Consider the following 461,373-nt stretch of genomic DNA (forward strand, 5'->3'; position numbering starts at 1 on the left):
TCGTTGGAGTCCCGATGGCAAACAATTGGCCTCCATCGCCTATCATGCGTTAAAAGTCTGGAATACTTCCGGAGAAAACATTCTCGGATTCCCGTTGAAAGGATCGGTCAGCCGCGACTTGGCTTGGACGGCCGACGGGCAACATTTGGCCGCGGTCACGAGCAGCGGCGGACAGGTCTTTCTCTTCGATGAAGAGGAGGAAATCCAAAACTTCACGCTGCACAACGCCCAAATCCATGGCGTGAGTTTCAGTCCGGACGCCACGCAATTGGTCACCGTCGGCGGCGATAGTTACCTCCGCTTGCACGAACTCAAAGACAACGCGAAGGGACGTTCTCCTGGAGCGGTACTCAAAGTTCCCGATGGCGATGTCGATGCGGTACAATTCAGCCCCGACGGCAAATGGATCGCCTCAGGACACGCCACCACGGCACGATTGTGGCACCCCGATGGAACAGCCGGACCGGTCATCCCCGGGTTTACCGCCGCGGTGTTGCGACTCGATTGGCGCCCCGATGGCCGGGCCTTTGCCACCGCCAGTTGGGATACGAGCGTCAAAATCTGGAAAACCGACGGCAGCCTGCTTCACGAATTGCCACCACATTCCGCCCCCTGCTGGGGTATCTCTTTCAGCCCCGACGGCAAAAAAGTGGTCACCTGCGGTTGGGACGGAATTCTGCGCGTGATCGATATCGAATCGGGTGCCGTGCTCGCCGTCGCGGTCTATGTCGCCGACACGAAAACGATGGAAGCCCCCCACGATGAACGCCGCCAATCACCACTCAGTTTTAACCGCGCCGGCCAATTGCTTTCCGGTGATCGAAGCATTCTAGAATCCCGCATGGTCTACCTCGTCCAGCAACCCTCCGGGGCGATGAAGATTCTTAAGCCTTCGGAATTCTTCAGTCAGGCCCCGGGAGCAGATTTGACATCAGCCACAGCGAATCCATAAACGAATTCACGCAACGGAATGAGTTGCCAAGAAGACAACGTTATGACTTCACAAAGGAAAATCGCATGAAATCGCTAAGTCGCTCGTGGTTCTTCGCCATCACCGTACTCACGTTGCTATCCCCGTTGGGAAGTCGCATCGCTTCCGCTGCAGATGCGGCCGACTGGCAACCCGGTGATCCAGCCAAGGGACTTCCCGGTTTAATTCCCGCTCCTGCTGAAATCCCTGGGCTGGGACGTTGGCAGATGATGCCGTTGCCGCTGCGGGGATATATCGAGATGGTCGCCTTCAGCCCCGACGGAAAATCGATCGCATTCGCCGACGGCGGGTACGTGCGGATTCATAACACCTTCTCCATGAAATTAACCGGGGCTCTGCTCGGGCATAACGGCAATGTACGAGATATTGACTGGAGCCCTGACGGCAAATGGATTGCCACAGCTGGTGAAGATTCCACAGTACGCATCTGGAAATCAACCGGCGAGCCGGGACCGATTCTCAAGGGGCACACCGCGGCCGTGCGAGCTGTTGCCTGGAATTCCGACAGTCAATCACTCGCTTCCGCGGGGCTGGATGGAACCATTCGCTTTTGGCAGACCGACGGCACGCCGGGCATCGTGATTGATGGTCACAACGCGCCAGTGCATACGTTGGACTTCAGCCCCGATGGCAAAACCTTAGCGGCCGGTGATGAGAACCATCTGGTCCGACTGTGGAACGTCGATGGTACAGCCGGACCTGTTTTAAAAGGACACTTGGGAGCGATTACCGAAGTGGAATGGAGCCGCGACGGTGCTTGGTTGGCCACCTGCGATACAGGGCGCGTTCCCGTGTTGCTGGGGCAAGCGCAAGAACCGACCATCCGGCTGTGGACACCCGATGGTAAACCCGGTCCCGTGTTAAGCGGACATTCACGTTCCATCAATGCCATCACTTGGAATCCTGATAGCAAAAAACTGGTCACAGCTGGCGAGGACCGCCAGGTGATTGTCTGGGATACCGATGGCAATCAACTCGAAGTCGTGGACCAGGGACGCAAGGATCGAAACGATGTCTTCGCGCTCGACTGGCATCCTGACAAACCGTTCTTTGCCGCTGGCGGAAGATTCTCCGTTCGATATTTTTCGCCAAACGGCCCATTCGGCCCGACCAAGTTAATCCGCTTGCCGGGGACCAAGCTGGAATGCATCGACTGGAGCCCGCAAGACGAGACGTTGGCCGTTGCCAGCCGCGATGGCACGGTCCGCATCTGGTCCAACGGCCTGCGGTCAGAAACAATCATTGTAGCGCATAATCGGCCGACGAATTACGTTCGTTTTCATCCCGACGGAAAACGACTGGCAACTGTCAGCTTCGATGAATCCTTACGTGAGTGGGACACAGCCGGCAACCTGCTTCAAACGCATGCGGTGAAAGGCTTTATTGGACGATGTATCTCCTGGTCCCAGGACGGTGATTTATTGGCCGCCTGTTACCGTTTCAACAAAGGGAATTGCGCCGTTTTTCGCGACGGAAAAGATCAGGAAAGCTTCGTCATGCACAATGGCCAGCCGCTTTCGCTTGATTTCAATCCCCAGGGCACACAAATTGTCAGCGGAGGCGGCGATGGAAAAATCCTGCTCACGCGACTGACCACTGACGATACGCAACGGCAGACGCTTGCAGAGCTAACCGCCGACGACGGCGATGTCGACTCGGTTGCCTGGAGCCCCGATGGAAAATGGATCGCTTCGGGACACGATTCGTCCGTGCGGCTATGGCATCCCGACGGACAGGCTGGACCGGTCATGAGTGGCTTCGAAGCTGCCGTCATGCGGTTGGATTGGAGCCCGGACAGCAAAATGCTCGCCACAGGCAGTTGGGACACGACCGTTCAACTTTGGAATGTGAACGGCGAAATGATCCGCAAACTCCCCGGACATGCGGCCCCCTGTTGGGGCGTGTCGTTCAGCCCCGATGCCTCCCAATTGGCGACATGCGGTTGGGACGGCGTGATGCGTCTCTTGGATACCAAAACCGGAGAGATTCAAGCACTGGCCATCTTTGTGGCGGATACGGAAGTGATTGAAAACGACATCAACGAACGCCGCCAAGCCGCCGTCAGCTTCAATCGCGCCGGGCAAGTCCTGTCAGGGGACCCCCAGATTCTCGACGCCCGATTCGTCTACCTCGTCGAACAACCCTCCGGCGCAATGAAAATTCTTAAGCCCTCGGAATTCTTCAGTCAGGCCCCGGGAGCAGATTTGAAAACGACCGGAAACGATGAGTAAAACCTTGCCTGTTAGTCAGGGAAATGTAAATCAATGCGACGCCTCACACCTGCAATTCTGATGATTGCTCTCGCTGGATGCGGTATTGAGGATTCTAATCCGGAGGACAGCAGTTACACCGGCGAAGAAGCGAAATCGCACTTGTCACTTTGCGATCCGGAACATCTCCCCGAATCAATGACTGACCTCTGGGTCTACGATGGTGGTAGTTTCGGTGGCATGATTTATTACGTGTCGTTTCAATGCGAAACGCTCGAGGATTGCTGGGCGGCTGTCCGTGAATTCCGTGCACCAGAGGCAACCGAATTCGCCAATCGCATTCAAACCAAATTCGCGGTGAATCAGCATGGTCCAAGTTTCTACTTCAAGAACCTACAACATCCACACTGGGATGTCTCGCAAATAAAAAATGGCGTCTCCTATGAAACGGATCGGAGTGATGAGCATATGGATTTCTGGGCCATTGATCTGGACCGGCTGCGCGTATACTTTCATCATGAGTCCGGAGGCTTCCCCGATGACCCGCCATCAGTCCGCCACGGCAGGTGAGCTACGATGAGAGATCAGCACACGGTGCTTTGAAGCCATAGGTTTGGATTTTCAGCGTATTTCACCGCAATGTTTCTCAACCGAAAAAATTCCGATAGAACTGCGTCTAACTTGTTGTAACTAGATATCTCCCTGCCGTTGAATTCCGAACCGTTGGAAACACCCCGACATGTCCGATTCCCATCTCTGCACCATCGCCCAGCATGGCGTCGCCTGGCTCACCATGAACCGCCCCGAGAAGCGGAATGCCCTCACACGGACATTACTGGCGGAGTTGTTGGTCGATGTCCGCAAATTAGCGGCGAATTCTGATGTGCGGGTGATCGTCTTGAACTCAACCGGCCCGGTGTTTTGCGCCGGGATGGATTTGGCCGAAATGCAGGAGGTCGCTCAAAGTCCCGACGCGGAAGATTTTTGGCAGCAAGACGCACAACTTTTTTGCGACCTGCTCACTGCCCTGTTCACCGCCCCCAAGCCGGTGATCGCCATGCTGCAAGGTCCAGTCCTTGCCGGCGGCGTTGGATTAGTTCTCGCCTGCGATCTGGTGCTGGCCGCCGACACCGCCTTTTTCTCGCTCCCCGAACCGCGGCGCGGCATTGTCGCCTCGATCGTCACCCCGCTCTTGGCCTATCGCGCTACCGCCGGTGGCGCCTCGTCGTTACTCCTTTCCGGGGAACGCATCGCTGCCACCCGCGCCCGAGAATGCGGCCTCTGCCACGATGTCGTCTCAGCCGAAGAGCTGAGCGGACGCCTGGAAGAACTGATCGCCGCACTGCTGACCAATTCACCGCAAGCCCTGGCCGAAACCAAACGCCAGTTGATGGTCACCGCCGGCGCCAACGTCGTTCAACAACTCGAAGCGGCCGTCGATGCCTCCGCAGCAGCACGAAAAACAACCGATGCGCGCGAGGGACTCGCTGCTTTCCTAGAAAAACGATCGCCCCATTGGCAGCCGGAAGATTAACCTACCGCGTACGGCGCGACTATTTCTCCAACCCCTCAAACAAGCGGCTGCCAATACGCACCATCGTCGCCCCTTCCTCGATGGCGATTTCCAAATCGCCCGACATCCCCATCGAAAGTTCCGGCAACGCAAGTCCCTCGTGCGCAGCAATCAGTTCGTCACGCAGATTCCGCAAACCGGCAAACGTCGCGCGGGCTTCACCAGGATCACGCGATTCGGGCGCCATCGTCATCAGTCCGCTCACCTCGACATGCCGACACTCCGCAACGGCATCCCAAGACGCGCGCAACTCCTCAGGAGCAAACCCCCCCTTGGTCGCCTCGCCGCTGACATTCACCTGCAACAGCACCCGGGACGTCAGATTCAATTCTTCCGCCACACGATCGACCGCCCGCAATAGCTTCAGCGAATCAATCGAATGGATCAATCCGGCGACCGGCAATGTTTTACGAATTTTATTACGTTGCAAATGCCCGATGAAATGCCAACAAACCTCGTCGCCCAGCAACGGACTCCGCTGGATCAATTGTTGAGGCCGTGATTCCCCCAACTCGGTCACCCCCATCGCAACCAACGCCTGCACCCATTCCCATTGGGCATATTTGACCACCGCAATCAACGTCACCGATGACGATTCGCGTCCCACGCGTGCGCAGGCATCGGCAATTTGTTGCTGTACCGATTCGTAATTCCGATGAATCGTCTCAGATGTCGTTGTCATCAATGTCGTTCACTCGTTGCTGTCACTAGCATAAGTCGCGGGCGCAAGTCATCTGCTTTGGTGCCTACCGAGAAACACAGCCTCCTATGCTGCACCTCCCATCCCAGACCATACGTCGCCCGCGCCTCTGAATCAATCGAATCGGCTGTCACGTCGGTCAAGCATTTGCCAAAGACCGACGATTTTGTTAATGGTCTAAACCCGGCTACCGTTTATGCAATGTACTTCATGATGCACCACTTTACTCTGTTTGATTTCAACGAGGATTCGATGAGTTCCACAACTTGGTTGACACGATGCAGCCTCTTCGCTGCATCTCTGGTGATTTTCTCGCAGTCCGTGACCGCGGCAGAACCGAAACCCGAATTGTTGTGGCCTGATGGTGCTCCCGGTGCGGTGGGCGACGAACCGCTCGACAAACCGACGATCACTATCTTTCCTGCCCCAGCGGACATCGCCAACGGCGCTGCCGTGGTGGTTTGTCCCGGTGGAGGATATGGGGGATTGGCGGCTGGCTACGAAGGGGACGACGTTGCACGTTGGCTCAATACGCTGGGTGTGACCGGCGTCGTCTTACGTTATCGACTCGGGCCACGCTATCACCACCCTGCCCCGCTGCAGGACGCCCAACGCGCAATTCGCACCATCCGTGCGCGGGCCAAGTCCCTAGGCATCGACCCCGAGCGGATTGGGATTCTCGGCTTTTCCGCCGGTGGCCATCTGACCTCCACAGCCGCCACGCATTTTGACAACGGCGAAGGCAAATCGGCTGACCCAATTCAACGCGAGAGCAGCCGGCCCGATTTTGCCATCCTTTGCTATCCGGTGATTTCCATGACCGATGAAGCAATGACACACAAGGGTTCGCGGAGAAATCTTTTAGGCGACAAACCCTCAGCAGAGTTGATGAATTCGGTCTCCAGTGAGAAGCAAGTCACGGAAAATACTCCCCCCTGCTTTTTGTGGCACACAACCGGCGACAAAGGCGTGCCCTCTGAAAATAGCATTGCGTTTTATTTGGCATGCAAAGAAAAAGGGGTGCCGGTGGAGATACACATCTTCGAAAAAGGACGTCACGGCTTGGGGTTGGGCAAACCGGACGAGGCCGTTTCAGCTTGGCCTCCCTTGTGTGCGACATGGTTGAAGGAACGCGGCCTTTTGAACAAAAAGTAAAGCGGCCTTGGTAATGATGGCGGTAGATTGCGACAGTTGCGTGAAGCAGGTCACAGTGATTTCAAGTCTGCGTGACTATGATGCATGCAGACGACAGTCGGGACTGCGCAAAGGTCACGTTCAATGGTAGTGCGAAGGGAGTCTGGGAAATGCAAAAGTCTGACCGACTTGTGTTGGTCTTAATGGTGGGTGGCGTGCTGGTCATGTTGTTGTGGATGATACGCGCCGCGAATCTGTTCCCCTCCTCAGACTCGCCCCAACCCGGGTTTGGCCTCGCTCCGGGAGCCCCGGCCCCGGCCATCAAGGCCGTCGGTTGGATCAACGGTGAAGCCCCGACTGCGGAATCACTCGAAGGTAAAGTGGTTGTTGTGGATGCTTGGGCGTATTGGTGCGGCTACTGCATGCAGGACGCACCGGAATTGATCGCACTCTACAAAACCTATGAGGGGCAAGAAGACGTCGTTTTTATCGGGCTGACCGCAGAAGGTGAAGCAAACTTAAGCGACTCGCGGGAGTTTGTAAAACAGGCGGGGTATCCGTGGCCCAACGGTTACGGCGCCTACGAAACCATGCTGCAATACGGCAACAGCTACTTGCCTGCTGCGTGGGTGATCGGCCGTGATGGCAAGGTCACTTGGAACTTGGGGATGGAGCACATCGAAAGCATGAAAGAAGCGATCGACCGCGCTTTGGCGACTCCGCCCCCCAACGCTGCTCCAACCGAAGAAGAAGCTGCAGCCACCGCCGATGGCCCTAAAAACGCCGCTGACAGCGCTGATTCCAATGAATCCCCAGCCGAGTAACACTCCTATCGGTAGACAACATCCACAGGGATGGTGATAATCCTTGTTCGCTGAAAATCGGCCACCGACGCGTGTTTTTGTGGTTGTTTTGGCGAGATCAATGCCGGGCGTTTTCTTTTCAGCGGTCCGCCAATACCAAGCCATTGCCCTCGCATTCGGCGACGCAAACACGATTTGCTGCCTATCTTTTCTAAGAATCCAACAATCGAATGGCCGACTCTCTTTCTCCATCCCGCATTCAAGAATTGCGGGACCGACATTACAACGCCACCGTGGTGGACCTGCGGCTCATCCATGACGAATTGATGGTCATCCGCATCCGCCCCGACGAGCCCTTCCCGCAATTTCGCGGCGGACAATATACGGTCATCGGTCTGGGCAACTGGGAACCGCGCACTTCCGGTTCGCAAGCGGAGCAACTCAGTGAAAAAGACCTGAAAAAGGTCGTCAAGCGCGCCTACTCCATATCCTGCCCGGTCCTTGTGGATGGCAAATTGGTAGCCGCTCACGATATGGATTATCTCGAATTTTATATCGCCCTGGTCCGTGTCGCCGATCGCAAGCCACCGGCGCTGACACCGCGACTGTTCGCGCTCAACAGCGGCGATCGGTTATTTCTCGGCGGCAAAATTACCGGACATTACACGCTGGAGCAGGTCGCCGATGACGATGATGTAATCCTGCTGGCCACCGGAACCGGCGAAGCGCCGCACAACGCCATGCTCGCTGAACTGCTACAGCGCGGGCATCGCGGTAGGATCGTTAGCGCTGTCTGCGTGCGGTACCGTAGCGATTTGGCCTACATCGACACCCACAAACAGGTCGTCGCCGATCATCCCACGTATGCCTATTGTCCAATGACCACCCGGGAGCCGGAAAACCTCGACGAAGCTCACCCCAATTATGTCGGCAAGCAATACCTGCAAAAGTTCATCACGTCCGGCGAACTGGAAGACGCACTCGGCCATCCGCTGAACCCTGCCAAAACGCACGTCTTTTTGTGCGGCAATCCGGCGATGATCGGCATCCCTGAAATCAACGACGGTCAACGCGTTTATCCGCAGCCGACCGGTGTGATCGAAATTCTTGAACAGCGCGGCTTCCAAGCCGACGAAACCGGCGCGCCGGGCAATATACATTTTGAGAAATACTGGTAATGGGTTATACGGATTTCGATTTTCTAGTTTAGGATTTCCCACGCAACCCCCTTCCCCGACGAAAGGTCCCCTCCCCTCATGGGTGAAGTCTTTACCCCACTCGATCTGGTGATTTTCTTTGTGGCCTTGATCGTGGTGATGGGGGTCGGCCTCTATGCCGGACGCAAGGAAGAGACCTCAGGCGATTACTATCTCGCCGGTCGTAGCGTCCGCTGGTGGGGTGTCGCCGGGTCGATCTTCGGCAGCAACGTGAGCGCCAACCACATGGTCGGCATGATGGGGGTCGGCTTTACGATCGGCTTCGCTCAAAGCCACTTCGAGCTAGGCGCCATCGCCGGTTTGATGCTGCTCTGTTACGGGTTTTTGCCAGTCTATCGCAAGTTAAACCTCTACACGCTCTCCGAATATTTGGAAAAGCGCTACGACGCGCGGAGCCGTATCAGCTACGCCGTGATCATGGTGCTGATCATGGTCGTCGTCCAAATGGGACCGGGCCTCTACATTGGTGCCCGTTCGATCTGCCTCGTTCTGGGGGGCGACGCGGTGCATGAAGTCGAAGCGGAAGGCGCCGACGAGGGGCTGACGAGTATTCAGGTCAATACAAACTACTATTACGGATTCGTCATCGCGCTGTCAGTCGTCGCAGCCGCGTATACGATTCAAGGCGGACTCAAAGCGGTCATCATGACCGACGTGCTGCAATCGGTGCTGCTGTTGGCTGCGGGGCTGGTCGTCGCTTGGTTGACCTTCCACCGTTTGGGAGGCTGGGGCGCAATGATGTCGCTCGATGCCGCTCAAGATGGTGCGCAAAAAATGCACCTGTACCTCCCTTCGAACCACGCACAACTCCCCTGGACCGGTGTGCTCACCGGCCTGATGGCGATGCACTTTTTCTACTGGGGGACGAATCAGTTCATCGTACAACGCGCCCTGGGCGCGCAGTCCGATGCCGAGGCGCGATTAGGAATCGTCACCGCTGGGTTTTTGAAGCTATTGATCCCGTTTTTCAGCATCTGCGGAGGCGTGGCCGCGTTTTATCTTTTCCGTCGCGAATTGCCCGAAGAGAAGATCGACTCCGATGCGGTTTTCACCCGATTGGTGCTGTTGATCATCCCAGCCGGTTACGGCATCGTCGGACTGATCTCTGCCGGCGTGATCGGCGCGATCTTGTCCTCGGTCGATTCGATGATGAACTCTGCCGCCACCATCGTGGCGGTCGACCTCTATCAGCGTTACATCAATCCCCAGGCGACCGACCGGCAGATGATCTGGATCGGCCGCGTGGCGATTGTGGTCTTTGTCATCATTGCGGCGCTCGTTGCAATATTTATCCTCGACCCCAACTCAACGGACAATTTCTTTTTACAAATCGCCAACTATCAAAATTACTTTACTCCCGGGCTGTTGATCGCGTTTGCCATGGGCATGTTTTGGCGGCGCGGCACCGCCACGGCCGGTTTCGCGACGATTGTCGCCGGCGTGGTGTTCTCCTGGGGTGTCGAAGCGGGTTACAACCACTACGTCGGCGGCGGACTGAGCCGCGAGGCATACGAATTGGTGCTCAACCCCGACCAACTCGAGAATATGACCGAAGAAAAAGTGTTCCCCGAGGAACTAAAAGGCATGACCCACGAGCAGCGCACGGAATTCCTTGCTACCCAAGAATCACAGATGTCGACCACCGTGCGATATTTTGGACCGCAATTGAACTTCTTTCACCGCGTCGTGTTTGTTTTGGGACTCAGCGCCATCGTCTATGTCCTGGTCAGTTTTGTAACGCACCGTGATCCCGAAAAGGAACGCTACACTTGGACCGATCTGGGGGGCCATGCGCCCGAAGATTTACGCCACATTTTCCTGGCCATCCTCGCCTCCATCCTGGTCTTCGCCCTTTTAGGTACGCTGTTGTACCACGACATCCTCACCCCATTGCTCTCAGCCAGTATGGCGTTCCTTTGGACCCTTGTATTATTCGCGCGAGCGGCGGGAACTTCGATTGCCAAACGACTCGCCTCCGGTAACAAAGATGCCGGAAGGTCAGCCATAGTCCTGTGGATCACCGAAGACCGCCTCTGGGCCGGACTGCTCTGCGGCTGGGCGGTGTTTATGATGTATTACTTCAAGTGATCCCATCACCGACGGTCCGCTCAGATCAACTCAGCAATCGGCGCACCATTCGGCAGAATAGGCGTGGGGCGGCCGCCGTGGTCAGGGAAATGCGTCGTCAACGGTACGCCGAGGTGTTTGTACCATGTGGCCAACAGATCGTTGGGCCTCACCAACCGGCTGAGGACTTCGTCCCCCTTGGAATTCGTCGCCCCCACCGCTTGGCCCATCGGCATGCCGCCGCCGGAGAGAAACACTGACATCGTGCGGCCCCAATGTTCGCGACCCGGCTGGCCTTTAAAATTGCTCAACCGTGGCGTATGCGACATTTCTCCCATCACGACCAACAACACATCATCTTGCAGACCGCGGGAGTGGATATCCTCCACCAGTGCTGAGACGACTTGGTCGAGCACCGGCAGGCGGATTTTCATTTGCTCAAAAATATTCCACACCGACGCATGGTCATCCCAACTGAACGCCTTTTGTCCGGGAACCGTTGCAAAGTCAATGGAAACAATCCGCGCTCCCGCTTCGACTAATCGTCTCGCCAGCAGACAACGCTGCCCCACCGCATGCCGTCCGTAACGGTCACGCGTGCGCGGATCTTCGCGGCCGATATCAAAGGCCTCCCGAGCAGCATCGCCGGTCAGCATGGCGACCGCTTTGTGGTTGAATTCATCCACCGAATCCATCATCCCCGACGCATCGACGTCGCGGCGGTATTGGTCGAATTCTTTGAGCAAGTCGAGTCGCTGCGCGAATTGCGGTTTGGTCATCCCGGCCAACGAGGTATTCGGTACGCTGAATTTGTCGGAGTTGGGATCCGCTTTGACAACAAACGGATTGTGCGCCGTTCCAAGATACGCGCCGCCTTGATAGCGCGTAAAAGGCATGGCAACCAACGGCGGCATCCCATCGACGCGGCTCCCCAGGAGTTTGCCCGTGACGGCAAACAAGTCAGGATGATCCGGGGCATATGGAGGCTGTTCCAAGGCGTTGCCTGGATAGCCCGATAACATCGTATGCGTGCTATTCACATGCCCCGGGCTGTCGTGACTGATCGAGCGGACGAGAGCGAACTTGTCGCCCAGCCCGGCCAATTTCGGCAGGTGCTCGCTGATTTCTAAACCAGGAACGTTCGTCGCAATCGGATCGAACTCTCCCCGAAATTCCGCTGGCGCTTGCGGTTTGAGGTCGAACGTCTCCATGTGACTCGGACCGCCCCACAGCCACAGCAAAATGATCGACTTGCCGCCCGTTGCGGATTGCCCAGCTGAAGCGGCCAAACTTTCGGCGCGTAACAAATCCGCCAACCCTAAAGCGGACCATCCCACCAATCCGGAGCGCAAAAATGTCCTGCGACGCATTGTGCCGATACAAGAAGTAGGTGGCTGTGGGGAGTGCGTCATCTCAAAAGGGCCAGTGAGGTTATTTGTAAGCCGGTATTAGGAAACAGGTGGTCGATACCTTATTGAACATCTGCGAAAAATAGTCTTCGGCATAAACAACAACCGCCGGACTGTCATATCAGCAGATGTCGATCTATCTTACTTAAAACCACCCGCTTTGCCAGTCCGATTGAGCGACTTCGCCGACCAGGAGCGGTTTAATAGTTATTGCCAACATGCCAGGCGAGCCTCGATGCCTGCCCACCCCGAGTTTCCAGTCCCACCCTGGGCTTCTCACCACCTGTCAGATCATGTAAAAGCAAAAACGCAATAGGCCGATTGGGCTGGGTTTTTGAGCGAAAACAGAAAGTGAAGCCGATGTTCCGGATGACCGTGCGCTGCTTGTTGTTAGTCGTGATTTGCGGAGTGTTTACCACGCCGTCGAACGCTGCCGATGCGTATTCGCTTGTCGAAGACTATACGAATCCCCGCGAATTCGCTGTGACGGTCGAAATGAAAGTCACCGGCAAGATGCAAGCTTCCGCCGGTGATAAAAAAACGGCGATCAACATGAAGCTGAACGCCAATGCGGAACTCGATTACGATGAGCGGCGCTTACCCCCTGCCGGACGGGATTCCCGGGCACTGCGCTGCGTGCGGTATTATCGATCCGCGCATGCCAACATCCAAGTCGACGGTCAAACCACCTTGCCCAGGCTGCGACAAAAAAACAAATTGATCGTCGCCGAAGGACAACCCAACGGAGTGCGGTACCACAGCCCGGAGCGTCCCCTGTACTTCACCGAATTGCAATTACTGGGTGCTCCCGGAGACAGCCTGGCCGTTCTGGCCCTGTTGCCTAGCCGCGATGTGGAAATCGGGGAATCATGGAAGCTCGAGGATTGGACGGCTCAATTCTTTACGTCGCTGGAAGCTGTCGAAAAGGGGGGGATCGAGTGTACGGCCAAATCGTTGGAGAACGATTTGTTGCAGGTCCATTTCGCCGGCGAGTTGACCGGCGCCATCTATGGCGCCTTTACGACTGTCACGGTCGACGGTGATTTCTGGTTTGATGTGAAGAATCACTATGTGACAAAAATGGAACTCAAACAATCCGAAAAACGGACCATCGGCGTGGTCTCGCAAGGTTTGGATGTCGAAGCTCAAGTCACCATGAACCGCACCCTCAAATCGGGTGAAAAATCGTTGTCGGACGAATCGCTGGCCGGCGTTCCCTTGGAACCGAATCCGGCGAATTTGCTGATCGCCTTCGATTCCAATGCCTGGAACGTCCGCTTTTTCCACGATCGTTTGTGGCACCTCTACAAACACGAACGGGACGCCGCTGCTTTTCGACTGGTCGATCACGGCAGTTTCCTCGCCCAATGCAAGATCGCCCCGCTCAAATCAGCAAAGCCGGGCAAACACCTTTCCGAAGATCGATTTCTCAAAGACATTCAAACGACCTTGGGAGACCAGTTCCACGGCGTCACGTCGGTCGAGCAGGTCAAAGGCAAAGCGGTCGATGGTGAAGAGGGACGTTACATCTATCGCGTCGAGACCTTCGGAAAAATCGGCGACCATGAAGTGACCTGGATCCACTACCTGATTGCAGCGCCGGATGGACGTCAAATCGCGTTGATTTTCACGGTGGGCAAAGACGTTCAAGAAAAATTCGAAGGCCGCGATCTCCAACTCGCCACCAGCGTCGAATTCCTGCCCGTTGCCAATTCGGCTCAACAAGCGGCTGAACCGACACAAGCTGATCGGACCAAATGACCGCTGGACGTTAAAACCGTCACAATCGGTGATTTTGTGACCCGATCTGTTGTGAAAAGACAACACTGACCGTCCCCGCAAGCCGCCTGCGGGCTACGTTTTTGGTGTAACGGGCCACCTTGCTACACCTACTGAGATGCGGTCGTGGGTGCGCCTTCACCACAGCGATTTTCATAACGGTCAAATGCAATGAATGCTTCAATTTCAAGCGAACTGGGAAACATCAGTTCCTCGTTTTGGATCATGGTGTTGTTGGCTGTTGCAATTGCCGCAGGAACGGGATTCGCAGCCGGAATCTTCTATGCGCGTTGGAGCGACAAACGCTCATTCTCAAAAGCGCGGGCCGGTGTGGCTCAACTCTTTCAAACCGTGATCTCCACCATCGATACCGCGCAAGAGGTTTGTCGCCTGTTGGAAAAATGTCCCGGGACGTTTCTAAAGCCCAATCAAACCGAGCAATTGGTCCAGAAACGCAACGGCTTATTAGAGGCGATTTCCGGTTTGGTGCGACGTCACGATCCCAGCTACGATGCGACCCCCTCACCGGTTGTGGCCCCTTCCCCTGAGCCGACGCCGTTTAACGTCGAGTGGACGATTGAACCGACTGACCCGGCAACCGGATTACCGGGACGGCAGGCATTCGACGAGAACCTCGCACTGTTGATGAACGCCGGGCAAGAGAGTGAACGGACAAGCGGTCTGCTATTGATTAAGATCGACAAGTTCGAAAATCTCCGGAGCCGCCTCGGTGTGGGAGACAGCGACAAGCTTGTCAAAAAAATGATGGCCGTCGTCTGCCGATCCGTCCGCGATGAGGATTTGGTCTGCCGCTATTCCGCTGACATGCTGGCCATCTTGATGCCTGACACCGATCCTGAAACCGGACGGTCAGTCGCCGGAGCCGCCCGAGATTCCATTCGCGCGTATCATTTTCGCGTTGAGGAGCATGGTCCGGAGATCTTTGTAACAGCCAGTTTTGGCTACACCGCTTGCCGCCCGCTGGATAATCCCGATCTCGCCGTCAATCGCGGTGCGGATGCATTGTCTAAGTCACAGCAGCGCGGACGCAATCAACTGCATGCGCATGATGGTCAATCGATCAAACATTGCCTCGCCGGCTGAGCCTTCCCGCTCCGATCGAATACACCAGAGAAACGCTCTTCTCTGGTGAAAAAGTCATTCCTGGGCCAGATTTTCCTTCCGCCACCGCTGCCATTTGTCGCGTGGTGATTGTCGACCGTTGAGTCGAATTCATGAAATCCGACCCAACAGCGGCACGACGTTGACCGTAAGCTATTTGAGCCGACTATATTAGGCTTTTTCCGCAACGGGCGGATGGTCAACTGCATCTTGCCTCGTTTTAGGATATCGCATAGGATCGATAAGTTCCCTAAGCCAAAAGCCTAAGGATCACTCGCGCGGGACGGTTTGACCGGCCCGAGAAACCCCGATTGGGCCAAATTCCGGGGTGGACCGTGGGACCAGTCGCCGAAATCAGACCTATTCATTCATCGCCACGGACAAATTGTGTGATGCCCATGAACTTAAAATCGCCATATCGCGTTGTAATCAAATTCTCGCTGGCTGTCGCCTTACTGGTCGCCACGGCTTATGGGGCGTCTCGCCTCAAAGAAGCACCCCAAGGGCAGACGCGGGTCGCGATGCTGGTGGCGAAAATGGTCGAACGCTTTCACATCAGCCATCAGTCGATCGACGATGACGTCTCTGAGAAATTCTTGGAACGCTATCTAAAAGATCTCGATCCGCGGAAATTGTATTTCACCAAGGCCGATGTCGAACTGTTGCGCCAAAAATCCAAATCCTTGGATGACGAGATCAAAGCCGGCGATGTCAGCTTTGCATTCACAACCTACAAACTTTTCACGCATCGGCTATTGGAGCGGATTAAAAAAGCTCAAGTGCTGATCGACAGTGAGCACGATTTCAATGCCGACGAAGAAATGGTGGTCGATGCCAAAGAAACGGACTGGGCCACCGAAGCAGAACTCGACGAACGTTGGCGCAAGCAAATCAAGTATGACTTGCTGGTCCTGAAATTGGGCGACGACGCCGATGCCGACAAAGTGGCCGAGGATGCCGGCGCAGTGAAACGGGACGACGAAGATGCCCCCGCCAAAACTTTGGCAGAGGCCAAAAAACGTCTCCACAAACGTTACGCCAATATCGTCACGATGACCAAGCAGACCGAGCCGGAACAGATCTTGGAAATGTTCCTGACCGCTCTGACGACCACCTTTGATCCGCACTCAAGCTACATGTCCGCCTCGACGCTGGAAGAGTTCCAGATCGCGATGCGACTGAAGTTGCAAGGAATCGGTGCCGCACTGCGGGTGACCGACGGATACACGGTTGTTGCGGAGGTTGTCCCCGGTGGCGCTGCGGACGCGGACGGTCGCTTGAAAGAGGGAGACAAAATCATTGGTGTCGGGCAAGGTGAGGATGGCGAAATCACCGACGTCGTGGAAATGAAACTCTCCAAAGTCGTCAAAATGATTCGCGGCCCCAAAGGGACCGTGGTCCGGCTGCAAGTCAAACCGGCTGACGGCAGCGAAACGAAAATCTACGACCTGACCCGCCAAGTCATCGAACTGAAATCTTCACGCGTGACGGGTGAAATTATCGATACTGGAAAACGTATCGAAGGTCGCCGTGAAAAAATCGGCGTGATCAATATCCCCTCATTCTATCGAGACTTCGACGCTGCCCAAAATGGCGTTGCTGATGCGTCAAGTACCGCCACCGATGTCAAAAAGGTGCTGCGATCGTTCGCTTCACAAGGCGGCGTCGATGGCATCATTATTGACTTGCGAAATAACGGCGGCGGTGCATTGATCGAAGCGATCGACGTTTCCGGATTGTTCATCGATGATGGTCCCGTTGTGCAGGTCAAATCGTCAACAGGACGCGTCGAAGCACTGGACGATGAAACATCAGGTGTCGCTTACAGCGGACCATTGATGGTGATCACCAATCGTTTGTCCGCCTCCGCCTCCGAGATTTTTGCCGGTGTGATCAAAGATTACAAACGGGGAATCCTCGTCGGTGATACCACAACGCACGGTAAAGGTACGGTCCAAAGCGTACGGCCTGTTGATACGGAATTCCGGCTCAACAAATCAGAACCGACCGGCGGTGCTTTGAAAATTACGATTCAACAATTCTATCGCGTGAACGGCGATAGCACGCAAAACCGCGGCGTCACAACCGATGTGTCGCTCCCGTCGCTGATCGACCACTTCGACATCGGCGAATCATTTTTGGACAATGCCCTGGAGTTCGACCAAGTCAGTCCAGCAGACTATGCCGCGACTGCAGCGGTCAATCCTGAAATTATCTCCGCACTGAAAAAGGATAGCCAAAAACGCGTCCTAGCGGACAAGGGATTCCAACGCGATGAACGCGTCATCAGTCGCTACCTGAAACGTAAAAACCGTAAGACGGTTAGCCTCAACGAAGAAGAGATGCGGCGTGAACGCGAGGAAAGCAAAGCGGACAAGGACGAAGAAAAAGACGATACCGAGAAAAAACCGGGTGAAAATAAACCCAAGGAAATTTTCCCCGACAAACATTACAACAACGAAGTGCTGGCCATTATGCTGGACTACATCGATTTGCTGCACAAAGGCACAACCGCCAAAGCACGCTAATCTGTCCAGCAGAACTTGCTGACGCTCACCCTAAAAAAGGAGGTGGTTTCGAATTGAACCGCCTCCTTTTTCTACGCGCCGACAGGCTGCAGATTCTTTCAAAATATCTCGCGCCACTCGACGTTGTCCTCTCGACTTTCTAAGATACCGGCATGATTGCCATCGAAGCTGACAACCTGACAAAAATCTATCGCGTTTACCGTAAGCGCGAGGGCCTTTTTGCATCGGTCAAAGGGCTGTTTCACCGCGAATTCAAAGAAGTCCATGCCGTCGAAAACGTCAGTTTTCGCATCGACCAGGGTGAAATGGTCGCCTTCTTGGGCCCCAACGGCGCAGGAAAAACGACCACGCTGAAACTGCTGTCCGGGCTGATTTTTCCCACTGCTGGAACGGCTACGGTACTGGGCTATGTCCCTTGGCAACGAGATAATGCCTACCGCCGACGTTTTTCGCTGGTGATGGGCCAAAAGAACCAACTCTGGTGGGATCTGCCAGCGCAAGAGTCGTTTCAGCTGCACAAAGAAATCTATCGCATCGAACCGGACGTGTTTAAAAATCGTCTGGACGAATTGACCGATCTGTTGCAAGTCCGCGACCTCGTCGGCCAACCGGTCCGCGAACTCTCCTTGGGCGAACGGATGCGGTTAGAACTCATCGCCGCTCTACTGCACGGCCCCGACGTGCTTCTATTAGACGAACCAACCATCGGCCTCGACGTGATATCGCAGCGGAAGGTGCAAGAGTTCCTCAAATTCTATCAGGACGAGCGCAAGTTGACTGTCCTGCTTACAAGCCACTACATGAAGGATGTGGAGGCCCTGTGCAAACGAGCAGTGATCATCAACGAAGGAGTGATCAAGCACGACGGCCCGCTCGAGGAAATCGTCGATCGCTTCAGCACGCATAAGGTGATCGAACTACAATTCTCCGGCACAACCATTCCTTCCGATTTGGCCGAATTCGGCGAAGTCTTCGACGAAAAGCCGCCACGGGTCAAAATCAAAGTCCTCCGCGCAAAAATTCCCGTCGTCCTCACCACCTTGCTGTCACGGTACTCGATCGAAGACGTCAGCGTCAGCGATCGCCCCTTGGAAGAGGTGATCGCTGAAATGTTCACCGCCACGACGGATGAAAAAGAACCAGCCGCTATGCCAACCGGCTCCGCATAGCCGATTACATCGACTGTAGTTCGGGTGCCACTGGCGGCTCGTCCGCCAGTGCGATACCAAGAGCAGCTCACCAAACGAAGTACGCATCCAACCAACCGTAGGGCAGGCTCCCGCCTGCCGTGGGTTCCATGTGACGTGACTTCCATGGACGTAACGCGATCCGAGCGGCAGGCGGGAGCCTGCCCTACACTGAGCGTTTGCTAATTACACCAGTCCATTCGGCTTCGCCCAGTGTATCCGCGCGACATAAACACTCCCGTCGCTGCCATGTTTCTCCACCCCCTTGGGCTGCATCCATTCGCTGACGGTCACCCAGGTCTCGTCCGGGCTGATGTCCGTAACACCAAAATTCCCCAGCCGTGCGCCCCGCTCGGGAACCAAGACCCGCTCTGTCTCGCGAATCACCCGTAACCGCTCCGGGTCGACTTGTGCCATGAACAACGGGGCACGGTGCCGAAAGACATGGTCGTTATTCGCTCCGCGACGGGTATACACCAAAAACAATCCGTCGCTGTGCGTCACCCAATGTTGCTGCGTGTTGTAATTACCTAACGGCTGACCATCGTCGAACCGCCATTCCTGGATCGGCTCAAACTGCTGTCCGTCGTCGCTTCGCGTGATGAAGCCGCGTTTGTCGTTGCGGATCGTCAAAAAGTATTTGCCGTCAAATCGCGTCAAGGAGGGTTCGTGCAAGCCCCGCGTTTTGTCGTCGATATACAATTCCGTACCGTTCTCCAGGTACGTAAGGGTCGTGCCGTCAAAACCACACCGTGCGATGGTGACATGCGAGTTCTTGCCGGCGGGCACAAAATACAACGGCAAGAGAATTGTCCCGTCCGCCAGATCAAACCGCTGCGTACAACCGGCTCCAGCGTCGTTGAATTTTTCATCATGCGATAGGTCCATCTTCCGCCAAGTCTTCCACTGACTCTGCTTAGGGTCATACACCGCATAGGCCGTATGCCGTGGACGAGGCCGTGTGACTTTCCATTCGGGTGTGTAGACGACTGTGTGTCCGGTCCCCAGTAAGGTTTTAGTTTTAGCATGCAACTTCGGCCAAAAATCACTGAGCGCCACCGGCCGCTCCTGCCCATTGATGTCCTCGATTCGCGGGGCGAGCGTCTCCATTTCCGCAGCCGCGGTCCACGACTTGCCCAAGTCGTCGGTCTGCATTCCAAACACCCCTTTGAACACGTCGCTGCCAGACAAGTCCAACGTGTTCATCGTCATCACGACGCGCGGATCCCCTCCCCGCCCTGCTCCCCGCACAATCCCCGCACGGGGGTGACTCCAGCACCGTTTGCCATCAAACAACTTCGTCGGCACATCTCGCGTCAAACGATAATCAGGCGCCGCATCCACGGCTGCCTCGTCCGCACCGGCAACACCGCCGTAGGTCAGATAAGAAATTCCGGCACACAAAGATGTCTGCAAAAAACGTCGCCGCTCAAACATCAATCGATTCCTTGTAAACAAAGTGATCATTTTCCCGTTTAACAACGTACCAGCCCCATCCCCCCATCACAATCCCCGCATTCGCGCCTGCGTAAAAAAAATACCTCGCGCATAGACGCGAAGGCGCAAAGAAATGTGATGCAGGTCAAAACGAATGCCACCACATTTTCTGAAGTCAAAATCACATCACTTGACGCTCCACATGAATCGACATCATGAACGCCCCTTTCATTTATTACTTCTCTTTTTCTCTGCGCCTCAGCGTCTCTGCGCGAGTCTTATTTTTCCTAAAATCAAGCCTACACAACACCCCAGCATGAACAAGTTTCTCTCCAGAGTGTTGACACTCCGCGCACCGGCCTGTATTGAAAATGCAGGGCACAACTCGATTCCACTTCTGGAGAATACCCCATGCAACGTTGGCTGTTCGTTCTCATCGCCGTCTTGTCCTTTGTTTCAACGACCTGCGCTGCTGACGCCGTCGTTACCATCGACTCCCCGATGCCGCCCCCCAACTGGGCTTTGCTGGAACGCCAACTGCTACGCGCCCAAGCGGATGCGTGCGCAGAGTTTTTTGAGAAGTATTTCGACGAACGCGGGTACCTGCTCTGCGTCGAGCGCTGGGGCGGTGACGATGGGCCGGATGACGCTATTGAAAACTGCAACGGCTGGCCAATCCTGCACGCTATGGGTGCATCGGACAACGTGCTGCGGATGTACAAAAAAGCTTGGGAGGGACACCTGCGGCAATACACTGCCGCCAAAACCACCGAGGTCCCCTTCGCCCGCGACGGGATGTACTACAAGGAATTTCCCGTGATGTTCGACTGGCAACATAACGGAGAAGGCATTTCGGTTTTTAATCTGCAGGGACTTTCCGATCCCGAAGATATCGACTTCGGCCAGCGCGTGCGGCGGTTTGCCGGGTTTTATATGAACGAAGATCCCGGTGCGCCGAATTACGATCCGAAGCACAAAGTCATTCGCAGCATGATCAACGGCAGTCGTGGACCGTTGATGCGTAAAGCGACCGGATTGGATTGGGCGGGCGATCCGATCGAAGTCGAAAACCGTTTCGGATTGGGGCATGGCGAACGCAATTACGAGGAAATGGTGGCCCACTTCAAAAATTACAACGACGTCGTCGGCGACCATCCGCTCAATTTGATATCCACCACGTTGGCCCTGAATGCTTATATGCTCACCGGCGAAGAAAAATACCGCACCTGGCTGTTGGACTATGTCGATGCCTGGCTGCAACGGATGGATCAAAATGGCGGCGTGATTCCCAGCAACATCGGCCTCGACGGCACCATCGGCGGAGCCGCCGACGGCAAATGGTACGGTGGAACCTACGGCTGGGGCTTTACAGTGGTGGTCCCGCAAACCGGAAAACTAGCGGACCGCAATCGGCAGTATTGGGGCTTCGTAGGTTTTATGAACGCGTATCTGCTCACCGGCGACGACCGTTATCTACAAGCTTGGCGCAAACAGGCGGACGTGATCAATGCGCAGAAAAAAATCATCAACGGACAAGCCATGTACCCCCGCATGTACGGTGACGAGGGTTGGTACAGCTATGTGCCGCAGCCGTACGAGTACAACGCGCGGGAAATCTATTTTCTCTCCATGGATCCCGAAGATCGTCGCCGCGCTCCCCAAACCGGTTGGTTTGATTTTCTCGACGGCAAAGATCCCGACTATCCCGAAAACGCATTACGCGCCGATTTCGAAATACTGCGCCGCAAAATCGAAGGCATGCGCGACGACACAACCACTCCCGATACACGATTGGCCGACGACCCCATGCAGTTCAACCCAGCCCGCGTTCGCACCTTACTGCAACTGACACAAGGGGGATGGCTCGTCGAGCGACGCGGTGCGGCATTATTCGCGCGGCTGCGCTATTTCGATCCCATCGCCCGCCGTGCGGGACTTCCCGAAGACGTTGCGGCATTGGTCACGAAAATGACCGATGACATGACGGTCGTCACACTCGTGAATATCAACCAACAAGATTCGCGCACCGTCACCGTGCAAGCAGGCGGATACGGTGAACACCAATTCTCCTCCGTAGAACGCGCGGACGAAACCACAAACGTCGACGCCCCCACGTTCACCGTCAAACTTGCCCCCGGTGCCGGCGAGACTTTAACGCTGCACATGCAACGGCACGTCAACCGACCAACCATGTCCTTTCCTTGGAACCGCTGATATTCGACGCAGGTTTTTTACTCGTTCCCAAGCTCTACTTGGGAACGCAATTTCACGAAGCTCCGCTTCGCTGAGTGAGACGCTCGCGAACAATCCATGTCTATGTCATGAATTGGAATTAGGAACCCGAAGTAATCATCCGCTCCTAATGCAAATATAACCTCAGGGGACAGCGAACTTATGATCTTCGACATCCATAGCCACGCCTGGGCCTATCCCGATCATTTTGGCGACGATTTTCGCGAACAAGCGCAACGCCGCGCCAAACCGGGCGAGACGCTCGATTTGACGGTTCGGTACGAAGATTACCGCGCGACGGCTCCCGCAGAGGTCCGCACCGTCGTCTTCGGCGGCAAAGCCCAACTCAGTGGACTCTGGGTCGATGACCGTTACGTTGCCAATTACGCCGAACGGCACGGCGATAATGTCGTGGGGTTTGCATCGATCGACCCTACGCAACCCTCCTGGAAAACCGAAATGCACAACGGTATCGAGCAGTTGGGATTGAAGGGAATCAAACTGCTGCCGATGTACGCCGGGTTTTTCCCCGATGACAAAATACTCGATCCGCTTTGGGAGTATGCCGGCGAAAGAAAACTGCCGGTGTTGTTGCATACCGGAACGACTTTTATTGCCCAGGCCCCCTTGGAATGCACCTTGCCGCGGCATGTGGACAACGTCGCCGCTCGTTTTCCCAACGTCCCCATCGTAATGGCGCATCTCGGGCATCCTTATGAGGGGGAATGCGTTGCCGTGATTCGCAAGCATCCCAATGTCTATGCCGACATCAGCGCCCTGCACTACCGCCCTTTTCAGTTGTACCACAGTTTGATGCTGGTGCAGGAATACGGAGTGTGGGACAAAGTCCTCTTCGGAACCGACTATCCCTTCACAACGGTCAATGCCACTGTGGAGGGGCTGCGCAAATTGAACGATATGCTCGTCGGCACCGCACTGCCACGATTGGAGACTGAACAGATCGAGCAGATGATTTATCGCGATAGTTTTAGTTTGTTGGGAATCACGTGAATCCGGATTGCGGAAAATGTGGAGCGGCTTCACAATGGTCGCAGACACATTCGCCGACTTCTCATCCACGACGATCCTCAATCCACCATCCAATGACCAACTCCCACAACTATGACGATTGGCCGAGCGGCCCACTGCCGCCCGAACCGCCGATCCCCTTCCCTGACGTACATTGTCATTGGGATGCTCTACACGCCGCCCCTCGCATCGACGAAACCGCCTGGGTTGCGCCGGGCGCGGTCGTCATGGGACGCGTCCGCATGAAAGCCCGTAGTTCTGTTTGGTACAACTGCGTGCTTCGCGGCGACAATGAATACATCGAACTCGGCGAAGACACCAACGTTCAAGATGGTTCGGTGCTGCACATCGACCCCGATTACCCCTGCATCCTGGGCGATCGCGTCACCGTGGGCCATATGGCGATCGTGCACGCCTCGGTCGTGGGTGACGGCGCATTGATTGCCATCGGCGCCAAGGTCCTCAGCCGTTGCGTGATCGGCGAAGGCGCCTTGATAGCCGCCGGCGCCGTTGTGATGGAAGGCACACAAGTCCCCCCGCACACCCTGTGGGCGGGTTGTCCGGCGCGTCAAATCAAAGAACTGGACGAAAACCAACGCGCCCGCCTCGCTCGCACCTATCAACATTACGTCAACAACACCGCCATCCACCTCGCCCGCTTCGGCCGTGCGCATATCGAGGCGATCACCAAAGACGCAGGCATTTGAACTCAAGACTCAGACGTACGCACTCACTCGGGATCCAACCATGACAAAATGCAGCATCTGCGAACACGCCAATCCGCCGCTGGCCAGGGAATGCGAAAGCTGTGGGATGCAGCTTACCCTCGATAGCGACGCGGCCGCCGCCGATGGTCGAATCCAAGACCGGGTGCACCAGTTGGTGGCTGAAGGAAATAAAATCGAGGCGATCAAACTGTATCGCGAACAGACCGGCTGCGGCCTCGTCGAAGCCAAGAACGCTGTCGAAGCCCTGCTCCGCGGCGAAACCCCGCCCCCGGTCGCTCCCCGCCCGCAAATATCCTCCTCGATTGATCAAGACATCGTCGCCCTGCTGCACGAAGGTCGCAAAATCGAGGCCATCAAGCTGTATATCGATCAAGTCGGCGGCGGCCTCCGCGATGCCAAATTGGCCGTCGATACCCTGGCCCGCGAACACGGCATCGAAGCCGCCGGCAAGAGTGGCGGTTGCTTAAGCCTGCTCATCCTCGGCCTAACGCTCACCGCCACAGCCGGCTATCTGCTGACCTAACCCACTCGCCCCCTCCCGAAAAAGGGTGCCACTGGCGGCTTGCCCGCCAGTGCAAACCGCGTGACAGGCAAAAACACCGCTGAATAATGATCGACCTCAACGCCGAGAACGTCGTTTCCTACCTCAAGTCAGCCGGACACCTGGCCCCCCAGGAATCTGCGACGGCCACCGAGTTATCTGGCGGGGTCTCGAATATTGTGATGCGCATCAATCGCCCCTCTGGCGACGATTGGGTGATCAAACAATCCCGCCCACAATTGCGGACCGACGTTCCTTGGTTCAGTCGCATGGACCGGATTCACCGCGAAACTGACGTGATGCGAATCTTGGACCGCTTCTTGCCCACCGGCATCGTCCCGCAAATCGTAATCGAAGACCGCGACAATTTCTGGTTTGCCATGCAAGCCGTCGACGCCAACCACGCCGTCTGGAAACAGCAGTTGCTCGACGGACAAGTCGACCTCTCAGTCGCTGCGAAACTCGGCACCTATTTGGCTGCAATCCACCGCGAAACCTCTCAGCGTGCAGAGCTGACGGAGATGCTGCGCGATCAAACGGTGTTTAACGAGTTACGAGTCGATCCGTTTTATCGACATTTGGCAAACCAATTCGCCGACGTCCGTCCCGCGATCGAATCCATGATCGAAGAAATGGCCGCCACGCCGATCTGTCTGGTACTAGGCGATTTCAGCCCCAAGAACATTTTGATCACACCGACTGGCATTGCCCTCGTCGACTTCGAAACCGGGCATCGCGGCGATCCCGCTTTTGACCTGGGTTTCTTCCTCAGCCATTTACTGCTCAAGACCGTATTACACGCGGATCGTTTCGATGATTATGCCGACCTGACCCACGAATTTTGGAAAACATATCTCGCCGGAATCCAACCGCTGAAGGCAACCGCATTCGCACCGCACGAACTCCGCCGCCGCACATTCGCCCACCTCGCCAGTTGCATGTGGTCCAGAATCGACGCCACCAGCCCGGTCAACTACCTGCCCAACGAACGAGAAAAAAACATCGTCCGCAATTTCAGCCGCCAATTACTGCTCAGTCCCCCTGAAACCTGGGAGCAAGCGATCCAAGACCTACGCACACAAACCCATCAACCTTGAAGCCCCCCACCCTCACCGTTACGGTAAACCCCAACGTAGGATGCGTCGCGACGCAACTTTCGATGTAGGACGAACGGTCACTCCCGATGAAACAAATCGCTGCACACGCATAGACGAAAGAATTATTGCCGCGGAGTTCACAGCGCGATCATGCCGCAACCAAGTTTTAGAAAACAAAAAGCCACAGAGGCCACAGAGGCCACAGAGGCCACAGAGAACACCGAGAACACCGAGAACACCGAGAAAAGCTATAGTGAGCAGTTATCGAGGTTGAATAGATCTCTCTGTGAACTCTGTGGCCTCTGTGGCTAGTACTTGCCTCTGTGGCTAGTACTTGCCTGCGATTCTTACCGTTGGATGCCTCATCGCAACGATTCACGTAGTACAAACCAACACAGCAAAAAACCTCAAGCCTGTCTCCTCAAGCCTCAAACCCCACCCATGCCCAAAATCGAACAGATCCACGCCCGCGAAGTCTTCGACAGCCGCGGGAAACCGACCATTGAAGTGGAAATCCGTTGTGCCGACAGTCGTGCGGGGCGGGCGATCGTTCCCAGCGGCGCCAGTACGGGCCGCTTCGAAGCCTGTGAACTGCGCGATGGCGACACGAATCGCTTCGGCGGCAACGGCGTGTTGCAAGCGGTCAGCCATGTGAACCACGAAATCGCCGCCGCTTTGACCGGCATGGATGCCGCGGATCAACAATCGATCGATCGCGCGCTGTGCGACCTCGACGGAACGGAAAACAAATCGCGTCTCGGCGCCAACGCCATCTTGGGCGTTTCACTTGCCGCCGCCCATGCCGCTGCCGAGGCTCAGCAACTTCCTCTCTGGAAACATTTCGCCCAACTGTGGCAGTCCGCCGCCGATCTCGGTCAGTTCCCGCCACCGACAGCCGCTCTAGGGCAGCAGCCATTGATGCCGTTGCCCATGGTGAACATGATCTCCGGCGGACTACACGCGGGGCGTAATTTGGATTTCCAGGACTACTTGATTCTCCCCGTCGGTGCCACATCTTACCGTGAAGCACTGGAATGGATCATCACCATCTACCATCGGTTAGGCCGACTGCTCACCGAAAAGGGATACGAAGGTGTCCTGGTTGGCGACGAAGGGGGATACGGTCCCAAGTTAACATCCAACGTCCAAGCGGTCGAACTCGTGATCGAAGCCATCGAAGCCTGCGGACTCAAACCTGGCACCGACGTCGCCATCGGTCTCGACGTCGCCTCCTCGCACTTTTACGACGGCACGCACTATCGTCTCGCTGCCACCGGCGATGAGCGTCTCAACTCCGGGGACGTGATCGACTTGTTAGAAAAATGGGTCAGTGCCTATCCGATTGTCAGCATCGAAGATGGATTGGCAGAAGATGATTGGGAGGGCTGGCAGGAATTGACGCGGCGATTGGGAGATCGCGCACAACTGATTGGCGACGACCTGTTTGTCACCAACCGCCGACGATTGGAAAAAGGCTTAGAGCTTGCCGCCGGAAACAGCGTGTTGATTAAGGTCAATCAAATCGGCACCGTGTGGGAAACTTTTGAGACGCTCCGACTCGCACTGCAAAATGGCTTCTGGCCGGTCGTCTCGGCCCGCAGCGGCGAAACCGAAGATCACACCATCGCCGACCTAGCCGTCGCAACAGCCGCGGGACAAATTAAGATCGGTTCTATCGCCCGCAGTGAACGGTTGGTGAAGTACAACCAACTCTTGCGGCTGGAAGAACAAGTCGGCCACGATGCCTACCAGGGAGGCCGAATTTTCTCGGCGCTGAAATCATAAAACACGAATCAAGATAAAACTCGCCATATAATCGTGCCCAACAGGCGTTTGAAATGAAATTTTCCCGCTGCGGCATGCGTCTTAAATGGATGCATTGAGCAGTTTTGTCGATAAATTTACTAGTAGCAAACCGACCGCTTCGGCGGGTTTTACGATGGATCGATATGTAGTAACGCGGTTTGCCTAAACCTTGATGAACAGCTTTCTTATTTTTTACAAGATGCGGCGACGGTGTTTCGCTCGTCGCATAAGTCGCTTATGAAATTGCAACGGACTGCAATCCAACCTGTTCTGCAGAGCACTCTCTGCCTGATGGTCTGTCTCATCGTCTGCGGTTGCCGCTTGCCGGGACGCCACGTCGACAACAGCATGACCTCGTACGAGCACGCCACCATCTCCTATGATGTCGCTGGCTGCTGCCGCAATTTGCTAACGGGGGAAAGCGAAATCACCCCTGTGGCATACAGCACCGACCAATCAACGGATGTGGAAGACTCGGTTTGGAAATCGGCACAACTCTCGATTCAATACCCGCACCCCGATGAAGTGCCCGAGATGGCCCAAGTCAAATTGCGGCTGTCGAGTCTCGCCCCAGACGATGAAATGCCCCGCGTCTCGGGGGCCAGTCCGCTTGCCGGTGGGATTTGCAACGACGAACTGTGGGTGATGGACATTCCCAAGGTTGAGTTGGACCAATTGTTGATTCAACTCTCTAACCGCGGACAAACCGCAACCGAGCCACTCCCCGCCGCCGATGCACACCTGAACGTGATGGTCAACCAACAGGCCACCGCCAACACCTCAAGTCGCGAACCGCAATTGGACGAATTCGTCAAACGGGTCTATCAACAAGGTCGCCTGCGAGGATTTATTCCTTGTCAACAGGCGCAACAATCCGCCCCACAGGCCACGCCCCGCTTTCCGTCGCTGACGCAAACGTCGTCATTTCAACTCGACCAAAAACTGTAACAGGTCCGCCGCCTGTTCGGCCGTCATCTCTCGCAGCAGCATCTCGGGCATCAGCGACTTGTCCTGCGGCTGCAGAATCTCGATGTCCGCGCGGGAAATGCGAATCAACTCGTGTTGATTGTCCTTGAGCACCACTTCGTTCTCGGTTTTTTCCACCAACAATCCGGCATGCACCTGCCCCCGTTTGGTTTCGACGATATAGCTCACGTAATCCTTGTGGATCTCCTTCGACGGGTTGAGGATCGTATCCAAGATTTTCATCTTGTCTTTGTCCTTCGCCACATGCGTCAACTCCGGCCCCAATTCACGGCCTTCGTCGCCGATTTTGTGACAGTCGCGACACTGCACACCGGCCGCCTTGAAAAACAACTCCCGCCCTCGCTCCGCATCGCCTGTCAGAGCCAGAATTTGCTCCGGACGAACCAACGGCCCCAGACGACGCACACGCTGTTCCTCAGGGACAAACCGTTCAAACAAATCCCGCACTAATGGATTCGTGTGTGCGGCGCCGGCGGCGATGATCTCCCCGCGTAGCGGCGAAGCGGGTGGCTCCTGATCGACCAGACCCACCGCCACCATCGCTCCACTGACATTTTCGAGCAACTTCTTAATCGCCGCGGTCCGTTTGGCGACCACATCGCTGTTCAAATCCTCAGGCTGGGCACTCTGGGCAGCGGTCGTCGTATCCCCTTCGGCAGGCAATTCGGCCACCCATTGCCGAAACAATTTCAGTGCCTCTTCATCCACGACCGCCGACCCCAAAACCGGCATCCGCCCCTGCCCCAGTTTCGATAAGCGATACAAAATCACCGACCGCTCAGGCGCCCCTTTGGCGATCAACTGGCCGTCATCAATGCTGAAGTTTCCATGGTTCGGCGGGATGTTAAAAATGTTCGCCTTTTTCTCATCGCTCGTGAATTCCAATTCCATCTTCGCATTGCCGCCGCCGTCCGAAACATGGCAGTGTGAACAGTTGGCGTGCAAATAGGACCGTGCACGGGCATTCAATTCGGCCGATTCGTCATATGGGTTTGAAAGCTTAGGCAACTCCTCAATCGACTTTTTCGGCGATTCCTTAAACATGCCGATATGGTCCCAAGCACGGATTTGATTATCCGTGACTCCGCCAAAGTCGTAGTCCCGATTCATCTGCAACGTGTTCAGCCCCAGGACCCATTTGGCGGCGCGGGAATGGCAACCCATACACTCCGTGCGGGCGGCATACCGCCACGTCTGTTGCCGCACTCCCTTCGGCTCCGCCGCATCGCGAATTTGAAATTTGCGATCCATGCCGTCGCGCCCCACCAAATCGGCGTCGTCCCCAGCATCGTTCCACATATAGGTATACGCCATCCATTCCCCCTCTTGCCGCGTCAGCAACCGCGTTTCGATCGGACGCCGGCTCGCTGGATTTCCCGCTTCCATCTCCAACGACAATGTCTGCGCCGCCACCGTGTTGTTGGGAAACTCCCAACCGCGATGCCCGCCGTACGTAATCTGTTCCTCTCCCGGGACTCCTACGAATCGCTGGACGTGCGCCCCATCCACCCATGCCGGCGCATTGACCGAATAGGGCAACACCCCCGCCGCTGGGATCTGCTCAGGGACCGATGTAAACAGACCGGTCTCACTCAGTTTCCGCGGAAACTCCTCCGCTGCATGCGCCGGCGCGCCGCTCGGCACCAAGGAAAAGATTTCACCGCTCAACGCAACCAGATACAGTTCGCGATCATGATCATGTCCAAACGTCGCGACTTTATACGTCGAGTCGGACAGCCGCTGGTGGTCTTTGACCTGTTCGTCCTCATAACGAAATCCCCAGACGATGCCCGTTTCGTAATCGCAATAAATATACATGCCGTAAAACTCCGGCCGTTTCTTCGCGCGATAAACGTATCCGCCGGTGATCGAACGGCTTTCCGAGTGCGGATGCTCGACGATCGGCTTGTACAATTTGCCCGGCCCCATTTCGCGTTCCAGCATGAACGGGTGCGAACCTTCGTAGATGCTCCAGCCATAATTTCCACCGCGACGAATCAGATGGATCATTTCCCACAGATCCTGGCCCACCTCCCCGACCCACAAGTTGCCCGTCTCACGATCAAAACCCATCCGCCACACCTGACGGTGCCCGTTGGTCCACGCCTCGGGAATCGCCCCTTCAATGTCCAGAAACGGATTGTCCGGCGGGATGCTGTATTCTTTTCCCTCAGACGGATGATCCACGTCAATCCGCAGAATGCTTCCCGTGAAATCGCTCAGGTCTTGTCCGGTATTGTCGACGTCGGACCCGCTCGTCCCATCCCCTGACCCGATATACAGGTAGCCGTCGGGACCGAACGCCAAGTCGCCCCCCCCATGACCGGCCGTCGCCCATTTTACGATCAACGTCTCCGACCCGCGAACAAACTGCGGCGGGTTGGTCTTCGTCAGTTGAATCCGGTAGATGTAATTGTGTTCTGACTCCTGACCGTCCCGCTTGGTGACGTTCAAGAAAAGATAGGCGTAGCCGTTCTCCGCAAAGTTTGGATGCAGCGTCAGCCCCCAGCCACTACCACCGATCGATTTGTCGATCCACTTCATGTCAAAGATCGCAACGCTATCGGAGACATCTGGGTCATCTTCAAAGGTCAATAATTTTCCGCCAACCTCGAAGATAAAAATCCGATTGCTGTCCGGCTCAGGCACCATCGCGATCGGTTGATCGAATTTGAGGTGCGGATACTCGCGCTGCAGCTTGTAAGGCGGTGGAGGTTCGGGAGAACCTTTGACGCGTGAGGTCGTCCAGGGCACCCGCTCTGTTAGCCCAAACGGCTTTTCCGGCTCAGCAGGTTTCGATTCTGCAGATGGGGATTTTTCCGCAGCATCGTCGGCGACCGACAACGCAATCCAGCCTCCCCCAGCAACCAGAGACATCATCAAGCAGGTAACGCGCGCGAGTAGCCGCATAGATACTCCTCTCAGGAAGCCGCTTTAGTCATTCCCACGAACGTGGTTACATCAACGTTCGTGCATCCGATCTTAAGCAACCCCCTACACAAGTTCAACGCGAATCATCGCCGCTGTTTTCACGATTGCTGGTGATCAAGGGGGCAAAACGTTAATATCGTCAATGTCACCTATTCATCCCCTGCCCTGTTTCCTGATTGGCGCCCCGTCGCTATGTCCGCCGCACTGCTGTTTGACTTAACTCCCGATCAACTCACCGATTGGTGCACTGAGCACGGACACAAACCGTACCGTGCCCGTCAGATCTTTCACGGCGCGTTTGGGCGGCGGGTGATGGCATTCTCCGATATGAGCGATTTGCCCGCGAAACTACGCGAGCAATTGGCAGACAGTTTTCAGTTTTTCTCCTCCACAATAACCGCACACAACGTCGCCAGTGACGGGACCGAAAAACTGCTGCTCGCGATGCAAGATGGCAGTACGGTCGAGTGCGTTTTGATGCGCGAAGGCAAACGCCGCACCATTTGTATCAGTACGCAGGTCGGCTGCGCGATGGGCTGTGTGTTTTGTGCCAGCGGCATGCTGGGGCTCACACGCAATCTCTCCGCCGGAGAAATCACGGAGCAGATCGTCCGCTTGGATCAGCTCTTGCCAGCCGAGGAACGCATCACCAATATCGTGGTGATGGGCATTGGCGAGCCACTTGCCAATCTCGACAACCTGCTCCAAGCGCTCGATCACGTTACGGCCGATGGCGGCATGGGCATTGGTGCTCGAAGGATCACGATTTCAACAGTCGGGCTGCCCGAGAAAATCCGTCGTCTCGCCGAGTGCGGCAAAGCCTACAACCTTGCCGTCTCGTTGCATGCCCCGAACGAGGAACTTCGCAGCCAGATCATACCCGTCAACGAAGGGATCGGTTTAGCAGCGGTCCTGCGGGCCGCCGATGACTATTTCGAAAAAGTCGGCCGCCGCGTTTCGTATGAATACATCTTGCTCGGAAAACTGAATGATGCTCCGGAGCACGCGCAGCAGTTGGCGAATCTCTTGAAATCGCGATTCGCGCACGTCAACTTGATTCCCATGAATCCGGTCGCTGAGTCTTCCTTCCGCAGGCCCAGCGAACGCCGCATTCAGCGTTTCCTGGAAATCCTGCAAGAAGCCGGCGTACCGGTCACCGTTCGCAAACGCAAAGGGGCCGACATCGATGCCGCCTGCGGACAACTACGCCTCCGCAAGCACAACGACAACGCATTGGTCGACCTGAAATCATAAAGCCGCGACTCAGGCGACCAGCTTACAAGGTCGTGCTGCCAAATTCGTCTAGCTCAAAATCCTGGGCATCAAAACCGACCAACCGATTGTCGCGAAACACCAAGTAGTATGTTTGGCTCTTGCTGTCCGGCCCGTACGCGTACATTTTATCGCTGGTGTGATAGGCATTGTTATTGGTCTTGAGCAAACGGTCGTTCGGCTCAAAGCGGCCTGGCTGTCCAATCACTCCATCGACTTCGGCGCGCGTCATCCCGTTATCGATACAATTGGCTAACAACCACTGCAGCGCTTCCGGATCACGAGAATGCTGAAAACGTTCGCGATGAGCGGTTTCTTCTTCATGCGTGATCTCAGGTGTTGTTGCAAACATCTGTTGGATCGGAGTGGTATCAAACGATTCGCAGCCACAGATCGCGGCTACCGTGATAAATACCAAGAACATCTGTACGGAACGCTTCAAGCATGGAAACAATGTTGCCATGTGACTTTACCTCCGAGTCAGGCGACGCGCAGCCTGATCTCATTTTGAGAGATGTGTTGACTTTGGGGGATGTGAGAGAGGCGGGAGTCTACGCGAATTCCCCGCAGGGGAAAAGAGCGCTCTTCTGAAATCTGCGCTCTTGTTTAGACCACAAACAATTCCATGAATTGATCCGCCGGCAAGGCATCCAACTGCGCCGGCTCAGCGAACGCCGCCATCACTGACGCGCAACGTGTGCTGTCGAATTGCGTTGCCATGTTATCTTGGAACTTTTGCTCCAACAGCGGCATCCCTTGCTCACGGCGGCGGCGATGCCCGATGGGGTACTCCACCTCCACACGCTCAGTCGACGTCCCATCGGTGAAAAATACCTGCACCGCATTGGCGATCGACCGTTTCTCGGAATCAAGATAATCCCGCGTATACGCCGGGACCTCGACGACTTCCATCCGCTCGCGCAACTGATCAATCCGTGGATCCGCTGCGGCGGCGTCCTCGTAATCGTCGGCGGTCAGCGTTCCACGAATCAGCGGCACCGCGGTCATGTACTGCAAACAGTGGTCACGATCCGCCGGATTATTCAACGGGCCGGTCTTGTCGATAATCCGCACCGCCGATTCGTGTGTCTCGATGCGGATCTGCTGAATCTCATCCAAGCGATCTTTGACTTGCGGATGCAATGTGACGGCCGCCTCGACCGCCGTTTGCGCGTGAAACTCCGCCGGAAATGAGATTTTGAACAACACGTTCTCCATCACGTAACTTCCCAGCGGCTGCGAAAGTTCAATCGGTGCGCCCTTGAACAACACATCTTGAAATCCCCATGTCGGAGCCGAGAGCGCTGTGGCATACCCCATTTCACCGGTCAAGGAAATCAACGCCAACCGCACCGCCCGACTGGTCGCATCGCCAGCGGCCCAACTTTTGCGCGAGCCGGTATTCGGGGCATGCCGATACGTCCGCAGCGCGCCTCCGTCGATCCAGGCGTGCGACACAGCATTGACGATCTGTTGTTTGGTTGCCCCCAACATCTTCGCCGCGACAGCCGTACTGGCGACACGAACCAACAGCACGTGATCCAATCCCACGCGGTTGAACGAATTGGTTAGCGCCAAGACTCCTTGAATCTCATGCGCCTTGATCATCGCCGTCAAGATATCGCGCACCGTCAGTTTTTGCTTCCCCGCGCGATTCAGATAATCCGCGCAGGCCAAGATCGCCCCCAAGTTGTCCGAAGGATGCCCCCACTCCGCCGCTAGCCAAGTGTCATTAAAATCCAACCAGCGAATCAAACACCCGTTATTAAACGCAGCAGCCACCGGATCCAATTCGTAAGCCGTCCCCAAGACCCGCGCCCCGCCGGGCATCTCCGCACCCGGCACCACCGGCCCCAGCATCTTTTCGCAAGCTGGATAATTCAGCGCCAACAGTCCGCACCCGATACTGTCCATCAAACACCACCGCGCGGTGTCATAGGCCAGATCGCTCGCAATCGCCGCTTCCGCCGCATACTCCGCAATCTCAACCAGTAGCTGGTCGGGCACCTGTTCCGTCACCTGAATTCTGTCGCTCATGTTTTCCTACTGAAATCTATCCAGGATTCTCAAGCCACTGCCTGGGAGCGCGAGGCTCCAGCCGAGCCGCGCGTAACCACAATACTTCAATTTCGTCCAAACAATCTGCAATCCATGTCCAACGTACCGATGCGGCTCAGCAGGAGCTTCGCCCTCCCGGTCGCGTCATCAGGAGATGCAGCGACTGCTGGGAGGGGACTCTACCAACCGGGCGGAAGCTTGGCTCAATTTGGACGTTCCATGTGCACCAGCCAATCCTCATTCAGCTCGACATGTTTGATACCATATCGCCGGAACGTATACGTCACATGAATCTTCCCATCGGCTGTTTGCAACAGTGACGGATAGGAATACTCGCCCGGGTTCGCCTCCAATTTCAACGGCGCTTCCCAAGTCCGCCCTTCATCGGTCGAACGGGCGATGCTGAGCGGAGTCCGGCTGTTTTCTGAATCGTTGTACACAATCACCCAATGCCCGTTGGCGAGCGGAATCATCGAAATCCCCGAATCGGGATTATTTAGCGTGGTCGGCTTTGCCTCGCTCCAGGTCTCTCCTTGGTCCTGCGAGATAATTTCCGTGATCTGCGGGTATTTGCGCATCAACGCTACCAGCGAACCATCTTTACGCTCCGCCAACGCCGGTTGGCTTCCGCCAGCGGTAAATCCGCCAATCTTCCAGGAATCCCCGTTGTCGCGGCTGATCAAAAAGGTCGATCCATCCTGACCATCCACGACCGCCTCCACCGGCAATACAATCGTCCCGTCCCGCAGTACGAGTGGGCGATTGCGGGGTACGGCCCACAGATCTTCGTCAAACATCTCGCGATCCTTCGACCAAGTCCGCCCATTATCCTCCGAAGTGCGGAGCATCAAACGGCAGCGGTCCCACCCCCCACCACGGCGAATCGGTCGCGTCGGTTCCATCCGGCACCAGACCATTTGCAGCCGTTTGCGACCATCGACAAAAATAATCGCATTGCCCGGCGGCAGCAGTGCATCTTCGATCAACACTTCCGGCTCGCTCCAAGTCCGCGAACCTTTCTCGCGGCGAGCGAGAAAAATCATCTGGTCGTCCCCGGATTCATAATTGCCGCCATACCAGACGCACAACAAATCCCCATTGGGCGCCTGTTCGATCACCGAACAATGGTGCACCGCCGCTTGCGGAATTTTTTCGAACACCAATTCCGAGGAGAACGACAATTGCCCGTACGGGTTGTCCCGTTTAATCGGCGACAATTTCGCACCGATCGCAGAACCTGTTGCTTTCTCTGATTTCGGTGTGATCTCCTTTTTCGCCAACACGTCGCGAATTCTACTCTCCAGCGCATCGCGTCCGGCAGCCTCTGCCAATCCGCCGTGATAAATCAGATTCGACTCTCTATCCAGCATAAACACCTCGGGGGTCACGCTGGCTCCGAATTGTTTCACGATCTTTCCTTGCGGATCGCGATACAGCGGAAAAATCACTCCTCGCTTTTGGATAAAATCCGCCAGTTCAGCGTTCGTCACCTCCGCATCGGGAACAATACCCACAAACAGCACGTTCTTACGACGGTATTCCTGATAGAGCGCCGCAATGTCGTTGATCGCTTTTTCCGTCACGGGGCACCGCGGCGACAAAAACAGCACCGCTGTCGCCGGCCGTTCGTCGTAGTTACGCATCGTCATTTTTCGGCCATCGTGGGTCAGCAAATCCACAGGCCCCATCGGCTCGCCCAATTTGGGTTCCGCTGCAAATGCGGCGGAATCGAGTGCGGCAACGCACATCACAGTGACGGCAAACAATCGCAAGATCATGTTGGCATTCCAAGTCGTTGAATTCGGGGAATCTTAATGTCAGGCATCAAGCGCAGTACACGGCAAACTAAACCGTCCAGAGCGTGAGGCTCTATTATGCCCCAAACCGACTCCCCGACTCAATGAGGGGAGCCCGGAATTGTCCCGGTGATGCCCACTTCGTTTTTAATTGGCCTTGACGTTTTTCTGGCTTTCTCCGATACCTCCAGCTCTGTTCAGCTACCGGTTCCACCGGGCTATCTCAAAAGCAAGGTTCGACCACCTATTATCTATGCGTTTGTTACAACGTTACGTGCTGTTTGAGCTGTTGCGCGTTTTCGCGATCGCTCTCACTGGTTTGACGCTCATGTTGACATTCGTCGGCGTGATCGGCGAAGCCACGCGCAATGGGCTGGGACCGAAATTGATTCTGCAGATCCTGCCATTCATTGTTCCCAGTCTGATGCCGTTTACCATTCCAGCAACATTGTTGCTGACAGTGACCGTGGTTTACGGCCGCATGTCGGGGGACCAAGAGATCACCGCCATCAAGGCGGCCGGCATCAACGTGATGTCGATTATCATGCCCTCGATCATCATCGGCCTCGCCCTCAGTCTGGGAACGTTCATCCTGACAGATCAGTTCATTCCCTGGGCCAAAGGCCGCACGAAGCAAATTGTCGCCACTGGAATGGAAGACATCTTCCTCGACATCCTCCGCGCAAAACACAAATTTGTCGAAGACAAAATGGGCATCGCCATCAACGTGCTGGATGTCGACGGACGGACTCTCATCGGACCACGAATTCACTTCAAGCGTGGCTCAGGAGAAGCGATCCATATTGAAGCGGAATCTGCCAAGTTGGGTTTTGATACAGAAAAAAACGAAATCCGGCTGCGGCTGTGGAATGGAACCGTCAATACGCCCGGCAATGCGGGGCTCCGGTTTGTCCAAGAGGATAAATCCTTTCCGCTGCCCCGCGATATCTCCGAAATGCACCCCCGCGACATCTCCATTTCGCGCATTTATAGCGAAATTGATGTCACGACGATGAAACGAGATGCGGAGGAACATCGCCGGATTATTCAAACCGCTTTCTCACTCACGCATGGAAATTTTGAAGCGCTGGATACGCAACCTTTCATCCCCGGCCAATGGGAAAACGTCTATGCCCAACGCCGCGCAAAAAAACTACATACCGAAATCCACTCCCGCTACGCTTTGGCCGCCAGTTGCTTTTTCTTTGTGTTGCTGGGAAGTTCGTTTTCCATCTATCACGGTCGCAGCCAGTTCTTGACGAACTTTTTCGTCTGTTTCATGCCGGTGCTGCTCTTCTATTACCCGGTCGTGATGCTGATGATCAACCTCTCCAAAACCGGTAGTGTCAATCCGTTGTGGGGTATGTGGGTTGGAAATGCTGGTCTCTTCGTCGCCGGCATCTTCATGCTCCGCAAGGTGCTGCAACACTAAAGCGACTGATTTTGCCCCGTTTACCCTGCTTGGTGAGGGCTGAGAACGTCGGCATTCCATCCACCGCGCGGTGTGCAGTCGCTTCCCTAATTGTGACAGCGACCTTAGAATGTTGGTCGACATTCCCCGAATGCGCTTGCCGTATTCGCCATTTAGACCTACCGGAGCCCCCCATGAGATCCCGCCCCTACCGTTCCCTCTTCGCCCTGTTGGCAGTCGTGTTTCTGGCAACTCAGTCGCCAATTTTTGCCGAAGACGATCAAGCTGTCGATCTAAAATCGTGGGAGAAACTCACGCAACGCAAAAAAGACATCGTGGCCCGCTCGCAAGTCTTGATCAAAGAATTCCAGAAGGCGGACCTAGCGCGAAAAGAAGAGATCAAGCAGGAATACGAAAAACTGGGCGAAGAAGACCGCGCCCTCTCCAAAAAACTGGTAGCCCTCGCGCCGGAAGTGATCAAAAAAGATCCCGGAAACATGGATGCGGTCAACTTATTGTTGATCGAGTATTTCCAAACAAACCGTTATCAACAAGCGGCTGATGTCGCCGATGCGGCTCTCAAAGCCGAGCAGTCCGATGCACTGATTCTGAATATCGGTGGCGTTTCGCACTTCGCGATCAACAACTACAAGCGCGCCAAAGAATTGCTGACCAAAGCTCAAGAAGAGAATCAACTCATCCGAGACCTAGGCGGACGTTATTTAGCGGAGTGCGATGAGTACCAGAAACTGTGGGAAGCCGAACAAAAAATTCGTGCCGCTGAGAAAAAAGCCGATGATCTCCCCCGCGTTGAATTCGACACGGACAAAGGCCGCATCGTCATCGAGTTATTCGAAAACGAAGCTCCCAACGCTGTTGCCAACTTCATCAGCTTAATCGAAAAAGGGTATTACGACGGAATCGCCTTTCACCGTATTATTCCAAATTTCATGACTCAAGGCGGCGACCCGAATACCTTGGATGACAACCCCGGCAACGACGGACAAGGCGGTCCCGGTTACACGATCGACTGCGAGTGCTACGTTCCCGAAGCTCGTCAGCATTTCCAAGGCAGCCTGAGCATGGCACACGCCGGACGCAATACCGGCGGATCACAGTTCTTCCTCACCCACTTGCCGACCGCCCATCTCAATGGAAAGCACACGGTCTTCGGTCGCATCATCGAAGGCATCGATGTCAATGCCGGCATGGAACAAGGGGACAAGATCAAATCCGCCAAAGTCCTGCGGAAACGCGAACACCCCTACAAACCCAAAACGAATCCCGATAAATAGCAACATCCGTTGCATTTCAATGCGACTGACCACGCAGAACGAGCATTCTTCTTTGCTGAATGTCGTTGAAGTATTTAAGATGCCGCCGCAAAATTGTTTTTGCGGCGGCATTTTTGCGTATTCCCCGGTAGGCGAATACCTCTCGCACATCCCAAAATGACTTCCTGAAAAAAATCAGTCTCTCCCCTCCAACCAGTCGCCGGTTCGTCTCGACAGATCAAAAAAATCTCTCTATAGTCCCGCCCCTGTCTCTCAACATTTCCCCCAAAAGCACGATCCCAGCCGCCCCGAATCAAGCATTTCCGTCGGTCCGTCTCGTGGTCCAACCGCGCGACAGGCCCGAGAACGGTTTCCTTGGTTTCCTGGTGCGAGTCGGTGAAATCGATACGTACATTTCGAACTTTCGTGTCGTCACTCATTCCGCGGCGACCGGCATTCGTTCCACACACATCGTCGATATTTGCAGGAATTTTGATCCATGCGCAATCGGTTTTCTTGCCTCCTTGCCAGCCTTTCCATCTCGCTCATCATTTCCAGCGGCTGCACACCCTGGGGCAACCTGCAGTTTGATCGTGCTGCTGCGCAACGTCCCGGCGACGAAGCTCAATCCGAGGCAAGCCATACTCCGGTTGAGGAGTCACAAAACGAGGACTTTGCCGCCGACAACAGAATCGGAACCCAGAACCAACCGCTCGAAGGGCAGGAATTTGAACACAGCCAACGCAACGAGGCCTCCCAAAACGACTTCCTGCTGGGACGCCGAGCGGAAGACGCGGGTGAACTGGAATCCGCACGGCGGTTCTATCAAAACGTGTTGCGCAAACATCCCACACATGCACATGCCCACCACCGCTTGGGTGTCGTCGCTGACAAAATGCAGAACTTTGCCGAGGCAGAACGGCATTACGAGTCGGCGCTAAACTATATGTCGCCCGACAATCGCCAAGAGATCAGCATCATCTTTAGTGATCTGGGATACTCTTACCTGTTGCGGGGCGATTTTCCTCAAAGCGAACGCGCCTTGAACAACGCCCTCGACTATCATGCGGACAGCCGGATCGCTATTCGCAATCTCGCATTGTTGCACGGTTATCGCGGCGATTTTGAAATGGCCTATCAAAAATTTGCCAGCGTCGGCGGCGAAGCCGAAGCCCGCGCGGAATTGGACCGGCTGTTTCCACATTGGCAAGACAAATCCCCTGCCGGCCAAATGGCGCAGACTACAGAGATTTCCTCCCCTGCTCTCGCCGCAAAGGACAACGCGCCACAACCTACGGCAAGCTCCTCGGCATTTCCCACAAGCCGAGTTCCGGATAGTCGCGGATTCCCACAGCAATCGTCACGCACTGCACCGGCAGTCGCCTCGACACAAACATCGCAGCACCTGACATTCGACACCGCGCCGCCAATCGATCCCGCAAGCATGAACCGCGCCCAGCCGCAATCGCCTACTCCGCAACGGCTCACCATGGCTGCCACGCCCCCCAAACAACCGCTCCAAGCCCCGCCGCCACATGAATATCTCGCGGACAACATCCCTGGACAATATACGGCTCCCCCTGCCCAACCGGCTGCGACCGAGCAGCAGACTCACCCCACGTCGCAGATTACGCAGGTCGGGTACACAGCCGCCCCACAACCGCAACACCGCCAGCCACCAGCTACTGCTCCTGCGATCCAAAATCCGGGCCGAGCGACCCCACAGATTGCCATTCAGGTCGACAGTTTTCAGGCCCAGCCGTCCAAACAAGCTGCCAGCCGCACCGCGCTGGCCATTGGTGGGGCCATTGGCCTGGGGGGAATGTTTCCCACGTCGCGCATCGAGCCTTCGCAAACCATCCAGCAAGTCTCGGCCAAAGCCCCTCATTCCCTGCAATTAGACCGCAATCCTCCCATTCAAATGCCGCCCGCCACTCCTCCAGGAAACGCTCCCAGCGGATTGATTCGCTCACCAAACCCCGCCAGCGACCGGATTGCACCGATCCCATCGCCGAATGCTACGAATTACAGAGTGTCCCCGATTGGCAACAGCAATCAACAAGCAAATGCACCTGCCAATTCGGTTCCTAACACCTTGGCTACTCCTCAGTCACTACCTGCCTACAACGCCGTGCGGTAGGCGCAATGTATTGCGATGTAATGCTTTGCGGCTCAGTTTTCGTCGGGACAAATGCGCTGACTCGGGAACATACCGTACCTAGTCCACACTGGCTCGGCTCCAGTCCCAATCGCTAAGTTTCCCTGGCCCGACCGGTGGGAATTCTTCCGCCAATTGGGTACAATGCAGACCTAAGAAACGGGGATGATTTACAACCGTCTGACTGCGGGCCAAACAGTCTTTCTCATCATTGCTGCGTCTCAGCGGCAAAGCGGCCCATGGTCTTCCATCCGGGAGTCATCACTCCTCGTTGCCTAACACTGTCGCCACTTCTGAAAACCCGTCCGCAATTCAATTCCACCTGTATTGGAGGATTTGAATTCGCTTTGATTCGAAGCTGCGGGGGACTCAGATGGCGCTTGCCGAAATCAACGGACGTTCGGTATTTCGCAATGGATAGGAGACAAGGGTGATGACAAGGCGGTACCTGCTGTCGATCGTGGCGAACAAACGCATCGGCGTGCTTCCGGCGATTACCGGAGCCATTCATGAACTTGGTGGCGACATGCAAGAGGCGAGTCAGACCTCGATGCATGGCGTGTTGTCCATGGTGCTCGTTGCCGACTTCCCGGAACGCTTTGAATCGCAGGTGATCATTGATCACATCAGCGGAGTGGCCCGCCCTTTCGAAGCTGTGGTGACAGTGCGACTGCCCAACCCGGGCGACGCATTGGATTTGAGTCCGCCCCCCCCGAGCGAGCGGTTTTTTCTGACTGTCCACGGCGATGACACGCCGGGGTTGATTCGTCAGATCACCTCACGGCTTGCAGCTGAAAGTATTGAAATCGCCGATCTGTACGCCTCGCGCGAAGACGTGGGGGGACCGGTGATGATGATCTTCGAATTGGCGGTCCCTGAACAAGCCGACTTGGCGCCGCTGCGCGGTGAGCTGGAGTCGATGGGAAATCACGACGGACTGACGGTGGAGTTGCAACACGAGAGCCTGTTCACCATCAAGGATGTCCCTCATCCGGTGCGGCTTGCGAATGTCATGAGAACGGCACCTCTAGAGTCTTCCAAGCATTAGGCCGCGCCAATAACGTGTGTTGGCAACAGGAACATTGCAAGTCGTTGCGCTCGGAAACCGTCATCGCAAGCAGGCTATTCGTCAAACCACTCGGCCAACGCAGCTTTTAACTTTTGGGTGCGGGCACTCAGTGCTGAACTGTCGGCTGTTAGTTGAGTTCGAGCATCGGCCACCTGTTGCCGCTCGCTCTCTAATCGCGAGGATTCCTGTTCGAGCTGAATCGTCGATTTTTCCAGTTCAGCACGTTGTTGCTCGCACAACTGTTTCTCGACGCGCAACTTCTCGGCGTCCGCTTGCAATGTCGTTAACTCGGCCTCGAAAGTGGTGCGCCGCATGTCGAGTTCAGCACGCTCCTCAGCCAGAACAGCCCGTTCTGCATCAAGTTCTGCGCGGGCCGCTACCAATTCGGCTGACTGCGCGGCGAGGTCGACATCGGCTTGTTGCAGTTCATTTTGCCCCGCGGCAAGGTTCGCCAATTTTGCTGACAACTCCGCACGGCTCTTTTCAAACGCCGCTAGATCCTGCCCTTGTTGTTCTCTCTGCGATTCTAGTTGGTTTCTTAGCTGTTCTAACTCATCCTGTTGCTTGCGCAGTCTGTTTTCCGCTTCTTGCAACTTCTGTTGTTGCTGCGACAATTCCCGTTGCGACTGCTCAAGACCTTCTCGATCCCGCGCCATTTCCTGCGTTACCGACTCGTGGTCATTGACCAATTGCTCAAAGGCTGCGCGGCGCTCCGTCAATTCCGCCTGCTGGAAGTCCAGCAGCCCCTGACGCTCCTCATTGGCCGTCCGCGCGGACTCCAGTTCGGCAGTGGATTGCTGCAACTCCTCTTGCCCCACCTTAAGGGACTCCAGTTCCTCAGCAATTTTAGCGCGTTCGTCCGACAACGCCTTTTGTTGCGTCTCTAACTGTTTCTCGGTTTTCGCCGTCTGCTGGAGTCGTTGTTCCAGTTCGGTCGTTTTGGAGACCCAAGCTTGCTCCCGTTCGTCCAACTCGGCTTGCGTCTGCTCAAATGCTGCCTGGCGTAAACGCAGTTCTTCTTTCTCGCGATCCACTTCCGCACGCCATTCATCGCGCTGGCGTTCGATGTCCTGCCGTTGTGTGTCGATCGCCTGCTGCCATTCTTCCCGTTCCTGCTCGAAGTGACGAAGTCGTTCCGCGTGCTCAGCGAGTCTGGCTTGTTCGGCGGTCTCCGCAGCAGAGGTGTCCACATCATCCTCGGCCAGTGCCGCGGTTTGCCAGTTGCGCAAGGCGGCAATCAACTCTTGCGGAGTTTGAATGCGTTGCTCAACATCTTTGGCGAGCATTTGATCAAGAATCTTCGCCAATTCCGGATCCAAACCTTCAATCGGCGGGATCGGAGTTTGGGCATGTTGTTTGAGAATCTGGTGCTGATTCTCCCCTTCAAACGGCGGCGAGCCGGTCAGCATCTCGAAGAACGTGCACCCCAGGCTGTAGATGTCGCTGCGCACATCGACATCGTCACTTTCGCGGGCCTGCTCAGGCGACATGTACTGCACCGTGCCCACGGCGAATCCCATCCGCGTGGGAATCAGATCGGCATCGTGACCGGCGACTCCTTTTTTCAGCGCCTCGTCATCCAAATGGGCCAAGCCAAAATCAAACAGTTTGGCGGTCCCGTCACGCGAAATCAAAATGTTCGAGGGTTTGATGTCACGATGTACCACCCCTTCGCTTTGGGCATGGCCGACCGCTTCGGCGACTTGAATTAAAAATTCAACCGCCATCATCGTATCGGGAGGCCCTTGGCGGTCCATCAAATCGCGGAGATCATCGCCGTCAACCAATTCCAAAACAACAAACTGATTTCCCCGGCCAATATTCAAGGCGCGCACGATATGCGCGTGCACCAGATTGGCGCTAATCAATGTTTCACGTCGAAACCGTTTAAACAAACGCTCGTTTTTTAACAACGAGTGGTGCGGAATCTTGATCGCTACCTTGCTCTGCAGCGCCTCGTCGAACGCCAGAAAAACGTTCCCCATGCTGCCGTAGCCCAGTCGATCGATCAGTTGGTAACGATTCTCCAAGATCATGGGACCGTGGTTTTCGGTCGCAAGTTGATCCGCTTGCCATTGGGAAATCGCTTGCAATTCGACCAGTCGATCCGACAACTCGTCAAAGGAGGGAATTCGGTCTTCAAATTCCGCCAGGACGACGTCGATCTTTTCGCGGGTCATTAACCGATTGACGACCAGCTCATCAACCAGTCGCCCGCACGGGTTGGCGACCTCGTCCTGTGAGGTGGACAATTCCAATGAGGGATGGGGAATGGTCTCTGCCTCACGAGGTGTTTTCGGCAGTTCCTCGTCGGTCGAAGAACTTGTCTCGACCGATGTTTCCGGTGGCAAGATGGTCCCGGAGAACGGCTTTTCCCCGGCCCCTTCATAATGCACCCGCATTTGAAATTGGCCGATCTTCAGCAAATCACCGTCATTCAGCCGATCACTGCGTATCAATGATCCATTGACCTTGGTGCCCCCTTTGCCCAACAGGTCGATGACCCACAGTCCACTGGGTGTGAGCATTAAGCTGCAATGCACGCGAGAAATCCGGTCCCCCTCGAACCGCAATTTACATCCCCGGGCGCTGCCCGCGAACGTCAGCATCCGCCGTAATGGCAAATCGACATCGTCGGCCGCATTGAGAAACTCCAAACGCACATCAGGCATCTCGCCCAATTCACCGTCATAGATCGCCAGTGGATCGAAATCGGGAGGTATCGCAATGCGATCACCACCATCGACCACCGGGTTTTCGAGCAACCGCACCTGATACGGCCCGATCGAGACATCTTCGTCGGCTGACAACCAACCGGCGCGCTGCGACACCTCGCCCCAACTCGTCCCGGACCGGCTTCCCAAGTCGGCGCAAAACAGGCGGCCCCCGATCATCTGCAAATACGCATGACGAAAGCTGACTTGCGAGTCCTTCAGCCGTATATCGCAATTCGGCGACCGTCCGATGATGCCGTACGGATTCAGCAAGACATGCGGCTCAGAATCAGTCGCGTCCGCTCGGGAGACTGCGATCCGTACGGGAGCGTCCGCACCGACTTCTTGTTGAAACACCCGCGTCAATGTCTCGTTCACAACGCTACTTTCGGACCTAGGGGAACTTGTGGTTGGGAATGCGATCCCGTGCACAAGGTTTTTTAGCACCAGTCATGCACGCACCGATTGGCGGCCCGAACCAACGGCAATTACTTCTGCACTCCCCTACAAGAATGATCGATCGCATAGGCAAACACAATTGGGAAATCCACCCGAACTAGGCTGCCTTTTGCGTAGTTTGGATGCCTTAGTGAACGTTGGTGCACGGTTTCCCCAAGAAACCTCAATTCTGAGGTGGGGTTACTACCTAATTGCCAAATGTCGTTCGATAGACTCGCGGGCGACTGCCGGAGCAGTGGTCATCCCTTTCCCACCGATTCCGGTGACCAAATGGATGCGACTGTCAATCGTGGTATCCAAAATCTCCCGATCCTCCAACAGCGTATACACCCCCTGCCAACGGCTGTCGATCCTCCAGTCCACCCCGTCGACCATCTGCTGAGCATACCGCAGAATCGACGACTCGGTTTCCGCATCCAACATGTCGTCCATGTCGTCACAGGAATAAATGTGCGAGTCCCCCACGACTAAGCGGCCTTCAAAATCTTGGACCAACAACACATGGATCCCCCGCTCGTCGTACCCTGGTTCCACCGCTTGCTGCGATAACTTTTCCCAGGAAGGGCAATCCTGAAACGACGGGTAGCGTCGAATCGATAATCCGGACGCCAAATTGGTCGGAAGTTGCCATCCCCGCTGTGGGACCGTGCGAAACATTTGGAGTTGGCAACGACGCAAACCGGCCGCTGCCAAGACCTCGGGGAACAGCGTACGCACATCCGCGCCGCTGCAGACAAAGACATGATTCGCCGTAAAAACCATCCCGTCGCTCGACATCACGCGGCACTGCCCTTCCCTGACCTTGGCCTGGCAGGCGACCGTCCGTGGCCGATATTCACAATCGAATTCCCGACCCAACCAGGACAGCAGATCTCCCAAAATCGTTCGCGGCTCGATACGGATCTCGTCCGGGAAATACAAGCTGGCCCGACCATAGTCCGGACGGACAAACGGATTCATTTCCCGTGTCTGCCGGGCGTCTAAAAATTCCCGGTGCAGGCCGTGATGGGAGTTCGATTCCGCAAACTCGCGGATCACCGCCTCTTCAAGTTCCGTTGAAGCGACATACAACGTGCCGTTTTGAGAGAACGGAAATCCCACCGCAGCGGCCAATTCGTGATAAACCTCTAAACTAGCAATTCCCCGTTCCGCCCACTCTCCCGGCGCCATCGCACTGGGAATACACCAACCGAAATTCCGTACCGAGGCGCCGCGCGGCGCGTCGTCGCGTTCGAGCAATAAGACCCGCTGCCCACTCTTGGCCGCAAAATAGGCATGAAACACCCCCAAAATGCCCGCGCCCACCACAATGACGTCAAATTCCCGATTCGGCCGTCCATTCATAATCCACACACTTGTTTTGAGAGAGAGGTTTCAGCCCGACGGGGGGCAAAATCGACTGAAATATCGCTTCAATGGGCACAATTTCAGTGTCGAGTAATCCCGGTTGATTCACTTCCCCACTCTAAGATATGATAGGAGACGAAGACCCATTCCGGCAGGCCAGGGATTGGATGGCCTCCGTATGCCGAAATTATCGGCCAGTTCCCCATTCCCGCGTTTCAGGGAGAAATCAACATGGATGTCACCGGTCCCAGCACGGTCAACGGCGCAGTGCCGATTAATCGCCCAGCGGTTATGAAACCTGTCACCCCAGCAGCGCAAACGGCTCCTATCTCGCCGCAAGACGAAGTCGAAATCTCAGCAGCAGGTCGCGCGTTAGGCGATCTGGGCAAGTCGCCCGAATTGCGACAGGAGCGTATTGCACAAATTAAAGCCGCCATCGACGATGGCACTTACGAAACCCACGAAAAATTTGATATCGCCATGAGCCGGCTTCTGGACCGAATCGATAGCGGCGGAGTTTAGTCAGCGACCAGCCTGTCCCATTCGATATTTCGGAGCCAGAATTCCACTCGAAACCGTGTGGGATGCCGACTTTTCGTGCGAGCGTATTTATTTTTACGGTCACACTGAGAGCGATTTCGCGATAAGTAAGCGGCATCTTGACGCGGCAAAACGGGGCTGCTTTACTGGAGAGATGTCGCCGCACGCTGGAATTGCCAGTAGTGCGGCATTAGTCTTTATTGGAATGATGCAAAAGCCCCTGTCTGTTGTTGAAGTGCTGAGGTAGTCCTGATGAGTGATCTCACTGCGGTCGATGTGGCTGTCAGCCCTGAAGCCAAATTTCGCGAATATCTGATGACGCAAGGCATGCGTCTGACCACCGAACGCGAAACCATTGTCCGCGAAGTCTTTGCGTCACATGAGCATTTCGACGCGGACCAGTTGGTCTCTCGGTTGAACCAGCGGACCGATGGCAAACGGGTGAGCCGCTCCACGGTCTATCGCGCGCTGGCACAATTGAAGGACTCAGGTCTGCTCAGGGCGGTGGCACGGCCCAATGATCGTGAAGTCTACGAACACGACTACGGCTACCCGCAGCACGACCACCTGATCTGCAAAGAGTGCGGTGATTTGATCGAATTCGTCGATGATTCGCTCAACGAGATGCTATCGCGCGTCGCAGCGCAAAACGGTTTTCGCATTTCAGCACATCGTCTGGAAGTCTACGGCAAATGCGCGAATTGCTGCCGCCCCAAACGGCGTCAACGCAAGACCGACATGATTTGAGCCACCGACATGACTTGAGCTTCAGTGGAGCGGGCGATTTCCACAGTCGTAAAATGCTCACTGCAAATCGTCCAGCAGCGGCTCTTCGTCTTCCTGTGCATCTTCGTCGCCGCGTGGTTCCTCGTCTACGAGCGGCTCCGCTGCATCGAGTGATTCCTCGTTGTCCAGCGGTTCCTGGTCGAGTTGCGATTCACTCTCCTGCGGCGGTTCCCCGTGGGTGCGTTCAACGGGGATCAACCTGTACAGTCGCGAAAGCCCTAACAGGACGATCATCGCCACGAGTGCCGTAGCGGCCAGAATCCCCAGCGTGATGGCATCGCCAAAGATGTACCGCGACGGCGTCCATAGCCATTTCCAGCTGTACAGCACAATCACGGCCGAAATGCTCAGATACGGCCCGTAGGGGACATAGGTCCGCCCTGTGAGTATCCGTACGGTCAGGCCGACGACAAGTCCGCACAACGGCCCCAATGCGAACACGAACACGATCGCCTGCCACCCCATGAAGCTGCCGATCATGCCCATCAATGTCACGTCGCCAAAGCCCAACGCCTCCTGTCCCAGCAACCAAGACGCGACCGCCCGCACGATCCAGGTGATTCCAGCGCCGGCGACCAGTCCGGTCAAACTCCAAGCCAACCCATGCAAGTGCGAATAGGTTTGAATCCACACAGGAATGTACGGCCCCGCCAACCCTGGGACCGCTAGATTCCAATCGACCCACAGCGGAATCAACTGCACATTCCCCACCGCCGTCGCCATGCCAATGCCCACAATCGCGCCCGTGGCGGTAATGGCATCGGGAATCAAGTACTGCTCCAAATCAACAACCGTCGCCGCCATCAAAAAGGTGATCAGCGCAAACTGAAACAGCAGCCGCCAATGAATATAAAACGCCGAACCCTCTTCGGGCGTCTCTTGGCAGTGTAAAATAATGACAAAATAGACCAAGCCGGCGAACAAGGCCCCCATCGCCAACTCCACCGCCAAAGTCGCCCGCGCGCGAACCCCGTTCAGCGGCTCCGACAGGCCTGCCGAAGTCCAAATCCCTTCCGGCAACCGCATCCGCAACAGCCAAAACACCACCCCCCGCCCGACAACCACGCCAAAGGCAAACGTCACCACCAACCGTATCCACAGCGGCGTATACGTGAAGAACGTCAACAACCAGGGGTCGCGCAACGAATCGTTAGCTGCAAAAAATTCGGTCATAAGTGCTTGAAAAAAACTCAGTCCCGGCAATGGATGGCCATCATCCTGAAAAGTCGTTCACAGTCGATCCTGCCATGGTAGATCAGCCCGCCTTCGGACGCCACCACGCGGGCCTGGTGCAGGGCAAAGGTTTTGCAATTACATGTTGGTTTTTTAAGGCCTGCGACCAGCACGCGTATTAATCGGGAACCGCAATATCCTCACCACCGGCCGGAGTTGCGAGAGCTTTTAACACTTCTCCGTCGGTCTCCTCGCTGAGCAACTTCACGCTGCCATCGGCCATCAAGAACAAGGCACCTTTTTGTGATAGCGCCCCGCCGAATCCGGTCGGGCCTCGGTTGATGCCTTCGGCAGGATCACGCCAATTGCCCGGCTGCCCCCACGGCATAAACCCTTCGTTGACCTGCCCGACCAACAACGTCATTCCGGTTCCATCCTCAATTTGTTCCACGGTCCAGCTGCGTTTGTCATTGATCAAGTGACTGTTCGCTGAATAATGTGACAAGGCAAAACCGCGCTCATCGTGAAACGACTCGACAATCAATTCTAAGTTGAGAAATGCCGGCATGATTCTTCGATACATCGTGGCGTTGGGCAGTTCATCCCAGGGACGTGTTTCGTCAAGCTCGAAGTCGTCCTGCGGACCGATCGGCCGTTCCCAGGACAGCAATGCCACTTGAGTCTGCCAGCTCAGGACTGGGTTGGGATCTCCCTGCTTTGGAACTTCATTCAAATACGTGTCTGTCCAGGAGGTCTCCGTTAGTACATCTCGTGCGAACGATTCGACAAAATATCTCGACGAAGTCCGGCGTGGGTATTCCACGGTCTGCCAGGTCAGCGGCTGTTCGGTCTCCAGCATCCAACGCGATTTCGACACCAACCCGACAAATGACGTGCCAGAAACAAACAGGACAACCACCAGGACCGCTGAGGCAATACTCCAAGTCCAACGCCAATGTCGCCCCGACGTTCGCAGAGAGCCAGCACAGATCCCATGAATCGCGACCACCATGATCGCGAATAGCGCCAAGCCAAATAACAACGACACCAAATCGACATGCATCGCGGACGTGACTCTTGCCAAATAGGTCACCCAGCCGGTCGTTAAGGTCCATACAAATTCCCTGACCGGGTGGCCACCCCAGATCATCACGGCAACCGAAACGGCGACAAAGCATACGACCATGCCAATCACGTATTTGATCACGGCTGGTCCCTCAGTTCATAGGTCGCGCCGCTACGTTGCCAAGCACCGGGGGTCATCAGTTCCCGGGCACCGGCGATGAGGTTGAGTACGAACAGAAACAACAATCCCCACAATACAACGACGCCCAGAGCCCGCAGAAACGACATCCGCGGCAGTTGCGCAAAATCCCGACCGATCCAATTCCAAAGTCCCTGGATGATCGCGGCACACAACAGCAGCCCAACCAAGAAAAATGAAATCTCTTGTAAGCGGATCTCTGCCGGTTCCGTGAGCCGCAATACACGGATCACCTCTTGGGAAGGAACATAGGGCATGCCGGCAAGTACCGAGCCCAGTGCCGAACACAAGTTTCCGTTGACAGGAAAAAACATGGGACAGCTTTGACCTTGTGGTATTAGTAATCACTTACATCTTCGCCGCCGGACGGTGTCGCATCGGCCTGTAAAACTTCCACCGCGATGTTATCGTTCACAATTCTGACGCTTCCATCGGCATACAGGAATTGCGCTACGCCGGAAGACGGGCTGCCGAAACCGTGGGGTGATTTGTTGATCCCAAGCTTAAGATCGCGAACATTGGTCGGATCTCCCCACGGGCGGAATTTGGCTTTCACCTCACCGGCAATGATTGTGTTCGACGTTCCGTCGGTGATCTCTTGGATTGCCAACGGACGATTAGGCCTTAGGAACAGCACATTCCCAGCATAGTGTGCCAAAGCTCGTTGTTCTGCATCGAAATGAATTGGCTCATCGTATACGTGCTCTTTCATTTCGATGGCAGGATTCAGCAACCAGCTCAACTGCTGCTCAAAGGCCGCTGCATTACGCGGGTCATTCCAAGGGACATCGGTTGCGATTTGCCCGTAAATCTTGGCGGCTTTCTTGTCTTCCAGATAAGGCAACAGTTGGGTCGCCCAGCTATGCATCGAACGCCCCGCATCATCAAACATTCCCCCCGCCGGAAATGTACCGTACTCGTCATGGTAATTGTGGGTGGCCAATCCTATTTGCTGGAGATGATCGCGAGAGTCCCTCCTCGCATAGACTTCATCGAAGGTGTTATACAAAAATGGCGTCTTCATCGTGCACAGCCAAACCAGTTGATGGGTCACGCCGATCATGGCAATCCCCGCAGTGAACATCAGCACGATGCTCCACACCATCGCACTGGACCATGCGAATTTCCAGGTCCGCCCCCTCGACGAGGAGTCGTCGCGTGGTGCATAAAACCAACGGCAAAACCGATGCAGTCCCACGGCAAACACCCCCAATGCCACGATAGCCGTGAGCACGGAAGTCCAATCAACGGTCACTGCCGGCAACGTCTTCCAAAGAAATACCCCCCAGCCGGCCAGTAGGTTTAGCTCAAGATCGATCGGAAACATGCATCCGATGAATGAGATACCGAAGAAAATAACTGTCACCACGACACTGTACGTAATGCTCTTACTCCTCATGGCGACACCTCCCGGCCGAGAGCAGTCTGAATCGCGTCACCTGTCATTTGCCGGACGTCACCGTTGTCCAGCAGTACGAATTGTTCGTCATCATAGATGTCCAACTCGATGACAAGGATCTTCTTGCCGTCGCCGATCATCAGGCCCGGCTTGTAGAGGTAGCGGGCGCCGGAACGTTGTGGAAGTTGCCAAACCGACTCGTCAATTTCGCTGGTTTCTTCCTCAGTCGGATAACGTCCGTCATGCTTGGCGGCGAATCTTAGCAGTTCCACGCTCAATTTCTGGAGCGTGGCCTCGCGCTTTCCGAGTAGAGCCTGTTCAACAGCGGCCGGTTGTTCGGTCGATTCTTTGAGTCGATACGTCGCCCCCTGTTTCTCCCACGCCCCGGGGGTCATTAATTCCCGCGCACCTGAAATCATCGTCAGCACGATCACGAACAATAATCCCCACAAACAAACCGCAGCGAGCGCCTTACTGTAGGACAATCGGGGCAGTTTGGGGAAATCTTGTGACAGCTTATTCCAGAGCTTTTGGATGCCCCAAGTCGAGAGCAGCAACACCAGCAGAAAAAATGAGATCGTCTGGATTCGCATACGGGCCACGTCATGCAGCAAGATTGCCGGCATGCCCGCATACGCACTCCTCGGCAGCAGCAAAGAGAGCCAAGTAACGGCAATGAGAACCCACGGGCGCATGAATCCGGCTCCAGGAACAGGAGTATAAGAGGTGCAGCTCCATTATTGGCAGACCACTACGGATTAGCAACTATGTTTGTACTTCACCGTAGCCGCGCCACCCTTACCAATTCGTAAACGAACCATCCGCGCGCCGTAGTCGCGGGCAACTGCCGCCGTCGATTGGTGGGTATTTGGAGAGCGCATCCAAATCGATTTCCACGCCGAGGCCCGGTTCCGTTGGGGGGAGGAGGTGCCCGGCTTCATAGGGGACTTGGACTGGGAACAAATCGGACAAGACGTTGCCCGGCAGTCGCGGTAATTCCTGGACGCCGAAATAACTGGTTGCCAAATCCAAATGCAAACAGGCGGCCGTCGAGACGGGGCCGAGTGGGTTGTGGGGGGCGAGTTTGATGTAGTGTGTTTCGCACCAGCCGGCCACTTTGAGGGCTTCGGTGATTCCACCCACGATGCAAACGTCAATCCGCGCGTAGTCGATCAGTTCCTCTTCGATTTGTTGGCGAAACTCCCATTTCGTCGCATACTGTTCGCCAGCAGCCAACGGAACATGCACGTGCCGCGCCAGTTTGCGGAAACTGTCGAAGTTCTCCATTCGTAGCGGGTCCTCGACAAAATAGGGGCGATACGGCTCAAGCTCGCGGCATAGCCGGATTGCCTCGGGGGGATCGAGACGGGTGTGCACGTCGACAGTGATCTCGATATCGTCGCCGACCGCCTCCCGCACCGCCGCGAAATCCTCTACACAAGCACGCACTGCCGCTGAGGGCTCCAACACGCCCTTCCCCGGCGCGACCGGAAGCTCGAGGCGAATAAACTTCCAACCCTCCTCAGCCGCTTGGCGGGCGGCATCGGGGAGATCAATCGTCTCAGTCGCTTTCACGTGGGGATAACAGACAACCCGGTCACGCACACGGCCCCCCAGGAGTTGATACAGCGGCACACCCAACGCCTTGGCTTTGATATCCCACAGAGCAATATCGATGGCGCTGATGGCGGAGGCTCCGAGTCGATTGGCGGGGAAAAATCCGCTGCGGAACATCACTTGCCACAGATGTTCGGTGCGAAACGGGTCTTCACCTACCAATAGCGGAGCTAAGGAATTGACGGCGGCCCCCATGGCTGGTTCTTGCCAAGTGATCCCTCCTTCGCCGATACCGTGGATCCCCTCGTCGGTTTCGATCACCACAAAAAAGAAATTGCGATCTTCACCAACGGCGTATGGGGTCACAGCTGTGATTTTCATGGATGGCCTCATTGGGGTTTGAGCGGTTTTCTTTTCCATTCTCCGCACTAATTCGGCGGTCGCAAGGGACCGGAGCACGTTGCAGTTATTGTGATTCACGAGCGGTCCATTCCTCGCACGTTAGGACAGTGTCCAGACGTGCGAATCGCCGATCTGAATAACTTTTCGGAGTAATGGATCGCAATTTGCTCACACTAATTTCCGGTTGTATCTAATGTCGCCGTTTGCGTTGCAATTGGGCCGCCGAGTTAATTGGCGGAACAGGCGACCGAAGCCATGTGATGCGGGGCTAGAGCGACCTCTCGAATCAATGACCTCGCCGACCGGGATATTCCGCAGTGTCGAAAGAGCTCAACGTCTTAATTCATTATTCTAGCGGCAGTTAAGGAGAGAAAGCATGCTGTGGATGGGAAGAATTGCTGGTCTGTCGGTCCTGTTATTCGCGGTTGTTGCCAGTACCGCATTTGCGGAGGATGGGGCATCCGAAACGGCTCCGACTTCAATAACTCAGGCGGGTTGGGAAAGTGAAATCAATGGAGCAGACGTTGCCTGGATGCTCACATCTTCGGCATTGGTGCTCATGATGACAGCACCCGGTTTGGCGTTGTTTTATGGCGGATTGGTCCGCAAAAAAAATATTCTGAGCGTAATGATGCAGTGTTTCTTCCTCATGGGCATCATGTCGATCGTTTGGGCTCTGTGGGGGTACAGTTTAGCATTTGGTCAAAATATCGGCACAGGCTTCTTCGGAGGGTTCGTTGGGGGAACAGATTATCTGTTTCTAGATGGCGTGATTCCCTTCATGAATGGCGATACGGCGGACGTGCCGATGGCAGGCAGTATTCCTCGGTCTGTGCATATGGTGTTTCAGATGATGTTTTTCATTATCACCCCTGCGTTGATTGCTGGAGCCTATGCGGAGCGGATGAAATTCAGCACGATGGTCGTGTTCTCCGTCCTTTGGGGAACATTTGTTTATTGTCCCATTGCGCACTGGGTTTGGGCCGACGACGGTTGGCTGTTCAACGCTCCTTATGAAGCTTTCGATTTCGCTGGAGGTACCGTGGTGCATATCAGCTCCGGATTTTCAGCATTGTTAATTTCGATCATGTTGGGCAAACGGATCGGGTTTGGAACAACGCCGATGCCGCCTCACAACTTGACGTACACGTGCATCGGGGCCGCTCTCCTTTGGGTTGGTTGGTTCGGCTTCAATGCAGGCAGCGCGGGCGGAGCCAACGCGGCCGCCGCTAATGCCTTTGTGGCCACGCACATGGCAGCGGCTGCGGGCGTGATCGCCTGGGCGGGAGCCGAATGGATCTTCCGCGGCAAGCCGTCAGTGCTCGGAGCCTGTTCGGGAGCCGTTGCGGGGCTCGTGTGCATTACGCCCGCCTGCGGCGTGGTCAATCCCCTGCATGGGATCATTCTTGGCCTCTGCGCCGGTCTGGTCTGCTATTTCGCTTGTGCGACCGTGAAATCCAAGTTCGGCTATGACGACTCTTTGGACGCATTCGGAGTCCATGGAGTTGGTGGAACCCTTGGCGCGATGCTTACCGGCGTCTTCGCCACACCCACCATCGCCAAGGGAGCGAAAGGGCTTTTCACCGACAATCCTAGTCAACTCATCAATCAGGCGATCAGTATTGTTGCCGCCGGTGCACTGGCATTGATTGGCACATTCATCCTCATCAAAATTCTTGACGCCACAATGGGATTACGTGTGACCGAAGAGGAAGAAATACGCGGTCTGGATGTTACGCAACACGACGAAGAAGGTTATATCTTCTTGTAAGAAACTGACCCAGGAGTTTGTTCCTGCGGCCCCCCGGCGAAGCCGGGGGCTCACGGGCAATGTTGCCCAACTCAAATTATTTCAAAACCCATTACGCCTCGGCATCGCCCAAAACTATGCCTATGCTGGCAACGACAAGGAACGTATAATTGTCGCGGCATCGGTGAAGCTCGGTGAGAGCATAGCTATATTCCGCCGGAACAGAGAAGGACTCATCATGAAGAAGCTTGAGGCGATCATTCGCCATTACAAATTGGAAGACGTCAAGAACGCACTCAATGAAGTTGGCATTCAGGGCATGACGGTCTCGGAAGTCCGTGGATTCGGACGGCAACGGGGCCACAAGGAGATGTATCGTGGTGCCGAATATACCGTCGATTTCTTGCCCAAGGCAAAGGTCGAAATCGTTGTGCCCGATGAGTCGTGCCAAATGGCAATCGATACGATCATGAACGTGGCCCGCACCGGCCAAATTGGCGACGGTAAAATCTTCGTCACCGACCTCGCCGAAACGATTCGAATCCGCACCGGAGAAAGCGGCGAAGAGGCGATTTGAACCGAATACGGTTCACTTGTCGGCTGTCCGGTTCTTTGACAGACCGACAGCCGCGTCGCTGCGGAACGAGGCTAAAGTTGTCACCCGTCACCGCGGTGACGTAGCTATTTTTTTAATGTCACCTTGCCGTTTGCACCTCCGCATCCAAAATTGCGGGAGTTGCACCCGCCGAGTTGGAATCGATGCCAGATTTCCCGCTCGGCGACAGAAACTGATGGGGCGGAATCCGAAGAATTATGGAACGTGGTTCAAGTCTCCAAGCAGCGGCTCGCCTCAGTGATTCAAAAGCTAAAGTTGCCGCCATTCGCGAGCGCGCCCGGCAAGCCCATACTGCGAAGACTCCCGCCTGGGAGGTTGCCACGCAGTTAGCCGACGAAACCGAAACCGTGATCGTCGAATTCTTTCGCGACATGCTGGACGGGCTAAACCCGGCCGACCGCCGACTTGTGGAACAAAACACGGCAGTTGTGAAGATGGGAGGATTCGGCCGCGGTGAAATGGCCCCCTACTCCGATGTCGACCTGTTGTTTCTGTATCGCGGCACGATCGACACGATGTTGACCGACGCACTGGGAAGTGTCGTGCGGAATTGCTGGGATGCCGGAATCAAACTGGGGCATTCGGTGCAAAATCTACGTGATGCCGTGCGGCTGGCGCGGACCGACATCACCTTCGCCACCTCCGCCATCGAGGCCCGTTTGTTGTGCGGTGACGCGCAGCTGCTCAACGATTTCCGACAACTGTTTCGTCGCAAAGTCGTCGATCGCAATCTGCAGGCATTCACGGAATCGTGCATCGAGACACGCAACATTGAGCGCAAAAAGTTCGGCGGAACCGTCAGCCAGGTTCAACCCAACATCAAACGCTCGCCGGGGGGACTGCGTGATTTGCACCTGATGCGCTGGATTGGATTCGCCCGCTACCAGGTCTCCCAAGTCGACGATCTAGACAAGGTGTGGGCCTTGGCCGAGGATGACGTTCGCTTGTTGGTCGAAGCTCGCGATTTCTTGACCCGCATTCGCTGCGAATTGCATTTTCAAGCCGGGGGCCCGCAGGATGTGCTTACGCGCGAAGAACAGTTGCGGCTGGCCGACGTGCTGGGCTATGAAGGACGGCCTGGACTGAAGCCGGTCGAATGTTTCATGCGTGACTACTTTCGCTATGCTTCGGCGATCGACGATCTGGCCGAGCGATTGGCGTCGATGGATCGACCGCGCGCGATCAGCGCCCGCATTGCCGAACGTTTCTTGCCCAATCGCACCGAGGACATCTTCATTCTCAGCGGCGACCAGATCGATGTGCAAGCCGACCACCACGCGCGCCTGTGCAGCGATTTGAGTTTGCAGGTCAGTCTGTTTGCATTGTCGGCCCGCACGGGGATCGATCCCTCCCCAACATTGTTGCGCGATATCGCCGAAAGCCATCCCGAAGATCCGGACGAAATCTCGCCCGAAACGGCCGAGGAATTCCTCTCCATTATGACTTGCACCGGAGCGATCGAATCGACGCTACGGAAAATGTATAAGGCGGGCGTGTTGGAAGCCATCATTCCCGAGATGTCACGAGCACGCGGGCTATTGGAATTCAACGAATATCACAAATACACGGTCGACGAACACTCGCTCATCGCCGTGGGGGCCATCGAATCGTTTCACGAAGAGCCGAGTTTGTTGGGGCAGGTTTACGGCGAGGTCAAACGCAAGCATCTGCTGCATTTGGCCATGCTGTTGCACGATATGGGCAAGGGCTTCGAGGAAGACCATTGCTTGGTTGGCGGACAAATCGCCGCAGCTGTGGCCGAACGACTGCACCTCAAAGAGTCACACGGCGACCGGTTGGTGTTCTTGGTCGAAAAACATCTGGTGATGTCGCATCTGGCCTTCCGCAGAAACATCAATGACATCAACGAGATTTTGCCTTTCACCCGCGACGTAGGCAGCTTGGATATGCTGCGGATGTTGTACGTACTCACCGCTGCGGATATTACGGCGGTCGGGCCGGGCACATGGAACGAATGGAAGGGAGGCTTGCTGGCCGAATTGTACGAACGGTCCATGCTTCTGTTGAGTGGCATCCGGCACGATGTTGAATTCAACGAACGGCTCAGTCAATTACGGCAGCGCGTGCGACAGTATGTGAGCGGTTCGGCTGTCTTGTCCGCCACCCTTCCCGGCGACCAATGGGTCAGCACCACCATGGACACTCTGCCGGACCACTTCCTCAGTTCCAATAACGTCGAGCAAGTGGTCGACGACCTCAAGCAAATCGCCGCCTTACAGCCAAAAGATTCCCTGATCGATTGGTCGGCCGATCCGATCAACGGAACGGTGTTGTATCGCATCGTGACACACGATTCCCTGGCGCAAGGCTGCTTTTCAAAGATGGCGGGGGTGATGGCGGCCATGGGACTGGAAATTGTCTCGGCCGAAATCTGCACCACGAGCGATGGCATTGTTGTCGACAAATTCCGCGTCGTCGATCCGGAGCACCCCCAAGGGACTCCCCAAGTACGATTGGGAGAAATCAAACGTGTCATCCGTCAGGTTCTAGCCGGAGAGCGGACGGTCAAGTCGCTCTTTCAAACACGACGCTCCAAATCTGACAGCAGTTTGGTCGGGCCCGCGCCGTCGCCGCGGATCGTGTTCGACAACAACTCTTCAGAGACCTGCACAATTATCGACGTTTTTGCCCGCAACCGATTGGGCCTGCTGTACGCCATTACCGGCGCGCTCTTTGATCTGGGGCTTTCTGTGCAGTTAGCCAAAATTTCAACCTACGGCGAGAAGGCTGTCGACGTATTCTACGTCACCTGTGAAAATGGAAAACAATTGACCGATGCCGATCAATTACGTCATGTCGCTGAGGAATTGCGACAACGCATCGAGGATATTTGACTCTACCGGACAACAGTAAACAGCGTTCAACAATTAGCAGATCCCAGAATTAAAAAATCGTGTCGGTATCCGATGTCCACGGCAACGTTTTTGAAAAAAATGCCACCACGTCGAATCGCGACCTGGAATTCGCGTTATAGAGTTGAAGCCATCGGGGCACGGTGGGCAAACGCAAATGCAGGGGAAAAGAGCGTCTTTTTCAACCTGCTTTTTTTTGACTGATCTAGAGTGTGCGCTCGCGATCACATCGGTTTGCGAACGTCACCTCCAATTGCTATAGTTCCGTGATAGTGAGAATGACACTGTTGCGATACAAGGAGGATCGCGGTGCAAGAGGTATCCCTGGAGTTGTCGATTGGCGATGCTGTCCAAATCGGCGAACGAATTTTGTTCGTTGTCGACATTAACGACGACGCAATCTGCTTGGATGTAAACGGAGTCGATCCGAACGAAATCAACGATGGCCAGTCCACTGGCACCGCTGGATTCAACGATCGAGGCAAGTTGCCCCCGCGGTAAGATGGGCGTGCAAAATGCAGCCCTGGGGACTTCTGGCTTGAATCGTCGTTGTTGCTGAAATCCTCTGCGTAGACGAACGCTCTCTTTTTAAGAGCAGGACGTTTGCTCGACGCGCAGCGAGTCCCGTGGAACCACGAGTCCCGTAGAACCACATTGTGCACGAGGGCATCTGGCCGCCTGCGGGGGGTGTCTACAAGTCGTTTCAAAACCTTCTGGCGCGTCTCACTGACATTGATCTGAACGTTTCGAGAACAATCGCAACCTAGTTTTGAAACTGGTTCTATGCAATGTGGGTAAAAGAGCTGGACCCACGCTCTCATGTGGGCAAGCGAACTTGCCAATCAGCTAGACGGTCGCGAGCGCCTTTTCGGCCTCTTCATGCGTCTTGTAGATCTTCCACAGGCTGTCGAGTTGCGTGACCTGTAAGACTTCGGCGCAGTTATCACTCAGACCACTGAGCGCAAAAGCGTTTCCTTCGCGTTCGGAAAGTTCTTTCCACATTTTCAGCAGAATTTCCAAAAACGCGGAGCCGAAAAACACCGTGTGTGACAAATCAATCACGACTTTCGGCGGATCGGCTTTCCGACCACACTCGAGTAACACGACTTGCAACGCGTCAAGCAGGTGGTCGCTCAGATTGTCGTAATCCGGACCCAGTTGAATCACAGTCACGCCGTTGCGAACTTCGATTTCAGGACTTTTGGGATCTGCCATGTCGATGCCTGCGGGTTGGTGCCTTGCTGGCGAGGTTTTACTGTTAGACGGTCATCTCGCGCGTGGAAAACGTTGGTGTGGAGACGTTCATCGTATCCGTCACGATCAATAAGTCAACGGCTTTGCGATTCGGCGACGCCGTTCCGGCGCGAGACCGGTGAATCGACCGAGACAGTTGTGCTTTGCGAGTTGCCACATTACGGAATGGCTTGTAGTTCGATTTCTTGGTTGATCTCTTTCCCGTCACGCCACAGAGTGAGTTCGACGACATCTCCCACTTTTCGTTTGGAAAGTTCATCAATCAAGTCCAAGGACCCCCGTAAGGGTTCGCCATCCATGGCAACAATCAGATCCCCCACAACCAGCTGATTCGCTTGAGCGTCCCAATAGGTGGGGCGAATCCCGGAACGCGTTTTCAAGCTGTCATCTTCATCCGATTTGATCAGAATTCCTTCTAAGCCTAAGCGATGCGTCAATTGATCCGAGACGGGGCGGATTCCCAATCCCGGTCGCTCAATCTTCCCATGCTGGATCAACTCGGGAACCACACGATTGACCATATCTACCGGAACCGAAAACCCAAGTCCAGCAGACACCCCCGATGGACTGTAAATCGCGGTGGTGACACCGATCAACCGACCCGCGCTATCCAACAACGGCCCGCCGGAACTTCCGCGATTGATAGCGGCATCGGTTTGAATCACGTCGGTAATCAAACGTCTGGTTTTGGTCCGGATCGAGCGGCCTAAGCCACTAATCGTACCGGTCGATAACGAATGGTCGAATCCAAACGGATTGCCTATGGCAAACACTTTTTGACCGACCATCAGGTTGCTCGATTCACCAATCGGAATCGGAACCAATTGGCTGGCCGGTGCATCGACTTTGAGCACGGCCAGATCCTGGTCAGGCGCCTTCCCCACCAGTTTCGCCTTCAGGACCGTTCCATCTCCCAGCGTGACGACAACACCTTCGGCTTGGCTGATCACATGATAGTTTGTGACGATATAACCATCATCGCTCCAGACCAGTCCTGAACCCATGCCGCTGGGGACCTCCACCGGATCAGCCACGAGCGGATTTGTGACTTGATCGACCGCTGTAATGTGGACAACCGATGGGGCGACTTTTTGAAAGATCTCAATGGTTGTCTTTTCATCGGCGGCCAAATCCCCCCGCGGAGTCACAGCACGCGCCGAAGCATTGGGATTCAAAATGGACGATGGTCCACTGCCGGAAAATCGCCAAATGGCGAACAGTGTGAGAACGACAAGTATCAAGAACGGCCAGCTCACGCCATCGGCCTGGATCGGCGCGCGCCGTGGAGGTCGTTCATCCTTCGAGAACATCAAACTTCTCCAAGTTGGAGGGAAATCAACCGGCCCGCTTGTGAGGTTGTCAGCAAGGGGCTCGCAAAACGTATTTCCTCACCGACGAGATATCCTGCCGGAACATGGAAACGTTAATGATATTATGGGCGGTTCAAGCCAACTTGACCAGTCGAGTTAGCCCCTCATGCAGCCCATGCGGCACAGCCGCTTTGTGCGAGCTGCCGCTCGAAGGGGGGAAGGCCGCTTCCGTTGGGCGCTGCGCTTTATGGGAGGGCGTTTCTAAAAAATGCAACGTTTTTATCCTCCCTCTCCCTCTGGGAGAGGCCGGGGTGAGGGTTTTTGCTTCACCGAAGGCACCCCCTCTCACCTCATTCCCACCCAACACGATTCCGACCATGCAACACAACAGTTTTCTGCCCCGAATCGCCTTTAGAGCAATTCTGCCACTTTGGAATTCAATTCTTCGACCGCTTTGATGAATTGGCTTTGGGTTTGTTCGGGGAGCTTTCGGAACTCCTGCACAAATTGCGGAGTGATTGCCGTTTCGAATCGTTGCAGAGCTTTTGTTGTTCGTTTGACGAGTTGCGCAACCGGAGGACCGACTGCGGTGCCGACGGCGTCGCCTCCTTGGTCACTCGTCGCTGGAGGCGTTGTCGCCCCCTGTCGAAACGGCGAGTACTCCCCGCTGGTGTCCTCTTTTTGCCGAGCAGCAGCGGTAGCGGTGGCGGTCTCTGGCTTGCGGTCCCGTGTGGAATTCCCACCTTCACTGGCAGTGGAGCCCTCGCCGCCGAATTCGTCGGGATCGACAACGGCAGTGGTTTCGCTCGGCACGTAGGCGACCGCTGATTCGTCCTCTTCGGCTTCGGCTGTCAAATCTTCGCCGTGAATCGCTCGTCGCCAGGCCTTCATTTCGGCCACGGTGGCCTCTGTTTCCTCAGCCCATTGCAGGCACTCAGCGGCATCATCCCAGTTGATCGCCGAATAAAAATGCGACCACTTCAACTTCGGATAGGACTCATGAACATCCGCAAATGATTCCCAAACGCGACGGCGTTGAAACACCTGATCGCCGCTCAAGTTGATCAAAGCGGCAAAATCCGCATCGGTGCGGCCCTTGGCATATTTCTTCGTCCACTTGGCCGCACATTCACCGACCACCCAACGACACTGGTTAACAGCTTGTTGGGCCGTATCGATCAAAAGCTCTTCAGTTTCCGGGACGTCCGTTTTTAGTGGAGCAATCGGGTCGTTCATGCTGGTCCTTTAGTGCTGTAGTCTCTGGTTTCAAAACCCCGCAAGGCGTATTCGCATCACGCGTCGGTTCGCGTGGGAAGCTCACTTCCAGGGAGTGTGTGGTGAGGGAGATCGTCTGCCGTTTCTGCCGACCACACAAACCGAGGGATTCCGGAGCTGATCCATCGCATTCTCAGGGGTGAATCTTGGAGTGGTGTGCCACTGGCTTTGCCAGTGCAAATTCAAATGTTTGGATTCGCCACAAAGCACTGGCGGAGCCAGTGGTACCCTAAATCTCGGGTTTGACATTGCTCGCGATAGGTCGCAATGTCGTGTCGTTGGGCGAATCAGCGATCCTACCGACGACAGTTGGTGATTGCCAGCGTCGGTAATGATCATTTCCACGGCCGTTGCAGATCGAAACATTAAGTCGTTATGACCGCGCCAGTTTCGGTGGTCGATCGGTTGAGTGACTTAGCGGACGCGCCCTTGATCGGCGGCTTTAATGTCGCTGCAGCGCCATATTCAGTAGGGAAACGCAATTCGCGGATCCCATTGGCGAAAAGGCATTCCTTGCTGCGCCGGAATTCTCAGCGGGGTTTCAGCCGGTCGTTCTGGACCCGATTCGGCAAATCGCTTCCGTTTGCCTGCCAGTCATAACGGGCACATTTTTCCTATTCTTTGTATTGGGCTGAAAGTTCCCATAATTCCGTTGAATACGAAAAGCGAGATCGGTAGACTCGGAATTAGTGCATTTCCCCTAATTTAAACCCTGTCATCAACTCTTAGCCGTTGCGGCCACTGAACGAGTGGGGCATCCCCTGTTTGCCGACTCGGTCGTTTCACGCTGCAGCATTGAATCCCTGTTGTTGACTTCAGTGATAAGGAATTTTTGAAAACATCTATGGATGGAGTGAACTCTCACCACAATTTAGCGAGGTTAAACACCTAAAATGAGAAGTGCGGGCCAAACGCGACGATCATTTTCACCATCAACCATTCTCTATTCGCGATACCTAAAACCCAGGTGTGCGACAATTTGCCGGCCGGTTATTAGATCGGTCTTACTTTTCTCATCTTCGATCGGCTGTCTATGCATCGCGCACTCTGAGGCAAGTGCGGAATCTGCTCTGATGCGGGTGGCTGCCGGCGCCAGTTATCAGGAATTTGGGCTGACGAGTAGAGGCGACGTTTTTACGATTGCCAATTTGTCGCAAGGTGATGCGCATCTCCAGAAGGCAATCATCGACACCAAATCCTCGTCTGCGGACGCTTATTTCCATCTCTCGGGAATGAGCTCTTTTCCCTTCATGGCTGAACAAGAATCCGCAGCGGAAACGGGATTCACAGGGTTTGGCGGAGTGACGAATGACTCCCGACGAATGGTTTTGGAATTCACCGACTTCGCTCCGGGGGAGACGTTTTCGTTTCAAATCGATGTCGATAACCGCCACAGTTGGTTCACATCCGGTAGCGATTTCGCTGGGACGACCTTGAGCACGGTATTTACCAGTAGTGACAATACGACGGAGTTGATCGGCGCATTCAATGCGACAGAGGATTCCTGGGTTTCGGCGCTTGCTGAGCTCTACTCGCCGACCCCGCGGCCGGATTTCACCAATCCCGAGCCATCGTCATTGCTGCTGGCGCTCATTGGCGGCGCGACATTGGGAGCATTCGTATTGAATACCAAGCGGATTTCGTCGCCGACTGATTGAGGGAGCAGCTGTGAAGCTCCTTCGAGGCTAAGTTTGCCAGCGGAGACTGCGCTCAGTCACCGTTGGTGTCGGCCGGGAGAGTTTGCTCGCGGGGGGGGATACCCCATTTGGCGGCATGGGCGCGCGAGCGGCGGTGCGATTGGAGGCCGGACATCAAGAAGTCGATGACCTTGCCGTAAGAGCGTAGTGCCGGTGAAAACTGTTGCCGTTCTAAACTCGATTTGGCGTCGCGATAGGCCGTTCCGTACGATTTCCAGTCGACGGTCCACCCTTCTTCGATGGCCGACTGTTGCAAGTCGTGCTCGATGGTGGCGAGCTGTCCGGCCAGTTTTCGTGTCATGTTGGCTTCTGCATAACGATAGGGGCCACCCTTGGGGGCCGAGACGGGGGGAGCCTTTGCGCGCTCGCGGCGTTGGTTCCACCAGATCCAAACCATGAGGATGATCTGTATACCAGCCAGTCCCAACAAGGTGAGACCGGGGGCAAGCAGGTAGTTTAAAGCTGTCCGCAACCCCATCAACGTCAGCGGTACGCCAATCGCAAGGACGATGGACAATAAGGAGAGCGCCAACCCCCAACCCCAGGAGAGCCCCCCGCTATCGTCGTAGCGAGGCCTTGGCGGTGGCGTGGCGATATCGCCAACCGGTGCATTCACGCGGACAATCACCACGGTGATGTTGTCCGGTCCGCCGCGCAGGTTGGCCAGATGCACCAACAACTGACAGGCTTCGGCTGGAGGCAATTCGCGGGCGATCGTGCCGATTTCGTTGTCGTCTAACAGTCCGGTCAATCCGTCACTGCATAGCAAGAAAATATCGCCGGAGAGGATTTCATGGGCGCCTTCGATGTCGACCTCAACGTGGGCCTCTGGTCCCAGGCAGCGGGTAATGACGTTCCGCGGCTCGTAAAGAAAAATCTCTTCGGCCGACATTTGCCCCTGTTTGAGTAGCTCCCATTGCAGACTGTGATCGAACGTCAACTGTTCGATATGGGCATCGCGAATGCGATACAGACGGCTGTCGCCAACATGACCGGCGATGGCCCCCGTTGGGGAAAGCACCAAGGCGGTTAAGGTGGTGCCCATGCGCAGGAAATCGTGATTCTGCCGCCCACGAGTATTGATGCCCGTATTGGCTTCGATGATGGCTTGTTCGAGCGCTTCGTCGATGGGAAGATTCTGCAGCTTTTGGTAGGAGTGCGGAATGGAGTCGGCCGCCATTTTACTGGCCAACTCGCCCACCGCATGTCCGCCCATCCCATCGGCGACGAGAAACAAATGGCCCCGTTGATGGAAGGCCTCTGCGTCCGGCGCCAGATGGATGCCGTAGGAATCTTGATTGTTTTGACGGCGGAATCCGATGTCGCTTTTTGCGGCAAATTCCACCTTCTGCTCCCACAGCATCGCGGTTCCTCAAGTCCGAAGTGTATTCATTTGGCGGCACGTGTTCGGTAAGAATTCGATGGCAGGCTTCCCGATGACCAGAGCAGACGCCGTAAAACCATCTCTAATCATGGTATCCGGTCAACTGATGCGACGCAAAGCCAACCTATTCAACCACTGAATTCTAATGGATTTCAGCAGACTGCCCTGTTCACGGTTTCCGCTGCCTCAGTGGTCATCATCTCCCAGTTGTCACCTACCCCTCGATATGTCGGTCGACGGTTTGCAGCGCTTCTGATTCGCGACGGAACCAATGATGTCCGCCGATGACAACCGCGAAGAACAGAGCGCACATGTAAAAATTGTGATTGTTATGAAACATTGCCGCCGTTTCATCAAATGCCCCAACCGACGCCTCACCGGACATCCAATTCATCGCGACGGCGAAGCGGAGGACTTCGTACATCAACGATTCCAACCCAATATCGACAATCACCAGCAGATGCAGGCACAAATCAACGCGATTGACGAAATACTTTCGCCGCGCTGCAAAAACCAGCAGCAACGACATGATGCTTACCGAAACAACTCCCCCCACGATGAATCCGATTCGTGAGGGATACCACTTCCAAAACAGAAACGTTCCCACGTAAATCAGCAACTGCAAGATGCTGAAATACCAACGATTTATCGTCATATTGAGTGAACCGTATCATCGGCGTGTCGAACGCCCTGCATGTACCGAAAACGCCCCAAGGATTTCCCGTGCGGCCGCTACTTCGACCGCCGCCGTTTGATCCATTGCGTGAAATTGCAAGAAGTTGATGATACTTGGTTTTTCCCTCTCTTTCTATAAACGAGAAACTACCGCTCCCATTCACGGTTTCCAGCATTACTCCTGCTTCCCTATCCGTCCACATTTCTGTCGTCTCAAGCTTTTAACCATTGTCCCGCCCTAAGAAACGCTGAATCCCGTCTGTTTTGTTCTGAGATGACAGGCTCCTCTTGCCTTAAAAGTCGGTTTTCCCTTAAAACCCCGACCTGTTCGCAACAGCGATCGTCGTGTGACGTATTGCGCAGCGTAATGCTTTGTCGGGCCGCAGGAATATCAACGCAAATCTGGAAATCATATTTTTCCCACGGAACGGACTCTCGGGAGCAGTCATGATGGAGACAATTCAACGGATCAAGTGGGCGACCGTTCTCGGTCTGTTGGCGATGATCGCCGGATGCAGTGACGGCCATGATCCACACATTGCCGGCGACGACCCCAGCAAAGCGGAGGCGAATTCAGAAGAAGTGCCGAAACTTCGCCAACAACCCGATGAAGTCGTCACTGCCGAGGAATATGAACGCCAACAATCGGAGAATGACTCGGGCATCGTGCTTGCGAGCGGAACTGATGACGGGACGGGGATTCGCACCGTAGCTGCCGGTGAAGAAGATGCGACGGCAGCCACGATCGACGGCATCGTCATCTTCGACGAAGATGAGACCGAAGCCGAAGCAGATGCTCCTGAGGAAAAATTTGTCGCCCCCAAAGAGGGAACGGCGGAATACTACATCCATGAAATCACCAAACTCCGTATCGCGCGGCCGCCACAAACTAAAGATCTGGAAGCGTTGCGGGCTTGGCATCGCGAACGCAGTCTGAAGATCATCGCCAATGCTGAAAAGGCTTTGGCCCTGACACATCGCGATCCTAAGCAGGAACGGATCTTTGACGTCGCCGTGCGGAAATTGCTGGAAACCCGTCTACAACTGGCTGTCGATGGAGATACAGAGAGCGTGGACGCGCTCTATGAGCATGCGGCATCGCTTTATAAGCGGGATCCGAAGTCCACAGCGGCTGCGGAAGGGGCGTTTACGCTGACGCAACTGGCCTACTCCAACTCCACCGCGGCGATCATGACCGGAACGGCCTTGAAGGACCCTCGTTGGTTGCAGGAATTCGCTCGACAATCGGAAGACTATGCTGTGAAGTTCCCTCAGGATTCCCAGCGGTCAATCCCCCTGCTCTTTGCAGCAGCCGAGCGGTGTGAGATCAATGGGCTGGATGAAGAAGCGGTCCGGGCTTATTCAGTGATTGCCCAAAAATTCCCCAAACACGATGCCGCAGCCGTTGCTTTGACGATTGTGCGGCGGATGAAAATGAACGGCCGCCGCATCAAACTCTCCGGAGCGACGCTTCAAGGCCAAGCGGTTTCTTTGGAGCAACATTTGGGGAAACCGGTCGTCGTATTTTTCTGGAACACTTCTGCAGCTCCCTCCGTGAAGCAGATTCCTGAAATTACCGAAGTTGCCAAAAAATATGGCAGCAACAGACTCGGAGTCATTGGCGTTTGTTTGGATGAATCGACCGAGACTTTGAAAGCCTTCTTGACCAAAGAGAAGCTTCCTTTCCCCAATATTATTCATTCCGATGAAAAGAAACGTGGTTGGAACAATCCGATCGTCAAGTTTTACGGAGTCCGCCGCGTCCCCTCAATGTGGGTGATCGATGCGGGGGGCCGTGTCGTGACGACCAAAGTCGAAAGTGGGAAACTGGACGCGACGCTCGCCGCAGTCTTCAATTCCCGAACCGCCACGAGACCGGGCAAAAGCGTGCGATAGCTGCTTGTATTGCCAAGTTTGATTCAAAAACAGTCTCTAATGAGCCGCGAACTCCCATTCGCGGCTCTCTTTTTGCGCTGCTTCTGGTAGAATTTTCCAATGCGATAGGGGAGTCAAAAACCGATTTAATCTGAACAAATGCCAACTGCACGCCTTGACAGATGGACGCACGTATATTAGCGTGGATTGGTAGCAGAATTTGCACTACTGAATTGTTCGATTGATGAGGGTGGAGACCGATGGCCAAAAAGAATGGACTGACGAAGCGACAACAGGACATTTACGAGTTCTTGAAGGACAAAATCGTGACCCGGGGTTACGGTCCGACGGTGCGAGAAATTGGGGCCGCCTTCGAAATTCGTTCACCCAACGGTGTCATGTGCCATCTCAAGGCCTTGGAGAAAAAAGGGCTGATTACGCGTGAATCGCACATGTCGCGTGCCATTCAACTGACGGAATCGACCCAGTTCTCCGCCTCGTTGCCCCTTGCCGGTAACGTGGCTGCGGGTACCCCGGTGCTGGCTGAAGAACTGTGCGAACAGCAGGATTTTAGCAGCCTGTTTAATTCCGAAGACCATTTCTGCTTGAAGGTCTCCGGCGACTCGATGATCGAAGCCCAAATTGCCGACGGAGACTTTGCTATAATTCGTAAGCAAAACACCTGCAACAACGGCGAAATCGCTGTGGCTCTCGTCGATGGGGAAGATGCCACGTTGAAGTACTTCTATCGCGAAGCGGGCCACATCCGTTTGGAGCCGGCCAACTCGACAATGCAATCCATCATTGTCAGCGATGCCCAGGTGCTAGGCGTGCTCGTAGGCGTCATTCGGCGGTATTAGGTCCGGTTCGGTCACCATCAGTCGTGGTTGTTGTGTGAATCATTATCACAGCCGCAGGCGGCCACGTCCGACTTGTCCCAGCAGTGCGTGGGGCATTTGTCGTCGATTCGCATAGAAAACTCGCCGTTCCAACACACTGGCGGACAAGCCGCCAGTGGCACCCCACGCAAGAGTTGTTAGAGGTGAAGAGGTTCGGTGAATTTCAGCACATCGACAGAGCGCCGCCGCTTTAGTCCGCCTGTCGTACCTTGAGCGTGTATTGTCGCATGAAGCCGACTAACATGTGCGTCCGGCCCCAGACTTCAATGCGCCACTGGGTGACCTGTGAGTCCGCTTTGCCGCTGTCCTGTGCGTCTTCCGGGATCGTGAGCGGTGCAATCCATTGGCGGGTTTGTCCCGGAAACAACCATCCGCCGTCGGTATCGAGGATGTTTTCCTGGTAGAGGATCCGCTCCGGATCGCGGGAACGGCTCCGGCCCTCCTTTTGAATAGGTAGCTTGCGTTCCCGACGTTGAATGCAGATCAGATTCGCCCGGATCGATTTTAAAAAGATGGGGCCTGGCTGTTTCACGCAAAATCGCATCGTAGCGCCGGGTGCGACCGATTCGAATTCGACTTCAAGCGTCGTGGCGGGGATCAGCAAAAACGCCAACGTTTGTTGGAGGGCGGACCACACGAGCAACGCGGCCAATAATCCGATGACCACTGCAGCGGCGATGACGGCGTAGTACATCTCCGCGCTGTTTTGCCCCAGCACCACGCAGCCATAGGTAATACAGGACAGGAGCAGGCCGAAAAACCATGTGCCGGCTAATCGTCCGCCGTTAGTCTGAGGGCTTTCGAGGCGGACTGGTAGCGTGGGCTGGTCTTCGTCTGAGGAGACGACTGCGGTCTCCACCTCGGTATTTCCCTGGGCCATGCGGACACTCGCTCTGCTATGCTATGCTCGTCGGCGTTTCGCAGCCTGTCAGCATGGGCATTGTCATCAGTGGTCGTCAAGTCCGCAGGGTGGGCACGGTAGGATCAACGAGCAGGATCAACCAGCGGCACGGCTTTGGTTTTGGTTGATCTTGTTGTACAAGGTTTTGAGGGCGATGCCTAATTCCTTGGCGGTTTTTGGCTTATCCCCATCATGTTTGTCGAGGACGCTTTCGATGACGTTCATCTCGATTTCCCGCAACGTCATCGCCTGAGTCGGCGGTGTGAAATTCATGCCGACGGACTCGACGGGCGACGAATTGAGGACGCTTGACGGGAGATGATCGGCCGTCATTGGTTGCCCACCGGCGAGAATCACAGCATGTTCCAGTGCGTTGGCCAATTCCCGCACATTCCCAGGCCAAGTATGCTTAGAGAGTGCCTCGAGCAATTCCGCGGTTAACATTTCCGGGGAGATTTTCGGACGCTTGAGGATCCGGGCGGCCAAGTGCGCCGCCAAACTCGGGATATCACCTTGGCGTTCCCGCAGTGGTGGCAAATTGATTTCGAATGTATTGACGCGAAAGAACAGATCCTGCCGAAAAGTGCCGGCGGCAACCATTTCTTCCAGGCCGCGATTCGTGGCGCAAACCACACGCACATCGACCTGAAACGGTTCGTTTTCTCCGACGCGACGGACCTCGCCTGATTCCAAAAACCGCAGCAGTTTGACCTGCATGCTCTTATCAAGTTCGCCCAATTCGTCCAGGAACAACGTTCCGCCGTTTGCGACCTCGATGAGTCCCTTGCGGGCTTTCTCCGCTCCGGTGAAGGCTCCCTTGCCGTGGCCGAACAGTTCGCTTTCCACCAGGTTTTCCGGCAGAGCGCCGCAATTGACCGGGACGAATGGTTTGCCCGCACGTTGGCTTTGGGAGTGGACTTCTTGGGCGACCAATTCTTTACCGGTCCCGGTTTCACCCAGGATCAACACGGTGGAGTCGGTCGGTCCGACCCGTTCCACGAGCAATTTGACGCGCCGCATCACGGACGTCTCGCCAATCAATGACGTGGTTCCTTGTACGGCCTTCAATTGACTTTCTAAAGCCAAAGCGCGGTTGCTTAGGGCCCGTTTCTCGGAGATCCGTTTCAGCACATTGGCGATGGCGGCCAGTTTCGAGGGCTTTAACAAAAAGTCGTAGGCGCCTTGGCGGATGGCGCGAATCGCGTCATCCAACCCGCCGTGACCGGTGCTGATGATCACTTCGGTTTCGGGGGCCACCCCTTTGATGTGTTCGATCACGTCCCACCCGCTCACACCGGGCATGCGCAGGTCGACAATGGCCGCGTCGAAGGTCGCTTTGTCCACAGCGGAAATTGCGGACGCGCCGTCGGCGCAGATAGTGACCTCGTGTCCCATGCGGGGCAACTCGTTGGCCATCACATCCCGAATCGGTCCTTCGTCGTCGACGAACAGGACGCGCAAACTATCTGACGAGCTCAACCAACCACTCCTTCGCAGATTGACGTGAACGGTGTAATCATCCTTGGTGCCCCCTCGACTTGTCTGTTGCCAATCGACTTACTCTACCGGTCGTTTCAAAACCCTCTGACGCGCCTCATTGACACTAATCCGCAAGTTTCGCGAACAAGCACAACCGGGTATTAAAACGGATTTAGTCCCCTGCCCCAGTTGTTCCCAGCTACGCGGCGATGGCGTTCATCGCGCGGCGCGGTAGGCTGATGCAAAACCGACTTCCTTGTCCAACTCCCTCGCTGTGGGCTTCAATCGTGCCCCCGTGATCATTAATGATGCGGTGGCTGATCGACAGCCCCAATCCGGTCCCCTGGCCCACGCGTTTGCTTGTGAAAAATGGTTCGAAGAGGTTTTCGATAACAGCCGGCGTCATACCACACCCTTCGTCTTGGAAAACGATCCGCACTTCATCGGTCCGTTCCTCGATTGTGATAGACAATGTGCCGCCGGCTTCCATCGATTCCAATCCGTTGGCCACCAGATTCAATAACACTTGTTTGATTTCCGCTGGATTCGCTTCCAAATAACTCGGCGTGGCCGCTCGGAATGTGATCTGCATGTCGCGGTATTTGCTCAGGTGTTGCACCATGGCGATGACTTCGCGAATCAGCCCGGTGACGTCGGTTGATTCCCGCGTCGATTCGCTGCCCCGCGAAAAATCGAGCAATTTCGTGGTGATCTCGCGGCAGCGAAACGATTCTTTTTGTATCATCTGCAGATAGTCGCGGATAATTTTTGCATCGCTGTTCGGTTCGTTCTGAACGTGCAGCAGATCTTCAATGCGGTCCTCCACCGATTCCGAGGCCATGGCGATTGCGGCCAACGGATTATTGATTTCATGGGCGACGCCCGCGGAAAGGAATCCCACAGCCGCCAGTCGTTCGGAGCGGATCAACTGCCGGCTGCGTTCATTGACCTGCTGGTCAAGGTCCCCGGCGATGTCCTGGAAGCGGGTCGTCATCATGTTGAACGACTCAGCCAGTTCCCCCATTTCATCATGTGTGGAAATCGGAATGCGGTAGTCAAAACATCCCTGTGCTACGCGGCGGGCACCTTCATACAGCTGTCGTAATGGGCGAAATATTTGCACGTAACTGTGGCGAATCAATCCCAGAAACAACACGACCGCCACCGCGGTTGTTGTCCACAGAAGCGTAGAGGTCGATTCGTAGTCACGTTGCGCTTGGTCTAGAGCGGCGTGAAGACCATTGGCCGGATCGAGCATGGTTTGTGCGATTTGTTCCAATTCCCAAGTTCCCTTGAGCAATTGATCCATCGCCACCTCGTCGATGACCTTGCCGTTTAAAGCGGTCTTGGCTTGGTGTTCCAACTCGGTCAATTTGTTGTTGAATGCATGCAGTGAGTTGTTGAGGATCAAGAACTGACTCTCCAACACCGACGTCAGTGGGATCTCCTCCAGCTTGACTTGAAAGTCGCGATAGGCCGTGTGTGCAGCGTCTGTGCGGTAGCAAAAAATCTCTAATTGCGAACGACGGATTTTATTAACGAGCGTCGGATCGGCGTGGGGATTGGGGCGATCCACGAGCGGTTTGTATAGCGCACCCGCAGCCTTCACGAGAGCGGTCTTGTTGGGCGTTTGCTGCAGGTTGAATTCCAACTCGCCGATTAACTCGGCGTAGGAAGACAGCCCCCAGATGCCGCTGAAGGACGCCATCAAGAGCATGGTGAGGACCAATCCCAAGCCCAATAAGAGCTTGCGACGTATTGTCCGTGTGAACAGCAAACCCGACCTCCCTGTCGTGGTTCGTCGTTAATGGGGAACTGAGTCATGGGCCGCTGGGGGAGCGGCTGAACGGGGGCGGGGAGTGTAGAGAGAATCAAGATTTGAGGCAAGACCGGGATTCACGCTCTAGGTCACCAGTTGCGTGTGATTCGGTGGTGCGAATGTGGCACGGCTCGCGCGCAATCCGACCCTGATCAATCCGCCAACTGGTAGAGAATGCAGTGCGGTAAAAAACTAGGATTGTGGGGTAGCGCTGAGGCTTCGCTTGAGCATTTGCTCGCACAATTCGCCCAGGCTGATGCCGATCCGAGCGGCCGCTTTCGGAACCAAGCTATGCGAGGTCATTCCGGGGACACTATTCGCCTCTAACACCCACGGCCGGTTGAACCGATCCAGCACGAGGTCAATCCGTGCGACCCCCTGCAATTTGAGTGCATCATAGGCGTTGCGGGCCGCTTGGTTGATCGAGTTGACCACATCGCTGGGGATGTCGAATTCAAACTGGTAATGGGTGGTGTCGTCGGCATACTTGGCTTGGTAGTCAAAAAACGGTCGGTTCGGGACGACTTGAATCAACGGCAACATCAATTCGTCCATAATGCCAACCGTCCATTCCGAGCCCAAAACACCGGCTTCCAACAAGCCAAACGCCTCGAGATGAAAGCAACGCGTCAGGGCCTCCGGAAGCTCATCGGGGCTTTGTACGACGCTCACCCCCAGGCTTGACCCTTGAGAGTCCGGCTTGACCGCGAGCGGATAACCCAGGCTACGCGCTTTTTTCATGATGCCGTTGGCTGTGTCCCCTTCGTGGATCAGAACGTAAGGAGGTGTCGGGACATAATTTTGAAAAAAGCGTTCTTTTGCGGCCGATTTTTGAAAGGACAACCGAGCCGCCGCCGGATCGCTGCCGGTATAGGGCATCCCGGCATCCTCCAGAATCTGCTGCACTTGCCCATCTTCGCCGAAAAAACCATGCAAGGCGATAAAGGCTGTGTCGATGCCGGACCAATCGAACGAAGACAAATCGACCTCAGAGGGATCGACTGCGATGACCTTGTGTCCCCGTTCCGCCAGCGCGGCTCGCACGGCGGCTCCGCTTTCGAGACTGATCGAGCGTTCACTCGATTCGCCTCCCTCCAAAACGGCTACGGTCAACGGATCCAAATCCTGAGCTTCAAACGTCGTCATCGCCGGCCTCCTTGCCACGAAATAATCTCTATCTGGTCCGCTCAATCGGGACCGAATCGCACCGGGAGGGTCGCGGCTTCTGTCGAGCTGCGGTGGGTCGAACGACTACCGAAAACGGCTCAACGGAAACTACGAAATCTCAACACCCTGAGGTTCCCAGGCGCGCGGGGGGCGTTTTACCAGATTTCGATTTCCAGCTCCAGATCGACTCCGAACTGCTCATTGACCTTGGATTTGGCCAAATCAATCAGTCGCAGGACATCGTCGGAGGTCGCATCGGCGTGGGTAATGATGAAATTGGCGTGGCGGTCACTGATTTCGGCGTTGCCAATCCGTGTCCCTTTCAAGCCCGACTGATCAATGAGTAATCCGGCACTCATTCCGCGCGGGTTCTTGAAGATGCAGCCGGCCGACTGGGCGGTGAGCGGCTGCGTCGCCTTTTTCATGATCCACGATTTACGCAAGCGGCGTGTGATTTCGTCCGTATCCCCCGGCTGCAGACCGAATGTGGCTTCGACGATCAGTAGGTCCCGCAGATTGCTTTCTCGGTAACCAAACGTGATCTCGTCGCCGCGGCGGGTGACAAGTTCTCCGGCGGAGGTTAATCCGGAGACTGAGCAGACAAACTGCCCAATATCTCCCGCACTGCCGCCGGCATTACCGCGGAGCGCTCCCCCAATGGTTCCCGGGATGCCCACGAGGACCTCAAGTCCCTGCAGGCCGACCTTGACCGTATGCCAAATGAGATGCGTGAGCGGGGCGCCCGCTCCGACTGTGACCTGGGTGCCATCGACGGTGATTTGTGAAAATCCATCACCGGCAATATGGATGACAACGCCGCTAACCCCTTTGTCACCGATGAGCAGATTGCAACCGCCGCCCAGGATGTGGTACGGCATCTCGCTCTCGCGACAGGCCAGTATGACCTGTTGCAATTCGTCGGGGGTCCTCGGTGTCACGAAGTACTGAGCCGGTCCCCCCAGTTTCAAATACGTGTGGGGCGCCAGCGGCTCGTCGCGGCGTGTGATTTCGCTGAAGTCGTCGAGTGAAGGCATGGTGAACCTGATTGATATCGCCGGCGCCCATCGTAATGAGCACGTCTCCTGGTTGTGCCTCATCCTCTATAGTTGCGATCGTTTGGTCAAGAGATCCACAAAAACGAGTCTGAGAATGTTGCTGGGCGATGCGGTCGGACAAATCTCGGGCGACGTCCGTCGATTCGGTCGCGGTTCCTTCGCGAGCGGCATAAATCGGCGTGATCAGCACGCGATCCGCCTTCGAAAAACTTTCAGAAAATTCCTGCATCAAGATTTGAGTTCGCGAGATTTGGTGCGGCTGGAACGCGCACCAGATCCGGCGGTCGCCAAATTCCTCGCGCGCCGCCTGGAGTGTGGCCGCCACTGCCGTTGGATGATGGGCGTAATCGTCGACAAGGGTCACGCCTCGCCAAGATCCGATCTCCTCAAATCGCCGCGCAATCCCGCGAAATTCGCCCAGTCCTTCGCGGATCTCCGCCGCTGTTAGTCCCAAACCGACGCATAAAGCCGTGGCAGCCAAGGCGTTGAGCACGTTGTGCTCTCCAGGGACTTGCAACAAGATCTCAGCGAAGAAATCACCCTTGTAGAACACGCGGAACCGCGTTCCCGACCAGGAACGACGAATATCCGCTGCCCACCAGTCCATGCCGGGCACCAGCGAAAATGTCTCCACGTTTGCGGCGACATCCTGGCAGGCCGCCATCGTATTTCGACAATCGCCGCGGACGACCAACGAACCGTCGGCCGGCAGTTTTTGAGCAAATTGGCGAAACGCATCAACGGCCTGCTCCACATCGGGGTAGCAGTCGAAATGGTCCGGCTCGATTCCCAGAATTGCCGCGTGCTTTGGAGATAAATCCAGGAAACTTTGTTTGTATTCACAACTTTCAACAACGAACAGGTTGCCGCCACCCGACCAGCCTCCGGACTGCCGCGATAGGACTTCGGCGCCCAATATGGCCGAGGGATCGCGTCCCGCGAGGTCCAGAATCGAGGCGGTCATCGCCGTTGTTGTGCTTTTTCCATGCGTGCCTGCGATGGAAACACCGACTTGGTCTGCCATCAGGCGACCGAGCATTTCGCTGTAAGAGAATTGTGGAATTCCCAATTCGCGGGCAAGTGCGCGTTCCGGATTGTCTGCCTGCACGGCGGGGCTGTAGACCACCATGTCGACTTCGCCGGGAACGAAATCGCGGTTGTGCCCTTGATGGACGCGCAGTCCACGGGCTTGGAGTAACGCGAGATTATCGCTGAGCGGTTGCAAGTCCGAACCGGTGACACGATAGCCCAGACCCGAAAGTAATTCGGCCAGTGCCTGCATGCCGGAACCGCAGATACCGATTAGGTGCGCGGAGGGTGTTTGCGGGTCTGAAGCGATCTTTGCCTCACCTCCCTTTTGAGAGAGTTGACCTTGTTGCAGCAAGCGATGTATGGCAGAGGGTGAAATCATATGCCGACGGCATCCGGGTGTTGGGGAGGGTTAACACGACCGAGAACGCTGGGGGAGACCGATCGGCGTGCGAACCGGGTTAACATCCCAAATGCGCAAGACCGTCAGTGGCATACTTATCGGTAAGATAGTCAAAATGACTTCAAGGGTTATTTCAAGAAGTGACGAGCAGCCGACGATTCCGCCGGCAGGTGGGCAATGATGCGGGGCGGGATGATAGAGGGGATTAGATCACCTGTCAACGACTTTCGGATTGCGCAAGCATGGAGAGTTATGCGGGCGAGAACGAAATCAGCAAAGACCGTTAAACTGCCTATTCACGTCACGGGAGGGCGAAGCACCTGCTGAGCCGCGTTTGGGAGGTCTCTCCGGGAAAAGGTGGAGATTTCCCCGACCAAGGCAAGCGAAACCAGCCCGCCCGAAAATGGGTGCCACTGGCGGCTTGTCCGCCAGTGCGAAATCGCGTGACCCGCAAAACACTGCTGGACAAGCCCAATCCTGTTCGGCTCGATTGTTGCTATTGTTGGGCGTGATGGCAAGGTGGCGGTGTGTTTGCTTGTTTTTTGGGGGAGGGCGTGGCTGCAAGGGCTGCGGTTGGTGGGGTGGGGAGTTGTCTCAGCGCAGCGTTGAGCGGCTCGTCATCTGCGGGGAGTCGCGGAGCGAGTGGGGTTAGACGCTTGTCGTGGCGTGCGGCGGCAAACGGTTTATGTGGGCCAGTAGTTCTTCTTCATCCGCCAAACCTTGGAAGTAATAACAAAGCATTTCATACGTCCGCAGCGTCGGCTTGCGGCCGGTCACTAGGCTGATCAGCAGGCAAGCGATGATCGCACAGTACGTTTGAATTTCGATTCCGTTGTCACAGTCGCTTAATAACTTGCGGCAGCCCAGCACATGTTTCAAAAACCGAAAGTACAATTCGATCATCCAGCGACTGCGATAAATCAACGCGATGATTTCCGCCGGCACGTCCAGCAAGTTCGTCACCAGCACGACGTCGTGCGTGGCAGCGGCCCGCTTGCGTCCGCCTCGCTTGGGATGCGTTTCGGCGCGAATCACCACCCGCCGCACGCGATGCTGCGGATGCTCAATCCGTCGCGATTTGGGCGAACCGAGTTGGCCGATGGCGTCTTCCAACACGCCCGCCGCCCGCGCCTCCTCGTCCAGTTCGCGAACCTCGTCAGCCGTAAACGCGCGGTCGTTGCGGATGCGGCAAACGTAGCTGCTGCCGACATCGACGATCGCGTTGAACAGCGAAAATTGTTCGTAACCGCGATCGATCACGTAGCAGCGATCCGGTTCCAATTGGCTGCGCAACACGTTTTTTTCATTGGCCGGTCCTTGGCCGCTGGCGTCGGTGACTGCCGATTTGACAGGCACGCCTTTGAGGATTTCAAAGTGCGCGTGCAGCTTAAAACCGCGATCGTTGCGGGTGGCAAAACAGGCCTGCGTGATTTGCGGCAGCTTCTTCAGCAGGCTGCCGTCGACGGCGGTCAAGGTCTGCGCGAAGTCTTTCAGCCGCGGGTCGCAGTCGGCGCGTTGCGGAGCGCGCTGGAGCAGTTCACCGGCGATTTCCCGCAGCAATTCCGGGTCAAACACACGTGCCGCTTCGGACAACGAACCCAGCGAAGCCCGTTGGCAGCCCAGCAAGCGCTGCACTTTTTTGAGTTGGCTGGTTTGTTGCATGCCGCGCAGCGAAGTGACGATCGGGTTGAACATGTACAGCAGTATCAACCCGCAATACTGATCAAAAAACAAGTCGCGATTGCCCGCTTTGTCCCGTTCGCAGCCGACGGGCCGCAAGCGTTTGAGCAGCGAAGAGATTCGTTTCAGATATTTCAGTCCGGTCAAATCCGCATCGGAAACCCGCTTCGCTTTCTTCCTGGCCACAGGGCGCCTCTCCGTCAAATTGGCAGTTATGAAAGACTACCAAAGCCCATGGCGCAAATTCCGTGCCGAACAGGATTGGGACAAGCCAGCAGTGGCACCCAACTATCGAGTGTTTTCTAGTTTTTCATCGGACTGATAGCCGTCATCACGACTCGGAAGGAGCCTCGCCTCCCATTTTTGAAGACAGGCTCGCAGGTTTCACATTGCACTAGGTGACTTTTGCGACGAGCACCGTTCGGTCGTCGGCGGCGGGGGCTCCGTGCGTGAATTCTTTCAAATTGTTGAGCAGTTCGTTGATGATCTCATCGGCGTCGTGACGGCAATAGGTCAGCACGTCGTCCAACCGTTGGGTTCCGAACATTTCTCCCTCGGGCGAAGTCGCTTCGGAAATGCCATCGGTATAAAACACGATTTCATCTCCCGGACTGAGATAGTGGGAGCGATTGGTGTAGGTTTCGTCCTCCAGGACTCCCAACGGCAATTGCCGCGCCCCTTCGATGGCGGAGACCATTCCCGCTCCACAATGTTTTAACAAAGGCAGGCAGTGCCCGGCATTGGAATAATTCAGTTGTCGTTTCTCAGGCGTATAGATTCCGTAAAACGCCGTGACAAAACTCCCCGACTCGTTGGTGTACCGGCGGCACAGGTTTTGGTTGATGTAGCTGAGGAAATCGCTCGCTTGCACCGGTTGATGCGGGTAAAGGTGTGCGATGCTGTGGACGATGGACATCATCACCGCCGCCGGCGTGCCGTGACCGCTCACATCGGCAATCAACAGTCCCCATTTCCCTTCGGGCAGCTGAAAAAAATCGTAGTAATCTCCGCCGGCGCGTTGCGATGTCTCGTAATGCGCGGCGAGATGCAAATGGGGGATTTCGGGAAGCACCGCAGGAAGCAATGACCGTTGGATCTTCGCCACCTGTTGCATTTCTCGGTCGACCATTTCATAAGCGTCGCGTAGTTCAGCGCTGAGCACTAAATTCTGCGTCGCCCGTCCAAAGAGGTTGCTCATCCACACCAACTCAGGCAATTCGTCCGGCTCAAAGCCATGCGCGTCGGAAAGCGACAGCACGACCATGTTCAGTGCTTCCCCTTGATCGAATAGAGGGATCGCCACCAACGAGTGTTGATCGGCAAGGTATTCTGCAGCGGGGTCGTTGGCTGAAATTTGCAAGTCATCGATCACGCGCGGTTGGCCGCCATAGAGCAATTCTCCCAACAGACCGCTCTCCAGCAGCGGCAGCTCGTCGCGCTGTTTCCAGGGATTGACCGGTTCGGACCACCCACTGTAGCGGGTAATGCGATATTGCGGTGCCTTCAAGCCACGGCGACTGAGCGACAGCATCCGTTCCCGCGGCAAGAGTTGTTGCATGCGTTGGCCGTAGTCGGCCACCATTTCCTGCGGATCCGACTGCGCGCTCATCTCACGCATCGTCTCCACAATAATATTCAGCCGTTCGTGCCAGTCGTTCGCTTTGTTTTTCACGATAAGTCGATTCGCTTTTGCTTCGAGACGAAAGACGGCCTTTTCGGCAGTCTTCGTCCTATTTGGCCGGCAGCATGGTTTCCAATTGCGAGGGCAGCGGTTTCAGGGCAGCTTTGTGCTCGGCAATTGACTGTTGAATGTCGGCAATGACGTCCGGGTGATCCTGGGCGACATTGAAACGTTCCGAAGGATCATGGTCTAAATGATACAGCACCGGAGGGTCGTGCGTCACACGTTTTCCACGTCCATAAGCGGGCTGTGTGATCAAATGCGCTTTAAACGGCCCTTTTCGGACCGCCATCAACGTTTGCCCGCGATAATAAAACACCGTTTCACGCTGGCTGGGACCGGTTTCAAACAGCACGGGCCGCAGATCCACACCGTCGATCACGCGATCTTCGGGAATCGGGACGCCGGCCAGGTTCAGGGCGGTTGTGAAAATGTCCATCGTACTCGCCAGTCCTTGCGACACCGAACGGGCGCGGATTTTGCTTGGCCACCAAGCCACCGTCGGCTCGCGCATGCCCCCTTCCCAGGTACTCCCCTTCCCGTCCCGCAACAACCCGGCCGTCCCGCCTTGATTATCCTTGATCAGCCACGGCCCATTGTCACTGGTGAAAATTACGAGTGTATTCTCCGCCAATTTCAGCTCGCGCAGCGATTGCAAAATCTGCCCGACGCTCCAGTCGATCTCCTCCACGACGTCGCCATACAAACCCCGCGAGCTTTTGCCCAAAAAATCGTCCGACGCAAACAACGGCACGTGCGGAAAGGTGTAGGGTAAATAGAGGAAAAACGGTTGCTCGTGATGCTCGGTGATGAACTGGATTGCTTCGTCGGTATACCGTTTGGTGAGCGTCGGTTGAAACGCGGGGGCTTCGATGGTTTCCAAGTTGCGCATCAGCGGCAGCGGCGGATCGCCGCGGCGGACGACGTGCATGTCGTTGCTGTAGGGAATGCCAAAGTAATAGTCAAAGCCGTTGTTCGTCGGCAGATATTGCGGCAGGTGCCCCAAGTGCCATTTACCGATACAGGCGGTCGCATAACCAGCGGATTTGAGCCCCTCGGCAATCGTGGTTTCGTTTTCAGGAATCCCACCCGCGGAGTTGGGAAACAACACGCGGCGTTTGTTGCTACACAGCCCCGAACGAACCGGCAATCGCCCCGTCATCAGCGCCGCCCGGCTGGGCGTGCAAACGGGGGCAGCAGAATAAAACTGCGTCAGCTTCATCCCCTCCGCCGCCATCCGATCCAACTCCGGCGTGCGAATCGTCGGATTGCCGAAACAACCGAGGTCGCCGTAACCGAGATCGTCGGCGAAGAGGACGATGATATTGGGTGGTTGCTCAGCGGCGAAGGCCGTTGGTGGTAGGAGGCAGCCCGCAGTGACTAAAAGGATAAGAATCGATTTCATTTCGATGGTGTGCCTTATTCAGAGTGGCTCCAATTTTAAGCAGATTCGGTTGTTTTCAAGCATACCATTCGGTCATCCTGATCACCACGCCGGGTCTCCACGAGATTTTTGTTGACTCGCGGATTGGATTGTTTAGACTGACGCTGTAGACGCTCATTCCTCCCACGCTCGATTCTCTTTGAGGGAAATGATCATGACGCAGACGATTACGATTCGGGACGAGGAACTTGGCGGTGGGGCTGTCAACGAGTTTTCACTCGATTGCCTCTCCGAACACATCACAGTCCGCGAACTGATCCGCAGCCGCGTTTTTCAAGAGGTCAAAGACCATAACGCGAAGCAAAACCAAACGGAATTCAACGGACTGGTCCAACCGACAGATTCGGAGCGGACGCTCAATGGCTTTCAGATGAAAAAGCGGCGTCAGATCGACTGGAAGAAACAGTTTGAACAGGCGCTGGAGGGTTTTGAGCGGAACCAGATACTGATCTTGGTTGACGATCGGCAGGCGGAATCGCTGGAGGAAGAGATCGAGGTCGGCCCGCAAACGGTGGTGACGTTTTTGCGGCTGACGTTGTTGGTGGGTGGTTGAGAATTGAGAGACACAAATGAATGTGCGCTTGCCTACGTTTGATGACGTCTACTATTCGATGGATGTTTCGCAAGATGATCCATCGTATGACATGTACGAACTTGTCAAAGATTTCGCGCGGCAAAATATTGCCAGCCGGCCCCACCACCTTTACGACATCAAGCTCAAGGACTCTCGGGCGGGACAGAAAATCGCGACTCTCGACAAACAGGACATGGTGCGGCTTGTGCGGACACTCATCAAATATAGGCACGCGGCAACGAAAACATATTTTACAATTAATAAATTGCCTGCAGAGGCCTACGGCGATCCAGACCATTCATTCACGTCGCGGCAGGGGGATACGTCATGGATCGTGGCGGCGGTGTTTTCTGCCGTAATGCGTCGAAAACTCCCACTCGAGGGCAGCGACATCGACCTCCTTCTGAATTTGGTTGTTGTGACCGTCGATCGGCCATACCAAGCGGGCTCCTTTCGTGTTGGCGTCGTCAACGCCCTTGAACACTTTGCAGCATCCAGTGTTTTCACCGATGTGCAGACTGCAAAAGTCAAGAAGATCGCCGAAGCATGGAGCGAGAATAATATGGCCACCGATTGGCGTCGCTCCGGCGCTCGACTAGAGAAACTGATCTCAAGAGACTCCGCGATTCCACTAAAGACCGGAGAAGCCTGGTCTGATTTGGCACTTGAACATCTCAGTGTGCTCGACAAGTCGCGATTAGCGATTTGGGCAGACTTGTTAAATCATTGCCAAACGGCGACTGCCGGGAAACCGTCGAAGAAGTGGTTGAAGACCGCCCAAGACTTGGTGGACCGCGCCGACCGCGAACAATTTCGTAGAGCGATATTGAGTTGGTTTCCCGCAGTGAAAGAACCGCGTACAGAACCGATCAACGAATGGTCGCAATGGTCACCCGATCCGAACCTGGAAATCATTCCGCTGCATGCGGATATATTAAAAGGCTTGGTTTGGTGCGCGAGTACATATGAGGACGCCGAGGTTGTCAGAGCGCTCACCGACCTAGCGATTTCCTCCTATAAAAAAATCCCTCAAGTCGGTCCCCGATTGGTCAAGGTGGGCAACGCCTGCGTTTTCGCCCTCGGGGCCATGCCCGGATTGGATGCGGTCGGCCAATTGGCGATTCTCAAGGTGCGGGTCAAGTTTGGCACCGCTCAAAAAGGTATTGAAAAGGCACTTGTAGCGGCAGCGGAGCGGGAAGGCATTCCGCGCGAGGAATTGGAAGAAATGGCCGTCCCCGCCTATGGACTGACCGACGTGGGAGTGCTCCGTGAGGAACTCGGCGAATTCACAGCCGAGGTGACCGTTGCCGGCAGCAAGACGGAATTGCGTTGGATCAAACCGGACGGCAAGTCGCAAAAGAGCGTTCCGGCGGCGGTGAAACGGGACTTTGGCGACGAGCTTAAGGAACTGAAACTGGCCGCCAAAGATATCGAAAAAATGATCCCCGTCCAAGCCGCGCGGATCGAACAGGTCTATTTGCAGCAGCGAAGTTGGGAGTTTCCCAAATGGCGGGCGCAGTATCTTGACCATCCCTTGGTCGGGACGTTAGCGCGGCGGCTGATTTGGTCATTCGAAACGCACGGCGAAAAAGTCTCGGCAATTTATCGCGACGGACGTTTCGTGCACAGTGATAACACACCACTGGAGAACTTAACCGACGGGACGACCGTGACGTTGTGGCACCCGTTGGATGAGTCGACCGATGATATCATTGCTTGGCGCGAATGGCTACTGGAACACGAAGTCCAACAACCGTTTAAACAGGCGCACCGCGAGGTCTACCTGCTGACCGATGCCGAGCGAAACACGGGCGTCTATTCCAATCGTTTTGCCGGTCATATTTTGAAACAGCATCAGTTCAATGCGCTTTGTGCCGCGCGGGGCTGGAAAAATTCGTTACGGCTGATGGTCGACGCCACTTATCCGCCGGCACACATGGTCTTGCCCAACTGGAATCTACGGGCTGAGTTTTGGGTCGAAGGAGCCGGCGAAGAGTATGGCGTGGATTCGAACGAGACCGGCACGTATTTATATCTCACAACCGACCAGGTTCGTTTTTACCGAGATGAGGCAGCACTGAATTGGGCGCAAGCCGGCGCTGGGGACTATACCTCAGCTGGCCCTGATGAAGAGGAAAATCATCCCCTAGCCCTAGAGGAAATTCCTCCTCTCGCATTTTCAGAATTACTGCGCGACGTCGATCTGTTTGTGGGCGTCGCCAGCGCGGGGAACGATCCGAATTGGAGCGATGGTGGCCCCGAAGGTCGATATCGGGATTATTGGACCAGCTATTCCTTCGGCGATTTGGGCAATACGGCCCAGACGCGAAAAACGATTTTAGAGCGTCTTGTGCCCCGATTGAAAATTGCCGAACGTTGTACGTTCTCGGATCGCTTTCTGATCGTACAAGGAGACAAACGGACCTATAAAATCCACCTCGGTTCGGGAAATATCCTCATGGAGCCGAACGACGCGTATTTGTGCATCGTGCCCGGGCAATCGGTTCACAAAGGGGCCAATAAAGTCTTTTTGCCATTCGAGGGCGACCGCACACTGTCGATCATCCTCAGCAAAGCCTTCTTGCTTGCCGAAGATACCAAGATCAAGGACGCAACAATCCTCAGCCAAATCAACCATTAACCCACCGTCCAGCCGTAGCTCATGTACTCGGTCCCAAACGTCCCGTCGTCGTACAGGTCGATCACGTTGTATCCCTCGTCGGTGTGGTAGTGGTTTCCTTTCCACCACAACCCGCAGACGGCGCCGCTGTTGACGAAGTCGATTCCGGAAAACGAAATCCGCTCGGTCAAATGCGTGTGTCCGCTGAGGCAGAGTTTGACGTTGGGATGCTTGCGGAACAGGTGCACCAAGGCCGTCGCGTCTTGGTGCGACAACATGCGGCGTTTGCGGGGGTCTTGTTTGACGTGCTCTTGAAATTCCAAGCCGCCCACCGTGACGATCGGAATGTGTGAGATGATTGCGATGGGGGTGGTGGCGGGCGTGGTGGTCAGTTCGTTTTTCAACCACGCGAATTGAGCCGCATCCAATTCGCCGCGGTAGACGGTCTCGTCGTCAGCGGTCATGGAATCAAGTACGAGTATCCGCCAGCCGCCGACGTTGAAACCGTAATAACCTCGCTCCAGTCCCAGTTGATCCAGACTGTACTGCTTCCCCCATCCCGGTTCGTTACCGGTCGTTTTACTCCCAGGTTTGTCCCAGCCCCAGACATCGTGATTGCCCAGGCAATGTTTCACCGGCAGAGCGCACTCGGCTTTCCAGGTGTTGTTCCATAGCGCCCATTGACTTTCTAAATGACTGCGATCGACCGCCAGTCCGTCGTAAATCGCGTCGCCGCCATTGATGAGCAACTCGGGAGGATCCTTGAGCGCCTGCACATGACGCAATGCTTTGGTCAGGCCATCAGCAGCGGAGCGTTTTTCATTGAGGTGGATGTCGGTCAGGTGCGCTAACCGCGCGGTCCGCTTGCGAGGCATCGACGAATCGGCCGCCAACAACGGCGCGCCCATTCCAGAAGAAAGAAAAGCCGCTCCAGATCCCACAGCCAAGGATTGCAATAATTCACGTCGATTCATGGGTCAAGTTTCCTAGGCGATTGTGTGTGTAGGTTAACGTCTCATCAGGCTCACAAAAACCAAGCTTACCTCTGTTGTCGCGCAGCGGAGGCTGGCTACGATCACGGTTTTCGCACACTATGAATTGGCGCGGCTCCCGTCTCTTTCTCTGTGCCCTCGGTGTTCTCTGTGGCTAAATCTTTTTTCAATTCGTGTGCGGGATATTGGTTTGGGGGATCATCAAACGTCCTACGTGAGAAAGGTGCGTCGCGACGCACCCTACATTTCATAGGAATGGTTTCGTTGCGTTGGATTTTGCTAGTTTGCATTTCCCTGCAGTGTAAACAGAATTCCTGTGATTGTCGCAGTCGGAAGGTGGTTCCTGCGTGACGATGGCCTAGGCAACGGGTTATACTCGGCTGTGTGGGGTGATTTGGGGGCGCACACACCGCTTTGATGAATTCCTTCTGTAGAGACTTCGAATGAGGTTGTGGTGATGGTACTTCGATATACGACATTGATTACGGTTTGTTTGATCCTTTTGAGCCGGGCGGCGATTGCGGCGGATGAACCTGAGCTACAGTCGCTGTTGACTAAGCCGATAATCGGCGCCGAGCTAAGCCAGGATGAAGTGATGGAATTCACCGACGCGCGGGTAATGCCCATGCCGGAAGTGGAAACAATTGCTCAGTGGGAAGCGTTCGTTCGGCGGCAACGGCAGGCGACGTTTGCGGAAGTGATTTATCGGGGCAGCGCTGCTCAGTGGCGCGATGCCGAGTTGGGTGTGGAGTACCTCGACACAATCGACGGTGGGCCGGGATATTCGATACGCAAACTGCGCTACGAAGCGGTCCCGGGGTTGTGGATCCCTGCCCTGCTCTATGTGCCGGATAACCTTACTGGCAAGGTACCGGTCATTATGAATGTCAACGGGCATGACGGAAACGGCAAAGCAGCGCCGTATAAACAAATCCGCTGCATTAACCAAGCAAAGCGGGGGATGATTGCTCTGAACGTCGAATGGTTTGGCATGGGGCAGTTGCGGACTGACAATTTCGCGCATTATCGGCTCAATCAAATCGACCTCTGCGGCACCAGTGGCTATGGCGCGTTTTATTTGTCGATGAAACGGGCTTTGGACGTGCTCTTGTCGCACGAGCATGCCGATCCTGAGCGGGTGGCTGTGACGGGGCTTTCCGGTGGGGGTTGTCAAACGATTCAAATCAGCGCGCTCGATGAGCGAGTGACCTTGGCGGACCCGGTCGCGGGGTATTCCAGTTTTCATACCCGCGCGCGTTACCTGTCGGACCTGGGAGACTCGGAACAAACTCCCGTCGACTTGGCGGTGACGGCGGACTATTCGGTGCTGACCGCCATGCGGGCGCCCCGGCCGACACTTTTGACCTACAACGATCAGGACAATTGCTGCTTCCGCGCGGGACACGCCTTGCCGCCACTTGTACAGGCGGCCGAACCGATTTTTAAGTTGTATGGCAAGCCGGACAACCTACACTCACACATCAACACCGACCCCGGCACGCATAATTATGAATTGGACAACCGGCAGCAGTTGTATGCGTTTCTCGGTCGGCATTTTCATCCTGATGATGCAGCCTACGATGCGACCGAAATTCCCTGTGAAGACGAAGTGTTGTCGGCCGATGAGTTGATGGTTCCGCTGCCGAATAACAATTTGGATTTGCATGCACTGGCCGTCGCCGAGATGCAATCCCTCCCACGTGATGGCGTACTGCCGACTTCCGCGGGAGCGGCTGCCGGATGGCAACGGACCAAGCGGGCACGACTGCGACAAGTCCTGCGGTTTCCCAAGTATGATGTTCAAGCCAAAGCGGTGGGACAACAGGAAGTCGCCGCGACGCAGGCCACGTTTTGGCAGTTGAAAATCGGCGACGCTTGGACCGTTCCGGCAGTGGAATTGGTGCGCGGGACGCCTCAAAAAACGGTGGTTCTCATCGGTGATGAGGGACGCGGCTCATTGGCGCCGCAGGTGGAGGAATTGTTGGCGGCGAATCATCGTGTGATTGCGGTGGATCCATTTTTCTTTGGGGAATCGAAGATCAAAAACCGCGACTTTCTGTTTGCGCTGTTGGTCTCAGCCGTTGGTGAGAGGCCGTTGGGCATTCAAGCGTCGCAAGTTGCCGCCGTGGCGCGTTGGGCAGCCGCTAAGGACAACGTCCGCCGGGTTAAAGTGATTGCCGTTGGGCACCGGACAAGTGTGGTTGCCTTAGCAGCTGCAGCATTGAGCGACTCGGTGATCAGCGGCGTCGAGCTCCACGATTCACTCGGCAGCTTGCGACAAGTTGTCGAGGAAAACCGACAAGTTATCGAATCGCCGGAGTTGTTCTGTTTCGGCCTACTTGTCGAGCACGACATCAAACAGCTCGCCGCCCTGGTCGCTCCCAATACGGTCAAATTTGTCAAACCGAGCGAGCGCGTTCGCAGCGAACTGGCGGACTTGAAAGCGTTTTATGCGGAACTGGGGATCCAATTCGATCCCTTCCGCTAACATCACGGTTGGGGCGGAGACGGCGGTCGCATGCGGGGTGTGATCAATTGAGATGGGCATCCTGTCCCCGCGGTCGTCAAATCACGCTAAAATCTTTCCGTCTTAAAACGTGTTGCTCAATTCTGGGCGTGAAACCTCTTGGCAGGTTTGAGGCATCCGGCTAGAATCCGCCGCGGATGTTTCCGCACCGATTCCCGGTCCGGGGATCTCTCCTCTCTCACATCACTTAGCCTCTCATTCATCTTGGCGACCGTGCCTAGTTCTCTCCCGATACGACCATTGGCCTGCTTGGCGTGTGCATTGCTGCTCACTTGTGTGTTGAGCGGATGTGTACATCGACGGATGACAATCCGTAGCAACCCGCCGGGTGCCCGCGTGTTTTTGGAAGATAAAGAAATCGGCTTTACGCCCGTTTCGACCGATTTCACGTATTACGGGACGCGCGAAATCACTTTGGTCAAAGATGGTTATGAGACGGCCACCATATTCCAGCCGGTTCGCAAACCTTGGTACCAATACCTGCCGTTTGAATTCTTCGCCGACAACTTAAGTCCAGCAAAGATCAACAACCGGCACGAGTTCAACTACCAACTCGAACCGCTGAGGATTGAGCCGCAGGATGATATTCTGAACCGCGGTTGGGAACTCCGCAACGCCGCTCAGATTCCCGAGTAGCACAGCGACGGCGTCCTTTAAGTCTTGCAGTGACCGTTCCCATAGGGGACGAGGATCATGCGATGCGACGTTAGAGTATTGTGAGCCTCACACGACCTGTGTGGAAAGATGCGTCACGATGCGCCCGAGGTTGGGATGCTCACCGGTGGAAGCGGAGCCCAACACTTTCTCGGTGTGCTCTGTGAACTCTGTGGCAAAATCTTTTCGTCAATCCGTTTGCCACGTATTGTTTCGTTGGGAGAATCGACCGTACTACGTCGAAACTACATCGAAAGGTGCGTCGCAACAGGGTTGGAGTCTGTCGTAAAAAGCTTTTACGCGAGCGAGATGTTTTTTGTTTTCTCTTCTTACTTTTTGCGGCTCAGCGTCTTTGCGTGAGCCCTTTTTGAAGGGGCCCGTCTGTCGTCCTATGCGAGAAAGGTGCGTCGCGACGCTCCGTATCTGGGGAATCCTCGCTGCTTTTTATGCGGTGCAAGTTATTTCAGGCCGGAGCTGCCTTTGAGTGCGCCGCCGATGCCGATCTTTTCTGGATGCCGGGCAATTTTGTCGGCGAAGACTCTTAGGTCTCGCATGGCCGGCTCCAGGTTGCGGAGCATTACGCTCATCAATTGCGCTGTGTGATTCAGGTTATCATACAGTTCCGGATCGGCGACAAATTTCTTCAGCGAGCCATCTTCGGAATTCGCCATTTGGGCGAACTGGTTCAATTCGCTCATCAGCTTATCCAGCTTGACGACCGAACTGTCGAGGCTCATCACAATCTTGTGGCTACGCAGGGCCAGCGGTCTGGTGACGTGGGACAGGTTTTCGAGATTTTCATCCGCTCTGCCGACTGCCATTTTAACGGCAGCGATGGCGTCACGCGTTTCTTCGACCATCGTGGGGAGCGCGGCGACGGCGCGTTCGATGTTTCGTTGATTTTCGGGATTCCCGACAATCTGATTGGCATTGTTGAGCGTGATGGTGAATTGGTGCAACGATTCAGCGGCGCGCTCCACGACCGTTTCGATGTTGCCTCGATTGGTGTCGACAAGGTTATTGACGTTTTCGCCCACTTTTCTCCACTCGGCGCTGGTTGCTTCGAAGGACTCCATGGTTTTGCCCATAGTCTCCTCGAGCCGCTCAACGATTTTCATCACGTCGACGGCCGGTTCGCCGACCAGGACGTCGCCGGGTTTATAGTAATGCGGGCTTTTGCCGGGTGTGAATTCGATGCTCGCGTCACCCAAGAGCGATTGCGTCAGCCGTGCTTGGCTGTCACGTCGCAGACGGTATTGTTCATTGACTTCGATGGTCACGGTCACGCCGCCACGTTTTTCATCGAAAGTAACGGACCCGACCTGTCCGATGGTGATGCCGTTTTTGCGGACAGGGGTCAATTCCTGAACGCCGGGGGCGTCGTCAAAACGGACGGCCAGTGTGTAGGACTTTTGAAAGAGCCGCCGCATTTCGCCGAATGTAAACATCAACGCCGTTGCCACAACCAAGGCTGTGACGACGAACAATCCGACGCGAAATTGTAATTGCCGCTCTGTCATCTCTCAGTCATCCTACTGCTGTATTCAAAGCGATCTGACGGAACTGTGTGATCCGTTTGTATCGATTTCGATCGCAATAATCTTTGCTGGTCAGGCAACGGACAGTTCCCGCATCCGCTCTCCTGCTTCACCGTGAACGAACTGCGCCACCCGTGAATCGGACGAGGCAAACGCCTCCTCGGCGGTTCCTTCAAAAATGATTTGTGGCTCATCCGCTCCCAAACGCGGTAGCGGATAAAACATCACCACGCGGTCGGCTACCTTGCGGACGGTGTTCATATCGTGTGTGACGACAATACTCGTGACTGGGCGGCGAACGCGGGTCTGCAAAATGAGGTTGTTGATCACGTCGCTCATGATCGGATCCAAACCGGTCGTCGGTTCGTCGTACATCATGATCTCAGGAACCAAGGCCAACGCCCGTGCGAGGCCAACACGTTTCTTCATCCCGCCGGAAAGATGGGCCGGTTTCTTTTCACAGACCGAAGTCGGGAGCCCAACTTCCAGGACCCGTTCTTCGACAATCGTGCGGATTTTTTCTTCGGGCAGCGCCGTGTTTTGCCGCAGTGGAAAGGCGATGTTTTCAAACACGCTCAAACTGTCAAACAGCGCCGCCCCTTGAAATAGGTAGCCAAAGCGTTGCCGTTCATAAGAGAGTTCACGCTCCGATCGCTCACTGAGTGGACGATCCTCGAACAGCGCTTCGCCTGATGTGGGATCCAACAGACCGATCAACAGTTTCATCGTCACGCTTTTGCCGCAACCGCTTTCACCAATCACGACCAACGTTTCGCCGCGGCTGACTGTCAGATTGACATCGCGCAGCACTGGCTGGTCGCCGAATTGCTTCGATGCGCTGCGCAGTTCTAAAATAGGGCTTTCGCGTGTCATGGGCTGCTTATGAAACGAATTGAGTCCACGAATTGATCAGATCGAAGTCCAGTACCACACCGCCGCCATAGGAGGGCCAAAGTGTGTAATAAAGGGCTTGCAAAAACGCACCGAGGGCGAAGTCCAAAACCAAAATCAAGACGAAGGAAAAGACAAACGCCTCCGTCGCCGCACGACCGACCCCTTCGGCTCCCGCGGTACAATTGAAACCTCGATGACAGGCAACCACAGCGATCGCCGCCCCGAAAAATGTGCTCTTAAACATGCCGCAGAACAGATCGTAGGGACCGACATAACTGATCGCATGATGCCAGTAATGGTGGCTGTTGATGTCCAACACATAGCTGCTTAAAAACCAGCCCCCTAAAATCCCGGTTGCATCAGCCACAATGGTCAGCAGCGGGATCAACGTAAAACAGGCTAAAAACCGCGGCACAACCAAGTAGTTCACCGGGTTGGCGCCCATGGCTGAGAGCGCGTCGATTTGTTCGGTGACGCGCATTGTGCCCAATTCAGCGGCAAGAGCGCTGCCCACACGTCCGGCGAGCATGGTGGCCGCCAAGACCGGGCCGAGTTCTTTGACCAAGGAAATATTGATAATCGCGCCGAGCTTGGTTTCCATGTGCATCAAGCGGAACTGATCGTAGGTCTGAATGGCCAGTACCATGCCGATGAAGACGCCGGTCACAATCACCACCGGCAAACTCAGCACGCCGGTCTGATACAAACTCGGCAGGAGTACGCGTTTCCGTGGCAAGCGTGTCGTCATCCAATAGAGGATCTTCGTAAAGAAGATAGTCACATCTCCCACGTTTTCCAGGATCACCAACGTGATCTTCCCGACGACATGTATCGGTCCGATCCGAGGGAGCGGGTCTGCGACGGACGCCATGGGATGGGTTTCCTTGTGTCGGAGGTTATGGGCACATCCCGCCTGCCGTCGCACGTTGCGCGGAGCGGTTGTCTCTGTGGATTGGAATGAGATGAGGAAGTGTATCTGGGGCGGGAGGATAACCGCTTTCACCAGATGAGGCGAGGGCAATCTACAGACCGTAGACGCTTAGAATGCCCATTTGAGATGGGAGCGACTGGGAGCTTGCGCGCGATGGCAAAAAACATCTTCAGTGAAGACTATCTCCGCCGCGCAGCGTTATTTTGAGATGTCGTAACAAGCAGCTTCGCGTGCATTTCGGACGAATAACCGGCCGCGGACCAAGGTCGCATGATTCCAAGTCTTGCCTCCGATTGCTTGGAAGCGGGCCAGCGGTTGGCTCTTTTTTGGCTCGGCTTTGACGAGCAAGACTTCACCCGATTCCGTGATGATCAGCAGGAGATCATCGACGAGCAGGATTTGTCCGTATCCGTAGCGTCCCGCTTTCCAGACGCGTTTGCCTGTTTTGAGATCCAGACAGGTCAGCACCCCTTCATCCAAACCGTAGACGTAGTCGTCTTTGACCACGAAATCGTTGAACTTGGCTTTGAGGCGAATCGATTTCCAAACCTGCTCTGCTGACCACTGGTCGCCTTCGTGTTTGACCTCCAGCAGCGCCGCTCCCAATCCATAGCCGGTCGAAATCAAAATGCGCGACTCATCCAATGGATAGGGCAGAACCGCGTTGACCTTCGGTCCGGTCGTCCAAGGGAAATTCCACAATTCCTCGCCGGTCGTAGGATCGTGTCCTGACAAACCATTGCCGTTAAAAATCAGAAGCTGCTGCTCTCCTAGAATGTTGGCCAATCGCGGCGAGCTGTAGGAAGCGGGCCCGTTTCCGGCCGACCAGACGCGGTCCCCTGTGAGTCGGTGATAAGCGATCAGCCCCGCGTCATCGCCGCCGGCATTGACCACCACGACGTCGTCATAGACCAATGGCGAACCGGACATACCCCAGGACAAAACCTTTGCGCCGGCATCTTCCAAAATGTTGGTTGCCCAGATCGACTCACCGGTCCGTGCGTCGAGGCAATTCAAAATGCCGGTCGCACCTTGGGTATAGAGTCTGCCGTCAAAGTACGTGGGTGTGGCCCGCGGTCCGTCGCTGCCCAAGACTTCGGAGAAACGAACGGAGTCGGTGTGTGCCCAAATCTCATCCCCGGTTTCGGCGTTGTAGCAAACGACGGTTTCGTTTTCTTCGCGTTGCTCCTGCGTGAACGCTAATCCGTCGACGACAATGAACGAGGACCAACCCAGACCAACGGGATGCCGCCAGATTTCTCGCGGGGGTTGTTCGTCCCAATTCGTGCGAATGCCGGCATCGACGATGCGGCCTGTGCGGTCCGCACCACGAAAGATGGTGACGTCGCCTTCAGCCGGGACCACTTCTTCGATCGGGACACTCTTCTCGTCCTGGCCACTTTCGGAATGCGCTTCTCGATATTCGGCGGCAATCTCCTCGGCAGTGGGCGTCCAGCGAAATGCCAGTATGGGAAACACCGCGCCGGAGTATTCCTCGACACGAACGGAATATCGTGCGGCAATGCCCAATAAGATCATCACGCCCAATCCGACAAATCGCGTGCGCCAGCGTAGTCGGCTAGCGAACATCCACCACATGAGCAACAAAAACGAGACGGTTATCGTCGTCAGCCACATTGAGACCGACTGGTTAGGACGGTTTTCCGACATCGACCACCAGAGGATCGATTCGACGACCGTAGCAATTCCCAAAATCGCAACTGCCGGCCACCAACGAAAGCCTTTCGGGCGTCCCGGGACATCGACGTTTTCTGTTTGAGCGACTTCAGCAGAAGGTTCGTCGGTTACGGGCACACGACCGGATTCCGCTCTGTTCTCATCAGCCTGGTCCATGATGACTCCGTTTCCCCGTTCAAAGCGTTGAGTGGCCCTGCCCCGCATTCTAGCGCTGCAGCGGGAAATGAAAAGTCCCGCCTGCTGGTTATTGCAGGCGCTCCCCGGTTTCGCGATCGAACTTGGGCGAACGACGTGTTTTGGGAACAGTGTCGTTGGTCTGCTGTTTCCACTGACTCAGCTTCGCGCGGAGTTGATCGCGGACTGCCGTAAATTGCGGGTCGTTGGCCAAATTCTGCAGCTCGTACGGGTCGTTTTGCAGGTCGTACAGTTCCTCAGCCGGGCGCGGCAGTGTGAAGCATTGTTGCTGGTCGGCGGTCAATTTTCCTTGCGCCCTGAGTTTCAACATCGCCTGATAGGTTTCACCCCGAACGGCATCGGCAGGTGGTGTGCCGGGCAGGTCGGTGTAGGTGTTGTCGATGAATTTATATTGCGCTGTGCGGATCGCGCGGCTGTGGGCGTTGAAGTCGTGCCAATTGTGTTCGGCGAACACCGCATCTTGAACTTCCGCATTCGGATCGGACAAAACCGCTGAAAAACTTTTCCCTTGAAACGTTGGCCCCACATCCAGCCCGGCCAATTCCAAAAGGGTAGGAGAGAGGTCGATCGAGCTAATCAAGGAATCTGTCGAACCGCCGGCGGTGACCTGTTTCGGCCAACGCACGATCCAGGGTGTCTTGACGCCGCTGTCGTAGACCGTGGTTTTGCCGCGGGGAAATGGGCGTCCGTTGTCGCTGAGAAAGACAACCACCGTATTGTCGGCTGCTCCCTGTTTATCCAATTCAGCCAACACGTCGCCGATTACGCCGTCCATGCGGGCAATTTCGTCGTAGTACATCGCCAGGTCGCGACGGGTCTCCGGGACATCGGGCAAATAGGGGGGGACGACCGCGTCGCTCGGTTTGTGCGGCTCGTCGATGGTCCCTTCTTGATAGGGGCGGTGCGGATCGAAAAATGCCATCCAGAGGAAAAACGGTTGATCTAGCGGCCGCTGCTGAATCGCTTGCAACCAGACCTTCTCCCGTCCGTTGTGGATGCGGTCAAAGTTCTTTTTCTCCGACGGACCTATATGCCATTTGCCAGCGGAGGCTGTGTAATACCCCGCTTCCTTTAAGCGGCGGGCGACAGTGATTTGATCGGCGGGCAACGGTTGATGCAATTCCGACGCTCCGGTGTTGTGCGGATAGCGACCGGTGAGGATGCTGCATCGGCTGGGGCTGCAGGAACTGCAGGTTAAAAACGCGCTGTCGAAGCGCAGTCCGTCGCGTGCCAAGCCATCGATGTTCGGCGTGCGGATGTGTGGATGCCCATAGGCGCCACAATCATCCCAAGCCATGTCGTCGGCAATGAAGACGATGAAATTGGGACGCTCCTCGGCGCAAGCCGCGCTGCCACACATCAACAACAGCATTCCACCGAGCATCAATCGCATCGTCGTTCTCCTCTTCGTGTTCGAATCGATCATGGTTCGATTATTGTGCTGCAAGCGTTACGTTTCTTCGTCCTGCAAGAGAAGTTGATTGTCGTATTCTTCTTCGAGTTGGCGGACGTTTTCGGCGAGTTCGCCATCTTGTTCGACAGCGGTCGAGACTTGCATCTCCCACTCGGTACTGGCGCCGCGCAGTTCATCGAGGTTGGGTGAAATTCCCAGGATGGTCGCCAGTCGCCGCGTCACCGCCAAAATGCTCGCGGGATTGGCACCGGTTAAGTAGCCGGGAATTTCGGCGACCAGCGATGTCATACGCAAGTCAGCGGTGTCGGCTTGTGATAACAGATAACTCACAAACGAACCGGGACCGGAGTACGTTGTGCGATGCACGCCATATTTTTCCATCGCCGGCAGCATGTCGGCGTGCGAGCATGAGACATGCAGTCGCGGTTCGCGGGTATGTGGTACTCCGCCACCAAAGGAGCCGACAAACAGGATTTTTTTAATGCCCAATTCCGCACAGACGGCGAACAGGCAATCACGAAATGTTCGCCAGCGCATATGCGGTTCTTTCCCGACGAATAGCACCAAGTTCGAGGTGACATCGACGGAGAACTGGTTCTCAGGCATTTGGATCTGCTTGATTAAACCATCTTCGTATTCAATATGCGGCCGGAATAGCGCAGCGATCTCCATCGGTCCGGGTACGTTTTGAATGTAAAACGGATCGGGATCAATTTCTGCCAACGGCGTAGCGTTGAGGACCGTCACCAACCGCCGCACGGTGCCGGTCGAAACGTCGCCGCCATCCATCCACCCCGAAAAAGCGAGCAACAGCGTTGCGTCTTCTAATTGGGCATGATGGTGGTAGCGGATTAAATCAAGGGGATTTTCATTCATGTCACGATTTTAATGGAGACATGCCTTCTGGACAACACGCGCCGCGAATTCCGTCGATATTCCAACGTGATTCAGGGGGGCTGTCGAGTCGTATCCAAAATCGCGACACCGGACACTTGGCGTTCCGCACGGAAATTGCGAGAATGTTCGGCGCGTTTCGGGCCGGGAATGCTTACGGGGCAAAGTTAGCGCGCACGCCCAGACCCTGCAGGTCGCCGTGGGGCGAATCGTGGTCACGCGGGGGCCGTATTTCGTGACGTCCCGAGAGTAAACGCGCAGCGACCGCGCATTTTTTTACAGAGGGGAAAGTGCGACAGTGCCAGAAGCGCACTACCAGTTTGTGCGCTTCTGGCAAGGCGAGTGCAATGGGATACGGAATTGCACACGCAGCAGTCGCAAAAGTTGTCATTAAGCCATAGTTAAAGTGCCGACAGTGTCACCAATGCAATATTGGTAAGCTCAAACTGAGCATTGCTAAAACGTTGGCCCGCTGAGGTGGGGGAGCCGGCAAATAAAAAGTGGCAGTAACGACAGGTGGGGTCACACATTCAAAGTATTGCGTCGAGTTTCCTCGGGCGGACTTAAGCGGCAACCGTTGGACGTAAGCCGGACGGCTTTTGTTCTTGGGCTTGGAGGTATTCCTGGACCGCATTCGCCGGAGAATCGCCGTAATAGTTGGCCAACAGTCCTCCTCCGCCATTCACATAGAAGTCTTGTTTGGAAACGGATTTCCAAGCTTGTTGCGATGTCAGTTGCAGTTTTTCTCCCAGCCAGTTCATGAAGGCAAAGCGATTGTCGGCGCGTCTCCAAAAGTTTTTGGGGACACTGAGAAACAACCATTCCTTCCAAGGGTACGCCGATTCGAACTCACGCACAGCGGCTATGGGGGAATCGTGATGCACGTTCGACAAAAAACCGCCGCCGTGATGCGAATGGAAATCGCATTTGCTCACTCGATACCAATCTTCAGTTTGGCGGATGTCCAACTCCCGCGCTAGCCACCGCATATAGCGACGGCGATTCCCAGGGCTTTTCCAAAATCCCTGTGGTGCGCTTTTGAACAACCATTCTTTCCAATGGACGTGCGGCAAAAATTCTTGCAACGCGGCCAATGGCGAGGCGTTGTATTTCAAGGCCAAAAGGCCTGCGCCGTGGTTTTCATCGAAATTGCGTTTGGTCAATGCATACCAATCGTGCGGGACGTGAAAGCCGAGTTTGCGTCCTAACCATTGCATATAAGATTTTCGATTTTCGGCGACGTCCCAAAAGCCAGCCGGTACGCGCCCTCGATGCCAGACCTGTTCTGTGTCTGAATTTCGTACATACGAATTTCGATCACGTGAAATTGCTGGTGGTGTGCTCGTCACGGGAGGGTTTGCAAAACCATGCGGGACAGTCGATCTGTAGTTACTGGAAATCATGCTCATCGTGCTCATGTGTGCGCGTTCCTTTCACGCTGTGCTTGCAGATTGCAAAGATCTTCCGTGACCAAAATTCGCTGCCAGTCTATGCCGGTTCGTACTCACGATCGTCAGCAGCGGGTCGTCAACGGTTCTGAGATCACATAGAGCATATGGTGTGCCAACCAATTATGTCGCTTTGGGGAGAATTCGTAACTAGCTATCTTGAAAGCTGTTACGGCGCGACATTTTGGGGGTCCCAGATTTTATTTCTTACGGGACGGCCAGAAATGTTAGCAGGACTTCCTCAATTCTAGGCGTTTGTACCTAGAATGATTCGCACTCAGCACGCGCGATTCACAGAGCGGTGCGCCGATTGGACAGCCGCGCTATTTTACCTTGAAGTTCAACGTCGACTCTGCGAATTTTTGGCCCAGTTTATCCGTTACGGTCAGCTTGAGCACGTAACGACCTTGCGCCAAATCGCGAGGAATTGAAAAGAGCGAGGCGATGAAAAAGTCGCGGCGGGGGTACTTGCACAGATCCTCCGTCGGCTGCATTTCGATTGCGTTTTGGACGGCGCGGCCACTCATGGGACCATTGCCGGGAATCAAAAACTCAATCGTCGGAGCCAATGTCGTCAAGTACAAGTTCTCGTCCGTTAAGCGCGTGGAGAAGTTACGGATCTCGGCATACAACACCACTTGCTGTCCCGGACTGAATTCCTCCGGCTCGATCCTCTTATAGTTTCCAAAGTTTGTCACGCTGCTACACAACGCGATGTCACCAATTTCCAAGTTGGCCAAACTGCTGAGTTTGTTGGTGGCGCGCGTGAAGGATTTGACCGCTTCGCTATACCGCTCCGGCCCGACAAGTTGTGGGTTGCGATCGAAATAGTTTGACATGCCGTACAACGTGTATTGCCAGAACTCCTGCTGCGCCGGATCGATGCCGGGAATCGGTTCCCAAGCCCGGGCTTGTTGTGCGGGTTGATCCGACATTAAGTACAGCATTCGCAGGTAGACGTTGTTCTCAATAAAATCACGGCTCGCCGGCGAATCATTGTTCATGCCGGGACGCAACTGCGCGACTTCCCGTTCCGCCGTGCCAATCGATTGCCCTAAGTGTGTCCGCCATGTCATCACGGCACGCGACTGGTCCTCGGGGGATTGCAGCGCCAGCGGTGCGGTGTTGGCCATGGTGACATTGGTTTGTTGAATCTGTCCCGGTTGTGCGGCATATTCGCCGTTGGGCGAATTGCGGGCGTTATCAAACTCACCCGGTTTCAGCGAACCGACCGGCGTTTGTCCCGGTTGCGGTTGTCCCGGTTGGTAATAAGTCGGCAAATTGTCGGCCGGATCTGTTGAACGCTGCGGAGTCACATTTCCTGCTTGTGTGATGCCGCCGTATTGGCCGGGCGGTTGATAATCGCCGATCCGCATCGCTGATTGACCAGGGGCCGAGGTTTGGCCGCCATTCCAATCGGCCTGATGATTCACAGCTTGGTTGCCTTGGCCCTGCTGGGCATGACCGGCTTGCACAATGCCTTGTGGGGCGCCGGGAAATTGCCCCGGAGGTTGTGCTGCCCCATACGGCGAATGGCCCGCAGTGACGGCCGGTTGTTGCGGCGCGAAACGGCCCTGTGGAGGGACGTTCGCGCTATATTGTTGATTCGCGTCAATGGAACGCAATCGATCGGTCGGAGGTTGTGCATCGTTACGGCCGTATGCCGTTTCTTGTTCGAGTTGTTGGCCTAAGTGAAATGCGTTGAGAATTTGCGGGATCAAATGCGGAGGAACACCCTGCAAATCGCGGCGCATGCGAGCTTTTTGCTCTGGCGTGGCCGAGGCCAGTTTTCGCTCGATGAGTGCCTCTGTCTCTGCATCAAATCCCGATGTTGGACCGGCGGCCAGCGATTCGGTAGAGGGTTTCGTGGTGGTCACATTGGGATCGCGCTGTTCTGTCTTGGCGGTCGTCGCGCCCTGACGCGATTTTCGAAACGCCGACATGAACCGGCTATCAGAGGAGGAAGATTCGGCGACCTGCTCTTCAGCGCCGAAGGGGTTCGCCGTTAAGGGAGAGCCGGCGGACCGACAGCCTTCTGTTGTGGCGAACAGTGAAAGTAGCAGCAATGAATAGGCAAAACGGTGCCGCATCGCTTGGCATCCTTGCAAGACAGGGGACCACCGATGGCAAATTGCCACTCGGGACTCACGCCCAAACGCAGCCGTCCCTAGCTGGTCGGGGGAGTGAGAGGGGGCGAAGAGTATCGATAATGCAAAGTCAATGCAAGATCGGGTCACCGCTGGTCGTCTTTAAAGACAAGCGCGTTGTTCGCTTGCGCTAAATCGAGCTCTCTTAAAAGCATTTTTGGCTGCGTATCTCAAATGCTACTTGCCTGGGAGCGTGCCGTTTTTGACGAACTCGCTGATTTCAGCGCCGAGTTTGATCAATTGCGCTTTGAGCGATTCACACGATGATTCCAGACCATTCCATTCACCTTGATGCGCGTTGTCTTCGATCTCCTGAACAATCTGCGCAGCTGGTTGCGACGGGAACATCCTTAGCAACCCTTTGACAGTATGCGCCGCGCGGCCAGTCGCTGTCGCATCTTGTAACTGCACTGCTTGTTCCAATTTGGTCATTAAAGCTTTGCATTCCTCCACGGAGGCCGAAGCGACTTCGCGCAACAAGTCGTGATCGCCTTGGACCGCGTCCAGTGCGACCGCCCAATCAATGCAGCCGCTGGAGTTGTTTTGTGAATCGCCGTTTGACCCGTTGGTGTTCGTGGCAGCGGAACTGTCAGAAGGTTCCTCAAAAAACTCCGCAATTGCATCGTACAGCAGTGGAATGCGGATTGGTTTGGCAACATAGCCATCCATGCCGGCCTGAAGACATTTTTCTCGGTCCCCCTTCATGGCATGCGCGGTCATCGCCACGATCGGTGTCCGTGCGCGGGGTTGGTGGGGTGTTTTCTTGTCTTTCTCGATGTTACGGATGGCCCCTGTTGCCTCAAAGCCATCCATCACCGGCATCTGTACATCCATCAGCACGAGGTCAAACGGATCACGCTGAAACGCATCCAGCGCCTCTCGGCCGTTGTTGGCAACGGTGACGGTGTGGTTCCACTTTTTCAAAAGTCCGATTGCTAGTTTTTGGTTGGCATAACTGTCCTCGGCCAACAAGATTCTTAACGGGCGGATGTTAGCCATTTCCGAAATGGAGGTTGCCGAACCGGCGGTCGTTTCTTGGGGAACAAGCGCCAATTCCACAAGGATCGCCTGCATCAACTCTTGCCGTTTGACCGGCTTGCTCAACTGCATGCCGATCCCGATTTCCTGGGTCGGAAACTCATCCGAAGCGCGGTCGCCGGAGGTCAAAGCAATCACCGTCACGTCTCGAAAAGACGGCAACTGTTTCGCCCGCCGTACAAATTCGTACCCATCCATGTGCGGCATGTGGATGTCGGTCAGGATCAAAGATATCGGGGCACCGTCGTCATCGGAACGGCGCAACATTTGTAAGGCTTCTTCGCCAGCCGAAGCGACAAGTGGTTGCATGCCCCAATGACTGACCAATTCTTCGAGGATGAGTCGATTGGTTGCATTGTCGTCGACGATCAACACACGCAGGCCTTCGAGTGCTTCAGGGGGCAACGCAACGGCTCGTTTTGTCGGTTCCGTCACTTCTTCAAACCGAGCGGTAAAATGAAATGTGCTCCCCTGTTCCAACTCGCTTTCCACCCATATACGCCCATCCATCAAACCGACAAGCCGCGATGATATCGCCAATCCTAATCCCGTACCGCCAAATTGTCGGGTGGAGGAGGAATCCGCCTGTTCGAATGCGTCGAAAATGTGCTTTTGCTTGTCCGCTGCGATCCCAATGCCGGTATCTTTGACTTGGAAATGCAGGACGACATCTTTATCGTCCCGCGAATCGCAACCGACATTCAATACGACTTCTCCCTCCGTCGTAAATTTAATGGCATTGCCGACAAGGTTCACCGCGATTTGTCGCAATCGTCCGACGTCCCCCAGCAGAAAATTGGGCACGTCGCGATCGATATGATACGCCAACTCGATGTTTTTGCCGTGAGCTCGCATGGCGATCGACTTCATCGCATCGCCGAGACTTTCGTGCAGATCAAACTCAGCGGCAATGAGTTCCAGCTTTTGCGCTTCGATCTTGGAAAAATCGAGGATGTCATTGATGATCGATAGCAACGACTCGGACGAATCGCGGACAATTTGCAACGATTCCCGTTGCGCAACATTGAGCTGTCCATCCAACACCAATTCCGTCATGCCGATGATCGCATTCATCGGTGTCCGGATCTCGTGGCTCATATTGGCCAGGAATTCGCTTTTGGCGCGGTTGGCCGACTCGGCGGCTTCTTTGGCTTCCCGCATCGCATCTTCAGCCTGTTTGCGGCGAATTTCGGCTTCATGCCGTTCCGTGACATCCCAAAAAACCGCTTGCACCTGCACCACGTTACCGCTCTTATCGCGAACAGGCGATTTGCGGACTTCATAATAACGGACTTCGTCGCCTCGGCGGTTCTCTTCGACATCGATAAAGACTTCGCCGGTTTCGATCACACGAAGTTCATCGTGCCGATATTTTTCAGCGTATTCATCGGGATGCAGGTCGCGGTTGGTTCGTCCCAACAACTCCTCAGGAGTCATCTCGACCAACTCGCAATAATTGTTGTTGACGAATGTGATCCGTCCCTGCAGGTCGGTCCGCGTCACATAAATCGGCAAATTGTCGACGAGTGAATGATACAGCCCCTCGGAACCCTTGAGCGCATCTTCAGCCTGCTTACGCTCAGCGACTTCGGATTGCATTTGGGTGTTGGATTGCGAGAGATCTTCTTCTGCTCGCTTTTGACGCGTGACATCGGTCGCGATTCCGCCAATGCGATAGGGGTTTCCATTATCGTCGTCGATCACCGTGACGCAATCCCGTAGCCAACGGATACTCCCATCGGGCCGCACGACACGATATTCCTGTTCAATCTGTCGCTGCCTCGGCAGTAACCTCAGATTCTTGTGGACGATATCTCGATCTTCAGGATGGACCAGTTCCAGCCACAAGCGGGAGTTCGCCACAAAATCAGCCAACGGACGACCGTAAATCCGCTCAGCAGCGCCGTTGAGATACAACAGTTGGTCGCCGGAAAGATCGGTGCACCAAACCAAATCATTGGTCGAAGCCAGCAATTTTGCCAACAATGCCGCCCGTTCCGGAAGGTCCTCGCCATGCACATGCGAGGAATGCGTGTCGTTGTCCATGAGCCTACCTGTTGTCAGTTGGGCCGAATTTCAGAGAAACGGCGGTTCCCCAATCATTGTATCCACACAATGCCGTCAGCCACCAGTTGATTTTCTCCGCGCAGCTTTTAACTGCCTCGCGGTTTCAATCGCTGGCAGGTCCGCCGTTCACGTTGTAACACTGCCCGGTCGTCAGACTCGATTCACTACTCGCCAGATAGTGCACCAAGCCGGCCACTTCCTCTGTTGTGCCCACGCGGCCGACGGGAACGGTGGCGACCAACGAATCCGCCACCGGTTTGGGTAACGATTCCCACATCGGTGTGTCGAGCAGCGCCGGGCTGATGCAATTCGCCGTGATGTCGCCCTTTCCGCCCACCGACTTAGCAATCGATTTGGTCAACGCGATCACCGCGGCTTTGGACGTGCTATAGGGGATCAAATCAGCGTTGCCTTCTTTTCCCGCGACCGAGGCGATGTTGATGATACGCCCGTATTTTCGCTCCAACATTCCCGGCAGCACAGCGTGACAAACCAGAAAGGTGCCGATCAGGTTGACTTCCATTACCTGACGCATGTTCTCAGCATCCAAATCCCAACAGGGACCGATATGGCCGAGGATACCGGCATTGTTCACCACTATTTGCGGCGGGCCGAATTGTTCTTCCAAGTAGCGCAGTCCGCGTTCGACGTCCTCTTCACTGGTGACGCTACCTTGGAGTGCGACACCAGAACATTCCAGGGCAACATTGGCCGCTTTTTCGCCGTCGAGGTCAAACACACCGACCTTTGCGCCGCAGGCCGCTAAACGATACGCAATCGCTTCGCCCAAACCCTGCCCTGCCCCGGTGACAAACGCGACTTTGCCATCGAGCTTAAAAAATGGTCCCCGTGGTTGCTCTGCCATGTCTTGATTTTCTCCAAAAACTCATCATCACATTCAGTGAGCATTAAACGAACGACGATTGGGATACCGCCGCAATTCCGCTAGAACCAGTTTCAAAACCCGGTTGTGCTTGTTCTCGAAACGTACAGAACAGTATCAGTGAAACGCGTCAGAGGGTTTTGAAACTACTTGTAGGAAGTGTAGGAAGTTCGAACCGAAACGGACATGATCGGCCACTGGGTCACTTCGAGAATAGATTTATACACGGTCCCGCAATTTCTGGCCAATTTGCTCAGAGCAAAAGTCGTTCTTGACCCTGCCCCTGAGGGGACCGTAGGATGGATATTAGAACCAGTTTCAAAACCCGGTTGTGCTTGTTCTCGAAACCTTCAGATCAGTGTCAGTGAGACGCATCAGAGGGTTTTGAATCGACTTGTAGTGAATTTGAATGAAAACTCGCAGGAATCGGACCGGCGTTAGGCTATCGCATGTTACGTTGCATTGAACAATCTGGATCAAAACGGCTTGCCGGAGCGCTGCTCGCAGTCTCTGCAATTTTGGCCGGTGCACAGACAATAGCTCGTGCTGATGAGCCGATTCTCTATGGACCGAACCAGCCGCAGATTGAGTATCTAGAACCTGCCGGCGAGGTTTACCACGAAGAGTACCACGGTGTTTATACGGCCCCCATCCCCGAGGGACAACGGTTGTACGGGTTGCGGAATTTTAAGCCGCCGGGCAAAAACATCTATGAACCGCCCCCCATCTACCAGCCACCGGGCCTGTTCCCCGGCCCCTTTTGGCCGTACTACGGTCTGTATGGCTCTGGTTTTTATGGTCCGTATGGCGGCTATTTTTACGGCGGATTTTGAAGCTGGGTTTTCTTCCGCTCAGTGAACTGCTGAGCCTGACTTTGCTAAAAACGATCCCACTAAAAACGATCCCAGCGGAACGACGTGAGGTCGAGCGACGGTTTTCCAGCAACGGTCCATTCGGTCATCAATTCGCCGGTGATTGGCGCCAGTAGCAGGCCGTTTTTGAAATGTCCCGCGGCGACCAAGAAATTGTCGACACCGGGCAGCCGGTCGAGAATTGGTAACCGGTCGGGGGTTGTCGGTCGCGCACCGGTCCAAGCATGCGGGAAGGGAACGTCCTTCAATGCCGGCAGCAAGTCACCCGCCATTTTGGCAAAATCCGCTGTGACTTGTGCATCGGGCGTCGTCGCATCGCCTTCGACCATACTGCCTCCCGTGACGACTTCGCCCGTCAATAATTGAAACACGATCGCCTTACCGAGTACTGTGTTTTTCAACAGCGGCGGTTGGGGTGCGGTTGCGATCATTTGCCCGCTGATTGGTGTCAGCGGCGGGGGCGTCGGTGTCTGGGCAGCGAACCAATCGGCCATCCAACCGGTGGCGGCAATCACGTGGCCGGGTTGAATTGTGCCTGCGGTGGTTTGCACCGATTGCACGCGGCCGTTTTTGACGTCCATCGAAATCGCCCGCGTCTCGCTCGAGAATTGTGCCGTCGATGCCCGCGCGAACGACAACACCGCTTTGACCGGATGAACGTGGGCTTCTGAAGGGTAATGCACGCCCCCAGTGATATCAGACCGCAGATGCGGCTCCAGCAATTTGACCTGTTCGCCATCAATGGCATGCGCCGAAAGTCCCTCGCTCAACAGGTGCATTGCTAGGTCTTCTGGCGAGGTCTCCCAATGCATCGGATCGACCGTCACGAAGCCATTGACCCGCCAATCGAAGTCGAAGCCATCACGGGCGGGGAGTTTGCCCCAGAGGTCACGACTACGGCGCGCGAGGTTTCGAAATGCCTCCGGGTACTCGATTCCTTGTTGATCTGGCCAAATCCCGCCGGCATTCGCTCCACTTGCCAATCCACCCAGCGTTCCCGCTTCAACGACCTGGACCTGCACCCCTTGTTGCGAGAGCGAATAAGCAGTCGCCGCCCCCACAATCCCGCCGCCAACGATCAATACGTCAGGCGTGGTCAGCACCTCGCGCCCCGCGTACGCCCGCAATTCCGCCCGCTCTGTATCGTTGAGCGTCGCAAACCAAATCGAATCCTGTGACATCAATGCTCCTGGTGGGGATTTTCGCGTACCCTTTTTAGCGCAATCTACGCCGATTTGGTCAAAATGGCTCGTCGTCGTACAGAGTCATCTGCGTCGCGCCGCACACTTTCGAAAATAACGCCCTAGCCACCGAAATCAACCGTGACGTTGTCCAATGGATAAATCGGACGTCGTAGATTTTGATAGTCGTAGTTCGCATAGTCAGGGCGGTGGATGCCGGGGGTGTCGGCGTCGAGGATGTGTGTGGCGCATTCGCCAAAGTCCGCCCGAAAGTGAACGGCGCTTTTGACGACGATCAATCGCCGATGCTCGGGGGTGACGCCGATCACGCGGAGCATCTCGCGATCCAGCAATTGTTTGCGATTCGAACTGACGACCACTTCCACCCCGCCGACCAACAATAGCGCCATCGGCCCGAACTCGCCCACGACCCCCTGATTCATCGGGCCGTGATGCACGAAATGACCATCGCACAAGGCACGCACATAGGCAGGTAATTCAATCGGTGTACCGTGCCGGTCGTCCGTTTTGCCGCCGACACGGGCCTCAATCGTCGCTCCGACCCCGGCTTGATGCGCCAGTGCAGCGGTCTCAGGGTCGTGCAATATTCCGACGACGGCGTTCTGAAACTTTGCTTCGATCAGCGCTCGCAACACGACTGTCCCATCGCACGGCGCACCGCCTCCGGGGTTGTCTGAGCCGTCGGCGTAAACGATCGGACCATCGTGTGTCGCGGCAAATTCGATCATTTCGTCAATCGGCGTGAGTTGCGGCTGCAATTCGTCGCGCAAATCCCACAGCCATCCGGCCAATTCCTCCACCTTTTTTTCTGCCAAAGCGGCGTCGTTATTGGTCGTCACCAAACAGGAGACCCCCGCAGCGGAGATGTCGGCGAAAGGGAATCCCATTGCAACGGTTGCGGTTAAGACGCCCGGTTCGTCTTCCATGCGAAACACATTTTGCATCAGACTTTGCATCGGCTCGCGCAGGGTGCATTGCATGGGGGGCATCGTCAGGAGCGGCAATTGCCGATATGCTTGTACGGGCTGAACTTCGCCGCGAATCATGCGGACCAACAATTCGCCCGCCTCGCGGCCCCGTGCCCGCATATCGACGTGGGGATAGGTATCAAAACCAATAATCACATCGCAAGCGTCCGCCATCCGCTGGGTGATATTCGCGTGCAAATCGAGCGTGGCGATGATCGGGATGTCCGGCCCGACCCGTTCACGGACCGCTTCCATAAAAGGCGCTTCGCCATCGTCGCAAGCGGCGGTCACCATAGCGCCATGCAGGTCGAGCAACACACCATCGACCGCCGGTGTCTCTGATAAGCGATCGAGAAACAGATTCAATATCGTGTCAAACGCGGTTGATTCCACCACACCCGAGGGCTGCGCTTTGGCGCAGATCAGTGGAATCAAATCGAACTCAAGCACATCCGCAGCATCGATGTATCCGCCGTGAATCGTCCCGGTATTGCGGTACCGGTCAAAGACCGCTTGCCCCCCGGAGAAGTCCGGTCCGCACCCGCTGTCACGTTCAAAGTCCGCCAATGTGGTGGGTTGATGCGAAAACGTATTCGTCTCGTGCTGTATGCCGCCACTGACTATTCGCATCGGTCCTCCTTGCCGAACTTCGAGATGTAACAATCAACGTGCTACTCACAGTTTGAATGCAGTAGCGCGCTGGCGTGTCGTCTTCGCCCTCACAATTTGCAAAACGGAAGTTTGCCTATTCGTGGTTTGATAGACCACTAGCGACGGATTCGTAGTTTGGCTTTCAAACGACCGCGATTGTAGCTGTATCGGTATCGCACGTGAGCACCGTAAGCTGTCCGTCCTTTGATCTTATAATCCATACGGTAATGGCGGGTGCTGTACCGATAACTCGGTTTCAGGCTGTAATCAAACCGATACCCGTAATCGTAAACACCGACCGGAATCGTCTCGGTATAGACCGGTGCTGGCTCGACATAAACCGGAGCCGGCTGGACGTAGACCGGAGCAGTCGGTACGGCGTAAACGACCGGAGCGGGGTCGTAGATGTAATATGGAGGCGGGGAGCCGACCATGCCGTATTGATAGGTGTACGGGGCCGGGGCGATAAACGACGGCCCCACGCGCCAGTACATGTCTTGAGCATTGGCCGTGCTGGTGAACAGGCTCACGGTCATGACCACAAATGCCGTTGCCGAGACTCGAAGTGCTGCCGATTTCATTGTCGAAGAACTCCCGAAAACGTTCTGGATGCGCCATCAAGCGTCCTCCATAACGCGTCGGAACTCAGACTACCATAAAATAGGTCGGTTTGGCAAACCTGGGGGGATCCTGCCGGTTCTTCCGCCGATCACGGCAGTTCTCCGCCGTGACCGTTAGTTTCGCTGTGCATCAAATGCGCGCAACTGGCGGATTCGTCGTGTCTCCGTGAGCGCCGACTTGGCCCGCGAGATCAGATCTGCCGCATCATCGACCTGCAAGACCCGTACGGCCAACTGGAACAGAGACTCGGAACGGTCCCAGCGTTGTTGGACTTCGTACATGGCGGCCAGGTTCATCAGATCGCAACCGATTGCGCGGACGTCGTTCAATTGCCGATGCAATTTCAGGGCGCGGCGCAAGCAATGAATGGCCGAACGGTAATTCCGTTGCAAGCCATGAACGATTGCCAAATTCCCATAATCCGCTGCTTGTCCTGCCTGCGAATTGGCAGCCGTTTCCAGCGCCAACGAACGCAGCAATAGATTCTCGGCGAGCGATAAATCACCGGCAGCAATGGCATCGACAGCCAAGTTTCCCAAATCCGCCGCGAGATCGCCTTCGAGTGCATGGTCAATTCCCATGGCTAAAGAGCGACGTTGCAGCACGACCGCCGTATCATACTCGCCCTGCTGTCGATGCAGACAGGCCAGTTGATTGACGGCCATCGCCCGCAGTTGCGGCATGTCAGCCGATTCTGCAGATCGTAGTACTTGCTGGTATTGCTGAATCGCCGTTTGTGTCTCACCGGCATGCGCCAGAAATTCCGCATACTCCAGCCGAACGCAGATTTGATCCGCATCAGCCAGTTGGGCCTCGAATTCCGCACGGACTTCGTGCATTCCACGTCCTGGCGTAAGCCAACGTTCCGTTGACTGAGCGGCGATATACGGATGGCTCGTTGCGGGCATAGTGGCTGGACGGGATGTAGCGAACTAGAGGGAAGTAGATGTTAGGCCGTTTGTTGGCATTTATGGGGTTGGTCTGATTGTATCAATGGTCCGGGAGACTTGTCCCCCGGAAAAACCATGAATCCTACAAAATCCGTAAAGGTGGAACAATCGGGGTCCGGTCGTAACGATTAGCTTTTGCAATGGCAGCTGTGTCTCTCACTGCCAGATTGGCAGGTAACTATGGGGCCAGCGGGTCATTGCCGCCGGGATGGCAGGGGAGCTGGTTGGTAGGCACTCCGCAAGTCTTATCAGAGTAGGGGTTTGCGTTTTAAGTTGATTTGGCACGGCGTTCGCTTTTCGTTGTGTCGCAGAGAGTGTGCGTCGCGCACGAGGTACAATCTCGTGTTTTGACACACGGAGATTGCCCGTTTGGGAGTCATAACAGTCTGCGCCGTTTGATTTGGATGCGAAGAGATGCCTCCACAGGTCGGCAAATACTGATTTCGAACACTGGAATACACTGATTGAAGGAGAGAGTTTCGATGGCAAAGAAGGCCTCGAAGGGTGGAATGAAGATTGTTCCGTTGGGGGACCGCGTGGTGCTCCGTCGCGAAGCTGCCGAGACAACAACAGCCGGCGGTATCGTTCTGCCCGACTCCGCGGCCAGCAAGCCGCAGCGTGGTGAAGTCATTTCCGTCGGAGATGGACACATGACCGGCGAAGGCAAGCGTCTTCCCCTGACCGTCAAACCGGGCGACAAGGTGATCTTCAGCTCCTATGGCGGAGACGAAATCAAAGTCGGTGACGAAGAGTTGCTGTTGATGCGTGAATCGGACATTTTGGCGGTTTACTAATCGTCTCAGGCAAGGCTGATTGGCTCGCGCTGGATTTTGCCGACGTCGATGATTATCAGTCTCACCCCTCATTCAATTAACGACCCACGATACATACGTTCGTCAGATCGAATAAGAAACAGGAGAATTTGACAGATGGCCAAGATGATTGCTTTCGATCAGGAAGCTCAGGAAAAGATTCGGGCGGGCTTGAGCAAGCTGGCCAAAGCAGTGCGAGTCACGCTCGGCCCCAAAGGCCGCAACGTCATCTTGCAAAAGAGCTTTGGCTCACCCACCGTGACTAAAGACGGCGTGACAGTTGCTCGCGAAATCGAACTGGCCGACAAGTTCGAAGACATGGGCGCCAAGATGGTGCGGGAAGTCGCCAGCAAGACTTCCGACATCGCCGGTGACGGAACAACCACCGCCACGATCATGGCCGAAGCGATTTATAACGAAGGTCTCAAGGCGGTTGTCGCCGGTGTGAGCCCCATCGGTATGAAACGCGGCATGGACAAAGCGGTGTCCGACATCATTGAAAAACTGCATGAGATGTCGATCGATTGCCGCACCAAAAAGGCGATCTCCCAAGTCGCGACGATCGCTTCCAACGGCGACCAAGAAATCGGCCGCATCCTGGCCGAAGCCATGGAGCAAGTCGGTAAAGATGGCGTAATCACCGTCGAAGAAGGCACCAGCCTGACGACCGACTTTGAAGTCGTCGAAGGTATGCAATTCGATCGCGGTTATCTGTCACCGTACTTCGTGACCGATCCGCAATCGATGGAATGTGCCTTCGAGGATTGCTATGTCCTGATCCACGAAAAGAAAATTTCCAACATCAAGGACTTGGTCCCCGTGTTGGAGAAAGTCGTCAACTCCGGGAAACCGTTGTTGATCGTTGCCGAAGACATCGAAGGCGAAGCCTTGGCGACTCTGGTGATCAACAAACTCCGCGGCACGTTCAAGTGCGTCGCGGTCAAATCGCCCGGTTACGGCGATCGTCGCAAAGCGATGTTGCAAGACTTGGCGGTCATGGTTGGCGGCACGGCGATCTTCGAAGATCTGGGTGTCAAACTCGAGAACGTGCAACTTTCCGATCTGGGTGTTGCCAAGAGAGTCGTGGTCGACAAAGACAATACGACGATCATCGAAGGCAAAGGCAAGACGGCCGACATCAAATCCCGCATCGAGCAAATTCGCCGCGAATTGGAAGCGTCGACCAGCGATTACGATCGTGAAAAACTCGAAGAACGCGTGGCAAAACTCTCCGGTGGCGTGGCCCAATTGAATGTGGGTGCGGCTACGGAAAGCGAAATGAAAGAAAAGAAGGCTCGTGTCGAGGATGCCTTGCACGCCACTCGCGCAGCTGTCGAAGAAGGCATTCTTCCCGGTGGTGGTGTCGCCTTGCTGCGATCGAGCAGCTCAGTCAAGCCCGGCAAATTGTCGCATGACGAAGAAGTGGGCTACAACATCATCCTGCGTGCCTGCCGCGCACCGCTGACGCAAATCTCCAACAACGCCGGTGTCGACGGTGCTGTGATCTGCGAAAAGGTCTCCGAATTGGACGGCAACAAAGGTTACAACGCCGCGACCGACAAGTTCGAAGACTTGGTCAAAGCGGGTGTGATTGATCCCACCAAAGTGACCCGTACCGCGCTGACCAATTCCGCCAGTGTCGCGACGTTGTTGCTCACCAGCGACGCGTTGATCGCCGATTTGCCCAAAGAAGGCAAAGGTGGCGGCGGCGGAGATCAAGACCTGTACTAAGAAACGCCCCCACAACGGTACTGCCGTTGGTTGGGGATGCGGATAAAACTTAAAACACCCGGTCGAGAGTCAATCTCGACCGGGTGTTTTTTGTGCTGTTGGTATTTAAGTGAATGCTTTTTACCGAAACCTAATTCACTGCGGCTGGTGTGAATTGACGTCTGTCTATTCCGCTAGTTTCCGGCTTTGCAAATGTCTCATGTAAATGCGAATCAGCAACACGCCGGTGATTCCGGAAATTCCGCCAAGGGCGGCTCCACCGGCAAAATAGACAATTGCAGGCATCGAATTGTGAGCTTTCCAGTATAAGTGCTCACCCAAGAGACATCCTGGAATTGCACCAAACAACCCCGCCAGTAAGTTGATGATGCGGCCACGTCGGTCCGAGGAAACCCGATACGATAATTTTACAAAGACAGCAGCCAAAATAACCGCAAATGGACCGCTGAAGAATAACGCAACGACCAACAGTGGAATAATGTCTGCAGCGCTTCTCAACGGCATCGCAATGACAACAGGCACTTGAGGAGCTCCAACTATCGAACCCGAACGAAAGTTCGTATCACTGTTCTAATTCGCGCAGCGTGTATTCGAAGCCCAAAATCTCATTCCAAGTTCGCGTGAGTTGAAATGATGCGTTGAGCACAGTCGAACGCAGAAAACCGTCGGCGTCGGGAGTCGTCTCGAGATATCCGGACTTACCGCGTTTTAATAGCTTGAAATCAATTTCCTCGCCACGGGCGTCGATCAGCCAATACTCTTCAATGCCTGCGGCGTAATAACGGTCTCGCAGAAGTTTGGTGTCTTTGCGGACAGATGTGCGGCTGACCAACTCCACAACGAGATCGGGGGAGCCGGCAAGTTCCACGAATCTTCTACTGTCCTCTACAATTTCTCGCTCTTGGACTCGCCTCGATCGCAATGCTTCTATGGAACAGAACATGAAATCTGGTTCATTGGAAACGTTGGCCGCTTCGTTGATGAGCAAGACGCCATCCGGATAGCATTTGCCCAACTTGTGTTTCCGGACGAACATCCACAACTGTGCGTGTATGCTCAATTTCAACTGCGCATGGGACGAGATTTCTTCCGGGCTCAGGTCGACCACGATCTCCCCGTCAATGAACGAGATCTTGCCCCGTTCCGGATAGTCATCGGAATGGACCCAGCGTCGAAATCCCGGTAAGTCGAACGCAGCGCTCGGAATCCGAACTTGTTCTTCAAAGGAGATATAAGCGGTCGACATAAAAACGATCCAATACCGGAACTCGAAGGACGGTCACAGTTCTATTATATCGCTGTGTGCCGCCGACTCAAAATTTTATTTCCCGTCAAACAACGCCCGTACCGATTCGGACATGATGTCGACAATGCGGTCCAAGATCTCGCGGCTGGAGATGACCGGTGGGGCGATGCAAAACACGTCTCCCCGCAGCCGGCTGAATAGGCCTCGCTTTTGCGTTTCCAGGTGCAACTTGACTCCCATATTCTCTGCGGCGGGGAATTCTTCCTTGGTCGCTTTGTCACGGACCAGTTCCACAGCCGTCATTAAGCCGAGTCCCCGAACATCGCCGACGTGGGGATGGTCAGCGAGTGCTTCGCGGAGATTTTTGAGCAAATAGGCCCCCTTCTCTGCTGCTTGAGCGGGAAAATCTTCGGCCTGGATGATTTCCAAGTTCCGTACCGCCACCGCGCAGCCGACGGGATGCGCGCTATAAGTGTAGGCGTGCATCCAGACCGCATCACCCGATTCTAAAGTCTCGGCAATCTCTTCGCTGATACCGATTCCCCCCAGCGGAAAATAGCCCGAGGTGATCGCTTTAGCGAACTGAATCATGTCGGGTTTGACGTTCCAGTGTTCCAGGCCAAACATCTTGCCCGTACGGCCAAAGCCGGTGATCACTTCATCGGTGACCAACAACACCTCGTACTTGTCACAGATTTCACGAATCCGTGGCCAATAGTCATCCTGGGGCACGATCACGCCCCCGGCGCCTTGGACCGGCTCGGCGAAGAACATGCCCACGGTCTCTTGGCCTTCGCGTAGAATCGCTTGTTCCAACTCATTGGCGGCGGCGGCTCCTTGACTGCCCCCCGCCGGTGCCTCGTAGCGATAGGGATACGGCGAGGGGATATGCAAAAACCCCGGCACGCGCGGTTCGAACATCGGCCAATAGCCGGAGATGCCGGTCGCGCTCATCGCCGCGAGCGTCACCCCGTGATAACCCCATTGTCGGGAAATGACTTTGGTCTTTTCCGGTTTGCCCCGCAACCGCCAATAATAGCGGGCCGTTTTGAAGGAACTGTCACTCGATTCGCCGCCGCCGGAGGTGAAGAAAAAACGCGTGATGTTGGGATAGGTCAACTCGTTGATCTTTTCGGCCAATTCGATTGCCGGTCGGTTTGTGCTGCCGGCATACCCCGAAACGTAGGGCAAGGTCTGCATTTGCTGCGCGGCGGCATCGACCAGTTCTTTGCGACCGTGCCCGGCGACGACGTTCCACAGTCCGGAAAGACCGTCGATATATTCTTTGCCGTCGATATCGGTGAGGATTGCCCCTTCGCCTTTCACCCACATGTGCCCATGCTCTGCATGCACGCGGGGGTTATGGAGTGGGTGGATCAAGTGAGCCTGGTCGCGGGCGAGGAAATCTTCTCGTGTCTGGGTGGGCATAACCGGTCCTTATCGAAGTCCAAATCCATGGAGATAACTAGATTGAGGGGCGGAGAAATCGCCAATCAGGCCCCGCCTCCCCCAAATGGTACCAGCCGTGCCCTGAAGTGAGTAGCAACGGCAGCCTACCGGTGGCTATAATCGCAGCGATGTCCCGCCGTCCTTGCTTGGGGCGATTGGGGCGAATCGTACAATTTCCCGTCGGGGCCGTGCCGCAATATCGGCCATGGCAGCACTTTTTTGACAGCAGGTAAACGACAGTGGCACGTGAGAAAGTCATTTTGGCGTATAGCGGCGGACTAGATACCTCGGTCGCCGTAAAATGGATCAACGAAACCTACAACATGGACGTGGTCACGTTCACGTGCGACTTGGGCCAAGGCCGCGAGTTGGATGCGATCAAGGAAAAGGCGATCAAGACCGGTGCCGTCGATGCGATCATCGAAGACGCGCGGAACTTGTTCGTCGACAACTTCGTGTGGCCTTCGTTGATGGCCGGCACGATGTACGAAGGAAAATATCCGCTCGCCACCGCGCTGGGACGTCCGTTGATTGCCTGGAGAATGGTCGAAGCAGCCAAGGAACATGGCGCCACGGCCGTTGCGCATGGTTGCACCGGCAAGGGGAATGACCAAGTCCGTTTCGATGTTTCCGTCCAAACTCTGGCACCACACCTGAAAGTCATCGCCCCGGTCCGCGAATGGAAGTGGACGCGGACCGAAGAATTGGAATACGCCCGCAAGCACGGCATCGAAGTCGATGCGACCAAGCAAAGCATTTATAGCGTCGACCAAAACTTGTGGGGCCGCAGCGTCGAAGCAGGGATTTTAGAAAACCCCTGGATCGCTCCCCCGGCCGACGCCTACAAATGGACCACCGACCCGTTGACCGCTCCCGATGAACCGGTGGAGGTGGTCATTGAATTCGATCAGGGCCGACCGACACATATTGACGGTGAGCCGATGGATGCGGTGCCGTTGATTGAAAAGCTCAACGAGATCGGTGGCGCCAACGGTGTGGGGCGCATCGACCACGTCGAAAACCGCCTCGTGGGGATTAAGAGCCGCGAAATCTACGAAGCTCCCGCAGCTGTGATTTTGCATCATGCCCATAAGGAACTGGAGTTCCTCACGCTCAGCCGTCAGGCACAACGGTTCAATACCTATGTCTCACAGACCTGCGCCGACATCATCTATGACGGGTTGTGGTTTAGCGCGTTCCACAAATCGTTGATGGCGTATGTCTCCGAGACACAAAAGTTCGTCAGTGGCCATGTCCGCGTGCAACTTTACAAAGGAAAAATCACCGCCACCGGCATGAAGAGCGAATACAGTCTGTATTCCGAAGAGTTGGCGACGTACGAAGAGGGAGATAAATTCCCCCACGAGACGGCGATCGGGTTCATCAAAATCCACGGATTGAGCCAACAAACCCAAGCACGGCAACAGTTGCTCAAAGAAGAACCAAGCATGCGTCCGGCACGGATCATGCCCTCAGCAGATGACAAATAGGGCGAGGCGTCTTTAGAGAAAAACTTTGCTAAGGATTCGTAGGTCATGCAGTGCATGACGAGACTTGCTGGGATGATACTCCTCCGAGATTCGTCATGCACAGCATGACCTACGTTTATTTCGGCGACCCCAACTTTCAGTGGGCTTTTTGATAAAAAATCCAACAGGCGGGATGGAGAACCAGTGCCGGGACGGACGTTAGCCATTGGCGATATCCACGGGTGTGATCACGCGCTCGATACGTTGCTCACCGAAGTCGATGTGCAGCCCGACGATACCGTCGTTGTGCTGGGAGATGCCGTCGACCGCGGTCCGGGGACCAAACAGGTCATCGACCGACTGCTCCAGTTGCGGCAGCAATGCCACCTGCTATTCATCATGGGCAATCACGAGGAGATGTTTCTCAACGCCATGGCCGGTGGCGAATGGCTGGGGCCATGGATGATGCACGGGGGCCGCGAAGCGCTCGAGTCGTATGGAGGGAGTTTTGATGATGTTCCCGAAGAGCATTACGAATTCATGCGGTCCGGCCTGAACTACGTCGATACGCCCCGCGACATTTTCGTCCACGCCAATCTAACGCCCGGCGTTCCGCTCGAACAACAACCGGGGCAAGCCTTGCGGTGGGACCGGCTCACCGCCATGGAACCCCCCTGGCCCACTGGCCAACGCGTGATCTGCGGACACTCGCCACAAATGTCAGGCGACCCGCTCGTCTTTCCCGGCTGGGTCGGCATCGACACCATGGCCTACGCCAATCACGGCTGGCTGACTTGTTTGGACACAGGAACCAACATCATCTACCAAGCCAACCAATCCGGCCACTCCCGCACCGGCTACCCCCAATAGCGCGGCACAGCCGCTTTGTGCGAGCTTCCGCTCGGTGGGGGGTAGGCCGCTCCCGTTGGTCACTACCCCTCGTGAGAGCGGGGACCGGGAGGGCGAAGCTCCTGCTGAGCCGCATCGGTGTATAGGGCGCGGTTTGCAAGATTAGCAGCGCGGGGTGGCCCCGAAAGATTCTTTCGGGGCGGCGCAGCCGCAGGAGTTATTGACCTCGGCGATGTCGTAGGAATGTGTCTGGTTCAGCCGGAAAGTGCTTGATCCGATGATTCGATTCGCACATCATTCATGCATGTCCGATAAACGCCGCCAATTCGATGACAAGCTCTACTGTCATTTTGTCACGTTTTCCTGTCAGGGACGCCGCCGTCTGCTTGATGAGGATCAACCTAAACGAATTCTGCTAGGACAACTGAACACGCAACTGGAACATCGTTTTGCAAAGTGTCTGGGATTCGTGGTGATGCCCAACCACGTACACGTTTTGATCCAGTTCTCCGAGACCGGTCAGTTGAGCAGATTTATGCAGCATTGGAAGCGTCGCTCAAGCCACGCCATTCGAAAATGGTACCGCGAAGGGAATTCCGCTTATTTCCAATTTGGTGACCTGCCCGACTGCTTTTGGACGCCGAAGTATTACTCTATTGAAATCTACTCAGATAGAAAACTCTCCGAAAAATTGGATTACATGCATCTCAACCCAGTGCGAGCCGGTTTGGTGGAGCGATGCGTTGATTGGCAGTGGAGTTCCGCACGCTGGTATTTTGAGAGGAAATCTGTGGGTGTTCCAATTGATGGGCCGAATTAATCACAGCAACTCCTGCCGACTTCGTCGGCCCCGAAAGAATCTTTCGGGGCCACCCTGTGTTTCACAAATCAACAGCGTTTGACACCCGCCCTCAACACCACTCCGCATCACTCACAAGCTCAAACGCATTGAGCGGCCACAACGGGCGATGCACGTTGTGGAAATTCAGCCGCGGCCAATCGGGCATGGCACAACCGGGGCAATCGGCGAGGTAGGTCCCGGCGACGAATGGGTCGTAGTCGGCGCGAAAACCTGCTGGGGATTTGGCGACGACGATTCCGCAGGTTCGTGGATCGAGACCGGCTGCTTCGTACAATAGCGGCGAACTTCCTGGGCCGTTCTTTTCTGTGAAGAGCACAGTGACATCGCCCGAGCGGACGACGGCTCCGCGGCCCATGTGGATGGGGAGCTTTTTGCCGATGTGTCCGTCGAGGACGAAATTCACGTCGAGTAGGTTTTCCACCGTCCCGCGAAATTCCAGCGGTTCGGAATACTCCGGTGCGAAACTTCCTCCCACAAACGCATGAAACGGTCCGCCGATGCCCGCCTGTGTCGCCGTGGCGACTGCTTCGGGATCGACTAGAAATGTGAGTGCTCCGTGCGGAATCGGTTGCTGGGCGAGGAATTCCCGCAATAGATGCGTGGAGTCGCCCGGTGCGCCGCTGTTGGTCGCATCAGCGCCGTCGCCGATGACGATGGGATGTCCCGCATGCGCTTTGGCCCGTGCGACGACTTCGGCGGGAGGAAACCGCTCGATGTCAGCCATCGGCTTGCGCAAGGCCCAACACTGCTCGGCTAAGTCGTCGACGATTTGCTGCGCATCGCGCCGCCCGGTGGTGGAGAGGACGACCGACCACCCCAAATGCGGGCAGTCGAACCAAGGCATCGCCATATAGATGCCGGCTGTGAGGATGTCCTCCTCTTTTTCTAATGCTTCAAGTTGTCGATACAGCGGTGCCGGGGGGCCGGTGAATGTGTTGTGGCTTTCAGCGGCAACGATCATGGGGAGTTTGCGCGAAACTGTCGTCGGCCGCACCTGTTGCTGGAGCATGCACCTGAGACCGGCGACCGCGCGTTGTCCGGTTTCGAAGGCATCTAAGTGCGGGCAGGCGTGGTATCCGACCAGCAAGTCAGCGCTGTCGAGCATCAGTTGGGTGACATTGGCGTGCAAGTCGAGCGTACCGATCACTGGGATGTCCGGTCCGACTGCGGCGCGAACTTGGGCCAGCAGCGCTCCGGTTAAATCATGCTCATCATCGGCCGCCATTGCTCCGTGCAGAGCCAACAACACTCCATCAACCGGTCCCATTGATTCGAGTTGCTCAGCGAAAGCGGCGCGGATCCACTCGTGCGTTGGCACATCGACGCGGCCCCAGGGCCAACAGGCGCAGCGGACCAGTCCTGCGAATTCCACACCCGCGTCCCAGTCGCGGCAGGCGGAAATGAATCCGCCCAGTTCGCCTGTTTCGCTATATTGGGCAACGATTTCGTCCCCGACAGCGACGCCCCAATTCTCAAAATCAGCCCGCGTCGTGGGATTGCGGTTGAAGGTATTCGTCTCTTGCCACAACTGCCCAATCGCAATCCGCATCGAACCAGTCCTTGTTAAGATTGATGATCTGCAACGGACATCTTAAGCACTGGCGGACAAGCCGCCAGTGGCACCCTCGGGCTTCACTACTCAAGCCGCAAGCCTAAAACTCCGGCGGCAGTGCGCTGGCTTCGTTGAGGTTTTCGCCGATGGAAAGTAACCAGCGTTCGCCGCGGGCTTCGAGGATCACGTCGGTCCGGTGAATTTCCGCCACGGTGCCGGTGAACTGGCCCACATCCAGCATCTCGCCTTGCTTGAGTCGGATCACTCGGTTTTCTGAACCCAATGTGAACCAGGCTTCCGTGTCGCCTTGTTCCGTGACAGCGGTCAGCCGGGTGAAATTGGCAGGGTCTGCTTCGCCACCGATCCCAAAGATGTTGCGTCTCACGATCGGCGAAAAGTAGGTGATGTCCTTGTCTGCGAATTCTTCTGCGATCGCCGTTGGCAAGTCTTGGGCATAGGCCGAGTTGGTCATGGCGACAGCTTCAATCGAAATCGATAGGTCCAGCAATCCGGCGCTGCGCAGCGGCGTAATGCCGATCGACTGGATCTGATGCAGAAAATCGGCGCGATAGAATTCGTACAAGAAGGCTGTGAACTGTTGCAATGTCCCACGGGCACGGACGGAGAAGGTGAGCGAATGATAAATGCCGTTTCGCAACACAGGGGTGCCGGAGTCAAAACTGGGGGTTGTCAGTCGGGAGCGATCCACGACATCAACCAACCATTCTTGATAGACCGTCCGCGCCGTACTGGGATCGGCTGGCAGCGACTGCTCTTCCCATTCGGCAATACGGCGGCTGGTTTTCTTGGCGCGGTTTAAAGTCTTCTTCGCTTTGGTGCGATCCTTTTCCAGTTTTTCAATCCGCTTTTGTTGCGCGTCAAAGGGTTCGTCGATCAACGATGTCTTGAGCTTCTCGCCGCCGAAAAAGAGGACGATCACACCCAAGAGGCCGTATAACACTAATTGGCGAGTTTCCATTATTTCGCCCCCCCCTTCTCTGCCGGCTGCTTGTCTGTTGATGGTTTGTCTTTAGAGTCTTCGGCCGGTTTTTTTGAGGATTGGGTTGTCTCGTCTTCCGTTTCATCGGAAGGAGTTTTCTTAGCAGGTGCTGTCTTTTTGGCTGTCTTGGATTTCGAAGTTGGTTTTTTATCGGCTGCGGACGACTTCTTCTCGTCCGACTTCGTTTTTTCTTCTTTGCCGGATGATTTCTCTGCTGATTTCTCCGACTCTTTCGACGCTGCTTTGGGTGGGGTCATACTCACTTTGGTTTCGAACTGCCAGGTATAACCATTTTCCTGCACGCGTTCTTGGACGCGGGGGGTTTGAATGTCGTGCGTGTCGTCGCGGAGATCTAGTTCCATGCGTGTGACCACCGCTGGGTCACGGGCCAATCCGTTGAACGTGATAATTCCTCCCCGCGATGAGGACAGCGCCATGCGTAACACCATTGCATCCCGCGGGGGCGGAAATCGTGTGGAAAAGGTTTGTAGTTCGTTCAGCCAGTTCACACCTCCCGACTCCCATTTGGAGAGGGTGGCAGCGATCGCCGCTTGTTTTTTGATCGTTTTCTCGCTGGCCTTGGCCTCTTTGATTTCGCTCATCAGGCCGTCGATTGTGGCTTGGTTGTCCTGATATTCTTCGTACAGCGGATACGCAAAGACCACCGCCGCCACCAGGGCCAAACCTCCGACGAGCATCATGATGCGTTTGCGATCGGGTGGTTTCGGAGGCTTGCGAGGATTCAGGAAATCAAACGGATGCGTGCCCCCGTCTGCTTCGGTCCGCAACATTCCCAACAGCGCGGCGTAGCTGCCTGAGTTCTTGGGAATCGCCTCGTGATCGACGCCGAGCGATGCAAAGACGTCAAAAGCACTGACATCCACATCGGACGTATGGTCGTCCGCTCCCCCGGGGCGGTCGGATGCGAATTCCCGGCGAATCACCGCGAGCAATTCCGCATGTTCTTCTTCGCGGCCCAGCAAGTAGACCGCTTCGACGCCGCGGTTTCCACTTCCGTGCGGCGCGACCATCATGGTGCGGCGAATTTCCTGCATCAACCGGCTGGTGGTCGCCTCGTTGTTATCTTGTGCAGGCACACGCACCGAGCGTGAAAAGACCACATGTCCCGCATCGACGACCGTCAGATCAACGTCTTCGCCGACGCGATTGACCAACAGCGAACGTTGAGCGTTGCCCGCCGGCAACAACGCAGCCGTTGCATAGGGGCGGAGTACGATTTTTTGCGGCGCTAGTTTTGCAGTTGTGCAGGCTTGTTGAATCCAGCGAAACTTTTCGGCAGTCACCGCGGCCGCTGTCACTTCGGCTGTTTCGTCTTCACCATCGGGTGACGAAACAAAATCGACAACCGACTCTTCCGTGACAGTGGGAGATTCCCGCATCGCCAGATTTAAAACAATCTCCGGAAGTTCCGTCGGGGGGACTGCGGGGACGGAAAAATTGAGGAGTTCGACTTGCTCGCGACTCATGCCCAACAGGGTCGTTGCGCGTCCGACTTTAGCAGACGACAATCCGGTGCGGATCGCCTCGCCAAATTTCTCGGCGCTTGCGAAATCCGCATCTGCAAGTTCAGACAAGGAAATCGCGCCGGACGCTTCGATCGTCAGCTTTTCGCCGCTGCTGTTAGCGAGAACATAGCGGGCTTCATTGCGGGTCCAGTCCAAGGCCAGCATGCGTGCCATGGGGAGCAGTCTCCAAGTGGGTTATTGCCGTCCGTGGGAAAGGTTTGCCGCGGATGGCGACCATTAACAATGTGGAGTGTGCAGCCGAACCGCAGCATCAAAGGCTTTGGAAAAGCCGGGGCTGAAATTCGAATGCGACCGAACGCACTGACTACTCCGTATCGGCGGAATCAGCGGTGGATGGTGTGGGTAGGTCTTCTAGCTGCTCGCCGCGAAGCATCTCCATGTCAAATCCGCGTCCCAGCAGCCGAAGGTTCTTATAGTATACCTGACGTGGTACCTCGCCGGTAGCATCAATGACCACTTCGGCGCGGGCTGAAGGGGTCCCGCTGTCAAAATAGCCGACCACCTGTGCACGGTAGACGTCACCGCCGCACGTCAAATAGGGCATCAATTCTCGCATCGTCTCTAGGCTGACCAAGTTTTGTGCCAACAGCCACGTCGGATGCCGCCGGCTGGGTTCTTCCGTCCCACCCTGCAAGCCGCGACCTGCCAAAATCTGTTCGACTTGGGTCTCAGGCATTCCCGGGACAGCGGCAATCACCTCGCGGGGGGCGGTGTTGATATTAATCCGTCCCACCAACACGGGCGACTTGTCGACCGTAACTTGATCCAGCAAGAGCGGTAAACTTGTCCGCAGCGAATCGGGCGAACTGGTGAACGGACTGAGAAAAACCTCGGGGGGGCCGGACGCTTGCGGGATCGAGACCCGCGCATCGATCAGGTCCAGCAGACTGGTGATTTTGAATTTCGATGGCAGATTCAAATCCAACGTGACTGTTGCATTGGCTTGTCCTTCCTCACTGCCTGTGTAAGGACCGAATTGTCGATAAGCAATCAGGAACCGCGCCCAAGGTTCGTTTAGTGCCCCCGATAATGTTTGATAAAGCAATTGCAGATCGGGATGGTTGATGTCAATCCGCGGGGGTCCATCGGGACGGGTATTGCGTTCGCCGCTATACAGCGTCAAATATGCCGCCCAAGGCAGACCGGAAGAACTTCCGCTGTGCCCCAAACCACCGGCGACTGAATCGATTTCGTCTTGCTCGACGAAGTGATTTTGATTCGTGTCGCTGCCGAAGAGCAGTTCGCGCGTGACTCCTTTGACCAGCAGGAGTTCCTCTAACGATTCGACAGGCCCGTTGCGGGGCTGCATGGGGGGATCTAGCCCGCTGTAGTAATCTCGTTCGGCTCCGCTGCTGCGTGGAGTGGAATCTGCATCCAACCAATCCATGATGGCATCGGCTACCGAGTCGGTCATTTCGGGCAATTGCATCAGGGCGTTGCGCCCCGAATCTGGAATGGCCTCTTCCCACTGCGCGAGCACTGAGAGGTTGATGCGTGCTGATTCGTTTTCGGCGCCATACCGTATGCCGATGATATTTCCTTCTTCGATTCGAGGAACCAACACGCTGAACCGCACCACGGCCTGGGTGCCCGGTTCGAGGTAGAGGACTTGCCCTTTGAACAAATCAGGATTGTCGAACAAACCACCCATGGCTATGCGCCCTGGAGGACCTTGGGCCAAGACCGCTTTGAGTAGTTCCTCTCCCGAAGCGGCTGCATAGTCGACATGGATTTCATCGACGTTTAAGTGAGCGGCTTTGTTTTCGGTGTACATCACCGCCACAAAACCAAATCCAGCCAGGCTGATCATCACTAAGACGATCGTCACCACGATCAAGATCATTCCCTGCCGCGGGGACGATGAGTGTTGAGCCGGTCGCTGGGAAATCATGGCGTCCCTCCCGGCAGTTCCTGGCTATCGGAAGCGGGAAATCCCAATCCTCCGCTGCTAGAGTGCGATCCTTTGAGGCCGCCGGGGAGATAAATCAAAATGCGCTGCTGCGGATTCTGGTTTTCTTCCGGGTCGATGAAGTTGGAGCCCACTTCGTTATCCAATACCAACTCTTCGGGTTCGGATGACGAATCGATTGCGGTTTCCTCATTCTCATCCGCATTGAGGTCTTCGGGGTCGTGCAATTCCAGGATGATTTCCACGGCCGATGGCAACGTTTTGCTTTGCAAACTGTCCCAGGATGTCTGCCAGCGGCCGTTGCCGAAGTAGCGGATTTTCAGTTCAGAAATCTCCGGCACCCACATCATGGAATCGTCGATCACGATTTCCTCGCTACTGCCCACATCGGGCGAGTCGGCGATTCCAAATTCGGAGGCAGCGGCGAACTCACGGTCGGAGAGTGCGGTTTGCCAATCCAAGTCGCGGCGCAATAATCCCGGCGGCGGCCCGTGGTCCAGCGGGGACTGTTCGCGCATCTCGTTGAATGTATAGAGCACGGTGCGCAATTCCGGCGCGAGTGATGTCGTCGGTTCCGTGAAGTCTACCTGCAAATCCGAGGCGGACGGGTCGTTGGGGGAGACCGCGGGAACTTGCAAAGTCACGATCGCCAGCGATTGGGAGGTTCCCACAATTCCAAATCGCGGTAAGGGGGAGGACTCGGATGAGGAAGAAATGGTAGCGGCTGCCTCTGTCTCGCCATCGGGAGTAAGTTCGGAGGACGTCGCATCAGTGCCGAACGTCATCACGTTCGAGGAGACATCGGGGATTTCAGCAATCTGAATCGCGCCCCGCAGGTCGTCACTGAGTTGTTGTTTCAATGCACGCAACAACTGCGCGCGTTCTGTGCGGGCCGGTCCCGACTCGAACAACCGAATGTAGGTGCCAAACAGATTCCACAAGCCGACCATTAAGACGGCGGACAGAATTGTAACCAGCAGCACCTCCATCAATGTGAATCCACTACGAGTCGTGGAACGGGGGCGGCGGGGCAGATTGGCGGGGATGCGTCTCATGGTGAGATGGCCCCTGCTGCAGAGGAGGATCCCGGCGCGGTCGATCCAAACTGTGCGATGCTTGGGTCCAACATCCAACGGACAAGCGTAACCGAGACCTTTTTTTTATCTTCAGTCGGTGCCGTTGCCAAGCCGGCTAAGTCCTCCGGTGCACGTGTGACAGTGACCGACAACGCCACAACACCGGGCTGCTCAAGTGGTAGCAATTCCTGAGAGATCACCCAGTCGGGTGAGTTGGGCAGCGGTTCCTCTTCCAGCGTTTCAGCAGGAGCAATTCCCGCGAGGATTTCCGTAATGCGGGCTTCGCAGAGCAGTTGAGCGGCAGCCAAGTCCTCAGCGGTTCGGGCGTGTTTCGCACCGATGGAGGCCAGTCGCCCCAAGACGACCACGCCTCCCAGCAGGATGCTCATCGCGAGTATGACTTCCATTAATGAAAATCCCTCGCGGCGAACGTTGGTCATTCTGGGACCTCAACCTTTTTCAAATCGCCTACCTTAGCGGAACCGGTTAAGCCTCGTAGCGTCACCATGATGAGGTGCCCATCTTCATTTTGCAATGTGAATTGGGCGTTGGCAGTGCGACCGTTGGGGAAAAAGACAATCGGTGCCGACCACTCTTCGGAACGGGAATCTGACAGAGTGTCGACCGCTTCGACGGTTTGAGTTTCCTCGAAAGCCAGGGAGGAATAACCCTCTTCTTGGTTCTCCGTCTGGCCACCGAATACGACGCCTTCGGGCAGTTCCAATTCGAAAATCGGCAGTGCCGCTTCCGCATCTTCATCTTCGGTGACGGTTTGCTCACCTTCGTCATTGAGGGCCGAGACAGGAGCGACTTCAAAATGCCCCGTTCCCAATTGGTAGCGGAACTGGTACGCCACGCCATTTTCCATGGCGGTCAGCCGGGCCTTGGCCAATTCCGAGCGAAGCTGCTTGGCTCCACTGCGCAATTGGCTTTTACCCAGTCCCCCGCTAATTGCCGGCCATCCCGATCCTACCAGGGAAACCACAATTGCCAGGACAACCAGCATTTCCTGAAGCGTCGTTCCCCGACGGTTCTGACGCCCATTTTTGGTTGTTTTTCGTCTTGTCGCCAACATCGTTTTCATCCTGCCGTTAAGTCAAAGTCGGTCGTTCCTGGTACATATCGGCCCAAATGCCGCGAGGATTTACTCCTCAGTCGAGGTTTCTTCGCCCTCTTCGCCTTCTTCTTTCGTCCAGTTCGTGATGTCGTCGTCAGTGTTATCTTCGCCATCAGGACCGTACGACCAAATGTCAGGGAAATCGCCCTTACCATGCTCAGGGGGAAACTCGTACTGATAATCGTTACCCCAGGGATCTTTAGGAATTTCCGACTTACTGATGTAAGGACCATCCCAGTTGGACGTCCCTTCTTCTTCGTCGGCCGGAGCTTCGACCAAGGCTACAAGACCTTCCTCAGTCGACGGATAGGAGCGTGTGTCCAGGTTGTATTGCTCCAAGGAACCCCGAAACATGCCGATTTGGGTCTTGGTGCTGCTAATGTCCGCCTTCTCTCGGCTGCCCAGAATACGGGGACCAACCATTGACATCAGGAGAACCAGAATTGCCAGAACGACCAGCATTTCGATTAATGTAAAACCACCGCGTTGTTGCGGGTTTCTTTTTGTCTGTTGAATCCGTCTCATCATTTTGCTCCCTAGAATTGCAGTCCAGTTTTTTCGTTATTTGAATTTTTTCAGTGGCGGGGATTTCCACGCCTTCAATTACATCGTTGCGCTCATGTCGAATACCGGCAGCAATAAAGCCACCAGTACAAACAAAATCACCGTGCCCATGACCATCAACATGGTCGGTTCGACGAGCCGTACCATGATGTCGATCTGACGTCCGATTTTGCGGTCGATACCGTCCGCGACATTGATTAACACGTTCTCTAAGTTGTTCGATTCTTCGGCGATCTTGATCATGGCCATCACCGGTTTGGGAATCAGCCCACATTCGCCCAGTGGCTGTGACAGTGTGTCGCCTGAAGAAATATTCTCCGCCGAAGCTTTGATCGCATCGGCCAACACCAAATTCCCTGTTGAGTCTTGGCTGATCTCCAAGGCTCGTAGCAGCGGGACTCCATTTCGCAGCAGCGTGCCCAACACGCGGCAAAACCGCGAAACAGCTGACCCCAGAAAAATGCTGCCCGCAACGGGGATCTTTAATTTCCAGCGATCCACTAAATGTCGGCCAGCTGGTTTGGCCAACTGTTTCTTCACGTAACTCCCTAAGGCGAACAGTCCGGCAATTAAGAAGATGCCCCACCGCCCGAGGAAATCACTCAGTGCCAACAACACCACGGTGGGAGTCGGCAATCCGCCTTGCTTCTCCAGTTGTTTAAACAGTTCCGCAAATTTCGGCACGAAGAACACAATCAACACGACTGTGACCACGAAACCAGCAGCTGCCAGGAATGCCGGATAAGCCATCGCCCCTTTGACGCGGCTTTTCATTTCTTCCTGCAGTTCCAAAAAGTCAGCGGTCCGCTTGAGTGCGTCTTCCAAAAATGCCCCTTCGGAACCGGCACGGACCATGCTGACCGTCAACTCACCGAACACCTCAGGATGTTGGGCAAACGCCTCGTCCAACGGAGCCCCTTCGACGACTTGGTCGTGAATCGCCGTGAGGACTTCTTTCATCCGCTCGTGGGCACATTGCTCAGACAGTAACTTGAGCGAATTGAGCAGCGGTACGCCGTTTTCCAAGAGGTCCGACAACTGCGTCAGCGTTGAGGCCAAGACTTCCGCCTTGATCTTCCGGCCCATGGACAACTTGAAGTCAAAGAGCGGCTTGGCCTTTTCTGTGCTGTCTACACGAACCGGAAACAATGCGCGCTCAGCGAGCGTATTGAGCGCTTCGCGGCGGCTGCCGGCAGTGATGGAACCCACCACGTCTTCGCCGGTCATGTTTCGGGCTGTATAGGCAAACTCAGGCATTGTCAGTCAGTTGTTCTCTTTGAAAATCATCGTGATCCCCTCACCAGTTTGAGAGGGGCGTTTTAGTCTTCTTTACTCACACGCAGGACTTCATCCACTGAGGTCCGGCCTTCGAGCACTTTTTTCCATCCGTTGTGTCGTAGTGATTGCATGCCGGCTTTGATCGCCGCTTTTTTGATAATCGTTGACGACATCCGCTCTGTTGCTAAATTGCGGATTTCCTCATTGGCACGCAGCAGTTCGTACAAACCAACTCGCCCGGAGTACCCCGCGTTACGGCAAGCGCGACAACCAACAGGTCGAAAGATTTGAGCCCCTTGTTCCCGCATCAGGTCCATCGGGAAATCGTCCGGCAATTCGTCTTTGCTCGGTTCGTAAGCTTCGCAGCATTCGCGGCAGAGGGTTCGCACCAAACGTTGGGCCATCACGCCCTCGACCGTACTGCTGACCAGAAACGGTTCGACACCCATGTCGACCAGACGCATGAATGCGCCGGCGGCGTCGTTGGTGTGCAAGGTGCTGAAGACCAAGTGGCCAGTCAGCGAGGCTTGAATCGCGTTTTCGGCGGTTTCTTGGTCCCGAATTTCACCCACGAGCACCACGTCCGGATCGTGCCGCAAGATCGCCCGCAAACTGGCGGCGAAAGTCAGCCCGACTTTGTGATGCACCTGAATCTGGTTGATCCCATCGAGTTGATATTCGATTGGATCCTCGGTGGTGATGATCTTGTTTTCTTCGTTCTTAATTTCGTTGAGCGCGCTGTAGAGTGTCGTCGTTTTTCCTGAACCGGTTGGCCCAGTGACGAGAATAATTCCGTGCGGCAGTGTGATCAGCTTTTGGAATTGGTTGTAGATGTCTTCATCCATGCCGATGCCCTTCAAGGAGAAGTTCATCTTGTCCTTGTCGAGAACACGCATGACGACCCCTTCGCCATGCAGCATGGGGATCATGGAAACACGAATATCGACTTCGCGGCCCGAAACACGCAGCTTGATCCGCCCATCTTGCGGCACGCGTTTTTCGGCGATGTTCATCTTGGCCATGATTTTCAACCGGCTGAGGATCGCCGCTTGAAAACGATTGAGTTCCGGCGGGAGCGGTTGACGCTGTAGCACACCGTCGATGCGATACCGCAGCTTCATGCCCTTGGCTTGGCATTCCAAGTGAATATCACTCGTGCGAGCTTCAACAGCTTCGCTGAGGATTTCGTTAACGAGCCGGACGACCGAGGCTTCTTGAGCCATCGCCGCGTCTTCCGACTGGTCCCATTCCAATTCGTCAAGAACTTCGATGCCGCCCGCGTCTTCACGCTGCGCCATCAAGCCATCGATCGTTTCGGCACCGACACCCAGATTCGATTTGATCAGCTTGTTCAACTCGTCAGGAGCCGCCACAACCGGCGTGACGCCGACTCCGGTCGATGCCCCGACTGCATCCAACGCGTGCAGGTCAAATGGGTCTTTCGTGGCGACGATGATCGAGCCATCCTGGCGGCCGATCGGAAAGATGCTGTAGCGATGAATCAATTTGACATCGAACTCGTGGAGCAGCGACAAATCGACGTCGTAATTTGCGAGATCGACGAGTTCCAACCCGAGCGTGGCGCAAACAGCCTGCAATGCCGCATCTTCGCTGGGTAAACCCAACTCAGCGGCAGCGCGATCCAGTCGTCCGTCGTCGGCTTGCGCTTCTCGAGCGATGCGCAGCTGACGAGCGTCGAGGACCAACGGCTCTTTGGCGGTGTCTAGGGATGTCATTGTATTTGGTGGGTAATATGGAGGTAGGACAAAATCAGCGCGGGGCCGAATTTGTTATCAACCAACGAAAACTGCAATCGACATCAATGGGTCTGACATCAACGAACGCAAAATCCGCGGGTAGTCTTGGCGTGTTACAGCCTGCCAAACCAGTGACCGTTGTGGTGGGTCACATGGCTTCGCTACTTCAAGGTAGGAAAACTGGTGGGTTGGTACGGGTCCGCTCTTACCGTCTAGGCCACGGTGATTGAGGACTCGTCCCAGTTCAGTTTAGGTGGGGAATAACGTATGCGTCTTAGTTTATGCCAACTTCTCATAACAGTCAATAGCCAGCTTCCCCACTCCAGCGATACACGATAGTGACGAGACTCAGATGACGCAAGCTGCTTTTCGTTAAGAACTTATGAAATGCAGCTGCTTTTGAAAAAACGATCAAATGTCTGTTTTTCTCAGCGGACACCTCAGGGGGGACCAACGCGCTGTGCTCTATCATTTAGGCAAATCATCCCATAGAACGGTGGCGAAAGCCTTTTGATATGTCAATTGTTTGATGTATCGATGCCCCTATTCCTGGCTCACCGTTCCTAACCGTGATAAACTCGCTAGAGGGCCGTTTGTGACAATTGACTGTACGCATTTTCGGATTATGACGAAAGAATTGATGATGACGATTAGACGTGCAGTAACGATTGCGTGCAAAGGGGCGTTGGTTGCCGTTTGCCTATTCGGGACCACGATGGCGGACGAGGCGCCTCTGGAGACCACTGACGAACCGAACGACCCGTTTAAGACACCGGCCCCAACCGCCGCTCCCACACCGTCGGCGAAATTGTCCCGTTACGCAAAACGGATCATCGACAAATACGACACCAACGGCGACGGCATGCTACAGCCAGCCGAATGGAAAATGATGGCGGGTAAGCCTGAGAGTATTGATGCTGATCAAGACGGGGTGATTACGGCCAACGAGTATGCCGCACACGTAGCCGCCTACGGTCATTTCCGCCGCATGCTTTTGCTCTCCCCCAACGCTTCTGAAAACCGTGCCGTCGGAGGCACGACAGGAGACGCCTATGAAGAGCAGCCCCTTCAAGACGACCGGGAATCGTTGCGACGGAGCAAGAAGTTCTACGTGCCCAGTTCGCGTCTGCCGAAGGGGCTTTCGCAGGAGTTTTTCAACCGCGACCGTGACGGCGACGGACAATTAACGCAGTCCGAATTCTCTCCGAAGCTGACAGCGGCGGATGCGGAGCGATTCAAAAAACTGGACGCGAATTTGGATGGGGTCATCACAGCACGCGAGTATGCACGCGGCCCGAAAAGCACCCCGTCCCCGTCCGACAATAACCCCGCTGCACCAGGACAGCAGCCGTAATCGTTGCCGGCCGTTTTGCCTCTGCACTGCAACCTGTCGGTTTGGGAATTTCGATCCGTGTTTTTTCTGTGTTCAATCTGTGGCTAAACAATAGAGCCACAATGTGTTGCGACTCTGCAGCGATTGCGTGCCTAGCGACCTCGTCTTCTTCGTCGTGAACGCGATCGACTACCTTCGCCGGTGAGCATATCCAGCGAATTCTCTAAGCTGCGGATGTTGAGGCTTTTAAGTTTGATGACTTTTAACCGCCGGGTGGAGTCGTCATTGGCCGCCGTGTCCATTTGCTGCACGAGTTCTTTGATTTCCTCGAACAATGACGTCGGAGCCATCACCACCAGCGAGTTGGTCCGTTCGTCGACTTCGACAGTGAGCAACGGGGCATTACTAGCCGCGTTGACGCGTTGAATTGCCACAGCGACATCTTGCGACACACCGGCCGGCACCGGGATGGGCGGTGCGCCGCCACCGTTTTTTAATGCCGATTGATAGATGGAACGGATCACATCTTCGATCCGCGAAGCTTCGGTGTTTTTCACCAGAATCAAGCGGGGACGATTGGCGGAGAGCATTTCTGGACTGTCTTCAGCATCGAGCACCTGGAGCAGCTCTTCGATGGTATCCCGGTCATGACGGTTGCCGTGCACGATAATCGCATTCAGACGTTGGTCCGGAACGATGGTCACGTTGCTGCTGAACCGTGAACGCGATGAACCGCCCCGTCTGCCCCCGGTTTCGAAAAACTGTTGCAGTGTGGTGGCGGTCTGCACGGCGCTGGTGTATCGCAGGGAGAACACGACAAAGTTGTTGCCGCGTCCCCCGGTCCGTTTCGGCGACATCGCTCGTAACAGGGCTTCGAATTGGTCCAAGGCTTCTGGATCGTCCGAGGCAATCGTAATCCGGCCATCGCCCGGAGCGACAATCACCGGTAACACTGCAGGGTCTTCATCGGACTCAGCTTCAGGTTTGGTTGTCGATTTTTGCGGCGTTGCGGATTCCGCAGTCTGCTGTCGTAGCATCGGTCGTTTATTGTTTACGGTCGGCTTGGCGGATTTGTTCTGTGCAGGCCGTTGTGCAGGGACCTCTTCCGCAGGGACTGCAAATTGGGCCCCGTTTTTCTTGGCAGGTTTTGGCTTGGCCCCGCCGTTGCGCAATGATTTTGGCGATGAACGTCGCAAGCTGGGCATGACGGCCGACGGGGTGACGACGCGGATGCTATTTTTGCGCAATTGCGGCCAAACCCGTTCGATTTCCCGAATCGCGGCGGCGGTGTCGCCCTGGAACGGAATCACGCGCATCCGCCCTCCTTTGCCGCTTTCGGCTTGGACCGCCAAACCGGTTTCTCCCATTTTGGATAACAACTCGCGAATCTCGGCCTGTTGCTCTTTTTTGGCGCGGACAAAAAGTTGCTGGGTGGCATTGTCCGAATCGACGACCGGGGCGTTGGGGTCGTCAAAATCGAAGCCGCCGAATAAGCGATCGATCGACAACTCCGCTGTGAACGGTTCAATCACATCGAGTTGATACACTTCCAGCACCCGCTCGTCGGTATCCATTTGTTCGAGTGTTTGTTGAATCATCTTATGTTGTTCGGGACGGGCGATGGCAGCAATCTGCCGCCCGCGGCGATCCAACGACAATTTGATTTTGGGGATCTGCTGGCTAAAGGCGTTTTCCAGGATTTCCATCGCTGTACGGGAATCGACATTTTCCAAACGATACAGTTGTAGCGTCGCCAACGGATCGGCCGAGGCGGCTCTTTCGACTTCTTGAACCATATCGGCGATTCGTTGTTGTGTTTTCTCGGGAGCCAATGCCAGGATGCTGTTGTTTTCCCTGTCATAGGAAACATCGACGTCTCGATCACGGCGAAACAGCGTTCGCAACGTGGTCTGCAAACTGCGTCCGTCGGCGGCGTTGAGCGGATAGACCTTCAGTCCCGGAACGCCTAGGGCGGCTCCGTCTCCGTCCATGGCGTCGACGGTGGCTTTGATTTTTGCATGGTCCGCTTCCGAAGCGCTAACGACAAGACTGTTGTTCTCGGTGTCGACAGCGGCGTCGGCATTCGGTGCCAGTGACCTGAGCACACGCAGCGCGGCTTGGGCATCGGCATTTTCAAAACGGTAGACTTTGGGAACCATCGGCACGCTCTGTTTCTCAGCGTTTTCGATAAATTCTTTAATCTTCGCTTGTTCCGCCGCCGGTGCGACGGCCACGACCGTACCATTTTGTCTGTCGAAAGTGACCTGTACATCGGGACGCAAGCGGTACATCAATTGAATCGCCTGTGCCAAGGTGTTGACTTGTGCGTTTTGCACAGCGTAGGACTGCAGTTGCTGACCGGAGCCCTCTGCGTCCTCGCGGTCCATTTCCTGAATCGTGGCGGCAATTTTTTCATGGTCCCCCTCGGTGGCTGTGACCACCAAACTATGGCTACCTTGATCGACCGCCATTTGCGCCTTGGGAGTTAACACACGGAGAACCGACAATGCAGTGTTGGGATCTGCGATACTAAAACGATACACCTGCGCTCGCCGCGATTGCCCCCCCTTTTCGACCTCTTCGATAAAGTGTTGAATCTTCTCGTGCTGTTCGGGACGGGCAAAAGCCAGGATCGTGTCGTTCAGAGAATCGAGTGACAGACGAATATCGGGTTGCAGGGCGAAATTCGTTTGCAGCATGTTGAGGAGATTGTTCGGCTCGGCCGCTTTGACCGGATACGAACGCAATACGGAGCCTCTTCCACCGGCCGGTTCCTCTTCCATTTTGGCAATCGTCGATTTGATCAACGCATGTTCTTCGGGTGTACCTGTCACCACGAGACTGCGACTCGCGTTGTCGACCGCCATTTGGACTTTGGGAATCAACGTCCGCAAAATGCCGCTGGCAGCGGTCGGATCGGCGGAGCGGAACCGGTAGACCTCAGCCGTACGCACTTTGCCTTTGTCATCGACTTCGGCGATAAAGGCGGCAATTTTTTTATGCTGTGCTTCGGTCGCCAATGCGACGATGGTTTCGTTCTTGTAATCCGCCGACAACCGAATATCCGGCTGCAAGGCAAAGTTGGTCTGCAGCATATTGAGCAGGTTGCCAGGTTCCGCCGACTTGATCGTATAGGCCTTCAACACCGCGCCGTTTTCGTCATTTCCATCGGCGTCTATCTTGGCGATCGTTTCTGCGATGGCTGCGTGATCCGCTTCGATGGCATTGATGACGATGCTGCGATTGCGGTTGTCGACTGTCATTTGAGCGCGGGGAGCGACCATGCGTAGAATCGCGATGGCGGCATTCGGGTCAGCTGTGCGAAAACGATAGACCTCTGAGGTGGCCCCTTCGATATCTTTTTCGATGTCGGCAATCACTTCTTCAATTTTTTTCTGCTGCGCCGCATCGGCAAAGGCAATGATCGCACCGTTACGCGAATCATAAGACAAGCGGACCTCGGGGTGGCTGGCCAGCAGTTGTCCCACGACGCCGAAGGTTGTGCCTGGGTCGGCTTTTTTGACCTGGTGAGACTTGAGAAACGCCGCATTTTCGGCATCAGGCTCGACATCGAACTTGGCGATGGCCTCTTTCATTTTTTGATGATCGGCCGCGGTCGCCACGATCACCAAGCTCCGTTGCGGGTTATCAACAGTGATCGACGCCCGCGGTACGAGTGTCCGTAAAAAGGCCGCGACCACATTCGGGTCGGCTGTGTGCAGACGATACATCTCCGGCGTGGCAGCGACAAAGTTTTTTTCGACATCGGCAATTGTCTCGGCAATCGTTTTATGCTGATCGGGATGCGCGATGGCAATCACTGCATTATTTCGCCCGTCGTAATAAAGTTGCATGTCGGCCTGCCCGGACATCAGATTGGCGACAATGCCATATACCGTGCCGGCGTCAGAACGCTCTAGCGGATACGACTTTAAGTAGGCCGAGTCTTCGCCCGCGCGTGCGACGTCGATCTTCGCGATTTCCGCTTTGAATTTTTCATGATCTTCTGGCGATGCGGTAATCACCAACGACCGGTCGCGGACGTTGGGGACCATCGGCGATGAAGGTGAAATCGGCCTTACGATCGCCATCAAAATGTTGGGATCCACGTGCTTCAATTGATAGACGTGTGCCGTTGGTTTACCCATCTTGGGTAGTTTTTCCTTGGCCTCTTCGATGGTCGATTTGAGTTCTTCCAGATGCTTCGGTTTGGCGCGAACGATCAACCGTTGGCCGTCATTGGAGGTGATGAACTGTGTTTCGCTGCGGAGGACTGGATTGATGAGCTGGATGATCGCGGCTGAATCGGTGCCTTGCAGTTCGAAGACCGCCAATTCGCGGGCATCGTTGCTATCCGCGTCTTTTTCAATCTGCTTGATGATTTCAGCAACCTCGGTGTGCTCTTCCGGCTTGGCCCAGACGACGACACGCGGCGGATTGCCGCCAATCATGACCCGCGCCTGTGGAACGGCCATTCGCAGCACTTGTCGCGCTGAAGTCGCAATGGCAGACTCGACAGGATAGATGACCATCTTGCCGCCGTTTCGCTGTTTCATATTGGCCGCAATTTCATCCATTGCCGATTGGATTTCCTGATGCCGGTCAGGTGTTGTCCAAACCAGAATGGAGTTCGAAGCGGAGTCGTCATCGATTCGGGCATCGGGGAACAGTTGCCGCAGCCCGCGCATGAGATTTGCCGAATCACTTTCGCCGGCTGGATAGACAACCAGTTTCGGCTTGCGTTTCGGATCCAGCCCCGCCAAAACTTGCTTCAAAATCGCGTCGACCTTTTGGTGGTCGGCTTTACGGCCCCAGGCGATGATCGCTTTGGAGGTCGTGTCGTTGGTGAAAGTGACATCCGGCAGTTGTTGCTGCAACAAATTGATCACCGCGGCGGCATCGGAATCGGGGACCGGATAGACTTTGTAGGATTCCTGGACGTCCGCAGCGGCGCCGGAGTCGATTTTGTCGACCACATCCTGAATTTTTTCGTGCTCACTTGGGGGAGCCCAGATGAGCAATTTTTTGGTCTTCGCATCCAACACAATTTTGATGTTGGGAAAGATGCTTTGCATCACGGTCAGCGTGTTGGGCGCATCCGCGTTTTTGATCTGATAGGGCACCAGCACAAATTTGTCACCCGCGGGGGTCTCCCGTCGCAGCTTGGAGATGATGTCGGCCAGCTTCTCGTGCTGGCTTTTCTTGGCCCACACCGCCAATTCACCCGGTTCAGCATCGGTGATGATCCGCATGCCGGGCATTTCGCTTTGCACCGTATCCAAAATCGATTGAAAACGAGTCCGCTGTGCGGCGGTCACCGGATAGATTTCTAACGAGAACTTTTCTGCAGGGGCAGCGGAGTCGATGACACGTTTGACAGATTCGTTGATCACATCGTGATCGGCGGCCGTGGCGACGACCATCAACCGTTTGCCTTCGAGGTCATACGAGACTTGCGATTGCGGCGCCAGTTGCTGCAAGACCGCCAACAGGCTGGCGGGTGGGGCTTGTTCGAGCGGAATAAACCGCAGCGTGCGTTCATTGGGGCCGGGCGTTTCGGGTTGAAGTTGTTCCAACGTCGCGCGGATGCCTTGTTGGTCTTCGGGGATGGCCACGGCAATCAGGCTCCGCGTTTGCGGGTCAACCGTCAGACGCGCCGCCGGGAAAAGTCCCTGCAACAATGTCTGCGTCGCAGAGGGATCGGCTTTGGTGAGTCGATAGACTTCGATTTGCGGCGACATTTCCGCCGTGCCGCCACCGACCTTGGTTAAGGCCGATTTCAACATCTGATGTTCTTTGGGAGTCCCCCAGGCGATCAGCCGTGTGGTCTTGGGGTCCACCGATAACCGCATGGCCGGCAACAGTGTCTGCAATGTGGGCATGAGACTTGTCGCGTCCGCGCCTTGGATGGCGTATGCCTCAAAGCGGGGTTGATCGGCTTCGGGAACTTCGGCGAGGACCTTATCCAACGTGGCTTTGAGGTCGGCGTGCCGCTGGGGTCCCGCCCAGACAAGCAGGCGATTTCCTTCGGCATCGGGGATAACACGCAGTTCCGGGTACAGGGTCTGCAGGACGCTTGTGGTCTGCGGTTGTTGAGCGGCCTTGACTGGATAGCTGGTCAGCGTGAACTTTTCTTCATCCGGCACATCCCGCTTTAATTTCTCTAGGATTGTCCGGAGCGCCTCGTGTTCTTTGGATTTCGCCCACACGGCCAGTTCCCCCGGCTCGGCATCGGTGATAATCCGAATCCCCGGCAGGTCGCCGGTTATTGTTCCAACGACTGCATCAAATCGTTTGCGCTGGGCGGGCGTGACGGGATAAATCTCCAAACGCGGTTTTTCACCCTCGATGGGCATGGGGAACTTTTTGATCGTATCGGCAATCAAGGCGTGATCAGCCGGGATGGCGGTGACAATCAGTTTCTTTCCGTCAGCACGTATTTTTGCATTGGGAACCAACGCTTGCAGAACTTCCATCAAGCCGGTCGGAATGTTCACCTTGAAGGGATAGAACTGCAATTCCGGGGTATTAGCCCCCGGCTGCGTCGGTTGCAGTTGGTCCAACATCGCTTTCACAACCCGTTGGTCGTCCGGCACAGCGACGACGATCAAATTTCGAGATTGCGGGTCATACGAAATCCGGGCGTTGGGAACCAGAGTGGATAACAACGTCTGCGTCGATGTGGGATCCGCTTTTAATAATAGATAAGTCGCTAGCTGCGTTGTCTTGCCATTCGGCCCGTCTCCTCCCAGTTGGTCGAGAGACGACTTGATTTTGGCTTGTTCCTCGGGGGTTCCCCAAGCAATCAGGCGATTGTCTACCGGATCAATCCGCATTTGCATTTCCGGTAAGACTAGCTTCAGCGATTCCAACAACTGCGTGTGGTCGCCCCGGGTAAGGGAATAGACTTCCAAACGGGGCATCGATTCGGGCGGATTGTCGGTCTGTATTTTGTCCAACAGCGCTTTGACTGCCGTTTGCTGTGTAGGCGTGGCGAAAACGTTGATCTGACCAGCTTTGGCATCGGCAACGACTTTGATCCCAGTGATCAACTGATTGATCAGTTCCACAGCTGCACCGGCATCAGCGGATTTCGTGGCGTAGGTTCTCAGTTCCGGTTTTTCAGGGGGCGCGGGTTTGGGGGCTTTTTTGGGAGGCGCCGGTTCGGGAATGGAACCGATGACTGCGCCGATCGCCCGCATGTTGCCTGCGGTGGCTGTGACCAGGATTTGCTGCGTCTTGGGCAGCGGCACGCTTTTGCCTTGGTTTCCCAACAGCGGTGTAATTTCCGCGTTGACTTCCTCCGCATTCTTTTTACCCAACGGAAACATCACGCTGACGAATTCATGTTTGCCGCGATCTTCCAAGTCTTTTAAGTCGATCCGCGGAATGAGGTCTTGCGGAATACCTTCTTTCATATCGATCACGATCAGCATGCGACCGCGCCGAATCAGCGTGAAGTCCTTGGTTAGCAAGACGCCGTTGAGTAGATCGATCGCTTCGGTCGGGGTGTATTCCTTGGTATCGGTGTAATTAAACGTCGCGGGCGGCGGGGCATCCATCACCAGCGATAGGTCCGCTTCGTTCGCAAACCACTGCAAAACCTCGGCCCAACGTTGAAATCGAAAATTGAAGCGGAGCTTGGGAACCGGGCGAATTTGGGCCAATTTCGCCCGTTGTTCCTCCGTAAGCAGGGCCGCAATGGTTCCATCTTGCTCGGCGGCAATCTTGGCCTTGTCGGCGGCTTCGGCTTGGGAGAGCGCGTCGCTGCGTTTTTTGAGCAGTTCTTGGAGTTTCGTTTGCTGTTCAACTGTCAGATTTAACTGAGCAGCAACCTCAGGATCAGCCAGTTGAGCATAATCCAGCTTCGCCGCGGCCGGTTTTGCGGCAGCGGGGGGAGTCTTGGCAGCTGGAGTCTCGCTAGCAGGCGGCGCATCTTGAGCGATCGCAAGCGACGGGCAAATTCCGCAGAGTGCCGCAAGCAGCGACGCGCGGAACAGATGTCGACGACAAGGCGAGAAGTTTTGATGTAACGTCACGGTCTTCACTCCAGTGCGATTCGATTGCGCAAACGGCGAACAGGGCCGATATTGCTGCTCGGAATGGATTCTCGGTGTGAGTTTCGGCGCGATTGCGCGGACGCAAGTTGAGTCCGGCCATCGGGATCGATTGATTGTCATCCTCTAAATTTCAAAATCGTCCTGAGGGACGACTCAGAAGTAGCGAGCAGTTGTGGCAAAACCAAAATGATCGCGACGTTCAGGATGCGGATTAGGTGGGCTAGGTAGGTGGGTTTTCTTTGGAGTTGTTTTCAAAACTCGGTCGCGCTGATTCCGGAAACATGCCTATCAAAGTGAACAAGACGCGTCAGCGGGCTTTGAAACCTCTCGTAATACAGTACACGCCTCGGAACTGTGGGTAAAGCGCGGATTCCAGGAAATCGGCGCAGAATCCCCGGCCTGTCCTCAGTCAACATTCGAGGGGTTGGCTTCAGGCGAGCTATCTGGTTGGACCCGCATGAGGTCGTTTGGCGGGGGTTTTGGCAATTCGTTGATATTCCTGGTTGACCGATGGTTTGCCGCATCCGCCTTTGAAGTTGATCGGCTTCGCAGCGGAATGACAAGAATCTTTGGAGTGTGGTTTTTTGAAATCATTCCGTAACTCACGTTGTCGTCGAGCCTTGAGATGATTGTGGTGATGTGGTCCGGCAACATGAATAGACTTTGCCGATTTCGTGGAATTGTTTGCTTGACTCAACCTTTCCGTGACCTAGGTTTTTGTTGTGCCGGTAACAACGCAGGCGGAAATCAGGAGTGGCTGCAAAGCTGCTCACCACCTGTGTTGAACCAAAAGGCCGTCATTTATTTTGGGTGTAACCTCGCTGTGAGGTTTTAATTTGGGTGGCGGACTTTGAGAGGCGTTTGCAACCGATGCGTCGGTTGCCGGGTTTTGCGCAAGCATCCACCCACCGGGCCAATCAGAGTTCGTAAGCTTGCGCCCCAGTTGTTCGCCAGAACGGCTGTGGCAAACCTGTAATGGGAGAATCCTATGAAGACACTGGCTAAGAGCGTTAAGAAGTTTCTGGTTTCCGAAGATGGCCCGACAGCTGTTGAATACGCCGTGATGTTGGCGTTGATCATCATCGTCTGTCTGACCGCGATTACGTCGGTCGGTACCACAGCCAACACGACCTTCGAAGGCGTCGCCACAGCGATGTAAGGTTGTCATTTCAGGTGGCGCGACTGGAGAGGCGAACGCATCCGCGGCTTAATTGCCTAGGTATTGCGAACGCCTCTCCGTCACGCCGCTTGAGGCTTGCGCAATGCTGTTCGGGAAGCGTTGCCGCATTGGCTGGGCCCGAAATGAACAGGGAGAAGAAAATGCAGATGCTTAAGAGCGTCAAGAAGTTTTTGGTTTCGGAAGATGGCCCGACGGCTGTCGAATACGCGGTCATGTTGGCGTTGATCATCGTGGTTTGCCTCACAGCGATCACATCTGTTGGTACGACGACCAATACGACCTTCGAAGGTGTTGCCACGGCTTTGTAATCGGGGCACGTTTTCGAACGAGATTGACAACCGTCCAGTTTCACATGCGTTGTGAAACTGGGCGGCTTCTTGAGTCTCAGAGGCATTGCAACTGATTCGTTACGGCATCCATCGTGATATGCCGTACAAGTAACCACTTAAGAATACATAATCGAGGGCGGCTAAAATGGTACCGTTCTGGATCGAAGCTTCGCTCGAATCGCTTCCACAAACAATCGTGCTCGTCATGGGCGCCTTGGTGGCGTTGTTTACATTGTTCACCGTCGGCCGTCCCGGTGTTTGATTCCGTCCGTTCAGCTCCTAGAACCCGTTTTCAATACCTGGTCTCGCCTGTTTCGTAAACTTGCATTGCAGTATCAACGGAACGCATCCCAGGGTTTTTGAAACGACTCGTAAGAAAAAACTTGCCACAAACATTCCCTCCGACTAATCCCCTGCCCTCCCCGGCCTGCGATGAATTTTTGTCGTGAATACAGCGTCCGAGGCGGAGTCGTAACAGAAGGACAGATGCAGTCATGGATCTACACGAGATTTTTATTCACAACTGGCCCGTCAAATTGGTCTCGGTCATTTTGATCGTGGCGGCTTACATCGACGGCAAGGAACTACGGGTTCCCAACTGGATTACGTTTCCCATGGTCCTTTCGGGACTAGCGGCCAACACCTGGATGCATGGTTGGGCAGGCTTGAGCAGTGCACTGATCGGCATGTGCGTTGGGCTGTTGACCCTATTGCCACTGTATAGTGTGGGCGGAATGGGGGCAGGCGATGTCAAGCTGATGGCCGGCATCGGGGCGTGGCTGGGCGGATGGGTGACTGTGTACGCGTTCGTCGTCTCAGCGGTGATCGGCGGATTGATGGCAATCGTCATGGCGGTCTCTAGCGGTAAGCTGAGAAAACACTACGAGAATTTCTTCATGATCATGTTTGAATTCAAGCAGGTGAAAAATCCGCGCGAACTTTCGGTAATCGCCGCGGAGCGTAAATCCAGCATGTTACTCCTACCCTACGGGATTCCGATCTGCATCGGTTCAATTGGGTACTTTTTCTATGCTGGCATGATTTAATCGGGCGATATTTTGAGATGACGGTGTACCCCGTTTCCAGCTGTTTTGGTTGGCGACGGGGTATATCCGCACAACCGTTGTGATCATTCCAAGCGTTAAAACCGGTATAGATTGAAGCTTTTGACTCATCGTTGCCGATGAACCAATCGATAAGATCCTTCTAGTCGAAAAACCGGGGTTGATGTCGGGAATGCGAGATACGTTGCGAAGCCGGAATTGTGGGCCCATCGGCCGGCGGCTGCGTGACCAACTGCTAACCTCCCAAATCAAGCAGGTGGATCGATGAAAGGTAAATCAATCGTAATGTTGGCCGTCGCACTCGGGTGCGGCTTAGTCGCCATGATTGGCGTCCAACAAGTTCTCTCCGGAGACAAAAAAGAAGAAGCCAAAAAAACCATGCCGGTGTTGGTTGCCCTAGAGGAAATCAGCCCCGGAATTGAGATTGAAGATTCGATGGTGACGTTCAAAGAAATGCCAATGGACATGATGCCGACTGATGCAGTGACATCGGCGGATCAATATGTCAACCGGGGCTTGCGGTCACGCGCATTTCCCGGCACCCCAATCGTGCAAGCCATGCTTGGTGAGGAAGGTGTTTTTAGTGCATCGAATGAGATCCCCATAGGAATGCGAGTGGCGGCAATCAGTGTGACTGCCAAAACTGCAGTTGCTGGATTCGTAAATCCCCACGACCGGGTCGACATTCAAGTGACCTATAAGCGGCGAATCGACGGAAAGACGTTGGAACGAACCAAAACGGTACTGGAATACATTGAAGTGTTTGCTGTCGACAAACAAAGGGACATGGTCGACAACGAATCCGAGTCGATTTACAAAAACATTTCTGTCTTGGTGACACCTGAGCAAGTCAACTTGTTGCGTCTGGCTGAGAAGAAAGGCGACTTAAACTTTTCACTACGGCACAAGGACGACGACACGCAAGAACAAGTTGCGGACATCGATGATGAAGACTTCGATGCCAAGATGCGTGCATTGTTCGGTGAAGATGACATCGCCCCGGAAAATGCGGATTACGTCAATCCAGAGTTGTCCAGCGAAGAGCAGGACATTCGGAATAGTATCAACGAGGAAATCGTCGAGGAGCCGGTGACTGAACCGATTCCGACCTGGACAATTGTAATTTATCACGATGGCGAAAAGACGGTCGAGGACGTCCCTCTATCCGATCCCAATGCCATCGATAACATCGATGTGGAACCCACGCAACCACAAGGTATTGAACCAGAACCGTCCGCCACGTAGTCCTGAATGCTAGGGACCGCAACGGCGAACTACCGGAGAGTAAGGCAGTCGTTTTCAACGATTTTAATCAAGACGGTTGCCGGGACATATGTCAAAGCAACACCGCACTGAGCGGTTTGATGAGACATTGAAAACGACAAGAGTTTGCAGTTAAGTGGTGGGGCGCGCAAGCGTCCCCACCAGTATTTTCTTGTTTTTGCGGGCCAATTGAAATCGCCCGAGTTGTGGTCTTCGACAAGCCTATTCTTGGCAAGTCGGCCGCGGCCGAGCGAACACGAGTTGATTTCCCGCTCGTAATTTCCAAAAGTCAGGATAACGTTCGCACGTTTATGGAAGAGGCCATCGCTTCTGCCAGGGACACTGTCGAATAGGATCACGCCCGAGGGACTCTGGACGGGATCACTCAAACGAGGGAGAGTGCAAGGATGCATATGCCAATTCGGTTTCGATCACGAGGTCTTATCTGTACCTCATTATTCGCTTTGTTGTTAGCTGCATCGGCGCCTATCACCGCCGAAGATGCTCTGCCCATAGCGAACCACATGATTCATCACGTCGACCGTCCATTTACCAAATTGGAAATGGTGGAGAAATCGACGCGAATCCTCGAACTCAAAGGCCGCATCACAACGGTCGATGTCAATGACTCGGAAGTCATTACCGCGTCTAAAGTGGAAAACCCATTCAATCCTCGGCAACTGCGAATCACTGCCGGAGCACCGGGTGTCACCGACGTGACCGTCGTCGACGAATTTGGCCAAAGCCATAAATTGGAAATCCTCGTCGTGGGCGACGTGCGGCATCTGCAATCGTTGCTGCAGCTGAGTTTTCCTGATGCTGCCATTCATGTCACGAAGGTGCAAAACACCGCCGTGCTGAGCGGATGGGTCGACCAACCGGCGCAGATTCGCCCGATCATGCAATTGACCGAGCAGTTCTTCCCCGAACCGATCAACAACATTCAAGTCGGTGGCGTCCAACAGGTCACGCTGAAAGTGAAGGTCATGGAGGTTCAACGTGGCAAGATTCGCCGGTTGGGCTTCAACTTCTTCGACATTGGAAACAACGGATACATCATCTCGAATCCGGGGAACTTGATTCCTATTCGAACTTTGACGTCGGCTGCAGGAGCGGCAACCAGCCTCGACTTCAATCCGGCAGGGGCGACAGCGATGTTTGGGATTATCAGCGACAGCAATATTTTCCAGGGCTTTATTGAAGCCTTGAAAGAAGAGTCGCTGTTGAAGATCTTGGCTGAGCCGAACCTTTCGGTGAAGAGTGGTTCCAAGGCGAACCTACTGCAAGGTGGAGAATTCCCGATTCTTATCCCGCAATCTCTGGGAACATTGAGCGTCGAATTCAAATCCTTCGGCGTCAAACTCGAAGCATTGCCCATCGTATTGGGGAACGGCCGGTTGAGCTTGCAATTGATTCCTGAAGTCAGCGAACGGGACTTCTCCAGTGCGATCGAAACACAGGGAATCGTGGTGCCCGGTTTGACGACACGTCGTGTACAAACCGCTGTGGAAATGGATTTTGGTCAAACGTTTGTGATTGCAGGTTTGATCTTCGATCGACAGACAGCCACGACGTTTAAGGTTCCGGTTTTGGGAGAATTGCCCTTTTTTGGTGCCCTGTTCCGTCGCGTTCGCTATGACGAAACCGAAACCGAACTGTTGATTATGGTCACGCCGGAATTGGCCGACCCATTGAAACCGTGTGAAGTCCCGCCGCAAGGCCCTGGACAATTCACAAGTACTCCGACCGATCGCGAGTTGTATCTCGATGGCACACTGGAAGTCCCCTACTACGGACCGCAATGTGTCGATTGCGAAGCTGACGGTGGCTATGTGCCGCAACCGGCTTACATCGAACCGACTCCGAACGGCAACATGCAGTACGCTCCGAGTACCGTTCCGCCGGCCCCGGCCGCTAGTGGATCCGACATTTCACCTCCGCCGACACCGCAACCCGAAGCTGCCAAACCGCAGGGAGTGGGGCCCACCTTGGGCCACTCCCCCGCCAAGCCCGATTTGGTCACACCACGTTTTCGTAGTGCGGCCCCTCGAGTTCAACAAGCTTCTGTTGCCCCCTCAGGTGCCACGCCCTTACTGGGGCCGGCACCGACCAAACGGGTGAAACCAGTGCAGTCTACAACTGTGCGAGCCAAAGCGACCACAAAAGTGACGACAGCACCGCGAGCAAAAACATTGAATCAAACTCGTCCGAATCGCCGCACCGGGCCGACGCAGGTCGTCCAACAGCAGCGAACCGGCCAGAACAACACGACCATCGTACGGCGAGCTTCGGCAGCAACCGCGCAGCCATCAGGCACAGCACCGACAACAGCGGCTCCCGCTAATCCAGCATTGGTCTTTCCCGATGCGGAAAAGCAGAAATTGCTGAACCAGTTGAAAGCATCCAGCCAAGCAAAACCCAGTCGTCGCGCCCCGCGGCCGGGATTAATTGCTCCCAAGGAGTTAACCGGTCGGGCAAATCCGGACGGACAATCGTCGAGCGGCACTCCCTAAGGGATTTGGCGCCTTGACGTATGACGGCATGATGCCGGCCTGTTCTTGAACTTCGGAGTATTTGTCCTTTTGAATCAGCGGCGAGAGACTAATGAATAACGTAGTCCGATTGGCAATAGTAGACCCCAACGACTCCTCCCGAACGACCATCAAAAACTTGTTGATGGGTATGGATATGGTGTGGTTGGAAGCCGAATGCTCACGTTACGACTTTTTTGCCGATGTCATTTCACAGACGCAGCCTGACATCGCGCTGATTAATCTCGACGACGATGAGGAAAAAGGCTTGGCCTTGATCAGTCGCGTGACACAGGATCTTCCCGGCTGCAGCGTTTTGGTCGTCAGCAGTTCGACCGAAGGCAGCCTGATCCTGCACGCCATGCGAAACGGGGCCAAGGAGTTCTTGAGTTATCCTCTCAAATGGGAGGATTTCCTAGCCGCGTTGGACCGTATTCAAAATGCGGGACGCGGCCGTGGCGGCGATGGGTCGGCGCTTTCCTGCCAAGTGGTAGCCGTTGGCGGTGCCGGCGGCGGCGTGGGATGTACCTCTTTGGCGGTGAATTTGGGCTGTAGTCTCGCCAAAGAGGAACGCAACAGCGTCGCAATTGTCGACATCGATTTCGCCTTGGGTGATGCGGACGTCTGGTTGGATATCATTCCTGATTACACCATTCACGACGTCACTGAAAACATCACCCGCTTGGACTACTCGTTGTTAAAACGTTCGTTGACGCAACACGACTGCGGTGTCTATCTACTGCCGCGACCGGTGCAAATCACGAATGACACAACGGTCGATACCGACCAACTCAAACGCATGATTGCCTTGTTGAAGGCAACGTTTACCCATCTGGTGATCGACGTCAGTAAGACGTATTCACCGTTGGATATGGCCACGTTGGAGTTGGCTGACAGCGTGCTCATGGTCACGCAACTCGACTTGCCCTGTTTGCGCAACGTCGTGCGATTGATGCAGTATTTTGACAATATCGACGGATTAGTCGACAAGACCAAAGTGGTCGTCAACCGTTTGGGATTGGAAGAAGAACAAATCAGCTTGAACAAAGCATTGGAAACGATCGGCCGCGAAATCTTTTGGCAGATCCCCAACGACTACGCCACGATGGTTGAGGCACGTAACAACGGCATCCCGCTCCAAATGCAGGCTCCGCGGGCGAAACTGACGAAGTGCGTTGATCAACTCGCCGCCGCATTGGACGGGAAAAACGCCGCTGAAACGACGGACGATGGCAAGAAGCCGCGTCGCACCAGCCTGTTTGGATTCCTTTCCAGCGGATCCAAATAGCAGGCTGCGAATATTCGTCGCACGAGATGTCGTGTGCCGGTCGCGTTTGGTATACGCAGTGCGCAGTATCATCAGACAACTTGATTAGGCATCAACGTCCAAGCGGCCGCCGCGAAGTCCCAAGGCATCGGTGGCATGGCGGGTGGGGCTTTCGGCTGTCTCAGAGTCACTGGCATCTTGCTGATCTTCAGCGTGAATTTCGCCGGGAGAGGCTCCCCAACTCTGTCGACCGTCTGCATCGCGGTCGGCATCCAAGTCGGCTTCCTCCACGTCTTTATCGATGGCTTCGGTCTGTTCGACTTGGAATTTCTGCGCCGCTTGCTGAGCTTTGGACTCGTCCTGCTGTGAGTTCGTCCGTTGGGCACCGGCGAAAGAACTCGCCAGGTTGAACGCGGCTGGATTGCTCGAACCGATACTGCTCATCGCAATTTCTCCCCGTTGTTTTTTAATAACCGTCCCTGGTCGATTGGCGGTGATCAAAATTAGCAGACGAGGAACGTCGGAATTCCCGTAAAGCGGGATTCTCGAGGGGGAGCATCAAGGGAGTCAAGCACCGCGGGCCTCCTCGTCCTGCTGCCCGCAGGTGCAAAAGTATAGCTCACTTCCAGGTAAGCGGCACTACCAATTTTCGGTCCATTATGGGTTTTGAGAGGGCGAATCCGCAGTTGTTCCTGTGGATTTCGTCTCCGTAATCGGCGTGACCTCGCCAATTTTAATCGTCGGAGTCGGCTTGGTCTCGGTTTCGATTTCTTTTTTACTGCTCGCTGGTAGAAACGGATTTGTCGGTGGCGTGATCGGGGTGTCATCAGCCACCTTGGAGGGCGCCGGTTGTGTGGGGGAAGTTTTTACCAAGCGTCCACCGGAACGTGTTGGGCGTCCGTAGCGAATCAACGACAGTTGTCGGCCTTCGAATTTAATGTCGGAGACCAAGTAGTTACCTCCGCGGCGCCCGAGCTGCGAAGGTTGTCGCGCGTCGTCATTTTGCCAAATTGCCGTGACAGCATTTGATGGAACGCGACGCAGGTGCAACACCGTCGGCTGCATGTGTGGATACTTGAGAACCAACGCGATTTTCGTCGAACGCGGTGTTGAGGAAAATATCCCCCCCAATTGAACGGCATCGCGAAAACGAACTTCGGCAGCGTCGTTCTTTTGTCCCAACTCGGGAGCGTGCACGGTTCGGCCATTGATCAACAAACTGACTTTAGCCGTGCCAATTTGCCACAAGGGGTCCGCTCGGAAGACAATGTCGTCCATGCCCAAATTCATATCGGCGTAACCGAAGAGCGTTCGCAGCAAATGCCGGTTGACCATGGTGGGCACTTCGTCGGATCCGAGATAAGTACAGGCCCGGAGGACTGCCGGCACGGGAATTTGTCCCAGCACCTGTTCATCGCGGAGCCAGTGAATCAGTTTTTCCCGTTCACCCGAGTCCTGGTAGATGGTCATCAACGCGACCAAGCTTTGTGTCCGTTCCAAACGTGCATCAATGTTTCGCAAGGCGGCCTCTTCAGCGAGTTCATATTTCCCATGCTTGGCCAAAATGCGCGCACAGACCAGATTGGCCTGCCAGGCAGTGTCCGCATAGCCTAATGCTTCTTGGGCAGTCCGTGCCGCTTCGCGGTTGCCTTGAAAGTCTTGAATGGCCGCTAGGTTCGCGACCCCCGCTGCCAGCATTTCATCCCTGCGGAAGTGCCCTGCCCCGTAGTTGGCAAGGTTCTCATAGGTCTCCGCAGCCTTGTCCCAATCGCCCAATGCTTGGTGCGTGCGGGCCACGTGATACCAATAGGGTGGGTAACATTCCATGAATTTTTCTAAGCGTTGCAACAATCGCAAACGAATTTCAGGGTCTGTTTCGTTCAAGGCGGCGTCCAGGCTGTCTAAGTCGGCGCAGCGGATCAACCAGCGATCGGGAATGTTTTTCTTCTGGATCATTTTCCAGAACGTGTCCAGGAATTGCGAAGAACTGTTCACAACCTGCACCATTCGCGATTTTTCGATGTTCCAGACAGCGTGATCGGTGTTGGTTTTTAAGTTTCGGTAGTCCCACCAACTCCCGGCGCCAGTTCGCAAAGCTTCGCCGTATTGAAATGTTGTCACTTGCGTGCTCAATAAAAACGCGGAGGCCATCGCTTGTCGGCCGAGATTCCGCCGAAATTCCGATTTGAGATGTTGTCGTTCTTTCTCAGCGATCGTTTCGCCGCCAATTTCTTCCAAAACCTTGGTGTAGAGCGTTACTACCTCTTGGTCGGCAATGCCGTTGAGGTTTAAGTTGTTGAGAATGTTTTCTTGCTCTTCAACCAACACCGGTTTTGTGCCGTTGCGCTTGATGCGAAAAAAGGCGGCGCGGCAGTAGTTGAGCGCAACGGCAGCGGCACGATCACGGCTGTCGGAATTGGGGGAGCGCGGCACGTTGCTCGCTTCCTCCGCACCGACGGCGGTGGTCAGGAAAATAGAAATCGTCAAACTAATAATGAGTGCTCGCATGTGCGTGCCTGTATCTCGATTTCAATGATTCTCAGGGGTTGTGGCAAATTCGCCAAAGGGGCGAGCGACCAAAAGAATTGGTGAGCGCAATCCACATCCGGGAATGCTCGCACCCTGTTGAAAGTCTACACGCGCACCGCGAGCGTGTCGGACTTCTTAGAGAACGGCGAAGAACTTCACCCCCTGCCCGGGGTGATTTGCCGTGTTAGTGAAAATCTGCGGCCCAGTGCACGGGCCGACTCGGTGGCACAACAATTAGCATCCGTATCGATTCGCAAGCTTCGCGAATCGGTACGACCCAAACATCCAGAGAATGTCAGAGTTCATTCAAGAATTGTTGGCGCGGTACGATCAACCCGCTTTGGCGCGCGTTTGAGTCTCCATAGCCGCAAACTGTGCGGCTGGGATTGAGATCGGCGCCGTTTTTTCGCCACTGCGACCCAAGGCGATCGAAATGGCTTGGACAACCCGTTCTAATTGTTGGGCGGTCAGCTCCGAGAAGATTGGCAATGCCAACGTTTCAGCGGCCGCTCGTTCCGATTCGGGCAACGAGCCCGCTTCGTATCCCAAATACTCAAAGCATGGTTGCAGATGCAATGGAATTGGGTAATAGATCGCGCAGCCAACCTGTTGTTCGTGCAACTTTGCCTTGACCTCGTCGCGGCGACCATCTTTGACACGAATGCAGTATTGGTTGTAGATATGTTTTCGACCGGTAACGACAGCCGGCGTTTCGATGGCATCCAGCAGACCGTATTCTTCAAATAACGTCTGGTATTGGCTGGCGTTATTTCTGCGGGCCTCGGTCCAGGAATCCAAATGCGGCAATTTGACACGCAACACGGCTGCCTGCAAGGCGTCTAAACGGCTGTTGAGGCCGACTTCCAGATGATGATAACCGCCGGCGTCGCCGTGAACACGGAGCCGTCGCAATCGCGCGGCCAAGTCGGCGTCATCGGTTGTGATCAATCCGCCGTCCCCGGCTCCTCCCAGGTTTTTGGTGGGAAAGAAGCTGAAGCAACCCATTGTTCCCAGAACACCGGCACGGCGGCCCATGAGTTCTGAGCCGATGGCCTGAGCGGCATCCTCAATGATTGCCAAGCCATGTTGGACGGCAATTCGCCACAGCGGTTCCATGTCTGCACATTGTCCGTACAAGTGAACCGGTAAAATCGCCCGTGTTTTGGGGGTGATGGCCGCTTCGACCGCCGCAGGGTCAATGTTGAAACAGTCTGGTTGAATATCAACGAAGACCGGGACCGCACCGGAACGATAAATCGCGCCGCCGGTGGCAAAAAATGTGTAAGGACTGGTGATCACCTCGTCGCCCGGTTTCAAATCGAGCGCCATCAGCGCCAGCAACAGCGCATCGGTGCCCGAAGCGCAGCCGATCGCTTCGCGGGAATCACAGTAAGAGGCCACTTCGAATTCGAACTCGGCGACCTCGTCGCCCAACACAAAATGTTGCGAGGCGAAGACTTGGGCCACCTTGTCCTGGACTGCTTCAGCGATACTGGCGTTTTGAGACACCAAGTCGATGAATGGAACCGGTTCGGCGACAACGTCGCTGTGAGCGCGCAGGGGAAGAATCTCGGACATGGGCGACTCCATTCGCACATGATGACATCAAAGGGGGGAAATTGAGGCGGTAAATTACGGGCGAGGATCGTTTGTGTCAAGATGAGGTCGTGGAGCAATATTGATGCTGAAATGTCACCTTGACGGCTGCAAACTCAACCGCCGAACGCACCGTAGCGTCGCACACCACGGATGAACATCACCCGGTTGGCCACAGCCAGAATCAATATCCAACCGCCGGCAATCAACAGTTCGTTGATCAGTTGCGCATGTGTGTAATGACCCAACATGATCGAAGCGGGAAAATAGGCGAGGTACTTAAATGGCAAGTAGATCACCCAGGCATTGACGGGTGCAGGCAGCCAGTCGAGCGGAATCATGTGCCCCGACAAAAAGTAGTTGAGCATCATGTACACGAAGATCAGCGAACTGACTTCCAGAAACCAAAACGACACCAGTCCGATCATGCTTTCGATCAAAAACCCGATCAAAAATGCAATCGGCAGTGAAATCAAAAATCCCACGATCGTGAAACCGTCCGGCCAACCCGAGAAGTAATCCCGGCACAAGAAGAACACCAACGCAAACGGGCCAACCGCCACGATGTAATACACCAGCTTGTGGGCCACACGGTGCCAAAACAGGTAACCCAGAAAATCGACTGGTTGAATCAGAAACTTTTTGATAGTCCCCTCACGCACGTCGCGCGCCACCCCGGTTGCTAACCCAGGCATGCTGGAAAACGCCCGGGCTACCATCGCCAACAAAAAGTAGGCGATCATGTCGTCATAGCTGTAGCCGTTTAGTTTCTGCTTGGGTTGGTCGGAGTGAACGGCGAAGATCGCGCCCCACAAAAAGATCTGGGTCACAATCGGCAAAAATCGAACCAGCGTCGCAAACGCAAAGTCAGCGCGATAAACGAGTCGCTCCTCAATGCAGGTCCGCAGAATGACCCAGTTAATACGAAGTCGCGCGATCATGGACGATGATGCCAAGTGAAGACGAAAAGAAACAACCACTGACCGGCCGACATCATAGGAAGCCCCACAACGATTGCAAAGCAAACGCAATCGTGTGCCCGTTACCGGGCAATGAATTGCGGTGTCACGGGAGGGCGAAGCTCCTGCTGAGCCGCGCTGGTCCCGACGACTGGGCTTGCAAATTCGTCGGGCCAAATGACACGTGCTGGTCGCGCGCGGCTCGGACGGAGCCTCGCCCTCCCGGAACACGAAATCGCGCGATTATGACGCCTTGACCGCTTGGAGTAGACCTTGGATGTAACCGTAGCTGAAGGCGAATCCTTGGTGTCCGCCGGGATCTTCGGGGTGTTTCGGCACATGGTCGGGCATGACCATGTATTCGTATCCCACATCGCGCAGCGCTTGCATCAGTGCGAGCATGTCCATGTCTCCCTCGTCGGGATAGACCTCTTGAAAATCTCCCCGCTTGCCGCGGATATTGCGAAAGTGGATATTGAAGATTTTCTTCCGCTCTCCAAAATGATGAATCACATCCACGATTTCGCCGGCCGGATCTTGCAGCATCTCCGCTGTGCTGCCTAAGCAAAGGTTCAGACCGTGGTAGTCGCTTTCATTGATCGTGACGAATTTCTTCAGCCCGTCGACGGTCCCCAACACGCGATTGAGCCCTTGGAATCCGCCCGGGGGTGTGCCGGGGTCGTGAGGATGGCAGGCGGCGCGGATTTTGTATTCTTCGCAGACTGGGATAATGCGTTCTAGAAAATAGGTAATCCGCTCCCAGATCACGTCGTCGCTGACTTTTCCTGCCCGCGTTAACGGTGGATCGGCGACCGCTTCGGCGGCTTTCCAGGTGCTATACGTCGAACCGCCGCGGCCGGGTGTCCGCTCGGTTCGCAAGACGCCCAGAAGACTCATGTTGTATTTGACCGCCGGAATACCGACAGCGGCGCAGTTGGCGATCATTTTTTGGATATGTTCGATATCCCGATCGCGCTCAGGACTTTGCCCGAGCATGATCGCTCCCCGTTTCTCACGGTCGATATGGCTGGAGGATAAAAACGGAAGCGCGACAATATCCAAACTAACGCCATGCTCTTCACAAACATCACGCGTCTTCTGCAGATCTTCGACGGACCAATATCCGCGTTCGCCCGGTTTGGGCGGGTGGCCGCAAATGTGATTCACGCCATTCCGCTTAAAATACTGCAACATGCTGGGCGAGGTCGGGCCCCGCTGGCAACCGACGTGCATTTTGACCGGCGGCGCCACTTTGGGGGCGGCGTTTTCTGGTTGTGCGGTCGAACCGGTTTGTTCGCAGCCGGTCAGGGCCAATGCTGACGCGGCGGTCGTGGCGGTGAGGAATTCGCGTCGTTGCATGATGCTGGTCTCCGTTCTGTTTACAAGTAGTTTCAAAACCCTCTGACGCGTTCCACTGACACTGGTCTGTAAGTTCCTGTTACAAGCGCAACCGGGTTTTGAAACTGGTTCTAGCGCTCGAATTGTGCGGGGTCCCAAATTGTGCAGCCAATAAAGCGTTGTGGTTGTTCGTCGTTGTGATAATAGTAAATGGTGACCATCTTGCCATCGGCCCGTTGGATGCTCCGGGGATAGCCGATGTCCCAACTCGAGGCGTCGTCGCGCAGTATGAATTCGCGGCTCCAAGTTTGGCCATCGTCGTCAGAAATCCGGCCGCGAATTCCATAAGGAGCCCGTCGCCAACCGTAGGTCATCGCCAGCTTACCATTTTTCAACCGAGTGAGTGTGGCGGGATTGCCGGAGTTTTCGATCACAGGCTCTTTGAGCAAATACCATGACTTGCCATCGTCGGGTGAAACGAATGGTTCGATCCACCAACGTTTTTTGCCGTCGAAAATGCCGCCGCGACGAATCATGCTCAGGTAGCCAGTCTTTCCGATCCGCACCGTGGCAGGCATAATCGCGTAACCATATGCGGCCGGCGGTTGATTCCCGATCCAGCCGACCAGATCCCAGGTCATCCCGCCGTCCAGCGTGCGAATGCATAACGGTTGCCCTTCACCGCCAGTCTCTTTGGCGGCGGCAATGAAAGCCGTCAGGCGGTTTTTGCCTTCGACGATGTAGTCGGTACGGCAGAGCAAATTCGGCCGACCGTAGACCGGCAATTCATAGGGACCGTTCCAGGTGAGGCAGCGGTCTAACGAATAATGAAATTGACTCTTTGTGAATCGGACTGCCAAATCGGGGTTTGAAAAGTCAATCGGCTTGTCGAGTTTTTGCAGCTTGTTCTGGTTGCCGTTTTTGTCGATGTAGGAGGGACGTTCAACCACCCACGTTTCCCCACCATCCATGCTGCGCGCCTGACGCGGAACCGAAGGTTGGTCGCGATCAATGTCATGACCGCCGGTGGGATTCTTCTTGTAGTACCCCAGCGTAAAGCCAACCACGATTTCATCGCCCCATGACCAAATGCCATTATTCGCCGGCCATCCGGCAAAGCGTTCCGGCTCCTTGAACACCACTGTGTTTTTGACCTTGGCTGTCTGTGCAAAAACGTGAACTGGAGCCGCGCTCAAAATTGCGGCGATGATTAGCACGAGTCTCATGTTTTACCTTTAAAAGTAGCCTCGTTCCCAAACAGAGTTTCGAAAACGAGGAAAGTCAACGAGGTTAACAAAGTTAAATTTCGCTTCGAGTTGCCGCGTCAAGCTTTTGGGTGACTGATTGAAAGGTTCCCTCCACGACGAATTGTACGCCGTACGGCTGGTCGCGGACGCCGGGGAAAATGATGGTGCAAGTTCCGGTTTCATCATCATCGCCATCGGACAAAACCGCATTGACTTGTCGTGGGTTGACTGCCACTTGTTGTCGTTGTCCGGCCAACGTGAAAATCGCTTGTTGAAACATCGGTCATGGCTCTCCACAAATTTATCTTGTTGGAAAATACTGCGGCCCGTTTATTTCAGTGGCTGTAGTTTAATGTTCTTGTACCAACATTCGCCACCATGGTCTTGCAGTCCGATGTAACCACGACGGGGATGGTCCTTGTAGGCGAACTCAAATTTGTGCGGCGAGCCGTTGGGACGCTGGCCTGGTTCGGTCCACATGCCGAGGTCCATCATCGTCACTGTCCGATGGTTCAGTCGGACTTCCACGATGTTCTTGTTGCAGGTCAGCACCAAGTGATTCCATCTCCCGGCCGGTCGCATGACGTTGGAATTCGCAGCAACAAGACCGTAAATCGCGCCCGTGTCGGTAAAGCCCTGACCGCGCGTGTCATCAATGGCCACCTCTAACCCGTTGTAGCCGACATCCTTGCCCGGCAACGGTTTGAGCGGCGCGGTGCGAAAAAAGAGGCCGGTGTTGCAGCCGGGACTGATTTTGAAATCCAGAGTCAGGATAAAGTTTTCCCATTGCCGCTCATGAATCAGCATATACCCGCCGCAACGATGCGGATTGAGACTCCCCTGCTCCACCGGCCGCGCGCTGGGCTGCCCATCGTTGGTCGTCCAGCCGCTGAGCGTTTTGCCGTCAAACAACAAGATCCACCCATCCCGTTTTTCTTGTTCCGTGAGTTCATTGTCAGCGGCAAAGGCCGGATGGGCCAGTGCTGTGAAGACCAGCAATGCGAAAACGGTATAGCGATGCAACTTCGTACCCCCCCCCGTTGAAAAAATAACGTCCCACGTCCTCATTCTACTCGTTCCCAAACGGAGTTTGGGAACGAGGGTATGGGAGCCTTAGGCTTATTCCACTGACTTTATCACACCTCACGGGTGGTTGAAACCGGCTGAAGGTGGCTTATGATGTGCGCGACGATCAACGTTTTTTGTTTCTCGAAACTGCAACAGGCGAATTCCATGGATCTGAAAAAACTGACCGATGCTCTGGCAACGCACATGCCTCCGATAATGCGCTGGGCGGGGACGGTTGCGCGGCGGATTCGCAAATTTGATATCGCCGTCGATGCCAAATCGTCGGGCAGTGCGAATACCGATGCTTTGACGATTGCCGACCTGAGCGTGCAAGAATTGATCGTTGCCTGTCTGCGCGATACCGATCCGATCTTTCGCCAATGTCGACTTCAGGGCGAAGAATCAACTGGGGACTTTGAACGCTTTGCAACCGAAGCGCCGTACTCCATCGTGATCGATCCGATCGACGGAACCAAAGGCTATCGTGATCGCGAGGGCTGCGCCTATTCGGTCATGCTCTCGTTGCAAACGCCCGATTCGGTGGAGTACTCATTGGTCTACATCCCCGAACAGGGTGAGAATGGATCGTGGGTATTTGCTTGCGGTGATATCGTGGCAACGGGACCGGACGATCCGAGTCGCCCGGCGGCAGACGTTGTCCGTACGCTGGCCCCGATTGTCCCCTCCGAGCGTGGATCCTCTAAGAAGATCTATTTGATCGGCTATCAAAAACAAGACGCCGAAAAGGCACAGTTGGTGACCGATGCGGGACTAGAAGGAGTGCTCGCCGCTGATATGGGAGGCTGTCACTATTGGACATTCGCTCGGGGAGAGTTCACCGGATCGCTCATCCATTCGCCGAACATCTATGACTTTCCTGTGGGCATGCACATCGCGCGGATTCTGGGAGGTGACGCGCTGTGGGTCCACAACGAACAGCCGGTCCATCTGCGTGAGACTTGGCTGGACGAGCGGGCCGACATGGAACGACTGCCGGGGATTGTCGCCTGCAGCGCTGACCGCACGGTGCTGAAAAAACTCTGTGAATTAGCCCGCGATTGGAATCCGGTGCGGTATCACGATTGACAAACATGCGGCGGAGCGAGTTCCACATGCGCCTGTTTTGTGGCTTCGACCAGAATACCGCCTAGTTTGAAGAAACGGTGCAATTTGGTGAAATACAGTTGTTCCTGCCATGGCAAACCCACCTCTTCGCACATGCTGTTGAGTTCGCGACGATTGTAGGTCCGGCATTTCCAGGTCCGGCTGGTCAAGGCTCCGGCGACGGTATCTTCAGTCGCCAGCAGCAACATGCTTCCTCCAGGTTGCAACACGCGGACGAACTCACGTAGACCGGGCCGCGGGTCGTGCAAATGTTCGATCACCCAGCCACAGGTAATGCAATCGAACGAATCGTCCGCAAAGGGAAGTTGGGTGAGGTCGGCAGTCACGTAGTTGGGGCGGTCACTGTCCAGACGTGTCCGTGCGCGACGCAGCATTTGATGCGAGAGGTCGCAACCGATGAGTTCAGCGGTCGGATTGGTTCGTTTAACGAGATGGCCAAGAATCTGGCCGGCCCCCGCGCCAATGTCCAAAATTTTGTGAAATCGTGTGGCGTCGAACTTGCGCTCGCGGAACATCAACCCGACCAATGGTTCGTGCAGCGAAACCAGACTGGCCATAGCGAGCATTGCCCCTTTGGGGCCATCGTAGAGTTGTTTCACATCCTGGCGGTACTGATTCAGGCTCAGCCCGTGCATGCCTTTGAATTCCACCAGTTTTCGCAAAGCGCGCTTACGTTTTCGTCGTTGCGATGGGGATTCCGGCTGTTGCGTGGCCATTTATATATCTCGTCCTTAAATACTTCGGCTGAAAGTCCAGTGAACCGCGTTCTGGCATTGAGCATCCTGAGGCGTTCCAACCCCGGCGACTGGGGGTGGGACGGTTTGCGGTATCGTAAATACGAGTCCCGCAAATATCTATTTATAAATCCCTTCGGCGCAATTGCCCACCGAAACATGGCCTTCTTGCTGAAATACCGGGAAATCGTTTTTTGCACAATAATGCGAAAATGGGGCTATTCCGATGCGAAAAGGAGGCGGACCGGCAGGCGAATCGGCCCCTCAATCTGCTTGAAGAGTCACAGTCGGATCATTATAGTCCATAGTGGTGACACGGAGTAACGATTGACGAACGCATTGGCAGAGCGAATGATTGTTGAAAGCCGATGCGGGGTGATGCATTGCCCCTAAATCTAAATCATTTCCCAGCCTACGTGATTGTCCTCACAGTCGTGATCGTTCCCCCACTTGAGGGACGGGCGTGTTTTCACTCGTCGGAGTTTGGCTGCTTCGAATTACGCAGAGTCCCATTCGAACGTGAATGGTGCTCCTCAATCCCTTTTCGTTAAAGCTGCACGGATCTTGACCGTATGTCCAAAGTGGTCGAATTGAAAACCGCCGATGAACCTCGTGATGTCATTCACGAGGCGGTGCAGTTATTGAGTGAAGGAGGATTGGTTTGTTTCCCGACCGAAACCATCTATGTCGTGGCCTGCGATGCGTTAAATGAAGCCGGTTTACAGCGTTTGGCCGCTCTTCGCCAGCAACTTTCGGACGAAAAGTGCAGCTTGGCTGTCCGCGACGCCGATGCCGCAGTCGATTTTGTTCCCCAAATGAGTGAACTGGGGCAACGTTTGTGCCGTCGCTGTTGGCCGGGACCGGTCACATTGTCGTTCGATCAGTCCGCTACGGGAGGGGCTTTCGAGGCGCTTTCGTCGAATTGTCAGGCTGCTGTCATGCAAGCAGGCAAGTTGCGATTGTCAGTCCCCGCTGCCGAGGTCGTCCAGGCGGTGATGCGATTGATGCCCAATCCGCTGGTTCTGCTCGGAATTCAAAGGAGTGCTGACGTTCCAAAAACCGCAGGTGAGGCAGCGATGACGTACGGAGATGCGGTTGACCTGTTGATCGACGGGGGAGCGTGTCGTTACGGGGAACCGGCCACAGAGGTCCATGTTTCAGGAGAAAACTGGGATGTCGTCTTCGAGTCGACTGTGACGGAACGAACGGTCCGACGACTGGCAAGCCACGTTTATCTGTTTGTTTGTACAGGGAACACCTGTCGCAGTCCCATGGCCGAAGCATTGTTTCGCAAAATGCTGACGGAACGATTAGAATGTACCGAAGACGAACTGTCCGATCGGGGACATATCGTCGCATCCGCAGGAATTGCGGCCTCCATGGGGGGGCGACCGAGTCCCGAATCGGTCGAAATTCTGCAGGCCAAGGGAATCGACTTGCATCAACACGCCAGTCAGCCGTTGACAGGGAATTTGCTGCAGGCAGCCGACCATGTTTACACAATGACCAACGGCCATCGGGAAAGCATTTTGTATGAAGCCCCCCTGGCCGAGGAACGGGTTTCGGTGCTCTCTCGGGACGGTGGAGATATTTCCGACCCGATTGGTTGTGGTATGGATCAATATGTGGAATGCGCTGACCAAATTGAGCGGAATCTCAAGGCATTGATTGCGGAATTATTTGAGGATTGATAAAGAAGTGTTCAATTCGACTCGGCTTGGGGCACAACCGGCTGCAGGAGCGGATGGTTGTGCTTGATTTTCCCAAACCAAACCGTATCGAACCATTGTTTTAAAGTCATTTACGGGGATTCATGTCAGGTTGAGGAAATCGGAAAACGAGCGCGAATCCCAGCGGGTATTACGCGAGCGTGAGACGACTCGATCTGCCAATAACATAGATGGAAGCTGTAAGAGGTTAATGCAATCACCATGAAAATCGCTGTTGCAAGTGATCACCGCGGATTCGCGATCAAGAGCAAAATTTTGCAAATGATTTCCGAAGCCGGCCATGAAGCGATTGATTTGGGAACGGACTCAATCGAAAGCGTCGATTATCCTGATTTCGCTGGTCAGGTTGCCAAATCGGTTTCCCACGGCGAGATTGACCGTGGCATCCTGATTTGTGGAAGCGGATTGGGAATGTGCATCGTGGCCAATAAATTCCCCAACGTCCGCGCGACGCAATGCCATGACGATTTGTCCGCTGAAATGAGCCGCTTGCACAACGACTCCAACGTGCTTTGCCTGTCGGCCGACATGTTGGGAGACAAATTGATCAACCGCATGATCAATATTTGGCTCAAAACTGAGTTCGAGGGGGGCCGCCACGCCCGACGCCTCGAAAAAATCGCCGAAATTGAACGCGAAGTCGCCGCGGAAGAGGATCGAGACTAACGCTCCGCGCCAGCCCACAGCATCGTTCGGGACGGACTGTCGCACCGCCGATTAACGTGTTGTCGTGGTCAGCCTCCGTCTATTGGTCAGCTACGGGGGCTGGGGACGAGTGTTAGCTCGCTCGCTCGGTCGGTCTTTTGAACTTCCTGTGCCCATCTGACTTGGTCCGTGCCCAGCGACCTTGTCACTCAGTTCCTTTTCGACGTACACGGACCCTTAGGTCATGCTGTGCATGACGAAACTCGCTGGCGAATGTGTCCGCAAATCGTGACGTCTGCAGACAAAACTCGCGCTGCCTCCTTTTCAAACTTGTTCAGTGCCGTTATTGTTTTTGTTGGCTCCGTGATTGTCAGCGGGGCGAATTGGCGGTCGGAGTGCGAGGAAACAACGGACATGGACGCAGCGAGCTTAAAATACCAAAAAACCCACGAATGGGCACATGCAGATGGTGACGTAGTGACGGTCGGAATTACCGATTTCGCAGTTGCCCAACTGACCGACCTGGTCTATATCGAATTACCGGATGTAGGACGGACGGTCTCAGCCGGCGAGTCGTTCGGCGAGGTCGAAAGCGTCAAAGCGGTCAGTGACTTGTATAGCCCGATCTCGGGAGAGGTGGTCGAGGTGAACTCGGCACTCGAAAACGGACTGGAAGTCCTGTCTGAGGACGCATTTGGCGCCGGATGGATCGCCAAAATCAAAACCGACGACGTGGGTCAACTGGACTCCTTGATGGATAAAGCGGCATACGACAAGCATTGCGAAGCTGAAGCCCACTGAGCTGAAACAGACAGTGCTGAATTGCCCAAAGACCGTTCTGTCGTTGGTCGCCCGGTCCGGCAACCGCAGGATGGATGACGACTGGTGCATTGAGACGACCGGTGCACGGAAGCGGTGCGATGGCACGGTCGTCGCTTTGCATGCTGATATTTCTTTGACAACTTGCCGTTTTCGAATTTCGCAGGGGGCGGAGCATCCGCCGGTTGCGGCGGCGCGCGATGATACCTTGATGGAGAGAACTGGTGGCTTACCTCGACAATACGCCCGAACAACAACGCGAAATGCTGGCCACGATCGGCGCTGCGTCGATTGAGGAACTCTTCGCGCAGATTCCTGCCGAATTGCAGCTCAAACGGCCGTTGGATATGCCACCCGCACTGTCAGAAATGGAGCTGCAGACGGCGCTCGGGAACTTGGCCAAACAAAACAGCCAGCGGCAAGGCACCTGTTTCCTCGGAGGCGGTTGCTACGACCACTTCATTCCGGCCGCCGTCGATGCCATTGCCTCCCGCAGTGAATTCTACACCGCCTATACGCCCTATCAGGCCGAAGCGAGTCAAGGAAGCTTGCAGGCGTTTTACGAATTTCAAACGCTGGTCTGCCAATTGACCGGTATGGAGGTCTCCAACGCCAGCCTGTACGAAGGGGGCACCAGCGTTAGCGAAGCCGCCTTTATGGCGATGCGCGTGACCGGCCGCTACAAAAAAGTGGTCCTACTCGGATCGGTACACCCTGAGTACCGCGCGGTGGTCGACACCTATTTTAGCGACCTGGATTCTGAAGCGGTTGTCGTCCCCACTCCCAACGGAACCGCTGACCTGGCCGCGGTACGGGACGCACTCGACGATCAGACCGCTTGTTTGGTCATTCAGCAACCCAACTTCTTCGGCTGCCTGGAAGATGCGCGCGAATTGGTGGAAGCCGCACATGAGGTCGGCGCGCTGGCGGTCGTCAGTTGCGATCCGATTAGCTTAGGCATGTTGGTTCGTCCTGGCGAATACGGCGCGGACATCGTTGTTGCCGAAGGGCAAAGCTTGGGAACGCCATTGCAATATGGCGGGCCTTTTTTGGGCATCTTGGCCTGCCGCCAAAAATTCATGCGCAAGATGCCGGGCCGTTTGATCGGTGAAACAACCGACCGCGATGGTCGACCTTGTTTTGTGCTCAACCTACAAGCCCGCGAACAGCACATTCGTCGCGATAAAGCGACCAGCAATATCTGCACGAATCAAGGTTTGATTGCCCTGCGTGCGACGGCCTATATGGCATTGCTTGGCAAACAGGGACTGGGCGAAGTCGCCGAGTTGTCTTGTCGCAAGGCGCACTATGTGGCGGAGCGGTTGACGGCAATTGACGGCTTCTCGTTGGCGTATGACCGACCTTATTTCAAAGAGTTCACATTGCGTTGCGAGAACGGTGCGGCCGAGGCCTTGGACAAAGCCGCCCAGGCCGGATTCGACATCGGTCCCCTGCTCTCCCAATTCGATGCCAGCAATCAAAGCGACCTGTTGGTCGCCACGACCGAATGCCGGACGCGGCAAGAGATCGATGCTCTGGCCGATGCCCTCGCCCAATAATCATCACACGCAGCTTCCCCTACCCTCGCGGCCCTAGTTTGCAGCACCACGATCACGCGGAAAAATCTCAATCATGCGTAATACACAAGCCACGCAATTGCTGTTCGACCAATCTCATCCGGGACGACGCGGAACCACGTTTCCCGCATCGGATGTTCCTGAACGTGCGCTGGACGAATTGATCCCCGCCGCTCAGCGGGCCGAATCGTTACCCGAATTGCCGGAAGTGACCGAGCCGGCAGTGATTCGCCACTATGTGAATCTCTCGACGCTGAACATGTCGGTCGACACGCATTTTTATCCATTGGGAAGTTGTACGATGAAGTACAACCCCAAGCGGCACGAACGTTTGGCGGCACTGCCCGGGTTGGTCGACTTGCACCCTTATGCCACAGCAGAGTCGTCGCAAGGCATGTTGCAGATGCTGTTCGAAACCCAGGAAATGTTGGCCGAGATTGCCGGATTGCCAGCCGTCTCGCTGCAGCCGGCAGCCGGAGCGCAAGGGGAATTGACGGCGCTTTTGGTTGCGGCGGCGTATTTTCGTGATCGCGGTGAAAAACGTACGAAAGTGCTCTTCCCTGATAGTGCCCACGGCACGAACCCGGCCAGTGCGAACATCGCCGGTTTCGAATGTGTGCAACTACCCAGCACAGACAATGGGTTTGTGGATCTCGATTTGCTCAAAGAGCAATTGGACGACCAGACCGCCGTGTTCATGATCACCAATCCCAACACGTTGGGGATGTTTGAACGTGAGATTGGAACCATTGCGGAAATGGTGCATGCCGCGGGCGGCTTGGTGTACATCGACGGTGCAAACATGAACGCGATTTTGGGCATCACACGTCCCGGCGATTTTGGGGGCGACATGATGCACTACAACGTGCACAAAACCTTCACCGGACCACACGGTGCAGGCGGCCCCGGTTCGGGACCGATTGCTGTTCGCGATTTTCTGGCGGAGTATTTGCCCGGTCCCGTTGTCGCCAAAAGCGACACTGGAGAATTTCAACTCGAGCAACCGGCCAAATCGATCGGTCGCGTGCGGAGCTTCTTCGGCAATGTCGGCATCTTGCTACGCGGATATTGTTACCTACGCACGCTGGGTGCACAGGGACTGCGCGAAGTCTCCGAAAATGCCGTCCTGAATGCGAACTATCTGCTGGCAAAATTGAAGGGCGTCTTGCCGGTTCCGCAGGGGGATCGTTGCATGCACGAATTCGTCGCCACCGCCAAAACGTTGGCGACGGAAAAAGGAATCACGGCGATGGACATCGCCAAACGGTTGCTGGATTACGGCTTCCATGCCCCAACGGTCTACTTTCCGATGGTGGTCCCCGAAGCGGTGATGGTGGAGCCGACGGAAACAGAATCGAAGGAAACGCTCGATGCGTTCGCGGCGGCAATCTTGGCAATTTCCGAGGAAGACGCCGACTATGTGCATGCGGCTCCGCACACCACCCCGGTTCGCCGTCCCGACGACGTCAAAGCCGCCCGCCAACCCAACCTGAGATGGACGCCCACTTGTGAATGATCCTGAGGCATCCCCGACAGCCGTTTGCCAAGTGCTCGTAGAAAATGCGCCACAGACCGGCACGTGGAACATGGCGCTGGATGAGGCGTTGTTGGAGTCGGGGGCAAATGCGGGACAATGTTGGCTGCGTTGGTACCGTTGGTCTGAGCCGACTGTGTCATTGGGGTACTTCCAAGATCGCGAGATCCCGGACGAGCTCCGCAGTTTGCCGGTCGTGAAGCGTCTCTCCGGGGGTGGCGCGATTTTGCATCACCACGAGTGGACTTACTCAGTCGTTGTTCCATCTCGACACCCCAGAGCGCGCAATCCCCCCGAGTTGTACGCGGCGGTCCATGACCGGATCATCGGCGTATTGGCCGAATTGGGGGTCATGTCTCAAATGCGAGGCTCGACGGCCGCCTTTCGTGACGATTCGTTTCTCTGCTTTCAGCGGGGAGATGCCAATGATGTGCTGATTGGTGCACATAAAGTCCTGGGCAGCGCGCAGCGTCGACGTCGCGGCGCCGTATTACAGCACGGCAGCCTGCTGATGGCATCCTCACCCCATGCCGGGGAGTTGCCGGGTCTCCATGATTTGGGTTTACAGCAGTCGTTGGGCGAAGGATTGGTCCAAAAGTTGGCCATTTCGGTCGCCGAGCTATTCGGCGAGGCACGGTATCTGGACAGTGCCCCAAAAAACACATTGGAGATGGCCGCAGAACTTCAACAAAACCGATACAAAACTGACGGAAGCTTCGCGCAATGATAACTTTTTGCAATTATTTTAGAATTTGGTTGGGTGGCGCGAATTTCTTAGTATTTTCCCGTAATTTCTAGTGTGAGCGATTATTGAAAACGTCGGACGTGTCTCAAAGTTTTACGTGGTTTTGAGATGTTTTGTTTGACAATTTGTATTGGTACTGGTACTTTGGCGATATACCTGATTTTATTGCATTTCATTTTCGTATTGTTCGTCACTTCTAGTTGGTTTTACTTAGTAACGCAGTTGAGCGACGTTCGCTCAGCGAACCGTGAACGAGGGTTATCCCCCAGGAGGAAAAGGGGAAGTCACCGAGGGCGACAATCGCCCATTTCGCAGTCGTTGCTAAGGGTGCACAAACCTGATATCGGTCGCGTCTTTGTGACGTGAGCCGTCATCGATCTCTTAAGCGCATCGCCCGATTCCTTTGGCTTTACCAATCAATCTATTGGCGGAGTGATTCCACACATGCAAGCGGAAATGAAAGTCATTGGCGGTAAGCAACAAGGCAAAGTGATTCCGTTGACGATGAAGAAGTTTCTCATCGGACGGGAAAAGGATTGCCATTTGCGACCCAACAATGACCTGATCAGTCGGCACCATTGTGTGCTAACTGTGGACGAATACACGGTGCGAATTCGTGATCTTGGCAGCACGAATGGGACATACGTGAATTCAGAACGGATTCAAGGGCAGGTTGTTCTCAAAGACGGCGACAAATTGGCGATCGGGAAACTGTTGTTTGAAGTTTCCGTACGCGATGTCGACGCTCCCGCGGTTAGCAATGAGGACGTGCTGGAAGACGCTGCTTTGCTGGAAACGGACGCGTTCACTTCTGGTGACACCCCGCCTCCTGCTTCGCGACCCGCAGAAACGCCCGCACAAGACGATAGCGTTTTGGCCCAGGAAACAATCACGTTACCGGCCATGAATGAGGACACCGCTTACGAGACGCCCTCAGCCGTTTATGGCGACGATACTGTCTCAATCCCCCCCAGTGGTGGCGGTGGTGGAAGCGAAAACGCGCCACCCCCAGAGGCGCCCCCTGCCCCGGCCCCGGCCCCGCAGTATCAACAGCCAATGATGATGCCGCAGTATCAACAGCCGATGATGCCACAGCAGTATCCGATGCAGTACCCGCAGCAGATGCCAATGATGCCGCAGCAATACGGGCAGCAAATGCCGATGATGCCGCAGCAGTATCCGCCGCAATATCCGCAACCGGTACAGATGGCGCCACAACAATTTCCGCCACAGGAAACGGCGCCGCCCCCTGCTGCTGAACCGCCAGCCGCGGAAAACCAGCCGACACTTGACGAAATGGACGTGCGGTTGCCTAACCCCGAAGAAACGGGAGCCGTCGAGCCGGCTAGTGCAAAACCCGAGGCAAAACCAGGGGAAGCTTCCACGGAAATTGACCCTCGGACTGCCGCTGCGGATATTATCCGTCAGTACACGCATCGACCGCTGGGGCAATAACCTCGCCTCAGCGAGGACGCGGATAGAAGAATGGGCGAGACCCGCTCTGGCACGGGTCGCCCTTGCTGGGGACTGCTAGGATTATCCCGAGTATGGCTACCGATTCTCGGGGGCCAAATTCGCTCACGATCCTTAGCAGTCGTTTCTTTCGCATGGAGTCTGCGACACGTTCGGCGTATAATGCCGATTCGTTGCGATCCACTGTAGTGCGGTATCGCGATCACTCGTCGGGCGCGTCGGACGATGCGATATCCCGACCAATCGGCTTTGTTGCTCGGTGATCGCGCGCTGCTGGATTCCCAGACTTGTCTGCTTGTTGGAATCACGGATCGCCGATAGCGCCCGTTCGCGTTCATCCATTTTGGCTCCCCAGTCGTAAGGAGATCATCGCATGCCCAATACTTCTGATTCACAACACAAGTACCAAGAGTTTCTCGACCTATTGCCGCTCACCCTCGCATTAGCCGGTTTACCGACCAGTGAGCATGGCAAGTATTACGGTGAGGAACAGATCGAAGCCCGGATTTTCACGGTTCGCCACGCCTACCGCGCAGCACGTGCCATCGCCAAGGAATCGACGAGGTCTTAGCGAATTGTGGCGGCGCGGTGGGGTATAGTCCGTTAGTGCGCAGTCGCTTATGCACAGTTTGCTAACGCACACTCTGCCGCAGCCATCATTTCGCGAGAATCTGATTCGCAATAACCGTTACATTCGGCCCACCAGAATTATCCGGCAACTTTATCGGATCGCGAAAGTTCCCCCGATTCGATCCGATAACGTAGCCGGAAATCTACATCGCGTCGCTTTTTGGCAACATCATCGATTTGAGGGTGTATAGTTCTGTAGCACAAAGGCTCGGGACGAGCTGTGAAAGTCGACGCGAGGCGAACGCGCGTTATTCAAGGACGATTCTCGTGAACATTCCCTAAGACAAGAGGCGGTGCCGATGGTGGCTTACAGCAAAATGGATGCGGATTCTAAAGTGGACCGACGAGTGAGCAGCGTGCTCAACGCCGATAAAACTGGCGGGGAAAATGACGGAACAGGAACTTCTGTCGCCTCGGCTAAAACGTCGCGTCCCAAAGTGGAACGCCGCCGTCAAATCGATCCGACCACTTGCGAACGGGACTACACGGATGACGAAATCGAATTCATGAAGGCCATGGATAAATACAAACGGACGAGCGGCCGTCAATTCCCCACGTGGAGCGAAGTTCTCGAGGTCGTCCGAGACTTGGGCTACAGCCGCGACTAATGCTTGAACACAGATCCGCCCCGCCGGCGATCGGGCCATGACAATGGATTCGCGCGGCGGGAGTTGTGGTCGACTAGAACAAGATTCAACAGCCGGTTGCGCCTGTTTTCGAAACTGGCAGATTCGTGTCGGTGCAACGCGTTTGAGGCTTTTGAAACTACTTGTCGTTACTTAAGCGACCGAAGCTCATCAGTGTGATGTCGTCGTTCTGCGGACGTCCATTCGCATGCCGCTTCACATCAGCGAGGATCATCTGTCCCAATTCCGCCGGATCAGCGGGCCCTTGGCAGACAAATTCTCGCAGGTGATCGAGTCCGTAAAGCGTGCTGTCGTGGTCCATCGCCTCGCTCACGCCGTCGGTATAGATCACCACGGTTTCTCCCGGCGCAATCGTCCGATTGGTGGCTGTGAATTGAAAATCTTCGAGCACACCGATGGGCACGCCGATGGCCTCTTCGGGGAATTCCTCGTAACTGCCATCAGTCTTGCGAATGATGGGAGACATGTGCCCGGCATTGACGACCTGCATTTTGTTGGTCTTTAAGTCAATGATTGTGAGCACAAACGTGACGAATCGCCCTTCGCAGGCGCGGTTACACATGTGATTGTTGATGCGGTTTACGGCATCCACTCCGTCGGAGACAAACTGCATCGTGCTTTGCACCGCGCTGGAGAGACGCGACATCACCAACGATGCCGGCACGCCCTTGCCTGCGACATCGCCAAATGCCAAACAGATTTTGCGGTCACTGAGGCGAATCACGTCGAAGTAATCACCGCCCACTGCTTGAGCCGCCTCGTAAGATGCATAGAACTGATAGCCGGGGATATCGGGCATCTGTTCGGGCAACAACGATTTTTGCACGTTGCGGGCGATCGACATTTCGCCGTCTTGCTTTTCCTTCTCCATATGGGAAACCAGCAAACGCGCGTTGTCGTAGGAAAGCGCTGCTTGGCCGGCGACCGCCATCAGCAATTCCAGGTCTTCGTTTTTGAATTGGTTGAAAGGGTTTTGCGTATCGATATTGATCACGCCCATCGGCTCACCATCCAACGCCAATAGCGGCACGCACATCATTGAGCGAATCGTCAGGTTCGAAATCGATTCACTCGCCTCGAAACGCACATCGGTGGCCGCATCGGCGGAGAGAATCCCCGTCTTTTCGGCGAGAACTTTGTTCAAAATTGTGCGGCTAATCTTCACCGACTCGTCTTGTTCGTCCAGACGATGTTTGATTGCCTTGGGGATCATGTTGCCGCGGACGGGATCCTTGAGCATGACCACGCCCCGATCGGCGTGGGGGAAAACCGTGAACAACGTGTCGAGGATCTTCGGCAACAGCGAATCCAAGTCGACCGTGCCTGCCAAACTGCGGCTGATTTGCAGAATGGCATCCAGCTTGGCTTCGGGGCGTACCTCCAATTGCCCGAACAGACCTTTGGAGGTAATGGTCCCCATGATTGTTCCCGGATCATCGTCGTCATCCCCTTCGCCGGTGATGTCCAGGTCGAATGCAGGGACCGGCTCGCCGGTACGTGGGGAGGCTGTGTCCTGGAACCGCAACAGGAGCGGACCGAGTTTGATGCGGTCATCGTCGCAAAGGGCAACCGGTTCTAGTACGCGTTTGCCGTTGATGAGCGTACCGTTGCCGCTGCCCAAATCTTCAAGGAAAAAGGCGTCATCCCGTGGGACGATTCGCGCATGATGTCTCGAGACCATGTTGGAATCGAGTTGGATCGTGCAGTCGGGGTGCCGTCCGAGCGTGCATTCACCGTCGGACAGTTGATATTCGAGGGCTTCTCCACCCTTGAGCAAAACCAGGGACGCCATGGCGGATATGATCGTAATTGAGGAGGGCAAAACAGAAACGATGGAATCAAAGCCAGCGGGAACGACACAGAACGTAATTTTCTATAGAATTCCCGGCCAAGATCTCGGTTTTTCACGGGCCTCGGCGCAAGTCGCAACTGCCCTGCACCGAGGCTTCCCGATTCTAAGCTCCGGCGCAGCCGCATGCAACAGGCAGTTGACCGGCCCGTAAAAAGATCGCTGCATGCAAGCGGTTTCCGAATCCTCTTGAGAAGCAAACCAGCGTCAGCCGACGTTGAAAATGCTTTCGACGTTGCCCCGCAGGACCAATTGGCCCAATTCCACGGCGCGGGATTCGGACCAGCCGCGGCCGATGACGAAATCACTCGCCAAAGCGGAGGCCAAAATCCGGCGGTACATGGCGAACTTCGGCAACCCAAATTCCAACTTGTACATATCGCTGTAGTAGCCGATCTGTTTGGTCTTGGGGACCGCCTGCAGACGACTACGGCAATCGTGCTCGATGTAGACCGGAATGTTGGAGTACCACCAGTGTCCGTTGGTGACGACATTGGGGAAGATCCAGCTGTAACTTACCAGTTCCTGGTTGCTGGTGTGGGCCAGCACCGAGACGGGAAAGGTCACTTGGGGAAAGGCATTGAACAGCGCGCGGTAATTGATCAACGACGTCCGTTTGTCGTACAAGTCTTGCCCCTGAAATACACCATCGGCATAAACGCCGCGGTTTACCCCGATCATCAAATCGAATGGCAATTTGAATTCCGCACATTTTTCCGCCAACGTCCAAAACACAAAGCAACTCAGCGATGCGGACTGGTCAGCTGGTAATTCATCGCCGGAGAGTAATGCGGCAATGGCTCCATCGGCGTCGGTGTTGGAGACCTGACGTGGTGAGAAATCGGGCGGCAATGAAATCGCACAGGCCCGCGCACCATTTTTCGTGAAGTGCTCAAAGAGTTTGCCAATCCCGTCGACGACACTTGCGGCATCGGAGATTTCGACTCCCGTTGCTTTTTGAAACCGTTCCCGCGTTTGCGGTTTGGCAAGATGAAACACCAAATCATCGGTCCGCAGGCAGGGGACGTAGCGGTGCGTATCGAAGCCTTCCAACGGATCGTCGAAATCGTTGGTGAGGAACACCTGCTCTAGGCCGCTTTTCTTGAGGACTTGGTCTTCCCAATCCGGTTCGGCCATTTTGGCAGCGGCGGTGTCGTAAAGAGCTTCCCAGTTATCGACCGTCACGTTTTCGTCTTGGAAGTCGAAAAAGGATTGGCACATCTCCACCAGCCAACTGTACTGCGCGGTGTTGTCCAACTCGGCAAGTTTTGGAACGAGCCGGGCGACTTTTTCCTTGGGGGCCAGATTGGGCTCCTCGATACGGTCTTTAGGAAGACCGGCGGAGTGGGCCAATTCGGTGTAATAGTGATACCCCATGATGTCCGCGAGCGTCGTCGAGGCGGCGGCGTGGGGGTTGATGTGGGAATGGGGATCGATCAGTGGAATCGTTTCCAATTCCGCGGTCAGCCGTTGAATGAGTTCTTGAGACATCGTCGAGGTCGTACTTTCCACAGGGGGCTATAAAAACAGTTTCCAATCTCGCGTGCGGTTGCGTCGGACACGCATGCAAGAATGTCGCCACATCGCATCAGCGGGTTTTGAAACGTCTTAAAAAAACGAAACCGCCACACTGCGCGTCGGTGCAGTGTGGCGGTTTCAAGTTGTCGGTTCAAGGGAAACGCGAGTTGCCGTGGTGGCATATCTCGCTATTTTTTGGCCTGAGAATTGTCCGCAGGCGGTTTGGGGGGATCGAAATTGATGATCACCTTGCCGTCGGCACCATTCCAAATCCGCAGCACACCATCTTCACCCCCGGCAACGACAACAGTTTCGTCGGCGGTGGCGTCAGCGCTGTACATGTAGTCGGTCCCTCCGGAGAAACTGCGGAAGTTTTGACCGTTGTCCGTCTTGTGATAACGGACCGTTTTGTCGCCACCACTACTGACGATGTTGGATCCCAGCCCAATAAAGTGCAGCGACGTCACCTGTTTGGAATACCCACCGATCGTCCGTTTTTGTTCCCCGGATGTCACGTCCCAGACTTTGATGGCGTTATCGGCTCCTGCGCTGGCGAAGATTAATCCATCGGCACGCCAGGCGACGCCCAAGACGTGATGCGTATGCCCTTCGAATGATTTGAACGGCTTGCCGGATTCGACGTCAAAAATTTTGGCGAACTTGTCAGCCGCCCCGGAGAGCAGATAACGACCATCGCGTGAAAACTCGACGCCGAACACGGTGTCACTATGGGCATCGACGAATGTTTTCAGCGGTGTTTGCTTGGCGACATCCCAGATCATCAACTCGCCACTCCGAGAGGGTTCGCCGCCACCGGTAGCAAGTTTTGAGCCATCGGAACTAAAGTCCAACGCCAGAATACGATCGGCGAAGGGGGATTGACTGACATTCAGCGGCTCATCAGCCGAGGCGCCGAGCCGTCCTACGATTTTCCAACTGGGATTGCGGTCCCAGACTTTGATTGTGTTATCGGCTGAGGCCGAGAGGATGTCGCCGGTAGCGGTCAGAGCGACCGCAGTGACGGGGCCTTGATGTCCATGGAACGATTCCAGTGCGGTTCCGGATTCTGCATTCCATGTTTGCACTGTGTTGTTGTCACTGACGGTGATCAACGTTTTGTTGTCGGCAGAAAAGACAGCTCCGCGAACGCCTTTGACCAAAGCGGCTCCGGCTGCGGTCGCCTCGGCTAAGGTTTTCTCAGCCGCTTTATGCGCTACGTCCAAGTCAGCATGGGCAGCCTTGGCTTCTTCAAGTTTTTTAACGGCGCGTTGCGAAGCACGCTCCGCGGAGGCAAACGCCTTTTTGGCAGCGGCGTCTGCATCGACCACTTTTTTGGCAGCGGCTGCAGTATCTTTGGCAGCTTTGTCGGTTTTTTTCTGTTCGGCTTGTGCGGCTTTCAGCGCGGCCGTTGCATCGGCAATCGCTTTGTCGGCAGCCGCTTTATCTTCGGCGGTTTTCTTTGCTTCCTCAGCAGCTTTCACCGCCGCTTGGGCGTCGGCCACTTTCTTGTCGTTGGCGGCTTTGGCGTCGGCGGCTTTCTTGGCGGCGGCTTGGGCATCGGGGATTTTCTTGGCCGCTTCTTCTTGGGCCGTCTTCGCCTTGGTTTGAGCTTCGGCTGTTTTGGTCACTGTTTTCTCGCGAGCTTCAATCTCCTTTTTCGCTCCGGCAAGCAACGATTTGGCGATCGATTCGTCTGCGGTCCGTTGAGCAACGACCCGGGCGGAGCGGTATTCGCCTTTTAGTTCCGCAACCAATTTGGCATCGGCGGGATTCCACAGTTTTGCCGAGTTGCCCCCGGTCGAGACAAATCGCCCGCCATCGGGCCGCACGGCAACTTCAGTGACTGGAGCGGCATGGGCCATTGATTGGAGCTGTTTTCCATCGGCCAGATTCCAAACCCGCACGGTTCCGTCGTCGCTACCGGAAAGGAGTTTCTCGCCGGCGGGAGTGATCAGCGCGACAGCGGTGACCGGTTTCTCATGACCTTTGATCTCCTTTGCAGCTGCCGTGACAGCAGCGCTCGCATCGGCGGGAACTGGCCAGACGCGGATCATGTTGTCCGCATCGGCGGAGATGATCTGCGTGCCGTCCTTGTTGAGTGCGATGTCGTTCACGGCTGCGGGGGAAGTGACCTGCCCCGCTGCTGCGGCGTCGGCGACGTTCCAGAGGCGAATGGTTTTGTCTACAGATGACGCAATGACTTTGGAAGAGTCGGCAGAGAACAGTACGCTGGTGATGCGATCCCCTGCTCCGTTGAGAACAGCACCGGGCGAGCCATCGGCCAGGTTGAAGAGTTTGACTGATTTGTCGGCGGCGCCGGTGGCCAACCATTTTCCATCGGGGCTGACGGCAACCGCGTCGGGAGCTGCGGTTTCGATGTTTAGTTTCACCACGTCGCGGGGCCGTTGCCAAAGTTTGACCGTACGATATCCGCCCGAGGCCAGCAGGGTCCCGTCGTCATTGAACGCCAATGAGCGAACAAAATCGCGATGCGAAGCACCAGGTTGATACATCGGTTTGCCGTCGAACTGAATATCCAACAACGCGGGGTCGGTCAGTTCGGCGATTTGTTGTTGAGATGGCAGGTGATAAACGACGATTCGGTTTGCGCGTCCGCAAGCGGCGAATTGGCCGTCAGCGGATAGTGTGACGCTGTAAATCGGGTTCAAACCCGAGGGAAGTGGCCGCCATTGGATTTCCTCCATCGTCCCACCTCCGCCGGCTTGGGCCCCTTCGGTAATCCACAACCGCAATAAACCCAGTTCCTCGGGCGTGAACACTTCGGCGCCGATGCTGTTGGGAAGAGGTGGCATGGCGGGTTTGCCGGTGCGTGCGATGACGTTGTACAGCAGACTTTTTTCAGGATCCTTGGCGACAACCGCGGGGCCTGCTTTTCCCCCTTTGAGAATGCTGGGCACGTCTTCTAAGCTGAGATCGTTTTCAGCATCAGCCAAGTTGTGGCAGGCGATGCACTTCTCTTCGAGGATCGGAAGGATATCCTCGTCGAAGTCGACGGGCCGGTCGAGTTTGACCTCGGCCGGTTTGATCGTTTGCCCTTTCTCCGGCTTCTCGTCTTCGGCGAATACGAGCGAAGAAGAGAGAAACACAAATCCGCAGGCAATCAGCGTCGAACGACAAAACTGTTTTCGCATCGAATGCACTCCACATTTTCTGTGCAAGGTTGGGCCGAGAGAATCGTCCCAGTCATTCACAATGTATTATTGAATCCACTCCCCGGTGTTTGCCAGGGATCATTTGCTGACGGTCAGTTCCAGTGGGCTGTCGACGAACGAGTCGCCGTCGAAAATCACACTGGCTCGAATAACGATATTGGCAAGTTTGCCTTCCGTGGTGTCGGCCGTCGTTTTGATCACGAACTCCCCGTCGTTCTTGTCTGCTGGAATGGTCACTGACGGGGCTGTCAGTCCGGTCACGCCGGGCGGTAACGTGAGGCTCAATGTCACCGGGCCGGTGAACCCGTTTTTACGGGCGATGGTGACTGGGATTTTCACCTCGCCTCCCCGTTTGACAGCACCCTTGTTTGGAGCGGGAGCTTTAATCGTCAGCGGAGCCGGCTTGACGGTCACAGTGATCGAATTCGAAGGGGTAAACACGTTGAGCTTGGCCGCTTTTGCTGTTTTGACTGCGGCGGCGGCAGCAGCTTCGGCCGCCTTTTTGACCGCTTCGGCTGTCTTGGCTGTGGCAGCTGCTTCGGCGGCGGCGCGATCGGCGTTGTTTTTGACGGCTTGCGCTTGGGTGAAGGCGTCGCTGGCGGCCGTCGCTTTTTGATCGGCGGTGGCTCGGTCGGCTTCGGCTTTCGCAAGTGCGGCTTGTGCTTCGGCCAATTTCTTAGCGGCAGCCTCTTGAGCGGCTGCATCGGATTCCGACTTGTCGGCGTTCGCCTTTTCGGCGGCGGCCGCTTCGACGGCTTGTTTGGCGGCCACGATGGCGACATCAGCGGCAACCAATGCTTCCCCCGCTTTGGTTGCGGCGGCTTGTGCTTCGGTAGCCTGTTTGTCAGCTGCGGCTTTCTCTTCACCCGTTTTTTTGACTAAAGCTGCGGCCTCAGTGGCTGCTTTGATGGCGGCTTGTTTTTCCTCTTCAGTCCGTTTGACCGCATCGGGATTGCGGCTGTAGGAGATCTGGCCCTGACCACGCAAGTGCAAGGTATATTTCCCCGGGGCCACATTGTCCTTCACAAACACCCGCAGAAGTTGCTCAGCTTTGCCCTTCTCGATCGCTTTTTTATCGACGTCGACGTTTTTGGGCATCCCTTCAAACGTTAAATCGACTTTGTTGTCAAACCCGGTCCGTTTTGCCAGTTTGACGGGAATCAATAGCTGCGCACCTTGGCTGACCGTGGCATCGGTGATGTCGGTGTTGATTTCAAACGGTGCCGATTCCTTCAAGACGGCCAGCGTGGTGTTCCGGGCGACGCGTGCGGCGGCGGTTAACGTTTGGTTTCCGCTCCACACAATCGTCCCACCGCGAGCAACGCGGGCAATTTGTTGGGCTTTGGCGTCGAGATTTTGCTTGGCCGTTGTCCAGGCGGTTTCGGCGGCGGCCATTTGTTTTTTCGTTTCAGCCAAGGCGGCCGTCGCTTTTTGTGCTTTCTCGTTCGCTTGAGCGACGGCTTGTTCGGCGGCGGTTTTCGCGGCAGTTTCTTTCGCGGCGACAGCGGCAGCATCCGTGGCGGCTTTCATGGCGACAGCATAGGCTTCGGTCGCTTTTTTGTGTGCTTCACTACCGGCGGTCAGGGCCGTTTGGGCGGCAGCCTTTTCGGCAACGGCTTTGTTCTTTGCTGTGATCGCGGTTTCAAATGCGGCTGTCGCGGCGACCTGCGCATCGGCGGCCAATTTGGCGGCGACGGCGGCATCGATGATCCGCTTGTCCGCGGCGGCCTCAGCGGCTGCATCTTTGGCCTGTTGTGCGGCTAATTTATCCACGACCGCTTGGGAAGACATTTTCACAGTCTCGGCGGCTTGCCGGTCAGCCGTGGCTTTGGCGACGGCCGCATCAACGAATGTCTTTGAGGTCGCTTCGACGGCAGCGGTGGTTGCAGCGAGGGCTTGTTGTGCTGTTGCCACCTTCGCAGCAGCCGTATCGAGTGCCGTTTTCGAAGCGGCGGCCGCATCAGCGGTTTGTTTGGCGAGGGCGTCGGCGGCTTTACTCTTTTTGAGTTGTTCGGCGAGCGTTTTTTGTACTGTGGTTAAAGCAGCGGTCGCAGCGTCTGCCGTTTGCTGCGTTGCTGGAAGCGAATTGGCCAACTTATCGAGCGCCGTCCGTGCATCCCGTTCCGCTTTCAATGCAGCAGGATCATCCTTGCGAACTTTGCCGACGATTTGAATCGGTCCCATCCATTCCGGGGCATCTTCAGTCGATGTGAACATCAACCGCGTCGAGTTCTGCCCCGGTCCGATCGTGGCAACGGGACAGGTGACACCCGCCGGCAATCCGGCAACGGTGACTTCGATCGTGCCGTTAAAACCATCCTGACGAAAGGCCAGGACTTCCAGTTCGGTGTGGTCCCCTTTTCGCAATGCCAAATCCCAAGTTGCCGGCAGTCCGGCGGCATTGGCGGCTAAAACTGGGGGACGCGGCAACGCGACCAAACGAAAATCGGGATCTTCGTTGCGGACTTCAATGCGATAGACGAACCGCGGATTGCCACGGCTTTCGAAGTAACGGTCGCGGACCTGAATGCGATAGATCCCATCGGCCGGAGCCACAAAGCGGAAGGCGGGATCGTCGGTGCGGGTGTCAAACCCTTGCGCGCCCAGGTTCGTTCCGACGTCATCCTGCGCGGTCAGCCGCTTGACGGTTTCTTTGCCATCCTTGCCGATGGTGACCTGCTCGATAATCAACATCGGATCCACCGTGGAACCGATGCGTTGTCCGAAGACTTCGATCCAATAGACCGCTTTGGCTTTGGCCTCGAACTGATAGTAGTCCACGTCGTTGCGGGCTTGAAACTGCCCTGCTGCCTCACCGGGGACGGTGATTTTTGTGGCCTGTGCCGCTTCGTTGTTTGGCTCGGCTTCGAGTTGTGCGGCTGTGCGTGCGAAATGAATCAATACCGGGTTCGTCGGGCCTTGCGGTGTGTCAAGACGGTAGCTGAAACCATCGACGGAAGCTTCATAAGGTTGCAGATAGGTCCCTGGTTGCAGCTCAGTGGGATCGGCTGGGACCGGGATTTTGACAGCCAGTTTCTCCAGCTCACTGCCGTTTACGATCATTCCCGAAGGTTGTCCGCCGGGCAAGTTTTGGCCGTACAGCGTAAACTCGCCGGTCGTATTCGGGACGCCCGCGGGGGGCAACACGAACTCGATGTGTGGACCCGCATGCACGAGCAAACGATAAATGTAGTCGTTGTTTCCCTGATACAAGAAATCATAGGCACGGAGCAGATATTCGCCATCGGCGGGGATCGTATAATCGATCAGCGGGTCCCCGCGCATTTCATTGCGGCTAAAAGCGACGCGGCGGCCGTTGGGGTCGTAGAGTTCCAACGTTGCATCCATACGAGAATCGATCCGCTTAGCGCGGCATTCGATGATGAGCCGTTGTCCCTTGGTGGCGGGGAATTTGAAAAAGTCGATGTCGCCGGCGGCATTGCTGCGGGCATTGACGACGGCGCCTTGCTCGATGGCTGTGGCGGTTTCGGGCGTATTGTTGGCTTCGGCTTCTTGAACTTCGCTGTGGGTGCCCACCACAAACGTCCGGGGATTACTCATGCCGAACAGACCGGACGAGCGGACGTCGTAAACTCCCGGCGGAACTTTTTCGTCGATGCGAATCTGAAATTGATTGGCGACAGGAACTTCGCGACCATTGACGACCTTGGTCTTTTGTTCAGCTGTGATTCCGGGATGCGAGAAGTACAACCTGCTGACTTCGTCTCCGTCGGCGGAGTTGGTGATCGTGAGATCGACTTTCGCGCCGGCTTGTCCGCCGGGGGGAAAGATGGCATACATCCGGTTTTGCGGCAATTGCGCGTGTGACGTATTGGTCAGCATGACCAACGTGCAGCCCGCCAATAACAGTGACGCGAAGCGAGGCGATCGAAATCGCGGCGAAACCAGGAGGAGGCTACGATTATTTCGCATGGTCGGATGTCCTTCACACTCGTTGGCAAGGTGGGGCAGCATGGCCAACTTACGGTTGCGGATGGTCGTGATGAAAACGTCGTGCTCAAATCGTTATGGCGACATGAGTAGCGAGGTCGATGCGGCCCTCATGTCGAGATTTCAATTCTCACATGAAACCGCCGGTAGGAGTCGAAGGCGGGAACAGGCGGCATCAAACATGTGATGCATCGCCTGCGATCGTGGTGTGTTTTGTAAGTCGTCAATGCTGGAGTGTCGCCGCTTGGCCGAAACCGGCGAACCAAGGAGTTCGCCTCCGTCCAAGAACGGCTCATTCTATTCATAAATTTTAACGGATAAGCGGGTCGAATGAAAAGGAAAACGACCGGGATTTACTCCGTTTGCGCAAAGTTTCGGGGGCCGTCTCGGCGTAATCCGTCCAGGCGTCGAACCTCGCATTTCAAGGTCAATAAAAAACGGCCGGACACAGAGGTGTGACCGGCCGTGAGGCTAATTGGGGGATTGTCAAATCGACATTAGTGATTGAACAAGAATTCCTTGGTGTTCACCAACGCCCAAATGATGTCCTCGTAAGCGATTTGCTTCTCTTTTTCGTGCTTTGCAATATGCGCCAGGGCGATTTTCAACTCATCATCCTGGGGAGCCCGCGAATAGACCGATAGGTACAATTCTTGGATCTTCTGCTCGTCGCTCGTTTCCGTATCCTTGGCCAAAATGGCTGCACGACCGGACGCATTGGAGATTTTTCCCTGGACTTCGCTGCTATTGAGCAAATGCAGGCTTTGCGCCAAGTTGGCTTCCTGCGAACGTTCGCATTCGCAGGCCGTTTCGCCCTGTGGTTGGCCAAAGACTTTCAGGAAATAGGTGCCGACCGACGGATCGGGCAACTGTAACGCCGATGTTCCTGCGGGCAGTCCCTTGTAAGCTTGCGAGGTGGAGGTCACCTGGTGCAGAGCATCGTATAGGACTTCGGCTTTCAGTCGGCGGGGGTAATACCGCGAGAAGTTTTGCTTGTCTTTGAGGTTGTAATCATTGGGGATCGCACTGAGTTGGTAGGTGTTGGACTTGCAAATCGTCCGGACCAGCCATTTCAGGTCGAAGTTATTCTCAATGAATTGCTGCGCCAGATTGTCCAGCAATTCGGGATTCGACGGCGGATTGGTTTCCCGCATGTCGTCTTCGGGCTCGACAATGCCGCGGTCGAAGAAATGCTTCCAATAACGATTGACGATGGCCTTGGCGAAGAAGGGGTTATCTTTGGCGGCCATCCAGTCCACGAGATAGTGACGTGGATCGCGGTCGGCGGGGATGTCAAACGCTTCAACACCCAGTCCGGCCGGTTTCAGTTTTGTGCCGTTGCGGGGATTCTTTGCCGTGGCGACCCCTTCATTGTGGAAGATACGGCGGTCGCGGGCGGCACTTGCATCGTTTGCCAGTTTTTTGTTGCCCACGCGTGAGAAAAATGCGGACAAGCTGTAGTAGTCGTTTTGGCTCCAGCGTTCGAATGGGTGGTGGTGGCAGCGTGCACATTGAATCCGTAAACCGAGGAACAATTGTGCCGTGTCTTCAACCTGTTCGTTGTTCTTACTGACTTCGCGGTACCAGACGACGGGCGGATTTTGGTCCATGTCGCCCGAAGCGGTCAAGATTTCACGGGCAAATTGATCGTAGGGTTTGTTTTCGTACAGGCTGTTCCAAATCCAGCGATAAAAGGCATACGTCCCTTTTTGGTCCGTGGCTCCGCGACGTTTGTTACGCAGCACCATGTTCCATTTGTTGGCGAACAAATCGGCGTAGCCGGGACTGTCGACCAAGCGGTCGATCAACTTATCGCGTTTTTCCGGATCGCTGTCAGCCAGAAATTGGCGGACTTCTTCAGCGGTCGGGATTTCTCCGGTGATGTCGACATAGGCACGGCGGATAAACGTTGCGTCGTTGGCGGGGCCTGACGGCGGGATGCCCAGCAACTTCAGTTTGTTCATCACCGCTTCGTCAACGAAATTGTTCGGTTCTGGGATATCGGCGAGATCGGCTCCCAATGGAATCGTCGCGCGAAACGTGGAGACTTGTCCTTGATAACGGGCCATGATGGCGACTTCGCCACTCAAATCGAGTGAGCGGACCAAGCCGGTTTTTCCGGATTCGGCCATCTCTGTGTCGTTGGGCTCAAACAGCGCCATGCGGGTGACGTCTTCGGTGCTGCCGTCACTATAAGTAGCGACGACGGTGATTTGTTGTTCGGCGCCGCGATCCATGACCCGACCGGTGGGCAGGCATTGGATGCTGGTGACGACCGGGTCTTCAGGGTTTCCATACGGCATGCCTTGCTCAATCCAGTGAGCGATCAGCCGGTATTCGTGGCTGTCCTCTTCCATCCGTTTTCCACCACCGTGCGGCGATTTGCCGACCGGTTTGGTGAGGAACAAGCTTTCATCGGGTGAGGCCGGATTCAGCCGTCGGCCACGTCCTTCTTTGACCAAGAACTCGTAATCGTCATCGGGATAGAAACCCAAGAGCGAAAGTTTGAAGCCGTTTTGTCCACTGGCTTTGCCGTGGCAACCCCCGCTGTTGCAACCGAGTTTGGTGAAAATCGGTACGATCTGATTCTTGAAGTTCATCGGCGGGTCGTTGGCAATGCCCGCGACAGTTCCACTGAGCGACGCTGATTTTCCTGCTTCGATCGAGGCAGTAATGGTCACCGTTCCGTCGGCTAGCGGTGTGACATACCCATCGTCGCTGATGGAAACAATGCCTTCCGGCTCAGCCTTGTAGGTGACTTTACGGGTGAAGTCGTGTTGTTGCCCGCTGGCGAACAGACCGGTCACAAAGAGTTGTTGACTTCGATCACGGCCATTGATGACAAACCCTTTGCCATCGATATTCGGTTCGACGCGGAGTTCAGTCAACGGGCCGGGATCCCCCAAACCAGATGACTTGGTTTCCTCGACAGCCGATGCGCTTCCCGCGATAGCTGTCCAAAGACAAATGCTCCACGCAGCCGGTGCAATGCGCCAGAAACGGTCCATTCTCTGCTCTCCCTGTCGGTTTGAATCGGAACCCACCGCTTGAATCCGTTGCAATCGGTAGTGGCACAGCCACTCTAAATGGTTACGTTGTCATTGATAATTTCCGCACAAACCCCTGCAGGATTCGTGCAGGCTGGAAAATGCTCAACGCATCAAAATAGGTGGGACGGTGCAGTAAGGTCAAGAATACCAATCAAAATATGCTGATGCAAGCACTGATGCTGTCTCAGACGAAGTGTCGTCCTCGCTACAGATCATCGGGAACTTGGCAAACAGGTCGCTTCGTGACGATAATTCGGGTGGTACGAGATCGAAGGTCTTGGGTAGGTCTCGGGAAGGAACGGCGTGTTGCCGCAAATTACTTTGGAGTGTCAGGTTCAATGATCATGGGTAGGATCAATTCCCTGAATGTGGGGGTCGGTGAGGAATGTTCTCTTCAGAATACGATATTTCTGAGTGACTTTGCAACGACACTTTGCAGAATGGGGGTATGGAATTTTTTATTGCATTGTCGGTTGTTGCTGATGGTTTACAATACAAGTGCAACCTCAGCGTTGTCGATGTGAGGTTAAAGGACCCTTGGTGAGCGCGATTCCCGCAGGGTTTCCTGCCGAATCGGCAAATGGCCGCGAGCACAATTGCCGCATGGCGATGACGAGTGGTTCATCCAATTGAGCAAACCATCCCCAACTGGTAAGCGGACAGCGGTGTCCGATGCCGAATTAGACCGACTGAGTAAACATGCCGACGACCCATTCCAAGAATATCGACGACGCCATTGCCGCCATCCAAGCAGGGCGACCGGTGATCGTCATCGACGATGCTGACCGCGAAAATGAAGGAGACTTCATTTGCGCCGCCGAATCGATCACCCCCGAAACGGTGCGATTGATGTTGCGGCATGGCATGGGGTTGCTGTGTACACCGGTCAGTGCGGCAATCGCACAGCGGCTCAATTTCAGCCCCATGGTCGATAGCCGCCGCAGTTCGACGCCGATGCAAACGCCGTTTCAAATTCCAGTCGATCACCGCAGTGCCGGGACGGGAGTGAGCGTCGAGAACCGTCTACGGACGATCCGCGCCATCGGCGACCCGAATTCCCGTCCCGACGACTTTTTTGGTCCCGGACACATTCACCCACTGGTCGCCAAAGAAGGAGGCGTGCTCCGTCGCGCTGGACATACCGAGGCGGCCATCGATCTGATGCATTTGGCCGGCATGCAACCGGCAGCCGCGTTGATCGAGATTTGCAGCCAGGAAACCGACGGCATGTCGGACCATCAGGAATTGAAACAGCTCTCGGAGCAATTCGATCTGCCGCTGCTGACGATAGAGGAATTGATCCGTTACCGCAGCGAACGCGAACAGTTAATCCATCGCGAGGTAGACGCTCACATGCCGTCACGTTATGGCGACCTGCGGGTGATTGCTTACCGCGTCGAACATGAGGATCAAGTGCCGATCGCGATTGTGATGGGCGACCTTGCCTCGGTCGATGCCCCGCTGGTGCGGATGCATTCGTCTTGTTTTACGGGCGATTTATTAGCTTCGCTGCGGTGCGACTGCGGCGATCAATTGCATATGGCACTCGACATGATCCGCCGCGAAGGCGTAGGCGCTGTCGTGTATTTGCCCCAAGAAGGACGCGGCATCGGACTGATCCCCAAGCTGAAAGCTTATGTCCTGCAGGACGAAGGCTACGATACGGTCGAAGCCAATCATAAGCTGGGCTTCAAAGCAGACCCCCGCGATTATGGGATCGGCTTGCAGGTGCTGAAGGATTTGGATTTGCGACGGGTGCGGCTGCTGACCAACAATCCCAAAAAGACCGACGCATTTGCGCAGCGGTTTGATCTGGAAGTGGTTGAGCAAATCCCCATTGTCGCTTCACCGGAAAAGCACCGGCAACATTACTTGGAAACTAAGCGGACCAAGATGGGGCACATATTACCGGCGGCGGCAGAGATCGATCCAGTACAGCCGGCGAGCGGACAAGAGATTGCCGAGAATTGAGCAATCGCTCGTAACCGGCATGACTTCGAAGCAGGGTCTATTCTTCTGAGGCAAAACTCAGGCTAGTGCAAAACCCGTAGTGATTCGCCGCGGCGGATCTTTTCGTCAGCCTGAACAGCTCAGGCGGCGACGGCGGCTGAATATTGAATCAGTCGCAGCTTTGCCACTCTTCGATCATTTCCATCAGCATTTCCGTTTCCACGCTTTTGGCCCACACAGTCTCGCCACCTTCCAGCGCGACCTCGTGCAGTCCTTCGCATTGGCAATCGACTTCACCGCAAAAGTGCGGCGTCGCCGAAATCCAAATCACCCGGTACAACGGAATCTGCTTGTCATCCACGCGGCAAAATATGCTCACGATGCTCACCCTGAAATCCAGTCCGCAGGCAGCCGCCGAACACAAGGGCCACTCACAACGGAGTCAAAATAATAAAGCACCAGTCTGAAACAACGCTGAACGATCAGTCCAACGCGATCGCTAACGAAACTCGAAAACGCTCTGGTGCTTTGTTCTTACTCTATGTCAATCAAGCCAAACCGCGATAATGCGAGTTTGCCACCCGAATTATTCGTTTTAACTACATGCATTGACAAGGACAATCCCAAATGAAAATCGGTTTTGGGATGACTCCAACGTGTATCAATATGCCTCTGTTTTCGATTTGTGCACCAAACTCAGTGGTTCGGGGAGTCCTATTGAGCTAGGGAAATTGACAGTCATGTCCAGTATATCGCCCGCGTCGCTTTCCCTTTCTGTCTGATTTCAACTCATCTCACCGCCACGGATCGTAATCGGTCTCATGACGATCCAGTGCGCGAATCATCGCCTGCCATTGAAACGGCCAACGTCCCGCTTGGGTGAGGACGGCTCGACTTTGCAAGGCGACCTCGCCGGGGACCGGCAGCACCGGACGACCGGTCGACATAGCCGCCATATTCACGTTGCAGGTCCGCTCCATATCAATCATGTCGATCAAAGCCTGTTCCACCGTCGTCGCACAGGTCAGCAGTCCATGGTTCGCCAGTATTAAAGCGCGCTTAGAGCCCAGTGACTCGACAATGCCTTTGGTCTGCTCCCCATCGATGACGATTCCCGTGTACTCGGCATAGAGAGCATGGTCGTCGTAGAATGAACAGCCGGTTTGATCCAATGGTTCCAAGAGCATGCCTAACGCGCTAAACGCGCTGCCGCCGGGGGGATGCGTATGGACGGCACAATTCACATCGGGCCGCGCGGTGTGGATGGCCGAGTGAATACAAAATCCGGCAAGGTTGATCATTTCGCCGCCGGTCACAATCTCACCCGCTGAGTTCACCAATACCAAATTGTCAGCGCGGATTTCGCTAAACAGCAGGCCGAACGGATTGACCCAAAAATACTCCGGAGCCTGCGGCACTCGCAGTGAGATGTGTCCGGCAATTCCGTCGTCTAAACCCAAACGGGCCAGCATACGGTACGCGGCCGCGAGTTTGATTTTTTCCTCACGCGCTTCGGGCGTATCGGCCAGCGCAATGACGCGGTCCCGTTCTTCGCTGTGGGCAGCAGTCTGCTCGTGCAGGATGGATTCCGGATCTTTGTTGACCATAGCAGCAGCCTCAGTGAAGGGATGTGAAGAAATGGAGATAGACAATCGTAAACCGGCAGGCTGTCGGCGGCAACTCTCTCCCCCGATACCACTCACCACTCAGCGGCAGCGCGTGCAACTGTTTCTCGGAACGTCTATATTGGAGATCGCTTCGCCGTTGGAAATTGTTACCCCGTCTCTACAACTAACATCTCTGTTTGGACTCAACCGCCGTGACACTCACCGTCGTCAACCCCTACGATCAAAGCACTGTTGCCGAGTTGCCTTTTGATACCGAGACTCAAATCGCCGAGAAACTAGACCGCGCCACGACCGCATTTTCGACATGGCGTCGTTTAAGTCTCGACCAGCGTGCGGCGATCGTTCAAAGCGGATTGGCGAAATTGCGAGACAACAGCGAACAAATTGTCCGCGACGTTACCTTGCAGATGGGCAAACCGTTCAAGCAGGCCCAAGGTGAACTGGAGACGTTGTTTGACCGGGCGGAAACCTGTTTGGAACTGGCTGCCGATGCGCTCAGCCCCGATATTCTGCCCCCGCAGCCGGGGTTGGTGCGACGGATCGAACATGTGCCGCTGGGCGTTGTGTTCGACATTGCCGCCTGGAACTATCCGCTGATCATCCCCATCAATGTCATCGTCCCCGCCCTGCTCTGCGGCAATACAGTGCTGTTAAAGCACAGTGCGAAGACGCCGCTCTGCGGACGGCATTTGGCCGAGGCGTTTGGAAAACTGGCCGTTCCCGATTTGGTCACCGATGTGGTGCTCAACCACGCCCAGACCGAGCAGCTGATTGCCGACCGGCGTGTGCATCACGTTTCGTTTACCGGCTCCGTCGCCGGTGGCCGCAAGATTGCGCGGTACGCAGCCGAGCAGTTGATTGATACCGGATTAGAACTCGGTGGAAATGACCCCGCCTATGTCGCTGCCGATGCCGATCTGGATTTTGCCGTGGCCAACCTCGTCGATGGGGCGTGCTACAACGCCGGTCAATCCTGCTGTGGTGTGGAACGCGCGTATGTGCATGAAACACTGTACGACGAATTCCTGTGCAAAGCCGAGGCAGCGCTGCGGGACTATCGACTCGGAGATCCGCTCGACGAACAAACCACGCTCGGCCCCTTAGCGAGCCGCACAGCGCTGGGTGAATTGGAACAGCAAGTGCGTGATGCCGTCGACCGCGGCGCACGGTTACTGTGCGGAGGCAGCCGGGTGCCGGATCAAAGCGGGAACTTTTTTGCGCCCACCTTGTTAGCCGATGTTCCGCAAGATTCGGTCGTGATGCAGGAAGAAAGTTTCGGGCCCATACTGCCGGTCGCCTCGGTGGCGGATGACGCGCAGGCGTTGGCATTGATGAACGACTCACGCTTCGGTTTAACCGCTTCGGTCTGGACTCGCGATCAGGAGCGTGCCGAACGGTTCGCCGGTGAACTCAAGGCGGGCACGGTCTTTCAAAATCGCTGCGACTACCTCGACCCCGCACTCCCCTGGACCGGGGTGGGCGAAAGCGGCAAAGGTTCGACGTTATCGCAATACGGTTTCTGGCACCTGACGCGGCGCAAGAGCATCAATTTTCGGACTGAGACTTAAGAAAACATTTCCTATTCAACTGCTCCCAATGGAGAGGCCTTTCCATGTTCGCGAGAATTCGCATCGTCGGTGCCTTGCTGGTACTGATTCCACTTTGTTGCGACCGGCAATCCGCCTGGGCTGACGACGACAAACCGCTACGAGTCGGGTTTGGCAAGCAGGATATTACCCCCCAGGCACCGACGCCGATGTGGGGTTACGGCGCACGTCACGCGCTGCTCTCTCAGGGGACCTTGACCCCCCTCTATGCCAAGGCAATCGTGGTCCAGAGTGAAGAAGGCAAGGTGGCGATGGTCGGACTGGATATCGGCCGTGGCCCTACGCGGCAGATGATGGAGAAAATCCGTGCGGAGATATTAGAGAAAGCCGGCATAGAAAACGTGCTGATCAGTGGATCGCATTCGCACCACGGCCCGGTGATTGAATTGATCGACCGTGACGGCTTCGGCAAAGGGACGTATGACGATGCGGTCGCCTACGCGGAAAAATTGCCGGACCTGATCATCGAAGCCATCCTAGAAGCGGACAAAACCGCCCAGCCGGCGACGATTGGTGTGGGGACGCGGGAAGTAACGCTCAATCGCAATCGTCACACCAAACGCAAACCCAAGGCCCGCGATCCGCTGTTGTCCGTCGTTCGATTTGACGATGCCCAGTCGGGCAAGCCGCTAGTGGTGCTTGTCAATTTCTCCGCCCATCCCGTAATGACCAAGGGAGAGGTGCTCAAATTCTCAGCCGACTATCCCGGATTCATGCAGGACAAAGTCGAGGCGGAGATGGAGACCAACTGCGTGTTTATCCAAGGGGCAGCGGGCGATCTGAGCCCCAACCCCACGGACGATTTTCGTGAGCCGAAACTCTTCGGCGAAGAACTTGCCCGGAATGTGATTGAGGTGGCCGGCGAGATTGAATCCAAACCACTGAAGCGAAACACGATTGTCGGCCGCGTCGACCAGTTTCGCTTCAAATCACGGATCGATTTTTCTGATCCGTTAGTTCTCGTCGGCTACAGTGCCGCCTTTTTCCCTGAATTGATCGTCAACTTCATCGAGGAGGCTAAAGAGGGGCATCAAGCGGAGTTGAATACCGTACTGCTGGGCCGCCAGATTGCTCTGGTGGGTGGCTCGGGGGAATTCTTCTGCAATCACGCAGTCCGACTCCGCGAACGGTCCTACGTCGATCACACGCTGTTCTTTGGATACTGCAACGGCCACAATTTGTATTTCCCCACCATCGAAGCAGTCTCCGAAGGGGGCTACGGCGCCGATGCAGCCGTCTCACCAGTGGAAATCGGCGCGGGAGAACGGATGATGAATCGGGCACTGATCAACATCTACGAGATGGCTGGTCGGATGAATGCTCAAGCGAAGTGAATGCCGACTCGCTTGGCCGCCGACAGATCTAGGGGCGATTTTGACGTCAATTGATTTCCAACGTAAAATAAATCAAGGAAACCACAGGGATCGCGCAGTGCGTAAAAACTCGCTGGGAGATTTGTCATGGTCCACATCGTCGTTAACGAAGAGCAAGCGAAAATCATTCACAAGACCTCCGGGAGGGTCGAAGTTCGCGATAGCCAAGGGAACCTTCTCGGATTCATTTCAGCGAACTCTGCAACTGAAGAAATCGCTATCGCTAAGGGCCGTATGGAATCGGATGAGCCAAGGCATACGACACAAGAGGTCCTGGAGCATCTTCAGTCCTGCACAATAGACTGAAGTTAACTCGACCGTACGGCCAACCTTCGCAAATCGACTAATTGCCAGGATTTGGATACGTTCTTGATTCAAGCGAGTTAGCGCGCTGGGTTTCTCCACTCAAAATCCGAGGCGAGATGATTCCCACAAACACCATGACAATTCCCAGGGCCACCATTCCGCAGACATGAATGATTCCAAGTACATTGTAATACTCGGCGTGGAGTTTCAATTGTCCGGAGCCGGCCGGCAATTGAGCATCTAGCCAATTGTGAAAGGCCAACAACACGGTGTCTGGATACGGCCATGGCCTTGGCCAATCGGGGTTGTCCCGCGCGATTATCCAGCGATATCGAATCCAAAGTAACCCCGCGAATGCGAACCACGACGTTAATGCAGCAACGCGTATAGCTGACGAACGATGCAGTTCCGGTTTGCGGCTGCGCGCAGAATACCCCAGAAGAAAGCCTATGAGGCAAACACCAATGCAAACGGGCCAGAAGACGGTCATTATCACGTAGACGACGTGAACAACTTGAGTCAAGCCAGACCAGGCGACTTTAGATTGATGGAAATCTCCCACGAAGAACACCATAGTCCCTCCGTCCACGCATCACATCCCGCAGTCCCAAATGTTCGCTACGATCTTGCGGTACGGACTGTCCTGATAGTAGATGTAATACGTCGTTACTAATTTGCCGTCGGGACGCTGCACTGTGCGAGGATAGCCTAGGTCGCGGCCGCCGGCGTTGGTATCTAGCACAAACGGTGCGCTCCAGGTTTTTCCCTCGTCGCTGCTGAACTTGGCGCAAACTTGAAACGGGGCCTTGCGGTCGCCGTAGGTCACGCACAGCCGTCCGTCTTGCAGCCGGAGCATTGCTGGCGGGTTGCCTTCGCCGACATCTTCGACGGCGTTGTTCAGGTACGTCCAACTGGCGCCATTGTCGTTTGACTCCCAGGTGTCAATCCAACGGTGCTTGTCTTCGCCCAGCCCTTCACGGCGGCGAGTGGTCATCACCAATTTGTTCGGCGATAACCGCACGGTCGAAGGCATGATCGAAAATCCGTTGGGTTCGGGGCCGACGTAGGACAAGAACTTCCAGGTCAATCCGCCATCGGTCGTGCGGCCGCAAAAGACGCGGCCTTCTTCGTTGTTGGATTTCGAACCGGTCAGAAAGACATGACAGTCCTTGGGGCCGTTGACGATGTAGTCCGAGCGGGCCATCACGCCCGGTTGCCCGAAGTCGGGGACTTTGAACGGGCCTTTCCAAGTGTGCCCACGGTCGTAGGAATAGTACAGCCGCGAAACCCCGCCATGCACATTCTGGAACCGCATTGTCATGCAGAAATCGGGATGTGTGAAATCGATCGGTTCTGTGATGTCGGCCGGAGTCGGTTCGGTATGCTTCGGATCGGTCGTGCCGTGTCGCATGCCGCCTTGGTTGATAAGCATCCCCTTGTCGTTGGGGAACTCCATCTTCCAAGTCTCACCGCCATCCAGACTGCGCGCTAAGACATGATACTCTGGTTTTTGACGATCGATGTTGTGACGTTCTTTGCCCAAGTCTTTGTGCGAACCGGTGCTGAATCCAACGAGAATTTCGTCTCCCCAAATCCACATGCCATGATTGGCCGGCCAGCCGCCGAACTTGCCCTCCTCACCGAACACGACGATTTTTTTCTCGACCTGGGGTTCGTCGGCACGGGTGAAAACCGGATTGGCACAAAGCAGGCTCAGACTGAGCAGACAAAACAAGCCGCGACCCATGGGAATTCGCTCCGTAAATGCGTGGGGGAGGTTGAGATCGTTGGTCAATTCCAATGTACCCGCTCGCTCTGAAAAACGCACGTCCGTGCCAGCCCGTCCACCCCCAGATCAATGAGGGTGTGGGGCTGCACTGCAGACATCCCATGCACACATCGTGCGGATTACGACGGCGAAGCCATCGGTTTGGGATGGGGGAGGGAGCGTTTTTTAAACCGGCAATTCGGCTGCCATCACTTTTTCGGCCTGCTTGGCGTTGAAAGCGTGGATTTTTTTCCGCAACTCCGGCCGGCTGCAGGCCATGATGCGGATCGCCAACAATGCGGCGTTCTTGGCGCCGGCGCTGCCGATGGCCAATGTGCCGACCGGGATACCACCGGGCATTTGTACAGTCGACAGCAGCGAGTCCAGGCCGTTGAGTTTGCTTTCGATCGGTACACCCAATACCGGCAAGACCGTGTGGGCGGCGACGACACCAGCCAAGTGCGCGGCTCCCCCTGCCCCGGCGATGAGGACTTCGACACCCCGCTCTTCGGCAGTGGAAGAAAACTCGGTCACGACCGCCGGTGTGCGGTGCGCCGACATCACGCGGCATTCAAAGGGGATGTCGAATTCTTTAAACATGTCGACAGCCGGGTTCATCGTGTCCCAGTCCGACGAGCTGCCCATGATGATTCCCACGAGGGGTTTATCGCTATTGCTCATAACCGTTGCTCCTTTATTTATGTGGAACAGTCCTGTCCAGGAATGACCACTATGGGGTTCCACAGGTGGCTCGTCCGCCTGTGTGGTTGCTTAAATCTGCTGAGCGGGAAAAAACTGGCCCTACTGTTGTTTCACGTGGGGCTATTTGTCGTCGAGCAGGTTGACGGCGGCGAACTCTTGGCCTTCGAGCATCGCCAAACTGGCGCCACCACCGGTGCTGACGTGCGACACCTGTTCAGCAAAGCCAAGTTGCTGAACCGCGGCTGCGCTGTCCCCGCCGCCGATGATGCTGGTTCCGTCTCCATCGGCAATCGCCTGAGCGACCGCTTTGGTGCCGGCATCGAAGGGGGGCATTTCGAAGACGCCCATCGGACCGTTCCAGACGATCGTTTTGGCGGCTTTGACCGTTTCGGCGTAAATCGCGGCCGTCTTCGGTCCGATGTCGAGGCCTTCGTAACCGTCGGGGATTTTACCAGCATCGACCACAACCTTGTTGCAGTCACTGCTGAACGCGTCGCCGCAATGCGTGTCGACCGGCAGCATCAATTTGTCGCCGCCGCGCTCGATCAATTGTTTGGCCAGATCGACTTTATCCTTTTCGACCAGACTGCCGCCAACTTGGCCCCCTTGGGCGAGTGAGAACGTATACGCCATCGCTCCGCCGATGAGGACTTTGTCACAGATGCCGAGCAGGTTTTCGATGACGGTGATTTTGTCAGAAACCTTAGCTCCGCCTAAAATCGCTACAAACGGACGTTCCGGTTTGGCGATGGCGTCGCTGAGGTATTGAATCTCTTTAGCGACCAGAAAACCAGAAACCTTGGGCTTGTCTCCCATGGCTTGCGGGACGGCGACCATCGAGGCATCGGTGCGATGGCAAGTGCCGAACGCGTCGTTGCAATAAATGTCGGCCCCGTCGGCCAAGGCGGCGGCGAAATCGGCATCACCGGACTTTTCACCAGCATTGAACCGCAGATTTTCCAGCACCAGAACTCCACCATCGGCCAGCGCAGCCCGTTTGGCCCCTGCATCGTCGCCGATCGTGTCGGTGGCAAAGGCGACTTCTTGTCCGAGCAGTTCGGCCAGTTTGGCAGCGGCTGGCTTGAGGCTGTATTTGGCGTCGCCGCCGTCACCTTTGGGCCGCCCCGAATGGCTCATCAGGATTACGCGCCCGCCACGCTCAATCACCGATTTGATCGAGGGGAGTGCCATATTGATGCGGCGGTCATCAGTCACATTTTGATTATCATCGAGCGGAACGTTGAAATCGACCCGCATCAAAACAGTTTTTCCGGAGGGATCGATGTCAGCGATTGTCTTTTTTGCCATAGTCTCTGTTGCCCTTCTGTCAACTAGGTCGCCGGCCCGTGCGATGCAGAAGAATGGCCGACGTGTGGAGTGGACAATCCTAGACACCCTCACTGGGATTGCAAGTGATCGGTGACCTCTGTTGAGGAATGCGTTGTATAGCGGACCTAACGAACGATTGGAATGTACGAGCGGCGCTCCAGCCGGCCGAATTTGCAAAAGGCTGTGAAGGTATAGCGGTCATGCGCGTTGTTGAATCGTCCCAGAACGACGCTACGGGTAATTCCCGGTTTGGACTTGCGGGACAGCTTGTGGAAGATCGATAGGAGTATATAGCCCCAGCTGATACTCCCCTGCCCGCCAACTGCGCGGCACGGCCCCTGAAATACAAATATACGTGTTATGACTGTGTCGTCGTCTCGGGGATCTTTACGCCCCAGACACGATCTGTTTACTGAGAGAACGACTGACCGTCCGTCCAGCTTCCTGCGGCTCGAACTTGGCTGCGGTTACGCCGGTAAACAGCTCGTACACGGTAACGATACAGCGATTAACAACAACTGAGAGGACGTGGCTTTGTCGACCCTTTCCGAGTTTTATCAAAAACACAGCGGCAAGTTGCTCCTCCTCACGCTGTTGTCATTTCCATTGCTGTTTGTCAAAGCACAAACATTGCCGGCCAACAACGACATCGAGACCTGGCTGCCTCGCGATTCCGAAGTCCGCTCCAACTATGAGGAATTCAAACGCGACTTTGGTGTGGAAGAACTCATCGTCGTCGGTATTGAAAACACATCGAAAGATGACGTGCTGGTCGAAGCGGTTTGCGAACGGCTGGAACGTCTCGACAGTGTGCGGAAATGTTGGTCTCCCGGACGGATGCAAGCCATTATGACCAGCTTCGGCGTTGACGACGTCGAAGCGGAATCGCGGCTGAAGGGATTGACCCTTTCCCAAGACGGCCGTTTGGTGGGATTGATTTGCTTGTTGTCCCCCGAAGGATACGGCGATCGTGCAAAGACGGTCGATGCCGTGACCGGTGTGTTGGAGTATTGCCAACTCCGCGGCGATCAGGTCCGTCTGGCCGGCGCGCCGGTCATCGTGACTGAATTGGACCGCTTGGGGAGTGAAGAAGAAAACCAGAAATTCTTTTTCATCACCTTGTTGGTCTGTTGGGGTTTATTGGCTTACACCACGCGGCAATGGCAATTGTCACTCGCGCTGCTTGGACTGACCATTTGGGCCATTCAATTGACGTTAGCGGGGATCCACGTTGCCGGTGGGGAAATGAACTTCATCCTCAGCGCGTTGTCGGTGATGGTGATGATTTTTACGTTGGCGGTTTCGATTCACTTCATGCATTACTACACCGCCGCTTTAGAGGACGACGACCCATTGGGGCAGGCATTAAAAACTGCCTGGAAGCCCTGCTGCTTGGCGACGTTGACCACGACAATCGGTCTGGTTTCGTTGGCGGTCAGCGACATCCTCCCCGTCAATCAATTCGGTTATGCTGCTGCATGGGGCTCGGTGGTGGCATTGATTACCGGGTTGGGTTTAACGCCCGCTTTGATGACGATCTGGCCACCGCAGGCTCAATCTGAAGAGCAAGGCGCAGCGATCATTTCTCGACTGGGAGATTGGATCTCGACACACAGCAAAGTCGTCTCAGCAGCTACGGTGACCATGATCATGGCGACCTGTGTGGGATTGATGTCGATCGAAACGAAGATCGATCCGCTCGACTTTCTTCCCAAAAACAGCAAAGTCCTGACCGACGCACAGCGTGTGGAAGCTCAGCTCACAAACATCGACTCGATCGAAGCGGTCGTTGAATTTCGTAATAACGACCTGCCATTTACCCAGCGGTTGGAAAAGGTACGTGAAATCGAAGCGGTGATCGCCGGTCATCCCGCCGTACGGCACACGATTTCCTCGGCGTCGTTCTTCCCCTCCGAGATGCCGCAAAACCCGTTTACGCTGGGACGGCTTTTGAAACGCGCCGAATCGCAGCGGGAGCACAACGAATATATCGCCGATGGCGAACGGCTGTGGCGGATCTCCGCGCGAATTAGCACCAGTGAAGGATTGTCGCAGCACGAAATCTTCGAGCAACTGCAAGCACGGGCCGAAGGGTTGCCTGTCCGCTTTACCGGCATCGCCCCCATGCTGAACCATGCTCAGCAGGAGATCTTTCGAGGGTTTCACGAGAGCTTTTTGATGGCGTTTTTGATCATCACCGGCGTAATGGTCGTTTCGTTGCGGTCTTGGAAAACGGCCATGGTGGCGATGATTCCTAATCTGACGCCGATTTGTATTGTGTATGGAATTCTGGGTTGGGTCGGAATGCCGGTCGACATCGGTATGATGATGTCCGGTAGCATCGCTTTGGGAATTGCAGTGGACGGCACCTTCCATTTTCTCGTGCACTATCAAACGCAGTTCAACCGAGGAGTCTCCTCCTCTCAGGCGTCGTGTGAGGCACTACGGCAAACCGGGGTCCCGATCTTTAAGGCGGCCCTGATCTCCAGCATCGGCATGCTGGCGTTGACTCTGAGTAGCTTTGCACCGACAGCCCGGTTTGGCCTGTTGATGTGCTCGCTGTTGATTGCGGCCTTGGTTGGCGATTTGGTATTATTGCCAGCACTGTTGTGCCTCCGCCCGAGTCGTCTCCGTCAACAAGAGTCGGAGAAAGCGGAATTAGCGGGTCCACACAGGCTGCCAACAACGCCTGAACCGGCTGTATTGGCCGATAGGGTCGCATGACCGCCGAGAGTTTCGCTCTGAATCAACACTCTGCACGTCGATACTTTTCGTTGAGAGCTTGCCTTTCGCAAATTTAAGATACGTCTTGAAATCGTTCCCGCAACCGAGACAATTGTCTTTCTCGCAAACGAGAGGACGCCAGGTGTTGGACCTCTTTCTCTGTTGAGAGGTTTCAAATCTCGCGGATGCGTATCCTGACCCTTAGTTTTTCGCGGTAATCTACAACCACAACCTGGTTTCGTCATACTGCACAAATTCGACAGCACGCGCGACTCGTCCCTTTGGAACGCTTGATCTCTTCTCACTGATTTCGGAAGCCCTTGTATGTCCTACCAGTTACTGACCGGTGCCACTGGCCTATTGGGCCGTTATTTGATTCGTGACTTGATGCAAGCCGATGTCCCGTTGGCGGTGCTCGTCCGCCCAACGCGGAAGGCTTCGGTGCGTCAACGTGTTGAGCAAATGATGGCTTTCTGGGAAGAGCGTCTGGGGCATGCCATGCCCCGGCCGGTGGTCTTGGAGGGGGACATCAGCCAGGAAAACCTGGGGCTGGATGACCGCTCGGTTAAGTGGGTCGAAGAGCACTGCACCGGCATGATTCACAATGCCGCCAGTTTGACCTTCCACAGTACAGGACCCGAAAGCGAACCTTGGCGTTCAAACATCCAAGGGGTGCGGCACGTTTTGGATCTGTGTGAAAAGACAGGCATCCGCCAGTTCTTGCACATGTCGACCGCTTATGTGTGCGGGCTCCGTGAAGGCCGCGTGCTTGAAACGGAATTGGATGTGGGGCAGGAACGGGGCAACGATTATGAAATGAGCAAAATCGACGCCGAAAAAATGGTGCATGCGGCGTCATTCATTGATGACCTCACTATCTGTCGCCCAGCGATTATTGTCGGCGATTCCCAAACCGGCTACACAAGCACCTACCACGGGTTTTACGCCGCTTTGCAATTGGCCTACACCCTGGTCCGCTCGATGGAGCCGGACGACACCGGTCGCGTGCGTTCCATTGCGCGGTTCGAACTTTCCGGCAACGAATCCAAGAATCTAGTCCCTGTGGATTGGGTCAGTGCGGCAACGACCCATATCGTCACGCACCCGGAACTGCACGGTCAAACCTACCATCTCACGCCGCGGCATCCGGCGACGATTCGTCTGGTGAGCGATATTTTAGAAGACGCGACGCGGTTTTATAGTGCGAAGTTCGTGGGCGAAGATGCGGAAATCGACGATTGGGGCGAGGCCGAGCAAATCTTCAACGACAACATTCACGTCTACAACTCGTATTGGCGGGATGACCCGACGTTTGATTGCACAAACACCTTAACCGCCATGCCGCACCTGCCCTGCCCCGACGTGGACCGCGAAATGTTGTTGCGGATGTCTAAGGTGGCGATCGACAGTAACTTCGGCGGTGGTCGTGACAAACGGGTTGACCTCGATTTCGACCCGCATCAACACCTCAAACCGTTGGTGGATGCCGGCGAAAAACAAACAAACGGCCAAGCCGACGCGCATCTCCTGGGACTGGAAGTTACCGGAGGTGGCGGGGGCGCTTGGCACCTGATGCTGCAAGATGGCAAGCTGGTGGGGGCTGATGTCGGCCGCGACCAAAAATGCACCGCCGTCTACCGACTGGATTCCGACACCTTCGCCACTTTGGCAACCGGCCAAGAATCAGCCAGCTCCGCCCTGGATAAAGGGCAATTGGTGATCGACGGCAACGGGCTGTCCCGCTCGGAACTGGTGGACATTTTCGACGAAATTGTCCGTGGCTCGGGTGTGGGGAAATAACCCCTCCCTTGGACATTGTCACTACCCTCTTACTGCTGCAGCGCTCAGTTGAGTATAGCGTCGCTCCGATTCAGGGTGCCACTGACGACACGTCCGTCGTTGGCACGTGAACCGACGTCCCTGAGTAGGGGGAAGCTCAGCTTTACACGGCACTGGCGGGCAAGCCGCCAGTGGCACCCGTACTGAAGTCTAAGAGGCACCCGAACTGAAGTTTTATTAGCCGCTGGCGGATTCTTGTTACATCGCTTGCGTTGGAGCGTCGGGGGATTCGTCGGTCAGGGTGGGCATCAATTGGTCCAGGATCCCGTTAACGAATTGCGACGACTGTGCATTGCCGAATTTCTTAGCCAGCTCTAAGGATTCGTCGATCACCACCCGATTGGGCGTATCGGTATAGAGCAACTCGTAGGCGCCGAGACGCAACACGTTGCGATCGGTCGGCGCCATTCGCCGCAGCGACCAGTTGGCGGCCACTTCTTCGATGCGCGTATCGATGACGTTGCGCCATTCCAGCGCACCGGTGAATAGTTTCCAGCAAAAATCGCGCAAGGCTTGGTCTTCAAGCCGTTCCTCGATGAATTCACCGGCAGACTCTAAATTGCCGGCGGGATTGAGATCCTGTCGGTAGAGCAGTTGGAGGGCCGTTTCTCGTGCCCGGCTGCGACGCGCCATGAAAAGCCTTAGCCTCAAGCTGGAAGGAATTGCCGCTTGCGGCAATTAGGGGGGAGGGACTGGAAGAATGCAAGTCTGTTTTTCAATGTTGCCGAATCATCTCCGGCTAACCTCTTAGCTTAGCCATCAAATTGGCCATTTCAATAGCAGCCAGCGCGGCGTCGCGGCCTTTGTTGCCCGCCTTGCCACCAGCGCGGTCCTGAGCCTGTTCCATGTTCTGGCAAGTCAACACGCCAAACGTCACCGGGACCCCGGTTTCGCGGCCCGCTTGCATGATGCCTGCGGCCACTTGTTGGTTAATATATTGATCATGAGTTGTTTCCCCTTGGATCACCGCTCCGAGGCAACAAACGCCGGCGTAGTTTCCACTGCGGGCGAGATTGTCAGCGACAATAGGGATTTCAAAGGATCCCGGGACCCAGACGACGGTGATTTGGTCGTCGGCGACGCCATGCCGGTGCAGTGTGTCGATGGCCCCGTCCAACATCAGGCGGGTCACCAGTTCATTCCAGCGGGCAACGACAATGGCAAACCGGCCAGCGGCGGACAGCAAATCACCTTGGATTTCTTCAGGCATGGGGTGGTCTTTATGAAACAATCATTCTTCGGAGAGAGAGCCGCCGCCATTTCGCAGTTCAGCGATCACGGTCAACTCAATGAATTCAAAGCGGTCAGGCTCAGGTTCTAGCTGAGGTTCATGCTCAGCAGGAATTCCTGGTTGGTCTTGGTGCGTTGCATGCGGTTGACCAACAGTTCCATGGCGTCGACCGGATTCATGTCGTTGAGGACGCGTCGCAAAATCCAAATGCGTCGCAGTTCGTCTTCGTCGATCAACAATTCTTCGCGGCGGGTGCCGGAGCGGTTGACGTCGATCGCCGGCCAAATCCGTTTTTCGACCATACGGCGATCTAAGTGCAACTCGGTGTTACCGGTTCCCTTAAATTCTTCGAAGATGACTTCGTCCATGCGGCTGCCGGTGTCGACCAGAGCGGTCGCCACGATCGTCAGGCTGCCCCCTTCTTCGACATTCCGAGCGGCCCCGAAGAAACGTTTGGGATGCTGCAGGGCATTGGCATCGACACCACCGGAGAGGATTTTTCCGGAGTGGGGAACTTCGGTGTTCCAAGCACGGGCCAACCGTGTGATGGAATCCAGAAAGATCACCACGTTCTGGCCATATTCAACCATCCGCTTGGCCTTTTCGATGACCATTTCAGAGACCTGAATGTGCCGACTGGGCGGCTCATCGAATGTACTGCTGATGACCTCGCAATTGTGTCCTTTGACGTGTCGTTCCATCTCCGTGACTTCTTCGGGCCGCTCGTCAATCAGCAGCATAATCACGTAGGCATCCGGATGTGCGGCAAGCACGGCTTGGGCCAATTGTTGCAGTAAGATCGTTTTACCCGCCCGCGGTGGCGAAACGATCAGTCCGCGTTGTCCCATACCAATCGGAGCGATCATGTCGACAACACGCGTGCTGAGCACGCTGGCTTCGGCGGCCAGTCGCAAGCGTGTCTCGGGGTGTAGCGGCGTTAGGTCGTCGAAGAAGACCTTCTCAGTGAGCAAGTTGGGGTCTTGGCCGTTGATGGCTTCGACGCGTAACAGCGCGAAGTAACGCTCGTTTTCCTTCGGAGGACGAATCTGGCCGGCGACGATGGCACCGTTGCGCAGTCCGAACCGCCGAATCTGACTGGGGGAGACGTAAATATCGTCTGGGCAAGGCAGGTAATGGTAATCCGGACTGCGAAGAAAGCCAAAACCATCGGGAAGCACTTCCAGGGTTCCCTCGCCGAACATTAAGCCGTTGAGTTTGGTGCGTTCTTTGAGGATCTTGAAAATCAGATCCTGCTTTTTGAGTCCGGAATATTCGGTGACCTGCTCCAGCCGGGCTTGGGTGAGCAATTCCTTCATCGTCATCCGCTGTAATTCAGCGATGTGGATGTCACCCCGTTTGATCTCTTCGTAGCGTTCATCGGCTGAGTTGGCGCGAATGCGGTCGGCGCGGCTGACGTTCTCGTCAGAGCGATTGTCGCTTCCGACTGTCGAGGATTGCGAACCGCTCGAATCGCGCCGCATGGCGGCACTCAAAGGCCCTGCTCCCTCAACAGTGGAGGTGGAGCCGGAGCCGGTTTGCTCGCTTTTGGGGCTGCGAGGCTTAGTGGACTTGGCCATTGTTCAAGACTTTCTGGTTGGTGGTCGAATGACCGAATGGATGGAATCCATTGAGGGTGGGCGAAATAAGCGACTTGGATTGTTGCCGCCGGTTTGTGGCAGCAACACCATGGAATAAACGGTTTGGTGGATTTGTAGGTTGGAATTCCGCGCTAGGCAGGTGAAACGTGCTGGTTTCACGTAAGGCATGATTTTTGGTCGCGAGCTTCCGTGCCGGATGTGGTGGACATTCTGAAAGGAGAGATACTCCGATTTTGGCTCGCATCATTTCCGCCAAGTCTCTGGAACACCCGTGTTTCATATTAGCTCTTCGCTGAACTCCCGACAATCTTCGCGACGATTTGCCGCAGTTGTTGGGCAGCGACTTCAACGGTCATTGAATTGTCGACGATGTGGTTTGATAATTGTTTTTTAGTCTCTAATGGAAGTTGATTGGCCTCTCGGGCCGCGAATTCCTCCGCAGTCCAATTCCGATTCTGTATTACGCGGTTGCGGCGGATATCCTCCGGGACGTCGATGAACACGACAGTGTCGCAAAATTCCTTCCAACCGGTTTCTAACAGCACCGCCGCATCGAGGATGACCGCCATGATTCCCGGCTGGGCCTGGGCTGCGGCGATTTGTTCTCGCAATATCTCACCGATCCGCGGATGCACGATCGATTCGAGGTCTGTTTTCGCGGTTTTGGACTCCGGATCTGTTCCAAACACGAGCCGCCCCAATGCGGGACGATTGATGTCTCCTTGTTCGTGAAAAATTTCGTCGCCGAAACGCGCCCTGAGGGCCTGTTTCGTTGTTTGTTCGGTGAGGACTTGATGGCCGGCCTTGTCGGCGTCGACAACAGCAACTGGCATTGTTTCGTGCAATTGACGGGCGACCGAACTCTTACCGGATCCGATTCCACCGACAATGCCGATGATGGGAACTGTCCCACGGTTGGTCCTGGAAGGGTTTGACAAGTGATCGAACTAAACTAGGGAGTTTGAATGGTGATCGTCGAAAAGCGGAGATCTGTTTGCTGTTACAGATCTGTCTGCCGTTGTTAGTTGGCGTTCGCCCGTAAAACATCCTTGGGGCAGTGGCTGAATGGAAGGCGAAATGTCGTGCGCTGATCCGCCGTATGTTGGAGGGGCTTCAAAAATATCGACTGAGGTTTTCGGCTCGGTTTTAGTGGCCCTTGAGGCTATCAATCTAGTTTCTCGACATCCAACCATGTGTTTCCAACACTGAGGTCGACTTTCAAGGGGACATCCAGATTGAGGGCCGATTCCATTTCTTCTCGAACAAGTTCGCTCAAACTCCCTAAGTCTGTTTCGGGAACTTCGAAAACCAGTTCATCGTGGATTTGCAGGAGCATCACACCGCTGTGCTGTTCCTGTTGGATACGTTGGTGGGTTTGAATCATGGCCTGTTTGATGAGATCCGCCGCGGATCCCTGAATCACCGTGTTGATTGCGGTTCGCTCAGGAAGATTTCGTTGGCGGCCCAGGCCGGAGCGGATACCGCGTATTTCACGACGGCGTCCACGTATAGTCGTAGCATATCCGTTTTGAGAACAACGTTCCAGTAATTTCCGCAGAAATTTGTCGACTCCTTCGTAACGGCTAAAATAGCCCTCGATAAAATCGGAAGCTTCTGCCTGGCTGATGCCTAGGTTAACAGCCAGTCCGTAGGGACTCTGGCCGTAAATCACGCCAAAGTTGACCGCTTTGGCAATCCGCCGCATGTCCGAATCGACCGCTTCGGGGGCGACGTGGAACACTTCAGCTGCGACAGCCGTGTGAATGTCGTCGCCGCGCTCAAATGCCGCCAATAATGCCGGGTCCTGGCTGAAATGTGCCAACATCCGCAATTCCACCTGAGAATAGTCCGCACACAACAACTTCCAACCCGGTTCGCCCGGAATGAACGCCTGACGAATCCGTCGGCCCGCATCGGTGCGAATCGGTATATTCTGCAAATTCGGATCGCTGGAACTAAGCCGCCCCGTGGCCGCTACCACCTGGTTAAACGACGCGTGAATGCGGCCGGTGTCGGGATTGACCATTTCGGGCAGTGCATCGACGTAGGTGCTTTTCAGCTTGCTGAGTTGGCGAAACTCCGTCAGTTTGGCGGGCAAGGAATGCTGTAGCGCCAGCTTTTCCAACACCTCCTGATCGGTACTCGCCCCGGTTTTCGTTTTTTTGATAACCGGCAGTCCGAGTTCTTCGAACAGCACGACCGCCAACTGTTTGGTCGAGGCGATGTTGAATTCGTGCCCCGCTTCTTCGTAGATCTCTGCTTCGATCGTCTGCAAGCGTTCAGTGAATTCGACACTCAGGGACTTCAGGAGTTCGACGTCGATGCGGATCCCGCGAAACTCCATGTCGGTCAAAATACTGATCAGCGGCCGCTCCAGGTCCCAATACAGATCCCATAGCTCCTCTCTCTTCAATTCCGCTGTAATACGCTGCGTGAGTTGCCAGGCGATTTGCGCATCCTCTGCCGCGTATTCACCGACCTTGTCGACATCGACTTCGGAGATTTTGATTTGCGATTTGCCTTTGCCGATCAACTCGCTGATGGGGATCATCTCGTGTTGCAGATACCGCCGAGCAAGTTCATCCAAGCCGTGACTCCGCGCCCCCGCATCGAGCAGGTAACTCCCGACCATCGAATCGACACCCACGCCTCGCAACTCAATCCCCGCCCGCCGCAACACCAGCATGTCGTATTTGATGTTTTGATTGCAGACTTCGATTTCGGGATTTTCCAAAATCGGACGCAGGGCATCGCGAACCTCATCCGCATCCAAAGTTGCCTGTCCGTCAGGAGCTTGCACGGGCAGATAGAAACCCTCCGCACCGTCCCAACTGAATGCCCAGCCGACGATGTCCGCGCGGACGGCATCGAGTCCGGTCGTTTCTAGATCGACGCAGAACTGTGTTTGTTGCTCAAGCTGTGCGAGGAATTCGCTGAACTTGTCGGCATCGTCGATCAATTTCCAAGAACGCTCGACCGCTGGCGGGGGGGCTGGTGCTGCGGCTTCTGGGGCGAGCGTTTTGATCTCATCGATGAAGCGGCGAAATCCGCATTGTTGGAAGAATTCTTGTAGCACCGGCAGTTGCAACTGCCCTGCCCTGGCGGCATCCCAATCGACCTCGAGCGGCAAATCTCGCCGCAAAGTCACGAGCGTTTTACTAACGCGGGCCTGATCGGCAAATGTCTTGAGGTTTTCCCGCAGTTTTGCCCCCGGCGCTTCGTCGGCGTGGGCGAGGATATCTTCCAGTGTCCCGAATTTTTCGATCAGAGCACTCGCCTTTTTCGGGCCTACCAGCGGGACGCCCGGTACGTTGTCGATGGAGTCCCCTACTAAAGCTTGGAAATCAACCACCTGCTCCGGCCTGACGCCCCAATCCTTCATCAGGTCCGCTTCGTCGAGATATTGATTCTTGCGGAAGTTGTACAGCCTCACCTTGGGGCTGAGCAGTTGCCGGATATCCTTGTCGCTGGTAATCACCGTGACTTCGACATCCTGGTCGGCGACCATCTCGACCAGCGTGGCAATCACGTCGTCCGCCTCCCAGCCGGGAATCCCCAACGCCGGCACGCCGAACCCGGCCAACAACTCTTCGATCATCGCGATTTGCGGCACCAATTCTTCGGGCATCGCCGAGCGGTTGGTTTTGTACTCGGTATAAATCTCGTTGCGTTTGTTCTCCCCCCGTACATCCATCGCAGCAATCAGCCAATCGGGCTTGCGGTCACGAAGAATCGTGATCAAATCCCGCGTCACGCCATAGACCGCATTGGTCGGCTGCCCCTGTGGACTGGTCATCTCCGGCAAGGCGTGAAAGACTTGAAAGATTAACGAAAAGGTATCGATGATATAAAAAGATCGCGGCTGAGACGTCATAGATGGCTCACGAGGCAGGGACGGCTGGTGGATAACGAGGGCGAAAAACAAAGCCCCTCAGCCGGTATTAAACCAGTTGCCCAGCGGCATGTACACGCAACGGGAATTCATGGCGCCGTCGCAGCAGGTGAGTGTGTGTGGTCAAGCCGACGCTCCTGCACGTCAATGGTGTCGTTATGTACTCCCAAAAGATTCCTAAAAGCTCTGCCAGAGGAATTTTCCTTCATCACCATCTGCGGAAATAAATCCGTAGCCAATTCCCGAATCGCCAAAGTGCAAATCAAATGGGACATTGTCCGAATAGAGTTGAAAGAGTAATTGCCAATCGTCGCCGGGGAATTCGTCGCTCTGAATGAAAATAGGAGTTCCGCCAATTTTGCTTTCTTCGAGTTTTCCGAACTTCGTTTCTTTTTCAGCTTGTGACAGATCACTTTGCTCATGTGCGGGGAGAAAATCTGCATCATATCCCTCGACGCACGTGACTCGATACTCCCGTGGGCTCGTCGATGACGGCCCTCTTAGGTTCAATGTTGGCCCCTCACTCAGCGGCTCGGTCTCCACCCAAACCTCTCCACCGGGCTGAATGACAATCGCATTCTCCCCGCCGTCAGGATCCCAGGTTGGCGTGTTGCTGCCATGTTCTTCACTGTCCGTCATGAAGAGATAGGCCATTTTCCCTTGGGCATCAGGAAAGAGTTCCGGTTCGATCGCGATTTGACCAATAAACATCATTGGTTCATCCTGTGACTCGCTGAGCGGCCACTCGGGTTCGTCAATCCAAACTGGCTGCCCACCGAATTTTGTAACGGCCTCTGTGATTGGTTGCTCGACTGCGTGAAACTGAATAATTTTCTTTGCTGGCATCGTCTGCCCTAAAGTTGTGCTGTGATCATTCAGGAGTGGTGGGGGAAACTGTGAGTCTCAAGCTATTTTTGGGGCCGCGCAATCCAAGTTGTCTCCGCTAAGGGCGAAAACACCAGCCCGCGAATGTTATTTTCATCGAGAAGGTTTTTGACACGCGCGGTTGCGAATTTATAAGTATTGTTTCCTTCAGGGCAGAAAAAATCAGAGCCGTCCCATGTGGATTCATCGAAAAAGAGCCCAATGCGTCGGATAAACTTTTTCCCCTCCTTCTGTCCTGGCACAACTTCTCCGCCCTGCTCATTGATTGGACCACAGCGGCCTGTAATGCTGAGTCCGGCGTATCCCGGGTAGACTTCGCCGGACTTGTTGTGCAATTCGATAGGATAGGTTGACCATCCTGTGATGCCGTGCTGTTTAAACAATTGCAGCACCTTGGGGCTTATATAGTACCAAGCGGTATGGCGTCCCCAGGCGATGTCTAGCGGTTCGGCTTTGCCCATCGCCCAGTGGGCCGGCAGGGTTGTCTTCGGAACCCACTCTCCGCGTAACAGTGCTTCACCAGTGGTTTCATCGCCGATCAGATCCGCGTGGAAACTTCTATTAGAGTGATTTTGCGAAAAGCGGAAAACATTGTCGAATCCCTGAAACATGTTAGGAGCTCCAGCTTGGACGTGCGGCAATCCTCAATCCTGCACGCTGGTCGCATAGACCAACGACCGCAAACGCCTCGGAATACGAATGCACAAACACCCGGCATCAAATCTGTGTTTGATCCGTGTTCAATCCGTGGCTAAGAAACCCGCCACTACACAGCCGCCCTGCCCTAGTTCGCTTGGATGACCGCTGCGCTGGCTTGGCCTTGGCGAGTGACGTCGATGTTTAGGAACGTGCGGTTTTCCGTTTTCAGCGGTTCGCCGGAGATGACGTTGATTGGGCATTCGGGGTCGGGGGTGTCGTAGTTCAGCGTGGGGGGGACGACACCGGATTGCAGGCCCATGAGTGAACCGGCGATTTCCAGCATGCCGCAGCTGGCGCCGGAGTTTCCGAAGTAGCTCTTCAGCGATGTGACCGGGACCGGGTTTTTGCAGCCACCGAAGACTTCGTTGATTGCGGCCGCTTCGTCGCGGTCGGTTTCGATCACGCCCAGGCCGTGTGCATTGATGTGGCCGATGTCGTCGGGAGTTAGGCCGGCGCTCTTGAGTGCCTTTTGCATGGCGATCACCAACGATTTTTTCGTGTCGCCAATCAAGTTGGGGCTTGTTACGCAGGCGGTGCCGGTTCCCAGGATGCGGCCGAGGATGTTCGCGCCGCGTGCGTTGGCATGCTCTTCGGATTCGAGGATCAGCGAGCAGGCTCCTTCGGCAATGACCTGGCCGCTGCGGTTTTTCTCAAACGGGCGGCAGGCTTCGGCCGGGTTGTCGGCTTTGGCGACCGTATCCCACATCACCGCGTGAACGGTCTTTACGGGATGCAGTCGCGTTCCTGTCGCAGCAGCGACCATCGCATCGGCGGCGCCGCGTTCGATGATCCGCACTGCTTCTCCCAGCACAATATTGCCGGAAGCTTCGTCCATAGTTTGTGAGTTGCTGGGGCCGCGGAGATCGTAGAAAATTCCGATGTGGCAGGCCGGCATGTTGGGCAAGTATTGCAATAGCCACAGCGGTTCCATTTTGCTGAGGCCGGTCGTGCCCCATTCTTCGAAGTGGAAATTGTTCTCATCGAGATCCCAGCAACTGAGGCAGGCATCCTTCAGGACGGTGGGCGGGCTGAACATCAAGTTGGCGCCGAATTCCACACCGAAGCGTTCCGAGGCGATTTCGCCATTGCTAACGCCGGCATTTTCGATCGCTTGGTGTGACGCGACGACACCGAGTTGGATTTCGCGGCACATGACTTTGAGGCTTCGGCGCCCCTTTTTGGGGAGGAAGTTCCGCACCGTCTCGTTGTTAAAGTCGGAGACTTCGCCGCCGATGTGCGACGGTAGGATTCCCTCTTCAAAGAGTTGGAACTCGCTAATGCCGCTTTTGCCGTTTAATAGGCTGTCGGTGAACGCTTCCAGACCGATCCCGATAGGGCTGACGACGCCGGCGCCGGTGATGACGACGTTGGTTCGGGATTCGTGACCGTCACTCATGGGTGTGTTCTCGCTCGCAAGCGTAAATGCTTTTCTTACAGGGAGTTAAGCAGAATTGCACTGCCCGGGTGATGGTTGCGCAGCGGTCGTGAGCGAGTGAAATGCAATGAACAGCACTTCAATCCAGCATTTCGATTTCGATATCCCGACCCAGGTTCCCACCGATATTTTGTCCAAAGTATATCGGAATTAGGGGTTTGGAAGCAACCGGCGTCTGCGCGAATTGGTCGCACCGAATTTTGAAACGCGATACCGGTGCAACTCGGTGCCCCCACAGGAATTGAGATACGTGTGGTGGGAGTTCTTCAGGATGGTCTTTTGAGGCTTAAAGCCTGTTCGGCCACCCCCCCTTTACCAGAATGGGGGGAATCAGCTTGGACATTTAGGAAACCTTCCCTGTGGCATGAACGTTTCAAAGTCTTGCATCCGGCACAATTTTTTTATGCGGCGAGGCTTATTGTGGTTCAAATGCACGGCAGGCATTGGAAATTTCGATACTGAATGTACCTGCAGATTGTATGACGTTGGAAATCATTGGGTCACACTGCTCAACAAACAGCGCCGTCCGCGACGGCAAGCCGTCGGTTTGGGGTGTTGTGGTTTTTCGCCTGGGAATTCAGTGTTTTCTCCCTAGTTAGTCGGTGGCTATATTGTGTGGCTGAATGGTGAACATCGCTTTTGGTTGCGGTTCCGCCTCGCTGTATTCTACGGTGGTGCGGGTTGCTTGACATGTAGCCATGATGGGGCCTAAGATACTGGCCTGATATGGATTAGGGCTTGGTCTGGGGCAAGATCTTAGTTTGCGAGGCCAAGTTTTCGTGCGAGTTCCGCAAAATGCGCGCTTGCAGACAGCTAATTCTACTGAATGTCTTTCGATGTTGCATTGGGACCGTTGCGGTCTTGGTGTCGTTCCCCAAGGTGAGCCGGCGAAGCGTTTGGGTTTCGTTTGCAACCCGCTTAACCACAATGTTTTACGGCAGTTGATTCATGGCAGTTCCTAAGAGAAAACAGTCACATTCGCGTTCGGCAAAACGCCGCAGTCACAATGCGATTAAACCGGCTCAGATCAACTACTGCGCTCAGTGCGGTACGGCGACGAAGAGCCACGCCGTCTGTCCGAATTGCGGGTATTATCATGGTCGGACTTTGGTCGACGATGAATAACGTCCCTAGGTAAAGTCGTTGATCGTATCACAGTAGTGGGGTTCATCCTGGTGCGGAACGGCACGCTCTTTCGCGTGTGGGAATAGTGCTTGGGGGGCTTGATTGCTAACAGCTTTGCGTTGATGGGGCTCCTGAAGAGTGGCCAGAGATCGTGGAGTTGTGATCGGAGGCGACGAGGTGTTGGTCGCTCGATCCGGCAAAAAAGATTGTTGTCGCGAAACGACAATTGGCCGTCTGTTGAAACATTGGAACGGCGCGTTGCCGGCCAGATTTCAGCATGCTTAAAGCTGCGTGGTGCTTGTTTGGCCCTTCAATGTAACGAACAGCCCCAACGGCGCCTCACACGGTTTGGAAACCAGTTAGTCGATCAGTTCTTAGAACGTCCAGGCGTCATGATTTGGCGCGTGGGCTTGGCAGTGTCAGCCCGATAAGGCAGCAGCATGCGTACGGCATTGGACGCGATGGGCGGCGATCACGCCCCACAGCCGAATATTGATGGTGCAATCGCAGCTCTTCAAGGTGACCCGAATCTGGAGGTCGTCTTGGTGGGTGAAGAGGGATTGCTGGAAGATCTCGTCGGAAAGTCGGGGTATTCCGGAGAGCGGTTGGAAATCCGACACGCGGACGGTGTCGTCGAGATGTGCGAAAAGCCGACCGACGCGCTCCGCAGCAAACCCAATTGTTCGATTGCCGTCTGTTGGCAAATGATGGCCAGTCGCGATGTCGACGCTGTGGTCAGTGCCGGCCATACCGGCGCGGTCGTGGCAGCAGGCCTGAGGACGCGTTTGTTTCTCAAAGGGGTGAAGCGCCCCGGCATCGCGGTCGCGGTGCCGACGATTGCCGGCCAATCGGTGCTGATGGATGTGGGGGCCAATCCGGCGGCGCGGCCTGAACACCTTTACCAATACGGGATTATGGGCGAGATTTACGCCCGCGAAGTGTTGGAGGTCCAAGACGTCCGTGTCGGGTTGATGAACATCGGCAGCGAGGACGGAAAAGGGACCGAGCTTGTGCAGGAAGCGCACGCGTTGTTGTCCACTCGACCATTGAAAGATCGATATATCGGCAATGTCGAGGGCCGCGGTGTTTACCAAGGTGAAGCGGACGTGATTATTTGCGAGGGATTCGTGGGGAACGTCGTGCTGAAAGTCAGCGAAGGTGTGGCCCAAATGATGTTGGGGACCGTGGCGAAAACCGTGGTCGAGAATCTTTCCTCCGAGCGCGAACATGCGGGCAATTTGTTACGGAAGATGAGTCAGCGTTTTGTGCACAATGAGTCAGGTGGTGCTCCGTTGTTGGGGATCGACGGAATTTGTATTATCGGTCATGGCTCAAGCAACGCACAGTCGATCACCAATGCATTGCGCGTGGCAACGACGTTCCGCGACCGCCGCATCAATTCACAGATCGTCGAAGCGATTGCCGCACACAAAGTCTCTTAGTCGCGCGTCGGTCGCCAAGAGCAAGGAGGCCCGCTGAGTGGTTTTCTATTGCGATTGGCTTGCCGTGGGGATAACGCTTTCGGTCCGGTGCAATTGCCTTTTGGGCATTTACAGTTTGGGCCATTGCATTTCAGTCAGATCACAACAGGGATGAATCTGTGAGCAAAACTGCATTTTTATTTCCCGGCCAAGGCGCTCAGCACGTCGGCATGGGCAAAACGATATCGGAAAAATATCCCGCCGCACGCGCACTCTACGAGCAGGCGGGAGAAATCCTGGGATTCGATCTGGCACAGCTCTGCTTCGAAGGTCCGCAAGAGAAGCTGAATGCCACCGACATTAGCCAACCTGCGATTTTTGTCAGCAGTTTGGCCGCTGTGGAAATGCTCCGTGCGGAGTCGCCCGAAGTCGTTGACGAATGTGCGGTGACCGCTGGGTTGAGTTTGGGAGAATACACCGCATTGGTTTTTGCCGGCGCCATGTCCTTTGAGGATGGGCTGAAAGTGGTCCAACGTCGCGGCCAAGCCATGCAGGCGGCTGCTGAAGCGACTCCCTCGGGAATGGTGAGCTTGTTGTTGCTGCAGCGCGAACAAGTCGAGGAATTGGTTCAAGAGGCTTCGTCGGCGGGAGCGATCCAGATCGCTAACTATTTATGTCCGGGAAATATCGTCGTGTCGGGCGAGCAAGCGGCCTGTGCGCGGATCGCCGAACTTGCCGAAGCGGCCGGAGGCAAGCCGGCACCGTTGGCCGTGGCGGGGGCATTCCACACTGATTTAATGAAGCCGGCCGATACGTTGCTGGCGGAAGCGTTGGCAGGAGTGACGATTTCTACGCCGCGGATCCCCGTGGTCTCTAACGTCGATGCGGCAGCGCATGAAAGCGGTGAAATTGCTGATTTATTGGTTCGGCAAGTGATCAGCCCGGTCTTGTGGGAAGATTCGATTCGTGGTTTACTGCAAGACGGTGTTGACCAATTTTACGAGGTCGGACCGGGGAAAGTTCTACGTGGTTTGTTGAAGCGGATCGCGCGGAAGGTTCCCTGCGAGACGGTCAATGATTCTTGAGGCTGGAAATTGACGGCGCGGCTCGTCATTTCTGATAAGAAATCGGCTGTGCGATAAGTCCAGTCCTGACCGACCAGACGGTTCGGTCATAGCGAAGATTTGTTTACGGTTTACAAGAAAGTACAAGCGCGGTATATCTTCGCACGTATGTATTTGCGACGCACATTTTGCGTCCAGCGTGCGCCAGGCGATTCGAGAATCCGCAGCCGGATTCGAACATCGAAATCAATCCGGTTTTTTTCTTAGAGGAGTTTTGCGTGTCAGTCGAAGAAAAGGTGTTTGAAATTGTCAGCGAGCACTTGGGGACTCCCCGCGAGGAAGTTGCCCGTGAGAGCGCGTTTATCGAGGATTTGAAAGCGGACTCGTTGGACATCGTGGAATTGGTCATGGAATTCGAAGAAGAATTCGATGTTACGATTCCGGATGAAGATTACGAGAAGATCCGCACTGTGGGCGATGCGATCGACTACATTGAGGAGCACAAGTAGCCGATGCGCAGGCGTGTTGTCGTCACGGGAATGTCAGTCGTTACGGCTCTGGGAAATGATATCCCAGAGTTTTGGGATAATATCTGCGCCGGTAAAAGCGGCGTAGGCCCCTTGCGGCGATTTGATGTTTCCAATTTCAAAGTGCGTTTCGGCGGAGAGATCGCCGAATTTGATCCGTCTGAGACCATCTCGAGTCGAGATGTCAAACGGATTGACCGCTTTGCGCAGTTTGCTCTCGTCGGTGCTCACAAGGCGCTTGAGACATCGGGGATCGACCTGACTGATGGCGATCCTTATCGTCATGGTGTGTTGATCGGTAGCGGTATCGGAGGATTGCAAGAGATTGAACAGCAACATGTGAAGCTGTTTTATCGCGGTCCTGATCGTGTCTCTCCGTTCATGATTCCCAAGTTGATCGTCAATGCGGCGAGCGGAAATATCTCCGTTCGTTTTGGCTTGCGTGGTCCCAATAGTGCGATCGCGACAGCTTGTGCTTCAGCGACGAACGCCATCGGCGATGCCTTTAAGCTGATTCAAGACGACCGCGCCGACATCATGGTGACCGGTGGGAGTGAATCAGCGATCACGCCGATGGGCCTTTCTGGTTTCGCCCGGATGAATGCCTTGTCTCGGCGAAACGAGAATCCTCAGACGGCCAGTCGTCCGTTTGATAAGGACCGTGACGGCTTCGTGCTTTCCGAAGGTGCCGGCATTGTCGTGCTTGAGGAATATGAGCGAGCCCGGAAACGGGGCGCGACGATTTACGGCGAAGTTTTAGGTTACGGCATGAGTGCCGATGCGTCGCACATGACGGCACCTGACCCTGAAGGTGCGGGAGCTTCGCGGGCGATGAGCGGCGCGCTGCGGGATGCCCGTCTTGAACTTGATCAGATCGATTACATCAACGCTCACGGAACGAGTACCCCCTTGGGGGACGTGGCTGAAACCACGGCGATCAAGTCGGTATTCAACTCGCACTCCAAAAAACTCTGCGTCTCAAGTACGAAGAGCCAACTGGGGCATCTGCTAGGTGCCTCGGGGGGAGTGGAATTTGTGGTCGGAGCGTTGGCCCTGCATCATCAGACCGTGCCACCGACCATCAATCTGGACAATCCCGATCCAGAGTGCGATCTGGACTATGTGCCCAATGAGGCGCGAACCACAAAGGTGAGAGCTGTTCTGTCGAATAGTTTTGGCTTTGGTGGGCATAACGCGTGTTTAGTCATTGGGAAAATGGACTGATTTTCCAAAGTCGCCCATAGTGATTTTCCCTAAGTCGCCGGCTCTCGCCGTCGGCTTTTTTCATGCGCCCAGCCACATAATTGCGTTCATTCCCTGACAACTGCATGCGACAGTCGTACGGTTGTGATGCCTGTGCGGATGGTGCCGACAGGGCGCGCGTCGACCGGATATGCTTATCCGCAAATATGGGCTATGGTTTGATTGAAACATCGCTTGGTTTCCATCTCTATTTTCAGAGTTATCTACGATTTTAAAGCGACCACCATCATTTGCGTACGAGTAGAAACCAGCGTCTTTGAATGGTTTTTTCCTTCTGCGAAGTGAGAAATCCGCGAAGTGAGACTCCAGTCTGGATGCGGTCGATGCATCCGAGTCATCACCTGTTCTTGGGATTGAGAGAAGAGTCGTGACGAGCGCTGTTTGCCTCACATCTGTTAAATCGCCGAAGCCCGAGCGGCGATACGTCTCGATTCCGATTGCCACATTGGATCCGTCGAGTTGCTACAAACTCGATCTCTATGAACAGCATGGCTCAGAGGATCAATACCGGCTATTTCGCGGCCGCGATTTTCCGCTGACCGCAGACGACTTGGAGAAGCTTCGCGCACGGGGCGTTAAGCGGTTGTATATCCGTACCGGGGAGCAACAGGCCTATCAGAGTTATTTGCGGGATAATCTGTCGAATTTTATTGAAAACGAGAGTCTTCCCGCCACGCAACGCTTTCAAATCCTCAATCAGGTCACGCAGGATTGTCTGCAAGAGACCTTTGAGCGTGGAGATGTGTCAGAGACCGTTGAGGCGTCTCGCGATATGGGGCGACATACGGTCAATCTGATGAGTCGGGCCGACTTGGTGGCTCACGATGTGTTCTCCATGATCAAACACGATTTCCATACGTTCACGCATTCGGCCAATGTCTGCAGTTACAGCGTTCTGTTGGCCAAAGGCATCGGGATTGTCGCTCCGGAGCAACTAGAAGAAATCGCGACGGGAGCTTTGTTGCACGATGTGGGCAAGATCGGCATCCCTTATGAGCTGCTGACCAAACCGGATGCACTCAGCGACGAAGAGCGCGAACTTATTCAAAGTCACCCCACGGTAGGATTTGCCCGGCTTTGTCGCCGGGAGAAATTGACGTGGGGGCAATTGATGATGGTGTATCAGCACCACGAACGAATGGATGGAAAAGGTTATCCGGTCGGGGTGAAAGGTGATGAGATTCACCCTTGGGGGCAGTTGTGCGCCATCGTAGATGTCTTCGATGCGCTCACCAGCGACCGGCCGTATCATCGGGGGCAACATATCACGGAAGTCCTGGCGTATCTCGAAAGAGAGTCGGGCCGTGGTCTAGATTCGGGGATGGTCAAATGTTGGACGTCAATCATGTCCCGGAATTGCTAAATACAATTCCCAGGCAGCTAGAACTCCCGCCACCATTGCGGACGTTCCTCAATAAACGGGGGCCCATGATGCCGGTCGCAAACGACCTGCGCCGATTCCCTCGGTTTTTTTATCCCGCCTCTGCGCTGTTGAGTAGCGAGCAGACGCTCCCCGCCCTGCCCCGCGCGATTGGCCGCTCTGTGGTGCTGACGAAGGACTTGTCCCGCACCGGTATTGCGCTGTTGCACACCGACCAGTTCTACCCGGGCGAGGTGTTGAAATTGTGGCTGCCTTGCGGTGAAAAGCAATTGCTGGTCGTTCGGTGTAAGCAAACGGCCGAAGCCTGCTTTGAAGCGGCCGGGTTTTTCGTCTAATTCGCTGGGACTGTTGTCGACCACGCTGTTCTTTTGACGTTTCGCGACCAAGTCGTAATCATGGGACTGCATTGCTTACCGATGCAGCGGCCTTATTGAGCGTTTTCCGTTTCGCTCACCCATTGCCTTTTCCCTTGGTTTCGAGGAACGTCTGATGAATCGTTTTTTAACGGGCTCGCTGGTGCTCTTGTTTGTGTGCGGCACCGGGAGCAACGTTCGTGGCGACGACAAACTGATCGGTGATTGGCCATTAGCCGGCGACACGCTCGACCATTCCTCAAACAAACTCAAATCCAGGGCGCGCGATATCGATTTGAAGGTCGTAGGGCCCAGCGGTCAGGCAAATACCGCGGGTGGATTTGATGGCCGCACCAGTGTCATCGAAGTCGACGACAATCCCGCCCTGCACTTGGGGGCGGGAGAGTTTTCCATCTCCCTGTGGGCGAATACCCAAGAAAAGTTGGACGATGTGCTGGGCGACCTTGTTGCCAAATATGACCCGCAGACCCGCACGGGATTTAATTTGGGAATCCTCAACTTATCCGGTGTGACCTCCACGCAGTCCAATCATCGGCATCTCTATTTTGGAATTGATGCGGACAAAATCGATCCCCAGTGGACCGACTGTGGACGTCCCGGAGATAATTTGTATGTCTGCGCGCTGTGTGTTTACAAAGGGGAGTTGTACGCTGGGACTTTTGAGCATGGTGCGGATCAGGCGGGGCATGTCTATCGTTTTGAGGGTGGACAACAGTGGGTCGATTGCGGAAGTCCCGATAGTAGCAACGCGGTGCAGACGCTCGCGGTTTTTGAGGGGCATCTGTATGCGGGAACCGGTCGTTATCTCTCCGCTGGATCGGCGCTTCCTGAATCGCCGAATGAAACGCCGGGGGGGAAAGTGTATCGCTATGAAGGTCCGGGGCAGTGGGTTGATTGCGGCAAATTGCAAAATCCAAAGACCGGCGAATCATTCACAACCGGTGGTTTGGTTGTTTATCAAGGCGCGTTGTACGCCGGACCTTCCAAGCATCCCGGGCGGGGGTTGTATCGCTACGAAGGGGGCAAGAATTGGGAATTTCTGGGAGAGCCGGGGCATCGCGTGACCTTTCCCGTGGTCCATAACGGATCGATGTATTTCGCATCGCTGGATGGCGGGGGCATTGAACGTTACGACGGCGAGGGAAAGTTCGCCGATGTCGGAAAACCCGAGGGAATCACCCAGTCGTATGGGTTTGCGATTTACCGCGGTGACTTGTACTGCTCGACATGGCCCAATGGTGAAGTGTTTCGTTATGGCGGCGGGCAGGATTGGATCAATGTCGGTCGACTCGGCGACGAAAAAGAAGTGATGGGGATGGCGGTCTACAACGGCGGGTTCTTTGCGGGCACACTGCCGTTGGCTGAAGTGTATCGCTACGACGGCGGTAGCAATTGGTCGCGGACCGGGCAATTGGATACCACGCCGAACGTCAAATATCGCCGCGCATGGTCGATGGCTGTGCATGACGGCCGGTTGTATTGCGGGACCTTGCCTTCGGGACATGTCTATTCGTTGGAGGCGGGCAAAAGCGCGACGTATGGTCACGCGCTGCCTGCGGGTTGGGTCCATCTGGCAGCGGTGCGGGGGCGTGATCATTTGCGGCTGTACGTCAATGGAAAACTCGTCGCCCGTTCGTCGCAGTTTGCTGCCAAGGACTATGACGTCTCCACCACCAAACCGCTGACGATTGGCTTCGGTCCACAGGATCATTTCAACGGCAAGCTTGCAGAGGTGCGTCTGTATGGCCGCGCGTTGACGGATGCCGACATCGCGCAGTTGGCGAAGGTGAAAAAGAGTGCTGCAGGTCAATAAACGATAAAAGGCGGATGGGAAAAATGCGCCGAGGTTAGTGAATACGCGCGTCGTATTTACGTTGTATTTATCAGAGGCATGTTCATCGGCACGAAACCACAAATGATTGCGGCGTGCTTGGCAGCTTTCCGGAAATGACTTTTCATACAGACCTTTTTTTCATCTATCGCATCCCTCAGTGAGCCGATTAGGATGAAAGAAGAACATCGAATTGAACGGTCATGTCTTTCGGGGTTTGCTGAGTACATTAGCACTGAATTTTGTTGTTGAAATGGTGGTTACCGTCGTGTCGAAACGTAAACACTACACTGCTTGGCAGATCCTTGCCGGGCATATCTTTCACGTCCCTTTTTCTTTCCGGTTGGTGTCTTAGCCACCCGGGAGGAGCAACGCGACAAGCCTGTCGTACTCATTGTTGAACGACGCCTCATCGTCTTGTCTCACTCCCCATCCCTAGACCTTTCCCCACAAATGGAGTCATCCATGCGTTCCAAGATCCACACCAAGACACGCTCATCCCACGCTGGTAAAGTCAACAAACGCCGACGCCCCTTGTCGTTGGAGTCACTCGAAGAGCGCGTCGTGATGTCCGCTAGCTTCGCGGAGTTTGATGGGACCGGCAATAACCTCGACAATCCCGAATGGGGCAGTACCTACGAACAATTGTTGCGGATCAGTACTGTTGAGTACGCAGACGGGATTTCAGATCCCGCGGGGGCCGATCGGCCCAGTGCACGGGAGGTCAGTAATGCGATCGTGGACCAGGACTCGGATATCATCAATGACCGGCAACTGTCCGACTTTGTCTGGTTATGGGGACAGTTTATCGATCACGATATCGACCTGACGGAAAACGGTGAACCCCACGAGTCGTTGCCGATTGAAGTCCCCACGGGTGACGAATACTTTGATCCCTTTTCAACGGGGACACAGGTCATCGATTTCAACCGCTCCTTGTACGATGCCGCGACGGGTGATTCGGTGAGCAATGTGCGACAACAGCTCAATGAGATTACCGCTTTCATTGATGGGTCGGCGATTTACGGGTCCGATGACGTGCGTGCAGCGGCGCTGCGGACGTTTTCCGGCGGCCGGTTGAAGACCAGTGAAGGCGATCTGTTGCCATTTAACGAATCTGGTTTAGCCAATGCCGGCGGGACGAGTGCCGATTTGTTCCTGGCCGGTGATGTGCGTGCCAATGAAAACGCGGCACTCTCTTCGATGCATACGTTGTTCGTGAGAGAACATAATCGCATCGCTGACGAAATCGCTGCTAACAATCCGGGCATGTCCGATGAGGCAATCTATCAACAGGCTCGGGCCTTTGTTGTTGCCGAAATGCAGGCGATTACATTTAACGAATATCTTCCCGCGCTGTTGGGTGAAGGTGCGATTGCGGAGTATCAAGGGTACGACCCAACCGTGAACCCCGGCATTAGCAACCTGTTTTCGACTGCGGCTTATCGATATGGGCACAGTATGTTGTCGCCCGAGTTATTACGGGTCGACAACAGCGGCGCGGTGATTGATGCTGGAAATCTCTCTTTGCGTGACGCGTTTTTTGCCCCGGGTGAATTGACGGAGAACGGTATTGATTCTCTGTTGGCCGGATTGGCGCGGCAGGAGGCGCAGGAGATTGATACTCAGGTCATTGACGACGTGCGCAATTTCTTGTTCGGCCCTCCCGGTTCCGGCGGATTTGACTTGGTCTCATTAAACATCCAGCGCGGACGCGATCACGGCTTGGCGGATTACAACCAGGTTCGTGTTGATTTGGGATTGGAGGCGGTGACGAGCTTTTCGCAGATTACCTCCGATCCGGAATTGCAGGCCAAGTTGGAAGAGGTCTATGGCGATGTCGACAATATCGACGTCTGGGTTGGCGGCTTAGCAGAAGACCATCTGGCCGGCGCGAGCGTCGGGTTGTTGATCCACACGGTGATCGCCGACCAATTCGAGCGGATTCGCGACGGAGACCGTTTCTGGTATCAGAATGTCTTCGAAGGCAGCGAATTGGAAGAATTGGAATCGACGAAACTCTCCGACATCATTTTGCGGAACACCGGGATCGAAAACATTCGCGAGGACGTTTTCCGGTTGACGACAAACTACGCGCCGGTGGCGGCAATGGACGTCGAATTTGTGGGGTCGCGGCGCAATGGCGAATTGCAGTTAGACGCCAGCAGCAGTTATGACCTCGAACAGTCAACCGACTCGTTGACCTATCTGTGGGACCTCGACAACGACGGCAAGTATGACGATGCGGTCGGCATGCAAGCGGCGGTCTCGATGCGCGACTTGGATTCGCGAGGTCGCTTGGTGGTCGGATTGAAAGTCATTGATGATCAAGGAAATGTCGGCTTGCAAGAAGTGGCTGTCGAAAACGGCCAGCATCGGCCCGGCCATTTTGCCGGTGGCATGCATCACCATAACCACGGCAACCACAATCACGGCCACAACCATGATCACAATCATGGAAAATCAGGTCACGGCCGTCATGGGCATCAAGAAAAAGACACGCCTGGCCGTTCACACAAGGGGGGGAAATCCTTCGCCTCCTCGCACGGATCAGGACTGGGCCGCCACGATGATGCGTTCGCCGAATTGGCGGACGGGCTATGGGGAAACGATCTTCTCAAAAAGCACCACAGACGTAGCCGCTGAGCAGGACAACGTTGGACTTTGGCGTTGATCCGATAATTCCCGTAGCCAAGCATGGCAAAGCCGCTGAGTCGTTGATCTTTGAACGGCTCAGCGGTGGAGCTTATGCGCCTTGGTCAATTCTCCCGTCCCCCCCCCGCATTCTCAGTGCTGTTTTTTTGGCATAGTGGCCGATGCCGCCTGCCGGTATAATCCCGCCCCGCGGAGATTCTGTTCAGAAATCCGCGCATTCTCCTCTCTCAAAACTTCCCCTTTTCCTCTCTACTAGTGACGCAACTATTATGTCTTGCGCCACGAATCGTGGACTCGTGCGCTTACGGCAGTGTTTACTGTCCGTAGTGATCGTCGCATGCGCCGGCGCCACTGGATTCGGGCAATCTGGCGGGGTGGATGAGATCGCTGAAGCGGATGGATTCGAACAGCGGATTCAAAAACTGGAAGCGGAACTCGCTGCGCTGCGGCGCGACCACGCGGGCGTGACTGCAGAGTCAGAAGCTGCGGAATCCGAAACTGTGGAATTCGCGGAGGCATTGATTCCTGCAGAGGAGTCGACGGGCGTTGTCACCATCTCGAATTGGACAAACTCTGGGTATTTGAGGTTCCAAGACGAGCCCAACGGTGCTGCCCTGCCCCAACCCAACTTGGGTGAGGATCCTGATTTGCCGAATCTTCCTCCGGGTTTTCGGGATCGTCTGGGACAACCGCGGAGCTTGTTTGATACCTCCGAGTATCCCACCGTGAATTGGAGCGGGTTTTTGCAGTTGGATACGGGAATTGTGGATCAGGATGAACTGAATGTTGAGTCTGTGGGGCGGGTCGCGGCCGAGAGCGGTCTGCGGCGTGTCCGTTTGCGTGTGGATGGAAATGTGCGGGAGACCAGTACGTATGTGATCGACCTGGATTTTGCCGCTTCGGGACATCCCAGTTTTCGCAACGTCATGCTGGCATTTCACGAAGTCCCGGTTGCGCAGAATGTTCAGATGGGATACTTCAAACAGTCGATTGGCATGCAAGCCATGACGAGCTCTAAAGACTTGCGGTTCATGGAACGCACTTTGCCGTTCGCGTTTGACCCGTTTCGACAAACCGGCGTGGGAGCCTTTGGGAACTGGGCGGGACGGAGGGGGAGTTGGTCATTATCCACCTTCGGATACCCGACCGATTCGTTCGGGGTGACTACTGGAGATGCGCTGGGGACCTCGATGTCGACCCGTGTTACCGGACTGCCTTATTATGAGGACGAGGGAGCACGATTGCTCCACATGGGAATGGGATATAGTTTCGGCTCTCCGTCAGACAATATCGTGCGATATGCCATTCAACCCGGTTTTTTCGTCTCGGATCCCGGCAATCCGGACGCATCCACGGGGGTGCCCACGTTTGTGGATACGGGAAAAATTCCGGCGCGGGCTTTTCATATTTTTAATGCGGAACTGGCCGGGAACTTTGGATCTCTGTCGCTTCAGTCCGAGGCGACGTTTGCTGTCGTCGATCAAATTGGCGGCCCCACGTTGGCATTTGCCGGCGCGTATGCCTCGGTCGGATATGTCCTGACCGGGGAGACATATGGCTATAACCGGCGTAACGGAATTCTCCGCAATATCGTTCCCAAAGAGAACTTCGATCTCAGTGGCGGGACCGGGGCATTGGAGCTGACGGCTGGTTGGTCGTACATCGATTTGAATAACAAGAATATCCTGGGGGGAGACATGCGCAACTTCATCCTCGGGGTGAATTGGTACGTCAGTCAAAGCGGACGGTTTACGATGAATATCATTCCCACACATTTGATTGACCCCGAGTACGGTTCGAGCGATGCAGTCGTCATCGGGGGACGGGCTCAGGTTGAGTTTTAGGATGACGTTTTGAAATTGTGAAGATTGATCCAATCTCTTAAACTCCTGCCGCGGCCTCCCTCCCCACTCCATTGTGGTGCATTCTCTCTCACCTCCCCAAACCAACTCACTCAAATCCAAAAAATCTTGGCGCCTCGTTTTCGGTCGCACTGCGCCGTTTGCCCTTTTATATCTGCTGAATGAAACACTTTTCCTCAACAATCATAACGGCAATCGCAGCCGGGGTTTTGCTGGCGACCATGCCTGCTTCCGCTCGCGCAGACAAACCGGTTGATGTGGACGCGTTGCTGCGACGATTGGATGAGGCGGAACGGCGTTTACAGGTTTTAGAAAACGGGACGCCACACGCACCCGCTGGCGAGGCACCGACCGGACAAGAAGCGGTTCCAGATCCTTCAGTGCGTAGTGAAGTCCAGGATGCGGCATTTTCCACCGCTAACCCGGTGTTTGATACCGAACCGGTGTCGTTCACTTATCAAGACCAAGGCAGTAACACCGGCGGTGGGACGAACGCAACCTCTCAACAGGGGACGTTGCCGCGGGCGAGCTCATTTGCGATCGATTACGATACTGGATTTGTGCTCCGTCCCGATGATAAAGATTCGATTCCCTATCAATTGCAAGTGAACGGTCGCATGCAAATCCGGCATGTTGGATTTAGTCGGGATGCGGATTTTTACTTCAACCGGGGCGATACCTTTCGCGGCGGGCCGCTACGGATTGATAACCGGAATGAAATCGAACTCGAACGGGCGCGGCTGGTGTTCAGCGGATTTGTTCACGATCCCAAATTGGAATTCTTTTTGAATATCGACGGTGATACCGACGACAATCATCAAGCGATCTTTCATGACTTTTGGTTCAACTATGAATTCAATGAGACCTTTGACTTGTATTTCGGCAAGGCATTCGTGCCTGGTAGCCGCGACTGGTTAAATGGCTCGATGCGGACGCACTTTGCGGACCGGTCGATGGCGACGACGTTTTTTCGTCCTGATCGCAGCGTGGGCGTGTGGGCCATCGGCGAAGTGACTGAGGATCTGTTCTACCGCGTGATGGTGGCCAACGGATTTAGTGCGTCCGATTTGCAGTTTTCGCAATTGGATACAAGCTTAGCCTATTCGGGAACCATGTGGTGGGATGCGCTCGGTGATTATGGCAAGGGCTATGCCGACTTGAAGTGGCACGAAGACTTGGCAGTCCGCGTGGGGCAGAGTTTTACTTATGCCAGCCAACACGGGATCGATTCCTTGGGGGTTCCCGGATCGGAACAAAACTTCCTGCGGATCAGTGATGGGACGCGGTTGATTACTCCTAGTGCGTTGGCTCCGGGAGTGACGGTAGTCGGGTCGGACATTTACTTGTATGCGGTCGACGCCGCCTTCAAGTATCGGGGTTGGAGCGTCAACTCCGAACTGTACTTTCGCTGGTTGAATCAATTCAAAACAGTTGGCGGCACGATTCCGTATTCGCAATTGTATGCCTACGGTTTTTATGCCGACACCGGCTACATGATCTTGGAAAAGTCGTTGGAAGTCATTGCTCGCGCATCGCTCGTCGATGGCATGTTCGGAACCCGTTGGGAATACGCAACCGGTATCAACTGGTATGTCAACGGGACGCACCAGAACAAGGTGACCTTTGATATCACAAAACTCGACGGCAGCCCCGTCTCCAATTCCGGCCCCAACTACGAAGTCGGGCAAGAAGGACTTCTGACGCGGCTACAATGGCAGATCGCGTTTTGAAACGGTGCTGGCTGTGCAGTTTGAGCTTGGCTGGTAACTGCGGTTGCAACTCGCTTTGAGACCATGCAGTATGGAGTTGCCGTCTCGGGTGGCCTGGCGGTGAAAGTTGCTGCGGTGATTTTTAGACTCTAATGATTTTAAGGTGAAATATGACAAGTCGACCCACTAGGCGTCTTTACGCGTTAGGTCTGTTCTTGGCTTGTTCACTTTCGTGGGTTGGCTGCAGCAGTTCCTCACACCGGAATGAACCGATCACTATGCAGGGTCGTCTTGTCATTCAAGAGTATTCCGATGTCAAACCAGGGTCTCTTGATCGCGAAATTGAACTCACCAAGGACAGCGATTTCCAAAAGAATTTCAATGTATGGTTATCGAAGCCTCATAAAAAACAACACAGCTTCGAAACTTACGTCCCCATATTGGTTGTCGAAACCGATAAAACCATGGTGAATTTTGTGGGCGATACGGTCGTACTCGCTTCCAGAGAAAATCAAGACGACGTTTGGACACAATATACATGGCCAGCTGACGAGGAAGCCATAAGATTGAAAGGAGAACTGCTCGAGTTATTTGAAAACCAAATCGACCGAGCGGCTCCCAATAATTGACGAGGGAAAGTTGAACGTCCCGAAATTTAGTTTGGGACGTTGGGTGACCCCGAAAGATTCTTTCGGGGCGGCGTAGCCGCGGGAGATGTTGAGGAATTGTCAGCAACTTCGCGGCAAGCTCTCCTGCCGACTTCGTCGGGCCAGATAGAATCTATCTGGGGCACGCTGTGGAGCATGATACTACGCGTTGTATTTCAAACTGGAGTTCACCAGATACATGACCGAACAGTCGATCGCAACCGTTTATGTTGACACAGCCATTGAGAGTCTGCGTCGGCACGATTTAATGTGCTGTCCGGACCCGAATATGCCGGCGGAAATGCGTGATCCAAACGTGCCACCCTCGGGGGCTTGGCTAGCGTGGCAACCCATTGCGAGTACCGTGACCGACCAGGACATCGATGAGCTAGAAAGTCTTTACTGTGGCAAGTTGCCCGATTTGTATGTCGAGTTTCTCAAATACCGCCATTTCTACGAACTCACCGAATGCGGAGTCTGTTTCGAAAGCCATGTCATCGGTCAATGGAAGGAGGAACTCACCAGATTGTATGACGTCTGCCGACAGGACTTTCCGACTGGTTCCCACCTTATTCCATTTGGTTCCCATGCATTATCGGATGCAGGTCCCGTATGTTTTGACTTTCAACAAAGGCACACAGACGGTGATTGCTCCATTGTGATTTGGGACCACGAACCCCTAAACACAGATCAGGAAATAATTCCGCTATTCTCCTCTTCGGCGAAAATGTTTGAATCGATGACATTCAGTGCCAAATCGGAAATCGATTTTTTGGGTGGTGATCCCGTTGAAGACTCAGAAGAGGAGCTTATTCAAAAAGGGCAGTTACTTTCTCAATTCCTCGCAATAGACCCTAATGGTGCAGGTGGTCCAGCACGTGAGATTTGGACATGCTGGGGCGTTACACCACAAGCCACTAAGTAAAAATCGCGTGAAACGAAGTGGTGGACCATGTGTTTGTCCCCGAAAGATTCTTTCGGGGCGGCGCAGCCGCGGGAGTTATTGGCAAATAGTCAGCAACTTCGTGGCAAGCTCTCCTGCCGACTTCGTCGGCCCAGATAGAATCTATCTGGGCTACCCTGTGCTGCATGACAGATCGCGTTTTGAATGTGCGACTGTCGCCTGTGCCGCGGCGTTGCCAGCCAACTGCAGTTGCATCTCGCTATCAAATCAACCAGAATGCATGTGTTGAGTTCATCCTGGAACGGGTGGCGTCGACTGCGCTACGGAATTGCCATGAATTGAGCAATGTGATCGGGGGGATCTATGACGGGCCCACGGACCGAAACGTTGACGTTGCCGCCGCGGGTCTCTCGCCGGGATGTGTTGCAGGCTGGAGCTCTCGGACTGGGAGCAGCATCGTTACTTCCCACATCTACTATCGCCGCTCCCCAGGTCGCCACGCGGCGAAAGTCTGTGATCTTTGTGTTTCTGACGGGCGGAATTTCGCAGCAGGACAGCTTTGATATGAAGCCGGCGGCGCCGGTGGATGTTCGGGGCGAATTTCAACCGGTCTCCACGCGGACACCGGGCCTGCAAATCTGTGAGCATCTGCCGCTGTTGGCGCAGCGGACCGACAAATACGCGATACTGCGGACACTCGCCACCGGCAGCAATGGCCACGAACTGGCTTGTCACATGATGCTCACCGGGCGGTTGGATTTGCCGCCGGCATTCAACACGAACGACGCACCCAGCCCCAACGAATGGCCGTCGATTCCCTCGCTGGTGACGTATGCCACGCGCGGACGAAATAATTTGCCGCCGGCGGTCGTGCTGCCGCAACCAAGCATCAACGAGATCGGCCGCTTTCGACCCGGGCAGTATGCCGGACGGTTGGGACCGCGTTGGGAAGCATGGCACGTCGACATTGCCGCGAAGTGCCCGTTGGGGAATGGCGCCTGCCCGGACTGTTTTCGCTTCGACGGCTCGCCGTTTCAGCATGGCTCGCCAACGATCTTTGACACGCCACACCTCAAATTGCCCAACGGCGGCAATGGGCGGTTATCGGAACGGTTGAGTTTGCTGGCAGGAATCGAGCATCAACGGGAGCACATGCAGCGCGTGGCCCGTGTTGAGCAGCACGCAAAATTTCGCGAGCAGGCGGTTTCGGTCTTAGCCGATCCAACCACGAAAGAGGCCTTCGATGTGGAGAACGCCGATCCGAAACTTGTGGAGCGGTATGGCAAAAACAAGTTTGGCCTATCCTGCTTGATGGCGTTTCGGCTGTCGCAAGCGGGGGTGAATTATGTGCAGGTCAATTTGGGGAAAAATTCCTCCTGGGATACACACTACGGCAATTTTGCGAATCTTAAAAACAACCTGCTCCCACCAATGGACCGAGCTGTGTCGGCGTTGATGGACGATCTGTTTGAAAGCGGCCTATCGGAAGAGACGTTGCTGATAGTGGGAGGCGAATTTGGGCGGACGCCAAAGATCAACAAAGATGCGGGGCGCGACCATTGGGATCCGGTCAATTCGGTGTTGTTTGCCGGTGCGGGTGTCCCTGGCGGAAAGGTCATCGGCAAGACCGACGCGCTGGCAGCCTATCCGCTTTCCGGCCGGCAAACGACGGAAAACTTTGCCGCGACAATATTTGATACGTTGGGCATCCCCTCCTCTACCAGTTGGACCGACCTCGACGGCCGTCCGCATCAGATTTATCATGCACAGCCGCTTGAAGGATTGCTCTAACAGGCCATCGTATGCCGCTCCCCCCTTGCAAAAACTAAGGGGCTGAAGGACGATTAACGAATGCTGACAATTCAGGGCAATAAAACACAGTACTGCGACGGTGTTTCTCGCCGCGGTTTCCTCACGATAGGTGCGCTGGGGGCTGCCGGGCTGACATTGCCGGAATTATTGCGCGCGGAAGCGGCGGCGGGAATTGGATCGTCGAATAAAGCGGTGATCAACATCCATCTCGACGGGGGTCCGCCGCAGATGGATATGATTGATCTTAAGCCGGATGCTCCGGTGGAAATTCGCGGTGACTTTTCGCCGATCTCCACGGCGGTCGCGGGAATCCAAATCAGCGAACTGCTGCCGAAATTGGCTGCGAATGCCAATGATTTTGCCTTCATCCGCTCCTTGGTCGGCTCGGCTGGGAGGCATGATGCGTTTCAGTGCCAATCGGGATTTCATGCCAAAGACCTTGCTTCAATCGGTGGACGTCCGTCGATGGGAGCTGTGCTTTCGAAACTGTATGCCACCGCGGGACAAGCAGCGCCGACGTTTGTCGATTTGATGCAGGGGCGTCCGCTGGTGCGCAACAGCGCCCGTCCCGGTTTTCTTGGACCGGCCTATCAGCCGTTTCGGCCCGACATTTCCCACCTGTTCACCCGGCAACTCGAACCGGGAATGAAAGGTGAGTTGGCCCGCTTAGGAACTGGGCATGCGACGAGTCTGGTGCTGAATCCACAATTGTCCGCGCGGCGATTGACCGACCGTACGCAGTTGTTGACAGGCTTGGATCGCATTCGCCGCGACGTCGATTCCAGCGGCATGATGGATGCGATGGACCGTTTCACACAACAAGCCGTCAATATCCTCACGTCGGGGGCATTGGCCGATGCGTTGGACTTGGAGAAGGTCGACCCCGCGACGCTGCGGCGGTATCAGTTTTCCGCTGAGACTAGTGGGGAGCGTTCAAAATATAGCGACGGACCGGAGGCGACCTACAAATTGCTTTTGGCGCGGCGATTGATTGAGGCGGGGGTTCGCTGCGTGAGTGTCTCGTTTAGTGACTTTGACACTCATCGCAACAATTTTAGCCGGTTGCGGAATGTTCTGCCGATGATCGATCACGGGCTCGATGCGCTGGTCACAGACTTGCGCGAGCGGGGAATGTTCGATGACGTTTCCATCGTCGCCTGGGGCGAGTTTGGACGCACACCGCGGATCGATACTAAAACAGCCGGACGCCACCATTGGCCGCGCGTGGGCATGGGATTGCTGGCCGGTGGCGGGATGCGAACCGGGCAGACGATCGGCGTTACGGATCGCCAAGCGGCAACGGCGGTCTCCCGGCCGGTGCAATACAAAGATGTCTTTGCCACGCTCTACCGGAACCTGGGGATCGACGCGACGGGTGTGACGGTCGATGATCCCACCGGCCGCCCGCAATATCTGCTGGACAGCGGCACGCCGTTGAGCGAATTGGTCTAATCACAGGGATTCGTTACCAGACCCGTCGCGGCACGTCTTGCCGTTTGCGCGCTTTCACAGGAACCGGTTTTGGCCGTTGTTTCCAGAGGACCGTAATGATTCCCGCGGTCCCGGCGAGAACGACCCATGCTGAAATTGCAGCCAAGACTGCACTATTTTCGAAAGCGAAACCTACTACGGTGATCCCACACAACAATAGGGCCGTAACGAATAGTGCGGCGCAGCGCATAATCACCTCATAGGGGCATGTGTCATTCGAACCGTAAAGGCAGTCGCCATCAGGAACAGACGTTGTGCGTCCGCGCGTTACCTGTGGTATCCCAATTCCGCCATCACATCGTACAGTTCCTCGAATGTGATAAACCGCCGTCGGTGACGCAATTTGTATTGATCGACCGCTTCGGCGAGTTCGATGACTTCCGGACGTAATGTCTGGTGGGAACTGGAGAATTGACGTCGTTCTTGACCGGGATTCGACCCGTCGGAATTGCTCCGTCGATCGACGAAAGTTGGGTTCTGTTCGCTGGTCTGTTGCATTAAGATGCTCCCGCGAGGACGATGCTTGTAGTCAACCGTAGTCTTCAAATTAGCGCCTGGCAAATGGAATTCTCGGATATCTCGCTCCGACAGTGAAAACATCGTAAAATCGGCGTGATAATCGTCGACTGCGCCGCGTCATTTGTTGTCAGTGGGTTCGGCTACAATTGGAATTGGTATTGGCCCGCGAACATTCGGTCGCGTTGCAGCTCAACAAGATGGTGATCAGGACAAGGTCGGAGCTCATCATTTGGACTTTACCGGCTAATTCCAAGAGGCGCCTGACCGGTCGCTGAGCACCGAGTCACGGCGTTCCTGAAACGAACCCGAAAAAACAATGTGATTCCATCTTTAGAATCGGACAACCATGGGAAATAAAGTAACTGTTCTGGGTGGTGGAGCGATGGGAACCGCGTGTGCGATCCTATTGTCCGAAAATCCGGAACAAGAGGTCGCCCTCTGGACCCGTAATCCCGAGCATGCGGCGGTTATGGCACAATCGCGCCAAAACGAACGACTGCTTCCCGGCGTCAAAATCCCCGCATCAGTCGCCATCACCGCCGACGTCGAAGCCGCCATCGATGGTGCGGATATTCTGGTTGCCGCAGTTCCTACGGCTTTCTTGCGGGAGGCACTCACGGATTGGGCCCCGCTGCTAACGGCCGATCGCCCGATGGTCAGCGTGATCAAGGGGATCGAGAACGAAACCTTTCTCCGGCCCAGTGAAATCATTAGCGAGATCCTGGGGCAACGTGGCGTCGTGGCTCTGGGGGGGCCCAGTCACGCCGAAGAGATCTCACGACGACTCCCGGCCAGCGTCGTGGCGGCCAGTGGCGATTTGTCGTTGGCCAAACGGGTGCAGGCTATGTTCACCACCGATCGGTTCCGGGTGTATACAAATGTGGACATCATCGGCGTAGAAATGGCTGCGGCGCTCAAAAACATCGTGGCCATTGCCGCCGGTATCTGTGACGGCCTCGGGTTCGGTGACAATGCCAAGGCGGGATTGATCACGCGGGGATTGGTCGAAATGACCCGTTTCGGCACTGCCATGGGGGCCGAAGCCTCCACATTTTCCGGCCTTGCTGGATTAGGCGATTTGGTCACGACCTGCGTGAGCCCCTACGGGCGTAATCGCGAAGTCGGCGAGCGTCTCGGAAAAGGGGAAACCTTAGAGCAGATCCAAGCAGACATGAAGTCGGTCGCCGAAGGTGTCTGGACCACGCGCAGTGTGTATGAACTGTCGGATCAACGCGATGTAGATATGCCGATTGCCAACGAGGTGTATCAAGTGCTATTCGAAGGCAAATCGCCGACGGCTGCCACCGAATCGCTGATGCTTCGCCCGCCGAAGCGGGAGTAGGCGAAACGATCGGTTGTGCTGAGGGAGCTTGACAGTTCCAGCGACGGCACATTATATCCGATCGCGTCCCATCGGCTTATTCAATCTGTTCACCGGGGTTCGTTGTGGTTGAAAAACTCCTGTTCACACTCGCCTGTCTCGTCCTGCCCGTAATCTGGGGCATTGTCGTGAACTGGCTGTTCGTGAAGTGGCAGAATCGAAACCCACCCCAAAAACAAGCCGACCCCAACCTACCCGACTACCAAATCTAGTGCGGCATAGCCGCTTGGTTCGTGCTTCCGCACGATGTGGTGCCGGGGGCACTTGGTGCGTGCTTCCGCACGATGTGGTGCCGAGGGCACTTGGTGCGTGCTTCCGCACGGTGTGCATGGGCCGCTCCCGTTGGTCGCTGGGGGGGAATTGGTTGGGGATTGTGAGAGTGGTGTACGACTTTGCTGTGGGGGCGTTGCAACGCACTTTTTTGGGGCGGACGAAAGATTGTCCCAACGAAAAACTTTGACGACCGAGAACTATTCGGCGAAAACCCTCACCCCTGCCCCTCTCCCAGAGGGAGAGAGGGTTTGTTGTTTACCGTGCGACGGATTTTTAAATTCCGTCCAGCGTGGCTCCGACCCTTGTGGCTTGGTCCAGGGTTTGTTTCCAGGTCATATCGGGGATGGTGATCCCGTCGCGGCGGCGCTCGGCTTGGCGGCGGAGTTCGATTTCACCAGGCATCAGGATTTCGTCGACACCGGGGATTTTACGGCTGCTTTTGATGTAATCGACGTATTGGCCCATGACGGTGGCGTATTGATCGGCCGACATCAGCTTTTCGACATCGATCAGATACATCCAAACGCCATTGGTGCCGGGAGGGACATCGGTCCGGGCAATGCCTGCTCCTGACAGAATGCCACAGACAATGTCCAACATCACGCTCATTCCATAGCCCTTGAAACCTAACGGTCCGCCGAGCGGAAGGATGGCGCCCGGTGCGATTCCTTTGTCGGGGTCGCCATACAAATCGGCGGGGTTGTTCGTGGGATTCCCGGCATTGTCGATGACCCAACCGTCGGGGATTGATTCCCCTTTTTGCAGGGCGACGCGGACCTTGCCCTCGGCTGTAGCGGAGGTGGTCATGTCCAGCACGATCGCTTCATCGTTCCAGGGAGCTGCCATCGAGATGGGATTGGTGCCCAATTTGCGATCCAGCCCGCCCCAGGGAACGACTCCACCCGGTCCGGGGGCATTGACGGCCATCACGGTGAAGAAACCTTGGAGCGCCGCTTGATAAGTGTAGGAGCCGAGCCGGCCGATGTGATTGCATTCGCGGCACAGGACGGTGCAGGAACCTGCCTCGCGAGCACGCGTTGTGGCGATTTGCAGCGCTTTGGTGGCGACCACCTGCCCAAAATTTCCACCGCCATCGAGTACGGCGAGCGTCGGCGTATCGACATCGAGTTTGACCGGTGCGCCGGGGCGAATATGCTTCTGCTCGATGTAGTCGACATATTGTTTGAGCCGCATGATGCCGTGGCTGTCGTGGCCGACGAGGTTGGCCCCCGCCAATTCCACGGCGACGGTTTGAGCCTCTTCGGCCGAAGCCCCGGCGCCTTCTAAGATACGCCGCGTGATTTCTTCCAACTGCTGAGTATTGAATGTGGGCATAATTGATTTTTGAGATGCGTTTTGTGTCGGGAAAAATTGTTTGTTTCGAGGATAGCAATCGCCATCGACAATCACCAGCGCGGCGGCGGATTTCCGCGGTTTGAGGCTTGTTAGAGCAACGGGATCAATCGAGACAAGGGGGGATGCAATCAGGGAAATCACTCCGTTCCTCAGGCCTGTCCCCTCATGCCTCAAGCCGACTTTCGCATTTTCACGACCCGATTCAACCTGTGCGGGTTATAACGACGATACTCGTTATGAGACTGGTGCGCGCATGATGCGCAACGGCGTTGACTGCTGGCGGATCTCAAAACTGTTATGGATTACCGCGTCGAACTTACAACCTATACCGGCCCCATTGACTTGTTGCTGTACCTGGTACGGCGTCATGAGGTGGACGTTACGGATTTGCCGATCGCGAAAATCACGGCGCAGTTTGGTGAGTTTCTTGAGGTGCTGGAGCTGATCGATTTTGACTTGGTCGGTGAATTTGTAGTGCTGGCCAGTACCCTGGTCGAAATCAAAAGTCGCATGGTGCTGCCGCGACCTGAGGAAGAAGAGGCTCCCGAGGTTGATGTCACCGAAGACCCCCGCAGCGAATTGGTGCGGCAACTGCTGGAGTACAAGAAATTCAAGGATGCGGCTAAGCTTCTCGAAGACCAAGCGGCGCTGTGGCAGCAACGTTATCCACGGCTCAGCGATGAGCGGCCCGCAGGCGGAAAAGAGGCGCGGCAGGATCATATCAAGGATGTGGAGCTGTGGGACTTGGTGAGCGCGTTCTCGCGAATCGTGCGTCAGATCGATCCGGAAGAACAGAAAAGTATCGTCTACGACGACACACCGATTTCAGTTTATATTGATCGTGTGGGCAAACGGGTCAAGCAGGACCAGCGTGTTGCCTTCAGCGCATTTTTTGAGGGGAGCAATTCTAAGAGTAAGATCGTCGGAATCTTCTTGGCCATATTAGAATTGCTGCGCAACTATTATTTCCGTGCAGTGCAAGAAGAGAGCGGCGAAATCTGGGTCATGCCTCCCGACCCCAATCGCCCGCCGCCGGCTGAATCCGAAACAGAGACCGCTACGGATGCCACCGTGGATGCTACCACGGATGCCGAAGTTGCTGAGGCAGCGCCTGCTGATCTTCCGACCGCGGCTGAGTCCGGCGAATCGCCACCTCCCGCAGCTGAGTGAGAACGGTTTTCAATCACAGTCCGCAGAGGGTTGTGAGTTGTCGAGAAATCGTGTCAATCCTTGGATTCCCCGCGGAATTCGGCCTTGTTTCACTTGTATGTCCACGACTCGCGATTAGCATTTGTGCAAGCAATATAGAAACCGGTCGAATGGCGCTGCCTTCGACAGAATTCACCGCACAAACTTTGAAATCAAACGCGAGAACGGGAACCGAGCGATGCAAGGCAATCAAAAAATCATCGATGCACTCAATGCCGGATTGACGATCGAGCTGACGGCGATTAACCAGTACTTCATTCAAGCCAAGATGTGCACAAATTGGGGCTTCAATAAATTGGGCGCCAAGCACTACGAAGAGTCGATGGGCGAAATGAAGCACGCGGAGCTGTTGATCGACCGGATTCTTTTCCTGGAAGGCGTTCCCGAGATCGCACGTTATGATGTGATTCGCGTGGGCGAGAACGTCAAAGAGCAGTTTGAGTATGATCTCAAATTGGAAACCAGTGGCGTGAATGCCTACAACGATGCGGTGGACTTGTGCATTCAACTCAAAGATGGCGGCTCGCGGGATTTGGTTGAGAAAATCTTGGTTGAGTCCGAAGAGCACGTTGATTGGCTGGAAACTCAACTTGAGATCATCGGCACCATCGGCATCGAGAATTACCTGCAATCGCAATTGGGCGAAAGCGAAGAAGGGTAATCACGGCAATTGGAGCTTCGCCGCGCATTATGCAGACGACCGGGCGCTGGGGGTCGGACGAAGTCCGTCCCTGGTGCGTTGGGGCTGGCAATTGGCCCGGGGGGGACGCGCTAATGCTCGTTCACAACCACCCTCATCTTGCGATATCGTAAGCCGACCACAGGATGGGTTGTGGCTACGCGGGCTTTAGAGGCTGTTTTCGAATTGCTCGCGGCGGGCGGCGAGGATTTGCTTGAGCACGCGGTGGCAGGCGGTGCAGCCGCTGCCGGCTCCGGTTTGTTGCTTCAAATCCTGGACCGATTCGGCGTTGAACACGCTGACCGCAGAATCGATTTCCTCAGACGTGACGCCCAGGCAACGGCAGATCACATCGTTACTACAGCCGCTCGCAGTGGACTTTTCCACGACGGTAGAGGTTTTCACTGCGAAGAGAGTCGCTTTAGCTGCCCAATTAGTCATATCGGTCGTTCCGATGCAGTCAACATGAATTGAGAATGAGTCTCAGTTGCACTGGTTCAATTCTACCGAAACGTCAGACGATGTCAAATCCAATTGGCACTGTCTCAATCGTGAGCGTGTAGTCCTCCGGCGCGCCCTTCATAAACCGTTTTGAGGCAATGGGTTATCAGGTTTGACTCACAATTCTGTTAGGGACCCCGTATACTGTTCGTTGAGCGCTTCGTCGGTGGCGGGGCGATAGCTGGTGACTATTGTGTTACGGATTTCAACATGCCTGAGTTTCAATTACAGAGTGAATTCCAGCCCGGCGGCGACCAGCCGGCAGCGATTGAAGCGTTGGTCAAAGGGATTCAAGCGGGGCAGAAGGAACAGGTGCTGTTAGGGGTCACCGGCTCTGGCAAGACCTTCACGATGGCCAATGTGATCCAACAAATGCAGCGGCCTGCGCTGGTGTTGTCGCACAATAAGACGTTGGCGGCGCAGTTGTATTCGGAGTTCAAGGCGTTCTTTCCGCATAACGCCGTGTCGTATTTTGTTAGTTATTACGATTATTATCAGCCCGAAGCGTACATTCCGCAGCGCGACATCTACATCGAAAAAGATGCATCGATCAACGAAGAGATCGATCGTTTGCGGCTGCAGGCGACCAGTTCGTTGGTCAGCCGGCGGGATGTGATTGTTGTGGCGAGCGTGAGTTGCATCTACGGTTTGGGGTCTCCCAAAGACTATTTGGAGATGATGTTGCCGTTGCGGGTCGGAGACGAAATCGACCGCGACGAGATGCTGCTGAAACTGATCGACATCCAATACGATCGTAACGACATCAGTTTTCAGCGAGGCACCGTCCGCGTGCGGGGTGACGTCGTCGAGTGCTGGCCGGCGTACGAGGAATTTGCCTACCGCATCGAGCTGTGGGGCGATGAGATCGAAAAACTGTCGATCATCAACCCGCTGACCGGACAAGAAGCCCGTGTGTTGGAAGAGGCGTACATCTATCCCGCCAAGCATTTTGTCATGCCGCAAGAACGGATTACGGCGGCGATCAAGGCGATCGAAGACGAGCTGAATGGGCGGTTGCAAGAATTGCGAGAAGCGGGCAAATTGCTGGAAGCACAGCGATTAGCGGCTCGGACGCGGTTTGATTTGGAAATGATGCAAGAGGTCGGGTATTGCCCCGGTATCGAAAATTACAGTCAGCCGTTATCGGGCCGTCCCCCGGGATCGCCGCCTGATACGTTGATGGACTTTTTCCCGGACGACTTTGTGGCATTCATCGACGAATCGCACGCCACAACACCGCAAATCCGTGCCATGTTTGCCGGCGATCATTCGCGGAAGACGACGCTGGTCGAACATGGATTCCGTCTGCCTTCGGCGCTCGATAATCGGCCGTTGAAGTTTGCTGAATGGCGCGAGCGGCTGAATCAAATCGTGTACGTGTCGGCCACTCCCAGCGACTGGGAATTGGAACAGACCGGCGGTGAATTTGTCGAACAGGTGATTCGCCCGACCGGTCTGGTCGATCCCGTGATCCACATCGTTCCCGCCCGCGGCCAAGTCCCGCATTTGATGGAACAAATTCGCAAGCGAGCGGAGGTCCAGGAACGGGTCTTGGTCACGACGCTCACTAAGCGATTGTCGGAGGAACTCACGCGTTATTTGTCAGAACAGGGCATTCGTTGCAAGTGGCTGCATTCGGAATTGGACGCGATTGAACGTGTGGAGATTCTCCGTGAATTACGGGAACACAAATTCGATGCGTTGATTGGCATTAACTTGCTGCGGGAAGGTTTGGACTTGCCGGAAGTCTCCTTAGTCGCCATTCTGGATGCAGACAAAGAAGGTTTCTTGCGCAGTGAAACGAGTCTGATTCAAACCATCGGGCGGACGGCACGGAATGTGAACGCTGAAGTCTATTTGTATGCGGATCGCGTGACCAATAGCATGCAGCGGGCGATTGATGAAACGAATCGCCGTCGCGAATTACAGTTGGCCTATAATGCGGAGCATGGGATTACGCCGGAAACGATTCGCAAGGCGATTTCTCGCGGGATTGAAGAAGATATCGAAGCGCGGCAAGTCGAGCAGTCGGCGGCGGGGATTGGGGATGAACAACAGTACGTCACCATGGAGTTCGTCCAAGAATTGGAAGCGGAGATGCTGGCGGCGGCTGAGGATTTGCAATTCGAACGGGCAGCCGAACTGCGCGATCGGATTTTGCAGCTCAAGCAACAGCTTGGACAACCGCTCACGGCGGACGAAAAGGTGGCCGAGGGACAAGTCAAATCGCAGACCAAGAAAAAGCGGGGCCGCCGCCGTGGGGGTGGAAAACGGGTTCCCAAACCAGGAAAGCGAGAGTAACAAACTGTGTTGAACGGTTGTGACAAGAATTGATGGGGTGGACCGGGAGAAACGCGTCACATGCTGAGCGCTAAGGCAGTGGACCGTTGGGCCGAAGATTGGGCCGATGGATTGAACCCGATTTTGGTGAAGGAGACGCGGCAGGTCTTTAAAACCCATCTGGTGACAATCCCGTTCTTTGTGGCGTTGGTGGTCGCCTGGTTCGTGTCGATGTCGGTCGTGATCGAACCGGCGCATCCGGAGAGTGTTCTCGGCCCCAGACTTCTTATGCCCTTGTTGATGGTACTGGGGGCTGCACTTTTTTACGTCGTGCCCTACATCAGCTTCCGCAGCATGACTGCCGAGCGCGAACGGCACACGTTTGAGATGCTGGCCGTCAGTTCGCTGTCCGACACGCAGATCTTTTGGGGAAAACTCAGCTCGGCGCTCGTCGTGATTGGATTGTTTGTCGCAGCGTTTGCGCCGTTCATTTCGATGACTTATATGCTCCGCGGCTTGAGCGTATTCGACATCCTCGCGGCACTGATTGTTATTGCAGCCACAGCCACTATGTTGTCATTATTTGGTCTGATGTTGGGTGCGCTGGCGACGAAGCTGCATTTTCAAATCATGAATATGCTGCTGTTGCTATTTGGTTCCACCATTGCTGCTATTTTCTTGTCGGAACTTACTGCATCCATTGCGTATACCGGCGGGGGTGTCGATCTGTGTGGCATGACCTGTTTTCTGATTGGGTTTGTGGGATTTCCCGGTCTGTTTTTTGCAGCGGTGACATTGGGCAGCTTGCGTCCGCCGACGATAGGGTTGGTGCGGACTTATGTCGGACAGGAGGACCTGCCGGCGATCGTGCAGGCTGCGGATCATCTCGCCGAGACGATTGAGCAACATGTTCCGCTACGACCGGAGTCGTACACGCTGCGTCATCTTAAAAAAGTTACGATCACGCCTGAGGCAGTGCAATCGATGGTGCCGGTCGTTGTGCGGATGGAGCGGTTGTTGAATCCCCGTCAACGGCAGTTCGGCCATTTGGGGCGTTATCGATATCTGACCATCAAAGGGGCGGCGGAACCATTGGAGATGATTTGTACCGTGCAAAACATGGTCTTGCACCGCTTCGGTTGGAGTGAATTATGCGCGGCGGATGCCGATGAAATTCCGCTCACCGAGGAACAGCTCGTCTATACAATAGGCCCCGATGATTTACGGGTATTGAAACTGGCGGTTTCTCGACTACAAGAACTGTTGGATCGCGACGAGCCGCCGGAACTGGAAGAAGCGGGGATTTTCTCAGAGCGACCCGAAGCGGATGCATTGAATTTGAGCGACCCGAATGCTGAACAGCAGTGATTGGAAAGATCGAAATGTCGGATGCGCCTTTACCATTTCCATTGTTGTCCGATAATCGCAGTCCGCGGTTGCAGCAGTGGAATGACGCGCTGAATCCGATTTTGGTGAAAGAGTTGCGGCAACTTTGGAAAAGCCGGCAATTCGTGATGATCTTTTTTGCGTTGCTGAGTGCTGCTTGGGGCATCAGCATTACGGCGCTATTGGCGCCGGAAGTTGTTTTGAAATTCGTCCCGTTTGGCTATGGCCATACGGGACAGATCCACGCCGCCGCCCTGTTCTTCATGCTGTATGGTTGTTTGGTGATTGCGCTGAACTTTGCGGTGCCGCTTCGCGCGTTGGATAGTTTGGCGCATGAATTCGCCGGCAGCACGATGGAGACGTTGGTCCTGACGCGGATCCCTTCGGACCGGATTACGATCGGCAAATTTTGGTGCGCCGCTCTGCATATGGGGCTGTACTTCGCCGCCTTGGGGCCGTTTATTGTGGTGACTTATTTATTGCCGGGGATCGATCTGCTGACGATTCTGTTGATGCTGCTGGTGGCGATCGTGCTTTCGGTCGGGCTCAGTAGCATCGCTTTGTGGCTGGGATCGTACTGCAAGTCGGCGGCGATGCGACCCGTGTTGACGATGGTGCTATTGGCGGCGTGCAGTCTGACCACTTGGTTTTGGTTAACCACCGTGTACCAAGCTTTGGAGTTGGGTAACACAGGTTGGATGGTTTGCACAGGGCTTCCCTGTTGTTTTGTGCCGTGGTTGGTGATCTCCAGTGCCAGCTTGGCGGCGGCGGTGGTGCGCGTGCGACCGAAATCGCCACGTTTGAACCGCATTCAGTTTATTCCCCCCGAGGAATTGCAGCCGATCGCGCAGAGCGTTCTAGATTTCGCCGAAGCTGTGCGCGTGCAGTTCCCCGTCGAATATGACGAACCCCCTGCCCGTCCGCCACAGTCCATGATGTTCCGCGAGGCTCACGCGCATGTGCTCAAACTCGCTCGTCAAACGGATCGATTGATGAACCGTCAGCGACACTTGCACGAAACGGTCATGTCCATGATGCCACTCGTCCCGCACCAAGCCCGCAAGGCCTTTGCGCAAGTCCGCAGCGGGTTTTATGCGATCATCGCCACCTATCTGTGGTACGGAATCTGTCACGACGACGTACACCCACACGTTTGGCCCAACCGCCTGCACATGCCCAAAATCCCCGAGGGACAGCTAGACAAACTTGAAGCCGCAGCCCGTGACCTGATCGCCGCATGCGAAGAGATCACGTCGCCACCTCCTGCACCCAACAACACACCCTAAAACAAACTCCCTCTCCCTCTGGGAGAGGGCCGGGGTGAGGGTTTTCGCACGACAATTAGCGTCCGTTAATATTTTTAAATGGAAAGCTTCCTCGCAGAGATGCACCAAGGAACACGACAGCGATGCCGAGCTCTCCACGCCTGGAATCAAGAGTGCTACTCTTTCGTTCTCTGTGGCTAAATCCTTTTCGTCGTTTGGTGTGCGACGTTATGATTTGTTGGGGGGATCGACCCGACTACCTAGAAAGGTGCGTCGCGACGCACCCTACGTTGGGGCCAATAGTCTTAGGTGCACCAGCGGCGGATTAGTTTTTCGAACATCTCGGTCCCCTGCTCCAATTGTTCAAGCGTGATCCATTCGTCGTCGGTGTGGGCTTGGGCGATGTCGCCGGGGCCGTACACGACCTTTCGTTTTAAGTCGCTGAACATGGCGCCGTCGGTTCCGTAGGTGACGGTTTGGGCTTCGGTCTTTCCGGCGATTTCTAAAAACTCGTTGACGAAATCTGAATGGGGATCAACGTACAACGGCGCACCGTTGCCGTGTGCTTGGAATTCCAAACCGCACTTCTCAGCGACTTTGCGGGCGCGGTCGACGAGAATTTGCGCGTCCATATTGGGCATCACCCGAAAGTAGACGGTGCAGACCGATTGCGGCGGCGTGATGTTAATTGCCGTCGTGTGGTCATTGATGCCGATGTTCCAACTGATTGTCGGCGGGTTAAAACGTTCATCGCGCCAAGTGGGGTCTTGCAGGGTTTCGTCGTGGATCGCCTTCATCTCGGCCAAAAAGGGAATCATCGCCAAGTTGGCGTTGAGTCCTTTATCGGTGCTGGAGTGGGCGGCGCGGCCCTGTGAAACTGCGGAAAACCCGGTCGTCCCTTTGTGAGCATAGACGACCTCCAGCATGGTCGGTTCGCCAATGATGCCACGGGCGTCCCCCTCGACCATCTCGCGATACATCTTCGATTTCTCGGCGACCTGTTTGGCGCCGATATAGCCGACTTCTTCATCAGCGGTGCAGGTGATGTAAAACGGTTGCTTCAATTCGTCCGCGGAAAAACGATCGGCGGCAGCCAGGGCGCACGATAGTGAGCCTTTCATGTCGCAACTGCCGCGGCCGTAAAGTTTGTCTCCCACGACCGCCGGTTCGAACGGGCCGTGCTCCTTGATGCTCCAGGTGTCAGCGGGGACCACATCGGTATGGCAAAAATAAGCCACGCCGCCAGTGCCGTTTCCTTTTTTCGCCATGACGTTGGCTTTGCGAACGCCGTTGGCGTCATCGTATTCGATCCGCTCGGTGACAAAGCCAAGCCCTTTTAACTTGTCCTCGCAATAATTTGAGACTTCGACATTCGAGAGCGGACTCGTCGATTCAAAACGGATCAATTCCTTGTTGTAAGCCAATGCGTCCATGTCCGCGTTTCACCGTTGTTAATATTGCGTTTGTTGATGACCGAATATGCTGCGAGCGTTAGCCGGTGTAATTTCCCCAGCGGTGGCGCGAGCATCTCCTGCCACGATAATTCACTGGTCCCCGGCATGTCTACCCATCGGTTGGTAACCCACAGGCGAGCAAGATGGATTCTTGGACGGCCAAATCGTGCTGGGGTGTGAATTCGAATTCCTTTTCGCCTCGGATGACTTGAGCCAAGTCTGTGAAATCAGCGTCGTACCTTGGGAGGTTTTCCAGCGGGATGTCTTGGTACCCTTTTTTATAGGGTCCCCGCGGTCGCGAAAAGGCGGCCTTGAGTTTGGGCGGTTCCAACGGACGCAGGTCGGCGGTGCCGCCATCGCCACTGACGACAAATTGCCGCCGCCGAAACCCATCGACCTCCATCAAGGCACTCAGCACTGTGACCGTGGCGCGCGGGTATTCGAAGACCGCCAATTGATTGTCCAACAGTCCGTCGTCGTATCGTGCCGAATGTCGGGCGAATGGCACGACGCGGTCTGGTTTGCCCATCACAATCACAGCGGCGTCGATAATATGGCAGCCGAGTTCAAACATCGTGCCGCCGGGATATTGCAGCAGCGAGCGTCGTGCTTCCAACGACATGGTTTTGCTCATCACCGTGTGCAGCGAAAATATGTCCCCCAGCCAACCGTCGCGGACCGCCTTGAAGATGAATTGAAATCCCGGGTTGTAGCGATACATGTAGCCCATCTGCACGGTCAAATGCTGCCGCGTGGCATCGTCGAGCAGTTGTTTGAATTGCGGTAAATTCTCGCCGGCCGGTTTGTCCAAATGAATATGTTTTCCAGCAGCAACGGCCCGCGCCCCGGTATCGAGCAAGTCCTTGACCTCGGTTTCGATAGCGACCGCCTTGAGTCCATCGACATTGAGGAGTTGTTCTTCGGTGAGCCAACGGACGTCTTGATAGGCTGCGGTTTTCTCCATCTCGCGCCGCCGCTGTTCATCGGGTTCGACGACGCCGACGATTTCAAAATCTTTGGAGCGCTTGAGCGATCCAATTTTTCCCGAGGCATGGGCGTGTCCGGTGCCGATTTGACCGATTTTAATAGGCTGCGGCATGGCATGGTTCCTCAATCTTGTGGTGGTCGTTGTGTTTTGGGCTGTGTCTTGGATTGTGGTGCGGGGCGGGCGGCGGTTGGCGCACGCGGAATTAACGTATTGCTCAGGCTGTCAAATGCTTGTCAAACCAGGCCTTGGTGCGAGCCCACATTTCTTCAGAGAGGATGTGGCCTGAGCCTTCTTCGATGTAGTAGGAAAACTTCTCTTGGGCGTGCATTCCTTGATAGGCGGTAGCGATGGTTTGGATGCCGCGGCGGACTTCGTCGATAGGACTGCCGGAATCGTGTTCGCCGAAATTCATGTGCAATGGTCGCGGCGCGATGAGGGCAGCAATGTCGGGGGTGTCGCCGTATTGATGAATGCCGGGTACGAAGTTGGGAAAGCAGTGCAGCATATGTTCGCGATGAATTCCTGCGTATGTGGGCAAGCAGCAATTGGCCACCAAGCATTTGATACGTTTTTCCCACGGCCCGACCAGCCAAGTGTGCGTGGACCCCATCGAATGCCCGTAACAGCCGATCTTATCCGCATTGACTTCGGGGCGGCTGACGAGGAAGTCGATCGCCCGTTTCATATCGAGGATGTTTTTCCAAGCCATGCTTTTCCCGTCAACGACGTAACGCAAAAATTCGAAGCGTTCGAACTGGCCGTCTTTGAGTTTGCCGGTGGGGTCGCGGCGTTCCTCAAAGCAGAGGGCATCGGGACAGAGCACGACGTAACCCGCACGGGCGAGTGCTGCACCGGTGTGGTGCATGGGATTTCCAGCCAACCCCGCCGGTTCGCTTTTGCCGAGATGATACTGCCCGGCATGTTGATGCCAAACGGCCACCGCCGGAGCGGGGTGATCGGCGTTGGTTTGGTCGGGAATCAACAAAAAGGCGGGAACCTGATCGCCCGGTTGACTGTCATAAAACACGGAATGGATTGTAAAGCCATCTTGCGGGATCGTTTCGCGAAGTTTGACATTCAGCATTCCCGGCTGCGGCCATTCGCCGCCGAGGCCGGTCAATAATCTCTCTCGAAAATCGATGGCAGCCATGTTCAAATTCACCCGTGTTTGATAGGAAACAAGCTCAGGTCCAGCGTAACTGATTTCCAACTCATCCGCCATTCCGAGCATAACAAACGACAGACCCGATAGGCGTAGGATGCGTCGCGACGCACCTTTCTATGCAGCAAGTTCGATTCTCCCAACGCCCCAAGACGTCGCACACAAAATGACGTAAAGAATTAGCCACAGAGGTCACCGAGGACACAGAGAACAGAGATGGGTTTCATGGTATGCAATCTTTGACCGGTCTCTGTGAGGATCTAAGGGGGGGCGAGGCGATACGTCTTTGCCTGAAACGCGGTTCGGCGGGAGACTCGTGCTTGCTGGGGTGTTTTCTTGAATAGAGGCTCGCGGTAATATAATCCGGCTATTCATTCTTCTCATTCTTACCGAGACGTCATGTCCCAAGAAATTGTCATTGTCGACGCGTTTACCGATCAACCTTTTGCTGGAAATCCGGCAGCGGTTTGTGTCTTGCCAGAGCCACGCGATGCGGAGTGGATGCAGCGTGTGGCGGGGGAAATGAATTTGTCCGAGACGGCGTATGTTTATCGCGAGGAAGATGCGTTCCGATTGCGGTAGTTTACGCCGACGATGGAAGTCGATCTGTGCGGACATGCGACGTTGGCGACGGCGCACGTGCTGTGGAGCGAGGGGCATTTGGCGAACGATGTGCCGGCGTTGTTCAACACCAATAGCGGGCGGTTGACGGCTTCGCGTGACGGCGAATGGATCAAGCTCGATTTTCCCGCAGAGCCGCCGGTGGACACCGAAACGCCCGATGTGTTGGCGGCTGCCTTGGGGACGACGCCGATTTATGTGGGGAAAAACCGGATGGATCTGCTGGCGGAGATTGATTCGGAGGCGACCTTGCGGGCGCTGTCACCGGACCTTCAGTTGATATCAGAGATCCCCACGCGGGGGGTGATTGTGACGTGTCGCTGCGCTTCGGGCGAATATGATTTCGTGTCCCGTTTTTTCGCGCCGAATTGCGGGGTCAACGAGGATCCGGTCTGCGGCTCGGCCCATTGTTGTTTAACGCCCTATTGGAGTGCAAAGTTGAGCAAACCGGAATTGCTGGCCTATCAAGCCTCGGCACGCGGTGGGGTTTTGCAGTTGCGATTGGCTGGTGAACGGGTAGAACTGGGTGGCCGCGCAGTCACAACCATGCGTGGCCAACTGACGGTCTAACGAAAATACCCCCCGGATCTGCCGGGGGGTATGGTTTTCTCCATGTCTGAATTGGCAGAAAATTACTCGGGGATTTTATCGACAAGTTTCCGCGTGTTCTTGAGCGTCTGGCTAAAATTGACAGGAATCGTCATCCCACCGGCTTCGATTGTTAAATCTCCGGAGAATGTCTGCTCCAAATCCATCGAGAGAATGCGACCGCTGGCCGGGTCAAATTGAACGGTTCCGGACGCACTATCGGTTTCGAACTTTCCCGAAACTTTTGTGGCTCCCATGTCGATATCGAGATCGCCGCTCAGATCGGTATCGATTGTGATCCGCAGTGTGGGGATTTCACCCACTTTGTCGGGACCAACATAGGTATAGTTCCGCTTGCCTTCGAATTCTCCCAGACCGGGCATTTTGACTTTGTAGGGCTTGTCCCATGTGTCGCCCGGTTTGACCGGCTCCTCTTTAAACAAGACGAAGAGGTCTTGGAAATTGGAGACGGCCGCTTCCTCCGAACCGCCCCCGGCAAATCGCTGCGCGATAGGATTGTCTTTGAGCACGTCTTGCAATAGTTGTATATAACCGTTGACTTTTTTGACCTTGCCAAGCGGTGTGACTTCTACTCCCAGTATCGCGCCGCTCAACCGTTCGTAAAGCGGTGTGATGGCGGCGCCGATTTGGCTGGTCGTATCATGGTCGTCTGACTGGGAATCGAATTTGAACGTTACTTGCGGCGCAAACTCGCCTTCAACTTTCAGGCGTTCAATTTGTGTCTCGAAAATGATTGTGCCATCTTCGGCGATTTTCTTAACGGTGTAGGTCGTTACGTCGGATTGCTCAAAGGTGGTGTCGACATCCTTTCCGTTGATCGATTGATTGACCTCTGTGGTGAGCGAGCTCTGGTAGATCGACTTCTCACCGACCTTGGCTTTGTAGCGTAGCTCAATGGTATCGTTAGCATACGCGATCGCGGGCAACAGGGTAAGACCAACGGCGCATGCCGTCGCTGCGGCTGTGAAACGAGACAACTTCATGGCGAACTCCCTGGTTTTAGCATTGTTGGATGCGGTGCACCGTGACAAAACGATTGCCGCCCACTTTCGATTCGTTTCTCGGCGACATTTCTTGGGGGAAATCGCCGAGACGCCTTATTCGCTACGCATGACTTGGACGAGTGGATCACCAGGAAATGGATTTATTGCTCATCTTTGAATCACTTCACCACCGCCTGGAGTTACGAATGCGCGCATCGTGTCCTCATCGACGTTGAGGCTAATAAATTGAACCGACCCGTCGGCAAATAAGGCGAAAAATCCTCCTTGCCGCAGTTGCCCTAGACCTTGGAATGGGTTTTCTTCGTCGAATTCCCAATCGTCCGGTTTGGTCCAAATGACGGCTTGATCCTCATTGGCCTCAACGGCGAGAATGGTATTCGAGGTGCCGTCGGTGAATTGACGAATTGGCATTCCCTCCTCGCCGAAAAAGGCGGCATCTTCACCGGTGACAAGTAGGTAATTGGTTTTGAAATCCTTGTTGTTCATGTTGGGGTTTTGGTAGACCGGCGGCATTTCTTTGATTAACGCTTTGTTGTGTTCACTATCCCAGGGTTCATCGAGGTGAAATTTCTGGTAAAGTGCGGCTTGATCCAGGTAAGGCAACACGTGCACGCGCCAACTGAGCAGCGGTTTCTTCTTTTCGTAGTTCGCGTGTGCCGGAAACTCGCTGAAGACGTCGTGATAATTGTGCATCGCCAAGCCCAATTGTTTCAGTTTGTTACGTGTTTCCGCGCGGCGAGCCGCTTCGCGGGCCTGTTGGACCGCCGGGAGTAAGAGTCCCGCTAAAACGGCTGATGAGGAGTAAGCGGGATTGAACGTGGCCGAGATGGTAACATTGTCTCCTTCCCGGACTGGTTTCAGTTTGTTTTCGATCACGTCGCCGGCGCGTGCCAAGTATTTGAGGGTTGCTTCCGCCACGGCGCCTTCATCCATGCGCATGCTCATGGTGCTCTGCGCGATAAACATTTGTTTCGCAAATGCCACGGCTTCGGTGAGGATCCGCTCTACCTCCTCGGCCGACTTCTCGTCGCGGCCAGCCAGGCGGATAAACGTGGCATCGGGGGGAGAGATGTTCAGGCCAATGTGGACCGAGTCCAAATGATCGGGCAACGTGAGCAACTGCTGAATAGGTGGAGGCATGGGGGGAGCTCCGACCAGTGCTTGATTGATCAAGTCGCGGACCGGTTCAACGGCCAGAATTCCCGTGGCATTGGCATCCGTTGCTGATTGGGACAGCAGCGTTCGCAACTCGCTTTCGGCCGGCTGGTTGGCAATCATGAGGGTCAAAAACGATTCCGGAGCGATCAGGATCGTCTTTTCCTTGTAGAGGCAAAAACTTAGATCCCGGGGGTGGTTGGCGGAGAAGTATTTGACGTCATTGATTTCGTTCGACTCAGTCCGTCGTGTTAAATCCTTGGAAAGATCCTGCGGTGCTGAAAAATGGAGGATCAAGCCCCAACTCGGCGGGTTTCCCCCCATGGGCGGGGCGATGAGGGCGATTGCCTGTTCGATTTCCATGGGATTGAAGCCGAAATCCCGTTTGCCGGCTGCGGCGATCACCTCTGTCGGCAGTAGTTCCAATTCTGGTTTCGCCGCCAGTGTTTGTGGAAATAGAAACACAGCACCGACGGCCTGGTCGGGGATGTGGTCCAAATTCAGTTTGGGATCAGCTTGAGCGGTGGCGGTACCAGCTGAGCTGGCAAGTAAGCAGGTCGCCAACGTGACAGCGGCCAAAGGCCGAAATCGCAGAAATGAGTGCATCGAGGGATTCCTTTTGTGCAAAATGCCCGCACGTGGAAAACATAACCATTTGATTCTGACGGCATCGACCATCGATGAGTCGTGCTGGAGGGATGCTCAAAACCACTCTATTTGTCTACTTTTTTACAAATCCCTGCCATTGAAACGATTCAAACCATGGCGTCGTGCCGCTCGACCGCTTCATGGGCTTCGACATCAGGGTGCATGCCCTGTTCGATCATCGCCATGCGTTCGCGGTGCTTGATCAGGATCTTGACGATGCCAGTGAGACCGAACACCAGAATCGCCGCGATCGGCACCAGGAACACAAGTGTTTCAGGACGTGAAATTACATTCATCCAAGTCATGGAAACCATCCTCCCCCGAATTTGAAAAGTCCCGCAGACACTCTGCATCGTATCGCATCATTCGCAGCAAGGCGAGAAATCTTGACAGAATCCGATGATTATCGTCAGATTCAGGCGGCCCTTGTTGCGCGTCCATGGATCGCATTGTGGAAATCGGGATGATGCGTGGAGGGATTGGCTGCCCGTACGGTCGGGAGGAGAGGCACGATGATTCGTCGAGAACAGGGCGCGGACTGGTTGATTGTTTCCCAGGTTGATCATGCGCGGTTAGCGGCCGAATTGGCCCAAGCATGGCGGCATAATGTTGCCAGTAGTTGGGGAATCAGTGAATTGTTATTCCACGCCGTTCTGAAACATGATGACGGGTGGCGCGCTTGGGAAACGGGGTTGGAAATTGATCCTGCTAATGGGATTCCGCGGGACTTTACTGAAATGCCCATGGAGGTCGCGGCGGGGATCTGGACATCCAGCATCGAAACCTGCGCAGCTGAGCATCCGTTGGTCGGAATTTGGGTCAGCCGCCACTTTTGCTACTTGGCCCAGCATTCGCTCTCCAGTCGTGCGGACAACGCAGCGGATGTCTCCGCCGCCCGACGTTTTTTGGCGGAACAAGAACAGTTGCTACAGCAACTGCAAAGTGTGGCACTGCGGGATGTCACGGCGCGGGAATTCGAAACACTGAGCGAATTGGGGTTTCGCTTCTTGCGGCTGTTCGACGGGCTGAGCTTGTGGTTGTGTTGCGCAGAGCGGTCAGAACCATTTGGTGTTCAATGCGACGGACAGTCCGCGCGGTTCATTCCGTATGCAGGCGGACGCGTTGTGAGCGATCCCTACATGCTGACGCAGCAACCATTGCAGCTGTCTGTTCCAGCTCGGCGGATAGCGGCGCGGGCTTATACCGACAACAAGGATCTGAGAGCCGCGCTTGAGGCAAGTCCCGTGGAGGAATTGTCGTGGACTTTTACTGCGCAGGATCTTTCGTGAGCGCTGGTTAGTACCTTTGACAGGCCATGCCGCACAAATGGCTCATGACTTCATGTACTGTGCGCGCGTCTGTGGGGGTCTTGAGGTGATTCTCGGTGTTGATGTAATACACCGAAGCACGGGGAATGCCCGTGGGGGCGGGGTTTTTCTTACGGTACACCAAGCTGACCCGGCCGACGTTGTTGGGATGCGGGTCGGGCATCGTCAATCGGAACATAAAGCTATCGATGTAACAAACCCCTTCGACACCGATGCAATCCTTCTCCAAAGAGCACAGGGCATTGCAAACAATCGTGCAGCCGGAGCTGAACCCGGTCAGCATCACTTGAGCGTTGGGGTTACAACATTTGATTTCGCGAATACGGTCGGCTAGCGCTTCTGAGCCTCCTCCATCGTAGTAGTTGGAGATTTCGACGTTCCGAAAACCACAGGATTTGACGTATTCAGCGAATCGATCCATTCCACCAATATCGAATGCGTCGACGGGTGAAAGCACAAAGATCGGATAGATGTTGTCATAGGCACAAGGGGGGGCGGAGCGCAGATTGACCTCCAACGGCGACTCATGGACCGTGGCGCACCCTGTGCTGCAGAGGGGGATCAGCCCGGCCAATAGAAGCAGGAGTTGTGGGGCGCGTGCAGGCATTGCGTTGGATTCGCCGTTGTAAGTCGGTTCGTTGTTCCCTATCTCATACGCGGGGCTAGTTTTCGTATCGGAATTCGTTGGTGTGGGATTGAACATTGGCGGCGCAGTCGATTTAATCGGCTGAACCGGAATTGTGGCCGGTGTTTTGGGCGATCTAAGACGCTGTTTTCGGCCAGCAACGTGCGATTTCGCACGGCTGGGTTTTGACCGGTGTCCCGCACAACAGATACGTTTGCAACAACAAATTAAGGAATGACAGTACGATGAGTGTTGAAGAAAAGGCTGCGGAACTGGGGCTGACGTTTTCTGAGGTGGCACCGGGTTATTTGAATCTCTGCGCGCAAACCGGCAATTTGCTGATGACCTCCGGCCATGTCAGCGACCTCAAAGGCAAGCTGGGGGACGGCGTGACGGTCGAACAGGGGTATGAAGCGGCCAAGGACTGCGCGATCAAAATCCTGAACTCGGTCCGCAGCCATCACGGCACGTTGAATGGTTTGAAGGTGATCAAATTGTTGGGCTGTGTGAATTCGACGTTGGATTTCACCGACCAGCACCTGGTGATCAACGGGGCCTCGGATCTGTTGCACGAACTGTACGGCAAAGACGGGGACGGCTACCACGCCCGTAGTGCACTGGGATTCGCCGCTCTGCCGACGGGGGTTGCCGTGGAAGTCGAAGCTGTTTTCGAAATCATTGACGGGTGAATCTTAGCAGCGGTCTTGCCGCTGGGGGTGAGTGAGCGCACACAGGGCCTAAGGCTGCTCAGTGCATAAAAAAACGCCGCGTGAACTTTGGTTCACGCGGCGTTTGAATTGCTATTGCCAATTAACGTTTGGCGATATTGTCGGTGGAAGGCACGACGAGCCATTCCCCCTTCGCTTGCCGCGGACGCCGGATCACCCGGGCTTTGGCATAGGTGGGACGGCGGGTGAGACGTTGGTTTTTCACCGACGGCCGCCAGGTCACCTTGTGCAGTTCATTGAACAAATCGGGGCCGGCGTTTGCTCCGTCTTTTTCAGCGCCAGCTTCTGGGGAGTCTGTCGAGGGGAAACCAGGATTCGTATCCCCATCTTTGAGTTCAGGTGTCGGTGCTGGATCCTTGCCAGGAATCGGCTCTTCCGGCTTGTAGGCATCAACACTTTCCGCATCTTCGCCCGGCATGGGAGGGGAAGCTTCTGCTGGCGATTTACTTTTCCAGTCAGCGTCGGGAGTTGCTCCTTGACCGCCGTTTCCATAGGTTTGCGGGGGAACGCCCGGGTCTGGCTCAGGTGTGCGTGCGGACGTGGCCGGAGTGGGGATGCTGCAATTGCCAGACGGACAACCAGCGGGACCGCATCCGCCGGAGTCGCACGAGCTAACGCCGCAGACCGATGTGCCGCAGGAAGAGCAGCCACTGGGGGCATAGTAGGAACTCTGCACGCCACAACCGCCGGGACCACAGGGGGATGGGGCATAGCTGGGGCTACATGCGGGAGCACACGCCGGGGCGCATTGGTTTTTGGGGCAATGCGGGCCGAAAATTCCGTTCCAGACCCACGGAATCAATCCGGCGTTGCCGACGGACGCTGTTAATAGCAACACACATGCGGAGCAGACCAGTGTGGCGCTCCATTTCAACCCAATCCGCTTCATCGTTAGCACCTCAATCAGCAGGGAAATCTACGAGAGAATTCGTTTTTGTGGTACGGCTGTCTACGTCGAAAGCTTGGTCTTGAATCTTTTCCGCCGCAGGGCGACAGGACACCTCTTTCGCCGTACTTACCTAATCTCTGTTAACTCTACCTTAGTTTTTTATATCAGACCCTGTCCGACGAATCCACCAATTTCAAGTCTATTGCATGCACTTCGATGGTTTCCGTACCCCCTGTAGGGCTAGTTCTTCCCCAGACGGTATCCCGGACACAACCGCTACGACTTAACAGGCCTGAACGAGCCCAGTCGCGGCAAAACAGCTAATTGATGCGGGTTTCGGCGATTTCAAACAGCAATGCTCGTGTTTTTTCGCTATCAGAAACCGGCTGATTTTTAGAAAGGTCGACTTCGAATGGCCGTCCTAAGCTATTTCCGGCCAGATCTTCGAGGGTGGTCTCGACGATGACCGCAAATTTGCCGACCGACCAGGGTTGATCTGGAATAAACCGCCAGATGGTTTCGGCGTCGGTGACTTCGATTTTGCCAACGACTTCCACGTTGTCCGCAGCGACAACGAAGATCCTTTCGAGCAGCGCACGGTCCAAGGATTCATCGAAGCGGATTACCAGCGGCTGCGTCGTATGCGCCTGCGGCGGTTCGATGTGCCAGTCGTCAACCGAGGGCTGTGTTGCATCAGGAACACTCACATCGAAAGACTTACGAAACTCTGCGGCGAGCGGGTTGCCTTGGGTATCGCACCAATCCGCATCGATCACGAGTGTGTAGTGTCGGCCTGGCAGTAGCGGTGGACCGACATCTTCATGCGGTTTCAGCCCCTTTTTGATGCGCCCCGGGTCAAACAACAATGTGAACCGCGTCCGGGAATCGTTCCAGAGTTCTTGATCCAGCTCCAGAAAGGGATCGGCGATCGGCTTTTCATTTTCGTCGAGGAGGTGAATGTAACGGTAGGAATCCCCCGCGCGCATCGGGGCAGAGAAATGCAGGTAAAACTTCAACAGGTTTTGTGGAAGCTGTTCGCGGCTGGGGAAGACTTCGGTGACCACCGTTATGGTGGGCGCTTGGTCGGTGGGCATCTCGAAGGTGCGACGCAGTTCGCCGCTGTTGTCGATACCCGCAAATACCGCTGTGTAGGTTTGTCCTGGTTCCAAGCCATATTCAGGAGTGAATACGACTTGCTGCTGATCAACGGCATAGGTACCGAGCATAGCGGGTTGATCGCTGGCGATATTTGTCCCGACATAGACCTTGAAGTGTTCTCGCCAGTGCTCTGCCGTAGTGTTTTCGATCTGGGCTGCGGAGAGGCCCTGGAGGGCAAATGCGGATTGGTAATTTTCTATGGCGACTTTTGCCAACTCTAATTTCTGAGTGGTTGGAGCGGTGCGCGTCGAACTGGCCGGTGTCTCGTTGGTGTGGGAACCGGTCTCGGTTACGTTACCGTTGCAGCCCAGACAAATCGCGGCGACGAAGCAACTCAGCCCGATTCGAAGGGGTTGGCGATGCGTGAGGAAGTGTGTGCGAATTCGCATGCATCCGATTCCGATGGATCTTGCGTGAAAGAATGAGGAAACCCGGATGGTGTGGTGTGCATCCGGGTTTCCGTGCGAACTCAATAGCGGATGTCCCAGGGTTTAGGGAAGTGGGACGGTCTTGAGGTTAAACTGATTTTCGTTGGCGGGATCGACCATGAGTACGATCGCTGAGGCGTCATCCAGACGATCCAATTGGACGACTCCTTGGAGTTCCTCGATCGTTTCATACGGATGCCCGGCTTTGTCCTTGACCTTTTCGTTGAGGTGTTCTGCCTTATCAATGCCTTCGGTGCTGAACTTCATGACACCTCGAGAACTGTTGGCCATCATCACGAATCGCTGGCCATCTTGTTCGTAAACGATCATGTCCAACGGACGATTGTGATTGCCCAATTCAGCGACGGTTTTTCCCGTGACTTTCGTGTCGGGGGTCAACCGCGATATGGGGAACGTGACCAACGGAGTGCAGGTGTAAGAGGCGAGTAGATGCGGCTCGCCGCCGATGTCGAACGGGACAAAGGTCCGCACGGGGGAATGCGTTTCGATTTTTCCGTGCGAGGCGTGGTAAATCTCGACGCTCGTGCCGTTGTCGACTTCAGTGAATGGAAACGCCAGCGACCGCAGTTTGGAAGCGAATTCTTCATTCGACAGTCCGGCAACATAGACGCGGTTGTCAAAAAAGGCGATGTCGGTAATCGATTCGTTACGATTGTTTCTTTTTTTGCCGCGTTTTGTATATTCCTGATCCGCAGGAGCTTTGGGCAGTTCCGCTTTGGCAAATGCAATGTCCTTCAGTGGCACGGCGGCAACGTCGCCGGCTGCGTTGACCTTAATCAACGCGGGTCGAGGCTCGCCCACAGCGCGGGTCACGGAGAGATAGACGTTGCCGCTGAGCGGGTTGACGGCGACGTCATTGATTTGGATGTTTTTCCCGGAAGTACCCAATAGGCTGCCGATTTTTTTGTTCACGTTATCGACATTGACGTCGGCCGGCTTCCGCGAATCGGGGGCGTCGCCGGTGTCGATTGCGAAAATGGCCGCGGATTTTGCATCGCCGATAAAGAGCACGCCATTGGGACCAAACGCCAACGGCCCGGCGGATTTGATGTCGGGTGTGCCTGATTTCAGACCGGCTGGAGAATCAGCGAGCGAGATTCCGGCCAAAAAGGTACCGCTGATCAGCACGACCAACATAAGACACTTTTTGTTGAGCATATCCAAACTCCTTGAGCAGACGTTGGTGACTACAAAATCCGGGGCGGCTGCGCCTCCCCCCTCGAACGATGATTATCCTGTCTGCCGGTAGACATTCAATCCCGAAATGCAAATTTCACCGTCCGACGGGACGGTTTTTACGGCAGGTGAAACCGCTGGATTGATGCTGCTAGGGCAACAGTGGCTTGATTGGTTTTCCAAGGAACTGCGGCGTCGGTATGGAAACCGGGGCCGATGCAGTACGATACTGCCGATATGCGACGAACAGTTATTGTGAAATGTGTCGCAGGCTTTCTTGTGTCTGTATAAAAAAATGAGTTTCGGTGACTACAAATCTTCAAAACAGTCCGCTTGATTTTTCAAACATCCAAACGGCGCGGGGACTGAGTTATCGCGTGTTGTGTGCGGGGTTGGATGGAACGCAGTTCGCGTCGCGTTTGTTGGAGGATGCCCTGGGCATGGGGGATGTCTCCGGGCAGGATCGACGGTTGGCGACGGAATTGACGTACGGGGTTGTCCGCCGCGAACGAACTTTGGACGCGATCATCGAGACGTTTGTGAGCCGGGGGCGTGCCAGCGTGGAGCCGGAATTGTGGTGCCTGTTGCGGTTGGGGGCCTATCAACTCATTTTTCTCACCGGGGTCCCCACACATGCGGCTGTCAACGAAACAGTCGCGTTGGCTGGCAGTGTGGGACGCGCGCGTTGGACTGGTTTTGCTAATGGTGTATTGCGGTCGATGACTCGTGCGCTCACTGGAGAGCCGGTGAATGAACCCGGACGCCGTGCCGTGCCGCTGCGGGATGGCGATTATCTGGGGTTTGATCGTGATTTGTTTGCCGATCCGCACGAACAACCGGCCGAGTATTTTGCCGCGGCGTTCGGTTTCGGCGACTGGGCTGCGCAGCGCTGGTTGGAACGGTTCGGTTTTGAGCGATTGTTAAAAATGGGGTTTTGGTTCAATGCCGCTGCCCTGCCCTGCCTGCGCGTGAATTTGTTGCGTGTGGATCGCGAAGTTCTGCTCGAAGACCTATCCGCCGCCGGGGTGTCGGCAACCGAGGGGACGCTTCCGGAATCCGTACGTTTGGGCGAAATGGCTCGCATCACCGAGTTGCCTGGATTTCGACAAGGCTGGTTTACCGTACAGGATGAGTCCGCCATGGCGGCTGCGCGACTTTTGAACCCGGCGCCCGGCACGCGGGTGTGGGACATGTGCGCCGCCCCGGGTGGCAAAACGACGCACATGGCGGAGATCATGCAAAATCAGGGGACGCTGTTGGCCTCGGATATCGAGTTTCGCCGGATCATGAATGTCGAGCAGACACGGGATCGATTGGGGCTCAGTGTGATTTCGACACGGACGATTTACCCCGACAGTCGCAATTTGCCCGACGGTCCGTTCGACTCGATTTTGGTTGATGCGCCCTGTTCGAATTCGGGCGTTTTGGGCAAACGCCCTGAAGCGCGACATCGTGTGACAGCCGAGAACGTGGCGGAACTCACTGAGTTGCAGGCACGATTGTTGGGGGCGGCGCTGGATCGCTTAGTGCCCGGCGGACGGTTGGTCTACTCCACTTGTAGTATCGAGCCGGAGGAGAATCGCGAACTCGTGCTGAGCGTCTTGGCGGGGCGCAATGATGTGGAGTTGCTGGAAGAACAAGAACACATCCCCGGCGAACCGGTCGATGGTGGTTATCAAGCGCTGCTGCAGCGGACTTGAAAATTGTGAGTTGTCTGATCTGCCTCCGACTCGCCAGTGCCTGGGATGATGTCGGTCGTTACCGTTCCGCAATTGACGGTGGATGTTCCTGCGCCTATAAACTAAAGGCCATATCTTGGAAGCGCGCCGTCCAAATCGTTGCGATTCGCTGTAATGATCATTGACGTGAATGAGTGAACACGATGGAAGTGGTTGAAAACTCGAAGACGGGCGTTTCGTATTGGAAGATTCCCCAATCGAAATTGCGGATACGCACCGGCAACACGCCGTATGGTCAGGGCGTCTTCGCCTGCGACCCCATCCCCGCCGGCACAGCATTGGGTGAGGTGCGAGGCACGATCATCCAGGGGTCGGATTACCAATCGGACTACTGCATGGATCTGGGCGAGAATCAAAGTCTCGAACCGCATGCACCGTACCGGTATGTCAACCATTGCTGCGAGCCGAACTGCGAGTTGTATCAGATCGATCTGGAAGACGAGTCTGGCGTTGAGCATCCGATGATTGTGATAGAAGCCAGTCGCGATATCGCCGTCGACGATCAGTTGACGATCGATTACGCCTGGCCGGCCGAGGAAGCGATTCCGTGCGGTTGTGGTGCAGCAACTTGCCGGGGTTACATTGTGCATCCAGACGAACGCGAGTTGGCGGTGAAGCTGCACAGCCGCGGGGCGTAAACCGTTTGCGGTTAGAGGTTCTCAACGATTGAACCAAGAGTGCTCATGTGCGCCTGATCGCGTCTGGCCGTGGAAATTTCCAACGCACGTCTATCTCTTCCCGCTGGTCGCTGCAGCGGGCGATGCAGAGAATTTTAGATGATTTTCAGAGAAAATCATGGTTTCTCCGATCAATTTCCCCGCGCTTCTGCAAACCATTCTAGGAAGTTCATTGTTCGTGGTTGTTTTGTGAATGTGTCGGGACTTCGTCTCGATTTGCTGGAATCGGCACGAGATGCAAGATTCTCGATAAGATTTGATGCTCACGAACGAATGGGCGCAAGGGTCTCGCTATTCTGCTCAAATCACGAGAGAGAGTCTTGATGAATTCGCAACGAACGACGCTAATCAACGACTTTTGGATCGTTGTTGTGGCCATTGTGATGTTTTCTATCATCCTGGGCGTGCGGAAGTGGGGTGACCAGCGATACGTGGCAGGTTACACCGAAGGGTATGCCCAGGCGGAAGGGTATACACGGGCCCAAGCACAACGCAGCGGATTGAATGAATTGACAAAAAGGGTCGCATGGAGGGGAGATCACGCGAAGCCCCAATGATGTACCGCTCCTGGCGTGGCGTCTTACCGCTCCTCGTTACGAATTGACAAGATCTGCGTTGCCAACGATAGTAAACGGCGCAGCGTCTTACATTTGTCTTGAGGGAACCAGTTGGTGCGGAAGGGCGTCCGAATGATGCGGACTTGTGTGATCACGTTGGGCTTGCTGTGCTCGTTCGTGGTTCAGGCTCAGGCGGCGGAGCCGCGCTCGGTCGATTTCAATCGCGATGTGCGGCCGATTTTGTCGGAGACCTGTTTTCGTTGCCACGGCCCCGATTCGGCTGCGCGTGAGGCGGATTTGCGGTTGGACAACGCTGACGATGCCTTTGCGGATCGCGGCGACTTCTTTGCCATCGTACCGGGCGAGCCGGAGAAGAGCGAAGCATATCAACGATTGGTGGCGGATGACGAATCGCTCCGAATGCCGCCTCCCGATTCGAAGCTGGCGCTAACCCCAGAGCAGGTCGAGACGCTGCGGCTTTGGATTGCGCAAGGGGCAAAGTACGAAAAGCATTGGTCCTTCATCACCCCCACCCGCCCTGCTCTACCGACAGTCCAACAGGCTGATTGGCCGCGGAATGATATTGACCACTTTATCCTGGCTCAACTGGAGGCACGAGGCATTGCGCCGGCGCCTCGCGCCGCTCGGGAGACATTGATTCGCCGGTTGAGTTTGGACCTCACCGGCTTGCCGCCGACCCTGGAGGAACTCGACGCCTATTTAGCGGATGAGTCGCCCGAGGCCTATGAAAAAGTTGTCGACCGACTGTTGGCGTCGCCGGCCTATGGGGAGCGGATGGCGAAGCTGTGGCTCGACGGGGCACGGTATGCGGATACCAATGGATATCAAAACGATGCCGAGCGGTTCATGTGGCGCTGGCGCGATTGGGTGATCAACGCCTACAACGCGAACATGCCATTTGACCAATTTACGATCGAACAACTTGCCGGCGATCTATTGCCTAATGCGACGTTGGAACAGCGGATCGCGACCGGTTTTAACCGGAACCACACGACGAGCGATGAAGGGGGGATCATTCCCGAAGAGTATCGCGTCGACTACGTAGCCAATCGCTTAGAGACGACGTCGACCGTCTGGCTGGGGTTGACGATGGGCTGTGCGCGTTGCCATACGCACAAGTACGATCCGATCACGCAAACGGAGTATTATCAGCTCTTCGCGTTTTTCAATAACATTCCCGAAAAAGGTAAGGATGGCGACAAAGGCAATTCGGTGCCATTCATTAAGGCTCCCACTCCCCAGCAATTGGCCGAACAGAAGCGACTCAACACGGCGATTGCTGAGGCTGAGAAAACGATCGCCGAATTGATTGACGGATCGGCGGAACAGCGGCGGGCTTGGGAAACGGCGACACGTCAACGTTGGTCCGCCCAAATTGTGAATTGTGCCAAAGCGACAGCCGACGGTGTGACTCGTTTTGCGTTTGATGGTCTCGATTCCCGCCTCACGGGGAATGCGAGTCTTGTCCCGGCCCATGCGACGCCGGGGGTGTTGTTGACCGCGGATTCACCGGTGACTCTGGGCGATGTGGGAGCATTTGATACAGCGACTCCGATTACCATCAGTTTGTGGATACGTCCATCAGAAACAGGGCACGGGACATTGATTGCCCGTCGCGATGACAAACGTGGATACGAAATCGGCTTGACTGACAAACGTGCTGTCAGCGTGCGGCTGTTTCACGATGGTGCTGAAAATGCCATCAACGTTTCTGCGGCTGGAGAACTGCCTGCGGGACGCTGGTCCCATTTGGCGGTTACGTATGATGGTTCCGGCAAGGCGGGCGGCGTGCAGGTTTATCGGGACGGCCGTGCGGAGAAACTGGACGTTCATCAAGACACGCTTGACGGTTCGATCGCTACTTCGGAGTCCTTGGTGTTGGGAACGGCGACTACGGACGCTCCACGGTTCCGGGGTGTCGTCGACGACCTGTGCATCTTTGCGACGGAACAGACCGCCGAGCAAATCCAGGAACTCTATGCGGGACGCGGCGCCGATTGGGATATTGCACACATTGAGTCGGTGAATTCGGATGGCGGTGCGACGTTTGAAATGCGCGAGGATGGTTCTGTCTTCGTAACCAGCGCGAACCCGCCGCGTGAGGACTATCTCGTGGAAATTCAAACCGAGCGGACTGATCTCTCCGCCATTCGCTTGGAGGTGTTGGCGGACGAACAGCTCCCTAAGCAAGGCCCGGGACGCGGTAAAGATGGGGTGTTTCATCTGAGCGAAGTCGAGGCCGAGGCGGTTTCGGTCGTTGATCCTCACAACACACAACCAATTCACTTCACTGCCGCCTATGCTGATGAATCGCGGGACGGGTTTGATGTGGGGAAGCTGATTGATGGAAATGTTGAGGGCAAAAACAGTTGGTCGGTTGAGGCCGATTCAAAACGAGTTGCACGTAGCGCGATTTTGGTGGCGACGGAACCATTTGGTTTTGAGGGCGGTACGATTTTAAAGATCAAACTGCGACATCAAGGCGAGATTCCGTCTGCGACGTTGGGACGATTTCGGGTTTCGCTCAATGCACGGCCGACCGCTGTACCGGGCGTTGTGGAGCAAATTGCCGTCGATGTGGCAACTCCTTCGGAGCAGCGTACCGAATCACAACAGCAGCGATTGGAGCGGCATTTTATCGGCGAACAGGTCGATGGGGGCAAGCAGGCACTCGCGCGGTTGGCGACCTTACAGCGTGAACAAACCGAGGTCGAAGCGGCGATTCCGACCACGATGGTGATGCAGGAAATGGTACAGCCACGGACCGCACATGTGTTGATTCGCGGCCAGTACGATCAACATGGAGACGAAGTCACAGCGGGCGTTCCGGCGAGTCTGAATCCATTTCCGGCCGATGAGCCGCGCAATCGTTTGGGGCTGGCTCGCTGGTTGACCTCCGGCGAGCATCCGCTCACTGCGCGGGTGACCGTGAATCGGTACTGGAAAATGTATTTCGGCACCGGATTGGTCAAAACCGATGAAGACTTCGGCGCCCAAGGGGAATGGCCGGTTCATATTGATCTGTTGGACTGGCTCGCCACCGAGTTTGTGCAAAATGGCTGGGACATTAAGGCGCTGCAGAAAACAATCGTGATGTCGGCTGCTTATCAACAGGATGCGCGGGTGGGGGCCGAGTTACTGAAAACTGACCCACATAACCGTTTGATCAGTCGTGGACCACGGTTTCGTATGTCGGCGGAAATGATTCGTGATAACGCGTTGGCGGTGAGTGGGTTGCTGGTCAAGAAAATTGGCGGGCCGAGTGTGAAGCCCTACCAGCCACCCGGTCTATGGAAAGAGGTCTCGTCCGGTGTGGTGCGTGCGAATCTGTTTGAACAAGACCACGGCGACAATTTGTATCGCCGCAGTTTGTATACGTTCTGGAAACGAGCTGCGCCGCCCCCGGCATTGCAGACGTTCGATGCGCCGACGCGGGAATATTGCGTCACCAATCGCTCGCGTACGAACACGCCGCTGCAAGCATTGATTTTGATGAACGATGTGACCTACGTCGAAGCGGCACGCGTATTTGCCCAACGGTTAATAAACGAGGGGCCACAGGATTCCGCCGGCCGTATCACGCGCGCCTTTCGGTTAGCTGTCGGGCGCAAACCCTCGCGGCTAGAGATTGTGGTGCTGCTGAAGTTGCTCAAATCACGGATGTCGTACTATCGGACGCATGGGGATGCGGCGACTGAGTTGTTGGGTGTCGGCGAAGCCCCCCTGGACGAAACCGTCTCCCCGGCTGAGTTGGCGGCTTGGACGAATATTGCTTCGCTGATCCTCTGTTTAGATGAATCGATTACCAAAGGTTAACCTGATGCACCCGTTATTAGAGCGCGCGATGACGACGACGCGGCGGCAGTTCTTCAGCCGCGCCGCAACAGGAGTCGGCATTGGGACTGCTGCGTTGGCGTCGCTGTTGAATCAGCCGCTCTCAACCGCTGCGGAGTCTGCGTCTGCCGAAGGGGCTGACGGCGGATTGCCGGGCATGCCGCATTTTGCTCCGCGGGCGAAGCGAGTGATCTATTTGTGCCAGTCGGGCGGACCGTCGCAGTTTGAGACTTTCGACTACAAACCAGAGTTGGCCAAACTGTTTGACCAAGATGTCCCGAAGTCAGTATTCGGTTCACAGCGGCTGACCGGGATGACATCGGGACAGGCGCGGTTTGCCGTGACGCCCAGTTATTACAAATTCAAACAGCATGGTGAATCAGGAACCTGGGTCAGCGAATTGTTGCCGCATCTGGCGGAGATCATTGATGAACTGTGCTTGATCAAATCGGTGCACACTGAGGCGATCAACCACGATCCGGCGATCACGTTTTTTCAGACCGGTTCACAGCAACCGGGACGTCCCAGTTTCGGGGCCTGGGTCAATTATGGCTTGGGGAGCGAAAACCAAAATCTGCCGGCGTTCGTCGTGATGAATTCGATGGGAACGGGGCGTCCGGTGGGGCAACCGCTGTATGCGCGTTTGTGGGGGAGTGGCTTTCTACCGTCGAGTTACCAGGGGGTGCAGTTTCGTTCGGTGGGTGATCCGGTGATGTACCTGTCGAATCCGCCCGGATTGGATGGAGCGGGTCGCCGTGAGTTGTTGGATGGGTTAGCGCAAATCAACCAACTGCAACAGTCACAATTCGGCGACCCGGAGATCGCTACGCGGATCGCGTCGTTTGAAATGGCGTATCGCATGCAGACTTCGGTGCCGGAATTGATTGATGTTTCGGGCGAGACAAAACAGACGCTCGAGATGTACGGCGACGACGTCGCCAAACCGGGGACCTATGCGCGGAATTGCCTGTTGGCGCGGCGCTTGGCTGAACGGGGCGTGCGGTTCATTCAACTGTATCATCGCGGTTGGGACCAACATGGGGATCTGGTTCCGCAAATCAGTCGGCAATGCCACGACGTCGACCAACCGACGGCTGCACTGATTAAAGACCTCAAGCAGCGGGGAATGTTGGAAGACACGCTGATCATCTGGGGCGGCGAATTCGGTCGCACGGTTTACAGTCAGGGAACGCTCACCAAAGACAACTACGGCCGCGACCACCATCCGCGTTGCTTTACGATGTTTCTCGCCGGCGGCGGCAGCAACGGGGGATATAGTCACGGGGCGACTGATGATTTCAGCTACAACATCACCGAAGCCCCGCTACATGTGCATGACCTGAATGCGACGATCCTGCACTTGTTGGGAATCGATCATGAGCGGCTGACGTATCGATTCCAGGGACGCGACTTCCGTTTGACCGACGTTCATGGGACAGTCGTAAGTGAGCTTATTGGATGACGCGGTGTGTTAAGTGTTCCACCGTTGTTCGGGGTTGCCGCAGGGCACTGGCGGACAAGCCGCCAGTGGCACCCGACTGAGGGCATTCGCTACGTTTTATGACGCAGAAGACATCCTCACACCGTGGCTTCCATCGCTTGTGAGAAGGCTGCCATTTCTAACGGGCCGCCGACGATGAATGGGGTTCGTTGGTGAATTTCCTCCGGTTGAATATCCATAACCCGCTGCATGCCATCACTCGCGATGCCGCCGGCTTGTTCGGCGATGAAGGCGATGGGGTTGGCTTCGTACAATAAGCGGAGTTTGCCATCGGGGTTTTTCTCGGTGGGCGGATAGAGGAAAATCCCCCCCTTGAGCAGCGTGCGATGGAAATCGGCGACGAGAGAACCGATATATCGCAAGGCATAACTTTGGCCGTGTACTCCGCTCCGGAGGTCGGTAATAAAGTCGCGATACGGTTGCGGGAAGGATTCCCAATAGCCGTCGTTGGAGGAGTAGTACGTGCCGGAGGTGGGCATGCGAATGTTTTCGTGGCTGAGAACATAGGCGCCGACTGAGGGGTCGAGTGTAAATCCGTGTACACCGTGGCCGGTGGTGTATACCAAAATTGTCGACGATCCGTAGACCACATATCCCGCAGCGATCTGTTTGACGCCTGGTTGCAACACCGCTTCTCGGGGATCGGCATCTTTGGGGAGGTCTTTGGGCATGCTCAAAATCGAAAAGATGGTTCCCACGCTGACGTTGACGTCGATGTTGGAGGAACCATCCAGCGGATCGAAGACGACGACATATTTTCCTTCGCCCGAGCGGCCGTCGAACATGATCGCTTCTTCGTTTTCTTCCGAGGCAATCACGGCCACATTTTCGCGGACACCCAAACAGTGAATTAGGGCTTGGTCGGCATAGACGTCCAGGATCTGTTGGGCTTCTCCTTGGACGTTGATGGCGCCCGCTGCTCCGGCGACTTCCAGCAAACCAGCCCGACGCACGCGCGATTCGGTCATTTTTGTCGCCAGTGTAATTCCCGACAGCAGCCAGGAAAAACTGCCGGAGGCGGCGGGAGAGTATTTGCGCTGTTCAGCCAAAATGTGCTGTTGCACCGTCGTGATCGACGGTTTGGAACTCTCCATTGCTCGACTGGTATAAGCCATTGTGTTTCTCGGTCCGTTTTTCCAAAATTCGGTGTCAAGTTAGATTTCAAACATGAGACAGTCGCGGCGCGCCTGAAAACAGAATAGCGACTTGGATAAGGGAGCAATACCCAAAGAATCGGCATTTTATTAGACAATTTCCTACGTTGTTCTCCCATGAGCCACTCGCCATTTCTGCTGGCACTGGAATTTTCAACTCAGATCGACTTGGAATTTGATCCAGCTATATTGGAAATAACACTAAACTGCGTGTGACACCTGCACATGACAACCGTTAGGATATAGCCGTTGGCCTTTACCGTGTGGTTGGTTTGACGCCTCTGCTGAGTGGAGTCACTGCTATGGCGATCGTGGTGAACATGCCGAGAGAACGATCCAATTTCACAATTCGCGACACCAACGTTCGAGATGCGGCGGCTGTCGCGGAAGTCGTAGATGCTGCATTCGAGCCTTTGCGCACCATTTACCAACCGACGCGGCAAACAATCGAGCGTCAGGCCATTCATCGCAATCATAGGAACCGGCTGATTGGTGAGGCCGATGGACGCATGGCGGGGACGGTTCAATACGATGTTCATCCCGACCGACTGCACGCCATGGGACTCGCCATTCATCCCGATTATCAACGGATGGGGCTCGCGCGGCTTCTGCTGCAGTCGATCGAGGACCGCGCGCGATTGACTGGTCGCCCGCTCGTTGTCTTGAATACGATTGAGGAAACAGGCAACGTACCGATTTTTGAAAAACTCGGATTTCAAGTCGTAAGCCGAGTCGTTGCGACATGGTGTGTCAGCACCCTCCATTCAGCAGTGCATGATGTCACTCTGCAGCGTAATGTCTCGTGACTAGAGACCGACTTCGCACGGATGAACTCCCATATTCTTGAAAAGAGCGAATGGGGTAATTCTCGGCCGCGAATTGACACCCGTGCGCCCACGGGATTTAATCGCAATGTAGCGGTTACTAATTTGATCGCTCCATTTTAAAATTCGCATTGCACATTCTGAAACTGGAAAATCCAGATGAAACTGTTGATTCTGTTGGGTGTAACGTTCGGCCTATTCGTTGGCGGTCCTGCAAGCATTTCCGCTGAATCGCCAAAGTCCGGCGATCCTATTGAACTCTCTGCGGAGTTACGCCAACGCTGCGTAAAGATCCTTCGCGATGGTTTTGCAGCGGACGAGTTTTGGCCGTCGATGCATGCCGCTGAAGCGTTGACGGTGGCCGGTCACAGCGACGAGGTCCGCGCAGGATTGTTGAAAAAATCGCCCAAGGTGACCGACGACCAGCAGCGGTGCGGCATTGCCCGCGAAATGGTGCGCGCCGGTGACCGGGGTTATGCCGAGACGATGCTGACGATTCTGTCGCAATCAGATGATTACGCACACACGCATGCCGCGGAAAGTCTTTATAAGGTTTACGAAATCGGCGACGGATCGCAGTTGCGGGCTGCGATGGCGAATGAGGACAATTCGACTTGCCAACTGATGGCGGCGGCGGCGCTGGCGCGGTCGGGCAGTCCGGAGGCGTTTGAGTTTATCCGCAAACAATTGGTCGACGGCAACACCGATGGGCGGCGTATCGCCGCATGGATTTTGGCCCGCATCGGCAATGCCAACGACATTCCCGCTCTGCAAGCGAATTTGAAACGTGAAACCGATCCGCTGAAAAAGAGCTATTACGTCAATGCCTTGGCCGCGCTGGGCGATAGCGCTGGGCAAGAACAGTTGGCGAAAAACCTCAGCGACGAATCCCCGGCGATTCGCACTTATGCTGCTGTGTTTGCCGGCGATGCCCGAATGACCAATGTGGCTCCGCAATTGGAGAAACTGTTGGATGATCCTGAATTGGATGTGCGGATCCGTGCGGCGCAGTCATTGTTGACGTTGGCACAACCGGTGGTCGAGTCGGGTAACTTTGCACGCGATGTGTATCCGGCGACGCCCGAAAACCCGCGGTATAGCGAAGGTTCGATTGCCGTGTTGGGTGACGGGACGTTGCTGTATGCGACGACGGAATTCATCGACAGCGACTCCGATTTTGCCAAGGCGCGAATCATTGCTAAAACGTCTACCGATGGCGGACGCACGTGGAGCAAATCCCGGGTCCTGCAGGAAAACATCGGCGGCAAGAATGTGATGTCGGTCACACTGCGGCGTTTGCCGAAAGATAAGTCGGGCAAAGCGCCGTTGGGGATGTTTTTTCTGATCAAGAATGACTTCAACGACCTGCGCGCCTATTTGCGGATTTCACATGACGATGGCAAAACGTTTGGCGATCGAATTCTGGTCACCGACGGGCCGGGTTATCATGTGGTGAACAATGATCGTATTACGGTATTGAAAAACGGACGGCTGTTGTGTCCGGTCGCTTGGACCGAAGACGTGAAAACGGTCAATCACTTCACCTGTTACTGTGCAATTTCTGACGATGGGGGCCTGACGTGGCATCGCGGTAAAGGGGAAGTCGATCAACCCAAGCGTGGAGCGATGGAGCCGGAGGTGTTGGAGCTGAGCGACGGGCGGGTACTAATGATTGTGCGGACGCAATTGGGATACATCGCCGCTAGTGAATCGACCGACGGGGGAGAAACATGGAGCGAGGCGAAATCATGGGGTGTCAAAGGTCCGGAAGCCCCCGCGACACTTCGCCGGATTCCCGCGACGGGAGATTTGCTGTTGGTTTGGAATCATACGTTTGTCGAAGGGGCCGGGCATGGTGGAAAACGGACCCCGTTGACCGCGGCCGTCTCGACGGATGAGGGGAAGACTTGGAGTTACGAGCGGAATCTTGAGACGCGCGACGATCAGACCTATGCCTACACCAGCATTGAGTTTGATCGCGGCCGTGCGTTGTTGAGCTATTACGTCGGCGACGATAAGACGGGACGCATTTTCAGTCGGTTTCGCTCGGTGCCGGTCAGTTGGTTTTATCAACAGCCGTGAACTGGGCTGAGGCGCTTGACGCGGATTGTCCGGGAGTCGATCATGGGGGAGTCCGCTTAAGATGGTGATGAACATCGCCCGTTCGGAAATCGACTCCCCATGCATTGTCCCCCCCTGACATTCTTCTCTCGAAATCAACGTCGCGTCCTAACGACGTTGGCTGTGGTGTTTTCCATCGTTGGGACGTGCCGGGGCGATGATGCGGCTGGTTTGGAGTTATTTGAGAAAAAAATTCGGCCGGTGCTGATCCAGTCCTGTTACGAGTGCCATTCCAGTCAGGAGGACAAACCCAAAGGGGGACTGCGGCTGGATAGTCGTGAGGCAACGCGCACGGGGGGAGACAGCGGCGCGGCGATTGTTCCCGGAAAGCCGGACGAAAGTCTGCTGATCGAGGCGATGCGGCACGAGTCGTTCGAGATGCCTCCGCAGGCCAAATTGTCCGACGAGACGATTGCCGATTTTGTAAGATGGATTGAAATCGGGGCACCCGACCCCCGCGATCGCCCCGATAGCAACACGGTCGACAATGCGTGGCCGGTACTGCTCAACGCGCGGCGCGATTGGTGGTCGCTGCAACCGGTCGTCCGTCCTGAGGTGCCGGAGATCAAGGCGAACCCGCCGAGGGGCACGATTGACCGTTTTATTTTGGCAAAGCTTGCGAATGCAGGAATTGCGCCGCCGGAACAAGCGGCGCCGCGAACGCTCATTCGGAGGTTGAGTCTGGTACTCACTGGCCTGCCGCCAACACCTAAAGACGTCGACCGTTTTTTGCGGGACAGCGAAGTGAATGCGGAAGCGGCGTATGAGTCGCTCGTCGATCGCTTGTTGAATTCGCCGCACTTTGGCGAACGTTGGGCGCGACATTGGATGGACGTGGTTCGTTTTACCGAAACGCACGGCAACGAGTGGAACTACGAGGTGCATCACGCTTGGCGGTACCGCGATTACCTGATTCGCGCATTCAACGCCGATGTGCCGTACGACCAATTCGTCCGCGAGCACATCGCAGGGGACTTATTGGACCACCCCCGTTGGAATGACGAACAGCAGTTGAACGAGTCTTTGATCGGTACGTCCTTTTACCGTTTCGGTGAAGTGAACCACGACGATTGTGTGACGTTGACGTCGATCGGTTACGACATTTTAGATAACCAGATTGATACGCTGACAAAAGCATTTCAAGCAACGACCGTCGCTTGTGCGCGGTGTCACGACCATAAAATGGATGCGGTTTCCGCGGCGGATTATTATGCGCTGTTGGGCATCCTCAAGAGTTCACGGCTGACCGCCCACACGCTCGATGCGCCGACGGTGAATGCAGAATTGATGGAGCAGTTGCGTGTGTTGAAAACGCAACTCCGCGAGGAGTTGGCGCAGCATTGGCAGTCGCAGACCGGTGATGTTGCCAAATATATGCTGGCGGCGCAGGCGCGGATTGCCAAGTCGTCGGAAGCGGATGTTTTGGCGACCGGTTTGAGCGCGCCGCGGTTAGAAGGTTGGGTCAAAGCCCTTTCTGTGGAGAAGCCGGGAATTGACCATCCCGCGCGGGCTTGGCAGACGGTGAACGCTGCCGAGAATGTTCCCACAGCGTGGCGCGAATTAGCGGTGAGTTTTGAAAAGGATCGCCAAACGCATGAGTCGTTCAATGCTAAGCAATTCACACGCCTTGCCGATTTTCGCGATGACGATCCGACCGAATGGAGCGCCACCGGCCAAGGTCTGCGTCAGGGGCACACGTCAAGTGGCGCATTCACCGTGGCGCATGACGGCGACAACGTTGTTCGGCAAATTCTTCCCGCCGGTCGCTTTACGCATGTCTTGTCGGAGAAACTCAACGGCACGCTCCGCTCGCCCGTAATTAGCGGCGGGAAGTCGCACATCAGTTTTCAGGTGTTGGGAGAGAACACGAGCGCCGTGCGTTTGGTTTCCAACAACTGTCAGCTCAACTATGCCAACTACCGTGCATTGACCTCGCCGCAGCCGACGTGGGTTACATTTAAGGTCCCCGCCAATGCGGAAATGTTGCGGACGTTTGCGGAACTGGTCACGAAATTCGATAACCCCAAGTTTCCGGATCAATTGGGAACGTTAGGAGGCGATAAGACCAACGACCGCATACCGTGGTCCGAAGCAGCCGCGGACCCGCGATCGTATTTCGGCATTCTGCAGGTCGTGGCGCATGACGGCGGCGATCCGCCTAAGCCGGACCTGTCGCCGTTGGCCCGGTTGTATGGCGAGGCCGATACGGTGGTCGCGCCCGCTGATATTGCCGACAAGTATTCCGCGGCGATTCAAACGGCAGTGGAGCACTGGTCGGCGGGGACTGCTGGCGACGATGATGTTTATTGGCTCTCTTGGTGTGTGGAGAACAATCTGTTGGACCATGCCGTGAACGCCTCGTCGCAGATTAAAAAATTGGTGGGCGCTTACCGCAAGATAGAAGAACAACTGGCGCGGCCGCGCCTGGCGGCGGGGATTGCCGACCTGGGTGCAGGGCAGGATCATCGCATATTGCTGCGGGGCAACTTTGCGACTTTGGGAGATGTCGTGCCGCGGAGGTATTTGGAAGTGCTGTCGAATTCCGCAAAGAATTCTCAACCCACGGGCAGTGGGCGGCGGGAGCTTGCCGATCAGATTGCATCGTCGCACAATCCGCTGACGGCTCGGGTGATGGTCAATCGTGTCTGGCATCACCTGTTTGGTGCGGGAATCGTACGGAGCGTTGATGACTTTGGACATGTCGGCGATCTGCCGTCGCACCCGCAATTGCTGGATCATCTCGCCGCACGCTTTGTGGAACCTGCCGGCAGTCACGGCGACGGCATGGGCTGGTCGGTGAAGACGTTGATCCGTGAAATAGTGTTATCACGTACATTTCGCGCGACAGGCCGCGCCGAGTTATCGGCCACAGAGATCGACCCACAGAATCGCTTGTTGCATCACTATCCGGTACGGCGGATGGAGGCCGAGGCGATTCGGGATTCGATTTTGACCGTTTCCGGCCGGCTGCAACCAAAATTATTTGGCGAAAGCATTCAGCCGTTTCGCCCTGAATCGAATCCCACCCGTCGGCTGTTTGCTGGGCCGCTCGATGGGGCGGGCCGCCGCAGCGTGTACATTAAGGTCAATTTAATGGAGGGGCCGAAGTTTTTGAGTGCCTTCAATCTCCCCGGCGGAAAAATCACCCAAGGCCGCCGTGATATCACCAATGTGCCGGCGCAGGCACTGACGCTCTTAAACGACAGTTTTGTCCTGCAGCAAGCGGGGGTCTGGGCAGAGGCGGTGATCGAAGACGAGACCATTACAGTTGGCGAACGACTCATGACGATGTTTGAGGCTGCTTTGGGACGCCCGGCTACGCCGCTGGAAATCGAGCGGTTTGAGGAACTGATCGGCACGCTCGCGCAGCTAAAGGAAATTCCCGGCGACCAGATTCTGTCGTCCAAAGAGATCTGGCAGGACGTGGCGCATCTTTTGTTTAATGGCAAAGAATTCATTTACATCCCTTGAAAACGTTTTCGTTTGGTGCTGAAGTACGAAATCGTGGGAACAGTTGGCCGTATGAATCCTCATAGCAACAATTGTCCGGGACGCGGACCGCGGCTGTTTTCGCGGCGTAGCATGCTGAAATCGTCTGCCAACGGTTTTGGAATGTTGGCGCTGTCGGCGTTGATGTCGGAACGCGCCTATGGGGCGCCGGCCACGGGACCGCATTTTGCCCCGACGGCTAAAAACGTCATCTTCTGCTTTCTGGACGGAGGAGTCTCGCATGTCGATTCGTTCGATCCCAAACCGAAGCTTGCGGAGGTCGACGATCAACCGGCCGGTGAGATCGATAACCCGACGGCGAATGTGAATCGCAAATGGCTCAAGTCCCCCTGGAAGTTCGCTAAGCATGGCGAGTCAGGACTGCCGGTCAGCGAATTGTTTCCGCACATTGCCAGTTGTGTCGACGATTTGGCTGTGATTCGTTCGATGAAAGCGGACCTGCCGATTCACTCTACGGGGGTGTTGTTTTTACATACCGGGTCCAACGTAGCTGGGCGTCCCAGTCTTGGCTCGTGGGCCAGTTATGGACTGGGCAGCGAAAATCAGAATCTGCCGGGGTTTGTGGTCTTAAATTTTGGCGTGATTCCTTGCGGGGGATTGGAAAACTATTCCAGCGGTTTCCTACCGGCCAGTTTTCAAGCGACGTTGCTCAATGCCGATGGTCCGCCGCTGGAGAATATCACGCCGGGCGACAGCCGCGCGGGGGTGCAGCGTGCCAAACTGGATTTGCTCAAACTGCAGGACCGCGCGTTTGCTGAGACATTAGGGGGCAACGACGCCGTTGAATCGGCCGTTAAGAACTATGAACTTGCCTACCGCATGCAATCGCTCGTCCCGGACGTGCTGGATTTGTCGCGGGAAACGAAAGCGACGCAGTCGCTTTATGCGATCGATTCCAAAGTCGACTCGCAGCGGCTGTATGGGATTCAATGTCTCCGCGCGCGGCGGTTGATCGAATCGGGTGTTCGTTTTGTGGAGATCACCTGCCCCCCGGGCGCCTCGAACGGTACGTGGGATCAACATGGGGCGCTGAAGAAAATGCACGAGAAAAACGCTCTCGACACCGACCAAGCGATTGCCGGTTTGATCAAGGACCTCAAAGCACGTGGGCTGTTTGACGAAACGCTGATCGTCTGGGCGGGAGAATTTGGACGCACGCCGCATGCGGCCTCCCGCGACGGACGTGATCATCATCCCGAAGGCTTTACCGTTTGGCTGGCCGGTGGAGGCGTCAAAGGGGGCGTGGCGCATGGGGCGACTGACGAGTTGGGCATGCATGCGGTGGAGAATGTCTGCACGATGCACGACCTGCATGCGACGATATTGCATCTCTTGGGCTTGGACCACCAACGCCTAACCTACCGTCACGGCGGCCGCGACTTTCGCCTCACCGATGTACATGGTGAAGTGATTCACGAAATTCTGTGAACCGTACAAGCTGATTTAAATCCCGCTGCCGTCGGCGTGGTGATGCGGCAGCATGTGATCCATGTCGAGTGCCGGTTCGGCAACTGAGAGCCGTCCCACGATTTTGGCCGGAATTCCGGCGACCGTGCAGTGCGCGGGAACATCGTCTAAAACGACGCTGCATGCGGCGATTTTCGCTCCGGTACCGATTTCGACATTCCCCAGGATTTTAGCACCGGCGCCGACCAGTACGCCATGCCGGACTTTGGGATGGCGGTCTCCCGTGGCTTTTCCGGTTCCCCCCAAGGTCACTTCGTGCAGCATGGAGACGTTGTTTTCCACGACGGCGGTTTCACCGATCACGACCGAGGTGCCATGATCCAGCAAGATACCCTGTCCGATGCGGGCGGCCGGGTGAATATCCGCAGCAAAGACCTCTGAAATGCGGCTTTGGAGGTGCAGCGCCATCGCCCGCCGATTCTGCCCCCACAACCAATGCGCGACACGATAACTTTGCAGCGCATGAAAGCCTTTGAAAAATAGCATCGGCACATAATAGTATTCCGATGCCGGGTCACGGTCGCGGACCGCTTGAATGTCACACCGCAGGGCGGCGCGGACCTGCGGGTCGCTGGCAAAGGCCTCGTCGATCACTTCGCGGATCAACATGGCCGTTACATTCACATCGGCCAGTTTGCCCGCGAGGTGGAAACTCATCGCATCTTCGAGCGTCTCGTGTTTGAGAACCGTGGCGTGCAGAAAGCTGGCCAAGATCGGCTCTTGGGTAGCCGCAGACTGAGTCTCTGCGCGGATCGTGTCCCAGATCTTATCGTCGCCTATGTGTTGTGCGGCGTCTGACACCGGCATTGCCTTTGGTCAAAGTTGGTGATGAAAACGTGCTGCGTGGGGCGCGATTACTCGCGTTCGATTTTAATGCCGCTGAGAATCGGAGCATCACTTCCATCGCGCGGGACGAATTCGACAACGAGATTGTCAGTTACGGAAATCCCGGCCACTTCGTGAATTGCTGAGCGCCCGTTACCCTGATCCGATTCGTCGAGGCCTACGTTTTCCAGTAACGTTTCACCTTGGATTTTTACATCAAATTTCGCTGCTGCGGATGGATCACCCTGGCGCGCTGTGAAATAGAATTTCACGCGATAGCTTGCCGGGTCGGCCCCCTGCTCTTGCAGTGGGATGGTGAGTTGTTTCAACCCTTCGGCCCAATAGGAATAAATCCAGGGTGACTCAACGTCAGTTAACGCCTCCGCTTGACTATTGATTCCGGAGTATTTTTTGCCGTCGGCGAAGTCGGTTTGCAATTCCAAGGGTAGGACCAAACCGGTCTCCTTGTAGGCTTTGGGCCGCGGATACGCCAACCAGACGGTTCCGCTGGCGTCGCGACGATCTCCCGGGGCACCGAAGTTGAGTGCCAAATGTTTCACCGGCGTCGATTTTCCTACGGAACTATAGATCGTCCAATCCCGCCGGGGTTCGCGCGGTTCCATGACGATGGTCGAGGCGATCGAGAATAGACAGACACAACCCGCACTCGCTTCGGGAACCATCAACAGGCCGTTGGCGGGAATCATGTTGATCCAGCATCCGGTACGGTGTCCGGCGAAGTGCCGCGTGCCGTTGTCGGCGTTCAGATCGTAAAACCCAGTGAAGCCGGAGCGGAAAAACATCATATCCGGTGTAGCAGTCATCATGCCGCAATGGTGTCCGGTACGGACCATGCTCCAGGGGACCTCTTCGCCGGTGATGGGGTGCTTCCGCATGCGCTGCGCGCCGGTGTAGAGGTCAAATCCCCATGGTTCGGCGACGATCTGATCTTCGATAATGATCGGGCGATGTCGATAGTTGGCATCCTTGGCCCACAACTTGTGTCCATCTTCGCCCGATAGCGCCACGAGTCGGCGACTTTTGAATTCCCCGGCGAGGAATTGTTTCCAGTAGTGACCGTTGGCGTTGGCGCCGCAGAGTACCAGCACGTTGTTTTGCACCATTAAAGTCAACTTGCCGCCGCCGGTGCCGATTTCACTGCAATCGGTCACGTCGACCGGTGTTTCCCACAATTTTTCGCCGGTCCGCGCATCTAGAGCAACCGCCAAGCGAGCGTCGATCCGCTTCATCCGTGCTTCGGCCTCTTTGGCCTCCTCGCCGGTCAGTTTTTTAAGTTCAGTTTTGTCTTCACGCAGCAATTCATCGCGTTGGTCACTGGTGATCGTGCTGTCGATGAAGAAGACCCGTTCCGGTCCCAAAGCAATGGTGTGATGGGCGATATGTTTGCCTTGATAGCTCCAGGCGGTCTTGCCCGTTTTAGTATCGATTGCGAACAGCCCGGTCGTGCTGTCATCGGTCACTTTGCCGCGACGTTGCTTACGGCGTTCGACTTCTTGGCGGATCGTGGCGGTGCCGATCAGCAGGCCGTCTTGGTAGGCCAGATAACCCCATTCGTGATCCTCGTTGCCTGCTTCGGGGGGAACGGTGTAGGTGGCTTTGATTTTGCCGGTCGCCAGATCGAGGTTGTGGCATTCACCCCGGACCATGACGAATAGATCGTCGCCGCCGGCGACGAGGTTTCCGGGATTTTGATTTTGAAAGACACCGGTCCGCACGGCATTGGGCTCCTCCCGCTCCCACAAGAACATGCCATTGTAGGCGTCGTAGGCCATGACGCTGTTTTCGCCCTGCACGATCAAACGGCCATCGATGGAAAGTGGGCCAACGGCGCCGTCGTGCCGGTTGACCATTTTGCCGGGGCCGGGATCGCCATACCACAGGACGCCCAGTCCGCCCTTTAAGCGGCGGTCGGTGCTACTGGCGGTGTTTCCCGGATCGCCGTATTGGTGCGACCAATTGGCTGCGCCCGGCAGTTTGTCGCGGGTCAATGTGATCGCCGTGCCATCGGTCGAGGTGTGTGATTGGTCGGCTAATTTCATGCCTGCCAACCAGTCCTGACGGCTTTGAACGGCTTGCGCGGGATCGTCCTTTTTGCCGCCCAGATAAACCACGCCACCAAGCGGTTTGAGGTGCCGCGCGATTTCCGCTGGATTTCCAGGAACGGTCCCACCCAGTAACTGGGTGTCGGATACGATCATGTTTGCAAAATAACTTGAGTAAGGGACCGGCGCAAAATCGGCCTGATGTACGGTCACCCGACTGCCGTAGAGCCCTGCGGCGTTGAGGGCTTTGCGGGAGGCGGCTACTTTGTCCGCGTCCGGTTCCAAACAATACAGCGTCAACTCGCTTTGCCGCGCCAGCTCATAGGCGAGTCGTCCCTGTTCGCTGCCCAACACGAGTGCAAAGCCGCGATTGACGCCTGTGGTCTTTAAGATGTCTGCCGCTGCGTCTTGATAAAACTTGGTCAACTCATCTTGAGGATAGGGATCAGCGCCGATGTTCTTTTTGGCGACCGCTGAGGGAACGGCGGGCGTATCGGCTGATGCGAAAGCATAGATCTTGCCCGTGCTGGTGCTCACAAACAGATTTCCGCCGGCGACTGCCAATCCGCGAGCTTCGCCGTCGACCGGGGCGCTCCAGAGGGGCTTGCCTGTTTCGGCGGAAAAGGCGGCGACTTCTCCATCTTTGCCGGCGAAGACCAAATCCCCCGTCACCAAGAGTGATGACTCTCCATCAAACGGTGTTTTCCAGATGACACCGACTTGGTCTGCTTGTTGGATTTTGGCTTCTAGTTCCTTCATCTCCTTTTTGGCTTGCTCTAGTTCTTCGCCTTCGGTGGTATAGATCTTGCGCATGATCGGCCGCCGGCCTTGTTCCATTTTGTGGCGTTTGCGGCTACCGGCGGCATAAGCGTCTCGGTCGAGTTTGATCAACGATTGTCCGCTGAGCGTGTATGCGTATTTATCGGCCATCGCCAATTGATAACCGGTAAACCAACCGTACCCCACATCGCCGGTCTTTTGTTCCATCGGCAGAATATGGTGATCGCCCCAGCAGAAGATTTGCCCCGACGCTAGCAACGCCTTCGAGCCGCCAACAACCCCACCCGCGTCGCCCCGCCAACCGTGAACGCGTTTGTGGACGACCTTGCCTGTCTTGCGATCCACAGCCGCCGGCAATGAACGCCCGGAGGGGACAAACAACAGTTCGTCGTTGGCTAACAGATAACCTTGCGGCGACAGGTCATTTCGACCGGCATCCTCTTCACTGATCGTGTCTCGTTTCCAGACCAAGGAACCGTCATTCGCGTTGACCGCGTAGAGGTAGATATTTTCATGCGGAAAAATTCCAGCGCCGAAATAGGCGATGCCGTCATCGACGAGAATTCCCGTGCGGATCGGCCAGCGTGAAATCATCTCTTGGCGTGCGATCAGCCAGTCGTCGTCGGGCCCGGCGCGGTGTTTCCAGATCAAGCCGCCGTCGTCGCTGTTGAGGCAATAAGCGTTGCCATCGTCCGATCCGAAGTAAACGCGACCATCGGCGACTGTCGGGGCCAATCGAATCGGCCCCCCGCTGTAGAAACTCCACAGCTCTTTTCCGTTGTTGATGTCAACGCAATGCAATTGATCATCGACAGATGAGCCGTAGTACAGGCGATCGCCCACAACGGCGACGTGAAACGCGTCGTCGAAGGTCATGCGATCTCGCACTAGCTTTCCTTCAATAGTCCGGTTGTCAGTTCCCGACCACGCCATTTGCGGCGCAGCATCAGGCGAGATCGTCCAGCGTAGTTGCAGCGGCACTTTGATGGATTCGGAGGTGTGACCGGCGCGGGCGTTATCGTGCATATATGTTGGCCAGTCATCGGCCAGAGACGAATTGGGCAGCCAGCTTCCCAACCCGATGATCGCCGCGCACAACAAGAACGCAGCCTTAGCGAAATCACGCCACATCAAATGATTGTCATTATTGTTTGTTGAACGAATAACGTGATCCATGTCAGAATCCTTGCCTGTATGGGCGGTCTATTGAACAATGGCTCGTCTTGCAGTTTTCCGCGAGACTGTCGCGATAACTGTGAATTCCAGTATACTTGTTGGAATCCCTCAGTTCGAGTGACTCCGTTGAGGGTAAATAATTGTATGAAATTCTTATGAATACCATGCCCGCCAGAATGGGCAGTCTGAAGGGAGACGTGATGATGGGTTTGCAGCAGAGGTTGTCAACATTGATAGGGGCAGTCGTCATGGGAGTTGCGTTGTTTTCCGGCGCGCAGGCCGCGGAACAGCAGCCGGGAGTCCTCAAAGAGGAATTCATTTACGAGACCGCTCCATTTCCCTCGTGCCACGCCTCGACGATTGTTGAAACCGATACCGGTCTGGTTACCGCTTGGTTTGCCGGCAAACATGAGAAAAACCCCGATGTTGGGATTTGGGTCTCGCGGCAAGAAGATGGAAAATGGACGCCGCCGGTTGAAGTCGCCAATGGAATTCAATATGCCGGAAAACGGCATCCTTGTTGGAATCCCGTGCTGTTTCAACCCAAAGAGGGCCCGCTGTTGTTGTTCTATAAAGTTGGTCCGGACCCGCGCACGTGGTGGGGCATGTTGACGACTTCGGCCGATGGCGGAAAAACTTGGGACCAACCGCGACGGCTCCCCGAGGGCATTGATGGTCCAGTCAAAAACAAACCGATTCAATTGGCCAATGGCGACATCCTGTGCGGATCGAGCACCGAATACGATGGTTGGCGGGTCCACTTTGAACGGACGAGCGACTTGGGGAAAACCTGGGAGCGCGTGGGACCGATCAATGACGGCAAAGAATTCAACGCGATTCAGCCCAGCATTTTGACGTACGAAGATGGACGGATGCAGGTCCTTTGCCGTAGCCGCGAAAAGGTGATTACACAGAGTTGGTCGGAGGATGGTGGCGAAACCTGGAGCAAGATGACAGCGACCGAGTTGCCCAATCCCAACTCCGGCACCGATGCGGTCACGTTGGCCGATGGACGACAAATACTGATTTATAATCATTCGATCCGCGGTGGTCGTGGGCGGGGATTGCTCAACGTGGCGGTTTCGGAAGACGGAAAAAATTGGAAAGCGGCGTTGGTGCTCGAAGATGAAAAAGGGGAATTCTCCTACCCCGCCGTCATTCAAACCGCTGATGGTTTGGTGCATTTCACCTACACCTACCAACGCAAAAAAGTGAAGCACGTCGTTGCGGATCCCTCGAAATTTGTGCTTCACGACATTGTCGATGGCAAATTGCCTGATTGATTCGAGTGCCAATGGGCAAGTCGTTGCAGACCAGACGTGGTTTTCTGACCGTGTCACTGCGGCGACCGGCTCGTCGGTCAAGTCAATGATGACCGGCGAGCAACGAAGGTGGAGAGACTTCCGCGAAAACGTCAGCTACGGAATCTGTCGAAACTCTGCATCGAACATCGCGCGGCAAGTTTGTCGTTCCTCATCGCTCAACCCGAGATACGGGGGGAGCATGCGCGTGGGGAATTGTGGATCACGCAGCCACAAAAAGGTCTTATCATAACAGCCATCGATCATCCGTCGCTGACAATGCGCAAACAGACGCCCGGTGATGCCGTGCAGCAAGGCGGTGATGCGAAACAGCTCGGGCAGATCATCGTCTAACCCCGCTTGGAACAGTTGCCAGGTGGTCTTGGGAAATAGCCCTGCCTGGCTGCAGAGCAGCGAACATTCGCCGATCGAGCAGCCCATGGCAAAATTGGACTCGAGCAGGAAGTGCTGCAAGTCGGGAGTATGTTTCAGCAGGTCGGCGGTCCGTGCGTAGTCGGTGGAACTGTTTTTGGTGGCGACGAGATTCGGAACAGCATCGGCAAGGCGGCGATACTCCGCTCCCCCGATGATCCGTCCCACGCGCGGCAAGTTGTAATGCAGGAATCGGCAATCGGGGAATGCGCCGCACACCGATTTGAAGAAAAGCATGGTTTCCGATTCATCGAGCGGGCCCCAACTGGGCAGTGATATCTGAAACATGCGGATGCCATAGTGATACGCGCAAGCAATCCGTTCGGTGATCTGTTCCAGGGACAACGCGATCACGCCAACTTGCGGATCAAGCCCCTCGCCGACGGTCAATTCGGCAAAGGTTTGGACGACCTGCTGAAACCGTCGATCACTGAGCGCATAGCCTTCGCCCGCGGTACCCAACACATACAGGTTGCGGTAACCTGCCTGTAAGAACGTGTTGACATGCTCGGTGAATGCGGCGACATCGAGTTCCCAGTGTTCGGTCCAAGGGAGCATACAAGCCGCCAAATTGCAGCGGGGGTAACGCGTGGCGACGGGGGCGGCTTCGATCATCGGCGGTTCATACTCCAATCGGCTGGGATGTTTCTTGCGCTGCTCAAACGGTGCTGGGAGTGTTTGACTGCAGGCGCACAAAAAAACCGCCCGAATCAATTCGGGCGGCTAACAGTCTATCGTAATTGTTCACACCTTTCAGAAAAGTGGGCCTAAAAACCGAAGCGATTGGCGAATCGCACGGCACGGTGCTGGGCATACCATCGACGCTTGGCAATGTTCGACGAATGTCGTCGTTTTCGGGTTCCATCGGGCATTGTGCCAGTCTCCACCATGTCGAGCAAAAAATGTGATTGCCTTTGAGGCTGAGCGACCGCGGCGTTTAGTTGACAATCCCTTGGTATTTGTCATTGAGTGTTTGGCCGGGTTGTGTCTTGCCTCACCAAGAAGGATCGCAAACCGCCGACAAAACCGGACACACATTTTTCCGGAAACTGCTTTTTATTCGTAATTCAGTTTTCGATGGCTGGGGGTGGTCCGTCGGATTATTCGTTACACCTTGTACAACAGCACCTGGAAGGGATGATGTCGCATTGTCTGTGGCGTCCCGAAAATGGTTTTCTGGACTGACTCATAGGATCGTGAGCTATCTTGGTATTGTTGTTTAGTTTTTGAAAATTCGCTTTGGCAATTGCGATGTTTTCCCAGACACCGATCCCCGGCCGTATCTCTGGTCAGTAACTAGCGAACCAACGATGGAACAATTCTCACCACCGGCTCCCTTGACGGACAGTCAAGATGAAGCAGCGATTCGACTCTTGAATGATCTCGATCATTGGGCGGACCGTTGCAAAGGGCATTATTCGACAAAGCGAACGCAGCCTCGCAACGCGTTTCGGCAGCGAGTTGCGGTGTTCGTTCCGGACGGGTATACGGCATTCGCCGAAAAGACAGTGCGCTATTCCTTCGAGGCTTGGGCACGCAACCTTTCCTCGGGTGGTGTTTCGTTGCTGTATCCCGGGCAACTCAAGTTTGAGAAGGCGATTGTTTGCCTCAGTCCGGATCAAGAGGAAAAACGGTTTTTCTACGTACGCACCTGTCGTAATCGCCGTGTCTCCCAGGATTTCTGGGAATACGGAATGCAATTCGAAGGTGTGGTGGAAGACGGCGATTCTCCGTCACTGGATTAGCATCGCAATTTTCCGCCCCAGCGAATTGGTCCGCAGCCGTGACCTCACTACAATGCACTCTGGATAGGTATTTCCAGAGCGGCAACAGAAAGGGTCCCCCGCATGGCTGAAGGATTTCGCCAGGAATTGGAAACATTTGAAAACCAGTTTCCTGATCGCGACTATACAATCGAAACGATTTGTCCCGAGTTTACATCAGTCTGTCCCAAGACGGGGCAGCCCGATTTTGGCGAACTGACGATTACGTACGTTCCCGACAAATTGTGCTTCGAGCTAAAGTCACTCAAAATGTACCTGCAGCGTTTTCGCAACCATGGTGCATTTTACGAGCATGTCACCAACTTGATTCTGGATGACTTGGTTGCTGTCACACAACCTCGCTCGATGACGGTTCACGCCGCCTTCACACCGCGGGGCGGCATCCGCACCAATGTGATTGCGCAGTACACTGCCGAAAACCAATAAAAAAAGCCCGGCCGCGCGATGGTGCGGCCGGGCAGATTTGGTTTCGATTTCCCCTCGCTGGGGCGAATCGCAGGCTCCTATTTGGGGAGTCGGTCGCGCTCAACTTTGGGGAACGGTCCCGTGAGTGCTTTCATGAACGCCACCAGATCCGCCTTGTCCTGATCGGTCAGGTCCAGCTTTTTGATCTTATCGCTCAGGTGCGGATTGGGGTGACCGCCCTTAGCGTACCATTCGACGACTTCTTCCAGCGTCTGCTGGCTGCCGTCGTGCATATAGGGAGCTGTGAATTCCACATTGCGAAGCGTGGGAGTCTTAAACGCGCCGCGGTGCTTTTCATCTTTGGTTTCGGTGAAACGTCCGAGATCCGGCTCTTCGGCATCCATTCCCACACCGAGATTATGATATTGCTCGTCGGTGAAGTTTGCACCGGCGTGGCAGGCCTTGCAGTCGGTTTTTTGTTCGTCAAAGAACAGCGCCCAACCGCGTTGTGCGCTTTCCGACATCGGATGAGCCTCTACGTCTTTTTTAGCCTGCTCGATTTCCGCATAGAACTCCGGATCATCGGTTTTGATCTCGGCCAACTCTTCGTCGCTCAGGTCGGCAAACCGCTTGGCGTTTTCGGCATAGTCAAACGGTGATGCGCCGGTGACGATCACGCGTTCGAATGAGGCGAGAGCACGGCCGACGTTGTCGATGGTGACTCCTTCGTCACCAAAAATCGACTCAAATTGCAGACGATAACCCTCGATCCCCTTCAGGCAAGCCACGCACGCATCGTGTGTGTTGCCCATTTCGATGGGGTTGGCGATCGGTCCGACTGCTTGTGCTTCCAGCGATTCGGCACGGCCGTCCCAGAATTGTTTGTCGCTCAAAATACGATTGTAGCTGACCGGCGAATTGCGGCCACCTTCTTGTGCGTCGATACCCACACCGAATTGGGTGCGTCGCGCATACCCTTCATCGGGGTCATGGCAACTGGCGCAACTCACAGTCGTGTCTGCTGATAACCGTGGATCGAAGTACAACTGGCGGCCCAACTCGATTTTGGCAAGCGTGAGAGGATTCTCGTCAAGGCCCTTGATCGCTGCTTGTGCGGAGGCCATTCCCAACGGCAATTCAAAGTCGATGACTTCGTGGTTTTTGGGGTCTTCGAGCCATTTTTTAATTTCCTCAGTCGTCAGCGGTCCTTCGCCCGGAATTCCAGCTGTGAGGGGCGAGTCCACCGTCGGTGGCTTTGCCGATGCGGCTTTGGCGGGGGCCGCTGGTTTTTTCTCAGCGGCCGGTTTCTCAGCGGCCGGTTTCTTTTCGGCCGGTTTTTTTTCGGTAGCGGGTTCAGCCGGCGCCTTGGCGACAACTGTTTCTTTCGGCGTCACGTCCGCCTTGGCTTCTGGCTTGGCTTCTGGTTCGGCAGCGGGTTCAGCAGCGGGTTCGGTTGATGCATCGGCGACCTCAGTGGCCTCCGGTTCGTTGGTTGTTTCGGGTTCGACTTGGGTGTCGGTTGAAGCGGCGGTCGAGGAACCGGGCGTGGCCCCATCGTCCTTTTTCGCCGCACATCCCGGCATGATCGCCATGACCAACACGGCGCACAGCCATGTTGCGGGTTGGTTTCGTAATTGCATTCATTCACCTCCTGGATTTAATAGCGGAAATCTCGGTTGTCGGGTTGCTATCGCAACTTAATAAATTGCAACACCGGCGAGGCACTGGTGTTGATCTTCGTGTTTCATCGTCTCTATTTCTTTGCCAGTTCCGCTTCGACGGCTTTGATCACCTCCGGAGCATCAGGCTTGACGGGGGTGCGGAAGCGGGCGACGACTTTTCCGTCGCGGTTGATCAGGAACTTCTCGAAGTTCCATTTCACATCCCCAGTGTCCTTCAATCCGGTTTTGTCGGACGTCAGGAATTTGTACAGCGGCGGGGCATCTTCGCCGTTGACGTCAACCTTCGAGAACATGTCAAACTTCACGCCATAGTTCTCTTCGCAGAACGAGATAATTTCCTCGCTGGTCCCCGGTTCTTGTTTGCCGAATTGATTGCAGGGGAATCCGAGAACCGCCAGCCCTTTATCGCCATATTTTTCGTGCAACTCTTCCAGTTGTTCATATTGCGGCGTTGCTCCACATTGGCTGGCAGTGTTGACGACGATTAAGACTTTGCCTTTGTACTTAGAGAGGTCAACTTTTTTGCCTGTGAGCGACTTCATCTCTTGGCTGAACACCGGATGCTCCTTTTTCTTGCCTGAGCCTTTTTCCTTGTCCTTGTCGGCGAAACTCAACGAGGCCAATACCATGACCAGACCGGTGGCGACAATCAATGATCGTTTCATGTGAGGTTCCTTTCCCGTCGGCCAGTTACGTCTAGTCGCTTGCCGACGAAATCAAGTAGGTGGGTATTTGTAGAACCAGTTTCAAAACCTGGTTGCGTTTGTTCCTGAAACGTTCAAGTCCGTGCCAGTGGGACGCGTCAGAGGATTTTGAAACAACTGGTCGGTAGGGTGGCCCGCGCTCGATTATGTCACGGTAGCTCGCGAATTCGCAAGTCACGGAATTCTATGGGGGAACCCTCAGATTCCAAGCACAAATATCCGGTCCGCGGGTCGCATTCTGTGCCGCCGGAGACTTCTTCGCCGTTGACCCACAAGCGAACTTCGCCGTTGACCGCTCGGATATAATAGTGATTCCACTCTCCCACCCCTTTGCTGAGGTTTTTGGAAGGGAAACTGCGGCGTCCGTTGGGGGCAAAGGGAGGAAACGGCTTCATTTTCGATTTCCCTACGGGAAAGACGTCGCCGTGCGTGGTGAACCAGTCCGACTTTTTGCCGTTTTTCTTTTCGAAATTCTCTGCATACCCGTGATCGAGCACCTGGTTTTCGATTCCGTGCGGCAATTTGCCCGGCTTCAGTCCTTCCAGCGAGGCGGGCGGGGTCCAGATAAAGACGCCGGAATTGCCGGCTGACTTCAGGTGCCGCCACTGGACGACCAATTCGATGTTGGTGTAGGTCTTATTTGAGCGAATTACACCCACCGGTTTGCCGGTGCAATAGAACGTCCCGTCTTTAAAACTCCAGGTGTCCTTGTCGCAGTTGACGTTGGTGAAATCCTCAAGCGTGAGCGATTTCCAGCCGGGGCCGGTGCCATTGATCTTGGCGGCTGTCACGGCTGTCTGTTTTTTGTCCTCTTCTGCGCGGCAGAACAGCGCTGTGGATACGAGAACGCCGGCAATGAGCAGGGTCGAGCTAAAGTGTGTTTTCATCAGTAGGTACCGAATCATGGAATGTGCCTGTAAAGAGCGATGATCTCAGCAGGCTATCATACCGAGGCGGCAGCGCGCACGCGAGTCGTAGGAACCGGCGAATCGCAAATGCCGGCCCTCAAAACTTGCAGACGCTGTGACCTACGCGACGAGGGTTACGTCCCGCTGGATTCGATAATACGTTCCAGGTGTTGCTCGCGGCTTTTTTCCAGGCGAAAGGTGACTTCCGAGACTTTGCCCTCTTCGTTGGGGACAAAATCAACGATGACCCCCTGTTGATACAGGGCATCCCAGCCGGGGTCGACTGCTTGAATCGGATCCCAGAAACTGAGTCGTTCCAGCCGTTTGAGAGAATTGGTCGTGTGCGATTCGGTTTTGATCGATTCAATCGACAAAGTGACATCGAACGAACGACTCTGGAAAAGGCGTTTTCTTAAAGTGACGCCGTACTCAGTCCAACATTTTTTTTCTAACGCCAAAATGAAGTCCTCCGAAACTACGTTGTTGTAGCCACTACGACCAAAATGTCAGCCTTGGTTTAATGGCCATTGTCTGTCCAGCGAGACCCCGTAAATGCGACGCTCTTGCGTTCGGCATCCGGTGACTCATCCATTCCCAATTGGCCCGCCCGATAGGCATGGGCAATCGCGGCGGGGACTTGTGCCTCCGCTAGGACAACCCGTGCCTGATTTTCGCGTGTGAGCGCTTTCATTTCTTGTTCAAAAGCGATTGCAGCCGCGAGCCGTTCTTCGGCTTTGGCGCGGGCGATACGGATGTCGGCTTCTGCTTGATCCGTTTGCAAGCGTGCCCCCACGTTCTCGGCGACATCGATGTCAGCAATATCGATGGAAACGATCGAAAAAGCCGTTTGTGAATCCAATCCGCGTTCCATGACTTGATGGCTGATGCGGACCGGTTCGGCCAGTGCTTCGGCATAGGTTTCACAAGAGCCGATCGCCGAAACGACCCCTTCACCGATGCGAGCGATGACGGTTTGTTCCGTGGCGCCACCGATTAACTGCAGGAGGTTGGTGCGGACGGTCACGCGGACGCGGACTTTGAGTTGAATCCCGTCCTTGGCGACGGCGGAGACCATCGCGGCTCCTGCAACGTCGGGGTCGGGGCAATCGATGACCTTGGGATTGACGCTGACTTGGACTGCATCCAGGACATTGCGGCCGGCCAGGTCAATGGCAGCGGCGGTGTCCCAATCCAGACTGATTTTGGCGCGGTGTGCGACGATCAGTGCGAGGACCACTTGCAGCAAATTTCCCCCGGCCAGCACATGGGCTTCCAACGCCTGCGTCGTGATCGAATCCAATCCCGCTTGTACCGTCATCACCTTCGCTTCCACGATGTTCCGCGGATTGACTTTTCGTAGCGACATCATCACTAACGCTGCCATGCTGATTTTCGTACCGGTGACAGTTGCCCACAGCCAAAGACGAAAGTATTTGCCGACTAAAAACAGGCTGCCCAACGCCAACAGCGCTAGCACAGCCATTCCAAGCCATTTCAGCAGGTCAGGTATCATGGCCCGCCTGAGTCACGTTTGGTGGCGGTCAGAATATGTCCGCATTGGCAAATGGTTTTACGCACGTGTACGACTGCTTTGCATTTGCGGCACAACCTTTGCCACGCATGCAATCCCGATGTGCTCTTGGGTTTGACCGGTTTGGGAGCACGTTTGTATTCTGCCAAGCGTTCCGCATCGGCTTGCTCAGCCGCACATTGTGGGTGAATACCTTCGGCGGAATAACTCGTAAAACCGCAGACGGGACAACGTTTCCGCAACGGAGCCGAATATAAAGGGACCGGCTTACTTATCATCTGCATCTCCGATAACGATTGACCGATCTATAAATTGTGACGTGTGCGTATTGTGACGTGTGCGATAGGGACGCCATGACGAATTCGTCGAAGGCGTCACATTCCGGGCCTCATCTTTCGAAATCACTTTCAATGTCGATCCTGCGAACGATGCGTGGATCATTCGCTGAACGACAGACCGAAAGCTTAATCTCCCCCGTCTTGCTGCGACCGAATGTGTTTTTCCCAGCGAAAAAGAATCGTCGCCCCAAGTCACAAACCGAACCGGCCTGGTGATTCAGCAGCGGGTTTGTCTCATGGTTCCGGTGCAGTCGCGCTGCTGGGGTGACTACACCAATTATTTCTGCACCGATTTGTGTCTGCATTTGAAGGCGCAAAGAATCAATCGCCACCAAGGGGGAGGCCACTACGCGCCGTTGAAGAAAATCTTGCTGCAATGTGCACTTGCATTTTTAGCACATACAAATATAGTATGTGCGATCTTGTTGGTTGTCAACAGTAGGAGCCAAACGATGAAAAACGTCGTCATGACGCGCGAAGTCTTTCTTGAAGATCGACAAGGAAAAACCTTCGCCGACGTCGTCAACGACCCGGATCAGCCCTTTGATGCCGTTCTCGAGTTTTTCAGTTCTGCCGACCGGCAGCGGCGCATGGAGGAGGCTGAGATTCACCATGACCGGTCCCCTTTGGCCGGCGTTGTCCGGGAGTTGGAAGCGATACCGATTATTGATCAGTTTCTGAGCGAGATTCATACGCGTCGCAGCAATCGATTGCGTCAGGCGATCGGCGTGGTGGTGCGGATTGTCATGCAACGCCGCGGTTGGCGGAAAACTGGGCGTAAAGGGTCCCTTGGCGTGCGTGCCGCAAAAACCGAGAAACGGTCGGCACATCACAACACCGGGGGATTAGCATTTTGGTTCATCCGCGGGGAGCGGTATGAACTTGAGGGCGGAATGCCTTATCAGTCGGTCCGAGAACGCTGTAAGGCCTTTGAAACCGAAACACAGAGCGATGCGACCACTAAATTGAGCGATGCAATCAATTAGCTCAAGCAAGACAACAATGCCAATAGGCAATCAAAGTCAACGAATTCAGCGGCAGTGAAACGAGGTTCTCGCTAAGCCCCAGGCGTCATATGTACAAACGCCCTGGATGTTGGATCCGAGGAGGTCTCACCAGCCAAGGCAGCAGCGTTCGCGATCGTTGGCTTGCGATGCAAGTTGGCAGTGATAGTCGATGAAATGAAACGAACTGGGGCCTGACCGGCGGTTACGTTGTGGTAACCGTTTGATGTGCAGGTATTTTTCGCAATCGGCCGCAGAGGGACAATTGGCCCCCGACCGGTAGTGCGACAACTGAATGGAGAGCAAACATCGCCAAGAATCAAAATACCTACGCCAAGCGTCAACGTGAAATGGAAAAGAAAGTCAAAGCCGAACAGAAACGGGCACGACGTCTCCAACGCAAAAATGGCATTCCAGCGGACGTCAGGGCAGACGATACCGACACGCCAGCCGGTTTAGATAATTCGGATGAAGACGTCGCGACGGACGCTGAAAAAGAGGTCGATCTCGATCCACCAGTCTGATGCGAGTCGCCGCATCATGTGTTCCTGGTATCCGCTGCGGTTGTTAGTGAAATGACGAGCCAAGGCATCAGCGAGCAGCGGATTGAATCGGCTCGATAAATCCAACGTCGTTGGTTGTGGGAGTCGCTCTTTTGCTATCCAAAAAGTGTTTGGCACTCTCAATTGCACGAATCGCAGTTCGTCGCATATAACGTCCAACCAGGATCAAACGGTTCGCGTGCCTTGATGTTCATATCTCATCTGATGCAAACGCGAAACCGTGAGCGTGCAATAATGCGGCGCCATTGAGGCGTTCGTGATGCGTCGCTGCGGTCGACAGCCTTCGATTGCTAGATGGTTCGATGGCCTCGGACGATGTATTCAATTTCGTTCAGACAACGCGGATGTTACGTGACCACGGTTGCCCTGTGACCATTCGTGTGGCGGAACGAATTCGACTGAGGCTGACTTAAGGAACTAGGGATGTCATTCGTAAGGAGGGTTGAAGCCTGGTTGCTGGCATTTTCTATGCTGGCATTGCGGGCTACGTGCCGGATTAAGTTGCACAACGACCCGCGGCCCGCGCTTAAGTCATCGCAAACGGACTACGTCTATTCGATTTTGCACGCCCATCAGGTGTCAGCAGCCATTGAGCGTGAGAAGGGGACAGCGGCCATGGTGTCGCAGTCGACCGATGGTGACTTGCTCTTACCAGGGTTTTGGGTCTTGGGCATCAAGCCCATTCGTGGCTCAAATCGCGCTCACAACCAAGACAAGGGGGGGCGTTCGGCGCTGAATGAGTTGATTGCGCATGTCCAAGGAGGATCGCCTGCCTATATCGCAGTCGACGGTCCCCGCGGACCACGCAACCATATTCGTAAAGGCATCGCAGTCTTGTCGCGTGAAACCAATGCCACTGTATTGAACATTATCGCCGTTCCCACGCGGCGGTGGATCTTGCGAAAAACGTGGGATCGGTTGCAGATCCCCAAACCATTTTGCCGCATCGACGCCTACTTCGCTGAACCCTTGCAGCCTACCGAATCAGAGTCCGTCGAAGATTATCGCCGACGTATTCAAACGTCGCTCAATGAGCTGGAGGCGAATTACGACGGGGATGAGCCGGTTCAAGCAGCCGCACTGCGGAAAGCGAAGGCCGCCCAAACGGCTAACTGATCGATTCGGCGGAGGCGGTTTGATTCCAACGGTTTCAGCGGGTACGGCTGATTCACGTCTTCAATTCTGCTCGCCTGAGTCGCGCACGCGGGCCATGGCATCTTCGAGAAAGTAATTAATATCCTCGGCCTTTTCGGCATGTAGGACATCATAGGCATGGGCTGCGCTGCGGGCGTGGTATAGCTGCTCGCGAAAGTTGATGTTGCGCGTAATAGCCGTTGCGATGGCGGCGAGGACTTCGAGGTGCCGTTTGCGGTCCGCTTTGGGCGTGGCGAGCAAGAGCACCGCATGCACGGGGCCGTCGGGCGCGCCGATGTTGAGTCCTTTGGAGCTAATTCCCAAAATACCCGTAATGTTGGTCCCCTCTTCCAATTCGGCATGCGGAATCATCAAGCCTTTAGAAAGAAAGGTCGTTTCCAATTGCTCGCGCTCAAGCACCTTTTGGACGAACTCGTCCTGTGGAAGGGCTGGTGTGATATTTGTGGAGTAAAGTTGAGAAGCGAGAGAACGGATAATCTCGTCTTTCGTTGTGCCGGTGATGTTTACCGAGATGTGGTGTTCGTCCAGGAAATCCAACAACCGTGGGAAATCTTTGTCCTTCTCGCCCGCCCTCTCGAGTGCAAAACGTGCTCCGCTCGGTCCTAGTAACTGGTTGATGGCCAGAGCTGCCAGTCCCACCGTTGTGACTGTTGCGGCAACATCGCTCAAGTGTGGGACCGACTGCACGATAATGATCAGACCGACGGCAACTCCCCCGTGTGGCACCAATGCCAGTCCCAGATAATTCCTTACGCGTTTGGGGACATCGGCGATCGACATGGCGGCAAAAGCGCCGCCATACTTTCCGAGAAATCGCGCCAAAAAGAACAAGACCACCAGCCCGGCTGCATTCATGACGAGCGCGAAGTCAAGCTTCATACCGGCCAACGTATAAAAGGCCGCGAACAGAACGCCACCGATGGAATGCAAGTAGGCTTCAGTGGAACGCACGGTATCGTGACGAACGTTGGAGACGACGATTCCGGCAAAAGTGCAGGCCAGGATACTCGATGCTCCGAATCCAGTTGCGGCACCCCAGGCGCCTAAGATTACGGCAACCATCGTCGGCCCCAGAAAGGCCGGGCCAACGATCGTACGCGTGAGTCCCAGCGCAATCATGGAGCAGCTAGTCCCTACAAGAAAAGCGACTCCAAATTCTCGCGCCACCGAAATCAGAGCGGTCGGCCAACTACTATGCCACGAGACGACGTCGCCTGCGTCTTGAGTGAGATAGGAAACGACAAACGTGAAAACCCCGACCGCGACCATGTCAATCAATGCAACGGCGGCGATCAACGTGCGCGTGAGAATTCCTTTGGCGCGCGCTTCTTGTACGACCAGCACAGTCGTCCCGGGGGCACCGGCGATCGCGATCGCTGCCAGAATCAAGCAGACGCGGATCGTCATATTCTCTGGGTCGATCCAGCCTCCCACAAAGTACATTGCCAACACGACGATTGTGGGCGTAATCAAAGCCTCGCCCAACAATAAAAAACCAAGTCGCTTACCGGCATTGCGTAAGCTCGCAAAGTGCAGCGCCGCCCCAACCGTAAAGGCGATGTAGCCGAGCACAAAATCCATGAACCGATCAAACCCGGCCACGGCTCCGCTTGTCAAACCGGTGAAGGCATCGTGCTGCGTTTCGAAAGACCGCAGCAGAATTCCGGTGAAAATCCAACCCGTAACCTTGGGCAGGCCGATGCGGCCAACGAGTTCGCCGCCGACAATGCCGGCCACCAAGACCACAGCGAGTTGGAACAGCGCGTCGTCAGGTGTGAAGTGGATGTTCATGCCTGTGCCTTAGGGGCTGATCCCCAGAATGTGATTCCAAATCGGAGACAAGGCGTCCCAGGGGGCCGCCGACACCGGGCATGCATAAAAAAAACCTGCATCGCAGGCGAACGCGGCTGAATACAAATTGTGGTTGCCGTCAAACTCAAATCGTCATGACTCAATTCAAGCTTGTGATCGTAAGGCTTATTAATAACGAGGGTTTCAGGTTGTTGTCAAATGCATCTGTTGCGAAATCTGGTGTTGTCGATGAGGATTTCACCGCATTGGTCAAGATCTAGCTGTCTCCAAATTCTTACTGGCACGCGCATTCCCAGTCCGAAACCCACTATGATGGAGGATAATATCCAACCCTTAAACCGGGGGGAGACTATGGTCTCAATCAAACGCGTTGTTTTGACCAAACGCGATAGCAGACTCACCTCCCCAGGGACTTCCCCTTAAAGGAATATCATGTTGTCGACCGCACTCACCATCCTGTTTTACTTGGCGGCGATTCTCATCGTACGTCGCCGCTGTGAACCGCCCAGTCAGAGTCTGACTCTCGGCATTTTGCCGATGGTCTGGATTTCTCTGCTGTCGTTGGCGGGACTGTTTGAGACGTTGGTCGGTCTGCCTGCCACGGTTACGCTTGCCATCATTGCCATAACCGTCGTCGCGCTGGCGGGACGGGAGTTTCGCAGCGGAGAGGGAGGATTTCCACGGCCGGCGGACTGGGTTTCGGTAATTTGCTTGACCGGATTCGCAGTGGTTGCTGTCGGAATCGCAGCTTACGCACATCGTTTAGAACCCTGGGGCGGGATCGATTCGATGTACACCTGGCAGTTGCGGGCTCGTTTTTTGTTTGATGCGAATGGTCCTTGGACGAACGGATTTTCAAACGATCTGGCACTCTTGCATCCCGATTATCCACCGATGTTTTCGTGGGCGTTGTCCGCACTGTGGTCATTGGAAGGGGCTGAGAAATCGATCGCTGCGGCCTGCCTGTTTTTTCCAATTTTTCCAGCTTGGGTTTTGTTAATGGCCGGGTGGTGGAAAACGCAGAATCCTGGATCGGACTTTCGTTTGACCATTCCGCTGGTCTGCTCAGTCGTGCTCCCAATCGCCGTTCGTATGAATGCCGGGTTAATGCTTGACTTGGTTTTGGCTTATGCGATCGCTGCTTCTGTCGCCTGGTTCGATTGGGGACGCCAACAAGTGTCGCGGACCTCGTTTGCGACGGCTGCGTTTATTGCTGGGTGGGCTGCGCTGGTTAAAAACGAAGGGATTCTTTGGTTGCTGGTTTTTATGGCAACCACACTGTGGATCGGCACGCGACAAAATTCTCAGATTCGTATGAAGATGACATCGTCGGGATTCTTGAAAGCGTTCGCCATCGGTGGATCGGCTCCGCTACTTTGCTTACTGATCTTCAAAGTCACCTTGGCACCCCCCTCGGATTTGGTCGACCCGGTCCGTGCTGCGCAGATTTCCGCAGTCATCCAGCCGGAGATCGCAATCCTTCCCACATCACTCTTGATTCGCGTGGATCAACTCTTCGAAGGCTTCCGCCATCAGCTGACGGTTTCCTATTTCTTCGAGAATATCGTCATGAACTGGCGCGACTGGGGGATATCTCTGTGGATGCTTCCCGTGTTGACAGTCTGGGGATTCGCTGGGCGAAGACGGAAAGTCTCCGGTCTGTTTGTCGCGATTTTGTTACAAGCTGTGGGGTATTATGTGATTTACTTGATGACCCCCTACTATCCGTATTGGCATCTTTCCACCTCGATGAACCGGTTGGTGCTGCATCTGCTGCCTGCATGGATCGGCGTCGTGGGGTTTGCGACCGTCAAGTTGGAACAATCCGCCAGTCAGTCTTCGACTACAGCAAGCCGCTGGCAGGCGATCGCATCACGTGGTGCCGCTTGCTATCTGGTCGGCATGACGATTTTCATGGTGTGGGAAGCCGGCCAGATGCCGGTGGGAGCGGCGGCGGATCCGGATGTGACGCTGCTAGAACAAATAGAATTTCCCGAGACCGCCGAAGCATCGTTCGTCAGGCCCAACATCGATGCGTCAGCATTTTACAATGCGCAATTCATAGCCGTTCCGACCGTGCTATTGGCAGATCGTCGAGCCGAGGTGTTGTTAGCGCACTTTCCCACTGAGCCGGAACTTCTAGCGTATTGCGCCGCCAATGGTTGGGATCTGCAGAAGAACATCGGCGGATTCGGCTGGGCACGCAACGTTGGCGGACAAGGATTGCTCCAACCGGGGCGGGGGCTATTTGGCAATCCTCCATAAAAGTTGCAGAACAACTTTAGCAAAACTCATTTGCCCTGCCCTGCTCCGCTAACGATCCGACTGCGCAAGAAAAACCCCTGCATTTGCAGGAGAATGCGAAAGCATGCGTAAATAGTCGCATGCATCGAGTGGGCGATACAGGACTCGAACGATCATCCGAAAACGCGGAGAAAACTGCAAGTCCGGTCCAATGCGGTGCAGAATCCGGTGCAGTCTGTGCAGATTTCAGCTCAGTTGATCCCGACAGCGCCCGTTTCGACAACGATCTGCGGGCGGTCATCGAACACTGGCCGGCCCTACCCGAAGCAATCAAGGACAGCATCCTGGCGTTGGTAACGGCAGCCAGTGACGGTACGGAGGGCTGACCAATGACCGCAGCGGATAGAAGGCGGTGCCGACGCACTAGGATCGACGCTCACGACCATCGGGCGGCGCGACCCGGCCGGAAATTGATCCGCCATCCCCCGGGGTATCGTTCGCGGGACTCCGGATGTCCGGTTGGCCAGGCAGCCGTAAAAGGCGTTAAAATAGGCAATTGATTGTACTGGTGCATTTCAACGCAATATCTGGGAGCACGCGATGGCCCGACCAAAGGGAAGCCGAACCGTCCTGGTACGGATCACCTACGACACGATAGGCGAACTGGCCGGCGGCATCGCTGGCAACACGGCAAGGCAATACGCACAGCGGGGCCAGTTTAAGCCGCGCGACCTCGATTCGGCGCTGACATGGGTCAACGCCCGCAGGACTGCAAGGGGACAGCCTCTGATCGGACTGCCGACTAACACTTCCGAGGATCATTCCGACGATGGTGCAGAGGTGGTCATCAGTCTTCCAGCGCCGACGGGATTTGGCTCACTGCTGGTCTACGATCCAATGACCGGCGAATTCCGTATTAATGACATCTGAACGCGACCATCCCCAAGAAACGGAAACCCAGTTAAGCCGCTACGAGAGACCGACGGAGCGGTATCGCAAGAACTTGGTAAATGTTGATCGAAGGACGCGGTAAGCGATGGGCCGGGGGACGTGCAAAGGGCGAGGGAGAGCGTGCGACGATGGCGAGGCTAATTTGTCAAGATAGGCAAGGAGCCACTTTGTGGACTGCATGGTCGCAACGCCGGTATCACTTGCACGCAATCTGCAAAATTCGATGGCACCAGTCAAAGTTTGCTCCGTGCGGAACTGCCATCAGTGTTCCGGTATAAGCGTGGGCATACCCGATCCCCCGTCCAGCACCCTTGATGGTCTTCGCGTTTTATGCGACGCTGATTCTGGCGGGCGACCAATTTAAGGTACCGGCTATTTCCCAACGTGCGAAAGACTCAGTCAGCAGGATTACAGGCACACGTTCCTTTTCAATGTGAGAAAATGATGACGACCGAGTGGCTGGCCGACGACGCACACCAAGCATTCCGCGAGTTTTGCGCTTCCCTTAAGCCAAACGAGGATTTGAACGAAGCGAATACCCGGGCGCGCCTAATCGACGAGATATTGTTCACAGTCTTACGGTGGGATAAACATGACGTTTTGCATGAGAGGTACGTTAAGGACGTTGGTTATCTGGACTACGAGTTTGATAGGCCCCAATGCTCGCTCATTCTAGAGGCGAAGCGTGAGGGAAAGACGTTTGTCCTTCCCGGTCAAAACTATCCCGCTGAGCCGGTCCCATTTGGCCTCATTGCAACTGAGTGCAAGGAAGCCGCCGCAGCTCTAACGCAGGCTCAGAGCTATGCCAATCAGCGCGGAGCTCGCTATTCCGCCATTTCAAATGGCCATCAGTGGCTGCTTACCATGACATTTGTCCCGAACCAGTCTGTTGAAGATCGGCTAATTTATGTCTTTGAATCGTTAGACGCTATTAAGTCGCACAAGTTCCGAAAGTTTTTCGAGTGTTTCAGCCCTATTTGCATCCGGGCGAACTTACCCAGCCAGCTACTTCTGGACGCCCGCCGCGCCCCCGCTCCGGCGAAGTTGTCCGCAAGAATCAATGGTTACCCCATCGCTGCCGACCGCAATGTCTTGTCGCACGCAGTCGGTGGGGTGCTGCAACTTATTTGGGATGCAATTGACGGTGATCAAGACAATGAAATGTTCTTGCGCAACTGTTACATTCCGTCCGAGCCATCCGAGGATATGTTGCAAATCGCCCACACGTTGCTTACTCAGCGCGCATCAACTGATGAGCAACTAGCTGCCGCCGCAATTAAACCCGCAACGCGAAAGTCCGTGCTGGCCCGTCAAGAACGATCTGATCGCGAACAACCTGTGGTGATTCTCGGTCGGATCGGCCATGGAAAATCCACATTTCTGAAGTACCTGCGTCACGTTGCAGCAAAGGACATTTTGTCCAAGAAATACTTGCAAATCGACTTGAACTTCTTGCGTACTCCCGCGACGGCTGCCGAAGTGCCCAGCTTTATTATGGGGCAGGTTCAAGAACAACTGAAGACATACAAGATCAAATTTGCCGAGGACTCTTTTGTGCGGCGAGTCCTGAAGCCGGAACTGATAGATTTCCACAAGTCACCGCGCGGCGTCTTGCTGAAAGAGAAACCCGACGAACTTGCAGAGGCCGAAGTGACGTTCCTTGAGTCGTTCACGAATGAGCCCGAAAGATACATGGCCCATGTGATGAAATTCATTCGCCGCTCCCACCACAAGTCGGTGGCCGTATTTTTCGACAATTTAGACCGTCGCGGTGACGACATTCAGGAACAGGCATTCTTGCGTGCGGCAGCTATGGCTAACGATTGGGGCATTCTTGTATTCGTCTGTCTACGACCAGGCACCATGCAGCGATCAAGTGCCTCCGGCGTATTGGACACAATGTCACCGCGAACGTTGGTGATCCCGCAGCCTAACATTGGAATCGTCCTTAGAAAGCGGTTCCAGTACGCAAGCCAATACGCCGCCCGAACCCTCCCCCTCGAAGCCTACACACATGAGCGGTTTGATGACGAGACGGAAAGGCAACTGCCTGAGGCGTCGAGTTTCTTCCGCATGTGCGACCAGTCAATTCACCGCAATCCGGCGCTTGCGAAACAGTACGAAGCTGTGTCGAACGGGAATATCCGCAAGGTAATGGACTACGTGAGGAAGGTGATAACCAGCCAGCATCTCAACACACACAAAATCATTCAAATTCTAAACAGTTCGAGGGAGTATACGCTCGCGGCCCACGAGACTCTACGGGCGATGATATACGGTCCATTTATCCATTTCGAGCCGAACGCATCCCTCTTCACGAATCTATTTGACATATGGCACGCGGACCCAGCAGAACATTTTTCGCGCGTCCTGCTGCTCGATTATTGCCAGCGGCACGCGAATAGCGTCGCCAAATATGGCTTCATTCCGGTTACAACGCTTCACAATTATATGGCGGCCATCGGCTACTCAGCGAACCACGTTACAGACACGTTATCGCTTTTGGTGAATCGCGATTGCCTCGAAGGGCAGGACGAGTATCGGGACCGCGAGACAGAAACGCCCGTGCTCGGAGAGGATGTGCGAATCACGAGCCTAGGCAGTTTCCACATCACAACATTGGTGCGTACTTTTCTGTATATGGATGCCGTGACGGTAGACACGCCGATCCTTGAAGACGAGACTCGCGCCTCGATTAAAGATTCGCAAGACATACGTGACCGTCTAAAACGCGCGAGGATATTTTCTGGGTACCTCGGTCGGCAAGTAGAACATTTAACCGACACTGATGTCCGCAGAGTGTTATCTGACATCTTTTCAGCGGTCGCCAACGACATTACGGACATTGAGGAAGGTTCGAAGACGAACTAGCAATCACCGGGGGCGGTCGCTTTCACCTCCGTCGACGACCTCCCTCGGCCGGGCTTGGCAGAAAAGTAGGCTCTCACATGGCTATTCAGCTGTTCTATCAAAGCGGGGGCCGGCCGTCAGGTCCGGTTGATTCGAAGGAACTGCGCCGGCTGGCTGAAGCTGGCATCGTCACACCCAACACGTTGGTACGTAAGGGCGCTAGTGGCCGCTGGGTACGCGCCGAGAACGTCCGGGGTTTATTCCAGCGATCCACGCCCGCGCCTTCGCTTTCGCTTGGCGCGTCTACGCCGGTACCGCAGTCCGGCGAGCTAGTCAAAGAGGAAGGCGAAAAGTGGAGTTTCAAGAACGGGGAAAAAGAATTCGGTCCCTATGACATTGAGGGTCTCCGCGATGCAGCGGAAAAGAGATGGATGGATGTGAATACCCTGATTCGACAAGAGCCTGATGGCGAGTGGATCTCGGCACTAACGACAGGACTTATCCCGACATCGTTGCTTCGCAGAAACACACCGGGCACCCCTTGGTCTGCCAAGCATCTGCTGCTGGGTTTCCTTGGGCTGTTTCTGATTGCTTTTGCTGGCGCGGTGGCCCGTGACTTGACGCGCAGTTTTCTACGAGACGGACACTCGCCACCTGGCGTGCGCCAGATTCTGAAGCACGCGATTGAGAGAACGGCAGTCCGTTCTTCCGCGTTGCGGTCAGTCGGATACGACCAGGAGCAACAAGTTCTAGAGATCGAGTTCACCAACGGAGCCGTGTACCAGTATTTCGACGTGCCGGTCGAAGTCTACCGCGGGCTGATGGCGGCCGAGTCACATGGCCGGTACTTCAACCAAGCCGTGCGCAATGCGGGATACCGATACCAAAGAATGAACTGAAGCTATGTCGGCGATTTTAACGGTCCCCGATGCGATTGCGTTCTTGGTCGGGCCACGCTGTGGTACACTAGCGAAATCGGGACGGCTGACCGGGTTGCAAACCGGTGGCCAAGCGGACCCGGCAGCGGTCGCCTTCTCTGCCTTTCGGTGATTGCTGCTTGGTCCGGCCCGAATTGGAAAGGCAGGACATGGCAGACATTCTTGAGGAATATGGCACGCTTCGAAGCGAATTCATTGAAGCGGCGGTGAAGTACGAGGATGCAGGATACAAGACATTCATCGAGAGAACTGCCCGCAGCGAAGAAGGGTACAATGAAAGCGGCCGATATGATTGTGTTGCTTTGATAAAATGGCCGTGCAGGCCGTGGCGCAAGTGCTGGATTCTTGCTCCACTCAGCGGCACGAACGAAGAGCCCTTCTCTACCATGAAGACGCTCTTTAGTAAGGCGTGGCTATTGCTACCGAGAGTCATCGCGGAGCGGGTTGTAGTCACGGCTGAGTGGCAATTATCGCCACCAGCCGATTGTGGGCTATATTGGGCGCGTTCACACTATCAATATTGGTGTTGGCTACTCTGGTTCGATTGGCTCTGGCGATGCGGCGAGGTAGAAACTGAGGAACCGGAAGTCCAACCGGCGGGGATGGATTTGCAACCGTTTTCCTCATCAGCGGACCTGATCGCTCGATGGGGTCTCGACGGAGGCGCTGGCACGATTCCCGTGTGGCTTGCGCCCGCCAAGGCCCCCGAATCGCAGACGCCGGCGGCCAAGCGCCCGGAAGCAGAACACGAGGGCGACGACGCTGAAGGTCAAGTCGAATCGTGCAAAGGCAAGGAAGTGCGTCGAGGACGTGTTGGAGCGAAACACGACGAACGATTTGCAAATATTGAATCTGTTTATTTGCACGTAAAGGGAGAAGAGGAACTCCGTTCGAAAGAGTTCAACAAACTCAAGAAACGCATTCGGAATTGGTTAACCGGTGATGGTTGGAATAAACCATACAAAGACACCGGGAAACATTGGCGTGAGGACCTCAGTGAACGCCGACGCATCAAGCTCTGCACGATGCGAAGTTTTCTCTTAGAGCAATTCGATTGGCCGGAATGACGGTCGATTTCACCCGCCAAACTTGCACGAAAAGCGCCGCAAGAGTCTTGCACAAAAAAACTTTTTGTGCTGCGAAAAAATTCTGTTCTAAGTTTCGCAGTGTTTCTTGGTGCGAAATCGTCGCTTCTCTTGCACGAATTGCATAGCGACGAAAACGTTCTTTTCGTGCATTCTCGGATCAGTAGCTTGGGTGTGGTCTTGGATACCACATAACTCTTGATAGGAGCTACTGACATGAATGTTTCTCGTAAGGCGGTCATTTCCTCGTGGGCAGAAAAATTATTGTTGACGAGTCCCGAAGCTGCTGACGCCATGTCCATCAGTCAGAGAACGTTGTTCTCACTGACCAAATCCGGCGAGATTCCCTGCGTTCGCGTCGGTCGGAGTGTCCGCTATTGCGCCGACGACCTTCGGAACTGGATCGAACGTCAAAAGCAAGGAGTGCATTCGAAATGAACTCCAGGCCAAGACCTCAATTCCAAACTGTTGATGAATACATCGACCACGTTGACGCAGCGATTGCGGCTGGCGTGGAACCGTGGCCGCCAGCGACGATTACTGAACTCAAAGCCGTGTTCGATCACTTCCCGGACTACGCGAGGCGATGGCTGCCTGCACCGAAGATTCTTGTGTCGATCGGGCTGCCAGCCGATTTTGGGCGTGATCCCAAACCGCTGAGTGAGTCCTTCCAAGAACGAATCCTTGCCACTTTGGAGGTCGATGCTGAGTTCCGCGCGGCCGTTTCGTTGCTATTGAACGGCGGAGGTGCGAAATGACTCGGAAATCTCAACTTGCGGCACAAGCACAACAAAAACCGCGTCCGCGTTCCAAGTCGAAACCCAAGAAGGAATCCGACAACGGCCGGCAGGACTCACAGGCAACCAAGTTGGTCGAATTGGCGGAAGACGCTGGCGTGGAACTGTTTCATACTCCGGGTTCGGATGCTGATGGATACGCTTTAGTAGCGTTTGACGGCCATCGTGAAACGTGGCGGATTGGAACCAAGGCATTTCGCTTTTGGCTCAAGCGATTGTACTGGACGGCCAACAAAGCGGCGGCGAATTCACAGGCGATGCAGGATGCGATTGGCGTGTTGCGCGGCAAGGCGTTGTTCGACGGCGCGGAGTATCCTGTTTTTGTCCGGTTGGCGGAATTCGACGGCGCGATTTGGTTGGACTTGGCCGACGACGATTGGCGAGCGGTACGGATTGGCCAAGATAGCTGGGAAGTCGTCAGCAATCCGCCGGTAAGATTCGTCCGGCCTCGAGGAATGTCGGCACTTCCCGTACCCGAGCGCGGGGGAAACGTCGATGAATTGCGCCGATTCATCAACATCAATGACGATGCGGATTGGTTGCTGTTGCTCGCGTGGCTGCTTGCCGCACTTAGGCCGAATGGCCCTTTTCCTGTTTTGGGAATTCACGGCGAACAGGGAAGTGCAAAATCGACAGCCTGCCGGATGCTGCGCGGACTGGTCGATCCAAATGAAGCCGACTTGCGGAGCGGACCTCGCAACGAACAGGACTTGGTGATTGCCGCAACGAATGGCTGGATCGTAGCTCTTGAGAATCTTTCAAAAATCCCGGACTGGTTGAGCGATGCGCTCTGCCGCCTTGCAACCGGTGGTGGATTCGGAACTCGCGAATTGTACACGGATGGTGAGGAAAAGCTGTTCAGCGCGAAACGGCCGATGATGCTGAATGGCATTACCGAACTGGCAACACGGCCGGATTTGCTGGACCGTAGTATTCTCATTTCGCTGCCGCGAATTCCTGACGATAAGCGACGTAGCGAGGCTGGGCTATGGCGAGAATTCGACACGGCAAAACCACGAATACTTGGCGCACTGATGGACACTGTTTCAGCCGGGCTGGCAAATATCAATCACGTCGTCTTGGACTGTGAACCAAGAATGGCTGATTTCGCGGAATGGGGGGTTGCAGTCGAACCGGCATTGGATTGTGAACCGGGCGCGTTTCTGGCCGCCTACATGCGGAATCGCGAGACCGCGAACGAATCTGCTATCGAATCAAGCGTCATCGCCGAACCGTTGTTGTTGTTCCTTGACAACCGGAACGAATGGCAGGGAACGGCAACGGAACTGAAAATGGAACTTGAAGACATCGCAGACCAGCGGGTTGTAAAACAGAAGGGCTGGCCGAAACTTCCTCACTTTTTGTCCGGCGAAATGCGACGCATCGCACCGAACCTACGCCGAATAGGGTACGACGTCGAATTCAACAAGTCTGGCAGTCGTCGATTGATTCACATCACAAGAACAACCCCGCAAACGAGCGACCAGAGTGTCCCAAGCGACCCGTGTAGCGGAAATGGCCGTCCCCGTGCGTCCCACAAGCGTCCCAGTGCGTCCAGTTCAGCGACCGAAAACACCGAAGAAAACCCCGGCTTGGACGCTGTGGACGCAAAGGACGCTGATTTGCATGACTGTTCTGATGACCGGCTCGACTGGATCAATGAAGCGTTTCCATAGTAGTCAATCGCATTTCGCTCACGGCAGGAATGGAAAATAATGCTTGACTTTCCAGTAAGCATCGCCATAATGAGTGCACTTACTTCGCAAGCAAGCACAGGGAGTGGAAGGCATGAGCAAGGTTCTCGATGAAATCCGCAACGCCATCGAATCCAGCGGGACGTCGCGGTACGCCGTCAGCAAAGCAACAGGCATTCCCCAAGCACAATTGTCCCGGTTGATGGCCGGAACGTCCGGTTTGAGTATCGACAGTTTGGAGCGGCTGGCGGATTTTCTGGGGCTGGAAATCATCATACGTCGCAAGCAACGCAAACGGAGCAAGTAGAGAATGGCAAGCATCACGAGCGAATCGAATGGACGAAAGACGATCCAATTTGTCGGCGCGGACAGGAAACGCCGGTCAATCCGTTTGGGCAAGGCATCGCTGCGAACCGCTCAAGCAGTGAAGGCCAAGGTGGAACACTTAGTTGGGGCTGCCCTGTCGGGCCACGCCTTGGATGGTGAGACAGCCCGTTGGGTCGCAGACCTTGATTCTGTGATGACTGACAAGCTGGCGAATGTTGGGTTAATCCCGAAACGCGAACCCGTGGGGGCCGTTCGACTGGGGGAATTTGTCGACAGCTACATTGCCGGTCGAACGGATGCGAAGCCATCAACAGCCACGGTATGGCGACGTTCGCAAAAACATCTTGTCGCATTCTTCGGGGCTGACAGGGACATTCGCACAATCACAGCGGGCGAAGCGAAGGACTTCCGGCGCAAGCTGCTGCTGGGCCTCTCGGACAACACGGTGCGGCGGACGTGTGGCATTGCAAAGCAGTTTTGTGAGGATGCCGTCGATCGCGGCTTGATCGGCCGAAACCCATTCAAGCATCGCGACATTCCAACAGCCACAAGCGGCAATCCATCCCGCGAATTCTTCATCACTCGGGAGATGGCCGAAAAGGTGTTTGATGCCTGCCCCGATGCGCAATGGCGTCTGCTGTTCGCACTGAGCCGCTACGGGGGCCTACGATGCCCTTCCGAGCATCTTGCCCTACGTTGGGGTGACATCGACTGGGAACGCGGCAGAATCAATGTTAGTAGCTCGAAGACGGCGCATCATGTCGGCGGGGAGTCGCGAACGATCCCGCTGTTCCCCGAACTGCGGCCGTACCTCGATGAGTGTTACGAACTCGCCCAAGACGGCGAAGAATTCGTCATTACGCGGTATCGGGAAGCGAATTCGAACTTGCGGACGCAATTACTGCGGATCATCAAGCGGGCTGGTTTGAAGGGCTGGCCGAAGCTGTTCCAGAATCTCCGCAGCACGCGGGAAACCGAACTGGCCGAAGACTACCCGATGCATGTCGTCTGCGCGTGGTTGGGCAATTCTCAGCCCGTGGCAATGAAGCACTATCTGCAACTGACCGATGAGCACTTCGAAAAAGCGGTGCAGAATCCGGTGCAGCAAGTTGCCGTTTCGGGGCGTGGGGACTCGCAATCGGGACAGTCGGCCGACGACGAAACGCTAGTTTTGCAAGGCCGTGCGACCGAGTGCGACTACTTACCTGAAAGTCAAGTGGGCGATACAGGACTCGAACCTGTAACTTCTTCCGTGTAAAGGAAGCACGCTAACCAATTGCGTCAATCGCCCCGGTGAGCTGCGTCGGACAATCTAGGGAATCGATCCGGCGCTGTCAATGAATCTTGCCGATGAGCGAATCACTGAGTGGATTTCGTGGCAAATTGCGAAAAAATCGGCACTTACTGAACTTCTGTGATTTTTACGGCTTCTGCTATACTCGTCGTTGATTGGCGCGTCGGCGCCCCTGTATCAACATTGCGGAGACCTACACCAATATGGCCACGCCGTTTGCCGAAAGTGCACAGGGAGTGCGGCGATTGCATGCCGCCGTTGTGGAGTTGGAGCAGTCGACGCGGTTGTTGCAGTTGCCCCCACTCGACGGACGGGAGTGGTACGAACTGCTGACCCGCAAGTTGATGCCGCAGCTGGTTGGTGATCCCTACATCGTTGCCGCTGTCGTCGGCGGGACCAATATCGGCAAAAGTGTGGTGTTCAATCATCTGGCGGGATGCGACGCCAGTGCTACCAGTCCGCTTGCCTCGGGGACGAAACATCCCACTTGCCTGGTTCCCAAGGGGTTTTCGCAACGGCATGATCTTTCGGCCATTTTTCAAGGCTTCGTTGTCAAGGAGTGGACCGAAGCGGCGGCGCCGCTGCAAGAGGTGGCCGAACACCGGTTGTTTTGGCGGATGATTCCGGAATTGCCGGAGAATTTGCTGGTGCTCGATACACCTGACATCGATAGCGATGCAGAGGTCAATTGGCACCGTGCCGATTGCATTCGGCATTGCGCCGACGTGTTGATCGCTGTGCTGACGCAACAAAAATATAATGACGCCGCCGTCAAACAGTTTTTTCGCAAAGCGGCTGTCGAAGGCAAGGCGGTGATTGTTGTCTTCAATCAATGCCAACTCCCCGACGACGAACAGTATTGGCCGCTGTGGCTGGACACGTTTTGCCGCGAAACTGAGATCCAACCGGAATGCGTGTATCTGGCCCCGCACGACCGCGAAGCGGCGGAAAACGGGCGGTTGCCGTTTTTTATTCGCGAATTTCCGGTTCCGGACGAACCGTCGGCCGACCTTGGCGATGCCCGCGACCTCTCGGCGGAATTGTCTCAACTTCGTTTCGATGACATCAAATATCACACGCTGCAAACCTCGTTGTCCCGATTGTTGGACCCGCAACAGGGCGTGCCGGGTTATTTGGATGAAGTGCGGCTCAAAAGTCTCGACTTTCAATCAGCGGCCGAATTGTTTTCGTCGAATCAACTAGCCCGCATCGACGACTGGCCGCCTGTGCCGAATTCGTTGCTGGTGTATCACGTTCGCGACTGGTGGCGGGAACAGCGCGAGGGGTTTCCCCGTGCGGTGCACAATTTTTACAACACCGTCGGCCGCGGTGTCGTCGCACCGTTTCGCTGGGCGCGGAATCATATCGCTGGCGAACCGACCGATCCGCTGGAGGAATACCGCCGCCGGGAATGGAACACAATCGTCGAAGCCATCAGCCGTCTTTACGATGGATTGACACAACTGAGCCAATTCGGCAATGCCCTGCTGCAGCCGCGGTTGGAAAAAGTCTTGGCGGGAAAATCGCGTGAGGCATTGCTGGAGACTCTCTCGACTGAATACAAAGCACTCGATTTGGCGGAGGAGATGTCACAACTCGTCGCCGCACAGATGCATACCTTCCGCGACGACAGCCCGCAGATGTATGCGTTTTTAAAACGCCTGGACACTGTTGCCGCCGCAGCCCGGCCGATGACGTCGGTCGTATTTTTCTTTGCCGGCGGCCTACCGGTCGGCCAAGCAGTCTCGCCCTTGATGGGGGACGCGATGACACAAGCCGCCGTGCACATCGTGGGAGACATCGCCGGCGGGACCGGCGCTGTTGTGGTGGGCGAAGCGGCTGTGAGTGGTACGTCCGAAGGCCTGCGGTATCTGGAAAGCAAGTTCCGCCAACTCCAAGCCGGTTTCACCGCCCGGCGGGTGACTTGGTTCTCCGAACTACTGCGTGCGCATCTGCTCGGTTCGCTACAAGAAGAACTCCAATCCGCCGCCGACCTGCCGCATTCGGATTTGTTTGCCAGCGTGCAAGCGATTATTGAGGACTTGCGACGGCAACCGGTGGATGTGCGGGGTTAGATTTATGGAGAACATGAAGATAATGTTTCTCACAACATGATCCGTCATACTGCCCATTGTCACAGTATTGAAAACTGTAGCTATTGTCTTCACAGCAAACCGTTTGCCTCTTCGTAGGAGGGATTTTGGAGCTGTACCAGCGTTCGGAAGGAGACCGAAGATGGTTGCAATTAAGGATTCTTGTTACTTCGTTTCTTTGGCTGGCCAATTTCGAAACATGTCCATGGGCATGATGATTTTGGTTGCGTTCATGTCTTCCGCTCTGGAAAGGCCTGCGTTCGCCGACGATTCCACAGAAGCGGCAAAAACCTTGAAAGCTATGACCGCGCCTAACAGTTCGGTGACATCCCTCGCGTACTCCAGCGATGGCAGTTTACTGGCGGGTGGATCATTCGATGGCGGTGTGAGAGTTTGGGACGCAAGTACGGGAAAACTGTTACGGAATCTGACAAGCCATAAGTCAGCGGTCCGGGGCCTCGCCTTTGCTGCCGAGGGAACTATGTTATCATCCGGCAGTGACGACAAGACCGTGATTCTTTGGGATGCTCACACCGGAGACATATTGCACAAGCTTTCAGGCCTAGGGGGACAAATTCATTCTTTGGCGCTTACCACCAATGGCGAAACAGTGTGGTTCTTCAGCGACAAAATATCAGCCTACAACACAAACACCGGCAAGAAGATAGCAACAATCGATGCGGATATTGATCCCCGTGGATTCCCCCGCATCGATATATCGCCGGACGAGAAAACGTTGGTTATCACAAGTCTTGAGAAAGAGAAACGTATCGTTGCTCATCTATACGACATACGCACACGCCGCCGCATCCGCTCAATCAGCGAAGAAGGGGGCGGTTTCTTGGCGGTGAAGTTTTTACCCGACAATAAACACTTGGCCGGTTCCTTTTTCAGTCCTGAAGATGGAAAAAGTGTGCGCGTATATGACTTCGAGATAGGCGAATGTCAACAAGTACTGCGTCCGACGTCAGATGAGTTTTTTGCCATTGATGTATCTCCCGACGGCAAAATGCTCGCAAGTGGCGGAAATGGACCGTCTATTGAAGAGGATACTCGCCTTGGTCGCCAAACCCGTAGGCTAAGCAAATTTACCATATGGGATTTGGATTCCGGTAAAGCGCAATTGACTAACACAGGAATGCTCGGCCGCATCTCATCGCTTAGTTTCTCTCCGGACAATAAACGAATAGCCTACTGCGACGACGCAACGGTCACTGTAATTGATATTGAATCGGGTGATCCAGTTTGGAGTGGGCGCTATGGATTTTTCCCCAACTGATACCCCGCTTCGGCCATGCAGACGCTTGCCGTTTCTCGCCGAATTTGTCACAGTGCGGCGACGTTGTCGCATGCGTTGTGGCACTCCCGTTGAGCCGGGGGATTCGGGAGCGTTTGTATTTTTGTGAAACGGTTTTTCAATGGATTTTCTGCAACTTGAGGGCAAAACGGTTCTCGTCTTCGGGGTCGCCAATCGTAAGAGCGTCGCTTTTCATACCGGGCGTGTGCTGGCCGAGGCGGGGGCGACTGTTGTGTATGTTGTCCGCTCCCCCGCTCGGCAGGAATCGGTGCGAAAACTGGTTGGTGAGGCTCCCATCTACGTCTGCGACGTCGAACATCAGGAGCAGATCGACAAGTTGCGCGACGACATTGCCGCCGCTCACCCCCAACTGCATGGCATCGTGCATTCGATCGCCTTCGCCGATTACTCCGCCGGTTGGTTGCCGTTTCACGAAACGCCCCGCCCTGCCTTTCTGCAGGCAATCGACATTTCCTGCTATTCGCTGATCGCGATCTGCAACGCTTTCCGCGAAATGCTGGACAAGGAAAACGGCAGCGTCGCTGCGATTTCGATTTCCACCACGCGGATGGCGGCGGAGAATTACGGTTACATGGCCCCGGTTAAAGCGGCGCTCGATTCGTCGATCGCCTTTTTAGCAAAGTCGTTCTCGCAATTCTCGCACGTCCGCTTCAACGCCGTCTGCCCGGGGTTGTTAAAAACCTCCGCTTCGGCCGGCATCCCGGGCTACGTCGACAGTTACCTGTACGCCGAACAAGCCACGCTCCGCAAACAAGCGGTCAGCACCGAGGAGGTCGCCAACACGGTCGCTTTTCTGATGAGCCCGCGTTCATCCGGCATCAACGCACAAGGATTGGTGATCGATGCGGGGATGTCGATTAATTATTTTGATGACGGGTTGATACATCGCGAGGGGTCGTAAGCGACGGAGAACGTTGATGAGAAAATATGTGATCCTAGCTTGTGCAATCGTCGCAGTAGGCGTGTTCGCTCTTTATAAACTTGACGAGATGAGAAAGTGGGCACAGGGGCCGTTGCCGCGAACCAAGATGAAAATGATTGCCTTGGCGATGCACAATTACGCAGAAGCCCATGGCTCATGGCCCACCGATCTCCTCGATGACAATGGACGTGTGCTGTTAAGTTGGCGTGTGAGAATGTGCGAGTATCTCGATGGGCAACCGACCATTGACGTTACGCTCCCGTGGGATGCCACCGAGAACGAAGAGGCAGCGAAAGCAATTCCAAGGTCCTTCCGCAATGACGATTTTATTGACGGAATGTACCCGTACGGCTGCCGGACCCAAATACTCGGCGTGTTTTCAAGTGATGGCGTCTGGAACGGTGAGGCAAAAGGCAACGTCTTATTCGTCGACGGCCAACCGGTTCAATGTGTTTGGGCGGGACCGCCGTATGCCGTGTTGTGGACACAACCGCTTGATCTTTCTGTTGACGATGCGAAACGGCTCCTCGAACGCGACGAGTATGCGAGTAATCCGGAAGATCGGCGAATTCAGCACGTCTCACTTCAAGACGGCCGTGTGACTTCCGCTCCGTTTGAGTGGGAGGTCAGATTCTCATCTGGCAATGGGGAAACAGAAAGCGAATGACAAGCGGCAATGAATCTATAAATCTGCCGCTTGTTCTTGGAATCAAAAAACCTCACGCCAAGGCGCAAAGCTCGCAAAGATCAGGAAACGGCTTGTCCCCATTTCTTTGCGGCCTTTGCGGCTTGGCGTGAGTCTCTTGTCATTTGCGGCTCAGCAGGAGCTTCGCCCTCCCGGATACCGCTGTGACTTACACCGCTTCGGGGCGTGCGGGGGTGGGTTGGCCTGCTCCGGCGACGGCTTTGTTCAGTGCTTTTAAGTACGCCGCTGCACTCGCTTCGATGATGTCGGTGCTGAAGCCTTTGCCGAAGTACGTGCGGCCGCCGGTTTCGATTTCGACCGTTACCTCGCCTTGTGCGTCTTTGCCGACCGAAATACTGCGGACTTGGTAATCCCGCAGCCGGGCGGAGATGCCGATAATTCGTTCCAACGCGCCGAAGACGGCATCGACCGGACCGTCTCCCGTGGCGGCGTCGCGCTGCGGTTCTTGGTCTTTGTACTGCAGCTCAATCGTCGCTGTGGGAATACTTCCCGTCCCGGCGGAGGTGTGCAGGCTGATCATTTTCCACGCATCCCCGGTGTCGCCGATACGTTTTTCGACCAGAGCAGCGATGTCGGCGTCGTAGACATCTTTTTTCTTATCCGCCAAGGCAATGAAATCAGCGAAGATTTGCTCGAAGTATTCGTCATCCAGTTTGTAGCCCATGGCGATGATGTGGTCGCGGAAGGCGTGGCGTCCGCTATGTTTTCCCAACACCAAATTTGTGCCGGAGAAGCCAACGTCTTGCGGCCGCATGATTTCGTAGGTCGTACGTTCCTGCAGCATGCCGTGCTGATGGATGCCGGCCTCGTGAGCAAACGCATTTTGCCCGACGATGGCCTTGTTGCGCTGGACCTGCATGCCGGTGATTGTCGAAACCAACCGGCTGGTGGGAAACAAACGTTTGGTGTTGATCCGCGTGTCGCAGCCGTAATAGTCGCTGCGGGTCCGCAGCGTCATCACAATTTCTTCCAGCGCGGCATTGCCGGCCCGTTCGCCTAAGCCGTTGATCGTGCATTCCACTTGCCGGGCACCCGCTTCGACAGCGGCCATGCTGTTGGCGACGGCCAAGCCCAAGTCGTTGTGGCAGTGCGTGCTGATTACGGCTTTATGAATGTTCGGCACGTTTTTCTTCAGGTGAGCGATGCAGTTGTAGAACTGCGAGGGTGTCGCATAGCCGACCGTGTCGGGGATATTGACCGTCGTCGCGCCGGCGTCGATGGTTTTTTCGATCACCTCGCACAGAAAATCCAACTCGGTCCGCGCAGCATCCTCGGGTGAGAACTCAACGTCGGAGCAGTAACCGGCCGCTCGTTTCACCGATTCGACCGCCTGCTGGACGATCTCGCTTTTGTCCATCTTCAACTTGTGTTCGCGATGGATACTGCTGGTTGCCAAAAAGACATGGATCCGAGTTTGCTCGGCATCCTTCAGCGCCTCCCACGCCCGATCAATATCTTCGTTGCGACAACGGGCCAATCCGCAAATTGTTGTTCGACTGCCGAATTCACGTGCGATCAATTGCACGGCTTCAAAATCTCCGGGGGACGCAATGGGAAAACCCGCTTCGATCACATCGACGCCCAGTTCGACGAGAGCACCGGCGACTTCCAGCTTTTCGTTGGTGTTCATGCTACAGCCGGGGGACTGTTCGCCGTCGCGCAGCGTGGTGTCGAAGATGGTGATTTGTTCGCCGGACATCCCAATGTTCTCCGTGGGAAAGGTAATCGTGTGAAAAATAAGTCGTCAATTAAAAACAAGACTGGTTGGTTGTTGCCCTTGGTTCGGTTACCTCCCCTGCCCCACAAAAAAACCCTGAGGCCTTGGAGATAAGGGCTCAGGGTCGCAAATTCGCGAAGATTCCTCGAAATAGAACCTAACCCCGTCCCTCCGTAAGCAAGGACAGTCGAAGAGCAAGGTTGAGGAGGAGGAAACGAAACATGTGTCTCAATGTCTTAAAAGGTAGTTTTTCTACGTAATCACAATGTACAAGCGTCGATCCGGGTGGTCAAGACTAGGGCAGCGTCCACTTCGACATGTCATACGGAATTTTTGGACAACGTCGCGAATTCCCAAGGGTTTTCTGTGAAGTCGGCAAAAATTGGGGGTGACAAATCAAGTGAGGTCACATTTCTAGCACTCGCCGGAACGGACACGCAAACGGCTAATCGGGTTCGCGGCCTTTGACTGAGATCGGCATGCAAGATGTCAATCGTCGACCAGCGGAGGTAGTCATCACGATTCATTCTTCAGAATCAAGATGAATCTTTTGCCAGCATCGAGCCGCCGTCTCGCGTTCATGCTAAAGAAGCTCACACCGATTCGCACTACTCATAACACAGAACAGTTCAATCAGGGCGATGGTGGGCGTTGTCCCTGATCGCACCTTTGTTCGTGTTGCATCGGTCGCTGACGGTTAGCGCGATATTTCCCGTCAACCTTTAAAGCCTATTTGGACGGGTTGTGCGAATGATGCTGAAAATCGGCGCGCTAAGCAGGCTTTACCTTTTGATAAGGCAAGTGACTCGTCCTCTTTACAAATACCACAAGAGGCTCATGCTGCGCACAATTCGTTTTCAGAACGCAATGTGTTGTCAGCCGATGGGTTACGAATGAAACCTCGAATACGCACTCAATTGGCACAATTTTTCCTAAACCATTGGACTGGTGAACTATGTGAGATCTTGTCGATTGATAAACGGGTCGGCCTGTTTATCTGTGCCGGCAGGATGGACATCGTTTGAAGTTTCACCATTTTCTGTTTTGGGCAAATCAAGGGGAGAGTTTCGATGAAGAAGTGTTTCATGTTGAGTGCGGCGGTGTTGGTGGCTTGTAGCTTAGAAGCGCAGGCTGGGTTTATTGACTTCGAAAGCGGCTATGCCGATCTGCAATCGGTCAATGGAGCGATCGACACGGGCGACAACTTGGTTTCGATTTCCACGACCGGTGCCACGGGCAACCCCACGGGTCTGTCCTACATCGCTGGAGTTGGTGAGCCGCGCACCGCGTTTACGACCGGGACGAATCCTGGCGTCATGAATGATCAAGCCGTCGACAACCGTGCGGGTGAGTTCTTCCTGACGGATGAAAACACGCCGGGCTCGAACGTCTATGCTTCGGATTACATCTTCAGCTTCGCCGATGGGATCACCGACTTGAGCTTAGACATCTTCGACTTCCGCGTCGATGGCGGAGCCCAGGATGTCGGATCGACCGCCACGGCGATGTTGACATTGTTCTCCGATGACGCGATGACGAACATCGTCGGCATGACCTCCTTCACAGCGGACCTGCAAAATCAACCGATCGACGGCAACTGGGAAAACCTGCTGGTCGTCGCCAACGGCGTGGCTGTGAAAGCGGTCTTGGATTTCGGTGGCCTGGATCGCGGTGTGGGTGTCGACAACATCAGCTTCACCACGCAACCCCCGCCGGTCAATCCGGTTCCGGAACCGTCATCGTTCGTGCTGATGGGCCTGGGAGCCGTTGGCCTGATCGGCTTCCGCCGTCGCCAACAACGTCGTGCGGCCAAATAACAATCCATGAACTACGACGAACAACGGATGCATTATCGAACGACTCCCCGATAATGAGGGTGCCGGAAGCACCAATAGGCCGACTTGCAAGCCCGGACTACATAACGTAGTCCGGGCTTTTTTTGTGTTTGTGGCGAATTGCTCGTGCCGCAAGCTGATTGATCAAATCTATCGTGGCGAACAGCGCAGCAAGCAGTGGTTACGATATTGTCGTACCCGTCCACGATGGAGGATCACTGGCAGGAAACGATTCCATGGAGGTTTCGTCAACCTCGCTCACTTCCCCCTTCTCGCGGGGCGTAAGAAATATCGTTAAGAGAAGTACGCTGTCTTCGAGACCGGTCAATGAATGTGGTTCTGAATCTGGCACGTAGAGTAAATCCCCGCCCGCAAGTTCCTGGCTCCGCTCCAGGCATGAAAAGGCGATACGCCCTTCCAGGCATTGCACGATCAACTCGCCTGGTGCGGAATGCTGCGGTATTTCCTTGCCGGCGCTGACGACTAGCCGCAGGATGTGTAGCTTCTCGGTTTTGACCAGAGTCGTGGAATGACTGTCGGGTAATTTCGCGGGACGAATCTGTACTCGTTCACCGGGTTGAGCAGGCTGCATGGGGTCGTGCTCCCAAGTTAAGGGTGATGGATTGGCGTTCCTGCACCTCATATCTGGATTGTATCAACAACAGCTGCGTGGAGTGAAGAGTTGGCAATCGCGCCGCAATTTCGGGCCTATTGTAGTACTGGACACTCGGTTTCCTTGCCGAGGTGATTCGATCGTATACCTCGCTCTGGATTCATGGCTGAATCGCAAGGATTGGGGCTGGCAGTGTGTCAGGCGGCTTCTGGTTGCTTGGCACTGTTTTGTCGAGCCGATCAGTGGCGATCTCTGTTTTGAGAGCCGTTTCGAGATGTTTGCCGGGCTCATTGTCCATCTTCATCAAGGTTTAACAGGACCGGTATTGAACGGATTCGCACACTATCTTATCTTGCCGCCGATCCAAGATATGCCGAGGCCCCAAGATTAACGCACGCAGTGATTTGGAGAAACGGTGTCACAATCGAACATGCAAGGCAAGGGGGTAAAACCACGCCGCCCGCTGTATTGGGTGGGGGGCCTGATTGTTGTGGTGGCGGCAATTGCTTGGTATGGATCGTGGCGTCAACCTGCGAATTTTACTCAACCATTGAAACTCAGCACGCCGCCTCAATTTTCGTCTCATCAGAGGGACACGATACGAATCGGCGTCTTTAACATTCATGGTTGTAAGGGAAGAGACGGCAAGCGGGACGTCGGACGAATCGCTCAGTGCATCCATGACTTGGACATCGTGTCATTGCATGAAGTCCGCGGCAGTTACGGATCGAATCAAGCATATGAGCTGGGTGACATACTGGGCATGTCAGCTGTGTTTGCTCCCACGGAATGGCGTTGGGGCCGCAACGATTTTGGCAACGGATTGCTCACCAACGTCGAGTTATCGCAGATGCACCAAATCCCCTTGGCGATGTCCGGTCGCGCATATCGCAACGCCCTCTTGACCAGTTTTCGTCTGGAAGACAAAACCGTTCAATTGCTCATCGCTCACGTTGATCTTGCCGAAGACCGGGATCAACAATTGTCGGCCGTCACGAATCTATTTCTTTCACTCAAAACGCCCGCCCTCCTTTTGGGTGATCTGAACGTCAAGGCCACGGATCCTCGGATGCGGGACTTGATGGCAACGCCGGGTATTCGCAGTGCACTGGCGGCCACACCGGGTCGCGGCCGCGATTGGGTGATTATGAAAGGTTTTCGGACGGTCTCCGCAGCCGTTGTTGACAATGAGGCTTCGGATCATGCGGTTGTGCAGACTGAGTTGCAATTGCTCAACTAGCCGAAGAGCGTCGCCCCAAGTCCGTCGCGCGGCCAGGCAAGACAAGCGGGCGCAACGCGAGAAAAACATTAACCGCGCGAAGGAATCGCGTTGGTAGATTTTATGAAATGGAGTTTGGGATGGGCACCTGGGATCGAACTGCTCGATTAGGACGTCGAGATTATCTACTGCTGACGGTCTATTGTTTGGTCCTGTTTGGGCTGGCAATGGTCAGTGGGCGAGGGTTGAGCATCCATGAGAGCGTCTTGCCGCAAAGCGCACGTGAAATGTACGCCGATGGCGACTGGGTGGTTCCGAAACGGGGCGGCGCGCCTTGGATGGAAAGCCCTCCGTTGCCGCAATGGGCGACCGTAGCAGTTGCATCGCTGTTTGGTCGCTGCGATACGGTGGCGATCGTCCGGCTGGGACCGACGTTGGTGGCAACGGCGGTCGTGTTGATGGTGGCCTGGATGGCCACACTGTTTTTTGGACGAGGGCTGGGGCTGTTGAGTGGATTTGTTATGGCGACCACTTGCCAATTCCTGCGCTATGCCTGGCTGGCTGAAGACGAGATTTATTTGTGCGGATTGGTCACTGCAGCGGTCGCGTTGTTCGTGAAATTAGAATTTGCTGATGCCGATCCAGCAGCCGAAGTCCGTGAACCATGCGGTTTTTTTGGCGGGCGGCAGCCGGCGGTTCTCGCCCTGTTTATCGCGTTGGGGATGACCAATCTTGCAAAAGGACTCATCTTTGGAACCGCCATGGCGGTGATTCCGATGGCGGCTTATTTGCTGTGGAACGCGGACTTGGGCCGTATTCGTCGTTACCTTTGGTTTTGGGGTTGGTTGGCATTCGCGGTTGTGATGCTGGCTTGGCCCGTTGCCGCTTATTTGCGGTATCCCGACGTCGTCGACGTCTGGCGATTTGATCTCGGGGGGCGACTTGATGGGAGTTATCAAGCCAGCGCCGAACCGTGGTGGTATTATCCGGTCAATCTGCTGTGGATACTTGCCCCGTGGACGTTGGTGATACCATTCGGCATGTGGGCCACTCGCGATGCGGCGATACGGACGCGGTATTCCGCTGAACGGTTTTTGTGGTGTTGGGCGCTTTTTGTGCCGGCCGTTTTCTCGTTGGCACAAGGCAAACACCATCATTACCTTTTGCATGCGATCGCCCCCTGGTCGATTTTGGCTGCGGTGGGACTGTATAAGGTCCGTGAAGCGATGTTGGCGTGGCCCAAGTCGATACATAATCCGTTTTGGAGTTTGGGGACCACGGCCTTGCCGATCTTGGTGGCGATTTGGTTATTGCGCGACCGCATTCCTGGTGGCAGCAACGTGTACCTGCCGGTGATGGTGGCTTGTCCGTTTCTGATTGTCTTGCTGTCGTGGGCCATCATGCATTTGTCCGCTACACGTGCTGCGACGGCGTTGTTTATGACGATGGCGCTGGCCTACAGCTTTGGACATGTGGTGGCTGCGAAATATGTCGACACGCACCGCATTGACACGCAATTTCTGACTGATGTCCGTACACAGATTCCCGCCGACGAACAGATTCTTGTCGACTTGAATGTCGAAGCTTTGCGGGGGTTCATGCTGCTGTTTTATCTCGACGACAATGCCGTGCCGTTGCACAATTTGAGTTTTGCCTTGGATGACCGGATCGAGAATCCGAGCGTATTTGTGCTAACGCGAGCCAACAGACGAGAGACGCTTGATGAAATCGGCACGACCCGGGAAGTGATGCAAAGTCCGCAGACCGGCCGCGAGACATCGGCGGCGGACCGCTTGACGTTGTTTCGGTTGACGTATCACCAGCAGTCGCGCGGCGTCAGCGCCGAGAAGGTTCGCATCTCGCCCATGCAGGCGATGTATCGCGATGAAGGTCCGGTGCTCAGGTGAACGGTTGCGGGGTCAGTCGATCATTTTAATTCGCACATCCGTGAAGCGGACCGTTGAGGCATTTCCATCCGCGGCATCGACTTGAAAGCCAAATCCGGAAAGTGCGTGTTCTATCACAGGAGCTGACCACTCAATATCGGTTGCTGGAGAAAAGGTATCTTCTTTGCTTCCCAAGGAATTGGCTCCCAAGGTCATGCGAAAGTTCACCTCATCGCCTTGGAAATTATCGGCAGTCCTAAAACGTTTGCGATTATTTCCACGGTGCAGTCCGACCCATTTGTACTGAATATTCTGTAAATCATATTGCAGGGAGACGTTGTCTCGCAGCGCGCGGGTATGTGAATGGATATGCACTTTCTTGGGCAGATCCTGCCAACGGATCGTTCCCGTCACTTCCACGTTCTCAATACCAAAGGGAAGCAGGATGAGGGAAGATTTTTGGGCGGGCAGGTGACAAACGAGTGCGTCGCCATCGACCTTCCATGCGTCGTCAATGCCGTCGAACAGTTGAAACATGGTCGCGGCCGATAAATCGAGAGATCCATTGGCGCGAAGTTGTCGGCCCAATTCGATAGCGAGCTGGCTGCGTTTGATGAGTTTTTTGTCGGCATCGTTGTCCGCCTTCACTTTATTCAGCCAACTGGCTGCCGCGTCGAAGTTACCGACATCTAAAGCGGCACGCATGGCGGCGATATTTTGTGTTTGTCCCGATTCCTCTTGTGAGAAGACAAGATCACGAAGAAACGGGTAGGTGAAACCGTCCCAGAAGACTAACGGGTCGGGGCCTTCCTTTTCCAATTGACGAAATGTGTCGGCGACCTTGTCAAAATGACTCCCGTAGGCTCCATATTTGGCAAATAGGTTCCGTGCGTATCGTTTCTTAGCGGAATAGTCTACTCCGGGGCTCTTGGTTATGGATTGTATACCTTGGTAGTAATCCGACACGATCGCCCATAATTCCGGATCGCGTGAGGAGGTTCGCACGATGGCGCGGTCGCCGGGGATTTCGATGGTGTTCCGGATGAAATCCATACTCAAATCAGGGATTCCCTCTTCGAAATATCCAGTTCGAACACACTGCCCGGCAAAGATTAATAGGTCCTCATGGGCTTCTTCCTCGCGACTGTTGTTCCAGCGATTTTGGAGGACCTCAAACATCGTGGAATAGGCTTGCCGAGAACGCGGACGTGATTTGATGGCGGCTTGAAAGTGCTCGTCAATAATTTCCAGCGGCATCTCCATGTCCATTGCGACTTTGATCATCTGGGAACGGGCTTCCCAGTCTTGCGGGTTGATTTCGATGGCTTGTTCCAGCTCTTGCTGCGCCAATTCGAGACGTTCTTCAGGCGGAACGATATCTCCAGTTTCTTCATCAGAATTGGCCCAGGAATAGAATAGCAGGCCGCGCTGGAGACAACCGGAATAGCCGGGGTCCTCATCGCTCCATTCTTCAAGGATCTGTCTGACCAGTTCCGGTTCGGACATATTCTTAGCGAGAATGGCTAGTGCGGCGTAGTAATAAGAGTCGCCGTGAAATTGCGGAGCCATTTCAAGCAACGCCAGAATTTCATCGTCTGAAGCCGTCTTGCGCACCCCGGAGCAGATTTGCAGCCGGTCGCAGAGCAATCGTTTTTTTACTTTTCTATAGCGGTCAAAAGCTTTCTTGGCTGGGTTACTATTAAAGACAAACAACTCCCAGGCAGGTAGGCACAGCGGATTACGCAGCACAACGAGAAGCAGATCCCGGTTGTCATTGCCGAACGTCATTGTCCAGGCGATATGACTGAGTTGTTGAAGATCTTTGGATCTGAGAACCTTCGGTTTCGAAATGTGGGCGATTTCCGCTTCGCTCAGTTCGGCGCCGATCTGTTCCAACACGCCGCGAGCGATTGTCCCCGGAATCAGATTCAGTTGGTCCTTTTCAAATATCTGCGGGGTGGACGTTTCGACTTCAGCATCGTCGAGGGTGCGCACCGCAAAGGTTAGCTTGAGCTTGTCGTTTTCTTCTACGACTTGCGGCAAGACATAATATTGAGCGCCGATGGCCGCGAGACAGATTTTGATCGACTCGTCATCGATCTCGGTTTCTGGTTTGAAGAGGCCGGCGTTTAGAAGGCGGGATCGGACTTCGGGCAAGCTAATCTCCATCCGCCGTTGGGGGGTGTAAGCGACTGCATAGTTTGTCACGAGGCTGAGTCCCACACCGTCAACGCGTACATGTCGCTCAGCGTCGACGGCGGGAAAGATCACGACCGGCGGCAAGAGGGAAGTTGCCGGTTTGGCGAACGCCTCTTTGATTTTGACAAGCATCTCATCCGTCTCGTAACGGTCGGCTTGATCGATTGCATGCGTGATGGGGATGTCGATTTCCCCCGGTTCCGGCTCAACAGTTCTGACGACGCGAAAACCGGTCCATTGCCAGCCGACGTTGTGCGCATACCGGTACGCGGAACGACAGTACATGGCGCCGTTTCTACCATTGCCGCCGCGAAGAATGAACAGGTCCGAGCGGTGGTCTAATCGATCGAGGCACCATTCGGAAACGTTGCCGTGCATATCGTACAGTCCAAATGCATTGGGTTTGTACGCTCCAACTGGCTGGAGGAGCACTCCCGGGAGACCAAAATCATCCTTGGAGACGCTCTCCTCCAAAAAGGGATACGGATAGGCGGGGTGGAAATTGGCGTTTTTATAGACAGCTTTGTCACCGAAGTGAAACGCCGTTGTGGTGCCGGCCCGGCAGGCATATTCCCATTCCGCTTCCGTGGGCAAACGGTAGGTCTCGGACTCCTTCTCGCTGAGCTTGCGGCAAAAGCGCATAGCCTCCCACCATGACATACTCCCCGCTGGCAAATTTGGTCCTTTGTCCTCCCAGGGATTCTTGTTCATCACCGCTTCGTATTGTTCCTGTGTGACCTCATAGACGCCAAGATAAAATGGCGTTTTGATCGTTCTCTCCCGCTGAAACTCGCCCCCCTCGTGCCCTTCTTCGTCTTCAGGGGAACCCATCAGGAATTTCCCTGCGGGGATCTTTACCAATTCCATGCCGATCGAGTTTTTGATCTTTTTGAGATTTGGGGGAGCATCCTTCGCTTGTGGCGCGGGTTTTTCTTGTGCGCGCGCTTGCCGTTCGGAAAGAGGACCGAAGCCGACGAGCAGTGCACACAGCAGGATTGCTCCGATGCCGCAACTGCATGAATCGACCAGGCGAGAGGAAAATTTCCTCAACAAACGGAATGACTTATCCCACAACATGGCGCTTTTTCCTCTGAGACTGTGCGTTATTTCAGGTCCAGCAGTTTTGTTGCCGGTCACACGGATTGCACTGGCGAGCAAGCCGCCTGTGGCATCCTTCCGGAGCAAACTGCCAGGACGCATCTTGCCACCGATATCTAAAACTCATTTTTATAATACCGAATTTGGAAATTCCAATTTCGGGTTGAACGACACACACCAGTTGGGGGTGTGCAATTATTTCTGCCTATTACTTTTGGCCATCCCGGACACGCTGCAGGAATTCACTGTAGCGGATGAATTCCGTGGCGCCGTCCGGTTTTTCCACAAGATACCTCAGGCCCTCCTCCACCGCGTCTTCATCGCCGGCGATTACCTGCCCGGCGGAATTTAGTGTGATCATGGTATCCTTGGCGAGAAACAGAACCGTCCAATCTGCTTTTCCAGATTTGATGTCCCAGACCCGAACCGTTCCGTCCCGTCCGCAGGAAACCAGCTTCTGGGAATCGGGACTCCAGGAAACCTCATACGCCGGCGCCGTATGTCCTTGAAACTGATGGTGCAGCTTGCCGTCGGGTAACCAAAGCCGTACCGTATGGTCCCAGCCGGCAGATGCAAGATATTTTCCATCAGGACTGAATTCCATTCCCATTATGGAATCGACATGGCCGTGCTGCTGGGAGATTTGTTCGCCGGTTGGACTCCACAGCGTCCAGATGCCGTTGTTCCCGGCCGCCGCCAAAGTGTTACCGTTGGGGCTCCAAGCGACCGAGTCGACCTCTTCGTTTTTTCCTTCATACATATCTACGAATGCGCCGTTGACTGTGTCCCAAATCGTCAAGCTCCCGTCGCTTCCGCCCGAGGCCAACTGAGTACTGTCGGGACTCCACGTGATCGAATTGGTTCCCGAGGCTAAACCTTCGAGCACCGGGCCCGCTTCTCCGTCAGGGCTCCAGAGGAGAATCGCGCGATCGTATGAGTCTACGGTGGCAATCCACTTGCCGTCGGGACTCCAGCGGATGCCGTTGCAATAGCTATTGTGATCGGCGACATCCGGTCCCGGAGTGCCGTCGCGCGACCAGAACTTGCCTAAGCAATCGTCTCCCGCCGCAACCAACATCTTCCCATCGGGACTCCACACGACCTTGTTGATCTTGAGTTCTTTTTCTTCAATGACGCGCGCAAAGCGGCCGTCGGCATGCCAAATGCGAATTTTGTTATCGAGCCCAATTGCGGCGATCAACTCTCCATCGGGACTCCAGGCGACCGCTTCGAAATAGTGCAGCGGCTTGACCTCCGGGCGGCTGGCCCTGATTTGTTCGATCGGGATGATCTGAACTCGATTGCGACCGGTGACTGCGATCAAACGTCCGTTGCTGCTCCAATCGATAGAGACACCGAAGATGTTTTGCATGGAAATGAGTTCGTTTCCATTCGTATTCCAAAATCGCATGGTGCGGTCTTCCGCCGTGACGACCACCATGTTGTTATTTGAACTCCAGGCGATGTCAGTGATCGGTCGGTTGTACCCACGGCAGATTGCTCCGGGTGTTCCATCGGCACTCCAAAAACGGACCGTTGCAACGCGGTCCACATCGGCCTCAAGCGGAATGGAACCGATCGATCCCGACGCGAATTGCGTTCCGTCCGGGCTCCAGGCCACTGTCATTACGGGACCAAAATGACCTTCGCAGACAGGGCCGCTCGTCCCGTCGCTTGACCAGATGCGGGCCATCTTGTCGTCGCCGCCTGAGACAAGCAATTCCCCATCGGGATTCCAATCCACCATCCGCACGGGGCCTTGATGATCATCGAAAATCGGTCCCGGCGTGCCGTCGACATTCCAGAGACGTACTGTGCCATCGTGTGATGCCGACGCAATTTGTTCGCCATCTGGACTGAAGCAGACCGAGTTGATTTGTCCTTCGTGCCCCTCAAGCACGCGTGCCAGAGTTCCATCTGTATTCCACAGACGGATCGTCTTGTCGGCACCGGCTGAGGCAACCAGATTGCCCTGGGGGCTCCAGGCGACCGCTCTGACTGACGCAGTGTGGCCGACCATCATGATCTGGACTTCTTGCGTCGCCGTATCACAGATTCGCACATATTGCCCGTCGGTGTGGACAAATTGCTTGTCGTCGGGGCTGTAGGCAAGGCAAAAGATATCGCACAGCGGAACCTGACGCATCACTTGCCAGCGGCCGACACCCGGCAGTTCAGCCGGATAGGGGATGAATCCTGGCAGGGCATTTTCGGCAGCGCCTGGTTTCCAGACCTCCCGGGATGGATCCGATGTGTCCTGTCCGGCAGAACCATCTTTGTCAGCAGCGATTGCTGGATGACTCCAACATAGGGCGGACAGGACAATCATCAATTTCAGCGTCGCCCGAAAGCACATGCGGCCAACACGTTCATACATCCTAGGATTCTCCTGCTATGACTATGTGAATGGCCTGTTTAGCTAATCCGGCCATTCTAGGTGGTTTGCAATCTCATGGCTGAACCCCAGCGATTGCCCGAGGTGCTCGACGGGAGCATGAATCATCGAAAACAGAGAGCATGGCGGCCTTCATGCACTCAGCGCACGCAACTTGTGGGAGAGACCGCCGTTCAATGTGTTGCATCGAAATGGAAAATGCAGAAAGGAGCACCCGACGCAATGGCAGAAAATGAGAGCCGTGAAAATTAAAGGAACGCTAGACGAGATACACGAATCAGAGCAAACTTGTCATGTGGTGTGGTCACAAAATCGAAGTGACTAACGCTGGACAACACGACAAGGAGACTTACTGAAAACGGTACCATCGGAATTCCTTGAAAACAAGCGGAGTTTTTAAATTCGCGTCTGCAGCGATCAAGGCCTGCCATTCTCTCTGTGGCTTACCGGGATCACCTCAGTGTCCCGAGTCTGTGCGTCGATGGTGATTTTTAACGGTTATCTTTCGTAATTGCGGCAGCGTTGACGAAAACGGCCAGACGCTACGCTATAAACACAATGCGCAAAGGCAATGTGTTGTGCCCCACTGCCGATTGGGATACGATTTAGGTCAGCCGTTTTTGATGAAATAAAGTCGTGTTGGTCTTGGGGAAGCGCGTCCATGCCATCAACGGTTGCCACGACTGCAATGGGTTTCTATCACTTCATGAATTGTAAATCTGCGACGCCGCACCTCTGCTTCGCTGCACAACTGACCGGGCGCCCTTGATGACTGCTCCACGCAAATCTAATCGCTCTCAAAGCCAATCCACCAAGCAACGCGACAAGCAACATTTGGTACTCCGTTTTGTTGCGATTCTGGTGATTGCCTTTTTGGCAGCCGGCACTGCGGTCTACTTTTTGGCGGTCCCCGCAGATCCGTTCCCTCCACCTGCCGAGCAGGTTGACGATTCCCCGAATCCCGCTGCAGTCACCGGTGATGCACAGACCGGCGATTCGCCGAATCTCCCAACCGCAGCGCCGGTGCATGACTGGCAGTCGAGTGAATTCGTCGGTAGCCAAGTCTGCGCCGATTGCCACCTGGAAATTGCCGAAGCATTTGCGGAACACCCGATGGCAAACACGCTGGCTACTGTCGCGGATGCGACGTCGATTGAAGTTTTGGAGGATAACAGGGTCGAATTCGCAACCCATGGACGTCGTTATCGCGTCGAACGCGACGGCGACCGGGTGGTGCACACCGAGTATATGACTGATGCGGATGGCAACATTGTCTACGAGCAACCCGTTGACGTGCATTACGCCATTGGTTCGGGTGAGAACGCCCGATCGTATCTGATTGATCGCGGTGGGCTTCTGTTTGAGTCCCCCGTCACCTGGTACACCGATAAACAGAAATGGGACCTCTCACCTGGATACCACAATAACCCGCGTCAACGCTTCAACCGGCGTGTGATCGACGGTTGTGTCCAGTGTCACTCGGGCCATGTCAATCCCCTCGGTGACGGTACCTCGAACCGTTTCGGCGATCCGCCTTTTCAAGAACTCGGGATCGGTTGCGAGCGCTGTCACGGACCAGGAAAGCGGCACGTTGAAAAGTATGAAGCTGAGGATTGGGATGCCGACAGTGAGACCGCTGATAAGATGCTGATTGTCAATCCGGCCCACCTCGACCGGGGACTTAAGGATAGTGTCTGCTACCAATGCCACATGAAAGGCAAGCGTCGGATCTTGCGGAAAGGCAAGTCCTTTCACGATTTTCGCCCCGGAATGGCAACTGATGATGTTTGGACGACCTTTGTTCCCCCCGCGCCGTTTGAGAAAGATGGGACCGCTCAGTTTTCGAGTCACGTCGAGCAAATGCACTCCAGTGCGTGCTTTGTTGGTTCCGACGGCGCCATGAGTTGCACGACTTGTCACGACCCGCATCGATCTCCCAAACCGGACCAGCGCGCTGCTTTCTACCGTGAGCGCTGCAACAAGTGTCATTCTGAACATGGTTGCTCGGTACCGCTCGAAGAACGCGAAATGCCGCCCGCGCTCAATTCGTGCGTCCATTGCCACATGCCCTCGGTCGGGTCGAATGTCCCCCACACATCGCAATCGGATCATCGCATTTTGCGGAATCCCAGCAGCCTCCAGACAGAATCGCAACCGTCAACGCGCGGAGAGGTCTGGTCGATCTTTGGGGAGAGTGAACAGCGCTTGCCGGAGTGGGAAATCCAGCGCGCCCGAGCCATTGCCTTGAGCGATCAAGCGATCGAAGAAATGAACCAACCACTCATGGGCCAAGCCATTACCGCGCTGGAGTCCGTTTTGGCACACGATCGCAACGACGTTGACGTGTTGCATTTGCTGGGATACTTGTACGAACTGATTGGAAAACATGCCCAAGCCAAAAGTTATTTTGAAGCAGCGTTGCGACTCGACCCACAGGACGAAATGAGCCTCAAAAATCTAGGTTTAGTCGGATTTCGAACCCGTGCGATCGAACTGGGCCTAGCCAGCTACGGACGCTATTTGAAGGTTAATAAATGGGATGGAACGATGTTTTCCCCCTATGTGCGAATGCTGGCTGCCTCCGGCGACCTGCGTGCTGCTGCGGCGGCGGCCGAGCAAGGATTGCAACTCGACCCGACACAATTAGAACTTCGCGACATCACCGTCAAATTGTATGAGCGTCTCGGCAATCAGAAAAAGAGCCAGCAGCATCTCGAATTGTTGCAAGAAATCAACAGTCAGCTCACGCCGTGGGATCAGAAACGCCGAGATCGGCTCCAGCAAAAAGTGCAAAAAAGCCAATCAGCGAATCCCTAGTTGCTGCTTGAATGTGATAGAGATGATGGCAAGCGTAGTAACCATGTAAAAAGTGGAATCTTTGTGCTGTTGCCGACATCCAGAAATCAAGCAATTCCACACCGACAGCCGTCTGGAATCTGACGTCAAAGCGACTGGATAAAAACATCCATCGGCGTCTGCATCGTCTACATCAAAACCGATGATCAACAGGGCGAGTGATTTCTGAGTGCTTGCCGATGTCGCTCAAACATTCTGATTTCCGTGAAACTCTTCGTTCCGGAAATTGGGAATGCTCTCGAAAAGCATCAGGGCAGCTTCGTTCCTGAGCGTTTAGCTTGTGCAATTCGCTGCATGCAACCTGCAAAACTTTGCACTGTTGGTTCCAGGCTCATCAAGCCGCTTGGATTCTTGAAGCGGGCACTTTCATTCGAAACATGGCAAAACCAGTGGAATTGATGGTCATTGACCAACAATCACAACTGTGAAACCGTGTTGTGCAGCAATTGGCACAAGGCTTGCATCAATCGCCAATCCATCCGCTCTACCGAAACAGTGTGTCTCGGCATGGATGCCTTACAATCTTCATCACAATTCAGGGACGCACCGTGCCCACTTTGGAATCTGGCGACGAAACTTCTGCAGAACGTGATCAGAATTCTGTTCATTCCCAATTGCGGCACATGGTCGAACACGCGGCCCACTTTCTCCCCGCTCAGGGCCCAATCGAAGTCTTCGTCCATCACAACACCTTGCATGCCTTTGAAAAACAGGAATTTCATGCCGCCGTTCAAGCGGGGTATGCGCGCTATCGTGCAGAGCCGTACCTTTCGGAGCAGGAATTCCGTCGGCTCTACGAAGTTGGCCGGATTACGGACCAGGACCTGGAATTTGCTATCCTGGATGATCTTGGGGAGAAGCGAAACGACGAGATAAACGGTTTGGGGACGCGCGCCGAAATTCGATTCGCGATGTTGCGGCATACGATTCAAGTCGGGCCGGATGCCGAATTGCGGTGGATCGTTGCTGAGACAGACGCGCTGGATCGTTTTCGCGAAAAGACAACGCAAATCAATCGCACGCGGATCATCTCCGCAGCAACAAAGTTGTTACAGGACGCCGACGGTCAAGAGAATTCGATCGTCGATATCAGCAGCTTGCTGTCGAAGCTGAGTGCCAATTCCTCCAAATGGACCGATGCAGAACGGGAGTCTTTTTCTCTGCATCTCTTGTGGCGTGTCTGTCTCGATGGCATAGGATCCTTTTCTGGGAAAAAACCAAACACGACAAGCTTCGTCCGTCCACGTGACTTGTTGCTGCATGCGACCGGAGAAGACATCGACCGAGACGTGCATGATGTGTTGATTCGGTTCTGTGCGGCATACGTTGATCAAGGGTACTCGGATTGGATACTGCCCAATCGTGAACAAGGTTTCTATGAATCGTTTCTTGCCTTGTATTCGGTTCAGGTTCGGGGAACGGACCGCTGGTTGCGGCAGCTGCCGGCAGAGCTCAAGACGCTCATTGATAACAAAGTGACCGCAGAAGCCTCGATCGAAAATTCGTTGCGTGAGCTTGGTATTCCGTTGTCGCAACGTGAAGAGTTCATCACCCAATCGCTGCTCGCGCTGGGGGGATGGGCCGGAATGATCTGGCAACTCGAATCGGGTGTGGACTGGGTTGTGCATTCCATTGCGAAAGGATCTTTAGTCGGCATGCTGGCGGTGCAATTGATCTTGGAGAAGTACGCCGTTCGCAATCTCGGGGAGCATGTTTTTGGCAGCTGTTCCTCAATCAATAGTATCCTCGATTTAGCCCGCCAGCGTATTGCTGAGCCGAAACCGCTGACCATCGAGCGGCGCGCATTCCTGTTATTTCAAGTCGCTCAGATGCTGGGCTGGACTCCGCTGGAGTTGCTCCAACTGACAGAAACCGAGTGGGCCGAACTCAGTGATGAAGTGGAAGGTTTTTCAGCAATTCATCGTCGCCGTGTTTTTCACGAAGCGTACGAGCGCCAATATCGGTTGGCGGCTCTTGATGCGTTCGCAGAGTATTCCACTCGTCTCAGGCAAGCGGATTCCACTTCAGACTCGCAGCGACCAAGCTTTCAAATCGTCACCTGCATTGATGATCGCGAGGAATCGTTTCGCCGACATTTGGAGGAGGTTGAGCCCAATTGCGAAACTTTTGGCGCCGCAGGATTCTTTGCGACAGCGATTTACTATCGCGGCGCCGCTGACGGTTTCTACAAACCGTTGTGCCCAGGTGTCATGATCCCTGACCATTACGTGCAGGAGGACGTCGGATACACGTTTGAAGGCGTGCATCGTGAACGCGCAGAACTGCGGCGGCGGCTTGGTTTGGCCAGTCGTGCTTTTCATACACGCAGCCGTACGTTCCTCGGCGGAATGATTACCGGGATCGTCGGGTCACTGGCAACGGCTCCCTTAGTTGCTCGCGTTTTGTTTCCACACCTGACGGCGCGGATTCGTCGACGATTCGGATCACTGCTTCAGCCACCGCTGGCAACCAAATTGCAGTTAGAGCGATACGAGAAAGATCCTGGACCAGATGACGGACATATTGGGTACTCGACCGATGAAATGGCGGACGTGGTCTTGCGTTTGTTGCAGGATATGGGACTGACGAAGACCGAGGACTTTTCGCGGTTGTTTGTAGTTTGCGGTCATGGTTCTTCAAGCCTCAATAATCCTCACGAATCGGCCTATTGCTGTGGAGCTTGTGCAGGAAAACGCGGCGGACCAAATGCCCGCGCGTTTGCACAAATGGCCAACGACTGGCGCGTTCGTGCCAAGGTCTCTGCGCTGGGAATTGCGATTCCAGATGACACCATGTTTGTCGGGGCGTACCACAACACCTGCGATGATTCGGTGGTGTTCTACGATCTTGATCGACTTCCCGCTTCACACCGTGAGGATTTTGAAGCCGCGCGCGAGTCGATCGAAGAGGCTCGTCGACGCAACGCGCACGAACGCTGTCGCCGATTCGATTCGGCTCCGCTGTCGATTTCACCCCGAGATGCGCTGCGGCATGTCGAAGCGCGCGCTCAGGACATTTCACAAGCGCGCCCTGAGTACAACCATGCCACGAACGCGTTATGCCTTGTCGGTCGTCGTGCCTGGTCGCGCGGCTTGTTCCTGGATCGCCGCGCATTTCTGACTTCTTACGATCCGTCTCAAGATGATGACGAACATTCCATACTCCAGCGAATCCTCGCTGCCGCAATTCCCGTGTGCGCAGGCATCAACCTGGAATACTACTTTTCCTGTGTGGATTACACAGCCTACGGGTCGGGTTCCAAACTGCCGCACAATATTGTTTCTCTGTTGGGAGTCATGGAAGGCACGTCGAGCGATCTGCGAACCGGTCTTTACCAACAGATGGTCGAGATCCATGAACCGCTGCGAATTACCTTTCTGATTGAATCGACCCCCTCAGCGATGCTCGCGGTCATGGAACGCAACACGTCAATCGACCAGTTGGTGCGCGGAGCCTGGGGGCACCTTGCTGTGATCGACCCGTCGACATCGCAGATCGAAGTTTTCAATGGCGAGGGTTTTCACCCTTACGAAACGAGTTCAACGAAATTGCCGCAAGTCGATTCATCTTTAGAGTGTTATCAAGGCTCGCGTGAGCATCTACCCTTCTTCTCGATCCGTGAAGCAAGGGGAGCACAATGACAACCGAGTCAGTACTCCATTTGCTTGGTCTGATCGTGGTGACCACTCCGGCAGTCTTATTGACTGCACTGGGACTCCCGTTCCTAATGGGAGTTCAATTGAGCGAAACCGCTCAGGCTCGACTCACAAAAGCGTGTGTCGCGACCGGGTTACTCGCGGCGGTGGCGATTCTGGGATTGATGCTCTTGACCGGTTCGCGGAATGTTCCGATTGAACTCGGCAATTGGGTGTCGATCGAACATGAGCACGAACACTTTCACTTTCACCTGAAATTTGTATTTGATCGTCTCTCCGTTCCGTTCGTGATACTTTCATTTGTATTGTGTGGCACTGTTGGTGCTTTCGCGACTGTCTACCTGCATCGCGAGAAAGGTTATGGACGATTCTTTCTGCTCTATGCGTTATTTCTATTGGGAATGGTCGTTTCGTCGCTGGCTGGGACAATCGAAACGCTATTTTTCGGCTGGGAGTTAGTGGGGCTGTCGTCGGCTTTGTTGGTCGCCTATTTTCACGAGCGACCGGGGCCGGTCCGCAATGGACATCGCGTCTGGACAACCTATCGAGTCGCCGATGCTGCTTTCTTGATCGCCGCTCTGACGCTCCATCATCTGACCGGAGCTGGCGATTTTAGCGGCCTCATGGGATCGGGAGCGTGGCCTGACGGTGTGGCCGCGATCGGTTCCTGGCAAGCCTTGGCTGTCGGTTCCTTATTGTTGCTTGCGGCAGCCGGTAAGTCGGGGATGGTTCCTTTCTCCGGTTGGCTGCCACGCGCTATGGAAGGGCCGACTCCCTCGAGTGCTGTGTTCTATGGCGCGTTATCGATTCATCTGGGGACCTATCTGCTGTTGCGCGTTAGTCCTTTGCTCGACGTCTCCTTGCCGCTGCGGCTTGCCGTGATCGCCCTGGGACTGGTCTCAGCAATCTTTGGAACACTCGCTTCCAGAGTGCAAAGTGACGTTAAGAATGCACTGGCATTTGCGTCTTTGGCACAGGTGGGAATTATCACGATCGAAATCGGACTGGGCCTGCGGTATATCGCCTTGATTCACATGATCGGCCATGCCTGTTTGCGGACTCTGCAATTGCTGCGGGCCCCCTCAGTACTTCGCGATCATCAAATGCTCGAAGACGCAGTGGGGCAACACCTGACCGGTGACGAAGTGAACCCGCCGCAACCCGCAACCAATTTTCAGTTGTGGCTATACCGCCTGGCCCTGCAACGGGGCAACCTGGATGCATTTCTCGACGACTGGATTGTCTATCCGTTTGTGAAGACGTTTCAGTTATTTGATTCGCTCGAACGTCGCTGGACCGACCTATTGTCAGGGGGGGCATCACGAGAATCCGACATGCTTTCGCCGTATAGCGATACGCTGGAGGACATGTCTTAATGCCAGAACTTCATCTTCCGTGGCTCGAACTCTCGGTCCTGCTTCCAGTTCTCGGTGCCATCTGGGTCTCGATGCTGAAAGATCGTGAACGGGCACGTATACACAGCATCGTGATCTGTATCTTGACGCAGATCTGTGCGACGGGTGAGTGGCTCGATTTTGCCTCGCTCGGCACTTTTGAGGCACACGATCATTGGGATGTCTTTCAGTTGATTCTGCATCGCGATGTGTTCGTGATTGACGAGTTGAGTGCTCCGCTGTTGCCGCTTGGTGCGTTGCTGTATCTGACCACAGTGCTCACGACCTTGCGCACCAAAATCAATCGCTTCTCGTTCGGCTGGACGTTGTTTTCTGAATCGATCTTGCTGGCCACCTTGGCTTGTCGGCATCCCTGGCTGATTATTTTACTTCTGACGGTAGCGATCATTCCTCCGTTCATCGAACTGCGAAAGCGAAATCAAAATACCCGCGTGTTTTCGCTGCACATGGGGTTGTTCGTCTTGCTGCTTGTTTCGGGGCAATTACTGGTCTCGGCTGATGCCAGTCCCACCAATCCGTCGATTATTGCTGGCTGTCTGCTGACCGCCGGTGCCTTGATTCGCAGTGGAATCTGCCCGTTGCACTGCTGGATGACGGACCTGTTTGAGAAGGCGACTCTGGGGACCGCGCTGTTATTCGTGACACCAATGACGGGAGCCTACGCAGTCATTCGGCTCGTCTTCCCCATCGCCCCCACATGGGCGCTACAAAGCATCGCCATCCTTTCGCTGATCACTGCCGTATATGCCGCTGGGATGGCATTGGTGCAACGCGACTCCCGACGATTCTTCTGTTATTTGTTTCTAAGCCACTCGTCGCTCGTACTGGTTGGACTGGAGATGGCCAAGCCAATCGGGCTGGCCGGCGCGCTTTGTGTCTGGCTGTCGGTCGGTATTTCCATCCTGGGCTTCGGTCTTGCGCTGCGAAGTGTTGAGGCACGAACTGGACGGCTGACGCTTGCCAACTTTCACGGACTTTACGAACACACGCCGTTTCTGGCGGGGATGTTCCTGCTGACGGGATTGGCAGCGATCGGTTTTCCCGGAACGATTGGCTTCATCGGCATGGAACTGCTCGTTGAAGGAGCTGTCGAAGTCTATCCAATGATCGGGATGGCCGTTGTTGTGGCGGCGATGCTCAACGGCATCGCGGTTGTCAAAGCCTACTTCCACATTTTTACGGGGACGCGACACACTGCTTCGATTTCACTGCGGTGTCGACCCGCTGAACGTATCACGATTCTCATCATGGTCGTATTGATCATTGGAGGCGGAATCGTTCCACAACCAGGAGTTGAGTCGCGCTATCACGCCGCGAGAGGCTTGCTGGAACACCGAGAAATTCACGGTGAACGGACAAACCATACACAGGCTTCGGAAACAGACGACGTATCCAAAGATCAATGACTCCTACGGTCAAAAACCAAGATCGTTACAGGAATGAATGACAAATGAGCAGAGAAGAAAACAATGTTGTTGAAATCCCGCGCGGGGACGTGACCGGTTTCACCAAGTACTTAAAGAAAGACCTTATCTCCGGATTTATGGTCTTTTTGATCGCTTTGCCGTTGTGTCTCGGTATTTCATTGGCGTGTGGGTATCCACCGATCGCTGGGATTTTTACTGCCATCATTGGTGCGGTCCTGACAACCTTCATCAGCAACAGTGAGTTGACGATCAAAGGTCCGGCCGCTGGATTGATTGTTATTGCCATTGAATGCATCGAGGATTTCGGTGGCGATGGCATGATGGGCGGTTGGTCGGACGCAGATATGACGGCTTATCAGGCTGCACTTGCGGTCGGTGTGGCCGCAGCCGTGATGCAAATTCTATTCGGATTGTTCCGAGGTGGAATTCTTGGTGAGTTTTTCCCGATTTCAACTGTCCACGGAATGTTGGCGGCGATTGGGGTGATCATCATTATTAAGCAATTTCCAGTCGCCTTAGGGGTCTCCGCCGGTGGGGAACCGCTGGAAATGCTCGAGGAAATTCCGCATTACATCATGGAGGCCAATCCAGCAATCGCGGCCATCGGCATCGTCAGTATACTGATCATGTTCTTCTGGCCCTTTGCCGGGAAACGCGTCGAATTCCTGAAGAAAATCCCATCGCCCATGGTCGTGCTGATCGTGACGATCCCCATGGGATTAGCATTTGATTTGCTCCACGAACACTCTTACACACTACAAGGGCATAAATATCAACTGGGTGAACAATATCTGGTCAAGATGCCGGAGCATATCTTTGGCATGTTTGATGATGTAACCACACCCGACTTCTCCGCATTGCGACAACTCAAAGCGTGGAAGTGGGCCATGATGTTTTTCATCATCGGAAGTCTGGAATCTCTGCTCAGCGCTAAAGCCGTGGATTTGATCGATCCTTGGAAGCGCAAGACCAGTATGAACCGTGATGTGGTTGCCGTCGGTGTCGGAAACCTGTGTGCTTCTTGGGTTGGCGGTTTGCCAATGATCTCAGAAATCGTCCGCTCCAAAGCGAATATCGACAACGGTGCCCATACGCGGTTCTCTGACATGTGGCACGGCATTTTTCTGCTGGTGTTCGTCGCCTTGTTTCCCACATTTCTACATGAAATTCCACTTGCTGCATTGGCCGGAATGCTGGTCTACACTGGCTACCGACTGGCACATCCGACCGAGTTTATACACGTCTATCGCATCGGCAAAGAACAACTGGCCGTCTTTATGACCACGCTGGTCGTTGTCTTGGCAACTGACCTGCTCATCGGCGTCGCGGCAGGCATCCTTCTGAAGATGGTGATCCACGTCGCTAACGGTGTGCCGATTAAGTCTTTGTTCAAGCCGTACATCGAAGTGCAAGAAATCGACGACAATACGAGTCTGATTCTCGCGCGTGAATCGGCTGTCTTTAGTAACTGGATCCCTTTCCGTCATCAGATCGAACAAATCGGTCTCGTGCAGAAACGGAATCTCATCGTCGATGTCTCTGACACAAAGCTTGTTGATCACAGTGTGATGGAGAAGCTTGACGAAATGAAACGCGACTTCGAGCAAGAGGGGTTAACCTTTGAAGTTCGAGGGCTCGTCGCTTTGCAGCCACTTGCCAAAAATATCCACGCCGCTCGCAAGAGTGGCTTGGCAACCATGCGACGACTGACAATCGTTGCCGATGCGGACTTAGAACCGTGGCTGCAACAAAAAATTATCGAATTGGGTGCATCAGGCTATACATCGCAACCATGTTCCGGTGCCGGTCGAAGCGACCTTGAAAATGGAGGAGTCGCGACAACCTCAAAAGTACGTATCGAGGTGGTCATGCCTGATGCAATCTGCGAAGGCGTTATTAAATATCTGCGGCAGGATGTACTCCCCACGCATCGCGTCATGGTGAGCGTCGAATTGGTCGATGTCGTCCGCCGCGATCATTTCGACTTGCTAGAAACTGAAGTCGATGCCGTCCAACATCACTAAATAAGGAGGCTGAGGGGATGATGGGATTGAAAGCATTTCGATGTCATTTCAGTCCAGCTCATTCCATAACGACCGATCACCTTGTCTGCGCTTCTTCACGGAGTTCGCGAGCGACGGTGAGATAGTAGTTACGGGCTGTCGCATTGACCATTTTGTCGGCAAGCTTTGTCAGCGCCTCTGCTTTGATTCGCTTTGCCGTTGCGTCATCCTTGTTAATTGCTAACAAAGAATCAGCTAGTTGTGCGGCCCATTGATTGTCGTCTGTGGCAAGAGCTTCATTGGCTGCGGCCAATAGCTTGTCCGTGCCTCCGGCGAGTTTTGCGATATGCTGTGCTTCTGATTTTGGTGAAAGTCGAAACAGATTCGTTGGGTTGCCATCGAACCAGCCCAGATAGCCGTTGAAGACACTGCGGACGCCCCATTCTGGATGTCCGTAGAAGGGTTGCAAGTAGTCTTTATCGGCGAGGTTTTTGGGAAGTTGCACGTACTCGACCAGTTCATCGGGCGTCATTCCCTGATTCATGCCCTCGACAGTTTTGTCGTGAATGAACTGAACAGCATCGCGATAGTCGCTGAGTACTTGCTGGACCTCCCCTGCTCCGAGAATCGGATTGGTGTGACCGCCGACAAGAGCAGCGGCATTGTTATCAGCCAACTTGCCAAGACTTTCGGCCCACAGGCGTACGCTGCGATTGGGGGTCCCGCGAATTGCGTACAAATTGGGGAACGAACGGTAGAAATTATCTCCGGCAAACAAGACTTTGCCTGCCGGATACCAGACGAATAGCTGATCGTTGGTTTCGCCAGGTGATGAAACGAGTTCGAGCTCAATCCCCGCGACCTTGATTGTCTGTCGGTTGCTTTCGAGAAACTGCGTCGGCTGAGTGTCGTTTCTCGAAGCGAAAGCCTCACCGCCTCGTTTGGGATAGCGCACCGGTGCAACTCCGTTATTAATCCTTTGCTCCGGCGGCAACTTGAATCCCGCCTGCCTTGCCCCTCGGACGCGCTGAAACGTCACACCACCGGCGGCCAAGGGGAGTGCTTCGCTGCCGAAGTTTTTGTGAGCCCAGATTTGTGGACGGTCTTTTCCTAAGAACGCCGCCGCCCCGCCGGTGTGATCTCCGTGGCCGTGCGTAAATATGATCGCTTTGACGGGTTTATCGCTGATCTTGCGGAATTCTTGCATAATGTGACTGGCGTCATCAAGCGTTAAACCCGTGTCAACAATTACCAGACCATCGTCGCCAACAATCATCGAAACGTTGGAGACACTGAAGCCGATTGCCGCGTAGACATTGTCAGCCACCTTGATGATTTGTTCCTCAAATTGCTTGGATTGCTCCGTCAGCTTTTGAGTTGCTGGGTTCTCTTGCGCGAACAGCGGAGTCGCCAGGAGTAGAATCATCATGGAAAGATTCAACCGCGTCATTTCTGGTCACTCCCTGGTTGAGTTGATTGGAGAATGTTGAACTTGCCCTTGGTTCGCACGTAGATCATGCAGCCGTCTTCTGCTTCGCATGCAATCTGATGCTCCGCCTTATTTTGCGAACTAAAGTAGCTACCCGGAGCCATGGTTTTGGCGTCCGCTTGGCCTGACGCTTTGACTTGTGGCTGGCCCTGGATCACGACAGCACGGAAGGTTGAGTCGGGTGTCTGGATCTTTCCCGCAAATCCAGCCGGTAGCTTAATCAGAGTGCCGCTGATTTGGTCCTTCTGCGGTTTCCCCCAAAGAAAAGCGATCTCTGGTCCAACGGCGGAGGATGCCTGTGCGGGCTGGTCAATCCAAGATGTGCTCGATGCGTCCAGCCAAACGATATTGGATGCGTCCAGGTTGATCGGCCTTTCACCGTTGTCAGTCGCCTTCTCTGTTGGCAGAACGAGATAGGGACCTTCCTGGATCTCAACGTATGCTACGCTGGGACCTCGGGCAGCTGTGATATGTGGCTGCCCGACTGGCTGCGTCCAGTAGGAGCCCGTTCGCATCCACATCGGTTCACCTTTGGGGTCACCATTGAACAAGCCCCCGGAGATTACGACACCACGATACGTGATATTGTGAATATGGGGCGGCGACGAAAAACCATCCACGAACTTGACAAGAAAACCGGATGCGCCAGTGCCGGTTTGATCGCCCCAAAGCGTGCCAGCCTGCGGACCTTTATTGCCACGAAGAGGGTTGAGAGGTTTCCATTCGACCTCGGATGCCATGACGACCTTCGATCTGACCTCGCTTCCTGGCTCCTCAGAGACACCGTTTGGTACCACCGCACATAGATATGTAATTGCCAATGACAGTGCCATAAAGTGCTTCATATCAGCCTTTGCTTTCTCGGGCGATCGGTCGTAGAACGTAGAGCTGAGTTATCGTTGGGAGTCTGTACTGGAAATTGCGCTGGTTTTGTGACTCGTCTGTTTGACAAGTTTTAGTTCTCGATAACCACTTTACCCATCCCTTGACCGCTCTCCAACCGCGCGTGCGCTTGCCCCGCTTCTGCGAGCGAAAACCGCTGCTCATCCAGCACAGGTGTCAAACCGCCCGACTCTGAAATTTGAGCCAGATTGCGAAGGATTTCTGCGTGTTGTTCTCGCTTGAAATTGTGCAGCATGGGGATCAGCATGAACACCACATGCAGCGACAAGCCTTTGAAATGGGCCGGGGTTAAATCGAGTTCACACATCGACACCGTGGTGGCAACTTGACCATTGAGCGCAGCTGCCGTGAATGAGTTCGTCAGATTTGCGCCGCCCACTGAATCAAACACGATATCAAAGCCAGCTCCCGCTGTATGTTTGTCGACGTACTGTTCAACCGATTCTGTCTTGTAGTTGATGCTGGTTGCCCCCAGTTTTTCGATCAAAGCCAGTTGCTTCTCTCCCCCACCAGTCGAAAAGACCTGAGCACCGAAGTGCTTTGCCAATTGAATGGCGACATGGCCAACCCCACCTGAGCCACCATGCACCAAGACTTTTTGGCCTTCTTTGATTCCCGCACGCATCAAGCCTTCATAGGCTGTGATCGCAACCAGCGGCAAGGCAGCGGCTTCTTGCATGGAGAGTTGCTTGGGTTTATGGGCCATCAAGTTGCTGTCGGCAACGATGTCTTCTGCCAACGTGCCCGGCAAATCGGCCAATCCCCCCGCACAGCCATAGACTTCGTCGCCGATTGAATAATCCTGCACGCCATCGCCAACTGCCTCCACTGTGCCGGCAAAGTCCATTCCCAATATGGCCGGTGTCTGGGGGGCTAATGGCAACTCCTCGCCCATTTTGCGAATCATCGTATCCACCGCGTTCACGCTCGAAGCTGCGATCTTCACCAACACATGACCAGATTTGACCTCCGGCTTTTCAACCTCTGCAGCCTCAAAAACTGCATTTTCACCGTAGTCACGGATAAGCATTGCCTGCATGGTATTCGTCCTTTTTTGGTTTTCGGGACACGGTGGGGGTTGCACTGCCAGCGTGTTTGTTCAGGAGTTCGTTGTCTTAGCTTTTAGCCCGTCAAAATACTCTGGCCAGCTCTGGTGAGCGCGACCGGCCGCAATCGCAAAGTGGCTTTCATTGTTCGCTGCACCGTTACGGATGCCTTCGTAGATCCCGGCAATCACACTCCCCATGAACTCGCCAAGTTCTGCGATACGTTCCTCGCGATAATCGGCGACAGACATTGCCCGGTATTTCAAATCCGTACCGAAGGCGTCGTTCAAATAGTCGGCCAATTGCTGCTGCGTGAGCGGTTCGCCATGCAAATTGTAGGTGTGGCCGTTGTGTACCGACTCTGTCAGCATGCGGGCGTAGGCATCAGCCAGTTCGGGGCGTGTCGTGTAGCCGCACTTTCCGTCCCCCGCACTGTTCACAATCTCGCCACGTTGTTTGTACGTCTCGATGTACTCGACATCGGGCTCGATGTAGATGCCGTTGCGACCAATGGCCCACTGCAGGCCGCTATTGCGGACATCTGCTTCTGTTTGGCGGTTGCTATGAATGATCGGAGAGAACGCCGTATTCTCCTCAGCACCTTGGACGCTGGTGTAGACAATCTTGCTCACACCAGCCTTTTTAGCTGCTTCGATCACATTGCGGTGCTGACCAATCCGCTTTTCCGGCGCCGCCATTCCAGAAACGAGTAGAACGGTGTCGATTCCTTGTAGCGAATTTTCCAGGTCATTCGGCAAGTCGTAATCGCCCGGCAGGATTTCGATATCAAGCGATTCCGCATTGCTGGGCGTGCGGGCCAACCCGATCACCTGGTCTTTGCCGACAGCCTCGATGGTGGCTTTTACGATTTCGGAACCAAGCTGACCGCTGGCTGCCGTCACTGCATATTTTGTCATGGAAAATCTCACTGCCGTGTCTGAAATGCGTACCGTATTATTACAGTGAGCGATCTAAGGACAAGTCGGAAGTCTCGTCGTCATCATGGGTGTCGAGAGAATCTCGATGGAACCGTCCACAATTATGCCGAGGTGTCGAGTAAAAAAACTGAGGAAATTAAACTTCTTCGCAAGCGTCCGTGAAACAATTTGGAATGAATGGCTGAAGAGAGGAAGACTTGCGTGTCTGCCTCCTCCCCGGCTCGGCGTGGGTTGTACGGGGCAGACGTTTATTAAAAACGCGCCAGGCCATATGCTGCTACTGGCTGCATCGCCAGGGCTTATGGCCTGAATGACGGGCGGGGTCAACTGCTTCATTTGGGGGGATGACTTTGATCTTACTCTATCCGGTTGGCCAGACTTACATTCTTCTCAAGTCTTGACCGATCAGTCAAGACTGCCTAGATTTGCAGGGAAGCAGAACCGAGGTCTTCACATTGCGAGAGTCCAATGCCGTGGGAAAAGTCATTTGATGAATCGGATGTCATCGAGCAGGCGATGGAGGTCTTTTGGGAGAAAGGCTACGCCGCCACGTCGATTTCTGACATCACCGAGGCGACAGGCATCAAACGCGGCAGTCTCTACAACGCGTTTGCCGGCAAGGATGACCTCTTTTTGCAATCACTGCTGAAATACGACAGCGGTCGCAGGAAAGAGCGACTGCGGCAGTTGGAGAAGATCGATGACCCGCGTGAATCAATTTCGCGGTTCTTTGACTTTGCTGTCCAACGTGCGCTGAAAGACCCCCATAAAAAGGGGTGCCTGCTCATCAACACTGCACTTGAATGTGAGCAACACGATGAAGAGGTCCGCAAGATCGTCCGCGATGCATCGCGCGAGATGTCCGCCTTCTTTGAAAAACAAATCCGACGGGGGCAGAAGTTAGGTGTCATCCCCAGCACAATCGAGCCGCGAGAAACCGGAAGAGCGCTATACGCACTGTTGGTCGGCATCATCGTATTGGGGCGTGGCACGTTTGGGAAAACAGCGCTTCAGCAGATGGCGGCACAGGCGGCGCGTTTGATTTCCTGAAAGTCGCATCGGTCCATGCGAACACAAAAAGAGGAGTTATACCGTTCGGCGTTTCGGCTCAATGCTGCATCCAGAACAAGAAAAATGTTGCCCTTCGTTTTTCTCAACACCAATAGACCGGTTGGTCACAGCTAACAGAAAGTCTCACGATGACAGATTTTGCAGTTCACACGATTGAAGATGCCCCGGAAAAAAGCAAGTCGATGTTGGAAAGCAGCAAGAAGGCCTATGGCACGGTGCCCAACCTGCACGCCGTCATGGCGGAATCGCCAGCGCTGCTGGAAGCGTATAAGACGGTCTCCAACATTTTTGACAAGCAGACAAACCTAACCGCGACCGAGCAACAGATCATTGCCATGACCAACAACCGTTTGAACGGGTGCACATATTGCATGGCAGCTCACACATCCATCATGCAAGGTGCGAAGGTGGCCGAGGATGTGATTACCGCCCTGCGTGACGGCACACCGATCGCTGATCCGAAACTAGAAGCCCTGCGCGTCTTCGCGGAGAAAGTTAATGTCAAACGCGGCTTGTTGGATGTCGGCGACATCGAAGCGTTTCTGGCGGCCGGATACACCAAGCAAACTGTCTTTGACGTGATCGTGGGTACGGCCTACAAAGTGTTGTCGAACTACACCAATCATGTTGCTGAGACACCGCTTGACAAGATGTTCGCTAAAAACGAGTGGAGTGCGGAGCCGCATCCAGCCTAGAAACGATTGTTATTCCGACAGCTTCTCCAGCAGATTACAACTTCGTCTTACTATTACATCCTTAAAGGTCTAGACAAATGGCATTCGACGTGAAAAACAAAACCGTTCTGGTCACCGGCGCCAATCGTGGAATCGGAAAATCGATTCTGGAAGAAGCCCTGAACCGGGGAGCTAAAAAAGTCTATGCCGCTGTGCGTCAAATCGAATCGGCCGAATCGCTCGTTGCGGAACATGGTGACAAAGTCGTACCCATTCGTGTTGATCTAGAGGATGCGGATTCAATCACCGCCGCCGCTCAGACTGCCGCCGATGTGGACGTCGTTGTGAACAACGCGGGAGTACTCAAGCAGAAATCGGCCATCGATGCGGGGGCGATCGAAGCTCTTCAGTATGAAATCAATACGAATGTCTACGGTTTGATGCGCGTTGCTCAAGCATTTTCTCCAGTATTGAAATCAAATGGCGGCGGGGCATTCGTGCAGCTCAACAGTGTCGCATCGGTCAAAACGTTCTCGAACATGGCCACGTATTGCGCATCGAAGGCAGCAAGTTATTCCATCACGCAAGGCTTACGAGACTCGCTGCGGGAGCAAGGTACGCTTGTCGTCAGCGTGCATCCCGGACCGATTCAAACCGACATGGGACAAGAAGCAGGCTTTGGCGACATGGCTGCTTCGCCATCCTTGGTTGCCACGGCAACCTTCGATGCGATTGCCGAAGGTCACTTCCATGTCTGGCCCGACCCGATGGCCGAACAAGTGGGCGCAGCTTATCAAAGTTTTGCCGAGAACGTTGTTGAAGCGGACATGCAAGAAAACTGACGTGATCGACCGGAGTCGGTCTCGCAAGTGTTTGAATTGCTCGATGAAGAACCCCCGTCGTCCAAACGACTTCAATTGCTCAAACCAGAAATCACGACATGACGCGAAAATTCATAGCATTCTCATTGACCGTTTTCCTTCTGGGGCTCAGTGGGAACATCGTCACTGCGCAAGAGACCAGCCCTAAACGTCCATCGGAGAAGCCCATGTCGCGACCCAAAATCATAGTCTGTGACGTGAATGAGACCTTGCTTGATCTTGCTCCCTTGAAGAAGTCTGTGGGGAAGGCGTTGAACGGGCGGGAAGAGTTATTGCCGCTGTGGTTCTCGACGATGCTCCACTATTCGCTGGTGGAAACACTGAGTGACAACTACCACAGCTTTGGAGAAATCGGTACGGCGGCATTGATGATGGTCGCCAAGACGCAGGGGATTGATCTTGAATACGAAGAGGCAAAAGCAGCGATCGTAACACCACTGCGATCGCTGCCTCCCCATCCCGATGTCGTCGAAGGGCTCAAAGCACTCAAAGAGAACGGGTATCGACTGGTTAGTTTGACCAATTCCTCAGCCGTGGGAGTGGAAACTCAGTTTAAGAACGCGGGGCTCATCGATTTGTTCGAGAAACGCTATAGCATCCAGAGCATCAAGAAATTCAAGCCACACCCCGACACTTACCGCATGGTCCTCAACGACCTCGACGTCCAACCCGAGGAAGTCCTGATGGTCGCCGCCCACGCCTGGGATTTGGCCGGTGCCAAAAATGTGGGACTACAGACAGCTTTTGTAAAACGCCCGGGAAAGACACTCTATCCAAACGTGCCAAAACCAGATTACGTAGTAAGTGACCTCAAGGAGCTTGTGCGAGTCCTGAAAAAACAGTGACCGCTCGGAGCCGAACCGAAGTCGCCGAGAGGAGAGAGCAGCGGTAGCTCCATTTCTCTTTAGTTCATTCCGACACGCTGCTTTTCCCACGAGGGGCAATGCTCATCCTTCCGAAAGGACAGGCAACGGAAATAAGGGGCGAATTTCCACGGTCCCTTTCTTTGCGGGCGGAAGGCGTGCTGCGATGGCAATGGCTTCGTCGAGATCCTCGACATCGATCAGATAATAGCCACCGAGTTGCTCGGTGGTTTCCGCAAACGGACCGTCCGTGACCTGACGTTTGCCCTCACGAACCTGAACGCTGGTTGCCGTGGTGACAGAATGCAGGGGATTTGATGAGATCAATTTGCCTTGCGCCTCAAGCTCATTACTAATGCCCATCGACTCAATCATGCACTCCTTGCGTTCCTCTTCGGTCCAGCAATCTTCAGCTCCGTAAATCAGTAGCATATATTTCATGTTATTTGCTTTCTTTGTGGTTAGTATCCGTCGTATTCGTCGTATTCGACGTGCGAAAGTCGAGTCCCAGGGACAAAAGCCCAGCTTGTAGTGACTTGACTGCTTTGGGCCCCATGCCATGTAAAGCCGACAACTCCTCCAGCGAAATGGATGTCAATTGATCAAGGGAAGTCAACCCGGCAGACAACAAGGCTCGAAGCGCAGGGCGTGCGATTCCCTTCGGGAAGTTTTGCTTAATCGCGTCAGTCTCTGCATCACTGGCAAGTCTTACTTTTGGATGACTGGTAATTGGACAGTCACTTACTTTGGTTGAGTGTTTGCGCTTGCTCATACCTGTCTTCCCTTACAATCAATTATGACCTCGATCAGCGTCGTAACTTGTGTTACTACCAAATGCGAGGCGGAATACGTCCGGTTGGCGCAAACCCAGTGCGATCCAGGCAACCACACCGATGATGATTGGGAAGAAGAATGCTTCACCTGCGCGGACGTGCGTTGCTGTCGCGCCGCCCAAGTAGGCTGCAAGCAGAATCGCCGCGACGAATGCAGTCCGTGGTATCAAAAACAGCACAGCGATGGCAACTTCGACAATGCCGATCTTGACCATTACCTCTTCGCTCCATCCCATCTTGGCAAACATCTCTGCTTTGCCTTCCCACTCCGTAAACTTGCCCGATGCACTGGCGAATATCAAAAACAGGGAAATGAGAAGACTCAACACCCATCCCGTTATTCGCAGTTTCTTTGACCCATTCATGATTTTCCCTCGTAGGCTTGCTTTAGTTTCGCCACATCAAGTTTCACCATCTGCTGCATTGCCTGCATCACGCGACGGGACTTTTCAGTGTCAGTGTCATTGACCAGCTCGAAGAACTCTTCAGGCACGATCTGCCAACGCATCCCATATTTGTCGTTGAGCCATCCGCACATCACCGGTTTTCCACCATCCACGATGAGTGCATCCCAGTAGCGATCCACTTCCGATTGGTCCTTGCAACACACCGACAAAGAGACACGGTCGTTGAACGGTTCGTTCGGGCCGCCGTTGAGAGCCTGATACCGCTGACCGGCTATTTCAAATTCGATGACAACGACATCGCCCGCCTTGCCGCCCGGCCAAGCGTCATGATTTACCATCTTGTGGTGGATTCTGGAATCATCGAAAATCGACACGTAAAACTGCACCGCTTCTTCGGCATTGCCGTCAAACCAAAAGCAGGGAGTGATGGTTTGTATTGTCGTCATTGTTGTTGCACCTGTCGCTAGGATTGGAATTGACCACGAAAAAAGCCAAACGCACGAAAACATGCCGTGGAATGTACTGTTTCAGGTCTTTTTTATGGTTTGGCAATTGTGGTTGTGGGCAAGGACCGCACCCGGTTATTTCTGTGAACTCAATTCAATTCGGTTCGCCGGGCACCATCACCATCCAGCCGACGCCGAATTTGTCCGTCACAATGCCGTATCGTGGTGACCAGAAGGTTTTTTCGAGCGGCATGTCCACGGTTCCCCCCTCGGCGAGGGCTGCGAATGCGCGATTGCATTCCTCTTCCGTTGACACGGACAATGCGAGGCGAAAGCCCTCAAAATTTGTCCCGTCGCCGCACCCGTCTGAGGCCATCAGCATCATTTTTCCGATGTGGAATGAAGCATGCATGACCTTGTTCTCAAATCCCGGCTGAAGCATGTCTTCAGGGACGGGATCGGGGCTTTCATGGAATCGCATCAGCATGGTAACGGTCGCGCCGAGCGATTTTTTATAAAATTCGAGTGCTTCTTCGCAGCGGCCGGAAAAGAACAGATAGGGCTGAACGATGCTGGATTGCATCGCGATTGTTTGTCGCAGACCTTCTTCGTGAGCCGCAACCTTTCCCTCGGGATCATTTTCGGCGAAGTCTTCCATCTCGAACAGCGGCCGGATCTCGATGTCCGATTCTTCCTGCATGGGGTTCGGGCATTTCTTGACCCATTCCACAGCCTGTTCCATCGAGTCGACCTGCCAGAGCCAATAACCGGCGATCAATTCCTTGGTTTCTGCAAACGGACCATCGGTCACGGTTCGACTCTGACCACGAAACGTGACGCGCTTGCCCTCGGAGCTCGGCTTCAATCCATCGCCTGTCTGCATGATTCCTGCTTTGACAAGTTCCTCATTGAATTGCCCCATCGCTTGCAGCAATTCCGCACTAGGCAATTCCCCCGCTTCCGAACTTTTCGTGGCTTTTACGATGACCATGACCTTCATGTTGTTGACTCCTGCTTTCGCGGTTAATCGTCTTTACAATCGTTCAAGAGAGCGAATTTCACCAAGTCTAGGCGGCTTCGCAACTCATAATAGTCGAATCAGCAGTTCGCCAATCGACAACTTGGTTCAGAAAATGTCATCCTTTTTTGAAACCCGCTGCACGCCGCCACTGCATGAGTTGGCCAAGATGATACGACTCATGCGACGCCAGCAGATAGATGGCGATACGTCCGATGGTGGGTGCGAACTCCTGCAGCATCTCCGGGGTCGGGCGTGAGAAATATTCCCGATGCTTCGCCCGTACAGCAGAATCGACCAGCTCATGCCGCTGTTTCAATGTTGCCAGAAGTTCGGATTGGGAAGCGTAGTGGGAGCGATCGGTGACAGGAATCGAGCCATAGCCATATTTCTTGTTTTCCTCTTCCGCAGAATCTCCCTCAGTTTCATCGAGAAGGCTTAGGAGAAAGCCGAGCGAGGCGTTTAGGTGGCTGAGCGTCCATGCCGGATGATTGACGACTCCACCGGGTTGCTCCGCGAGTCGCTCGTCAGGAATATCTGCAACCGTATCTTCGAGCCATTTCAAATGGTCGCGGAATACGCCCAGCATCAGGTCAATTGCAGTGTCGTTAAGGCCTCCACTTAGATCTTTCGCAATATTTGCTCCGCGAGCCGCAATGAGGGCATTGACCTCAGCATCAGCTGGACGAATCTCGAACGGACCGACCTTTACGCCGGGATGCTGAGACATCAGCGCAATGGCATGAGTCAAATCGCGCGCTTCGAGTAGCAGAATCCCCCCCAGCATCTCCTTGGTTTCGGCATACGGCCCATCTGTCACATCAACCGCACCGTTCTTAATTCGCAGCGTCACAGCATTCTCAGCGGACTGCAGCGCCTCGCCACCAATAAAATGCCCACCACGCCGCAACTCGTCGTCGTAGTCAAGGCAGGCCTCCATCATCCGCTGGCCTTCCGCTTCGGAAAGTTCGGCGTGTTGATTCGCGTCATAGAATCCCAAGCAAACAAATTTCATCAGTTCCCCCTATTATTGATGCATTTTTCCTGCGCCATAGCCGTGTTGGCTTCGGCTTGCTACTAATTAGTCGAATGGAAATGGGGCAGATCGACAGCAAATGAATATTATTCAAAAATATTGTCGGACTCCGCGACGCAAAAGCGGCCGTCGGTTCTAATCAACGTAGGGCAGACAGGATTTTCCCCTGTTCAGGACACACCTGGATTTGTTGATGGCAGCGTTTCAAGGACTGTTTTCAATAAGGCAATAAAAAGTCTCGTGATGAACTCTTTGATTTTGGTGGTTGAGGATTTTGTGGGCGATGTTGAGCTGGACGATTCTCTGTTCGAATTGAACATACATTCTGTGTATGTCGTAGAGTGACGGAAGGGGAGGTAATCATTAACACGCATATTAAGAATACCTGGATGCCTTCGGTGGCTGCACTATTATTAGCTTCAATAACCGTTCCAATTGTTTTCAGGGTTTGGGAGAACACTTTCAACGGTATTGAAGTAGACATCGTTTTCAGCTTGTCTACCGCCGTTCCGATTTCATGTTGGGCGGTCGTCACGATCTGCTGCAGCCAAGTTTGGTACCGACATTTAGCTTTTTGGATTGGAGCTTATCCGTTCGGAATCTTATTGTTTTCTTTGATGTGGGAAAGTATTAGACCGGACAGGCCAAGGCCAACCGACGGGTCAGTACAGTTTACAATCTGGTTTTTTCAGATGTATTTGTCGGCATGCATAACTTCCTATGGAGTACTTGTTTTTTGTGATTTGTACCGTAGGTTGCTGTCAAGAAAACATGACAGACGTAAAATCGAACCGACAAATGGAAAATAGGCAATAGTTTTACTGTCGGACCCTGCGACGCAATAGCGGCCGTCGGTTCGAATCAACAGAGAGCAGGCAGGAACGAAGTATGAAGACGCCCGCTAAAAAGAAGAAACTGTCAGCAAAACAGCGTGACGCGTTGTATGAAGCCCTGCAGGCTCGCTTTGAGGGGAACGCAACCCGGCATCCGGGGATCAAGTGGGTGAAGGTTCAAGACAGGCTGGAAGCTCATCCCCCAAAGCTGTGGTCGCTCCATGAGATGGAGAGCACGGGCGGCGAACCCGATGTGGTTGGTCACGATAAACAGACAGGCGAATATATCTTTTATGATTGTTCGGCGGAAAGTCCCCAAGGCCGCAGAAGCGTCTGCTACGATCGCGAAGGACAAGAGTCGAGGAAACAACATCAACCGAAAAACAATGCGATCGATATGGCAACTGCCATGGGGATTGAGGTGTTAACAGAGCAGCAGTATCAAGAATTGCAGCAACTTGGGGAGTTCGATTTAAAAACATCGAGCTGGCTACAAACGCCGCATGAAGTGCGGGAACTCGGCGGAGCAATTTTTGGTGATCGCCGCTTCGGCCGCGTCTTCGTCTATCACAACGGAGCGCAGTCTTACTATGCCGTGAGAGCATTCCGTGGTTCGTTAAGGATTTAGAGTCTCGGACACCCTCCCCCGCCCTGCATGACCAACAGCTTTACCAGTGTCTCCTGGAGGTCTGGCTCGAGCATCTCGCCGCCAAAAACGATTGCTAGGTGCTCTTGAGTTCCTTGATTTTGCGGCTGAGGAAGCGTCGTTCCGGCTCCTGCCGCGTCAAGGCCATGGATTGCTCAAACGCGGCGCGTGCGGCGGCATGCCTTTGCAGTCGTCGCAGTAGTTCCCCCCGAGCCGAATGCGCAAGGTAGTAGTCCGTCAGTTCGCCACGCTGAAGAATCGCATCAATCAACTGCAGTCCCGCTTCAGGGCCATCGCGCATCGCGACTGCGACGGCGCGATTCAATTCGACCACTGGCGAGGGTTCCGCGCGAACTAAGATGTCGTACAAAGCGACAATCTGCGACCAATCCGTTGCCTTTGCAGTCGTAGCGTCTGAGTGTACCGCTGAAATCGCTGCTTGGATCGTGTAGGAACCAATTCGCCGGGTTGCCATTGCCCGCTCAACGAGTCGTTTTCCCTCGTCGATGAGTTCACGATCCCAACGACTCCGGTCCTGATCTTCAAGCAACACGATGTCACCTTCGGGAGTCGTGCGTGCCGAGCATCGCGATTCGTGCAACAGCATCAACGCCAGCAGTCCCATTGCCTCCGCATCCGGCAGTAATTCAAGCAGCAACCGCGCCAGACGAATCGCCTCTGCGGAGAGATCCCTCCGCGCCACCGTGTCACCCGCGGAGGCAGAGTATCCCTCATTAAAAACGAGGTAGATCACAGCCAATACGGAATCGAGTCGTTCCGGCAGGTCGGGGAGTGAGGGAACGGCGTAAGGAATGCCCGCGTCGCGAATCTTTGCTTTACCCCGCACGATCCGCTGTGCCATTGTAGGCGGTGAGACAAGAAACGCCGCTGCAATCTCTTCGGTCGTCAGGCCGCAGACTTCGCGAAGCGTGAGCGTAACTTGGACTTTCGGATCGATTGCCGGATGGCAGCAGGTGAAAATTAAACGCAGGCGATCGTCCTCAATGTCCGACTGAGCCAATGCCTGATTGTCCTCTTTCACGGCTTGCAGGCGGGCCAGCAGTTCCGGTTGTGCTGCAGTGAATCGACTCCGTCGACGAATGGTGTCAATCGCTTTATGACGAGCCGTGCTAACCAGCCAAGAATAGGGGTTTGCTGGAACTCCATCAATTGGCCACTGCTGCAGTGCAATCGTAAATGCCTCGTGCAGCATCTCTTCGGCCAAGTCGAAGTCACGAATCAATCGAACAAGAGTTGCAAAAACGCGCCGAGACACACGACGATAAATCTCGCCGAATTGATCCGCTTCGTTTGGGGGATGATCCTGGGACATGAGGAGACCGGTTAGAACGCACGTTTCCGAAAATCCAACTCCACAGCATCTTACCGAATCCTCACAGCGGACGAAATGATCCGTCGTCCGAACGTAACGGCGCAAGTTGGCCGTAGCAAGATGGCGTCTCATCGAAAACAAGCGCTACTACGAGCTTCGTGCACTAACGCATGCTCAATAACTCGGCTTTGAGCTGATCAAGAGACTGGCTCATCTCAGCGATCGCCTGTCGGTGGTCGGAGATATCCATATTACCCCCACGCAGCGGGTCGAGCACCAGTGCTTCATGCTTGAGGTACTCGGAGCACGCAAAGGGCACGAGATGAGCGACTTCGAGTGGAATGGTTGTCACCCCGTTGCGATCACCATGTAGTAAATCGCCGGGGTGGATCGTCACGCCTCCGATGTGAACGGGTACGTCGACTGATTCGATGTGACAATGGCCGTGACCGCACACCGCGCCATGACTGAAGCACGGAAAATCGAGTGCGCGCACGTTGTCCAGATCACGAGCTGCCCCGGATGTGATGAGACCCACAGCTCCGAAAGTTTTATACGTCAGACACATGCCGTCCCCGAACGTCGCGCCTGCAGAGGGATCGTCGAGATCCTGAAACACTACGATGCTTGGCTCTGAATGGTCCGTCAGGATTTCGAGTAGTTGGAAGGCAGGATTGGGATCGCCTTCTCGCCGTCGAGCCGGTTCCGCTGAGCGAAACGTCGCCGTTACTGCATAACCGACCATCGGGGGCAGGTCAGGAAAACAAGCAGCAATGCGGCGGTCCATATAACCGACCGTCGGCGAGCGAACATCAAACAGCTCAATTGCGTTGCAAATCGTGGGTGTGTCAAAACTCGCCAGTTCAGCGAGATTTGGTGGTTGAGGCGATCCCGTGACTGAGTTCATCGTGAAATTTCCAGTAGATTTGATTGACGTCGCTTAATCCACTAAATACTATTTAAGTGGCAATTCAAAGTCAATCAGACTCATTACCCATAGTTAAATGGCATCAATGTCGACAAACGTCAGAATTCAGGAAACACAGTCTGTTGACCTGGCAGACCGTCTCCGCGAGCGCATTCAGTCGTCTGGACTCGCCGATGGTGAGTTGTTCATGACGGAATCGGAGCTAGCTGAGGAGTACGGCGTCTCCCGCACCGTGGCTCGCGAGGCTGTGGGCCGATTGGCTGCGATTGGGTTGTTGGAGGGACGCAAGAGTAAAGGGCTGGTCGTGCGACGCCCTGATCCATTGCGATTGCTTGAACTCGGTTTGCCGTCACTGATCGATTCGCAACAGGACATTTCCGAGCTAGCGATGTTGCGCTATGTGTTGGAAATGGGAGCCGTCGAACCGGCGGTGCGTAATGGGACGGATGAGCAGGTGCAGCGACTCAGCGAACTCGCAGTGGAGATGGAGGAGGCGATTCGCAATGGGAAGAGACAACAGGTTCCGGAGATCGACATCGCCTTTCATTCCGTTTTGCTCGAGATGACCGGTTCGACACTGGTGGCCGGGATGCAGCGTGTTTTAGTTCGATTTTTTGCCTCAAGTCGCGATGTCGTCGCCGACAAAGCCACGGCGAGGCGCGTGATCTGGGAGCATCAAGAACTTGCCGCTGCGGTCCGTGACCGCGATGCCAATCAGGCGCGCGCAATGTTGCACCTGCAAGCGCGAGACTGGTTGAAATGTCAGAAACCAAACGAAGCTAGCTGATTCGCGATCATGACCAAAACGTTGCTCCAAGATCTTACCAAACCTATATCCGCATTTTGTTAATCATGGGCGTTTCGGCCGACTCGCAATTTATCCCCGGAAGAAAAGTTATCATGAAGCTCCGAATCATCCTTGTCATTCTGGCTTTGGTATTCACCTCTCGAGTACCACAATGCAACGCCGAAGACCGCGTTCTGTTTGCGTTTGATGATCACAGCATTCCGTGGCGCCATAACCTGAAAGTCACGTTGGTTGAGGCGGACAAGCATCCGGATAATCCGATTCTACGCCGCGGACCCCAGGGAGCACCGGATCACGGGCATGCGATACTCTATGGCACTGTATTCAAAGAGGGTGATACCTTTCGCATGTGGTATCTCGGCATGATGCAAACCAAAATTGAGAAAGGCCAAGCTCCCGGGTATTGGCGACCGATGTGTTACGCCGAGAGCAAAGATGGCGTGCACTGGACGAAGCCTGAGTTGGGGTTAGTGAAATTCAACGGGAACAAAAAGAACAACATCTGCCGTATCGACGGGCCAGTCCACTCGATGACCTTGGTCAATGACTTTCTCTCCGTTCTTTACGACGCAGAGGATCCCGACCCCAGTCGCCGATACAAAGTCGCCTACATCGCTCACATGCCCTACGACGAAATTAAAGGCGGCATGAGTCAAATTGGCGTCAAGGAAAAACGCATTTGTTCAACCATCTGCGCGACCAGTGCTGATGGTTTGAGCTGGACCGTTGTCGGAGATCGTCCCGCCAATGCGGGCGGGGAACGGTTTGAAGTTTCGTCGCTCTATCGCTTCGGAGATTTCTACTATTCGACCGGCCAACTTCTGTCGCCGTGGACATGGCGTCCGGACGGTTCAAGAACAGGTCGCAATGTGCTGGCTTTCCGGTCAGCGGATTTCAAGACTTGGTCTCCCGCGTCTGCTCATGCGTACTCGCGTCCAGGGCAGCTTACAAATCCGCCGGTCGACGGCGAACAGATGCATATGGGGATGGGACTGTGGAATCGCGGTAACGTTATGGTCGGTCTACACGGAATGTGGCAGAACGCCGTCACAAAACCCGAAAAGGGTGAACACTGGAATAAAGGTGTCCGCATCGATCTGGGACTGGTCGTCAGCAACGACGGCGTGCATTTCCGTGAACCGGTCCCCAACTTTAAAGTCATCGCTCGCGGCGAAACGGGCGCATGGGATGACAAAGCCCTGTTGCAGGGACATGCTTTCGTGAATGACGGTGAGAATACGATGATCTGGTATTCCCACTGGGATACCGATGGCAAAGTCAAGAATATGGAAATCGGATTGGCGACGCTGCGCCGCGATGGCTTCGGGTATCTGTCGCCTCAGGAAAGTGACAATGATGCTGAGTTCATTACCGACTTTTTCGAAGTGGCCCAAAACGGGAAAGTTTATCTGAACATCTCCGGAGTCACGGCAGATGCGCCCTTAACGGTTGAATTATTGGATCACCGCGCTCAACCAATACCAGGATACTCGGCACAGATGACTACCAGTGGACTCCAGGTTCCCGTACCGTGGTCGCAGGATGTCATTGCCAACCCGAAACGAGCTTTGCGAGTTCGCTACCCCGTCGGCAGCCCGGCTCACGTCTATGCGGTATATCTGTCTGAATAGCAGGTGTGACCGCTGAACAAAATCGCACGTTTGAACATCGAACTTCGTAAATATAGAGGCAGCCCGAACATGATCATCTGCGACTCCACAGAAACAACTCGATTTGCCCGTTGGCTGTTGCTGGGTAGCCTATGTCTGGCCAGTTGTTTCACTGCATCGGCGACCGTTCAGGCACAGCCGAAACCAAAACCGCAGTCGCATGAGCCGATGCATCGCCTGACCTGGGCGGAATATGAAGCGACTTTGCGGTATTGGAAGAAAACGCACCCAAGTTGGGTGACGCTGCAGTCGCGCGGCATCAGCGGTCAGAACATGCCGGTCTATTTGCTGAAGATCACCGATTCCTCAGTACCCGATACAGACAAGCAGATCTGTTTGATCACCACGTTGCATTGCGGACCCGAACGGTCGGGGTCGTCCGGAGCATTGTCACTGGTCGACTGGATGCTAAGCGACGACCCGTTGGCAGCAGAGACTCGCCGCCGGCAGATTGTGCTCATCATGCCTGTGGTGAATCCGCTGGCTCTGTTTTACACGGATCGCTGGCGCAATGAGAACGGTGTCGAGCCCTATGTGGGAATGGATCGTGACGGCAAGGCTTGGGATGTGAAAAACCTCACGTTTCGCCGGCCGGAAGAAGCTCCCGAAGTCATGGCTGTGCTATCTGTTGTCGACGAATATCAGCCGGAGGTTCATGTCGACTTTCATGGAGTCGGACTTCAGGAATATGGTCCGGATGAGCTGGGCACGCGTCGCATGTACCAGGGCCAGATCATGACCGAGATCACCGGCAGCGCCTATTCCAATTATGCACTGCGTCCTTGGGATTGGCGGGTGACCGAAGCGATGATCGAAGCGGGCAAAGCAGCCGGTTTTCCTTCGGATCGATTTGAAGCAGATGCACAACGCACTTTCTGGGGAAATGAACTGGCGCCACTGGGAAAGAAACTGTGGCATGGCATGCCCAAGTTCTATACACAACATTATTCATACGCCAAATACCACACCATGATCGCGACGCAAGAAGTAGCTTGGGAACAAAGCATCGTCGAACGCACCAAAGGACTATTTCGCATCGGCAATCAAGTCTGGAACGACGAAAGACAGCCCAGCTATCCTGTCAATCGTATGAAACATTTCGTCGGACACTTTGTCACAGCCTACGGGAACACCGCCAGCGAACGCCGCAAAAGCCGTGTGGAGCTGTGGTCAAAGCAAAGCAATCTGGCCCTCGGGTTCATGTATCCTCAGACGATTGGTCGTGAAAGCCTGATTTGTGCAACGACCGCAGCAGCAAAGCGCGCCGTTGCAGCTGACGGACTTCGCGAACTACAGATTAACCTGCACGATCTGTTTGGTGAGAAGGCGCAAAACATCAGAAAGTTCATCGATGCCGGGCCGGAACTGAAATTGGCGATGGAAATTCCGAGTGCCCGATTGATGGAAGCCAAGAAGGAGGACGATGTCTCGTTCGAAAACGGCGTCAGCTTCCGCCTGCGACTTCCCTATCGCAAACCGACTCAGCTTCAGGTGCAACTCAACGGGCAGGTCCTGCAGGAAAGCCCCACGGATGGTTATGAAAGCTGGTTCGCCGATGGATTTACCCAGGTTCACGTGAATGTGCCTCCGGCCAAGGCTCGTCAGACGGAACTCTACGTCATCACCTGTTCTTACACTCCAGATGAAGTTCGTCGCACAGGCTGGATGCCGCCCGCCGCGGTGCAGAAACAATTGGCCACGGCAACCGCCGATGCCACTCCGGCCAACTTCACCGACCTTTCGTATGGCGAACACTTTCGGCAATCCATGGATGTCTGGCTGGCCGAATCGAAGACACCCACGCCCCTTGTGTTCTATCTGCACGGTGGCGGCTGGGCCGCACAGGACAAGACAGATATTCATCAACACCTGGATGTGCGCAAGTTATTGGACGCGGGGATCTCGGTCGCCTCGGTGAACTACCGTCTACTTCAGGATGCCAATGCGGCGGATGTGAAGCCACCGGTGCAATGGCCGTTGGAAGACGCTGCGCGGGCTTTGCAGTTCGTCCGTTCCCAGGCCGATCATTGGAACATTGACAAACAGCGAATTGCGGCCTGCGGAGTCAGCGCGGGTGGATGTTCGTCGCTGTGGCTGGCTCTGCACGACGACATGGCCAAACCGCAGAGTGACGATCCGATCGCCCGGGAATCGACTCGTCTATTTTGTGCTGCCGGCAAGGCACCGCAAACCTCACTCGACCCCCGGCAACTGGTCGAATGGATTCCGAACTCCGAGTACGGCGGTCGAGCATTCGGGTTCTCCGGTCCGTCGCGCCCAGAGTCATTCGCACCCTTCTTGGCAGCCCGCGATTCGATCCTCTCGCAGATCCAGCTTTATTCACCCATCGAACATGCCAGTGAAAATGATCCGCCACTGTTCATGGAGTTTCCCACTCAGGACAAAGTCCCCGTTGCCGGCGAAAGACAATCCGACCCCACGCACTCCGCTGTGTCCGGACTGATGCTGCAACAAAAGCTAGAGCGACTGGGAGGCAAGGTCGAACTGCGTTACAAGAACGATGGAAAAACCGGCCACGATACGATGCAGGAATTTCTCATGCAGCAGATACAGTCGAACCAATAACGTCGGATCGTTCTCGGCGGGGCTGACTCAATATCGGTAGGTTTTACGCAGCAAGGGTAGCGACGAGCATGAGACATATTTTCCGAATCACAGGACTTTTGGCCCTTCTGTCGAGCATCGGTATCTGTGACGAACCGCAGCAACAGAAACAAACACCGACCGCTGTTCGTTCGACTTTAGAACAGGACATCGTTGGCTTGTGGATGATGGGGCAATCATTGTGTGAAGGGGCCGAGTCTCTGCCAATCGTGACGCCGACTGATTCTGGTTGGGGCAACTTGATGTTTCAGCGCGGAGTCCGCACCTGGGCCGTGCGTCAGCATTGTTTGGAACCGGAGAAACGGCCCGGCGACCAGTTTCGTTTCGTTCCGCTGGCAGCAACGCAGTCCGGTGGATTGGGGGAAACGATTGCCAATGGAATGGCCGATCATTTGAAGTCTCTGCTGATCGCAACGCCCCCAAGCGGCACAGAGAAGCCCACGCAGGGTCCTCACTTTCTTGTGACTTATGCCGGACAGGGAGGACGCTTGATCGATGAGCTCTCCAGCGTTGATCAGTCAAATGATGCGCGGACTCCTAAAAATCGACAGCATGGCGGCGGTTACTACAAAACCAGTCTCGACGATGCACGCCGCGCTCGGAGTCAGGCGGAAGCGATGGGCAAAACGTTTTCGATTGCTGCATTGATCTGGATGCAGGGAGAAGCCAATGGGGGACCCACCGGCGGGATCAATCCCAGTCGCTGGGACCAGGAACTAAAACGCCCCCACGGACAGAAATGGTACCGCGATCGCCTAATTGACTATCGAAAACAATGGTCTCACGATCTGCAGTTGATCACAGGGCAGGTTCGTGAGATCCCGATGTTCACGTACCAAACTCAGGGACCGGCGGGCGAAGCTCAAATGTTGGCCGCAGATCGCGACGCCCATATCACCATGGTTGGACCGCACTACATGATTCCCAGCGCCGTCAACAGTCGCTACGCAGACAGGTACGGTGATCCCATTCATATGTCGGCGGATGGCGAACGATGGTACGGCGAGCAGGTCGCCAAAGTGATGCATCGCGTTCTGGTTGAAGGAGAAGCCTGGCAACCCCTGCGCCCGAGAAAAGCGTGGATTGCCTCGGACCGGACCAATGTCTGGGTCGAATTTCAGGTGCCCCGCCCTCCCCTGGTCTTGGATCAGACTTTTCTTCCTCGCGAAGAATATCCTCTGGCCGACGGATTCCATTCACTCTATGGGTTCCAAATCCGAGACTCCGCCCGTGCCGTCTTAGGGATCGCAGATGTTAAAGTCGAATCCCCCACGCGCATTCGGATTCAGCTAGCAGCTCCCATGAAAGGCGATACAGACTACACGTTGAGTTACGGACTGCCATATGCCGGTCAAATCGGGAAAATTACCGATATCCGAAAGGGCCCGACAGTTGCAGGCCAAGCAACCACCGAACTTCTGATTGACGGAAACATCGGCCAACAATTGAAACCATTGCTCGCCGCAGGTGCGTTCTACGTCTCAAACATGCTATCCGGCGATGCCTATGCGCGGGCACCGATTCGCCATGTCAACTCAAAAGACGGAGTCACCCTGCTCCGCTTCGAGGACCGCGAACTCCGCAACAACACAGCTTTTTCTGTCGGGCAAACGCTCACCACAATGCGGTCTTTCTCTTACGGAAACCTGAGGGATTCTGATCCAGAAAAAGCAATCTACCGCTTCGCCGACTCAGAGTACGGCACCCGCGCCGGACAGGCCTATCCCTTGTGGAACTGGTGCGTCCTGTTCAAGCAGCTTCCGATTACAGACGAGATTGAGTAACCACCGGTACTGAAATCACTCCATACGTCAGGACGACTGTCAGCGGCTAAAACTTTGATCTGTGGAGTCAAGACTGTGACCTGCCCCCTTTAAGTGCTGCCACGTGATGTGAGAAAATTCCAGCCCGTTGACCTTGCACCGCACCACCGCCCGAGAACAACACAAACGAACTGCGTGAAATTCTGGGAGACGGTATTAAACCATCTGTGCTCGCCATGTGTATTTGGCTCGAACCCCCACCACCATAAAATCGAAGCTGATGCTTGTGGCCCTTCTTGGGGCGTTCAAGATCCGTTCCTCATTGTTTTTGGACACCGCGGGTTTTGATGTCTTCCAATAATTCAGTCGCTTCTGCAGCCGCTTTTGTATTTGGATACTCGTCTACGATTTCCAACAACCAATCCTTGTATATTCCAAGCTTCTGACGGGACTTCAGTTGTTTTGCCAATTGGAGTTTTTTTGCCGCTTTCCGTTGGAGGGCCGGATTGGCCTGTGGTTGAGGAATTGGTTCGATTGGCTCAGTTGCGTTCACGGCATTTCCCTGCTTCTCATCGAGCAAAGCCTTCACGAACGATTCTATCTCAAGACGCGACTGATAGCCGGTAACTCGCATTCGCACCTTACCGTTCCGATCCACAAACAATCGTGTTGGATACTCACTCAAGCCAGGGACTTGGTTGCGCACTTCATCATTCCCGTCCCCAATCAGGCAAATATAGTTGAGCTGCGATTTGTCATGAAATTCTACGACCGAGCTATGGCTTTCATCCGGCGCCATGCGTTCATAGTTGATCCCGATAATCTCAAAGTCTTTTTGTTTATAGTCTTGTTTCAGGCCGACCAGGTGTGGCACAACGTCGCGACAGTCTGGGCACCAAGTCCCCCAAAATTCGACAATGATGACTTTGCCCTGTTGGTCGTCGAGATTGACCCGATTGCCGTCTAAATCTGTTAATTGAAAGTCAAATTCGAACCCTTCAAAGTTCTGAATCTGGTCGTGGGCGCGTTGTTCCAGATGTGTCAGGGCGGCCTGGTAGATTTGCGCATCAAAATCCGGGAACCCAGGGCTGGATCGCAAAACCTGACGAATTGTTTCAGTGGCAATCGGCTCAATGGCGGCATAGGTCGCGCCGAATAACAATTTGAGTCTGGTGCGCATCTGTTTTGAATCGCCGTTTATTGCCGAATCGCGCGCGAGCCAGAATAACGTCGCTCGTAGCGTCGTTCGTTCGGACTCAGACAAGTCCTCGAACGTTGCCACGAACTTGTCGATGGCTCGACCTGCCAAGGCCGTATGCTCTGCAGCCCTTTCAACGTTTCCAGTCCCTTCGAGCGATTCGGCCCACCGTTGTTCAAGCTCAGCCTGTCGAATAACGACTTCCCGCTGGTTCGGGAATAGTTTTAAGTACCGTGAAACATGTTGCACAGCACCTTGGAAATCGCCATCCTGCTCCAACTCATTGGATTTCTGCAACAACTCATCAAGACTGGGGACATCTTTATTTCCGAGACCAAATATTGGTTCCCGGAAGGCAATCGGAACGGCGCAGACTACACGAAATCCAATGTAATTACAGTGGAATGCGCGATTCTTGTCTGCTCGTAAGTGCGGGCGGTAATTTCGGTATGCAGATCGTGAACTGGTCGCTCCAAAGCACCACGCCCCACCCCGACAGACATAGACTTTAATGTCGTGCGTTGGACCTTGGGGGTCCTGTTCAGTCCCATAGCGGTAATACGATGCGTCGTATTGGTCGTGACACCACTCCGAGACATTGCCGTCCATGTCGTACAGACCGAACTGGTTTGGACGATACGAGCCGACCTTGACCGTTCTCTGCAAATAAGGTCCAACAGTGCCACCCCCGTAGGGAAAATTTCCATTAATATTCGCTTCGGCGGAGGATAACGATTCTCCTGAGCTAAATGGTCGGCTTTCTTGTCCCCCCCGACAGGCGCGTTCCCATTCAGCCTCAGTCGGAAGGCGATACATACGTTCTGCCGCACGCTCTTCCGGGTTGTGAGACAGTTTGGAACAGAATTCCATAGCCTCCGCGCGCGAAACCCACTCCACGGGAAATCGGTCGGTGTCTTCCGTCTTTAGCTTGTCTCGCTTGAGTTTGTTCCGTCCATCTCCCTGAAAGGAAAAGTAACTCGGACTCCGCTTCAAAACCGTTCGGTATTCTTCTTGCGTGACCTCATAAATCCCCATGTAATAGGATTCGCTCAGCGTGACTTTATGTAAAAGTTCATCTTCATCGCGCTTGCTCTCCGTTGTGGGTGACCCCATTTGAAAATCACCTGCAGGGATGAGCGCCAGTTCCATTCCAATTGAGTTTGTAATCCGTTCGGGCGGCGCAAGGTTGGGATTGATGGGTATTTCTTCAGGATTCGGTAAGTCCTCATCCGACCCTTCATCATGATTCGCGACAACTTCTGAATTGGCGGACTCATCAGTTGGCGCTGTGTCGATAGGGGCGTGTGGTTGATTAGGCATTTCCGGTGGGGCGTCGGGAATGGGGGCCGGGCTCTGGTTTGTTGCTACGCTGGGCGAATTACTCTCGCGCCCTGCACGAAACATCACGAACGCAATGAGCAAGCAAGCCATCATCGCTGATCCAGCGGCCAGGACATGCCACCGATTGATGCGTGACATCACAGGCAAGCGACCGGTTGACGTTGAGGTTTCCACATCAGAACCATCGGTCGTGAGCGTCGCGAATTGCTGACAACTCTGGCAACGAAGCCGCTTGCCGATCAGGTCGTCGGAAAAAATATGACTGTTACCACAATGGGGACAACGGAAAGAAATTGCCATGGCACCTCAGTCCTGTTCTTGTCTGGCCATTTTTCAGTGGAAAAAGAATCCCAACACACAGTCGTCATCAGTTATTCTTCTTCGCTTCGTGAGTTTGCGAGCTGATGCTAATCAATTTCAACGCATTCGCAGCCGGATCAATTTTGAATTGAAAATGACGCAGAAAACTCATCCCTAACAAAGTGGGAGTGTTTGGGGCTTCGGGGCCAATGATCACAGCTTCCACATTCCTTATCGTGAATTTCCCGACACGCATGGTTGGAATGACCACTGCTGTCCCTTTGATTGTTTCGCCATTGGCAATTTGAATTAATATTTTCTGGTCTGTGTCTTTCGTGTGCACGCCAACGGCGACCGCCACTTTGTGCGGCAAGCAAACCAGACTCGCTCCCGAATCAAGCACCATGGATATCGTGTTTTTTCCGTTTAAAGTCGCTTCAACATACAGACTATTGCCCCGCGTCCGTCGAATCGGAATGACTTCGGATAGCACGGAAGCTGCTAAGGTTGCGACTCGTGCCAATTGCTCTTCCAGTTCCGAGGATCGCTCCAATGCAGCTTTCCGGTCGTCGCCAAGTTTTTGATTTAACGCAGCCACTGAACTCTGCACTTCTGGGTCATCGATGAGCTGTCGATATTTCGCATCAATTTTCTCGGCCAAATGATTCATCTTCAAAATCTGCTCGATGTAAGCCCCTCGTGCCTGGACTTCTTTTGCGCGGGCCGTATCAAGGTTGGCTTCGAGGTCTATTTTGTCTTTGATTTTAAGATCGCGTTTGCCGCTTACGCTGTTCATCTCGGCCACAATTTGATTATTTTGCAGCACCGCCTTGGGAGGGAGCTTTCGCATCTGCACATTTAATCTCATCATCTGGCCGGTAAGCCGTTGGATTGTTTTATCCACACTGCCGATCTTCCCGCTGAGGCTCTTTTGGGCTTTCTGCGCTCTGTTCATCTCGTCCTCCAACTCACCCATCGCATCCATCAAAGTCTTAAGTTCGATTTCTTCGCGCAGCACTAACCGATCATCGATGACCTCTACGCCACGTTCGGCCAAGACTTCCTGCGGCTTAAGAACGATAGTCGAGACGACGTTTTTAAAGCGGGAAGGATATTTCATGCCCGATATCGTTGCAGGCGTTCTAAGAACGGGCTCACTGAACGATTGATTAGGTTCACTTACCGTGGGGTCGCCAGTTTGCCCGTTTTCCGTTTTAGAATCTTGAACAACATCAGTTATGGGCGTTCTCTTCTCTGCAGGAGGGGCTGGCGGATGGGGAACAACTGGCCCATCTAGCGGTATTTCCGGCACATCAATTGACGATTCACTTCCACCGGGTTCCCGTGGGGCTGTCCCCGATTTCGGAAGCTTATTCGAGGGATCGGTCCGCGGCGGTCGATTCTCGGCAACGGTCTCATCTTCATTCGCGGACAGAAAAATAACCATCGCGACGCTGACGGCGAGAATTCCCAATGCACTGACGGCGATAAGCGCCAGGAGTTGCTCCGGCAGCCAACGCGCTTTGTTCAAATCATCGCGTCCAATATTGAGAATCAACCGCTCCGCTGATGCAGAAGACAATGCATCCGAACTGCCGCTTAGTTTCGCGCGGAGCTTGTCGTCATAGCGTGTCTTATCCGGCGCACTCAGCAGAGTTTGCCGCACCTGATCGATCTGCTTCAGCAGTTTCTTGGCGGCACGATCATTGCGGCCATCAAGATGAGGTTCAACGAGACTCACGCAGCGTTTCACCGCCTGTCCGATGAGGGCCGGATCGGATTCCAGAGGCGTCAGTTCGAGTAACCGATAAAAGTTGGGAGGCTGCTCACCTACGGGAATTCCCAACCACAATTCATAAGCGTTGGACTCCTGACGATCTCCCTGGGGACGATTCTGTGCGTTACCCGCCGCCATCACCAATCTCCTTGTTAAACCACCAACCGGGAGAGCAGTCCGATGTGTCAATGCGCCAACTTACCATGGAAACTGCTCCCGTTCAATTTCCGGAACCACCGCCCCCAGTTCGCCCAGCAATTGCTCCCCCAGTTGCCGCCGGTCTTCCAATTCCGAAAACGCCAGCGCCGAGTCCAACTGAGCGCGGGCCAAGTCATACCGCGCCCCTAAGTTCATCGCGGCTTCAATCGACTGATCGAAGTACCGCCGCGCCTTTAACAGCTCGGCACAATAGTTATCCACAACCTTTTGGGCCTTGGCGACGTCCGTCGCGCCGCCGGTCTGACATCGCTTCAATTCTCCGGCCCTCAACGAACCCTCCGCGCACACAATCTGCACCACGAGTCCCATTAATGTGACTGCCGCGCAAAGTCCGATTCGTGAGTACTTTGCCATCGTAGATACTAGAGAGATATTTGAGGCGAACATTAAAAGGAATCTACGGTCGATCACTTCTTGGAGAGTTGAAAGTGCGGCTTTGCCTATCACGTTGATTCATGCAACGCTTGTTGCGCCAGCCATAACCGATCAGCAAAAAGCTGCCGAGACCGAGCAGCGCGAAGGTGCTGGGTTCGGGGACGGGAGCGATATAGGGCGTATCTGTCACGGTAACAGTGACGAACGGGTTGTTCGTGTAAGTGCCGAGGTTGTAATGACTCAAGTTCGCGCCAGGGACCGTCAAAACGAACTCTCCACTAGTCGGAAAGGGAGCCGCTGAGTCCAATAGCGTGTTGAAAATGAATAGGTCGTCATTATTCGAAACACCTGAGTCGTAGTCCGGGCCAACGCCCCATCCAAATGGATCGCTGATCACGTTACCAATGCCATCGCCAAACCCCCGATTGGCTCCACTGGAGTAGGCAGGCCCGAATGGGTCGCCAATACTGTCAAAATAGAGCTCCCTCACGGCGTTTCCCCAAGGGGCGGTCGCGAAAAGATCACCCGTGGCCGGGTCCATAGCATCCCAGGGGTAACTGTCAAAGTCGTCTGCCGGGATGCCATTCAAGGAATCCCATTTCACGGTCCAGACGACGTCGTTCGAATCTGCGCTGGGTTGAATAGTCACGTCAAAATGTGCGGCGGAGATGACCGATGATGCGACGTTGTCGAACTCTGCAAGGAGAGGTTCATCAAAGAAATCCGCACTGGCGGCAACTCCAGAGACGCCACTTGCAAAGGCACTGTCTGATGCAGAAACCGTTTTCAAAAGCGTTCCGCCTGGTTGGTCGTAGACGCGTCCTGTCAAAGTTGATCCGAACACATCGAATTCAAGGTAAAATGAGTCGCTATCTCCGATGCTTTCGATGACAAGTTCATTGGTAACGGCCCCAGGATCAATGCGTGAAAGGACAACGGTACCTTGCAGGTTACCAGTGGCGTCATTGCGATAGTCCAATGTCAACGCATAAGCTGAAAGTACGCTCGGATTGGCCCGTGCTAACAAAGTGTGATCCGAGTTGACATTGTTGAGATTATTGGGATTTACGCTGCCCGATACACGGACATTGGAAAATGTTTCGTTGACATACCCAAAGCCAAATGCCGACCCACCACTGAAAACGGGCGTCGGGTCTTCAACCCGAAGGACATTGCCAACCGAGACTGCGGAAAATGTCGAGGACGTAGGGCTATTGCCGAAGATCCAAGGCTGGTCGAAGCCGCCGTCAAACGTGTCGATCCAATTGGCATGTGCCGGCGAACAGGCCAACACCAAAGTCAGAAGACAGGCGGCGCCCATCCCAAAGCTCTTTGCTGTCATGGTCTTATCCTCGTCGTTTAGAAAAGGAATTAACATCTAGTCATGGACACTTGGAATTCACGGAGAGTCAGTCATCGGCGAGCTCAATGAACCCGTCAAAGTCGTAGCGGAACGGCGCATTCAAGTTCCCATCAGCATCGGGAAACACATCGGCCAAACTGGTTTCGGTTTTGACAAACACCCAACCCCGAGCGTCTTCGAACAGTCCAGTCCCGCCGACAATTCTGAAGCCAGAACGGCTGATCAACGTACCAGCCTCGCCATCATTGGGGTCAAGGGTGAAGAACCCGGTATACTTGAACCACACTTCGCCCGCCCGGGATTCCATAATGTGGATCTTGCGCCCCGAACCGTCCGGATTGGCAGCGGTTCGGTACGGATAAAACACCAAGTCTCCACGGACGATCCCCGCTGTTCGGCTTTGCGCGGCTCCAAAATGCTGATCCCAGCCGTCCCCGACCAATTCGCCGTCCAGGCGAAACTCGTTGCCAGTCGGAGTCCCATCGTACGTCGCCAATCCCGAACCGTCACCGATGATTGTCGGGTGTTCCGCGGGATCACCGACCCCCAGGTTGGCCGGCACAAATACCCCCTCGCCACCGGTGTGGAATCGCATCAATTCACCGGCGAGTAAGCAGTCGCCTGTGGATGATGTTAGCGCCAAGAATCCCGTCAATGTGGCCACCACGGCAAATCTGCTGCGTACATGATTCGTCATCGTCAGCTCTCCTAATAACTGAAGAAAATTCGACAAGAATTGCACGTCCGGCTTGCTGTTCTGCAATCAGCAGTGCAAATCTCCCACGACGTCCTTCTGCAAAGCGCGTTGAGGCGGATAATCGGGTACACCGAATCCGGCCATTGCCCCTATAGGTAAGAACGAAACCGCGCGTCGCGCCGGCTTCAGTTAGAGGACAAGACAGACCGGAAATACGATAAAGCCGATCCGTGGATAGTCCACAAACCTAGTCTTGCAAGGTACTTGAGGACATTGGACGGTTTTGTGAAAAACCATCTTTCAGGAGTGTCACGGACGCCCGCACAGCAGATCGCCGTCTCAGTCCGATTCGCCAAGGGGAATCCACTCGATTCCTACACCTTCGGCAACAATCTCCGCGATCCGCCGGCGAACACCGTCGTCATCGAGAGGATCAATGTACTGCACGAGTACGAAGCCACGGGCTGCTTGGAGCGCATCGGCTGGGATTTGATCCTTCCAGGTGAAACGTATCCGCTGCATGATCGGACCATCAATCGCATCGGCCAATGGCTGTGTATGCTCAGGGCTGAGAAACAGTACTGCGCCGCCAGCATCGATTGCTGCTAAACGGACGTTGCCGATAAACCCTGGAGTTGTTTCTGCATCCTTGGCTGCGGCCGCCAAGAGCGTCGAGCCGGTGACCTCTCCCGATTGGGCGACATGGACCGTTGTGCTGAGCAGTCGAAAGTGGTCCGTGGCGAATTCGCGGGTAAAGGACATCGGCAAAGGATTGTCGGACAACAACCGAAAGGACGTCCAGCCGTGGGGATCGGACCGAGCATGATATTGTTTCCCCGCTCGCGTCGTGACGTTTACCTCCAATTCATTGTCCCAATCGATATCGTGACACGCGACGCGAACCACTGGACCGATGTGTCCCGTCTCTTCCGCCAATTCGCGGAATGGTTCCCACGGCGAGTCCGGATAACTGAGGCGGGTCTTCCAGACTTTTCCGTCTCGTGTCACCGCACAGAGTTCCAAACGCATCCCGGTATCACTGAATCGGTGTCCGCAGACATCAAAGTGAATGATAGGCCCGATCTCGCCAGCATAAGGCGTGGGATCCTGATTGATGAAATGCCAGGGCGTCCAACCGCCGTAAGTGTCTCGCGACCGGATAGCCAACTCGAGATTGCCATTGCCCAGTAACCGAAATTTAAATGTCTCATGAGGCCGACTGGGATGGGGGAGCGATAGGGATTTTTGCAGCACCACTTGTTTCCCGTCTACGGAATCCGGTGGTGCCGCAGGAGAGGGGAGTATGTTTTCGGGAATCGAGTCATTAGGATCAAGATGTTCCGGTGGGCGAAATCCTTGCGCTGGTAGACTAGGATGCAGCTTCAATACAAATATGCGGTCGTCAACGAGTCGACAAACGATGCTGTCGCCACGTGGACAGAAGGCGAGGGATCCACAACCTGCTGGCAATGTTTCAAACTCGACTAATTTCTGACCGGTAGAAACCTGCCAAGCGATGATCGTGCCCGAGGCATCGCCACTAAGCAGCGTCTTGCCATCCGGCGAAAAAGCCAGGGCCTCCACGCCGTCCCGGTGGGCGGTTAAATCGAGTTGCAATTCTCCAGAACGCGGATCCCACAGCCGAACACTTCGATCCTGGCCAGCAGTGGCTAGGTAACGACCGTCGAAGCTGAACGCAAGGCAGCCAATTCCTTCAGCATGGGCCTGGACAATCGAACGACCGTACTTTCCCGCTTCGATGTCCCAAAACTTGATGTCGTTGTTTGAATTCACAACCAGCCATTTGCTATCGGGAGAGAAAACTAGCTGGTGCCAATCAATTGTTTCGTCAAGAGTCATCTCGTCCAAAGAATTCGCATCAAACAACGCCACCGTCCCATTGCGACTTCGTTGGAAGGCTAATATCGAACCGTCTGGGGAGTAGAGTCCCGCATTGACACCAGCGTCAGTCTCAAGATCCTTGTGTGCAATCATGTGACGCGTACCTAGGTCATACAAACGCACGTCAGTGTGGGAATCCTCCACCGCGCATAACCGATTGGTCGACGACGCAGAGATCCAATAAAACCTTTGGGTTTCATCCGCCCACGAATCCGTGGTCTGCAGAGTTTCCAGATCGCATAAATAAATTCCCTCGCCGATGCACGTTATTAAGAATTTGCCATCGTCTGTGAACTCGATACACCTGGAATAAGCACCCTTTCCGGAAACGGTTTGCCACAATGAACTTGGTGCGGGGGCCCACCATTTGACGGCACCATCCGTTCCGGCGGACGCTAAGTGACGTCCGTCCGGGGAGAACTGCAAACAATACGCTCGGCCGTCATGTGCAGAAAATGTTTTGTCCGCCTTGAGTTCCGTGACGTTCTCCGGTGGTTGCCCGGGTAACGTCCAGATTCGGACGCTCCCACCTCGATCAGAACTGGCTAGCCGTCGGTTTTCGGGAGAAAATGTCACACTCTGAACACTGTCATGATGCTCACCCACACAAAGCAATCTGCCTGACTCGATTTCGTTGAGACTGACTCGATGATCGCTACCGCCCGATGCCAACCAGCGATCATCGTTTGAAAACGCAACGCAAGATAACGTGGCTCTTTCGACATGCCTCACGATACGAATCTCTTTCATGGCATCCAGATCCCAAAGGCGAACTGTCCCATCGCGACCTGCTGATGCCAATTGCTGGCCACTGTGCGAAATGGCGATCGCGCCGGCATTACCCGTGTGCCCCTCCAGCGTACCGAGGGCTGCACCCGTTGTTGCGTCCCAGACGCGTATGACCGGTTCGTTCCCTGAAGATATCAGCCGCTGGCCGTCAGGTGTGAAGAGAACGGTGTACACTTCGTCCGGATGCGCAATAATCTCGCGATCGAGGTGCAGCCTTTGCCGATCCCAGAGTCGGACCGTCCCGTTATCGCCGGTCGACCCCAACGTGGCTCCATCGGGTGAAAAGGTTACTCCATTGACTTCCCCTTGTTCAGTGGGGAAGCTGGCCGACTCGGTCATAGTCGTCGTGTCGTATATGCGGACGACCGAATCTTCGCCGCTAGCAGCCATCCAATGTCCGTCGGCTGAAAATGCCAGCGTATATGCCGGCGTCTCATATTGTGCGACAGTCATCTCCTGACCGGATGCTTGTTGTTGGAGGTAATACCATTCGGGACCGCGCCGGTCGAGTTTTCCTTCAACCGGAAGATGGCGATTCAACAGGGAATACACGTGCGTTGGATCGTGCTCCCGCCATGCTTTTTCCGCCAATCGCAGGTCTGCCGCGTAGCCGAGTTGTGCTGCTTGTTCTTGTCTGTTCTCGACTTCGGTCAGTGCGTGCTTTAGCTCGGCATTTGTGGATTCCAACTCCTGATTGAAATCCGACAACGAGCGACCGTGCACAACCAGTCCCGCCATGAGCGTGACCATCGCTACGATGACCGTGCAGATCGCCGCTGCCCAGGGTTTGTTTCGTTTTACCCATTTGACTGTTCGGTTCCAGACAGAAGGTCGTGACGCCTCGATGGTCATGCCTTCCAAAAACCGCCGCAAATCATCCGCCAATTGCTGCGCCGTTTCATAACGCATTGCCGCGTCTTTGGATATCGCCTTGAGCACAATCGTTTCCAAGTCCACGGGAATAGACCGGTTGATCTTCCGCGGCGCAAGCGGTTCATCATGGGCAATGTTTGTCTTGAGGGCTTCATGGTCTGTATCACGAAATAACGGGACACCCGTCAACAGTTCGTACAAAGTAGCCCCCAGCGAATAAATGTCGCTGCGATGATCAACAAGGCCTCTTTTCCCAAGCGCCTGTTCTGGGCTGGAATAGCGCAGCGTCCCCAGGACGTCGCCTGTGGCGGTCATGTCGGCACCCGTCTCAAGTCGCGCCAAACCGAAATCGGTCACCCACAGCCGCCCGGTCTTCTCCAACATCAAATTCGATGGTTTCACATCGCGATGGAGAACGCCTTGCTCGTGGGCTGCGTTCAATGCCTCAGCGGCTTGAATAATTATTTTGGCCACCCAGCGCAGGTAGTCTTGCTCCGTCGCAACATCACCTGCAGAGAAGTCCGCCAGGACCTTTGGATTCGGAAGGCCTGATGTATTCGTCGCCTCAGATTCGTTGTCCGCCGACTTCTCTGGTATTTGGGAAATGAAATCAACGCTGTTCTCATTGTCGAGCGTATCCATAGAGGCACGTTTGGTGGTCGCGTGCGGATCAATCTCCAAGCCGCCGCTAAAGACCTTTCGGACGACTGTCCGCAGATCAAAACCGTCCACGAGCCGCATCGCAAAATAATGAACGCCCCGGTCACTCCCCACCGAATACACAGGAATGATATTGGGGTGGTTTAAGAATGCCGCAGCATGAGCTTCATTTTCAAAGCGGACCAACTGCCGAGGATCAAGCGTGCCGGCAAAGGTCATGGTTTTCAGTGCAACCCGACGGCCCAGAGACAGCTGCTCCGCCTCATAGACAACCCCCATCCCGCCGCGGCCCAGTTCTCGCACAATCCGAAAATCACCCAACGTCAGTTGTTCAGAGTCTAGTTCGTTGGGCACATTGGCACAGACGTCCAACTCAAGGATGGTGGCGGAAGGGCTCACCAATTTTCGGATGGCCGCAAACATTGGATCAGGGACATCGCCGATCGAATCCAAACGTTCCTGACATGCCGCGCATTGCCCCACATGGGCTTCTAGCCGGTCGAACTCATCCCCAGATAAGTCGCCGATCAGCAATGCTTTGATGTCCGCGTTGGAAGGACACTCATCCTCCTGGTGGGAAGATTGCGATTGATCAAGCATGCGGATGCCTCTTGCACGACTTCTAACGTTCAGTCAAGGGTTTGGAGAAACAATCCCCCATTCAGTAGAACGATCAAGCGCGTCACGCCGGTCAAGAATTGCAGTGCCCCCTCCCCACAAAGACCGGCCACAACATCATATCTGATAAAAGCTTATACAATAGCTGCGCCCGCGATGTTTAAATGGGAACGTCTATCGCAACACGTCGGGCAAAATATCGCGAAGCCGACGACGAACGCGCCCGTTGGCGAGTCGGACGGCATTGCAGGTCATTTCCAATTCCGCTGCAGTTTCGGCCGGTGTGAAATCGCGAAACGTCACCAAGACAAACGCTCGCCAAGTCTGATCCGAAATTGTTTCCCGCACTGACTCCAAGGCTGCCATGACATCGTCTGAAACATCACTCTGCGGATTCGAGTCAGTATCATTCGAAATATGTTCTGCCGGAATATTTAATTGCTGTGCAATGTTTGCACTCCCCCCCGGCGCATTGAGCTGGCGCTGAGAGCGGCGAAAGTGGTCGCGGATCTTGTTTTCGGTGATGCGCCGCAGCCAACTTCGAAAGCTGCCGCGATTGGCACCACGACGAAAGCGGACCAGTGCCCCTGAGACGGACAACAAGACTTCTTGAACGATGTCCTCGATGACTTCATCCCGCAGTCCCCGGCGTCGGCACCAGCAGTAAATCAACGGCCCATACAGCTTTGTCAGTCGCTGCCACGCAACGGCATCATTGGCGCGTGCCCCGTTTAAAAGACTGCTGCGCGTCGACTCGTCGCGATAGCGATAAGGCTCATTATGACTCATGGGGCCCCGTTTAGATGCATATGGCCTTGTATCGTCAACGCAACACGACCGCATATAATTTGTACTCTAACGGGACATTCGTGCTGAAATCAACTTTTTTCTAATCTGCGAATCGATTTCAGACCATATCAAACTATTTAGCCCCCCGGGGAGAGAGAAGGAGGAGTCGACCGTAAGCTGATATCAACACACGGGAAATCAACGACTCGGCCAAGTCGCGCCGCCGATTGGCATCAGTCAATGGGCTTCGCGCCACACGACTGCGAAACCCAGCGTGATACAACTTCGAGGGCATAGCCCGCAAATACGTTTCGATATCGCGCAGACTATCGCAGAAAATCAATTGCGAGAAAGCCATGCACAGAAACTGACAGCGACATGAAAAATGTCTGATGCGTTTGTGTTAGATCGTGGTCCCGCTGCAATCTCGTCAGCCGCGTGGCCGGCCGTCCAGTCGGCAATGACTTCGGCGTACTGCCGCCACGATTCCGGGCTGTTGTACTTCCCCAAATCGATGTCGCCCCAGTCGATGGTCACACTTTGGCCAAGTTTCTGGCTTTGTGATGACGGTACTTGGGCGGCTTGGGGTTGCGGCGGTTGAGCATGATCTGCCTTTCTCGGAAAGTGAAAACTTTGAAAAGCGGTACGCTGTACCGCCTTTCAGGCTTCACTGCCGCACTGCCGGAACGCCCGACAGGTAGCTAAATCCAAGCTCAGCAATCATTTAGAAGAAGTCGGGGTGACTGGCGTTCGTTTGAACCGTTGATCGACGTCTGCGTCGAGGCTATACTGGCGCCGCATGCTGGGTTCGTTGACGTTATAAGAATTCTTAAGATTCCCGCCTGATCAGTTACCGGAATCCACCCGTGAACACAGGCGATAATGACCGGTTTTGGGCGCTCCGACAAATTCGACCTTGCCCTCGCCTTTCAACGATTTCAAGTCGCGTTTGACTGTTGGCAATGGAGAGCCTAATTCATCGGCGATGGCGGGCGCCCGTAGTTCAAGGCCGCTTTGTAGTAGCTGGAGTATCCGGTTTTGACGTACCGCTACAGTATCACCGGACGGTAATACTGGATCACCAACAGGACCATTTACAGTATCACGAACAGGATCACCATGAAGGGATTGTGCTGTCTCGTGATCCTGTAACGGTGTCTCGCCATTCTTGGCGGCCCCTTGGACACTTAGTTTATGTGAAAAGCGATACCCTGGGCCACCACTAACGATCACATCATCAATCTTGCAGTCAATTTTTGCATCCGCCAACAGCGCCTTTTTGATCTGCTTTCGAATGTCTCTGATTAAACCTGCCGCACTTCGAGCATCTGCCAACTTCAACTCTGCAGCGAGTTTTGCCCCACTGTAACCTCGACCCTTATCGGATTGGATGTCTCGGAGCAACTTAAGGACACGCCATTTCTTGGTCGACATAGATTCGCTGAATATGACCACTCCGCAGAGCTCCACGCGATCCTCAAAAAACACTATCTGACCACCCGTGAACGGCTCCGGATCGTTGCCAGTGCCGGTAGCGTCTGTTTCGTCACCGATTGATTCTTCATTGTTCGCGTCTGGTGAGACATCCACCCCCGGCTCGGTGGTCGTTCGAGTCGGCCGAGCAGTTACCTCATTGAGCACCACACTGCATACGGCAATTGACAATGTCACAACATCGCAGAGATTGAACTCCATGAAGTTTGGAGGATTCCCATTCCACGATTTGAATCGCTCTACATCAACGCCGTGCTCTTCCAATTGGTCTGATGGGTAGGTTCCAAGTCGCATCAATTCCCAGTTCATGACAACGTTTTTCTGTGGCCCTCGAATCGGAATCCATAGATTTAACTGCCCATCTTGGAACTGCCGATCCGCCAGGAACGTTAGCCAGTCGTAGAACCCGTCACCCCATGGGCGCTGAAGCGGCCAATACTTTTTGCCCCACCCAGACTCGCGGACTGCATCCCCGGCGCTGCGCATCACGCCGATCAGTTTCCTAAAACCGTCGCGGTTCCATTGACCAGTCGTGGTAAAACCGGCACTGATTGAGAAGTCACCGGTAATCGACGATCGATCGTGTTCATGACGGCCCGTGTGCTTGCACGCACTCTCAAATAGGTCGCGATTCTCTGCGTCGGCGAAGATCAACCAACAGTCCAGCACCGGAAGTTCCACGGCAGCGTGCTCGAACCGCCGCCGACTCGTTTCCAGCGTGATGCGTTGTTGTTTGGAAAGCATGACTGATTCTTGCTGATTAGCGGACGCCCCATCTCACTCCTTCAACTCCGCCGCAATCGCCGTGAACTGATCGAGCGCCGTTTGCAAATCATCGGCGATTTCCTGCGCTAACACGTCCGGTTCCGGCAGGTCGTCGGAGTCTTCCAGGCTTTTGTCGCGGAGCCAGAAGATGTCTAGGTTGAATTTGTCGCGCTTCGCTAACTCATCGTAGTCGTATGCCCGCCAGCGGCCTTCAGGGGTCTCTTCGCTCCAGGTCGCTTTGCGGCGGTGGCGGTTTTTGGGTTTGTAGCACTTTACGAAGTCATCCAGGTCCGCCCGCTTGAGCGGATTGGTCTTTTGTGTGAAGTGCATGTTTGTCCGCAGGTCGTAGACCCACAGTTTTTTTGTCCAGGCCTTCTCCTGAGCCGGTTTGGCATCAAAGAACAGCACGTTGGCCTTCACGCCTTGCGCGTAGAAAATTCCGGTCGGCAGTCGCAACAACGTGTGCACGTCGCACTGTTGCAGCAGGTTGCGGCGGACGGTTTCGCCGGCGCCGCCTTCGAACAACACGTTGTCCGGTACGACGATCGCGCAGCGGCCGTTGATTTTGAGTAGCGTCCTGACGTGTTGCAGGAAATTGAGTTGTTTGTTCTTTGTTGAGGTCCAGAAGTCTTGGCGTTCGTAGGAGGTGTCTTCTTTTTCCAGGTCCCCCTCTTCATTGACGATGGCGATGCTGCTTTTTTTGCCGAACGGGGGATTGGTCAGCACAACGCTGAACCGTTCGCCTGGATCACCCGCCAGGGAGTCCACCCCCGACTTGATCGGGCAGGGATCGGCGTTGATGCCGTGCAGGTACAGGTTCATGATGCACAGCCGGGCGGTGTTGGGAACCAGTTCCCAGCCCTTCACAAATGCCGTCCGCAGGTGCTTCTTTTGATCCTTGTCCAGTTCCTTGGTGAAGTGGCGAACGATGTAGTCGTGGGCGGACAACAGAAATCCGCCCGTCCCCGCTGCCGGGTCGCAGACGGTGTCGTCGGGTTGCAGTTGCACGACATCTGTGATCGCCTTGATCAATTCGCGGGGCGTGAAGTATTGCCCTGCTCCCTTGGGGGACTCGGCGGCGCTTTTGGCCAACAGCCCTTCGTAGATGTCCCCTTTGACGTCCGCTTGCATCGACGACCATTTCTCGACGTCGATCAGATCCACGATCAACCGCTTGAGCGTTGCCGGGTTTTGGATTTCCGGCCGCGCCTTTTTGAAGATTTCCCCCAGCATCCCTGGCTGTCGGCCCAACTCTTCCAGGACGTGCCGATAGTGGATCTCCAATTCATCGCCGTCCCGCTTGAGCAGACTTTGCCAGCCCAATTTGGCCGGCACGATCGGCTTGCGGTTATGCGGCGGCTTGGTCTGTTCGTCGGCCATTTTCAGGAACAGCAGAAACGTAATCTGCTCCGTGTAGGCCATATACGACAGCCCGTCATCGCGAAGGACGTGGGCGAAGTTCCAGGCTTTGTTGACGATTTGTTGGGAGTTGGTCATTGCGAGGAATAAATCTCATACTCGTTGTAGTTGTCTTTTGTGATCTCTAACTCATCAATCATGTCGAATGATATTGTGCGCAGCCCTTTAATTTCATTTATTCCAACTTCGAGGTCGACTCGCACGCCAAAAACAAGACGAATATTCATGTCATGTTGAACATCCACATATGGGATTACGAGACGATCATCCGAGTCGTAATATGGCTCACCCTCTTCGGCATAACTCACGTTAAGCTCGACTAGGGCAGTTATCTTACCAACAACCACGGCGTGTTCGTCCGTCAATTCTATGACGGAAATGTGATACAACTCCATATCCGTATTTTCCAACGAATTGACTAATCCTGAAGGAGCGTCCAACGAAAAATGAATTCGCTTCAGCTCCTCAAGGGCGGGATCAAATATCGCTCGTTCGATATTATCGGCTATCCATTCATGGCACGAATTGATGATCTCTCCCGGACGGAGAGACAACTCAATGGCCGATTCGATGTCGGTTAGACAAATAAATTCGTCATGCGGACCACAGGCCTTTTCGAAATCTTTGTCCGTACTGACGACACATATCTTTTTAGCACGTTCCTCTGAAAGTGCCCGCAGTGTCTCAATCGCAAACGCATCAGGAAATTCTTTTTCCTTGTCGCCAATTGCAAACGGGGGTTCAATAGCGAAATACTTTGAGAATACTTGAGACGGTCTTACGTTATCGCATTCGAGTGGCGTAGCTTCGGTCCTTTCAACAAATTTATCAAAGTCACTAACGACTCGATCCCCAAGATCTTGGCAATATTTTCGTGGTTCAATTATCTTCCACAAATCCCGATCGTGTTTGATAAAACGGGTCTCTTTTTTAAGTTTGTTAATTGCCGCATTCGCAGTTTTCGCAGACTTCCGAATTCTTCGGCAAATTTCGTCGTGAGTGACATCTGGCATGACTAACTCAATTGATGAGTCCTTGCATGATTCCACAAACGCGGTTAGCAATTCACCACCAAAGGCAAAATTTTCGTTTTCGAATACACTCGTATCTATGAATACGATCAGCGGTTCATCGTCTATTCGCATGGGGAAACTCTCTGACATCACTAAGCGGGTGGGTACTTACGTATATCGTGGCTGTTATATCAATAAATTGTAGCAGCAGCGTCTGAGAGCGAATTTCCGAAGTTTTCGAAGCATCTTGCGCCTACCTATCCTTGTCCCACAAATGCGGCTGCGGGTTTGTCAGCCGTATCCTGGCGCACTAGATTACCTTGGAAAGCTCTTTTTAGGACACTTTGACGGAGGCGACTGGATCTCACAAGATGTTTGTCGACTTCGCTCTCGATGGAATCAACAATTGATAACCGGAGATCAACTTCCTCAACGATTTGGAATTGTTCCTTCAAAGGCGGAAATGCGACAGCCACAGCATTAAGGGTCTCAAGATTAAGGTTTTTCTGGGCTGTGGCTGGCGCGAGGATTTCCAGGCGTTTCTGCATTGTCCGAAGGTAAATCTCCAAATATCGAACAGATACTTGATTGGCATCGCCAACAAACCCCACAACACTGTCAGGGAAGCAGCCATCAAAATCGAGAATTGCGGTTTCTGCAATATTTGCAGCTATCGTGATGCATAGTGTTCCTTTTGGCCACAATCGACTTTGAGCCAACCCAGACTCACTGTATGTTTTCTCGAATTCTTTGATAAACGTATTCGACCGGCGAACTTCGCCCGTTTGGATAAACGGATACGGGCCGCCGTAGAGATGTTTAGCATTTCGGGGTCGGTTACGTGACCGACCGCGGTCAATCAATCCTACCTGTGGGAGTGTAACCCAACACCACCCGTCCGGCAGTTCCGGCAACCCCGCCGTATCCGGTGCCGCCGGTTCCTTGTATTTCGCCTTCCACCCCTTCGGCGGTTTCTTACCTTTCGCTTCATACTTGGCCAGTTGGTCCGCTTCCCATTTCTGTCGCCGCTCGACGAGAATACGCTTCAGCAATTCCGATGCCGGTTCGACGTCGGGTTGTTGTTCGCGCCAGGCGGCGGTCAGTTTTCCCTCGACCGCCGCTTTGAGCACCGCCGCCCGGTACCGCTTCAAATTCGCCCGAGCCCGCTCCAAAGCCGCCACCCCCGCATCCAAATCGGAAAAGAGTTCTTCGAGCTTCGCGACGATGCGGCGCTGTTCGTTTGGCGGTGCAACGGGGATTCGCTGCAATTTTAACCATGGCTTGGGAACGCGAAGTTGTCCAGCACTTCCAGACATATTTCGTTGGGCATTGCGTCGAAAATTGCTTTGAAAGAGGTAATGGGCGATCCAACGTGGTTCAATTCCGTTGTGCGGTCGTAGAACATGAAATTCGGTAGAGCCATACGCAACTGACTGGCGTAGGGGAGGAACTACAGCAATCTTTCCGTTTTCCATGCATGGCGTGATTTTTGCTGACAGGATGTCTCCTGTTTGGAATTGGGTGTATCCGCGCTGAACTTCAGAAAATGGACGAGTCATCGAAACATCGATGCCACCAAATTCTTCAATTACAGCCCGCATTGGCACGAAATTGAATAATTCGTCTGCTGTCACATTTGGCGATGATTTCGGTGGGTTTACGTTGGCGACTTCATCCAATTGTGCCCATACCCACCCCTTTGGCAATCCTTTCGTACCACTCATGCCGCCAACCTCGCGTTCAATTCCTCAAGAATCTCGCTCAGTCGGTCGCCAAACAGTTCGTATGCGTGGCCCAGGCCGCCCAGTTGGTTGAACGGCACGTCGCCGAAATCCTCTTCCTCGATGCTCAGGCTGCCGGCGATGTGGTCCTTGATTGCGTCGAGCCATTGCCGCTGTTCCGCCGTGAACGTTGCCCCGGCGGCGGACTGTTCGGCCAGCCAGTCCTGATACCGCTGCTCGACAGTCGTGCCGATCGGGACCAGCAGTTGCTGCGGATCGAGCGCGTGCCGCACCAGGGCAATCACGTCGACCAACTGCTTGCCCCCCAGCCCCGGCACCCGCTCCGGCTCAACGGCCCGAAACGCCTGCCACAACCGCTCGGCATTGGCTGAGAGCGGTGGCTGCTGTATCGCCTGGGCCAGTTCCTTTACCTGGCCATACCGCAACCCGGCCCGATAAGGACGGGAATACAAAATCTGCAACGCCTCGATCTCCTCTTTATGATCCTCAATAAACTGCCGAAATGTTGTCACCAACGACCGCGCCTTCTCCAGCGCCACCGCATCGAACTTAGCGTCAATCAACACATCCCGCGTCTGTTCATCAATCACCTGATCCAGCGCTCGCCGGGTGTTCAAGATCGCGTCCCGCAATTTGGGATCATGAAACGGCTTGACTGCCTGCTTCATGCAGTCCTGCTCCGCCTGTTGTGTCTGCTCCGCCGTCGGTTCTTCGCCGTCAGGAATGTCGAACGTCTCGACAGCGGACTGCAAGACGACATCGGGATCGATACTCGTCAGCAAGTTGCCGGCCAGCGTCCCCAATTCCACGCCGCCGGCCGCTTGCGTGATCGCTGCCTGTTGGTCATCGTCCAATTCCTGTTCCAACCGCGCCAAACGAGCAGACAGCGTAGAGACCACATCGGCATCGACGACACCGGCAGCGACCGCAGCGAGGATCTTATCCAACGAGACCGACGGTTTGCGATCGAGCGGCTTGGAGGCGGTTTTGTCCTGTTCACAAACGCCCACGGCATCGACAATCACGAAATGCGTTTTGTGTTTAGCATCAGGCGTCACGCTTTGCAACGAGTCGGAATCAATAATCCGACAGCCGCGGCCTTTCATCTGCTCGAAATAGCCCGCCGATTTGATGTTCCGCATAAACAGCAAACACTCCAACGGCTTCACATCGGTGCCGGTGGCGATCATGTCGACGGTGACAGCAATACGGGGATTGTAAGCGTTACGGAACTCAGCCAGCAGGTCCTCCGGTTTCTTGCCGGTGGTCTTGGACGTGATCTTCTGGCAGAAGTCGTTTCCTTTGCCAAATTCCTCGCGGATAATCTTGACGATGTCCTCGGCATGCAGATCGGTTTTGGCAAAGACAAGCGTTTTGGGGACTTCCGTCCGTCCGGGAAAAATCTCGGTGAACAGTTTCTCTTTGAAGGTCTTGATCACCAACCGAATCTGATCCAAGGCGACGATATCGCGATCGAGTTGATTGGCGGTGTAGGTCAGATCGTTGTCGAGCTCGCGAAACTTCGTCTGCTTCGTCCGCCGGTCGCGATGCGGAACAAAGACATCCGGCTGGCTGCTCAACGTCGCGCCCGCAGAGGTAATCTGTGTTTCAATACGATAGACGTCGTAACCCACATTGATGCCGGCAGCAACCGCTTTTTCATGCGTAAATTCCTGCACGAGATTGCCGCCGAAGAATCCAATCGTCTGCGCCGTCGGTGTGGCGGTCAGGCCGATCAGAAAGGCATCGAAGTAATCCAACACCTGCCGCCATATATTGTAAATCGAGCGGTGGCATTCATCGATAATGATCACATCGAACATTTCGATGGGAATCCGCTCGTTGTAAACAACTGGCAACGGTTCCTTCAGCAGCGTCGACGGTTCCGATTCAAACAGCGACGACTCTTCATTCTCCTCAAGGTATTCATCTTCGCCACTCAGCATGGAATACAACCGTTGAATCGTGGTGATGCAAACCTTGCTGGCCGGGTCAATCAGATTCTTACGAAGGTGCTGGACATTGAATTCCTCGGTGAATTTGTAACCGTTGTATGGGCTGACGTACTGTTGGTATTCATTGAGTGTCTGCTTACCGAGGTTATTGCGATCCACCAGAAACAAAATGCGATTCGCTTTGGCAAATTTGATGAGTCGATAGGATGCGACGACGGCCGTTAATGTTTTCCCGCTACCGGTCGCCATCTGAATCAAAGACCGCGGACGATTCTCAGCGAGCGACTTTTCCAGGTTCGTCAACGTCTCGATTTTGAGTTTCCACAGCCCTTCGGTATTGAGCACAGGCATTTCGCGAAGATTGCCCCGCAGTTGCCCCTCAAGTTCCACGAGTCTCTGCAGTTCCGCTGGCTGATGAAATGTGAACAAGTCCCGACTACGCGCGTAAGGTTCCAGCGAATTGGTGAATTGCGTGAGCTTGCCGGTGGATTCATAAGCAAAAGGCAGCGGCAGGTGGTAGTGTGGGAGATTGTCCGGCAAGCCGGCGTTATATTTCGCCGATTGGACTTCCACACCGCTCAGCGTATGTCCTTCTGGCTTGGCTTCGACGACGCCAGCGACTCGGCCATCGACATACAGTAGATAGTCGGCGAATCCGGTTTTCAACGGAAACTCGCGCACGGCCACGCCGAGCCCCGCCATGATGTTCATTTCATCACGGTGCTGCACAATCCAGCCGCATTGCGCCAACTGGTGGTCAATATGTTTCCGAGCTTTCTCTTCGGGCGTCACGCTGGCCCTCGCTGTTGGTGGAGATGTCTGTCCACCCAGGATACGGTTAATTAAGCAAGGTCGCAAACATAAAGTGCAACCTCAGGCGCGGGAATATTAGATGACGACCTATACAATACATGCGCCGAATTGAGGAAGAGTCTAACGAAGGGGAACCGACGAACTTCTCGCGTTGAACCGTCGGGAGCACTAGGCAACACGCACGCGGTCAATTTCGGATTTTCCACAGCGAGAACGTGCTAACGGAAATTGCGTCCCATGCCGTGGATTCGTCCCCACGGCCTGGCAAAATGCATTTTTGCAGTTCATTCAATGGAATTCGAATACGGGACTTCGTTTTCTTGCTCCATCCCTATTTTTAAGCTCCAATATATTGCTTGTGTCTGGCGATCATATAGGATTTTCTGGAACTGCACACCAAGACGCAGCTGCAGGAGCTGGTCGAGGCGTGGCGGATTCTAGGTAAGGTCCGCGAAGCTCATTCAGCGAGTTACCCGTCGATTCAGCCGGCCACCTCCTCACGCGACGATTGGATCGGTGCGATTCTCAAAGCGGCGCCGGAGAAAATCCCGCAAGCCGTGTTGGAGGTCAAAGCGCCGTGAGCAATGGCGAGAGGCCACGCAGGCGTAAAACGTGCGAAGACTATCTTTATGGTGGTGGTTGCCTGATCACGCTGTTGATGATGTTCGCGGCGGTGTAGTTGGTGTTTCTGAAGCTGATGTGAATGGTGATCAGGCTTTAGAGGGTATGTGAATCGGTAACGCCTGAAACTTTCCGGAGTCTCCTGAACCGGCGGTATGGAGTCAACCGGTTTGATGGTTTGTCGATTGCTCGAGCGGATGGGCATTGCTCAGCTCTTTACGGTTGGCGATTCTCAGTACTTAACGACCCGCATTACCTGGCTGCGGGAGTTGACTTGGATTTCGCAAGCCGCTGGCGACCGCCGCTCCGGTAGATGCGACGGTTAGGCCATGAGCACTCCCTCGTTCAGGCCACGATTCACTTCAGACTACCTATTGGGGCTATCGGCGGAGGCTCACCGGATGACAACGTATCATCCTCGATTTGAGAATCAGCGTCGTAGGTACCGAATTCGGCGCCAGTCGATACGGCTTGTGAAGGTATAGAATAATTCAATGAGATCCCATCGAACGTAACGCATCCGTATATCAGCATAGTGGCGCACAGCAAGACAAACACACCAGGCGACATGCGAGCAACCTTAATGCTGTAGTGCTCCGATGTAGCTTCCGCATCCATCTCATCCCCGATTCCAATCAAGAACAAGGAGAATCCAAGAAATCCAAATGCCAACCCAACAAATGTTCCACATGATAGAAGAGCGAGACGGGCCGCAAATAGCCGGGACAGCATTGCCAAACGGAGATTCGTGGCATCAAGAGGTGAGCTTAAGGAAGAGCTCGACGCATACTTCTCAAGCAACGTGTCGACACTGGATGACGTTCCGACAAGAAAATATGCCAAGTAGCAAGCTGCTATGATGAATGCAGCACCGGCGAACACCAATCCCGTAAAGAATCCGAACTGTAGCGTTTTTCGTGAAAACTGTGGCATTTGAATCCTACCGCACTTTCTAAAGATCATTGTTTTTGTGGGGCGAAGGTGCGAGGCGCGTCATTATTCCTAGTTTTTCCTTTCGACGCGCCACCGATTGTCGCGTTACCTTTCTCTCTTACTGGGCGGCCGTTTCCTTGTTCGGAACTCTCATTGGGCCTGCTGGGCCTTGGTGTTCTTTTAACCCACAGACTACCTTCATTTCCGTCGATACCGAGCATGGCGAGATGGTACTTGTTCGATGGTGCCGCCAAGAACCGACTCGCCCGCATCGTGACCAGCCCATCTTTGCCTTGATAAACACATGTGTATTCGTTGTCTCCTGAACCGAACCACAGACCCGGCGTGTCTAAGACACCGGTTCCTAATTGCGCGATCGTCGAGCCCTTATTATTCGCGATGTAGTAATCATTGGCTTTGAAATACACAGTGCCGTCCTTCCGCTGACGGATGCAATTAAGTACTTGCGAGTCCTGCTGGATCCACAGGCCGGGCTCATCGCTTCCGTTGCGTCCAAGCTTTGCAACTGGATTCTTTCCTTTCGAATCAATAACAACGAAATCATCCGCTTCAAATCGAGAAGAGCCGTCAGCGGCTCGGCGAAGCGCACCTGACCGCGCCCCATCTGCATCCATGAAGAAGAGGCCAACCTCATTGTCCACCGCACCGAACTCAGCGAGCGTGTTTCCGTCGGCACCGACCAAAACAAAGCTGGTTGCTTTCACTGGTCCAAGAACGTTCATGGCTGCGCCTAATGACACGAGCAAGAATAGGCCTACGCATAACAGACAAGTTGCAAGGCGATACAGGTAGGCCTTTCGTTCAAGCGTTTCGATACGTGTAATTACGGTGTCGATTGTGCGCAAGCTTTCGTTATTTTTCATATGATCCTCTGAACGACATTAGTGACTATATTTAGAAACGCATGTGGCCTAACGTCACCGTTCGCCGGGCCGCGGCAAATGACTTTGATTTCAACAAACCTCGCGGCTTCGTGTGCAACGGCTTGTTAGCTGCGGCGCGCCGACTAAGATCTATTTATACCAAGGCTGTCCTCAGGAAACGCCATTCGAAAATGCCCCAATCGTGAAGTTCAACATCCTGAAGACGGGCACCACTACCGTGACGTAGCAAACGATCTTCAATACCTGAGTGGGTGAGTCGGCCAGAACAGGAGGAGATAGAAGGATCACCGATAGTGTAAGGGACATTGTCGCGAGTGCCAATCGTCCCGGGAGCCAATCATAAAGTAAGATGCGTCGACGGAAGTCTGGAGAAAGAGTCTCGCTGTTTGCTTTTCCCAGTACGATCCGATCCTTCGCGTCAATCAGCAACTTCATCCCAGAGAAGACCACGTTTCTGCCTGCCAAAAATGCGCCGAGCAACACCAGCACCAACTGAACGTTAGTCTTTTTTAAGGTTCCATCATGTAGCTAACGAACTCGATCACCTCGCGGGCGGACCGACACGAGCGATCGTTGAATGATCACAAAAATTCAAGCGAAATCTGTTTTGTTGTCAGGTCTGAACGTGCGACTGTGAGCCTGACCTGAAAAACCTCTGGAACCTTTGGCATGGCGTAGGGTTCCGGCACATAATAGCGCACGATCCGGGCTTGCCCCGGATTAATCACTATGCGTTCCTCCATAAACATGTCTGGGCCAGTCGCGGCTAGTTGCCATCCATCGGATTTGGTATGGACATGACATTCAATTACGCATCCAGATTTTGGGCCTGAGTTGACAGCCAGTACGTAAAAAAACGTAGTGTCGTACTGCCTTGCTCGAGGTGGAATGCCTTCATGCCGGGTGCCCCAGCCTTCACCAACACGGAGAATACGCGCGTTGATAACGGCATCGTTCGGTTGGAATGCATTGACAATGATCGGAACTGCGACCGTCGAAACAGACACAAGCGCAACAAGTAACGAAAGAACAACACTGCTGAGCGTTAGGTGTCTCCGCCAGTCGAGCCACGTGTCGCAGTGAGTGCATTTCTTGGCGCTCGAGTGTATTAGCTCGCCACAAACCGTGCAAGGTACACGTTCGGAGCGGTCATCCTCAGATTTCATAGCAATGCCCTCGGCGTTGAAATGGCCTTCGTCCCATCTGCATAATTAAGTATTTATACGGTTCCAGATAATCCCAAAGAGGATTCCCTCAAAAACTACGGTGTGGATGTACTCGTGTGTATAGTTTACCCTTGAGCGACTTTTGGGCCATCGTTAGTTTCATTGCACCGATAATGACTCCAAATGTCAACTGGCGTAATCCGTTGGAAGCGGGTTGAGGCGGCACTCAAACCTATCTCTTAGAGCGTGTTTTCAAATTGACTGAAACATTGAAAAAAGGTACCGCTCCCGTTTTGGGAAACAACCAAGGAGGGAGCGGTACCCATGACAACGAGTCGCGCGAAGTATGACACGGATCTCACCGACGAACAATGGCAAATCATTCGAAAGCAATTCCCCGCAGCCAGCAATCGCGGACGGCCGCAAACCATCTGTCGGCGGGAAATCATCAATGCGATTCTGTACATCAATCGCACTGGCGGCGCGTGGCGTTTGTTGCCGCACGACTTTCCGAAATGGCGCACGGTTTACATCCTGTTTTGGCGATGGCGAAATGACGGAACCTGGGAACGGATTCACGATGCGTTGCGAAAACAAGTCCGCAAAGCTGCCGGCAAAAAGCCTACGCCGACGGCTGCGGTCATCGATAGCCAAACGGTCAAGACGACCGACGTCGGTGGTGAAAACCGCGGTTATGATGCAGGGAAAAAGATCTCCGGCCGCAAGCGTCACATTGTGGTCGACACGTTAGGCATGGTGCTGGCGGTCGTCGTGCACGCTGCCGATGAGCAGGATCAGCACGGCGGTTTATTGGTGCTGTATCGCGTGTGGGAAAAAATGAAAGGGATCAAAGTCGTCTTCGCCGATTCGGCATATCGCCGCAACGGCGTTCCGGATTGGGTGAAGTTAACGCTGGGTTGGACGGTGCAAACCGTGCTGCGTCCGGTGGGCGTGAAAGGGTTTGTGGTGTTACCCAAGCGCTGGATCGTGGAGCGGACGTTTGCCTGGTTGGGAAAGTGCCGACGGTTAAGTAAGGATTATGAACGGACGGTCGAGTCAAGCGAAGCAATGGTGCACATCAGCATGCTGCAACTGATGTCACGGCGGTTGGTGGAGGCGAGGATTGGATTTTGAAAACACGCTCTTAAAAAAAACGGATTCTGCGAGCTTTGCGGGCGGCGTCTAAAAAGCAAGCGGTTAATCGATCGAGGTTATGGGCCGACTTGCTATAGGCGTTGCCAAGCCGAATTGAAAAAGGCAGGGGTTGACGAGGAGTAAAACGCAATAAAGAATGCCCGCGTCTAGGGCTGGTGAACGGTGGTTGATATTTCGCCTCGTCGGCCCTAGACCTCCGACAGTCGGTTTCTAAAAGCCCCACCTGGCGAAAGCTGGGTGGGGCTTTTTTCGTTTTCAAGGGGGACAAATGGACTTCCTGGATTTGGCCAAGGTCGTTTCACAGTTGGGAGTGATGCCGGTCCTTGTGCTCTATTTCGTTTATCACAGCATGCGCCGCGAAAAGCAGTTGGCGCAGCGGATTGCTGAGGTCGAGTCGTTCAACAATTCCGAGTTGATGGAATTGATTACTGATATGAAATTGGCCCTCGCCGATTCGGCGCGGGCGATCGAAGCGAACACGGAGGTCATGCGACGGTTAGGGCACCAGTCTGAATGATGAGGGCAAGGCCTTGACGGAATTTGGATGGTTGCTGGTCGGTTTTATTTCAGGCTGGGTGACCGGACGGTACTTCATACCGAAGGCGTGAAAATGAATCACTTGCACACGACGGCTGTCGTTTTCGAAGCCGCGCTGACGATCGGGAGAATGATTCAATGGCTGATTTGAACGTGAGCGATTTGGCGGATGAGGTGGCTCGACTCCGATCCAACAGAGATCGTTACCGTCCGAAGTACGAAAGTGCCTGCACAGAACGCGATCGATTACGGAGTGTCAATGCCGCCATGTCGCGGCGGATTCACCAAGAGCATCGCCGGTTTGAGATTGCGGGTGTGGTGGCCGTCGACATGGCGACCGCTGTCGGCTTTCTTTGGATCAGTGCTCGTATTGAAAAACCGCAGTTCGTGCCTGTGGGAAACCAAGGGGTCGTCGCGCCGTACGGTTCACCAGCTGATCCCCAAGAAACTCCCCATCACATCCTGGCAAGTGTGCGGCTTGCCTGGGGTGGTGGTTCCGCGACAGTCATTTCCAAAGGTGAGCGGGCCAGTGCAGGTATATCTTGTTGGCATTGCTTCTCGAATCAACGTCCGGGGTATCGTTTCAAAGTGCAGTTCCCTTACGGTGGCGAGTCCGATTGCGTGTTGATCGCGAATGACCGTGAGAGAGACCTGTCGGCGGAGTATTGAAGCATTACGAAACGTGAGCAGCTTGATACCAGATCACATAATTCGATGCCACGATAATCTTTCACACCAGCCCCCCTCAACGTCAGAAATAACAAATTGGTAATCGAATAGTTCTCACGCCACGAACGACCCGGCAAATTTCGTCGGTGGTACGAACGTGCTCCGTGAGTATACCATCGCCCACGTCCACGCGACTGCGCTCGACGTACGCGTCCGGCCATGAATACGTCCGCTTCGTGAATTCCGCTGTATCTGCAAAGCCAAGACAAACAACTAACCAACCGTTACCCTCATACCACCTTGGTCATAAACGGGGGCATTCCTATGTGGGCACATCGATTTCATCCATCCATATCCGGTTACGTATTTCAAAAAAAACCACGCTCCGCCACAAAGGCTGAACGTGGTTTTCGATTCCAATATCGTTGTTTGTATTGTGTTGGTTAGTTCGACGGATTAGGTCGCAGAGGATTTCCTCCGTTGAGGAGATAGCTCTCGGCCCAATCTTGTTTCCTGCGATCGTTTCCGGTTTCAATAGTCTGCAGCCAAGAAACCGTGACAACTAGAGGTCCGTTTGTAGCGAGTTTTAAATGACTTGGATATTGGTCGCCTGGAGTCCATTTGATCGTCAAAGTCCGAGTTGAATTATCCTTAATGACAAATATGTTGTGCGGTGTGGGCTCTGGACTCAGCCAATCTGTTCGGTTAACGCCTTGATTGTCGAATAGTAGATAGTGCGAGACGGTTATATCTTGGGAAGACGTGTTGGTTAGAGAAACAGTTATAGTGCTATTTGTCGGATTTACGGCCGCCGCCAATGGCATTGTAATTAGGGGAAGTCTTTTTTTATTCGCAGCCTTACGGTTTTGATGAGCATTAGCCGTTACAAGCAAGCCCACTGTGCTCAAAAAGAATGCAAGTGCCAAGATAAGTTTACTGCTTCGCATCGAGTAGCTCCTTTAAGATGTTTTAGAACCCACTTCAAAATCTCTGTAGTATGTTGAATAAACACGCAAGTTGGGCAAGCCTTGGGAGAAGCGCGCTTGGTCTTGTTGCAAGTTTCCTGAAACTTATAGCTTGGCGAGTGAGCGAACGACGTAGGGCTTTTCCTGTTGGTACCATACGCAGCCTTTACCTTACCTGTGTTCGGGCAGAGCAAAATACAAGAATTCCAATGTTTTCATTTTTATGCCAACCGTGGATTAGTGCTGCTAGACAAAGCGGAATGGAACTTCGGCAACAAGACTTGAAGATGACAGAGCGATGAATATCGTAAGGTAGGAACGCATCCCGGATGGTCCCAATCACACTGGTAAACCGCTACAGAAAGACTGTGATAGAAGGTGTTATCACCCAGGTTTTATGCCCAGCTATCCACACGGCTTGATGGATTCCGCTAACCCTAATGTCGCCAACTAGAGTCATGCTGAATTCACGATTCGTGCTCGGCTTGCCACCAGCTAACCGGAACCCTTCTTACCCCGATGCAGTTTTCTCTTTAGCTTTAAGATGTTAGGTGCCGTTTTGAGGGCGGGAAGATTGGACTGCACCGGCGACCATTGCGAGGGAGTTGCGTCGAACATGACTGGTGTGAGCGGTGTTTTCGCGACCTCAGTCTCTCCATCAGGTGCGAGGAGATCGGCCAGCTGCTTGTTCCGTTGCCAATTTTCCCATGCTTTACGCAGGTCTTGTTTTTGTTGCGAATTGAGTTTCCAGGATAACGGCGGGTGGACATTATTTCCTTCACGTTCTACGCGGAAATCAACCAATATATGATCAAAACGGAGTCCGCGACCTAGCTCTACGGCCATATTTCCCTCGGCGTTTCCATCGGCACTGGCCAGTTCGTATTGCTGAGTAGTCGGGTTTTGACGGACATTCATTTTGACGGCCTGCCAATCAACTGCCTCATGCATGCCGTTGTGGGCTTTCAATTCTGATTTCAAACCCAAGATTTCTTCTTGGAAACTCTCACGGAGTGCGAATAGATTCCCAAAGATGTCGACCTCGAGATCGCCCCGTTCCAGTTGCGTCACGGTCCGGCCACGATAAAGTCCAAGTGCCGGACCGGCCATGCTTTGCAGGTACGGTGGATCTTTTTGAATGGCAGACGCCATCAACGGATCGAGTTCGGCCTCCTTGACCTGCTCGGGAGCTGGAAACGGCGCGATTCTCAACAGCAGGACTTGATCGAAGGGGCACGTATCCCGGTGGCCATCGTAATACAAATCAAGTTGACGGATGAGCTCTAGCGCCGTAAGCAGTCCCTCATTGTCAGTGTATCCGCCGTCAGCCAAGTGGCAGTTCGTCAACAAGTGTTGCGAATAGTGGTAGGCCGTCTCCAACGCTGCATGGTCATATGAGTTCGCAATGCAAGTTGGCGAAACGTACGGGAAAGACGCCGATATCCTAGCGGCAGTCGAGAGTTTCATTTGCATACCTAACGCCCCGGCGAATTCCGTATACGCTAGCGGCAGGCGGTCGACGTCGGGCCCACGCAGTTGAAAGGGCGCCATCCAGATGCGCTGTCCGGTAGTTGTGCTGAATGCATTGAAAACCACTGCAGGGAGTTCTCCCGCCTTCACTCGAAATGCTAGGTGCCCCAATCGCCAATCAGCTCGCTGCCAGTCGGTGACAAAGTGCGGTTCACCTTTCTCACTAAAGCGGCGGAGATTCATACGATCGGCCCAAACCTGCTCTTGGACCCAGCCGCGGTCGTAGGTAGGATCACGCACGATGCCGAAATTCCGCCATGTATCTGGAAACAATAGCCCCCAGCCAACCGCTTCCAAGCTCGAACGCGTCGATTGGTCGATTGCATCACCTAATAGGAGCCGGCGAAACTGCTCGTCATCCTCCTTGAAGGAATCCATCAATTCGGGATATCTCGTTAAAAACTGCAATGCACCAACGCTTCCCCCCGAAACGGCGCTTACTACTCCAATTCCGCCGACTAGTTCATGAAGTTCCGGGTGTTCCGCAAGCCCGCTGAGCACCGTCGTCGTCCAGCCGGACGCCTGAATACCGCCTCCAGCGGCTGTCACCACCACAAACGTTCGATTAGGCACTTCACCGGGCCTAGCAAGTTTCTTTTGGCGAGTGGCCCACCCTTCAATCACTTCCTCAAGTGTAATGGGAACCGCGAGAAAATGGTCGCTCACCTCGACATCGACATCCTCATCGAAGCCATCAGCCGCCTTCTGATTTTCGACATAGATTGGCGCAGGTGCGACTGGATAGGTATGGTCGATGAAAAAGCTTGGAAAGAGCCAATCGATCATTGTGGCAGCGAAAAAAACGACAGCGACGAACCAACTAGTGGGAATCCGAAACCGGTCGAGATAAAACGCCATTCCCGGAACAATACCTATGAACACCATCAGCAAGCCGACCAAGTAAAACAGCGTGCCAAAGGGGCCATAGTCACTGGGAATCCAGCCAATGTTTCGCATGGCCCATTGTCCGAAAGTTAGGACAAGCAGTTGGATTATCAGCAGTATCAGCGTGAACAAAATCAGCGGCCCGTGACCAACCGTCTGTAAACGTAGCTTGACAGGTTCAACTTCTTCTTGCCGCTTCACCCAAACAGTCGTTTCGGCAACATAGCCATCGTTCAATCGCATCTTTGTCAAAATTTCAGCGATCCAACGCCCCATGCGTAACGAAACGCCGGAGAGCGGGTTTGCTTTAGCAGCCGTCTCGTCTTTACTTGCCAGCCTTGCCGAGCCTTCCGGACGACGCCAATATCGATTGAAGTCAAACGGAAAAAACCGCGGGTCGTGCACGTTGGCTGTGACCAGTTTTCGGTTCATGAATGCCACGAAATACAATAATTGCAACGCGACAAGGAAGCCGATCAACATGGCCGCAACGAATGCGAACGGATTTGCCATGTCGGCCGCTTTGGTTTCACTCCAAGTAAACGCCAAACTTGAGAAAGGGATGGGCAATCCAACCAAGAGCCAGCTAAATCGGCGGATACTCCAGATCCACCCGGTGGTATTTTCCGCAAAACGTTTCATGCTGGGGTCATTGAACCGAGCCGCAGCATTGTAGAGGGTCGTACGAAACGTCATGATCACCATCGCTGCTGCCAGGAATGAGATCCACGTCAAGGTCGCCATGCGTGCCGGCGTGCTTTGAATGTATACGGCTGTAATAGTCGGGGTGGGTAGGACCCAAGGAAGCACCCCGAGGCAGATGAGGACAATTCCTGCAGCCAGACTGAACCGTGTATAGAACAGCAACCTCAGAAACGCCAATCCGACTCTGCGGGTTTCCTCATCGCCACTGGGAGGTGGAGGAGTGGACGCAGCCGGAGGTTGCTCAGACGTATTCTCGCGAATGGGATCGACCATTTTACGCACCTATTTTTGCACGCGGTGAAGAGCCATCATGGAAATTGTTGCTGAATTGTACTTGTCTCAATCATCGTCCGCTTTTACTCGAAACGAGATCAGTGCCATTTGGTGGTCAGACAGGTACTCATCATGAGCAACTGGCTCTGTCGCCTGCAGAATGTACTGTCGAGCAAAGACAAACTCAGGCTCGTCCGAAAGAAAAAACCTATCGAAAGGCGCGCCCCGGCCCGAGCCAATGAAAGTCGTGGCATCGAGGCTGTTAGTATCTCGGTACCCTGCATTACCGAAAATTTCCGCAGCGTCTTCGTCCGCAGCCAAAATGTTCGTGTCGCCACCGACGATGATGTCCTTGTCATCACCAAAATGTGCTGATACGGCAGCCAATTGGCTAACGAGTGCATTGGCTTCTTTCTTGCGAGTCGCTCGTCCCTGGGCTGCGCTACCAAAATTCGATTTCATGTGAACTGGAATGAAGACAACATCTGTCTTGCCCGGGGCGTAAGAGAGCTTCACGGCATGTGGTCGCCGATCCCAAATGCGGTTCGCGTTCGATCCTGTGATAGGAATTGGGAAGGCTGCTCCGTCGCGTATAATCTGTTTCGCGTTCCAGGCTACTCCGCAAAGCTGGGTAGAATCGTTGGGGTCGCGATTGGGAAATAGTTCATATTTCCAATCCACATCGTCCTCTTGACTTAAAATCGCAAACGCTGTGTCCAATGCGTCGTTGCGACGTGAATCGTCATAGGGCGTCGACGTGTCATCAGTTACTGTCGTAGTTACGTCGATTTCCTGCAGTCCAATTACGTCCGCGCCCGAAAGATCGATATGCTCGGCGATGGCAATTGGCTGTTGCCCCGGTGATCGTGACCCTAGACGCTCGATATTGAACGTGCCAATGCGAAAGAAGTCAGCAGCGGAAAGCGAGCAAGGAAAACTTACAGCGAGAACCACAACAGCAGATAAGAACTGACGCTTCATGATTGGTGTCTCCAATTTGTATGCCATTCGAATTGGTATGTGAACAAATCGCAGAATGAGCGGATGGCTCTTAGCAGTGAACTTCGCGCGATTGCCACCTAGGGGGGCAATGTGACGCGATGTACGGCAGTCTGGAATACCGTCCATGAGAACAGCTGAACCATAATCCAAGTCGCTGTAGCCCGGTCGCACCATCTTCTCATGGGGGCACCTCCCATAAATAAGCGCTTCGCGCCGGATGGTCATAACACGTACTGGAACTGCAGGTGGAAGTCGAATGCTCGGCGCGAGCATCGTTGCTGGTTCGTGTGTTGCTACGTAAAGATGCTACCGTCGCATTATACGGGACACAAGAACGTTCTTTCTGGGGTTTACCATTAGATAGCGTGGCATGACTGCCTTTAGTTGGCCGAGGACGGTTTGGTTTGGGGTGCGGCGATCCGGGTAAGTACCATCCCATCGAATTCTCAGCTGTATCGCAGCCAACATTCGGGTGATTGTTACGTTCAAACTACCGGGATTAACCAATGCCGCATTGTGTTGTTCATTCCTGTTGACATCCAAACGCCCGCCAGAACCGAACTCGTACTTCGAACGTGTTATCTGTGGTAGAGAAGCCGTGCTCCAACGTTTAACGATTGTCGCTGCCCACTCAAAATGTGTCGAAAGCTCCATTGGCTATCGGAATCAAACAAATCACCCGACTAATGCAAGCTCGAGATGCAATGAGATACAGACAAATCGAAGCGAATTTGCGTTGAATGCTGGCAACTTCGAACCCATCAAGAGAATCCACAACACTAGAAACCCGCACTTTCAATTTAACGTCGTAGCAATCGCAATCTAGAACCGGGCCGTGGTAGGGGCTGGTCGAATCCCAGCAAACGACTTTGGCGGTGAATTTGTTCGTGTTGGATCGGTAGGCGAATACGCGATCCACGAATGAATCACCAACCCGATACTTCGCATAACCTCCGGTGAATTCTCATCTGAAGTGCGCTCGATGTCATGGCCGCGTAAACTGAGAACTTGCCAAGCACCCGGTCGTTATCGAGAATTCCACCTCTTTAATAGCTCTTGATAACGGGAATCTTGTACTAAACGGCTATCTGCCACGCCGATTTTTTCAAGCACGCCATCAATGCGATTATGCCAGTTTCGAATCTCATCAGACATCACCGTGTACAGGACCGTTAATATTGGACCGGGATACTGTTGGATGATTGCATCGGCTTCGCCTCCAAAATGTAAACGAAAATGGACGCTCGAAGGAACCTTCGACAAAAGCGGGAGAACGACGTCCACCAACCGAGGAAACGCCTCGACGTTCGAAATGAGCAATCCACACAATCGATTGGTCATCGTCGGTGTTTTGACCGCTATTTGACGAGGCCATACATTGTCGAATAATTCGACTGCATCGTCCAACCAAACGGTTCCGTCGTTTACCGGATCGTCGTTCAGCGCTCCTTGAAACTGCCCAATCACATGAGATCGGAATTCGTCCCCTGCATGCAAGAGGACGTGTCGGAACTCGTCATTGGACACCAAACGCTCACCGTCCGATTGATCACGGCTAATCCAGCCCGAAAGGATCTCAGATGCCAACGCTTGAATTCGCCCTTCCTGTGACGCGCCCCCGCATTTCGCAATCGACAACAAACCGGGCTTTAGTCTTGAGTAAAGCCCAACGGTATTCACTCTTGGATTCCAGAGGAAGCCAGCCCAAAAGGCTTCTTGGTCGTGCTGGTCTTCCGCGTCGAGGATCGATAAAAGATTGTGCGACGTCCATTCTGGTACGTGATGGTAAAACCAACCCAGATGGTGCGTCATTGTTGCAATTGCCTGTCGGCGAGGATTATTGCCCACGGCCAAAAGTCTCTCGAGTTGAATCAACCAAGTCGCAGATGGCGATGTATCAATGTCGTCACGTTCTAGCCATGAATTGTCGAATATCGCCATTGTAATTTGGCCAGAGGAGGATTTAAGTCCATCCGTCACCCAATCGCGACTGCGCCCCGTGGTCAGATGTGACGATTCATCTTCTTCCGGGTATTGATGAATGACTCCGATGAGTTTTGAAGTCAATTTGTCAAACGACTGTGGATAGCCCGAAGATAGGGGTTTGGTGACTTCTCGGAGCCAGCATGATGACGGGTATAGGAGTGAGCTTAATACCTCATCCGAAATACGACAAAGCCGCTCGGCAACTGGCGCGATGAGTTGTTGGCGACGTGCATCTGTTTCTGAATCCGGCGTGGTACCAACCGCCTCAAACGACGAATAAAATGCTTTCCACGCCCAAATCGGAAACTCACCATGGCGAGCTGCATGAAGGAGAGCGAGATAGGCGCGACGCGGGCGACTATCACAAAGCCCCTTGAATGGTTCGTGATTCTCAAAGGTGTTTTGTTCGCTTCGCCCCGTCAGATTCTCGGCGACCGATAGAATCGATGAAATTGGTTCTTGCAACAACAACTCATGTTCTGTAATTATCGCTACAGGGCTGAATTGCGTTTCCGTCGAATCCACCGCGCGCCGTGCATGCTCGGGCTTCCAGGTAGGTGCTGCCACTCGAAGAATCTCAATTTCTGCATGCACATCAAAAGCAAATATGCAACCTTGGCCAGCGAGCCATTGAAGACGATTCAACGTAAGTCGAGCCTTTCGCTGCGTGAACACTGTATCGTCTTCACTGTCGCGTTGTTTTGGACCTTGGAGCAAGCGAGTTTCGATTCGACTTCGTGATTTGTCTGAAAGTTGTGTCCAGCGGGTAGCGAGCGATAGCAGAAGATCTCTTTGGTGACTCCAGTCCCAAAACTCCTCGTCACTCATCTCCATTACAGCAGTGTAGAACATGTGCGGAGATGCGAAGTCAAGATTGCCGCTGGCCCACACCTTTAGCCTGCTGAAGATTGTATTGCTGCCCTTGGGCCAAACCGAATATTCTTGTCGCGCCTTTGTCTTGTCGCATTGGCACAATTGCTCAAAAGTCGAAGCAAACCAAAGGATATAACCCGACAGACCATTCTTACGAGTGTGACTGCTCACCTGCGCATTTTCGTCGGGGACGATGGGGCTAATACGAAATAGTTCAGGATCATCCAGCTCATTGCACAGATGAACAGATAGTTCAATGTTCGTGCGAAAGCCACTTATGACGTCGCCCAAATACTCGATGGGAATTTCGATGTCTAGTAGGGGAACGGGACACTCGACTCGAAATCGACCCAAATCTCTCAAACGAACCTCTGCGTCATTTGGGGGAGGGATTGGACCAGACATTGAGGCCGGTGAAGCATTAATGTACGGACGAGTGACTGTGACGAACCTTCTTGCGGCATAGGGACTCCATCCGTCGCGGTCGATCGTCGCATTCAGGTCGTACCAGTCGCGCTCGGTACGTTCTTCGCTTTGATCCCAAGCGGCCACCAAATATCTCCAAGCTTTTTCAATTTCAGGGCAAACGTCCTCCTGAGAGAGACGAAGTCTCCACAGGATCTCCCTGCGAACACTAGGATGTAGCGGGTCCTGCATTGAGGCCCACCACACCGACGCTGGCTGACTCGCTACAGATGCTATCCAAGATCCCAGATGCGACAATCGACTCGGTAGCTTTAGGAGATGCGCCGTATCGTGACCTCGAATGGCAGGTGTATTTAGGTTGGAGATGGTACGGAGGTCATAGTTGTTAGCCGTGAAAGCATCCCAAGCATCGGCTGGAGCTTTATCCGTCAGGAAGGGACTATCGTCGCTTCCCCTTTCGGGCACTTTATCGGAATCGAGCCCGTACAAATCGAACGGGTCGATCACTGGTTCTTCGGTTTTAAACCAGTGGCGGCGTTGCGGGCGGGCATAGCGGCATGATGGATCAAAAACACACAGCCATTCCGCAGGCGGCACTGCCTCAGCAAATTCTCGAGCACCGTCGCACGCTGAAACGATGTGGGCCACTTGTCCTCGTTCATACGCTTGTAAACGCTGCGGGCCATTCATCGCTTTTGCAATCGTGCTTTGACGCCACGCAGTCGGATCATCAGAACGTTTAGCCCATAGCTCTAATGAGTCCCAGAGGGAACGGTGACTATCCAGTGGATCGTACGGAATTGCCTCAACGCCCTTATGGCTCCAACGATCAGCAGTCTCCCCTGACTCCTGAGCTTGGAAAGCATAAAGGAGTCGCGACAAACCCTTATTGCGACGTAACCCTTCAAGCAGGTAATTTATGGGCGGATCATCCGCAGAATACCCCACGAATAATACGACATATCGGTGTACGATCTCACGGAAGAATTCTGCAGCCCAGCCTTCAGAGAGATAGGCATGTCCAAAATCTGAACTGGACAACACAAACTCATTTCCATCGGCACCGGTGTATTCATCATTTACGCGACCGTGGAGATAGACGATGCGATCCAACTCATCGTATTTCGCGACGTCCGGCAAGCGAGGGGGGCAGACGCACTCGACATCGCGACCACATTTCTCAAACAATCTGTCAAAATTCGTGGTTACGAGCTGTATTTTGGCATCGCTCGTTGTTGCCAATCGCAATAGTATCTTATGTGCTGATGTATCCGGTTCAGCATTTCCGATCAGTGCTTTCGCCACGGCTGCTTGGATTTCAGAAGCCGGAAAGTCTCTCTCTAGAAGCCCAAAGACACGGTCGACAGAGATTAGCCCCGGAACGTCAATGTCGCGTCCTATCTCACGGACTTTAATAAGCACTTTGCGAGCATCGCTGTCTTCTTCGTCACCAAGTCTGTCAATTACGTCCTCAGCAAGCTCAAAGAAATCGGGCAATTTGGCTCGCTCGCGCGAAACGCCAGAGCCGCAGAAGAATACGACGCGCCCCTCGTCACGCGCATTTAGGAGCTCATCAGGTATCGAGGGACCATTAGAGGTGAAGCGCATATTGATTTGAATCCCAAGCAAGTCGAACAACACAATGGGATCATATTATCAAATAATTGCCGCTAAATACCTGCGCTCGTAAGATTTTCTGTGGGTTGGAGATACTTGGCCCATCTACAGCGACAAAATCCCCCGCTTGTCATAAACGCTCGTGCACACGTCCTGCGTGCTCGCCCGGTCCAACCCCATGATCAACGCCACGATGCCGTCGATCCGCTCCACGCTCTTCTTCTTCGACGGCTTCCAGTTGTCGGCGGCGTCGGTTTCGATCGAGACGTTACCGGCCATCCAACGTAGCACCGGGTGGCCGGCATGGGCTAGTTTTCGAGAGAGGACCACCTCTTCAAGCTTCTTCGTCGGCGAGCTCATACTGGCGTAACCCTGTCCGAAGGCGACCATCTCGAAGCCGTCTCCTTCCAATTGCGTCGCCAACTGCGTGGCGTTCCAGCGGTCGATGGCGATTTCGCGGATCTCGAATTGCTCATTGAGTTCGTTGATCCGGCGGCGGATCACATCATAGTCGACCACTTCACCGGACGTCGCCTCCATGTGGTCGTCACGAATCCACTGCACGTACGGAACACGGTCGCGGCGTTCCCGTTTGCGGGCGCCTTCCTCAGGAACCCAAAAGTACGGTAGCACATCGAACCGCCCTTCGTCCTCATCCGGAAAGACCAGCACCAACGCCGAGACATCGGTCGTGGACGAGAGGTCCAACCCGCCGAAGCAAACTCGCCCACGCAGATTCTCCAGCGGCGTGCCGCAAGCATCCCATTTGTCCATACTGAGCCACCGGACGTCTTGCTCGGTCCATTGATTCAAGCGGTAGCGGCGGAATGAATTCTCCTTGGCGGGGGATTCCTGGGCTTCGGTACAGTCCTCAGCGAACTGGTCCGCGTTGATCGTGATTCCGAAACTGGGGTTGGCTGTTCTCCAGACGTTGGGATCGGTCCAATCTGCCTCGTCGTTGGCCGCAGCGACGAATGGAAAGAACGAGGTATCCTCAATCGTGCCGTCGAGCACCTTGAGTGCGTAGTCGTGTTGTTCCCAACAGATCGAGTGCCGATCGTAGCCGGCGGTTGTGATCGCCAATTGCAGCGGTTGCCGACGAGAGGCCCCTGCGTAGCGGAGCGTGTCCCACAGATCCCGTGTCCGCTGGGCGTGCAGTTCGTCGATTAGAACCGCGTGCGCATTGAGACCTTCCTTGGCCGGCACATCGGCCGAGAGCGCCTTGTAGAACGACCGCGTGCGGTGATACACGATCCGCTTGGTAGAACGTACCACCTTCAAACGCCGGGAGAGGTCGGGCGATTCGTCGACCATGTGCGCCGCTTCGCCATAGACAATTGAAGCTTGGTCACGGTCGACGGCAGCGGAATAGATCTCTGCGCCCGGTTCATTGTCGCCGACGAGTAGGTACAGGCTCAGCCCGGAAAAGAGCGTGCTCTTGCCATTCTTCTTGGGGACCTCGATGTAACCGCGACGAAACCGCCGCGTCCCGTCGGGACGTTTCCAGCCGAATAGCGGAGCGACGACCTCTTGCCATTGCCATTCCAGCAGGTCGAACGGTTGACCCGCCCATTGCCCCTTTGAATGTCTGAGGAACTTGCGGAAGAACGTGCGGACGCGCTCGGCAGCATGGAGATCGAACCAGCAACCATCAGCAACCGCTCGCTCATCGGCGGACGTGCGTATCCAATCCGACGTCCGGGAATCGACCTCAAGCGACATCAGCCAGCCTCCAGGAACAGGTCAAACTCATCCACCGCACCAGCACCTTCGGGTAATTTGATCCGACTGCGGCTACTGGGCGTGAGGCCAAACTCAACCATCAACTTTCGCATTGCTTCCATCGCCTGATCCGCGACAGTCAGATACGGCGATTTCATCGGGAATCCCTTGGCTGGCGATTTCACTATCGTGCCGTACTTTTTGACTTGCTCTTCAGCATGCACCCAACGGGAATAGGCCACGCAGTAAGCTGCTAGGGCCGAGCGATCGGCCAAGGTCAGCAGGCCCATGTCTATGAGCACTTTCGCCGTACGGAACCATTCGGCACGAGCCACATCGTCGAGATGCTCCGGGCAGTCGGGAACCTCGGGGGGAGCATGCGGTTCGCGAGCATTGAGCGGTCGTTTACCCGGATTTCCCTCCAATGTTTTCAATGCTGTTGGCTTCGGTTTGCGACCTCGCATGACATGCTTTCCAGCATCAATTGATGCGAAACGATGCTTTACCCAGCTTCACACCCCCCGGTCTCTAATTTCGCGGAAAAACACGCATCGTTGGCGATGTGGTATGGGGGGTTGAGTCCTTAGGGATCTAAGGTACCCCCCTTAGGGACCCGGTCATCTTTCCACCGGCAGCGACCCGGTCAGCATTCGGCGCGGTGGCCCCGGCCGCATACTTCCGTTTGTCCTCATCCGTTTTCAACTTGTGATGCCGACGGCAACGCGTCCGCAGGTTGTCGAGATCGAGTCGCAGGTCGGGGCGTACCTCGATGGGAATGATGTGATCGACTTCTAGGTTCCGCGTATTGACCACCCCCTCGTCGAGGCAGTCCTCGCAGTAGGGATGCCGTTTGATATGAATGCGTCGCACCTTCCGCCAACGTTCGTCGTAGCCACGCTGCGCCGGTGTGCTACGCCGTTCGTCCGACCAACGGTGAGATGCTTCGTGGCGGTGTTCGTCGCAGAACCGGTCCCGCGTCGTGTTGGGACAACCGGGATGGCTGCAGCGGGTTTTAAGCTTTGCGGGCATGCGAACGTCCTCCGTAGAAACCATTGCAGACATTCTATGCGGCGTGCCACGTGGATAAAGACCGAATCGCTGCCAATCACAGCCCACGCCCAAAATCATTCCGTATCTAGCGTTCGGCCACAGAAAAACTTTCGTTCTCCAACTCCAACGTGACGATTTTCCTCCTGCAACTACGGCAACGCTTGCGGCGACGTATCCGCCCGTTGAGTAGCGGTTCGGTATTGGTCGTAAAGAAATGCCCTCTACCGCACCGGGGGCACGTGAGGCCACGTGGGGCGTCGTCGTTGGTAACGTTCGCCATTGCTCAATCCTGCGTGATTGGTAACGCCGTGGGGCCCGTGTTCGCCCCGAATTCTTTTCTATGAAATCCTGTCGAATCTTACCAGATGTGGCTGGATGTCCATTCCGGATCGAGGTAACTGACTGTCCTGTCGGTAGTCGCGTTGGCTGCCGGACAGACACGAACCCCGAACTATGAAAAGGACGACACGATGGCTACGAAAAAAACCACGACGAAGAAGGCAACCGCCAAGAAGAGCACGAGGCGGAAACCAGCAACGGCGAAGAAGGCCGTAACAAAACCGGCCACGAAGAAACCGGCCACGAAGAAACCCGCCGCCAAGAAACCCGCCACCAAGAAGGTCGCTGCCAAAACGACCGGGAAAAAACTGAGCGCCCTCGATGCGGCGGCGAAGGTCCTCGGCGAATCGAAGGAGCCGCTCAACGCCAAGACGATGATCGAACGCATGGCCACCAAAGGCTACTGGACGAGCCCCGGCGGCCGGACACCGCACGCCACGATTTACGCCGCTATCCTCCGCGAGATCCAAGCCAAGGGGAAAGAGGCCCGATTTATTAAGACTGACCGCGGGCACTTCACGCTCAACAAATAGCCCCGCTCTCGGCCCAAGCCGCGACAAACGCCCCACGTTCGCCACGTCGGGGCGTTTTCTTTTAGGTGGTGGGATTCGCCAGCACCCAGCATAATTGGCCGCAAGGAAGGTTGCCGACAAATGCTCGCTGCCCAAGGCAAGTGACGTGATCACTTTTGACAACCTGTAGCGTAGTATGAAACTCCTTAGCTCCGCACCAGCTACACCGCAGCCGTACGAGGCAACCATTCATTGCATTGAATGGACAACTTCGCTGAGGACGACCAAAACGCCGAGTGCTAGCACACCGACAAGTCCATTGCGAAGAAAGGTGAACGATGCTGACAACAAATTAGAACGTGACGTTCCCACCAACCTATTTTGTTCGATACAAAATAGTATCGTCATCTTTTCCTTCTTCTTCTCAATAATCGGAGATCGATCCCGTAATGTCGGACTGTATACCTGCCCTACTTTGTATGCACTGAGCGCAAGAAACCCGCTACCAAACAAATAAAATATCGCGACTAGCGAAAAGAATGATGCCGCGTTACGGAGGACCGGCCCTGCATCTGCGAGTAATCCGTTCTTTCCTAAAATACCAGTTGTCGCTACAAATACTGCAATCGCAACTGACAAACCTAACAAAGTCCCCATGGCCTTATTTTCAATATGTTCGACACGCCGCAGAGATGTCGACAACATTTTCTCTAGACCCTTTATCGAATGCCGCAGTCGGTCGTCGCACTCATACTGATCAACTGCGCAATTGGCGATCTTAATACGTATATTTTCATTCGCAAAACACAACGTCACCAAAGATCCGAATAGAATGTTGTCGAAGAACAGAAAAAACCTGCTAGACATCCGAATGCACCTCTCTTGCAAGAACATCTGCGATCGCTTCATCTATCGGAAGGCCAGCAGAATCAACAAGCCATGCCCATTCGCCCGTCGGGTTAATCTCGAGGAAAAAGTATTTCCCGTCACACAGTGCGAGGTCAACACCTCCAAAACGCAATCCCAATTTTCGAACGATTTCGCGGCACAATGTCTCTGTCGGCGACGGCAGTTCTATATTTTTGAATTCAACATCACGTTTATTACATCGCCAATCGCCGGAAACTGGCTTGCCACCTGTGGTAATACTCGCGGCAAACACTTGGTCTTCAACGACAGTCACACGAATATCCACTTTGTCGATTAACGCAGCCTGTATTGTTGCTGGTGCAGATTGCCAAACGAGTGGTTCCAACTCATGTCGTGAGCAAAACGTTGTAAAGCCGAACATTTCACGACCACCATAGCGTAACAACACCGTGTCCAACCCTTTGACAGCTACTTCGTCACAGTCGTTACCCAAACAATTTGGATGCGGTGAATTAGTTATGCGTGTGTCTGGAACCGAAAATCCGATTTCCGCTGCAAGGGAGAGTTGCACAGCCTTGTGTTCGGCTTTGTACGTCGCCGTCGGATCGTTTACCCAGCAAGCCTCCCTGAAAAGCATTAAATTTCGCAAAAAAGCCGCCCATTGAATGCGAGAAAATCGCTCATCAGGAGACTGGGAGTCATCCCCATAGTCGCGGAGAAATACTGGTCGACGAAAGAATACAGACCGCAAGCATGCAGGGGTAACACAATGTCTTTGACGTCCGATAGTCATCGTAAGACGCCTTGCCAACGGGTCTAATTCAATTAATGACTTCGACAAATCCTCTGAATTTACCCGAAGATATTCAATTCCTCTCCGCCGCAACTGTGTCACAATAAAGTCACATGTGAGGTCATACCGGCTCGATAATAAAAGTACTTCCGGATGCCTTTCGCTAAACACTGTTGATGTCACGGTTATTCTACTCGCCTTTCTGGTCTTCGCCGGTTTCAATATCCTGTTTTTTTGTTTGTGGGCCTTCGCGGCCGGGGGTTTCAACCCATAGGTCACCGCTTGCGATAACTGTCCACGCTCCAATATTATCGTCGTATTTGCAGCCATCAGGAGTCAAATTTACATCCTGTCGCGAATACCAATGTGCACGTTGGATTAGCGGATGCTCATTGCTCATTACGTTTTCCTTCTCTCTCAATTGCTCAAAAGCGGGTTATTGGTCGAACGATATGACCGTCAAGTCTTGCTAAGTCGCTGTGAATCGACAGATAATGTCGTTTAAAAAATGCAGGTAAACCCAAATTTACATCAAGGCAATAACGATCGTATTTCTTCCGGGGTTAACTCATTGTACGATCCGCAATATGGCCCACCCCCTATTCGTGGGGAATTGAGGATAACAGTTTGTTTGAACACCGATGCTACGCGCCGACATGAATTCGGCGAATGGAGATAGGCGAAGATTACCTCAGAAACTACTTGCAGATGTACCTCTACTTCTTCACACAGTGAAGCAAACGCGACAACTACACTTGTACAAGCAAAATGCACGTTCGCCCATGGTGGCTGTTACGTCCCAGTCAATCCTTCGTATTCAAGTATACCGAAACCCTTAATCGAGGAGCAAATGTATCTCTCGTCGGAGCCGGCGCCCAGGACGGATTTACACGAGTCAGATGCTCCCTTTAGAGTCGATGACGCGACACTTGCCCAACGCTCTATGTTAATTTGTATTCAATTGGGCCTGCAGTTGACGCGATCCACTAACGTGGGAAACGAAGAAGTTTCTTAAAGATGCGTATAACGCTCCAACAGCTAACTACGGTACACGCCAGTAATCCCATCCAGAGTGAAACAGCCCAATGCGGCCATTGCTCATTGGAAAAGTCTTTCAGCAACCCAAGCCCGCTCACGATAGCCATAACGAAAGAAGACATCATTGCAAAATCGATCTTGTCCATCACCGACTCGTAACGGTCCGTCTTACGAAGGTGCTGGATGATCTTGCTGTCTTCAATCGACAAGAGTATAGACTGGGCAGCCGCCAAAAATCCCACCGCGATCCCGGAAACACTGATCACGGCACCCAACAATTCGACGGAAGTGTTGGGAGGTCTAAATCCTGCGCAGAACACATAGTGAGTGATAGAAACCACAATTCCGAGGAGAATTGGCAGATGTTTTTCCAGAAACACTTTCATTTTCAATGCTCTGTTATTTCCCCAGAATGCTATTGATTTCCGACTTGCGATTCTGCCAAGCCTGGGATAACGCATCGCGACGTTCTTCATAAGGTAGCCTCCGATCATCGTCTAGTGTGATTTCAGCCATTTCCACGATGCGATCCTTAATAAGGTCAATTACCTCCAATGGATCGCTTTGGTCTTTTGCCCCAGAAACCCTCAGCTTTCTGAGTTCCACATCGCCTTCTGTTCCTCTATTAATCAATCCTTTAATGAACTGAAAGACACCAGATGCCGAGAGGGAGCCAGATCGTTCATATCCCATCGACACAGACAACTGCACTGAAGGTCCATCTAGGATTCTCATCGCATCAATGAATTTAGTATCGGTCAATGATGCGTCCTCAACGATCGAGGGATTATTTGCACCGGCAATGCTAATTTCCAGAGAGCGGATATGCTGCATGGCTAGAAACCTTTTCATCGCATGTTTCTGGAGTATCGGCTGCAATTCGACATACTCGATTCTGGAGGCATGCTCAAATAGTCGACAGAAACTCGTCATTGTAACGCCGTGCCTATTCCGCTGAAGAACAAGCACATTCAAATCCGGGTGATATTCGAATGCCGTCTCTTCTCCAACACCCTCATCAGGATCAAGTTCGAAAGCATCTAAATCCCCTGATAGGCTTGCCTTTGATGGCATTGCATCCATTCGTATGTTGATGGTCTCTCCCCGCCACACGCCAGAAGACTTTGAAAGTTCGTGCAATCGTAGGTATTTCCCCAACACGCCAAATGTTCTTTTTACCCTCTTAACCTTTTTCGCTTCCTTGAGAACTTCTGCAAACTCTTTTCCGTCACTGCATTCCACCTTAAAAAAGTCGATTGCAACGCTTTTCGACATGATTTACCCCCAGAGACAAAGTTGACCAACGCAACTGGCAGTATATCGTCGGAACGAAGAGATATCCCTTTTTTTCTGGGAAGTATTGCAATCATGTTAATCCCGCTAGAAAATCCGTGGAGGCGCGTTTGCATTTCACACTGCCCTCAAGATCAGGGAGCCGCACACGCACATTTCAGCCTTAGGGATTTCCAATTACGCACTCCCAAGTCGTAATCCGCTCCCCACACTTCCGGCACTCCCGCCGCCGCACCAATTTGCCGCCTTTCGCGGCCCGCGTATAGATCACTCGCAAGCGCCGATGGCCGCAGGCACCGCACTGCAAGCCACGCTGGTGGACCAATCTGTCGTCGCATTTTTGACGTTCGATCATTGTCGTTCCGCCTCCCTTACGATTTCGTCTGGACTCAATGCCATGCCGACGCGCTGCCCGACATTGACATACCGCACCGATTTGCCCAGATCGTTCGCCAAAACCAATTCCGCCTGCACACCGCGGCTTTCCTGCCAGCCGTCCAACATGAGCACCACCACCTCATCGCACTGTTCCAAGAACCGGCGGTCGTGGGCTTCCCAAAACGACCAATCCGTCGGCACGCCGTACAACGAAATTGCGTGCCCATGTGCCACCGGCGAAAACACCACTTCACCAGCGCGAATCAATCTCGCCGCCACGCGGCAGGCCGCACGAAACCGGCGCTCTCGGACAATCGCGTCCGGATGTGAATACGGGCTGGCCAAATAGATCATGCCGATGCCTCCTGCAAAGCCGCCACCCGCTCCGCCTTCCGCCCCGTGAATTGTTCCCAACGCTGGACGATCACGTCGCAGTACGGTGGGTCCAGTTCCATCAAGTAAGCCTTGCGGCCCGTCTGTTCGCACCCAATGAGTGTGGAGCCGCTACCACCGAACAGGTCGAGCACGTTTTCACCTGATCGCGATGAGTACTGAATCGCCCTAACTGCCAGCTCGACCGGCTTCTCCGTCAAATGAATCATGCTCTGCGGATTGACCTTCTTGACAGCCCACAGATCGGTCGCATTGTTGGGGCCGAAGAACTTGTGAGCCGCGCCCTCCTTCCAACCGTAGAAACACCATTCATGAGCCCCCATGAAATCTTTTCTTGTCAAAACCGGATGCTGCTTGTCCCAGATGATGGCCTGTGAGAAATACAATCCATGCTTCTTCAGAAATGGCGGATAGTTCGCGCAGTTGGCATAGCCGCCCCAAATGTAAAACCCGCGACCCGGTACCAACACGCGGGCCGCATTACCGAACCACGCATCGAGCAGCCGGTCGAATTCTTCGTCGGATACGAAGTCGTTTTCCAGCGGTCGATCCTTGGCTCGCATTTTTTTGTGCGTCGCCTTCGCCTTCTCCGGGTGACGTTCCAGGTCGAATTTCTGATGGTGCTTGTTGGTTTTTGCAAAGCTGCTGTTGCCAGCGGCGATCGCATTATTAGAGCGCGGCTCAACTTTGACGTTGTACGGCGGATCAGTATTCACCAATTGAATCACGGCGCCGTCTAGTAACCGATCCACATCCTGCGGGTTGCTGCTGTCACCGCACAGCAAGCGATGGTCGCCAAGAAGCCACAAGTCGCCCGGCTGTGAGACGGCCTCATCCGGAGGTTCCGGCACGTCATCGGGGTCAGTTAGTCCCTCCTTCGCACCAGGATCGAGAATTTCTACGAGATCGTCTTGCGAAAACCCGAGCAAGTCGAGGTCAAATTCCATTCCCTGCAGGTCTGCCAGTTCGATGGGGAGCAGGTCGAAGTCCCATTCCGCCAATTCCGACGTCTTGTTGTCGGCCAAGCGGTAGGCCTTGACCTGCGCCGGCGTCAGTCCATTCGCGACGTGCACCGGAACGACTTCCAGCCCTAGCTTCTGGGCGGCTTTGTATCTCGTGTGCCCAACGATAATCACACCTTCGTCATCGACGACAACCGGTTGGCGGAAACCGAATTCCTGAATCGATCGTGCAACGGCATCGATTGCGCCATCGTTGATCCGGGGATTGTTCGCGTATTGTCTGATGTCCGCCAGTTTCCGCATTTCAATTTTCATGAGGTCTCGCAATCCTTAAATAATCTGTTACCTCAACCGAGCAGTTTCACAGCATCGGTCTGCAACCGCCAATTCTCGATGAGCACCGGACGCACATGCTGCGACTTGAGTTTCGTTTCGTCATGCCTGTCGCGGATTTCATCGTTGGCCTTCCATGTTTCAGCCAGCATCTTGTGTCATGCCAAAGGGTTAAGGTGATTCGGACAACCAAAACAAACTGTCATTAATAGCGCGACTGTTTTCGCGGGGGGCACCTTGAACAGATCGCCCCAAAGTACCTATTGGCATTTCTGTGGCAGCCCCACCTAGGTGTCACTGGAGCAACCAGCCGAACAATGTCATTGGCGGAAAGCATATTCAGCGGTGAAGTCACGGACATGGCGCGACCTCCTCGGCGGAATTGATCACAAGCCGCCAACCGGAGCGTTCGCCGATCTTTTGCACGAGGCCACGGCGTTCGAGGTCGTTGAGGTACTCGCGGACGCGTCGCGGCTTCATATTGACCGTGGTGGCAAGCTGTGATGTGCTAACGGCGGTTTTTCCTAAATAGATATTATTAGGGAAAACCGCCGTTAATTTCTGGAGCGCGTTCAATATCGCAACACTGGCATCGTTGAGGATTTCGACTCCGGTATCCGAAAGGGGCAGACCACACTCCTCATCGGAGAGGACGAGGACTTCACACCCGGTTTCCAGGATGCCGCGGCCCCGACCGGTGGCCTGCACGATCTGAGCGCGGACGAGATCTTGGTGGGCGCGTCGCCACGCCTCATTCTTGTAGCCGCGCGAATTCACTTTCGTGGGTTCCTGCGACTCGGTCTCGCCGTGCCAGTAGATAACACCCCATTCCGGTTCGCAGGTAGCGGCACTCATTTCGCCGATTTGCACGAGATGTTTGGCGATTGCCGCAGGCGGAATCCGCGGCGTTCCAGCCACGATGATCAGATCGCATTTGTGGTGCCAATCATTGGATGATCGTTCCTCGCCACTCCCGAAATAACTGATCTTGGCGATTCGCTCATCGAAACCGGCCCCCAACTTCTTCAGGGCCGACATGTGTGTACTGTGGCCAATTATGCCAATGCGGCGGAACTGCGGTCGGTCGGCCATTACTCCGCGAATCAGGCCGCGAACGGTCTTGGCGGAGGTCCGCCGGGTAATGTCGCGCGGGATTTGTACCGCCTTCTTGCGGAGTTCGATGTGTCCGTCTGGTGTGGCTTGGTGAACCGCGTGGCCAACGATCGCTTCGACGTGTTCGGTGTCGGCCGTAGCGTCATTGATCCATACCACGCAATTCATCGGCGGCGGATTATCGATCACGCCGACGACCGATTTCTTCAGATACGCATTCCCCTGTCCGCCTCCCTTGTGAAATCGCCGCTCAACAATGATTGCCGCCAAATGGAGTTTGCCCGCAGCGGCTGTCAGCAAGAACCGCCACGGCTGATCCCGGAAATCGATGTTCGCGCGGCGGATGCTAAAGAACAGCGTGCGTTCGAAACCGGCGGGAACTCTGGCTGTCTCCGGAGGCGACCATTCAACCGTCTGGTCGGCAGCTTCAATCGCCTGGAATAAATGCTCCAAAAGCCCTGACATCAGCCGGAAATACACGTATTGGCGTTCCCGGCGGATGGCCAGTTCCTCATCCTGGTACCGATTGCCATCGTCGTCGACACGGGTCGCATCGCCAAACCAATTGAGGGATGCCGGATCATTGAGAATGTAGTCTTGAATCAACAACCGTGCCTGAACGATGTCACAGAGACTGATCTCGGCCGGCGGCCTCAGCAAGCTGATCGCATCTTCATGAATCGAAAGGTACTCACGGCTTTGCGATAATTCCGCGAGGCCGGTGTATTCCGCTCGCTTGTGCGTCGCAATTGCCACGTGGGCATCTGCTACCGTCATTAACAGGCCCAAATATCCCGACTCGCGACATTTTTTGCGAAACTCGCAAGCCGGGCAGACGGCTTGGACGACCGACAGGCCCATCCCCTCGGCAATGTTGGAGTTGTCGTTCCAGCAATTCTGTGGGCGCTCGCCCGTGTCTTCGGTCATACGCGGCGGATAACAGGCGGCAATGATGTCGTTTCGCTCGTATTGCTCGCGCACCTCGTCACAATTTTCGTGAGTTGGATAAATAAGTAGCGACCTCATACGGCGTTCCTCCGTCGCAACGCCCAGAGTATGACGGCCAAGTCGACATGCGACTTTCCTGCCCCTGTTGTACTGGCGTCGATGTACACACCCGGACAACCGAGCGAGTGGAGCCGGACTTGCAGCATCTGATCGCGCCAATCGTCGACCGCCACCGCCGGTCCGGTCGGTTTCGGCGGCCGGATGACGATCGGTGGACTGATCACCGTCGTTTCCAAACCGGAAACGAATAGGTCCGCCAATCGATCGGCGGGAAGTTTGGGCATCACATTCAGCCAACCGCGCGCATCCTTGGCGTTATCTGGCGGCAGTGCCCAGGCGATTGGTTGTTCGAGTTCTTCGGCGAGACGTTTGGCAGTGCGAACCGCACCGTCACGGCCTGGCCATTTGCCATCTGGTTTCTCGTCCCGCTCTCCGATGACGATGATCTCACGGTTGTGATCAACCCCGGACAACATGCCAACCAGATGATCCACACCACCACAATTGGACGGCCGCCCCAAGGTGCTAAGCCCAATCGTCAAAAGCGCTGCAGTGTCGCTTCCGCCTTCAACCAACAGAATCGGGCCTGCACCGGCATCCCAGTCGGCCGCGTACGTCAGCCCCGTGTGTCCACCCTTCATGCGAATTTTCGAGCCGTCCCGTCGCCGCGTGGCGATCCCAATAATTTGACCGCTCGCATCCTGTTCAGGGAAAGTCCAACAGAAACGTTCGACGTTCCAACCGACGCCGAGGGCAGCAAGTGCCGTAGCGGAGACGCCCAATTCGCCGGCCAACCGCTGACGATGTTCTTCAGCACCATTGGCGAACCGGTCCACCAATGCGGGCCAGTCCTGTGTCGGCGAAGTCGAACGAGTCGATGGCCGTATACGCACTGGAGGTGGCGGATTCCGGTCATACGGATCGTCATCCAAGCGGTGTAGATATTGCCCACCGGCATTCACGCGCAGCGCACCGTCGGAGACGCGCCCGCACCAGACCACCTTCCGGTCGTTGGAAACCGAACAGTTGTCCGGTTTGCCGCAAACGGGGCAGGGATCACCGTGCGAAACACGCATCCAGTTGTCGGCGGGACTTACCACGTCGTACCTCTCTCCAAGATTGCAATTGCCACCCCCGATTCATTCGGGGCTGTTTCCGTTCGCCCGAATGCTACGCAGAAAGGTGCGTTTGGATAAGTCGCTATTGCAAACTCATATGCGCCGCATATGCGCGGGACATGCGCCACACATGCGCGAATTTACGGGGACATGCGCCACATATGAGTTTCGCCGTTTTTGCCTTTAGGGGGCGGTCTTCAGACGAAATGAAGCGAAGAATGGTTGCAGATGCCGAGTCCGTGGGCCGGCACCACATGATGACTTTCCAAGAATAGATTTCGTGCCCTCTTCGCCTCACATGCCTGGATTTCTACCGCCAAACCGGCACACTGGACCCGAGACCGACTCGGGCGGCGTGCGCCCGTTGTCGACGCAGTGGTTGTCGGACGAACGGATCGCCGAGGCCCGTCGCGTCTGGTCCAAGGCCTATGGCCGTGTGATCAGTCAAGACGAAGCAGTGGAAATTCTGATGAGCGCCCGACGGTTGGCAGAAGTGTTTTTGAGTGCCGAAGAGGAGACGTAATCATGAATGTGGTAATTTGGACGCGGGTCTCGTCCCGCGAACAAAAAGAGGGATACTCGATCGATGCCCAATTGCGAGTAACGCGCGAGAAGGCACAGCGGTTGGGGTGGAATGTCGTCCGGGAATTTGAACTCGACGAATCGGCCAAGCGCGGTGCCGAACGAAAGATCTTCAATGAGATGCTGCGGTGGTTGGCCAAGAACGCTAAGCGAGAGAAGATCAAAGCGATCCTCTGCCACAAGTTAGATCGAGCTTGTCGCAATATGCGCGACGCGGTCCGCCTGCAGGAACTGGAGGACGCATGCGGCGTACAACTTTCTTTTGTTGAAAACGAATTCGGTCCAGGCGCTGCTGGGACTTTTTCGTTTAACGTGATGGCAGCAGTCGCTCAGTATTACAGTGATAATCTGCGCGAAGAAGTAATTAAGGGGCTCGATGAAAAAGTGCGACAGGGCTGGCCCACGGGATTGGCACCCTACGGGTACATCAATGTTGATGACCGCGATGAACCAATCGTACCACATCCGGAGAAGTCCAAAACGCTAATTCGTATATTCGACCTCTATTCGTCAGGCAGCCATACTTTCAAAAGCCTTGCTGACCGACTCGCCAGCGAAGGTCATGAATTCCGCGACAGCCAATCTCGTTTTAACCGGACGGCCCTGTCCCACATTCTTAATAACCGTTTCTATATCGGTGAGTTACACCGGAACGGCCATGTCTTCGAGGGACGCTATCAGCGAGTCATCCATCGCGCGACGTTCGATGCGTGTCAGGACATCTTGAGCGGTCGAAAGCGGCGAACGGGAACTTATCACCTGCCGTTAGCCGGTGGATTGTTCCGCTGTGAATACTGTGGCCAATCGATTACCGGAGAACGCATTCGACGAAAGCTTAAAGGGGGTGGAATCCGCGAACACATCTATTACCGGTGCTGCAACAACAATCGTGGCCCCGATCACCCCAAGGTTCGTTGGAAAGCTCGGGATTTAGAGGAGGCGATCGCTGAGGACCTGGAGAAGATGCGGATGCCCACGCTCGAGGTTGCCGATTGGTTCCGCAAGGAGCTTTGGGCTGCCGTGCACGACTTGACGGGCTACCGGCGTCAACAAGCCACATCATTTGCCAAGCGGAAGACCGAGTTGGCGAACATGCAGGACCGTCTTCTGAACGCCTATCTCGCGGGCACGATCGACGAGGAGGCGTATAAGGCCAAATCCAACGAGCTGAAGGCCGAAACAGCCAGCGCGGACGAGTCGTTGGACAAACTAGGCGACGTCGACCCGGCCCGTGGCGAACTAGCGGTCACGCTCTTCGATTGGACGCAAAAGGCGGCGGAAATCTGGCGCGGTTCAAACAATACCGTCAGGCGCGATATACTCGACGCGGTTTGTTTGAACCGGGTTGTGAGCGACGTAAACCTAGTCCTGGAAAAGAGAAAGCCCTTCGACACACTCGCCGAAAGGCCGGATTTAGAGAATAGTCGGGGTGACAGGATTTGAACCTGCGACCTCTGCGTCCCGAACGCAGCGCTCTAGCCAAGCTGAGCCACACCCCGTGGTTAGAAGTTCCCGTCAACAACACTGTCGAAAACAACCGGCCTTACAAAAACGTTGATATTGGTTTCACAGACTTTTTGCAAGTCTTCGTCGCGGATTTTACCCGTCGCCAGATTTTCCGCACCCGCGAAAGCTTGGATTCGCTACTTGCGAGTGGGATTCTTGTCGCCGGAAATTTTAATACGACCTGCTGGTTGCGGCTCGTTGGCTTGTGGGCGGGCATCACCCGGTTGCATGTCGGCGGTCGGCCGTCCGCCGCCAGGAACTGCCTGGACGCCGGGGTTGCCTACCAATTTGTAACCCTTGACATCGGGATCGATGAACGGGCCGCGACCCAAATTCCAAAACGCTTTCTTGGGATTCACTTTGGTCGCTTCGGGTTTAAAAAGATAGACCGTTTCTGCCTTCCCGGTAGGAGCTGTCAATTTAATTGCAATGGGAACGTAATTTTCTATGTCCAATATCACATCAGCGTACTTGTATTCCTGAAGGTCAACTCGCCGCTGAGGCACAGCGCGAAATGAAAAAGACTTTGGATATCTTGGGTTCTGTTTTCGTTGATAAAAATGATAACGTCGTTGAGCCTCTTCAGCTTTCATGCCAAACAAAAAAGGGATCGGGCCTTCGTTCAGACGCTCTCCTTGCATGTCGGGCGGAATCAACACGACCTTATATGTTTTTGCTTTATCGTCAATTTGGATGATTTCTTTGCCTGTTGAAACCCAGCGTTCCGGAGTGATACCCTCTAATGCATACGGTTTCCCTTTGGGGTCTTTTAACCTGGAATCCTGGTCTTTAGTATTCTGAGGCGTTAGTTTGAGCAGGGCTTTGCCGGGCTTTTCATATTTGATTTCACCTAACCCGCGTTTTTCGGTGAAGAACGTATGGTCATATTCATATTTCTCAATTTTCGCCGTCAAACGATTGTGGTTGGCAGTATTTATTTCCCAGTCTTTGAGGAATTTCAGCATCGCGGGCGGCAGTTTTTGCGCCTTCATGACCGCGTTTTTGCGTGGGCGGGCAACGCGGCCTTTTGCGGCTGCTTGCTGGACCTTGCTTGTCGGTTTTCGGGTGGCCGGTCGGCGCGTTGCCGGTCGTTTTGTTGTCCCGCGCGGCTGAGTCGTGGGAGTGCTACGCGGCGTCGTGGTTTGTTGGGCGTGCGCAGTGAGTGCCCCGCTGGCAAAAAACATGAGCGCTATCGTCGCCGTGAGCAGCTTTGTCGCTATCCGATGCATGTGTCTGGGGATCCTTCCCTGCGGCCCGCGGGAATTCTATGGTTCGAAATCTCAGCCACTGCGTGAGGAATTCCTCGGTGTGACTGATGCCTCGACAAGGCAAATTAATCGTAAATCAATTGACAGAAATGACTTGAGGGGATGCCACTGAGAGTGGGGAGGCGGATTCTAGCAGGAGTCCCGGCTTCGATCCAGACCGGTTTTGAGGAAACTTGCCCGGCAATCATCGCCTAAGGGATAGCCCCTGCAGCGAATCCCAATCCGCGGGAATTGCATCATCAGATTTGAGAATGCGGATGGCACCCCAAGACCAGATACTTCATGTCGTGATATTTATTGGCCGCCAACAACTTCGAATTGCGCTGGGGAGCCTTTGACGCGAAACAATTCGGCCTGCACGTCACCTTCACTGCTCTTTGAGGTGTCGACGAAGAGGTTCAATACGTGTCGTCCCGGCGCGAGTTCGATAATGAAACGCCCGTCGGCTTTGAGTGGCTGGTCGTCGACTGCTGCTTGGATGGGGAGCGGAGCTTTGATCTCAAAACCGACTTCGCCGCCAACCGTCACGTCCACCTCTGCTCGCAAGTACACCAGCGGAGCGGGGGCGGCTTTGCGGGCGTCGGCTATGGGCAAACCACCGGCCACTTTGGCATAGACCGAAACCCAGGCGTCATCGCCGAGTGCTAAAGTCTCCTCGCGTAGTAGATCCGCATCAACGGATTCCGCAGCAATGCTGTCGGGCAATTGCCGCAGGACGCGCCATCGCTGGATCGTCGGAGTTTTCCGCACAGCCAGCGGGCCGTCCTTGCCCAATTCGGCGAGGAAACGCACCAGGTCGACGATTTCTGCATGCGTGAGGAACTTGGTCAGCCCTTGGGGCATCAGCGACTCCCCTTCGAACTCCTCATCGATGTCGGTGATGGGGATTTCGATCTGCCGGCTGGTTGCGTCTTTGAGAATCAGCCTTTGGTCGTTGCGGTCGACGACGATTCCTTGATGCACTTTGCCCGCATCTGTGACCACCACGCGGGTCAAATAGGCCTCTTTGATTGCCTGATTCGGCTGCATGATTGAATTGATCAGGTATTCGACCGGTGAACTGCTCCCCACGGCGCTGAGGTCGGGACCGACTTGCCCGCCGGCTTTGCTGACTGAATGGCACTTCATACAACTCACATCCGCCCGACGAAAGACCGCTTCGCCACGCTGGGCGTCACCTTCTGCCAGTACTTCGGCCGCCAGCGCTTTGACTTGTTCGGGTGAAAGCGGTTCGGGATTGGCGCTCAAACCGGCTGAACTGCTGAGTGCTGAAACCAAAGCCGCATCGGTCCGGCCGACGGAGTACATGTGCCGCAGCGCCACTTTAGCGACGTCAGCGGCGAGAGTTTTCCCGGCGATGGCGGCGGCCAATTGGTCCGGTCCCCCTTTGTGGCTCAAAAAGGCGTCGAGCAGCGTGGCGGGATCTTGGGTTTCGTCGGCGGAGGCCAGCACCTCGGCGGCGGCGCTGGCGGCTGCTTCAGCGTCCAATTCCACCAATGCCGCGACTCCCATGGAACGAATCGGCAATGACTGCTCGGGGGCAATTAGCGGATCAATCGCGTGTTTCGCGGAATCTGGATCGACAGCGACCAACGCATTGATGGCCGCCTCGCGAGTTTTGAGAGGGCTTTTGTTGTCGAGCACAATTTTCGCAAGCGGTTTCGCGAGAGATTTCGCACGGCAGGCACCGGCCAGTCGAATCGCCGCCAGTTGCAGTCCGGCATCCGTGGTCTTCGGAGTTTCAGGCGCGATCAGGTTCGTGAGGCCTACCAAATCTCCCGCCGGCTGAATTTTGCGGTTGTGTGCGGTAGCGGTCAGCAAATTGAATGTTTTGATCCGCAGGTCGCGGGGATATTTGTCCGAGAGGACAGCTTGCTCGAACAAATAGGACAAATCGGCGGCATTGCCTCGTTGGCAGACCAACTCGATGAGGTTCCCCAACCGTTCTTGTGGAACCCGCCCGCTTTTGATCAATCGCATCAACGGCGCCGCCGGGCTGGGGGGATCGGCAGCGGTTGCTAAGGGGGCAGATTGGCCCTGAAAAACTACAATCAATGACGCCAAGGCAATCAGTGAAAATCTTGATGACAACATGAGATACGCAACTTCATCTGCTTTGGGGCTTGGAAGGGAGGCACAAAAAATGAGGGCATGCCGTGTTTCGGTCGGCATAAAACCATCCGACACCTTGTTCAACTTCATGATACCAATTCCCAGTGGTTAAAACAGCGACAGAGAACGATCTATCCGGATGCAATCTCGGGCTCGATGTTCCCGAGATAGGCAAAAAGAACCGCCTTTCTGAGATGGCTGATGTTTGTTATACGTCATGCCGAATTGGCCGTGTCCGATGTTGTTTTGAGATCGGGGTTTCGTTTTCGTTGTTTAGGAGCGTCCGCAATGAGGAATGTTGTCACAAAGACGAGATTCACCCTACTGATTTCGTCAACCTTGTTTGCTGTCGTCTTGGCGGATTCCATCATTTCTGCGGAGGTAACTGATGAGGCGACTCCAATGCCGGTTGTCCGAGACCTCGGCAATCTTGTGTTCCAAAAAGAATTGGGCCGATGGCACACGAAAACTAAGACTTGGGCGAATGGCAGCTTGGCGGCTGAAAAGGTCTTTCGAGGTTTTGAGACGAACACGATCGCGGCAGATGGTTCGCGATTGTGTCGAGTCTACGAAAGCTCAGGGACTGCCAAGAATGACAAGGACGATGGCTTTAAGTGGACGACAGGAGATGGTTTGACACTGCACTACGATAGTAAAAAGAAAAACTTTGCCGGCCAATGGAGCCATAAAGATGAAGAAGGGTTATTCGATCCACTACAAGGAGAATACGACGCCAAAACAAACACACTGACATTGACCAAAAAGAGGGAAAAGAATGTCACGGAGAAGCGGGTGACGCGGTACATCGACGCAAACACGAAGAAGACAACCATCCAATTTGTGGTCCCCCTCCTCGACAGTGATGGTAATGTTTCTGATTTTACCTTTCTTGCAGCGGAGTCGGTCGCCGTGCGCCGCAAAAAGTGAGATACATCAAAGGCTGTTTTCTGCAGCTTGGACGTTTCAGCGAAAAATTCGGCAAAGAGCCCATTCACCAGGGAGTTATCGGGATCCATCTTGTTTGTATCCCGCCCGTCTCATATTGACCCGTTTTGACAGAACGGATATACGAGGCCCCCCAAACCACCGGGCGAATTGAGGTCCGGTGCGCACACATCCTAGATGTCTTGAATCCGGCGCGCTTTCCGCGAATTTATTGCTATGGCCAATTTTCGTACACATGTCACCGTCAGCAGCCTGTGTGGCGTCGGTTTTGCTGCGCTGGGCGCCGTGACTCTCGACTTGCCGCTGGAAAGTTGCATTCTGGCTGGAGGGCTGTGCGGGTTGGCGGGAATGTTGCCTGATCTCGACAGCAACAATAGCGTTCCACTGCGTGAAATCCTGGCGTTTTCAGCAGCCATCATGCCGCTGTTGATGGCGGAACGTTTTGAGTCGCTAGGGTTGTCACACGCAGGGATCACGTTGGCGGGGGCGTGCGTTTATTTACTGGTTCGATTCGGTGTTGGCAGCCTGTTGAAAAAATGCACCGTGCATCGCGGGATGTTTCATAGTCTGCCGGCGGCACTGATCGCCGGGTTGGCGGCATTTTTAATTTGCGACGGTATCGATCCGCATCTCCGCGTGTTTAAGGCGGGAGCGGTCTTTGTGGGTTTTGTTTCCCATCTGATTCTCGATGAGTTTTACAGCGTGGAGCGCGGCGAAGGGAAGTTGAGGCTCAAAAAGTCATTTGGAACCGCATTGAAGCTGACGGCGGGGAATCACGGAGGAACATCGGCGGCGTACGGCATGTTGTTGTTGCTGATCGTATTGGCGGTCGGTGACACATTGGTATTTCACTCAGCAATGATCAGCGAACTACCTCCGATGCCCGTGGTGATTGACGACGGGGCGACCATCAGGCGCTAGGGAAACATCAAACATTAAAAAGGGTGGCACTGGCTTTGCCAGTGTTCCGCAGAATTCACACACAATTGAAGTGGCACTGGCCAAGCCAGTAGCACACAACCCAACTATGAAACCGTGGCCAAGCACCTAGCACAGTTTTGTGCTCATGATGACACCGGCTTGTTTACTGCACAGTGGAGGCAAATCGTGGAAATTTTCGACGGAATCGTTTTGGTCGTGTTGATCGCGGCCATCGTACAAGGACGTTTCAAAGGTATGGCTTGGCAACTGGCACCGATCGCCTCGTTGGTCTTGGGCTATGTCGTGGCATTTCCGATGGCTGGATCGTTGGCGCCTTGGTTTGGCGACAGTGCGCCGATGAATTATTTGTTGGCGCTGTTGGTCTTGTACCTAGCTGTTGCCTTGGGGGTCTATCTGCTGGCCCGTTCGTTGAAAGAATACATCGTCAAATTCAAGCTCGAAGAATATGACAAACACCTCGGCGCGCTCTTTGGCGGAGTGAAAGGGCTGATGTTTTGCTTGGCAATCATCTTCTTCTCAGTCGCCATATCTGCTCAGGCACGCGAGTATATTACGAAAACACACTCCGGATATGCGGCAGCATACATTATGGATGCTCTGCATCCGGCCATGCCCGAAGAACTGCACGAAGTCCTTGAAGAGCATATCCACGCACTCGATAGGGACGATATGGATCTGAAACATCGGCATGAGGACGAGCACGATCCCACTTCGATGCACGAACAGCACGAACAGATCGCCACCAAACCGGACGACGAACTGTTGTTGCCCCCTTTACCGGCGGGACTGCCACCACTGCCGCCGCAGCCATCACAAGAAGATCGCTACAACAACCATCAAACCGGCGACAACGGAGAGCCTCGACAACGTCATTCGGAAACAGGTGATGAAGTCTCCAGAACGTCTCCTTCGCGACAGAAAAAAGTCGTCGACGGCGTGTTGAAAGTCTTGGACCTCTTAACCGACAACTAACTCGTCTCTGGATTCACCTGCGAGACGACGCACACAAAGACAACGGATTTCTCCACGCTGGGAAAGGACGCCGAGACGTGAAGCAGCATTTTTCAAAACCCATTTTTCGTGAAAGCAGCCTGTGGGGGCTGGTTTTGATGCTAACTTGTGTCGGGATTTGGTCCGGTTGCCAAACCGTGCCGGTCACCGGACGCAAGCAGTTTCTGATCCTGCCCGAACATATTGAAATCACCATGGGGGCGACAGCCTACGATGGGCTAATGGCCGAAGAGCAACTGTCACGCAACCAAGCCGCGCAGGCGATGGTCAATCGCGTGGGAGAACGCATCGCCGCGGTTTCGGGGCGTCCCGATTTTGAGTGGGAATTCCGGCTGATTGAATCGGATCAAATGAACGCCTTCGCCCTGCCCGGCGGAAAGACCGCTGTTTACGAGGGGATTCTTCCCGTCTGTCAAAACGAAGCAGGACTGGCGGTGGTGATGTCGCACGAGATCGCCCATGCATTGGCGCGGCACGGTGGCGAGCGAATGCGTGATTCGACAAGCATCGAAGCTGCCCAGAAGGCATTGGACTACCTCACCAAGGATTCCGATGAATTCCAACAAAAATTCCTGTTGGGGCTCTATGGTGCTGGCACAAAGTATGGAATCGCGCTTCCCAACAGCCGGGCCCAAGAAGCCGAAGCGGATAAAATTGGCTTGGTTTTGTTAGCCAAGGCGGGTTATGACCCGCGGGAAGCTCCGGGGTTTTGGGATCGTTTTGCCGCGATGAAGTCGGGTGATCAGCCGTTGGAATTCCTGTCCACGCACCCTTCGGATGCGAATCGAGCAGCGGCGCTACGCGAGTTGTTGCCCAATGCCTTGGAACATTATGAAGCCGCTCCGGTCAAATATGCCTCCGGTGAGATGATCGACATCCCTCGTAGTTCAGGGCTGATTGAACAAGTTGGAGGAGTTGAAACCGACGGTGCCGGCGGTAGCGGCGAATAGTCGGCGTAGGAAGAGACCAATTGATTGTTGCGGCGGATCGACCGTCGGTTTGGGATTCATTTCGGGCGTTGAGGAGCATTGGACACATGGCGACGGAACAAACCACACAAGACACTCAAGCTGCCCCCAAACCACGTCGCCGCCGACTTTTGATTGCGATGGTGCTGCTTGTCGGAGCAGTCTGGTTCGCTCCGGCGATCATTGCCAATACGTCGTTGCGGCAACAGTTACTCCCCACTCTCGCGCCGCAATACCCGGCGGGAATCGAAGTCGGTTCCGCCTCGTTGAGTTGGACTGGGCCGGTGGTGCTGCGCGACGTCACTTTCCGTGACAAACAGGATGCGGAATTTTTAAGCGTGGCGGAAATTGCCACGGCCAAATCGCTATGGCAATTGATCTCAAACTCTGCTGGCATGCACCCGATTACGATCAAAGGCGCCGATGCGGATGTCCGATTTCGCGCAGATGGCAGTAATCTCGAAGACGTGATGATGCCGTTCGCCGACCCGACCTCAACCATTTGGCCCGGCGTTGCGCTGGAGATCACCGACAGCCGGTTGAAGATGTCGGCGCCCGCCACTGGAGCCGAGGCGACTTGGACCGACTTACGGGTCACGGTGCAAAAATCGCATGATCAAGGCGTCCCTTACGCGATATCCGCATCCGCAACCGTCGAAAACGGGACGCTGCAAACGGAATTGTCGTGGCTGCCGCCGGCGGAGCTGACTTCGCCCGCAGCGGGGAATGGAAAGTTGGCATTGCAGACAAAAACGTTCCCGTTGCAAACATTAAAACCAATCTTCGAGCGCATGTCGCTCAGCGACGAGCTGATTGCCGAATTGACCAGTGACGTGAAAACCGCATGGAACACCGCAGGCGAGGTGCCCGAATATCAGGTTGCCGGCGAACTGCAAACCGGGAACTTGTTCATCAAATCAGCAGCAATTTCAGCAAACGAACAAGTGCAGGCTGACTTTTTGCGGTGCGTGGTGGAGACCACCATCACGGGTGAGCAATTCAATGTCGCTCATCTCGACATCGATTCCGATTTGGCAAAGTTGCGTATCGAAGGCGAAGTGAATGTTGCGGATTTGACCGGGACAAATTCGACCACGGCACTGCTATCGTTGCCCAAACAGCGGGATTTTGTGCTGCAAGGCCGACTGGACTTGGCCAAGTTGGCGGCAACCTTGCCCGAGACGTTGTGCATTCGCGAGGGGACGAAGATCACCGCCGGGACTGTCGATTGGCGGTTGGAGGGCGCAAAGCTGGACCGTGCGTTGGGCTGGTTTGGTCAAGTTTCTGTTTCTCGTTTAACAGCCGTGCATGACGGAAAGTCGCTCAACTGGGAGAAGCCAATCTCGCTTGATGGTGAAGCGACGATTCCCGACGCCGGAGGAACCACAATACGTCTGAATTGTGAATCCGATTTTCTCAAAGCTTCGGTGCAAGGCAACCCAGGCAAGGCGACCGTCCAAGCCGAGTGTGACCTCGATCGTCTCGCTGCGGAAGTGGGACGCTTCTTAGATCTCGGTGAGTTAGAGTTGGCCGGGAAAATGGTCGCGTCAGTCGACGTCACACGCAAGAATAATCGCGTTGCCGCCGATGCCGCGATGGACATTCAAAAACTGCACCTCGCTGGATTGGGGGGCGTTGCTTGGGATGAATCCCAATTGAAGTTGAACTGCGCGGTCGACGCGACTGTGGGCAGCGAAGCGAATGCGGAGTTTCACCAAGGATCGATACAACTTGCCGCGACAGGATATCAGCTCAGTGCCCAACTCGACTCCGCTGCCAAATGGAATGCCGAGAGTAAGTCGATTCCGCTACAAGTCGCAGTCCGTGGTGACCTGACGCGAATCATGCCACGCTTGAGAACCATCATGCCGCTGGAGGACTGGCAGGCCGATGGTGAAGTTCAATTACAAACACATCTTACAGTTTCACCAAATACGATTGCCTATCGTGATGCGGAATTGGCCATCACTCCACTCCGCATCACCGGGCCGGATTGCAACATCAGTGAACCCAATGTGCGAATTGCTTCGACCGGTTCTTATGACGTCAACACCTCGCAATTCCAATCCGACTCGACAACGATCACAACAGCAACGCTCAATGCCCGCGCGCAACCGATCGCAGTCGCGTTCACAGATGGCTCGCCACAAATCTCAGCGACGGTCGATTTCGCATCACGAATCGAGGACCTGCTGAATATCGTCGATAGCGGTGTTTCGCCGGCTGCCAGCGGCGAATTGTCGGCGCGGTTGAACGTATCGGGCGCCGACGGAAAACATCGACTGCAAAGCGACATCGTGGTCGACAAGTTTGTCGTCTACGACCAAGCAGCCTCGGAACTGAATCGCAATGTGTCGGCGAACATCCAGCCGACTGGCGCCGCAGCGCTCTGGAACGAACCGCGACTGACGGTGGCATCCGATGTGACCTACGAAACTGCGAGTGACTCTGTCCGTATCGCCAAGATGCAAGTCAACGGGAACAAATGGAAGGCAACCACCACGGGGCGCGTTGGTGAACTGGCAACCGAGATGAATGTGGATTTGACCGGGGCGCTCGACTGCGATTGGGAACAACTGTTAGCGAAACATCGTCAATTGATCGGCGACGGGCTCAACATCTCCGGCTCCGGCCCGCATCCATTCCAATTGAGCGGACCATTGATGGCGACTGCATCTTCCAGTGGATCTTCGGACGATGCTTTGTTGTCACGTCTAGACGGAAAATTGCAACTCAGTTGGAACACGGCCGACATCTACGGACTCCAGGCCGGGCAAGCCAAGATTGATACACGGCTCAAGAGCGGTGTCTTTCGCATCGCGCCACTCGATATTCCGGTCAGCGAAGGACGTCTCACAGCCGCCCCGCGACTGCTCTTGAATTCCGAACCGATGATGTTCGTCTTGCCGGCCGGGCCGGTGATCGAAAACGTGCGGCTTTCGCCCGACATGTGCCAAGGTTGGTTGAAATACGTTGCGCCGATGCTGGCCGACTCTACGCGCGTTGATGGCCGGTTGTCGATGGCGGTCACGTCGACCAAGGTTCCGTTGGACAACTGGCAGGACATGAAGTCAGTGGGCTCCTTAGCCATCCATTCCGCCGACGTCCGCCCTGGCCCGCTGGCACAACAGTTTCTAGAAATCGCCGAACAGATCAAAGCCATCATCCGCAAATCAGGCAGCAACATCATCAACCCGGAAGAAGCGTGGATGAAAATCGACGATCAAACCGTCGCCTTCCAGGTCTCACTTGGCCGCGTCCATCACGACAGCCTCGAAATTCGCGTCCGCGATTTAGTCATCCGCACACGCGGCTCTGTCGGTATGGACGAATCGATTGACTTGATTGCCGAAGTCCCGGTCCAGGACTCCTGGATTAAAGACGACCGTCTGTTGGAAGCCTTCCGCGGTGAGGTCATCCAAATTCCGATTAGCGGCACGCTCAGCAAGCCCAAGGTCGACCGCAACATCTTCGCAAACCTCGCCCGCCAAGTCGGCACCTCCGCCGGCACGAAGTTGTTAGAAAACGAACTGCAGAACCAGTTGCAGCGGTTGTTTCGCAAATAGTCGAGAAGGGACAACGGCAGTAACGCGTCAGCCGCGTTTGTTTGCCGCCCTGCTGATTGTTGGTAGAATGTATGTCCGCTTGTTTGTCGTAAAGCGGAAAATGCTTTCCAATCATCGGGGGACGTGCACGCCGTGAAATTTGCAAATACCGTTCGTGATCGCATCCTAGCAGGGCTGATCGTCGCCCTGACGGGTCTGCTGTCTGCCTCACCCGTCGTTGCCGAACAGCCGCCGAATATTATCTTCATACTCGCCGATGATCTCGGGAGCGGGGATCTGGGGTGTTACAACCCCGACTCCAAAACAGCGACGCCGGCGATTGATGAGTTGGCGGCTGAGGGGATGATGTTTCGCGATGCGCATTCCCCCTCGTCCGTCTGTTCGCCCACGCGGTACGGTGTGCTCACCGGGCGTTATGCGTGGCGGTCGCGATTGAAGTCGGGTGTGCTGTGGGGGTATTCCCGCTCACTGATCCGGCCGGAACGGACAACTGTCGCGTCCTTTCTGAAAACCCAAGATTACGCAACCGCGTGTGTGGGAAAATGGCATCTGGGATTCCAAGCCTCCCATCTCAATGCGCCTGATTTGCCGCCGGCCAATAAAGTGATCGCCGGCGATGATCCGCATGCGGTCGATTACTCGAAGCCGCTCACGCCGGGGCCGACGACTGTGGGGTTTGACTATTTCTTTGGCATCCCCGCCTCGCTCGACATGGATCCGTATGTCTTTGTCGAAAACGACCGCCCATTGGAACAACCGACGGATACCGTGGCTGCGTCGAAACATCGCCGGCAAGACGGCGGCGGATTTTGGCGGGGCGGGCCGGTCGCACCGTCGTTTCGGCATGTCGATGTGCTCCCCGAACTCGCCAAGCGGGCAACCGCTTGGATTGACAAGCAAACCGCTGAACAACCGTTTTTCCTCTACTTACCACTCAGCGCGCCGCACACGCCCTGGCTCCCGACGGACGAATTCCGTGGTCGCTCTGCTGCCGGGGATTACGGCGACTTCGTGATGCAGGTCGATGCTGTCGTCGGGGCGGTCGTCCGCGCACTGGAACAAGGGGGGCATGCGGAGAACACCTTGATCATCGTCACCAGCGACAATGGTTCACACTGGCCGGTGGGGGATATCAAAAAATGGGGCCACGCCGCCAACCTGCATTATCGCGGACAAAAGGCAGACATCTGGGAAGGCGGCCACCGCGTCCCGTTTATCGCCGCCTGGCCCGGCCACATCGCACCGGGATCCGTGAGTGACGAAACGATCTGCCTCACCGATCTACTGGCGACTATTGCTGCCATCAGTGACAGCGTGCTGCCCGACGACACCGGCGAGGATAGTTTTAGTCTCCTTCCCGTGTTGCTGGGCAAAAAACGGGAGCACCCCATTCGCGACTCAACGGTGCACCATTCAGCGGACGGAACATTTGCCATCCGCTCAGGCAAATGGAAACTCATCCCCAACAACCTCGGCTCCGGCGGTTTCACCAAACCACGCCGCGTGAAACCCCAACCCGATGGCCCGCATGGGCAGTTGTACAATCTGGAGAAAGACCCGTCGGAGCAACACAACGTGTGGGCGGAGCATCCGGAGGTGGTACTGCGGTTAAGTGCGGAACTCGCGAAGATTCGTACGACGGGGCGTAGCCGTATATAGTCGGGTCTACGATGCGATCTTGAATTCGACAAAACGAACGCGGCGAATTAAGGTGGGTAAAGCTGCCCCTACAATTCCCTTGGAGATTTTTAGACACATCGACATGTCCAATATAGCTTCGATCCTGGGCGAGAAAAAAATTAGAGCAAAATATCCCCACTACATGTCACAAATTGATCAACTGTACCGCGAGCAGCAGGTCAATAGCACTGGAAAAATTGAATTTCCAATTGATCCTTTGAAAGTGCCTCACCAATTCCACCCATTGATCCCAGCCGCCGGATTCTGGGGAGAAACCGACGACGGATTTCGCGCGTATCTGGTCGAATTGGCTCCAACTGAATTGGTGGAAAGTATCGTCGCCGTATACAGTGAATGGTGGCAAGAATTGGAGGAATGGCTATGCGGCTCTGAGGCAAACCTGCCAGACCCAAGTGATGAGCACGTGAGGTTTTGTTGCCTCTCGATTGCTGCTGATTTTGCGAATGTGGAGCTGAACTGTCGATATGAGCAACAACGCTAATCCCGTAAGTGAGTCAGCATTTCCCCGGCCCGCACAGCGGACCCTACAGCCTCCTCAAGCCTGTCCCCTCGCGCCTCAAGCCTCCCCGCAATCACGCCAACAGCTTCTCCACCACCTCCCCATGCACATCCGTCAGCCGGAAGTCGCGGCCTTGGAAGCGGTGGGTGAGTTTTAGGTGGTCGAGGCCCAGCAGGTGCAGCAACGTGGCTTGGAAGTCGTGGACGTGGACGCGGTCTTCGACGGCGTAGTAGCCTAGCTCGTCGGTCTGTCCGAGGGTTTGGCCCCCTTTGATGCCGCCGCCGGCCATCCACATGGAATAGGCGTCGATGTGGTGGTCGCGGCCCAGCAGTCCGTTGCGGTCTTCGCCTTGCGGGGTGCGGCCGAATTCTCCGCCCCAGATCACGAGCGTGTCCTTGAGCAGACCGCGCTGTTCGAGATCTTTGACCAGCGCCGCCGAGGGACGGTCAACTTCGTGGCACCGCTGGTTGAGGGCTTTGTTGATTTCAAACCCCGGTCCGCCGTGGTGGTCCCAATCGGTGTGGTACAACTGCACAAACCGGCTGCCGCTTTCGATGAGCCGACGAGCCAACAGGCAGTTGCGGGCGAAGGAAGGTTTGTCCCCTTCGATACCGTAGTCGTCCAATGTGTCGCGGGTCTCGCCGGAAATATCCATCAAGGCCCGCGCGCTGCTCTGCATGCGGTAAGCCATCTCGTAGGACGAAATCCGCGTGGCGATTTCGGGATCGGCCGTGACCGCTCGCCGCATCTCATTCAAATCGTGGACTGCATCAACGAATTCGCGCTGGCGATTCAAATCGATGCCCTGCGGCGAGGAGAGGTTGAGGATCGGTTCCTTGCCGCTGCGGAAGGGAACGCCCTGATACGTCGTGGGCAAAAATCCGCTTCCCCAGAGCGGCGCGCCGCCGCGCGGGCCGCGGGGACCAGATTGTAGGACGACGAAGCCGGGCAAGTCGGTCGATTCGCTGCCGATACCGTAGGTCACCCACGCCCCGATGCTGGGCCGCCCGAATCGTGCGGAGCCGGTGTTGACGAAGAACTTGGCGGGGCCGTGATTGAAGACATCGGTCGTCATCGAATTGACGATGGCGATTTTATCAGCGATCGTCGACAAATAAGGCAAGCATGCGGAGATCAGTTGACCCGATTCGCCGTGCCGAGCAAATTTCTGCGGCGAGCCGAGGAGTTTGGCGTCTTTATTGAGAAAGGCGAAACGTTTGTTCTCAACGTACGACTGGGGGATCACCTGTCCGGAAAGTTCGGTCAGTTTGGGACGGGGATTGAACAGCTCCAGTTGGCTCGGGCCGCCCGCCATGAACATAAAGATCACCCGTTTGGCTTTGGGGGCGAAGTGTGGTGGTCGTGGAGCGAGCGGATTGCTTTGCACGTCGGCTCGCACCGGCGTCGCCCCGTCACCGGCCAACAACGATCCGAGCGCCATCGCTCCCAGCCCGTAACGGCATTGGGAGAAGAAATGTCGCCGCGTTTGATCCAACAATTCAGGAGTTTGGTCGTGCATGGTTCGCTCGGTCGTTAGTACGTCCAGAATGATTTCGCGTTGCCCCTCAGCAAAGTCGGAGGCGTCGTCGGTCGTGCCTCACTCCCGTGTGATGAATTCATCGAGGTTCATCAACACGCGTGAAAAAGTCGTCCAGGCGGCAAGTTCAATCGTCTCGTCAGTCGGTTGATCCGTTGCCAGCAATTTAGCAGCGGCTTGCTGGTCAGCGGTGAAGGCCTCGCGTTGTTGGCGGATCAGTAAGGCCAATCGTCGCATCTCCAACGAGCTCGGTTCTCGGGCCAAGCAGAGTTGAAAGGCGAAGCGAATCCGTTCTTCGTCGTCTGGTGAAGCTTCTTTGAGAATCCGCTGAGCAAGCGCCCGCGCGGTTTCCACAAAAGCAATATCGTTGGCCAACGTCAGTGCTTGCAACGGTGTATTGGAACGGACGCGGCGGGTGCAAGTGACGTTTGATTCGGGGAAGTCAAACGTCATCAGCGCGGGGAACGGCTGTGATCGCCAGAAATACGTATACATCCCACGACGATAACGCTCGGGACCTGTGTTGGCTTTCCATTTTTTATCGTTTTGCGTGAAAGCGTACACGCCGTCGGGTTGTGGCGGAAACACACCTGTGCCGCCGATTGTACGGGTCAATAATCCACTTGTAGCCAGCGCCGCATCGCGAATGATTTCCGCTTCCAATCGCAAACGGGCCTGACGGGCCAATAGCCGGTTGGCGGGATCGACCTGTGCGACCACCTCGCGATAGATCGATGCTTGTCGGTAGGTGGCCGAGGTGACGATCAATTTGTGCATCGCCTTCATACTCCAGCCGCGGGCGATGAATTCCGTCGCCAACCAATCGAGCAATTGCGGATGCGACGGCCGTTCGCCCTGCGTGCCGAAATCATTTTCCGTTTGCACGAGACCGCTACCAAAATAATGTTGCCACATCCGGTTCACGGTGACCCGGGCAGTGAGCGGATTGTTGCCGTCGACCAGCCAATGCGCGAAATCGAGACGATTGTGTGATTCGGACTTTGGCAACGGCGGCAACACAGCGGGCACGGCCGCGGTGACTTCGTCCCCAGGATCCAGAAAATTCCCGCGCTTGTGAACGTGCGTCACGCGAGGCTGCTCGCGCTGTTTCATCACCATTGCCCAGCCGGCGGGGCTTTTGGGCTTGGAGCGCATTTTGCGCGTCCGGGTGTTGATCAATTTTTTTAGCTCGCCGTTCTCCTCAGCGGGGGTGCCGTAAGCTTTGGCGATTTTCTTATCCAACTCAGCAATTTCGCCGTTGAACTTATCGAGTTTCTTTTGAAAATCCGCTGACTTGTCGGCCGGGGGTGGGAAGTTGAGATCGTAGTCATCGTCCGCGTCAAAGAAGGCGAACATCTCGTAGTATTCCCGCTGGGTGATGGGGTCGTACTTGTGCGTGTGACAGCGGGCACATTCCAACGTCAAACCCAACCAAACCGCGCCGGTGGTATGCAGCCGATCAGCGACGGCATCAATGCGGAACTGTTCCTGGTCGGTGCCTCCCTCTTCGTTGATCAACGTATTGCGATGAAACCCGGTGGCGATCATTTGTTCGCGAGTCGCATCGGGCAACATGTCGCCGGCGATTTGCTGGATCGTAAATTGGTCAAACGGCATATCAGCGTTGAGCGCATTGATCACCCAATCGCGGTAATGCCACATATTGCGCGAGCCATCGATTGTATACCCGTTGCTGTCGGCATAGCGCGCCGCATCCAGCCAGTGTCGCCCCCAACGCTCCCCGTAGTGCGGAGATGCCAACAAGCGATCAACCAGTTTCTCATAGGCATCAGGACTGGTATCGGCCAGAAACTGTTGCACTTCCTCGGGCGTGGGGGGCAAACCCAGTAAGTCAAATGTGAGCCGGCGAATCAGCGTGATCCGATCTGCTTCGGGCGAGGGAGCGATTTGTTTCTCTTCCAAACGGGCCAGCACGAAGGCATCGATTGCATTGCGGATCCATGCAGAGTTTTTCGTCTTCGGGACTTCAGGCCGTCGCGGTTTTTGGAACGACCAGTGATCCGAACCGGCGCTCTCTTCCGGGGTTTCTTGTTCGGGGAATTTAGCGCCACCATCGATCCAACGTTTGATGAGCGCCACTTCGTCCGGCTTCAAACGTTCGCCTTCCCCTTCGGGAGGCATTTGCTCGTAGTCTTCAGAACCGCTGATGACCTGATACAGCAAACTCTCGGCGCTCTCACCTGGAACAACCGCTTCCCCAGCATCGCCGCCAATCAAAGCGGCGCGAGCCGTGTCCAAACGCAGTCCCGAAGTCTGTTTCGCCGCACCGTGACAGCGATAACAGGCGCGCTTGAGCAGCGGTTTGATGTCGCGGAGGTAATCAGTGGTTGTTTCTTCGGCGCAGCTGGGTGATGGACAACATACCAGCATTCCAGCCAAGAGGAACAAAACCGCCGTACACCGCCACAGCATAATGAACTCCTCAAATTAAGAGGGAGAGAGACTTCCAACGAAACAGGCGTTCGCAGAAGCTTTGCCCTCTTGCTCCGACAGAACTGAAACCAAGCTGCAATGCATCAATAGACGCCGATCTATTTTACCGGGTCGAACGGGGGTGTCGCAAGGACCTTTGCCGCAGTAAAACAGTGGTTTCCGGCGGAATCGAGGTTTTCGGGGCCGCGAAAGAGACGGGGATCATCGAGAAACCTCATTCGAAGCTGGTGATGACGCCACCAAAGAATTGCGCCGGGCCGTCGACGGTGTGCAGCAACAGCGCTCCCTGTGAATCAATACCCGCGCAACGACCGGTTCTTCGATCAGTCGGAGTCTCAATCGTGACAGTCAGGCCCTGCAGTGCACAACGTTGTTGCCAGTCTGCCGGCAATTGGGGATCGTTAGTCGCCAAACGGCGGAATTGGGTTTCGAATTGTTTGAGCAGAGCGATGAGCACCTCCGTCCGGTCAAATTCTCGGCCGGTCGCATCGGTTAATGAAGTCGCAATTGCCGTCAGTTCCGGCGGGGCATCCGCAAAGCCATTGTTGACATTGATGCCGATACCCAACACGAGTGATTGTGTCGAACCTTCTCCCACCTCGACGAGGATGCCGCAAACTTTGCGGCCATCGAGAAAGACATCGTTGGGCCATTTCAGGGCGGAGCGAATGCCGGGCACGACATCGTCTAAGGCCAAACAGACCGACAACCCGGTTGTCAGCGATGCCTGTGGCCAGCGTTCTTGGCTTAATCCCAATCCGGCCGGGGAGATAATCAGCGAAAATGTGAGCGAACCATCTACGGACCACCACGAATTGGCACCTCGCCCGCGACCGCGAGTTTGTTGTGCTGCCAAGACCAACAGCGGACCGTCTATTGCGCGGCGACGGCAATGTGCCAGTGCAACGTCATTGGTGGATTCGACCGTGTCGTGATAGTCGATCTCCGCGACGAATGTTTCCGCAATGATCCGCTCAAGATCAAAGGGACGTCCACCCTCCTCCACCTTATTGTCCTCCGCCTTTACTGATTTACCCCTCGCCCCACACCGTTGTCCATCCAGCCACTCGAAACAGCCGCTAATCCAAAAACCGTTCACGCTCGTCTGGTTTCGGCATGCGGCAGACTTCTTTCTTGCCAAATAGACGATAGCGCCAACGGGCAACTAGACGATATCCCACATCGCGCAGCGGCCGAGGGATCACCCACAGCAACGCACCGAGTACGCGCCAGAATCCCCCCAGCTTGTAAAAAATTCGCACAACAGCGGACGACTTTTGAAACGTCTTTCCAGCATCCCAAAAGACAACCGAATCGAACGTGGCGTCATCCGGCAGGTTGAGGAGTTTGCCGGCGGTTGTCCCTTGCAAGGGGGCGAATAAAAACCGGCGATTGTGGTCGCGCGCCATGATGAAATTGACAAAGTGATCGCACAGTCCGCAAACGCCGTCGAAAAAAATCACCGGCCGCGTCGGTTGTTCCGGCGGTTGTTGATTTTCCGGCGAACTGTTTGCTGCGGCGGTTTTACTCACGACACCCTCTCCATTGCAGAATAGCGTCTGATGGCGAGCTAAGGACAGACAACTTGTTAACCGCTGTCAGAGGGCGACTTTAACTGCTTGCGTCGAATTCTGAAACCCGGCGCGTTATAAAGGCACGCCTCAATCCGTCTCGTGATTGCGGGCGGTTGTTTTTTTATCAATCTTCAGTGACTGAATGAGGCTTATGGAACCAACGCCATGCGACATTGTGCTCGATATTGGCGGCGAAGGCCGGCATGCACAGGCCTGGAACGTCAATCGTTGCAGGACCCAAACGTTGGGACGCCATGCCGGTGAGCCGATTCCCCGGTTAATCGTCGCACGGGCCGATGCTTTGCCATTTGCAGACAATTGCGTGAAATCTCTCATCGTCGAACGCACGCCCCTCACGCGCGCAGCTGCCCGAGAATTGTCCCGTGTCATTCAACCCGCGGGACAGATCGTTTTGCGACACGTCCCCTTAGCGGATCGTGACCGGCACGAGCCGACTTTGGCGATTTTGGGAGGAAAGGCACAACAACGTACCACCAAGATTTACGGCCAACCCGTGTTGGAGACCAAGATCCAGTTTTCCGAGAATGTCCCTCCCCCACAGCTTCCTTCGACAGAGGCGTCGCCCTAATCCACGAACGCCATCACAATGCTGGAGCGGGTTTTTCTCCCGGATTGCTGGTCGCCGCCATTATCGCTACGCTTGTCGACGTTTACGTTTCCCTGATTTCCATTGTCTATCACTACGAATAATACCTGTGCTAATGATTCGCCTGTTTACTGACCTTCCTGATTGCGTCGGAGCGACGCTATGAGTCAGAATGGTCAACCAAGCGCGTCCGTCCCTTACAACGGTCTCTCGTCGCGAAGCTTTGTGGCCTTGCTGGTCACACAGTTCTTAGGCGCGATCAACGACAACATGTTTCGCTGGCTGGTCGTTCCGATTGCGAAGGTCAAATTTGAGGAAGAAGGCCTCGACGCCAACCTGGCTTTGTCGATTGGGTTGTTCTGCTTCACCCTGCCCTACTTATTGTTCGTCCCCTATGCTGGTTATTTTGCCGACAAGTTCAGCAAGCGGACCGTCATCGTCGGCTGCAAGGTGGCGGAAGTCGTGATCATGTTGGTGGGCATTGCCGCGATCTCCATTGGCAACACATACGGTCTGTTTGCGGTGGTTGCCATGATGGGGGCGCAAAGCGCGCTGTACGGCCCCGCCCGATTCGGCAGCATTCCCGAATTGCTTCGCACCGAGGACCTCTCCACTGGCAACGGCTGGATGGGCTTAGTGACCGTGGTCTCTTCAGCACTTGGTTTTGTCGGCGGCTTGCTATTGTTCGGCGCGACCAAACCGTACGGGACCGATCATTTGTGGATTTCCACCGTCGTGTTGCTGGGCGTCGCCGCAGTTGGATTGATGGCCAGCTTGATGATCCGCCGCGTACCAGCCGCTGATGCGAGCAAACCATTTCCGCACAATCCGGTCCTCGACACAGGCCGCAACTTACAGCTTCTGTGGAACCACAAGTCACTACTCCGTGCGACTTTGGGAATTGCCTTTTTTTGGTTCCTAGCATCGCTGGCGAATATCAACATCGATCCCTATGGAACGCAGGATCTCCGTCTCCCTCAAGAGGAAATCTGGCCGCTCTTGGTGGTATTGGTTGCGGGAGTCGGCTTTGGGAGCGTGTTGGCCGGAATCTGGTCTGGTGGCAAGGTCGAGCTAGGCATCGTGCCGCTCGGCGCCGTCGGCATCGTGCTCAGCTCCTTTTTGCTTTATCGGGCTGGCAGCGCGGCTGATTTTCCCGCTGGCGATGTGGCACAGCGCGCGATGATCGAATCGTGCGTCTGGTTGTTTTTTCTGGGAATCAGCGCCGGACTGTTCAACATTCCGCTGGAAGCCTTTCTACAACACCGCAGTTCGTCCGAAAATCGCGGGACAATTCTCGCCGCGGCGAATTTCGTGACCTTCGCGGGAATGTTGTTGGTCTCGCTGTTGTTTCCCGTCATGCAGGGCCAACTCAACATGAGCGCCAGCCAAGTATTCTTGGCCTCGGGAATCGGGACCATACCGGTACTGATCTATATCTTTACATTGCTTCCCGGCGCGACAATTCGGTTTATGTTTTGGTTGCTCACCCGGACCGTCTATCGGGTTCGCCTCAACGGACAACACAATTTGCCCGAAACCGGCGGCGCGTTAATTGTGGCCAATCATGTCTCGTGGGTCGATGGTTTATTAATCCTGACTAGTTCCTCCAGACTAATCCGCTTCCTGGTTTATGCCGATTACACGAAAAATCCAGGCCTCAATTGGTTGACGCGGACGATGAAGGCGATTCCCATAAAGGGAGACGGCGGTCCCAAAGCCATGGTCCGCGCTCTGCAGGTGGCTAAAGAAGCTGTCGAAAACGGAGAACTCGTTTGCATTTTCGCCGAAGGACGAATCACACGCACCGGACAACTACAGCCATTTCAACGTGGTCTCATGCGAATCGTCGCCGGGACCGATGCCCCCATCATACCTGTCTATCTCGATGAATTGTGGGGCAGTATTTTTAGCTATTCGGGCGGGAAACTCTTCTGGAAATGGCCGCGTCATTGGCCGTATCTCATCTCAATTCACTTCGGGAAACCGATTCAAAAACCTGAAAACGTCAGCCAAGTACGGCAGGCGGTCCAGCAGCTGGGAGTTCATGCAATGGAACAACGCAAGGGACGGCAAATGGTCTTGCCACGGCAATTTCTGCGGAACTGTCGCAAGGGGATGTTTCGACTGAAAATCTCCGACTCCACCGGCCAAGAATGCACCGGCGGGCAAACCATTTTGCGCTCATTGGTTCTCAAACGGCTCTTAGACCGCGAGGTGCTCAGCCCCGATGAGAATATGGTCGGCGTCTTGATTCCCCCATCCGTAGGCGCCACGCTCGTCAACGCGGCTCTGAGCATCTCCCGTCGTGTGCCGGTGAACCTCAACTACACCGTCTCGTCGGAAATCATGAATTCCTGCATCCGGCAATGCGGTATCAAACACGTGCTCACCAGCCGCAAGGTCATGGAAAAGCTCGACCTCGAGCTGGATGCCGAAGTCGTCTATTTGGACGATCTGAAAGACAAAGTCACCACAGCGGACAAACTGATCTCTGCTGCTCAGACCTATTTACTCCCCGCCGCCATTTTAGAACGCATCTTGGGTTTGACCAAAATCAAATCCGACGACCTGCTGACAATCATTTTCACATCCGGATCGACCGGAGACCCCAAGGGGGTCATGCTCACGCAGCACAATATCTCGACCAACGTCGAGGCGGTCGACCAGGTGTTTCGCTTTACGAACAAAGACACAATTCTGGGAATTCTACCCTTCTTCCATTCCTTTGGTTTTACCGGCAATCTGTGGCTGACACTCACCCGAAGCATGGCGATCACCTACCATGTCAGCCCGCTCGATGCGCGGGTGATCGGCAAACTGGCCCAGAAATATAAAGCGACCGTCCTGATTTCGACGCCGACATTTTTGCGGACTTATCTCAAACGCTGCACACCAGAGAATTTTGCCACGATCGATTTGGTGATTTGCGGCGCCGAAAAAATGCCTCTCGATGTTGCGCAGGCTTTTGAAGACAAATTCGGCGCCCGGCCGATTGAAGGCTACGGCACGACCGAACTTTCCCCGGTCGTCGCTGCCAATATCCCCAGCCATCGATCTGCGATGACCAACCATGCCGGGGTCAAAGAAGGGACCGTTGGGCATCCTGTTCCCGGTGTCGCCGCCAAGATCGTTGATCCCGAAACAGGCGAGGATCTGGGAATCGATACGCCGGGCATGTTACTGATTAGCGGACCGAATGTCATGAAGGGCTACTTAAATCGCCCAGAACAGACAGCCGAGGTCATTCGCGATGGTTGGTATGTCACCGGCGATATTGCGAAAATCGATTCCGACGGGTTCATTCAAATCACCGACCGCCTCAGCCGCTTCTCAAAAATCGCCGGCGAGATGGTTCCGCACTTGCAAATCGAAAACGCACTTCAGGATTTCCTCAGTCAAACAGACACCGAAGAAGACGACATGCAGGTCAAGGCGGTGGTGACCGCTGTACCCGATGAACGCAAAGGGGAGCGGTTGGTCGTCGTGCATTTACCGTTATCGCAAAGTCCCGATGAAATTTGCCAACAATTAAAAGCGGCCGGCCTCCCGAACCTATTTATTCCTTCGCCAGACAGCTTTGTCGAGGTTCAGGAAATCCCAGTCCTGGGCACGGGCAAACTGGATTTGAAGGGCCTAAAACAAGTCGCCGTCGATCATTTCGCCCCTTCCGCCACTAGTTGATGGAAATCCACCCGATGTCCCAGACCCCCGGGAAACATGGGGATCCGCCAATCAGGTCTAAACCCGCCCCATAAAATGACCGATGATAGTGGGGAGCACGACGGCAACCATTATTCCCGGAGCAATCCAGGATCATGGACAGCCCGCTTGACAGGTTCGCAACACCCTGCTAATTTTCGTGTCTCAGACGGAAACGTTCCGAGCGGACAGCGAACCAAAAACGGTTTTCAGTGTCCCAAAACAGACCACACGGGGGATTAGCTCAGTTGGGAGAGCGTCTGGCTGGCAGCCAGAAGGTCAGGGGTTCAAGTCCCCTATCCTCCACTAGATAACTCGTTATCGAGACGCAACTTGCGTCACCTGCCGGAAACTCGGTAGTGCGATCAGCCTCGCTTTTGACCCGTTTTGGGAAAGGCATCGCACCTAGAGGCTTCCGAAGTATGCTCATCTTCAATCCTCAGATCGCGCCTGCGTTCGAATTCAGTGCGAGACGATCTGGTTGGGGAAGAATGGCACCGCTGCTTCAAAGCGGCGCTATTGTGATGGCATCGCCCTGTGGCGTGCCGGGAACAATGCTTAGGCCTCCTGCTTGAAGCCTGACTGGTCTATCACCCAGTTGATCGACTTCTACTCGGCTGATTACGTCGTCATTCACTATCGCAAAAAATGCCGGCCGACTTTTGAGGTCTCCTGCATCAAGTCTGCATTGCGCATTATGGCAGACGTTTGTGGTCATTTGCTCGCTGCCGACTTTGGTCCCCTAGCACTGAAAAAAATGCGACAACAAATGGTCGCCGAGGGATGGGAGCGAGAGTCGCTGAACAAACAGGTTGGCCGGATTTGGGGAGCACTCCAAGTGATCTGGCGAAGGTGACCTGTCATGCTAGGGATGTGACGTGACGTATGAGTGGCACAAATCGTGGGACTTGGGTGCCTCATGGAGATGGTCTTTGCAGAACAGACGCTAGCCGCTGGCAAACGCTCCGCTTAACCCCATTTCTGGATTGCTTGGGCTGGAAGACGGAAAGCTGTCGGAAAGTCCACGTGCATTTAGCTCGGGAAGGGTCTGCTGCTATACTCGTGAAAGTCAGCGAGACTGGATCGGTTCTAGGATCACGGCAGATGGGAAATTCTGGCTCATGGTCGTACAGGAATAGGCCCAGCCTCGACTCAGTCGAAACATAATCAGCCTTCATGGTCAAAATATCTTTATCAATCCCCAACAGCAAACTTTGAAAAACACCAATGCACATCGCCCCACAAGATGAAAAACGGCTCACTGATCAGCTTGTTGATTTTCCTTGTAAGTTTGCCAAATTATTCTGGATCGTTTCAATCACTTTCTGCGCTCTCTGCATTTCCAATGACCAGTTGGTGGCAGCATTGACTGATGAGGCACTCATTGAAGTTCGCGATGGGTTCTCCTCAAGGCGAAACAGTTATCTGGCTGAATATCTGGATCGACCTTTCGCTGAACTCGATTCCAGTATCGACCCCGTGCGTTCCCGTCGTGAACTACAGCAGGCGCAATGGATTTGGTATCCCGAACAGAATTCTCCCAATCAGCCCCCATCCGGCTTGCGCTATTTTCGACGGCAACTGACGCTCCCGCCTCAAAATCCAATCAAACAGGCCTGCATCGTATTGGCCGTCGACAATACGTGCACCGTATCCATTAACGGGAAACTCGTCGGCCGAGCCAACGGATTCCAACACGCAAAGTTGATTGATATCACCCAGCATTTAAAACCGGGGGATAATGTCGTCACGATTGCAGCACGCAACTTGGGTGATGAACCCAATCCGGCTGGGGTGTTGGGGTTGCTGCATATCGACTTTGCGCAGGGCGCACCTCAAGTGATCGTCACCAACAATCAATGGCAAACGTCGGATCGAATTGTCGAAGGTTGGGATACGCCTACAGAGGACAGCTCGGCATGGCCCAAGGCGGAGGAATTGGGGGCCTGCGATTCCGCACCCTGGGGAGAAGTCAAAATCATTCGGGATGTACAGATCAATCAATTTGTCTTCAGTCGGTTAACCTTTGCACTTGCTGCGTTGCATCTCGAGACAGAATCGGAACGAGCGAATGCCGCGATCTTGGAAGCTATTCAAGTCCTACGACAAGAGGAACAAGCGACCGGTGAATTTGGTCTGCATTGGTTGGGAGGTGTGTTTTATCGCATTTACGGACTGTTCGGCCCCGGTGGCCCCATGGAAGGTCGTCTCAACAATGATGCTGCCCATGCCATGGAGCAACTTTTTGCCGACTGGGCTTTCACCGAATCGAAAATTTCGGAATCGGATCCAGAACACACTTGGCGTCTCTGGGGCAGCGAAAATCATAGTGCCCAGCGCGACGCAACGCGCTGGGCAGCCGCGCGAATGCTGGCTGCATCTCCGCAGGGGAAAACGTATCGCTACCAGGATGGTTCCACCGCCCAAGAACAGTTGGTTGCATGGCGAAAGTATCTGAAACGCTACTATCGGGAACGTGTGAAACGGGGGATGTTGATCGAAATTTCCCCTTCCGGTTATGGTTCACGAACCCTGCAAGGTTGGCACAATATTTATGACTTTACGGACGACCCGGAATTAAAATCTCTCGTCAAAGCTGGCTTGGATGTATGGTGGGCCAATTGGGCACAAGAACAATTGGGCGGCATGCGGGGTGGAGGAAAAACGCGACTGTATCCCGGTGCTTGGGCTCTTGCTCACCACGATCGCAACCGTGCCATGAGTTGGTTTTACTTGGGGCAAGGAAACCGGGCTCACCATCATGAAACTTTACCAGTCATTGCCACAACAACCTACCGCTTGCCATTGGTGGTCATGGACATTGCATTGGATCCCCAGGGACGCGGTGTTTATGAATGTCAATCACGCCGTTTAGGGCGGCATCTGGATTACCAACAATCACTTTTGCTCTCTCAACCGAACGAGCCAATTTACGACGTCGACCCCGAACAGGGCGGAATCGTCCGCTATTCGTACTGCACTCCCGATTTTATTATGGGAAGTTTGCTCTTCGGCAGTCACCCCAAAGACTATTGGACCGCCATTAGCCAACAAAACCGGTGGCATGGCGTTATCTTTGCGGGGGAACCCAATTCGACCTTGTATCCACGCTGTGAGACTGATCGCAGCACCTACAATGCGCACTGGGCAATTCAGAACAAGGGGACCCTGATTGCACAAAAACTTCGTCATGCTGATGCCACCAAGGCGATGCGTGTCTGCTTTTCAACTGATCTCAAGCGACACGAGCGGGACGGCTGGATTTTTGCCCAAGCAAAACGCGCCTTTGCGGCAGTCAAAGTGGTCCGCGGTACCTGGGATTGGGATGATGCTCGTTGGCTTCGCTGTTCCGATGAATACACGCCAGTGATCTTAGAGGTTGCGCGTAGCGAAGATTTCGCAGGCAACTTCGAAACTTTTCAACAAGAAATCTTGAAACAAACAATAAGTATCGAAGAAGACGTCCTGCACTACCGGGGTCTTAGAGATTCCGGCAATTTTACCTTCTACTTGCAAAGCGATCAGCCCCCCGAGTTGAATGGCGCACCGATCAATTTGGCACCGGACTATGCTTTCCAAAGTCCCTTTGTCAACGAAAAATGGGCTGAGGGCGTTGTGTATATCACCAAAGGAAAACGCAAACTAGTCGTGGATGTTCGCCAAGCAACCGACAAAAATGGGGACACCACACACCACTCATCTGGCGAAACCCCATAGGCCGATTCGCAATGGTACACCTAGAGCATCAGCGACGAGTGTGTCCGCAGAGCTGATTGCAATGCTTCGGCAACCATACTTTCAATGCTCCAGCACCAACCAGTCACTCCACGGCAATGAGCCCTGAAGCATTAAAGTCGTTTTTTACCAAATCCGCCTTCCCTCTGTACGCTCTCATGAGGGAGGATCACCGCGACCAAATACATCAACCACAGATGTTATCGTGGTCTCCTGGCAATTCTTGCTCAATACCCAAAGAAGTTCGCTGCACCTTATCCTCGTCCCCCTTCGCAACACGTCTCGCAAATCGTGTGGCAGCGGGAACATTGGAGCTTGGCGCGAATTTCAATCAGTTCGCCGCGGCAGACCGGGCAGACGGGACGAGGCGGTTTTGATTCTTGATTTGTATTTTCGTCTTTCATGATTCCCTCCTTGGCAATATCGCCTCGTGGATTATTACGGAATTGGGGGCGACCATGCAATTGCAGGCCCTCGGCACCCTTGTCACTGCTTTTGCTTCGCAGCGGACTTGATCAGAGCTTCTTTCGCTTTTCGTGTCATCGCTTTGATCGCTAATTCTCGTTTCAACGCCCGACTTTTACTGTCTTGCGACTCTTGGTAGACCAACTCGACAGGCAAACGGCTACGAGTATAACGTGAAGCTGTCCCGTTATTATGCTGCTCGCATCTCCGGGACAAATCGTTCGTGATTCCCGTGTAAAGCGAGCCGTCACTGCAGCGTAGTATGTAAACGAACCAGCTTTCGGCCAGTTGCTTCTTGAGCCGCAACACAGCGACCTCTTTGGCCTTGGCTTCGACCTCGATGGTGAGGTCCAGGTCTCGCCAACATTTGGGGAAATCCTCAATGTCAATGAAATCGTGATGACGCCGCGGCTTTGGCCCCTCCCAGCCTTCGATAGGGCTGGAGATGTGAAACATTGGCTCCCGGTCCCAAGTGGCAATGGCTTGCTCGGTTATCTCTTCGACAGATTTTTCATCTTGATTGCAGCGGTGATGATGGACGTCATAGACCAACGGGATGCCTTCTGCCTTGCACAGCGGTAGCAGGTCAGAGGGTGTGTATGTCGTGTCATCATTCTCGACTGTCAGCCGGGTTCTGACCCGTGAGGACAATCGTTTCAGATTCCTAGAGAAATCAGCCAGGGCCTTTTGTTTATCACCATACGCTCCGCCACCATGGATATTCACGACATCAGCTGCAACCCACTCAGCAACCTCGGCCTGGTATTCCAATTCAGCAATCGATCGGTCGACAACGTCCGGACGAGGCGAGTTTAGCACCACAAATTGATCGGGATGAAAACAGGTTCTAATGTTGTGTTCCTGGGCAAACTTGCCGCATGCCTTGAACTGACGCACGATCTCATCGCCCTCGGGAAGATCGAACACATCGTAGCCGCATTCGGCATGCGTCTTCACTGGCAGGACTTGACTGTTGATGCGGAAGCAGCCGATGCCGTTGTCGGCACAGAATTGAAGTGATTGCAGTAAAGCCTCGGCATTTGCCATGCACAACCCGGACAGCTTTTTCAGAGCGGCATCCCGCTCCATGCTGCTGATTGCTTTGACCGTCGTGTTGCGAAACTTGATGGCCTGGTCCATGAAGGTGCAGCAGAGGCCAAAGCGAATTGAGGACGAACGTGTTGCTTTGTTTTTCAAGAGGCTACGTTTCCCCATTCATCCAGGTGTTGTGCAGCTTCATTTGGAATCATCCTTCGATGCCGCTTCAAACAACGCATGACATTCGGCTTCAAGAATCCCGCCGATCAATGTGCAATCGTGAAACGGGGTTCGCTGTGCAACCTCTTGCGCGAAGATGTCGATTTGTTTCCAACCGAGTTCTTGCAGAAATTGGATCGACGAACCAAACACCACCGTTTCGATTCCGGTCCACAGGATCGCTCCTTGGCACATCGGGCAGGGTTCAGCGGTGGTGTACAGAGCCAATCGTCGCTCTTTCCAATCACGCACCCCTGCGGCCATTTGATTGATGGCGTCGATCTCCCCGTGCCACGTGGGGTTGATGGACGACCTATTCCAGCCCTCCGCAAGAATCTCTCCGGAAGTCTGATCGGTAATCAATGCGCCGAACGGAAGGTCGGGAACATTCGCAGCCAGTTCAATCGCTCGTCGCATGTAATGTTCGTGGTCAAGCATTACTGCCCCCAATTCATCCACGTAATGCTGAGTTGTAAGTAGGTCGCAATCGAAACCCACACGAAGTACGGCACTTGCGCCACAGCCACCCAGCGATAATGCCGCCAGATTGCCACCATCATCCACATGATGGTGCCCAACACAATCAAGATGTCCACTGCTGCCAACGGCAGATTCCGCATTCCGAATTGAATGGGCGTGAAGATCAGATTCGCCACGAGATTGATGGCGAACGGAAGAGCGACCAGCCACGGCACTTTCTTGCGAAACGCCTGCACGAACACGAAGCCGAATGACACGATGATAATCGGGTAAAGAATCTGCCAGATCAAACCAATCGTGGAACCGGGGGGCGTCCATGAGGGTTTCGCCAAGTTGTTGTACCACTCCATCCATTCCATCGTAAGTTACTTACTCCTTGCTCTGGCCGTAGAAGAGCATTCTTCCGCACGAATCGCACATGAAAGCGGCAACTTTGCCTTCAATCGGGAATTGTCCGCTCCAAAAGCTTCGCTTTGCTTCTGGAACTGTGTACTCAACATTTTCATGCGTGTTGAATGCCTTATCGATCAGCCTGACAGCCTTCAAGGTGCCATCGCAATCAGGGCATGGTTTGTCCTCATGGCTCATTCGATGTCCTTTGGAAAAAATGGATGGAGTGGCAGGTCACTTCTGCGGGATTTCAAGCTCTGTGACAATCGGCAGGTGATCGGAAGGGAATCGACCGTCTCGCTGGTCATCAAGGGTCTGGAACCGCTCGACTTTGACTGTTTTCGTGGTGAATATAAAATCAATTCGTCGTTGGGGGATAATGGCTTTGAATCCGTTCCAAGTCGAATCTGGACCTGCGGGTTTTTGTACCGAATGCTTGTAAGCATCGTGATATACGGGACGGGCCTGCGTGCCCTTTCCGATCAATGTGTCGTACGGGGGCGAGTCTGGCATCGTATTGAAATCGCCCATGAGTATGACAGGATGATCCACAACTTGTTCCCGCATTTGTTTCAATAAAAGTTTCGCGCTTTCAGCTCGAGCCTGCTTTCCACGATGATCAAAGTGCGTATTCATCACGTAAAAGACAGCTCCTGTTTGGCGATCCTTGAGCTTGACCCAACTGGCAATGCGCGGCAAGGCTGCATCCCATCCCTTGCTGGCAGTCTTGTCGGGGGTTGTGGAAAGCCAGAACGTCGATTCCTCGAGCAACTCGAAGCGCTCCTTGCGGAAGAAAATCGGTGTAAACTCGCCAGCATTTTTACCATCGTCCCGACCCACGCCATAAACGTCCATTTCCGATAGCCGTGCTTTCAAGTCCTCAAGCTGTTCGATGAGAACCTCTTGAAATCCAGCGATGTCCACTTTGTTTTTAATGACGATCTCGGCCACCCAATCTTTGCGATTCGGCCAAGCATTAATTCCGTCGCTGGGGGTGTTTAAGCGAATGTTCCACGTCATCACGTTCAGTGATTCGGCGAAAGCATGTTGCCCCACCGTAGCCAGAAGCACAAAAGCAAAAAGGAGTCGTTTCATCGAGCTATACCTTGAATCATTAAGTTGTGACTGCCTGAGGTGCGAAAACTCATTCGAGATCCCTGCATCGATCCCGGCCTGAATGGTAGCAAATTCGCTCGCGGGAATCCGCTGCATCAATGACCATTGTTTGGCTGACTGCTGCAAACCGCACAAAATAGGATTCGTACAGGTGATCTTTTTTTCTTGACGTCCCTGAACATATCGATCATGCGGGGACGCATCAGTTCTCAAAGTCACCACTTGATAACGCCTTTAACCCCATTGGTTTAGGACGTTAACTCTTCCCCGGACTTTGGTTCATGGCTGCCGGGGCTCTCTTCGTGTCTGTCGAATGACTTGGCATTTGTAAAGGAGCTTTGCACCAAATTTGTGCGCATCTGGCTGAGTGCCTTTCCGACGGGACTGCTACCTCGATAAATTGGCCGTTGATTAGCCGTTGAGCCAAGAGCAGAGAAAGTGTCGGATGGAAGTGATACAAAATGTCGCCTGCACAAAGTGTGGGTGTGTTTGTGATGACCTGCAGGTATCCGTCGAAAATGGCCGGATCCAAGCAGTGTCCGGCGCTTGTGAACTCTCCGAGTCCTGGTTTCTGGAACAAGACTCGCAGCAACCACCGAGTGCGGCAATCAATCAAAAGCCTGTCGAGATCCACACTGCGATTGAACATGCCACCGATTTATTATTGAAGTCGCAGGCGCCGCTGATTTTTGGGTTGTCGCGCAGCAGTTCCGAAGGGCAACGCGCCGCTGTGCAGCTTGCCGATACAGTTGGTGCAATCATCGACACGACGGCATCGCTCTGCCATGCGCCGTCGATCATGGCGATTCAACATGTCGGGGAATCGACATCTTCCTTGGGAGAGATCAAGAACCGCGCCGATCTGGTGATCTTTTGGGGCGTCGACCCCGTTATCAGTCATCCGCGGCATTTCGAACGCTATTCCGTCGACCCGGTTGGCGAATTCATCCCGAACGGGCGGAGCGATCGCACTGTGATCGCAATAGACTCCGAGCGCACACAAACCGCAGACGCCGCTGACATCTTTCTCCAGGTCGAACCAGGCACAGACTTCGAAATGATTTGGACGCTCCGCAGTTTATTGCGCGGTGAACGGCCGGCAGAGGATGCCTATTCCGGCATTCCCATCGATCAACTCACAGAGTTAGCCGATCGCATGAAGTCGTGCCGTTGCGGTGTCGTCTTTTTTGGTTTGGGATTAGCCCATCAGCAATTGGGCCATCTCAACGTCGAGGCCTTGTTGCGACTCGTCACTGACTTAAATGCCCACACGAGATTTCATGCCCGGCGAATGCGAATGCATGGCGACGTCACCGGTGCCGACTGTGTGCTCTGTTGGCAGACGGGATATCCCTTTGGCGTCAATCTCGGCCGCGGGTATCCGCGGTATAATCCCGGCGAATATTCTGCCAACGATCTGCTCGAACGTGGCGAAGTCGACCTGTGCCTGTTGGTCGGGGGCGAAAGCGTGCCGCACATGTCGCCTGCGGCGCGGCGTTATCTAGAAACCATCCCGACGATTTTGCTGGACTACCCCACCCTGCCCGTTCATTTCCAGCCGCAGGTTCAATTCACCACCGCCGTGTACGGTGTGCATCTTCCGGGTATCGTTTATCGCATGGACGAAGTACCGATCCCATTGCGACAGGTTTTGCCGACGTCTTATCCCAGCGATGCTGAGATTTTGCAGCGGATCACGGATACGTTTGTCAACGTCGGTGGATAACAACATATCACGCATGATCACTAGTGCATCACAAACGCAAAAAACCCGGGCGACACATTGTCGTCCGGGCTTGAGGTCGGCCTATTGGTGCTTCCGGCACCCTCAAATCATTATCGGGGAGTCGTTCGATAATGCATCCGTTGTTCGTCGTAGTTCATGGATTGTTATTTGGCCGCACGACGTTGTTGGCGACGGCGGAAGCCGATCAGGCCAATGGCTCCCAGGCCCATCAGCACGAACGATGACGGTTCCGGAACCGGATTGACCGGCGGCGGTTGCGTGGTGAAGTTGATGTTGTCGACACCGACACCGCGATCCAGGCCACCGAAATCCAAGACCGCTTTCACAGCCACGCCGTTGGCGACGACCAGCAGGTTTTCCCAGTTGCCGTCGATCGGTTGGTTTTGTAGGTCCGCTGTGAAGGAGGTCATGCCGACGATGTTTGTCATCGCGTCATCGGAGAACAATGTCAACATCGCCGTGGCGGTCGATCCAACGTCTTGGGCTCCCCCATCGACGCGGAAGTCGAAGATGTCCAAGCTCAAATCGGTGATCCCATCAGCGAAGCTGAAGATGTAATCCGAAGCATAGACGTTCGAGCCCGGCGTGTTTTCATCTGTCAGGAAGAACTCACCCGCACGGTTGTCGACGGCTTGATCATTCATGACACCCGGATTCGTCCCGGTTGTAAACGCGCTGCGCGGTTCGCCGACTGCGGCGATGTAGGACAGACCCGTGGGGTTGCCCGTGGCACCGGTGGTGGAAATTGAAACCAAGTTGTCGCCCGTATCGATCGCACCATTAACCGATTGCAGATCGGCATAGCCGCTTTCGAAGTCAATAAACCCAGCCTGTGCTTCTAAGCTACAAGCCACCAACACCGCCGCACTCAACATCAAACACTTCTTCATCAAACTCTCCCCTTGATTTGCCCAAAACAAAAAAATGGTGAAACTTCAAACGATGTCCATCCTGCCGGCACAGATAGCCTGTCTGGCGTCACGGCCCACAAATTCCGTCGCGTGCTCACTTTTGTAGCTTTGCGACGAATACGGGGATTAGGAAAAACTGTGCCAATCGGAACGCTAAAGACCGAACTGTCCCTCTAAGTGGCCATTCTGCTTGGACTTTTGCTTTTTTTCTTTTAGGCCACTTGTTGACTCACATTTCGGCATGTTCAATTTGATCGTCATTTCCTTAGCAAATCGTAAAGGCTTCTTGACGCCGTTTTGGGAGGAGTGCAGCCAAAGATCGATTGATCAAAGCGAACCAGTTTGGATGGACCATGAGTTCGAAAGTGCGCGCAAGAGGAGCTATCGACAGGCTGAGCGCTTCGATGGCTGTCGGGGAAAATACCTGCGGTGAAGAGCAAGCTTTCAGCTACGGTGCCGGTTTTGTTCGAAATTTCACGGCACCCAAATGCGCAGCCTCAGCCATTCATTCCTAGGTGTTGGGGCATCACGTCAAACGACGTACGCCTCCCAGACCGGCGATACGGGCGATCGTCGCCACTGACTTGGGAGGTCGATGTTTCGCTGTCGGTCGCGCGGAACCTGACGCAAACAGTTCGACCTTAGGAGTCTTTAGGGGGGAGACTTTTCGTGGAACCGGTAATATCGGTGCGATGCTCCAGATAGCCGACCCCGACCAAAATGATGGTCGCAAATCCGGTGGCGACGAGTGCCAGTAGATAGTCCCCCAATCCACAGGCGATCCCCACCGCACCCACGACCCACACGGTAGCGGCTGTCGTCAGCCCGCGGATGGATTTCCCCGCCTGGATAATCGAGCCAGCGCCCAGAAATCCCAGTCCACCGACGATTCCGGCAATCACGCGAGTAGGATCGACGCGGGTCGCTCCCTCAGTATCGGCCAATCGCTCCTGTAAGTTCCAGGCGGCCATCGTAAAGATAGCCGTCCCCAGCCCCACCATCATCTGCGTCCGCAACCCAGCCGCCTTGCCCTGTGTTTCACGCTCAAACCCCAACACCGCCGCACACAACACCGCCATCAGCGGCCGCAGGATAATGTCCGGGATGGAATCGATAAACTCGAACATGATGATTGTCTGTTGGGGGGAGTGCTCTTTCCACCACTGGTCAGCCTCCCGCCTGCTTGCAGGGTTACACATTCACTTGATCATTGACGTATCGTTTGGCCAATCGCTCAGCAGTGTAAATGATGGACATGAGTACGCAGATCATCCTAATATTTTGTTGGGTATTTACATTTTGCCAATACATGCGTGACTCGAATTCCGCTTGCCGAATTCGTTCGTATAACAAATTAATTCGGTCGAATGCGTCTACATCGGCGATCAGATCGGTGCGGTCAAGGGGAGATTGGGGAGGCAACGGTAAAGTGCCCAAAGGGACGATCACCAAGATAACATAGCAAAGCAAGCCTCTGCATGTGTATTGAATGGTTTGCGATGTGGACCACCGTTGCTGTTGAGGCCGCATGATCCAATGTAAAAACCCCCAATAGACTATCGTCAACACGGAAACCAGGACGAAATTCAGATCGAATGGGTCGATGTCAGACATGAGCACAATCCCTTGTTGGTATTCGAACCCGCCTGGGCCAAGTCGTTCCAGTCGCGATTACTTCGCGGATTGTTGCTCACTCACATCATCGCGGCAATAGCGTTTTGCCAATACTTGGCCCATTATCACTAAACCACCGAACACATAAATGATCGTCATTGCCCGGATGAATTGGGACTTCCCCCAATGGACGTTGATTGCACCGTTAAAATGATCCACCCGTTCGACCAAAAAAGAATTCGGATCTTCCGCGTTTTGCAATTCGGTGAGATCCAGCTCTAACTTTGGAGTTTCCGTGACAGCACATTGCCAGGCAATGCAAGTCGCCATCACATAGACCATGAGGCCCCCCAGCGCATATCGGATCGTATGTTCTGTCGACAATTTCTTCTGTGATGCCCGGATGATCAATGCCAGATACCCTAGGTACATCAACGCGACCGCCCCCGCGATGAGCATGATCGTGCCTATGTTATCAGTGGAAGACATGAAGACAACTCCTTATCTGAGCGGTGAAACGCAACCCGTCTCCAAGGGGAGCCCCTAAAAAACAATTGGAGTCGCCCTGTCTTGAGACTTCCTTAGCAGGTTGAACTTACGTCCGTCGTTGTATTTCATCCACACTGTCCGCCCATAGTTTTGAACGGCGCGGCGATGAACGGTTGAGCCATTGCGGCAAACGGCCTGCTGCGCACCAAAAAGCCATTGTTAATCCCATTGGAAGATACAAGAGAGACAATGGGAGCGTAATGAACAACCATAATGGATGTGCACGTATCCATTCAGGATAATGCTCAAAGACCCCACACCAAGTCGAGATCATTATCCAGACATAGAATGCAACGAGACCAATGGAGAAGCGGATCACAAGAAAGAGAAACCGCGCCATAGTGAAGCACCTCAGCAACTGTGGGAAAAGTGGTCTGTGATACCGGGGCGGGTAATACTATTAACATAGATACCACTTCTGACCAAGCCTTTCTGCTGGCAGACGGTGCGGGGCACTGTCTCTCCATCCGCAGCTTGGAGAGAAAGGTTATTTGCGCTTGCAAAGTTCCACTAGCTTTTCCGGGCGTTTAGGGCCATTCAATTCTTCAAGCAACTCACTGGGAAAATCACGAAAAGGATTCCCCCACCATTTTCGCATTTTCCGATTCCAAATTCGCCAACCGACGCCTGGAATCGCTTTACAGACATAGCGGGATTTTGCTTTTCCCATGATGTTGGTTGTAATAGTACCGTAGGGCAGGCTCCCGCCTGCCGTGCGTAATAGGCGACGCGGCTTGGTACGAGCGGCAGGCGGGAGCCTACTCTTGCTCAATATTTGCGAAAAAAAATTCCGCCAAGCACTTCGCCGTTTTTTTGAAGATCACCCATGAGCCAATTTCGGCTCCGGCCGTAAAAAACAACATCACAAAAAGATATGGCGCCTTGCCGATCCAGAAATCCATGAGAAACCAATAGGCTACCAATGGGCACCAAGGCAGCATGACTGCAATGCTGAACGCAGCCGATAACGCAAGCCATTTGGTTAGGAACCACGGCTTCATAGTGATTCCGTTCACATTGTCGATTGATTCACACATCTGACGCTCCAACCCGCACTGACACACTCGCCCCGTGCGCCGTTAGCCCTTCCTTGTCCGCCATGCGGCAAATATCCCCCGCATCTCCCCGCAAGCTGGCTTCGTCGTAACGGATGATCGACGAACGTTTCAAAAAGTCATTCGCGCACAATCCATTAGCAAAACGTGCGGTGCCGCCGGTCGGCAGGACGTGGGATGGCCCGGCGACGTAATCGCCGGCGGCGACCGGGGTGTAGTGCCCTAGGAAAATTGCGCCGGCGTTTTGGAGTTTGTCCAGCAGCGATTCCGGGTTAGCCGTGGAGACATGCAAGTGCTCCGGCGCGAGCAAGTCCGAGAGTCGGCACGCTTCATCCGCGTCGCGAGCCAGAATTAATGCGCCGTAATCCTCTAAGCTGGTGCGGGCTAAATCTCCCCGTTCCAGTTGCGCGAGTTGTGCTATCAACTCCGCCCGCACCGCCTCCATCAACGGTTGATGCCAGGTGATCATCACGCCGCTGCCGGGTGAATGCTCGGCCTGGGAAATCAAATCACTGGCGACAAAATCGGCCCGCGCCGTTTCATCGGCCAACACCACCACTTCGCTCGGGCCGGCGATGCTGTCGATGTCGACGTCGCCGAAGACGTGTTGTTTGGCCAGGGCAACGAACAGATTGCCCGGCCCCACGATTTTGTCGACCTGTGGAATCCCTTCGACCCCATAGGCAAGCGCCGCCACTCCCTGTGCTCCACCGACGCGAATGACTTCCGTAATGCCTAACTCATGGCAGGCGGCCAGAATGTCGACGTTGTATCCGCCAAAATCGGTCGGGGGCACAATGACGGCGATCTCCTGAACACCCGCCGCCTGCGCGGGGACAGCCGTCATCAATAGTGTCGACGGGTACGCCGCCGCTCCCCCCGGAATGCAGACCCCAATCCGCCGTAGCGGCAAATACCGCTGACCAAGCACCACCCGCCCTGCTCCGCTGGCACGTTCGATGCTGACGTCTTGATTAAGAATCGCCTGTTGAAATTCCAAGACGTTGTCACGAATCCGGCGAATAGTGGCCAGATATTCTTCATCGGCGGCGGCGTGGGCGTCAGCCAGTTCCTCGGCCGTCACCCGCATCGTGTCGACATCCAGTTCGCGGCGGTCCAGTTTGGCCGTATATTCCAGCACCGCCGGCAAACCTTGCGCGCGGACGTCGCTGCAGATCTTCTCGACGACCTGTTGTGGTGTGAGTGGGGCTCCAAACAAGTCGATCGTCCGCTGTCGCCCCGCAGCGGAGACGATATCCCCCCGCGGGCTGAGTTTGCGCCGCAACTCCGAGAGCGCCGCAATCGGGTCCTCGTTGTGGCAGTCGATGGTTTGGATATTGAGTGTTTGGGAGCTGGAATCGGTCATGACCGGGTGCCGTTTTGTGGGAATATACTCGGAAAAGAATCTTCGTCTCGCATCCTATACAGTGAGCTGGTGATGGTAAAGTTCGCCGACCGGGCCTCGCCGAACGGACGGCACCTGATTGATCAACGCCCGCTGGGCGACTAAAGTATCAATATCGCCCGAGCCAAGCGGCAAATGGCGAGCGGTATGCAATTGCCTGCCGGTACGGTTCCCCAACTAAAAGCCAACCAGGATAATGATCAAAATGCCCGACGCAATCATCGAAATGCGTAGCGATACCATGACCAAACCGACCCCCGCCATGCGCGAAGCGATCGCCAATGCCGAGGTGGGGGATGATATGTCGGGTGAGGATCCGACCGTCAACCGGTTGGAAGCGATGATTGCCGAGCGGTTGGGCAAGGAAGCGGCTGTGTTTGCCTGTTCGGGAACGCAATCGAATCAAATGGGGGTCCGCGTGCATTGTCGTCCGGGAGACGAATTGCTGATCGAGGCCTGGGGGCATATTGCCAGTTATGAAGCGGGTGGACCGGCGGCACTGAGTGGCGTGACCTGTCGGCCCATCATCGGCCGCCGCGGTCTGTTAGAAGTTTCTGATCTGGAAGGCCAGATCCACAACGACGATCAACACCTTTGCCCCACACGGTTGGTCTGCGTCGAAAACACCGCCAATCGCGGTGGCGGCGTCGTCTATTCATTGGGGGCCATGCAACAAATCGGCGCCTGGGCGCATGAAAACGGCTTGAAGGTCCACATGGACGGTGCGCGGCTGTTCAACGCCGTTGTGGCGGGAGGCTACACAGCACAGGAAATCTGCGAGCCGGTCGATACGATCTCCGTCTGTTTCTCCAAAGGTCTGGGCTGCCCGATGGGGTCGGCGCTGATTGGGTCCGAAGAAGAAATTCGCATTGCCCGCCGCGCCCGCAAATTATTTGGCGGTGCGATGCGCCAAAGCGGTATCGTGGCTGCTGCGGCGATTTATGCGTTGGAGAACAACGTCGACCGCATGCAAGAGGACCACGACAACGCCCGTGCATTCGCCGAAGCATTGTCACAGATCGAAGGCATCGAGATTGAAATGCCGGAAACGAACCTCGTGTTCTTCGACGTCGAGCAAGAGTACGGCACCGCCTTCGCTCTGTCGTCACGACTGCGAGAATTGGGCGTGAACATCAACCCGACCGGGCCGCAGTCATTGCGGGCCTGCACGCATTTGGACGTCACCCGCGAGCAGTCCCTCCGCGCAGCAGAGTTGATCGGCGATTGCCTGAGCAAAGGTCTGGCGGACGTCGCCGAAACCATCACCGGCGGCCCCTACGCCAGCCGGTGAGGCGATCGGGGCAAACGAACGACGTCTCCGGGAGGGTGAGGCTCCTGCCAGGACGTGTTGTACTCGAGGTAGGTGTAAGGCTTGAGGGATTGGGGTGCCCCTCAAACGTGGCAGACACCCTCACATTCTCACCACGGAACCCTGCAATTCGCTAGCCGTAGGTCTCTTGTCGCCCGTAAACGTTAGTCCCGTTTACGGGACTTGTCACGCGATTCGCGTGTATTAGCCCCGTCGTTTACGGCGGGGTCGCGCATGTCGTACCCATCGCAAAAATAAGCCTCGTTCACGAGGCTTCTCGCAGTTTGGCTTGAGCCAATGCCCACCCCGTCATAAATGACGGGGCTAATACCGCTGCGCGGGGCGCCCGGTGAACCGGGCTTGGGCATCCAGAGATCTCATTATCTAAATACGAAAACACTCCACTGTCTACGACAGCAGTTTCTCGCTATTGCCCCGCAACAATTCATCCACCCCCGGCTCGCAAAATGCGACGCCGACTTCGTAACCGCCGTTCGGGTATTCCGCGGCTGTGGGAATATACCACGGCCCGCCGTCGCCGTACGCGGCTGTGGCGACGAAACGGTTGGGGGCGAGGCTTTGCGCGTGGAGTTGGTATTCGATAAAGCACTCCGCCGGCAGATGTAGCAGTGCAATGTCGTTGACGTGCAGCGAACTGAGCACAATGGGAATCTGTTTCTCAACCCGCCGCAGCCAAGTTAGCATGTACGACGGCCGGTTGCGGCCCACGACCGCGTTATCGCGATTACTGATTTCGGCAACGAGATCCTCTTGTGACAAACTGGCGCGGGGCGTTGGTAGAATATCTTGTGTGTGCCACGACGCTTGTTGGATCGGTTGCGGTTTGAGCGACTCTTCGGATTTGACGATGCCGTCATACATCCGCTCGGTCAGAATCGGCCGCGCTTCATGGGAACCGTCGTTGTATTTCCCGGCGGCAATGTTGCCGGCGCACCCGGTGAAGTAGATGTGTGTGCATTCGGGTTGTTCGGCTTGGCGTTTTTTACGAGCCAAACCGGCGAAGTCGCTGCTCACGCGGCCGTCGCCGTAATAACTCATGGGGTGCGTCGCATAATAATGGCAGGATACCACCTTCTCGTCGCCGTCATAAAACGCGACCGTTTTCAGCCACGGATCGATCAATCCTTCGGGCAAAGCTCGCAATGCTTCATTCGTACAGCTGCTGCCACGCATGGCTTTGACTTTGCCGTTTTCGTCGCGAAACACACGACGGTTTGAGGCGACCTTTTCCACCTTGGCTTGCCCGTGGGCAACGTGCGTCACCGGCCGTGCGTTTTTCAATGCTTCTTTGATCGCCCCCCGACCCCGCTTTAAGCAATCCTCAAAATAATCCAGCTCCACAATGTGCGGCAGATCCCCCTGCTCCAGAATCAGCTTCTCCGCATCGAGGCAGGCAAAGGGTGCGTTGTGTTGATGTACGCATTGCACCGCAACCCGTTCCGGTGTCGTCCCGGCCGCCTCGGCTAAGGCCGTCCGCCATTGCACGTGCGCGTCATTCAATAGCCCCGTCCAGTCAACGGCGCACAGCACGATCGGTTTCCCCGCACCGGTGAGTACAAATCCAATCGCTTCCAGCGAGTCGTCGACCGCCTCAACCGGTTTGATCCACCCACCGCACAGCGAATGTCCCATTGGCGGCGTGACATCAAACCGAAAGGGAGCAATCGTCATTTTGCCGCTTTGTTCAGTCGACTCGGCAGCAAGTAAGGCTTCCATGCCCGAAAAAAGTGGCAATGCGGTTACCGCACCGAGGGACGTTTGCAGAAATTGGCGGCGATCAGAAGCGGGCATGAGGGCAGGCCTATTGAGATTGAAGGTGGGAGGTATCTAATGTCGTAAAACCATTGTAGACACCACGCAACGGCAGCGGCAACGCTCATTGCCAGTCGGGTCGCGCTCGTTATAATGGTAGGTGCATAGTTCTCGGTTTCCGCCAGCATGGCGCCCTCTTGAAATGAACGCGTAATGTCCGACTCCCTCCCCGTCCAATTGGTTGAAAAGCGTGACGCCTTGCTCGGCATTTTGTCCGGCTATGGGCGCGTGGCGGTCGCATTTTCAGCCGGGATCGACAGCACAGTGGTTGCCAAAGCAGCACAACTAGCTTGTGGAGACCGCGCGGTCGCAGTGACCGCCGATAGCCCCAGTCTCGCTGGCGGAGAATTGGAAGAGGCCAAACGCTTAGCAGCGCTCATCGGCATTCGCCACCAAGTCGTGCGGACCGAGGAATTTGAAAACAGCGATTACCTCAAAAACGCCTCCAACCGCTGTTACTTCTGCAAGACGGAGTTGTATACGCAGTTGGAAGGTTTGGCGCCTCAATTGAACGTTGATGTAATTGTCAATGGCGCTAACCTCGATGATCGCGGCGATCACCGCCCCGGCATGCAAGCGGCCAGTGAACACGATATTCGCAGCCCGCTAATCGAAGCTGAGTTCACCAAGGCGGACGTCCGTGCGTTGGCCGCCGATTGGGAGTTGCCCATCTGGGACAAACCGGCCAGCCCTTGCCTGTCCAGTCGCATCGCCTATGGACTCAGCGTGACTCCCGAACGCGTGCGCCGCGTGGATGAGGCGGAATGCTTCCTGCGTGAAGAGTTGGGCTTGCGTGAGTTACGTGTGCGTCACGAACCCAATGACCTAGCCCGGATCGAAGTCCCCGTTACGGCGCTTGCACGTTTTGCGAACGACGATATCCGTGACAAAATCACGACGCACTTCAAATCGCTGGGCTTCAAGTTCATCACGCTCGACCTAGAAGGTTTCCGCTCCGGCAGCATGAACAGCGTCCTGCCGCTCGAGAGCCTAACCATGTCCGCCAAGTGACCGATGCAACCGGCAAGTAATATTGCCGATCCGTAGCAGCATCATCCCTAAGGCAGGCTCCCAAAAAACAGCGACCAACGGAAGCGGCCCATCCCCCTCGAGCGGAAGCTCGCACCAAGCCGCCACGCGGTTAGAGTTCGTACATGCGGAAGTGGCCGAAGACGACTTCTTCGAAGACCGGTTTTCGGAACAATCCGTTGAGCTTGTTGCGGATTTTGCTTCGCAACGATTCAGTCATGGCGTCGTTCAGTTCGCCAACTGTTGCGCCGCGAGCAATCTCAGTCATTGCCGCCTTGATACGGTTGTGATAGCCACCTAAACGACGTTCGAAATGAATGACTTCGTCTTTCGTACCGCGCATGATCCCTGAGACTTCAAACTCCACCACGCGGATGCCTTCGCTTTCGGGAGTTGCCTTCGCGCGTTCCGCAGAACCACTGACCGAGGAAAACTCGCCGAGGTACACTTCTGTTGGTTCTTTGGTTTTTGCGGCTTGAGCCGATTGGCTAGCCTCGTCAGGGGCATGGTGTTCGCCGTTGACCGGGTTGCTAAACCACACAATCAGCCCCGCCACGGGAGCGAACACCAAACTGAGCGAGCCCACAATTTTGGCAATATCCCAGACGGTTTGGCGGCGACTGTTGGCCGTCATACGAGAACGAATGAGTGCTTGAAGTCTTTGCATAAGTGAGTCGCTGATTGAGTCGCTGAATCAGTCGGCGCAAGCGGGTCAATGACAGTTCCGGCAGACAATTGCCCACGTCGAACGACGTTAAATCGGGCGCACAATAAAACATAGCTCATGACCGAGCCCGATTTGGCGCAACGATCACCGGATTTCTTCAATTTGCAACGATTTTATTGCCGCAAAAATTCTCTGCGTCACCAGTCGTCACAAATTTCCCGGACCGCAGCGATCCTTTTGTTTTTTGCCCGCATTGGTGAAAAGTGCGTGGTACAATAGGGGGATTGTGTCGCTCGGGTGGATTTCCGCCGCCGCGATTTCCTACTCTCAATCGACCCAAAATCAGTGCTTTCCCTCGGAGTGAACGTCATGGCCCAAATCAACTCAATTTTTGCTCTCGCGTTTCTCGGCTGTGTTGCAGCCCTCCCCTTAGGGACGCAGTCGAATGTCGCTCACGCTCAAGACAACGACGCTTTCGCGCCACCGGCCGAAGCAGCGAATACTCCTCAATTGACCGAAGAGGAGATTCGTCGTGAATTGGACAAATGGAACGATCTGGAGATCACGCAACGCAAAGACAAGGCACGGCAGTTGATCGCCAAATATCCCAATACGCGCACCGCTCGGCTGGTACAACGTTATTTGGAAGAACTCGAACTTTACGACGAAGCCGCTCAAGCGCAGCGTGACATTGCTGCGGCGCGTGCGGCCCGCGTTCGAGAGTATTGGCGGCAACGGGTCGCGGCGGAATTGTCAACGGTCCCCAACTATCAAACGTTGCCTTTAGTGCGCCTGACCAACAAGGCCGATCAAGCCGTCCTGTTCCAGCTGCGCGGCTATGGCATGGGGTGGACGCGTCCCCGCTTGCTGTTGGCCGGGGCCTCTGAAACAGTGAATTATCCGGTGGAATATCGCCGGATCACGACCGCAGGCACCACGACCTATTTGCTACAGCCGGGCAATGAGTTCGTCTTCCGTCAATCCAAGCCGGACGAGATGCCGCGCCTTTATGAAGCTGCGGCAGCGCAATGATCGCATCGGCCTGCCGTGTGGAATCGTCGCATTTTGTCGTAGCCTGATGAATGCTGCCCCCTGAGACCGATATGGTCTTTGTGGGGCAACGGTGGCAACGAATTGAGATGAGGTTTGCAGCATGATCACGGATGATCTCTTGCGCAAAGGAACGGCGCAACACAGCCAGGGGCAACTGGTGGAGGCGACGCAGTCGTTTCGCGCCGTCTTGCGCATCAATCCCACGCATCAGGCGGCGACTCGATCACTGCTGAGCATTGCCAAACAACTCCGCCAACCGGCCTCTCAGTCGACGGCCGTTGTGGATCAGCAAATCGATCAAGAACGTCGCAAATACGAGCAGGTGTGGCAGTGCGACGACTACCGCCGATTTTCACCCGGTTTGCAGGGCGCGCAGCTGGTTGATCTCATCGGTTATTTCCGACAGCACCAGGTGCGGACAATTCTGGATGCCGGTTGCGGTTCTGGCCAGTTGATGCAACAAATCATGACCGAATTCCCCGAGGAATTCGATCTGCATGGATTTGACATCTCCGCGAATTGCCTCGATCCATTTTTTGATGCGATCCGCGACGAAATTCTCACCGTCGGTTGTCTGTGGAATTTGGCAGAATTCGGGGAGATCTATGATGGCGTGATCTGCACTGACGTCATGGAGCACATCCCTACGCATCAGGTCCCCGCTTGTTTGGAAAACCTGCGCCAGTGCACCGCGAAGGCCGCCTATTTCGGCATCGCCCTGTTTCCTGACGGCTACGGGCAGAAGATCCTGGGAGAACCATTGCATCTGACCGTCAAAGAGCCGCAGTGGTGGATTTCGGCGATCCAGCGCGCAGGATTCACCGTCACGAAGGCCATGGTGGAAAATGGTCCCCATGCGAATCCGATGTGGCTGCATGCACTGCTGACGGTTTGAATCGCAACGTCCCGAGCAACGATGTCCGGAACGTTCTCCTACCGATTCAGCGGCGATTTTGCGCGACACCCTGCGGCCGTAAGGCCACCTGATTGTGCGCCGCCGTACTGGGCCGTTCGTAGCCGAAGGTGCGGCAGTAGTCGTCGCATGTGCTCCAAACACGATTCACGAATGCGACCAACTCCGGACGACGCTCCAGCAAATGCCGCTCCGCCGGGCCATCGGCCAGCGGCACGCTTTCACCGGTTGGTCCGGGAATTTCGACGCCCACTATTTCAGACAACCGTTGCATCCCACCGGGGGCTGCCAACTCTTCGTAGCGGAGAAGAATGTGCGGACGCTGAGAGATTTCCATCAAGGCCGCTGCCGAAGTCCGTGTGCGGTGTTCGACGAACGAGCCGTCGATCGGAATTCCCATTCGCAGTGCGACATCAACGTGCGACAACACAACATCGCGAATATCGCGTACGCACAGAACCAGGTTGCGAGGCGGATAGGTTTCGAGCAACTGTTGCCAGCCCTCCAACCGCGTTGTCCGCAATCCCCATTGGGGAATGGCTGCAAGTTTCGGTAAGACCTGCACGTCGAAGAATTCTTGAAAGGTCAGATAATTTTTTCGTGTCCAGTCTTGCTCGTCAATTTCAATGCCGCACTTGCGCAGTTGTGTGTGAACGTGCCGAGCCCATTCGTGGCCCAGAATGGCCGGTTCGTCGAGGATGATGCGCTGATTGGGGATCGTCATCAGCTCGGCGATTTCGCGAGTCCCACAGCCGATCAAACCGAAGAGGGTGAAGTCCATACCGTAGTCGACTTCTTGGGGCGCTGTCCCCTCAGTCGCCCCATGTTTGATACGATATTTTGTGAGCACGCGTTTCGCCACGGCATTCTGCTCCGATTCATTGCCGTCGATCCGGTGGAGAGAAATCGGATGTGGGATCTTCACACAGCGGGCTTGTTCCCAGACCCGCAGAAATTGATCAAATTCGTGGCCTTCCGATAGCGACTCGTCATGTAGAAACTGTTGGGCCACACTTGTTCTCAGCATGTGCCCAGACTGCAGCGACGCCTCTGGACGATAGTTCAGCAGTTCCGTAAAGGATTCGGTTTGGTCGATTTGCGGCTCGCGTTTGATCGCTTCGCTACTTCCCTCTTGGAAGGTGTACAACTGACCCCAAATACCGTCGTAGTCGTCGAGAAATGGTTTGATGTCGCCCAACGCATTGGCGGCGAGCAGGTCGTTGGCATCGATACACAGCACCCAGTCCGCCCCGCGCGACGCGGCGGCTCCGACGGCAAGATTTCTGGCCTGGGACGGACTCATCGTGCCGTTGTGATCGTCGATCCGCAGCGCGATCAAGTTTGCAAAGCCGCCATTATTGGTTTGGTAGGCACGTTTGATCGACTCGGTGCACTGGACGTAGGCAGCTTCTTGTCCGCTGGCAACGAACGTCACAATGGCAATTGTGGATTTAGGCATGATCGCTCCGGCTTGGCGACGTTTGGCTAGTGACGAGGGGCTGATCAGGCAAAATTGTATGGCAGTGGGATTTGAGATACCCGCAGCAGAGTCACACAACCCGCGCAATCGTTACAACCCGTATCGACCGTCTCCCGCACGGGGCATGAAGTAATTCGCTAGGTTCAGCGGAGCAACGCAATTCGATCGGAAATGACCGATATCAATGGCATGCGATACGACGTTCTGAGGCTCCTACACAACTCAAGCGGTCTTGCGAGAAAACAGTGATATTGATAGGTTACGCGCGGATCGCATCTCAGAATCGGGGGTCTTCCGATCGGGCGGGATCCACACGTTCGTCGTTCCTGTGGGAACGGCCCCTGTCGCGTTCATGGATGATCTCGATTCACTTCGTCAAGGACCGGTCGACGGACCGGACAATACAGCGGTATGCGGTTTTTGGTTCTCGCCTATTCCTATCCCCCCACCGTCAATCCACGGGCCGTTCGCTGGGGTGCCATTGCCCAGCATTGGGCGGCAATGGGGCATCACGTCGACGTGATCAGCGGGTGGGCGCCGGGACAACCGCGTGAAGAAGGCCACGATCAACTCCATATTCGCCGCGTCGGAGGAAACCTCTCTGAACGCATGCGGGGTCTATTACGTCCGGGAGGGGCGATTGCTTCACCGGAATCGGATCGCCGATCGAGTGAATCGCCACGCACCGGCAGCCACCGGTTAAAAAAAATAGCGCGTGCTTGCCACGACGCGACTTGGAAGAAACTGTACTGGCCCGATTCCAATTGCCTGTGGCAGACGCCGGCGGTTAAAGCGGCGGGCCGATTGCTTGAGGAGCATCGCTACGATGCCGTCGTCTCGGTGTCGATTCCTTTCACCTCGCACTTAGTCGCATATCGTCTAGCTGCGCAGTTGCGCAACGCGGCTTGGCTGGTCGATGTCGGCGACCCGTTTTCCTTCATGGATCAGTGCACCCCGAACAATACGGCGTTGTATCGCGGAAAGAACACAGCCTGGGAACATCGCATCTTTCGTCGCTCATCGGTGGTCTCTGTGACTAGTGATGAAACAGCAGACCGTTATTGTGCTCTTTTCCCGGACTGTGCCGACAAAATTCATGTCATCCCGCCACTGGCAACGCAACCGTGTGGCCCCGTGAATGACAAATCTCAAACTGACCCCCTCAAATTGGTTTACACAGGCACGTTGTATCGCGACATCCGCAATCCCACCTTTTTGTTCGAACTGTTCGGGGAGATACTCAAATCGTCGCCGAAGCGGGGGTTGGAATTGCATCTGTACGGGCTCGTGAATGATTGCAGCGATATCGTTGCCACGTATCAACGCAAATTCGGCAGCGCACTACGAGTTCACGGAACCGTGCCACCTGCGGCAGCGCAACAGGCCGTTGCGAATGCCGATCTGCTCGTCAATTTGGGGAATTCCACCAGCTACCAGTTGCCCAGCAAAATTGTCGACTATGCGGCGACAGGAAAACCGATTCTCAATTTAACCACAATCGAACACGACAGTTCCGCAGCTTTCTTGCGAACCCATCCGGCGACATTGACGCTCCGCGACAACGAGTTCTTGGGCCACGGAAGAATGATCCGTGATGTGGTCAGGTTTATTACTGCGCCGCCCACTGTCAGTGCGTCAACGTTACGTCAATGGATGAGTCCCTTCACAATCGAAAACATCGCAGCCCGTTATCTAGAATTGGCCGTCCCCACAGAAACGGTTCACGCTCCCACAACGGTCTGGCAAAAAGCCGCATAAAAACTTCGATGGAATCAAAGCCTGTGAATAGCATCAAAATAGCGGCATCCACCACCAAGGATCCGCGTAACACGCAGACACCAACGTTTTCTGTGATGACTCCTGTCTACAACGGCGAAGCGTTTATCCATCGCTGTTACGGAGTGTTGCGGGAACAAACGTTTACGGATTGGGAATGGGTCGTGGTGGACGACGGCTCCACGGACCGGACCGCTGAAATTGTTCGGTCGATCGACGATGACCGGATTCGCCTCATTAGTTATCCGGAAAACCAAGGGCGCGGTTATGCGCGGACCGAAGCACTCAAAGCCTGCCGTGGTGATTGGGTTGTTTTATGGGATGCGGACGACATCTACTTTCCGGACCGCCTGGAACGAATCGAAGCGGCTCGCGAGCAAGATTACGATTATTACTGTTCCTATGCGGTCGTTGTCGACAACACATTGAGAATCAAAGGCGTACGAGGATTCTTACCGGCGTCGGGTATCCTGCCGCGTTTCTTCGTGCACTCCACATTGGCCTGCCCGGTCGAGTTGGCCCGGGAGATCGGTTATGACATCTTTCGCGAGCAAGGGGGACCGGGTGAGGATTTTCGGATCGTGATGACCTTGGGCGGCCATTACAACGGCTTTTACGACAACGATGCTTCGGCCGTCTATCAAGAGGATCGCGAAGTCAATTTGCAGAAGTCCATTGATACCAACAAAGCCCAGAAGCGGGCATTGCGGATGCTGTACCACGAAGGAATCTTGCCACAACGTCCCTGGGGCTTATTCGCCCTCATGGTGCGGCGGTCGATTAAAATCACAATTTTGCATCTCATGCGAATTGCCCCCGGTTTGTATCTGCGGACGGTCAAACTTCGAGCCTACGGCGATACCGCCCCCGGTTTTCAGCTTTCCCAACAACGGCGTGAATTCATCGACTGGGTCCATCGCACCGACTTTTCAGAGTCGATCAAACAACCGCAGGCCTGTCCGCTGGTGTTTCCAACAATGCCGCTGCGCAAAGCGAATTAACTGTTGTGTGGGGCGTTCTTCGCGTGCAGGACAACGTTTTAGGTAGGCGACTTCTCGAAATGTTCGGCCGCTGAGGCCCGTTCTCTCGTTCGGCTTGCTCTGGGGGAACTGGCAAAATCAAAATTGCCGACCTCTACACTTCTTGACAACCGTGCGCCCAAAGTGCACGCTATAAGTTGGGCGTTGTCTTGGGATTAGGCTAGGGGGTACGGAACTTGCCTCGAATCGCGCTCAAATTGCCGAATTCCAGACTTTTTTCAGGCGGAGAATGGCCACAGTGACTAAATTGCGGAAGGGTAACACGATGTCGGCCCGGGATATGCGGTTGGGACTGATGGGGGTGATTGTTGCCGGTCTTGCCATGGCTGGTGCCGCTGGCTGCGGGGGCATAGGTGGCGACCCGGTACCGGTTGCCGGCGCCGTCTCGCTGAACGACACCCCGTTACCATTTGCCCGTATCATTTTTCATCCTCAACAAGTGGGAGGGCGGACGGTCGCTGCGGTCACCGATCTCCGCGGCCGCTATGAAATTCGCGACGGCGACCGTTTTGGACTGCCGCCGGGACCTTATGTGATCACGGTCGATTACTATGTCGATGGCAGAGATAATCCCCAACGCCCTGAGCCGACGGTCAGTTTTAGTGGGGAGGGGTTGAAACAACTTCTGCCTGAGAAGTACAGCGACGAAGCACAGTCAGACCTCTCCGCACTGGTCTTGCCGCCCGATGCAGAAACTGAAACGGGAAACGTGTTCATCTTTCCTTTGACGGGAGAGAATGTTCCGTTGCCCTCCGGAGCTGAGCCATTTCCACGTGGTGGAAAACCTGCCCCGAAAGGCGATGGTTCTCCGGATCCGGCCCCTTCGCCTCAACAGATACCAAGTACTTTTCCGATCACCAATCTTTTGGTCTACGGTGGTGGCGGTTTGATTTTTCTCGCGGTCGTCGGGGGGATGTTGTTCCTCTTCAAGCGACGTTCCTCGAGTCCCGCAATGGGAGATGAATCATCCTACCAGTATGATGGCGAAGCGGAGGGTGATAGCAGTGCCGCGGAGATGCAGCAGCCGGCGCGTGCGGCGCCGCGGCGAAAGAAGAAGCGCAAGAAAAAGAAGATCCGCAAAAAAAGCGAAGGCGATGCCGCTGGCATCGGCGCGCCGACTCTCGATACGTCGGCCGATGAAGCGGAACCGGAATTCTCGGGAAGCCCGTTTCCCGTGTTGGACGAAGGCATGGACGACGACGATGTCGCCGCCGCGTTTTTGGCCGCGGACGAGGATACGGTTCCCGCTCCCAAAAAATCTGGCGAAGCGGACGTCGTCAAGTGGATGTTGAGCGTTGGCGGTTTTGTCAAAATTCAAACGGCCGGTAAAAAGGTACTCAACGTCAAATCAGTCGATGCACTACCCGACGAAAAATTCCAAATCCAGGGAGCGTTCTTCGAAGGGGTCGAGGATTTTGGCGACGAGGAATTGGCCAAGATCAAAAAACTGCCACATCTCGACACGTTGGATTTGATCTCCACCAACATTAGCGACGCGGGATTGGCCGCACTGGAAAAACTCCCCAGCATTCGAACGTTGGCCTTGTCCCGTACCTCGATTACCGATGCCGGTCTGGAACATTTGACCGCGCTGCCTAATCTTCGAGTGTTGTTGCTCTACCGCACGCATATTACGGACGCGGGGAATGAGCATCTCAAGAAGCTCACCAAACTCAAGACAATCGAATTGAAGAAAACCGAGCTGACCGAAGAAGGCGTCCAGGAACTGCAAGAACAGTTGCCCGACTGCAAAGTCATCGCATAACCGCTTAGCTACGTAGCATGCGTTGCGGATTGAACACTGCGCTCAACGTCACAGCAGGTCCACAGTGAACCGTTGCGTCGGCGATAAACCTTTGGCCATGGTCCCGCTCAGATTCCGCCCTGCTTCATCAATTCCTGTTCGATGGTTCATCCGCTCTTCAAATGCCCCGAATAATATTCGGAAGGCGATTGGGGCGTGACGGAACTGTCTCTTCACGCTCTCCTGGCAACCCGCTCAGCCGAATATCGGGTCAACCACGTTGGGAATGCCGCTAGGCGCGGCATCACCCAGCCGATGTGCGGGAGATGTATTTTGTGTTAATTTCGTAAACCGTTTACAGTTAGTGATTTGCGGCATTGTGCCGGCGGGCGGTTCGGTTTGGCACATCAATTGCACTCTCTCAGTGGCTGGACGGCCATCGCCCGCAGTTTGCGGCCTCAGGCCAAAACAAAACATGAGAAAGACTAGTTATGAACCACGGATTTTTGATCGACATGGATGGTGTGATTTATCGGGGCAGCGAATTGATTCCGGGCGCGGAAAAGTTCATATCAAAGCTGAGACGGGAAGATATTCCCTTTCTGTTTCTCACCAACAACAGTCAACGCACGCGACGTGACGTCGCCACGAAATTGATGCGGATGGGAATTAACGTGGAAGAAGAGCACGTATTCACTTGCGCGATGGCCACGGCGCGCTTTCTGGCACGGCAAAAACCGTGCGGCACTGCCTATGTCATTGGCGAAGGGGGACTGACCCAAGCCCTGCATACCAATGGCTACTCAATTGTCGACCACGATCCCGATTATGTCGTTGTTGGCGAAGGGCGGTCCTTTAACTTTGAAATGATCGAAACCGCTGTCCGCATGATTCTAAACGGCGCAAAATTGGTTGCGACCAACATGGATCCGAATTGCCCGACCCAACACGGACTCCGTCCAGGCTGTGGAGCCATTGTGGCCATGCTGGAAACCGCAACCGGGCAAAAGGCGTTCAGCGTCGGAAAACCAAGCCCAATTATGATGCGTCATGCGCGCAAAGAATTGGGGCTAGCAACGTCCGAAGTCACGATGATCGGCGACACCATGGAAACCGATATCCTGGGTGGCGTTGAAATGGGTTACAACACCGTGCTGGTCCTCTCCGGGGGCACCTGCCGGGACGATCTGGTCAATTTCGCTTACCAACCGGGGCGCGTCGTTGATTCGATCGCTGACCTGTGCGATGCCCTTGAATTAGTCGCCGGCTCCGCTGCGTGAATATCGCACTTTCTTTAAACCTGTTCCCAGACCCCCGCTTTGCCTGCCCGCACAATCGCCTCGATGACGCGCATGTTGGCAACCGCATCTTCAATCGGTGTGGGAACAGGAGTGTTATTGAGAATTGCTTCTGAGAATAGATCCCCCTGGATGCGGTATTGATCGCAGATGTCAAACGATATCTCCTCAATACCGGCGGCCGTTTCGTGCCAAATTTTACACGGGCAGTCTGGCGGGGCGTTGAAGGGAATCTCAATCTCGACCCGGCCGGTCGTGCCAAAAATATTCACCCGCTGGTAGGGCGTCAGTTGCGTCCCGCAGGTGAACGTGCTTGTGCCGACACCGAAATCCATCGTTGCTGAGGCGAGACGGTCGATGTTGAAATTCGGATCGTATTCGACTGCCCCGCTTACAGACGTCGGTTCGGCATCGAAAATGAATCGGGACAGTGAAATCGGATAACACCCGATGTCCATCAATCCGCCGCCGCCCCAGTCGGCGTGGTTGCGATAATTGTCAGGGTCGCTCAAAAAGTAAGAGAAGAATGATTGAATCGTCCGCAGTTCGCCAATGCCCCCCTCTTTGACCAGTTTTTTAGCGGTCACCCATTGGGGGTGGTGGCGGTACATGAAAGCTTCCATCAACTTGAGCTGCGGATGGGCCTTGCCCGCATCGACCAATTGCTGGCCTTCAGTGGATGTCAGTCCAATCGGTTTTTCACAAAGTACATGCTTGCCCGCTTCGAGCGCTTTGATCGACCAAGGGACGTGCAGATGATTGGGGAGCGGATTATAAACCGCATCGATGTCCGGGTCTGCCAGTAGGTCCTCATAGGATCCATAGCTATTGGCGATCCCCAACTCCTCAGCAGCAGCCCGCGACTTTTCCGCCGTCCGCGAGGCAAGGCCCGTAATCTCGCAAAGGTCGCTTTGTTGCATGGCGGGGATGACTTTGACGGTCGCGATTTTGGCGACGCCCAGAACGCCCCAACGGATTTTGCTCATCGTGGTAGATTCCTTCGTGCGGTTTTTGGCTTTTGCCGTAACGGTGGCCTGCTATGCTATGTTCTCGGGCGGTCACGCTCAACCATTAGCATCCTCTCACTGCTTGTGGCCGCAACAACGAGAAAATACAACCACGAAAGAAACGAATGACACGAAAAAGGATCTAAGTTTTTCATCCAAACCTTTTTGCTGGGAGTTCTACTGCAGCATCGCTAGGCATAGTCGTTTTTCTCTGCATTGTTTTCGTGGTTTTCGTTTCTTTCGTGGTGAATTTTCTTACCCAAACACAATCAATGCTTCCCGCTACGTTTTTACTGAATTCGAGGAACCCATGACCACACCCAAAATCTTGGCATTTGCCGGCAGTACACGCACCGATTCCTTTAATAAAAAACTGATCCACATCGCTGCTGATGCCGCCCGTGCCGCTGGGGCTGAGGTGACGGTGATTGACCTGCGCGATTTGGAGTTACCGCTGTTCGATCAAGACGACGAGGCTGCCCACGGATTGCCGCCAGGAGCGTTGCGTCTCAAAGAGTTAATGGCGACCCACGATGGATTGCTGATTTCTTCGCCGGAGTACAACAGTTCGCTCTCAGGGGTGCTCAAAAATGCCATCGATTGGGCGTCCCGCAAGGCGACTCCCGACGAACCGGCGCTGAGTTCGTTTTCTGGAAAGGTCGCCGGAATAATGAGCGCTTCGCCCGGTGGTTTGGGCGGCTTACGGGGGCTTGTTCACCTGCGGTCCATACTGTCCAATATAAAAGTGCTCGTCCTGCCGCAACAAATGGCAATTTCAGCTGCCCACAACGCTTTTTCCGAGGATGGTTCGTTAAAAGACTCGAAACAACACGAGGCCATTGCCGAGATCGCGGTGCGCCTCGCAGTCGTCTTGAAGAAGCTGAATGGCTAACCGAGTCTCAATCAAAAGAGTGATATTTCTGCCGCAGACGCTAATATTTTGGTATCCCGAGGGATATAATCCCCCAGTTGGGCAATAGAACGGTTCTAGACAGATAAAGATTGCGGAGAAATGTCAGAGTTTGCTGAAAATTCGACGTTGAAATTGTCCCCCCTCACGGTGACGGAGCCGGAGGTCTACGAAGATCCGTTGGAATTGATGGACGAAATCGACCGCCTCAAGGTCGAAAAGGATGCCACGATTCTCGCGCATTACTACGTGGATGGCGAAATCCAAGATGTGGCGGATTTTAACGGCGACAGCCTGAAGCTGGCCCGGGATGCGACGCAGGTCTCGACTTCGACGATTGTATTTTGCGGCGTGCACTTTATGGCCGAGTCGGCCAAGATCCTCAATCCGGAAAAGACAGTCCTGCTGCCTGATCTCTTAGCCGGCTGTTCCCTCGCCGAAAGTTGCCCCGCCGAAAAATTAGCAGCATACCAAGCGGACCTACGTGCCAAAGGGCACGACTTCGAGACCGTCTCGTACATCAACACCTCCGCCGCCGTCAAAAGCTTGTCGGACTGGATCGTCACCAGCGGCAATGCTCGCGAAATCATCGACCGTGTTCCGACGGACAAGGAAATCTTGTTCGTCCCAGACCAGCATTTGGGGCGTTATCTGTCAGAAGTCACCGGCCGTGAAATGATCCTTTGGCCGGGCAGTTGCATGGTGCATGAGATCTTCAGCATCCAGGACATGCGGCGGGTGAAGAAAAATAATCCCGGCAGCCAGGTGATCGCCCATCCGGAATGCCCCAAGTCGATTTTAGATGAGAGCGATTTCATCGGCGGCACGGAAAAAATGCGGCGGCATGTGATGGAAGTCACCGAGCCCACAACGTTCCTCGTCGCCACTGAATCGGCGATGATTCATCCCTTGGAGAAGGCGGCGCCGCAACACAAATTTTTACCGGTGCCGGGTGTCATGGAATCGACCGGTGAGACCTGTGCTTGTAATCGTTGCCCGCACATGGCCCGCAACACATTGCAAAAATTGCGAGACTGCCTCAAAACCGGCCAACCCGAAATCGCGTGGCAGCCGTATTTTGAAAAAGCACAAGAAGTCCTCACGCGGAGCCTATTGCAGTAATGTCCGACGACTCCGGATCCACCTCGACTGCCCTGCTCCTCAGCGGCGACCTGTTTTTCACCAGCAAGATCACCGGCACCGCCCAAGCCGTAGGCCTTCACATGGATGTGCGGGCGTCAATTCCTGAAGAAATCCCCGGCCCCGCTGCCGGCGGATATCGACTGGTAATCATCGATCTCGCCCAACCGTCCATCGTGCCGGCGGAAGTCGTCGCACGGTTGTCCACAGCGGACCGCCCGCACGTGATCGCCTACGGCTCACACGTCGCCACGGCCACACTCCAAGCTGCGCGTGATGCTGGTTGCGATGAGGTTATGCCCCGCAGTCGCTTTTCGGCGGAGTTGGCAGAGATATTGCGGCACGCAACGGAATCGGCTAGCGGCGGGTGACAGCTCGTCGGTGACACGTTTTGGCATTTGGCCAGGGAGTTGGCCGTTGAACCCTCACCCCCGGCCCCTCTCCCAGAGGGAGAGGGGGGAAGCAAAGATTGTCGCGGGAATTCCAATCAACGACTCCCTCTCCCTCTGGGAGAGGGTTGGGGTGAGGGGCGCGCTACCTTTGACTTTCATTACCACTCAAGACGGACAAGCTATCATCCCTCCAACCCAAACGCATCCAGCACCGCGCGGTGCGCCGCTTCGCCGCTCTCCAGGTCGATCACCGTGCTGATGCGGACTTCGCTGGTGTTGATCAATTGCACGTTGATATTAGCCTCTGCCAGCGCGTGGAACATTCTTTCTCCCACGCCGGTATGGCTGCGTAGGCCAATGCCGCTGACCGTCAATTTTGCGATGTGATCCTGAGAATTTAACTCTGTCGTCGGCCACTGCTCAGCTGCTGCGCGAGTTATTTCTAAACTGGTTTGCAACTGCGCTTTGGGGACTGTGAAGGATAGATGCGCCAACCCACTGTGGCTGATGTTCTGTACGATCATGTCGACCATCACGTCTGCCTTGGCGTTGGCACTGAACAATGCTGCGGCGATGCCGGGGGTGTCCGGGATGTTGCTGATCGTGACCAGCGATTGTTCGCGATCCAAGCAGACGTCGCTGACCACGATATCTTCCATCGACGACAATTTGGCGATGACGTCGGTTTCCCATTCCTCGTTAGTGAACGTTGCTCCGGTGGGCGAAGCGGCATGCGACTGTCCCAATGGCGGAGTCAACGCGTGTTCCTTGTGCAGACCGAATCCCGCGTGAACGGCATGAACCGCTTTTTCACATTGATCGCGGCTAACCAGCACGGAAATCTTGATTTCACTGGTGGTGATCATGCCGATGTTCACCTCCGCGTCACACAACGCTTGAAACATCTGCGCCGCCACTCCCGTATGCCGACGCATTCCCGCGCCGACGACCGAAACTTTGGAGAGATTCGTGCCGTGCAAAACTTCCCCCGCGCCCAATTCCTCAATGGCGGCCTCGGCGGCTGTGAGAGTTTCGGCGAGGTCATTTTGCGGGACGGTGAAGGAGACCTCGGCCAAACCGCCATCGCCCACGTCCTGAATGATCATATCGACGGGGATTTTGCGCTCCGACATTTTCTGCAGCACAACCTGCATCACACCGGGCCGGTCGGGCAACTTCGACAAACTGACGCGGGCTTCATCCCGCACAAACGCCACACCCGTAACCACCGGCAAATGATCGGCCGGTTCCGGGGCAATCAAAGTTCCCTCCGCATCGGAATAGGCCGGACGGACTCGGATCGGCACGCGGAATTTGTCGGCGAATTCGATTGACCGCGAGTGCATCACCCCAGCTCCTAAACTGGCCAGTTCCAGCATTTCGTCGTAGGAGATGCGGTTGATTTTTTGGGCCGTTTCCACCATCCGCGGATCGGTGCTGAAGACCCCTTCGACATCGGTATAGATCTCACAGACATCCGCCTGCAACACCGCCGCCAAGGCGACCGCCGTGGTATCGCTGCCGCCACGTCCGAGTGTGGTGATGTTGAAATCCTCGTCGGTTCCCTGAAACCCAGCGGCGATGACGATTTTGCCTTGCTTCAACGCTTGGCGCATGCGGTCGGTCGAGATGCTGCGGATGCGGGCTTTGGTGTGCGTCGAATCGGTGACGATCCCGATTTGCCCGCCGGTCAGGCTGATCGCCTCTTCGCCCAGCGTCTGCACCGCCATCGCCATCAGCGCGACTGATTCCTGTTCGCCGGTCGAGAGCAACATATCCATTTCCCGCGCCGGCGGAGTCTCTGTAATTTCCGCCGCCAACCCGACCAATTCGTCGGTTTTCTTACCGCGGGCGCTGACCACCATCACGACCTGATGCCCCAACCGTTTGGCCTTCACTGCCCGTGCAGC

At 54.8% G+C, this 461,373-nt stretch carries 347 protein-coding genes, 3 tRNA genes and 4 pseudogenes (2 of these 354 only partly in view); 169 read left to right on the top strand and 185 right to left on the bottom strand.

Annotation, left to right across the window (positions count from 1 at the left end; genetic code table 11):
* The 4 genes from Mal52_RS11860 to Mal52_RS11875 all read left to right on the top strand — a co-directional run.
* Positions 1–952: the 3' portion of a WD40 repeat domain-containing protein gene (locus Mal52_RS11860; protein ID WP_197534845.1), read on the top strand. It extends 1,220 nt beyond the left edge of the window; the window shows 952 of its 2,172 coding nt (coding positions 1,221–2,172); the start codon falls outside the window, past its left edge; its stop codon occupies positions 950–952.
* Between the two features lie 65 nt (positions 953–1,017).
* Entirely contained in the window at positions 1,018–3,222 is a 2,205-nt protein-coding gene (locus Mal52_RS11865) for a WD40 repeat domain-containing protein (RefSeq protein ID WP_145376305.1), read from the top strand.
* A 33-nt stretch (positions 3,223–3,255) separates the two neighbouring features.
* On the top strand, positions 3,256–3,771 hold the full coding sequence (locus Mal52_RS11870) for a hypothetical protein (protein WP_145376307.1): 516 nt from the start codon (positions 3,256–3,258) through the stop codon (positions 3,769–3,771).
* A gap of 169 nt (positions 3,772–3,940) precedes the next feature.
* A complete protein-coding gene (locus tag Mal52_RS11875) occupies positions 3,941–4,735 on the top strand; it encodes an enoyl-CoA hydratase-related protein (RefSeq protein WP_145376309.1) in 795 nt (264 codons plus the stop codon).
* A gap of 19 nt (positions 4,736–4,754) precedes the next feature.
* Here the strand turns inward: Mal52_RS11875 and Mal52_RS11880 are convergent, their stop codons facing one another.
* Positions 4,755–5,456: a YggS family pyridoxal phosphate-dependent enzyme gene (locus Mal52_RS11880; protein WP_145376310.1), complete on the bottom strand. Its 702-nt coding sequence runs from the start codon at positions 5,454–5,456 to the stop codon at positions 4,755–4,757.
* A 270-nt stretch (positions 5,457–5,726) separates the two neighbouring features.
* Here Mal52_RS11880 and Mal52_RS11885 point away from each other — a divergent pair, with 270 nt between their 5' ends.
* The 4 genes from Mal52_RS11885 to Mal52_RS11900 all read left to right on the top strand — a co-directional run bounded on the left by Mal52_RS11885 (position 5,727) and on the right by Mal52_RS11900 (position 10,716).
* Positions 5,727–6,629, top strand: coding sequence for an alpha/beta hydrolase (locus Mal52_RS11885; RefSeq protein ID WP_145376312.1), 903 nt, complete (start codon positions 5,727–5,729; stop codon positions 6,627–6,629).
* A gap of 149 nt (positions 6,630–6,778) precedes the next feature.
* Entirely contained in the window at positions 6,779–7,432 is a 654-nt protein-coding gene (locus Mal52_RS11890) for a TlpA family protein disulfide reductase (protein WP_197534846.1), read from the top strand.
* A 209-nt stretch (positions 7,433–7,641) separates the two neighbouring features.
* Positions 7,642–8,589: a ferredoxin--NADP reductase gene (locus Mal52_RS11895; RefSeq protein ID WP_145376316.1), complete on the top strand. Its 948-nt coding sequence runs from the start codon at positions 7,642–7,644 to the stop codon at positions 8,587–8,589.
* Positions 8,590–8,667: 78 nt separating this feature from the next.
* Positions 8,668–10,716 (top strand): SLC5 family protein, encoded by a 2,049-nt coding sequence (locus Mal52_RS11900; protein ID WP_145376318.1) that lies wholly within the window; start codon positions 8,668–8,670, stop codon positions 10,714–10,716.
* A 20-nt stretch (positions 10,717–10,736) separates the two neighbouring features.
* On the opposite strand, the gene Mal52_RS11905 is transcribed toward Mal52_RS11900, so the two are convergent.
* A complete protein-coding gene (locus Mal52_RS11905) occupies positions 10,737–12,065 on the bottom strand; it encodes a DUF1501 domain-containing protein (protein WP_197534847.1) in 1,329 nt (442 codons plus the stop codon).
* A 390-nt stretch (positions 12,066–12,455) separates the two neighbouring features.
* On the opposite strand from Mal52_RS11905, the gene Mal52_RS11910 reads away from it, so the two are divergent.
* The 4 genes from Mal52_RS11910 (at position 12,456) to Mal52_RS11925 (ending at position 18,702) form a co-directional block, all read left to right on the top strand.
* A complete protein-coding gene (locus tag Mal52_RS11910; protein WP_145376322.1) occupies positions 12,456–13,865 on the top strand; it encodes a hypothetical protein in 1,410 nt (469 codons plus the stop codon).
* Between the two features lie 189 nt (positions 13,866–14,054).
* Complete coding sequence (locus Mal52_RS11915; RefSeq protein ID WP_145376323.1) at positions 14,055–14,987, top strand: GGDEF domain-containing protein; 933 nt, start codon at positions 14,055–14,057, stop codon at positions 14,985–14,987.
* Between the two features lie 410 nt (positions 14,988–15,397).
* The gene (locus Mal52_RS11920; RefSeq protein WP_231962629.1) at positions 15,398–17,533 is read left to right on the top strand and encodes a carboxy terminal-processing peptidase; all 2,136 of its coding nucleotides are present in this window, start codon (positions 15,398–15,400) and stop codon (positions 17,531–17,533) included.
* A gap of 152 nt (positions 17,534–17,685) precedes the next feature.
* On the top strand, positions 17,686–18,702 hold the full coding sequence (locus Mal52_RS11925) for an ABC transporter ATP-binding protein (protein ID WP_145376325.1): 1,017 nt from the start codon (positions 17,686–17,688) through the stop codon (positions 18,700–18,702).
* Positions 18,703–18,906: 204 nt separating this feature from the next.
* Here Mal52_RS11925 and Mal52_RS11930 read toward each other — a convergent pair whose 3' ends face one another.
* On the bottom strand, positions 18,907–20,157 hold the full coding sequence (locus Mal52_RS11930) for an exo-alpha-sialidase (protein WP_145376327.1): 1,251 nt from the start codon (positions 20,155–20,157) through the stop codon (positions 18,907–18,909).
* A gap of 411 nt (positions 20,158–20,568) precedes the next feature.
* Between Mal52_RS11930 and Mal52_RS11935 the strand changes: the two genes are divergently transcribed.
* The 7 genes from Mal52_RS11935 (at position 20,569) to Mal52_RS11965 (ending at position 28,538) form a co-directional block, all read left to right on the top strand.
* The gene (locus Mal52_RS11935) at positions 20,569–22,371 is read left to right on the top strand and encodes a DUF8034 domain-containing protein (RefSeq protein WP_197534848.1); all 1,803 of its coding nucleotides are present in this window, start codon (positions 20,569–20,571) and stop codon (positions 22,369–22,371) included.
* 180 nt (positions 22,372–22,551) lie between these two features.
* Positions 22,552–23,400 (top strand): amidohydrolase family protein, encoded by an 849-nt coding sequence (locus tag Mal52_RS11940; protein ID WP_145376329.1) that lies wholly within the window; start codon positions 22,552–22,554, stop codon positions 23,398–23,400.
* Between the two features lie 92 nt (positions 23,401–23,492).
* Positions 23,493–24,125: a gamma carbonic anhydrase family protein gene (locus tag Mal52_RS11945; RefSeq protein WP_145376331.1), complete on the top strand. Its 633-nt coding sequence runs from the start codon at positions 23,493–23,495 to the stop codon at positions 24,123–24,125.
* A 40-nt stretch (positions 24,126–24,165) separates the two neighbouring features.
* Positions 24,166–24,669 carry a ribosomal protein L7/L12 gene (locus Mal52_RS11950; RefSeq protein ID WP_145376333.1) on the top strand — a complete coding sequence of 168 codons (504 nt, stop codon included), beginning with the start codon at positions 24,166–24,168 and terminating at the stop codon, positions 24,667–24,669.
* A gap of 86 nt (positions 24,670–24,755) precedes the next feature.
* Positions 24,756–25,784 carry a phosphotransferase family protein gene (locus tag Mal52_RS11955; protein WP_145376335.1) on the top strand — a complete coding sequence of 343 codons (1,029 nt, stop codon included), beginning with the start codon at positions 24,756–24,758 and terminating at the stop codon, positions 25,782–25,784.
* A 441-nt stretch (positions 25,785–26,225) separates the two neighbouring features.
* Positions 26,226–27,569 (top strand): phosphopyruvate hydratase, encoded by a 1,344-nt coding sequence (gene eno, locus Mal52_RS11960; RefSeq protein ID WP_145376337.1) that lies wholly within the window; start codon positions 26,226–26,228, stop codon positions 27,567–27,569.
* A 312-nt stretch (positions 27,570–27,881) separates the two neighbouring features.
* A complete protein-coding gene (locus Mal52_RS11965; RefSeq protein WP_145376339.1) occupies positions 27,882–28,538 on the top strand; it encodes a hypothetical protein in 657 nt (218 codons plus the stop codon).
* Here the strand turns inward: Mal52_RS11965 and Mal52_RS11970 are convergent.
* Complete coding sequence (locus tag Mal52_RS11970) at positions 28,512–31,487, bottom strand: PQQ-dependent sugar dehydrogenase (RefSeq protein ID WP_145376341.1); 2,976 nt, start codon at positions 31,485–31,487, stop codon at positions 28,512–28,514. The genes Mal52_RS11965 and Mal52_RS11970 overlap by 27 nt on opposite strands.
* Positions 31,488–31,700: 213 nt before the next feature.
* On the opposite strand from Mal52_RS11970, the gene rlmN reads away from it, so the two are divergent.
* On the top strand, positions 31,701–32,762 hold the full coding sequence (gene rlmN, locus Mal52_RS11975) for a dual-specificity RNA methyltransferase RlmN (RefSeq protein ID WP_145376343.1): 1,062 nt from the start codon (positions 31,701–31,703) through the stop codon (positions 32,760–32,762).
* Between the two features lie 22 nt (positions 32,763–32,784).
* On the opposite strand, the gene Mal52_RS11980 is transcribed toward rlmN, so the two are convergent.
* From Mal52_RS11980 to Mal52_RS11990, 3 genes are all read right to left on the bottom strand, one after another.
* On the bottom strand, positions 32,785–33,243 hold the full coding sequence (locus tag Mal52_RS11980; RefSeq protein ID WP_145376345.1) for a hypothetical protein: 459 nt from the start codon (positions 33,241–33,243) through the stop codon (positions 32,785–32,787).
* Positions 33,244–33,386: 143 nt separating this feature from the next.
* On the bottom strand, positions 33,387–34,817 hold the full coding sequence (locus Mal52_RS11985) for a bifunctional 2-methylcitrate dehydratase/aconitate hydratase (RefSeq protein ID WP_145376347.1): 1,431 nt from the start codon (positions 34,815–34,817) through the stop codon (positions 33,387–33,389).
* A 224-nt stretch (positions 34,818–35,041) separates the two neighbouring features.
* Positions 35,042–36,616, bottom strand: coding sequence for an exo-alpha-sialidase (locus tag Mal52_RS11990; RefSeq protein ID WP_145376349.1), 1,575 nt, complete (start codon positions 36,614–36,616; stop codon positions 35,042–35,044).
* Positions 36,617–36,887: 271 nt separating this feature from the next.
* Here Mal52_RS11990 and Mal52_RS11995 point away from each other — a divergent pair, with 271 nt between their 5' ends.
* From Mal52_RS11995 to Mal52_RS12010, 4 genes are all read left to right on the top strand, one after another.
* Positions 36,888–38,066 (top strand): LptF/LptG family permease, encoded by a 1,179-nt coding sequence (locus Mal52_RS11995; protein ID WP_145376351.1) that lies wholly within the window; start codon positions 36,888–36,890, stop codon positions 38,064–38,066.
* A 173-nt stretch (positions 38,067–38,239) separates the two neighbouring features.
* Positions 38,240–39,340, top strand: a complete 1,101-nt coding sequence (locus Mal52_RS12000) for a peptidylprolyl isomerase (protein WP_197534849.1) — start codon at positions 38,240–38,242, stop codon at positions 39,338–39,340.
* Positions 39,341–39,818: 478 nt separating this feature from the next.
* Positions 39,819–41,459 (top strand): tetratricopeptide repeat protein, encoded by a 1,641-nt coding sequence (locus Mal52_RS12005; RefSeq protein WP_145376353.1) that lies wholly within the window; start codon positions 39,819–39,821, stop codon positions 41,457–41,459.
* Between the two features lie 451 nt (positions 41,460–41,910).
* Positions 41,911–42,525: an ACT domain-containing protein gene (locus tag Mal52_RS12010; RefSeq protein WP_145376355.1), complete on the top strand. Its 615-nt coding sequence runs from the start codon at positions 41,911–41,913 to the stop codon at positions 42,523–42,525.
* 74 nt (positions 42,526–42,599) lie between these two features.
* Here the strand turns inward: Mal52_RS12010 and Mal52_RS12015 are convergent, their stop codons facing one another.
* Both Mal52_RS12015 and Mal52_RS12020 read right to left on the bottom strand, forming a co-directional pair.
* A complete protein-coding gene (locus tag Mal52_RS12015; RefSeq protein ID WP_145376357.1) occupies positions 42,600–45,638 on the bottom strand; it encodes a protein kinase domain-containing protein in 3,039 nt (1,012 codons plus the stop codon).
* A 264-nt stretch (positions 45,639–45,902) separates the two neighbouring features.
* Positions 45,903–47,063, bottom strand: coding sequence for a TIGR03364 family FAD-dependent oxidoreductase (locus Mal52_RS12020; protein ID WP_145376359.1), 1,161 nt, complete (start codon positions 47,061–47,063; stop codon positions 45,903–45,905).
* A gap of 234 nt (positions 47,064–47,297) precedes the next feature.
* On the opposite strand from Mal52_RS12020, the gene Mal52_RS12025 reads away from it, so the two are divergent.
* Together Mal52_RS12025 and Mal52_RS12030 are read left to right on the top strand one after the other, a co-directional pair.
* Positions 47,298–47,588 (top strand): flagellar biosynthesis anti-sigma factor FlgM, encoded by a 291-nt coding sequence (locus tag Mal52_RS12025; RefSeq protein ID WP_145376361.1) that lies wholly within the window; start codon positions 47,298–47,300, stop codon positions 47,586–47,588.
* Positions 47,589–47,858: 270 nt separating this feature from the next.
* Positions 47,859–48,353, top strand: a complete 495-nt coding sequence (locus tag Mal52_RS12030) for a Fur family transcriptional regulator (RefSeq protein WP_145376363.1) — start codon at positions 47,859–47,861, stop codon at positions 48,351–48,353.
* Positions 48,354–48,410: 57 nt separating this feature from the next.
* On the opposite strand, the gene Mal52_RS12035 is transcribed toward Mal52_RS12030, so the two are convergent.
* The 6 genes from Mal52_RS12035 to dgoD form a co-directional block, all read right to left on the bottom strand.
* Positions 48,411–49,565, bottom strand: coding sequence for a prepilin peptidase (locus Mal52_RS12035; RefSeq protein ID WP_145376366.1), 1,155 nt, complete (start codon positions 49,563–49,565; stop codon positions 48,411–48,413).
* Positions 49,566–49,743: 178 nt separating this feature from the next.
* Positions 49,744–50,772: a hypothetical protein gene (locus tag Mal52_RS12040; RefSeq protein ID WP_145376368.1), complete on the bottom strand. Its 1,029-nt coding sequence runs from the start codon at positions 50,770–50,772 to the stop codon at positions 49,744–49,746.
* Positions 50,769–51,143, bottom strand: coding sequence for a hypothetical protein (locus tag Mal52_RS12045; RefSeq protein ID WP_145376370.1), 375 nt, complete (start codon positions 51,141–51,143; stop codon positions 50,769–50,771). The genes Mal52_RS12040 and Mal52_RS12045 overlap by 4 nt, the downstream gene beginning before the upstream one ends.
* 23 nt (positions 51,144–51,166) lie before the next feature.
* Positions 51,167–52,228 (bottom strand): DUF1559 family PulG-like putative transporter, encoded by a 1,062-nt coding sequence (locus Mal52_RS12050; protein WP_145376372.1) that lies wholly within the window; start codon positions 52,226–52,228, stop codon positions 51,167–51,169.
* A complete protein-coding gene (locus Mal52_RS12055) occupies positions 52,225–52,923 on the bottom strand; it encodes a hypothetical protein (protein WP_231962631.1) in 699 nt (232 codons plus the stop codon). The genes Mal52_RS12050 and Mal52_RS12055 overlap by 4 nt, the downstream gene beginning before the upstream one ends.
* 103 nt (positions 52,924–53,026) lie before the next feature.
* Positions 53,027–54,166: a galactonate dehydratase gene (gene dgoD / locus Mal52_RS12060; protein ID WP_197534850.1), complete on the bottom strand. Its 1,140-nt coding sequence runs from the start codon at positions 54,164–54,166 to the stop codon at positions 53,027–53,029.
* A gap of 598 nt (positions 54,167–54,764) precedes the next feature.
* On the opposite strand from dgoD, the gene Mal52_RS12065 reads away from it, so the two are divergent.
* From Mal52_RS12065 to Mal52_RS12080, 4 genes are all read left to right on the top strand, one after another.
* Positions 54,765–55,958 (top strand): ammonium transporter, encoded by a 1,194-nt coding sequence (locus tag Mal52_RS12065; protein WP_231962632.1) that lies wholly within the window; start codon positions 54,765–54,767, stop codon positions 55,956–55,958.
* Positions 55,959–56,175: 217 nt separating this feature from the next.
* On the top strand, positions 56,176–56,514 hold the full coding sequence (locus Mal52_RS12070; RefSeq protein ID WP_145380625.1) for a P-II family nitrogen regulator: 339 nt from the start codon (positions 56,176–56,178) through the stop codon (positions 56,512–56,514).
* 236 nt (positions 56,515–56,750) lie between these two features.
* Positions 56,751–59,408: a [protein-PII] uridylyltransferase gene (glnD, locus tag Mal52_RS12075; protein WP_145376378.1), complete on the top strand. Its 2,658-nt coding sequence runs from the start codon at positions 56,751–56,753 to the stop codon at positions 59,406–59,408.
* Positions 59,409–59,735: 327 nt separating this feature from the next.
* Entirely contained in the window at positions 59,736–59,927 is a 192-nt protein-coding gene (locus Mal52_RS12080; protein WP_145376380.1) for a hypothetical protein, read from the top strand.
* A gap of 345 nt (positions 59,928–60,272) precedes the next feature.
* On the opposite strand, the gene Mal52_RS12085 is transcribed toward Mal52_RS12080, so the two are convergent.
* The 3 genes from Mal52_RS12085 to Mal52_RS12095 all read right to left on the bottom strand — a co-directional run bounded on the left by Mal52_RS12085 (position 60,273) and on the right by Mal52_RS12095 (position 63,226).
* A complete protein-coding gene (locus tag Mal52_RS12085; RefSeq protein WP_145376382.1) occupies positions 60,273–60,641 on the bottom strand; it encodes an STAS domain-containing protein in 369 nt (122 codons plus the stop codon).
* A 197-nt stretch (positions 60,642–60,838) separates the two neighbouring features.
* Positions 60,839–61,990 (bottom strand): S1C family serine protease, encoded by a 1,152-nt coding sequence (locus Mal52_RS12090; RefSeq protein ID WP_145376384.1) that lies wholly within the window; start codon positions 61,988–61,990, stop codon positions 60,839–60,841.
* 411 nt (positions 61,991–62,401) lie between these two features.
* Entirely contained in the window at positions 62,402–63,226 is an 825-nt protein-coding gene (locus tag Mal52_RS12095) for a type II toxin-antitoxin system RelE family toxin (protein ID WP_145376386.1), read from the bottom strand.
* A gap of 1,112 nt (positions 63,227–64,338) precedes the next feature.
* Here Mal52_RS12095 and Mal52_RS12100 point away from each other — a divergent pair.
* Positions 64,339–64,923 carry a hypothetical protein gene (locus Mal52_RS12100; RefSeq protein WP_145376388.1) on the top strand — a complete coding sequence of 195 codons (585 nt, stop codon included), beginning with the start codon at positions 64,339–64,341 and terminating at the stop codon, positions 64,921–64,923.
* 52 nt (positions 64,924–64,975) lie between these two features.
* Here Mal52_RS12100 and Mal52_RS12105 read toward each other — a convergent pair whose 3' ends face one another.
* Both Mal52_RS12105 and Mal52_RS12110 read right to left on the bottom strand, forming a co-directional pair.
* The gene (locus Mal52_RS12105) at positions 64,976–66,325 is read right to left on the bottom strand and encodes a PP2C family protein-serine/threonine phosphatase (RefSeq protein WP_145376390.1); all 1,350 of its coding nucleotides are present in this window, start codon (positions 66,323–66,325) and stop codon (positions 64,976–64,978) included.
* Between the two features lie 235 nt (positions 66,326–66,560).
* Positions 66,561–67,001 carry a hypothetical protein gene (locus Mal52_RS12110; protein ID WP_145376392.1) on the bottom strand — a complete coding sequence of 147 codons (441 nt, stop codon included), beginning with the start codon at positions 66,999–67,001 and terminating at the stop codon, positions 66,561–66,563.
* Between the two features lie 467 nt (positions 67,002–67,468).
* On the opposite strand from Mal52_RS12110, the gene Mal52_RS12115 reads away from it, so the two are divergent.
* Both Mal52_RS12115 and lexA read left to right on the top strand, forming a co-directional pair.
* Positions 67,469–68,917, top strand: a complete 1,449-nt coding sequence (locus Mal52_RS12115; RefSeq protein WP_145376393.1) for a TlpA family protein disulfide reductase — start codon at positions 67,469–67,471, stop codon at positions 68,915–68,917.
* A gap of 239 nt (positions 68,918–69,156) precedes the next feature.
* On the top strand, positions 69,157–69,756 hold the full coding sequence (gene lexA / locus Mal52_RS12120) for a transcriptional repressor LexA (protein ID WP_145376395.1): 600 nt from the start codon (positions 69,157–69,159) through the stop codon (positions 69,754–69,756).
* A 229-nt stretch (positions 69,757–69,985) separates the two neighbouring features.
* Here lexA and Mal52_RS12125 read toward each other — a convergent pair whose 3' ends face one another.
* From Mal52_RS12125 to Mal52_RS12165, 9 genes and pseudogenes are all read right to left on the bottom strand, one after another.
* Complete coding sequence (locus tag Mal52_RS12125) at positions 69,986–70,675, bottom strand: hypothetical protein (protein WP_145376397.1); 690 nt, start codon at positions 70,673–70,675, stop codon at positions 69,986–69,988.
* 117 nt (positions 70,676–70,792) lie between these two features.
* Positions 70,793–72,175 carry a sigma-54-dependent transcriptional regulator gene (locus tag Mal52_RS12130; RefSeq protein ID WP_145376399.1) on the bottom strand — a complete coding sequence of 461 codons (1,383 nt, stop codon included), beginning with the start codon at positions 72,173–72,175 and terminating at the stop codon, positions 70,793–70,795.
* 199 nt (positions 72,176–72,374) lie between these two features.
* Positions 72,375–73,952 (bottom strand): sensor histidine kinase, encoded by a 1,578-nt coding sequence (locus tag Mal52_RS12135; protein WP_145376401.1) that lies wholly within the window; start codon positions 73,950–73,952, stop codon positions 72,375–72,377.
* Between the two features lie 234 nt (positions 73,953–74,186).
* A complete protein-coding gene (locus tag Mal52_RS12140; RefSeq protein ID WP_145376403.1) occupies positions 74,187–75,140 on the bottom strand; it encodes a D-alanine--D-alanine ligase family protein in 954 nt (317 codons plus the stop codon).
* Between the two features lie 176 nt (positions 75,141–75,316).
* Entirely contained in the window at positions 75,317–76,195 is an 879-nt protein-coding gene (gene murB, locus Mal52_RS12145; RefSeq protein ID WP_145376405.1) for a UDP-N-acetylmuramate dehydrogenase, read from the bottom strand.
* Between the two features lie 31 nt (positions 76,196–76,226).
* Positions 76,227–77,627: pseudogene (gene murC, locus Mal52_RS30210) on the bottom strand (UDP-N-acetylmuramate--L-alanine ligase); the annotation flags it as partial.
* Positions 77,628–78,296: 669 nt separating this feature from the next.
* Complete coding sequence (locus Mal52_RS12155) at positions 78,297–79,514, bottom strand: IS4 family transposase (protein ID WP_197534562.1); 1,218 nt, start codon at positions 79,512–79,514, stop codon at positions 78,297–78,299.
* Between the two features lie 208 nt (positions 79,515–79,722).
* On the bottom strand, positions 79,723–81,000 hold the full coding sequence (locus tag Mal52_RS12160) for a PP2C family protein-serine/threonine phosphatase (RefSeq protein WP_231962633.1): 1,278 nt from the start codon (positions 80,998–81,000) through the stop codon (positions 79,723–79,725).
* A gap of 58 nt (positions 81,001–81,058) precedes the next feature.
* Positions 81,059–82,414, bottom strand: coding sequence for a sulfatase family protein (locus Mal52_RS12165; RefSeq protein WP_145376409.1), 1,356 nt, complete (start codon positions 82,412–82,414; stop codon positions 81,059–81,061).
* Positions 82,415–82,607: 193 nt separating this feature from the next.
* On the opposite strand from Mal52_RS12165, the gene Mal52_RS12170 reads away from it, so the two are divergent.
* On the top strand, positions 82,608–83,006 hold the full coding sequence (locus Mal52_RS12170; protein ID WP_145376411.1) for a hypothetical protein: 399 nt from the start codon (positions 82,608–82,610) through the stop codon (positions 83,004–83,006).
* 16 nt (positions 83,007–83,022) lie between these two features.
* Complete coding sequence (locus Mal52_RS12175; RefSeq protein ID WP_197534851.1) at positions 83,023–85,668, top strand: DUF4132 domain-containing protein; 2,646 nt, start codon at positions 83,023–83,025, stop codon at positions 85,666–85,668.
* Here Mal52_RS12175 and Mal52_RS12180 read toward each other — a convergent pair.
* Positions 85,665–86,621, bottom strand: a complete 957-nt coding sequence (locus tag Mal52_RS12180; protein ID WP_145376413.1) for a metallophosphoesterase family protein — start codon at positions 86,619–86,621, stop codon at positions 85,665–85,667. The genes Mal52_RS12175 and Mal52_RS12180 overlap by 4 nt on opposite strands.
* Positions 86,622–87,096: 475 nt before the next feature.
* Here Mal52_RS12180 and Mal52_RS12185 point away from each other — a divergent pair, with 475 nt between their 5' ends.
* Positions 87,097–89,127 carry an alpha/beta hydrolase family protein gene (locus Mal52_RS12185; RefSeq protein ID WP_197534852.1) on the top strand — a complete coding sequence of 677 codons (2,031 nt, stop codon included), beginning with the start codon at positions 87,097–87,099 and terminating at the stop codon, positions 89,125–89,127.
* A 342-nt stretch (positions 89,128–89,469) separates the two neighbouring features.
* A complete protein-coding gene (locus tag Mal52_RS12190; protein WP_145376415.1) occupies positions 89,470–89,802 on the top strand; it encodes a PEGA domain-containing protein in 333 nt (110 codons plus the stop codon).
* Between the two features lie 476 nt (positions 89,803–90,278).
* Here Mal52_RS12190 and Mal52_RS12195 read toward each other — a convergent pair whose 3' ends face one another.
* The 10 genes from Mal52_RS12195 to Mal52_RS12240 all read right to left on the bottom strand — a co-directional run bounded on the left by Mal52_RS12195 (position 90,279) and on the right by Mal52_RS12240 (position 104,949).
* Positions 90,279–91,340 (bottom strand): MlaD family protein, encoded by a 1,062-nt coding sequence (locus Mal52_RS12195; protein WP_145376418.1) that lies wholly within the window; start codon positions 91,338–91,340, stop codon positions 90,279–90,281.
* Positions 91,341–91,430: 90 nt separating this feature from the next.
* Positions 91,431–92,231 (bottom strand): ABC transporter ATP-binding protein, encoded by an 801-nt coding sequence (locus tag Mal52_RS12200; RefSeq protein WP_145376420.1) that lies wholly within the window; start codon positions 92,229–92,231, stop codon positions 91,431–91,433.
* 7 nt (positions 92,232–92,238) lie between these two features.
* A complete protein-coding gene (locus tag Mal52_RS12205) occupies positions 92,239–93,123 on the bottom strand; it encodes an MlaE family ABC transporter permease (RefSeq protein ID WP_145376421.1) in 885 nt (294 codons plus the stop codon).
* A 258-nt stretch (positions 93,124–93,381) separates the two neighbouring features.
* The gene (locus Mal52_RS12210; protein ID WP_197534853.1) at positions 93,382–95,037 is read right to left on the bottom strand and encodes a PQQ-binding-like beta-propeller repeat protein; all 1,656 of its coding nucleotides are present in this window, start codon (positions 95,035–95,037) and stop codon (positions 93,382–93,384) included.
* Between the two features lie 88 nt (positions 95,038–95,125).
* Entirely contained in the window at positions 95,126–96,469 is a 1,344-nt protein-coding gene (locus Mal52_RS12215) for a sulfatase family protein (RefSeq protein ID WP_145376425.1), read from the bottom strand.
* Between the two features lie 57 nt (positions 96,470–96,526).
* Positions 96,527–97,366 carry a PAC2 family protein gene (locus Mal52_RS12220; protein ID WP_145376427.1) on the bottom strand — a complete coding sequence of 280 codons (840 nt, stop codon included), beginning with the start codon at positions 97,364–97,366 and terminating at the stop codon, positions 96,527–96,529.
* Positions 97,367–97,947: 581 nt separating this feature from the next.
* Positions 97,948–98,601, bottom strand: a complete 654-nt coding sequence (locus tag Mal52_RS12225) for a hypothetical protein (protein WP_145376429.1) — start codon at positions 98,599–98,601, stop codon at positions 97,948–97,950.
* A gap of 554 nt (positions 98,602–99,155) precedes the next feature.
* Positions 99,156–100,922 carry a hypothetical protein gene (locus Mal52_RS12230; RefSeq protein ID WP_145376431.1) on the bottom strand — a complete coding sequence of 589 codons (1,767 nt, stop codon included), beginning with the start codon at positions 100,920–100,922 and terminating at the stop codon, positions 99,156–99,158.
* Between the two features lie 234 nt (positions 100,923–101,156).
* Entirely contained in the window at positions 101,157–104,063 is a 2,907-nt protein-coding gene (locus tag Mal52_RS12235) for a hybrid sensor histidine kinase/response regulator (protein ID WP_145376433.1), read from the bottom strand.
* A gap of 124 nt (positions 104,064–104,187) precedes the next feature.
* Positions 104,188–104,949 (bottom strand): SDR family NAD(P)-dependent oxidoreductase, encoded by a 762-nt coding sequence (locus Mal52_RS12240; protein ID WP_145376435.1) that lies wholly within the window; start codon positions 104,947–104,949, stop codon positions 104,188–104,190.
* Between the two features lie 467 nt (positions 104,950–105,416).
* On the opposite strand from Mal52_RS12240, the gene Mal52_RS12245 reads away from it, so the two are divergent.
* Positions 105,417–105,800 (top strand): hypothetical protein, encoded by a 384-nt coding sequence (locus tag Mal52_RS12245; RefSeq protein WP_145376437.1) that lies wholly within the window; start codon positions 105,417–105,419, stop codon positions 105,798–105,800.
* A gap of 59 nt (positions 105,801–105,859) precedes the next feature.
* On the opposite strand, the gene Mal52_RS12250 is transcribed toward Mal52_RS12245, so the two are convergent.
* From Mal52_RS12250 to Mal52_RS12265, 4 genes are all read right to left on the bottom strand, one after another.
* The gene (locus tag Mal52_RS12250) at positions 105,860–107,020 is read right to left on the bottom strand and encodes an NAD(P)/FAD-dependent oxidoreductase (RefSeq protein ID WP_145376438.1); all 1,161 of its coding nucleotides are present in this window, start codon (positions 107,018–107,020) and stop codon (positions 105,860–105,862) included.
* Positions 107,021–107,142: 122 nt separating this feature from the next.
* The gene (locus Mal52_RS12255) at positions 107,143–108,639 is read right to left on the bottom strand and encodes a M81 family metallopeptidase (RefSeq protein WP_145376440.1); all 1,497 of its coding nucleotides are present in this window, start codon (positions 108,637–108,639) and stop codon (positions 107,143–107,145) included.
* 137 nt (positions 108,640–108,776) lie between these two features.
* Complete coding sequence (locus Mal52_RS12260; protein WP_197533892.1) at positions 108,777–109,241, bottom strand: hypothetical protein; 465 nt, start codon at positions 109,239–109,241, stop codon at positions 108,777–108,779.
* Between the two features lie 153 nt (positions 109,242–109,394).
* Positions 109,395–110,120: a tetratricopeptide repeat protein gene (locus Mal52_RS12265; RefSeq protein WP_197534854.1), complete on the bottom strand. Its 726-nt coding sequence runs from the start codon at positions 110,118–110,120 to the stop codon at positions 109,395–109,397.
* A 593-nt stretch (positions 110,121–110,713) separates the two neighbouring features.
* Between Mal52_RS12265 and Mal52_RS12270 the strand changes: the two genes are divergently transcribed.
* Both Mal52_RS12270 and groL read left to right on the top strand, forming a co-directional pair.
* Positions 110,714–111,025 (top strand): co-chaperone GroES, encoded by a 312-nt coding sequence (locus Mal52_RS12270; RefSeq protein ID WP_197533894.1) that lies wholly within the window; start codon positions 110,714–110,716, stop codon positions 111,023–111,025.
* A gap of 135 nt (positions 111,026–111,160) precedes the next feature.
* A complete protein-coding gene (gene groL / locus Mal52_RS12275) occupies positions 111,161–112,774 on the top strand; it encodes a chaperonin GroEL (RefSeq protein WP_145376444.1) in 1,614 nt (537 codons plus the stop codon).
* 165 nt (positions 112,775–112,939) lie between these two features.
* Here the strand turns inward: groL and Mal52_RS12280 are convergent, their stop codons facing one another.
* The 3 genes from Mal52_RS12280 to Mal52_RS12290 form a co-directional block, all read right to left on the bottom strand.
* Positions 112,940–113,296: a hypothetical protein gene (locus Mal52_RS12280; protein ID WP_145376446.1), complete on the bottom strand. Its 357-nt coding sequence runs from the start codon at positions 113,294–113,296 to the stop codon at positions 112,940–112,942.
* Positions 113,297–113,336: 40 nt separating this feature from the next.
* The gene (locus tag Mal52_RS12285; RefSeq protein ID WP_145376448.1) at positions 113,337–114,020 is read right to left on the bottom strand and encodes a Uma2 family endonuclease; all 684 of its coding nucleotides are present in this window, start codon (positions 114,018–114,020) and stop codon (positions 113,337–113,339) included.
* Positions 114,021–114,095: 75 nt separating this feature from the next.
* Positions 114,096–115,448 carry an aminotransferase family protein gene (locus Mal52_RS12290; RefSeq protein WP_145376449.1) on the bottom strand — a complete coding sequence of 451 codons (1,353 nt, stop codon included), beginning with the start codon at positions 115,446–115,448 and terminating at the stop codon, positions 114,096–114,098.
* Positions 115,449–115,708: 260 nt separating this feature from the next.
* Between Mal52_RS12290 and Mal52_RS12295 the strand changes: the two genes are divergently transcribed.
* The 3 genes from Mal52_RS12295 to Mal52_RS12305 all read left to right on the top strand — a co-directional run bounded on the left by Mal52_RS12295 (position 115,709) and on the right by Mal52_RS12305 (position 118,607).
* On the top strand, positions 115,709–116,959 hold the full coding sequence (locus tag Mal52_RS12295; protein WP_145376451.1) for an argininosuccinate synthase: 1,251 nt from the start codon (positions 115,709–115,711) through the stop codon (positions 116,957–116,959).
* A 183-nt stretch (positions 116,960–117,142) separates the two neighbouring features.
* Positions 117,143–117,808: a metallophosphoesterase family protein gene (locus Mal52_RS12300; RefSeq protein ID WP_197534855.1), complete on the top strand. Its 666-nt coding sequence runs from the start codon at positions 117,143–117,145 to the stop codon at positions 117,806–117,808.
* 283 nt (positions 117,809–118,091) lie between these two features.
* The gene (locus tag Mal52_RS12305) at positions 118,092–118,607 is read left to right on the top strand and encodes an REP-associated tyrosine transposase (RefSeq protein WP_145376455.1); all 516 of its coding nucleotides are present in this window, start codon (positions 118,092–118,094) and stop codon (positions 118,605–118,607) included.
* A 91-nt stretch (positions 118,608–118,698) separates the two neighbouring features.
* Here Mal52_RS12305 and Mal52_RS12310 read toward each other — a convergent pair whose 3' ends face one another.
* The 10 genes from Mal52_RS12310 to Mal52_RS12355 form a co-directional block, all read right to left on the bottom strand.
* A complete protein-coding gene (locus Mal52_RS12310) occupies positions 118,699–120,198 on the bottom strand; it encodes a M81 family metallopeptidase (protein ID WP_145376457.1) in 1,500 nt (499 codons plus the stop codon).
* A 103-nt stretch (positions 120,199–120,301) separates the two neighbouring features.
* Positions 120,302–121,180 carry a hypothetical protein gene (locus Mal52_RS12315; protein WP_145376458.1) on the bottom strand — a complete coding sequence of 293 codons (879 nt, stop codon included), beginning with the start codon at positions 121,178–121,180 and terminating at the stop codon, positions 120,302–120,304.
* Positions 121,180–122,901: a hypothetical protein gene (locus Mal52_RS12320; protein WP_145376460.1), complete on the bottom strand. Its 1,722-nt coding sequence runs from the start codon at positions 122,899–122,901 to the stop codon at positions 121,180–121,182. The genes Mal52_RS12315 and Mal52_RS12320 overlap by 1 nt, the downstream gene beginning before the upstream one ends.
* Before the next feature lie 151 nt (positions 122,902–123,052).
* Positions 123,053–124,639 carry a type II secretion system protein GspK gene (locus tag Mal52_RS12325; protein WP_145376462.1) on the bottom strand — a complete coding sequence of 529 codons (1,587 nt, stop codon included), beginning with the start codon at positions 124,637–124,639 and terminating at the stop codon, positions 123,053–123,055.
* Positions 124,636–125,712 carry a type II secretion system protein GspJ gene (locus Mal52_RS12330; protein ID WP_145376464.1) on the bottom strand — a complete coding sequence of 359 codons (1,077 nt, stop codon included), beginning with the start codon at positions 125,710–125,712 and terminating at the stop codon, positions 124,636–124,638. Before Mal52_RS12330 ends, Mal52_RS12325 begins: the two co-directional genes overlap by 4 nt.
* Positions 125,709–126,173 carry a type IV pilus modification PilV family protein gene (locus tag Mal52_RS12335; RefSeq protein WP_145376466.1) on the bottom strand — a complete coding sequence of 155 codons (465 nt, stop codon included), beginning with the start codon at positions 126,171–126,173 and terminating at the stop codon, positions 125,709–125,711. The genes Mal52_RS12330 and Mal52_RS12335 overlap by 4 nt, the downstream gene beginning before the upstream one ends.
* Complete coding sequence (locus Mal52_RS12340) at positions 126,170–126,808, bottom strand: pilus assembly FimT family protein (RefSeq protein ID WP_231962634.1); 639 nt, start codon at positions 126,806–126,808, stop codon at positions 126,170–126,172. Before Mal52_RS12340 ends, Mal52_RS12335 begins: the two co-directional genes overlap by 4 nt.
* Before the next feature lie 69 nt (positions 126,809–126,877).
* Positions 126,878–127,378 carry a type II secretion system major pseudopilin GspG gene (gene gspG / locus Mal52_RS12345; protein WP_197534856.1) on the bottom strand — a complete coding sequence of 167 codons (501 nt, stop codon included), beginning with the start codon at positions 127,376–127,378 and terminating at the stop codon, positions 126,878–126,880.
* 75 nt (positions 127,379–127,453) lie between these two features.
* Positions 127,454–128,671 carry a type II secretion system F family protein gene (locus Mal52_RS12350; protein ID WP_145376469.1) on the bottom strand — a complete coding sequence of 406 codons (1,218 nt, stop codon included), beginning with the start codon at positions 128,669–128,671 and terminating at the stop codon, positions 127,454–127,456.
* Between the two features lie 62 nt (positions 128,672–128,733).
* Positions 128,734–130,428 carry a GspE/PulE family protein gene (locus tag Mal52_RS12355; RefSeq protein WP_145376471.1) on the bottom strand — a complete coding sequence of 565 codons (1,695 nt, stop codon included), beginning with the start codon at positions 130,426–130,428 and terminating at the stop codon, positions 128,734–128,736.
* Positions 130,429–131,089: 661 nt separating this feature from the next.
* Here Mal52_RS12355 and Mal52_RS12360 point away from each other — a divergent pair.
* Positions 131,090–131,803, top strand: a complete 714-nt coding sequence (locus Mal52_RS12360; RefSeq protein WP_197534857.1) for an EF-hand domain-containing protein — start codon at positions 131,090–131,092, stop codon at positions 131,801–131,803.
* A gap of 131 nt (positions 131,804–131,934) precedes the next feature.
* On the opposite strand, the gene Mal52_RS12365 is transcribed toward Mal52_RS12360, so the two are convergent.
* Positions 131,935–139,821, bottom strand: a complete 7,887-nt coding sequence (locus tag Mal52_RS12365) for a secretin N-terminal domain-containing protein (RefSeq protein ID WP_197534858.1) — start codon at positions 139,819–139,821, stop codon at positions 131,935–131,937.
* A gap of 1,009 nt (positions 139,822–140,830) precedes the next feature.
* On the opposite strand from Mal52_RS12365, the gene Mal52_RS12370 reads away from it, so the two are divergent.
* The 6 genes from Mal52_RS12370 (at position 140,831) to Mal52_RS12395 (ending at position 147,497) form a co-directional block, all read left to right on the top strand.
* Positions 140,831–141,001, top strand: a complete 171-nt coding sequence (locus tag Mal52_RS12370) for a Flp family type IVb pilin (RefSeq protein ID WP_145376477.1) — start codon at positions 140,831–140,833, stop codon at positions 140,999–141,001.
* Positions 141,002–141,162: 161 nt separating this feature from the next.
* On the top strand, positions 141,163–141,330 hold the full coding sequence (locus Mal52_RS12375; RefSeq protein WP_145376478.1) for a Flp family type IVb pilin: 168 nt from the start codon (positions 141,163–141,165) through the stop codon (positions 141,328–141,330).
* A 515-nt stretch (positions 141,331–141,845) separates the two neighbouring features.
* Positions 141,846–142,397, top strand: coding sequence for an A24 family peptidase (locus Mal52_RS12380; protein WP_145376480.1), 552 nt, complete (start codon positions 141,846–141,848; stop codon positions 142,395–142,397).
* Positions 142,398–142,679: 282 nt separating this feature from the next.
* The gene (gene cpaB / locus Mal52_RS12385; RefSeq protein ID WP_145376482.1) at positions 142,680–143,660 is read left to right on the top strand and encodes a Flp pilus assembly protein CpaB; all 981 of its coding nucleotides are present in this window, start codon (positions 142,680–142,682) and stop codon (positions 143,658–143,660) included.
* Positions 143,661–144,202: 542 nt separating this feature from the next.
* Positions 144,203–146,191, top strand: coding sequence for a pilus assembly protein N-terminal domain-containing protein (locus tag Mal52_RS12390; RefSeq protein ID WP_197534859.1), 1,989 nt, complete (start codon positions 144,203–144,205; stop codon positions 146,189–146,191).
* A gap of 91 nt (positions 146,192–146,282) precedes the next feature.
* Positions 146,283–147,497: a CpaE/TadZ family protein gene (locus Mal52_RS12395; RefSeq protein ID WP_145376485.1), complete on the top strand. Its 1,215-nt coding sequence runs from the start codon at positions 146,283–146,285 to the stop codon at positions 147,495–147,497.
* An 84-nt stretch (positions 147,498–147,581) separates the two neighbouring features.
* On the opposite strand, the gene Mal52_RS12400 is transcribed toward Mal52_RS12395, so the two are convergent.
* The 8 genes from Mal52_RS12400 to Mal52_RS12435 all read right to left on the bottom strand — a co-directional run bounded on the left by Mal52_RS12400 (position 147,582) and on the right by Mal52_RS12435 (position 156,213).
* Positions 147,582–147,920 (bottom strand): hypothetical protein, encoded by a 339-nt coding sequence (locus tag Mal52_RS12400; RefSeq protein WP_145376487.1) that lies wholly within the window; start codon positions 147,918–147,920, stop codon positions 147,582–147,584.
* Positions 147,921–148,133: 213 nt separating this feature from the next.
* The gene (locus tag Mal52_RS12405) at positions 148,134–149,984 is read right to left on the bottom strand and encodes a tetratricopeptide repeat protein (protein ID WP_145376489.1); all 1,851 of its coding nucleotides are present in this window, start codon (positions 149,982–149,984) and stop codon (positions 148,134–148,136) included.
* Positions 149,985–150,335: 351 nt separating this feature from the next.
* Complete coding sequence (locus tag Mal52_RS12410) at positions 150,336–151,583, bottom strand: DegT/DnrJ/EryC1/StrS family aminotransferase (protein ID WP_231962635.1); 1,248 nt, start codon at positions 151,581–151,583, stop codon at positions 150,336–150,338.
* Positions 151,584–151,717: 134 nt separating this feature from the next.
* Positions 151,718–152,542, bottom strand: a complete 825-nt coding sequence (locus Mal52_RS12415) for an ABC transporter permease (RefSeq protein ID WP_145376493.1) — start codon at positions 152,540–152,542, stop codon at positions 151,718–151,720.
* A 261-nt stretch (positions 152,543–152,803) separates the two neighbouring features.
* Positions 152,804–153,793, bottom strand: a complete 990-nt coding sequence (locus Mal52_RS12420; protein ID WP_420824948.1) for a mannonate dehydratase — start codon at positions 153,791–153,793, stop codon at positions 152,804–152,806.
* Positions 153,794–154,029: 236 nt separating this feature from the next.
* Positions 154,030–155,124: an exo-alpha-sialidase gene (locus Mal52_RS12425; RefSeq protein ID WP_145376497.1), complete on the bottom strand. Its 1,095-nt coding sequence runs from the start codon at positions 155,122–155,124 to the stop codon at positions 154,030–154,032.
* A gap of 73 nt (positions 155,125–155,197) precedes the next feature.
* Positions 155,198–155,425, bottom strand: a complete 228-nt coding sequence (locus Mal52_RS12430) for a hypothetical protein (protein ID WP_145376499.1) — start codon at positions 155,423–155,425, stop codon at positions 155,198–155,200.
* Between the two features lie 50 nt (positions 155,426–155,475).
* On the bottom strand, positions 155,476–156,213 hold the full coding sequence (locus Mal52_RS12435; RefSeq protein WP_145376501.1) for a 3-keto-disaccharide hydrolase: 738 nt from the start codon (positions 156,211–156,213) through the stop codon (positions 155,476–155,478).
* Positions 156,214–156,378: 165 nt separating this feature from the next.
* Here Mal52_RS12435 and Mal52_RS12440 point away from each other — a divergent pair, with 165 nt between their 5' ends.
* Positions 156,379–157,299, top strand: coding sequence for an inositol monophosphatase family protein (locus Mal52_RS12440; protein ID WP_145376503.1), 921 nt, complete (start codon positions 156,379–156,381; stop codon positions 157,297–157,299).
* Here the strand turns inward: Mal52_RS12440 and Mal52_RS12445 are convergent.
* Positions 157,290–158,054: a class I SAM-dependent methyltransferase gene (locus tag Mal52_RS12445; RefSeq protein WP_145376505.1), complete on the bottom strand. Its 765-nt coding sequence runs from the start codon at positions 158,052–158,054 to the stop codon at positions 157,290–157,292. The two genes, Mal52_RS12440 and Mal52_RS12445, sit on opposite strands and share 10 nt — an antisense overlap.
* A 590-nt stretch (positions 158,055–158,644) precedes the next feature.
* Between Mal52_RS12445 and Mal52_RS12450 the strand changes: the two genes are divergently transcribed.
* From Mal52_RS12450 to Mal52_RS30485, 9 genes and pseudogenes are all read left to right on the top strand, one after another.
* Entirely contained in the window at positions 158,645–159,763 is a 1,119-nt protein-coding gene (locus Mal52_RS12450; protein WP_145376507.1) for an arsenate reductase/protein-tyrosine-phosphatase family protein, read from the top strand.
* 240 nt (positions 159,764–160,003) lie between these two features.
* Positions 160,004–160,468 (top strand): ribose 5-phosphate isomerase B, encoded by a 465-nt coding sequence (gene rpiB, locus Mal52_RS12455; protein WP_145376509.1) that lies wholly within the window; start codon positions 160,004–160,006, stop codon positions 160,466–160,468.
* Between the two features lie 393 nt (positions 160,469–160,861).
* Positions 160,862–161,248, top strand: coding sequence for a glycine cleavage system protein GcvH (gcvH, locus tag Mal52_RS12460; protein WP_145376511.1), 387 nt, complete (start codon positions 160,862–160,864; stop codon positions 161,246–161,248).
* A gap of 242 nt (positions 161,249–161,490) precedes the next feature.
* On the top strand, positions 161,491–162,825 hold the full coding sequence (gene gcvPA, locus Mal52_RS12465; protein WP_145376513.1) for an aminomethyl-transferring glycine dehydrogenase subunit GcvPA: 1,335 nt from the start codon (positions 161,491–161,493) through the stop codon (positions 162,823–162,825).
* 73 nt (positions 162,826–162,898) lie between these two features.
* Positions 162,899–164,359: an aminomethyl-transferring glycine dehydrogenase subunit GcvPB gene (gene gcvPB, locus Mal52_RS12470; RefSeq protein ID WP_145376514.1), complete on the top strand. Its 1,461-nt coding sequence runs from the start codon at positions 162,899–162,901 to the stop codon at positions 164,357–164,359.
* Positions 164,352–165,104 carry a lipoate--protein ligase family protein gene (locus Mal52_RS12475; RefSeq protein WP_145376516.1) on the top strand — a complete coding sequence of 251 codons (753 nt, stop codon included), beginning with the start codon at positions 164,352–164,354 and terminating at the stop codon, positions 165,102–165,104. The genes gcvPB and Mal52_RS12475 overlap by 8 nt, the downstream gene beginning before the upstream one ends.
* 462 nt (positions 165,105–165,566) lie before the next feature.
* The gene (locus tag Mal52_RS12480; RefSeq protein ID WP_145376518.1) at positions 165,567–166,577 is read left to right on the top strand and encodes an FHA domain-containing protein; all 1,011 of its coding nucleotides are present in this window, start codon (positions 165,567–165,569) and stop codon (positions 166,575–166,577) included.
* A 391-nt stretch (positions 166,578–166,968) separates the two neighbouring features.
* Positions 166,969–167,166 (top strand): hypothetical protein, encoded by a 198-nt coding sequence (locus tag Mal52_RS12485; protein ID WP_145376520.1) that lies wholly within the window; start codon positions 166,969–166,971, stop codon positions 167,164–167,166.
* 487 nt (positions 167,167–167,653) lie between these two features.
* Positions 167,654–167,833: pseudogene (locus tag Mal52_RS30485) on the top strand (hypothetical protein); the annotation flags it as partial.
* A 157-nt stretch (positions 167,834–167,990) separates the two neighbouring features.
* On the opposite strand, the gene Mal52_RS12495 reads toward Mal52_RS30485, so the two are convergent.
* The 5 genes from Mal52_RS12495 to Mal52_RS12515 form a co-directional block, all read right to left on the bottom strand.
* Entirely contained in the window at positions 167,991–169,664 is a 1,674-nt protein-coding gene (locus tag Mal52_RS12495) for a SpoIIE family protein phosphatase (protein ID WP_145376524.1), read from the bottom strand.
* Positions 169,665–169,928: 264 nt separating this feature from the next.
* Positions 169,929–171,212: a glucuronate isomerase gene (locus Mal52_RS12500; protein WP_145376526.1), complete on the bottom strand. Its 1,284-nt coding sequence runs from the start codon at positions 171,210–171,212 to the stop codon at positions 169,929–169,931.
* A 215-nt stretch (positions 171,213–171,427) separates the two neighbouring features.
* The gene (locus tag Mal52_RS12505; RefSeq protein ID WP_145376528.1) at positions 171,428–174,391 is read right to left on the bottom strand and encodes a c-type cytochrome domain-containing protein; all 2,964 of its coding nucleotides are present in this window, start codon (positions 174,389–174,391) and stop codon (positions 171,428–171,430) included.
* Between the two features lie 99 nt (positions 174,392–174,490).
* Positions 174,491–178,345, bottom strand: coding sequence for a pre-peptidase C-terminal domain-containing protein (locus tag Mal52_RS12510; protein WP_197534860.1), 3,855 nt, complete (start codon positions 178,343–178,345; stop codon positions 174,491–174,493).
* Positions 178,346–178,860: 515 nt separating this feature from the next.
* Positions 178,861–181,371 (bottom strand): DUF1549 domain-containing protein, encoded by a 2,511-nt coding sequence (locus Mal52_RS12515; RefSeq protein WP_145376531.1) that lies wholly within the window; start codon positions 181,369–181,371, stop codon positions 178,861–178,863.
* Positions 181,372–182,112: 741 nt separating this feature from the next.
* Here Mal52_RS12515 and ribA point away from each other — a divergent pair.
* Positions 182,113–183,384: a GTP cyclohydrolase II gene (ribA, locus tag Mal52_RS12520; protein WP_145376533.1), complete on the top strand. Its 1,272-nt coding sequence runs from the start codon at positions 182,113–182,115 to the stop codon at positions 183,382–183,384.
* 148 nt (positions 183,385–183,532) lie between these two features.
* Here ribA and Mal52_RS12525 read toward each other — a convergent pair whose 3' ends face one another.
* Positions 183,533–183,742 carry a hypothetical protein gene (locus Mal52_RS12525; protein ID WP_197533902.1) on the bottom strand — a complete coding sequence of 70 codons (210 nt, stop codon included), beginning with the start codon at positions 183,740–183,742 and terminating at the stop codon, positions 183,533–183,535.
* A gap of 415 nt (positions 183,743–184,157) precedes the next feature.
* The gene (locus tag Mal52_RS12530; RefSeq protein WP_145376535.1) at positions 184,158–184,970 is read right to left on the bottom strand and encodes a class II aldolase/adducin family protein; all 813 of its coding nucleotides are present in this window, start codon (positions 184,968–184,970) and stop codon (positions 184,158–184,160) included.
* A gap of 212 nt (positions 184,971–185,182) precedes the next feature.
* Here Mal52_RS12530 and Mal52_RS12535 point away from each other — a divergent pair, with 212 nt between their 5' ends.
* From Mal52_RS12535 to Mal52_RS12545, 3 genes are all read left to right on the top strand, one after another.
* The gene (locus tag Mal52_RS12535) at positions 185,183–186,559 is read left to right on the top strand and encodes an aldehyde dehydrogenase family protein (RefSeq protein WP_145376537.1); all 1,377 of its coding nucleotides are present in this window, start codon (positions 185,183–185,185) and stop codon (positions 186,557–186,559) included.
* Positions 186,560–186,603: 44 nt separating this feature from the next.
* Positions 186,604–187,932 (top strand): neutral/alkaline non-lysosomal ceramidase N-terminal domain-containing protein, encoded by a 1,329-nt coding sequence (locus tag Mal52_RS12540; protein WP_145376538.1) that lies wholly within the window; start codon positions 186,604–186,606, stop codon positions 187,930–187,932.
* A 126-nt stretch (positions 187,933–188,058) separates the two neighbouring features.
* Positions 188,059–188,277, top strand: a complete 219-nt coding sequence (locus Mal52_RS12545) for a hypothetical protein (protein WP_145376540.1) — start codon at positions 188,059–188,061, stop codon at positions 188,275–188,277.
* A 37-nt stretch (positions 188,278–188,314) separates the two neighbouring features.
* On the opposite strand, the gene Mal52_RS12550 is transcribed toward Mal52_RS12545, so the two are convergent.
* The 4 genes from Mal52_RS12550 to Mal52_RS12565 form a co-directional block, all read right to left on the bottom strand.
* The gene (locus Mal52_RS12550) at positions 188,315–188,851 is read right to left on the bottom strand and encodes a hypothetical protein (RefSeq protein ID WP_145376542.1); all 537 of its coding nucleotides are present in this window, start codon (positions 188,849–188,851) and stop codon (positions 188,315–188,317) included.
* Between the two features lie 18 nt (positions 188,852–188,869).
* Positions 188,870–190,024, bottom strand: a complete 1,155-nt coding sequence (locus Mal52_RS12555; RefSeq protein WP_145376545.1) for a sialidase family protein — start codon at positions 190,022–190,024, stop codon at positions 188,870–188,872.
* A 207-nt stretch (positions 190,025–190,231) separates the two neighbouring features.
* Positions 190,232–190,726 carry a 5-(carboxyamino)imidazole ribonucleotide mutase gene (purE, locus tag Mal52_RS12560; RefSeq protein ID WP_145376546.1) on the bottom strand — a complete coding sequence of 165 codons (495 nt, stop codon included), beginning with the start codon at positions 190,724–190,726 and terminating at the stop codon, positions 190,232–190,234.
* Positions 190,727–190,867: 141 nt separating this feature from the next.
* Positions 190,868–192,055 (bottom strand): phosphoglycerate kinase, encoded by a 1,188-nt coding sequence (locus tag Mal52_RS12565; RefSeq protein ID WP_145376548.1) that lies wholly within the window; start codon positions 192,053–192,055, stop codon positions 190,868–190,870.
* A gap of 555 nt (positions 192,056–192,610) precedes the next feature.
* Between Mal52_RS12565 and Mal52_RS12570 the strand changes: the two genes are divergently transcribed.
* Positions 192,611–194,800 carry an efflux RND transporter permease subunit gene (locus tag Mal52_RS12570; RefSeq protein WP_145376550.1) on the top strand — a complete coding sequence of 730 codons (2,190 nt, stop codon included), beginning with the start codon at positions 192,611–192,613 and terminating at the stop codon, positions 194,798–194,800.
* A gap of 324 nt (positions 194,801–195,124) precedes the next feature.
* Positions 195,125–196,600, top strand: coding sequence for an SDR family oxidoreductase (locus Mal52_RS12575; protein ID WP_145376551.1), 1,476 nt, complete (start codon positions 195,125–195,127; stop codon positions 196,598–196,600).
* Positions 196,601–196,837: 237 nt separating this feature from the next.
* Here Mal52_RS12575 and nusB read toward each other — a convergent pair whose 3' ends face one another.
* The 8 genes from nusB to Mal52_RS12615 form a co-directional block, all read right to left on the bottom strand.
* Entirely contained in the window at positions 196,838–197,272 is a 435-nt protein-coding gene (gene nusB / locus Mal52_RS12580) for a transcription antitermination factor NusB (RefSeq protein ID WP_145376553.1), read from the bottom strand.
* Between the two features lie 106 nt (positions 197,273–197,378).
* Entirely contained in the window at positions 197,379–197,849 is a 471-nt protein-coding gene (gene ribH / locus Mal52_RS12585; RefSeq protein ID WP_145376555.1) for a 6,7-dimethyl-8-ribityllumazine synthase, read from the bottom strand.
* 107 nt (positions 197,850–197,956) lie between these two features.
* On the bottom strand, positions 197,957–199,351 hold the full coding sequence (gene rho, locus Mal52_RS12590) for a transcription termination factor Rho (RefSeq protein WP_145380633.1): 1,395 nt from the start codon (positions 199,349–199,351) through the stop codon (positions 197,957–197,959).
* A gap of 398 nt (positions 199,352–199,749) precedes the next feature.
* Positions 199,750–200,406, bottom strand: a complete 657-nt coding sequence (coaE, locus tag Mal52_RS12595; RefSeq protein WP_145376557.1) for a dephospho-CoA kinase — start codon at positions 200,404–200,406, stop codon at positions 199,750–199,752.
* Between the two features lie 227 nt (positions 200,407–200,633).
* The gene (gene polA / locus Mal52_RS12600; RefSeq protein ID WP_145376559.1) at positions 200,634–203,342 is read right to left on the bottom strand and encodes a DNA polymerase I; all 2,709 of its coding nucleotides are present in this window, start codon (positions 203,340–203,342) and stop codon (positions 200,634–200,636) included.
* Positions 203,343–203,537: 195 nt separating this feature from the next.
* Positions 203,538–204,206, bottom strand: a complete 669-nt coding sequence (locus tag Mal52_RS12605; RefSeq protein ID WP_145376561.1) for a DUF1963 domain-containing protein — start codon at positions 204,204–204,206, stop codon at positions 203,538–203,540.
* Between the two features lie 62 nt (positions 204,207–204,268).
* Positions 204,269–204,856: a hypothetical protein gene (locus Mal52_RS12610; RefSeq protein WP_145376563.1), complete on the bottom strand. Its 588-nt coding sequence runs from the start codon at positions 204,854–204,856 to the stop codon at positions 204,269–204,271.
* A gap of 173 nt (positions 204,857–205,029) precedes the next feature.
* Positions 205,030–206,340: a beta-ketoacyl-[acyl-carrier-protein] synthase family protein gene (locus Mal52_RS12615; RefSeq protein WP_145376565.1), complete on the bottom strand. Its 1,311-nt coding sequence runs from the start codon at positions 206,338–206,340 to the stop codon at positions 205,030–205,032.
* Between the two features lie 987 nt (positions 206,341–207,327).
* On the opposite strand from Mal52_RS12615, the gene rpmF reads away from it, so the two are divergent.
* From rpmF to Mal52_RS12690, 15 genes are all read left to right on the top strand, one after another.
* Complete coding sequence (gene rpmF / locus Mal52_RS12620) at positions 207,328–207,504, top strand: 50S ribosomal protein L32 (protein ID WP_145376567.1); 177 nt, start codon at positions 207,328–207,330, stop codon at positions 207,502–207,504.
* A 440-nt stretch (positions 207,505–207,944) separates the two neighbouring features.
* Positions 207,945–208,946 carry a phosphate acyltransferase PlsX gene (plsX, locus tag Mal52_RS12625; RefSeq protein WP_145376569.1) on the top strand — a complete coding sequence of 334 codons (1,002 nt, stop codon included), beginning with the start codon at positions 207,945–207,947 and terminating at the stop codon, positions 208,944–208,946.
* A 158-nt stretch (positions 208,947–209,104) separates the two neighbouring features.
* Entirely contained in the window at positions 209,105–210,010 is a 906-nt protein-coding gene (gene fabD / locus Mal52_RS12630) for an ACP S-malonyltransferase (protein WP_145376570.1), read from the top strand.
* 257 nt (positions 210,011–210,267) lie between these two features.
* Complete coding sequence (acpP, locus tag Mal52_RS12635) at positions 210,268–210,498, top strand: acyl carrier protein (RefSeq protein ID WP_145376572.1); 231 nt, start codon at positions 210,268–210,270, stop codon at positions 210,496–210,498.
* A 3-nt stretch (positions 210,499–210,501) separates the two neighbouring features.
* Entirely contained in the window at positions 210,502–211,740 is a 1,239-nt protein-coding gene (fabF, locus tag Mal52_RS12640) for a beta-ketoacyl-ACP synthase II (RefSeq protein WP_145376574.1), read from the top strand.
* A 406-nt stretch (positions 211,741–212,146) separates the two neighbouring features.
* Positions 212,147–213,142, top strand: a complete 996-nt coding sequence (locus Mal52_RS12645) for an HD-GYP domain-containing protein (RefSeq protein WP_145376576.1) — start codon at positions 212,147–212,149, stop codon at positions 213,140–213,142.
* Entirely contained in the window at positions 213,109–213,495 is a 387-nt protein-coding gene (locus Mal52_RS12650) for a PilZ domain-containing protein (RefSeq protein ID WP_145376578.1), read from the top strand. Before Mal52_RS12645 ends, Mal52_RS12650 begins: the two co-directional genes overlap by 34 nt.
* Positions 213,496–213,649: 154 nt before the next feature.
* The gene (locus Mal52_RS12655; protein WP_145376579.1) at positions 213,650–215,347 is read left to right on the top strand and encodes a LamG domain-containing protein; all 1,698 of its coding nucleotides are present in this window, start codon (positions 213,650–213,652) and stop codon (positions 215,345–215,347) included.
* A 483-nt stretch (positions 215,348–215,830) separates the two neighbouring features.
* Positions 215,831–218,011, top strand: coding sequence for a peroxidase family protein (locus Mal52_RS12660; RefSeq protein ID WP_145376581.1), 2,181 nt, complete (start codon positions 215,831–215,833; stop codon positions 218,009–218,011).
* Positions 218,012–218,394: 383 nt separating this feature from the next.
* Positions 218,395–219,864, top strand: a complete 1,470-nt coding sequence (locus tag Mal52_RS12665; protein WP_197534861.1) for an OprO/OprP family phosphate-selective porin — start codon at positions 218,395–218,397, stop codon at positions 219,862–219,864.
* A 239-nt stretch (positions 219,865–220,103) separates the two neighbouring features.
* The gene (locus Mal52_RS12670; RefSeq protein WP_197534862.1) at positions 220,104–221,612 is read left to right on the top strand and encodes a porin; all 1,509 of its coding nucleotides are present in this window, start codon (positions 220,104–220,106) and stop codon (positions 221,610–221,612) included.
* Between the two features lie 257 nt (positions 221,613–221,869).
* A complete protein-coding gene (locus tag Mal52_RS12675) occupies positions 221,870–222,220 on the top strand; it encodes a hypothetical protein (protein ID WP_145376584.1) in 351 nt (116 codons plus the stop codon).
* A 217-nt stretch (positions 222,221–222,437) separates the two neighbouring features.
* Entirely contained in the window at positions 222,438–223,163 is a 726-nt protein-coding gene (locus Mal52_RS12680; protein WP_145376585.1) for an SMI1/KNR4 family protein, read from the top strand.
* A gap of 342 nt (positions 223,164–223,505) precedes the next feature.
* Complete coding sequence (locus Mal52_RS12685; RefSeq protein WP_145376586.1) at positions 223,506–224,933, top strand: DUF1501 domain-containing protein; 1,428 nt, start codon at positions 223,506–223,508, stop codon at positions 224,931–224,933.
* Between the two features lie 60 nt (positions 224,934–224,993).
* A complete protein-coding gene (locus Mal52_RS12690) occupies positions 224,994–226,406 on the top strand; it encodes a DUF1501 domain-containing protein (RefSeq protein ID WP_145376587.1) in 1,413 nt (470 codons plus the stop codon).
* A gap of 306 nt (positions 226,407–226,712) precedes the next feature.
* On the opposite strand, the gene Mal52_RS12695 is transcribed toward Mal52_RS12690, so the two are convergent.
* Positions 226,713–226,943, bottom strand: coding sequence for a hypothetical protein (locus tag Mal52_RS12695; RefSeq protein ID WP_145376588.1), 231 nt, complete (start codon positions 226,941–226,943; stop codon positions 226,713–226,715).
* Positions 226,944–227,310: 367 nt separating this feature from the next.
* On the opposite strand from Mal52_RS12695, the gene Mal52_RS12700 reads away from it, so the two are divergent.
* A complete protein-coding gene (locus Mal52_RS12700; protein ID WP_145376589.1) occupies positions 227,311–228,306 on the top strand; it encodes an NAD(P)H-dependent glycerol-3-phosphate dehydrogenase in 996 nt (331 codons plus the stop codon).
* 585 nt (positions 228,307–228,891) lie between these two features.
* Here Mal52_RS12700 and Mal52_RS12705 read toward each other — a convergent pair.
* On the bottom strand, positions 228,892–229,953 hold the full coding sequence (locus Mal52_RS12705; protein ID WP_145376590.1) for an Ldh family oxidoreductase: 1,062 nt from the start codon (positions 229,951–229,953) through the stop codon (positions 228,892–228,894).
* Between the two features lie 318 nt (positions 229,954–230,271).
* Between Mal52_RS12705 and Mal52_RS12710 the strand changes: the two genes are divergently transcribed.
* A complete protein-coding gene (locus tag Mal52_RS12710; RefSeq protein ID WP_145376591.1) occupies positions 230,272–231,144 on the top strand; it encodes a segregation and condensation protein A in 873 nt (290 codons plus the stop codon).
* A gap of 217 nt (positions 231,145–231,361) precedes the next feature.
* On the top strand, positions 231,362–231,844 hold the full coding sequence (bfr, locus tag Mal52_RS12715; protein WP_145376592.1) for a bacterioferritin: 483 nt from the start codon (positions 231,362–231,364) through the stop codon (positions 231,842–231,844).
* A 186-nt stretch (positions 231,845–232,030) separates the two neighbouring features.
* On the opposite strand, the gene Mal52_RS12720 is transcribed toward bfr, so the two are convergent.
* Entirely contained in the window at positions 232,031–232,303 is a 273-nt protein-coding gene (locus tag Mal52_RS12720) for a (2Fe-2S)-binding protein (protein WP_145376593.1), read from the bottom strand.
* A 270-nt stretch (positions 232,304–232,573) separates the two neighbouring features.
* On the opposite strand from Mal52_RS12720, the gene uvrB reads away from it, so the two are divergent.
* From uvrB to Mal52_RS12735, 3 genes are read left to right on the top strand one after another with little or no spacing between them, the layout of a single operon-like run.
* On the top strand, positions 232,574–234,664 hold the full coding sequence (uvrB, locus tag Mal52_RS12725; RefSeq protein ID WP_145376594.1) for an excinuclease ABC subunit UvrB: 2,091 nt from the start codon (positions 232,574–232,576) through the stop codon (positions 234,662–234,664).
* A 60-nt stretch (positions 234,665–234,724) separates the two neighbouring features.
* Positions 234,725–236,011: an ABC transporter permease gene (locus Mal52_RS12730; RefSeq protein ID WP_145376595.1), complete on the top strand. Its 1,287-nt coding sequence runs from the start codon at positions 234,725–234,727 to the stop codon at positions 236,009–236,011.
* A 14-nt stretch (positions 236,012–236,025) separates the two neighbouring features.
* Positions 236,026–237,315 (top strand): ABC transporter permease, encoded by a 1,290-nt coding sequence (locus Mal52_RS12735; protein WP_145376596.1) that lies wholly within the window; start codon positions 236,026–236,028, stop codon positions 237,313–237,315.
* A 284-nt stretch (positions 237,316–237,599) separates the two neighbouring features.
* On the opposite strand, the gene Mal52_RS12740 is transcribed toward Mal52_RS12735, so the two are convergent.
* From Mal52_RS12740 to Mal52_RS12750, 3 genes are all read right to left on the bottom strand, one after another.
* Positions 237,600–238,727, bottom strand: coding sequence for a M20 family metallopeptidase (locus Mal52_RS12740; protein WP_145376597.1), 1,128 nt, complete (start codon positions 238,725–238,727; stop codon positions 237,600–237,602).
* Between the two features lie 130 nt (positions 238,728–238,857).
* Positions 238,858–239,847 (bottom strand): Gfo/Idh/MocA family protein, encoded by a 990-nt coding sequence (locus tag Mal52_RS12745; protein ID WP_145376598.1) that lies wholly within the window; start codon positions 239,845–239,847, stop codon positions 238,858–238,860.
* Between the two features lie 103 nt (positions 239,848–239,950).
* Positions 239,951–240,886: a dienelactone hydrolase family protein gene (locus tag Mal52_RS12750; RefSeq protein ID WP_145376599.1), complete on the bottom strand. Its 936-nt coding sequence runs from the start codon at positions 240,884–240,886 to the stop codon at positions 239,951–239,953.
* A gap of 411 nt (positions 240,887–241,297) precedes the next feature.
* Between Mal52_RS12750 and Mal52_RS12755 the strand changes: the two are divergent.
* Positions 241,298–242,089 (top strand): annotated as a pseudogene (locus Mal52_RS12755) (PhzF family phenazine biosynthesis protein).
* 62 nt (positions 242,090–242,151) lie between these two features.
* Here Mal52_RS12755 and Mal52_RS12760 read toward each other — a convergent pair.
* The gene (locus Mal52_RS12760) at positions 242,152–243,111 is read right to left on the bottom strand and encodes a DUF6263 family protein (RefSeq protein WP_145376600.1); all 960 of its coding nucleotides are present in this window, start codon (positions 243,109–243,111) and stop codon (positions 242,152–242,154) included.
* On the opposite strand from Mal52_RS12760, the gene Mal52_RS12765 reads away from it, so the two are divergent.
* The gene (locus tag Mal52_RS12765) at positions 243,110–243,289 is read left to right on the top strand and encodes a hypothetical protein (RefSeq protein ID WP_145376601.1); all 180 of its coding nucleotides are present in this window, start codon (positions 243,110–243,112) and stop codon (positions 243,287–243,289) included. The two genes, Mal52_RS12760 and Mal52_RS12765, sit on opposite strands and share 2 nt — an antisense overlap.
* Here the strand turns inward: Mal52_RS12765 and Mal52_RS12770 are convergent.
* Positions 243,280–244,893: a DUF1559 domain-containing protein gene (locus Mal52_RS12770; RefSeq protein WP_197534866.1), complete on the bottom strand. Its 1,614-nt coding sequence runs from the start codon at positions 244,891–244,893 to the stop codon at positions 243,280–243,282. The two genes, Mal52_RS12765 and Mal52_RS12770, sit on opposite strands and share 10 nt — an antisense overlap.
* 149 nt (positions 244,894–245,042) lie before the next feature.
* The gene (locus Mal52_RS12775; protein WP_145376603.1) at positions 245,043–245,240 is read right to left on the bottom strand and encodes a hypothetical protein; all 198 of its coding nucleotides are present in this window, start codon (positions 245,238–245,240) and stop codon (positions 245,043–245,045) included.
* Positions 245,241–245,447: 207 nt separating this feature from the next.
* On the opposite strand from Mal52_RS12775, the gene Mal52_RS12780 reads away from it, so the two are divergent.
* Positions 245,448–246,224: a DUF3891 family protein gene (locus tag Mal52_RS12780; RefSeq protein WP_145376604.1), complete on the top strand. Its 777-nt coding sequence runs from the start codon at positions 245,448–245,450 to the stop codon at positions 246,222–246,224.
* Between the two features lie 7 nt (positions 246,225–246,231).
* On the opposite strand, the gene Mal52_RS12785 is transcribed toward Mal52_RS12780, so the two are convergent.
* Positions 246,232–246,870 (bottom strand): hypothetical protein, encoded by a 639-nt coding sequence (locus tag Mal52_RS12785; RefSeq protein WP_145376605.1) that lies wholly within the window; start codon positions 246,868–246,870, stop codon positions 246,232–246,234.
* Positions 246,871–247,133: 263 nt separating this feature from the next.
* On the opposite strand from Mal52_RS12785, the gene Mal52_RS12790 reads away from it, so the two are divergent.
* The gene (locus Mal52_RS12790; protein ID WP_145376606.1) at positions 247,134–247,577 is read left to right on the top strand and encodes a RidA family protein; all 444 of its coding nucleotides are present in this window, start codon (positions 247,134–247,136) and stop codon (positions 247,575–247,577) included.
* A gap of 121 nt (positions 247,578–247,698) precedes the next feature.
* Here the strand turns inward: Mal52_RS12790 and Mal52_RS29725 are convergent, their stop codons facing one another.
* From Mal52_RS29725 to Mal52_RS12805, 3 genes are all read right to left on the bottom strand, one after another.
* Positions 247,699–248,505: a hypothetical protein gene (locus tag Mal52_RS29725; protein WP_197534867.1), complete on the bottom strand. Its 807-nt coding sequence runs from the start codon at positions 248,503–248,505 to the stop codon at positions 247,699–247,701.
* A gap of 320 nt (positions 248,506–248,825) precedes the next feature.
* Positions 248,826–250,052 (bottom strand): hypothetical protein, encoded by a 1,227-nt coding sequence (locus Mal52_RS12800; protein WP_145376608.1) that lies wholly within the window; start codon positions 250,050–250,052, stop codon positions 248,826–248,828.
* Positions 250,053–250,154: 102 nt separating this feature from the next.
* The gene (locus Mal52_RS12805) at positions 250,155–251,270 is read right to left on the bottom strand and encodes a hypothetical protein (RefSeq protein WP_145376609.1); all 1,116 of its coding nucleotides are present in this window, start codon (positions 251,268–251,270) and stop codon (positions 250,155–250,157) included.
* Between the two features lie 323 nt (positions 251,271–251,593).
* On the opposite strand from Mal52_RS12805, the gene Mal52_RS12810 reads away from it, so the two are divergent.
* From Mal52_RS12810 to Mal52_RS12830, 5 genes are all read left to right on the top strand, one after another.
* On the top strand, positions 251,594–252,988 hold the full coding sequence (locus tag Mal52_RS12810) for a transcription antitermination factor NusB (RefSeq protein WP_145376610.1): 1,395 nt from the start codon (positions 251,594–251,596) through the stop codon (positions 252,986–252,988).
* A 182-nt stretch (positions 252,989–253,170) separates the two neighbouring features.
* Complete coding sequence (locus Mal52_RS12815; RefSeq protein WP_145376611.1) at positions 253,171–253,665, top strand: SET domain-containing protein; 495 nt, start codon at positions 253,171–253,173, stop codon at positions 253,663–253,665.
* A 362-nt stretch (positions 253,666–254,027) separates the two neighbouring features.
* Positions 254,028–254,261, top strand: coding sequence for a hypothetical protein (locus tag Mal52_RS12820; protein ID WP_145376612.1), 234 nt, complete (start codon positions 254,028–254,030; stop codon positions 254,259–254,261).
* Positions 254,262–254,393: 132 nt separating this feature from the next.
* Complete coding sequence (locus Mal52_RS12825; protein ID WP_145376613.1) at positions 254,394–258,098, top strand: DUF1553 domain-containing protein; 3,705 nt, start codon at positions 254,394–254,396, stop codon at positions 258,096–258,098.
* Between the two features lie 4 nt (positions 258,099–258,102).
* Positions 258,103–259,578 carry a DUF1501 domain-containing protein gene (locus Mal52_RS12830; RefSeq protein WP_145376614.1) on the top strand — a complete coding sequence of 492 codons (1,476 nt, stop codon included), beginning with the start codon at positions 258,103–258,105 and terminating at the stop codon, positions 259,576–259,578.
* 116 nt (positions 259,579–259,694) lie between these two features.
* Here the strand turns inward: Mal52_RS12830 and fbp are convergent, their stop codons facing one another.
* On the bottom strand, positions 259,695–260,732 hold the full coding sequence (gene fbp / locus Mal52_RS12835; RefSeq protein ID WP_197533905.1) for a class 1 fructose-bisphosphatase: 1,038 nt from the start codon (positions 260,730–260,732) through the stop codon (positions 259,695–259,697).
* Positions 260,733–261,073: 341 nt separating this feature from the next.
* Between fbp and Mal52_RS12840 the strand changes: the two genes are divergently transcribed.
* The 4 genes from Mal52_RS12840 (at position 261,074) to Mal52_RS12855 (ending at position 268,654) form a co-directional block, all read left to right on the top strand.
* Positions 261,074–261,577, top strand: coding sequence for a GNAT family N-acetyltransferase (locus Mal52_RS12840; protein WP_231962638.1), 504 nt, complete (start codon positions 261,074–261,076; stop codon positions 261,575–261,577).
* A gap of 177 nt (positions 261,578–261,754) precedes the next feature.
* Entirely contained in the window at positions 261,755–263,677 is a 1,923-nt protein-coding gene (locus tag Mal52_RS12845) for an exo-alpha-sialidase (RefSeq protein WP_145376615.1), read from the top strand.
* Between the two features lie 99 nt (positions 263,678–263,776).
* Entirely contained in the window at positions 263,777–267,187 is a 3,411-nt protein-coding gene (locus Mal52_RS12850) for a PSD1 and planctomycete cytochrome C domain-containing protein (protein ID WP_145376616.1), read from the top strand.
* Positions 267,188–267,238: 51 nt separating this feature from the next.
* Positions 267,239–268,654 carry a DUF1501 domain-containing protein gene (locus Mal52_RS12855; protein WP_197534868.1) on the top strand — a complete coding sequence of 472 codons (1,416 nt, stop codon included), beginning with the start codon at positions 267,239–267,241 and terminating at the stop codon, positions 268,652–268,654.
* A gap of 15 nt (positions 268,655–268,669) precedes the next feature.
* Here the strand turns inward: Mal52_RS12855 and cysE are convergent, their stop codons facing one another.
* Together cysE and Mal52_RS12865 are read right to left on the bottom strand one after the other, a co-directional pair.
* On the bottom strand, positions 268,670–269,494 hold the full coding sequence (gene cysE, locus Mal52_RS12860) for a serine O-acetyltransferase (RefSeq protein ID WP_231962640.1): 825 nt from the start codon (positions 269,492–269,494) through the stop codon (positions 268,670–268,672).
* 53 nt (positions 269,495–269,547) lie between these two features.
* Complete coding sequence (locus tag Mal52_RS12865; protein WP_145376618.1) at positions 269,548–273,537, bottom strand: outer membrane protein assembly factor BamB family protein; 3,990 nt, start codon at positions 273,535–273,537, stop codon at positions 269,548–269,550.
* A gap of 248 nt (positions 273,538–273,785) precedes the next feature.
* Here Mal52_RS12865 and Mal52_RS12870 point away from each other — a divergent pair, with 248 nt between their 5' ends.
* Positions 273,786–274,820 carry a sialidase family protein gene (locus tag Mal52_RS12870; protein ID WP_420824949.1) on the top strand — a complete coding sequence of 345 codons (1,035 nt, stop codon included), beginning with the start codon at positions 273,786–273,788 and terminating at the stop codon, positions 274,818–274,820.
* A 135-nt stretch (positions 274,821–274,955) separates the two neighbouring features.
* Here Mal52_RS12870 and Mal52_RS12875 read toward each other — a convergent pair whose 3' ends face one another.
* Complete coding sequence (locus Mal52_RS12875; RefSeq protein ID WP_145376619.1) at positions 274,956–275,885, bottom strand: dihydrodipicolinate synthase family protein; 930 nt, start codon at positions 275,883–275,885, stop codon at positions 274,956–274,958.
* A gap of 695 nt (positions 275,886–276,580) precedes the next feature.
* Between Mal52_RS12875 and Mal52_RS12880 the strand changes: the two genes are divergently transcribed.
* Together Mal52_RS12880 and queF are read left to right on the top strand one after the other, a co-directional pair.
* Positions 276,581–277,015 carry a PilZ domain-containing protein gene (locus Mal52_RS12880; RefSeq protein WP_145376620.1) on the top strand — a complete coding sequence of 145 codons (435 nt, stop codon included), beginning with the start codon at positions 276,581–276,583 and terminating at the stop codon, positions 277,013–277,015.
* 102 nt (positions 277,016–277,117) lie between these two features.
* Positions 277,118–277,480, top strand: coding sequence for a preQ(1) synthase (queF, locus tag Mal52_RS12885; RefSeq protein ID WP_145376621.1), 363 nt, complete (start codon positions 277,118–277,120; stop codon positions 277,478–277,480).
* A gap of 77 nt (positions 277,481–277,557) precedes the next feature.
* Here the strand turns inward: queF and Mal52_RS12890 are convergent, their stop codons facing one another.
* From Mal52_RS12890 to Mal52_RS12915, 6 genes are all read right to left on the bottom strand, one after another.
* The gene (locus Mal52_RS12890) at positions 277,558–279,099 is read right to left on the bottom strand and encodes a cytochrome-c peroxidase (RefSeq protein ID WP_231962644.1); all 1,542 of its coding nucleotides are present in this window, start codon (positions 279,097–279,099) and stop codon (positions 277,558–277,560) included.
* A gap of 113 nt (positions 279,100–279,212) precedes the next feature.
* Complete coding sequence (locus Mal52_RS12895; RefSeq protein WP_145376622.1) at positions 279,213–279,806, bottom strand: glutathione peroxidase; 594 nt, start codon at positions 279,804–279,806, stop codon at positions 279,213–279,215.
* Between the two features lie 188 nt (positions 279,807–279,994).
* Entirely contained in the window at positions 279,995–280,750 is a 756-nt protein-coding gene (locus Mal52_RS12900) for a 3-keto-disaccharide hydrolase (protein ID WP_231962645.1), read from the bottom strand.
* A 137-nt stretch (positions 280,751–280,887) separates the two neighbouring features.
* Positions 280,888–281,127, bottom strand: coding sequence for a hypothetical protein (locus Mal52_RS12905; RefSeq protein WP_145376623.1), 240 nt, complete (start codon positions 281,125–281,127; stop codon positions 280,888–280,890).
* A 143-nt stretch (positions 281,128–281,270) separates the two neighbouring features.
* Positions 281,271–282,266 (bottom strand): flotillin-like protein FloA, encoded by a 996-nt coding sequence (gene floA, locus Mal52_RS12910; RefSeq protein ID WP_145376624.1) that lies wholly within the window; start codon positions 282,264–282,266, stop codon positions 281,271–281,273.
* Positions 282,263–282,562, bottom strand: a complete 300-nt coding sequence (locus tag Mal52_RS12915; RefSeq protein WP_145376625.1) for a hypothetical protein — start codon at positions 282,560–282,562, stop codon at positions 282,263–282,265. Before Mal52_RS12915 ends, floA begins: the two co-directional genes overlap by 4 nt.
* Positions 282,563–283,074: 512 nt before the next feature.
* Here Mal52_RS12915 and Mal52_RS12920 point away from each other — a divergent pair.
* From Mal52_RS12920 to Mal52_RS12925, 3 genes are all read left to right on the top strand, one after another.
* Positions 283,075–283,608, top strand: coding sequence for a hypothetical protein (locus Mal52_RS12920; RefSeq protein ID WP_145376626.1), 534 nt, complete (start codon positions 283,075–283,077; stop codon positions 283,606–283,608).
* Between the two features lie 368 nt (positions 283,609–283,976).
* Positions 283,977–284,150: a hypothetical protein gene (locus Mal52_RS29730; RefSeq protein ID WP_197534869.1), complete on the top strand. Its 174-nt coding sequence runs from the start codon at positions 283,977–283,979 to the stop codon at positions 284,148–284,150.
* A gap of 462 nt (positions 284,151–284,612) precedes the next feature.
* Positions 284,613–285,305, top strand: a complete 693-nt coding sequence (locus Mal52_RS12925; protein WP_145376627.1) for a lysophospholipid acyltransferase family protein — start codon at positions 284,613–284,615, stop codon at positions 285,303–285,305.
* 60 nt (positions 285,306–285,365) lie between these two features.
* On the opposite strand, the gene Mal52_RS12930 is transcribed toward Mal52_RS12925, so the two are convergent.
* Complete coding sequence (locus Mal52_RS12930) at positions 285,366–287,135, bottom strand: cation:proton antiporter domain-containing protein (protein ID WP_145376628.1); 1,770 nt, start codon at positions 287,133–287,135, stop codon at positions 285,366–285,368.
* 453 nt (positions 287,136–287,588) lie between these two features.
* On the opposite strand from Mal52_RS12930, the gene Mal52_RS12935 reads away from it, so the two are divergent.
* The 11 genes from Mal52_RS12935 (at position 287,589) to Mal52_RS30490 (ending at position 299,300) form a co-directional block, all read left to right on the top strand.
* A complete protein-coding gene (locus Mal52_RS12935; RefSeq protein ID WP_145376629.1) occupies positions 287,589–289,421 on the top strand; it encodes a hypothetical protein in 1,833 nt (610 codons plus the stop codon).
* A gap of 579 nt (positions 289,422–290,000) precedes the next feature.
* On the top strand, positions 290,001–290,330 hold the full coding sequence (locus Mal52_RS12940; protein ID WP_145376630.1) for a hypothetical protein: 330 nt from the start codon (positions 290,001–290,003) through the stop codon (positions 290,328–290,330).
* A 462-nt stretch (positions 290,331–290,792) separates the two neighbouring features.
* Positions 290,793–293,222, top strand: a complete 2,430-nt coding sequence (locus Mal52_RS12945; RefSeq protein ID WP_145376631.1) for a hypothetical protein — start codon at positions 290,793–290,795, stop codon at positions 293,220–293,222.
* Between the two features lie 77 nt (positions 293,223–293,299).
* Entirely contained in the window at positions 293,300–294,100 is an 801-nt protein-coding gene (locus tag Mal52_RS12950) for a KTSC domain-containing protein (RefSeq protein WP_145376632.1), read from the top strand.
* Between the two features lie 4 nt (positions 294,101–294,104).
* Positions 294,105–294,251, top strand: a complete 147-nt coding sequence (locus tag Mal52_RS29735) for a hypothetical protein (RefSeq protein WP_197534870.1) — start codon at positions 294,105–294,107, stop codon at positions 294,249–294,251.
* Between the two features lie 37 nt (positions 294,252–294,288).
* Complete coding sequence (locus tag Mal52_RS12955) at positions 294,289–295,206, top strand: hypothetical protein (RefSeq protein WP_145376633.1); 918 nt, start codon at positions 294,289–294,291, stop codon at positions 295,204–295,206.
* Positions 295,207–295,440: 234 nt separating this feature from the next.
* Complete coding sequence (locus tag Mal52_RS12960; protein WP_145376634.1) at positions 295,441–295,662, top strand: helix-turn-helix domain-containing protein; 222 nt, start codon at positions 295,441–295,443, stop codon at positions 295,660–295,662.
* Entirely contained in the window at positions 295,659–295,982 is a 324-nt protein-coding gene (locus Mal52_RS12965; RefSeq protein ID WP_145376635.1) for a hypothetical protein, read from the top strand. Before Mal52_RS12960 ends, Mal52_RS12965 begins: the two co-directional genes overlap by 4 nt.
* On the top strand, positions 295,979–297,697 hold the full coding sequence (locus Mal52_RS12970; protein ID WP_145376636.1) for a hypothetical protein: 1,719 nt from the start codon (positions 295,979–295,981) through the stop codon (positions 297,695–297,697). The genes Mal52_RS12965 and Mal52_RS12970 overlap by 4 nt, the downstream gene beginning before the upstream one ends.
* 112 nt (positions 297,698–297,809) lie before the next feature.
* Positions 297,810–298,022 carry a helix-turn-helix domain-containing protein gene (locus tag Mal52_RS12975; RefSeq protein ID WP_145376637.1) on the top strand — a complete coding sequence of 71 codons (213 nt, stop codon included), beginning with the start codon at positions 297,810–297,812 and terminating at the stop codon, positions 298,020–298,022.
* 213 nt (positions 298,023–298,235) lie between these two features.
* A complete protein-coding gene (locus Mal52_RS30490) occupies positions 298,236–299,300 on the top strand; it encodes a tyrosine-type recombinase/integrase (RefSeq protein WP_420824950.1) in 1,065 nt (354 codons plus the stop codon).
* On the opposite strand, the gene Mal52_RS12985 is transcribed toward Mal52_RS30490, so the two are convergent.
* Positions 299,260–299,333: transfer RNA gene (locus tag Mal52_RS12985), tRNA-Val, on the bottom strand. The genes Mal52_RS30490 and Mal52_RS12985 overlap by 41 nt on opposite strands.
* Positions 299,334–299,539: 206 nt before the next feature.
* On the opposite strand from Mal52_RS12985, the gene Mal52_RS12990 reads away from it, so the two are divergent.
* The 4 genes from Mal52_RS12990 (at position 299,540) to Mal52_RS13005 (ending at position 304,336) form a co-directional block, all read left to right on the top strand.
* Positions 299,540–301,411 carry a GTPase domain-containing protein gene (locus tag Mal52_RS12990; protein ID WP_145376638.1) on the top strand — a complete coding sequence of 624 codons (1,872 nt, stop codon included), beginning with the start codon at positions 299,540–299,542 and terminating at the stop codon, positions 301,409–301,411.
* 160 nt (positions 301,412–301,571) lie between these two features.
* Entirely contained in the window at positions 301,572–302,708 is a 1,137-nt protein-coding gene (locus tag Mal52_RS12995) for a WD40 repeat domain-containing protein (RefSeq protein ID WP_145376639.1), read from the top strand.
* Between the two features lie 139 nt (positions 302,709–302,847).
* Entirely contained in the window at positions 302,848–303,648 is an 801-nt protein-coding gene (locus Mal52_RS13000; RefSeq protein WP_145376640.1) for an enoyl-ACP reductase FabI, read from the top strand.
* A gap of 16 nt (positions 303,649–303,664) precedes the next feature.
* Positions 303,665–304,336, top strand: coding sequence for a DUF1559 family PulG-like putative transporter (locus Mal52_RS13005; protein WP_145376641.1), 672 nt, complete (start codon positions 303,665–303,667; stop codon positions 304,334–304,336).
* A gap of 187 nt (positions 304,337–304,523) precedes the next feature.
* On the opposite strand, the gene Mal52_RS13010 is transcribed toward Mal52_RS13005, so the two are convergent.
* Positions 304,524–306,074 carry a 2-isopropylmalate synthase gene (locus Mal52_RS13010; protein ID WP_145376642.1) on the bottom strand — a complete coding sequence of 517 codons (1,551 nt, stop codon included), beginning with the start codon at positions 306,072–306,074 and terminating at the stop codon, positions 304,524–304,526.
* Positions 306,075–307,162: 1,088 nt separating this feature from the next.
* On the opposite strand from Mal52_RS13010, the gene Mal52_RS13015 reads away from it, so the two are divergent.
* The gene (locus Mal52_RS13015; protein ID WP_145376643.1) at positions 307,163–307,909 is read left to right on the top strand and encodes a PEP-CTERM sorting domain-containing protein; all 747 of its coding nucleotides are present in this window, start codon (positions 307,163–307,165) and stop codon (positions 307,907–307,909) included.
* A 199-nt stretch (positions 307,910–308,108) separates the two neighbouring features.
* On the opposite strand, the gene Mal52_RS13020 is transcribed toward Mal52_RS13015, so the two are convergent.
* Positions 308,109–308,519 (bottom strand): cupin domain-containing protein, encoded by a 411-nt coding sequence (locus Mal52_RS13020; RefSeq protein WP_145425392.1) that lies wholly within the window; start codon positions 308,517–308,519, stop codon positions 308,109–308,111.
* Positions 308,520–308,955: 436 nt separating this feature from the next.
* Between Mal52_RS13020 and Mal52_RS13025 the strand changes: the two genes are divergently transcribed.
* Together Mal52_RS13025 and Mal52_RS13030 are read left to right on the top strand one after the other, a co-directional pair.
* On the top strand, positions 308,956–309,780 hold the full coding sequence (locus Mal52_RS13025; protein WP_145376645.1) for an endonuclease/exonuclease/phosphatase family protein: 825 nt from the start codon (positions 308,956–308,958) through the stop codon (positions 309,778–309,780).
* Between the two features lie 119 nt (positions 309,781–309,899).
* The gene (locus tag Mal52_RS13030; protein ID WP_197534871.1) at positions 309,900–311,666 is read left to right on the top strand and encodes an ArnT family glycosyltransferase; all 1,767 of its coding nucleotides are present in this window, start codon (positions 309,900–309,902) and stop codon (positions 311,664–311,666) included.
* Positions 311,667–311,678: 12 nt separating this feature from the next.
* Here the strand turns inward: Mal52_RS13030 and Mal52_RS13035 are convergent, their stop codons facing one another.
* A complete protein-coding gene (locus Mal52_RS13035) occupies positions 311,679–315,044 on the bottom strand; it encodes an SUMF1/EgtB/PvdO family nonheme iron enzyme (protein WP_145376647.1) in 3,366 nt (1,121 codons plus the stop codon).
* 106 nt (positions 315,045–315,150) lie between these two features.
* Positions 315,151–317,319 (bottom strand): WD40 repeat domain-containing protein, encoded by a 2,169-nt coding sequence (locus tag Mal52_RS13040; protein WP_145376648.1) that lies wholly within the window; start codon positions 317,317–317,319, stop codon positions 315,151–315,153.
* A 786-nt stretch (positions 317,320–318,105) separates the two neighbouring features.
* Between Mal52_RS13040 and Mal52_RS13045 the strand changes: the two genes are divergently transcribed.
* The 5 genes from Mal52_RS13045 (at position 318,106) to Mal52_RS13065 (ending at position 328,715) form a co-directional block, all read left to right on the top strand.
* The gene (locus Mal52_RS13045) at positions 318,106–320,154 is read left to right on the top strand and encodes a tetratricopeptide repeat protein (protein WP_145376649.1); all 2,049 of its coding nucleotides are present in this window, start codon (positions 318,106–318,108) and stop codon (positions 320,152–320,154) included.
* A gap of 587 nt (positions 320,155–320,741) precedes the next feature.
* Entirely contained in the window at positions 320,742–323,834 is a 3,093-nt protein-coding gene (locus tag Mal52_RS13050) for a DUF2309 domain-containing protein (RefSeq protein WP_145376650.1), read from the top strand.
* Positions 323,831–325,225: a proton-conducting transporter transmembrane domain-containing protein gene (locus Mal52_RS13055; protein WP_145376651.1), complete on the top strand. Its 1,395-nt coding sequence runs from the start codon at positions 323,831–323,833 to the stop codon at positions 325,223–325,225. The genes Mal52_RS13050 and Mal52_RS13055 overlap by 4 nt, the downstream gene beginning before the upstream one ends.
* Positions 325,225–326,670, top strand: coding sequence for a proton-conducting transporter transmembrane domain-containing protein (locus Mal52_RS13060; RefSeq protein ID WP_145376652.1), 1,446 nt, complete (start codon positions 325,225–325,227; stop codon positions 326,668–326,670). Before Mal52_RS13055 ends, Mal52_RS13060 begins: the two co-directional genes overlap by 1 nt.
* A gap of 44 nt (positions 326,671–326,714) precedes the next feature.
* Entirely contained in the window at positions 326,715–328,715 is a 2,001-nt protein-coding gene (locus tag Mal52_RS13065; protein WP_145376653.1) for a SulP family inorganic anion transporter, read from the top strand.
* Positions 328,716–328,791: 76 nt separating this feature from the next.
* Here the strand turns inward: Mal52_RS13065 and Mal52_RS13070 are convergent, their stop codons facing one another.
* The 4 genes from Mal52_RS13070 to Mal52_RS13085 form a co-directional block, all read right to left on the bottom strand.
* Entirely contained in the window at positions 328,792–330,144 is a 1,353-nt protein-coding gene (locus Mal52_RS13070; RefSeq protein WP_145376654.1) for an alkyl/aryl-sulfatase, read from the bottom strand.
* Positions 330,141–330,923 (bottom strand): DUF4437 domain-containing protein, encoded by a 783-nt coding sequence (locus Mal52_RS13075; RefSeq protein WP_197534873.1) that lies wholly within the window; start codon positions 330,921–330,923, stop codon positions 330,141–330,143. Before Mal52_RS13075 ends, Mal52_RS13070 begins: the two co-directional genes overlap by 4 nt.
* A 215-nt stretch (positions 330,924–331,138) precedes the next feature.
* A complete protein-coding gene (locus Mal52_RS13080; RefSeq protein WP_145376656.1) occupies positions 331,139–332,125 on the bottom strand; it encodes a zinc-dependent alcohol dehydrogenase family protein in 987 nt (328 codons plus the stop codon).
* Between the two features lie 60 nt (positions 332,126–332,185).
* Positions 332,186–333,049: an SDR family oxidoreductase gene (locus Mal52_RS13085; protein ID WP_145376657.1), complete on the bottom strand. Its 864-nt coding sequence runs from the start codon at positions 333,047–333,049 to the stop codon at positions 332,186–332,188.
* A gap of 489 nt (positions 333,050–333,538) precedes the next feature.
* On the opposite strand from Mal52_RS13085, the gene Mal52_RS13090 reads away from it, so the two are divergent.
* The 4 genes from Mal52_RS13090 to Mal52_RS13105 all read left to right on the top strand — a co-directional run bounded on the left by Mal52_RS13090 (position 333,539) and on the right by Mal52_RS13105 (position 336,541).
* On the top strand, positions 333,539–334,120 hold the full coding sequence (locus Mal52_RS13090) for a TetR/AcrR family transcriptional regulator (protein WP_145376658.1): 582 nt from the start codon (positions 333,539–333,541) through the stop codon (positions 334,118–334,120).
* Between the two features lie 149 nt (positions 334,121–334,269).
* Positions 334,270–334,836: a carboxymuconolactone decarboxylase family protein gene (locus Mal52_RS13095; RefSeq protein ID WP_145376659.1), complete on the top strand. Its 567-nt coding sequence runs from the start codon at positions 334,270–334,272 to the stop codon at positions 334,834–334,836.
* 77 nt (positions 334,837–334,913) lie between these two features.
* Entirely contained in the window at positions 334,914–335,657 is a 744-nt protein-coding gene (locus Mal52_RS13100; RefSeq protein WP_145376660.1) for an SDR family oxidoreductase, read from the top strand.
* A 206-nt stretch (positions 335,658–335,863) separates the two neighbouring features.
* A complete protein-coding gene (locus tag Mal52_RS13105; RefSeq protein ID WP_197534874.1) occupies positions 335,864–336,541 on the top strand; it encodes a haloacid dehalogenase type II in 678 nt (225 codons plus the stop codon).
* A 102-nt stretch (positions 336,542–336,643) separates the two neighbouring features.
* Here the strand turns inward: Mal52_RS13105 and Mal52_RS13110 are convergent, their stop codons facing one another.
* The 6 genes from Mal52_RS13110 to Mal52_RS13135 form a co-directional block, all read right to left on the bottom strand.
* On the bottom strand, positions 336,644–337,000 hold the full coding sequence (locus tag Mal52_RS13110) for a YciI family protein (protein ID WP_145376662.1): 357 nt from the start codon (positions 336,998–337,000) through the stop codon (positions 336,644–336,646).
* Position 337,001: 1 nt separating this feature from the next.
* A complete protein-coding gene (locus Mal52_RS13115) occupies positions 337,002–337,331 on the bottom strand; it encodes a helix-hairpin-helix domain-containing protein (RefSeq protein WP_197534875.1) in 330 nt (109 codons plus the stop codon).
* Between the two features lie 18 nt (positions 337,332–337,349).
* Positions 337,350–337,757: a DoxX family protein gene (locus tag Mal52_RS13120; protein ID WP_145376663.1), complete on the bottom strand. Its 408-nt coding sequence runs from the start codon at positions 337,755–337,757 to the stop codon at positions 337,350–337,352.
* Positions 337,754–338,245: a VOC family protein gene (locus Mal52_RS13125; protein ID WP_231962650.1), complete on the bottom strand. Its 492-nt coding sequence runs from the start codon at positions 338,243–338,245 to the stop codon at positions 337,754–337,756. Before Mal52_RS13125 ends, Mal52_RS13120 begins: the two co-directional genes overlap by 4 nt.
* A 154-nt stretch (positions 338,246–338,399) precedes the next feature.
* Positions 338,400–339,245 carry a YciI family protein gene (locus Mal52_RS13130; protein ID WP_145376664.1) on the bottom strand — a complete coding sequence of 282 codons (846 nt, stop codon included), beginning with the start codon at positions 339,243–339,245 and terminating at the stop codon, positions 338,400–338,402.
* A gap of 136 nt (positions 339,246–339,381) precedes the next feature.
* On the bottom strand, positions 339,382–340,278 hold the full coding sequence (locus tag Mal52_RS13135; protein ID WP_145376665.1) for a YciI family protein: 897 nt from the start codon (positions 340,276–340,278) through the stop codon (positions 339,382–339,384).
* Positions 340,279–341,187: 909 nt separating this feature from the next.
* On the opposite strand from Mal52_RS13135, the gene Mal52_RS13140 reads away from it, so the two are divergent.
* Complete coding sequence (locus Mal52_RS13140) at positions 341,188–341,760, top strand: DUF4256 domain-containing protein (RefSeq protein ID WP_145376666.1); 573 nt, start codon at positions 341,188–341,190, stop codon at positions 341,758–341,760.
* A 94-nt stretch (positions 341,761–341,854) separates the two neighbouring features.
* Here Mal52_RS13140 and Mal52_RS13145 read toward each other — a convergent pair whose 3' ends face one another.
* Both Mal52_RS13145 and Mal52_RS13150 read right to left on the bottom strand, forming a co-directional pair.
* On the bottom strand, positions 341,855–343,111 hold the full coding sequence (locus Mal52_RS13145) for an RNA polymerase sigma factor (RefSeq protein ID WP_145376667.1): 1,257 nt from the start codon (positions 343,109–343,111) through the stop codon (positions 341,855–341,857).
* 163 nt (positions 343,112–343,274) lie between these two features.
* Positions 343,275–344,018 (bottom strand): RraA family protein, encoded by a 744-nt coding sequence (locus tag Mal52_RS13150; RefSeq protein WP_145376668.1) that lies wholly within the window; start codon positions 344,016–344,018, stop codon positions 343,275–343,277.
* Positions 344,019–344,124: 106 nt separating this feature from the next.
* On the opposite strand from Mal52_RS13150, the gene Mal52_RS13155 reads away from it, so the two are divergent.
* From Mal52_RS13155 to Mal52_RS13170, 4 genes are all read left to right on the top strand, one after another.
* Positions 344,125–344,826 carry a FadR/GntR family transcriptional regulator gene (locus Mal52_RS13155; RefSeq protein ID WP_145376669.1) on the top strand — a complete coding sequence of 234 codons (702 nt, stop codon included), beginning with the start codon at positions 344,125–344,127 and terminating at the stop codon, positions 344,824–344,826.
* 113 nt (positions 344,827–344,939) lie between these two features.
* Positions 344,940–346,478: a glycoside hydrolase family protein gene (locus Mal52_RS13160; protein ID WP_145376670.1), complete on the top strand. Its 1,539-nt coding sequence runs from the start codon at positions 344,940–344,942 to the stop codon at positions 346,476–346,478.
* A gap of 69 nt (positions 346,479–346,547) precedes the next feature.
* Entirely contained in the window at positions 346,548–349,103 is a 2,556-nt protein-coding gene (locus Mal52_RS13165; protein ID WP_145376671.1) for an alpha/beta hydrolase fold domain-containing protein, read from the top strand.
* Between the two features lie 68 nt (positions 349,104–349,171).
* Positions 349,172–350,926, top strand: a complete 1,755-nt coding sequence (locus tag Mal52_RS13170; protein WP_197534876.1) for a phosphate ABC transporter substrate-binding protein — start codon at positions 349,172–349,174, stop codon at positions 350,924–350,926.
* A 298-nt stretch (positions 350,927–351,224) separates the two neighbouring features.
* Here the strand turns inward: Mal52_RS13170 and Mal52_RS13175 are convergent, their stop codons facing one another.
* The 14 genes from Mal52_RS13175 to Mal52_RS13235 form a co-directional block, all read right to left on the bottom strand.
* The gene (locus Mal52_RS13175) at positions 351,225–353,744 is read right to left on the bottom strand and encodes an SUMF1/EgtB/PvdO family nonheme iron enzyme (RefSeq protein WP_145376672.1); all 2,520 of its coding nucleotides are present in this window, start codon (positions 353,742–353,744) and stop codon (positions 351,225–351,227) included.
* 67 nt (positions 353,745–353,811) lie between these two features.
* Positions 353,812–355,659: a retropepsin-like aspartic protease gene (locus Mal52_RS13180; protein ID WP_145376673.1), complete on the bottom strand. Its 1,848-nt coding sequence runs from the start codon at positions 355,657–355,659 to the stop codon at positions 353,812–353,814.
* A gap of 60 nt (positions 355,660–355,719) precedes the next feature.
* Positions 355,720–355,995: a hypothetical protein gene (locus tag Mal52_RS13185; RefSeq protein WP_145376674.1), complete on the bottom strand. Its 276-nt coding sequence runs from the start codon at positions 355,993–355,995 to the stop codon at positions 355,720–355,722.
* A 142-nt stretch (positions 355,996–356,137) separates the two neighbouring features.
* Positions 356,138–357,457, bottom strand: a complete 1,320-nt coding sequence (locus Mal52_RS13190; protein WP_197534877.1) for a PEP-CTERM sorting domain-containing protein — start codon at positions 357,455–357,457, stop codon at positions 356,138–356,140.
* 67 nt (positions 357,458–357,524) lie between these two features.
* On the bottom strand, positions 357,525–358,175 hold the full coding sequence (locus tag Mal52_RS13195; protein ID WP_145376676.1) for a hypothetical protein: 651 nt from the start codon (positions 358,173–358,175) through the stop codon (positions 357,525–357,527).
* Between the two features lie 339 nt (positions 358,176–358,514).
* On the bottom strand, positions 358,515–362,999 hold the full coding sequence (locus Mal52_RS13200) for a protein kinase domain-containing protein (RefSeq protein WP_145376677.1): 4,485 nt from the start codon (positions 362,997–362,999) through the stop codon (positions 358,515–358,517).
* A gap of 192 nt (positions 363,000–363,191) precedes the next feature.
* Complete coding sequence (locus tag Mal52_RS13205) at positions 363,192–363,806, bottom strand: RNA polymerase sigma factor (protein WP_197534878.1); 615 nt, start codon at positions 363,804–363,806, stop codon at positions 363,192–363,194.
* Positions 363,807–363,939: 133 nt separating this feature from the next.
* Positions 363,940–364,164, bottom strand: coding sequence for a DUF4372 domain-containing protein (locus Mal52_RS30495; protein ID WP_145376679.1), 225 nt, complete (start codon positions 364,162–364,164; stop codon positions 363,940–363,942).
* Positions 364,146–364,343: a hypothetical protein gene (locus Mal52_RS29750; RefSeq protein WP_197534879.1), complete on the bottom strand. Its 198-nt coding sequence runs from the start codon at positions 364,341–364,343 to the stop codon at positions 364,146–364,148. Before Mal52_RS29750 ends, Mal52_RS30495 begins: the two co-directional genes overlap by 19 nt.
* 309 nt (positions 364,344–364,652) lie before the next feature.
* On the bottom strand, positions 364,653–366,044 hold the full coding sequence (locus tag Mal52_RS13215; RefSeq protein WP_145376680.1) for a winged helix-turn-helix domain-containing protein: 1,392 nt from the start codon (positions 366,042–366,044) through the stop codon (positions 364,653–364,655).
* A 33-nt stretch (positions 366,045–366,077) separates the two neighbouring features.
* Positions 366,078–367,562: a class I SAM-dependent DNA methyltransferase gene (locus tag Mal52_RS13220; protein ID WP_145376681.1), complete on the bottom strand. Its 1,485-nt coding sequence runs from the start codon at positions 367,560–367,562 to the stop codon at positions 366,078–366,080.
* Positions 367,559–368,629, bottom strand: coding sequence for a PIN domain-containing protein (locus Mal52_RS13225; RefSeq protein ID WP_145376682.1), 1,071 nt, complete (start codon positions 368,627–368,629; stop codon positions 367,559–367,561). The genes Mal52_RS13220 and Mal52_RS13225 overlap by 4 nt, the downstream gene beginning before the upstream one ends.
* A 125-nt stretch (positions 368,630–368,754) precedes the next feature.
* Positions 368,755–370,221: a restriction endonuclease subunit S gene (locus Mal52_RS13230; protein ID WP_145376683.1), complete on the bottom strand. Its 1,467-nt coding sequence runs from the start codon at positions 370,219–370,221 to the stop codon at positions 368,755–368,757.
* Complete coding sequence (locus tag Mal52_RS13235; protein WP_197534880.1) at positions 370,218–372,986, bottom strand: type I restriction endonuclease subunit R; 2,769 nt, start codon at positions 372,984–372,986, stop codon at positions 370,218–370,220. The genes Mal52_RS13230 and Mal52_RS13235 overlap by 4 nt, the downstream gene beginning before the upstream one ends.
* Positions 372,987–373,801: 815 nt before the next feature.
* Here Mal52_RS13235 and Mal52_RS29755 point away from each other — a divergent pair.
* Positions 373,802–373,954 (top strand): hypothetical protein, encoded by a 153-nt coding sequence (locus Mal52_RS29755; RefSeq protein WP_197534881.1) that lies wholly within the window; start codon positions 373,802–373,804, stop codon positions 373,952–373,954.
* 633 nt (positions 373,955–374,587) lie between these two features.
* Here Mal52_RS29755 and Mal52_RS13240 read toward each other — a convergent pair.
* Together Mal52_RS13240 and Mal52_RS13245 are read right to left on the bottom strand one after the other, a co-directional pair.
* Positions 374,588–375,445, bottom strand: a complete 858-nt coding sequence (locus Mal52_RS13240) for a hypothetical protein (protein ID WP_145376684.1) — start codon at positions 375,443–375,445, stop codon at positions 374,588–374,590.
* Between the two features lie 602 nt (positions 375,446–376,047).
* Positions 376,048–376,632, bottom strand: a complete 585-nt coding sequence (locus tag Mal52_RS13245; protein WP_145376685.1) for a hypothetical protein — start codon at positions 376,630–376,632, stop codon at positions 376,048–376,050.
* Between the two features lie 324 nt (positions 376,633–376,956).
* Between Mal52_RS13245 and Mal52_RS13250 the strand changes: the two genes are divergently transcribed.
* The 4 genes and pseudogenes from Mal52_RS13250 to Mal52_RS13260 all read left to right on the top strand — a co-directional run bounded on the left by Mal52_RS13250 (position 376,957) and on the right by Mal52_RS13260 (position 378,993).
* Positions 376,957–377,766, top strand: coding sequence for an IS5 family transposase (locus tag Mal52_RS13250; protein WP_145376686.1), 810 nt, complete (start codon positions 376,957–376,959; stop codon positions 377,764–377,766).
* 30 nt (positions 377,767–377,796) lie between these two features.
* Positions 377,797–377,910: pseudogene (locus Mal52_RS30500) on the top strand (DUF6011 domain-containing protein); the annotation flags it as partial.
* Between the two features lie 145 nt (positions 377,911–378,055).
* Positions 378,056–378,304, top strand: a complete 249-nt coding sequence (locus tag Mal52_RS13255; protein WP_145376687.1) for a hypothetical protein — start codon at positions 378,056–378,058, stop codon at positions 378,302–378,304.
* A gap of 158 nt (positions 378,305–378,462) precedes the next feature.
* Positions 378,463–378,993: a hypothetical protein gene (locus Mal52_RS13260; protein ID WP_145376688.1), complete on the top strand. Its 531-nt coding sequence runs from the start codon at positions 378,463–378,465 to the stop codon at positions 378,991–378,993.
* 443 nt (positions 378,994–379,436) lie between these two features.
* Here the strand turns inward: Mal52_RS13260 and Mal52_RS13265 are convergent, their stop codons facing one another.
* From Mal52_RS13265 to Mal52_RS13295, 7 genes are all read right to left on the bottom strand, one after another.
* On the bottom strand, positions 379,437–379,940 hold the full coding sequence (locus Mal52_RS13265; RefSeq protein WP_145376689.1) for a hypothetical protein: 504 nt from the start codon (positions 379,938–379,940) through the stop codon (positions 379,437–379,439).
* Between the two features lie 513 nt (positions 379,941–380,453).
* A complete protein-coding gene (locus tag Mal52_RS13270) occupies positions 380,454–383,351 on the bottom strand; it encodes a hypothetical protein (RefSeq protein ID WP_145376690.1) in 2,898 nt (965 codons plus the stop codon).
* Positions 383,352–383,417: 66 nt separating this feature from the next.
* The gene (locus Mal52_RS13275) at positions 383,418–384,332 is read right to left on the bottom strand and encodes an endonuclease/exonuclease/phosphatase family protein (RefSeq protein ID WP_197534882.1); all 915 of its coding nucleotides are present in this window, start codon (positions 384,330–384,332) and stop codon (positions 383,418–383,420) included.
* A 1,047-nt stretch (positions 384,333–385,379) separates the two neighbouring features.
* Positions 385,380–389,279, bottom strand: a complete 3,900-nt coding sequence (locus Mal52_RS13280) for an SIR2 family NAD-dependent protein deacylase (RefSeq protein WP_145376692.1) — start codon at positions 389,277–389,279, stop codon at positions 385,380–385,382.
* An 81-nt stretch (positions 389,280–389,360) separates the two neighbouring features.
* Positions 389,361–390,977 (bottom strand): terminase large subunit, encoded by a 1,617-nt coding sequence (locus Mal52_RS13285; RefSeq protein WP_145376693.1) that lies wholly within the window; start codon positions 390,975–390,977, stop codon positions 389,361–389,363.
* A complete protein-coding gene (locus tag Mal52_RS13290) occupies positions 390,977–391,441 on the bottom strand; it encodes a phage terminase small subunit P27 family (RefSeq protein WP_145376694.1) in 465 nt (154 codons plus the stop codon). Before Mal52_RS13290 ends, Mal52_RS13285 begins: the two co-directional genes overlap by 1 nt.
* A 127-nt stretch (positions 391,442–391,568) precedes the next feature.
* Entirely contained in the window at positions 391,569–392,006 is a 438-nt protein-coding gene (locus Mal52_RS13295; RefSeq protein WP_197534883.1) for an HNH endonuclease, read from the bottom strand.
* Between the two features lie 491 nt (positions 392,007–392,497).
* On the opposite strand from Mal52_RS13295, the gene Mal52_RS13300 reads away from it, so the two are divergent.
* A complete protein-coding gene (locus tag Mal52_RS13300; RefSeq protein WP_145376696.1) occupies positions 392,498–392,899 on the top strand; it encodes an HTH domain-containing protein in 402 nt (133 codons plus the stop codon).
* Between the two features lie 228 nt (positions 392,900–393,127).
* On the opposite strand, the gene Mal52_RS13305 is transcribed toward Mal52_RS13300, so the two are convergent.
* From Mal52_RS13305 to Mal52_RS13340, 11 genes are all read right to left on the bottom strand, one after another.
* Complete coding sequence (locus Mal52_RS13305) at positions 393,128–393,745, bottom strand: hypothetical protein (protein ID WP_145376697.1); 618 nt, start codon at positions 393,743–393,745, stop codon at positions 393,128–393,130.
* Positions 393,738–394,541, bottom strand: coding sequence for an MvdC/MvdD family ATP grasp protein (locus Mal52_RS13310; RefSeq protein ID WP_197534884.1), 804 nt, complete (start codon positions 394,539–394,541; stop codon positions 393,738–393,740). The genes Mal52_RS13305 and Mal52_RS13310 overlap by 8 nt, the downstream gene beginning before the upstream one ends.
* Positions 394,542–394,731: 190 nt before the next feature.
* The gene (locus tag Mal52_RS29760; protein ID WP_197534885.1) at positions 394,732–394,941 is read right to left on the bottom strand and encodes a hypothetical protein; all 210 of its coding nucleotides are present in this window, start codon (positions 394,939–394,941) and stop codon (positions 394,732–394,734) included.
* A gap of 586 nt (positions 394,942–395,527) precedes the next feature.
* Positions 395,528–395,965 carry a hypothetical protein gene (locus Mal52_RS13315; protein WP_145376699.1) on the bottom strand — a complete coding sequence of 146 codons (438 nt, stop codon included), beginning with the start codon at positions 395,963–395,965 and terminating at the stop codon, positions 395,528–395,530.
* Between the two features lie 13 nt (positions 395,966–395,978).
* Entirely contained in the window at positions 395,979–396,854 is an 876-nt protein-coding gene (locus Mal52_RS13320; RefSeq protein ID WP_145376700.1) for a DUF6731 family protein, read from the bottom strand.
* A gap of 181 nt (positions 396,855–397,035) precedes the next feature.
* Positions 397,036–397,227, bottom strand: coding sequence for an NrdR family transcriptional regulator (locus Mal52_RS30505; protein ID WP_420824943.1), 192 nt, complete (start codon positions 397,225–397,227; stop codon positions 397,036–397,038).
* Positions 397,224–397,604 carry a DUF1937 family protein gene (locus tag Mal52_RS13325; protein WP_145376701.1) on the bottom strand — a complete coding sequence of 127 codons (381 nt, stop codon included), beginning with the start codon at positions 397,602–397,604 and terminating at the stop codon, positions 397,224–397,226. Before Mal52_RS13325 ends, Mal52_RS30505 begins: the two co-directional genes overlap by 4 nt.
* Positions 397,601–398,920: a DNA modification methylase gene (locus tag Mal52_RS13330; RefSeq protein WP_145376702.1), complete on the bottom strand. Its 1,320-nt coding sequence runs from the start codon at positions 398,918–398,920 to the stop codon at positions 397,601–397,603. Before Mal52_RS13330 ends, Mal52_RS13325 begins: the two co-directional genes overlap by 4 nt.
* A 32-nt stretch (positions 398,921–398,952) precedes the next feature.
* Positions 398,953–399,090, bottom strand: a complete 138-nt coding sequence (locus Mal52_RS29765; RefSeq protein ID WP_197534886.1) for a hypothetical protein — start codon at positions 399,088–399,090, stop codon at positions 398,953–398,955.
* Between the two features lie 199 nt (positions 399,091–399,289).
* Positions 399,290–401,077 carry a hypothetical protein gene (locus Mal52_RS13335; RefSeq protein ID WP_145376703.1) on the bottom strand — a complete coding sequence of 596 codons (1,788 nt, stop codon included), beginning with the start codon at positions 401,075–401,077 and terminating at the stop codon, positions 399,290–399,292.
* The gene (locus Mal52_RS13340) at positions 401,074–402,159 is read right to left on the bottom strand and encodes a hypothetical protein (RefSeq protein WP_145376704.1); all 1,086 of its coding nucleotides are present in this window, start codon (positions 402,157–402,159) and stop codon (positions 401,074–401,076) included. The genes Mal52_RS13335 and Mal52_RS13340 overlap by 4 nt, the downstream gene beginning before the upstream one ends.
* Before the next feature lie 298 nt (positions 402,160–402,457).
* Here Mal52_RS13340 and Mal52_RS13345 point away from each other — a divergent pair, with 298 nt between their 5' ends.
* Positions 402,458–402,700 (top strand): hypothetical protein, encoded by a 243-nt coding sequence (locus Mal52_RS13345; RefSeq protein WP_145376705.1) that lies wholly within the window; start codon positions 402,458–402,460, stop codon positions 402,698–402,700.
* Between the two features lie 2 nt (positions 402,701–402,702).
* The gene (locus Mal52_RS13350; RefSeq protein ID WP_145376706.1) at positions 402,703–404,202 is read left to right on the top strand and encodes a recombinase family protein; all 1,500 of its coding nucleotides are present in this window, start codon (positions 402,703–402,705) and stop codon (positions 404,200–404,202) included.
* Here the strand turns inward: Mal52_RS13350 and Mal52_RS13355 are convergent.
* The 3 genes from Mal52_RS13355 to Mal52_RS13365 form a co-directional block, all read right to left on the bottom strand.
* Positions 404,184–404,258, bottom strand: a tRNA-Pro gene (locus Mal52_RS13355). The genes Mal52_RS13350 and Mal52_RS13355 overlap by 19 nt on opposite strands.
* A 144-nt stretch (positions 404,259–404,402) precedes the next feature.
* On the bottom strand, positions 404,403–405,257 hold the full coding sequence (locus Mal52_RS13360; protein ID WP_145376707.1) for a hypothetical protein: 855 nt from the start codon (positions 405,255–405,257) through the stop codon (positions 404,403–404,405).
* A 570-nt stretch (positions 405,258–405,827) separates the two neighbouring features.
* Complete coding sequence (locus tag Mal52_RS13365) at positions 405,828–407,735, bottom strand: c-type cytochrome (RefSeq protein WP_145376708.1); 1,908 nt, start codon at positions 407,733–407,735, stop codon at positions 405,828–405,830.
* A 402-nt stretch (positions 407,736–408,137) separates the two neighbouring features.
* On the opposite strand from Mal52_RS13365, the gene Mal52_RS13370 reads away from it, so the two are divergent.
* From Mal52_RS13370 to Mal52_RS13400, 7 genes are all read left to right on the top strand, one after another.
* Positions 408,138–408,572: a hypothetical protein gene (locus Mal52_RS13370; RefSeq protein WP_231962652.1), complete on the top strand. Its 435-nt coding sequence runs from the start codon at positions 408,138–408,140 to the stop codon at positions 408,570–408,572.
* A 234-nt stretch (positions 408,573–408,806) separates the two neighbouring features.
* The gene (locus Mal52_RS13375; protein WP_145376710.1) at positions 408,807–409,511 is read left to right on the top strand and encodes a metal-dependent hydrolase; all 705 of its coding nucleotides are present in this window, start codon (positions 408,807–408,809) and stop codon (positions 409,509–409,511) included.
* A gap of 186 nt (positions 409,512–409,697) precedes the next feature.
* Entirely contained in the window at positions 409,698–410,504 is an 807-nt protein-coding gene (locus Mal52_RS13380; protein ID WP_197534888.1) for a CvpA family protein, read from the top strand.
* Positions 410,505–410,641: 137 nt separating this feature from the next.
* Positions 410,642–411,493, top strand: coding sequence for a M48 family metallopeptidase (locus tag Mal52_RS13385; RefSeq protein ID WP_145376712.1), 852 nt, complete (start codon positions 410,642–410,644; stop codon positions 411,491–411,493).
* A gap of 86 nt (positions 411,494–411,579) precedes the next feature.
* Positions 411,580–415,077 carry a hypothetical protein gene (locus Mal52_RS13390; protein WP_145376713.1) on the top strand — a complete coding sequence of 1,166 codons (3,498 nt, stop codon included), beginning with the start codon at positions 411,580–411,582 and terminating at the stop codon, positions 415,075–415,077.
* A gap of 132 nt (positions 415,078–415,209) precedes the next feature.
* Entirely contained in the window at positions 415,210–416,736 is a 1,527-nt protein-coding gene (locus tag Mal52_RS13395) for a sulfatase family protein (RefSeq protein ID WP_145376714.1), read from the top strand.
* A 52-nt stretch (positions 416,737–416,788) separates the two neighbouring features.
* A complete protein-coding gene (locus Mal52_RS13400; protein ID WP_145376715.1) occupies positions 416,789–417,259 on the top strand; it encodes a hypothetical protein in 471 nt (156 codons plus the stop codon).
* Positions 417,260–417,350: 91 nt separating this feature from the next.
* Here Mal52_RS13400 and Mal52_RS13405 read toward each other — a convergent pair whose 3' ends face one another.
* The 4 genes from Mal52_RS13405 to Mal52_RS13420 form a co-directional block, all read right to left on the bottom strand.
* A complete protein-coding gene (locus tag Mal52_RS13405) occupies positions 417,351–418,796 on the bottom strand; it encodes a DUF1501 domain-containing protein (RefSeq protein WP_145376716.1) in 1,446 nt (481 codons plus the stop codon).
* Positions 418,797–418,874: 78 nt separating this feature from the next.
* Complete coding sequence (locus Mal52_RS13410) at positions 418,875–421,247, bottom strand: PSD1 and planctomycete cytochrome C domain-containing protein (RefSeq protein WP_231962653.1); 2,373 nt, start codon at positions 421,245–421,247, stop codon at positions 418,875–418,877.
* Between the two features lie 235 nt (positions 421,248–421,482).
* Positions 421,483–422,274: a biotin--[acetyl-CoA-carboxylase] ligase gene (locus Mal52_RS13415; RefSeq protein ID WP_197534889.1), complete on the bottom strand. Its 792-nt coding sequence runs from the start codon at positions 422,272–422,274 to the stop codon at positions 421,483–421,485.
* A 73-nt stretch (positions 422,275–422,347) separates the two neighbouring features.
* Complete coding sequence (locus Mal52_RS13420) at positions 422,348–422,800, bottom strand: thiol-disulfide oxidoreductase DCC family protein (protein WP_145376718.1); 453 nt, start codon at positions 422,798–422,800, stop codon at positions 422,348–422,350.
* Between the two features lie 193 nt (positions 422,801–422,993).
* On the opposite strand from Mal52_RS13420, the gene Mal52_RS13425 reads away from it, so the two are divergent.
* The 4 genes from Mal52_RS13425 to Mal52_RS13440 all read left to right on the top strand — a co-directional run bounded on the left by Mal52_RS13425 (position 422,994) and on the right by Mal52_RS13440 (position 430,865).
* Entirely contained in the window at positions 422,994–423,431 is a 438-nt protein-coding gene (locus Mal52_RS13425; RefSeq protein ID WP_145376719.1) for a methyltransferase domain-containing protein, read from the top strand.
* Between the two features lie 180 nt (positions 423,432–423,611).
* Positions 423,612–427,130, top strand: a complete 3,519-nt coding sequence (locus Mal52_RS13430; protein WP_145376720.1) for an acyl-[ACP]--phospholipid O-acyltransferase — start codon at positions 423,612–423,614, stop codon at positions 427,128–427,130.
* 251 nt (positions 427,131–427,381) lie between these two features.
* Positions 427,382–427,454 (top strand) — tRNA-Ala (locus Mal52_RS13435).
* A gap of 1,050 nt (positions 427,455–428,504) precedes the next feature.
* Entirely contained in the window at positions 428,505–430,865 is a 2,361-nt protein-coding gene (locus Mal52_RS13440; RefSeq protein WP_145376721.1) for a hypothetical protein, read from the top strand.
* Between the two features lie 272 nt (positions 430,866–431,137).
* Here Mal52_RS13440 and Mal52_RS29770 read toward each other — a convergent pair whose 3' ends face one another.
* The 6 genes from Mal52_RS29770 to Mal52_RS13465 all read right to left on the bottom strand — a co-directional run bounded on the left by Mal52_RS29770 (position 431,138) and on the right by Mal52_RS13465 (position 434,813).
* Positions 431,138–431,287, bottom strand: coding sequence for a hypothetical protein (locus Mal52_RS29770; RefSeq protein ID WP_197533922.1), 150 nt, complete (start codon positions 431,285–431,287; stop codon positions 431,138–431,140).
* A gap of 82 nt (positions 431,288–431,369) precedes the next feature.
* A complete protein-coding gene (gene uvsE / locus Mal52_RS13445) occupies positions 431,370–432,545 on the bottom strand; it encodes a UV DNA damage repair endonuclease UvsE (protein ID WP_197534890.1) in 1,176 nt (391 codons plus the stop codon).
* A 39-nt stretch (positions 432,546–432,584) separates the two neighbouring features.
* A complete protein-coding gene (locus Mal52_RS13450; RefSeq protein WP_145376723.1) occupies positions 432,585–433,043 on the bottom strand; it encodes a nucleoside deaminase in 459 nt (152 codons plus the stop codon).
* Positions 433,043–433,444, bottom strand: coding sequence for a TspO/MBR family protein (locus Mal52_RS13455; RefSeq protein WP_145376724.1), 402 nt, complete (start codon positions 433,442–433,444; stop codon positions 433,043–433,045). The genes Mal52_RS13450 and Mal52_RS13455 overlap by 1 nt, the downstream gene beginning before the upstream one ends.
* 10 nt (positions 433,445–433,454) lie before the next feature.
* Positions 433,455–433,673, bottom strand: a complete 219-nt coding sequence (locus Mal52_RS13460; protein WP_145376725.1) for a hypothetical protein — start codon at positions 433,671–433,673, stop codon at positions 433,455–433,457.
* 36 nt (positions 433,674–433,709) lie between these two features.
* Complete coding sequence (locus Mal52_RS13465) at positions 433,710–434,813, bottom strand: endonuclease/exonuclease/phosphatase family protein (protein WP_145376726.1); 1,104 nt, start codon at positions 434,811–434,813, stop codon at positions 433,710–433,712.
* A 223-nt stretch (positions 434,814–435,036) separates the two neighbouring features.
* Here Mal52_RS13465 and Mal52_RS13470 point away from each other — a divergent pair, with 223 nt between their 5' ends.
* The gene (locus Mal52_RS13470) at positions 435,037–436,317 is read left to right on the top strand and encodes a formylmethanofuran dehydrogenase subunit B (protein ID WP_145376727.1); all 1,281 of its coding nucleotides are present in this window, start codon (positions 435,037–435,039) and stop codon (positions 436,315–436,317) included.
* 164 nt (positions 436,318–436,481) lie between these two features.
* Here Mal52_RS13470 and Mal52_RS13475 read toward each other — a convergent pair whose 3' ends face one another.
* From Mal52_RS13475 to hisD, 6 genes are all read right to left on the bottom strand, one after another.
* Positions 436,482–437,228 carry a PEP-CTERM sorting domain-containing protein gene (locus Mal52_RS13475; protein ID WP_145376728.1) on the bottom strand — a complete coding sequence of 249 codons (747 nt, stop codon included), beginning with the start codon at positions 437,226–437,228 and terminating at the stop codon, positions 436,482–436,484.
* A gap of 662 nt (positions 437,229–437,890) precedes the next feature.
* A complete protein-coding gene (locus Mal52_RS13480) occupies positions 437,891–438,376 on the bottom strand; it encodes an MgtC/SapB family protein (protein WP_197534891.1) in 486 nt (161 codons plus the stop codon).
* Positions 438,377–438,440: 64 nt separating this feature from the next.
* Complete coding sequence (locus Mal52_RS13485; protein WP_145376730.1) at positions 438,441–438,863, bottom strand: hypothetical protein; 423 nt, start codon at positions 438,861–438,863, stop codon at positions 438,441–438,443.
* A gap of 57 nt (positions 438,864–438,920) precedes the next feature.
* A complete protein-coding gene (locus Mal52_RS13490) occupies positions 438,921–439,352 on the bottom strand; it encodes a hypothetical protein (RefSeq protein ID WP_145376731.1) in 432 nt (143 codons plus the stop codon).
* 818 nt (positions 439,353–440,170) lie between these two features.
* Positions 440,171–440,413: a hypothetical protein gene (locus Mal52_RS13500; RefSeq protein ID WP_231962655.1), complete on the bottom strand. Its 243-nt coding sequence runs from the start codon at positions 440,411–440,413 to the stop codon at positions 440,171–440,173.
* Between the two features lie 28 nt (positions 440,414–440,441).
* Positions 440,442–441,833 carry a histidinol dehydrogenase gene (gene hisD / locus Mal52_RS13505; RefSeq protein WP_145376734.1) on the bottom strand — a complete coding sequence of 464 codons (1,392 nt, stop codon included), beginning with the start codon at positions 441,831–441,833 and terminating at the stop codon, positions 440,442–440,444.
* A 244-nt stretch (positions 441,834–442,077) separates the two neighbouring features.
* Between hisD and Mal52_RS13510 the strand changes: the two genes are divergently transcribed.
* Positions 442,078–443,163: a threonine aldolase family protein gene (locus Mal52_RS13510; protein ID WP_145376735.1), complete on the top strand. Its 1,086-nt coding sequence runs from the start codon at positions 442,078–442,080 to the stop codon at positions 443,161–443,163.
* Positions 443,164–443,589: 426 nt separating this feature from the next.
* Here Mal52_RS13510 and Mal52_RS13515 read toward each other — a convergent pair whose 3' ends face one another.
* Entirely contained in the window at positions 443,590–444,993 is a 1,404-nt protein-coding gene (locus tag Mal52_RS13515; protein WP_145376736.1) for a hypothetical protein, read from the bottom strand.
* A 174-nt stretch (positions 444,994–445,167) separates the two neighbouring features.
* Here Mal52_RS13515 and larE point away from each other — a divergent pair, with 174 nt between their 5' ends.
* Positions 445,168–446,025 (top strand): ATP-dependent sacrificial sulfur transferase LarE, encoded by an 858-nt coding sequence (gene larE / locus Mal52_RS13520; RefSeq protein WP_145376737.1) that lies wholly within the window; start codon positions 445,168–445,170, stop codon positions 446,023–446,025.
* A 130-nt stretch (positions 446,026–446,155) separates the two neighbouring features.
* On the opposite strand, the gene Mal52_RS13525 is transcribed toward larE, so the two are convergent.
* Complete coding sequence (locus Mal52_RS13525; RefSeq protein WP_145376738.1) at positions 446,156–446,710, bottom strand: hypothetical protein; 555 nt, start codon at positions 446,708–446,710, stop codon at positions 446,156–446,158.
* Between the two features lie 369 nt (positions 446,711–447,079).
* Between Mal52_RS13525 and Mal52_RS13530 the strand changes: the two genes are divergently transcribed.
* Positions 447,080–447,742, top strand: coding sequence for a hypothetical protein (locus Mal52_RS13530; protein ID WP_145376739.1), 663 nt, complete (start codon positions 447,080–447,082; stop codon positions 447,740–447,742).
* Between the two features lie 121 nt (positions 447,743–447,863).
* Positions 447,864–448,658: a class I SAM-dependent methyltransferase gene (locus Mal52_RS13535; protein ID WP_145376740.1), complete on the top strand. Its 795-nt coding sequence runs from the start codon at positions 447,864–447,866 to the stop codon at positions 448,656–448,658.
* A 46-nt stretch (positions 448,659–448,704) separates the two neighbouring features.
* Here the strand turns inward: Mal52_RS13535 and Mal52_RS13540 are convergent, their stop codons facing one another.
* Positions 448,705–450,135 (bottom strand): glycosyltransferase family 2 protein, encoded by a 1,431-nt coding sequence (locus Mal52_RS13540; RefSeq protein ID WP_145376741.1) that lies wholly within the window; start codon positions 450,133–450,135, stop codon positions 448,705–448,707.
* A gap of 432 nt (positions 450,136–450,567) precedes the next feature.
* Here Mal52_RS13540 and Mal52_RS13545 point away from each other — a divergent pair, with 432 nt between their 5' ends.
* The 4 genes from Mal52_RS13545 (at position 450,568) to Mal52_RS13560 (ending at position 455,996) form a co-directional block, all read left to right on the top strand.
* The gene (locus Mal52_RS13545) at positions 450,568–451,914 is read left to right on the top strand and encodes a glycosyltransferase (protein ID WP_145376742.1); all 1,347 of its coding nucleotides are present in this window, start codon (positions 450,568–450,570) and stop codon (positions 451,912–451,914) included.
* A gap of 23 nt (positions 451,915–451,937) precedes the next feature.
* Positions 451,938–452,933 carry a glycosyltransferase family 2 protein gene (locus tag Mal52_RS13550; protein ID WP_197534892.1) on the top strand — a complete coding sequence of 332 codons (996 nt, stop codon included), beginning with the start codon at positions 451,938–451,940 and terminating at the stop codon, positions 452,931–452,933.
* Between the two features lie 304 nt (positions 452,934–453,237).
* The gene (locus tag Mal52_RS13555) at positions 453,238–454,737 is read left to right on the top strand and encodes a hypothetical protein (protein WP_197534893.1); all 1,500 of its coding nucleotides are present in this window, start codon (positions 453,238–453,240) and stop codon (positions 454,735–454,737) included.
* A gap of 470 nt (positions 454,738–455,207) precedes the next feature.
* Positions 455,208–455,996 (top strand): TIGR01457 family HAD-type hydrolase, encoded by a 789-nt coding sequence (locus Mal52_RS13560; protein WP_145376745.1) that lies wholly within the window; start codon positions 455,208–455,210, stop codon positions 455,994–455,996.
* Between the two features lie 14 nt (positions 455,997–456,010).
* Here Mal52_RS13560 and Mal52_RS13565 read toward each other — a convergent pair whose 3' ends face one another.
* The gene (locus Mal52_RS13565; protein WP_145376746.1) at positions 456,011–457,000 is read right to left on the bottom strand and encodes a Gfo/Idh/MocA family protein; all 990 of its coding nucleotides are present in this window, start codon (positions 456,998–457,000) and stop codon (positions 456,011–456,013) included.
* Between the two features lie 331 nt (positions 457,001–457,331).
* Between Mal52_RS13565 and Mal52_RS30510 the strand changes: the two genes are divergently transcribed.
* The 3 genes from Mal52_RS30510 (at position 457,332) to Mal52_RS13580 (ending at position 459,442) form a co-directional block, all read left to right on the top strand.
* Positions 457,332–457,913 carry an NADPH-dependent FMN reductase gene (locus Mal52_RS30510; protein WP_145380646.1) on the top strand — a complete coding sequence of 194 codons (582 nt, stop codon included), beginning with the start codon at positions 457,332–457,334 and terminating at the stop codon, positions 457,911–457,913.
* 120 nt (positions 457,914–458,033) lie between these two features.
* Entirely contained in the window at positions 458,034–459,053 is a 1,020-nt protein-coding gene (gene nadA / locus Mal52_RS13575) for a quinolinate synthase NadA (RefSeq protein WP_197534895.1), read from the top strand.
* Positions 459,053–459,442 carry a hypothetical protein gene (locus tag Mal52_RS13580; RefSeq protein WP_145376747.1) on the top strand — a complete coding sequence of 130 codons (390 nt, stop codon included), beginning with the start codon at positions 459,053–459,055 and terminating at the stop codon, positions 459,440–459,442. Before nadA ends, Mal52_RS13580 begins: the two co-directional genes overlap by 1 nt.
* 203 nt (positions 459,443–459,645) lie before the next feature.
* Here Mal52_RS13580 and Mal52_RS13585 read toward each other — a convergent pair whose 3' ends face one another.
* Positions 459,646–461,373: the 3' portion of an aspartate kinase gene (locus tag Mal52_RS13585; RefSeq protein ID WP_145376748.1), read on the bottom strand. Its footprint extends 66 nt past the window's final position; the window shows 1,728 of its 1,794 coding nt (coding positions 67–1,794); its start codon lies off the right edge, out of view — the gene reads right to left on this strand; it ends in the stop codon at positions 459,646–459,648.

It is taken from the genome of Symmachiella dynata (genome assembly GCF_007747995.1).
Taxonomy (GTDB): domain Bacteria; phylum Planctomycetota; class Planctomycetia; order Planctomycetales; family Planctomycetaceae; genus Symmachiella; species Symmachiella dynata.

Bases quoted from the DNA above. Each gene is read 5' to 3' on its own strand.
- Mal52_RS13460 (WP_145376725.1), bottom strand. From the start codon at position 433,673: ATGAGCCATGAGGACAAACCATGCCCTGATTGCGATGGCACCTTGAAG.
- Mal52_RS12315 (WP_145376458.1), bottom strand. From the start codon at position 121,180: ATGGAAACTCGCCAATTAGTGTTATACGGCCTCTTGGGTGTGATCGTC.
- Mal52_RS13320 (WP_145376700.1), bottom strand. From the start codon at position 396,854: ATGTCGAAAAGCGTTGCAATCGACTTTTTTAAGGTGGAATGCAGTGAC.
- Mal52_RS13240 (WP_145376684.1), bottom strand. From the start codon at position 375,445: ATGAAAAATAACGAAAGCTTGCGCACAATCGACACCGTAATTACACGT.
- Mal52_RS30490 (WP_420824950.1), top strand. From the start codon at position 298,236: ATGACTGACAAGCTGGCGAATGTTGGGTTAATCCCGAAACGCGAACCC.
- Mal52_RS13105 (WP_197534874.1), top strand. From the start codon at position 335,864: ATGTCGCGACCCAAAATCATAGTCTGTGACGTGAATGAGACCTTGCTT.
- Mal52_RS12085 (WP_145376382.1), bottom strand. From the start codon at position 60,641: ATGGCAGATCCCAAAAGTCCTGAAATCGAAGTTCGCAACGGCGTGACT.
- Mal52_RS11980 (WP_145376345.1), bottom strand. From the start codon at position 33,243: ATGGCAACATTGTTTCCATGCTTGAAGCGTTCCGTACAGATGTTCTTG.
- Mal52_RS12500 (WP_145376526.1), bottom strand. From the start codon at position 171,212: ATGTCTCAAGAACTCATTCAACGGCTGACCGCGGAATTGGAAACGATT.
- Mal52_RS12395 (WP_145376485.1), top strand. From the start codon at position 146,283: ATGAATAACGTAGTCCGATTGGCAATAGTAGACCCCAACGACTCCTCC.
- Mal52_RS12265 (WP_197534854.1), bottom strand. From the start codon at position 110,120: ATGCACGAAGTCCGTGCGGAATTCGAGGCCCAACTGGCTGATGCGGAT.
- Mal52_RS12840 (WP_231962638.1), top strand. From the start codon at position 261,074: ATGGCGATCGTGGTGAACATGCCGAGAGAACGATCCAATTTCACAATT.
- Mal52_RS13110 (WP_145376662.1), bottom strand. From the start codon at position 337,000: ATGAAATATATGCTACTGATTTACGGAGCTGAAGATTGCTGGACCGAA.
- Mal52_RS13095 (WP_145376659.1), top strand. From the start codon at position 334,270: ATGACAGATTTTGCAGTTCACACGATTGAAGATGCCCCGGAAAAAAGC.
- Mal52_RS12805 (WP_145376609.1), bottom strand. From the start codon at position 251,270: ATGCTCAACAAAAAGTGTCTTATGTTGGTCGTGCTGATCAGCGGTACC.
- Mal52_RS13130 (WP_145376664.1), bottom strand. From the start codon at position 339,245: ATGAAGGTCATGGTCATCGTAAAAGCCACGAAAAGTTCGGAAGCGGGG.
- Mal52_RS12055 (WP_231962631.1), bottom strand. From the start codon at position 52,923: ATGCGCCCGTGGGTTCTCATTGCCGTTACTTGGCTCTCTTTGCTGCTG.
- Mal52_RS12615 (WP_145376565.1), bottom strand. From the start codon at position 206,340: ATGAGTGACGGTCACGAATCCCGAACCAACGTCGTCATCACCGGCGCC.
- Mal52_RS12790 (WP_145376606.1), top strand. From the start codon at position 247,134: ATGAGTGTTGAAGAAAAGGCTGCGGAACTGGGGCTGACGTTTTCTGAG.
- Mal52_RS12215 (WP_145376425.1), bottom strand. From the start codon at position 96,469: ATGCGATTGATGCTCGGTGGAATGCTGTTGTTGATGTGTGGCAGCGCG.
- Mal52_RS29725 (WP_197534867.1), bottom strand. From the start codon at position 248,505: ATGAAGCGGATTGGGTTGAAATGGAGCGCCACACTGGTCTGCTCCGCA.
- uvrB (WP_145376594.1), top strand. From the start codon at position 232,574: ATGCCTGAGTTTCAATTACAGAGTGAATTCCAGCCCGGCGGCGACCAG.
- Mal52_RS30510 (WP_145380646.1), top strand. From the start codon at position 457,332: ATGACCACACCCAAAATCTTGGCATTTGCCGGCAGTACACGCACCGAT.
- Mal52_RS12090 (WP_145376384.1), bottom strand. From the start codon at position 61,990: ATGTTCTCGAAGGATGAACGACCTCCACGGCGCGCGCCGATCCAGGCC.
- Mal52_RS12415 (WP_145376493.1), bottom strand. From the start codon at position 152,542: ATGATCGCGCGACTTCGTATTAACTGGGTCATTCTGCGGACCTGCATT.
- Mal52_RS12400 (WP_145376487.1), bottom strand. From the start codon at position 147,920: ATGAGCAGTATCGGTTCGAGCAATCCAGCCGCGTTCAACCTGGCGAGT.
- Mal52_RS11950 (WP_145376333.1), top strand. From the start codon at position 24,166: ATGACAAAATGCAGCATCTGCGAACACGCCAATCCGCCGCTGGCCAGG.
- Mal52_RS12495 (WP_145376524.1), bottom strand. From the start codon at position 169,664: ATGGCGTCCCTGGTTTTGCTCAAGGGTGGAGAAGCCCTCGAATATCAA.
- Mal52_RS13220 (WP_145376681.1), bottom strand. From the start codon at position 367,562: ATGACCAACTCCCAACAAATCGTCAACAAAGCCTGGAACTTCGCCCAC.
- Mal52_RS12695 (WP_145376588.1), bottom strand. From the start codon at position 226,943: ATGCAACAGACCAGCGAACAGAACCCAACTTTCGTCGATCGACGGAGC.
- Mal52_RS13115 (WP_197534875.1), bottom strand. From the start codon at position 337,331: ATGAGCAAGCGCAAACACTCAACCAAAGTAAGTGACTGTCCAATTACC.
- Mal52_RS13205 (WP_197534878.1), bottom strand. From the start codon at position 363,806: ATGAGTCATAATGAGCCTTATCGCTATCGCGACGAGTCGACGCGCAGC.
- Mal52_RS12010 (WP_145376355.1), top strand. From the start codon at position 41,911: ATGACAAGGCGGTACCTGCTGTCGATCGTGGCGAACAAACGCATCGGC.
- Mal52_RS12870 (WP_420824949.1), top strand. From the start codon at position 273,786: ATGGGAGTTGCGTTGTTTTCCGGCGCGCAGGCCGCGGAACAGCAGCCG.
- Mal52_RS11920 (WP_231962629.1), top strand. From the start codon at position 15,398: ATGCCCATGAACTTAAAATCGCCATATCGCGTTGTAATCAAATTCTCG.
- gspG (WP_197534856.1), bottom strand. From the start codon at position 127,378: ATGATGAGACGGATTCAACAGACAAAAAGAAACCCGCAACAACGCGGT.
- Mal52_RS11900 (WP_145376318.1), top strand. From the start codon at position 8,668: ATGGGTGAAGTCTTTACCCCACTCGATCTGGTGATTTTCTTTGTGGCC.
- Mal52_RS12775 (WP_145376603.1), bottom strand. From the start codon at position 245,240: ATGACTTGGATGAATGTAATTTCACGTCCTGAAACACTTGTGTTCCTG.
- Mal52_RS12735 (WP_145376596.1), top strand. From the start codon at position 236,026: ATGTCGGATGCGCCTTTACCATTTCCATTGTTGTCCGATAATCGCAGT.
- Mal52_RS12360 (WP_197534857.1), top strand. From the start codon at position 131,090: ATGATGACGATTAGACGTGCAGTAACGATTGCGTGCAAAGGGGCGTTG.
- Mal52_RS12820 (WP_145376612.1), top strand. From the start codon at position 254,028: ATGAATTCGCAACGAACGACGCTAATCAACGACTTTTGGATCGTTGTT.
- Mal52_RS12425 (WP_145376497.1), bottom strand. From the start codon at position 155,124: ATGAGACTCGTGCTAATCATCGCCGCAATTTTGAGCGCGGCTCCAGTT.
- Mal52_RS13490 (WP_145376731.1), bottom strand. From the start codon at position 439,352: ATGTCTTCCACTGATAACATAGGCACGATCATGCTCATCGCGGGGGCG.
- rpmF (WP_145376567.1), top strand. From the start codon at position 207,328: ATGGCAGTTCCTAAGAGAAAACAGTCACATTCGCGTTCGGCAAAACGC.
- Mal52_RS12945 (WP_145376631.1), top strand. From the start codon at position 290,793: ATGATGACGACCGAGTGGCTGGCCGACGACGCACACCAAGCATTCCGC.
- Mal52_RS12545 (WP_145376540.1), top strand. From the start codon at position 188,059: ATGGTCCACATCGTCGTTAACGAAGAGCAAGCGAAAATCATTCACAAG.
- Mal52_RS12685 (WP_145376586.1), top strand. From the start codon at position 223,506: ATGACGGGCCCACGGACCGAAACGTTGACGTTGCCGCCGCGGGTCTCT.
- Mal52_RS12370 (WP_145376477.1), top strand. From the start codon at position 140,831: ATGAAGACACTGGCTAAGAGCGTTAAGAAGTTTCTGGTTTCCGAAGAT.
- Mal52_RS13325 (WP_145376701.1), bottom strand. From the start codon at position 397,604: ATGATCTATTTGGCCAGCCCGTATTCACATCCGGACGCGATTGTCCGA.
- Mal52_RS12380 (WP_145376480.1), top strand. From the start codon at position 141,846: ATGGATCTACACGAGATTTTTATTCACAACTGGCCCGTCAAATTGGTC.
- Mal52_RS13245 (WP_145376685.1), bottom strand. From the start codon at position 376,632: ATGAAATCTGAGGATGACCGCTCCGAACGTGTACCTTGCACGGTTTGT.
- Mal52_RS13020 (WP_145425392.1), bottom strand. From the start codon at position 308,519: ATGCAGCCTGCTCAACCCGGTGAACGAGTACAGATTCGTCCCGCGAAA.
- Mal52_RS12845 (WP_145376615.1), top strand. From the start codon at position 261,755: ATGAAACTGTTGATTCTGTTGGGTGTAACGTTCGGCCTATTCGTTGGC.
- Mal52_RS12445 (WP_145376505.1), bottom strand. From the start codon at position 158,054: ATGGCCACGCAACAGCCGGAATCCCCATCGCAACGACGAAAACGTAAG.
- queF (WP_145376621.1), top strand. From the start codon at position 277,118: ATGGCTGAAGGATTTCGCCAGGAATTGGAAACATTTGAAAACCAGTTT.
- Mal52_RS12955 (WP_145376633.1), top strand. From the start codon at position 294,289: ATGGCAGACATTCTTGAGGAATATGGCACGCTTCGAAGCGAATTCATT.
- Mal52_RS12005 (WP_145376353.1), top strand. From the start codon at position 39,819: ATGCGCAATCGGTTTTCTTGCCTCCTTGCCAGCCTTTCCATCTCGCTC.
- Mal52_RS12305 (WP_145376455.1), top strand. From the start codon at position 118,092: ATGTCCGATAAACGCCGCCAATTCGATGACAAGCTCTACTGTCATTTT.
- rlmN (WP_145376343.1), top strand. From the start codon at position 31,701: ATGTCCGCCGCACTGCTGTTTGACTTAACTCCCGATCAACTCACCGAT.
- Mal52_RS12245 (WP_145376437.1), top strand. From the start codon at position 105,417: ATGTTACGTTGCATTGAACAATCTGGATCAAAACGGCTTGCCGGAGCG.
- Mal52_RS11965 (WP_145376339.1), top strand. From the start codon at position 27,882: ATGGTCTGTCTCATCGTCTGCGGTTGCCGCTTGCCGGGACGCCACGTC.
- Mal52_RS13260 (WP_145376688.1), top strand. From the start codon at position 378,463: ATGGCTGATTTGAACGTGAGCGATTTGGCGGATGAGGTGGCTCGACTC.
- Mal52_RS12405 (WP_145376489.1), bottom strand. From the start codon at position 149,984: ATGCGAGCACTCATTATTAGTTTGACGATTTCTATTTTCCTGACCACC.
- Mal52_RS12140 (WP_145376403.1), bottom strand. From the start codon at position 75,140: ATGACGACGTTTGAAGCTCAGGATTTGGATCCGTTGACCGTAGCCGTT.
- Mal52_RS12330 (WP_145376464.1), bottom strand. From the start codon at position 125,712: ATGAGACGCATCCCCGCCAATCTGCCCCGCCGCCCCCGTTCCACGACT.
- Mal52_RS12815 (WP_145376611.1), top strand. From the start codon at position 253,171: ATGGAAGTGGTTGAAAACTCGAAGACGGGCGTTTCGTATTGGAAGATT.
- Mal52_RS12965 (WP_145376635.1), top strand. From the start codon at position 295,659: ATGAACTCCAGGCCAAGACCTCAATTCCAAACTGTTGATGAATACATC.
- fabF (WP_145376574.1), top strand. From the start codon at position 210,502: ATGCGCAGGCGTGTTGTCGTCACGGGAATGTCAGTCGTTACGGCTCTG.
- Mal52_RS12655 (WP_145376579.1), top strand. From the start codon at position 213,650: ATGAATCGTTTTTTAACGGGCTCGCTGGTGCTCTTGTTTGTGTGCGGC.
- Mal52_RS12745 (WP_145376598.1), bottom strand. From the start codon at position 239,847: ATGCCGCAGCCTATTAAAATCGGTCAAATCGGCACCGGACACGCCCAT.
- Mal52_RS13040 (WP_145376648.1), bottom strand. From the start codon at position 317,319: ATGTATGAACGTGTTGGCCGCATGTGCTTTCGGGCGACGCTGAAATTG.
- Mal52_RS13035 (WP_145376647.1), bottom strand. From the start codon at position 315,044: ATGCGTCCTGGCAGTTTGCTCCGGAAGGATGCCACAGGCGGCTTGCTC.
- Mal52_RS12995 (WP_145376639.1), top strand. From the start codon at position 301,572: ATGGTTGCAATTAAGGATTCTTGTTACTTCGTTTCTTTGGCTGGCCAA.
- Mal52_RS12115 (WP_145376393.1), top strand. From the start codon at position 67,469: ATGATGGAGACAATTCAACGGATCAAGTGGGCGACCGTTCTCGGTCTG.
- Mal52_RS12865 (WP_145376618.1), bottom strand. From the start codon at position 273,537: ATGGATCACGTTATTCGTTCAACAAACAATAATGACAATCATTTGATG.
- purE (WP_145376546.1), bottom strand. From the start codon at position 190,726: ATGAGCAATAGCGATAAACCCCTCGTGGGAATCATCATGGGCAGCTCG.
- Mal52_RS12220 (WP_145376427.1), bottom strand. From the start codon at position 97,366: ATGAATGAAAATCCCCTTGATTTAATCCGCTACCACCATCATGCCCAA.
- Mal52_RS13555 (WP_197534893.1), top strand. From the start codon at position 453,238: ATGTCGGCCCGGGATATGCGGTTGGGACTGATGGGGGTGATTGTTGCC.
- Mal52_RS29730 (WP_197534869.1), top strand. From the start codon at position 283,977: ATGGAAAAGAAAGTCAAAGCCGAACAGAAACGGGCACGACGTCTCCAA.
- Mal52_RS29735 (WP_197534870.1), top strand. From the start codon at position 294,105: ATGTCGGCGATTTTAACGGTCCCCGATGCGATTGCGTTCTTGGTCGGG.
- Mal52_RS13470 (WP_145376727.1), top strand. From the start codon at position 435,037: ATGGAAGTGATACAAAATGTCGCCTGCACAAAGTGTGGGTGTGTTTGT.
- Mal52_RS13525 (WP_145376738.1), bottom strand. From the start codon at position 446,710: ATGCAAAGACTTCAAGCACTCATTCGTTCTCGTATGACGGCCAACAGT.
- Mal52_RS12285 (WP_145376448.1), bottom strand. From the start codon at position 114,020: ATGTCGACCGCTTATATCTCCTTTGAAGAACAAGTTCGGATTCCGAGC.
- Mal52_RS12195 (WP_145376418.1), bottom strand. From the start codon at position 91,340: ATGACAGAGCGGCAATTACAATTTCGCGTCGGATTGTTCGTCGTCACA.
- Mal52_RS29755 (WP_197534881.1), top strand. From the start codon at position 373,802: ATGGTTTGTCGATTGCTCGAGCGGATGGGCATTGCTCAGCTCTTTACG.
- rpiB (WP_145376509.1), top strand. From the start codon at position 160,004: ATGAAAATCGCTGTTGCAAGTGATCACCGCGGATTCGCGATCAAGAGC.
- Mal52_RS13070 (WP_145376654.1), bottom strand. From the start codon at position 330,144: ATGACGCGGTTGAATCTTTCCATGATGATTCTACTCCTGGCGACTCCG.
- Mal52_RS12450 (WP_145376507.1), top strand. From the start codon at position 158,645: ATGTCCAAAGTGGTCGAATTGAAAACCGCCGATGAACCTCGTGATGTC.
- Mal52_RS11925 (WP_145376325.1), top strand. From the start codon at position 17,686: ATGATTGCCATCGAAGCTGACAACCTGACAAAAATCTATCGCGTTTAC.
- Mal52_RS11935 (WP_197534848.1), top strand. From the start codon at position 20,569: ATGCAACGTTGGCTGTTCGTTCTCATCGCCGTCTTGTCCTTTGTTTCA.
- Mal52_RS13315 (WP_145376699.1), bottom strand. From the start codon at position 395,965: ATGAAAGTGTTTCTGGAAAAACATCTGCCAATTCTCCTCGGAATTGTG.
- Mal52_RS13075 (WP_197534873.1), bottom strand. From the start codon at position 330,923: ATGGCATCCGAGGTCGAATGGAAACCTCTCAACCCTCTTCGTGGCAAT.
- Mal52_RS12435 (WP_145376501.1), bottom strand. From the start codon at position 156,213: ATGAGGACGTGGGACGTTATTTTTTCAACGGGGGGGGGTACGAAGTTG.
- Mal52_RS12975 (WP_145376637.1), top strand. From the start codon at position 297,810: ATGAGCAAGGTTCTCGATGAAATCCGCAACGCCATCGAATCCAGCGGG.
- ribA (WP_145376533.1), top strand. From the start codon at position 182,113: ATGCCGACGACCCATTCCAAGAATATCGACGACGCCATTGCCGCCATC.
- floA (WP_145376624.1), bottom strand. From the start codon at position 282,266: ATGATACCTGACCTGCTGAAATGGCTTGGAATGGCTGTGCTAGCGCTG.
- Mal52_RS13225 (WP_145376682.1), bottom strand. From the start codon at position 368,629: ATGCGAATAGACGATGAACCGCTGATCGTATTCATAGATACGAGTGTA.
- Mal52_RS13015 (WP_145376643.1), top strand. From the start codon at position 307,163: ATGAAGAAGTGTTTCATGTTGAGTGCGGCGGTGTTGGTGGCTTGTAGC.
- Mal52_RS12250 (WP_145376438.1), bottom strand. From the start codon at position 107,020: ATGTCACAGGATTCGATTTGGTTTGCGACGCTCAACGATACAGAGCGG.
- Mal52_RS13155 (WP_145376669.1), top strand. From the start codon at position 344,125: ATGTCGACAAACGTCAGAATTCAGGAAACACAGTCTGTTGACCTGGCA.
- nusB (WP_145376553.1), bottom strand. From the start codon at position 197,272: ATGGCGCGTCGCAGCCGGGCACGAGAAACGGCCCTCCAACTGCTCTAC.
- Mal52_RS12390 (WP_197534859.1), top strand. From the start codon at position 144,203: ATGATTCATCACGTCGACCGTCCATTTACCAAATTGGAAATGGTGGAG.
- Mal52_RS13005 (WP_145376641.1), top strand. From the start codon at position 303,665: ATGAGAAAATATGTGATCCTAGCTTGTGCAATCGTCGCAGTAGGCGTG.
- Mal52_RS11865 (WP_145376305.1), top strand. From the start codon at position 1,018: ATGAAATCGCTAAGTCGCTCGTGGTTCTTCGCCATCACCGTACTCACG.
- Mal52_RS13425 (WP_145376719.1), top strand. From the start codon at position 422,994: ATGGAACCAACGCCATGCGACATTGTGCTCGATATTGGCGGCGAAGGC.
- Mal52_RS13230 (WP_145376683.1), bottom strand. From the start codon at position 370,221: ATGAGTGGTACGAAAGGATTGCCAAAGGGGTGGGTATGGGCACAATTG.
- Mal52_RS12255 (WP_145376440.1), bottom strand. From the start codon at position 108,639: ATGCGAATAGTCAGTGGCGGCATACAGCACGAGACGAATACGTTTTCG.
- Mal52_RS13065 (WP_145376653.1), top strand. From the start codon at position 326,715: ATGAGCAGAGAAGAAAACAATGTTGTTGAAATCCCGCGCGGGGACGTG.
- Mal52_RS11905 (WP_197534847.1), bottom strand. From the start codon at position 12,065: ATGCGTCGCAGGACATTTTTGCGCTCCGGATTGGTGGGATGGTCCGCT.
- Mal52_RS11940 (WP_145376329.1), top strand. From the start codon at position 22,552: ATGATCTTCGACATCCATAGCCACGCCTGGGCCTATCCCGATCATTTT.
- Mal52_RS12170 (WP_145376411.1), top strand. From the start codon at position 82,608: ATGACGCAGACGATTACGATTCGGGACGAGGAACTTGGCGGTGGGGCT.
- Mal52_RS12760 (WP_145376600.1), bottom strand. From the start codon at position 243,111: ATGAAGTTGTCTCGTTTCACAGCCGCAGCGACGGCATGCGCCGTTGGT.
- dgoD (WP_197534850.1), bottom strand. From the start codon at position 54,166: ATGAAAATCACAGCTGTGACCCCATACGCCGTTGGTGAAGATCGCAAT.
- Mal52_RS12890 (WP_231962644.1), bottom strand. From the start codon at position 279,099: ATGCAATTACGAAACCAACCCGCAACATGGCTGTGCGCCGTGTTGGTC.
- Mal52_RS12325 (WP_145376462.1), bottom strand. From the start codon at position 124,639: ATGATTTCCCAGCGACCGGCTCAACACTCATCGTCCCCGCGGCAGGGA.
- Mal52_RS13475 (WP_145376728.1), bottom strand. From the start codon at position 437,228: ATGAAGAAGTGTTTGATGTTGAGTGCGGCGGTGTTGGTGGCTTGTAGC.
- Mal52_RS12350 (WP_145376469.1), bottom strand. From the start codon at position 128,671: ATGCCTGAGTTTGCCTATACAGCCCGAAACATGACCGGCGAAGACGTG.
- Mal52_RS12035 (WP_145376366.1), bottom strand. From the start codon at position 49,565: ATGACCGAATTTTTTGCAGCTAACGATTCGTTGCGCGACCCCTGGTTG.
- Mal52_RS12925 (WP_145376627.1), top strand. From the start codon at position 284,613: ATGTCATTCGTAAGGAGGGTTGAAGCCTGGTTGCTGGCATTTTCTATG.
- Mal52_RS12935 (WP_145376629.1), top strand. From the start codon at position 287,589: ATGTTGTCGACCGCACTCACCATCCTGTTTTACTTGGCGGCGATTCTC.
- Mal52_RS11885 (WP_145376312.1), top strand. From the start codon at position 5,727: ATGAGTTCCACAACTTGGTTGACACGATGCAGCCTCTTCGCTGCATCT.
- Mal52_RS12765 (WP_145376601.1), top strand. From the start codon at position 243,110: ATGGCGAACTCCCTGGTTTTAGCATTGTTGGATGCGGTGCACCGTGAC.
- Mal52_RS11875 (WP_145376309.1), top strand. From the start codon at position 3,941: ATGTCCGATTCCCATCTCTGCACCATCGCCCAGCATGGCGTCGCCTGG.
- Mal52_RS11915 (WP_145376323.1), top strand. From the start codon at position 14,055: ATGAATGCTTCAATTTCAAGCGAACTGGGAAACATCAGTTCCTCGTTT.
- Mal52_RS12920 (WP_145376626.1), top strand. From the start codon at position 283,075: ATGAAAAACGTCGTCATGACGCGCGAAGTCTTTCTTGAAGATCGACAA.
- cpaB (WP_145376482.1), top strand. From the start codon at position 142,680: ATGAAAGGTAAATCAATCGTAATGTTGGCCGTCGCACTCGGGTGCGGC.
- Mal52_RS12020 (WP_145376359.1), bottom strand. From the start codon at position 47,063: ATGAATGGACGGCCGAATCGGGAATTTGACGTCATTGTGGTGGGCGCG.
- Mal52_RS12025 (WP_145376361.1), top strand. From the start codon at position 47,298: ATGGATGTCACCGGTCCCAGCACGGTCAACGGCGCAGTGCCGATTAAT.
- Mal52_RS13485 (WP_145376730.1), bottom strand. From the start codon at position 438,863: ATGTCTGACATCGACCCATTCGATCTGAATTTCGTCCTGGTTTCCGTG.
- Mal52_RS12970 (WP_145376636.1), top strand. From the start codon at position 295,979: ATGACTCGGAAATCTCAACTTGCGGCACAAGCACAACAAAAACCGCGT.
- Mal52_RS11870 (WP_145376307.1), top strand. From the start codon at position 3,256: ATGCGACGCCTCACACCTGCAATTCTGATGATTGCTCTCGCTGGATGC.
- Mal52_RS13090 (WP_145376658.1), top strand. From the start codon at position 333,539: ATGCCGTGGGAAAAGTCATTTGATGAATCGGATGTCATCGAGCAGGCG.
- Mal52_RS13580 (WP_145376747.1), top strand. From the start codon at position 459,053: ATGTCCGACGACTCCGGATCCACCTCGACTGCCCTGCTCCTCAGCGGC.
- Mal52_RS12045 (WP_145376370.1), bottom strand. From the start codon at position 51,143: ATGTTTTTTCCTGTCAACGGAAACTTGTGTTCGGCACTGGGCTCGGTA.
- rho (WP_145380633.1), bottom strand. From the start codon at position 199,351: ATGCGGCGCGATTCGAGCGGTTCGCAATCCTCGACAGTCGGAAGCGAC.
- gcvH (WP_145376511.1), top strand. From the start codon at position 160,862: ATGGACGCAGCGAGCTTAAAATACCAAAAAACCCACGAATGGGCACAT.
- Mal52_RS12670 (WP_197534862.1), top strand. From the start codon at position 220,104: ATGCCTGCTTCCGCTCGCGCAGACAAACCGGTTGATGTGGACGCGTTG.
- Mal52_RS12855 (WP_197534868.1), top strand. From the start codon at position 267,239: ATGAATCCTCATAGCAACAATTGTCCGGGACGCGGACCGCGGCTGTTT.
- Mal52_RS13135 (WP_145376665.1), bottom strand. From the start codon at position 340,278: ATGAAATTTGTTTGCTTGGGATTCTATGACGCGAATCAACACGCCGAA.
- Mal52_RS13160 (WP_145376670.1), top strand. From the start codon at position 344,940: ATGAAGCTCCGAATCATCCTTGTCATTCTGGCTTTGGTATTCACCTCT.
- Mal52_RS12800 (WP_145376608.1), bottom strand. From the start codon at position 250,052: ATGCGAATTCGCACACACTTCCTCACGCATCGCCAACCCCTTCGAATC.
- Mal52_RS12230 (WP_145376431.1), bottom strand. From the start codon at position 100,922: ATGCGGCACCGTTTTGCCTATTCATTGCTGCTACTTTCACTGTTCGCC.
- Mal52_RS12680 (WP_145376585.1), top strand. From the start codon at position 222,438: ATGACCGAACAGTCGATCGCAACCGTTTATGTTGACACAGCCATTGAG.
- Mal52_RS13455 (WP_145376724.1), bottom strand. From the start codon at position 433,444: ATGGAATGGATGGAGTGGTACAACAACTTGGCGAAACCCTCATGGACG.
- Mal52_RS11990 (WP_145376349.1), bottom strand. From the start codon at position 36,616: ATGATCTTGCGATTGTTTGCCGTCACTGTGATGTGCGTTGCCGCACTC.
- Mal52_RS30495 (WP_145376679.1), bottom strand. From the start codon at position 364,164: ATGGCTTTCTCGCAATTGATTTTCTGCGATAGTCTGCGCGATATCGAA.
- larE (WP_145376737.1), top strand. From the start codon at position 445,168: ATGTCCGACTCCCTCCCCGTCCAATTGGTTGAAAAGCGTGACGCCTTG.
- Mal52_RS12830 (WP_145376614.1), top strand. From the start codon at position 258,103: ATGCACCCGTTATTAGAGCGCGCGATGACGACGACGCGGCGGCAGTTC.
- Mal52_RS12165 (WP_145376409.1), bottom strand. From the start codon at position 82,414: ATGAAATCGATTCTTATCCTTTTAGTCACTGCGGGCTGCCTCCTACCA.
- Mal52_RS13500 (WP_231962655.1), bottom strand. From the start codon at position 440,413: ATGAAGCCGTGGTTCCTAACCAAATGGCTTGCGTTATCGGCTGCGTTC.
- Mal52_RS12900 (WP_231962645.1), bottom strand. From the start codon at position 280,750: ATGATTCGGTACCTACTGATGAAAACACACTTTAGCTCGACCCTGCTC.
- Mal52_RS12510 (WP_197534860.1), bottom strand. From the start codon at position 178,345: ATGCGAAATAATCGTAGCCTCCTCCTGGTTTCGCCGCGATTTCGATCG.
- Mal52_RS12485 (WP_145376520.1), top strand. From the start codon at position 166,969: ATGCCCAATACTTCTGATTCACAACACAAGTACCAAGAGTTTCTCGAC.
- Mal52_RS13450 (WP_145376723.1), bottom strand. From the start codon at position 433,043: ATGCTTGACCACGAACATTACATGCGACGAGCGATTGAACTGGCTGCG.
- Mal52_RS12030 (WP_145376363.1), top strand. From the start codon at position 47,859: ATGAGTGATCTCACTGCGGTCGATGTGGCTGTCAGCCCTGAAGCCAAA.
- Mal52_RS13125 (WP_231962650.1), bottom strand. From the start codon at position 338,245: ATGACGACAATACAAACCATCACTCCCTGCTTTTGGTTTGACGGCAAT.
- glnD (WP_145376378.1), top strand. From the start codon at position 56,751: ATGGAACGTGGTTCAAGTCTCCAAGCAGCGGCTCGCCTCAGTGATTCA.
- Mal52_RS13255 (WP_145376687.1), top strand. From the start codon at position 378,056: ATGGACTTCCTGGATTTGGCCAAGGTCGTTTCACAGTTGGGAGTGATG.
- Mal52_RS12950 (WP_145376632.1), top strand. From the start codon at position 293,300: ATGGCTATTCAGCTGTTCTATCAAAGCGGGGGCCGGCCGTCAGGTCCG.
- Mal52_RS13510 (WP_145376735.1), top strand. From the start codon at position 442,078: ATGCCCGACGCAATCATCGAAATGCGTAGCGATACCATGACCAAACCG.
- Mal52_RS12335 (WP_145376466.1), bottom strand. From the start codon at position 126,173: ATGACCAACGTTCGCCGCGAGGGATTTTCATTAATGGAAGTCATACTC.
- groL (WP_145376444.1), top strand. From the start codon at position 111,161: ATGGCCAAGATGATTGCTTTCGATCAGGAAGCTCAGGAAAAGATTCGG.
- Mal52_RS11985 (WP_145376347.1), bottom strand. From the start codon at position 34,817: ATGAGCGACAGAATTCAGGTGACGGAACAGGTGCCCGACCAGCTACTG.
- Mal52_RS12750 (WP_145376599.1), bottom strand. From the start codon at position 240,886: ATGGCTGCCATCGATTTTCGAGAGAGATTATTGACCGGCCTCGGCGGC.
- Mal52_RS12205 (WP_145376421.1), bottom strand. From the start codon at position 93,123: ATGGCGTCCGTCGCAGACCCGCTCCCTCGGATCGGACCGATACATGTC.
- Mal52_RS13335 (WP_145376703.1), bottom strand. From the start codon at position 401,077: ATGAGGTCGCTACTTATTTATCCAACTCACGAAAATTGTGACGAGGTG.
- Mal52_RS13250 (WP_145376686.1), top strand. From the start codon at position 376,957: ATGACAACGAGTCGCGCGAAGTATGACACGGATCTCACCGACGAACAA.
- Mal52_RS12290 (WP_145376449.1), bottom strand. From the start codon at position 115,448: ATGCCCACCCAGACACGAGAAGATTTCCTCGCCCGCGACCAGGCTCAC.
- Mal52_RS12785 (WP_145376605.1), bottom strand. From the start codon at position 246,870: ATGCCTGCACGCGCCCCACAACTCCTGCTTCTATTGGCCGGGCTGATC.
- Mal52_RS13120 (WP_145376663.1), bottom strand. From the start codon at position 337,757: ATGAATGGGTCAAAGAAACTGCGAATAACGGGATGGGTGTTGAGTCTT.
- Mal52_RS13300 (WP_145376696.1), top strand. From the start codon at position 392,498: ATGGCTACGAAAAAAACCACGACGAAGAAGGCAACCGCCAAGAAGAGC.
- Mal52_RS13385 (WP_145376712.1), top strand. From the start codon at position 410,642: ATGCTAACTTGTGTCGGGATTTGGTCCGGTTGCCAAACCGTGCCGGTC.
- Mal52_RS13000 (WP_145376640.1), top strand. From the start codon at position 302,848: ATGGATTTTCTGCAACTTGAGGGCAAAACGGTTCTCGTCTTCGGGGTC.
- Mal52_RS13145 (WP_145376667.1), bottom strand. From the start codon at position 343,111: ATGTCCCAGGATCATCCCCCAAACGAAGCGGATCAATTCGGCGAGATT.
- Mal52_RS13085 (WP_145376657.1), bottom strand. From the start codon at position 333,049: ATGACAAAATATGCAGTGACGGCAGCCAGCGGTCAGCTTGGTTCCGAA.
- Mal52_RS29765 (WP_197534886.1), bottom strand. From the start codon at position 399,090: ATGCTGGCTGAAACATGGAAGGCCAACGATGAAATCCGCGACAGGCAT.
- Mal52_RS13410 (WP_231962653.1), bottom strand. From the start codon at position 421,247: ATGCTGTGGCGGTGTACGGCGGTTTTGTTCCTCTTGGCTGGAATGCTG.
- Mal52_RS12940 (WP_145376630.1), top strand. From the start codon at position 290,001: ATGGCCCGACCAAAGGGAAGCCGAACCGTCCTGGTACGGATCACCTAC.
- Mal52_RS12320 (WP_145376460.1), bottom strand. From the start codon at position 122,901: ATGGCACGCATGCTGGCCTTGGACTGGACCCGCAATGAAGCCCGCTAT.
- Mal52_RS12180 (WP_145376413.1), bottom strand. From the start codon at position 86,621: ATGAATCGACGTGAATTATTGCAATCCTTGGCTGTGGGATCTGGAGCG.
- Mal52_RS29770 (WP_197533922.1), bottom strand. From the start codon at position 431,287: ATGAAAGACGAAAATACAAATCAAGAATCAAAACCGCCTCGTCCCGTC.
- Mal52_RS11995 (WP_145376351.1), top strand. From the start codon at position 36,888: ATGCGTTTGTTACAACGTTACGTGCTGTTTGAGCTGTTGCGCGTTTTC.
- Mal52_RS12235 (WP_145376433.1), bottom strand. From the start codon at position 104,063: ATGGACAACGACACGCATTCCTCGCATGTGCATGGCGAGGACCTTCCG.
- Mal52_RS13530 (WP_145376739.1), top strand. From the start codon at position 447,080: ATGGCCCAAATCAACTCAATTTTTGCTCTCGCGTTTCTCGGCTGTGTT.
- Mal52_RS12310 (WP_145376457.1), bottom strand. From the start codon at position 120,198: ATGCGGATTGCGATTGGGCAGTTGTGGCAAGAGACGAATACCTTCAAC.
- Mal52_RS13305 (WP_145376697.1), bottom strand. From the start codon at position 393,745: ATGTCTAGCAGGTTTTTTCTGTTCTTCGACAACATTCTATTCGGATCT.
- Mal52_RS12260 (WP_197533892.1), bottom strand. From the start codon at position 109,241: ATGAAATCGGCAGCACTTCGAGTCTCGGCAACGGCATTTGTGGTCATG.
- Mal52_RS12780 (WP_145376604.1), top strand. From the start codon at position 245,448: ATGATTCGTCGAGAACAGGGCGCGGACTGGTTGATTGTTTCCCAGGTT.
- Mal52_RS13170 (WP_197534876.1), top strand. From the start codon at position 349,172: ATGAGACATATTTTCCGAATCACAGGACTTTTGGCCCTTCTGTCGAGC.
- Mal52_RS11880 (WP_145376310.1), bottom strand. From the start codon at position 5,456: ATGACAACGACATCTGAGACGATTCATCGGAATTACGAATCGGTACAG.
- Mal52_RS12915 (WP_145376625.1), bottom strand. From the start codon at position 282,562: ATGATAAGTAAGCCGGTCCCTTTATATTCGGCTCCGTTGCGGAAACGT.
- Mal52_RS12960 (WP_145376634.1), top strand. From the start codon at position 295,441: ATGAATGTTTCTCGTAAGGCGGTCATTTCCTCGTGGGCAGAAAAATTA.
- Mal52_RS11930 (WP_145376327.1), bottom strand. From the start codon at position 20,157: ATGTTTGAGCGGCGACGTTTTTTGCAGACATCTTTGTGTGCCGGAATT.
- Mal52_RS12720 (WP_145376593.1), bottom strand. From the start codon at position 232,303: ATGACTAATTGGGCAGCTAAAGCGACTCTCTTCGCAGTGAAAACCTCT.
- bfr (WP_145376592.1), top strand. From the start codon at position 231,362: ATGCAAGGCAATCAAAAAATCATCGATGCACTCAATGCCGGATTGACG.
- Mal52_RS13100 (WP_145376660.1), top strand. From the start codon at position 334,914: ATGGCATTCGACGTGAAAAACAAAACCGTTCTGGTCACCGGCGCCAAT.
- Mal52_RS12095 (WP_145376386.1), bottom strand. From the start codon at position 63,226: ATGAACGACCCGATTGCTCCACTAAAAACGGACGTCCCGGAAACTGAA.
- Mal52_RS13055 (WP_145376651.1), top strand. From the start codon at position 323,831: ATGACAACCGAGTCAGTACTCCATTTGCTTGGTCTGATCGTGGTGACC.
- Mal52_RS12480 (WP_145376518.1), top strand. From the start codon at position 165,567: ATGCAAGCGGAAATGAAAGTCATTGGCGGTAAGCAACAAGGCAAAGTG.
- Mal52_RS12850 (WP_145376616.1), top strand. From the start codon at position 263,777: ATGCATTGTCCCCCCCTGACATTCTTCTCTCGAAATCAACGTCGCGTC.
- Mal52_RS13265 (WP_145376689.1), bottom strand. From the start codon at position 379,940: ATGCGAAGCAGTAAACTTATCTTGGCACTTGCATTCTTTTTGAGCACA.
- murB (WP_145376405.1), bottom strand. From the start codon at position 76,195: ATGCCTTCACTCGACGACTTCAGCGAAATCACACGCCGCGACGAGCCG.
- Mal52_RS12565 (WP_145376548.1), bottom strand. From the start codon at position 192,055: ATGGCAAAAAAGACAATCGCTGACATCGATCCCTCCGGAAAAACTGTT.
- Mal52_RS12505 (WP_145376528.1), bottom strand. From the start codon at position 174,391: ATGCGAAAACAGTTTTGTCGTTCGACGCTGATTGCCTGCGGATTTGTG.
- Mal52_RS13200 (WP_145376677.1), bottom strand. From the start codon at position 362,999: ATGCTTGATCAATCGCAATCTTCCCACCAGGAGGATGAGTGTCCTTCC.
- Mal52_RS12555 (WP_145376545.1), bottom strand. From the start codon at position 190,024: ATGGGTCGCGGCTTGTTTTGTCTGCTCAGTCTGAGCCTGCTTTGTGCC.
- Mal52_RS12990 (WP_145376638.1), top strand. From the start codon at position 299,540: ATGGCCACGCCGTTTGCCGAAAGTGCACAGGGAGTGCGGCGATTGCAT.
- Mal52_RS12420 (WP_420824948.1), bottom strand. From the start codon at position 153,793: ATGCACGTCGGTTGCCAGCGGGGCCCGACCTCGCCCAGCATGTTGCAG.
- Mal52_RS13030 (WP_197534871.1), top strand. From the start codon at position 309,900: ATGGGCACCTGGGATCGAACTGCTCGATTAGGACGTCGAGATTATCTA.
- Mal52_RS13515 (WP_145376736.1), bottom strand. From the start codon at position 444,993: ATGCCCGCTTCTGATCGCCGCCAATTTCTGCAAACGTCCCTCGGTGCG.
- Mal52_RS12175 (WP_197534851.1), top strand. From the start codon at position 83,023: ATGAATGTGCGCTTGCCTACGTTTGATGACGTCTACTATTCGATGGAT.
- hisD (WP_145376734.1), bottom strand. From the start codon at position 441,833: ATGACCGATTCCAGCTCCCAAACACTCAATATCCAAACCATCGACTGC.
- Mal52_RS12070 (WP_145380625.1), top strand. From the start codon at position 56,176: ATGAAGAAGCTTGAGGCGATCATTCGCCATTACAAATTGGAAGACGTC.
- Mal52_RS13330 (WP_145376702.1), bottom strand. From the start codon at position 398,920: ATGAAAATTGAAATGCGGAAACTGGCGGACATCAGACAATACGCGAAC.
- Mal52_RS13560 (WP_145376745.1), top strand. From the start codon at position 455,208: ATGAACCACGGATTTTTGATCGACATGGATGGTGTGATTTATCGGGGC.
- Mal52_RS11970 (WP_145376341.1), bottom strand. From the start codon at position 31,487: ATGCGGCTACTCGCGCGCGTTACCTGCTTGATGATGTCTCTGGTTGCT.
- Mal52_RS12930 (WP_145376628.1), bottom strand. From the start codon at position 287,135: ATGAACATCCACTTCACACCTGACGACGCGCTGTTCCAACTCGCTGTG.
- Mal52_RS13535 (WP_145376740.1), top strand. From the start codon at position 447,864: ATGATCACGGATGATCTCTTGCGCAAAGGAACGGCGCAACACAGCCAG.
- Mal52_RS12610 (WP_145376563.1), bottom strand. From the start codon at position 204,856: ATGTTTCAGGGATTCGACAATGTTTTCCGCTTTTCGCAAAATCACTCT.
- Mal52_RS12270 (WP_197533894.1), top strand. From the start codon at position 110,714: ATGGCAAAGAAGGCCTCGAAGGGTGGAATGAAGATTGTTCCGTTGGGG.
- Mal52_RS13060 (WP_145376652.1), top strand. From the start codon at position 325,225: ATGCCAGAACTTCATCTTCCGTGGCTCGAACTCTCGGTCCTGCTTCCA.
- Mal52_RS13295 (WP_197534883.1), bottom strand. From the start codon at position 392,006: ATGCCCGCAAAGCTTAAAACCCGCTGCAGCCATCCCGGTTGTCCCAAC.
- Mal52_RS12540 (WP_145376538.1), top strand. From the start codon at position 186,604: ATGTTCGCGAGAATTCGCATCGTCGGTGCCTTGCTGGTACTGATTCCA.
- Mal52_RS29760 (WP_197534885.1), bottom strand. From the start codon at position 394,941: ATGAGCAATGAGCATCCGCTAATCCAACGTGCACATTGGTATTCGCGA.
- Mal52_RS12880 (WP_145376620.1), top strand. From the start codon at position 276,581: ATGGAACAATTCTCACCACCGGCTCCCTTGACGGACAGTCAAGATGAA.
- Mal52_RS12000 (WP_197534849.1), top strand. From the start codon at position 38,240: ATGAGATCCCGCCCCTACCGTTCCCTCTTCGCCCTGTTGGCAGTCGTG.
- Mal52_RS13045 (WP_145376649.1), top strand. From the start codon at position 318,106: ATGACTGCTCCACGCAAATCTAATCGCTCTCAAAGCCAATCCACCAAG.
- Mal52_RS12895 (WP_145376622.1), bottom strand. From the start codon at position 279,806: ATGAAACGATCATTGATTGTCGCCACCGGTCTGGTCATGGTATTGGCC.
- Mal52_RS12605 (WP_145376561.1), bottom strand. From the start codon at position 204,206: ATGCCAGCAAAGAAAATTATTCAGTTTCACGCAGTCGAGCAACCAATC.
- Mal52_RS13150 (WP_145376668.1), bottom strand. From the start codon at position 344,018: ATGAACTCAGTCACGGGATCGCCTCAACCACCAAATCTCGCTGAACTG.
- Mal52_RS12355 (WP_145376471.1), bottom strand. From the start codon at position 130,428: ATGACATCCCTAGACACCGCCAAAGAGCCGTTGGTCCTCGACGCTCGT.
- Mal52_RS12730 (WP_145376595.1), top strand. From the start codon at position 234,725: ATGCTGAGCGCTAAGGCAGTGGACCGTTGGGCCGAAGATTGGGCCGAT.
- Mal52_RS12825 (WP_145376613.1), top strand. From the start codon at position 254,394: ATGATGCGGACTTGTGTGATCACGTTGGGCTTGCTGTGCTCGTTCGTG.
- Mal52_RS12705 (WP_145376590.1), bottom strand. From the start codon at position 229,953: ATGCCCACATTCAATACTCAGCAGTTGGAAGAAATCACGCGGCGTATC.
- Mal52_RS13405 (WP_145376716.1), bottom strand. From the start codon at position 418,796: ATGCACGACCAAACTCCTGAATTGTTGGATCAAACGCGGCGACATTTC.
- eno (WP_145376337.1), top strand. From the start codon at position 26,226: ATGCCCAAAATCGAACAGATCCACGCCCGCGAAGTCTTCGACAGCCGC.
- Mal52_RS13275 (WP_197534882.1), bottom strand. From the start codon at position 384,332: ATGAAGCGTCAGTTCTTATCTGCTGTTGTGGTTCTCGCTGTAAGTTTT.
- fbp (WP_197533905.1), bottom strand. From the start codon at position 260,732: ATGGCTTATACCAGTCGAGCAATGGAGAGTTCCAAACCGTCGATCACG.
- Mal52_RS13365 (WP_145376708.1), bottom strand. From the start codon at position 407,735: ATGAAGTTGAACAAGGTGTCGGATGGTTTTATGCCGACCGAAACACGG.
- Mal52_RS13215 (WP_145376680.1), bottom strand. From the start codon at position 366,044: ATGCTTTCCAAACAACAACGCATCACGCTGGAAACGAGTCGGCGGCGG.
- Mal52_RS12200 (WP_145376420.1), bottom strand. From the start codon at position 92,231: ATGACACGCGAAAGCCCTATTTTAGAACTGCGCAGCGCATCGAAGCAA.
- Mal52_RS12875 (WP_145376619.1), bottom strand. From the start codon at position 275,885: ATGATCGAAGCCGCCCCCGTCGCCACGCGTTACCCCCGCTGCAATTTG.
- Mal52_RS12210 (WP_197534853.1), bottom strand. From the start codon at position 95,037: ATGGACCAGGCTGATGAGAACAGAGCGGAATCCGGTCGTGTGCCCGTA.
- Mal52_RS13180 (WP_145376673.1), bottom strand. From the start codon at position 355,659: ATGGCGGCGGGTAACGCACAGAATCGTCCCCAGGGAGATCGTCAGGAG.
- Mal52_RS12700 (WP_145376589.1), top strand. From the start codon at position 227,311: ATGGGAAATAAAGTAACTGTTCTGGGTGGTGGAGCGATGGGAACCGCG.
- Mal52_RS12185 (WP_197534852.1), top strand. From the start codon at position 87,097: ATGGTACTTCGATATACGACATTGATTACGGTTTGTTTGATCCTTTTG.
- Mal52_RS13565 (WP_145376746.1), bottom strand. From the start codon at position 457,000: ATGAGCAAAATCCGTTGGGGCGTTCTGGGCGTCGCCAAAATCGCGACC.
- Mal52_RS12190 (WP_145376415.1), top strand. From the start codon at position 89,470: ATGACAATCCGTAGCAACCCGCCGGGTGCCCGCGTGTTTTTGGAAGAT.
- Mal52_RS12770 (WP_197534866.1), bottom strand. From the start codon at position 244,893: ATGCACTCATTTCTGCGATTTCGGCCTTTGGCCGCTGTCACGTTGGCG.
- Mal52_RS11895 (WP_145376316.1), top strand. From the start codon at position 7,642: ATGGCCGACTCTCTTTCTCCATCCCGCATTCAAGAATTGCGGGACCGA.
- Mal52_RS12740 (WP_145376597.1), bottom strand. From the start codon at position 238,727: ATGGACGCATTGGCTTACAACAAGGAATTGATCCGTTTTGAATCGACG.
- Mal52_RS12710 (WP_145376591.1), top strand. From the start codon at position 230,272: ATGGATTACCGCGTCGAACTTACAACCTATACCGGCCCCATTGACTTG.
- Mal52_RS13285 (WP_145376693.1), bottom strand. From the start codon at position 390,977: ATGTCGCTTGAGGTCGATTCCCGGACGTCGGATTGGATACGCACGTCC.
- Mal52_RS13375 (WP_145376710.1), top strand. From the start codon at position 408,807: ATGGCCAATTTTCGTACACATGTCACCGTCAGCAGCCTGTGTGGCGTC.
- Mal52_RS12690 (WP_145376587.1), top strand. From the start codon at position 224,994: ATGCTGACAATTCAGGGCAATAAAACACAGTACTGCGACGGTGTTTCT.
- Mal52_RS11945 (WP_145376331.1), top strand. From the start codon at position 23,493: ATGACCAACTCCCACAACTATGACGATTGGCCGAGCGGCCCACTGCCG.
- Mal52_RS13195 (WP_145376676.1), bottom strand. From the start codon at position 358,175: ATGACGAATCATGTACGCAGCAGATTTGCCGTGGTGGCCACATTGACG.
- Mal52_RS13430 (WP_145376720.1), top strand. From the start codon at position 423,612: ATGAGTCAGAATGGTCAACCAAGCGCGTCCGTCCCTTACAACGGTCTC.
- Mal52_RS13190 (WP_197534877.1), bottom strand. From the start codon at position 357,457: ATGACAGCAAAGAGCTTTGGGATGGGCGCCGCCTGTCTTCTGACTTTG.
- Mal52_RS13175 (WP_145376672.1), bottom strand. From the start codon at position 353,744: ATGGCAATTTCTTTCCGTTGTCCCCATTGTGGTAACAGTCATATTTTT.
- Mal52_RS12550 (WP_145376542.1), bottom strand. From the start codon at position 188,851: ATGGTGTTCTTCGTGGGAGATTTCCATCAATCTAAAGTCGCCTGGTCT.
- Mal52_RS13545 (WP_145376742.1), top strand. From the start codon at position 450,568: ATGCGGTTTTTGGTTCTCGCCTATTCCTATCCCCCCACCGTCAATCCA.
- gcvPB (WP_145376514.1), top strand. From the start codon at position 162,899: ATGCGTAATACACAAGCCACGCAATTGCTGTTCGACCAATCTCATCCG.
- Mal52_RS12110 (WP_145376392.1), bottom strand. From the start codon at position 67,001: ATGACGATAAATCGTTGGTATTTCAGCATCTTGCAGTTGCTGATTTAC.
- Mal52_RS12340 (WP_231962634.1), bottom strand. From the start codon at position 126,808: ATGTTGGCGACAAGACGAAAAACAACCAAAAATGGGCGTCAGAACCGT.
- Mal52_RS11955 (WP_145376335.1), top strand. From the start codon at position 24,756: ATGATCGACCTCAACGCCGAGAACGTCGTTTCCTACCTCAAGTCAGCC.
- Mal52_RS13140 (WP_145376666.1), top strand. From the start codon at position 341,188: ATGAAGACGCCCGCTAAAAAGAAGAAACTGTCAGCAAAACAGCGTGAC.
- Mal52_RS12050 (WP_145376372.1), bottom strand. From the start codon at position 52,228: ATGAGGAGTAAGAGCATTACGTACAGTGTCGTGGTGACAGTTATTTTC.
- Mal52_RS12575 (WP_145376551.1), top strand. From the start codon at position 195,125: ATGTCCTACCAGTTACTGACCGGTGCCACTGGCCTATTGGGCCGTTAT.
- Mal52_RS12660 (WP_145376581.1), top strand. From the start codon at position 215,831: ATGCGTTCCAAGATCCACACCAAGACACGCTCATCCCACGCTGGTAAA.
- Mal52_RS12530 (WP_145376535.1), bottom strand. From the start codon at position 184,970: ATGGTCAACAAAGATCCGGAATCCATCCTGCACGAGCAGACTGCTGCC.
- Mal52_RS12430 (WP_145376499.1), bottom strand. From the start codon at position 155,425: ATGTTTCAACAAGCGATTTTCACGTTGGCCGGACAACGACAACAAGTG.
- Mal52_RS13080 (WP_145376656.1), bottom strand. From the start codon at position 332,125: ATGCAGGCAATGCTTATCCGTGACTACGGTGAAAATGCAGTTTTTGAG.
- polA (WP_145376559.1), bottom strand. From the start codon at position 203,342: ATGACGTCTCAGCCGCGATCTTTTTATATCATCGATACCTTTTCGTTA.
- plsX (WP_145376569.1), top strand. From the start codon at position 207,945: ATGCGTACGGCATTGGACGCGATGGGCGGCGATCACGCCCCACAGCCG.
- lexA (WP_145376395.1), top strand. From the start codon at position 69,157: ATGGCCAAAAAGAATGGACTGACGAAGCGACAACAGGACATTTACGAG.
- Mal52_RS13360 (WP_145376707.1), bottom strand. From the start codon at position 405,257: ATGAAGGCGCAAAAACTGCCGCCCGCGATGCTGAAATTCCTCAAAGAC.
- nadA (WP_197534895.1), top strand. From the start codon at position 458,034: ATGTCAGAGTTTGCTGAAAATTCGACGTTGAAATTGTCCCCCCTCACG.
- Mal52_RS12515 (WP_145376531.1), bottom strand. From the start codon at position 181,371: ATGGACCGTTTCTGGCGCATTGCACCGGCTGCGTGGAGCATTTGTCTT.
- Mal52_RS13480 (WP_197534891.1), bottom strand. From the start codon at position 438,376: ATGTTCGAGTTTATCGATTCCATCCCGGACATTATCCTGCGGCCGCTG.
- Mal52_RS12440 (WP_145376503.1), top strand. From the start codon at position 156,379: ATGGATCTGAAAAAACTGACCGATGCTCTGGCAACGCACATGCCTCCG.
- Mal52_RS12105 (WP_145376390.1), bottom strand. From the start codon at position 66,325: ATGCTGTGGGAGCAGAAGGTGGAATTTGCCGCAAAAAGCGACATCGGA.
- Mal52_RS13165 (WP_145376671.1), top strand. From the start codon at position 346,548: ATGATCATCTGCGACTCCACAGAAACAACTCGATTTGCCCGTTGGCTG.
- Mal52_RS13390 (WP_145376713.1), top strand. From the start codon at position 411,580: ATGGCGACGGAACAAACCACACAAGACACTCAAGCTGCCCCCAAACCA.
- Mal52_RS13010 (WP_145376642.1), bottom strand. From the start codon at position 306,074: ATGTCCGGCGAACAAATCACCATCTTCGACACCACGCTGCGCGACGGC.
- Mal52_RS13540 (WP_145376741.1), bottom strand. From the start codon at position 450,135: ATGCCTAAATCCACAATTGCCATTGTGACGTTCGTTGCCAGCGGACAA.
- Mal52_RS13350 (WP_145376706.1), top strand. From the start codon at position 402,703: ATGAATGTGGTAATTTGGACGCGGGTCTCGTCCCGCGAACAAAAAGAG.
- Mal52_RS13290 (WP_145376694.1), bottom strand. From the start codon at position 391,441: ATGCGAGGTCGCAAACCGAAGCCAACAGCATTGAAAACATTGGAGGGA.
- Mal52_RS30505 (WP_420824943.1), bottom strand. From the start codon at position 397,227: ATGATCGAACGTCAAAAATGCGACGACAGATTGGTCCACCAGCGTGGC.
- Mal52_RS12375 (WP_145376478.1), top strand. From the start codon at position 141,163: ATGCAGATGCTTAAGAGCGTCAAGAAGTTTTTGGTTTCGGAAGATGGC.
- Mal52_RS12650 (WP_145376578.1), top strand. From the start codon at position 213,109: ATGTTGGACGTCAATCATGTCCCGGAATTGCTAAATACAATTCCCAGG.
- Mal52_RS12675 (WP_145376584.1), top strand. From the start codon at position 221,870: ATGCAGGGTCGTCTTGTCATTCAAGAGTATTCCGATGTCAAACCAGGG.
- Mal52_RS12125 (WP_145376397.1), bottom strand. From the start codon at position 70,675: ATGGCCCAGGGAAATACCGAGGTGGAGACCGCAGTCGTCTCCTCAGAC.
- Mal52_RS13310 (WP_197534884.1), bottom strand. From the start codon at position 394,541: ATGACTATCGGACGTCAAAGACATTGTGTTACCCCTGCATGCTTGCGG.
- Mal52_RS12240 (WP_145376435.1), bottom strand. From the start codon at position 104,949: ATGGCAGAGCAACCACGGGGACCATTTTTTAAGCTCGATGGCAAAGTC.
- Mal52_RS12225 (WP_145376429.1), bottom strand. From the start codon at position 98,601: ATGCAATGGTTAGGACGCAAACTCGGCTTTCACGTCCCGCACGATTGG.
- Mal52_RS11890 (WP_197534846.1), top strand. From the start codon at position 6,779: ATGCAAAAGTCTGACCGACTTGTGTTGGTCTTAATGGTGGGTGGCGTG.
- Mal52_RS12100 (WP_145376388.1), top strand. From the start codon at position 64,339: ATGCGGGTGGCTGCCGGCGCCAGTTATCAGGAATTTGGGCTGACGAGT.
- Mal52_RS13270 (WP_145376690.1), bottom strand. From the start codon at position 383,351: ATGGTCGATCCCATTCGCGAGAATACGTCTGAGCAACCTCCGGCTGCG.
- ribH (WP_145376555.1), bottom strand. From the start codon at position 197,849: ATGCCTGAAGAAATCCAAGGTGATTTGCTGTCCGCCGCTGGCCGGTTT.
- Mal52_RS12410 (WP_231962635.1), bottom strand. From the start codon at position 151,583: ATGTCCGAGATTCTTCCCCTGCGCGCTCACAGCGACGTTGTCGCCGAA.